The organism is Spiribacter sp. 1M189 (genome assembly GCF_040838345.1).
GTDB classification, from domain to species: domain Bacteria; phylum Pseudomonadota; class Gammaproteobacteria; order Nitrococcales; family Nitrococcaceae; genus Spiribacter; species Spiribacter insolitus.
Genome location: NZ_JBAKFF010000001.1, coordinates 1 through 453,061 on the forward strand (window position 1 = coordinate 1; position 453,061 = coordinate 453,061).

The 453,061-nt window shown below is 65.4% G+C and carries 444 protein-coding genes, 8 tRNA genes and 1 other RNA gene (1 of these 453 cut by a window edge); 290 read left to right on the forward strand and 163 right to left on the reverse strand.

The features are described 5' to 3' along the window. Window positions 1-2,078, forward strand: a 2,078-nt coding sequence (locus tag V6X30_RS00005) for a beta strand repeat-containing protein (RefSeq protein WP_367982598.1), incomplete at its 5' end; no start/stop codon positions are given. A gap of 87 nt (window positions 2,079-2,165) precedes the next feature. Here the strand turns inward: V6X30_RS00005 and V6X30_RS00010 are convergent. Together V6X30_RS00010 and V6X30_RS00015 are read right to left on the reverse strand one after the other, a co-directional pair. Beyond that, window positions 2,166-2,348, reverse strand: a complete 183-nt coding sequence (locus V6X30_RS00010) for an H-NS family nucleoid-associated regulatory protein (protein WP_367982599.1) — start codon at window positions 2,346-2,348, stop codon at window positions 2,166-2,168. 26 nt (window positions 2,349-2,374) lie between these two features. Beyond that, the gene (locus tag V6X30_RS00015; RefSeq protein ID WP_367982600.1) at window positions 2,375-3,169 is read right to left on the reverse strand and encodes a hypothetical protein; all 795 of its coding nucleotides are present in this window, start codon (window positions 3,167-3,169) and stop codon (window positions 2,375-2,377) included. Window positions 3,170-3,293: 124 nt separating this feature from the next. Between V6X30_RS00015 and V6X30_RS00020 the strand changes: the two genes are divergently transcribed. Then, a complete protein-coding gene (locus V6X30_RS00020; RefSeq protein WP_367982601.1) occupies window positions 3,294-3,587 on the forward strand; it encodes a hypothetical protein in 294 nt (97 codons plus the stop codon). 15 nt (window positions 3,588-3,602) lie between these two features. On the opposite strand, the gene istB is transcribed toward V6X30_RS00020, so the two are convergent. Continuing rightward, window positions 3,603-4,415 (reverse strand): IS21-like element helper ATPase IstB, encoded by an 813-nt coding sequence (gene istB / locus V6X30_RS00025; RefSeq protein ID WP_367982602.1) that lies wholly within the window; start codon window positions 4,413-4,415, stop codon window positions 3,603-3,605. After that, complete coding sequence (istA, locus tag V6X30_RS00030; RefSeq protein WP_367982603.1) at window positions 4,412-5,584, reverse strand: IS21 family transposase; 1,173 nt, start codon at window positions 5,582-5,584, stop codon at window positions 4,412-4,414. The genes istB and istA overlap by 4 nt, the downstream gene beginning before the upstream one ends. Before the next feature lie 281 nt (window positions 5,585-5,865). Between istA and V6X30_RS00035 the strand changes: the two genes are divergently transcribed. After that, window positions 5,866-6,318, forward strand: coding sequence for a calcium-binding protein (locus V6X30_RS00035; RefSeq protein WP_367982604.1), 453 nt, complete (start codon window positions 5,866-5,868; stop codon window positions 6,316-6,318). A gap of 87 nt (window positions 6,319-6,405) precedes the next feature. Here V6X30_RS00035 and V6X30_RS00040 read toward each other — a convergent pair whose 3' ends face one another. Together V6X30_RS00040 and V6X30_RS00045 are read right to left on the reverse strand one after the other, a co-directional pair. Further along, a complete protein-coding gene (locus V6X30_RS00040; RefSeq protein WP_367982605.1) occupies window positions 6,406-6,588 on the reverse strand; it encodes an H-NS family nucleoid-associated regulatory protein in 183 nt (60 codons plus the stop codon). 26 nt (window positions 6,589-6,614) lie between these two features. Then, a complete protein-coding gene (locus V6X30_RS00045; protein WP_367982606.1) occupies window positions 6,615-7,214 on the reverse strand; it encodes a hypothetical protein in 600 nt (199 codons plus the stop codon). A gap of 489 nt (window positions 7,215-7,703) precedes the next feature. Here V6X30_RS00045 and V6X30_RS00050 point away from each other — a divergent pair, with 489 nt between their 5' ends. From V6X30_RS00050 to V6X30_RS00060, 3 genes are all read left to right on the forward strand, one after another. Next, complete coding sequence (locus tag V6X30_RS00050; RefSeq protein WP_367982607.1) at window positions 7,704-8,438, forward strand: class I SAM-dependent methyltransferase; 735 nt, start codon at window positions 7,704-7,706, stop codon at window positions 8,436-8,438. 680 nt (window positions 8,439-9,118) lie between these two features. Further along, window positions 9,119-10,360 (forward strand): acetate--CoA ligase family protein, encoded by a 1,242-nt coding sequence (locus tag V6X30_RS00055; RefSeq protein WP_367982608.1) that lies wholly within the window; start codon window positions 9,119-9,121, stop codon window positions 10,358-10,360. Between the two features lie 35 nt (window positions 10,361-10,395). After that, complete coding sequence (locus tag V6X30_RS00060; RefSeq protein WP_367982609.1) at window positions 10,396-11,160, forward strand: class I SAM-dependent methyltransferase; 765 nt, start codon at window positions 10,396-10,398, stop codon at window positions 11,158-11,160. 199 nt (window positions 11,161-11,359) lie between these two features. Here the strand turns inward: V6X30_RS00060 and V6X30_RS00065 are convergent, their stop codons facing one another. Further along, on the reverse strand, window positions 11,360-16,369 hold the full coding sequence (locus tag V6X30_RS00065; RefSeq protein WP_367982610.1) for a beta strand repeat-containing protein: 5,010 nt from the start codon (window positions 16,367-16,369) through the stop codon (window positions 11,360-11,362). Between the two features lie 365 nt (window positions 16,370-16,734). On the opposite strand from V6X30_RS00065, the gene V6X30_RS00070 reads away from it, so the two are divergent. Next, entirely contained in the window at window positions 16,735-17,907 is a 1,173-nt protein-coding gene (locus tag V6X30_RS00070; protein ID WP_367982611.1) for a tyrosine-type recombinase/integrase, read from the forward strand. Between the two features lie 101 nt (window positions 17,908-18,008). Then, on the forward strand, window positions 18,009-19,175 hold the full coding sequence (locus V6X30_RS00075) for a tyrosine-type recombinase/integrase (protein WP_367982612.1): 1,167 nt from the start codon (window positions 18,009-18,011) through the stop codon (window positions 19,173-19,175). Window positions 19,176-19,192: 17 nt separating this feature from the next. Here V6X30_RS00075 and V6X30_RS00080 read toward each other — a convergent pair whose 3' ends face one another. Beyond that, window positions 19,193-20,476: a glycosyltransferase gene (locus V6X30_RS00080; RefSeq protein WP_367982613.1), complete on the reverse strand. Its 1,284-nt coding sequence runs from the start codon at window positions 20,474-20,476 to the stop codon at window positions 19,193-19,195. 145 nt (window positions 20,477-20,621) lie between these two features. Here V6X30_RS00080 and rfbD point away from each other — a divergent pair, with 145 nt between their 5' ends. The 4 genes from rfbD (at window position 20,622) to V6X30_RS00100 (ending at window position 23,223) form a co-directional block, all read left to right on the forward strand. Further along, window positions 20,622-21,509: a dTDP-4-dehydrorhamnose reductase gene (gene rfbD / locus V6X30_RS00085; RefSeq protein ID WP_367982614.1), complete on the forward strand. Its 888-nt coding sequence runs from the start codon at window positions 20,622-20,624 to the stop codon at window positions 21,507-21,509. Then, a complete protein-coding gene (gene rfbA, locus V6X30_RS00090; RefSeq protein ID WP_367982615.1) occupies window positions 21,506-22,393 on the forward strand; it encodes a glucose-1-phosphate thymidylyltransferase RfbA in 888 nt (295 codons plus the stop codon). Before rfbD ends, rfbA begins: the two co-directional genes overlap by 4 nt. Before the next feature lie 4 nt (window positions 22,394-22,397). Continuing rightward, a complete protein-coding gene (rfbC, locus tag V6X30_RS00095; protein ID WP_408022345.1) occupies window positions 22,398-22,943 on the forward strand; it encodes a dTDP-4-dehydrorhamnose 3,5-epimerase in 546 nt (181 codons plus the stop codon). Between the two features lie 91 nt (window positions 22,944-23,034). Further along, complete coding sequence (locus V6X30_RS00100; RefSeq protein ID WP_367982616.1) at window positions 23,035-23,223, forward strand: DUF6447 family protein; 189 nt, start codon at window positions 23,035-23,037, stop codon at window positions 23,221-23,223. A 23-nt stretch (window positions 23,224-23,246) separates the two neighbouring features. Here V6X30_RS00100 and gmd read toward each other — a convergent pair whose 3' ends face one another. From gmd to V6X30_RS00115, 3 genes are all read right to left on the reverse strand, one after another. Beyond that, window positions 23,247-24,308, reverse strand: a complete 1,062-nt coding sequence (gmd, locus tag V6X30_RS00105) for a GDP-mannose 4,6-dehydratase (RefSeq protein ID WP_367982617.1) — start codon at window positions 24,306-24,308, stop codon at window positions 23,247-23,249. After that, window positions 24,305-25,294, reverse strand: coding sequence for a GDP-mannose 4,6-dehydratase (locus V6X30_RS00110; RefSeq protein ID WP_367982618.1), 990 nt, complete (start codon window positions 25,292-25,294; stop codon window positions 24,305-24,307). Before V6X30_RS00110 ends, gmd begins: the two co-directional genes overlap by 4 nt. 82 nt (window positions 25,295-25,376) lie before the next feature. Further along, window positions 25,377-26,573 (reverse strand): trypsin-like serine protease, encoded by a 1,197-nt coding sequence (locus tag V6X30_RS00115; RefSeq protein WP_367982619.1) that lies wholly within the window; start codon window positions 26,571-26,573, stop codon window positions 25,377-25,379. A gap of 163 nt (window positions 26,574-26,736) precedes the next feature. Here V6X30_RS00115 and V6X30_RS00120 point away from each other — a divergent pair, with 163 nt between their 5' ends. The 47 genes from V6X30_RS00120 (at window position 26,737) to V6X30_RS00350 (ending at window position 63,254) form a co-directional block, all read left to right on the forward strand. Continuing rightward, the gene (locus tag V6X30_RS00120) at window positions 26,737-30,498 is read left to right on the forward strand and encodes a beta strand repeat-containing protein (RefSeq protein ID WP_367982620.1); all 3,762 of its coding nucleotides are present in this window, start codon (window positions 26,737-26,739) and stop codon (window positions 30,496-30,498) included. A 75-nt stretch (window positions 30,499-30,573) separates the two neighbouring features. Continuing rightward, a tRNA-Tyr gene (locus V6X30_RS00125) sits at window positions 30,574-30,658 on the forward strand. A 35-nt stretch (window positions 30,659-30,693) separates the two neighbouring features. After that, window positions 30,694-30,767 (forward strand) — tRNA-Gly (locus V6X30_RS00130). 9 nt (window positions 30,768-30,776) lie between these two features. Then, window positions 30,777-30,851 (forward strand) — tRNA-Thr (locus V6X30_RS00135). 31 nt (window positions 30,852-30,882) lie between these two features. Beyond that, window positions 30,883-32,073: an elongation factor Tu gene (gene tuf, locus V6X30_RS00140; RefSeq protein WP_367982621.1), complete on the forward strand. Its 1,191-nt coding sequence runs from the start codon at window positions 30,883-30,885 to the stop codon at window positions 32,071-32,073. Between the two features lie 100 nt (window positions 32,074-32,173). After that, window positions 32,174-32,249: transfer RNA gene (locus V6X30_RS00145), tRNA-Trp, on the forward strand. Between the two features lie 33 nt (window positions 32,250-32,282). Then, the gene (secE, locus tag V6X30_RS00150) at window positions 32,283-32,663 is read left to right on the forward strand and encodes a preprotein translocase subunit SecE (protein WP_367982622.1); all 381 of its coding nucleotides are present in this window, start codon (window positions 32,283-32,285) and stop codon (window positions 32,661-32,663) included. Window positions 32,664-32,669: 6 nt separating this feature from the next. After that, complete coding sequence (gene nusG / locus V6X30_RS00155; RefSeq protein ID WP_367968119.1) at window positions 32,670-33,203, forward strand: transcription termination/antitermination protein NusG; 534 nt, start codon at window positions 32,670-32,672, stop codon at window positions 33,201-33,203. A gap of 75 nt (window positions 33,204-33,278) precedes the next feature. Beyond that, window positions 33,279-33,710: a 50S ribosomal protein L11 gene (rplK, locus tag V6X30_RS00160; protein ID WP_367968117.1), complete on the forward strand. Its 432-nt coding sequence runs from the start codon at window positions 33,279-33,281 to the stop codon at window positions 33,708-33,710. Between the two features lie 4 nt (window positions 33,711-33,714). Next, entirely contained in the window at window positions 33,715-34,407 is a 693-nt protein-coding gene (gene rplA / locus V6X30_RS00165; protein ID WP_367982623.1) for a 50S ribosomal protein L1, read from the forward strand. Between the two features lie 224 nt (window positions 34,408-34,631). Next, a complete protein-coding gene (rplJ, locus tag V6X30_RS00170; protein ID WP_367982624.1) occupies window positions 34,632-35,159 on the forward strand; it encodes a 50S ribosomal protein L10 in 528 nt (175 codons plus the stop codon). Between the two features lie 60 nt (window positions 35,160-35,219). Further along, window positions 35,220-35,597: a 50S ribosomal protein L7/L12 gene (gene rplL, locus V6X30_RS00175; RefSeq protein ID WP_367978882.1), complete on the forward strand. Its 378-nt coding sequence runs from the start codon at window positions 35,220-35,222 to the stop codon at window positions 35,595-35,597. 199 nt (window positions 35,598-35,796) lie between these two features. Next, window positions 35,797-39,864, forward strand: a complete 4,068-nt coding sequence (gene rpoB, locus V6X30_RS00180; RefSeq protein ID WP_367982625.1) for a DNA-directed RNA polymerase subunit beta — start codon at window positions 35,797-35,799, stop codon at window positions 39,862-39,864. 13 nt (window positions 39,865-39,877) lie between these two features. Then, window positions 39,878-44,128, forward strand: a complete 4,251-nt coding sequence (gene rpoC, locus V6X30_RS00185) for a DNA-directed RNA polymerase subunit beta' (RefSeq protein ID WP_367982626.1) — start codon at window positions 39,878-39,880, stop codon at window positions 44,126-44,128. A 111-nt stretch (window positions 44,129-44,239) separates the two neighbouring features. Further along, window positions 44,240-44,614, forward strand: a complete 375-nt coding sequence (gene rpsL / locus V6X30_RS00190; RefSeq protein WP_367968109.1) for a 30S ribosomal protein S12 — start codon at window positions 44,240-44,242, stop codon at window positions 44,612-44,614. A 14-nt stretch (window positions 44,615-44,628) separates the two neighbouring features. After that, entirely contained in the window at window positions 44,629-45,099 is a 471-nt protein-coding gene (gene rpsG, locus V6X30_RS00195; RefSeq protein WP_367968108.1) for a 30S ribosomal protein S7, read from the forward strand. A 21-nt stretch (window positions 45,100-45,120) separates the two neighbouring features. Continuing rightward, window positions 45,121-47,214 (forward strand): elongation factor G, encoded by a 2,094-nt coding sequence (gene fusA / locus V6X30_RS00200; RefSeq protein ID WP_367982627.1) that lies wholly within the window; start codon window positions 45,121-45,123, stop codon window positions 47,212-47,214. Between the two features lie 56 nt (window positions 47,215-47,270). Beyond that, a complete protein-coding gene (tuf, locus tag V6X30_RS00205) occupies window positions 47,271-48,461 on the forward strand; it encodes an elongation factor Tu (RefSeq protein ID WP_367982628.1) in 1,191 nt (396 codons plus the stop codon). A gap of 6 nt (window positions 48,462-48,467) precedes the next feature. After that, a complete protein-coding gene (gene rpsJ, locus V6X30_RS00210) occupies window positions 48,468-48,785 on the forward strand; it encodes a 30S ribosomal protein S10 (protein ID WP_367965864.1) in 318 nt (105 codons plus the stop codon). 186 nt (window positions 48,786-48,971) lie between these two features. Further along, window positions 48,972-49,631: a 50S ribosomal protein L3 gene (gene rplC, locus V6X30_RS00215; RefSeq protein ID WP_367982629.1), complete on the forward strand. Its 660-nt coding sequence runs from the start codon at window positions 48,972-48,974 to the stop codon at window positions 49,629-49,631. Beyond that, window positions 49,631-50,239, forward strand: coding sequence for a 50S ribosomal protein L4 (gene rplD, locus V6X30_RS00220; RefSeq protein WP_367982630.1), 609 nt, complete (start codon window positions 49,631-49,633; stop codon window positions 50,237-50,239). Before rplC ends, rplD begins: the two co-directional genes overlap by 1 nt. Next, the gene (gene rplW, locus V6X30_RS00225) at window positions 50,236-50,535 is read left to right on the forward strand and encodes a 50S ribosomal protein L23 (protein WP_367965867.1); all 300 of its coding nucleotides are present in this window, start codon (window positions 50,236-50,238) and stop codon (window positions 50,533-50,535) included. The genes rplD and rplW overlap by 4 nt, the downstream gene beginning before the upstream one ends. A gap of 28 nt (window positions 50,536-50,563) precedes the next feature. After that, window positions 50,564-51,388, forward strand: a complete 825-nt coding sequence (rplB, locus tag V6X30_RS00230; protein ID WP_367982631.1) for a 50S ribosomal protein L2 — start codon at window positions 50,564-50,566, stop codon at window positions 51,386-51,388. 20 nt (window positions 51,389-51,408) lie between these two features. Next, window positions 51,409-51,684 (forward strand): 30S ribosomal protein S19, encoded by a 276-nt coding sequence (gene rpsS, locus V6X30_RS00235; RefSeq protein WP_367978420.1) that lies wholly within the window; start codon window positions 51,409-51,411, stop codon window positions 51,682-51,684. Between the two features lie 3 nt (window positions 51,685-51,687). Next, entirely contained in the window at window positions 51,688-52,020 is a 333-nt protein-coding gene (gene rplV, locus V6X30_RS00240) for a 50S ribosomal protein L22 (protein ID WP_367982632.1), read from the forward strand. 10 nt (window positions 52,021-52,030) lie between these two features. Beyond that, window positions 52,031-52,696, forward strand: coding sequence for a 30S ribosomal protein S3 (gene rpsC / locus V6X30_RS00245; RefSeq protein ID WP_367965871.1), 666 nt, complete (start codon window positions 52,031-52,033; stop codon window positions 52,694-52,696). Window positions 52,697-52,717: 21 nt separating this feature from the next. Continuing rightward, window positions 52,718-53,131 (forward strand): 50S ribosomal protein L16, encoded by a 414-nt coding sequence (gene rplP, locus V6X30_RS00250; RefSeq protein ID WP_367982633.1) that lies wholly within the window; start codon window positions 52,718-52,720, stop codon window positions 53,129-53,131. Further along, window positions 53,131-53,334, forward strand: a complete 204-nt coding sequence (gene rpmC, locus V6X30_RS00255; protein ID WP_367982634.1) for a 50S ribosomal protein L29 — start codon at window positions 53,131-53,133, stop codon at window positions 53,332-53,334. The genes rplP and rpmC overlap by 1 nt, the downstream gene beginning before the upstream one ends. Further along, window positions 53,331-53,594: a 30S ribosomal protein S17 gene (gene rpsQ, locus V6X30_RS00260; protein ID WP_367982635.1), complete on the forward strand. Its 264-nt coding sequence runs from the start codon at window positions 53,331-53,333 to the stop codon at window positions 53,592-53,594. Before rpmC ends, rpsQ begins: the two co-directional genes overlap by 4 nt. 30 nt (window positions 53,595-53,624) lie before the next feature. Continuing rightward, on the forward strand, window positions 53,625-53,993 hold the full coding sequence (rplN, locus tag V6X30_RS00265) for a 50S ribosomal protein L14 (protein ID WP_367965875.1): 369 nt from the start codon (window positions 53,625-53,627) through the stop codon (window positions 53,991-53,993). A 2-nt stretch (window positions 53,994-53,995) separates the two neighbouring features. Continuing rightward, window positions 53,996-54,313 (forward strand): 50S ribosomal protein L24, encoded by a 318-nt coding sequence (rplX, locus tag V6X30_RS00270; RefSeq protein WP_367982636.1) that lies wholly within the window; start codon window positions 53,996-53,998, stop codon window positions 54,311-54,313. A 9-nt stretch (window positions 54,314-54,322) separates the two neighbouring features. Continuing rightward, window positions 54,323-54,862 (forward strand): 50S ribosomal protein L5, encoded by a 540-nt coding sequence (rplE, locus tag V6X30_RS00275; protein ID WP_367982637.1) that lies wholly within the window; start codon window positions 54,323-54,325, stop codon window positions 54,860-54,862. 13 nt (window positions 54,863-54,875) lie between these two features. Continuing rightward, a complete protein-coding gene (gene rpsN, locus V6X30_RS00280) occupies window positions 54,876-55,181 on the forward strand; it encodes a 30S ribosomal protein S14 (RefSeq protein ID WP_367982638.1) in 306 nt (101 codons plus the stop codon). A gap of 46 nt (window positions 55,182-55,227) precedes the next feature. Then, on the forward strand, window positions 55,228-55,623 hold the full coding sequence (gene rpsH, locus V6X30_RS00285) for a 30S ribosomal protein S8 (protein WP_367982639.1): 396 nt from the start codon (window positions 55,228-55,230) through the stop codon (window positions 55,621-55,623). Window positions 55,624-55,641: 18 nt separating this feature from the next. Beyond that, window positions 55,642-56,178, forward strand: coding sequence for a 50S ribosomal protein L6 (gene rplF, locus V6X30_RS00290; protein ID WP_367982640.1), 537 nt, complete (start codon window positions 55,642-55,644; stop codon window positions 56,176-56,178). Between the two features lie 5 nt (window positions 56,179-56,183). Next, window positions 56,184-56,537, forward strand: a complete 354-nt coding sequence (rplR, locus tag V6X30_RS00295; protein WP_367982641.1) for a 50S ribosomal protein L18 — start codon at window positions 56,184-56,186, stop codon at window positions 56,535-56,537. Window positions 56,538-56,554: 17 nt separating this feature from the next. Then, window positions 56,555-57,055, forward strand: coding sequence for a 30S ribosomal protein S5 (rpsE, locus tag V6X30_RS00300; RefSeq protein ID WP_367982642.1), 501 nt, complete (start codon window positions 56,555-56,557; stop codon window positions 57,053-57,055). Between the two features lie 2 nt (window positions 57,056-57,057). Then, complete coding sequence (gene rpmD, locus V6X30_RS00305) at window positions 57,058-57,246, forward strand: 50S ribosomal protein L30 (protein ID WP_367982643.1); 189 nt, start codon at window positions 57,058-57,060, stop codon at window positions 57,244-57,246. A 3-nt stretch (window positions 57,247-57,249) separates the two neighbouring features. Next, window positions 57,250-57,684: a 50S ribosomal protein L15 gene (rplO, locus tag V6X30_RS00310; RefSeq protein ID WP_367982644.1), complete on the forward strand. Its 435-nt coding sequence runs from the start codon at window positions 57,250-57,252 to the stop codon at window positions 57,682-57,684. Between the two features lie 39 nt (window positions 57,685-57,723). Continuing rightward, a complete protein-coding gene (secY, locus tag V6X30_RS00315) occupies window positions 57,724-59,031 on the forward strand; it encodes a preprotein translocase subunit SecY (RefSeq protein WP_408022346.1) in 1,308 nt (435 codons plus the stop codon). 23 nt (window positions 59,032-59,054) lie between these two features. After that, a complete protein-coding gene (gene rpmJ / locus V6X30_RS00320) occupies window positions 59,055-59,171 on the forward strand; it encodes a 50S ribosomal protein L36 (protein ID WP_153719625.1) in 117 nt (38 codons plus the stop codon). A 90-nt stretch (window positions 59,172-59,261) separates the two neighbouring features. Next, on the forward strand, window positions 59,262-59,618 hold the full coding sequence (gene rpsM, locus V6X30_RS00325; protein WP_367982646.1) for a 30S ribosomal protein S13: 357 nt from the start codon (window positions 59,262-59,264) through the stop codon (window positions 59,616-59,618). Between the two features lie 23 nt (window positions 59,619-59,641). Continuing rightward, window positions 59,642-60,031, forward strand: coding sequence for a 30S ribosomal protein S11 (gene rpsK / locus V6X30_RS00330; RefSeq protein WP_367982647.1), 390 nt, complete (start codon window positions 59,642-59,644; stop codon window positions 60,029-60,031). A gap of 16 nt (window positions 60,032-60,047) precedes the next feature. Then, entirely contained in the window at window positions 60,048-60,668 is a 621-nt protein-coding gene (gene rpsD, locus V6X30_RS00335) for a 30S ribosomal protein S4 (RefSeq protein WP_367982648.1), read from the forward strand. A 39-nt stretch (window positions 60,669-60,707) separates the two neighbouring features. Continuing rightward, window positions 60,708-61,706 carry a DNA-directed RNA polymerase subunit alpha gene (locus V6X30_RS00340; protein ID WP_367982649.1) on the forward strand — a complete coding sequence of 333 codons (999 nt, stop codon included), beginning with the start codon at window positions 60,708-60,710 and terminating at the stop codon, window positions 61,704-61,706. Between the two features lie 12 nt (window positions 61,707-61,718). Beyond that, window positions 61,719-62,126, forward strand: a complete 408-nt coding sequence (rplQ, locus tag V6X30_RS00345; protein WP_367982650.1) for a 50S ribosomal protein L17 — start codon at window positions 61,719-61,721, stop codon at window positions 62,124-62,126. Between the two features lie 147 nt (window positions 62,127-62,273). Then, a complete protein-coding gene (locus V6X30_RS00350; protein ID WP_367982651.1) occupies window positions 62,274-63,254 on the forward strand; it encodes a malate dehydrogenase in 981 nt (326 codons plus the stop codon). A gap of 73 nt (window positions 63,255-63,327) precedes the next feature. Here V6X30_RS00350 and uvrA (V6X30_RS00355) read toward each other — a convergent pair whose 3' ends face one another. Next, window positions 63,328-66,168: an excinuclease ABC subunit UvrA gene (gene uvrA, locus V6X30_RS00355; RefSeq protein WP_367982652.1), complete on the reverse strand. Its 2,841-nt coding sequence runs from the start codon at window positions 66,166-66,168 to the stop codon at window positions 63,328-63,330. A gap of 100 nt (window positions 66,169-66,268) precedes the next feature. On the opposite strand from uvrA (V6X30_RS00355), the gene V6X30_RS00360 reads away from it, so the two are divergent. The 3 genes from V6X30_RS00360 (at window position 66,269) to ssb (ending at window position 69,757) form a co-directional block, all read left to right on the forward strand. Beyond that, entirely contained in the window at window positions 66,269-67,474 is a 1,206-nt protein-coding gene (locus tag V6X30_RS00360; RefSeq protein WP_367982653.1) for an MFS transporter, read from the forward strand. Further along, window positions 67,471-69,195, forward strand: coding sequence for a bifunctional sulfate adenylyltransferase/adenylylsulfate kinase (locus V6X30_RS00365; RefSeq protein ID WP_367982654.1), 1,725 nt, complete (start codon window positions 67,471-67,473; stop codon window positions 69,193-69,195). Before V6X30_RS00360 ends, V6X30_RS00365 begins: the two co-directional genes overlap by 4 nt. 103 nt (window positions 69,196-69,298) lie before the next feature. After that, window positions 69,299-69,757, forward strand: coding sequence for a single-stranded DNA-binding protein (ssb, locus tag V6X30_RS00370; RefSeq protein WP_367982655.1), 459 nt, complete (start codon window positions 69,299-69,301; stop codon window positions 69,755-69,757). Here ssb and V6X30_RS00375 read toward each other — a convergent pair. Genes V6X30_RS00375 through V6X30_RS00385 form a run of 3 tightly spaced genes read right to left on the reverse strand, consistent with a single transcriptional unit; the run spans window position 69,754 to window position 75,582 of the window. Then, a complete protein-coding gene (locus tag V6X30_RS00375; protein WP_367982656.1) occupies window positions 69,754-72,354 on the reverse strand; it encodes a cation-translocating P-type ATPase in 2,601 nt (866 codons plus the stop codon). The two genes, ssb and V6X30_RS00375, sit on opposite strands and share 4 nt — an antisense overlap. Beyond that, on the reverse strand, window positions 72,351-74,981 hold the full coding sequence (locus V6X30_RS00380; RefSeq protein WP_367982657.1) for an AMP-binding protein: 2,631 nt from the start codon (window positions 74,979-74,981) through the stop codon (window positions 72,351-72,353). Before V6X30_RS00380 ends, V6X30_RS00375 begins: the two co-directional genes overlap by 4 nt. 1 nt (window position 74,982) lies before the next feature. Next, window positions 74,983-75,582, reverse strand: coding sequence for an HAD family hydrolase (locus V6X30_RS00385; RefSeq protein WP_367982658.1), 600 nt, complete (start codon window positions 75,580-75,582; stop codon window positions 74,983-74,985). A gap of 151 nt (window positions 75,583-75,733) precedes the next feature. On the opposite strand from V6X30_RS00385, the gene deoD reads away from it, so the two are divergent. The 20 genes from deoD (at window position 75,734) to V6X30_RS00485 (ending at window position 98,922) form a co-directional block, all read left to right on the forward strand. After that, window positions 75,734-76,447 carry a purine-nucleoside phosphorylase gene (gene deoD, locus V6X30_RS00390; protein ID WP_367982659.1) on the forward strand — a complete coding sequence of 238 codons (714 nt, stop codon included), beginning with the start codon at window positions 75,734-75,736 and terminating at the stop codon, window positions 76,445-76,447. A gap of 18 nt (window positions 76,448-76,465) precedes the next feature. Beyond that, window positions 76,466-77,821 (forward strand): UDP-glucose dehydrogenase family protein, encoded by a 1,356-nt coding sequence (locus V6X30_RS00395; RefSeq protein ID WP_367982660.1) that lies wholly within the window; start codon window positions 76,466-76,468, stop codon window positions 77,819-77,821. Beyond that, window positions 77,818-79,254 carry a mannose-1-phosphate guanylyltransferase/mannose-6-phosphate isomerase gene (locus tag V6X30_RS00400; RefSeq protein ID WP_367982661.1) on the forward strand — a complete coding sequence of 479 codons (1,437 nt, stop codon included), beginning with the start codon at window positions 77,818-77,820 and terminating at the stop codon, window positions 79,252-79,254. Before V6X30_RS00395 ends, V6X30_RS00400 begins: the two co-directional genes overlap by 4 nt. A gap of 44 nt (window positions 79,255-79,298) precedes the next feature. Further along, window positions 79,299-80,669, forward strand: coding sequence for a tRNA (N6-isopentenyl adenosine(37)-C2)-methylthiotransferase MiaB (gene miaB, locus V6X30_RS00405; RefSeq protein WP_367982662.1), 1,371 nt, complete (start codon window positions 79,299-79,301; stop codon window positions 80,667-80,669). After that, window positions 80,666-81,685 carry a PhoH family protein gene (locus V6X30_RS00410; RefSeq protein WP_367982663.1) on the forward strand — a complete coding sequence of 340 codons (1,020 nt, stop codon included), beginning with the start codon at window positions 80,666-80,668 and terminating at the stop codon, window positions 81,683-81,685. Before miaB ends, V6X30_RS00410 begins: the two co-directional genes overlap by 4 nt. A gap of 7 nt (window positions 81,686-81,692) precedes the next feature. Further along, window positions 81,693-82,136: an rRNA maturation RNase YbeY gene (gene ybeY, locus V6X30_RS00415; protein WP_367982664.1), complete on the forward strand. Its 444-nt coding sequence runs from the start codon at window positions 81,693-81,695 to the stop codon at window positions 82,134-82,136. Between the two features lie 99 nt (window positions 82,137-82,235). Next, window positions 82,236-83,123, forward strand: coding sequence for an HlyC/CorC family transporter (locus V6X30_RS00420; RefSeq protein WP_367982665.1), 888 nt, complete (start codon window positions 82,236-82,238; stop codon window positions 83,121-83,123). 6 nt (window positions 83,124-83,129) lie between these two features. Further along, window positions 83,130-84,620, forward strand: coding sequence for an apolipoprotein N-acyltransferase (gene lnt / locus V6X30_RS00425; protein WP_367982666.1), 1,491 nt, complete (start codon window positions 83,130-83,132; stop codon window positions 84,618-84,620). A gap of 46 nt (window positions 84,621-84,666) precedes the next feature. Continuing rightward, the gene (locus V6X30_RS00430) at window positions 84,667-85,194 is read left to right on the forward strand and encodes a zinc ribbon-containing protein (RefSeq protein WP_367982667.1); all 528 of its coding nucleotides are present in this window, start codon (window positions 84,667-84,669) and stop codon (window positions 85,192-85,194) included. A gap of 44 nt (window positions 85,195-85,238) precedes the next feature. Continuing rightward, window positions 85,239-87,830 (forward strand): leucine--tRNA ligase, encoded by a 2,592-nt coding sequence (leuS, locus tag V6X30_RS00435; protein ID WP_367982668.1) that lies wholly within the window; start codon window positions 85,239-85,241, stop codon window positions 87,828-87,830. Continuing rightward, on the forward strand, window positions 87,827-88,330 hold the full coding sequence (locus tag V6X30_RS00440) for an LPS-assembly lipoprotein LptE (protein ID WP_367982669.1): 504 nt from the start codon (window positions 87,827-87,829) through the stop codon (window positions 88,328-88,330). Before leuS ends, V6X30_RS00440 begins: the two co-directional genes overlap by 4 nt. Window positions 88,331-88,342: 12 nt before the next feature. Then, window positions 88,343-89,380: a DNA polymerase III subunit delta gene (gene holA / locus V6X30_RS00445; protein ID WP_367982670.1), complete on the forward strand. Its 1,038-nt coding sequence runs from the start codon at window positions 88,343-88,345 to the stop codon at window positions 89,378-89,380. Next, window positions 89,380-90,663: a glutamate-5-semialdehyde dehydrogenase gene (locus V6X30_RS00450; protein ID WP_367982672.1), complete on the forward strand. Its 1,284-nt coding sequence runs from the start codon at window positions 89,380-89,382 to the stop codon at window positions 90,661-90,663. Before holA ends, V6X30_RS00450 begins: the two co-directional genes overlap by 1 nt. Beyond that, complete coding sequence (gene nadD, locus V6X30_RS00455) at window positions 90,660-91,364, forward strand: nicotinate-nucleotide adenylyltransferase (protein WP_367982673.1); 705 nt, start codon at window positions 90,660-90,662, stop codon at window positions 91,362-91,364. The genes V6X30_RS00450 and nadD overlap by 4 nt, the downstream gene beginning before the upstream one ends. Further along, a complete protein-coding gene (rsfS, locus tag V6X30_RS00460; RefSeq protein WP_367982674.1) occupies window positions 91,357-91,707 on the forward strand; it encodes a ribosome silencing factor in 351 nt (116 codons plus the stop codon). The genes nadD and rsfS overlap by 8 nt, the downstream gene beginning before the upstream one ends. A gap of 6 nt (window positions 91,708-91,713) precedes the next feature. Then, on the forward strand, window positions 91,714-92,181 hold the full coding sequence (gene rlmH, locus V6X30_RS00465; RefSeq protein WP_367982675.1) for a 23S rRNA (pseudouridine(1915)-N(3))-methyltransferase RlmH: 468 nt from the start codon (window positions 91,714-91,716) through the stop codon (window positions 92,179-92,181). A 25-nt stretch (window positions 92,182-92,206) separates the two neighbouring features. Then, entirely contained in the window at window positions 92,207-92,833 is a 627-nt protein-coding gene (locus tag V6X30_RS00470) for a Maf family protein (RefSeq protein ID WP_367982676.1), read from the forward strand. Continuing rightward, the gene (gene rng, locus V6X30_RS00475) at window positions 92,830-94,296 is read left to right on the forward strand and encodes a ribonuclease G (protein ID WP_367982677.1); all 1,467 of its coding nucleotides are present in this window, start codon (window positions 92,830-92,832) and stop codon (window positions 94,294-94,296) included. Before V6X30_RS00470 ends, rng begins: the two co-directional genes overlap by 4 nt. A 2-nt stretch (window positions 94,297-94,298) precedes the next feature. Next, window positions 94,299-98,108: a YhdP family protein gene (locus tag V6X30_RS00480; RefSeq protein ID WP_367982678.1), complete on the forward strand. Its 3,810-nt coding sequence runs from the start codon at window positions 94,299-94,301 to the stop codon at window positions 98,106-98,108. Continuing rightward, a complete protein-coding gene (locus tag V6X30_RS00485) occupies window positions 98,098-98,922 on the forward strand; it encodes a carbon-nitrogen hydrolase family protein (RefSeq protein WP_367982679.1) in 825 nt (274 codons plus the stop codon). The genes V6X30_RS00480 and V6X30_RS00485 overlap by 11 nt, the downstream gene beginning before the upstream one ends. Window positions 98,923-98,935: 13 nt before the next feature. On the opposite strand, the gene V6X30_RS00490 is transcribed toward V6X30_RS00485, so the two are convergent. Genes V6X30_RS00490 through V6X30_RS00510 form a run of 5 tightly spaced genes read right to left on the reverse strand, consistent with a single transcriptional unit; the run spans window position 98,936 to window position 105,061 of the window. Continuing rightward, entirely contained in the window at window positions 98,936-99,769 is an 834-nt protein-coding gene (locus V6X30_RS00490; RefSeq protein ID WP_367982680.1) for a symmetrical bis(5'-nucleosyl)-tetraphosphatase, read from the reverse strand. A gap of 8 nt (window positions 99,770-99,777) precedes the next feature. Beyond that, window positions 99,778-100,575, reverse strand: coding sequence for a 16S rRNA (adenine(1518)-N(6)/adenine(1519)-N(6))-dimethyltransferase RsmA (rsmA, locus tag V6X30_RS00495; protein ID WP_367982681.1), 798 nt, complete (start codon window positions 100,573-100,575; stop codon window positions 99,778-99,780). Window positions 100,576-100,578: 3 nt separating this feature from the next. Further along, complete coding sequence (pdxA, locus tag V6X30_RS00500; RefSeq protein WP_367982682.1) at window positions 100,579-101,541, reverse strand: 4-hydroxythreonine-4-phosphate dehydrogenase PdxA; 963 nt, start codon at window positions 101,539-101,541, stop codon at window positions 100,579-100,581. Beyond that, complete coding sequence (locus tag V6X30_RS00505; RefSeq protein ID WP_367982683.1) at window positions 101,538-102,818, reverse strand: peptidylprolyl isomerase; 1,281 nt, start codon at window positions 102,816-102,818, stop codon at window positions 101,538-101,540. Before V6X30_RS00505 ends, pdxA begins: the two co-directional genes overlap by 4 nt. Window positions 102,819-102,823: 5 nt before the next feature. Further along, window positions 102,824-105,061 carry an LPS-assembly protein LptD gene (locus V6X30_RS00510; RefSeq protein ID WP_367982684.1) on the reverse strand — a complete coding sequence of 746 codons (2,238 nt, stop codon included), beginning with the start codon at window positions 105,059-105,061 and terminating at the stop codon, window positions 102,824-102,826. 94 nt (window positions 105,062-105,155) lie between these two features. On the opposite strand from V6X30_RS00510, the gene V6X30_RS00515 reads away from it, so the two are divergent. Together V6X30_RS00515 and murU are read left to right on the forward strand one after the other, a co-directional pair. Continuing rightward, complete coding sequence (locus tag V6X30_RS00515) at window positions 105,156-106,148, forward strand: aminoglycoside phosphotransferase family protein (RefSeq protein ID WP_367982685.1); 993 nt, start codon at window positions 105,156-105,158, stop codon at window positions 106,146-106,148. Beyond that, window positions 106,145-106,837, forward strand: coding sequence for an N-acetylmuramate alpha-1-phosphate uridylyltransferase MurU (gene murU / locus V6X30_RS00520; RefSeq protein ID WP_367982686.1), 693 nt, complete (start codon window positions 106,145-106,147; stop codon window positions 106,835-106,837). The genes V6X30_RS00515 and murU overlap by 4 nt, the downstream gene beginning before the upstream one ends. Here the strand turns inward: murU and lipB are convergent. The 10 genes from lipB to V6X30_RS00570 all read right to left on the reverse strand — a co-directional run bounded on the left by lipB (window position 106,800) and on the right by V6X30_RS00570 (window position 116,131). Then, a complete protein-coding gene (gene lipB / locus V6X30_RS00525) occupies window positions 106,800-107,414 on the reverse strand; it encodes a lipoyl(octanoyl) transferase LipB (protein WP_367984505.1) in 615 nt (204 codons plus the stop codon). The two genes, murU and lipB, sit on opposite strands and share 38 nt — an antisense overlap. A 2-nt stretch (window positions 107,415-107,416) precedes the next feature. Beyond that, the gene (locus tag V6X30_RS00530; RefSeq protein WP_367982687.1) at window positions 107,417-107,692 is read right to left on the reverse strand and encodes a YbeD family protein; all 276 of its coding nucleotides are present in this window, start codon (window positions 107,690-107,692) and stop codon (window positions 107,417-107,419) included. Beyond that, a complete protein-coding gene (locus V6X30_RS00535) occupies window positions 107,680-108,825 on the reverse strand; it encodes a D-alanyl-D-alanine carboxypeptidase family protein (RefSeq protein WP_367982688.1) in 1,146 nt (381 codons plus the stop codon). Before V6X30_RS00535 ends, V6X30_RS00530 begins: the two co-directional genes overlap by 13 nt. An 11-nt stretch (window positions 108,826-108,836) precedes the next feature. Continuing rightward, window positions 108,837-109,667, reverse strand: coding sequence for a septal ring lytic transglycosylase RlpA family protein (locus V6X30_RS00540; protein ID WP_367982689.1), 831 nt, complete (start codon window positions 109,665-109,667; stop codon window positions 108,837-108,839). Further along, the gene (gene mltB / locus V6X30_RS00545; RefSeq protein WP_367982690.1) at window positions 109,664-110,668 is read right to left on the reverse strand and encodes a lytic murein transglycosylase B; all 1,005 of its coding nucleotides are present in this window, start codon (window positions 110,666-110,668) and stop codon (window positions 109,664-109,666) included. Before mltB ends, V6X30_RS00540 begins: the two co-directional genes overlap by 4 nt. Then, on the reverse strand, window positions 110,665-111,801 hold the full coding sequence (gene rodA / locus V6X30_RS00550; RefSeq protein WP_367982691.1) for a rod shape-determining protein RodA: 1,137 nt from the start codon (window positions 111,799-111,801) through the stop codon (window positions 110,665-110,667). The genes mltB and rodA overlap by 4 nt, the downstream gene beginning before the upstream one ends. Then, window positions 111,776-113,632 (reverse strand): penicillin-binding protein 2, encoded by a 1,857-nt coding sequence (mrdA, locus tag V6X30_RS00555; protein ID WP_367982692.1) that lies wholly within the window; start codon window positions 113,630-113,632, stop codon window positions 111,776-111,778. The genes rodA and mrdA overlap by 26 nt, the downstream gene beginning before the upstream one ends. Before the next feature lies 1 nt (window position 113,633). After that, a complete protein-coding gene (mreD, locus tag V6X30_RS00560; RefSeq protein ID WP_367982693.1) occupies window positions 113,634-114,122 on the reverse strand; it encodes a rod shape-determining protein MreD in 489 nt (162 codons plus the stop codon). Beyond that, window positions 114,115-115,020 carry a rod shape-determining protein MreC gene (gene mreC, locus V6X30_RS00565; RefSeq protein WP_367984506.1) on the reverse strand — a complete coding sequence of 302 codons (906 nt, stop codon included), beginning with the start codon at window positions 115,018-115,020 and terminating at the stop codon, window positions 114,115-114,117. Before mreC ends, mreD begins: the two co-directional genes overlap by 8 nt. A gap of 67 nt (window positions 115,021-115,087) precedes the next feature. Further along, entirely contained in the window at window positions 115,088-116,131 is a 1,044-nt protein-coding gene (locus V6X30_RS00570; RefSeq protein ID WP_367965934.1) for a rod shape-determining protein, read from the reverse strand. 117 nt (window positions 116,132-116,248) lie between these two features. Between V6X30_RS00570 and gatC the strand changes: the two genes are divergently transcribed. Genes gatC through hslO form a run of 4 tightly spaced genes read left to right on the forward strand, consistent with a single transcriptional unit; the run spans window position 116,249 to window position 120,362 of the window. Continuing rightward, window positions 116,249-116,536 carry an Asp-tRNA(Asn)/Glu-tRNA(Gln) amidotransferase subunit GatC gene (gene gatC, locus V6X30_RS00575; protein WP_367982694.1) on the forward strand — a complete coding sequence of 96 codons (288 nt, stop codon included), beginning with the start codon at window positions 116,249-116,251 and terminating at the stop codon, window positions 116,534-116,536. 39 nt (window positions 116,537-116,575) lie between these two features. Continuing rightward, the gene (gene gatA / locus V6X30_RS00580) at window positions 116,576-118,033 is read left to right on the forward strand and encodes an Asp-tRNA(Asn)/Glu-tRNA(Gln) amidotransferase subunit GatA (protein ID WP_367982695.1); all 1,458 of its coding nucleotides are present in this window, start codon (window positions 116,576-116,578) and stop codon (window positions 118,031-118,033) included. Window positions 118,034-118,039: 6 nt separating this feature from the next. Beyond that, window positions 118,040-119,473, forward strand: coding sequence for an Asp-tRNA(Asn)/Glu-tRNA(Gln) amidotransferase subunit GatB (gene gatB, locus V6X30_RS00585; RefSeq protein ID WP_367982696.1), 1,434 nt, complete (start codon window positions 118,040-118,042; stop codon window positions 119,471-119,473). Between the two features lie 7 nt (window positions 119,474-119,480). Continuing rightward, complete coding sequence (gene hslO / locus V6X30_RS00590; RefSeq protein WP_367982697.1) at window positions 119,481-120,362, forward strand: Hsp33 family molecular chaperone HslO; 882 nt, start codon at window positions 119,481-119,483, stop codon at window positions 120,360-120,362. On the opposite strand, the gene V6X30_RS00595 is transcribed toward hslO, so the two are convergent. The 3 genes from V6X30_RS00595 to V6X30_RS00605 are packed head-to-tail and all read right to left on the reverse strand — an operon-like array spanning window position 120,356 to window position 122,213. Next, window positions 120,356-121,108 carry a HesA/MoeB/ThiF family protein gene (locus V6X30_RS00595; RefSeq protein ID WP_367982698.1) on the reverse strand — a complete coding sequence of 251 codons (753 nt, stop codon included), beginning with the start codon at window positions 121,106-121,108 and terminating at the stop codon, window positions 120,356-120,358. The genes hslO and V6X30_RS00595 overlap by 7 nt on opposite strands. Continuing rightward, the gene (gene prmC / locus V6X30_RS00600; RefSeq protein ID WP_367982699.1) at window positions 121,105-121,947 is read right to left on the reverse strand and encodes a peptide chain release factor N(5)-glutamine methyltransferase; all 843 of its coding nucleotides are present in this window, start codon (window positions 121,945-121,947) and stop codon (window positions 121,105-121,107) included. The genes V6X30_RS00595 and prmC overlap by 4 nt, the downstream gene beginning before the upstream one ends. Continuing rightward, the gene (locus V6X30_RS00605) at window positions 121,947-122,213 is read right to left on the reverse strand and encodes a Trm112 family protein (RefSeq protein ID WP_367982700.1); all 267 of its coding nucleotides are present in this window, start codon (window positions 122,211-122,213) and stop codon (window positions 121,947-121,949) included. Before V6X30_RS00605 ends, prmC begins: the two co-directional genes overlap by 1 nt. Window positions 122,214-122,349: 136 nt before the next feature. Between V6X30_RS00605 and V6X30_RS00610 the strand changes: the two genes are divergently transcribed. Together V6X30_RS00610 and dksA are read left to right on the forward strand one after the other, a co-directional pair. Further along, window positions 122,350-123,423, forward strand: a complete 1,074-nt coding sequence (locus V6X30_RS00610) for a 3-deoxy-7-phosphoheptulonate synthase (protein ID WP_367982701.1) — start codon at window positions 122,350-122,352, stop codon at window positions 123,421-123,423. Between the two features lie 77 nt (window positions 123,424-123,500). After that, window positions 123,501-123,932 carry an RNA polymerase-binding protein DksA gene (gene dksA, locus V6X30_RS00615; protein ID WP_367982702.1) on the forward strand — a complete coding sequence of 144 codons (432 nt, stop codon included), beginning with the start codon at window positions 123,501-123,503 and terminating at the stop codon, window positions 123,930-123,932. Between the two features lie 52 nt (window positions 123,933-123,984). Here dksA and prfA read toward each other — a convergent pair whose 3' ends face one another. Together prfA and hemA are read right to left on the reverse strand one after the other, a co-directional pair. Beyond that, entirely contained in the window at window positions 123,985-125,073 is a 1,089-nt protein-coding gene (prfA, locus tag V6X30_RS00620) for a peptide chain release factor 1 (protein WP_367982703.1), read from the reverse strand. Next, complete coding sequence (gene hemA, locus V6X30_RS00625; protein WP_367982704.1) at window positions 125,070-126,347, reverse strand: glutamyl-tRNA reductase; 1,278 nt, start codon at window positions 126,345-126,347, stop codon at window positions 125,070-125,072. Before hemA ends, prfA begins: the two co-directional genes overlap by 4 nt. Window positions 126,348-126,497: 150 nt before the next feature. Here hemA and V6X30_RS00630 point away from each other — a divergent pair, with 150 nt between their 5' ends. From V6X30_RS00630 to V6X30_RS00675, 10 genes are all read left to right on the forward strand, one after another. Beyond that, window positions 126,498-127,985, forward strand: coding sequence for a tetratricopeptide repeat protein (locus V6X30_RS00630; RefSeq protein WP_367982705.1), 1,488 nt, complete (start codon window positions 126,498-126,500; stop codon window positions 127,983-127,985). Continuing rightward, window positions 127,982-128,593 carry a lipoprotein insertase outer membrane protein LolB gene (lolB, locus tag V6X30_RS00635; RefSeq protein WP_367982706.1) on the forward strand — a complete coding sequence of 204 codons (612 nt, stop codon included), beginning with the start codon at window positions 127,982-127,984 and terminating at the stop codon, window positions 128,591-128,593. The genes V6X30_RS00630 and lolB overlap by 4 nt, the downstream gene beginning before the upstream one ends. Then, the gene (gene ispE / locus V6X30_RS00640) at window positions 128,593-129,462 is read left to right on the forward strand and encodes a 4-(cytidine 5'-diphospho)-2-C-methyl-D-erythritol kinase (RefSeq protein ID WP_367982707.1); all 870 of its coding nucleotides are present in this window, start codon (window positions 128,593-128,595) and stop codon (window positions 129,460-129,462) included. Before lolB ends, ispE begins: the two co-directional genes overlap by 1 nt. Then, window positions 129,453-129,527 (forward strand) — tRNA-Gln (locus V6X30_RS00645). The genes ispE and V6X30_RS00645 overlap by 10 nt, the downstream gene beginning before the upstream one ends. Window positions 129,528-129,574: 47 nt before the next feature. After that, on the forward strand, window positions 129,575-130,513 hold the full coding sequence (locus tag V6X30_RS00650; protein ID WP_367982708.1) for a ribose-phosphate diphosphokinase: 939 nt from the start codon (window positions 129,575-129,577) through the stop codon (window positions 130,511-130,513). 49 nt (window positions 130,514-130,562) lie between these two features. Next, window positions 130,563-131,240: a 50S ribosomal protein L25/general stress protein Ctc gene (locus tag V6X30_RS00655; protein WP_367982709.1), complete on the forward strand. Its 678-nt coding sequence runs from the start codon at window positions 130,563-130,565 to the stop codon at window positions 131,238-131,240. Between the two features lie 24 nt (window positions 131,241-131,264). Continuing rightward, on the forward strand, window positions 131,265-131,849 hold the full coding sequence (gene pth, locus V6X30_RS00660; protein WP_367982710.1) for an aminoacyl-tRNA hydrolase: 585 nt from the start codon (window positions 131,265-131,267) through the stop codon (window positions 131,847-131,849). A 9-nt stretch (window positions 131,850-131,858) separates the two neighbouring features. Continuing rightward, window positions 131,859-132,950 carry a redox-regulated ATPase YchF gene (ychF, locus tag V6X30_RS00665; RefSeq protein ID WP_367982711.1) on the forward strand — a complete coding sequence of 364 codons (1,092 nt, stop codon included), beginning with the start codon at window positions 131,859-131,861 and terminating at the stop codon, window positions 132,948-132,950. A 55-nt stretch (window positions 132,951-133,005) separates the two neighbouring features. After that, window positions 133,006-133,082: transfer RNA gene (locus V6X30_RS00670), tRNA-Met, on the forward strand. 136 nt (window positions 133,083-133,218) lie between these two features. Then, a complete protein-coding gene (locus V6X30_RS00675) occupies window positions 133,219-133,764 on the forward strand; it encodes a porin family protein (protein WP_367982712.1) in 546 nt (181 codons plus the stop codon). A gap of 63 nt (window positions 133,765-133,827) precedes the next feature. On the opposite strand, the gene V6X30_RS00680 is transcribed toward V6X30_RS00675, so the two are convergent. From V6X30_RS00680 to V6X30_RS00775, 20 genes are all read right to left on the reverse strand, one after another. Further along, window positions 133,828-134,268, reverse strand: a complete 441-nt coding sequence (locus V6X30_RS00680; RefSeq protein WP_367982713.1) for a hypothetical protein — start codon at window positions 134,266-134,268, stop codon at window positions 133,828-133,830. A gap of 37 nt (window positions 134,269-134,305) precedes the next feature. After that, a complete protein-coding gene (gene csgH, locus V6X30_RS00685) occupies window positions 134,306-134,776 on the reverse strand; it encodes a curli-like amyloid fiber formation chaperone CsgH (protein WP_367982714.1) in 471 nt (156 codons plus the stop codon). A gap of 15 nt (window positions 134,777-134,791) precedes the next feature. Further along, on the reverse strand, window positions 134,792-135,544 hold the full coding sequence (locus tag V6X30_RS00690; protein WP_367982715.1) for a hypothetical protein: 753 nt from the start codon (window positions 135,542-135,544) through the stop codon (window positions 134,792-134,794). A gap of 160 nt (window positions 135,545-135,704) precedes the next feature. Beyond that, entirely contained in the window at window positions 135,705-136,562 is an 858-nt protein-coding gene (locus V6X30_RS00695; RefSeq protein WP_367982716.1) for a CsgG/HfaB family protein, read from the reverse strand. Beyond that, on the reverse strand, window positions 136,559-136,987 hold the full coding sequence (locus tag V6X30_RS00700) for a curli assembly protein CsgF (RefSeq protein ID WP_367982717.1): 429 nt from the start codon (window positions 136,985-136,987) through the stop codon (window positions 136,559-136,561). The genes V6X30_RS00695 and V6X30_RS00700 overlap by 4 nt, the downstream gene beginning before the upstream one ends. A gap of 18 nt (window positions 136,988-137,005) precedes the next feature. After that, window positions 137,006-137,470, reverse strand: a complete 465-nt coding sequence (locus V6X30_RS00705) for a CsgE family curli-type amyloid fiber assembly protein (protein ID WP_367982718.1) — start codon at window positions 137,468-137,470, stop codon at window positions 137,006-137,008. Further along, window positions 137,467-138,030 carry a helix-turn-helix transcriptional regulator gene (locus tag V6X30_RS00710; protein WP_367982719.1) on the reverse strand — a complete coding sequence of 188 codons (564 nt, stop codon included), beginning with the start codon at window positions 138,028-138,030 and terminating at the stop codon, window positions 137,467-137,469. The genes V6X30_RS00705 and V6X30_RS00710 overlap by 4 nt, the downstream gene beginning before the upstream one ends. Before the next feature lie 386 nt (window positions 138,031-138,416). Continuing rightward, window positions 138,417-139,772, reverse strand: coding sequence for a magnesium transporter (mgtE, locus tag V6X30_RS00715; protein WP_367982720.1), 1,356 nt, complete (start codon window positions 139,770-139,772; stop codon window positions 138,417-138,419). Between the two features lie 18 nt (window positions 139,773-139,790). Further along, complete coding sequence (locus V6X30_RS00720) at window positions 139,791-140,078, reverse strand: HPr family phosphocarrier protein (protein ID WP_367982721.1); 288 nt, start codon at window positions 140,076-140,078, stop codon at window positions 139,791-139,793. Then, window positions 140,065-140,493, reverse strand: a complete 429-nt coding sequence (locus V6X30_RS00725) for a PTS sugar transporter subunit IIA (protein ID WP_367982722.1) — start codon at window positions 140,491-140,493, stop codon at window positions 140,065-140,067. Before V6X30_RS00725 ends, V6X30_RS00720 begins: the two co-directional genes overlap by 14 nt. After that, a complete protein-coding gene (gene rapZ, locus V6X30_RS00730) occupies window positions 140,490-141,338 on the reverse strand; it encodes an RNase adapter RapZ (protein ID WP_367982723.1) in 849 nt (282 codons plus the stop codon). Before rapZ ends, V6X30_RS00725 begins: the two co-directional genes overlap by 4 nt. Beyond that, entirely contained in the window at window positions 141,329-141,799 is a 471-nt protein-coding gene (locus V6X30_RS00735) for an HPr kinase/phosphorylase (protein ID WP_367982724.1), read from the reverse strand. The genes rapZ and V6X30_RS00735 overlap by 10 nt, the downstream gene beginning before the upstream one ends. Continuing rightward, window positions 141,796-142,272, reverse strand: coding sequence for a PTS sugar transporter subunit IIA (locus tag V6X30_RS00740; protein ID WP_367982725.1), 477 nt, complete (start codon window positions 142,270-142,272; stop codon window positions 141,796-141,798). Before V6X30_RS00740 ends, V6X30_RS00735 begins: the two co-directional genes overlap by 4 nt. Window positions 142,273-142,277: 5 nt before the next feature. Beyond that, window positions 142,278-142,604, reverse strand: a complete 327-nt coding sequence (hpf, locus tag V6X30_RS00745; RefSeq protein WP_367965967.1) for a ribosome hibernation-promoting factor, HPF/YfiA family — start codon at window positions 142,602-142,604, stop codon at window positions 142,278-142,280. A 21-nt stretch (window positions 142,605-142,625) separates the two neighbouring features. Beyond that, a complete protein-coding gene (locus tag V6X30_RS00750) occupies window positions 142,626-144,086 on the reverse strand; it encodes an RNA polymerase factor sigma-54 (protein ID WP_367982726.1) in 1,461 nt (486 codons plus the stop codon). 61 nt (window positions 144,087-144,147) lie between these two features. Then, window positions 144,148-144,879 carry an LPS export ABC transporter ATP-binding protein gene (gene lptB / locus V6X30_RS00755; protein WP_367982727.1) on the reverse strand — a complete coding sequence of 244 codons (732 nt, stop codon included), beginning with the start codon at window positions 144,877-144,879 and terminating at the stop codon, window positions 144,148-144,150. After that, window positions 144,876-145,400: a lipopolysaccharide transport periplasmic protein LptA gene (lptA, locus tag V6X30_RS00760; protein ID WP_367982728.1), complete on the reverse strand. Its 525-nt coding sequence runs from the start codon at window positions 145,398-145,400 to the stop codon at window positions 144,876-144,878. The genes lptB and lptA overlap by 4 nt, the downstream gene beginning before the upstream one ends. Next, window positions 145,384-145,941 (reverse strand): LPS export ABC transporter periplasmic protein LptC, encoded by a 558-nt coding sequence (gene lptC / locus V6X30_RS00765; protein ID WP_367982729.1) that lies wholly within the window; start codon window positions 145,939-145,941, stop codon window positions 145,384-145,386. The genes lptA and lptC overlap by 17 nt, the downstream gene beginning before the upstream one ends. Next, entirely contained in the window at window positions 145,942-146,916 is a 975-nt protein-coding gene (locus V6X30_RS00770) for a KpsF/GutQ family sugar-phosphate isomerase (RefSeq protein ID WP_367982730.1), read from the reverse strand. A 13-nt stretch (window positions 146,917-146,929) separates the two neighbouring features. Beyond that, window positions 146,930-147,904 carry a calcium/sodium antiporter gene (locus tag V6X30_RS00775; protein WP_367982731.1) on the reverse strand — a complete coding sequence of 325 codons (975 nt, stop codon included), beginning with the start codon at window positions 147,902-147,904 and terminating at the stop codon, window positions 146,930-146,932. A gap of 114 nt (window positions 147,905-148,018) precedes the next feature. On the opposite strand from V6X30_RS00775, the gene V6X30_RS00780 reads away from it, so the two are divergent. From V6X30_RS00780 to hisD, 8 genes are read left to right on the forward strand one after another with little or no spacing between them, the layout of a single operon-like run. After that, complete coding sequence (locus V6X30_RS00780) at window positions 148,019-148,843, forward strand: ABC transporter ATP-binding protein (protein ID WP_367982732.1); 825 nt, start codon at window positions 148,019-148,021, stop codon at window positions 148,841-148,843. Beyond that, window positions 148,843-149,619 carry a lipid asymmetry maintenance ABC transporter permease subunit MlaE gene (gene mlaE / locus V6X30_RS00785; protein ID WP_367982733.1) on the forward strand — a complete coding sequence of 259 codons (777 nt, stop codon included), beginning with the start codon at window positions 148,843-148,845 and terminating at the stop codon, window positions 149,617-149,619. The genes V6X30_RS00780 and mlaE overlap by 1 nt, the downstream gene beginning before the upstream one ends. Before the next feature lie 32 nt (window positions 149,620-149,651). Next, a complete protein-coding gene (gene mlaD / locus V6X30_RS00790) occupies window positions 149,652-150,125 on the forward strand; it encodes an outer membrane lipid asymmetry maintenance protein MlaD (RefSeq protein WP_367982734.1) in 474 nt (157 codons plus the stop codon). Then, on the forward strand, window positions 150,122-150,439 hold the full coding sequence (locus tag V6X30_RS00795) for an STAS domain-containing protein (RefSeq protein ID WP_367982735.1): 318 nt from the start codon (window positions 150,122-150,124) through the stop codon (window positions 150,437-150,439). Before mlaD ends, V6X30_RS00795 begins: the two co-directional genes overlap by 4 nt. Next, complete coding sequence (locus V6X30_RS00800; RefSeq protein WP_367982736.1) at window positions 150,436-150,681, forward strand: BolA family protein; 246 nt, start codon at window positions 150,436-150,438, stop codon at window positions 150,679-150,681. Before V6X30_RS00795 ends, V6X30_RS00800 begins: the two co-directional genes overlap by 4 nt. Before the next feature lie 4 nt (window positions 150,682-150,685). Continuing rightward, the gene (gene murA, locus V6X30_RS00805) at window positions 150,686-151,966 is read left to right on the forward strand and encodes a UDP-N-acetylglucosamine 1-carboxyvinyltransferase (RefSeq protein WP_367982737.1); all 1,281 of its coding nucleotides are present in this window, start codon (window positions 150,686-150,688) and stop codon (window positions 151,964-151,966) included. After that, window positions 151,959-152,603 (forward strand): ATP phosphoribosyltransferase, encoded by a 645-nt coding sequence (gene hisG / locus V6X30_RS00810; RefSeq protein WP_367982738.1) that lies wholly within the window; start codon window positions 151,959-151,961, stop codon window positions 152,601-152,603. The genes murA and hisG overlap by 8 nt, the downstream gene beginning before the upstream one ends. A 5-nt stretch (window positions 152,604-152,608) precedes the next feature. Further along, complete coding sequence (hisD, locus tag V6X30_RS00815; protein ID WP_367982739.1) at window positions 152,609-153,928, forward strand: histidinol dehydrogenase; 1,320 nt, start codon at window positions 152,609-152,611, stop codon at window positions 153,926-153,928. On the opposite strand, the gene V6X30_RS00820 is transcribed toward hisD, so the two are convergent. After that, window positions 153,925-155,085: a S1C family serine protease gene (locus V6X30_RS00820; protein WP_367982740.1), complete on the reverse strand. Its 1,161-nt coding sequence runs from the start codon at window positions 155,083-155,085 to the stop codon at window positions 153,925-153,927. The genes hisD and V6X30_RS00820 overlap by 4 nt on opposite strands. A 38-nt stretch (window positions 155,086-155,123) precedes the next feature. Here V6X30_RS00820 and V6X30_RS00825 point away from each other — a divergent pair, with 38 nt between their 5' ends. The 6 genes from V6X30_RS00825 to V6X30_RS00850 all read left to right on the forward strand — a co-directional run bounded on the left by V6X30_RS00825 (window position 155,124) and on the right by V6X30_RS00850 (window position 159,728). After that, a complete protein-coding gene (locus tag V6X30_RS00825) occupies window positions 155,124-155,882 on the forward strand; it encodes a Nif3-like dinuclear metal center hexameric protein (protein WP_367982741.1) in 759 nt (252 codons plus the stop codon). A gap of 199 nt (window positions 155,883-156,081) precedes the next feature. Then, window positions 156,082-156,672 carry a ubiquinol-cytochrome c reductase iron-sulfur subunit gene (gene petA, locus V6X30_RS00830; protein ID WP_367982742.1) on the forward strand — a complete coding sequence of 197 codons (591 nt, stop codon included), beginning with the start codon at window positions 156,082-156,084 and terminating at the stop codon, window positions 156,670-156,672. Next, the gene (locus V6X30_RS00835; RefSeq protein WP_367982744.1) at window positions 156,672-157,928 is read left to right on the forward strand and encodes a cytochrome b; all 1,257 of its coding nucleotides are present in this window, start codon (window positions 156,672-156,674) and stop codon (window positions 157,926-157,928) included. Before petA ends, V6X30_RS00835 begins: the two co-directional genes overlap by 1 nt. Beyond that, window positions 157,928-158,659: a cytochrome c1 gene (locus V6X30_RS00840; RefSeq protein WP_367982745.1), complete on the forward strand. Its 732-nt coding sequence runs from the start codon at window positions 157,928-157,930 to the stop codon at window positions 158,657-158,659. The genes V6X30_RS00835 and V6X30_RS00840 overlap by 1 nt, the downstream gene beginning before the upstream one ends. 32 nt (window positions 158,660-158,691) lie before the next feature. Continuing rightward, window positions 158,692-159,321, forward strand: coding sequence for a glutathione S-transferase N-terminal domain-containing protein (locus V6X30_RS00845; protein WP_367982746.1), 630 nt, complete (start codon window positions 158,692-158,694; stop codon window positions 159,319-159,321). Then, on the forward strand, window positions 159,321-159,728 hold the full coding sequence (locus tag V6X30_RS00850; protein WP_367982747.1) for a ClpXP protease specificity-enhancing factor: 408 nt from the start codon (window positions 159,321-159,323) through the stop codon (window positions 159,726-159,728). Before V6X30_RS00845 ends, V6X30_RS00850 begins: the two co-directional genes overlap by 1 nt. A 23-nt stretch (window positions 159,729-159,751) precedes the next feature. On the opposite strand, the gene V6X30_RS00855 is transcribed toward V6X30_RS00850, so the two are convergent. Genes V6X30_RS00855 through V6X30_RS00865 form a run of 3 tightly spaced genes read right to left on the reverse strand, consistent with a single transcriptional unit; the run spans window position 159,752 to window position 162,622 of the window. After that, window positions 159,752-160,339: a phosphoheptose isomerase gene (locus tag V6X30_RS00855; protein WP_367982748.1), complete on the reverse strand. Its 588-nt coding sequence runs from the start codon at window positions 160,337-160,339 to the stop codon at window positions 159,752-159,754. Between the two features lie 28 nt (window positions 160,340-160,367). Next, on the reverse strand, window positions 160,368-160,727 hold the full coding sequence (locus V6X30_RS00860; protein WP_367982749.1) for a YraN family protein: 360 nt from the start codon (window positions 160,725-160,727) through the stop codon (window positions 160,368-160,370). Beyond that, window positions 160,724-162,622 (reverse strand): penicillin-binding protein activator, encoded by a 1,899-nt coding sequence (locus tag V6X30_RS00865; protein ID WP_367982750.1) that lies wholly within the window; start codon window positions 162,620-162,622, stop codon window positions 160,724-160,726. The genes V6X30_RS00860 and V6X30_RS00865 overlap by 4 nt, the downstream gene beginning before the upstream one ends. A 107-nt stretch (window positions 162,623-162,729) precedes the next feature. Here V6X30_RS00865 and rsmI point away from each other — a divergent pair, with 107 nt between their 5' ends. From rsmI to lpxC, 19 genes are all read left to right on the forward strand, one after another. Further along, window positions 162,730-163,554 (forward strand): 16S rRNA (cytidine(1402)-2'-O)-methyltransferase, encoded by an 825-nt coding sequence (rsmI, locus tag V6X30_RS00870; RefSeq protein WP_367984507.1) that lies wholly within the window; start codon window positions 162,730-162,732, stop codon window positions 163,552-163,554. 43 nt (window positions 163,555-163,597) lie between these two features. After that, window positions 163,598-163,952: RNase P RNA component class A (gene rnpB / locus V6X30_RS00875), an RNA gene on the forward strand. Between the two features lie 236 nt (window positions 163,953-164,188). Next, a complete protein-coding gene (gene mraZ / locus V6X30_RS00880; RefSeq protein WP_367965993.1) occupies window positions 164,189-164,641 on the forward strand; it encodes a division/cell wall cluster transcriptional repressor MraZ in 453 nt (150 codons plus the stop codon). A gap of 12 nt (window positions 164,642-164,653) precedes the next feature. Next, window positions 164,654-165,592: a 16S rRNA (cytosine(1402)-N(4))-methyltransferase RsmH gene (gene rsmH, locus V6X30_RS00885; RefSeq protein ID WP_408022347.1), complete on the forward strand. Its 939-nt coding sequence runs from the start codon at window positions 164,654-164,656 to the stop codon at window positions 165,590-165,592. Further along, window positions 165,589-165,879 (forward strand): cell division protein FtsL, encoded by a 291-nt coding sequence (gene ftsL / locus V6X30_RS00890; protein ID WP_367982751.1) that lies wholly within the window; start codon window positions 165,589-165,591, stop codon window positions 165,877-165,879. The genes rsmH and ftsL overlap by 4 nt, the downstream gene beginning before the upstream one ends. Beyond that, complete coding sequence (locus V6X30_RS00895) at window positions 165,876-167,600, forward strand: peptidoglycan D,D-transpeptidase FtsI family protein (RefSeq protein WP_367982752.1); 1,725 nt, start codon at window positions 165,876-165,878, stop codon at window positions 167,598-167,600. Before ftsL ends, V6X30_RS00895 begins: the two co-directional genes overlap by 4 nt. Beyond that, the gene (locus tag V6X30_RS00900) at window positions 167,597-169,090 is read left to right on the forward strand and encodes a UDP-N-acetylmuramoyl-L-alanyl-D-glutamate--2,6-diaminopimelate ligase (RefSeq protein WP_367982753.1); all 1,494 of its coding nucleotides are present in this window, start codon (window positions 167,597-167,599) and stop codon (window positions 169,088-169,090) included. Before V6X30_RS00895 ends, V6X30_RS00900 begins: the two co-directional genes overlap by 4 nt. Further along, complete coding sequence (locus V6X30_RS00905; protein ID WP_367982754.1) at window positions 169,090-170,451, forward strand: UDP-N-acetylmuramoyl-tripeptide--D-alanyl-D-alanine ligase; 1,362 nt, start codon at window positions 169,090-169,092, stop codon at window positions 170,449-170,451. Before V6X30_RS00900 ends, V6X30_RS00905 begins: the two co-directional genes overlap by 1 nt. Further along, entirely contained in the window at window positions 170,442-171,524 is a 1,083-nt protein-coding gene (mraY, locus tag V6X30_RS00910; RefSeq protein WP_367982755.1) for a phospho-N-acetylmuramoyl-pentapeptide-transferase, read from the forward strand. Before V6X30_RS00905 ends, mraY begins: the two co-directional genes overlap by 10 nt. Before the next feature lie 14 nt (window positions 171,525-171,538). Then, on the forward strand, window positions 171,539-172,885 hold the full coding sequence (gene murD / locus V6X30_RS00915; protein ID WP_367982756.1) for a UDP-N-acetylmuramoyl-L-alanine--D-glutamate ligase: 1,347 nt from the start codon (window positions 171,539-171,541) through the stop codon (window positions 172,883-172,885). Continuing rightward, a complete protein-coding gene (gene ftsW, locus V6X30_RS00920; RefSeq protein ID WP_367982757.1) occupies window positions 172,878-174,077 on the forward strand; it encodes a putative lipid II flippase FtsW in 1,200 nt (399 codons plus the stop codon). The genes murD and ftsW overlap by 8 nt, the downstream gene beginning before the upstream one ends. After that, on the forward strand, window positions 174,074-175,147 hold the full coding sequence (murG, locus tag V6X30_RS00925) for an undecaprenyldiphospho-muramoylpentapeptide beta-N-acetylglucosaminyltransferase (RefSeq protein ID WP_367982758.1): 1,074 nt from the start codon (window positions 174,074-174,076) through the stop codon (window positions 175,145-175,147). Before ftsW ends, murG begins: the two co-directional genes overlap by 4 nt. Then, window positions 175,144-176,577: a UDP-N-acetylmuramate--L-alanine ligase gene (gene murC, locus V6X30_RS00930; protein WP_367982759.1), complete on the forward strand. Its 1,434-nt coding sequence runs from the start codon at window positions 175,144-175,146 to the stop codon at window positions 176,575-176,577. The genes murG and murC overlap by 4 nt, the downstream gene beginning before the upstream one ends. After that, window positions 176,574-177,470: a UDP-N-acetylmuramate dehydrogenase gene (gene murB, locus V6X30_RS00935; RefSeq protein ID WP_367982760.1), complete on the forward strand. Its 897-nt coding sequence runs from the start codon at window positions 176,574-176,576 to the stop codon at window positions 177,468-177,470. The genes murC and murB overlap by 4 nt, the downstream gene beginning before the upstream one ends. After that, complete coding sequence (locus V6X30_RS00940; RefSeq protein ID WP_367982761.1) at window positions 177,460-178,401, forward strand: D-alanine--D-alanine ligase; 942 nt, start codon at window positions 177,460-177,462, stop codon at window positions 178,399-178,401. Before murB ends, V6X30_RS00940 begins: the two co-directional genes overlap by 11 nt. Then, window positions 178,398-179,108: a cell division protein FtsQ/DivIB gene (locus tag V6X30_RS00945; protein WP_367982762.1), complete on the forward strand. Its 711-nt coding sequence runs from the start codon at window positions 178,398-178,400 to the stop codon at window positions 179,106-179,108. Before V6X30_RS00940 ends, V6X30_RS00945 begins: the two co-directional genes overlap by 4 nt. A 4-nt stretch (window positions 179,109-179,112) precedes the next feature. Next, window positions 179,113-180,354: a cell division protein FtsA gene (gene ftsA, locus V6X30_RS00950; RefSeq protein ID WP_367982763.1), complete on the forward strand. Its 1,242-nt coding sequence runs from the start codon at window positions 179,113-179,115 to the stop codon at window positions 180,352-180,354. A 22-nt stretch (window positions 180,355-180,376) separates the two neighbouring features. Beyond that, window positions 180,377-181,522, forward strand: a complete 1,146-nt coding sequence (gene ftsZ, locus V6X30_RS00955) for a cell division protein FtsZ (RefSeq protein WP_367982764.1) — start codon at window positions 180,377-180,379, stop codon at window positions 181,520-181,522. An 81-nt stretch (window positions 181,523-181,603) separates the two neighbouring features. Then, window positions 181,604-182,518 (forward strand): UDP-3-O-acyl-N-acetylglucosamine deacetylase, encoded by a 915-nt coding sequence (gene lpxC, locus V6X30_RS00960; RefSeq protein WP_367982765.1) that lies wholly within the window; start codon window positions 181,604-181,606, stop codon window positions 182,516-182,518. Between the two features lies 1 nt (window position 182,519). Here the strand turns inward: lpxC and V6X30_RS00965 are convergent, their stop codons facing one another. Beyond that, on the reverse strand, window positions 182,520-182,969 hold the full coding sequence (locus V6X30_RS00965) for a DciA family protein (protein WP_367982766.1): 450 nt from the start codon (window positions 182,967-182,969) through the stop codon (window positions 182,520-182,522). Between the two features lie 71 nt (window positions 182,970-183,040). Here V6X30_RS00965 and secA point away from each other — a divergent pair, with 71 nt between their 5' ends. Genes secA through V6X30_RS00980 form a run of 3 tightly spaced genes read left to right on the forward strand, consistent with a single transcriptional unit; the run spans window position 183,041 to window position 187,939 of the window. After that, window positions 183,041-185,770 carry a preprotein translocase subunit SecA gene (gene secA, locus V6X30_RS00970; RefSeq protein ID WP_367982767.1) on the forward strand — a complete coding sequence of 910 codons (2,730 nt, stop codon included), beginning with the start codon at window positions 183,041-183,043 and terminating at the stop codon, window positions 185,768-185,770. A gap of 23 nt (window positions 185,771-185,793) precedes the next feature. After that, window positions 185,794-187,005: a bifunctional glutamate N-acetyltransferase/amino-acid acetyltransferase ArgJ gene (gene argJ / locus V6X30_RS00975; RefSeq protein ID WP_367982768.1), complete on the forward strand. Its 1,212-nt coding sequence runs from the start codon at window positions 185,794-185,796 to the stop codon at window positions 187,003-187,005. Continuing rightward, window positions 186,986-187,939, forward strand: a complete 954-nt coding sequence (locus V6X30_RS00980; protein ID WP_367982769.1) for a Nudix family hydrolase — start codon at window positions 186,986-186,988, stop codon at window positions 187,937-187,939. The genes argJ and V6X30_RS00980 overlap by 20 nt, the downstream gene beginning before the upstream one ends. Here V6X30_RS00980 and yacG read toward each other — a convergent pair. The 8 genes from yacG to V6X30_RS01020 form a co-directional block, all read right to left on the reverse strand. Beyond that, entirely contained in the window at window positions 187,936-188,187 is a 252-nt protein-coding gene (gene yacG / locus V6X30_RS00985) for a DNA gyrase inhibitor YacG (protein WP_408022348.1), read from the reverse strand. The genes V6X30_RS00980 and yacG overlap by 4 nt on opposite strands. Continuing rightward, a complete protein-coding gene (zapD, locus tag V6X30_RS00990; protein WP_367982771.1) occupies window positions 188,150-188,938 on the reverse strand; it encodes a cell division protein ZapD in 789 nt (262 codons plus the stop codon). Before zapD ends, yacG begins: the two co-directional genes overlap by 38 nt. A 57-nt stretch (window positions 188,939-188,995) precedes the next feature. Next, window positions 188,996-189,625 carry a dephospho-CoA kinase gene (gene coaE, locus V6X30_RS00995; RefSeq protein ID WP_367982772.1) on the reverse strand — a complete coding sequence of 210 codons (630 nt, stop codon included), beginning with the start codon at window positions 189,623-189,625 and terminating at the stop codon, window positions 188,996-188,998. Continuing rightward, window positions 189,615-190,382 carry a prepilin peptidase gene (locus tag V6X30_RS01000; RefSeq protein ID WP_367982773.1) on the reverse strand — a complete coding sequence of 256 codons (768 nt, stop codon included), beginning with the start codon at window positions 190,380-190,382 and terminating at the stop codon, window positions 189,615-189,617. Before V6X30_RS01000 ends, coaE begins: the two co-directional genes overlap by 11 nt. Before the next feature lie 35 nt (window positions 190,383-190,417). Beyond that, window positions 190,418-191,635, reverse strand: coding sequence for a type II secretion system F family protein (locus V6X30_RS01005; protein WP_367982774.1), 1,218 nt, complete (start codon window positions 191,633-191,635; stop codon window positions 190,418-190,420). Continuing rightward, entirely contained in the window at window positions 191,632-193,272 is a 1,641-nt protein-coding gene (locus tag V6X30_RS01010) for a GspE/PulE family protein (RefSeq protein ID WP_367982775.1), read from the reverse strand. The genes V6X30_RS01005 and V6X30_RS01010 overlap by 4 nt, the downstream gene beginning before the upstream one ends. Before the next feature lie 116 nt (window positions 193,273-193,388). Next, window positions 193,389-193,465: transfer RNA gene (locus V6X30_RS01015), tRNA-Pro, on the reverse strand. A 9-nt stretch (window positions 193,466-193,474) separates the two neighbouring features. Then, window positions 193,475-194,452 carry a polyprenyl synthetase family protein gene (locus tag V6X30_RS01020; protein ID WP_367982776.1) on the reverse strand — a complete coding sequence of 326 codons (978 nt, stop codon included), beginning with the start codon at window positions 194,450-194,452 and terminating at the stop codon, window positions 193,475-193,477. A 148-nt stretch (window positions 194,453-194,600) separates the two neighbouring features. Here V6X30_RS01020 and rplU point away from each other — a divergent pair, with 148 nt between their 5' ends. The 4 genes from rplU (at window position 194,601) to proB (ending at window position 197,432) form a co-directional block, all read left to right on the forward strand. After that, entirely contained in the window at window positions 194,601-194,915 is a 315-nt protein-coding gene (rplU, locus tag V6X30_RS01025) for a 50S ribosomal protein L21 (RefSeq protein ID WP_367982777.1), read from the forward strand. 31 nt (window positions 194,916-194,946) lie between these two features. Beyond that, window positions 194,947-195,207, forward strand: a complete 261-nt coding sequence (gene rpmA / locus V6X30_RS01030; protein ID WP_367982778.1) for a 50S ribosomal protein L27 — start codon at window positions 194,947-194,949, stop codon at window positions 195,205-195,207. A gap of 73 nt (window positions 195,208-195,280) precedes the next feature. Beyond that, the gene (gene cgtA / locus V6X30_RS01035; protein WP_367982779.1) at window positions 195,281-196,303 is read left to right on the forward strand and encodes an Obg family GTPase CgtA; all 1,023 of its coding nucleotides are present in this window, start codon (window positions 195,281-195,283) and stop codon (window positions 196,301-196,303) included. Window positions 196,304-196,307: 4 nt separating this feature from the next. Beyond that, entirely contained in the window at window positions 196,308-197,432 is a 1,125-nt protein-coding gene (gene proB, locus V6X30_RS01040; protein ID WP_367982780.1) for a glutamate 5-kinase, read from the forward strand. 33 nt (window positions 197,433-197,465) lie between these two features. On the opposite strand, the gene rpsT is transcribed toward proB, so the two are convergent. Then, entirely contained in the window at window positions 197,466-197,729 is a 264-nt protein-coding gene (gene rpsT / locus V6X30_RS01045) for a 30S ribosomal protein S20 (RefSeq protein ID WP_367982781.1), read from the reverse strand. Window positions 197,730-197,846: 117 nt separating this feature from the next. On the opposite strand from rpsT, the gene murJ reads away from it, so the two are divergent. The 5 genes from murJ to ispH all read left to right on the forward strand — a co-directional run bounded on the left by murJ (window position 197,847) and on the right by ispH (window position 204,780). After that, the gene (gene murJ, locus V6X30_RS01050) at window positions 197,847-199,403 is read left to right on the forward strand and encodes a murein biosynthesis integral membrane protein MurJ (protein ID WP_367982782.1); all 1,557 of its coding nucleotides are present in this window, start codon (window positions 197,847-197,849) and stop codon (window positions 199,401-199,403) included. Between the two features lie 67 nt (window positions 199,404-199,470). Next, window positions 199,471-200,424: a bifunctional riboflavin kinase/FAD synthetase gene (gene ribF, locus V6X30_RS01055; protein ID WP_367982783.1), complete on the forward strand. Its 954-nt coding sequence runs from the start codon at window positions 199,471-199,473 to the stop codon at window positions 200,422-200,424. A gap of 4 nt (window positions 200,425-200,428) precedes the next feature. Beyond that, window positions 200,429-203,248, forward strand: coding sequence for an isoleucine--tRNA ligase (gene ileS, locus V6X30_RS01060; RefSeq protein ID WP_367982784.1), 2,820 nt, complete (start codon window positions 200,429-200,431; stop codon window positions 203,246-203,248). A gap of 9 nt (window positions 203,249-203,257) precedes the next feature. Then, the gene (gene lspA, locus V6X30_RS01065; RefSeq protein ID WP_367982785.1) at window positions 203,258-203,755 is read left to right on the forward strand and encodes a signal peptidase II; all 498 of its coding nucleotides are present in this window, start codon (window positions 203,258-203,260) and stop codon (window positions 203,753-203,755) included. A gap of 41 nt (window positions 203,756-203,796) precedes the next feature. Then, the gene (gene ispH, locus V6X30_RS01070; RefSeq protein WP_367982786.1) at window positions 203,797-204,780 is read left to right on the forward strand and encodes a 4-hydroxy-3-methylbut-2-enyl diphosphate reductase; all 984 of its coding nucleotides are present in this window, start codon (window positions 203,797-203,799) and stop codon (window positions 204,778-204,780) included. On the opposite strand, the gene V6X30_RS01075 is transcribed toward ispH, so the two are convergent. Next, window positions 204,781-205,314: a GspH/FimT family pseudopilin gene (locus V6X30_RS01075; protein WP_367982787.1), complete on the reverse strand. Its 534-nt coding sequence runs from the start codon at window positions 205,312-205,314 to the stop codon at window positions 204,781-204,783. Window positions 205,315-205,404: 90 nt separating this feature from the next. Here V6X30_RS01075 and V6X30_RS01080 point away from each other — a divergent pair, with 90 nt between their 5' ends. After that, window positions 205,405-205,881, forward strand: coding sequence for a type IV pilin protein (locus tag V6X30_RS01080; protein ID WP_367982788.1), 477 nt, complete (start codon window positions 205,405-205,407; stop codon window positions 205,879-205,881). 48 nt (window positions 205,882-205,929) lie between these two features. Continuing rightward, window positions 205,930-206,005 (forward strand) — tRNA-Thr (locus tag V6X30_RS01085). Between the two features lie 61 nt (window positions 206,006-206,066). Here V6X30_RS01085 and V6X30_RS01090 read toward each other — a convergent pair. The 5 genes from V6X30_RS01090 to V6X30_RS01110 form a co-directional block, all read right to left on the reverse strand. Continuing rightward, window positions 206,067-207,041 (reverse strand): tyrosine-type recombinase/integrase, encoded by a 975-nt coding sequence (locus V6X30_RS01090; RefSeq protein ID WP_367982789.1) that lies wholly within the window; start codon window positions 207,039-207,041, stop codon window positions 206,067-206,069. Further along, on the reverse strand, window positions 206,936-207,220 hold the full coding sequence (locus V6X30_RS01095) for a helix-turn-helix domain-containing protein (RefSeq protein WP_367982790.1): 285 nt from the start codon (window positions 207,218-207,220) through the stop codon (window positions 206,936-206,938). The genes V6X30_RS01090 and V6X30_RS01095 overlap by 106 nt, the downstream gene beginning before the upstream one ends. 355 nt (window positions 207,221-207,575) lie before the next feature. Next, on the reverse strand, window positions 207,576-208,511 hold the full coding sequence (locus V6X30_RS01100) for a hypothetical protein (RefSeq protein ID WP_367982791.1): 936 nt from the start codon (window positions 208,509-208,511) through the stop codon (window positions 207,576-207,578). Window positions 208,512-208,772: 261 nt separating this feature from the next. Beyond that, the gene (locus tag V6X30_RS01105) at window positions 208,773-209,144 is read right to left on the reverse strand and encodes a hypothetical protein (RefSeq protein ID WP_367982792.1); all 372 of its coding nucleotides are present in this window, start codon (window positions 209,142-209,144) and stop codon (window positions 208,773-208,775) included. 703 nt (window positions 209,145-209,847) lie between these two features. Next, window positions 209,848-210,108, reverse strand: coding sequence for a hypothetical protein (locus V6X30_RS01110; RefSeq protein ID WP_367982793.1), 261 nt, complete (start codon window positions 210,106-210,108; stop codon window positions 209,848-209,850). A gap of 216 nt (window positions 210,109-210,324) precedes the next feature. On the opposite strand from V6X30_RS01110, the gene V6X30_RS01115 reads away from it, so the two are divergent. After that, window positions 210,325-210,915: a hypothetical protein gene (locus V6X30_RS01115; protein WP_367982794.1), complete on the forward strand. Its 591-nt coding sequence runs from the start codon at window positions 210,325-210,327 to the stop codon at window positions 210,913-210,915. A 79-nt stretch (window positions 210,916-210,994) separates the two neighbouring features. Here the strand turns inward: V6X30_RS01115 and V6X30_RS01120 are convergent, their stop codons facing one another. Next, window positions 210,995-211,639 (reverse strand): LuxR family transcriptional regulator, encoded by a 645-nt coding sequence (locus V6X30_RS01120; protein WP_367982795.1) that lies wholly within the window; start codon window positions 211,637-211,639, stop codon window positions 210,995-210,997. Between the two features lie 221 nt (window positions 211,640-211,860). Between V6X30_RS01120 and V6X30_RS01125 the strand changes: the two genes are divergently transcribed. From V6X30_RS01125 to V6X30_RS01135, 3 genes are all read left to right on the forward strand, one after another. Further along, the gene (locus V6X30_RS01125) at window positions 211,861-212,115 is read left to right on the forward strand and encodes a hypothetical protein (RefSeq protein WP_367982796.1); all 255 of its coding nucleotides are present in this window, start codon (window positions 211,861-211,863) and stop codon (window positions 212,113-212,115) included. 123 nt (window positions 212,116-212,238) lie between these two features. Next, window positions 212,239-213,081, forward strand: coding sequence for an HNH endonuclease (locus tag V6X30_RS01130; RefSeq protein ID WP_367982797.1), 843 nt, complete (start codon window positions 212,239-212,241; stop codon window positions 213,079-213,081). Window positions 213,082-213,133: 52 nt separating this feature from the next. Then, window positions 213,134-213,610 (forward strand): hypothetical protein, encoded by a 477-nt coding sequence (locus V6X30_RS01135; RefSeq protein WP_367982798.1) that lies wholly within the window; start codon window positions 213,134-213,136, stop codon window positions 213,608-213,610. On the opposite strand, the gene V6X30_RS01140 is transcribed toward V6X30_RS01135, so the two are convergent. From V6X30_RS01140 to V6X30_RS01195, 12 genes are all read right to left on the reverse strand, one after another. Next, a complete protein-coding gene (locus V6X30_RS01140) occupies window positions 213,607-214,269 on the reverse strand; it encodes a recombinase family protein (protein WP_367982799.1) in 663 nt (220 codons plus the stop codon). The two genes, V6X30_RS01135 and V6X30_RS01140, sit on opposite strands and share 4 nt — an antisense overlap. Window positions 214,270-214,423: 154 nt before the next feature. Further along, window positions 214,424-215,131, reverse strand: a complete 708-nt coding sequence (locus V6X30_RS01145) for a tetratricopeptide repeat protein (protein WP_367982800.1) — start codon at window positions 215,129-215,131, stop codon at window positions 214,424-214,426. A gap of 700 nt (window positions 215,132-215,831) precedes the next feature. After that, a complete protein-coding gene (locus V6X30_RS01150) occupies window positions 215,832-217,514 on the reverse strand; it encodes a Na(+)/H(+) antiporter subunit D (protein WP_367982801.1) in 1,683 nt (560 codons plus the stop codon). Further along, window positions 217,507-217,818, reverse strand: a complete 312-nt coding sequence (locus tag V6X30_RS01155) for a hypothetical protein (protein ID WP_367982802.1) — start codon at window positions 217,816-217,818, stop codon at window positions 217,507-217,509. The genes V6X30_RS01150 and V6X30_RS01155 overlap by 8 nt, the downstream gene beginning before the upstream one ends. Window positions 217,819-217,831: 13 nt before the next feature. Then, window positions 217,832-219,292, reverse strand: coding sequence for a proton-conducting transporter transmembrane domain-containing protein (locus V6X30_RS01160; RefSeq protein WP_367982803.1), 1,461 nt, complete (start codon window positions 219,290-219,292; stop codon window positions 217,832-217,834). Further along, on the reverse strand, window positions 219,289-220,776 hold the full coding sequence (locus tag V6X30_RS01165; protein ID WP_367982804.1) for a monovalent cation/H+ antiporter subunit D family protein: 1,488 nt from the start codon (window positions 220,774-220,776) through the stop codon (window positions 219,289-219,291). The genes V6X30_RS01160 and V6X30_RS01165 overlap by 4 nt, the downstream gene beginning before the upstream one ends. Beyond that, entirely contained in the window at window positions 220,773-221,132 is a 360-nt protein-coding gene (locus tag V6X30_RS01170) for a cation:proton antiporter subunit C (protein WP_367982805.1), read from the reverse strand. Before V6X30_RS01170 ends, V6X30_RS01165 begins: the two co-directional genes overlap by 4 nt. Then, window positions 221,129-221,605, reverse strand: a complete 477-nt coding sequence (locus tag V6X30_RS01175) for a Na(+)/H(+) antiporter subunit B (protein ID WP_367982806.1) — start codon at window positions 221,603-221,605, stop codon at window positions 221,129-221,131. The genes V6X30_RS01170 and V6X30_RS01175 overlap by 4 nt, the downstream gene beginning before the upstream one ends. Further along, the gene (locus V6X30_RS01180; RefSeq protein ID WP_367982807.1) at window positions 221,602-222,114 is read right to left on the reverse strand and encodes a DUF4040 domain-containing protein; all 513 of its coding nucleotides are present in this window, start codon (window positions 222,112-222,114) and stop codon (window positions 221,602-221,604) included. Before V6X30_RS01180 ends, V6X30_RS01175 begins: the two co-directional genes overlap by 4 nt. A gap of 29 nt (window positions 222,115-222,143) precedes the next feature. Then, window positions 222,144-222,485 (reverse strand): monovalent cation/H(+) antiporter subunit G, encoded by a 342-nt coding sequence (gene mnhG / locus V6X30_RS01185; RefSeq protein WP_367982808.1) that lies wholly within the window; start codon window positions 222,483-222,485, stop codon window positions 222,144-222,146. After that, on the reverse strand, window positions 222,478-222,768 hold the full coding sequence (locus V6X30_RS01190) for a monovalent cation/H+ antiporter complex subunit F (RefSeq protein WP_367982809.1): 291 nt from the start codon (window positions 222,766-222,768) through the stop codon (window positions 222,478-222,480). The genes mnhG and V6X30_RS01190 overlap by 8 nt, the downstream gene beginning before the upstream one ends. Continuing rightward, window positions 222,765-223,244 carry a Na+/H+ antiporter subunit E gene (locus tag V6X30_RS01195; protein ID WP_367982810.1) on the reverse strand — a complete coding sequence of 160 codons (480 nt, stop codon included), beginning with the start codon at window positions 223,242-223,244 and terminating at the stop codon, window positions 222,765-222,767. The genes V6X30_RS01190 and V6X30_RS01195 overlap by 4 nt, the downstream gene beginning before the upstream one ends. A gap of 119 nt (window positions 223,245-223,363) precedes the next feature. On the opposite strand from V6X30_RS01195, the gene phoB reads away from it, so the two are divergent. The 7 genes from phoB (at window position 223,364) to phoU (ending at window position 230,660) form a co-directional block, all read left to right on the forward strand. Further along, window positions 223,364-224,050, forward strand: a complete 687-nt coding sequence (gene phoB, locus V6X30_RS01200; protein ID WP_367982811.1) for a phosphate regulon transcriptional regulator PhoB — start codon at window positions 223,364-223,366, stop codon at window positions 224,048-224,050. An 18-nt stretch (window positions 224,051-224,068) separates the two neighbouring features. Next, window positions 224,069-225,388: a phosphate regulon sensor histidine kinase PhoR gene (gene phoR, locus V6X30_RS01205; protein WP_367982812.1), complete on the forward strand. Its 1,320-nt coding sequence runs from the start codon at window positions 224,069-224,071 to the stop codon at window positions 225,386-225,388. A 100-nt stretch (window positions 225,389-225,488) separates the two neighbouring features. Then, window positions 225,489-226,505 carry a substrate-binding domain-containing protein gene (locus tag V6X30_RS01210; RefSeq protein ID WP_367982813.1) on the forward strand — a complete coding sequence of 339 codons (1,017 nt, stop codon included), beginning with the start codon at window positions 225,489-225,491 and terminating at the stop codon, window positions 226,503-226,505. A 120-nt stretch (window positions 226,506-226,625) separates the two neighbouring features. Continuing rightward, window positions 226,626-227,861: a phosphate ABC transporter permease subunit PstC gene (pstC, locus tag V6X30_RS01215; protein WP_367982814.1), complete on the forward strand. Its 1,236-nt coding sequence runs from the start codon at window positions 226,626-226,628 to the stop codon at window positions 227,859-227,861. A gap of 15 nt (window positions 227,862-227,876) precedes the next feature. Beyond that, window positions 227,877-229,046 carry a phosphate ABC transporter permease PstA gene (pstA, locus tag V6X30_RS01220; RefSeq protein ID WP_367982815.1) on the forward strand — a complete coding sequence of 390 codons (1,170 nt, stop codon included), beginning with the start codon at window positions 227,877-227,879 and terminating at the stop codon, window positions 229,044-229,046. 17 nt (window positions 229,047-229,063) lie between these two features. Further along, window positions 229,064-229,915 (forward strand): phosphate ABC transporter ATP-binding protein PstB, encoded by an 852-nt coding sequence (gene pstB / locus V6X30_RS01225; protein WP_408022349.1) that lies wholly within the window; start codon window positions 229,064-229,066, stop codon window positions 229,913-229,915. A gap of 22 nt (window positions 229,916-229,937) precedes the next feature. Then, the gene (gene phoU, locus V6X30_RS01230; RefSeq protein WP_367978490.1) at window positions 229,938-230,660 is read left to right on the forward strand and encodes a phosphate signaling complex protein PhoU; all 723 of its coding nucleotides are present in this window, start codon (window positions 229,938-229,940) and stop codon (window positions 230,658-230,660) included. Here phoU and argF read toward each other — a convergent pair. Further along, window positions 230,654-231,559 carry an ornithine carbamoyltransferase gene (gene argF, locus V6X30_RS01235; RefSeq protein ID WP_367982816.1) on the reverse strand — a complete coding sequence of 302 codons (906 nt, stop codon included), beginning with the start codon at window positions 231,557-231,559 and terminating at the stop codon, window positions 230,654-230,656. The two genes, phoU and argF, sit on opposite strands and share 7 nt — an antisense overlap. Before the next feature lie 19 nt (window positions 231,560-231,578). Continuing rightward, window positions 231,579-232,775, reverse strand: a complete 1,197-nt coding sequence (locus V6X30_RS01240; RefSeq protein WP_367982817.1) for an acetylornithine transaminase — start codon at window positions 232,773-232,775, stop codon at window positions 231,579-231,581. Window positions 232,776-232,844: 69 nt separating this feature from the next. On the opposite strand from V6X30_RS01240, the gene V6X30_RS01245 reads away from it, so the two are divergent. The 5 genes from V6X30_RS01245 to typA all read left to right on the forward strand — a co-directional run bounded on the left by V6X30_RS01245 (window position 232,845) and on the right by typA (window position 238,840). Continuing rightward, window positions 232,845-233,711 carry a PHP domain-containing protein gene (locus tag V6X30_RS01245; RefSeq protein WP_367982818.1) on the forward strand — a complete coding sequence of 289 codons (867 nt, stop codon included), beginning with the start codon at window positions 232,845-232,847 and terminating at the stop codon, window positions 233,709-233,711. Beyond that, complete coding sequence (locus tag V6X30_RS01250; RefSeq protein ID WP_367982819.1) at window positions 233,708-234,715, forward strand: serine/threonine protein kinase; 1,008 nt, start codon at window positions 233,708-233,710, stop codon at window positions 234,713-234,715. The genes V6X30_RS01245 and V6X30_RS01250 overlap by 4 nt, the downstream gene beginning before the upstream one ends. Window positions 234,716-234,755: 40 nt before the next feature. Continuing rightward, window positions 234,756-235,436 (forward strand): potassium channel family protein, encoded by a 681-nt coding sequence (locus V6X30_RS01255; RefSeq protein WP_367982820.1) that lies wholly within the window; start codon window positions 234,756-234,758, stop codon window positions 235,434-235,436. A 3-nt stretch (window positions 235,437-235,439) separates the two neighbouring features. Beyond that, window positions 235,440-236,906, forward strand: a complete 1,467-nt coding sequence (locus V6X30_RS01260) for a TrkH family potassium uptake protein (protein WP_367982821.1) — start codon at window positions 235,440-235,442, stop codon at window positions 236,904-236,906. 92 nt (window positions 236,907-236,998) lie between these two features. Then, window positions 236,999-238,840 (forward strand): translational GTPase TypA, encoded by a 1,842-nt coding sequence (typA, locus tag V6X30_RS01265; RefSeq protein ID WP_367982822.1) that lies wholly within the window; start codon window positions 236,999-237,001, stop codon window positions 238,838-238,840. An 11-nt stretch (window positions 238,841-238,851) separates the two neighbouring features. Here the strand turns inward: typA and ispA are convergent, their stop codons facing one another. Together ispA and V6X30_RS01275 are read right to left on the reverse strand one after the other, a co-directional pair. Beyond that, window positions 238,852-239,742: a (2E,6E)-farnesyl diphosphate synthase gene (ispA, locus tag V6X30_RS01270; protein ID WP_367982823.1), complete on the reverse strand. Its 891-nt coding sequence runs from the start codon at window positions 239,740-239,742 to the stop codon at window positions 238,852-238,854. Beyond that, window positions 239,726-239,977 carry an exodeoxyribonuclease VII small subunit gene (locus V6X30_RS01275; RefSeq protein ID WP_367982824.1) on the reverse strand — a complete coding sequence of 84 codons (252 nt, stop codon included), beginning with the start codon at window positions 239,975-239,977 and terminating at the stop codon, window positions 239,726-239,728. The genes ispA and V6X30_RS01275 overlap by 17 nt, the downstream gene beginning before the upstream one ends. A gap of 124 nt (window positions 239,978-240,101) precedes the next feature. Here V6X30_RS01275 and parE point away from each other — a divergent pair, with 124 nt between their 5' ends. From parE to htpX, 3 genes are read left to right on the forward strand one after another with little or no spacing between them, the layout of a single operon-like run. Then, window positions 240,102-241,994, forward strand: a complete 1,893-nt coding sequence (gene parE / locus V6X30_RS01280) for a DNA topoisomerase IV subunit B (protein ID WP_367982825.1) — start codon at window positions 240,102-240,104, stop codon at window positions 241,992-241,994. Between the two features lie 25 nt (window positions 241,995-242,019). Continuing rightward, complete coding sequence (parC, locus tag V6X30_RS01285) at window positions 242,020-244,269, forward strand: DNA topoisomerase IV subunit A (RefSeq protein ID WP_367982826.1); 2,250 nt, start codon at window positions 242,020-242,022, stop codon at window positions 244,267-244,269. Window positions 244,270-244,273: 4 nt separating this feature from the next. Further along, window positions 244,274-245,158, forward strand: a complete 885-nt coding sequence (htpX, locus tag V6X30_RS01290; protein ID WP_367982827.1) for a protease HtpX — start codon at window positions 244,274-244,276, stop codon at window positions 245,156-245,158. A 288-nt stretch (window positions 245,159-245,446) separates the two neighbouring features. Here htpX and epmB read toward each other — a convergent pair whose 3' ends face one another. Beyond that, window positions 245,447-246,445: an EF-P beta-lysylation protein EpmB gene (gene epmB / locus V6X30_RS01295; RefSeq protein WP_367982828.1), complete on the reverse strand. Its 999-nt coding sequence runs from the start codon at window positions 246,443-246,445 to the stop codon at window positions 245,447-245,449. A gap of 82 nt (window positions 246,446-246,527) precedes the next feature. On the opposite strand from epmB, the gene efp reads away from it, so the two are divergent. Further along, window positions 246,528-247,097, forward strand: a complete 570-nt coding sequence (gene efp / locus V6X30_RS01300) for an elongation factor P (protein WP_367982829.1) — start codon at window positions 246,528-246,530, stop codon at window positions 247,095-247,097. A 67-nt stretch (window positions 247,098-247,164) separates the two neighbouring features. Next, window positions 247,165-248,109: an EF-P lysine aminoacylase EpmA gene (gene epmA, locus V6X30_RS01305; protein ID WP_367982830.1), complete on the forward strand. Its 945-nt coding sequence runs from the start codon at window positions 247,165-247,167 to the stop codon at window positions 248,107-248,109. On the opposite strand, the gene asd (V6X30_RS01310) is transcribed toward epmA, so the two are convergent. After that, on the reverse strand, window positions 248,068-248,979 hold the full coding sequence (gene asd, locus V6X30_RS01310) for an archaetidylserine decarboxylase (protein ID WP_367982831.1): 912 nt from the start codon (window positions 248,977-248,979) through the stop codon (window positions 248,068-248,070). The two genes, epmA and asd (V6X30_RS01310), sit on opposite strands and share 42 nt — an antisense overlap. After that, window positions 248,976-249,635, reverse strand: a complete 660-nt coding sequence (locus V6X30_RS01315) for an SCO family protein (RefSeq protein WP_367982832.1) — start codon at window positions 249,633-249,635, stop codon at window positions 248,976-248,978. Before V6X30_RS01315 ends, asd (V6X30_RS01310) begins: the two co-directional genes overlap by 4 nt. A gap of 53 nt (window positions 249,636-249,688) precedes the next feature. On the opposite strand from V6X30_RS01315, the gene prmB reads away from it, so the two are divergent. From prmB to V6X30_RS01430, 23 genes are all read left to right on the forward strand, one after another. Then, the gene (gene prmB, locus V6X30_RS01320) at window positions 249,689-250,621 is read left to right on the forward strand and encodes a 50S ribosomal protein L3 N(5)-glutamine methyltransferase (RefSeq protein ID WP_367982834.1); all 933 of its coding nucleotides are present in this window, start codon (window positions 249,689-249,691) and stop codon (window positions 250,619-250,621) included. A gap of 10 nt (window positions 250,622-250,631) precedes the next feature. Next, a complete protein-coding gene (aroC, locus tag V6X30_RS01325) occupies window positions 250,632-251,735 on the forward strand; it encodes a chorismate synthase (protein WP_367982836.1) in 1,104 nt (367 codons plus the stop codon). A gap of 7 nt (window positions 251,736-251,742) precedes the next feature. Next, window positions 251,743-252,912: an MFS transporter gene (locus tag V6X30_RS01330; protein ID WP_367982838.1), complete on the forward strand. Its 1,170-nt coding sequence runs from the start codon at window positions 251,743-251,745 to the stop codon at window positions 252,910-252,912. 69 nt (window positions 252,913-252,981) lie between these two features. Beyond that, complete coding sequence (gene leuC / locus V6X30_RS01335) at window positions 252,982-254,391, forward strand: 3-isopropylmalate dehydratase large subunit (RefSeq protein WP_367982839.1); 1,410 nt, start codon at window positions 252,982-252,984, stop codon at window positions 254,389-254,391. Between the two features lie 3 nt (window positions 254,392-254,394). After that, entirely contained in the window at window positions 254,395-255,048 is a 654-nt protein-coding gene (gene leuD / locus V6X30_RS01340; RefSeq protein ID WP_367982840.1) for a 3-isopropylmalate dehydratase small subunit, read from the forward strand. Next, on the forward strand, window positions 255,045-256,133 hold the full coding sequence (leuB, locus tag V6X30_RS01345; protein WP_367982841.1) for a 3-isopropylmalate dehydrogenase: 1,089 nt from the start codon (window positions 255,045-255,047) through the stop codon (window positions 256,131-256,133). Before leuD ends, leuB begins: the two co-directional genes overlap by 4 nt. A 53-nt stretch (window positions 256,134-256,186) precedes the next feature. Continuing rightward, window positions 256,187-257,299 (forward strand): aspartate-semialdehyde dehydrogenase, encoded by a 1,113-nt coding sequence (gene asd / locus V6X30_RS01350; protein ID WP_367982842.1) that lies wholly within the window; start codon window positions 256,187-256,189, stop codon window positions 257,297-257,299. Continuing rightward, window positions 257,299-258,930: a type IV pilus assembly protein FimV gene (locus V6X30_RS01355; protein ID WP_367982843.1), complete on the forward strand. Its 1,632-nt coding sequence runs from the start codon at window positions 257,299-257,301 to the stop codon at window positions 258,928-258,930. The genes asd (V6X30_RS01350) and V6X30_RS01355 overlap by 1 nt, the downstream gene beginning before the upstream one ends. Beyond that, the gene (gene truA, locus V6X30_RS01360; protein ID WP_367982844.1) at window positions 258,927-259,727 is read left to right on the forward strand and encodes a tRNA pseudouridine(38-40) synthase TruA; all 801 of its coding nucleotides are present in this window, start codon (window positions 258,927-258,929) and stop codon (window positions 259,725-259,727) included. The genes V6X30_RS01355 and truA overlap by 4 nt, the downstream gene beginning before the upstream one ends. 9 nt (window positions 259,728-259,736) lie before the next feature. Further along, complete coding sequence (locus V6X30_RS01365; RefSeq protein WP_367982845.1) at window positions 259,737-260,366, forward strand: phosphoribosylanthranilate isomerase; 630 nt, start codon at window positions 259,737-259,739, stop codon at window positions 260,364-260,366. Then, entirely contained in the window at window positions 260,341-261,573 is a 1,233-nt protein-coding gene (gene trpB / locus V6X30_RS01370; RefSeq protein WP_367982846.1) for a tryptophan synthase subunit beta, read from the forward strand. Before V6X30_RS01365 ends, trpB begins: the two co-directional genes overlap by 26 nt. Beyond that, window positions 261,570-262,394 (forward strand): tryptophan synthase subunit alpha, encoded by an 825-nt coding sequence (gene trpA, locus V6X30_RS01375; protein ID WP_367982847.1) that lies wholly within the window; start codon window positions 261,570-261,572, stop codon window positions 262,392-262,394. Before trpB ends, trpA begins: the two co-directional genes overlap by 4 nt. After that, a complete protein-coding gene (accD, locus tag V6X30_RS01380) occupies window positions 262,391-263,275 on the forward strand; it encodes an acetyl-CoA carboxylase, carboxyltransferase subunit beta (protein ID WP_367982848.1) in 885 nt (294 codons plus the stop codon). Before trpA ends, accD begins: the two co-directional genes overlap by 4 nt. A gap of 8 nt (window positions 263,276-263,283) precedes the next feature. Further along, window positions 263,284-264,576: a bifunctional folylpolyglutamate synthase/dihydrofolate synthase gene (locus V6X30_RS01385; protein WP_367982849.1), complete on the forward strand. Its 1,293-nt coding sequence runs from the start codon at window positions 263,284-263,286 to the stop codon at window positions 264,574-264,576. A gap of 27 nt (window positions 264,577-264,603) precedes the next feature. After that, window positions 264,604-265,185 (forward strand): SPOR domain-containing protein, encoded by a 582-nt coding sequence (locus tag V6X30_RS01390; protein WP_367982850.1) that lies wholly within the window; start codon window positions 264,604-264,606, stop codon window positions 265,183-265,185. 37 nt (window positions 265,186-265,222) lie between these two features. Further along, window positions 265,223-265,804: a CvpA family protein gene (locus V6X30_RS01395; RefSeq protein ID WP_367982851.1), complete on the forward strand. Its 582-nt coding sequence runs from the start codon at window positions 265,223-265,225 to the stop codon at window positions 265,802-265,804. 4 nt (window positions 265,805-265,808) lie between these two features. Next, window positions 265,809-267,320: an amidophosphoribosyltransferase gene (gene purF / locus V6X30_RS01400; RefSeq protein WP_367982852.1), complete on the forward strand. Its 1,512-nt coding sequence runs from the start codon at window positions 265,809-265,811 to the stop codon at window positions 267,318-267,320. Then, on the forward strand, window positions 267,317-268,501 hold the full coding sequence (locus V6X30_RS01405; protein WP_367982853.1) for an O-succinylhomoserine sulfhydrylase: 1,185 nt from the start codon (window positions 267,317-267,319) through the stop codon (window positions 268,499-268,501). Before purF ends, V6X30_RS01405 begins: the two co-directional genes overlap by 4 nt. Beyond that, window positions 268,501-269,736: a glycerate kinase type-2 family protein gene (locus V6X30_RS01410; protein WP_367982854.1), complete on the forward strand. Its 1,236-nt coding sequence runs from the start codon at window positions 268,501-268,503 to the stop codon at window positions 269,734-269,736. Before V6X30_RS01405 ends, V6X30_RS01410 begins: the two co-directional genes overlap by 1 nt. Before the next feature lie 201 nt (window positions 269,737-269,937). Further along, window positions 269,938-271,137, forward strand: coding sequence for a glycine betaine/L-proline ABC transporter ATP-binding protein ProV (gene proV, locus V6X30_RS01415; protein WP_367982855.1), 1,200 nt, complete (start codon window positions 269,938-269,940; stop codon window positions 271,135-271,137). Continuing rightward, on the forward strand, window positions 271,137-271,988 hold the full coding sequence (locus tag V6X30_RS01420; RefSeq protein ID WP_367982856.1) for an ABC transporter permease: 852 nt from the start codon (window positions 271,137-271,139) through the stop codon (window positions 271,986-271,988). The genes proV and V6X30_RS01420 overlap by 1 nt, the downstream gene beginning before the upstream one ends. 76 nt (window positions 271,989-272,064) lie before the next feature. Further along, complete coding sequence (locus V6X30_RS01425) at window positions 272,065-272,934, forward strand: glycine betaine ABC transporter substrate-binding protein (RefSeq protein WP_408022350.1); 870 nt, start codon at window positions 272,065-272,067, stop codon at window positions 272,932-272,934. An 88-nt stretch (window positions 272,935-273,022) separates the two neighbouring features. After that, window positions 273,023-273,505: a hypothetical protein gene (locus tag V6X30_RS01430; protein ID WP_367982857.1), complete on the forward strand. Its 483-nt coding sequence runs from the start codon at window positions 273,023-273,025 to the stop codon at window positions 273,503-273,505. Here the strand turns inward: V6X30_RS01430 and V6X30_RS01435 are convergent. Beyond that, window positions 273,488-274,291, reverse strand: coding sequence for a UDP-2,3-diacylglucosamine diphosphatase (locus V6X30_RS01435; protein WP_367982858.1), 804 nt, complete (start codon window positions 274,289-274,291; stop codon window positions 273,488-273,490). The genes V6X30_RS01430 and V6X30_RS01435 overlap by 18 nt on opposite strands. Before the next feature lie 13 nt (window positions 274,292-274,304). Between V6X30_RS01435 and gltX the strand changes: the two genes are divergently transcribed. Both gltX and cysS read left to right on the forward strand, forming a co-directional pair. Next, on the forward strand, window positions 274,305-275,735 hold the full coding sequence (gltX, locus tag V6X30_RS01440; RefSeq protein WP_367982859.1) for a glutamate--tRNA ligase: 1,431 nt from the start codon (window positions 274,305-274,307) through the stop codon (window positions 275,733-275,735). Further along, entirely contained in the window at window positions 275,728-277,119 is a 1,392-nt protein-coding gene (gene cysS, locus V6X30_RS01445; RefSeq protein WP_367982860.1) for a cysteine--tRNA ligase, read from the forward strand. The genes gltX and cysS overlap by 8 nt, the downstream gene beginning before the upstream one ends. Before the next feature lie 17 nt (window positions 277,120-277,136). Here cysS and V6X30_RS01450 read toward each other — a convergent pair whose 3' ends face one another. Together V6X30_RS01450 and V6X30_RS01455 are read right to left on the reverse strand one after the other, a co-directional pair. Continuing rightward, window positions 277,137-278,426, reverse strand: a complete 1,290-nt coding sequence (locus tag V6X30_RS01450) for an HlyC/CorC family transporter (protein ID WP_367982861.1) — start codon at window positions 278,424-278,426, stop codon at window positions 277,137-277,139. 6 nt (window positions 278,427-278,432) lie between these two features. Beyond that, window positions 278,433-279,245 carry a cytochrome C assembly family protein gene (locus tag V6X30_RS01455; RefSeq protein ID WP_367982862.1) on the reverse strand — a complete coding sequence of 271 codons (813 nt, stop codon included), beginning with the start codon at window positions 279,243-279,245 and terminating at the stop codon, window positions 278,433-278,435. A 148-nt stretch (window positions 279,246-279,393) separates the two neighbouring features. Here V6X30_RS01455 and ffh point away from each other — a divergent pair, with 148 nt between their 5' ends. Genes ffh through rplS form a run of 5 tightly spaced genes read left to right on the forward strand, consistent with a single transcriptional unit; the run spans window position 279,394 to window position 282,789 of the window. Further along, window positions 279,394-280,794: a signal recognition particle protein gene (gene ffh, locus V6X30_RS01460; RefSeq protein ID WP_367982863.1), complete on the forward strand. Its 1,401-nt coding sequence runs from the start codon at window positions 279,394-279,396 to the stop codon at window positions 280,792-280,794. Window positions 280,795-280,848: 54 nt separating this feature from the next. Then, on the forward strand, window positions 280,849-281,118 hold the full coding sequence (gene rpsP, locus V6X30_RS01465; protein WP_367982864.1) for a 30S ribosomal protein S16: 270 nt from the start codon (window positions 280,849-280,851) through the stop codon (window positions 281,116-281,118). Between the two features lie 7 nt (window positions 281,119-281,125). Further along, complete coding sequence (gene rimM / locus V6X30_RS01470; protein WP_367982865.1) at window positions 281,126-281,650, forward strand: ribosome maturation factor RimM; 525 nt, start codon at window positions 281,126-281,128, stop codon at window positions 281,648-281,650. A gap of 5 nt (window positions 281,651-281,655) precedes the next feature. Beyond that, window positions 281,656-282,393 carry a tRNA (guanosine(37)-N1)-methyltransferase TrmD gene (gene trmD, locus V6X30_RS01475; protein WP_367982866.1) on the forward strand — a complete coding sequence of 246 codons (738 nt, stop codon included), beginning with the start codon at window positions 281,656-281,658 and terminating at the stop codon, window positions 282,391-282,393. Between the two features lie 18 nt (window positions 282,394-282,411). After that, window positions 282,412-282,789: a 50S ribosomal protein L19 gene (rplS, locus tag V6X30_RS01480; protein ID WP_367966096.1), complete on the forward strand. Its 378-nt coding sequence runs from the start codon at window positions 282,412-282,414 to the stop codon at window positions 282,787-282,789. Between the two features lie 29 nt (window positions 282,790-282,818). Here rplS and serB read toward each other — a convergent pair whose 3' ends face one another. Next, a complete protein-coding gene (serB, locus tag V6X30_RS01485) occupies window positions 282,819-284,051 on the reverse strand; it encodes a phosphoserine phosphatase SerB (protein ID WP_367982867.1) in 1,233 nt (410 codons plus the stop codon). Window positions 284,052-284,113: 62 nt separating this feature from the next. Here serB and msrB point away from each other — a divergent pair, with 62 nt between their 5' ends. The 6 genes from msrB (at window position 284,114) to minE (ending at window position 290,220) form a co-directional block, all read left to right on the forward strand. Continuing rightward, window positions 284,114-284,521 (forward strand): peptide-methionine (R)-S-oxide reductase MsrB, encoded by a 408-nt coding sequence (gene msrB, locus V6X30_RS01490; RefSeq protein WP_367982868.1) that lies wholly within the window; start codon window positions 284,114-284,116, stop codon window positions 284,519-284,521. 71 nt (window positions 284,522-284,592) lie between these two features. After that, window positions 284,593-286,482, forward strand: a complete 1,890-nt coding sequence (gene ilvB / locus V6X30_RS01495) for a biosynthetic-type acetolactate synthase large subunit (protein WP_367982869.1) — start codon at window positions 284,593-284,595, stop codon at window positions 286,480-286,482. Between the two features lie 68 nt (window positions 286,483-286,550). Next, window positions 286,551-288,416: a molecular chaperone HtpG gene (htpG, locus tag V6X30_RS01500; protein ID WP_367982870.1), complete on the forward strand. Its 1,866-nt coding sequence runs from the start codon at window positions 286,551-286,553 to the stop codon at window positions 288,414-288,416. Beyond that, window positions 288,416-289,138, forward strand: coding sequence for a septum site-determining protein MinC (gene minC / locus V6X30_RS01505; protein WP_367982871.1), 723 nt, complete (start codon window positions 288,416-288,418; stop codon window positions 289,136-289,138). The genes htpG and minC overlap by 1 nt, the downstream gene beginning before the upstream one ends. A gap of 16 nt (window positions 289,139-289,154) precedes the next feature. Next, window positions 289,155-289,961, forward strand: a complete 807-nt coding sequence (minD, locus tag V6X30_RS01510) for a septum site-determining protein MinD (RefSeq protein WP_367982872.1) — start codon at window positions 289,155-289,157, stop codon at window positions 289,959-289,961. 4 nt (window positions 289,962-289,965) lie between these two features. Continuing rightward, complete coding sequence (minE, locus tag V6X30_RS01515; RefSeq protein WP_367982873.1) at window positions 289,966-290,220, forward strand: cell division topological specificity factor MinE; 255 nt, start codon at window positions 289,966-289,968, stop codon at window positions 290,218-290,220. Window positions 290,221-290,244: 24 nt separating this feature from the next. On the opposite strand, the gene V6X30_RS01520 is transcribed toward minE, so the two are convergent. Both V6X30_RS01520 and gloB read right to left on the reverse strand, forming a co-directional pair. Next, complete coding sequence (locus tag V6X30_RS01520) at window positions 290,245-291,867, reverse strand: LysM peptidoglycan-binding domain-containing protein (protein ID WP_367982874.1); 1,623 nt, start codon at window positions 291,865-291,867, stop codon at window positions 290,245-290,247. A 12-nt stretch (window positions 291,868-291,879) separates the two neighbouring features. Next, window positions 291,880-292,647, reverse strand: coding sequence for a hydroxyacylglutathione hydrolase (gene gloB, locus V6X30_RS01525; RefSeq protein ID WP_367982875.1), 768 nt, complete (start codon window positions 292,645-292,647; stop codon window positions 291,880-291,882). Between the two features lie 72 nt (window positions 292,648-292,719). On the opposite strand from gloB, the gene V6X30_RS01530 reads away from it, so the two are divergent. Genes V6X30_RS01530 through V6X30_RS01565 form a run of 8 tightly spaced genes read left to right on the forward strand, consistent with a single transcriptional unit; the run spans window position 292,720 to window position 298,972 of the window. Then, window positions 292,720-293,478, forward strand: coding sequence for a class I SAM-dependent methyltransferase (locus V6X30_RS01530; RefSeq protein ID WP_367982876.1), 759 nt, complete (start codon window positions 292,720-292,722; stop codon window positions 293,476-293,478). Beyond that, window positions 293,465-293,911, forward strand: coding sequence for a ribonuclease HI (gene rnhA / locus V6X30_RS01535; protein ID WP_367982877.1), 447 nt, complete (start codon window positions 293,465-293,467; stop codon window positions 293,909-293,911). The genes V6X30_RS01530 and rnhA overlap by 14 nt, the downstream gene beginning before the upstream one ends. After that, a complete protein-coding gene (dnaQ, locus tag V6X30_RS01540; protein WP_367982878.1) occupies window positions 293,911-294,639 on the forward strand; it encodes a DNA polymerase III subunit epsilon in 729 nt (242 codons plus the stop codon). The genes rnhA and dnaQ overlap by 1 nt, the downstream gene beginning before the upstream one ends. After that, window positions 294,636-295,373, forward strand: a complete 738-nt coding sequence (locus tag V6X30_RS01545) for an HAD family hydrolase (protein WP_367982879.1) — start codon at window positions 294,636-294,638, stop codon at window positions 295,371-295,373. The genes dnaQ and V6X30_RS01545 overlap by 4 nt, the downstream gene beginning before the upstream one ends. Continuing rightward, entirely contained in the window at window positions 295,370-296,155 is a 786-nt protein-coding gene (locus V6X30_RS01550; protein ID WP_367982880.1) for a competence/damage-inducible protein A, read from the forward strand. The genes V6X30_RS01545 and V6X30_RS01550 overlap by 4 nt, the downstream gene beginning before the upstream one ends. Beyond that, window positions 296,136-297,287: a hypothetical protein gene (locus tag V6X30_RS01555; protein WP_367982881.1), complete on the forward strand. Its 1,152-nt coding sequence runs from the start codon at window positions 296,136-296,138 to the stop codon at window positions 297,285-297,287. Before V6X30_RS01550 ends, V6X30_RS01555 begins: the two co-directional genes overlap by 20 nt. Window positions 297,288-297,317: 30 nt before the next feature. Beyond that, window positions 297,318-297,509: a hypothetical protein gene (locus V6X30_RS01560; RefSeq protein WP_367982882.1), complete on the forward strand. Its 192-nt coding sequence runs from the start codon at window positions 297,318-297,320 to the stop codon at window positions 297,507-297,509. After that, entirely contained in the window at window positions 297,506-298,972 is a 1,467-nt protein-coding gene (locus V6X30_RS01565; protein WP_367982883.1) for a sodium:solute symporter family protein, read from the forward strand. Before V6X30_RS01560 ends, V6X30_RS01565 begins: the two co-directional genes overlap by 4 nt. A gap of 11 nt (window positions 298,973-298,983) precedes the next feature. Here V6X30_RS01565 and V6X30_RS01570 read toward each other — a convergent pair whose 3' ends face one another. Together V6X30_RS01570 and V6X30_RS01575 are read right to left on the reverse strand one after the other, a co-directional pair. Then, window positions 298,984-299,574, reverse strand: coding sequence for a chalcone isomerase family protein (locus tag V6X30_RS01570; protein ID WP_367982884.1), 591 nt, complete (start codon window positions 299,572-299,574; stop codon window positions 298,984-298,986). Then, entirely contained in the window at window positions 299,571-300,131 is a 561-nt protein-coding gene (locus tag V6X30_RS01575) for a DUF3833 domain-containing protein (protein WP_367982885.1), read from the reverse strand. Before V6X30_RS01575 ends, V6X30_RS01570 begins: the two co-directional genes overlap by 4 nt. A 92-nt stretch (window positions 300,132-300,223) precedes the next feature. On the opposite strand from V6X30_RS01575, the gene V6X30_RS01580 reads away from it, so the two are divergent. Beyond that, complete coding sequence (locus tag V6X30_RS01580) at window positions 300,224-300,928, forward strand: DUF3429 family protein (protein ID WP_367982886.1); 705 nt, start codon at window positions 300,224-300,226, stop codon at window positions 300,926-300,928. On the opposite strand, the gene V6X30_RS01585 is transcribed toward V6X30_RS01580, so the two are convergent. Next, complete coding sequence (locus tag V6X30_RS01585; RefSeq protein ID WP_367982887.1) at window positions 300,912-302,327, reverse strand: phospholipase D-like domain-containing protein; 1,416 nt, start codon at window positions 302,325-302,327, stop codon at window positions 300,912-300,914. The two genes, V6X30_RS01580 and V6X30_RS01585, sit on opposite strands and share 17 nt — an antisense overlap. A 63-nt stretch (window positions 302,328-302,390) precedes the next feature. Here V6X30_RS01585 and V6X30_RS01590 point away from each other — a divergent pair, with 63 nt between their 5' ends. The 9 genes from V6X30_RS01590 to V6X30_RS01630 all read left to right on the forward strand — a co-directional run bounded on the left by V6X30_RS01590 (window position 302,391) and on the right by V6X30_RS01630 (window position 310,792). Beyond that, entirely contained in the window at window positions 302,391-303,908 is a 1,518-nt protein-coding gene (locus tag V6X30_RS01590) for a lytic transglycosylase domain-containing protein (protein ID WP_367982888.1), read from the forward strand. Window positions 303,909-303,949: 41 nt separating this feature from the next. Beyond that, on the forward strand, window positions 303,950-304,447 hold the full coding sequence (locus V6X30_RS01595) for a tellurite resistance TerB family protein (protein ID WP_367982889.1): 498 nt from the start codon (window positions 303,950-303,952) through the stop codon (window positions 304,445-304,447). Further along, window positions 304,447-304,929 carry a hypothetical protein gene (locus V6X30_RS01600; protein ID WP_367982890.1) on the forward strand — a complete coding sequence of 161 codons (483 nt, stop codon included), beginning with the start codon at window positions 304,447-304,449 and terminating at the stop codon, window positions 304,927-304,929. Before V6X30_RS01595 ends, V6X30_RS01600 begins: the two co-directional genes overlap by 1 nt. Window positions 304,930-305,093: 164 nt before the next feature. Then, a complete protein-coding gene (locus V6X30_RS01605; protein WP_367982891.1) occupies window positions 305,094-307,250 on the forward strand; it encodes an adenosylcobalamin-dependent ribonucleoside-diphosphate reductase in 2,157 nt (718 codons plus the stop codon). Window positions 307,251-307,261: 11 nt separating this feature from the next. Beyond that, window positions 307,262-307,987: a TSCPD domain-containing protein gene (locus tag V6X30_RS01610; protein WP_367982892.1), complete on the forward strand. Its 726-nt coding sequence runs from the start codon at window positions 307,262-307,264 to the stop codon at window positions 307,985-307,987. 81 nt (window positions 307,988-308,068) lie between these two features. Next, window positions 308,069-308,461 carry a type IV pilus modification PilV family protein gene (locus V6X30_RS01615; protein ID WP_367982893.1) on the forward strand — a complete coding sequence of 131 codons (393 nt, stop codon included), beginning with the start codon at window positions 308,069-308,071 and terminating at the stop codon, window positions 308,459-308,461. Beyond that, window positions 308,458-309,411, forward strand: coding sequence for a PilW family protein (locus V6X30_RS01620; RefSeq protein ID WP_367982894.1), 954 nt, complete (start codon window positions 308,458-308,460; stop codon window positions 309,409-309,411). Before V6X30_RS01615 ends, V6X30_RS01620 begins: the two co-directional genes overlap by 4 nt. Next, complete coding sequence (locus V6X30_RS01625) at window positions 309,408-309,896, forward strand: pilus assembly PilX family protein (RefSeq protein WP_367982895.1); 489 nt, start codon at window positions 309,408-309,410, stop codon at window positions 309,894-309,896. The genes V6X30_RS01620 and V6X30_RS01625 overlap by 4 nt, the downstream gene beginning before the upstream one ends. Before the next feature lie 38 nt (window positions 309,897-309,934). Then, on the forward strand, window positions 309,935-310,792 hold the full coding sequence (locus tag V6X30_RS01630; protein WP_367982896.1) for a D-amino-acid transaminase: 858 nt from the start codon (window positions 309,935-309,937) through the stop codon (window positions 310,790-310,792). Here the strand turns inward: V6X30_RS01630 and dsbG are convergent, their stop codons facing one another. The 5 genes from dsbG to V6X30_RS01655 all read right to left on the reverse strand — a co-directional run bounded on the left by dsbG (window position 310,793) and on the right by V6X30_RS01655 (window position 314,877). Continuing rightward, window positions 310,793-311,566: a thiol:disulfide interchange protein DsbG gene (dsbG, locus tag V6X30_RS01635; RefSeq protein WP_367982897.1), complete on the reverse strand. Its 774-nt coding sequence runs from the start codon at window positions 311,564-311,566 to the stop codon at window positions 310,793-310,795. A gap of 164 nt (window positions 311,567-311,730) precedes the next feature. Then, window positions 311,731-312,066 (reverse strand): high-potential iron-sulfur protein, encoded by a 336-nt coding sequence (locus tag V6X30_RS01640; RefSeq protein WP_367982898.1) that lies wholly within the window; start codon window positions 312,064-312,066, stop codon window positions 311,731-311,733. A 150-nt stretch (window positions 312,067-312,216) separates the two neighbouring features. After that, window positions 312,217-313,176, reverse strand: coding sequence for an SLAC1 anion channel family protein (locus V6X30_RS01645; protein ID WP_367982899.1), 960 nt, complete (start codon window positions 313,174-313,176; stop codon window positions 312,217-312,219). 7 nt (window positions 313,177-313,183) lie between these two features. Continuing rightward, complete coding sequence (locus V6X30_RS01650; RefSeq protein ID WP_367982900.1) at window positions 313,184-313,531, reverse strand: hypothetical protein; 348 nt, start codon at window positions 313,529-313,531, stop codon at window positions 313,184-313,186. 11 nt (window positions 313,532-313,542) lie between these two features. Further along, window positions 313,543-314,877 carry an NAD(P)/FAD-dependent oxidoreductase gene (locus V6X30_RS01655; protein WP_367982901.1) on the reverse strand — a complete coding sequence of 445 codons (1,335 nt, stop codon included), beginning with the start codon at window positions 314,875-314,877 and terminating at the stop codon, window positions 313,543-313,545. 145 nt (window positions 314,878-315,022) lie between these two features. Here V6X30_RS01655 and V6X30_RS01660 point away from each other — a divergent pair, with 145 nt between their 5' ends. Further along, complete coding sequence (locus V6X30_RS01660; protein ID WP_367982902.1) at window positions 315,023-315,763, forward strand: cyclic nucleotide-binding domain-containing protein; 741 nt, start codon at window positions 315,023-315,025, stop codon at window positions 315,761-315,763. 44 nt (window positions 315,764-315,807) lie between these two features. Here V6X30_RS01660 and V6X30_RS01665 read toward each other — a convergent pair whose 3' ends face one another. Further along, entirely contained in the window at window positions 315,808-316,203 is a 396-nt protein-coding gene (locus V6X30_RS01665; RefSeq protein ID WP_367982903.1) for a hypothetical protein, read from the reverse strand. Between the two features lie 146 nt (window positions 316,204-316,349). Between V6X30_RS01665 and V6X30_RS01670 the strand changes: the two genes are divergently transcribed. Beyond that, entirely contained in the window at window positions 316,350-317,300 is a 951-nt protein-coding gene (locus V6X30_RS01670; protein ID WP_367982904.1) for a ribose-phosphate diphosphokinase, read from the forward strand. Here the strand turns inward: V6X30_RS01670 and V6X30_RS01675 are convergent, their stop codons facing one another. Both V6X30_RS01675 and V6X30_RS01680 read right to left on the reverse strand, forming a co-directional pair. Next, window positions 317,301-318,338 (reverse strand): hypothetical protein, encoded by a 1,038-nt coding sequence (locus V6X30_RS01675; RefSeq protein WP_367982905.1) that lies wholly within the window; start codon window positions 318,336-318,338, stop codon window positions 317,301-317,303. Between the two features lie 3 nt (window positions 318,339-318,341). Then, window positions 318,342-319,850 (reverse strand): protein adenylyltransferase SelO, encoded by a 1,509-nt coding sequence (locus tag V6X30_RS01680; protein WP_367982906.1) that lies wholly within the window; start codon window positions 319,848-319,850, stop codon window positions 318,342-318,344. A gap of 66 nt (window positions 319,851-319,916) precedes the next feature. Between V6X30_RS01680 and V6X30_RS01685 the strand changes: the two genes are divergently transcribed. Together V6X30_RS01685 and V6X30_RS01690 are read left to right on the forward strand one after the other, a co-directional pair. Next, window positions 319,917-320,429 (forward strand): disulfide bond formation protein B, encoded by a 513-nt coding sequence (locus V6X30_RS01685; protein WP_367982907.1) that lies wholly within the window; start codon window positions 319,917-319,919, stop codon window positions 320,427-320,429. Further along, on the forward strand, window positions 320,429-322,357 hold the full coding sequence (locus tag V6X30_RS01690) for an ATP-dependent DNA helicase (RefSeq protein WP_367982908.1): 1,929 nt from the start codon (window positions 320,429-320,431) through the stop codon (window positions 322,355-322,357). Before V6X30_RS01685 ends, V6X30_RS01690 begins: the two co-directional genes overlap by 1 nt. On the opposite strand, the gene V6X30_RS01695 is transcribed toward V6X30_RS01690, so the two are convergent. Then, a complete protein-coding gene (locus tag V6X30_RS01695; protein WP_367982909.1) occupies window positions 322,336-322,725 on the reverse strand; it encodes an ectoine synthase in 390 nt (129 codons plus the stop codon). The two genes, V6X30_RS01690 and V6X30_RS01695, sit on opposite strands and share 22 nt — an antisense overlap. 11 nt (window positions 322,726-322,736) lie before the next feature. After that, a complete protein-coding gene (gene ectA, locus V6X30_RS01700) occupies window positions 322,737-323,270 on the reverse strand; it encodes a diaminobutyrate acetyltransferase (protein WP_367982910.1) in 534 nt (177 codons plus the stop codon). Between the two features lie 152 nt (window positions 323,271-323,422). On the opposite strand from ectA, the gene V6X30_RS01705 reads away from it, so the two are divergent. The 9 genes from V6X30_RS01705 (at window position 323,423) to V6X30_RS01745 (ending at window position 331,142) form a co-directional block, all read left to right on the forward strand. Next, on the forward strand, window positions 323,423-324,712 hold the full coding sequence (locus tag V6X30_RS01705) for an MFS transporter (RefSeq protein WP_367982911.1): 1,290 nt from the start codon (window positions 323,423-323,425) through the stop codon (window positions 324,710-324,712). Further along, window positions 324,709-325,401, forward strand: coding sequence for a tRNA (adenosine(37)-N6)-threonylcarbamoyltransferase complex dimerization subunit type 1 TsaB (gene tsaB, locus V6X30_RS01710; protein WP_367982912.1), 693 nt, complete (start codon window positions 324,709-324,711; stop codon window positions 325,399-325,401). The genes V6X30_RS01705 and tsaB overlap by 4 nt, the downstream gene beginning before the upstream one ends. Window positions 325,402-325,483: 82 nt before the next feature. Continuing rightward, window positions 325,484-325,930, forward strand: coding sequence for an Hsp20/alpha crystallin family protein (locus V6X30_RS01715; RefSeq protein WP_367982913.1), 447 nt, complete (start codon window positions 325,484-325,486; stop codon window positions 325,928-325,930). A gap of 68 nt (window positions 325,931-325,998) precedes the next feature. Then, the gene (locus tag V6X30_RS01720) at window positions 325,999-326,538 is read left to right on the forward strand and encodes a Fur family transcriptional regulator (protein WP_367982914.1); all 540 of its coding nucleotides are present in this window, start codon (window positions 325,999-326,001) and stop codon (window positions 326,536-326,538) included. A 56-nt stretch (window positions 326,539-326,594) separates the two neighbouring features. After that, window positions 326,595-327,341, forward strand: a complete 747-nt coding sequence (gene ubiG / locus V6X30_RS01725) for a bifunctional 2-polyprenyl-6-hydroxyphenol methylase/3-demethylubiquinol 3-O-methyltransferase UbiG (protein ID WP_367982915.1) — start codon at window positions 326,595-326,597, stop codon at window positions 327,339-327,341. A 13-nt stretch (window positions 327,342-327,354) separates the two neighbouring features. Further along, a complete protein-coding gene (locus V6X30_RS01730) occupies window positions 327,355-328,185 on the forward strand; it encodes a M23 family metallopeptidase (protein ID WP_367982916.1) in 831 nt (276 codons plus the stop codon). Continuing rightward, window positions 328,182-329,756 (forward strand): cryptochrome/photolyase family protein, encoded by a 1,575-nt coding sequence (locus V6X30_RS01735; protein WP_367982917.1) that lies wholly within the window; start codon window positions 328,182-328,184, stop codon window positions 329,754-329,756. The genes V6X30_RS01730 and V6X30_RS01735 overlap by 4 nt, the downstream gene beginning before the upstream one ends. A 2-nt stretch (window positions 329,757-329,758) precedes the next feature. Then, entirely contained in the window at window positions 329,759-330,598 is an 840-nt protein-coding gene (locus tag V6X30_RS01740) for an ion transporter (RefSeq protein WP_367982918.1), read from the forward strand. 121 nt (window positions 330,599-330,719) lie between these two features. After that, window positions 330,720-331,142, forward strand: coding sequence for a DUF423 domain-containing protein (locus V6X30_RS01745; protein WP_408022351.1), 423 nt, complete (start codon window positions 330,720-330,722; stop codon window positions 331,140-331,142). Here V6X30_RS01745 and pdeM read toward each other — a convergent pair. The 4 genes from pdeM to V6X30_RS01765 are packed head-to-tail and all read right to left on the reverse strand — an operon-like array spanning window position 331,127 to window position 336,838. Continuing rightward, complete coding sequence (gene pdeM, locus V6X30_RS01750) at window positions 331,127-331,795, reverse strand: ligase-associated DNA damage response endonuclease PdeM (protein ID WP_367982919.1); 669 nt, start codon at window positions 331,793-331,795, stop codon at window positions 331,127-331,129. The two genes, V6X30_RS01745 and pdeM, sit on opposite strands and share 16 nt — an antisense overlap. Continuing rightward, window positions 331,792-334,248: a ligase-associated DNA damage response DEXH box helicase gene (locus tag V6X30_RS01755; protein ID WP_367982920.1), complete on the reverse strand. Its 2,457-nt coding sequence runs from the start codon at window positions 334,246-334,248 to the stop codon at window positions 331,792-331,794. Before V6X30_RS01755 ends, pdeM begins: the two co-directional genes overlap by 4 nt. After that, complete coding sequence (locus tag V6X30_RS01760; protein WP_367982921.1) at window positions 334,245-335,834, reverse strand: ATP-dependent DNA ligase; 1,590 nt, start codon at window positions 335,832-335,834, stop codon at window positions 334,245-334,247. Before V6X30_RS01760 ends, V6X30_RS01755 begins: the two co-directional genes overlap by 4 nt. Next, window positions 335,834-336,838 carry a ligase-associated DNA damage response exonuclease gene (locus V6X30_RS01765; RefSeq protein ID WP_367982922.1) on the reverse strand — a complete coding sequence of 335 codons (1,005 nt, stop codon included), beginning with the start codon at window positions 336,836-336,838 and terminating at the stop codon, window positions 335,834-335,836. Before V6X30_RS01765 ends, V6X30_RS01760 begins: the two co-directional genes overlap by 1 nt. Before the next feature lie 35 nt (window positions 336,839-336,873). On the opposite strand from V6X30_RS01765, the gene V6X30_RS01770 reads away from it, so the two are divergent. Beyond that, a complete protein-coding gene (locus V6X30_RS01770) occupies window positions 336,874-337,641 on the forward strand; it encodes an SDR family NAD(P)-dependent oxidoreductase (protein WP_367982923.1) in 768 nt (255 codons plus the stop codon). 11 nt (window positions 337,642-337,652) lie between these two features. On the opposite strand, the gene V6X30_RS01775 is transcribed toward V6X30_RS01770, so the two are convergent. From V6X30_RS01775 to V6X30_RS01795, 5 genes are read right to left on the reverse strand one after another with little or no spacing between them, the layout of a single operon-like run. Beyond that, entirely contained in the window at window positions 337,653-339,074 is a 1,422-nt protein-coding gene (locus V6X30_RS01775; protein ID WP_367982924.1) for a M20/M25/M40 family metallo-hydrolase, read from the reverse strand. Between the two features lie 51 nt (window positions 339,075-339,125). Beyond that, complete coding sequence (locus V6X30_RS01780) at window positions 339,126-340,916, reverse strand: SLC13 family permease (protein ID WP_367982925.1); 1,791 nt, start codon at window positions 340,914-340,916, stop codon at window positions 339,126-339,128. Window positions 340,917-340,937: 21 nt separating this feature from the next. Next, window positions 340,938-341,858 carry an ABC transporter substrate-binding protein gene (locus V6X30_RS01785; RefSeq protein ID WP_367982926.1) on the reverse strand — a complete coding sequence of 307 codons (921 nt, stop codon included), beginning with the start codon at window positions 341,856-341,858 and terminating at the stop codon, window positions 340,938-340,940. Window positions 341,859-341,873: 15 nt separating this feature from the next. Continuing rightward, window positions 341,874-342,056, reverse strand: a complete 183-nt coding sequence (locus V6X30_RS01790) for a hypothetical protein (protein WP_367982927.1) — start codon at window positions 342,054-342,056, stop codon at window positions 341,874-341,876. Between the two features lie 30 nt (window positions 342,057-342,086). After that, window positions 342,087-342,533: a ProQ/FINO family protein gene (locus V6X30_RS01795; protein WP_367982928.1), complete on the reverse strand. Its 447-nt coding sequence runs from the start codon at window positions 342,531-342,533 to the stop codon at window positions 342,087-342,089. A 131-nt stretch (window positions 342,534-342,664) separates the two neighbouring features. On the opposite strand from V6X30_RS01795, the gene V6X30_RS01800 reads away from it, so the two are divergent. The 3 genes from V6X30_RS01800 to V6X30_RS01810 are packed head-to-tail and all read left to right on the forward strand — an operon-like array spanning window position 342,665 to window position 344,578. Next, window positions 342,665-343,084, forward strand: a complete 420-nt coding sequence (locus tag V6X30_RS01800; RefSeq protein ID WP_367982929.1) for a hypothetical protein — start codon at window positions 342,665-342,667, stop codon at window positions 343,082-343,084. A gap of 1 nt (window position 343,085) precedes the next feature. Further along, on the forward strand, window positions 343,086-343,766 hold the full coding sequence (locus V6X30_RS01805) for a uracil-DNA glycosylase family protein (RefSeq protein WP_367982930.1): 681 nt from the start codon (window positions 343,086-343,088) through the stop codon (window positions 343,764-343,766). Beyond that, entirely contained in the window at window positions 343,763-344,578 is an 816-nt protein-coding gene (locus V6X30_RS01810; RefSeq protein WP_367982931.1) for a creatininase family protein, read from the forward strand. The genes V6X30_RS01805 and V6X30_RS01810 overlap by 4 nt, the downstream gene beginning before the upstream one ends. Here V6X30_RS01810 and V6X30_RS01815 read toward each other — a convergent pair. Beyond that, window positions 344,569-345,684, reverse strand: a complete 1,116-nt coding sequence (locus tag V6X30_RS01815; protein WP_367982933.1) for a GTP cyclohydrolase II — start codon at window positions 345,682-345,684, stop codon at window positions 344,569-344,571. The genes V6X30_RS01810 and V6X30_RS01815 overlap by 10 nt on opposite strands. 59 nt (window positions 345,685-345,743) lie before the next feature. Here V6X30_RS01815 and V6X30_RS01820 point away from each other — a divergent pair, with 59 nt between their 5' ends. Then, window positions 345,744-346,574, forward strand: a complete 831-nt coding sequence (locus tag V6X30_RS01820) for a RibD family protein (RefSeq protein ID WP_367982934.1) — start codon at window positions 345,744-345,746, stop codon at window positions 346,572-346,574. On the opposite strand, the gene V6X30_RS01825 is transcribed toward V6X30_RS01820, so the two are convergent. Genes V6X30_RS01825 through V6X30_RS01845 form a run of 5 tightly spaced genes read right to left on the reverse strand, consistent with a single transcriptional unit; the run spans window position 346,555 to window position 350,668 of the window. After that, window positions 346,555-347,433, reverse strand: coding sequence for a lysylphosphatidylglycerol synthase transmembrane domain-containing protein (locus V6X30_RS01825; protein ID WP_367982935.1), 879 nt, complete (start codon window positions 347,431-347,433; stop codon window positions 346,555-346,557). The two genes, V6X30_RS01820 and V6X30_RS01825, sit on opposite strands and share 20 nt — an antisense overlap. Then, window positions 347,421-348,242, reverse strand: coding sequence for a methyltransferase domain-containing protein (locus V6X30_RS01830; protein WP_367982936.1), 822 nt, complete (start codon window positions 348,240-348,242; stop codon window positions 347,421-347,423). The genes V6X30_RS01825 and V6X30_RS01830 overlap by 13 nt, the downstream gene beginning before the upstream one ends. Next, entirely contained in the window at window positions 348,235-349,287 is a 1,053-nt protein-coding gene (locus V6X30_RS01835; RefSeq protein WP_367982937.1) for a glycosyltransferase family 4 protein, read from the reverse strand. Before V6X30_RS01835 ends, V6X30_RS01830 begins: the two co-directional genes overlap by 8 nt. Then, the gene (locus V6X30_RS01840) at window positions 349,284-349,688 is read right to left on the reverse strand and encodes a 6-pyruvoyl trahydropterin synthase family protein (protein WP_367982938.1); all 405 of its coding nucleotides are present in this window, start codon (window positions 349,686-349,688) and stop codon (window positions 349,284-349,286) included. The genes V6X30_RS01835 and V6X30_RS01840 overlap by 4 nt, the downstream gene beginning before the upstream one ends. A gap of 2 nt (window positions 349,689-349,690) precedes the next feature. Next, window positions 349,691-350,668: a zinc-dependent alcohol dehydrogenase gene (locus V6X30_RS01845; protein ID WP_367982939.1), complete on the reverse strand. Its 978-nt coding sequence runs from the start codon at window positions 350,666-350,668 to the stop codon at window positions 349,691-349,693. Window positions 350,669-350,732: 64 nt separating this feature from the next. Between V6X30_RS01845 and V6X30_RS01850 the strand changes: the two genes are divergently transcribed. Genes V6X30_RS01850 through V6X30_RS01860 form a run of 3 tightly spaced genes read left to right on the forward strand, consistent with a single transcriptional unit; the run spans window position 350,733 to window position 353,030 of the window. Continuing rightward, window positions 350,733-351,449: a CDP-alcohol phosphatidyltransferase family protein gene (locus V6X30_RS01850; protein ID WP_367982940.1), complete on the forward strand. Its 717-nt coding sequence runs from the start codon at window positions 350,733-350,735 to the stop codon at window positions 351,447-351,449. An 11-nt stretch (window positions 351,450-351,460) separates the two neighbouring features. Beyond that, on the forward strand, window positions 351,461-352,054 hold the full coding sequence (locus tag V6X30_RS01855) for a YceI family protein (protein ID WP_367982941.1): 594 nt from the start codon (window positions 351,461-351,463) through the stop codon (window positions 352,052-352,054). Beyond that, a complete protein-coding gene (locus V6X30_RS01860; RefSeq protein WP_367982942.1) occupies window positions 352,047-353,030 on the forward strand; it encodes a patatin-like phospholipase family protein in 984 nt (327 codons plus the stop codon). The genes V6X30_RS01855 and V6X30_RS01860 overlap by 8 nt, the downstream gene beginning before the upstream one ends. Here V6X30_RS01860 and V6X30_RS01865 read toward each other — a convergent pair. Beyond that, entirely contained in the window at window positions 353,027-354,040 is a 1,014-nt protein-coding gene (locus V6X30_RS01865) for a phosphoribulokinase (RefSeq protein ID WP_367982943.1), read from the reverse strand. The two genes, V6X30_RS01860 and V6X30_RS01865, sit on opposite strands and share 4 nt — an antisense overlap. A 146-nt stretch (window positions 354,041-354,186) precedes the next feature. On the opposite strand from V6X30_RS01865, the gene rraA reads away from it, so the two are divergent. From rraA to V6X30_RS01880, 3 genes are read left to right on the forward strand one after another with little or no spacing between them, the layout of a single operon-like run. Continuing rightward, entirely contained in the window at window positions 354,187-354,666 is a 480-nt protein-coding gene (rraA, locus tag V6X30_RS01870; RefSeq protein ID WP_367982944.1) for a ribonuclease E activity regulator RraA, read from the forward strand. A gap of 29 nt (window positions 354,667-354,695) precedes the next feature. Beyond that, the gene (locus V6X30_RS01875; RefSeq protein WP_367982946.1) at window positions 354,696-355,154 is read left to right on the forward strand and encodes a CBS domain-containing protein; all 459 of its coding nucleotides are present in this window, start codon (window positions 354,696-354,698) and stop codon (window positions 355,152-355,154) included. After that, the gene (locus tag V6X30_RS01880; RefSeq protein ID WP_367982947.1) at window positions 355,141-355,536 is read left to right on the forward strand and encodes an RNA-binding S4 domain-containing protein; all 396 of its coding nucleotides are present in this window, start codon (window positions 355,141-355,143) and stop codon (window positions 355,534-355,536) included. Before V6X30_RS01875 ends, V6X30_RS01880 begins: the two co-directional genes overlap by 14 nt. Before the next feature lie 3 nt (window positions 355,537-355,539). On the opposite strand, the gene uvrA (V6X30_RS01885) is transcribed toward V6X30_RS01880, so the two are convergent. From uvrA (V6X30_RS01885) to V6X30_RS01895, 3 genes are read right to left on the reverse strand one after another with little or no spacing between them, the layout of a single operon-like run. Beyond that, complete coding sequence (gene uvrA / locus V6X30_RS01885; protein WP_367982948.1) at window positions 355,540-361,077, reverse strand: excinuclease ABC subunit UvrA; 5,538 nt, start codon at window positions 361,075-361,077, stop codon at window positions 355,540-355,542. Next, window positions 361,070-363,097 carry a GNAT family N-acetyltransferase gene (locus tag V6X30_RS01890; RefSeq protein ID WP_367982949.1) on the reverse strand — a complete coding sequence of 676 codons (2,028 nt, stop codon included), beginning with the start codon at window positions 363,095-363,097 and terminating at the stop codon, window positions 361,070-361,072. Before V6X30_RS01890 ends, uvrA (V6X30_RS01885) begins: the two co-directional genes overlap by 8 nt. Next, entirely contained in the window at window positions 363,097-364,941 is a 1,845-nt protein-coding gene (locus tag V6X30_RS01895; protein ID WP_367982950.1) for an ABC transporter ATP-binding protein, read from the reverse strand. Before V6X30_RS01895 ends, V6X30_RS01890 begins: the two co-directional genes overlap by 1 nt. Window positions 364,942-365,175: 234 nt before the next feature. Here V6X30_RS01895 and leuA point away from each other — a divergent pair, with 234 nt between their 5' ends. Next, the gene (leuA, locus tag V6X30_RS01900; protein ID WP_367982951.1) at window positions 365,176-366,876 is read left to right on the forward strand and encodes a 2-isopropylmalate synthase; all 1,701 of its coding nucleotides are present in this window, start codon (window positions 365,176-365,178) and stop codon (window positions 366,874-366,876) included. On the opposite strand, the gene recQ is transcribed toward leuA, so the two are convergent. The 6 genes from recQ to lexA form a co-directional block, all read right to left on the reverse strand. Further along, the gene (gene recQ / locus V6X30_RS01905; protein WP_367982953.1) at window positions 366,819-368,645 is read right to left on the reverse strand and encodes a DNA helicase RecQ; all 1,827 of its coding nucleotides are present in this window, start codon (window positions 368,643-368,645) and stop codon (window positions 366,819-366,821) included. The two genes, leuA and recQ, sit on opposite strands and share 58 nt — an antisense overlap. A gap of 114 nt (window positions 368,646-368,759) precedes the next feature. Continuing rightward, complete coding sequence (locus tag V6X30_RS01910) at window positions 368,760-371,858, reverse strand: error-prone DNA polymerase (protein ID WP_408022365.1); 3,099 nt, start codon at window positions 371,856-371,858, stop codon at window positions 368,760-368,762. Window positions 371,859-371,863: 5 nt separating this feature from the next. Beyond that, a complete protein-coding gene (locus V6X30_RS01915; RefSeq protein ID WP_367982955.1) occupies window positions 371,864-372,751 on the reverse strand; it encodes a DMT family transporter in 888 nt (295 codons plus the stop codon). Window positions 372,752-372,830: 79 nt separating this feature from the next. Further along, complete coding sequence (locus V6X30_RS01920) at window positions 372,831-374,279, reverse strand: Y-family DNA polymerase (RefSeq protein ID WP_367984516.1); 1,449 nt, start codon at window positions 374,277-374,279, stop codon at window positions 372,831-372,833. Between the two features lie 37 nt (window positions 374,280-374,316). Continuing rightward, a complete protein-coding gene (gene imuA / locus V6X30_RS01925) occupies window positions 374,317-374,991 on the reverse strand; it encodes a translesion DNA synthesis-associated protein ImuA (protein WP_367982956.1) in 675 nt (224 codons plus the stop codon). A 25-nt stretch (window positions 374,992-375,016) separates the two neighbouring features. Next, the gene (lexA, locus tag V6X30_RS01930) at window positions 375,017-375,646 is read right to left on the reverse strand and encodes a transcriptional repressor LexA (RefSeq protein WP_367982957.1); all 630 of its coding nucleotides are present in this window, start codon (window positions 375,644-375,646) and stop codon (window positions 375,017-375,019) included. A gap of 89 nt (window positions 375,647-375,735) precedes the next feature. Here lexA and relA point away from each other — a divergent pair, with 89 nt between their 5' ends. The 6 genes from relA to V6X30_RS01960 all read left to right on the forward strand — a co-directional run bounded on the left by relA (window position 375,736) and on the right by V6X30_RS01960 (window position 382,619). Beyond that, complete coding sequence (gene relA, locus V6X30_RS01935; RefSeq protein ID WP_367982958.1) at window positions 375,736-377,952, forward strand: GTP diphosphokinase; 2,217 nt, start codon at window positions 375,736-375,738, stop codon at window positions 377,950-377,952. Then, window positions 377,933-379,624, forward strand: coding sequence for an ExeM/NucH family extracellular endonuclease (locus tag V6X30_RS01940; RefSeq protein WP_367982959.1), 1,692 nt, complete (start codon window positions 377,933-377,935; stop codon window positions 379,622-379,624). Before relA ends, V6X30_RS01940 begins: the two co-directional genes overlap by 20 nt. A gap of 72 nt (window positions 379,625-379,696) precedes the next feature. Then, window positions 379,697-380,488, forward strand: coding sequence for an ABC transporter ATP-binding protein (locus V6X30_RS01945; RefSeq protein ID WP_367982960.1), 792 nt, complete (start codon window positions 379,697-379,699; stop codon window positions 380,486-380,488). Continuing rightward, window positions 380,488-381,225, forward strand: a complete 738-nt coding sequence (locus V6X30_RS01950; RefSeq protein ID WP_367982961.1) for an ABC transporter substrate-binding protein — start codon at window positions 380,488-380,490, stop codon at window positions 381,223-381,225. The genes V6X30_RS01945 and V6X30_RS01950 overlap by 1 nt, the downstream gene beginning before the upstream one ends. 18 nt (window positions 381,226-381,243) lie before the next feature. After that, window positions 381,244-381,936, forward strand: a complete 693-nt coding sequence (locus tag V6X30_RS01955; RefSeq protein ID WP_367982962.1) for an ABC transporter permease — start codon at window positions 381,244-381,246, stop codon at window positions 381,934-381,936. Beyond that, a complete protein-coding gene (locus V6X30_RS01960; protein ID WP_367982963.1) occupies window positions 381,933-382,619 on the forward strand; it encodes an ABC transporter permease in 687 nt (228 codons plus the stop codon). Before V6X30_RS01955 ends, V6X30_RS01960 begins: the two co-directional genes overlap by 4 nt. On the opposite strand, the gene V6X30_RS01965 is transcribed toward V6X30_RS01960, so the two are convergent. Then, window positions 382,594-383,235 carry a GNAT family N-acetyltransferase gene (locus V6X30_RS01965; RefSeq protein WP_367982964.1) on the reverse strand — a complete coding sequence of 214 codons (642 nt, stop codon included), beginning with the start codon at window positions 383,233-383,235 and terminating at the stop codon, window positions 382,594-382,596. The two genes, V6X30_RS01960 and V6X30_RS01965, sit on opposite strands and share 26 nt — an antisense overlap. 108 nt (window positions 383,236-383,343) lie before the next feature. On the opposite strand from V6X30_RS01965, the gene V6X30_RS01970 reads away from it, so the two are divergent. From V6X30_RS01970 to ppx, 4 genes are read left to right on the forward strand one after another with little or no spacing between them, the layout of a single operon-like run. Continuing rightward, the gene (locus V6X30_RS01970) at window positions 383,344-383,904 is read left to right on the forward strand and encodes a hypothetical protein (RefSeq protein ID WP_367982965.1); all 561 of its coding nucleotides are present in this window, start codon (window positions 383,344-383,346) and stop codon (window positions 383,902-383,904) included. Between the two features lie 26 nt (window positions 383,905-383,930). Further along, the gene (locus V6X30_RS01975) at window positions 383,931-384,326 is read left to right on the forward strand and encodes a DUF2721 domain-containing protein (protein WP_367982966.1); all 396 of its coding nucleotides are present in this window, start codon (window positions 383,931-383,933) and stop codon (window positions 384,324-384,326) included. Continuing rightward, window positions 384,323-385,396 carry a GGDEF domain-containing protein gene (locus tag V6X30_RS01980; protein WP_367982967.1) on the forward strand — a complete coding sequence of 358 codons (1,074 nt, stop codon included), beginning with the start codon at window positions 384,323-384,325 and terminating at the stop codon, window positions 385,394-385,396. Before V6X30_RS01975 ends, V6X30_RS01980 begins: the two co-directional genes overlap by 4 nt. A 14-nt stretch (window positions 385,397-385,410) precedes the next feature. Beyond that, a complete protein-coding gene (gene ppx, locus V6X30_RS01985; protein WP_367982968.1) occupies window positions 385,411-386,940 on the forward strand; it encodes an exopolyphosphatase in 1,530 nt (509 codons plus the stop codon). On the opposite strand, the gene ppk1 is transcribed toward ppx, so the two are convergent. From ppk1 to sthA, 3 genes are all read right to left on the reverse strand, one after another. Then, on the reverse strand, window positions 386,941-389,019 hold the full coding sequence (gene ppk1, locus V6X30_RS01990) for a polyphosphate kinase 1 (RefSeq protein ID WP_367982969.1): 2,079 nt from the start codon (window positions 389,017-389,019) through the stop codon (window positions 386,941-386,943). A 69-nt stretch (window positions 389,020-389,088) separates the two neighbouring features. After that, on the reverse strand, window positions 389,089-389,514 hold the full coding sequence (locus V6X30_RS01995) for an acyl-CoA thioesterase (protein ID WP_367982970.1): 426 nt from the start codon (window positions 389,512-389,514) through the stop codon (window positions 389,089-389,091). A 9-nt stretch (window positions 389,515-389,523) separates the two neighbouring features. Next, on the reverse strand, window positions 389,524-390,921 hold the full coding sequence (gene sthA / locus V6X30_RS02000) for a Si-specific NAD(P)(+) transhydrogenase (RefSeq protein WP_367982971.1): 1,398 nt from the start codon (window positions 390,919-390,921) through the stop codon (window positions 389,524-389,526). A gap of 137 nt (window positions 390,922-391,058) precedes the next feature. Here sthA and V6X30_RS02005 point away from each other — a divergent pair, with 137 nt between their 5' ends. Next, window positions 391,059-393,236: a malate synthase G gene (locus V6X30_RS02005; protein WP_367982972.1), complete on the forward strand. Its 2,178-nt coding sequence runs from the start codon at window positions 391,059-391,061 to the stop codon at window positions 393,234-393,236. A gap of 120 nt (window positions 393,237-393,356) precedes the next feature. Here V6X30_RS02005 and acnA read toward each other — a convergent pair whose 3' ends face one another. The 3 genes from acnA to mnmA form a co-directional block, all read right to left on the reverse strand. Then, window positions 393,357-396,107, reverse strand: coding sequence for an aconitate hydratase AcnA (gene acnA / locus V6X30_RS02010; protein WP_367982973.1), 2,751 nt, complete (start codon window positions 396,105-396,107; stop codon window positions 393,357-393,359). 132 nt (window positions 396,108-396,239) lie between these two features. Next, window positions 396,240-396,857, reverse strand: a complete 618-nt coding sequence (hflD, locus tag V6X30_RS02015; RefSeq protein WP_367982974.1) for a high frequency lysogenization protein HflD — start codon at window positions 396,855-396,857, stop codon at window positions 396,240-396,242. After that, on the reverse strand, window positions 396,844-397,965 hold the full coding sequence (mnmA, locus tag V6X30_RS02020; RefSeq protein WP_367982975.1) for a tRNA 2-thiouridine(34) synthase MnmA: 1,122 nt from the start codon (window positions 397,963-397,965) through the stop codon (window positions 396,844-396,846). The genes hflD and mnmA overlap by 14 nt, the downstream gene beginning before the upstream one ends. 93 nt (window positions 397,966-398,058) lie before the next feature. Between mnmA and clpS the strand changes: the two genes are divergently transcribed. Together clpS and clpA are read left to right on the forward strand one after the other, a co-directional pair. Further along, on the forward strand, window positions 398,059-398,379 hold the full coding sequence (gene clpS, locus V6X30_RS02025; RefSeq protein ID WP_367982976.1) for an ATP-dependent Clp protease adapter ClpS: 321 nt from the start codon (window positions 398,059-398,061) through the stop codon (window positions 398,377-398,379). A gap of 58 nt (window positions 398,380-398,437) precedes the next feature. Next, complete coding sequence (clpA, locus tag V6X30_RS02030; protein ID WP_367982977.1) at window positions 398,438-400,708, forward strand: ATP-dependent Clp protease ATP-binding subunit ClpA; 2,271 nt, start codon at window positions 398,438-398,440, stop codon at window positions 400,706-400,708. A gap of 6 nt (window positions 400,709-400,714) precedes the next feature. Here clpA and infA read toward each other — a convergent pair whose 3' ends face one another. The 4 genes from infA to V6X30_RS02050 form a co-directional block, all read right to left on the reverse strand. Next, entirely contained in the window at window positions 400,715-400,933 is a 219-nt protein-coding gene (gene infA / locus V6X30_RS02035; protein WP_367966206.1) for a translation initiation factor IF-1, read from the reverse strand. 73 nt (window positions 400,934-401,006) lie between these two features. After that, on the reverse strand, window positions 401,007-401,729 hold the full coding sequence (locus V6X30_RS02040; RefSeq protein ID WP_367982978.1) for an arginyltransferase: 723 nt from the start codon (window positions 401,727-401,729) through the stop codon (window positions 401,007-401,009). Continuing rightward, window positions 401,722-402,471 carry a leucyl/phenylalanyl-tRNA--protein transferase gene (gene aat / locus V6X30_RS02045; protein ID WP_367982979.1) on the reverse strand — a complete coding sequence of 250 codons (750 nt, stop codon included), beginning with the start codon at window positions 402,469-402,471 and terminating at the stop codon, window positions 401,722-401,724. Before aat ends, V6X30_RS02040 begins: the two co-directional genes overlap by 8 nt. Continuing rightward, the gene (locus V6X30_RS02050) at window positions 402,464-403,621 is read right to left on the reverse strand and encodes a GNAT family N-acetyltransferase (RefSeq protein WP_367982980.1); all 1,158 of its coding nucleotides are present in this window, start codon (window positions 403,619-403,621) and stop codon (window positions 402,464-402,466) included. The genes aat and V6X30_RS02050 overlap by 8 nt, the downstream gene beginning before the upstream one ends. Before the next feature lie 85 nt (window positions 403,622-403,706). On the opposite strand from V6X30_RS02050, the gene V6X30_RS02055 reads away from it, so the two are divergent. The 6 genes from V6X30_RS02055 to V6X30_RS02080 all read left to right on the forward strand — a co-directional run bounded on the left by V6X30_RS02055 (window position 403,707) and on the right by V6X30_RS02080 (window position 410,150). Next, window positions 403,707-406,052, forward strand: a complete 2,346-nt coding sequence (locus tag V6X30_RS02055; RefSeq protein ID WP_367982981.1) for a DNA translocase FtsK — start codon at window positions 403,707-403,709, stop codon at window positions 406,050-406,052. A gap of 74 nt (window positions 406,053-406,126) precedes the next feature. Further along, window positions 406,127-406,723, forward strand: coding sequence for an outer membrane lipoprotein chaperone LolA (gene lolA, locus V6X30_RS02060; RefSeq protein ID WP_367982982.1), 597 nt, complete (start codon window positions 406,127-406,129; stop codon window positions 406,721-406,723). Continuing rightward, window positions 406,720-408,018 (forward strand): replication-associated recombination protein A, encoded by a 1,299-nt coding sequence (locus tag V6X30_RS02065; RefSeq protein ID WP_367982983.1) that lies wholly within the window; start codon window positions 406,720-406,722, stop codon window positions 408,016-408,018. The genes lolA and V6X30_RS02065 overlap by 4 nt, the downstream gene beginning before the upstream one ends. A gap of 63 nt (window positions 408,019-408,081) precedes the next feature. Next, window positions 408,082-408,465: a fluoride efflux transporter CrcB gene (gene crcB / locus V6X30_RS02070; RefSeq protein ID WP_367982984.1), complete on the forward strand. Its 384-nt coding sequence runs from the start codon at window positions 408,082-408,084 to the stop codon at window positions 408,463-408,465. Between the two features lie 15 nt (window positions 408,466-408,480). Next, on the forward strand, window positions 408,481-409,764 hold the full coding sequence (gene serS, locus V6X30_RS02075; RefSeq protein ID WP_367982985.1) for a serine--tRNA ligase: 1,284 nt from the start codon (window positions 408,481-408,483) through the stop codon (window positions 409,762-409,764). Next, window positions 409,761-410,150, forward strand: a complete 390-nt coding sequence (locus V6X30_RS02080; RefSeq protein WP_367982986.1) for an N-acetyltransferase — start codon at window positions 409,761-409,763, stop codon at window positions 410,148-410,150. The genes serS and V6X30_RS02080 overlap by 4 nt, the downstream gene beginning before the upstream one ends. Before the next feature lie 21 nt (window positions 410,151-410,171). On the opposite strand, the gene V6X30_RS02085 is transcribed toward V6X30_RS02080, so the two are convergent. After that, complete coding sequence (locus V6X30_RS02085) at window positions 410,172-410,843, reverse strand: 7-cyano-7-deazaguanine/7-aminomethyl-7-deazaguanine transporter (RefSeq protein ID WP_367982987.1); 672 nt, start codon at window positions 410,841-410,843, stop codon at window positions 410,172-410,174. Here V6X30_RS02085 and V6X30_RS02090 point away from each other — a divergent pair. After that, complete coding sequence (locus V6X30_RS02090; protein WP_367982988.1) at window positions 410,842-412,209, forward strand: MATE family efflux transporter; 1,368 nt, start codon at window positions 410,842-410,844, stop codon at window positions 412,207-412,209. The genes V6X30_RS02085 and V6X30_RS02090 overlap by 2 nt on opposite strands. On the opposite strand, the gene hisC is transcribed toward V6X30_RS02090, so the two are convergent. Continuing rightward, complete coding sequence (gene hisC, locus V6X30_RS02095) at window positions 412,206-413,282, reverse strand: histidinol-phosphate transaminase (RefSeq protein WP_367982989.1); 1,077 nt, start codon at window positions 413,280-413,282, stop codon at window positions 412,206-412,208. The genes V6X30_RS02090 and hisC overlap by 4 nt on opposite strands. A gap of 131 nt (window positions 413,283-413,413) precedes the next feature. On the opposite strand from hisC, the gene V6X30_RS02100 reads away from it, so the two are divergent. Then, window positions 413,414-415,111, forward strand: coding sequence for an ABC transporter permease (locus V6X30_RS02100; RefSeq protein WP_367982990.1), 1,698 nt, complete (start codon window positions 413,414-413,416; stop codon window positions 415,109-415,111). 16 nt (window positions 415,112-415,127) lie between these two features. Here the strand turns inward: V6X30_RS02100 and V6X30_RS02105 are convergent, their stop codons facing one another. Further along, entirely contained in the window at window positions 415,128-416,267 is a 1,140-nt protein-coding gene (locus V6X30_RS02105; RefSeq protein WP_367982991.1) for an ABC transporter ATP-binding protein, read from the reverse strand. Between the two features lie 145 nt (window positions 416,268-416,412). Between V6X30_RS02105 and V6X30_RS02110 the strand changes: the two genes are divergently transcribed. The 3 genes from V6X30_RS02110 (at window position 416,413) to xerD (ending at window position 419,262) form a co-directional block, all read left to right on the forward strand. Further along, window positions 416,413-417,438 carry a Fe(3+) ABC transporter substrate-binding protein gene (locus tag V6X30_RS02110; protein ID WP_367982992.1) on the forward strand — a complete coding sequence of 342 codons (1,026 nt, stop codon included), beginning with the start codon at window positions 416,413-416,415 and terminating at the stop codon, window positions 417,436-417,438. Window positions 417,439-417,542: 104 nt separating this feature from the next. Next, window positions 417,543-418,355 (forward strand): slipin family protein, encoded by an 813-nt coding sequence (locus V6X30_RS02115; protein WP_367982993.1) that lies wholly within the window; start codon window positions 417,543-417,545, stop codon window positions 418,353-418,355. Then, window positions 418,345-419,262: a site-specific tyrosine recombinase XerD gene (gene xerD / locus V6X30_RS02120; RefSeq protein WP_367982994.1), complete on the forward strand. Its 918-nt coding sequence runs from the start codon at window positions 418,345-418,347 to the stop codon at window positions 419,260-419,262. The genes V6X30_RS02115 and xerD overlap by 11 nt, the downstream gene beginning before the upstream one ends. Here the strand turns inward: xerD and fdxA are convergent, their stop codons facing one another. The 5 genes from fdxA to V6X30_RS02145 form a co-directional block, all read right to left on the reverse strand. Then, window positions 419,263-419,586 carry a ferredoxin FdxA gene (gene fdxA / locus V6X30_RS02125; RefSeq protein ID WP_367982995.1) on the reverse strand — a complete coding sequence of 108 codons (324 nt, stop codon included), beginning with the start codon at window positions 419,584-419,586 and terminating at the stop codon, window positions 419,263-419,265. A gap of 66 nt (window positions 419,587-419,652) precedes the next feature. Next, window positions 419,653-422,238 carry a DNA mismatch repair protein MutS gene (mutS, locus tag V6X30_RS02130; protein WP_367982996.1) on the reverse strand — a complete coding sequence of 862 codons (2,586 nt, stop codon included), beginning with the start codon at window positions 422,236-422,238 and terminating at the stop codon, window positions 419,653-419,655. A 34-nt stretch (window positions 422,239-422,272) separates the two neighbouring features. Continuing rightward, complete coding sequence (locus V6X30_RS02135; protein WP_367982997.1) at window positions 422,273-425,449, reverse strand: ATP-binding protein; 3,177 nt, start codon at window positions 425,447-425,449, stop codon at window positions 422,273-422,275. Beyond that, a complete protein-coding gene (locus tag V6X30_RS02140) occupies window positions 425,449-426,738 on the reverse strand; it encodes a metallophosphoesterase family protein (RefSeq protein ID WP_367982998.1) in 1,290 nt (429 codons plus the stop codon). Before V6X30_RS02140 ends, V6X30_RS02135 begins: the two co-directional genes overlap by 1 nt. A gap of 92 nt (window positions 426,739-426,830) precedes the next feature. Beyond that, window positions 426,831-427,145, reverse strand: coding sequence for a DUF1127 domain-containing protein (locus tag V6X30_RS02145; RefSeq protein ID WP_367982999.1), 315 nt, complete (start codon window positions 427,143-427,145; stop codon window positions 426,831-426,833). Window positions 427,146-427,305: 160 nt separating this feature from the next. Here V6X30_RS02145 and V6X30_RS02150 point away from each other — a divergent pair, with 160 nt between their 5' ends. Next, window positions 427,306-428,223 (forward strand): LysR substrate-binding domain-containing protein, encoded by a 918-nt coding sequence (locus V6X30_RS02150; protein ID WP_367983000.1) that lies wholly within the window; start codon window positions 427,306-427,308, stop codon window positions 428,221-428,223. Window positions 428,224-428,247: 24 nt separating this feature from the next. Here V6X30_RS02150 and V6X30_RS02155 read toward each other — a convergent pair whose 3' ends face one another. Further along, a complete protein-coding gene (locus V6X30_RS02155) occupies window positions 428,248-428,931 on the reverse strand; it encodes a response regulator transcription factor (RefSeq protein ID WP_367983001.1) in 684 nt (227 codons plus the stop codon). 188 nt (window positions 428,932-429,119) lie between these two features. Between V6X30_RS02155 and V6X30_RS02160 the strand changes: the two genes are divergently transcribed. Continuing rightward, window positions 429,120-430,007, forward strand: coding sequence for a transporter (locus V6X30_RS02160; protein WP_367983002.1), 888 nt, complete (start codon window positions 429,120-429,122; stop codon window positions 430,005-430,007). Here the strand turns inward: V6X30_RS02160 and V6X30_RS02165 are convergent. Both V6X30_RS02165 and V6X30_RS02170 read right to left on the reverse strand, forming a co-directional pair. Continuing rightward, on the reverse strand, window positions 430,004-430,597 hold the full coding sequence (locus V6X30_RS02165; protein ID WP_367983003.1) for a response regulator: 594 nt from the start codon (window positions 430,595-430,597) through the stop codon (window positions 430,004-430,006). The two genes, V6X30_RS02160 and V6X30_RS02165, sit on opposite strands and share 4 nt — an antisense overlap. Beyond that, complete coding sequence (locus tag V6X30_RS02170; protein WP_367983004.1) at window positions 430,594-432,462, reverse strand: sensor histidine kinase; 1,869 nt, start codon at window positions 432,460-432,462, stop codon at window positions 430,594-430,596. Before V6X30_RS02170 ends, V6X30_RS02165 begins: the two co-directional genes overlap by 4 nt. On the opposite strand from V6X30_RS02170, the gene dsrO reads away from it, so the two are divergent. From dsrO to V6X30_RS02185, 3 genes are read left to right on the forward strand one after another with little or no spacing between them, the layout of a single operon-like run. Further along, window positions 432,461-433,222: a sulfate reduction electron transfer complex DsrMKJOP subunit DsrO gene (gene dsrO, locus V6X30_RS02175; protein ID WP_367983005.1), complete on the forward strand. Its 762-nt coding sequence runs from the start codon at window positions 432,461-432,463 to the stop codon at window positions 433,220-433,222. The genes V6X30_RS02170 and dsrO overlap by 2 nt on opposite strands. Beyond that, window positions 433,219-434,325, forward strand: coding sequence for an NrfD/PsrC family molybdoenzyme membrane anchor subunit (gene nrfD, locus V6X30_RS02180; protein ID WP_367983006.1), 1,107 nt, complete (start codon window positions 433,219-433,221; stop codon window positions 434,323-434,325). The genes dsrO and nrfD overlap by 4 nt, the downstream gene beginning before the upstream one ends. Beyond that, entirely contained in the window at window positions 434,318-437,392 is a 3,075-nt protein-coding gene (locus V6X30_RS02185) for a tetrathionate reductase subunit A (protein WP_367983007.1), read from the forward strand. The genes nrfD and V6X30_RS02185 overlap by 8 nt, the downstream gene beginning before the upstream one ends. A gap of 19 nt (window positions 437,393-437,411) precedes the next feature. Here V6X30_RS02185 and V6X30_RS02190 read toward each other — a convergent pair whose 3' ends face one another. Next, complete coding sequence (locus tag V6X30_RS02190; protein WP_367983008.1) at window positions 437,412-438,452, reverse strand: NADP(H)-dependent aldo-keto reductase; 1,041 nt, start codon at window positions 438,450-438,452, stop codon at window positions 437,412-437,414. Window positions 438,453-438,605: 153 nt separating this feature from the next. On the opposite strand from V6X30_RS02190, the gene osmF reads away from it, so the two are divergent. From osmF to V6X30_RS02235, 9 genes are all read left to right on the forward strand, one after another. After that, a complete protein-coding gene (gene osmF, locus V6X30_RS02195; RefSeq protein WP_367983009.1) occupies window positions 438,606-439,514 on the forward strand; it encodes a glycine betaine ABC transporter substrate-binding protein OsmF in 909 nt (302 codons plus the stop codon). A gap of 22 nt (window positions 439,515-439,536) precedes the next feature. Next, on the forward strand, window positions 439,537-440,703 hold the full coding sequence (locus V6X30_RS02200; protein WP_367983010.1) for an ABC transporter permease: 1,167 nt from the start codon (window positions 439,537-439,539) through the stop codon (window positions 440,701-440,703). Beyond that, window positions 440,690-441,631: an ABC transporter ATP-binding protein gene (locus tag V6X30_RS02205; protein ID WP_367983011.1), complete on the forward strand. Its 942-nt coding sequence runs from the start codon at window positions 440,690-440,692 to the stop codon at window positions 441,629-441,631. The genes V6X30_RS02200 and V6X30_RS02205 overlap by 14 nt, the downstream gene beginning before the upstream one ends. Continuing rightward, window positions 441,628-442,332 (forward strand): ABC transporter permease, encoded by a 705-nt coding sequence (locus V6X30_RS02210; protein WP_367983012.1) that lies wholly within the window; start codon window positions 441,628-441,630, stop codon window positions 442,330-442,332. The genes V6X30_RS02205 and V6X30_RS02210 overlap by 4 nt, the downstream gene beginning before the upstream one ends. Window positions 442,333-442,527: 195 nt before the next feature. After that, window positions 442,528-443,709, forward strand: coding sequence for a TRAP transporter substrate-binding protein (locus tag V6X30_RS02215; protein WP_367983013.1), 1,182 nt, complete (start codon window positions 442,528-442,530; stop codon window positions 443,707-443,709). Window positions 443,710-443,780: 71 nt separating this feature from the next. Further along, window positions 443,781-444,398 (forward strand): TRAP transporter small permease subunit, encoded by a 618-nt coding sequence (locus V6X30_RS02220; RefSeq protein ID WP_367983014.1) that lies wholly within the window; start codon window positions 443,781-443,783, stop codon window positions 444,396-444,398. Next, complete coding sequence (locus tag V6X30_RS02225) at window positions 444,395-445,813, forward strand: TRAP transporter large permease (protein WP_367983015.1); 1,419 nt, start codon at window positions 444,395-444,397, stop codon at window positions 445,811-445,813. Before V6X30_RS02220 ends, V6X30_RS02225 begins: the two co-directional genes overlap by 4 nt. After that, on the forward strand, window positions 445,806-447,164 hold the full coding sequence (locus tag V6X30_RS02230) for an amidase (protein ID WP_367983016.1): 1,359 nt from the start codon (window positions 445,806-445,808) through the stop codon (window positions 447,162-447,164). Before V6X30_RS02225 ends, V6X30_RS02230 begins: the two co-directional genes overlap by 8 nt. Continuing rightward, window positions 447,161-447,325 carry a hypothetical protein gene (locus V6X30_RS02235; RefSeq protein WP_367983017.1) on the forward strand — a complete coding sequence of 55 codons (165 nt, stop codon included), beginning with the start codon at window positions 447,161-447,163 and terminating at the stop codon, window positions 447,323-447,325. Before V6X30_RS02230 ends, V6X30_RS02235 begins: the two co-directional genes overlap by 4 nt. A 47-nt stretch (window positions 447,326-447,372) precedes the next feature. On the opposite strand, the gene tpx is transcribed toward V6X30_RS02235, so the two are convergent. Further along, window positions 447,373-447,882, reverse strand: coding sequence for a thiol peroxidase (tpx, locus tag V6X30_RS02240; RefSeq protein ID WP_367983018.1), 510 nt, complete (start codon window positions 447,880-447,882; stop codon window positions 447,373-447,375). 360 nt (window positions 447,883-448,242) lie between these two features. On the opposite strand from tpx, the gene V6X30_RS02245 reads away from it, so the two are divergent. From V6X30_RS02245 to V6X30_RS02265, 5 genes are all read left to right on the forward strand, one after another. Beyond that, on the forward strand, window positions 448,243-449,394 hold the full coding sequence (locus tag V6X30_RS02245) for a transporter substrate-binding domain-containing protein (RefSeq protein ID WP_367983019.1): 1,152 nt from the start codon (window positions 448,243-448,245) through the stop codon (window positions 449,392-449,394). Then, window positions 449,391-450,008, forward strand: coding sequence for an ANTAR domain-containing response regulator (locus V6X30_RS02250; protein ID WP_367983020.1), 618 nt, complete (start codon window positions 449,391-449,393; stop codon window positions 450,006-450,008). The genes V6X30_RS02245 and V6X30_RS02250 overlap by 4 nt, the downstream gene beginning before the upstream one ends. Window positions 450,009-450,013: 5 nt before the next feature. Continuing rightward, window positions 450,014-451,258: an urea ABC transporter substrate-binding protein gene (locus V6X30_RS02255; RefSeq protein ID WP_367983021.1), complete on the forward strand. Its 1,245-nt coding sequence runs from the start codon at window positions 450,014-450,016 to the stop codon at window positions 451,256-451,258. A 73-nt stretch (window positions 451,259-451,331) separates the two neighbouring features. Then, a complete protein-coding gene (locus V6X30_RS02260) occupies window positions 451,332-452,204 on the forward strand; it encodes an ABC transporter permease subunit (RefSeq protein WP_367983022.1) in 873 nt (290 codons plus the stop codon). 16 nt (window positions 452,205-452,220) lie between these two features. After that, a protein-coding gene (locus V6X30_RS02265; protein WP_367983023.1) for an ABC transporter permease subunit crosses the window boundary here: on the forward strand, window positions 452,221-453,061 show its 5' portion. It continues 260 nt past the right edge of the window; 841 of the gene's 1,101 nt are visible here — the first part of the coding sequence; the start codon lies at window positions 452,221-452,223; the stop codon falls past the right edge of the window.

The window sequence follows — 453,061 nt, forward strand, 5'->3', positions numbered from 1 at the left end:
ACGCCTTCACCACCGACGACACTGTGAACATCGGGGTTGGGGCCGGTGGAACTGGCTCTACGGTGACCGGTACGTCGCTCAATGATTCGATCACTGGCAACAGTGGCGATGACGAGCTCATCGGTGGTGACGGCGACGACACCATAGCCGGCGCCGCGGGTGCCGACACCCTCACGGGTGGTGCTGGTGCTGACTCGCTGACTGGTGGTGATGGGGATGACACCTTCAATGTCGACAACGGCACTGATTCGGTGACCGACCTGTCTGGCTCCGATGTCCTGGTTGTATCCACTGGCGCAACAGCCAATGCGACCGTCACGGGCGACTTCTTGGCAACGGCTGATACGGCGAACGCCGACGGCACGGCGACGCTGACCGTTGAGAACGACTTCGATGTCAACCTTGACGCTGCCATAGTCGGCACGACGGCCGATGACGGCTATACCGTGGATGCGAGTGGGAATGCTGCGGCATCAACGTTTGTCGGTTCCAATGCGGATGACACCCTCACAGGTGGCAACGGCAACGACACCATCACTGGTGGTGCGGGCGCTGACGAGTTGACGGGTGGTGACGGTGACGACACCTTCCAGGTAGCAGATGCCAGTGAGTTGGCCGAAGATGCAACCGTAATCGGTGGTGAAGGAACTGACACAATTGCTGTGACCACCGATGGTGTAACTATCGATGATCAGGACTTCGCCAACGTCAGCACCGTGGAGGCCGTAACGCTGGCCAATGGCTCGAACATTCTTACGCTCGGCAGCAACGCCGAGGCCGCGGGGATTCGTGCTGTAACCGGCGGCTCCGGCGGCGACACCATCAACGGCAGCAATGCCGCGGAGACCATTGATGGTGGTGCCGGCGGAGACATCATCACCGGTGGGCTCGGCGCCGACGCGCTCAGCGGTGGCGATGGGAATGATGAGTTCCAGTTCTTCGATGGCGCGGAGCTAGCGACTGATGTGTCCGTGGGCGGTGAGAAGGGAGACGACACCATCGTCTTCACCTCGGCCACAGACGACATTGATGACGCGGATTTTGCGGATGTGTCCAATGTTGAAGCGGTAACACTGGCTGACGGAGGCAACACTGCAGTCTTTGGAATTAACGCTGAGACAGCTGGTGTCGTCACTACTACTGGCGGATCTGGCGATGATGACATTACCGGTAGCAATGCTGCTGAGACCATCAGTGGTGAGGCCGGTGATGACAGCATTGACGGTGGTGATCGTGCCGACAACATCACCGGTGGATTAGGTGCTGACACCATTGCCGGTGGCGATGGCAACGACACCATCACGGGTGGTGCTGGTGCTGACACGATCGATGGTGGTGCAGGTGCTGATACTTACACTGCTGGCGACGGAACCGCGATTAGCGTGACGCTAAACACCAACACGGCAGCCACGGTAAATGTCACGGGCGGGGATAACGACTCTGTCGTTAATATCGAAAACGTCAATGGCACGACTGGAGCCGATACCATCACAGGTGATACCGCGGCTAACGTCATCAGCGGCCAAGCTGGCAACGACACCATCACGGGTGGTGCTGGTGCTGACGAGCTGACTGGCGGTGGTGGGGCGGATGATTTCCGCTACGGCGATGTCACTGGTACCGATACGGTGACAGACTTCCAAGTCGATGACGGCGGAACTGACGACACGGTCTCTTTCGCCGACGCAGGCGTCGGTGGTGGCACAACCAACCTTACGGACAGCGGCGCTAATAACCTCACGGAAGTCACTGCGGTTGAAGAGCTTGCTACGGATGCCACAAACGTGGATATCAGTGCTGACGACGATGACCTGATCAAGCTGACGGCTACCGATCAGGATACGTTTGCCGCCGCGATCGGGACTACCGAAGTGACCGTAGCCGACGCATCGGTGATGCTGGTTTCGTACTATGACAACGCGGATTCGCAAGCAGTTATCGGTTTCGTCGAGGAGGCTAATGCTGGCGACGCCGATAACATCATCGATGGCAATGATGCGTTTAACGAGATGTTCCGTCTCGACATCACAGGCACGGAGTACGGCAACCTAGATGCCGATAACTTTGGCGTCTTCTAACCGACCCACCCTCACCTGAGGAACGGTCCTGAGAAAGCCCTCGTCACCTAGTGGCGGGGGCTTTTCTTATGCTGCCAAACCAATCCGTCAGCGTGCTCTCTGCTGCCTTCCCTTGCCCAGTGCGGATTTGACCTGCGAGTAGGTAATGCCATGCTTGCGGCACAGCTGCTTCACAGTGGCGAGGTCAGTCTTGCGCTCTTCACGCACGGCTTCTCTAATCGCCTTGTCCAGTTCCTCACGCTGCTTGATCAACTCTTCTGCTCTGCTCATCGTGGTTTCCATCCTCTGCTTGTGATTTAAGGGAATTTGCCAACACCAGCACGTGCGATCATGCCGCGTGCATAGCGCAGCTCGCGTGATACCAGTGTGGCGACGGTGTTTTTCTGCGCACGACCATCTACTGCTTCGTTGGCCATGCGCTTTTGACTGGGTTTTGTGGTCAAACCGACTGTGTCTGCGAGCTTGGCGTTGCTCATGCGCTTGCCACGCTGTGAGTGTTTGAGCTCATAGAGTGTCAGCGCACGTTCCAGGCGTTTGACGAGCACGGGCTTTGAGAGGTGATACAGAGCCTGGCTGTGCTCTGCGGGGTCAACGCGCTTGCCGTGCTCTGATGGCAGGTGCTTTTTCAGCAGACGATTGATGCTCTTGTCCACATAGCGGCGCTGCTGTGGCAGGGGGACTGCAATCACAAGCCAGTCGTCGTGCTCTGCATATTCAGCCGCACGCTCACCGTCCTCCACTATGTGTGTCCATACACCACGCAGCGGCTCAGCGGAGAGATAGACGCCGCGCTCCTCGCCGTTCGTGTTAACACGATTGCGCCACCAGTCGCAGAAGGCTCGGTATCTGTCGCCGTCATAGCGCACGTCTCCCCAGTCTCCATACACCTTCAGCATCTCAGGCTGCGCTTTGAAGGAATCCCTGCTTGTAGAAGCTCGTTGACGCTGCTGCTGCTCACAGAGCTTGGCGTATTCCTCGTTCATCGTCAGTGCCAGCCACCACCAGTAGTAGGGGCTCTGTTTGACGAGGAATGGACGCGGCTCTTTGTACGAGCCAAAGCGCGGCGCGTAGGACACGAAGTGGCGTTGCATAGATGAACATCCATCGAGATTGCCGTTGGTTGTCGGTCTTTTTCCATTCTAATCAACGAGATAATAGTTCCAGTCGTTAGCAATACAGCAGCGACTGCAACATCCACATTATAGGAGTTTAGACATGGCGACGAAGACAACTTCATTCCACAACATCATCAATCGTGCTGACGAGATCGTTGAGCAGCGCAAAGAGTGGCAGGCGACTGTGTTCACTGACAGCAACGAAGCACTCTACGCAATTCTCCAGCAAATCTACGAGCTCTACGAGCACACTCGCAGCAGCACAAAGCTCTCAGGCGACGTTGCTGCGTTCATGCGCAAGCAGTGCGAGAAAAAGCGTCTCAAGCTCACGAAAAAGCCGACGACGCTGCAGCTGTCAACGCCGGAACCAGAGAGCCTTTTTTCGCCGGAGTGAGATGTCCCCTGATCATCATAGTGCAGTCTCGTTTTCTCCGGTTTCCTCGAGTGCAGCCTCCTTAGCGGTCTGGGATGAGCGGCTCTTAGCGAGCAGGCCGGCTTTCCGCTTCTCCTTGAGCCGGTAGCTCTCGCCTTTGATGTTCACCGTGGTGGCGTGATGCAGCAACCGATCCAGGATGGCAGTGGCCATCACCGGATCTCCGAAGACCTCACCCCAGTCGGCGAAGCCCTTGTTCGAGGTCAGGATCAGGCTCGCCCTCTCGTATCGCCGGGCAACCAGCCGGAAGAACAGGCTCGCCTCGTCACGGCTCATGGGCAGATAGCCCAGCTCATCGAGGATGAGGACCTTCGGGTAGGTCAGTTGCTTGAGCACCCGCTCGAGCTTTTGTTCAGCGCTCGCCTTGCGCAGCTTGGTGAGGAGCTCATCGAGGGTGAGGAACACCACCCGGTGACCGGCCTGTGCCGCCTTGATGCCGAGCGCGATGGCCAGATGCGTCTTACCAACGCCGGGCGGACCCAGGAACACGGCGTTGTTCCCGCGCTCGACGAAGGCTAGCGAGGCCAGTTCCCGGATGACCTTCCGGTCGATGCTGGGCTGGAAGCTGAAGTCGAAGGCCTCCAGGGTGTGCATCGCCGGGAAGCGTGCCTGACGCAGTCGCGTCTCCACGCCCCGGACGTTCCGGGACTGCCACTCGGCCTTGAGCGCTTCGGTGAGGAACGCCCGGTAGTCGAGATCCCGCTTGGCGGCCTGTTCGCAGATCGTATCGAGCTGCTCATCGAGCCCTTGGAGCTTCAACCGCTCCAGCAGTATGCCGAGCTCCATCACAGCACTTCCGTGTAGTAACCGAGGTCACGGGTCTGGACCCGTACCTGGTCCCAGAGGCAAGCGTGATGCTCGGCGACCGTGACGAAGCGCTCGCCGTCAGTGGCAAGCCGGTGGTGGGCGACGGGATGGCCCTCAAGATGACGGATCTCGATCTCGCCATCCAACGTCTGGCGGATGCTGACCCGCTGCTGGGCCAATTGCCCCGGCACGCTATAGCGCACGCCATGCAGAGAGACGTAGGCGTCCAGGCTCACCGCGCGGGTGTAGTGGTAGGCCGTATCGTAGCGGCTACGCGGCAGCGGCCCGAGCGACTCGCGCTCCCGTGCGAAGCGGACCGGGACCGACTCGCCCAGCTCCCTTAGCGTGCGCTGGTTAGCCACCGTCTGGCACCAGGCGGTGAGATAGGCGTTGAGGTGATCGAAGCTGTCGAACGCCGGATCACCGGCAAGGGCGTTCTCACTGATGTAACGCACCATCCGCTCGACCTTACCCTTGGTCTTTGCCCGTCGAGGCCGGCATGCGCGGGGCGTGAAGCCGTAGTGGACGCCGAGTTCGCGGAAGCGCGGGTTGAAGCGGGGTCGGCCATCACGCCAGTCGAGCACGGCCGAGGCCTGGTTATCGACCAGTACACTGCTCGGGACACCGCCGAAGGCCTCGAGCGCAGCGATGATCACCTCGTAGGTATGGTTGGCATCCAGCGAGGGCATCCCCATGGCATGCAGATGACGGGAATACCCCAACACGTTCACCCCGACATAGACCTTCTGGCGCACATCGCCGATCAGCAACCGCCGCTCGCACCAGTCATGCTGCATCTGCTGACCGGGCGGCGTCTCGTAGCGGACAACGCCGGCGTCCGGACGCAGTACGCGCTTGGGCTGGATGTAGTCACGCAACTGCGTGCTGCCCCCGGTATACCCAGCCTTGCGGATATCTTGCAGGATCACCTCGGCGTTCCAGATCCCCTTACGGAGCATCCCGTCGATCTGATCGATGAACGGGTCCAACTTCCGCGGCCGTCGCTTTGGTCGCTTCGGCGGCTCACTGCCGCGCTTTAGCGCTCGACTCACGGTCTTCGGGGTAACCCCGAGCTCCGCGGCAATGTCCTTGATATATACGCCCTGTCTGTATCTCTCGGTTATCATCAAATAGTCCTCTCGGGTCATCATCCCCGGTCTCCAAGCGGCCAAACTTGCAAGACCGAGGATCGTTGGTCCGAGGGGACATCTCAAACCGGCGATCAGAGGACTCTACTGGGCGGCGCCAACAATGTGGACACAGGTGGAATAGAAGTCTGCGTCAAACACTCTCTCAAAGAGACTCGCTAACGCACTGTCTCGCATGCAGAGTCTGAGCGCTTCTCGCTATCAATCACTGTGTGATTCGTGCTGGCCACTGCGAGATATACGCTTTGTCCATCGTGTTAACACGGTCATATGCACGGTGGCGGTTGCACGATTTCAAACGGTTAGGTACGGTCGCAAATCATACGGGTGGTGCTGGTGCTGACTCGCTGACTGGTGGTACTGGCGATGATGACTTCGTCATTGGCGACGGTGACACTGGTATCACCGTTGCTACGGCAGACACCATCGCTGATTTCGGTACTGGTGCTAACGAGCTTGGGCTCGGAACAGCTGGTGACGCCACCGCAGGTACGGGTAACTACGTTGAGGCAGTTGCAGCTGTTCAAGACTTTGCAGCAGCGTTGACAGCAGCGAACACGGCGTTGAGCACGTTGTCAGATACCACCAACTCGAATACCGAAATCTATGCTTTCGAGTTCGATGCCAACAACGGTTATCTTTTTGAAGACACGGACGTCGATGGCGCTGCCGACCAAGTGGTAGTGCTCACTGGCATCAACGACACTGGAATCGAGGCTGCGGATATCATCGCCTAACCGACTCACCCTCACCTGAGGAACGGTCCTGAGAAAGCCCTCGTCACCTAGTGGCGGGGGCTTTTCTTATGCTGCCAAGCCAATCCGTCAGCGTGTTCTTCGCTGCCTTCCCTTGCCCAGTGCAGATTTGACCTGCGAGTAGGTAAAGCCATGCTTGCGGCACAGCTGCTTCACAGTGGCGAGGTCAGCCTTGCGCTCTTCACGCACGGCTTCTCTAATCGCCTTGTCCAGTTCCTCACGCTGCTTGATCAACTCTTCTGCTTTGCTCATCGTGGTTTCCATCCTCTGCTTGTGATTTAGGGGAATTCGCCAACGCCAGCACGTGCGATCATTGCACGTGCATAGCGCAGCTCACGTGATATCAGTGTGGCGACGGTGTTTTTCTGCGCACGAGCATCTACTGCTTCGTTGGCCATGCGCTTCTCGCTCGGTTTTGTGGTCAAACCGACTGTGTCTGCGAGCTTGGCGTTGCTCATGCGCTTGCCACGCTGTGAGTGTTTGAGCTCATAGAGTGTCAGCGCACGTTCCAGGCGTTTGACGAGCACGGGCTTTGAGAGGTGATACAGAGCCTGGCTGTGCTCTGCGGGGTCAACGCGCTTGCCGTGCTCTGATGGCAGGTGCTTTTTCAGCAGACGATTGATGCTCTTGTCCACATAGCGGCGCTGCTGTGGCAGGGGGACTGCAATCACAAGCCAGTCGTCGTGCTCTGCATATTCAGCCGCACGCTCACCGTCCTCCACTATGTGTGTCCATACACCACGCAGCGGCTCAGCGGAGAGATAGACGCCGCGCTCCTCGCCGTTCGTGTTAACACGATTGCGCCACCAGTCGCAGAAGGCTCGGTATCTGTCGCCGTCATAGCGCACGTCTCCAAAGTCCTCATACACCTTCAGCATCTCAGGCTGCGCTTTGAAGGAATCCCTGCTTGTAGAAGCTCGTTAACGCTGCTGCTGCTCACAGAGCTTGGCGTATTCCTCGTTCAGCGTCAGCGCCAGCCACCTGCGCTGCTCAAAAATTAGTGTGAGATCTTGGTCGGCACGAAATTTCCTGCTATGTAAGTCGCACAGCCGTCGTCGAAGGATCACAAATCAGGGCCCAGGATCAGCCGATTCCGGTGGTGGGCCACTTGAAGTCGAACGAGCAGCGCAAATTCGCCCTCTCAGACAACAGGTTTTTGCCGCCCTCGGCGGATGGCTGAGAGCATTAGAGAGAAACCCTGAACGGGACGGTCAAGTGGCGCGCTAACGCCCATCGACGGCAGCGTCCGTGCTGAAGCACGCCTGAACAGCCTGACGCGTATGGCCGTGCTAATCTTGGATTGCACTGAGAGGGCGATACGCTTGAAGCTGCGCCGGTGATGAATGGGGGACCAGCTGAAGAACGCCATGGAATACGACGAAATCTTTGAAGCGCGTGGATCAGCCTACGACCATGCCATGCGCGCTCTTCCCCGGGCGAGGGCCGCTGAGTTCCGCCAACTGATCAGCCGCCTGGCGCCGCAGACCGGAGAAACCTTGGCCGATGTTCCAGCCGGCGGCGGCTACATGGCGGGTTATCTACCCGCTGGCGTGGTACATGCGCCATATGAGCCTTGTGTGAGCTTCACTAACCATGGCGACACCACCCGCGGCGGGGGACGCCCTCTGCTCCCTCTGCCCTGGAAACAGGATAGCGTGGATGCCGTTGCAAGCCTCGCGGGCGTGCATCATATAACGGATAAAGCGCCGTTTTTCTCAGAACTCCGGCGCGTTGTTCACGCGCAAGGCCGATTAGGACTGTCAGACGTTGCCGCAGGGTCGGCCGTGGCGCTTTTCCTCGATGAGTTTGTTGGGGCGCACAACACGACTGGGCACGAGGGCGTATATCTCGATCAGACTACCGTTCCGTCGCTTCGACAAGCGGGCTGGGAAGTGACGTCGGATGAGATCGTGGAATTTCACTGGGTCTTTGACTCCAAGATACAGGCCGGCGAATTCGGCCATGATCTATTCGGCTTGGTGGGCGTCACGCCCTCGGCATTTGCCGACGCAATGGAAGCAAGGTTGGGGTTTGATCCGCTACCGGACGGTGGTGTCGGCCTGCGCTGGGCCCTTCGCACTATCATCGCAACCCCGGTCTAGGGATGGAAAAACCGGGACGTTTTCTCTCGGCAGGGCGTGGGCATGCGTTTCCGGGTTACCTCGCGGGGCTGAGAAGCGGTTGTCTGCGCCTCCCCCTCACGGTGGGGAGCCTCCGTGCCTTTCCAGGAGAGTGGGCGGCGATGCCTGCCGTGGCCTCCTCGGCACACGGGTGGCTGGAGCAACTCAGTGAGACGGGGCCCCAGTGGAGCGCGATTCCAGCGCTTGATTCGGCAAGAGGCATAGGACGCTGGATAGTATTCTGGAATACCGTACTCCAGCGATATGCCGGCCTACCCATGCCGGAAGATGGCGTCGTACGGGTCGGTGCGCAGGCCTCCGACCAATTCAGCCGGCTTTTTTTGTTTCTCCCCATACCGACCGGCTCCCCCAACCCATCGCTTCAAGCCATTCAGTTGGTGTTATGGCATATGCGATCGGTCCTGGATTCGGGTGCCGCCGCGTCCGCGGATGAACTTGCCGAGCGTTTCGCATCAACAGTGGAAACACTCTCGAAGTGTCCGCCACGTGGACGAAACACTGGGCGGTTCATCGAGGCTGCCTCCGAAAAAGGAGTGCCCTTCACAGCGCTGGGTGGTGACTTGCTCCGCCTGGGACAAGGCCGGCATATGCGCTATATCGACAGCACGTTCACGGATAAGACCCCCCGAATAGGCGCCAGGATGGCGCGCCAGAAAACGCTTTCGAATCGAGTACTCCGGGATGCAGGACTGCCGGTGGCCCGGCAGCGCGTTGTCCAGGATCCGGCGCAGGCTTGTGCGGCGGCAAAGGCGCTTGGATTTCCGGTGGTCATCAAGCCGATGGATCAAGATGGTGGCCGTGGCGTGGTTGCCGATCTGAGAGATGAGGAGGAACTGAAAGCGGCCTTTCCGGTGGCGGCTGCGCATGGTGACGCAGTGCTCATAGAGCCACATTGCCCGGGCCGTGACTATCGTCTGGTCGTCTTTAATGGCGAGCTGTTCTGGGCGCTTGAACGTGTCCCCGGCGGGGTGACCGGAGACGGGGTGCAAACGGTCCGTCAGCTCGTCGACGCACTCAATGCCGAGCCCACCCGCAGGCCGGTCAGAGGTGCCCCGCTGTACCCCTTAACATGGGATAAGACGGCGCAGGAGTTGCTCGCAAGGCAGGGACTCGACGGGAACGCGATCCCGGATCATGGAGCGTTCGTCCAACTCCGCCGAACCGCCAGCGTCACCGCAGGCGGGACGCCCGTTGCCGTTCCGGTAGAGGCCGTACACCCCGATAACCGAGACCTTGCGGTTGGTGCTGCACGGGCATTGAATCTGGATTTGGCGGGAGTGGATGTGCTGACCGATGACATAGAGACCTCCTGGCGGGTTGATGGAGGCTTGATATGCGAGGTCAATGCGCAGCCGAGTCTGGGCGCAACCACCGGTCCTCATCTGTACACCGAGATTCTCGACGGACTGATCGAAGGTAACGGTCGGATTCCGATCCATGTGCTCGTTGGGCCCAGTGCGCACTCCCCCGTGCCGGAAATATGTCTGCAGGCGCTGCGGGCCGATGGACTGGCCGTTGGGCTGGCATCCTCCGCTGGGGCATGGGTGGGAGGTCATCAGCGGTCGATTGATGGATGCGGTAGCGCGATTGCCTCCCGTGCAGTCTTATGCGATCCGGAGGCGGAAGCCCTTCTGGTGGTCCTCCAGGACGACCACTTTCTTAGTAACGGCCTGCCGTTTGACCGATGCGATAGCGTGATCATCTGCGGGGTAAACATCGAGCCGAGCGCAGGACGGGCCGGTAATGATGTCTCAGTAATCCTGCGAGAGCTGCTCTCGCATCTGTTGCCGGCCTGTACCGGTACCGTACACACCCTCGCCGATAGCGGCGTTGCCCCCCAGGATGTGCCGCGACTGCTAGGCTCGATCGGGAGACACGCGTAATTTCTCATCAGAACGTGAGCATAGAGGAAAGCTTAATGTCTACATCGGCTAAAACAAGTAGCAGAGACGCATACGATAAGAGTCCGTTCCGCTCAATTAAGCACAGCACCTACTTCCCTGTTTATGACCAGCTCCTGTCACCGTACCAGAACCGGGACATCACGTTTGTCGAGGTTGGAGTCTTTGAGGGCGGATCGCTCTTCATGTGGCGGGAATTCTTTGGACCCCGGGCGAGAATCATAGGTATCGATTTCAATCCAGAAGCGAAAAAATGGGAGGCTGACGGTTTTGAAATATTCGTTGGCTCTCAATCATCACCGGATTTTTGGGATGAATTTTTTTCTGAAGTGGGTGCGGTGGACATACTGCTGGATGATGGGGGGCATACGTATACCCAACAGATCATTACAACCGAAATGGGCCTTGATCATATCAAGGATGGCGGAATGTTGATCGTGGAAGACACCCATACCTCCTATCTGGACGGTTTTGGAGACAAGAGCATATCCTTTATAAACTATTGCAAGCGATGGATCGACAGGGTCAACTCGCGATTCGGGTCATTCGTCAAAGAGCAGAAGGACAGGCGTGTCTGGTCGGTTGAAGTCTTTGAATCAATTGTCGCTTTCAAGGTGAACAGAGCTTTTTCACAGCAAGTATCCATGCCGACAGATAACGGCGGTAAGAGAGATTTTTCTAAGGACTTTCGAAACGCTGACCGTAAATTAGTCGAACGGGATTCCGCACGGATTGAGAGAATTATCAAGCGGGGATTTGATATTTTTGGGGGCAATGCGTAACGGACCTTATGCCCGCATCTGGCGTTGGATTTCGCCTGGTCTGGGTTAAGCGCATGTACGGCGAAAATCGTCGCCCGAGCTGGGCAGGACTAGACGCGTAGGACATTTTTGACTTCCTGATTTGACACCAAAAGAAAAGCCCCCGCCACTAAGTGACGAGGGCTTTCTCAGGACCGTTTCTCAGGTGAGGGGCCGTCGGTTACACAGGAGCATCGAAATCAGCGAGATTGGCAGCGCCAATACCACTAAGGTCAACACCATTCGCGCTTGCCAACAGCTCGAGGGCCGCGTCTCCCTCGCCTGCATAGGTCACCGAGTACAATGACACATCACCTTCCGCAGAATCGTAATCTGTCGATGTCAAGAGGTAGATGATGTCGTCTGCTGCTTCGCCAGTGAATGCTTCCGCTTCATCCTCAGCGGCTATAGCATCAGAGACGTCAGCACTGCTGACAACGAGACCCGTATTGGTGCCAATCGCTCCACCATTTGCGAGGACCTCAAACAGGGATCCATCACCACGCAGCGCGGTTTGAGCGATGTTATCCCCAGTCCCGAAGTCAAAGTCGATCACATCGTTACCGGCACCCAGAGTCAGGTCACCAGTGGCGATTGTATCTTCTCCATTCAGACTTTGTGTCGTTTCGAGGACGAATGTGTCAGCACCATCGCCACCAGAGAGCTGGTCGTTGCCAGCACCACCGGTGATCGTGTCATTGCCGCCGCCGCCTGTAAGGGCGTTGGCCTCACCATCGCCTGTCAGCGTGTCATCGCCCCCAGTGCCGATGATGTTTTCAACGTTACTCACCTCATCGGCACCGGCGTTCGTGTCGCCAACCGTCACTGTCGGGTCAGCTGCACTGAGGTCGAGGCTGATACCGGTATCACCAGCAGTGAGCGGAGAATCATCTGCAGCCACGAGGGCATCGGCGTAAGACACCGTGTCGGAACCGTTGCCACCATCAATGGTGTCAGCGCCCGTACCGCCGGAGATGACGTTATCGCCAGACGAACCGACCAGGTAATCGGTACCAGCCGAGCCAATCAGGTTCTCGATGGAGGTGAGCGTGTCGATCACGTTCGGGGCGGCCTCCAGCGTGTCGAACAGGTATGTCGCCTGTCCCGAAGCCACCTCATTAGCGGCGTTAAGCCCCGAGATGAAGTTGCCCGTGGCTGTGTTGATGGCCCCGGCGGTGAGCGCACTGTCACTCAGGTTGATGACGGCCCCGATCGAATCCGCCGCCGAACCCTCGACCTCCTCAACGGTCATGCCAACCGCCGAGAAGGTGTCCGTTCCGGCGCCGCCATCGACAGCGTCGGCGCCCTGACCGCCGATGATGACGTCGTCACCGGCGTTGCCGTTCAGCGTGTCGCCGCCAAGTCCGCCGTCGAGCGTGTCGTTGCCTTCACCACCGTTGACGATGTCGTTACCACCCTGTGCCGTGATGACGTCGTTACCGCCGTTCGCATTGACCAGGTCTGCGGCGCCGGTGCCCGTGAACGTATCCACGCCACTGCTGCCCGTGTAGACCATGCCGTTGGTCGTCATGTTACTCAGCGTGACGGTGACGGCGCCTGACGCGCCGCCCGCGTTGATCGAGCCAACGGTGTCGACCGCCCCCGTGGTCATCACGAAATCGCCGGCCCCCGTTATCGTCGCGCCGCTGAGTGTGGCACCGGCAGCACCCACGGTATCGAAGTCCACAGTATTCGTATCAGTGACGTCGACGGTAATGGCGCCGACGCTCGCGGCACCACTCAGTCCCGTTGTGAACGTGACATCCGAGTCTGCGGTGACGTTAAGGGTGCCGACATCGCCGGTCACGCCACTGAGGTCAGTAAGCGTGACGTCGTTTCCGGCGCTCTCACCCGCCGTGGTGATCGCGATGTTGCCGAGCGTGGCCGCGGTGACCGCACCGAGGGTGAAGCCCTGATCTGAACGGTTCGTCACCGTGATGTTGCCGACTGACCCGGTAGCATTCGCCGTAACCGAGCCGATCCCGGAGGCGGCCCCTGGCTCCCCCGTCAGCGTCACATCGATATCCCCGATACTCCCGCCAACGGCAGCGCTGGCTACCAGGTCGCCACCGTCAAACTCCTTGGCGGCGTTGACCGTGACGTTGCCGATGTTGCCTGATTCGGCCGTCACATTGCCGAGCGTGAAATCGGTCCCGCCATCACCGAGATCCACGGCGATCGGCCCGACGGAATTTGCATCAACCGTGCCGATGCTCGAACTACCGAAATCACCTACCAGATCGACATCGATGCTCAGGCTCGCGGCGCCCGTCGCATTGACATCTCCCACGATGACGTCGGACCCGCCCGAGGCATCGATACTCAAATCAGAAAGTGCGGCTGCTTCTGTGACCCCATCATCGCCAATATTACCGACTGTGATATTGCCTGAAGTACCCGAAAGCAGGATGGTCTCGAGGGCGGAGACGTCGGTGGTCGATATGCCGTTGGCAAGAGATACAGCACCCTGACCGGCATTCACCGTCAGGTCGGTCAGACCGGAGGCGTCGATGTCGGCGACCGTGAGATTGTCAGCGGATTCTGCCGCTGTGTTGAGCTGCAGCGTGGTCAGGTTCTCGTCTGCCACCAGGTCGGCGAAGCTGAGCGGACTCCCGCCGCCGACATCCTCCCCATCGTCAGCATCGATGGTTAACGTGCCAATTTCCGTGGTGCTGAGATTGCCGTTGGTGAGCGCCACACCCGCGGCACCCGCATTGCTGTATGTGACTGACGCAGCAGAGCCCTCAACCGCATTCAGGTTGATCGGATCGAGCGTCACATCACCATCACCGTCCTGCTGGACCGCAGTGCCGTCGGCGAGACTATCGAGCGTTGCTTCACCTACGGCGTCGAGCTGAATGGTGTTGAGTCCCGTGGCGTTACTGGCATCAAACGTACCGCCGTCGATCTCCAGATCAGCGGTTTCGACGCCGGTGAGCGTCGGTGCAATGTCCACGCCGGTCCCGATAGTCGCCGCAATGGTGTCGTTTCCACTATTGCCCGTCACCGTGTCGTTGTCGTCGAGATTCCCGGCGAAATCGAAGACCGTGGCGCGCGTGCTGCCGGAGATCGTCTGATCTGCGGAGCCGAGGTTGAGTGTCAGGTCACCGGTCGCGAGCGAGGCGTCGATATTCGTATTCGTGAGCCCTGTGCCGCCACCGAGCGTTGAGTCCGCATCCCCCGTGAGGATCAGGTTAGCTCCGCTCGTGATGGCGTCGACGGCAACCTCGTCGCCGTTATCATCAAAGACCGTGGACAACTCAAGGTTCAGCGTCTCGACATCGGTGCTGACGTCGATTGCATTGACGGTCATGACACCAACACCACCAGCGATTGACTCAGTGTTGGTGACGGTAAGGTTGACTAAGTCGGCGCCGCCGGAGGCGTCAGCCAGGTTGATCGTGAGGTCACCGAATCCTGAGTCCCCACCGCGCGAGTCGGCAAGCTCGATGGCCTGACTGATGACATTGTCAAGCGTGAGGCTGTGCGCGTCAGCGAGCGAGTTCACCGTGACCTCAGACAGGCCGGCGTCCATCTTCGCCAGGTTTACGTTGTCTCCGGTGTTGGATGCGCTATCCACCGTGAGCGCTTCAAAACCCGTGATTCCGGCGTCGGCGAGATCAGCATCAAAGGTGTCGTCAGCGGCGGTGACCTGAAGCTCGTCTCCATCGCCATCCCCACCGTCGACAGTGACATTGGCACCCACGGCGACCGTAGACAGCGCGGCATCCAGATCAAGCGAGTCATTCCCGCTGCCGAGCTGGACATTCAGCGAGGCATTCGCAGCAATATTTGTGACATTTTCACCGAACTGAACAACATCGCGGTTCTCGCCGGTGCGGATATCCACCGAGTCGCCGGTGGTGTCGAGATCAGTATCTCCGCCACCATTGGCATCGAGGGCATCGAACCCGGTGCTGCCCACATAAGTGAGACCAGCACCGGCGCCTGTGTTGACATTGCCAAACTGGAGATTGATCGTCGCGTTATTATCCGAGGCGTCGATTGTTGCGACGCTCGCCTCGAGATCGTTGATCACATTAAGGCTTTGCGTTCCGCCAATATCAAGTGTCCGAGCCTCACCATCAGAAGTAATCGCCGCCAGCTGGTTGAATGTGTCGCCGCCGGAATTGATATTGAGCGTCTCAAAACCATCGCCGTCACCAACGCCGCCGACATCCAGTGTAACGTTGTCTGCGGCGGCGACACTTGATGTCCGGCTGCTGATGCCCTCAAGCGCAACGTCAAGGCTGTCGTTAAAGCTATCGGTGAGCGTGGTGTCGAAGTTGGCCGTATAGGTGATGCCGTCGTGCAGACCCCTCAGGCCGATCGTGGCCTGATCACCGATGTTGGTCACCGTCAGATCATCACTGCCTGGACCACCGACAGACCAGATTTGCTCAACGCCGGTCACACCAATCGCATTGATGGTCTGCTCGTCGCCAGCCGTGCCGTTGTCATTGTCCGGCGCCGCGATGTTGAACACCTCGACGTTCGAAATGCTGGTCGCCCGGGAGTCCCCGGATACGCGGATCAGCTCGAGGGTGTCCCGACCACCGGCACCGTCGATTTCGGAGTCGTTGAGCGTCGCCGCCGTTGCCTCGAACGTGTCGTCGGCGACCGTCGGATTCGAATCACTCGGGGTGACGCCCTCGTTGCCGGAGGGCGTGATCACTGCCCCGCTCGTTGTCAGCGTGAACGTCTGCGCTTCAGGCGGCACATCGTTCACGGTGACCGAGCTGGACTGATCGGCGACTTCAAGGGTGAGCGTTTCGGTCTCGGCGACGAGCGCATCCTCGGCGATATCCACCGTGACCACGGCTTTGCCGTCAGAGCCCACGGTGGTGGTGCCGCTCAGCTCACCGACCACGTCAGCTGCCTGCACACCGGAGATGGTGTAGCTGTAGGTGTTGCCGTTGGCGACCTGATTGGCATCCTCCAGCGTGAAGGTCACCGACTGGCCCTCGTCGACCGAATCCGCGCTGGCGGTCAGGGTGAAGTCGGGGTTCAGCGGCGCCGGCGTCGTGTCGTTCACCGTCACGTCGGCGGACTGGCCTGCCACGGTGAGGGTCATCGTCTCGGTCTCGGCGAGCTTGGCGTCCTCAGCCACATCCACGGCGATGCTTGCCTTGCCATCCGCATCGATCGTCACCGTGCCGGTCAGGGGGGTGTTGAGATCCGCACCCTGCACGCCAGTGATCTCGTAGGAGTAGGTCGTGCCCGCTGCGACGTTGACGGTCGCCAGGTTGAATATAACCGAGTCGCCCTCATCGACGGATTGAGCGCTCGTTGTGAGAGGAAAATTATGTAATTTTCAGGTTTCCCAATAATTCAGGAATTTATGAATCGAAACGCCAGGGAGTTTGGCATGCAACCTACACAGTACCTACCAACCTGTTCCTCCTGCCTTGCTGGCGGTTTCTGGGAACTCAGCCAAGTATCTATTTATTCGCCGGTTTTTAAAACTCGCTGGGCTCTGGCGCGAGCTCGTCACCTATCACCGACTGGATTTGCCGCACGACTCGGCCTCTGTTTAGCGCGCTGCTGAGTGCTGTGATGGCTGTCCTTACACTCACCGCAGAGGCGGTACGTCGTGTGCTCGCGCAACCACCCAGGCATCGCCCCCGGCTGTATGCCGATCCGGTCACGCGGGGTCTCTACCTTGAGGTCCGGCCGTCCGGCGGGGCCACCTGGTATTTCCGCTACCGCGATCTGGTTAACCGCACCCGCATGTACCGGATCAATGCGGTGGAGCGTTGCAGCGTCGATGAGGCGCGGGAGGAGGTGCTGCGGCTGCGCCGCCATGTCGATGACGGCGGCGATCCCATGACTGAGCGCCGATGTGCGCGTGGTCCGGCAACGCTGGAAGAATTCATTCGGGAGACCTATCTTCCCCATGTCCGCAGCCGCAAGCGCAGCTGGCGGTCCGAGGTCTCGTTGATCGAGCGCCATCTGCTGCCCACCTTCGGTGATCGGCCCATACGCAGCATCAGCGGCGCGGATGTCGTTCGATGGCAGGAGGAGCGGCTTCAGGCAGGATATGCGGTCGGCACCTGTAACCGGCTGCTGGTCCAGCTCTGCCATATCTTCAACTGCGCCATCCGCTGGGGGATATTGGCGGATGGGACCAACCCCACCGAGGGTGTCAAACCACTGACTGGCGAGAAGAAGCACGAGCGTTACCTCTCGCCGGACGAGGTCGCGCGGCTGCTGGCGGTCCTGGATAATGCGAGGAACGTCCAGCTCGCGGACATCATCCGGCTGTTGCTCGTCACCGGCGCGCGCAAGCGCGAGGTGCTGGATGCCAGGTGGGAATTCGTGAACCTCGAGGACGCCATTCTGACCGTGCCCCGATCGAAGTCCGGGAAGCCGCGGCACATTGTCCTGGCCAACGAAGCCATCGAGGTGCTGCATCGTCAGCCCCGCGAGCCCGATAACCCCTGGGTTTTTCCTAATCCGCGAACGGGGCGACCCTTCGTCACCATTTACTACGGCTGGGATACGATTCGCCGCCGCGCGGGTCTATCCGATGTGCGTCTGCATGATCTGCGGCACTCGTTCGCGAGTTTTTTGGTGAACAGCGGACGGTCGCTCTATGAGGTGCAGGTGTTGCTGGGCCATGCCAGTCCCCAGACCACCATGCGCTATGCGCATCTGTCCCGGGATTCGCTGCGCAGCGCGACGGATTCCGCCATGGTGGCGATGCTGCGTGGTGGGGCTGAATCTTAAACATATGTTTGAAGAATAGTAATAAAATTCAATTGTACCCTCTGTGTAGTGGGGATATAACTGAGGCATCGAAGAAGCTTGCAAAAACTTACCGACCGCCGATGCCCGTACTTGACCTCAACCACGCCGTCCTGCGGCGGATCGATCGATATCGTCCCGAAACCCGCGCGGTTTCACTGTTTGATCGGACGCTGAAGGGTTTTATGCTCGAGCTGCGCTCGACGGGAACCGGCACCTGGTACTACCGATACCGCGATCAGGGTCGGCGGATTCGGCTGCTTAGACTCGGCCGGCTGGGCGAGCTCTCGGTGACGAAGGCAAGGCAGGCAGCGAGGCGCTTCGACGCGCTGGTCGAGGCCGGCGAGAACCCGCGAGAGAGCTTGTCGCCTGCCCAACGGTCAGTGACATTCCGGGAGTTCGTCGAGACCCGGTACTTCCCGCATGTGGAGCTCCACAACCGCAGTTGGCCGAGCACCCGGTCGCAGGTCACGCGGCACCTGATGCCGCGGTTCGGCGACAGGCGCCTCGATGCGATCCGGCGGGCGGATATCCTCGCCATGCAGCACGAAACACGGCTTGCCGGGATGGCCGTGGGGACCTGCAATCGGCTGCTGATTCACATGCGCACCATCTTTAACGCGGCGATTCGCTGGGAGCTGCTGCCGGAGGACTGTAATCCCACCAAGGGCGTCAAGGCCTTGCCCGGAGCCGTATCGCGCGAGCGCTTTCTGGACGCTGTGGAGGTCAGGCGCCTTTTCGATGCCCTCGACCGCAGCCGAAGTCCGCAGCTGGCCCGAGTGGTGCGGATGCTGCTCTATACCGGCGCACGCAAGCGCGAGATCCTTGATGCGCGCTGGGAGCAGGTCGACTTTGAGCATCGGCTCCTCACCGTGCCGCGCTCCAAGTCGGGCAAGGTCCGCTATATTGCCCTGTCGGATGCAGCGCTGGAAATCCTTCGCGCCACACCGCGACAGCCGGGTGTGCCCTGGGTGTTCCCGAATCCCCGCACCAAAAAGCCGATCGTCTCAATCCACTACGGCTGGGATCGAGTCCGGCGCGAGGTCGGCATGCCGGATCTGCGCATCCACGACCTGAGACACTCCTTCGCCAGTTTCCTAGTCAATGCTGGCCACTCGCTCTACGAGGTCCAGGCACTGCTGGGGCACCAGAGCCCCAAGATGACCATGCGCTATGCGCATTTGGCACCCGCGACGCTGTTGACCGCGGCCAATAGCCTGGCTGGAGAACTTTCTAAAAAGCCCTACTGAGCGTTGGGTCTGGCGACTTATGCGCCGTGGCCGGCGTCCGTCGAGTGCGATGTCAGGCCCTCCGCCCATGCCAGCTGCCGCGGCAGACACACCGACTGCAGGTCGTAGTTGGCGATGGCGAACGCCCGGGCCTGTTCACCCAGTTTTTCTCGCCGTGCGGGATCTTCGGCCAACAGACAGACCTCGCTTGCCAGTGCCTGTGGATCGAAGAAGTTAAACAACCGCCCCGTGACATCATGCTTAATCGCTTCCTGCAGCGGCTGGGTATCGCTCGCGACGATGCCGCATCCCGCGCTCATGGCCTCCAACAGGCTCCAGCTCAGGACGAAGGGGTAGGTCAGATACACATGGACCGTGGAGAGCTGCAGCAAGGGGATGAAGTGCTCGTAGCGGATGTTGCCGAGGAAATGGACCCGCGCCCAGTCCTCATCGGGAATGCGGTTACGCACCTCGTCGATGAATACCTCCCGCCAGCTTTTTTCCCCGTACGTGTCAGGGTCGGGGCGGGCGCCATAGCTCACGCCATCTCCGCCGACGATCAACACACGGGCGTTGGGCCGCCTTGCCAGGATCTCGGGGAGTGCCCGCATGAAAATGTGGTAACCGCGATAGGGCTCGAGGTTGCGGTTGACGAAGGTGATCACCTCGCTGCCCCGATCGAGCGCAATTTTCCCGCCATCCTGTCCCGTGATGGCCATCTGCACGTTGGGGTTGGGGGCCACGACGTTGGTATCGATGCCGTCGTGAACCACGGTGATCCGCTCCCGGAAGCGCGGCGGGAAGGTGCTTGCCTGCCACTCGGTGGGGCTGATCCCGGCGTCTGCGGTCTCAAAATGCAGCAGGTTATTGAGATTCTTCAGGCGCAGCCGGCAGGCATCGCCTGGATCGTTCGTCGCGAACTCCGGATCGAACCCCGTGTCGGCGCCCCGCGGGTGATAGTAGAACTCGCAGTAAATGCCCAGCGCCGTCTCGGGCCACACCTCCTTCAGAAACAGGCTCTCGCCCCAGCCATGATGGGCAATGATGGCGTCGGGACGATAGCCTGAATCCCGCATCTCCAGTGCTTTGCGGAAGGCTGCCTCGCCGCGGATGGTCTTGGTCTCGAAGTCGCTGACCCAGGGGTGGACCTCCCGGCTGGTGCCGCGCGTCGGGCTGTAGCGGACAAGCTGGACTCCCTGCCATTCCGAGGCCTTGATGTCCCGCATGATCAGCGCCGTCACTTCATGGCCCCGGGCGACCAGTGCCGGAGCCAGGTGCTTGAACTGACCGGGGAAGTTCTGGTGGACAAAGAGAAATCTCATGATGTGATCCGCAGGAAATCGAGTTTGATGAGCCGGTCGGGGGCAGGTGATGCGGCTGTGTCCATTGCGCATGATGCGTCTGCGCGCCCCTGCCTGGGCCGATATACTGATGCCATTATGCCGGTTTGATGAGTCAGGGGGCAGGATGCGGATCGCGCTGCTGGGCGCCAGTGGTCAGGTCGGGTTCGAGTTGCGGCGGGCGCTGGCGCCGCTCGGCGAGGTAGTGTTGCCTGACCGGACTGAATGTGATCTGTCCGACCGGGGCGCCTTGCGCCGGGGACTCATGCAGCTGGCCCCCGATGCCATCGTCAACGCCGCCGCTTACACGGGGGTGGATGACGCCGAGACGCATCGTGAGGTGGCGTTCCGAATCAACGGCGAGGCCCCGGGGGTGATTGGAGAGGCCGCCCGGGAGACAGGCGCCTTCGTCGTGCATTACTCCACCGACTATGTCTTCTCCGGGGATCGGGATCGAGCCTATCGTGAGGAGGATCCCACCAGTCCGTTGAACGTATACGGTGAGAGCAAGCGGCTGGGGGAGGTGCGGCTGGCCGAGAGTGGGGCCGCGTTCTACCTGTTTCGGACGGCCTGGGTGATCAGCCCGCGGGGCCGCAATTTCCTGCAAACCATCCTGCGTCTGGCGGCGGAGCGTGACCGCCTGCAGGTCGTGAGCGATCAGCTTGGCGCGCCGACATCGGCGGCGCTGATCGCCGATGTCACGGCGCATGCCCTGCATCAACGTCTCTCCGGTCGGGGATCGGCGGAGGCGGATGGCATCTACCACCTGACCGCTTCGGGTAGCGCGAGCTGGTTTGAGGTTGCCCGGTATATTGTGGAGACCGCATGTGGTTTGGGCTTCGACCTGCGCCTGGCGGCGGAAGCCATCGAACCCATCCGAGCCGCCGAGTACGGGCAAGCGGCCCTGCGGCCGAGCAATTCCCGGCTCGACACGACTCGGCTGACGAGTCAGTTCGGCTTGACGACGCCGGACTGGCGGGACGGCATTCATTGGGCACTGGAGCAGTTGCGGTGAACGAATCCAGACGCAAGGGGATTATTCTGGCGGGCGGCACTGGGAGTCGGCTCTACCCGGTAACCCTGACACTCAGCAAACAGCTTCTGCCGGTGTACGACAAGCCCATGATCTATCACCCGCTCTCAACGCTCATGCTGGCGGGGATTCGCGAGATCCTGATCATCTCTACGCCCATGGATACGCCGCGGTTCACCGAACTGCTCGGGGATGGCAGTCAGTGGGGGCTGTCTCTCAGCTATGCCATCCAGCAACAGCCCGAAGGCATCGCTCAGGCGCTGACCATCGCCGAGCCGTTCCTCGATGGGGCGCCCTGTGCCCTGATCCTCGGCGACAACATCTTCCACGGCCATGACCTGAGTGCACTGCTTGCCGAGGCGGACGACCAGACAACCGGGGCTTCGATATTCGCCTATCGGGTGAATGACCCGGAGCGCTACGGGGTGGTGGATTTCGACTCAGCGGGCAACGTCATCCGGATCGAGGAAAAACCGTCTCAGCCGCGCAGTGCCTACGCGGTCACGGGGCTTTACTTCTATGACGGAAAAGCGGTGGAGTTGGCCCGGGCCCTCACGCCATCGGCCCGCGGTGAGCTGGAGATCACCGACCTCAACCAGCGGTACCTGGAGGCAGGGGAGCTCAAGGTCCAACTTATGGGGCGCGGTTTTGCCTGGCTCGATACCGGTACCCATGAAAGCCTCCTCTCCGCCAGCGAATTCATCGCGACGCTGGAACGGCGACAGGGCCTGAAGGTCGCCTGCCCCGAGGAGATCGCCTTCCGGATGGGCTGGCTTGATCGTCGGGCACTCGAGGCGCTCGCGGCGCCGTTGGCGAAAACTGGCTATGGGCAGTACCTCGAGCAGATTGCCCGGGAGGCCGACTGAGCCCATGGTGACCGCGACGCCGCTCTCCATCCCGGATGTGATGCTCATCGAGCCGGAGGTCTTTGGCGACACTCGGGGTTTTTTCTTCGAGAGCTTCAACTGCCGCGTGTTCGAGGAGGCGGTCGGCCGGAATCTGGATTTCGTCCAGGACAACCACTCCCGCTCGGCGCGCAATGTCCTGCGTGGGCTGCATTTTCAGGTCCAGCGGCCGCAGGGCAAGCTGGTGCGTGTGGCCATTGGCAGTATCTTCGACGTCGCGGTGGATATTCGCCTGGACAGCCCGACATTTCGGCAGTGGGTGGGCGTTGAGCTGAGCGCGGAAAACCAGCGCCAGCTCTGGGTGCCCGAGGGGTTCGCCCACGGCTTTCTGGTCACCAGCGACTCCGCCGATGTGCTCTACAAGGCCACCGATTACTATGCCCCGGAGCATGAACGCAGCATTCGCTGGGACGACCCGACGCTCGGCATTGAATGGCCGCTGGATGGGCCGCCCCGGCTTTCTGGCAAGGACCGAGATGCGATGTCACTGACTGCGCTGAAGCCTGGCTGAAATGCCTCCCTCCCCGCCGCTCAAGCCTCGAGTATCACGCGCCGATCAGCTACCCTGTATGTCGTTTCACCCACGAAGAGGAGTTAATACCATGGCGAATAGGGTCACCATCGACGGCAGAGAGTACGATCTGGAAAAGTTGAGCGATGCCGCCAAGTCCCAGCTCGGCAATATTCAGGTCACTGATCAGGAGATTGCCCGGCTTCAGCAGCAGCTGGCCATCGCTCAGACCGCCCGTCAGGCTTATGCGCGGGCCTTGCAGGAAGAGCTGCCCGCTTAATGCTGGGTTAAAGGCCGCGCCGGTCAGCGCACTATCTGCGTCCGCGCGGCCTCTCGCAGATCCTCTTCAACCATCTCGGCGACAAGTTCCGGGAAAGTGGTCGTCGGCTGCCAGTCGAGCGCCTCATGCGCAAGGCTGGGGTCGCCGAGGAGCGTATCCACCTCACTGGGGCGGAAATAGCGGGGATCGATACGCACAATAACCCGACGCTCGCCCGCCATTTCGGTGATGCCGACTTCCTCTACGCCGTCTCCCTGCCATTCAATGCCGAAGCCAGCCTCGGCTGCAGCAAGCTCGACGAATTCCCTAACCGAGTGCTGTTCACCAGTGGCAATGACATAGTCCTGCGGCTTGTCCTGCTGGAGCATCCGCCATTGCATCTCCACGTAGTCGCGGGCATGACCCCAATCCCGGCGGGCATCCAGATTGCCCAGGTAGAGGCAATCCTGCAGGCCGAGTTTGATTCGAGCGATGGCTCGGGTGACCTTGCGGGTCAGGAAGGTTTCGCCACGCCGCGGGCTCTCATGGTTGAAGAGAATGCCGTTGCAGGCAAAAAAGTCATAGGCCTCGCGGTAATTCACTGTAATCCAGTAGGCATACAGCTTCGCGACCGCGTAAGGGCTTCTGGGGTGGAACGGGGTCGTCTCCTTCTGAGGGACCTCCTGGACAAGCCCGTACAACTCTGATGAAGACGCCTGGTAGAAGCGACATTGATCACCCATGCCCAGGATTCTGATGGCCTCCAACAGGCGAAGGGTCCCCACCGCGTCGACATTGGCCGTGTATTCCGGTTCCTCGAATGAAACCGCGACGTGAGATTGCGCGGCGAGGTTGTAGACCTCATCAGGCTGTACCCGCTGCATGACCCGCATCAGGCTGCTGGAGTCGGTCAGATCGGCATAGTGCAGCGTGAAGCGCGGATCTTCCTCTTGAGGCTCCTCATGCAGGTGGTCAATGCGCGCCGTGTTGAAAAGCGAGGCGCGTCGTCGAATCCCATGCACCTCATAGCCTTTTTCCAGCAACAGCTCGGCAAGGTAGGCGCCATCCTGGCCGGTGACGCCGGTAATCAATGCGCGCTTCGTCACGAGTGATCCTCTTGATTGGGCGAGTCCGAGAGCTTCTCAAGCTCTGACTCGGTCATTTCCTGAATGAATGTCTCAAAGCGGGTCTCGGCCTGCCAGCCTAGGGTTTGCCTCGCCCGACTGGCATCTCCGATCAGACGAGTGGGCTCCGTGGGGCGGAATAGATCCTCATCGATTACGACATGCTCGCGCCAGTCGAGATTGAGCAGACTGAATGCCGCCTCCAGCACGTCTTTCACCCGATGCAGTCGGCCGGTCGCCATGATGTAGTCCATTGGCTTGTCGTGTTGCAGCGAGGTCCACATGCCTCTGACGTAATCCGGCGCATAGCCCCAGTCGCGGGCGGCTTCGATATTGCCGAGGTGAAGGTTTTCTTGTTGTCCGAGCGAAATCGTCGCCGCGCCCCGGCAGATCTTCCGAGTGACAAAATCACCGCCACGACGAACCGACTCGTGGTTGTACAGAATCCCGTTGACGCCGAACAGCCCGTAAGCCTGCCGATAGATACGCACCATATGCGTCGAGAAGGTTTTCGCGGCGCCATAGGGGCTAATCGGCGCCAGGGGCGTGTTTTCGTTCTGCGGGGATTGGTCCGGATTGCCGAAGATTTCGGCTGAACTCGCATGGAAAAGCCGCGCATCTGGGCATACGCTGCGCATGGCTTCGAGTAGGCGAACTGTATTGCCCCCGATGGCCTCTGTCACGGCCCAGGGGTTATCGAAGCTCTTCGCGACATGAGAGGCAGCAGCGAGATGATAGATCTCGCGCGGCGCAACCTGCTCGAGCAAATCGTCTAGTCGCCCTTGATCGCCCAGTCCACCTGGATGCCAGACAATCGCGCTTTGTTGGCCCCCTGCTTTCGGGTTTTCGGTCGTCTCACGGGTTATCCCGTGCACCTCGTAGCCCTTCTCAAGGAGCAGTTCGCAGAGGTAGCTCCCGTCCTGGCCGGCGGCACCGGTGACGATGGCGCGGCGCGATGAATCTCCCAAGCCCGAGCCTCAATGCATAGCGGTAATTGCGTCGGATTCTAACCGAGAACGGCATGTCGCCGCCCAGCAATTTGTATGAGCGCTATACCATCATCCCGTCGTCGTCGGTGATGAGGCGTGTGGCCGTCAACTCGGATACGCCTTCGCCGAAGCTGCCGCCGATCGGGTCATAGACGGTAAGGGAGAAGGTTTCATCGGGCTCAGTAATGGTGTCGCCAATGACTTCCACCGGAATCAGGCCTTCCCGCTCCCCGGGGTAGAGGATCAGTTTCCCCTGAGTGGCAATGTAATCCTCGCCCGCCTTGGCCGTTCCGTCTTCCGTGCGGTATCGAACGCTCAACAGTTGATCCGGCGTTTCCCGCTCTCCGGTGAACTGGAGCATGAAGTAGGCATAGGTGATGCCGCTATCGCCTTCAACGACTGTTGCCGAAACCTCACCCGGTGACTGTGGCGCATCCGGGTAACGCGCGCGGAGCGATTGGTCGATCCATTGCTGCTCTGTTGATACCCGCTGCAATACGCCGATCTCGCCAAAGCTTGCGTTGAGGACGTCATCGACATCGGGATCGGCAGCCCCGTCAGAGAGGCTGGCGATGGCATTGGCGACGCCGGCAATCTCGCCTTCGATCAGTGCGGGTCCACCGCTGTCGCCAGGTGCAACCATGCCTTCGAAATCCCCAAGTCCGAGACCCGGCATGTCAATGAGCTGCCCCAGGGCATCGTTGGCAATCAAGCCGTTATCGAAATCGATGAGGAAACGCTCGTCGGCTTCCAGCTCATTGGTGTTGGGCCCACCGATCAGGCCATCGATCGCCTGTGCATCCGCATCAAGGCGGTTTTCTACCAGGCGGCGTGCCCCGATCGTATTCGGCAACGTGCCGTCATTGCCCGTACCGCTGTCCCCATAGCCGACGAGTGAGACAGTCTGGCCGAGTTCATCGCTGTCCCGGTAGGGGACGTATCGGGTGGCATCAGCAGGCGCATCTCCAGCCAGCCAGAGCAGCGCGAGGTCTTGCCGGTAGAGCCACCAGTCGTACTCCGGATGGATGATGAACTCGTCGATCTGACGTGTCGTCCTGCCACTCTCGGTATCGAACTGGACCGAGAGGTCGCCCACTCGCGTAACAGCATCAACGACATGACCTGCAGTAAGTACCGCCCGGCCGTCATAGAGAAGGGCGCCGGAACCGACGACGTCGCCCGTGCGGACATAGACCACCCCGTCCTCACGAAGGGCGCGGCGTTCCGCGGCCTGGAGACTATCGGCGGTGGTTGGCATTCGCGTCCGGTCCTTTGGCGGTCTCGGTTCGACTAATGATCAGGGATGGCCCATGCGGAGGCAAATCGGCGGGCTGTTGTTTAAGGCCTGCGCTTGAGAGCGACTGAGAGCCTTCTCGAACTATAAGGGGAATAATTTTAAGACTAATTTTCAGGAGGTTCTCATGAGTAAGCCATCCATCGCCGAGTTGCTGCGCGCCTCGGGTCACACGGTATTCACCGCGGATCTGGTCGGTCGGGCGGTGAATACGCTCTACGGATATATCGGTGCCGGACTGGACGAGCGGGACTGGGACGCGATTCTTGCCTCAAATAATCCCCTGGCCGCCTCCGAGACCGCGTTGGTGACGATGTACAGCGACCAGGATTTCCTGCTGCGCAACGCCAACCACCTCTCCGCCAACTACGGCGCGGCGCAGATCGAGTACACCTACCGACAGACTGCCGAGCGGCTGGGTAGCACGCATTCGAGCGACTGGGCGGTGGGCACTCGCTATGAGTTGGCCGCGGAGCTGGATGGGCCGTCGCTGAAGTCCCGGGCGCGTCAGGATTACGAACAGCGGCGGGAAGATAATGGCGACGGCAATAACGGCGGCGCTGGCGTCATTACCATCACCGCTCAGAATGCCAATCTCACCACCGACCCGAATACGCTGCAGAACGCGACGGCGGTGACCACGGCCGGCGAAGACACCATCGAGACCCAGTTCACGTTCCTTACTGGGACAACGATCAATGGCGGTGGCGGCACGGACACGCTGGAGGTGACGGATGGAGGCACTTTCACGCTCAACAACATCACCAATGTCGAGATCCTCGATCTCACGGGTGCCAACAACCCCAGCACTGTCACGCAGATGGGTAATGACTTCACCCGGATCGATTTGAGTGCCCAGGGCGACACCATCACCGCCACCGCTCGCCAGGACCTGGACATCAACGGTGGGGCGGGTGCCGATACGGTGATCTACACGGCGTTCGCGGATCTGTTTAATCCCACGTTAAACCCATCTTTCATCCGTGCGCTGCTCCACGGCGGCGCCGGGACGGATACGATCCGCGTCGACGACGCGATCAATTCCGACAACGGCCTGAACTTCAACCGCGCCACCAGCTTTGAGCGCCTGGTTCAGAACGACACCGCCGCGGCGGATATCACGATCACCAATGCCGCAGACCTGGAAGAGATCAATATCTCCGCGTCGACTGATGCCTCCACGATTGATGTATCGGCAGTGAATACCGGCGTGACTATTCGAGGCGGGGATAACCCCGGGGGCGATGACACGATCACGGGGAGCTCTGGCGGTGATGAGATCATCGGCGGTGCCGGTGACGATGAACTGGACGGCCGTAACGGGGATGATGACCTCCGGGGGAATGCCGGTGACGATGTCATTGTCGGCGGAAGAGGCGACGATACGCTGGATGGCGGTTTCGGTGACGACACCCTGACGGGCGGCGCCGGCGCCGACGTGATCGATGGCGGTGCGGGTGCGGATACGGCGTCCTATGCCACCAGTCCCGGTGGGGTGACGGTCGACCTGACGGATAACGCCAACAACGCGGGCGCTGATGCGCTTGGTGATCAGCTGAACTCGATCGTGAATCTCATCGGCAGCGATCACGACGACACCCTCACAGGAAATATCTTCAATAACCGGATTGATGGGGGCGACGGAGACGATAGCCTCGACGGCAATGCCGGCGACGACACGTTGAACGGTGGCGCCGGAGTCGACCGGTTCAATGTCGACAGCGGGACGGACACCATCAGTGACCTCGAGGGCAGCGATGTCTTGGTGGTTTCCCCTGGCGCAACCGCCAATGCCACGGTGACGGCCGACTTCACCGCGACAGCGGCCACCGAAAACGATGGCGGGACGGCCAGCCTCACGGCGGCCGATGATGTGGATATCGATCTATCAAACGCGACGGTGAATACCGCTCCGGATGACGGCTACACCATAAGCGCGGCCGATAATACCGCCGCTTCGGCGCTCACCGGATCCGCAGGTGACGACATTATTGCCGGCGGTGATGCCGCTGATACGCTGACGGGCCGGGCCGGCGATGACCAGTTCCTGTACACCCGGTTTACCGATTTCGTCACTGCCAACGCGGTCGTCGATCAGATCGACGGCGGCGCTGGCGGGAATCGGGTCAGCATTGCGGATGCCGCCGGATTCACCCTGGCCGCCGGCGACCTCGGCAACCGCATGTCACTCGTCCAGACGATCGATCTGGGTGATACGCCGATCGATGCGACGGGTGCTTACTCCATCACCCTCGACAATAATGATCTCTCTTCTGCCATCGCCGCGGTGGACCTCTCGCAGGACACTGACACCGAGCACACGAACGTCGTGGATCTCGGCGCTGTGACCGCGCGCGGTTTTGAGATTACCGGTGGAGCTAATGCCGATGAAATCACCGGCACCACTCAGGATGACGTGATTTCAGGGGGTGGCGGTGTCGACATACTAAAAGGTGGGGACGGTGACGATACGTTCGTTTTCAATGACGACTCGGATCTCTTCAATGGTTCAAACCGCATTAACGGCGTCATCAACGGGGGCATGGGCTGGGATTCGTTGCGCGTGTCGGCGAATGGCGACCCCTTCGAGGTGACCGCGCTGGATTCTTGGGCATTCAGCAAGGAGGATACGACGGGGCTCATTCGCGGTGTGCAGGAAATGCGGGCCGTTTCTTCGGATTCGGCGATATCGATCGTCTTAAATGACGACGCTTGGGAAGCTGGGCTTAACGCTGTGGATCTCTCCGGAGATACCGACGCTGATGGTCTGAATCGGATCGACGTGTCGCGGGAATCAGATGCTGGGAACCAGTTCAACCTGACCGGTTCGGCTGGTAAGGATGACATACGTGGCGGTGCGGGCACCGATTCGTTATTGGGCGGTGCCGGGGATGACACCATGATGGGCGGAGCCGGAGCCGATACCCTGGATGGCGATACCGGCAGCGACCTGTATGTCTTCGATGCGGGAGATAGTGTCGATGGCAATGCGGACCGGTTGGAGGGTTTCGATGCCGGTGATCGGTTTTTGCTGACTGGGACGCTGTCTGATGATGTGAACGAGGACCTCGATCTGAGCAATAATCCCGCCAGTACGAGCGTCGCTGATGGCGATCCCATCGTATTCGCCAACGACGCCGACTTTGAAATCGAGAACGAGACTGGTGGCACCGTGACGCTGGGGCAAGCCAACGTCCAGCTCGGAGACACCGCGACCGCATTTTCAGTCAATAACGATGGCAACGTGACAGGCGGTGACTTTGCTGATCACATTGTCGGTGGCGCTGGCAGCAATCGGCTTGCCGGTGGCGGGGGTGAGGATCGCCTGACCGGCGGCGGTGGCGCCGACGATTTCATCCAGTTGAATCAGGTGGTCAACAGCGTTATCGACGCGGATGTGATCACGGATTTCGACACAACGGAGAATGATAAGGTCGGCAATTGGTCGCATACCGATATATATCAGTACGATTTCGTCAATCTCATCAAGGTTGGCGCCAACCTGAACGTCGGCACCACCGAGGCCATCAAGACGACGACCGTCAGTGCGCCTTTCAGTGCGGCCGGCGGCATCATGGGCGTGAGTAATCCCAATTTTCTCCTGCTGGATAATAACCTCGCTGACACTGATGCGGTGGAATCTGCACTCGAGGCCGGGGGGGCGAATGCAATGACCGTTAATGGCACGGTCGGGCCCAATGATGGCTTTTTCATTGGCTATGACGATGGCGTTGATTCGTACCTTGGCCTGGCGATTGCCCGAGAAAGGGTCGAGTCGGGAACACGGCCGGATGCGGGTGATCTGGAGGTCGTCAATCTGGTGACGCTGCTTGGACTTGCGGATGTCACCGACCTTGGAGACGGCAACTTCCTTAACTTCACGGCCTGATCGAATAGAATCCTGCGGTCCCCCTGAGCCCTTGACATCCATCGACACTTTGCGCACGCTACGCGGCTTGATTCCGGAGGGATACCCAAGCGGTCAACGGGGGCAGACTGTAAATCTGCTGGCTTAGCCTTCGGAGGTTCGAATCCTCCTCCCTCCACCAGATTTTTGGCCCGCCCACCACGCGGGCGCGGGCATGCGGGTGTAGTTCAACGGTAGAACCTCAGCCTTCCAAGCTGATGATGTGGGTTCGATTCCCATCACCCGCTCCAGAGCGAAACGCCCATGTAGCTCAGGGGTAGAGCACTCCCTTGGTAAGGGAGAGGCCGGCGGTTCAAATCCGCCCATGGGCTCCAGAATGAACGCACAGCGCAGGGGGAACCCACCGTGTCCAAGGAGAAGTTTGAGCGCAGCAAGCCGCATGTAAACGTTGGCACGATTGGTCATGTTGACCATGGTAAGACGACGTTGACGGCGGCGATGACGAAGGTGCTGGCGGCCGAGTACGGTGGTGTGGCGCAGGCGTTCGACCAGATCGACAACGCCCCTGAGGAGCGCGAGCGCGGCATCACGATCGCCACGGCGCACGTGGAGTATGAGACGGACAAGCGCCACTACGCGCACGTCGACTGCCCCGGCCACGCCGACTATGTGAAGAATATGATCACCGGTGCCGCGCAGATGGACGGTGCCATCCTGGTGGTCTCGGCCGCGGACGGCCCGATGCCGCAGACCCGTGAGCACATCCTGCTGGCCCGCCAGGTGGGCGTGCCGGCGATGGTGGTGTTCCTGAACAAGGCGGACATGGTCGACGATGCCGAGCTGCTCGAGCTCGTCGAGATGGAGGTCCGCGAGCTGCTCTCGAGCTACGACTTCCCGGGTGATGACATTCCGATCACCACCGGCTCGGCGCTGAAGGCGCTCGAGGGGGATACGGGTGAGATGGGCTCGCAGGCGATCGTGCAGCTGGTCGAGTCGATGGATGAGTACATCCCCGAGCCGGAGCGCGCGGTGGACGGTGCCTTCCTGATGCCGATCGAGGATGTGTTCTCGATCTCGGGCCGCGGCACCGTGGTGACGGGCCGTGTCGAGCGCGGCATCGTCAAGACCGGCGAGGAAGTGGAGATCGTGGGCATCAAGGAGACCACCAAGACCGTGGTCACGGGTGTCGAGATGTTCCGCAAGCTGCTCGACGAGGGCCGCGCCGGGGACAACATCGGTGCGCTGCTGCGTGGCACCAAGCGTGACGACGTGGAGCGTGGCCAGGTGCTGTGCAAGCCCGGCTCGATCACGCCGCACACCAAGTTCGAGTGCGAGGTCTATGTCCTCGGCAAGGACGAGGGTGGTCGTCATACGCCGTTCTTCGATGGCTACCGGCCGCAGTTCTACTTCCGCACGACTGATGTCACCGGTGCCTGTGACCTGCCCTCGGGCACGGAGATGGTGATGCCGGGTGATAACGTGCAGATGACGGTCTCGCTGATCGCGCCGATCGCCATGGAAGAGGGCCTGCGCTTCGCGGTCCGCGAAGGTGGCCGCACGGTCGGCGCCGGCGTCGTCTCCAAGATCCTCGAGTAATCCGGTTTCGGCAGCTGCACGGGCGCGTGGGGTTCCATTACCCCGCGTGCTGGCGTAGACTGCCGAGTTCGCCGTTTGACGGCCGGTCAGGGGCGACATTAGGCCAGTAGCTCAATTGGCAGAGCAACGGTCTCCAAAACCGTAGGTTGGGGGTTCGAGTCCCTCCTGGCCTGCCACTTTATCCGGCCACCAACAGCGTCACGGGTTCCATGAGCGCAAACGATCAGACCGCCACCACCACCGGGATCGACAAGGCCAAGCTTACGCTGGCAGCCGGTGTATTCCTGGCGGGCGTGGTGGGTTTCTATCTGCTCGAGGGGCAGTCCGACCTGATCCGCGTCATCGGCATGGTGGCCGTTGCCGCCCTTGCCATCGCCATCGCCATGACCAGCCAGCCGGGCCGCAACTTCTGGGCCTTCGCCCGCGAGGCGCGCCAGGAGCTGCGCCGCGTCGTATGGCCCACGCGGCAGGAGTCCATCCAGACCACGCTCATCGTGCTGGTGATGGTCTTCATCGTCGCTCTGCTGCTCTGGCTGATGGATATGTTTTTCATGTGGGGCGTCGGTGCCCTGGTACGCCCTGGAGGCTGATCACTCATGGCAAAGCGCTGGTACGTCGTACACGCGTACTCCGGTTTTGAGAACCAGGTGAAAAAAGCCCTGGAGGAGCGCATCAAGCGCGCCGACATGGAAGATGCGTTCGGCGAGATCCTCGTGCCCACCGAAGAAGTGGTGGAGATGAAGGAAGGCCAGCAGCGCCGCAGTGAGCGCAAGTTCTTCCCCGGCTATGTCCTCGTGCAGATGGACATGACCGACGACACCTGGCACCTGGTCAAGGACGTGCCCCGGGTCATGGGCTTCATCGGCCCGTCCCGCGGCCGCCCGGCGCCGATCTCCGATGCCGAGGCCGACCAGATCCTCAACCGGGTGCGCGAGGGCGTCGAGAAGCCGCGGCCCAAGGTGCTGTTCGAAGTGGGCGAGGTGGTGCGCGTCACCGACGGCCCGTTCAACGATTTCAACGGCGTCGTCGAGGAAGTGAATTACGAGAAGAGCCGGCTGCGCGTGGCCGTGCTCATCTTCGGCCGCTCCACCCCGGTGGAGCTCGACTTCAGTCAGGTCGAGAAGGCCTAGCAACGGCGGTCCGCCCGCCCAGGGGAGCCAGGGTGAAAGTCCCTGGCGCTACCACCCACACCAGGAGTCCAGCCAATGGCAAGAAAAGTCGAAGCCTACATCAAGCTGCAGGTCCCGGCCGGGGCCGCCAACCCGAGCCCCCCGGTGGGCCCGGCGCTGGGTCAGCACGGCCTCAACATCATGGAATTCTGCAAGGCGTTCAATGCCGCCACGCAGGAGATGGAGAACGGCCTGCCGATCCCGGTGGTCATTACGGTCTACTCCGACCGCAGCTTCACGTTCGTCACCAAGACGCCGCCCGCCGCGGTGCTGCTCAAGAAGGCCGCCGGCATCAAGTCCGGCAGCGGGACGCCGAACACCAGCAAGGTCGGCACCGTGAACCGTGAGCAGCTCGAGGAGATCGCCCAGACCAAGTGGCCCGATCTCAATGCCGCCGACATGGACGCCGCCGTGCGCACCATTGCCGGCTCGGCCCGCAGCATGGGCCTCGACGTGGAGGGGGTGTGAAGCCATGGGCAAGTTGACCAAACGCCAGAAGGTATTCGAAGAGAAGATCGACCATGATCGGCTCTACCCCGCCGAAGAGGCCTTTGCCCTGTTGAAGGAGCTGGCCACGGCGAAGTTCACCGAGTCGGTGGACGTGGCCGTCAACCTCGGCATCGACCCACGCAAGGGTGACCAGATGGTCCGCGGCTCCACCGTGCTGCCCAACGGCACTGGCAAGACCGTGCGCGTGGCGGTGTTCGCCCAGGGCGCCAACGCCGAGGCCGCTGAGGCCGCCGGCGCCGACACCGTCGGCATGGACGACCTGGCCGAGCGCATGCAGGGCGGCGAGATCGACTACGACGTGGTCATCGCCAGCCCCGACGCCATGGGCGTGGTCGGCAAGCTTGGCCGCCTGCTCGGCCCGCGCGGGCTCATGCCCAACCCTCGGGTGGGCACGGTGACCGCCGATGTCGCCGAGGCGGTGCAGAACGCCAAGGCCGGCCAGGTGCGCTACCGCGCCGACAAGGGCGGACTGATTCACTGCAGCCTGGGCAAGGCGGACTTCGATCCGCAGGCCCTGGCTGAGAACCTGCGGGCGCTGATCAGCGACCTGCAGAAGGTCAAGCCGGCTTCCTCCAAGGGGGTCTACCTCAAGCGCGCCACGGTCTCGACGACCATGGGGCCGGGGGTGCCGGTGGATCTGAGCCCGATGACCTGAGGTCGCCGGGCTTGATGCGCGGTCATCCGCGGATGACCGCTGGCTGTCGTCATAGACGGCCGTCGAAGACCGTTCGGTGCGGTTCGCCGCATAAAGGCCCCCGGGCCGCCAACGGTAGACGGTGTGCCGGACAGGATGGGTTTCCTGCACGGGATCACCGTTACGGGGTGGAAGGGCCGAAGGCCCGGAAGCCATTACCAACCGCCGTTCCAGGAGGCATTTGAATGGGCGTAAGTCTGGAACAGAAAAAGCGGATGGTGCAGGAAGTCGCTGAGGTGGCCGGTCAGGCTCATTCCGCGCTGGCCGCGGAATATCGGGGCCTGTCTGCCGGCGAGATGGATACCCTGCGGGTTCAGGCCCGTGAGGCCGGTGTCTACGTGCGTGTGGTCAAGAACACTCTGGCCAAGCGCGCGGTGGAAGGCACCGAGTTCGAGTGCATGACCGATGAACTTCAGGGTCCGCTGCTGCTCGCATTCTCGCAGGAAGATCCCGGCTCGGCCGCCCGTGTTCTGAAGAGTTTCTCGAAGGAACACGATCAGCTGGTCGTGACGATGCTGGCCGTGGGCGGGGAGAAGTTCCCCGGCTCGGAAATCGACCGGCTCGCCACGCTACCGACCTACGACGAGGCGATCAGTCGCCTCATGGCGACCATGAAGGCGCCGGTACAGAAGTTTGCCACGACCCTCAACGAGGTCCCCGGCAAGCTCGTGCGTACCGTTGCCGCGGTCAAGGACGCCAAGCAGTCGGGCTGATGCGACCCCTGTCGCTGCCGTTTGCACACTCAACTATCGAATCAGCCAGGAGACAAGACGATGGCCGTTTCAAAGGAAGACATTCTCGAGACCATTTCCAACATGAGCGTCATGGAGGTCGTTGACCTCATCGAGGCCATGGAAGAGAAGTTCGGCGTCACCGCGGCAGCCGCCGTAGCCGCGGCCCCGGCCGCCGGTGGTGGCGAGGCCGAGGCCGCCGAGGAGCAGACCGAGTTCGACGTGGTCCTCTCGGGCTTCGGCGACAACAAGGTCGCCGTCATCAAGGCCGTGCGTGCCGCCACCGGCCTGGGCCTCAAGGAGGCCAAGGAGCTGGTGGAGGGCGTGCCCGCCCCGGTGAAGGAAGGCGCCTCGAAGGAAGAGGCCGACGAGCTGAAGGGTCAGCTCGAAGAGGCCGGTGCCACTGTCGAGCTCAAGTAAGGGCTCGGTGGCAGCAACGCCGCGGGTCGGCGTTGACGGGGCTGGTGGCCGATTCGGCCACCGGCCCCTTGGTGTTTGCAGGCAAACCGTCCGGGCGGAATCCCGGCGCGGCCGACGTGTCCAAGTCTGCGGGGTCTTGCATCCGGCAAGTCTCCGAAGCCTTGCACACGGCGGAACCCAACCTGGTTGAGGAACCTCGATGGCCTATACGTTTACTGAAAAAAAGCGCATCCGCAATGACTTCGGCAAGCAGCCGAACATCCTGGATGTCCCCTATCTGCTGGCCTCGCAGATCGAATCCTATCGGGATTTCCTGCAGCTGGACCAGGACCCGGACGGCCGCGACGGCAAGGGCCTGCATGCGGCCTTCGATTCGGTGTTCCCGATCGAGAGCTACTCCGGCAATGCCCGTCTGGAGTACGTCCGCTACCGCATCGGCGAGCCCGCCTTCGATGTCAAGGAATGCCAGCTCCGCGGCCTGACCTATGCCGCGCCGCTGCGCGTGCTGGTGCGCCTGGTCATCAACGACAAGGACACCCGCACGGTCAAGGACATCCGCGAGCAGGAAGTCTACATGGGCGAAATGCCGCTCATGACGCGTAACGGCACGTTCGTGGTCAACGGCACCGAGCGGGTCATCGTCCAGCAGCTGCACCGCTCGCCGGGCGTTTTCTTCGACCACGACAAGGGCAAGACCCACAGCTCCGGGAAGCTGCTGTTCTCCGCGCGGGTGATCCCCTATCGCGGCTCCTGGCTCGACTTCGAGTTCGACCCCAAGGACGCGATCTATGTGCGCATCGACCGCCGCCGCAAGCTGCCGGCGACGGTGCTGCTTCGCGCGCTGGGCTATGACAACCAGCAGATCCTGGATCTGTTCTTCGAGAAGAACACCTATCATCTGCGCAAGAAGGGCGCCGACCTCGAGCTGGTGCCCGAGCGCCTGCGTGGCGAGACGGCCACCTTCGACATCAAGGACGGCGAGGGCAATGTCATCGTCGAGTCCGGCCGGCGCATCACCGCCCGCCATATCCGCCAGATGGACAAGGCCGCGCTGAAGAAGCTGCAGGTGCCGGACGACTATCTGGTGGGCCGCATCCTGGCCGAGGACGTCATCGACAAGTCCACCGGCGAGGTGCTGGCCTCGGCCAACACCGAGCTCACCGAGGAGCTGGTCCAGACGCTGCGCGACAATAGCGTGAAGACCTTCCGCGTGCTCTTCATCAACGATCTTGACCAGGGGCCGTACATCTCCAACACCCTGGCTATCGACACCACCACCACGCAGCTCGAGGCGCTGGTGGAGATCTACCGGATGATGCGTCCCGGCGAGCCGCCGACCAAGGACGCCGCGGAGAACCTGTTCGCGAACCTCTTCTTCAGCGAGGATCGCTACGATCTCTCCGCCGTGGGCCGGATGAAGTTCAACCTGCGCGTCGGCCGCGACGAGGTCGAGGGCAGTGGCGTGCTCGACAACGATGACATCCTCGCCGTGCTGCACGAGCTCATCAACATCCGCAACGGCAAGGGCACGGTCGACGACATCGACCACCTGGGCAACCGCCGGGTGCGCTGCGTCGGCGAGATGGCCGAGAACAATTTCCGTGTCGGACTGGTCCGCGTCGAGCGGGCCGTCCGCGAGCGCCTGAGCCTGGCCGAGAGCGAGGGGCTGATGCCCCAGGAGCTCATCAACGCCAAGCCGGTGGCGGCGTCGATGAAGGAGTTCTTCGGCTCCTCGCAGCTCTCGCAGTTCATGGATCAGAACAACCCGCTCTCCGAGGTCACCCACAAGCGCCGCGTCTCGGCGCTGGGCCCGGGCGGTCTGACCCGTGAGCGGGCCGGCTTTGAGGTGCGCGACGTCCATCCCACCCATTACGGCCGGGTCTGCCCCATCGAGACGCCGGAAGGCCCGAACATCGGCCTGATCAGCTCGCTGGCCTGCTATGCGCGGTTGAACAGCTACGGCTTCCTCGAGACGCCGTACCGCCGGGTCGAGGACGGCCGGGTCACCGATCATGTGGAGTATCTCTCGGCCATCGAGGAGAGCCGCTACATCATCGCCCAGGCCAACGCCCGTATCGATGAGAACGGCCGTCTGGTGGACTCGCTGATCTCCATCCGCCACCAGAACGAGTTCGGCATGTCCTCCCCGGACAAGGTCCAGTACATGGACGTCTCGCCGAAGCAGATCGTCTCGGTGGCCGCCTCCATGGTGCCGTTCCTCGAGCATGACGACGCGAACCGCGCGCTCATGGGCTCGAACATGCAGCGCCAGGCCGTTCCAACGCTGCGCGCCGAAAAGCCCGTGGTGGGCACCGGCATGGAGCGGGCCGTGGCGGTGGACTCGGGTGTCACCGTGGTGGCCGACCGCGGCGGCGTGGTCGACCAGGTGGACGCCGCCCGTGTGGTGGTCCGCGTCAACGACGACGAGACCCAGTCGGGCGAGCCGGGTGTGGATATCTACAACCTCACCAAGTACACGCGCTCCAACCAGAACACCTGCCAGAACCAGAAACCGCTGGTGCGACCGGGCGACCGGGTGGCGCGGGGTGATGTGCTGGCCGACGGCCCGTCCACCGACATGGGCGAGCTGGCGCTGGGCCAGAACATGCGCGTCGCCTTCATGCCCTGGAACGGCTACAACTTCGAGGACTCCATCCTCATCTCCGAGAAGGTGGTCGAGGAGGATCGCTACACGACGATCCACATTGAGGAGCTCACCGCCGTGGCCCGCGACACCAAGCTGGGCCCCGAGGAGATCACCGCCGACATCCCCAACGTCGGCGAGAGCGCGCTGGCCAAGCTCGACGAGTCGGGCATCGTCTACGTCGGCGCCGAGGTCAAGGCCGGCGACATCCTCGTCGGCAAGGTCACGCCCAAGGGCGAGACCCAGCTCACGCCGGAGGAAAAGCTCCTGCGGGCGATCTTCGGCGAGAAGGCCTCCGACGTGAAGGACACCTCGCAGCGTGTGCCCTCGGGCATGGACGGCACGGTGGTGGACGTTCAGGTGTTCACCCGCGACGGCGTCGAGAAGGACGCCCGGGCGCTGTCCATCGAGGCCGACGCCCTGGCCGACGTGCGCAAGGACCTGGATGACCAGTACCGCATCTTCGAGGACGATGCCTTCGCCCGCCTCGAGCAGGCGCTGATCGGCAAGGTCGCGGATGGCGGCCCCGACAAGCTGAAGGCCGGCACCGAGATCACCGCCGAGTACCTGCAGGGCGTTGACCGCCAGCGCTGGTTCGAGATCCGCCTGCGCGACGAGGGCGCCATGGCGCAGCTCGAGGCCGTGCAGGCCCAGCTCAAGGCTCAGCGTGAGGCCTTCGACGAGCGCTTCGAGGAGAAGAAGGCCAAGATCAGCGCCGGCGACGATCTCGCCCCCGGCGTGCTCAAGATGGTCAAGGTCTACCTCGCCGTGAAGCGTCGCATCCAGGCCGGTGACAAGCTCGCCGGCCGCCACGGCAACAAGGGCGTCATCTCCCGCGTGGTGCCGGTGGAGGACATGCCGTTCTCCGCCGACGGCGAGCCCATCGACGTGGTGCTCTCACCGCTCGGTGTGCCCTCGCGCATGAACATCGGCCAGGTGCTCGAGGTGCATCTGGGCTGGGCCGCCAAGGGCCTGGGCCGGCGCATCGCCGAGATGCTCGACGCCCAGAAGGCGGTCTCCGATCTGCGCGAGTACCTCGGCCAGATCTACAACTCCAGCGGCAAGCAGGAGGACCTCGACAGCCTCACTGATGACGAGATCATCGAGCTCTGCGAGAACCTGCGCGCCGGCGTCCCCATGGCCACCCCGGTGTTCGATGGCGCCAACGAGGGCGAGATCAAGACCATGCTGCGGCTCGCCGGGCTGCCCGAGTCGGGCCAGGCTCAGCTCTGGGACGGTCGCACCGGCGAGGCCTTCGACCGGCCGGTGACCGTGGGCTACATGCACATCCTCAAGCTCAACCACCTGGTCGACGACAAGGTGCATGCCCGCTCCACCGGGCCGTACAGCCTGGTCACCCAGCAGCCGCTGGGCGGCAAGGCGCAGTTCGGCGGCCAGCGCTTCGGCGAGATGGAGGTCTGGGCACTGGAGGCGTACGGCGCTGCCTACACGCTCCAGGAGATGCTCACGGTGAAGTCCGACGACGTCGCCGGCCGCACCAAGATGTACAAGAACATCGTCGATGGCGAGCACCAGATGGAGGCGGGCATGCCCGAATCCTTCAACGTGCTGGTCAAGGAGATTCGCTCTCTCGGTATCGATATCGAGCTCGAGCAGGACTGAACGGGTAGCCGATATGAAAGACCTACTGAATCTGTTCAAGCAGCCGGGCGCCCAGCTCGACGATTTCGACGGCATCCGCATCGGACTGGCGTCGCCGGAGAAGATCCGGTCGTGGTCGTTTGGTGAGGTGAAAAAGCCGGAGACCATCAATTACCGGACCTTCAAGCCGGAGCGCGACGGGCTGTTCTGCGCCAAGATCTTCGGCCCGGTGAAGGACTACGAGTGCCTGTGCGGCAAGTACAAGCGCCTCAAGCACCGCGGCGTGGTCTGCGAGAAATGCGGCGTCGAGGTGACCCTGGCCAAGGTGCGCCGCGAGCGCATGGGCCACATCGAGCTGGCGAGCCCAGCGGCGCACATCTGGTTCCTGAAGTCGCTGCCCTCGCGCATCGGCCTGCTGCTTGACATGACCCTGCGCGACATCGAGCGCATCCTCTACTTCGAGGCGTTCGTGGTCATCGAGCCCAACATGACGCCGCTCAAGAAGGGCCAGCTGCTCAGTGACGACCAGTACCTGGACGCCATGGAGCAGTACGGCGACGAGTTCGACGCCCGCATGGGCGCGGAGGCGGTGTTCCACCTGCTCAAGAACCTCGACCTGCGCGAGGAGACGGACACGCTCCGTGAGCAGATGGACGCGACCAACTCCGAGACCAAGATCAAGCGCCTGTCCAAGCGCCTGAAGCTGGTGGAGTCGTTCCTCGAGTCGGGCAACCGCCCCGAGTGGATGATCATGACCGTCCTGCCGGTGCTGCCGCCGGACCTGCGGCCGCTGGTGCCGCTGGATGGCGGGCGTTTCGCCACCTCCGATCTCAACGATCTCTACCGCCGGGTGATCAACCGCAACAACCGCCTGCGCAGGCTGCTGGATCTGTCCGCGCCGGACATCATCGTGCGCAACGAAAAGCGCATGCTGCAGGAGTCGGTGGACGCGCTGCTCGACAACGGCCGTCGCGGCCGGGCCATCACCGGCACCAACAAGCGCCCGCTGAAGTCGCTGGCGGACATGATCAAGGGCAAGCAGGGCCGCTTCCGGCAGAACCTGCTCGGCAAGCGCGTCGACTACTCGGGCCGTTCGGTCATCGTGGTCGGTCCCACGCTGCGCCTGCACCAGTGCGGCCTGCCCAAGCGCATGGCGCTGGAGCTGTTCAAGCCGTTCATCTTCTCGCGCCTGCAGCGCCTGGGCCTCGCCACCACCATCAAGGCGGCCAAGAAGATGGTCGAGCGCGAGACCGCCGAAGTCTGGGACATCCTCGAGGAGGTCATCCGCGAGCACCCGGTGATGCTGAACCGCGCGCCGACGCTGCATCGCCTGGGCATCCAGGCCTTCGAGCCGGTCCTCATCGAGGGCAAGGCCATCCAGCTGCATCCGCTGGTCTGCCCGGCATTCAACGCCGACTTCGACGGCGACCAGATGGCGGTGCATGTGCCGCTGTCGCTGGAGGCGCAGCTCGAGGCCCGCGCCCTCATGATGGCCACCAACAACGTCCTCTCGCCGGCCTCGGGTGAGCCGATCATCGGCGCCTCCCAGGACGTGGTGCTGGGTCTCTACTACATGTCGCTGGCGCTGGAGAACCAGCCCGGCGAGGGCATGAGCTTCTCTGATCTCAACGAGGTGCACCGCGCCTACGAGAGCGGCAAGGTCGGCCTGCAGGCCCGCGCCACCGTGCGCATCCATGAGGTGGTGGTCGACGACGAGGGCCATCGCAGCGAGGCCACCCGGCGCTTCGACACCACCGTGGGCCGGGCGCTGCTCTATGGCATCGTCCCCGAGGGCCTGCCCTTTGAGCTGGTCGACCGCGACATGACCAAGAAGGCCATCTCCGAGGTCATCGACCAGTGCTACCGGCGCCTGGGCCTGAAGGCCACGGTGATCTTCGCCGACCAGATCATGTACCTGGGCTTCCGCATGTCCACGCGGGCGGCGGTGTCCATCGGCATGGAAGACATGGTCGTGCCCGAGGAGAAGGAGCGCATCCTCACCGAGGCCGAGGCCGAGGTGAAGGACATCGAGGATCAGTACGCCTCGGGCCTGGTGACCAACGGCGAGCGCTACAACAAGGTGGTGGACATCTGGTCGCGGACCAACGATGAAGTGGCCACCGCCATGATGGACAAGCTCGGCAAGGAGACGGTCACCGACCACGAGGGCAACGAGGTGGTGCAGAAGTCCACCAACTCGATCTTCATGATGGCCGACTCCGGGGCCCGTGGCTCGGCGGCGCAGATCCGTCAGCTCGCCGGCATGCGCGGCCTCATGGCCAAGCCCGACGGTTCGATCATCGAGACGCCCATCACCGCCAACTTCCGCGAGGGGCTGAACGTCCTGCAGTACTTCATCTCCACCCACGGCGCCCGGAAGGGTCTGGCCGACACGGCGCTGAAGACGGCCAACTCCGGCTATCTCACCCGCCGCCTGGTGGATGTCTCGCAGGATCTGGTGGTCACCTCCGACGACTGTGGCACCCATCGCGGCCTGCGCATGACCCCGCTCATCGAGGGCGGCGACGTGGTCGAGGCCCTGGGTGAGCGCGTGCTCGGCCGGGTGGTGGCCCAGGACGTGGTCCAGCCCGGCACCGGCGAGGTGCTGGTCGATCAGGGCACGCTCCTCGACGAGCGCCTGGTCGAGCAGATCGAGAGCGAGGGCGTCGACGAAATCTGGGTGCGCTCGCCGATCACCTGCGAGACCCGTCACGGCGTGTGCTCGGCCTGTTACGGCCGCGACCTGGCCCGTGGCCATCGCGTCAACGTGGGCGAATCGGTCGGCGTCATCGCCGCCCAGTCCATCGGCGAGCCCGGCACGCAGCTCACCATGCGCACCTTCCACATCGGTGGGGCGGCCTCCCGCGCGGCGGCGGTGAGCAACGTCCAGGTCAAGTCGGCGGGGACCGTGCGGCTGCATAACCTCAAGACCGTGGCCCATCATTCCGGCAACCTGGTCGCGGTCTCCCGCTCCGGCGAGATCACCGTCATGGACGAGGCCGGGCGTGAGCGCGAGCGCTACAAGGTGCCCTACGGCGCCACCATCGCCGTGGCCGACGACGAGGCGGTCGAGGCCGGCCAGATCGTCGCCAACTGGGATCCGCACACCCATCCGATCGTCACCGAGGTGAAGGGCCGGCTGAAGTTCTATGACTTCGTCGAGGGTGTCACGGTGAACCGCGAGAATGACGAGGTCACCGGCCTGAGCAGTCTGGTGGTGACCGATCCCAAGACCCGCGGCAGCGGCGAGCATACCCGCCGCAGCACCGGCGAGAAGGTCGCCTACAAGGATCTGCGGCCGGTGGTCAAGCTGGTGGACGAGGAGGGCAACGATCTCAACCTGGCGGGGACCGACATCCCGGCGCACTACTCGCTGCCGGCCGGTGCCATCGTCAGTGTCGAGGACAATGCCGAGGTGGATGTCGGCGACGTCATCGCCCGCATCCCCCAGGAGTCCTCCAAGACCCGTGACATCACCGGTGGTCTGCCCCGGGTGGCGGATCTGTTCGAGGCCCGCAAGCCCAAGGAGCCGGCGATCCTTGCCGAGACGTCGGGCACGGTCAGCTTCGGCAAGGACACCAAGGGCAAACAGCGCCTGGTCATCACCACGCCGGACGGCGAGCACTACGAGGAGCTCATTCCCAAGTGGCGTAACGTCACGGTGTTCGAGGGCGAGCATGTCGAGAAGGGCGAGGTCATCTGCGATGGCGAGCCCAACCCGCATGACATCCTGCGCCTGCTGGGCGTCACCGAGCTGGCGGCCTACATGGTCAAGGAGATCCAGGACGTCTACCGCCTGCAGGGCGTGAAGATCAACGACAAGCACATCGAGGTGATCAGCCGCCAGATGCTGCGTAAGGTCGAGATCCGTGATGCCGGCGACACCCGCTACCTGCGCGGCGAGCAGGCCGACTGGGCGCGGGTCGAGGAAGAGAACGAGCAGCTCATCGAGCAGGGTAAGACGCCGGCACGCTGGGAACCCCAGCTGCTTGGCATCACCAAGGCCTCGCTGGCGACCGACTCGTTCATCTCCGCGGCATCGTTCCAGGAGACCACCCGGGTGCTCACGGACGCCGCCACGCGCGGTGCCCGCGACGATCTGCGCGGTCTCAAGGAAAACGTCATCGTGGGTCGTCTGATCCCCGCGGGAACGGGCTATGCCTACCATCAGGACCGTCAGCGTCAGCGCCGCGAAGCGCCGGCACCGATGATCCCGATGGCCCCGCAGTTCGGTCTCAGCAGCCCGGCGGCGGCGCCGGATGCGGCGGACCTCTCGGAAAACTAGGCGGAATGGGGCTTTCGGTTGACACCCCGAGGGCCCGATTCTAAACTTAACGGCTTTCGTCAGGCCGGTGTATCCGGCCTGATGTTCGTTGAAGGACTGGAGTCAAACTCTATGGCCACGATCAATCAGCTGGTGCGCAAGCCCCGCAAGCGGCCGCACGAGAAGAGCAACGTGCCGGCGCTGGAGGCCTGCCCACAGCGGCGCGGCGTCTGCACCCGCGTGTACACCACCACGCCGAAGAAGCCGAACTCCGCGCTGCGTAAGGTCGCGCGCGTCCGGCTGACCAACGGCTACGAGGTGTCCAGCTACATCGGCGGTGAGGGGCACAACCTGCAGGAACACTCCGTGGTGCTCATCCGCGGCGGTCGAGTCAAGGACCTGCCGGGTGTGCGTTACCACGTCGTGCGCGGTTCCCTGGATACCGCCGGGGTCAGCAAGCGCCGTCAGGGCCGTTCCAAGTACGGCGCCAAGCGGCCCAAGGGATAAGCGGGTAGAACATCATGCCGAGAAGAAGAGAAGTCCCCAAGCGCAAGGTCCTCGCCGATCCGAAATACGATAGCGAGATGCTCACCCGCTTCGTGAACATGATCATGCGGGATGGCAAGCGCGCCGTGGCGGAGAAGATCGTCTACGGGGCGCTTGACCGCATTGCCGAGAAGAACCCGGGCGATCCCATGGAGGTCCTCGAGACCGCCCTGGAGAACGTCCGGCCGGTGGTCGAGGTCAAGTCCCGCCGCGTCGGTGGGGCCACCTATCAGGTCCCCGTCGAGGTGCGGCCGCAGCGTCGCAACACGCTGGGCATGCGCTGGGTGATCGAGGCGGCGCGCAAGCGCAGTGAGGCCACCATGGGGCACCGGCTCGGCAATGAGCTGCTGGAAGCGGCCGAGGGTCGCGGCAGCGCAGTGAAGAAGCGCGAGGACACGCACCGCATGGCGGAGGCCAACAAGGCCTTCTCGCACTTCCGCTGGTAAACAGGTTCAGGGGTACACGTTTTGGCACGCAAGACACCGATCGAGCGCTACCGCAATATCGGCATCATGGCGCACATTGATGCCGGCAAGACCACGGTCACGGAGCGCATCCTCTTCTACACGGGCATCTCCCACAAGATGGGCGAGGTGCACGAAGGTGCGGCCGTCATGGACTGGATGGAGCAGGAGCAGGAGCGTGGCATCACGATCACCTCCGCTGCCACCACCACGTTCTGGCGTGGCATGGACCAGCAGTACCCCGAGACCCGCATCAACATCATCGACACGCCCGGGCACGTCGACTTCACCATCGAGGTGGAGCGCTCCCTGCGTGTGCTCGACGGCGCGGTCTGCGTCCTCGACGCCAACGCCGGTGTCGAGCCCCAGACCGAGACTGTGTGGCGCCAGGCCAACCGCTACGGTGTCCCACGCATGGTATTCGTCAACAAGATGGACAAGATGGGCGCGGACTTCTTCCGCTGCGTTGATATGGTCAAGGAGCGTCTGGGCTGCAACGCCGTGCCGGTCCAGCTGCCCATCGGTGCCGAGGACAACTTCGCCGGCGTGGTCGATCTGATCCGCCAGAAGGCCATCTACTGGAATGAGGCCGATCGGGGTGCGACCTACGATGAGGTCGAGATCCCGGGTGAGCTCGCTGATCAGGCCGCCAGCTACCGCGAGGCGCTGATTGAGGCTGCGGCCGAGGCCAGCGAAGAGCTGATGGACAAGTACATCGGTGGCGAGGAGCTCACCGTCGAGGAAATCAACCACGGCCTCCGCGTGCAGACCATCGCCAACGAGGTGGTTCCGGTGCTCTGCGGCTCGGCGTTCAAGAACAAGGGCGTTCAGGCGATGCTTGACGCTGTGGTCGAGTACATGCCCTCGCCGGTGGAAGTGCCGGCCATCGAGGGTGAGGTGGATGACGGCACCGTCGTCACCCGCGATCCCGACGACGATGCGCCGTTCGCGGCCCTCGCCTTCAAGATCGCCACCGATCCCTATGTGGGCACGCTGACCTTCTTCCGCGTCTACTCCGGCGTGGTCAAGTCCGGCGATACGGTGTTCAATCCGGTCAAGGGCAAAAAGGAGCGCCTGGGGCGTATCGTTCAGATGCACTCCAAGGAGCGCAAGGAGATCGACGAGGTCCGCGCGGGCGACATCGCCGCGGCCATCGGTCTCAAGGAAGTCACCACGGGCGATACGCTCTGCGACAACGCCAACCGCGTCATGCTCGAGCGCATGGAGTTCCCGGACCCGGTGATCTCCGTGGCGGTCGAGCCCAAGACGAAGAGCGACCAGGAGAAGATGGGTATCGCGCTGGGCAAGCTCGCCCAGGAGGATCCCTCCTTCCAGGTGCGCACCGACGAGGAGTCGGGCCAGACCATCATCTCCGGCATGGGTGAGCTTCACCTGGAGATCATCGTCGACCGCCTCAAGCGCGAGTTCAAGGTCGAGGCCAACGTCGGCGAGCCGCAGGTCGCCTACCGCGAGGCCATCCGCAAGCCGGTCGAGGTGGAAGGCAAGTTCGTCCGCCAGTCCGGTGGTCGCGGTCAGTACGGTCACGTCTGGATCCGCATGCGGCCGCGTGAGCGCGGCGAGGGCTACGCGTTCAACAACAAGATCGTTGGCGGTGTGGTGCCCAAGGAGTACATCCCCTCGGTGGACAAGGGCATCCAGGAGCAGATGGAAAACGGCGTGCTTGCCGGCTTCCCGGTGGTCGATCTCGAGGTCGAGCTGTTCGACGGCTCCTATCATGATGTCGACTCCTCGGAGATGGCGTTCAAGATCGCCGGCTCCATGGCCTTCAAGGACGGCTTCATGCAGGGCGATCCAGTGTTGCTCGAGCCCATGATGAAGGTCGAGGTGACCACGCCCGAGGATTTCATGGGCGATGTGATGGGCGACGTCAACCGTCGTCGTGGCACGGTCCAGGGCATGGAAGACGGCCCCGCGGGCAAGATCATCCGCGCGGAAGTGCCATTGAAGGAGATGTTCGGGTATGCTACCGACCTCCGTTCGGCCACGCAGGGTCGGGCAGCCTACTCCATGGAGTTTGACGGCTATGCCGAGGCGCCCAACAGCATCGCCGAGGAAGTGATCAAGAAGGCCGGCTGAACCGAGGGTTCGGTCGGATCAGGATTTTTTGTATTTGACGGGTAACGAGGTGAGCCGTGTCCAAGGAGAAGTTTGAGCGCAGCAAGCCGCATGTAAACGTTGGCACGATTGGTCATGTTGACCATGGTAAGACGACGTTGACGGCGGCGATGACGAAGGTGCTGGCGTCGGAGTACGGTGGTGTGGCGCAGGCGTTCGACCAGATCGACAACGCCCCTGAGGAGCGCGAGCGCGGCATCACGATCGCCACGGCGCACGTGGAGTACGAGACGGACAAGCGCCACTATGCGCACGTCGACTGCCCCGGCCACGCGGACTATGTGAAGAACATGATCACCGGTGCCGCGCAGATGGACGGTGCCATCCTGGTGGTCTCGGCCGCGGACGGCCCGATGCCGCAGACCCGTGAGCACATCCTGCTGGCCCGCCAGGTGGGCGTGCCGGCGATGGTGGTGTTCCTGAACAAGGCGGACATGGTCGACGATGCCGAGCTGCTCGAGCTCGTCGAGATGGAGGTCCGCGAGCTGCTCTCGAGCTACGACTTCCCGGGTGATGACATTCCGATCACCACCGGCTCGGCGCTGAAGGCGCTCGAGGGGGATACGGGTGAGATGGGCTCGCAGGCGATCGTGCAGCTGGTCGAGTCGATGGATGAGTACATCCCCGAGCCGGAGCGCGCGGTGGACGGTGCCTTCCTGATGCCGATCGAGGATGTGTTCTCGATCTCGGGCCGCGGCACCGTGGTGACGGGCCGTGTCGAGCGCGGCATCGTCAAGACCGGCGAGGAAGTGGAGATCGTGGGCATCAAGGAGACCACCAAGACCGTGGTCACGGGTGTCGAGATGTTCCGCAAGCTGCTCGACGAGGGCCGCGCCGGGGACAACATCGGTGCGCTGCTGCGTGGCACCAAGCGTGACGACGTGGAGCGTGGCCAGGTGCTGTGCAAGCCCGGCTCGATCACGCCGCACACCAAGTTCGAGTGCGAGGTCTATGTCCTCGGCAAGGACGAGGGTGGTCGTCATACGCCGTTCTTCGATGGCTACCGGCCGCAGTTCTACTTCCGCACGACTGATGTCACCGGTGCCTGTGACCTGCCCTCGGGCACGGAGATGGTGATGCCGGGTGATAACGTGCAGATGACGGTCTCGCTGATCGCGCCGATCGCCATGGAAGAGGGCCTGCGCTTCGCGGTCCGCGAAGGTGGCCGCACGGTCGGCGCCGGCGTCGTCTCCAAGATCCTCGAGTAATCGGGCATGGCAGCAGCGAATCAGAAAATCCGAATTCGTCTGAAGGCGTTCGACCATCGGCTGATTGATCAGTCGGCGCGCGAGATCGTCGAGACGGCAAAGCGTACCGGGGCCCAGGTTCGGGGCCCGGTCCCCTTGCCTACGAAGAAAGAAAGGTATACCTTGCTCATCTCGCCGCACGTCAATAAGGACGCGCGCGATCAGTACGAGATTCGGACTCACAAGCGGTTGATGGATATCGTCGACCCCACGGACAAAACGGTTGATGCGCTGATGAAGCTCGACCTTGCTGCGGGTGTGGACGTTCAGATCAAGCTCTCTTGAGTTTCGGGGAACTACCCTGGCCCTGGTCGTCGACCAGCCAGCCGGGGCGGGCCTCAACAAACCGGCCACTGGCCGGTGCCATTTGAACGAGACAATTCGGGTGGCTGGCGCCTGTTGCGGCGCAGGGGTGACTTTGCCCCGTGCGCTCGCCAGGTGCGTGTCGGTCGATAGAAGAGGACAGCGACGATGGCAATCGGAATCGTCGGCCGCAAACGCGGCATGACGCGGATTTTCATGGAGGATGGTGCCTCCGTGCCGGTGACGGTCGTGGAGGCCACGCCCAACCGCGTCACCCAGATCAAGGCGGAAGTGTCGGACGGCTATCGGGCCGTGCAGGTCACCGCCGGTACGCGTCGGCCCTCGCGGGTGAACCGCGCGGCGGCCGGTCATGTGGCCCAGGCTGGCGTCGAAATGGGTCGCGGGCTCTGGGAGTTCCGGCTCCGTGACGGAGTTGAGGCAGAGGTCGAGCCGGGCGGTGAGCTGACGGTTGAGCAGTTCGAGGCCGGCGCGATCGTGGATGTGACCGGTACCTCCAAGGGCAAGGGCTTCGCGGGTACGGTCAAGCGTCATAACTTCCGCACCCAGGACAACACGCACGGCAACTCCACCGCGCACCGGGCGCCGGGTTCCATCGGCCAGGCGCAGGACCCGGGCCGTGTGCTGCCGGGCAAGAAGATGTCGGGTCAGCTGGGCAACGCGCGCACGACCACGCAGAACCTTGAGATCGTGCGGGTCGATGCCGAGCGCAATCTGCTGCTGATTCGTGGTGCAGTGCCGGGCAGCCGGGACGGTGATGTCATCGTCCGTCCGGCGGTCAAGCAGCTCGCCGCGGCAGGAGGTAACTGATGGAACTCAAACTGCAGGGCGACGGCAGCACGCTGGAGGTCTCCGAGACCGTGCTGGGTGCCGATTTCCGCGAGCCGCTGGTCCACCAGGTGGTGGTGTCCTACATGGCGGGCGCGCGGGCCGGTACCAAGGCGCAGAAGACGCGGTCTGAGGTGGCTGGCGGCGGCGTCAAGCCGTGGCGTCAGAAAGGCACGGGCCGCGCGCGCGCCGGTACGATCCGCAGTCCGCTATGGCGCAGTGGCGGCCGGGCCTTTGCGGCCAAGCCGCGCGATCATTCGGTGAAGGTCAACCGCAAGATGTATCGCGGTGCGCTGCGCTCCATTCTCTCGGAGCTGCTGCGCCAGGAGCGTCTGCACGTGGTCCAGGGCTTTGATGTCGAGAGCCCGCGCACCAGGGATGCCCTCGCCGCGGTCAAGGCGCTGGTGGGGAGCGAGGATGCGCTCATCATTGGCACCGAAGTGAGCGAAAACCTCTACCTCGCGGTGCGTAATTTGCCGCGGGTGGATGTCCGGGATACCGAAGGGCTCGACCCGGTCACGCTGCTCACCCATGAGCATGTCGTGGTCACCGTCGATGCCCTGCGCCGCATCGAGGAGTGGCTGGCATGAATCAGGAGCGCGTCTACCAGGTGCTGCGTGGCCCTCACGTCTCCGAGAAGAGCACGGTGATTGCCGACGAGGCCAATCAGGTGGTCTTCAAGGTGGCGGTGGATGCCACCAAGCGCGAGATCAAGGCGGCCGTCGAGCAGCTCTTTGAGGTGCAGGTCCGCGATGTGCGCGTTGCCAATGTCAATGGCAAGCGCAAGAACTTCGGCCGCATCCGCGGTCGCCGGCCGGACTGGAAGAAGGCCTACGTGGCGCTCGAAGCCGGCAATGAGCTCGACTTCATCGGCGGCGTCGAGTAACCGAACAGGCGAACGGGACTGAACGATCATGGCATTGCGTAAAGCAAAACCGACTTCCCCCGGCCGGCGCTTCGTCGCCCAGCCGGTGAAGGACGGCCTCCATCGGGGCGAGCCGTATGCGCCGCTGGTCCGCAAGCTCAACAAGAGCGGCGGACGCAACAACCACGGCCGCATCACCACGCGGCATATCGGTGGGGGTCACAAGCGGCGTTATCGCGAGATCGACTTCCGCCGCAACAAGGACGGCGTGCCCGCCCGGGTTGAGCGGCTGGAGTATGATCCGAATCGCAGCGCGCATATCGCCCTGCTGCTGTACCGCGATGGCGAGCGCCGCTACATCATCGCGCCCAAGGGGCTGAAGGCGGATCAGGAAGTACGCTCCGGAATCGGCTCGCCGATCAAGCCGGGCAACAGCCTGCCGTTGCGCAACATTCCGCTGGGTACGCAGGTGCACTGCATCGAGCTGCGCCCGGGCAAGGGCGCGCAGATGGCCCGCTCCGCCGGCGCGAGCGTCCAGCTGGTGGCCCGTGAGGGCGCCTACGCCACGCTGCGGCTCCGCTCTGGCGAGATGCGCAAGGTGCTCAGCGACTGCCGTGCGACGGTGGGCGAGGTGAGCAACTCGGAGCACTCGCTGCGCTCGCTGGGCAAGGCAGGGGCCAGTCGTTGGGCCGGCCGTCGGCCGACCGTTCGCGGCGTGGTCATGAATCCGGTGGACCATCCCCATGGTGGCGGTGAAGGCCGTACCTCGGGCGGCCGGCATCCGGTCACGCCCTGGGGCATCCCGACGAAGGGTCACAAGACCCGCAGCAACAAGCGCACGGACAAGCTGATCGTGCGCCGTCGCAAACGCTAACGAAAAGGGGTGGATGAACCGTGCCACGCTCGATTCGAAAAGGCCCGTTTATCGAAACGCATCTCCTGAAGAAGGTTCAGGAGGCGTCCGAGGCCAACAGCAAGCGCCCGATCAAGACCTGGTCGCGGCGCTCCATGGTGGTGCCGGAGATGGTGGGACTCACTATCGCGGTCCACAACGGGCGCCAGCATGTGCCGGTGCTCGTCAACGAGAACATGGTCGGTCACAAGCTTGGCGAGTTCGCGCCCACGCGGACTTTCAAGGGTCACCAGGCCGACAAGAAGGCGAAGAGGTAAGGCATGGAGACCGCGGCCAGGCTTCGATACGCGATCATCTCGCCGCAGAAGGTGCGGCTGGTGGCGGACCAGATCCGTGGTCTGCCGGTGTCGCGGGCGCTGGAGGTGCTGGAGTTCAGCCCTCGCAAGGCGGCCGGCATCGTGCGCAAGGTGGTGGATTCCGCCATTGCTAATGCCGAGCACAATAATGGCGCCGATATCGACGAGCTTCGCATCGCCCGCATCCAGGTGGACGAGGGACCGATGTACAAGCGTATTCAGCCCCGGGCGAAAGGCCGGGCCAATCGCATCCTGAAGCGCACCAGCCACATTATCGTGGCCGTCGCCGAGGAGTAGGGGTCTAGGAATGGGTCATAAGGTTCATCCCACGGGTTTCCGGCTCGGTATTACCGAGGATTGGCGGTCGATGTGGTACGCCGACAGCAATCGTTTCGGCGACCAGTTGTATACCGATCACCTGATTCGGGAATTCATTCGCAAGCGCCTGTCGCATGCATCGATCAGCCGGATTCGGATCGAGCGGCCGGCGAAGAACGCACTGATCACGATTCACACGGCCCGGCCGGGCATCGTGATCGGCAAGAAGGGCGAGGATATCGATCGCCTGCGCCGTGAGCTCACCCAGCGTATGGGGATCCCGGTGCATGTGAACATCGAGGAGATCCGCAAGCCCGAGCTCGACGCCCAGTTGGTGGCGGAGAGTGTCGCCCAGCAGCTCGAGCGCCGGATCATGTTCCGCCGCGCCATGAAGCGGGCGGTGGGCAATGCCATGCGGCTGGGTGCGCAGGGCATCAAGATCCAGGTTGGCGGTCGCCTGAACGGCGCGGAGATCGCCCGTTCGGAGCGCTACCACGAGGGCAGTGTCCCGCTGCATACGCTGCGCGCCGACATTGATTACGGATTCGCCGAAGCCAAGACCACCTATGGGGTGATTGGCGTGAAGGTCTGGGTGTTCAAGGGCGAGATCCTGGACACGGACGCCGCCCCCAATCAGCGGGCGGCCGCCAGCTGAGGCGGTTGGAAGGAGACAGTCATGCTTCAGCCAAAGCGCACCAAGTTCAGAAAACAGCAGAAGGGCCGCAACAACGGTCTGGCCAGTCGCGGCGACAAGGTCAACTTCGGCGAGTTCGGTCTGAAGTCGACCACCCGCGGGCCGATCACGGCGCGGCAGATCGAGGCCGGGCGTCGGGCGATCAACCGTCACGTGCGTCGTGGCGGCAAGATCTGGATCCGGATTTTCCCGGATACCCCGATCACCTCCAAGCCGCTCGAAGTCCGGCAGGGCAAGGGCAAGGGCAATGTCGATCACTGGGCGGCCAAGGTGCAGCCGGGTCGGGTGATCTATGAAATCGAAGGGGTCTCCGAAGAGGTGGCGCGCGAGGCATTCCGCCGCGCCGCGGCCAAGCTCCCGGTGCAGACCCGTTTCGTTGAACGGACGGCGATGTGATGAAGGCAACGGAACTTCGCGACAAGGACATCGAGGCCCTTGAGGCCGAGCTCCTGGAGCAGCGCAAGGAACAGTTCAACCTGCGTATGCAGCAGGCGACCGGGCAGCTCGCGCGGCCCGACCAGGTGACACGGGTGCGGCGGGATATCGCCCGCCTCAAGACCGTGATCAACGAGAAGATCAAGGCAGGCGAGACGTCATGAGCGAGAAAGACAGCGTCCAGCGCACGGTCAACGGCCGCGTGACCAGTACGGCCATGGATAAGACCATCACGGTGGCCGTGGAGCGGCAGGTCGCCCATCCGCTGTATGGCAAATACATCCGCCGGACCACCAAGGTCCATGCGCACGATGAGGACAACGTCTGCCAGAAGGGCGACTGGGTGGCCGTGGCGGAGTGCCGCCCGATCTCCAAGCGCAAGTCCTGGCGGCTCGTGGAAGTGCTCGAGCGCGCGGCCCAATAGGCAACGGATAATCATAGAGAGTCAATCGCCATGATTCAGATGCAGACGCTGCTTGGCGCGGCGGATAACAGCGGAGCGCGGGAAGTCCAGTGCATCAAGGTGCTGGGCGGGTCCAAGCGCCGCTACGCCGGCATCGGCGACATCATCAAGGTCAGCGTCAAGGACGCCATCCCCCGGGGTCGCGTCAAGAAGGGCGAGGTTTACAACGCCGTGGTGGTGCGCACCAAGCGCGGCGTGCGCCGGCCCGACGGTTCGCTGATCCGCTTCGACGGGAATGCCGCCGTGCTGCTGAATAACAACCTGCAGCCCATCGGCACCCGTGTGTTCGGCCCGGTGACCCGTGAGCTGCGCACCGAGCGCTTCATGCGGATCATCTCGTTGGCGCCGGAGGTACTGTAGTCATGCGCAAGATCAGAACCGGTGACGAAGTCATGGTCATCGCCGGCAAGGACAAGGGCCGGCGCGGCCGAGTGACCCGAGTGCTCCCGGAGCGGGACCGCATCGTGGTCGAGAACGCGAATATGGTGAAGAAGCACCGGCGGGCGAATCCCCAGGCGAATGACGCCGGCGGGATCATCGAGCAGGAAATGCCCCTGCACCGCTCCAACGTGGCGATCTACAACCCCAATACCGGTAAGCCCGATCGGGTCGGTATCCGGGTTGATGATGGCGGCCGCAAGGTGCGTTTCTTCAAGTCCGACAACAACCTGATTGACTAGGGTGCCGTGATGGCCAGATTGCGGGAGCAATACAAAAGCGAAATCGTCTCGGCGCTGTCGCAGCGCTTTGAGTATGGCAATCCCATGCAGGTGCCGCGGCTCGAGAAGATCGTCATCAACATGGGCCTCGGTGAGGCGGTCCGCGACAAGAAGGTTGTCGACCACGCCGCCGGTGACCTGGCGTCACTGGCCGGTCAGAAGCCGATCGTGACCTATACGCGGAAGGCGGTCGCGGGGTTCAAGATCCGCGAGAACTGGCCCATCGGGGTCAAGGTGACGCTGCGCCGCGAGCGGATGTACGAGTTCTTCGACCGGCTGATCAACATCGCCGCGCCGCGGGTCCGTGACTTCCGGGGGTTCTCGCCGCGCTCGTTCGACGGCCGGGGCAACTACAACGTCGGCATCCAGGAGCAGCTCGTGTTCCCGGAACTCGAGTTCGACAAGATCGATGCCATTCGCGGTATGGATATCGCGATCGGCACTACTGCAAAGACGGACGAGGAAGCCATGGCCCTGCTCGAGGGCTTTGGGTTCCCCTTCCGCAAGTAAAAGAGGGCAGGAAATGGCAAAGGTTTCCATGGTCCAGCGTGAGCTCAAGCGCGAGCGGCTGCGCAACAAGTATGCGACCAAGCGCGCCGAGCTCAAGGAAATCATTCGCAGCCCCGCCTCCTCGGACGAGGAGCGGGCGGCGGCTCAGGAGCAGCTTCAGAACCTGCCCCGGAACGCCAGCCCGGTGCGGGGCCGCAACCGGTGCAATGTCTCGGGTCGGCCTCGCGGTTACTACCGCAAGTTCGGTCTGGCCCGGAACATGCTCCGCCAGGCCGCGATGCGCGGTGAGATCCCCGGCCTGAAGCTGTCCAGCTGGTGAGCGGTATGGGCAAGGGTAACCAGGCAAGGAACCAGGTGACGCGAACATGAGCATGACCGATCCCATCGCGGATATGCTGACCCGCATTCGCAACGGTCAGTCCGCCGAGAAGACGGAGGTCTCAATGCCCTCCTCGAAGCTGAAGATGGCCATCGCCCGAGTGCTGAAGGACGAAGGCTATGTTCATGACTACCGGGTCGAGGGCGACGAGAAGAAGCCGACGCTGGTGGTGTCGCTGAAGTACCACGACGGCCGTCCGGTCATCGAGGAGATTCAGCGCGTCAGCCGCCCCGGCCTGCGCCGCTTCGAGGGCAAGGGCTCTCTGCCGCAGGTTCGAGGCGGGCTGGGGACTGCCATCATTTCCACCTCGCAGGGTGTCATGACCGATCGGGCGGCGCGCGACGCCGGCCACGGCGGTGAAGTCCTCTGTGTCGTGTTCTAGAGACGGGACGAGGCGGTCATGTCCAGAGTAGCGAACAATCCGGTAACGATCCCGAGTGGTGTCGAGGTCAATCTTGGCGGCGATCGTCAGATCACCGTCAAGGGCGGCAAGGGTGAGCTCAGCCACACCATCCACGAGTGGGTGGACGTGGGCCAGGAAGAGCAGAACCTGACCTTTGCGGCCAACCGTGAGCGGCAGGATGCTGTCGCTCTGGCGGGCACCACCCGGGCCCTGGTCAACAATATGGTCCGTGGTGTGAGCGAGGGCTTCGAGCGGCGTCTGCAGCTGGTGGGTGTCGGGTACCGCGCCCAGGCGCAGGGGCAGAAGCTCAACCTCACGCTCGGATTTTCGCACCCGGTCGAGCATCCGGTGCCCGAAGGCGTCACAGTCGAGACGCCGTCCAACACGGAAATCGTGGTGAGGGGCATCGACAAGCAGAAGGTCGGTCAGGTGGCGGCAGACATCCGCGCCTACCGTCCGCCGGAGCCCTACAAGGGCAAGGGCGTTCGGTACGCCGACGAGCGGGTCATCATGAAGGAAGCCAAGAAGAAGTAATGGCGATGGAGAAGAAGGCAGCAAGACAGCGCCGGGCCCGCAAGGCCCGCGCCAAGATGCGGGAGCTCGGAGCGGTACGGCTGACGATCCACCGTACCCCCCGGCATACCTATGCCCAGGTCATCTCCGCGGATGCCGGCCAGACGCTGGCGGCGGCATCTACCCTGGAGAAGGACGTGCGCGGCGAACTCGCCAGCGGCGGCAATATCGAGGCCGCCAAGGCGGTGGGCCGGGCCATCGCCGAGCGCGCGACGGCCGCGGGCATCACCGAGGTGGCCTTCGACCGCTCGGGCTTCAAGTTTCACGGACGTGTTCAGGCGATTGCCGATGCCGCCCGTGAAGCCGGACTCAAATTCTGAACAGAGGCATAGTGGCGATGGCGACCAGTGATGTCAGCGGTGAGGGTCTTCGCGAGAAGCTCATCACCATCAATCGCGTGGCCAAGGTGGTGAAGGGTGGCCGTCAGTTCGGCTTTACCGCCCTGACCGTGGTCGGCGATGGCGAGGGTTCCGTGGGTTACGGGTACGGGAAGGCCCGTGAAGTGCCCCTGGCCATTCAGAAGGCCATGGAGCGTGCCCGGCAGAACATGCGTCAGGTCAACCTCAACGGCCCGACCCTGCAGTACGCGATCACGGGGTACCACGGCTCGAGCAAGGTGTTCATGCAGCCGGCCTCGGAAGGTACCGGCATCATCGCCGGTGGCGCCATGCGCGCCGTCTTCGAGGTGGTCGGCGTGCAGGACGTGCTGGCCAAGGCCATCGGCTCGCGCAACCCGATCAACGTGGTTCAGGCGACCATCAAGGCGCTCTCCGACTATCACTCTCCGGAGTACGTGGCGGCCAAGCGCGGCAAGACGGTCGAAGAGGTTCAGAGCTGATCATGGCTAAGAACAAGCAGATTCGTGTGACCCTGGTGCGCAGCCTGTCGGGCCGGCTGGCCGGACATAAGGCCTGCGTCTCCGGGCTTGGCCTCCGGCGCATGCACCACAGCGTGGTGGTCAACGATACGCCGGAGAACCGCGGGATGATCAACAAGGTCTCCTACATGCTCCAGGTCGAGGAGGTCTGAGCGATGCGACTGAATTCACTGCGCCCCGCACCGGGTTCGCGGCGCGATGCCGAGCGCGTCGGCCGTGGCGCCGGCTCGGGCATGGGCAAGACCGCGAGCCGTGGTCATAAGGGGCAGAAGTCCCGCAGCGGCGGCTTCCACAAGACCGGTTTCGAGGGCGGCCAGATGCCGCTCCAGCGTCGGGTGCCCAAGGTCGGCTTCCGCTCGCGCAAGGGTCAGTACGTGGCCGAGGTCCGCCTGCCGGAGCTCGCCCTGGTGGATGGTGATGTGGTCTCGCTGGAGACGCTGCAGGCCGCAGGGATTGTGCCGCGGAACGCGCGGTCGGCGAAGGTGATCGCCTCCGGCGAGATCGCTCGGGCGGTGACGCTACAGGGCGTGCGCGCCACGGCCGGTGCCCGGGCGGCCATCGAGAAGGCCGGCGGCAAGGTCGAAGCGTAAGTGGCTCGGGCGTCCGCCAATGCAGGTGCCCTCGGGGGCATGGGTCGGCTCACGGAGGTCCGCCAGCGGCTGACGTTCGTGGTCATGGCCCTGATCGTCTATCGACTGGGCGCGCATATCACGATTCCGGGCATCGACCAGGGCGCCCTCGCGGATATGTTCGAGCAGCAGGCGGGGACGATCCTGGACATGTTCAACATGTTTTCGGGCGGTGCGCTGGGCCGGCTGTCGATCTTTGCACTGGGCGTGATGCCCTATATCAGCGCATCAATCATCATGCAGTTGATGAGTGCGGTGGTGCCCTCGCTGCAGCAGCTGCGCAAGGAAGGCGAGCAGGGCCGCCGCGTGATCACCAAGTACACGCGCTACGGCACGCTGGCGCTGGCGCTGTTCCAGGGCATCGGTATTACGGTGGCCCTGCAGAACCAGGGCGTGGTCCTGGATCCGGGCCCGAGTTTCGTGTTCATCGGCACGACGACGCTCGTCACGGGGACGATGTTCCTCATGTGGCTGGGTGAGCAGATCACCGAGCGGGGTATCGGCAACGGCATTTCGCTGATCATTTTCGCAGGCATCGTGGCCGGGCTTCCGGCAGCGCTGGGTGGCACGCTTGAGCTGACCCGGACGGGCGAGCTGGGCATTCCGACGGTCATCATCCTGCTGATGCTGGCGCTGGGGGTGATCTGGTTCATTGTGTTCATGGAGCGCGGCCAGCGCCGGATCACGATTCACTACGCGCGACGGCAGCAGGGCCGGAAGATGTATGCGGGGCAGACCAGCCATCTGCCGCTGAAGATCAACATGGCCGGTGTGATCCCGGCGATCTTCGCCTCCAGCATCATTCTCTTTCCCGCCACCATTGGACAGTGGTTCGGTGAGATGGAGGGGCTTTCGTGGATGCAGCGCCTCGGGCAGACCCTGAGCCCCGGGCAGCCGCTCTACATCGCCTTCTATGCGGCGGCGATCATCTTTTTCTGTTTTTTCTACACGGCGCTGGTTTTCAACTCGCGGGATACGGCCGACAACCTGAAGCGCTCCGGTGCCTTCATTCCCGGTGTCCGGCCCGGTGAGCAGACCTCGCGCTATATCGACAAGGTCATGACGCGGCTCACGCTGGTGGGCGCGGGGTACATCACGGCGGTCTGCCTGCTGCCGGAGTTCCTGATCCTCTACTGGAACGTGCCGTTCTACTTTGGTGGCACTTCGCTGCTGATCATCGTGGTGGTGGTGATGGACTTCATGTCGCAGCTGCAGGCACACCTCGTATCCCACCAGTACGAGCCGCTGATGAAGAAGGCTAATCTGCAGGCCCACGGGCGTGGTGCCGGCGGCGGGCTGATGCGCTGAATGAGAAATCTGGAGACGGGACGATGAAGGTACGTGCCTCGGTCAAGAAAATCTGCCGCAACTGCAAGGTGATCAAGCGTGGCGGCGTGGTGCGGGTGATCTGCACGACGGATGCGCGCCATAAGCAGCGCCAGGGCTGAGCCCCGGCGATCGTGGCTTGAATGAAATACGGTAATCCGGCTATACTAGCGGGTTTCCGCGAGCAAAGAACAACTCGGGAGTAACGGCTCATGGCCCGTATTGCTGGCGTCAATATCCCCGCCAACAAGCACACAGTGATCGCGCTGACCTCGATTTACGGCATTGGCCGGACTCGGGCGGCGTCTATCTGCAAGGCGGCCGACATCGCGCCCGACCGCAAGGTCAACGAGCTCACGGATGACGAGCTCGAGCGCGTGCGCGGCGTTGTCAACGAATATGCCGTCGAGGGCGACCTGCGGCGTCAGGTGGCCATGGACATCAAGCGTTTGATGGACATGGGCTGCTACCGCGGCATCCGCCACCGGCGTGGCATGACGGTGCGGGGACAGAAGACCCGGACCAATGCGCGTACCCGCAAGGGCCCGCGCCGTGCCGTCACCCGTTAACGCAATAGCAGGACAGCATTCACATGGCCAAGCCAACCACCCGTACCCGCAAGCGCGTCAAGCGTACGGTTGTCGATGGGATCGCGCACGTCAACGCGAGCTTCAATAACACGGTGATCACCATCACCGACCGGCAGGGTAATGCCCTCGCCTGGGCCAGTGCCGGCGGCAGTGGTTTCCGCGGCTCACGCAAGAGCACGCCGTTCGCCGCGCAGGTGGCGTCCGAGCGGGCCGGCGAGTCGGCCAAGGACTACGGTCTGAAAAATCTGGAGGTGCGGGTCAAGGGACCGGGGCCGGGCCGCGAGTCCGCCGTTCGGGCCCTCAACAACGTTGGCTACCGCATCACGAATATCGAGGACGTGACGCCCATCCCGCACAACGGATGCCGTCCGCCCAAGAAGCGTCGCGTCTGATCAGGGGAACGCAATCATGGCACGTTACATCGGACCGACCTGCAAGCTCGCTCGCCGCGAGGGCACCGACCTCTACCTGAAGAGCGGCGTCCGGCCACTCGACAGCAAGTGCAAGTTGGATACGCCTCCGGGGCAGCACGGCCAGCGCCGCGGCCGCCTCTCGGATTACGGCCTGCAGCTGCGCGAGAAGCAGAAAGTGCGCCGCATGTACGGCGTGCTGGAGCGTCAGTTCCGGAAGTACTACAAGGAAGCCGACCGCCGCAAGGGCAACACGGGTGAGAACCTGCTGCAGCTCCTTGAAAGCCGGCTCGACAACGTCGTCTACCGCATGGGCTTTGCGGCGACCCGCGCCGAGGCCCGCCAGTTGGTGGCGCACCGCGCGGTGGAGCACAACGGCCGGGTGACCAACGTCGCCTCCGCCGAGGTCAAGGCGGGTGACGAGGTGGGCATCCGCCAGCGCGCTCAGAAGCAGCTCCGCGTGCAGGCCGCCCAAGAGATGGCACAGCAGAACGGACTGCCGGAGTGGCTCGAGGTCGATGCCAAGGCGTTCAAGGGCACTTTCAAGCAGCTGCCCGACCGCGCCGATCTGGCCGCCGAGATCAACGAGCATCTCATCGTCGAGCTTTATTCCAAGTAAGGGCGCCGCGGGCGGTCTTACCGATCAGGAGTTTCATTCATGCAGGGTCAGTTTAAGGATTTCCTTAAACCTCGAGTGGTGGACGTGGATGCGGTCAGCGAAAAGCGCGCCCGTATCACGCTCGAGCCGCTGGAGCGCGGATTCGGGCACACGCTGGGTAACGCGCTGCGGCGCGTCCTGCTCTCCTCGATGCCGGGTTTCGCCGTCACCGAGGTCGAGATCGAAGGCGTGCTCCACGAGTACACCGCCGTCGAGGGCGTGCAGGAGGATGTCGTCGACATTCTGCTCAACCTCAAGAACCTGGCCGTGCGTCTGAACGGTCGGGACGAGGCCACGCTCCGGCTCCACAAAAAGGGGCCCGGGGCGGTGACCGCGGCGGATATCGCCGAGGAGCAGAACGTCGAGGTCAAGAACCCGGAGCTGGTGATCTGCAACCTCACCCAGGCGGGTGAGATCAGCATGTCGATCACCATTGCCAGTGGCCGCGGTTACGAGCCCGCCACGGCACGTGATCCGGAAGAGGAGCGCACCATCGGCCGGCTGGCCCTGGATGCGACCTACAGCCCGGTCCGGCGCGTCGCCTACAATGTCGAGAGCGCGCGTGTCGAACAGCGGACCGATCTCGACAAGCTGGTCATGGACATCGAGACCAGCGGCGTCATCGAGCCGGAGGAGGCGATTCGCCTCGCCGCCGGCGTGCTGCGCGATCAGCTGGCCGTGTTCGTCGACCTGGAAGGGGGCGAGGGCGAGGCCGAACCGCGTCGCAAGGAACCGGAGGTGGATCCGGTGCTGCTGCGCCCGATCGACGATCTGGAGCTCACGGTGCGCTCCGCCAACTGCCTGAAGGCCGAGAGCATCCACTACGTGGGTGATCTGGTCCAGCGCACTGAGGTGGAGCTGCTCAAGACGCCGAACCTCGGTAAAAAGTCGCTTAATGAAATCAAGGAAGTCCTGGCACAGCACGGGCTTCAGCTTGGCATGCGTCTCGAGAACTGGCCGCCGGCCAGCCTTGAGGAGCGTGGCCGGGCCACGGGTTAAGGGGGAAGCGTGATGCGTCATCGCAAGGCAGGACGGAAACTCAACCGCAACAGTTCGCATCGGCAGGCGATGTTCCGCAACATGTCGGCATCACTGTTCGAGCACGAGGCCATTCGGACCACGCTGCCCAAGGCCAAGGAGCTGCGGCGTGTGGCCGAGCCACTGATCACGCTGGCCGGTAATGATACGGTGGCGAACCGCCGCCTGGCGTTCGCCCGGCTGCGCAACAAGGCAATCGTCACCAAGCTCTTCGAGGAGTTGGGTCCGCGTTACCGCGAGCGCCCCGGTGGCTATCTGCGCATCCTCAAGGCCGGGTTCCGGGCCGGAGACAATGCGCCGATGGCATTTGTGGAGCTGGTGGACCGGCCCATGGCGGAAGCGCCCGAGGAAGCCGACGAAGAAGTCGCCGAGGCCTCCTGAGGTCCCGGGACAGTCCGGGCAGGGCGCTGACGACCGCGAACCGCGCAAGACAAGGCCACCTCCGGGTGGCCTTTTTCATGTGCTAGACTTCGCCGAATTGCGGCGGTGCACCAGTGCCGGCGCGCTGACAACAATGGAGGGGGTTCCATGAAAGCACCTGTACGCGTAGCGGTAACCGGCGCCGCCGGCCAGATCGGTTACAGTCTCCTTTTCCGTATCGCCTCGGGCGACATGCTGGGGCCGGATCAGCCGGTCATCCTCCAGCTCCTGGAAGTGCCGCCGGCGATGGACGCCGTACAGGGCGTGATGATGGAGCTCGACGACTGCGCCTTCCCGCTGCTGGCGGGGCTGCAGGCCAGTGACCAGGCCGAGGAGGCGTTCAAGGACGCCGACTACATCCTGCTGGTGGGCGCCAAGCCGCGTGGCCCCGGCATGGAGCGCAAGGACCTCCTTGAGGCCAACGCGGCCATTTTCTCGGTGCAGGGCAAGGCCATGAACGCCGTGGCAAGCCGCGATGTGCGCGTGCTGGCGGTGGGCAACCCGGCCAACACCAATGCCCTGATCGCCCAGCGCAATGCGCCGGACCTGGACCCGCGCTGTTTCACGGCCATGACGCGGCTTGATCACAACCGGGCCCTGGCGCAGCTCGCCAACCGCACCGGCACCCATGTCACCGATATCCAGAAGCTCACGGTCTGGGGCAATCACTCCGCCACCCAGTATCCGGACATCAGCCACGCCGTGGTCGACGGCAAGGCCGCCAGCGACCTGGTCGACCAGGCCTGGCTCGAGGAGAGCTTCATCCCCACCGTGCAGCAGCGCGGCGCCGCCATCATCAAGGCCCGTGGCCAGTCCAGCGCGGCCTCGGCGGCCAGCGCGGCCATCGACCACATGCGCGACTGGACCCTCGGGACACCGGAGGGTGACTGGGTGAGCATGGCGATCCCGTCGGATGGCAGCTACGGCATCGCCGAGGGGATCATCTACTCCTTCCCGGTACGATGCAGTGGCGGGCGCTACGAGATCGTCCAGGACCTCAGCATCGACGACTTCTCCCGCGAGCGCATGAGCGCCACCGAGCAGGAGCTGGTCGAGGAGCGCGACGCGGTCCAGCACCTGCTGCCCTGATCCCGATGGCCGGTGCCCACGCCGGTCGCCGGGTCCGCTGAAGGCCGATGACCCGCCCGGGCATCGGCCTTTTTCATTGCTGTCCAGCGCGCTCCAGCAGCGGTTCCAGGTATCGCCCGGTATGCGAGTGCGGATCGGCGGCGATCTGCTCTGGTGTGCCGGTGGCCACGATCCGCCCGCCACCGGCGCCGCCCTCCGGGCCCAGATCGATCAGCCAGTCACAGGTCTTGATGACATCGAGGTTGTGTTCGATGACCACCAGGGTGTTGCCCTCATCGCGCAGCCGGTGCAGCACCTCGAGCAGCTGGGCGATATCGTGGAAATGGAGCCCGGTGGTGGGCTCGTCGAGGATATAGAGCGTCTGCCCGGTACCCCGGCGCGAGAGCTCCCGGGCCAGTTTGACCCGCTGGGCCTCGCCGCCGGAGAGGGTGACGGCGTTCTGCCCCAGGCGGACATAGCCGAGGCCCACGTCGATCAGGGTCTGGAGCTTGCGCGCCAGCGCCGGGATGCTGGAGAACACCGCCAGCGCCTCGGCCACACTCATGTCCAGCACCTCGGCGACGTTGTAGCCCCGGTAGCGGATCTCCAGGGTTTCGCGGTTGTAGCGCGCCCCCCGGCAGGTATCGCAGGGGACGTAGACATCGGGCAGGAAATGCATGGCCACCCGGATCACGCCCTCTCCCTGGCAGGCCTCGCAGCGCCCGCCGCGGACGTTGAAGCTGAACCGCCCCGGGCCATAGCCACGGGACCGCGCCTCGGCGGTGGCGGCGAAGAGCTCGCGAATGGGCGTGAAAAGCCCCGTATAGGTGGCCGGGTTCGAGCGCGGGGTCCGGCCGATGGGGCTCTGGTCGATATCCACGACCTTGTCGAAGTGCTCGAGGCCGTCCACTGCCTCGCAGTCCGCCGGGGTCAGTTCGGCGCCATTCAGGGCCGCGGCGGCGGCGGGATAGAGCGTGTCGTTGATGAGGGTCGACTTGCCCGAACCGGAAACGCCGGTGACCCCGATCATCAGACCGGCGGGGAAGCGGGCCTCTACCGCCTGGAGGTTGTGCCCGCGCGCGCCGCGGATATGGATGGCGCGGGCGTCATCGGCGACAAGCCGTTCCGCCGGCACGGCAATGCGGCGGCGCCCGGCCAGGTAGTCGCCGGTCAGCGAATCCTGCGCGTTCATGATCGCCTCGGCGTCGCCCGCCGCGATCACCGCGCCCCCCTCACTGCCGGCCCCCGGGCCCATGTCGACGATGTGGTCGGCGGCGCGGATCGCCTCCTCGTCGTGCTCCACCACGATGACCGTGTTATCGAGATCACGCAGATGCCGGAGGGTGTCCAGCAGCCGGTCGTTGTCGCGCTGATGCAGCCCGATGGAGGGCTCGTCGAGCACATACATCACGCCCACCAGTCCGGCGCCGATCTGGCTTGCCAGGCGGATGCGCTGGGCCTCGCCGCCGGAGAGGGTCTCGGCGCTGCGCTCAAGGCTCAGATAATCCAGGCCCACATTCACCAGGAAACGCAGGCGCTGGTCGATTTCCCGCAGGATGCTCTCGGCGATGGTGGCCCGGGCCCCGGTCAGATCCAGTGCGCCCATGATGCGGGCCGCCTCGGCGATGGACAGCGCGTTGATCGCCGGCAGCGTCCAGTCGGCCACGGTGACATGCCGGGCGGCGGCATTCAGGCGGCTGCCGCCACAGTCGGGGCAGGTCCGGCGGGTGAGATAGCGGGCCAGCTCGTCGCGCACCGCCGCCGAGTCGGTCTCGCGGTAGCGGCGCGACATGTTGTTCACCACGCCCTCGAAGGGATGCTCGCTGGCCTGGCCACTGCCGCGTCGGGCGCCGGCGTAGTGAAACCGGATCATCTCCTCGCCGCTGCCGTAGAGCACCACCTCGCGGATGGCGGCCGGCAGATCTCGCCAGGGCGTATCGACGTCAAAGTCGTAGTGGGCGGCCAGGTCGTTGATGATCTGGCCGTAATAGGCGTTGCGCCGGTCCCAGCCGCGCACCGCGCCAGCCGCCAGCGAGAGTTCCGGGTGGGCGACGATGCGTGCCGGATCGAAGAACTGCTCCACGCCCAGTCCGTCGCAGGTGGGGCAGGCCCCCTGGGGGTTGTTGAACGAGAACAGCCGCGGTTCGAGCTCGCTCAGCGAATAGCCGCATTCGGGGCAGGCGTAGCGCGCCGAGAACACCAGTTCCTCGCGCGTGGCATCGTCCATGTCCGCGAGCCGGGCGACGTCGTCACCCAGCGCCAGACAGGTCTCCAGCGAGTCGGCGAGCCGGGTCGCGAGATCCGGTCGGACCCGGAAGCGATCCACCACCACGTCGATGTCGTGGCTGCGCTGCGGGTCCAGCGCCGGCACCTCGTCCAGGTCCACCACCTCGCCGTCCACCCGTGCCCGGACAAAGCCCTGGTTACGCAGGTCGGCGAAGACCTCGCGGTGCTCGCCCTTGCGTCCGCGGATGCGCGGGGCCAGCAGCATGAATCGCCGTTCATCCGGCTGGGCCAGGATCTGGTCGACCATCTCGCTGACGCTCTGCGCCTCGAGTGCATGGCCGTGGGTGGGGCAGTGCGGCGTACCGGCGCGGGCGAAGAGCAGACGCAGATAGTCATGGATCTCGGTGACCGTGCCTACGGTGGAGCGCGGGTTGTGCGAGGTCGACTTCTGCTCGATGGCGATCGCCGGCGACAGGCCCTCGATATGGTCGACATCGGGTTTGTCCATCATCGACAGGAACTGCCGGGCATAGGCCGACAGCGACTCGACGTAGCGGCGCTGTCCCTCGGCGTAGAGCGTGTCGAAGGCAAGCGATGACTTGCCCGAGCCGGACAGGCCGGTGATGACGATGAGCTTGCCGCGGGGCAGGGTCAGATGCAGGTCGCGCAGGTTATGGGTACGCGCGCCCTCGATGACGATGGCGTCCATGGACTTCCCGGTCAAAACAATTTGTTAGTATACCGCCCCTGCGCAACTCAGACCGACAGGGGCAAGCGTGCACGGCAAAAAGGGATCCGGCGCCGGGCCGATGAACAGCGACGAACGCCGGGCCACGGCGGGGCTTTCCATCATCTTCGGCCTGCGCATGCTGGGGTTGTTCCTGATCCTTCCGGTCTTTGCCCTCTATGGCAGCGATCTGCCCGGCGCCACGCCGGCACTGGTGGGGCTCGCCATCGGTGCCTACGGCCTCACCCAGGCGATCCTGCAGATCCCCTTCGGCATGCTCTCCGATCGCATCGGCCGGCGCCCGGTGATCATCTTCGGCCTGCTCATCTTCGCCGTTGGCAGTGGCCTCGCCGCCGAAGCCGAGAGCATCTACGGGGTGATCCTCGGTCGGGCACTGCAGGGCTGCGGTGCCATCGCCGCGGCGGTGATGGCGCTGGCGGCGGATCTCACCCGCGACCGGCAGCGCACCAAGACCATGGCGCTGATCGGCATCAGCGTGGGCGTGGCCTTCATGGTGGCGCTGGTGGCCGGGCCGGCGATTGCCGCCTGGGCCGGGCTGCCCGGCGTGTTCTGGGCCACCGCCGGTTTTGCGCTGGTGGCCATGGTGCTGCTCTATGGCCTGGTGCCGGCGGGTGGCGAGCGGGTCTTCCGGCCCGAGGTCAATGCCCGCGCCGGCGGACTGCCCGTGGTGCTGCGCCAGCCCGATCTGCTGCGCCTCGACTTCGGGGTGCTGGTGCTGCATCTGATCCTGACCGCGAGTTTCGTGGTACTGCCCGTGGTGCTGGAGTCGCGACTGGGTATCCCGCGGGGGGATCACTGGATGGTCTATATCCCGGTGCTGGTGCTCTCGGTGGCCGGCATGGCCGTGCTCATCGGCATCGGCGAGCGGCGCCGTATCCTGCATCGCCTGCTGGCGGGGGTGGCGGGCATCGTGATCGTCGCCGACCTGGTCCTGGCGGGTTTCAGTGCCTGGCTGCCCGGCATGCTCATCGGCCTGTGGCTCTTCTTCGTCGGCTTCAACACCCTGGAGGCGAGCCTGCCCTCGCTGCTCACGCGCTTCGCGCCGGATGGGCTGCGGGGCACCGCGCTCGGGGTCTACTCCACCGCGCAGTTCCTTGGCGCCTTCTTGGGTGGGGTGTTCGGCGGCATCATCCAGGGCGCCTTCGGCGTGAGCGGGGTATTCATCTTCTGCGCCATCGCGGCGGGACTCTGGCTGCTGACGGCCGTGGGGCTCAGCGCGCCGGCATCCTACCGCGAGGCCGCGGCAACCGAAGCGGAGACAACATGACGGATCTCATCCCGCCCTATGGCGGCACCCTCAAGGATCTGAGGCTCGACGCCGAGTCGGCCCGGGCGGCCAAGGACGCGGCCGTGGACTACCCCAGCTGGGATCTCACCGAGCGCCAGCTCTGCGATCTGGAACTGCTTGCCAACGGCGGTTTCTCTCCGCTGGAGGGCTTCATGGGCCAGGCCGACTACGAGCGGGTGGTCACCGACATGCGGCTCGCCGACGGTACCCTCTGGCCGATGCCGGTGACACTGGATGTGAGCGAGGCCTTCGCCGAGGGCATCGCCGCCGGCGACCGGGTGGCGCTGCGCGATCCCGAGGGGGTGATCCTCGCGATCCTGACCGTCTCGGATACCTGGCGGCCCGACCGCGAGGTGGAGGCGGAGCAGGTGTTCGGCACCACCGACCCGGGTCACCCGGCGGTGGCCTGGCTGCGGGAGCAGAGTCATCCGGTTTACGTGGGCGGTCGTATCGAGGCGCTGGATCTGCCGGTGCACTACGACTTCACCCACCTGCGCCTGACGCCGGCCGAGCTGCGCGAGCGCTTCCGGCGCAATGGCTGGCGGCGGGTGGTGGCCTTCCAGACCCGCAATCCCATGCACCGCGCCCATGTCGAGCTCACCTTCCTGGCCGCGCGCCAGGCCGAGGCCAACCTGCTGATCCACCCGGTGGTGGGCATGACCAAGCCCGGCGATGTCGATCACTACTCGCGGGTGCGCTGCTACGAGCATGTGCTGAAGAAATATCCCGAGCAGACCACGGCGCTCTCGCTGCTGCCGCTGGCCATGCGCATGGGCGGGCCGCGCGAGGCCGTCTGGCATGCCATCATCCGCCGCAATTACGGCTGCACCCATCTCATTGTGGGGCGCGATCATGCCGGCCCCGGCAAGGACAGCCGCGGTGAGGAGATCTACGGCCCCTACGACGCCCAGGATCTGGTCACCCGTCATGCCGACGAGCTGGGCATCGAGATGGTGCCGTTCCGCATGATGGTCTACGTTCAGGAGCGGGCCGGCTATGCGCCCATCGACGAGGTGGACGAGGCCGCCGAGACGGTGATGAACATCTCCGGCACCGAGTTCCGGCGCCGCATGCGCGAGGGACTGGAGATTCCGGACTGGTTCGGTTATCCGGAGGTGGTCCAGGAACTGCGCAAGACCTATCCGCCGCGGGCGCGGCAGGGCTTTACCCTGTTCTTCACCGGGCTGTCCGGCTCCGGCAAGTCCACCATCGCCAATGCCGTGATGGTCAAGCTCATGGAGCGCGGTGGCCGGCCGGTCACCCTGCTCGACGGCGATGTGGTGCGTAAGCATCTGTCCAGCGAGCTGGGCTTTTCCAAGGACCACCGCGACCTCAACATCCGCCGCATCGGCTTTGTGGCCGCCGAGATCACCCGCAACGGCGGTGTCGCCATCTGTGCCCCCATCGCGCCTTACACGGCCACGCGCGGCGCGGTTCGGGAGATGGCCGAGGCGGCCAACGGCGGGTTCATCGAGATCCATGTCGCCACGCCACTTGAGGAGTGCGAGCGGCGCGATCGCAAGGGGCTCTACGCCAAGGCCCGGGCCGGGCTGATCAAGGGCTTCACCGGCATCGACGACCCCTACGAGGCCCCCGAGGCGCCGGAGCTGCGCATCGATACCACCGACTGCACGGTGGAGGAGGCCGCGCAGAAGGTCCTGCTCAAGCTCGAGGGCCTGGGCTTCATCGATCTGCGCTAGCCGCTCGTCGGCCGGCATTTGGCATGGCGGCCGGAAGGCGTAGAGTGCGAATTACCAGCGCGGGCCGCAGCGGCCCGCGCGCAACCCGTCAACGGAGGCAGTCATGGCGCGAGGAGTCAATAAGGTCATTCTCATCGGCAATCTCGGGGCCGATCCCGAGGTGCGCTATTCCGCTGCTGGCAGCGCGGTCACCAACGCGCGGCTGGCCACCACCGATCAGTGGAAGGACCGTCAGACCGGCGAGCAGCAGGAGCGCACGGAGTGGCACCGGCTGGTGTTCTTCGGCCGCCTGGCGGAGATCTCGGGCGAGTACCTGAAAAAGGGCTCCAAGGTGTTCGTCGAGGGCCGTCTGCAGACCCGCAAGTGGCAGGGTCAGGACGGCCAGGATCGCTACACCACCGAGGTGGTGGTCAATGACATGCAGATGCTCGACGGCGCCGGCGGTGGCGGTATGGGCGGCGGTAACGGCGGCGGCATGAACCAGGCGGCGCCCGCGTCCACTGCCGAACCCGCGCCGCAGACCGCCCCCGCGGACGACTTCGACGACGACATCCCGTTCTAGGCGCGCAGCGCCAGGGCGAGCCGCCGCAGCTCGCCGATCATCAGCGGCACCAGGCTGGCCGCGATCACCAGCAGCCAGCCGGCGCCGCCGATGGGGGCGGTGCCGAGGATCCGGTCGAGACCGGGCAGATGAACCGCCGCCGCCAGCAGCACCCCGCAGACCGCCAGCGACACCCAGATCCATGGATTGCCGGCAACGGTGCCCCGCCAGGGCGCCGTTGCCGGCTCCCGCAGTGCGAACACGAACCAGAGCTTGCTGAAGCCCAGCGTCAGGAATGAGACGGTCACGGCGCTGGCCTGATCGAGGCCCAGCGCGGTGAGGGCCAGGTAGAGCACTCCCAGGATGGTCGCGGCGATGACCGCGCTCCAGGCCCCGATGGCCAGCCAGTGGCGGCGCGTGAGAATCGCCTCGCCGGCGGGCCGTGGCGGTTGCTGCATGACGTTGGCCGGCGCCGCGCCCACGGCGAGCGCCAGGGCCGGGAAGACGTCGGTGAGCAGGTTGAGATACAGGATCTGCAACGGCAGCAGCGGCAGCGGGGCGCCGGCGAGGGTCGCCAGGGCGACACTCGCCACCTCGGCGAAGTTGGTGCAGAGCATGAACATGAGCGAGCGGCGGATGTTGGCAAAGATCCCACGGCCGTGCCGGATCGCCGTGACGATGCGCTCGAACCGGTCGTCCTGCAGGATGATATCCCCCACCTCGCGGGCGGCATCGGTGCCGCGCTGGCCCATGGCGATGCCGATATCGGCTTTCTTGAGCGCCGGCGCGTCGTTGACGCCATCGCCGGTCATGGCGACCACATAGCCGGCATCCTGAAACGCGGTGACGAGGTCGAGCTTCTGGGCCGGCGTGACCCGGGCGAACACCTGCGAGTCGGTGATCGCGGTAGCATCGGCCCGGGCGCCGTCCTCGCCGCGCTCGCCCAGATCCTGGCCCTCGAGGACATGCAGGTCCTCGGCCCGGCCGATGCCCACCGCCGCGGCGATGGCCCGGGCGGTGGCGGCCTGGTCGCCGGTGACCATGATCACCTGCACGCCGGCGCGCTGGCAGGCCGCCACGGCATCGGCGACGCCCGGCCGCGGTGGATCCATTAACCCGGCAAGGCCCACCGGCGTCAGGGCCTGGTAGAGCTGATCCGCATCATCCGGCACGGCATTCATGGTCCGCTCGGCCAGCAGCAGCGGGCGCAGCCCGCGGCCGGCGAGTTCCTCCACCCGTGCCCGCCATTGGTCACGCCCGGCCTCGTCCAGCTCACTCGCCGCCAGTACCGCCTCGGGCGCGCCTTTCACCGCGACACGCAGGCCCGCATCGGCTGTCTCGTGGCAGGTGGCCATCATCATGCGCTCGGCATCGAAGGGCTGTTCGTAGACCTCGGGCCAGTCGTCGATCAGCTGCCTGCGGTGCATTCCGGCCTCCCGGCCCGCCTCCAGCAGGGCGATCTCCATGGGATCGCCATGATCGGCGCCGTCGTCGCTGTCGGCGGCCAGCTCGGCGTTGCTGCAGAGCACGCCGATGGCCAGTGCCCGCTGCCGTGCCGCCGTCTCGTCCTCCACGTCCGGTGGCAGCATCAGCGTCTCCAGATGCATGCGGTTGGCGGTGAGTGTGCCGGTCTTGTCGGTGAGGATGATGCCGGTGGAGCCCAGCGTCTCCACCGCTGCCAGGTGGTTGATGAGGGCATTGCGCCGCGCCATCAGCCACATGCCCCGGGCCAGCGCCAGGGTGGCGACGATGGGCAGGCCCTCGGGGACGGCGGCGACGCCCAGGGCGATGGCCGTTTCCACCATCACCAGCATGTCGCGGCCGGTCAGTAGACCCAGGGCAGCGAGTCCCAGGGCCACTCCCAGCACCACCCAGGCCAGTCGGTGGCCGAGCCGGTCGAGCCGGGCCTGCAGTGGCGTGGCGCTGGACCGGGCCGAGGCGGTGAGATCGGCGATGGTGCCGAGCTCGGTGTCCATGCCGGTGGCCGTCACGAGGGCGACTCCGGCGCCACGGGTCAGTGTCGTGCCCTTGTAGAGCATGCCGTGGCGCTCGGCGAGCGGCGTGTCCGCCGCGACGGCATCGGCGGTCTTGCTGACCGGCACCGACTCGCCGGTCAGGGCGGCCTGATCGCACTGCAGACCCTCGGCCTCCACCACGCGGGCATCGGCGGGCACCAGGTCGCCCTCGCTCAGCAGCAGCACATCCCCGGGGACCAGCTCGGTCGCCGCGATCTCTTCGCTGCGGCCCGCCCGGCGTACCCGCACCCGGTCTGCCTGCAGACCCTGCAGTGCCGCCATGGAGCGGGCGGCCCGCCATTCCGAGAAAAAGCCGATCAGTGTGTTGATGACGACCACCGCCATGACGGCGGCGGCCTCCACGCGATGGCCCAGCAGCAGGGCCAGCAGTCCGGCCACCACCAGCACGAGGATGACGATGCTGCGGAACTGTCGCAGGAGGATGCGCAGGGGATGGCGCTGCTGGCGACCGGCCAGGCGGTTGGTGCCGTAGCGGCTCCGCCGGCGCACGACGGTCGGCTGATCGAGGCCCTTTGCCGGGTCGACCTCGAGTTGCCTGGCGACGGTCTCGGGAGAGCGCTTGTGCCAGGCGGAATCGGTCATTCGTTGGATCGGTCCTCGTCGCCCAGGGCATTCAGGGCACTGCCCACGCATTCCACGATATGCCGCCGGTCATCGCCATACTCACTTGGGTTGATCGGCGGGCCGATGCGGATGCGGATGGCGCCGCGGCGCGGGATGACGTGGCCGATGGGCAGAACATGCTGGGTGCCCTCGATCCAGACCGGGACCACCGGGACCGGATGGGCGGCCAGCAGCAGGCCGATCCCCGGCCGCAGCGGCTGCAGGGCCTGATCCGTGGCGCGCTGGCCCTCCGGGAACCAGACCAGCGAGTGGCCCCGCTCCAGGGTGGCCGCGGCCAGCGCCAGGCTGCGTCGGGGCGCGGCGCCGGGGTCGATGGGCAGAATCCGGGCGACCCGGCTGAAGGCCCGCCGCCAGGCCGAGGAGAACAGCAGCCCGGTCCAGCCGGCCCAGAACAGCGGCTCCATGCGCTCGCGCGAGAGCGCCGCGGTCAGGGCGATCGGGTCGTAGGCGCTGGCATGCCGAGGGGTGATCAGATAGGGCCCGCCCTCGGGCCATTCGCCGTCGATCTCGATGCGCGCGAACAGCCGGTTGAGGAGCCGGCAGCCGCCCAATGCCAGGCGGGCCGCGCCGTGACGCAGCGGCCCGCGGGGGGCGAGGGCCCGGCGGTCGGCATCGCCGAGCAGCGCTTCCGGCGACTGCAGGGCCTGGATCAGGGACTGGCCGGCGCGATCATCATCATCGCCCATGGCCAGATCGGCCTGGATCACCTCCTGGAGCAGGTCGCGGACCGTCTCCACGCGACCGATGGCCTCATCACCGAGCTCGACGCCGGCGCGCTCGCGCAGGGCGATGCCCATGTCCACCCAGCTCAGCGAGTCCAGGCCCAGATCGCGGCTCAGGCGGCTGTCGGGGGTCAGGCGATGCTCGGCAAAGCGCTCGGTCAGGTACTGCAAGGTGGCGGCGGCGGTGGCATCGGCGAGCAGCGCCTGGTCCTCCGGGGCCATGTCCTCGGGGTCGATGGGGCGCTGCTCCACCCGCCGCGTGCCGGCGCGGAGATCCTCGTAGAGACGTGCCAGGTGAGGTCGCCGGAGTTTGCCGAGGCGCGTGCGCGGCAGCGGGTCGGCGCTGAACTGCACATCCCCGAGGGCATGGTGTCCGGGCAGTTCGCCCTGCGCCGCGTCCACCGCCGCCTCGGCCTCTGCCTGCGGATCGCCCTCGGAATCCGGCTCGGGGACCACCACGGCGGCCAGGCGTCCGTTGGTCTCCAGCACGCCGGCCTCGCGGATCGCTGTCTGCGCGTTCAGCACCCGCTCGATGCGCTCCGGATCGATGTTCTCCCCGCCCGGCAGCACGATGGTCGAGGACAACCGGCCGGCGAGATGCAGATAGCCGTCGTCATCGATCCGCCCGGCATCACCGGTACGGAACCAGCCCTCGGCATCGAAAACCTCGTCGGGATCGACGGGATTGTTCCAGTAGCCGGCGAAGACGTTGGGCCCCCGGGCCCGGACCTCGCCGTCGACGATGCGCAGCGCGACCCCGGGCAGCGCGCGACCGGCGGTGTCCAGACGCGCCTCGCCGGGCGCGTTCAGGGTGAGGATGGGTGAGGTCTCGGTGAGCCCGTAACCGGTGGCCACGGTCCAGCCCAGCGCCTCCAGGCGGGCGCCGACGGCGGGATCAAGGGCGGCGCCGCCACTCACCGCCAGGCGCAGGCGCGGGGCCAGTCGCTTCATCACCGGCCGGAACAGCCAGCGCCCGGGCTGATGCCCGAGCCTCGTCTGCAGTGTGGAGCATAGGCCGATGACGCCGTGCAGCAGTCGTCGGCGTCCGGCCTTGCCACCGGTCAGGCGGCTCTCCAGGCGGTTCCAGAGCGCCTCGTAGAGCCTTGGCACCCCCAGCAGGATGGTCGCCTCGCCTTCGCCCAGGGCCTCGGCGATGCGTGGGCCGACCAGCGAGCGGGGCATGATGAGTGTCGCGCCCACCGTGAGGACCGTGAGCAGGCCGATGCTGAAGGGGTAGACGTGGTGCAGGGGCAGCGGCAGCAGGACGCGGTCATCGGCGCCGGCGATGCGCTCTTCCAGTAGCGCCTGGACATTGCTTGTCAGGTTGGTATGGGTGAGGGGCACGCCTTTGGGCGGGCCGGTGGTGCCGGAGGTGTAGAACACGGCGGCCACGTCCTCCGGCGCCACGGCAGCCTCCGTCGTGGCATCGGGCATGGCGTTGGCGGGTGCGTCCGGGGCCGGCAGCGTCAGGGTGTCGAGCTCGATGATGCGGGCCGGGAGGCTCGCCGGCAGCGCCTGGCGCAGCGCGGCGGTGGTGTAGACGCGCGCCGGGTCGGCATCCGCGAGCACATGGGCGAGGTCGGCGGCGCCCATCTGCGCGTCCACCGGCACCAGGATGCTGCCGTTGATCAACGTGGCGAGGGCGATCACGACCCACTCGACGCTGTTGGGCGCCTGGATCATGATCCGGTCGCCCCGGCCCAGGCCGGCGTCCCGGAACGTCCGTGCCAGCTGGGTGGCGGTATCCAGCAGCTCGCCACGGCTCAGTCGGCGCAGTCCGTGGGCGGTGAAGGCGAGCAGCGCGGTCTGATCGCGGCTCACCTCGGCGGCGCGGATCAGGGCCGGTACGCTCGTCGTCTGCATGTCAGCGCAGTCCCCGGTAGACCGGGTGGTCGGCCAGTGCCAGCATCTCGGTATCTCCGCGGCTGTCCCCGTAGGCATGAATCGGGTGGTAGGCGTCGGGGTCGAGCACTTCCTTGAGACGTCGGACCTTCTCCGGGCCGCGGCAGTTCGTGCCGGCCAGGTTGCCGGTGATGCGCCCGTCCCGGCGCTCCAGCTCGGTGGCGATGAGCTCGATGCCCATCGACTCCGTCCAGGGCCGGATCCATTCGCTCACCGACGCGGAGATCACGATCACCCGGTGACCGGATGTGCGGTGCCAGTCGAGTTGCTCCCGGGCCAGCGGTCGCAGCAGCTCGTGCAGGTTGTTGAGGGCGTACTGCCGGCCCATGGCCGTGAACTCCGCCTCGGTGAGCCCGCCGAAGAAATGCCGCAGGACGTGCACCTTGGCGGTGTCGCGATGGATGACGCCCGTCGGCACGCCCAGCAGCCAGGGTGACAGCCGCACGCCCGCCGCCACACAGCGCCCGAGGCCGAACTGATGCAGCAGCAGGTCACTCAGCGTATCGCGCCGGGTGAGCGTGCCATCGAGGTCAAAAAGCGCCAGGGGGCGGGTGGTTGTCATGAAAATTACTCACAAGAGTGAACCCTGCATTCTGCCGCCAGTCCGGCGGGGATGCACGCCGGCGCCGGTTGGCGACTGGTCAGCACCGCGTCGACTCAGTAGAGTTCCGGGTCGCGAACACCAGAGACAACGGGACAAGGAGCTGACCCTCATGGCCACCCCCCATATCAGTGCCGAGCCGGGCGATTTTGCCGAGACCGTCCTCATGCCGGGCGATCCCCTGCGTGCCAGGGTCATCGCCGAGAACTACCTGGAGGATGTGCGGGAGGTCACCAGCACCCGCAACATGCTCGGCTTCACCGGCCGCTACGGCGATACACCGGTCTCGGTGATGGGCTCGGGCATGGGCATTCCGTCCATGTCGATCTACGCCTTCGAGCTGTTCAACGAATACCGGGTCGAGAAGATCATCCGCGTCGGCACCTGCGGCGGCGTCCGCCCCGACGTGGAAGTGCGCGACATCATCATCGCCATGGGCGCCTCCACCGACTCCAGCGTCAACCGCACGCGTTTCGGGGGCTGTGACTTCGCCGCGATCGCCGACTACGGCCTGCTCGAGGCCACCGTCGGTGCCGCCCGTTCCGCCGGCATCGCCCCGCGCATCGGCAATGTCTTCTCCTCGGAGCTTTTCTACAACCCGACGCCGTCGTTCTTCGACATGATGAAGGCCCACGGCATCCTGGCCGTGGAAATGGAGGCGGCCGGGCTTTATGGTGCCGCGGCCGAGGCCGGCAAGCGGGCGGTGAGCGTGCTCACGGTGAGCGATCACGTGGTCACCGGGGCGTCCACCAGTGCCGAGGAGCGCCAGAACAGCTTCCAGGACATGATGAAGGTGGCGCTTGAGGCCGCCGTGAACGCCGACTGACGGCGTCGGGGGAAGACGATGAGAATCACCATTTTCGGCACCGGGTATGTCGGCCTGGTGACCGGGGCCTGCTTTGCCGAGGTGGGCAACGACGTCGTCTGCGTCGATGTGGATGCGGACAAGATCGCCGCGCTCAACCGCGGCGAGATCCCCATCTACGAGCCGGGCCTGGAGGGCATGGTGGTGCGCAACCGCGAGGCCGGCCGGCTGCGCTTCACCACCGACGCCGACACCGCCGTCCATCATGGCCAGTTCCAGTTCATCGCCGTGGGCACGCCGCCCGACGAGGATGGCTCCGCCGATCTGCGCTACGTGCTGGCGGTGGCCGACACCATCGCCACCTGGATGGAGGACGACAAGGTCATCGTCGACAAGTCCACGGTGCCGGTGGGCACGGCCGACCGGGTCCGCGAGACGGTGGAGCGGCGGCTCGCCGAGCGCGGCGTCGCGGTGCCCTATGCGGTGGTCTCCAACCCCGAGTTCCTCAAGGAAGGCGCCGCGGTGGAGGACTTCATGAAGCCCGAGCGGGTCATCGTGGGCTGCGATGACGCCGTGGCCCGCGAGAAGCTGCACGCGCTCTATGCGCCGTTCAACCGCAACCACGACCGGCTGATCAGCATGGACGTGCGCTCGGCGGAGCTCACCAAATACGCCGCCAATGCCATGCTCGCCACCAAGATCAGCTTCATGAACGAGCTCGCCAATATCGCCGACCGGGTGGGCGCGGACATCGAGCGGGTGCGCATCGGCATCGGCTCGGACCCGCGTATCGGCTATCACTTCATCTACCCCGGCGCCGGCTACGGCGGCTCGTGCTTTCCCAAGGATGTCCAGGCGCTGGCGCGCACCGCGCATGACGTGGATTACGTCCCGCAACTGCTGCAGGCGGTGGAGGAGGTCAACGACCGCCAGAAGCACTACGTGTTCAACCGCATCCGCGACCACTACGCCGGTGCGCTCAGCGGCAAGCGTTTCGCGCTCTGGGGGCTGTCCTTCAAGCCCAACACCGACGATATGCGCGAGGCGGCCAGCCGGCGGCTGATGGAGTCGCTCTGGGAGGCCGGGGCGGCGGTGCAGGCCTTCGACCCGAAGGCCATGCCGGAGACCCGGCGCCTGTATGGCGACCGCTCGGCACTCACCCTCTGCGACAGTCCCGAGGCGGCCCTGGCGGGAGCCGATGCCCTGATCATCATGACCGAGTGGAACCTCTTCCGCAGCCCGGATTTTGAGCTGATCCGCGAGCGTCTGGCCGCACCGGTCATCTTCGACGGGCGCAATCTCTATGACCCGGCCATCCTGGCCGGGCTCGGCTTTCACTACTACGCCATCGGCCGGCCGCCGGTGGCGCCGGGCGACGGAGGGCCCGTGACATGAGCAGCAGCGAGGCAGGCATGCCGGTCCATCCGGTGATTCTCTCCGGTGGCGTGGGGTCTCGGCTCTGGCCGCTGTCCCGCGAGCGCTACCCCAAGCAGTTCCTGGACGTCGCCGGCGGGGGCAACACGCTGGTCCAGCAGACCGTGGCGCGGCTCGAGGGCGTCGCCGGCCTAGACTCGCCCATGGTGGTCTGCAACCAGGAACATCGCTTCCTGGTGGCCGAGCAGCTGCGCGACAACCCGCTCGGCGCCGCCCGGATCCTGCTCGAGCCGGTGGGCCGCAACACCGCCCCGGCGGTGGCCGCGGCGGCCCTGCAGGCCCTGCGCGAGTCCGAGGATGCCGTCCTGGCGGTGTTCCCCGCCGACCATCTGGTGGGTGAACCCGGGGCGCTGCGCGCGGCCATCACCGATGCCGTGGCCGCGGCGCGGGCCGGTTATCTGGTCACCTTCGGCATCGTTCCGACCCGCCCGGAGACCGGCTATGGCTACATCGAGGCCGGCGAGGCCGTCGACGGCGGCCCGGCCCATGCGGTGCGGTGCTTTGTCGAGAAACCCGACGCCGCCACCGCCGAAGCGTATCTAGGATCTGGGCGTTTCTACTGGAACTCGGGCATGTTCGTGATGCGCGCCTCGCGCTATCTCGAGGAGCTGCAGCGCCATGCCCCGGCCATCGTCGAGGCCTGCGAGGCGGCCCTGGCCGGCGCCGAGGAGGATCTCGACTTCATCCGCCTCGCGGAGGCGGCCTTCGCGCGCTGTCCGTCGGATTCCATCGACTATGCGGTCATGGAGCATACCGACGCCGCCGTGACCCTGCCGCTGGATGCCGGCTGGAGCGATCTGGGCTCGTGGGCGACGCTCATGGAGGCTGGCGAGCGCGATGCCGAGGGTAATGTCCTGCTGGGTGATGTCATCGCCGAGTCGAGCCGCAACAACTATGTGCGCGCCGAGAGTCGTCTGGTGGCCACGGTGGGCCTCGAAGACCATGTGGTGGTGGAGACCGCCGACTCGGTGCTGGTCGCCCCGCGCGACCAGGTGCATGCCGTCAAGCAGATCGTCCAGCGCCTTCAGGATGGTGGGCGCACCGAGGCGGTGGAGCATCGCCAGGTGCACCGGCCCTGGGGCAGCTATGAGGGCCTGGTGCGGGCCGAGCGCTTCCAGGTCAAGCGCATCGTCGTCAATCCCGGCTGCCGGCTGTCGCTGCAGATGCATCATCACCGCGCCGAGCACTGGGTGGTGGTGCGCGGGACCGCGCGGGTGACCTGCGGCGAGGAGGAGTTCCTGCTCGGCGAGGATCAGTCCACCTATATCCCGCTGGGGACGGTCCACCGTCTTGACAACCCCGGAATGATTCCGCTGGAGCTGGTCGAGGTGCAGTCGGGCAGCTATCTGGGCGAGGACGACATCACCCGGCTGGAGGATGTCTATGGCCGCTGATCGGTGGATTGTCCGCCTGCGGCGGCCCTAGTATTCTGCCCGCCATGATGCAGAAGGTTTACGTGCGCACCCACGGCTGCCAGATGAACGAGTACGACTCGATCAAGATGGTCGACGTGCTGGCTGCCGAGGGCGATTACGAGCGGGTGAAGACGCCGGAAGAGGCGGACGTCATCCTGCTCAACACCTGTTCGATCCGCGAGAAGGCGCAGGAGAAGGTGTTCTCCGAGCTCGGTCGCTGGCGGGCCCTGAAGGAGACGCATCCGGGGCTGCTGATCGGCGTCGGCGGCTGCGTGGCGAGCCAGGAAGGGGCGGCCATCGTCGAGCGGGCGCCGTTCGTGGACATGGTCTTCGGCCCGCAGACACTGCATCGGCTGCCCGACATGGTCAGCCGTGCCCGCGAGTCGGGCCGGGCCGTGGTGGATGTGAGTTTTCCCGAGATCGAGAAATTCGATCGCCTCCCCGAGCCCCGCGCCGAGGGGCCGACGGCGTTCGTCTCGATCATGGAGGGCTGCAGCAAGTACTGCAGCTTCTGCGTGGTGCCCTACACCCGGGGCGAGGAGATCAGCCGGCCGTTCGAGGACGTGCTCGCCGAGTGTGCCGAGCTCGCCGAGCAGGGGGTCCGCGAAGTCACCCTGCTGGGGCAGAACGTCAATGGCTATGCCGCCGAGGGACCCTCCGGCGAGGCCGCCGACCTGGCCCTGCTGATCCACTACATCGCGGCCATCGACGGCATCGACCGGATCCGTTTCACCACCTCGCATCCGTTGGATTTCAATCAGGCCCTGGTGGATGCCTACGCCGAGGTGCCGGAGCTGGTCAATCACCTGCATCTGCCGGTCCAGAGCGGCTCCGACAATATCCTGGCGTTGATGAAGCGCAATCACACGCGGGCGCACTTCCTCGAACTGGTGGAGCGGCTCAAGGCGGCCCGCCCGGACATCACCCTGTCATCGGACTTCATCGTCGGCTTCCCCGGCGAGATGGATCGCGACTTCGAGGACACGATGGATCTGGTCGAGCAGGTCGGCTTCGACCAGTCGTTCAGTTTCATCTTCTCGCGCCGGCCCGGCACGCCGGCCGCCCAGCTCCCCGATGCCACCAGCCGCGAGGCCAAGAAGGCCCGGCTGCAGCGCCTGCAGGCCCTGCTCGATCGCAACGCCCGGGCCATCAGTCAGGCCATGGTGGGACGGGTCGAGTCGGTGCTGGTCGACGGGATCTCGCGGCGTGATGCCACCGAGATCAAGGGCCGTACCGAGAACAACCGGGTGATCAACTTCCCCGGCAACCCGCGGCTCATCGGCCGGTTCGTGAAGGTGCGCATCACCGAGGCGCTGGCGCATTCCCTGCGCGGCGAGCTGATCGACATCGATACCGAGCGTGAGCCCGAGCTCGCGCGGCTGGAGTCGGCTTGACCGCCCAGCATCCCGACGCCGTGGATTTCACGCTGGCACCGGCCGACAACGAGCGGCTGGCCAACCTCTGCGGTCAGTTCGACGAGAACCTGCGGCAGGTCGAACGACGCCTGGGCGTGGAGATCGAAAACCGCGGTCACCGCTTTCGCATCATCGGCGATGACGAGGCGGCCAGCGTGGCCACCGACGTGATCCGTGCGCTCTATGACCACACGGCCCGTGAGCTGATCGGCGCCGAGAATGTCCACCTGCAGCTGCGCACCGCCGAGGCGGAGGCAGCGGATGCCCTCGGCCCGGATGACGGCGCGCAGGGCGAGGCGGGCGTCGAGGCGGCGTCCTCCGAGGGCGTGACCATCCGCACCCGCAAGGGGATGATCCGGGGCCGTGGCCCCAACCAGCGGGCCTACCTCGAGGCGATCCAGCGCCATGACCTGAACTTCGGCGTCGGCCCCGCCGGTACCGGCAAGACCTATCTGGCCGTGGCCTGTGCCGTCGAGGCCCTGCAGCAGGACCGGGTCCAGCGCCTGGTGCTGGTGCGCCCGGCGGTGGAGGCCGGCGAGCGGCTGGGTTTCCTGCCCGGCGACCTGGCCCAGAAGGTCGATCCCTACCTGCGGCCGCTCTACGACGCGCTGTTCGAGATGCTCGGCTTCGAGCGCGTCAACAAGCTCATCGAGCGCAATGTCATCGAAGTGGCGCCACTGGCCTACATGCGCGGCCGGACCCTCAACGGGGCGTTCATCATCCTCGACGAGGCGCAGAACACCACCGTCGAGCAGATGAAGATGTTCCTCACCCGGCTCGGCTTTGGATCGACCGCGGTGGTGACCGGTGATGTCACGCAGATCGATCTGCCGCCGGGCAAGACCTCGGGGCTGCGCGATGCCGTGGACGTGCTACACGAGGTGAACGGCGTGAGCTTTACCCTCTTCAACGCCCACGACGTGGTGCGGCATGATCTGGTCCAGCGCATCGTGCGTGCCTACGACCGGCGCGAAGACGACACCGCCGGCCACTGATTCCGACATGCCCGATCTCGACCTGCAGTGCGCCAGCACGGCGCCGGTACCCGACGCCGACGACTTCCATCACTGGGTGGCGGCCGCCCTGGCCGGGCGGCGTGATGACTGGGAGCTGGCGATCCGGCTGGTGGACGAGGACGAGAGCCGCCTGCTCAACCGCGACTACCGCGGCCATGATCGCCCCACCAACGTGCTCTCGTTTCCCGCCGAGCTGCCCGCCGACGTGGCCCTGCCGCTGCTGGGCGATCTGGTGATCTGTGCGCCGGTGGTGATCCGCGAGGCCGCCGGACAAGGTAAGACCGAGCGCGCGCACTGGGCCCATCTGACCATTCATGGTGTCTTGCACTTGCTTGGCTTTGATCATATGACTAGCGTGGAGGCGGAGTGCATGGAGGGCGAAGAGCGGGCCATCATGGCGCGGCTCGGCTGGCCCGACCCGTATGCATGAGCCCGGGGGTGGACCGCGAATCGATCGGTTAGGGCGCTGCCGGCCAGCGCGCTAACCCATCGACCGACAGGTCGCCAACCGAGGCACATGAAGAGAAGCATGAACGACGACCAATCCGGGAGTACCGGCGCCAGCCAGGGCAACTGGCTGGAGCGCATCGGCCGGGCGCTGGGCGGACAGGAGCCGCAGGACCGCGAGAGCCTGATCCAGATCCTGCGCGGGGCCCACAAGCGCAGCATTCTTGATGCCGACGCCCTGTCCATGTGCGAGGGCGTCCTGCATGTCGCGGAGCTGCAGGTGCGGGACGTGATGATCCCGCGCTCCAAGGTCTCGCTGCTGCGTCGCTCGGAGTCGGTCTGGGACCTGCTGCCGACGATCATCGAGAGCGGCCATTCGCGCTTTCCGGTCACCGGCGACAGCCGTGACGATGTCATCGGCATTCTCATCGCTAAGGATCTGCTGCCGTACCTCGACCCGCAGCACCAGCGCGAATTCCATCTGCGCGAGCTGCTGCGCCCGGCGCTGTTCATCCCCGAGAGCAAGCGCCTGGATGCCCTGCTCAAGCTCTTCCAGGAGAGTCGTAATCATCTGGCCATCGTGGTGGATGAGTACGGTGGCCTGGCCGGTATCGTCACCATCGAGGATGTCATCGAGCAGATCGTCGGCGAGATCGATGACGAGCACGATCTCGACGAGACCTCGTGGATCCTCAACCGCACCGAGGATGGTCGGACGGTGGTGAAGGCCCTCACGCCCATCGACACCTTCAACGAGCACTTCGGCACGCGTTTCAGTGACGAGGAGTTCGACACCATCGGCGGGCTGGTGGCCAACGGCTTCGGTCATGTCCCGCGCCGCGGCGAGCATCTGCTGCTTGATGACCTGCGCTTCGACGTGGTCCGCGCCGACAGCCGCCGGGTGCACCTGCTCATGGTCACGCCCGAGCCCGGCGCCGGCACCTCGGTGGACGGTGATGACGACGTCTGAGCCTGCATGGCGCGACTGACCGGGCCGGCCCTGGCGCTGGCCGCGGGGCTGCTGATGGCCCTGGGGCTGGCGCCGTTCTCGTTCTACTGGGCGCCGGTGCTGGGCCTCGGGGTGGTCTTTGCGCGGGTGGCCCGCCTCGGCCGCGCCCGGGCGGTGCTTGGCCATGGCTATCTCTTCGGCCTGGGCTACGCCGGGCTCGGCGTCTACTGGATCTATCACAGCATCGCCGACTACGGGGGCGGGCCGGTGGCGGCGGTGCTTGCCACGGGCATCCTGGTGGCGCTGTTCGCGCTGATTCCAATGATCGCCCTGTTCATCGGTTGGTGGGCGGGCGCCGGCCGCGCCGGCCGCCGCGCGCTGCTGGCACTGCCGCTGGCCTGGCTGCTGGTGGAGTGGGTGCGCAGCTGGCTTTTCACCGGAGCGACCTGGCTCAGCGTGGGCTACAGCCAGATCGATACGCCGCTGGCGCATTTCGCGCCGCTATTCGGGGTCTACGGGCCCGGACTGGTGGTGGCCCTGCTGGGCGGCACCCTGGCCTGGTGGCTGCTGCGGCCGCGCTCGGCGCGGATTGCGCTGCCGCTGGGCGCGACGCTGGGGGTGACGGTGATCGGCGTCGTTCTCGAACGCGACTGGACGCGGCCCGTGGACGAGCCCGTGACGGTGGCGATGCTCCAGGGCAACATCGCCCAGGATCGCAAGTGGGATCCGGACGAGCGGGGTGCCATTCTGGCGGAGTACCTGCGCATGAGCCGGGCCGAGTTCGGCCAGGACCTCATTGTCTGGCCCGAGACCGCCCTGCCGGTGTTCTACCATCAGGGCCGCGAGTGGCTCGACCAGCTGGCGGAGCAGGCCGCGGCGGCCGGCAGCAGCATTGTCCTCGGCGCGCCGGTGGCGGCAGAGGACGGGCTCTATAACGCCGTCGCCGTCCCCGGTGAGACGCCGCAGTTCTACTATAAACGCCACCTGGTGCCGTTCGGTGAATACGTACCGTTCCGGGATGTCGCCGGCGGGGTGCTGGATTTCGTGGGCACCCCGCTGGGCGACTTCAATGCCGGCACCCGGGCCGATCCGCTGCAGGCGGCGGGCCATGCCCTGGGTGTGAGCATCTGCTACGAGGTGACCTTCGGTGACGAGGTGGCGGATGCGCTGCCCGCGGCGGAGATCCTGCTCAACGTCAGCAACGACGCCTGGTTCGGGGCCTCCACCGCGCCCTGGCAGCATCTGCAGATGGCCCGCATGCGGGCGCTTGAGACCGGCCGCCCGATGATCCGGGCGACCAACACCGGCATCTCGGCGCTGATCGATGCGAAGGGGCGGGTGCAGGTCAGAGGGCCGCTGTTCGAGCGTACGGTGGTGCGCGGCTCGGTCCAGCCCCATGCCGGCACCACCCCCTACCTGCACTGGCGTGATTGGCCCATGGCGCTGCTCGCGCTCGCCGGTACCGGACTGCTGCTCGTGCTGCGCTGGCGCGAGGCGTGGCCACATCGTCGCCGGTGATTATTAGCGGGTAGACTGGGGGCAGACACGGATCAGGAGTCAGGCCATGAGCGAGAAAGACAACCCGCGCGAGCACGAGGTCCACGGTTACGAGCGCATGCTTGAGCGCCTGCGCGAGCGGCTCGAGGAAACCGGCGAGGCGGTGGAGCACGGCTTCAGCGAGGCCCTGGATGCCGTGCGCGAGCGCAGTGTGGCGCTCGGCGAGCTCACCCGCGAGGAGGCCGACCGAGTGGCCACCTGGCTGCAGCGCGACCTGGAGGATGCCGCCGAGTACGTGGAGAAGGCCCGAGGCACCTATTCCGACTGGCTGCACATGGACCTGCAGCTGGTGGAGAACTGGATCTGGGACCGCTTCTCGTCGGTGGCCGATCAGACGCGGCTGCAGTGGCAGGCCTTCAACCGCGAGCTGCAGGCCGCGGCCCGTTATCACACCGGCGAGATCACCGGTCCGGGGACGCTGGTCTGCCGGGATTGCGGTGAGGTCCTGCATTTCAAGCGCGCCGGTCATATCCCGCCGTGCCCGAAGTGTCATGGCAGCCGATTCGAGCGGGCAGTCCGCCAGCGGAGCGACTGATCGAAGGTGCAATCGCGCCCGGCGCCGGGGTATCCTCTCGCGCCATGGAAAAGCATTACGATCCCGCCCGACTGGAGACGGACGCGCAGGCCTACTGGGAGGACCAGGGCTGCTTCCGGGTCAGCGAAGACCCCGAGCGCGAGAAATACTACTGCCTGTCGATGCTGCCGTACCCCAGCGGCCGGCTGCACATGGGGCATGTGCGCAACTACACCATCGGCGATGTCATCAGCCGCTATCAGCGCATGCAGGGCCGCAACGTGCTCCAGCCCATGGGCTGGGACGCCTTCGGCCTGCCCGCCGAGAATGCCGCCATCAAGCGCGGCGTGCCGCCGGCGCAGTGGACCTACCAGAACATCGACCACATGCGCCGCCAGCTCCAGCGCATGGGCTATGGCTATGACTGGACCCGTGAGGTCACCACCTGCGATCCGGCCTATTACCGCTGGGAGCAGCTCATGTTTACCCGGCTCCTGGAAAAGGGGCTGGTCTACCGCGCCCGGGCGATAGTGAACTGGGACCCGGTGGACCAGACCGTGCTCGCCAACGAACAGGTGGTGGACGGCCGCGGCTGGCGCTCCGGGGCGCTGGTGGAGCGACGCGAAATCCCACAGTGGTTCGTGCGCATCACCGATTACGCCGACGAGCTGCTGGACGGGCTGGACGCCCTGCCGGGCTGGCCGGATGCGGTCAAGACCATGCAGCGCAACTGGATCGGCCGGTCCGAGGGCGTCGAGCTCGACTTCGCCCTCGCCGATGGCGGGCGGCCGCTGCGCGTCTACACCACGCGGCCGGACACGCTCTTCGGGGCCACCTATATGGCCGTTGCCGCTGATCATCCGCTGGCCCTCGAGGCGGCGGAGCGGGATCCCGCCATTGCCGCGTTCCTCGATGAAATCCGCAAGGGCGCGGTCACCGAGGAGGCGCTGGAGAAGCTTGAGAAAAAGGGCATGCCGCTGGGTGTGGAGGCGATCAATCCGCTCTCCGGCGAACGCATCCCGGTGTGGGTGGCCAACTTCGTACTGATGGGCTACGGCACCGGCGCGATCATGGCCGTGCCCGCCCACGATGCGCGCGACCATGAGTTCGCCACCCGCTTCGGGCTGCCGATCCGCCAGGCGGTGGGGCCCGCCGACGGCAGCACCGTGGACGTGCAGGCCGAGCCCTGGACGGCCAAGGATCAGCTGGTCACGGTGAACGCCGGGACGTTCACCGGCATGGACTTCCCGACCGCCTTCAATGCCATCGCCGACTATCTGGAGTCGAAGGGCATCGGCGAGCGCACGATCAACTACCGCCTGCGCGACTGGGGTGTCTCGCGCCAGCGCTACTGGGGCTGCCCGATTCCGGTGATCCACTGCGCCGATTGCGGCGCCGTGCCAGTGCCGGATGACGACCTGCCGGTGACGCTGCCCGAGCAGGTGACCTTCACCGGCCTGCAGTCACCGCTCAAGACCGATCCCGAGTGGCGCCGCACCCCCTGCCCGCGCTGTGGCGCCGAGGCCGAGCGCGAGACGGATACCTTCGATACCTTTGTCGAGTCATCCTGGTACTACGCCCGCTACTGCAGCCCGGATGCCGAGGCCATGCTCGACGAGCGGGCCAACTACTGGCTGCCAGTGAACCAGTACATCGGCGGCATCGAGCATGCGGTGATGCATCTGCTCTACTTCCGCTTCTGGCACAAGCTCATGCGCGATCTCGGCTACGTGGACAGCGATGAGCCCGCCACCAACCTGCTCTGCCAGGGCATGGTGCTGGCCGAGGCCTACTACCACGACAGCGAGGATGCCGGCCGCGAGTGGATCGCCCCCGGCGAGGTGGAGGTCGAGCGCGATGGCAAGGGGCGGATCGTGCAGGCCCGGCGCCGGAGCGATGGGGCCGAACTGGTCGCCACCGGCTGGACCACGATGTCCAAATCGAAGAACAACGGCGAGGACCCGGAAAGCCTGGTCGATCGGTTCGGGGCCGATACCGTGCGGCTTTTCACCATGTTCGCCGCGCCTCCGGATCAGGCCCTGGAGTGGCAGGATAGCGGTGTCGAGGGGGCCTCGCGCTTTCTGCGCCGGCTCTATGCGCTGGTCTACGATCATGTCAGCGCCGGGCCGGTACCGGCACCCCGTGCCGGCGATCTCGACGGGGCGGGCGTTGACCTGCGCCGCAAGCTCCACGAGACCATCGCCAAGGTGAGTGATGACATCGGCCGCCGCTATACCTTCAACACCGCCATCGCTGCGGTCATGGAGCTCTGTAACGCCCTCGGGCGCTACCCGGCCGACACCGGGGCCGCCCGCGGCCTGCATCAGGAGGCCCTGGAGGCGGTGGTGCTGATGCTCCAGCCCATCACGCCGCATTTGAGCCACGGCCTGTGGAACGCCCTGGGGCGCGACGGGGCGGCGGTGGATCAGCCCTGGCCGGTGGTGGATGAGGCCGCTCTGGTGCGCGATGAGGTCGAGCTCGTGGTGCAGGTCAATGGCAAGCTGCGCAGCCGCATCGCCGTGCGGGCGGATGCCGGCGAGGACAGTATCCGCGAACAGGCCCTGGAGGATGCCAATGTCCAGCGATTCATCGACGGCAAGACGGTCCGCAAGGTCATTGTCGTGCCGGGCCGGCTGGTGAACGTGGTGGCCAATTGATCCGGCCCGTCCGGCATCTTGCCGTCGTCGCCCTGGCGCTGTTGCTGGCCGCCTGTGGCTGGCAGCTGCGGGGGGCGGATGGCGGCGGTTTCGAGGCGGTGCCGGTGGCCGTCGAGGGCGCGGTGGGCAACCGCCTGATCGAGCAGGTGGCCGCCAGGCTGCGCGATCTCGGTGCCGATGTGGTGCCCTCCGCCGCCGATGCCCGCGTGGTCATCAATGTGGCCGAGGCCGACAGCCGTCGGCGCACGGTGGCCACCGACGCCGACGGCTTTGCCAGCGAGTACGAGCTGCGCTACCGACTGCGCTTCAGTGTCACCCCCGGTGGCGAGGCCGGCCCGGATACACGGGGCATCGCCAGCCAGACCGTGCAGACCACGGCCAGCTATCCCGCCAACCCACAGGATCTTCAGGGCCAGGATGCCGAAGAGGCCTTCCTGCGCCGGGACCTGCGCGATGATGCCATTCAGCTCCTGCTCTCGCGGGTCGGCCGGCAGCTCTAGGGCGGCGGCGCCATGGCCGAGATCCGCTTCGACGAACTACCTGCCCGCATCGACCGCGGGCTTGCCCCCATTTATCTGATCGCCGGCGAAGAGCCCTTGCTGATCGAGGAGGTCCTCGATCGCCTGCGGGCCCAGGCCCGTCGTGAGGGTTTCGGCGAGCGCGAGGTGCTGCACGCCGACGGCAGCTTCGACTGGAGCCGGCTGGCCGCCACCACCGATAACCTCTCGCTGTTCACCCAACGGCGCCTGATCGAGCTGCGCCTGCCGGGAGGCAAGCCTGGCCGCGAGGGCAGTGCGGTGCTCAAGGCCCGCGCGGCGGCGCCGGATGCCGATAATCTGCTGGTGGTCATCTGCGGGCGGCTTGAGCCGGCGCAGCGCAGATCCGCCTGGGCCAGCGCCATCGCGCGGGCGGGGGTCATGAGCTATGCCTGGCCGCTGCGCCGCACGGATCTCGCTGACTGGACCCGGCGCCGGGCGAGCGACCGCGGCCTGGCGCTGGATGCCGAGGTGGCGGCGCTCCTGGCCGAGCGCAACGAGGGCAACCTGCTGGCGCTGGCCCAGGAGATCGAAAAGCTGGCATTGCTCGCCGACGATGGCCGGGTGAGCCTGGACACCGCCCGCGAGGCGGTCGGTGACAGCGCCCGCTTTGCCATCTTTGATCTGCCGGAGGCTGTGCTGGCCGGCGATGTGGCCCGGACCCTGCGCATCCTCCAGCGGCTGCGGGCTGAGGGCGAGGAGCCGGTGCTGGTGCTCTGGGCGCTGGCCCGCGACATCCGCGTCCTGGCCGATCTGCAATCGGCGCTGGCCGGCCGTGGCGCTGTCGCCGAGGTGATGAGCCGGCATCGGGTTTGGAAGAACCGGCAGAGCCGCCTGCAGGCCATCGCCCGCGGGACGAAGCCGGGTGCCTGGGCCCGGATGCTGAACCGCGCCGCCGGCGTGGACCGGGTCGTCAAGGGCGCCGAATCCGGGCGCCCCTGGGATGAATTGCTAGAATTATCGACGAGGGCAGCCCGTGGTGCTGCCACCGTGAATCGCAGGGAGAGACATTGATGAGTGCCAACGAGCCGGCGGTCAGCATCAACGTGACCGACTACATGCGTGGCCTTGGCCGGGCCGCGCGCGATGCCGGGCGTCGCCTGGCGGCCACCGAAAGCGGGCCGCGCAACGCCGCGCTGCAGGCTATCGCCAGACGCCTTCGGGCCGGCGAAGCGGCCCTGCGTGAGGCCAACGAAGCCGATCTGGCGGCGGGTCGCGAACAGGGGCTCGACGCCGCCCTGCTCGATCGCCTGGCGCTGACCGAGGCGCGGATCGAGGCCATGGCCGCCGGGCTCGAGCAGATCGCGGCGCTGCCCGACCCGGTGGGCGCGGTGAGCCACCTCGATCCCATGCCGAGCGGCATTCGGGTGGGGCGCATGCGGGTGCCGCTGGGTGTGGTCGGCATCATCTACGAGTCCCGCCCCAACGTCACCGCCGATGCCGCCGGCCTCTGCCTGAAATCCGGCAACGCCTGCATCCTGCGCGGGGGGTCCGAGTCGCTGCGCTCCAACCGGGCCATTGCCGCCTGCATTACCGAGGGACTGGCCGAGGCCGGGCTGCCGGAGACCGCGGTGCAGGTGGTGGAGACCACCGACCGGGCCGCCGTTGGTACGCTCATCACCATGGACGAGTACGTCGACGTGCTGGTGCCCCGCGGGGGAAAGGGCCTGATCGAGCGCATCATGCAGGAGGCCACCGTGCCCATGATCAAGCACCTCGACGGGGTCTGCCATTGTTTCGTGGACGCCGACGCGGATGCGGACATGGCCGAGCGCATCGTGGTCAATGCCAAGACCCAGCGCTACGGCACCTGTAACACCCTGGAGACCCTGTTGCTGGACGAGGCCATTGCGCCGTCGCTGCTGCCGCGACTGAAAGCGGCCTTTGACGGCCATGGCGTCGAGCTTCGCGCCTGCGAGGCGAGTCGCGCCCTGGTCGACGGGCTCACGCCGGCCGAACCCTCCGACTGGGACGCCGAGTACCTGGCCCCTATCCTGGCGGTGCGGGTGGTGGATGGCCTTGATGCGGCCATGGCCCATATCGAGCGCCACAGCTCCGGCCACACCGAGGCCATCGTGACCCAGGATTATGCCCGGGCCCAACGCTTCCTGCGCGAGGTCGACTCCAGTTCGGTGATGGTCAACGCCTCAACGCGCTTTGCCGATGGCTTCGAGTATGGTCTCGGTGCCGAGATCGGCATCAGCACCGACAAGCTGCATGCCCGGGGCCCGGTGGGGCTGGAGGGACTGACCACGCAGAAATACATCGTCCTCGGCGAGGGGCATATCCGCGAATGACCGCGGGGCAGGGGGCGCCGGTGGCGCTGCTGGGTGGCACCTTCGACCCGGTACACTACGGCCATCTGCGCCCCGCCATCGAACTGCTGGAGGGGCTGGGCCTGTCGGAGCTCCGTCTGGTGCCCGGTCATGTGCCACCGCATCGCCCGCAGCCACGGCTCGATGCCGCGATGCGCTGCGCACTGCTGGAGACCGCCGCGGCCGATATTCCGGGGCTGGTGGTGGATCGCCGCGAGCTGATGCGCTCGGGGCCGTCCTATACGGTTGACACCCTCGCCGGCCTGCGCCGTGAACTCGGTCCTGATCGACCGCTGTGCTTTGTCATGGGCAGCGATGCATTCCGCGGGCTCATGCAGTGGCATCGCTGGCGCGAACTCATCGGTGAGGCCCATCTGGTGGTGACCACCCGCGGCGGTGACACTGCCCCCATGCCGGAGGCGCTTGCCGAATGGCTGGCGGCGCGCCGCGCCCGCCACCCCGGCGAACTGCGTAATGCGCCGGCCGGGCGGGTGTGGTTCCATCCGGTCTCGCGGCTGGAGATTTCCGCCACCGCCATCCGCGGCCTGCTGGCCCGCGGCTTTTCGGTCCAGGGGCTCACGCCGGATACGGTCTGGCAGCGCCTGGCCGCCACTGGACTCTATGGTTATCCCCAGGCATCACGGGCCACCGGGCCCGGGAGGTTGCACCCGCACTATGACTGAAACCGCTGTTTCACCCCAGGCCCTGCGTGACCAGGTGGTCGAGGCCCTGGACGACATGAAGGCCGTCGACCCGCGCATCATTGATGTCCAGGGCCGTACCGCCATTACCGATTTCATGGCCTTTGCCACCGGCAACTCGCGTCGTCATGTCCGTGCCATCGCCGATGCGGTCATCGACGCCGCCCGCGAGCTGGGGCTGCGGCCCACCGGCGTCGAGGGACTGGAGGGCAGCGAATGGGTGCTGGTGGACCTGGGGGACGTGGTGGTCCACGTGATGCTCGAGGATGTCCGCGATTTCTATCGTCTGGAGCGCATCTGGGGTGTTGACGAGGCGGAGGCCTGAGGCGGCATGCGCCTCGATCTGATCGCCGTGGGCCGGCGGGCGCCGGAGTGGATCAGTAGCGGCGTGGACGAGTTCGCCACCCGCATGCCACGGCATCTGCCGCTGGCGGTCCGCGCGGTCAACGCCGGCGAGGCGCGGCGCAGCGGGGATGTGCCACGGGCCCGCGGCCAGGAGGCCGATGCCCTGCTGGGCGCGGCCGGTGATGCCCGTCTGATTGCCCTGGATGAAAAAGGCCGGTCCTGGCGGACCCGGGATCTGGCAAACTACCTTGATGACGCCATGCAGGAAGGCCGTGACCTGGCTTTTCTGATCGGCGGTGCCGACGGGCTGCATCCGCGCTGCCTGGAGGCAGCGGAGCGCCAGTGGTCGCTCTCCGCGCTCACGCTGCCCCACATGCTGGTCCGCGTGATCGTGGCCGAACAGCTCTATCGCGCCTGGACGCTGCTCTCCGGGCATCCCTACCATCGGGGCTGAGCCGTCCCGCTTTCAGGAGGCTGCAATGACCGACGCCCAATCCGATGCCACCGATCCCGATATCTTTCTCGCCTCGGCCTCGCCGCGGCGCGCCGAGCTCCTCGAGCGCATGGGCGTGCGTTTTCGCACTGTGCCCCAGGCGGTGGATGAGCGGATCGAACCCGACGAGACCCCGGAGGTCTTTGTGATCCGCCTGGCCCTGGAGAAGGCCCGGGCCGGACTGCGTGCCCGCCCGGCCGGGGCGACGGCTCCCGTACTGGGTGCCGACACCGCCGTGGTCATTGATGACGAAATCCTCGGCAAGCCCGCGGACCGCGATCAGGCGCTCACCATGCTCGACCGGCTCGCCGGCCGCACGCATCGGGTGGTGACCGGCGTGGCCCTGCTGGACGAGGATCGCGAGGTGACCCGGCTGTCGCTGAGCATGGTGACGCTGCGTGAACTCGCGGGCGCCGAGAAGACGGCCTACTGGCAGAGCGGCGAGCCCGCCGACAAGGCTGGCGCCTATGCCATCCAGGGCAGGGGTGGCGTGTTCATCGAACAGCTTGAGGGCAGCTATTCCGGCGTCATGGGGCTGCCTCTGTTCGAAACCCACGACCTGCTCGGCGAGTTCGGCATCGACTACCAGTCACGCTGGCCGGCGGGTCAGTGAGTCAGGAGCTGCTGGTCAACATCACCCCGCAGGAGACGCGGGTGGCGGTGCTGGACAATGGCAGTGTCCAGGAGATCCATATCGAGCGCTCGCGAAGCCGCGGGCTGGTGGGCAACATCTACCTCGGCGAGGTCTCGCGGGTATTGCCCGGCATGCAGGCGGCCTTCATCAACGCCGGGCTGCAGCGCACGGCCTTTCTGCACGCCTCCGACATCAACGCCGGTCAGGCGGTGGTGGAGGGTGCGCCGCGCGAGCAGCCGCCCATCCAGCAGTTGCTGCGCGAGCAGCAGCGTATCATGGTCCAGGTCCTCAAGGACCCGATCGGCAGCAAGGGCGCACGGCTGACGACCCAGATCGCCATTCCGTCGCGCTATCTGGTTCTGCTGGTGGACAATCCCGGACTTGGCGTGTCGGCGCGCATCGAGAGCAATGCCGAGCGTGAGCGGCTGCGGGAGATCGGCCTGTCGCTGCTCGGCGAGGACAGCCCCAACGGCTGCATTCTGCGCACCGCCGCCGAAGGGGTCCCGGAGGCTGCGCTGACGCGTGACTGGGCGTTCCTCCAGCGGCTCTGGGCAGCGGTGCGCGAGCGCGCCGAGGAGGCCCAGCCCGCCACGCTGCTGCACGAGGACCTGCCCTTGATGCTGCGGGTGCTGCGCGACCTGGTGGGCGATGACGTGGAGCGGGTCCGGATCGACTCGCGGGAGTGGCATGAGCGCATGATCGCCTTCAGCGAGGCCTTCCTGCCGGATGCCCGCTCACGCCTCGAGCACTATCCCGGCGAGCGGCCGATCTTCGATCTCTACGGCGTCGAGGATGAGATCCAGCGGGCGCTGCAGCGCCGGGTCACCCTCAAGTCCGGTGGGTATCTGATCATCGATCAGACCGAAGCGCTGACCACCATCGATGTCAATACCGGGGGCTATGTCGGTCACCGCACCCTCGAGGAGACCATCTTCAAGACCAACCTCGAGGCGGCACAGGCCATCGTCCGCCAGCTGCGCCTGCGCAACCTCGGCGGCATCATCATCGTCGACTTCATCGACATGGCCGATGCCGAGCATCGCCGGCAGGTGCTGAGAGCCCTGGACAAGAGCCTGGAGCGGGATCATGCGCGCACTCAGATCAGCGAGGTCTCGGCCCTGGGGCTGGTGGAGATCACCCGCAAGCGCACGCGGGACTCGCTCCAGCACCAGCTCTGCGAGACCTGCCCCACCTGCAGTGGGCGGGGCTATCTGAAAAGCGCTGAGACGGTGGTCCATGAGATCACCCGTGAGATCCTGCGCGAGGCGCGGCAGTTCGAGATCACCCGACTACTGGTCCTGGCGTCGCAGGAGGTGGTCGACCGGGCGTTGGAGGAGGAGAGTGACAGCTTCGCCGAACTGGAGGCCTTCGTCGGCAAGCCCATCGAATTCCAGGCCGAGCCGCTCTACAACCCCGAGCAGTTCGATGTGGTGCTGATGTAGGCATGACCGTCGGGGAGAGACTGCATCGCTGGATCTGGCCGCAGCGCGGTGAGCGGCTGAAGGCGGCTTTTGTCTACACGCTGGTCACGCTGGTGATCTCGGCGGCGGTGCTGCTCACCGGTGTGCGCCTGCTGTTTGCCGCCGCCCCGTCGCTGACCGGTCCAGTGGGCCAGCTGGTCTCGACACAGCTGGGCGTTCCGGTGGCCATTGGCGGGCTCGATGCGCGGCTGCAGGGGCTGCGCCCGGGGCTGGTCCTGCGCGATGTGCGTATCGGCGCGGCGGACGAGTCCGAACCCCTGCGGCTCGCCGCCATGACCCTGGCGGTGGCGCCCTGGGAGTCGCTGCGTGCCGGTGGGCTGCGACTGCATGCCCTCTCGGCGCAGGGGATGGACGTCACCCTGCGCCGTCGTGCCAGCGGCAGCTGGCAGGTCTCCGGACTGCTGCCCGGACCGGAGGAGGCCACACCGGCCTCGTTCCTGGTCGCGCTCCAGGGCCTGCCCGTGGACCGGCTGCTGATCCGCGATTCGCGACTGACGCTGATCAACCATGATGCCTCGGCGCGCATCGACTTCTCGCCGGTGGCCCTGCGCTGGCGCCGCGAACCCGACGGGCAGTGGCGGTTTGCCCTGGACGCCCGTCATGCTGACGAGCAGATCCAGGGGCGGTTGGAGCTCGGTCCGGGCCAGCCGGCCAGTGCCCGCGGTCTGGTGGAATTCCAGGCCGTGAAGGCTGAACGGCTTGCCGCCTGGGCGCCGCGCCTGCGGGCCGCGCCATCGCCGGATGGCACGCTGTCCGGCCGGCTCTGGCTGGATCTGGCCGCCGATGGTGCGATGCACATGACCACCGAGCTCGAGGCCCGGGGTGTGGGGCTGCTCGAGGGCGGCGTGCAGTCCGTGGAGGCGCTGGCGACGCTGGCGCGTGAGAACGGCGGATGGCGGGGGCGGATCCAGCCCGGTGAGGTCGGACTCGCCAACGGGCAGGTCCTGACCCCCGGGCCGTTGAGTGTTGGGCGATCCGCCGAGGGCATATGGCGCCTGGCGATGAGCCGGCTACCCCTCGAGCCGCTGGCGGCGCTGCTGCCATCGGACGCCGTGGATCCACCCCGGACGCGGGGCGAGGCGGAGCGCCTGGCGCTGGTCTGGCGGGACGCGGCCAACTGGCGGCTGACCGCCGATCTGGCCGCGGTCGGTGTCAGCGGCCCGATACCCTGGCCTCGGCTCGAAGGGGGCGATGTCGAGCTGATCGCCGGACCGCGCGGTGGTCAGGTGACGTTCCGCGGGTTAGAGGCCACCACCCGGCTGCCCGATCTGCTCCGCAATCCCGCTGATCTCACGACCCTTCGCGGCGGACTGCGCTGGTGGCAGGGCCCGGCGGATGGCTGGCATCTGGCGCTGGATGACTGGCGCGGCGACTGGGCGGGTACACCCGTCGCGCTGGATGGCCAGGTCTGGCTGGCGCCAGGACGCTCGCCGTTTGTCGATCTGCAGGCCTCAACGGGTGCTGCCGACGCGCGACGGGTGATGCGTCATCTGCCGGTGGGCGTGATGGACCGGCGGCTGGTGGACTGGCTCGACGGCGCGGTCGGGGCCGGCGAGATGCGTCATGCCAGTCTGCGGCTGTTTGGACCACTGCAGGATTTCCCGTTTGATAACGGCACGGGGCTGTTCGATCTACGCACCCGCCTTGCTCCGCTTGAGTTCCGGTTCCGCCCGGACTGGCCCGGCTTCGAGCAGGTCGATGCGGAGCTGCGCTTTCGCAATCGCGGCATGATCATCGACGCTGATGCCGCTCGCATCGCCGGTGTCCTACTACTCGGAGCGACGGCGCGCATCGACGATCTGTGGACGCCACGGCTGCGCATCGACGGCCGGTTCCGGGGCGAAGTGCAGGCCATGCAGGACTTTCTGCTCCGCTCGCCTCTGCTACCCGAGACCAGTCCACTGGCGGGTGTCCGCTGGCAGGGCGATGGTGAGCTCGACCTGGGGTTGTATTTCCCGTTCCAGCAGCGGCCATTGCAGGTGGATGGCGCATTGCGTCTGGACGGCGCCGAGGTGGCCGCCCCGGCGGGTCCCGGACTGGCACTGGAGGATATCCGTGGCGACATCGGCTTTGACGAGCAGGGAGTGAACTGGGAGGGGTTGCGGGCACGCCTTGCCGGTCGCCCGGTGGTGTCTCGTGCAACCACCACCGGCGAGGGCGCCGATGCGCGTATCAAGGTCACGGCGGATGCCCGCCTGGCGGTGGCCGACTGGCCGGGTCTTGCCGGGATGGCCGGGCGGGCCGAGGGCGTTGGCGCCTGGCGGCTGCGCTGGGAGCGGCCAGGGTTTGCCGTCGCCAGCGGCCTCCGGGTCGCGCAGCAACTCACGGTTCGCTCGGCACTGGAGGGGATCCGGCTCGACCTGCCGCTGGGGCTTGGCAAGCCGGCCTCCGATCCAGCGCCGCTGCGGCTTGACTGGTCGGCTCAGCCCGACGGGCGGCAGCAGTTGCGGCTTGCCTATGATGAGCGCCTGCAGGTCCGGGTTCGGGACGCCGGCGATGGCGACCGCCGGGCCGCCGTGCATTTCGGTACCGCGCCGCCGTCACTGCCCGTCGAGCCCATTACCCGGGTCACCGGCCGGCTGCCGCGACTGGACCTGACCGGATCGGCCATGGGCGGTGGCGATGAGGCCGGCGAAGGCGGGGTCCTTGATGCCCTGCCGCCGGTGCGGGCCGTCGATCTGACGCTGGCCGGCGCCGATATCAGCCGCTGGCGGTTGGCCGAGACCCGCATCCGCGGTGGTAGGGAGGCGGTTGGCTGGGCGCTGGATGTCAGCGGAGCGGCGGATGGCAGGCTGAGCCAGTCGGATGAATCGGCGCCCTGGCTGGTGCGGCTGGACCGCCTCGCGCTTGCGACCCGTGAGGCCGACGAAGCCGTCGTTGATGCGGACAACGTGGCGGACACCGATACCGATCAGCCGCCCGAGCCGACAGCGGCCGGTCCGGACATCGATCTGGTCGCCGATGAGCTGGTGGCGGACGGGACCTCACTGGGACGTCTCGAATTCAGTCGCGTCAATGCCGGCACGCCGACGGGGCGGGGGCGACTGACGTTGAAAGGCGAGGTGGTGGATCTGCAGGCGCGGATCGAGGCCCATGCCGATGCCGCTCCCGGCAACCGCCTGCACTTCGATCTCTACACGCGGGATGCCGGTATGCTGCTGCGCGCGCTCGGCATGGCGCGGGTCATGGACAAGGGCGAGGGCTCGGTCAGTGGCGATCTGAGCTGGCTGGGTCCGATGTTCTCGCCGCGCTTGCCGACGCTGGCCGGCGACATCAACATCGATCTGCGCAACGGTGGGCTGCCCGCCGTGGAGCCCGGTGCCGGACGGGCCCTGGGGCTTTTCAGCCTGTCGGTGCTGCCGCGCCGCCTCGGGCTCGATTTCTCGGATGTCGTTGGCGAGGGCCTCAGCTACGATCGCATGGAGGGGACCTGGCAGATCCGTGCCGGGCAGATGCAGACCGATGGCTTGAGCGTGACGGGCCCGTCGCTCAACCTGATGCTGCGCGGTCGTACGGATTTAGTCCGGCAGCGTTACGATCAGACGGTGACGGTGACGCCGCGGCTGTCCTCGGCGCTGACTTTCCTCGGCGGGCTCGCCGGCGGCCCGGCGGCCGCCGTCATGCTGTTCTTTACCCGTGGCATGATCGAGCCCGGGGTCGAGCGGCTCACCGAATTCACCTATCGTATTGAGGGGCCTTGGGCCGATCCGCAGTTCCGGATGATCTCGCCGATGGCAGTGGCTCCCGGCAATGGAGAAGACAATGGGCAGTGATCGCGTTCGCGCCGCCGTGATACAGATGGTCTCCAGCGATATCGTGCCGGATAACCTGCGCGATGCCGGCGCATGGGTCGATGCGGCGGCGGGTGACGGCGCCGAGCTGGTGGTGCTGCCGGAGAATTTCGCCTTCCTCGGCCGGCACGAGCGGGCGGCACTTGAGGTTGGCGAGCCCGATGGCGCGGGGCCGATCCAGGATTTTCTGGCCACCACCGCGCAGCGCCTCGGCATTACGCTGGTCGGCGGGAGCCTGCCGATGCAGGGCGATGAACCGGATCGGGTGCGTTCGGCCTGCCTGGTCTACGGGCCCGATGGCCGGCGTATTGCCCGCTACGACAAACGTCATCTATTCGATGTCTCACTGCCCGGCGGTGAGGGTTATCGCGAGTCGGCCACCTTCGCACCAGGTGATGAGATCGTCGTGGCGGATACGCCGGCGGGCCGTCTGGGGGTGTCGATCTGCTACGACCTGCGCTTCCCGGAGCACTACCGGGCCCTGGTGGATGCCGGTGCCGAAATCCTACTGGCACCGTCGGCGTTCACCGCGACCACCGGCGCGGCGCACTGGGCGGTACTGGTGCGGGCCCGCGCCGTCGAGAACCTCTGCTTTATGCTCGCGGCGGATCAGGGCGGGCTGCATGCCAACGACCGCCGGACCCATGGTGAGAGCCTGATCATCGATCCGTGGGGCGAGCGTCTCGCGGCCTGTCCGGTGGGCGGTGGCCCGGGCATGGCGGTGGCCGACCTCGACCGGTCACAGCAGGTGGCACTGCGTCAGCGCCTGCCGGCGCTTGGCCACCGACGCGGCTGACGACGCTGCGGAATCAGCTCGGCTGCAGCGTCGCGGGGCAGTCGAGCTGCGTGAATACCGGTGCTGTCGAGTCAATCCGCATGGCCGTCAACTGGCCGCCCCACAAGCAGCCGGTATCCAGTGCCGCGTAGCCGGGTCCCTGCCGGCAACCCAGCCTGGACCAGTGGCCACTGATGACTGTCGTCTCCTCGGCTTGCAGGCGCCTGCCCGGCGTCTCGTACCACGGATAGAGCCCGTCCGGCGCCTCCTCAGGCGGGCCATTGTCGCTAAAGTCGAGGCGTCCGTCGGCCCGGCAGAAGCGCATCCGCGTGAAGGCGTTGATGATGAAGCGAAGCTTCGGCCAGCCGCTCAGCTCTGCCGACCAGGACGCCGGTTCATTACCGTAGAGATTGGCGAAGAGGGTGTCTGACGCCTCGCCCCGGAGCTGGTTTTCGGCCTCGCGGGCGCACTGCCGGGCGGTGGCCAGATCCCACTGGGGCGGAATGCCGGCATGCACCAGTGCCAGTCCGCGCTCTGGTTCGGTCAGCAGCGGCCGATGGCGTAGCCAGTCGAGCAGATCCACTGCATCCGGCGCCTCCAGTAGCGGCTCGAGCCGGTCATTGCGCCGCCGTCGGCCATGACCGGCGGCCACGGCGAGGCAGTGGAGGTCGTGGTTGCCGAGCACGCTCTCGGCGGCTTCGCCGAGATCGCGAATGAACCGCAGCGTCTCCGCTGCCTGGGGCCCGCGCCCGACGAGATCGCCGGTGAACCAGAGCCGATCGCGGACAGGATCGAACTGCAGACGCTCAAGAAGCCTGCGCAGGGGGTCCAGGCAGGCATGGACATCTCCGATGGCATAGTCGGCCATAGCGGCTCCTAGTCGGCGGAATCGTGATGCTCGAGGATTCGGGCCAGCCGGCCGTAGCCGGCCAGATCCACCTGCTCGGCCCTGATGGCGGGATTGATGTCGGCCGCCTCGATGGCCGCCGCATCCAGCAGCCCGCGCAGAGCATTGCGCAGGGTCTTGCGGCGCTGCCCGAAGGCCCGCGCCACGACGCGGCTCAGACAGTCGTCATCGACATCCCCCAGCGGGCGCTCGCGATGGGGGATAAGGCGCACGAAGCGCGAGGTGACCTGCGGCGGCGGCGCGAAGGCGCCGGGCGGGACATCGAGTAAAGGCTCCACCTGGCAGCGGGCCTGCAACATGACTGACAGCCGGCCATAGGTCTTGCTGCCGGGGGCCGCTGCCATGCGATCCACCACCTCCCGCTGTAGGAGCAGATGCAGATCCCGGATGCCCGCACGGGGGGTGGTGAGATGGAAGAGCAGCGGCGTGGAGAGGTTGTAGGGGAGGTTGCCGACGATGCGCAGCGTCTGGTCGGCCTGGTCGATCAGCGGCGCCAGAGGCAGGGTCAGGGCATCATCCTCGATGACCTGCAGTTGTCCGGCCTGCGCCGCCGGGTAACGCCGCAGGCCGGTGGCGAGGTCGCGGTCGATCTCGATGGCTGTCAGCTGCACGCCATGATCCAGCAGCGGCCGCGTGAGGGCGCCCTGGCCGGGGCCGATCTCCAGGAAAAACTCCCCCGCCCGTGGTGATATGGCGACGATCATCTGCTGGATGATCGTTCGGTCATGGAGGAAATTCTGTCCGAATCGGCGCCGGGCGCGGTGCATGGATCAGCCGCCGGCCCGGCTCATGCGGATTGCCTCGCGGATGGCCGCCTGCAGGCTGCCCGGCTCGGCCACACCCTGGCCGGCCAGATCGAGTGCGGTACCGTGATCCACCGACGTGCGGATGATCGGCAGCCCCAGGGTGATGTTCACGGCATGGCCGAATCCGACATGCTTGAGCACCGGCAGGCCCTGGTCGTGGTACATGGCCAGCACCGCGGCGGCATCCGCCAGATGCCGGGGTGTGAACAGCGTATCCGCCGGCAGCGGACCGCTCAGATGCAGCCCCTCGCCGCGCAGACGCTCCAGCGCCGGGGTGATGACCTCGATCTCCTCGTGGCCCAGGTGGCCGGACTCGCCGGCGTGGGGATTGAGCCCCGTCACCAGGATATGCGGGCGGGATAGGCCGTAGAACCGTGCCAGGTCGTTATGCAGGATGCGAAGAATGCGGCAGAGTCGCTCATCGGTGATCGCATCCGGCACCGCCCGCAGCGGCAGATGTGTCGTCGCGAGGGCGACGCGCAGGGTATCGGCGGCCAGCATCATCACCGGCATTGCGGCGCCGGTGCGTTCTGCAAGGAACTCGGTGTGTCCGCTGAATGGCTGCCCAGCCTCGTTGATGATCCCTTTGTGCACCGGGCCGGTGACCATGGCCTGGAAACGGTTATCCAGGCAGCCGTCGACGGCGATGCGGAGCGTTTCCAGCACATAGGCCGCATTGGCCGGATCGAGCACACCCGGAGTGACCGGGGCGCCCAGCGGGACCGGCATGATCTCCAGGTGGCCCGGCGCCGGATCGGCGGACGGCTCAAACGGCGTCACCGTGGCGCCGGCGTTTTCCATCAATGCCGGATCAGCAATGGCTACCAGCCGCGCCTCGGGAAACGTCTCTCCCAGACCGGCTACCAGCTCGGGGCCGATCCCCGCCGGCTCGCCCGGTGTGATGGCGACGCAGGGTCGGGAGCTCATCCACCGGCCCCGAGGCGTGACTCGACGTAGGCCTCCTCACGTAGCTCGCGCAGCCAGAGCTCGGTTTCCTCCTCGCTCTTGCGCTGCCGGATGGCCGACTCGGCCTCTTCCCGGGCGATGGTCTCGCTGGCATCGCGCTCGCGCCAGTCGATCACCTCGGCGATATGCCAGCCGCCGCGGGTGCGGAAGATTTCGCTGACCTCGCCGGGCTCGAGGGATTCTACCGCGGTTCGGAAGCCGGGCGGCAGGTTGGTCGGATCGATCCAGCCCAGCTCGCCGCCATCGCTTGCCGAGGCCGGGTCGTCCGAGTTGGCCCGGGCCAGGTCGGCGAAGTCGCTGCCCCCCATGATCCGTTCGCGGAGGGCCTGCAGCCGCATGCGTGCGTCGGTGTCGGTGACCACCTCGTTGGTCTGGATGACAATATGACGGAGGTTGGCCTGCCGGACCATCTGTTCGTCACCGCCGCGGGTCTCCCGCAGCCGATAGATCTGGAATCCCGCCGGGGTGCGCAGCGGTGAGGTGTACTGGCCGGGCTCGAGCTCGCGGATGGCATCAGCGGCCGCCTGAGGCAGCTGCGAGGCGGGTCGCCAGCCCATGTCGCCGCCCTCCAGCGCATTGCGCGCGTCCGATTCAGACGTCGCCACCCGGGCAAAGGACTCGCCGGCATCCAGTCGCTCGACAACCGCATCGGCACGTTCCCGGGCCTCGGCGATGGCGTTCGCAGAGGCGGCCTCGGGCACGCTGATGAGGATCTGCTCCAGGCGGTATTCGCGATCGAGGCTGCTGTTGCGCTCAATGAACTGGCGGATCTCCTGTTCAGTGACATCCACGCGCTGGTTCATCACCTGCTGGCGCAGTCGGCTGATGATGATCTCGCGGCGCAGCTGGTCCCGGAAGCGGGCCATATCGAGGCCCTGGCCCTCGAGGGCGTCACGCAGCCCGGTGAGGCTGAGGCCGTTGCGCTCGGCGACCCGGCGCACCGCCGCGTCGAGGGTGGCCGAGTCCACGCGGATCCCGCGACGCTCGGCCTCGTTGAGCTGCAACGTCTGCATGATCAGGCGCTCGAGGACCTGCCGGCGCAGTTCCTCGGCGGGGGGCATGCGCACATTGCGCTGCTCGAGATTCTGGCGAACCGAGATCAGCTCGGCTTCCAGCTCCGAGGCCAGGACGACGTCGTCATTGACCAGAGCGATGATGCGCTCCAGCACCTGCTCCTGGGCTTGAGCAATGTTGAGGGAGAGCAACAGCAGCAGCGTAGCGAGTAGTCGTCTTGCCATCGATTTCAGCGCCCCGGGTCGTAGCCGTCGATTTCGTCGCGAAGATAGGGCCGGATTCTATCACCGATACCGCCCAGCCCCCGGAGTTCCAGCTCCAGCATGAAGGACCGCTCGAGCCGGGCGTCGTCCCGGTCGGGATCGCGCTGCAGCGACTCACGACTGACCAGCCGCCAGGCATGACAGCAGCCGGCCTGCTCGATGCCCAGAAAGCGTTCCCGGGCGTCACCGCCCTGCAGATCCTGCAGCAGCCCACCGAACAGCCGCCAGCCGGTGCCGACCGGGACGGTGAACGAGGCCTCCGCCTGATCGAGGGTGGTGTCGCCGTCGCGCTCGCGCTGGCGCAGCCCCAGATTGACGATGCGCTCGTCCCGCCCCTGCCAGCGCAGCAGTGCCCGCAGACTGCGGTTGCCGCTATTCTCCGGGTCCCAGCGGTAGTCGGTGCTGGCGCTGAAGCCCCGGGGCAGATCCAGGCGCAGCTCGGTGATGATCTCGGATTGATTACGGGCCGGATCCCCGTCGGCCGCCACCTCGCGATCGCCGAAGTAGTGGATCTGACCCACCGACGCCCGCAGATACTCCCGGCCGCTGCGCTCGTCGACGAATCGGGTGGTCACGCCCGTGGTCAGGCGCTCGCCGTCCTCGATGCGGTCGGGGCCGCTGAAGGTGGTCTCGCGGAACATGCCACTGTAGGTGAGCGTGGTGGCCGCACTGTCGAAAACCGGGAGGTCGGACTGGTCGCGGCGTGGCGCGTAGCGGTAGAAGAGCCGCGGTTCGAGGGTCTGGTAGACGCCATCGAAGAGCGTCCCGGGGCGCTCCAGGAAAAGCCCGGCGTCCAGCGTGTAGATTGGCATGGAGCGGCTCGGTGTGGCGTTATCTCCGGGCAGCGAACCCTTGAGGTCGTATTCCGTATATCGCCAGGTGACCGCGGGTTCCAGATAGTAGCCAAGCCGGCGCCAGGGCAGGGCGACGCGCGGTGCGACGTCCACTCGCCGACCGCGGGTGCGCTCGCTGAGCGGATGGGTGAACTCGGTGACCTCTGCATTGAAGGCGTAATCCAGCGGGCCGATACCGTCGAGCGGGTTATAGCCAAGCTGGAGTCGCGGTTCGCGGGCGTAGGGCTGGTCATTGTCCCGGATCGCCTGGTCGATCTGCTGCCAGTACTGGGTATCCACCGAAGCGGTGAAGCCTTCCCGGGCCCAGGCGAGGCTCGCCTCGCTCTCCAGGAAGGCGGCCGATCGGGTGTCGAAGTCGTTGCTGAAGTCGTCGGTGTAGAGTGGATCGCTCACGCGCTGCTGGTGCAGCCGGCCGCGCAGCGAGCCGCCGATGGCCAGGCGGTGATCCTGGTCGATGGACCAGCGGTCCTCGCCGAAGGCGTCGTCGTTGGGCAGATAGCTGCCGGCGGCTTCGCCCTCTACCCAATCCTCCAAATAGCGGAATTCACCGCCCAGCATCAGACCGCGCTTGCCATAGACGGTGGGTGTGATGGTCGCGTCGCGATCGGGAGCGATATTCCAGTACCAGGGCAGCGCCAGGGTGGCGCCGTTCGCCTGTGATTGGCCGATGGTCGGTGCCAGGAAACCGCTGAGGCGCTCATCTCCCACAGGGAATTGCAGATAGGGCGTGTAGAAGACGGGGAGTCCGCCGATGGCGAGCACGGCATCCCGGGCGCGCCCCTGCCGCGATTCCGTATCGATCTCGGCGCTGCCGGCGCGCAGGGTCCAGAACTCGCGGCCGGGCAGGCAGGTGCTCAGGGTGACGCCCTCATAGCGGCTACGGGTCGGTCCTTCGCGGATGACGCGCTCGGCCCGGCCCTGCAGATGGCCAGCCGCGATGCGGTACTCGCTGACCCCCTCAAAGCGGCCGCGCTCCGGGGCCAGCCAGTAGCGCGCGCGCTCGCCGGCGATGAGCAGACCGGACTCGCGCAGCCGGATGGCGCCATCGGCCTGTATCTCACCGGCCCCGGTGTCGTAGCGCAGTTGCTCACCGGTAAAGGTCTGGTCGCCACGGCGGAGCATGACATCGCCGGTGAATTCGTAGACCGGCGGGACATCGCTCACGCTCGCCTCGTCGGCGCTGATGCGTACCGGTGTCTCACCGGTCGAGCGCTGCTCCGCATCACCCGCCACCGGCTCGAGCAGAGGCGCGGCGCAGAGGGCCCAACGGCCGTTGTCCTGTGCCGCAGCGGTGCTGCAGGCCATGGCCAGAAAAAGGGCGGTCAGTAGCTTTCGTGGTGTTCGCTGCAAGGAAGCGCCTGATTCAGTCGATGGGCGGAACCACAAGTCCCGAAAGGGTACCCTATGCATTCCATCGGGACCACGCTGGAGGACGCCGGGCATCATGGACGGGCAGACAGAGGATCAGCGCGACCGGGCCATGGCCGACTGGCTGCGCCAGCGGGGGGTGGAGCCGGCGGGGCTGCGTCCGCTGGGGGGCGACGCCAGCGGACGCCGCTATTTTCGGGTCACGGGCCCGGCGGGTGATTGCGTGGTGATGGATGCCCCGGCGCAGGCCGCGAGCTGTGAGGCCTTTCTACGCGTCCAGCGCCTGATGGCCGCTGCCAGGCTGCATGTGCCGCGGATCGAGGCAGCGGATAGCGCGCGGGGGTTCATGCTGCTCGAGGATCTGGGCGATGCCGACTACCTCGCCAGGCTGACCGGACCGGACCGTGAGCTATTGCTGGATGACGCCGTGCACGCCCTGGTGCGCTGGCAGGCGGCAACCCGCCCCGGGGCATTGCCCTTCTACGACGCTGAGCACCTCGCCGCCGAACTGGCGCTGTTCCCGGCCTGGTACGTGGAGCGCCACCTGGGGGTCAAACCCGATGCCGATTGGTGGCGGCGCTGGCAGGCCGCCAGCACCGCATTGATCGAAGCCGCCATGGCGCAGCCGCAGGTGTGGGTGCATCGGGATTTCATGGTCCGGAATCTGCTGGTCAGTGATCCCAATCCCGGCATCATCGATTTCCAGGATGCCCTCCTGGGCCCCGTGACCTACGACCTGGCGAGCCTGTTGCGGGATGCCTTTTTCAGCCTCGAACCGGCGGAGGAGGCGAGCTGGATCGGCATCTACCGTGAACGGGCGGCGCGGGCCGGGATTGCACTGCCGGATGATCCGGTGCGGGCGCTGGATCTGATGGCCGCCCAGCGTCATTTGAAGGTGCTGGGTATTTTCGCGCGCCTCTGCCATCGCGACGGCAAACCGCGCTATATCGCGGATGCGCCCCGGTTTCTCGCCTACCTCGATCGGGAGCTGCGGCCCTATCCGGCCTTCCATGACCTGGCGGCACTGGTGGCGGCCCTCCCGTCCCCGCCCGCGGTGACCACGGCATGAATGCCATGATCCTGGCGGCCGGTCGCGGCGAGCGCATGCGTCCGCTGACCGATCACTGCCCCAAGCCCCTGCTCACGGTGGGCGGCAAGACCCTGCTCGACTGGCACCTGGAACGCCTGGCCGGCGCCGGCTTTGAGCGCGTGGTGATCAACGTGGCCTGGCTTGGCGAGCTGATTCGCCGCCACCTGGCCTATCACGCACCCCCCAGGCTGGACATCCGCCTGTCCGATGAGGGCGACCAGGCCCTCGAGACCGCCGGCGGCATCGCCCGCGCTCTGCCGCTTCTGGGCAGCGAGCCGTTTGTAGTGATCAACGCGGATGTCTGGACCGATATCGATCTGGCCAGCCTGCCGGTGGCGCCCGAGGGACTCGCGCATCTGGTGCTGACCGACAATCCGCTCCACCACCCCGATGGCGACTTCTGTCTATCGGCAGACGCCGTGACGACGCACGGGCCGGGTACCTGGCTGACCTACACCGGCCTCGGCTGTTACCGGCCGGAGCTCTTCGCCGGCGTGGGGCTCGAGGTGGCCCCGCTGGCGCCGCTGCTGCGTCGGGCCGGCGAGCGGCGCCAGCTCACGGGTCAGTATCATCGTGGCGAGTGGCATGACATTGGCACACCGGCGCGGCTGGCGGCCCTGGATGCCCGTCTCAGCGCCGGTCAAGACCCGCCCGCAGACGCGCCGTAAGCCCGTCAAAGGCCGCCGCCATCGGGCAGTCGACACCCAGTGAGGCCAGGTCGGTGACCGGCATGCCGGCATAGCCGCAGGGGTTGATTCGCTGGAACGGTGCCAGATCCATGGCGATATTCACTGCCAGGCCGTGATAGCTGCAGCCGCGGCGGATCCTCAGGCCCAGCGCGGCGATCTTGGCCTCGCCGACGTAAACGCCGGGGGCGTCCGGCCGTGGCGCCGACTCGATGCCGTGGCCAGCCAGCCAGTCGACCACGGTCTGTTCCAGCAGGGTGACCAGACGGCGGGCCCCGAGGCCATGGCGGCGCAGGTCGAACAGGGGGTAGAGAACGGCCTGACCCGGGCCGTGATAGGTCACCTGACCGCCGCGGTCGGTCTGCACCAGCGGGATGTCGCCGGCATCCAGCACATGCTCAGTGCGGCCAGCCTGACCCAGGGTGAAGACGGGGAGGTGTTCCACCTGCCAGATTTCATCCGCCGCATCGGCATCGCGCTCGTCGGTGAACCGGCGCATGGCGCGCCAGACCGTTTCGTAGTCGCTACGCCCCCAGTCGCGGACCCGGATGGCATCCATCATCAGAGCGTGGCGAGCACACCGTCATGGGCCTGCAGATCGGCATAGATGGCATCAAGCTGGTCCCGGCTCCGGGCGGTGATGGTGACGGTCACCGACATGAAACGCCCGCCGCTGCTCTGAGCGGTATGAAGGTGCGCCTCGGAGATCTCCGGTGCATGCTGCGAGACGATGTGCCGGACGGCCTCGGGCAGGCCGCTGTCCACCGGCCCCATCGCCTTGACGGGGAACTCGCAGGGGAAAGTCAGGCCTTCTGGTTGATCGTTCAGTTCATCCATAGCATCAGGCTATCAACGGTACGGGATACCAGTCCTCCCTCGGGGACCGACTCCAGGGCGACGATATCGCGCCGGGTCACCGGCTCGCCATCCAGCGAGACCTGCAGCTCCCCCAGTGCCTGACCGAACTCGACCGGCGCCTCGAGTCGGTCGGCGATGGTCATTTGCGCATCCAGACGCTCATAGGAGCGAATCGGGACGGTGACATAGATATCCTCGGTGACCCCGACGGGCAGGTTATCGACGTTGCCCTTCCAGATGCGCGGGGTGTCGATGGCCTCGTCGGCGGCATACAGGCGGTGGGTCTCGAAGAAGCGATAACCGTAGTTGAGCAGGGCCTTGGACTGCTGCACGCGGCTCTCCGGGGTGCCAGCGCCCATGACCACCGAGATCAGGCGCATTCCGTCGCGGTTGGCGGAGGTGGCCAGGCAGTAGCCCGCGGCCTCGGTGTAGCCGGTCTTGACGCCGTCCACTGAGCTGTCCTGCCAGAGCATGCGGTTGCGGTTGAACTGCTCGATGTCGTTCCAGGTGAAGGCGCGCTCCGAGTAGAAGTCGTAGTACTCGGGGAAGCGGGCGATCAGGGCGCGCACCAGCCGGGCGGTATCCTCCGCCGAGGCATAGTGATCGGGGTCGGGCAGACCGGCGGCGTTGGTGTAGTGCGTGTTGTCCATGCCGAGTTCAGCGGCGTACTGATTCATGAGCGCGGCGAAGGTCTCTTCACTGCCGGCGACATGCTCGGCCAGCGCCACACTGGCGTCGTTACCGGACTGGATGATCATGCCGCGGAGCAGGTTCTCGACCGTGATGTGATCACCGACCTCGATGAACATGCGGGATCCAGGGGCCCGCCAGGCCTTCTCGCTGACCAGGACTTCCTCGTCGAGGGCGAGATTGCCGGATTTCAGCTCGCTGAAGACCACGAAGGCCGTCATGACCTTGGTCAGGCTGGCCGGGTCGCGCTGCAGGTCGACATTCTTCTCGGCCAGGATTTCGCCGCTATGGAAGTCCATGAGGATGTAGCTCTCCGCGCCCAGCGCCGGCGGGGCGGGAATGGGCATGGGCTGGGACTGCGCCATGGCCTGGGAGCCGAGGAGCAGGGTGAGCAGCAGGACGGTCAAACGAAGCAGCGTCATGGGCGATGGTCTCAGTCAGCGGTGGCGGTTTCATCCGGAATAATGACATGCCCGGGCGAAAAACGGGCACGCTGAAGTTCGGCGCTGATGCGATCGACCGCGGCCACATCGGGCAGCGGCCCCACCCGCACGCGATGCAGGCCGTCATCGCCGCGGTGGATCCGGGGCGCGGCGGAGAGTCCGGCGCCGTTCAGCTCCGCGGCCAGCTGCCGGGCGTTGGCCGCCTGGCTGAAGGCGGCGAGCTGAATCCAGTAGGCCGGTTCATCGCCCGCCGGTTCACCGGCATCGATCGGTGCGGCGGCGGTGCGCACCCGGCCGGGCGTCGGCGTGGTGTTGTCCGGCGTCACGGTGCGGATCTCCACGGGGGCGGTACCGGTGCCGAGCATGCCCAGTTTGGCCGCCGCGGCGTAGGAGAGGTCGATGATGCGGTTATCGGCGAAGGGCCCGCGGTCGTTGACCTTGACCACGATGCGGCGGTCGTTGCCGAGGTGCCGTACTTCCACCCAGGTCGGCAGGGGGAGGTGCTTGTGGGCGGCGGTCATGGCGTACATGTCGTAGGGCTCGCCGCTGGAGGTCCGGCGTCCGTGGAACTTGCTGCCGTACCACGAGGCGATGCCGCGCTCGCGATGCCCACTGGCCGTCTCCATGACCTGGTAGCGTCTGCCGAAGACTTCGTAGCTCTCCGGGTTGCCATATCGGCTGCGCGGCGCGTCCTGCGGCACGGCATCGGGGATCGCCATGGGATTGTCGATGACCCGCCCGGGGCCATCGCCGGGCTCCGGCGCCAGGCTGCTGCAGCCGGCCAGCACCAGGGTGACGACCAGTACCGCCAGTGCCCTCATTGCCGGGCCTCGCGGATGGCGGTGGCGAGCTGATGGACGGCCATGGCGTAGAGCGCACTATGGTTGTAGCGCGTGATGGCGTAGAAATTCTCCAGCGTTACCCAGTACTCGGTGCCGTCCTCGAGTTCAAGGGCCAACAGCCGGGCGCTTTGGCCGCCATCCAGCGGCTGCCAGGGCTGTACGCCCGCCTGTTCCAGCTCATCCACGGTGTCCACCGGCTCCAGGGGCGTTCGCAGGAAGGCCTGCCAGGCGCTCCCATCGACCCGGGCGGGGACGGCCACCGGCGCGCCGGGCTGCCAGCCATGGATCGCCAGGTAATGGCCGACGCTGCCGATGGCGTCGGCGGCCTCGGAGAATAGATCACGCCGGCCGTTCTCATTGAAGTCCACGGCATAGGCGCGGTAGCTGCTGCTGATGAACTGCGGCACGCCCATGGCACCGGCGTAGGAGCCCAGCGGTGTGGTCGGGTCCATGCCCTCCTCGTCGGCGAGCACCAGGAATTCCTCGAGTTCGGAGCGGAAGAAGTCCGCCCGGGGGGGATACGCGAAACCCAGCGTGCGCAGGGAATCGATCACCCGATGGCGGCCGCGGTAGCGGCCATAGAGCGTCTCCACGCCGATAATCGCCACCATCACTGCCGGTGGCACCCCATAGCGTGCCTGCGCGGCGTCCAACCACTCGGCATGCTCATTCCAGTAGTCGACGCCGGCAGCGATGCGATCCTCGGTGAGGAAAATCCTGCGATACCGGTACCAGGGCAGTGCCTCGGCGGGGTTGCTGATCGCCTCGATAATCTCGGGCTGATGACGGGCCTCGTCGCGGATCAGGCGTTCCACCGCGTCCGCGTCCATGCCATGGCGGGTGGCCATTGCCTCGGAGAAATCCCGCAGCGCCTGTGGATCGGCGGGGTCTTCACCGTGGGCGGTGACACTGCAGGCCGACAGGGTGATGAACCCCAGGCAGAGAATCAGCAAAGACAGGACAGGACGAGCGGTGTTCACGATGACCACATGCGGCGGTGGGTATGGGTAGCCATGAGAATACCGAACCCCGCGAGAAGCGTCACCATGGATGATCCGCCGTAGCTCACCAGGGGCAGCGGCAGGCCCACCACTGGCAGGAGCCCCGAGACCATACCGATGTTGACGAAGCAGTAGACGAAGAAGGTCAGGGTGAGTCCGCCGGCGAGCAGGCGCGAGAAATTATCCTGGGCCTGATGGGCGATCCAGAGCCCTCGGGCGATGATGGCGAGGTAGACCGCGAGGGTGAGGATCACGCCGAGCAACCCGAACTCCTCGGCCATCACTGCGAAAACGAAGTCGGTATGGCGTTCGGGGATGAACTCCAGATGGGCCTGGGTCCCATTCAGCCAGCCCTTGCCGCTGACACCGCCGGAGCCGATGGCGATCTGTGACTGGATGATGTTGTAGCCGGCGCCCAGCGGGTCACGCTCCGGGTCGAGGAAGGTCAGCACGCGCTGGCGCTGGTAGTCCTGCATGCCGAAAAACCACAGCAGCGGGGCCGCCGCCGAGACCAGCACCGCCATCACCCCCATGAGCCGCCAGCCGATGCCACCGAGGAACAGCACACTCGCCCCGGCGGCGGCTACCAGGACGGCGGTACCAAGGTCGGGTTGGGCGCCGATCAGGCCCACCGGCACGGCGATCACCAGCACGGCGATGGCGGTGCGGCCCAGACTCACCGGCAGAGGGCCCCTGGCCATGAGCCAGGCCACCATCATCGGCAACGCCAGTTTCATGAGCTCGGAGGGCTGGAACCCGATCACGCCCAGATCCAGCCAGCGCCGGGCGCCGCCGCCGATCTGGCCGGCCACCAGTACGGCGATCAGCAATAGCAGGACGACGCCGAAAACCCACGGCGCCAGTCGGGCCAGGCGCCAGGGCGGGACCTGAGCCGCCACCACCAGCACCCCGAGGCCGATGCCCAGGCGGATGAGGTGATCATGAACCGGCTCGATGCGCCCACCGAAGGCGCTGTAGAGCACCACGACGCCAAGGCCGGCCAGTAGTGCCAGCAGCGCCAGCAGCACGCCGTCCAGGTGCAGGGCACGCTGCAGCAGGCCACCGGTGGCGCGCCGCGCCGCTGCGTTAACGCCACCCGCGGGCCAGTTCACCCTGTGCCTCCAGTTGTTGCATCCAGGCCTCGATCACGCGGCGTGCCATGGGGGCTGCCGTGGTGCTGCCACTGCCGCCGTTCTCCACCACCACGGCGACGGCAATACGCGGCGAGGTGGCCGGTGCGAAGGCGGTGAACAGGGCATGATCGTGAAAGCGCTCGTCGATGGCGTCCTCGTCGTATTCCTCGTCCTGGGCGATGCCGATGACCTGGGCGGTACCGGTCTTGCCGGCGATGCGGTAATCCAGGTCCTCGCCGATGGCGCGCGCCGTCCCCCGCGGACCGTGGACCACCTCGACCATGGCGTCGATGGCGGTCTGCCAGAGGGCCTCGTCGTCAAGCGTCAGTGGCTCGACGAGCGGCGGTTCGATGGCCTCGCTATCGACTGGCTCGAGCAGATGTGGCCTGACCGGCGCGCCGCGGTTGGCGAACATGGCGGTGGAGGTGGCCAGCTGGATCGGCGTGGCCAGGGTGAACCCCTGACCGATGCCGGTGTTGACGGTCTCGCCCTGATACCAGGGCTCGCCCAGGTTGTCGCGCTTCCACTCGCGGGAGGGCATGACGCCTTGCCGTTCGCCGGGCAGATCAACACCGGTCTCAAGGCCGAACCCGAATCGGGTCATCCAGTCGTGCACGGCATCAATGCCCATCTGATAGGCGAGGTCGTAGTAGTAGATGTCGCAGGACTGGGCCACCGACTGGATGAGATCGACATGACCGTGGCCCTGGGGCTTCCAGTCACGCCAGGTGCGGGAGACGTTGGGCAGGTGGTAAGTGCCGTTGCAGAAGACGGTCTCGTCGGGGTCGACATGGCCCGAAGCGGCACCGGCCAGCCCCAGGAAGGGCTTGACCACGGAACCCGGCGGGTAGCGTCCGCGCAGCGCGCGGTTGAAAAGCGGCTGATCGGGATGACCGCGCAGTGAACGGAACGCCTGGCGATCGAGGCCGCGCGAGATGGCGTTGGGGTCGAATCCGGGTTGGCTGGCGAGGGCGAGGATGCCGCCGGTTCGCGGATCCATGGCCACAATGGCGCCGCGGTGCTCGCCGAGCGCCGCTTCGGCTACGCCCTGCAGCTCGATGTCCAGGGTCAGCCGGATGTCATCGCCCGGTATGGGCGGTTCGCGATCGATGATCGAGAGCGGCCGCCCGAGGGCATTGGTCTCGATCCGCTCGAGACCCATTTCGCCGCGCAGTCGATTCTCGTAGGCGCGTTCCACGCCGGTCTTGCCGATCATGCTGGTGCCGCGGTACCGGCGTCGATCACGGTCGCGCAGCTCCGATTCGCTGATCCGGCCGACATAGCCGATGGCATGCGAGCCGATCTTTCCGTACGGATAGTGACGCGTGAGGTGCGGACGGACCTCCACCCCGGGGAAGCGATGGCGGTTGACCGCAAGCCGGGCCACGTCGGCATCACTCAGCTGGAGTTTGAGCGGAATTTCCTGAAAGCCCCGGGCCCGTCGGCGCGCCTCCTCAAAGGCGTTGATCTCCTCAGGGGTGAGATCGATCAGGCCGTTCAGTGCTTCCAGCAGTGCATCCATGTCGCCGACTTGCTCGGGGATGACCGTCAGGCGGAAGGCGGGACGGTTCTCGGCGAGGATGCGTCCGTCGCGGTCAAGGATGAGCCCCCGGGTGGGCGTGACCGGTGCGAGACGCACCCGATTGTCCTGGGACTGCGCCGCGAAGTGGTCATACTGGGCGATCTGCAGGTAGGCGATACGCCCCACCAGGACGCTGAACAGGAGCGCCGCGAGGACGCCGGCGGCCAGCAGCCTGCCGCGCACCACGCGGCGTTCACCGGTCTTGTCACGCAGCAGATCGAGGCTCATGTCAGTTGACTCGGTAGGCGCGGCGCAGGAAGCGCAGCAGCAGGAAAACCGGCGGCCAGATCAGCGTGCTGGTGAGCACCGGGAGCCAGAACTGCCAGTCGAGTGCCGGTGCGTTCATCAGGCTTCGCGTCGTGAACAGCGCACTGCGGACCAGGAGGAGCAGCAGCAGCACGGTCAGGGCCTGTTGCCAGACCGGGAAGTTGCGGATGCGCTGGTAGAGCTGAATGGTCAGATAGGCGGCCAGGGCGAAGGCGAGGGCGTGCGAGCCGAGCGGCGTTGCCTGAAGGACGTCCTGCAGCAGTCCCACCAGCCAGGCGATGCCGACGCCCACCCGTGAGGGCAGGGCGAGGCTCCAGTAGATGATGACCAGCATGGTCCACTCCGGCCGCCACGGCTCAACGGCCGACGGTAACGGCAGCACGGTGAGCACCAGCGCCAGCAGGATGGTGAGCGCGATCAGCCAGCGCCCGTGTGGCCGCGCGTCATTCATCGTCCGTTTCCGTGCCTGATTCATCAGGCAGATCCATCGCGGCCGCGGCATCGCCCCGCTCGATGAGCAGCACCTCCTGGACGCGGCCCAGCGCGCCGAGCGGTTCCACCTCCACTTCCGAGAATTCCCGCCCTGGGTTGGTGGTGACGCTGCGCACCTCGCCGACCGGATAGCCCGCCGGAAAACGCCCGCCCAGCCCCGAGGTGACGAGCAGATCACCGGCGCGGATGTTGGCGTTGTTGGGCAGGCTGCCGATGGTCAGCGTATTGATCCGACCGGTGCCAAACGCGACGCTGCGCAGGCCGTTGCGATTGACCTGCACCGGAATGCCGTGGCTCGGATCGCTGATGAGACGGACGGTGGCGGTGAATGGCGAGACGCGTTCGACCTGGCCGATCACGCCGTCGGCGTCGATGACCGGTTGCCCGACATGGATGCCATCCCGCAGACCCTTGTCGATCTGGATCAGGTGGCTGAACGGGTCCAGGTCAACGGCGACCAGCTCGGCGATCAGTACCGGTCGTTCCAGTTCGTAGGAGGAGTCCAGCAGGCTGCGCAGGCGGATGTTCTCCACCTCCAGGGCGTCAAGACGCTGGAGCCGGGCCTCGTAGATGCGCTGGCGATCCCGCAGGCGCTGGTTTTCGGTGACGAGCTCCCGGCGGCTGGTCAGGGATTGATCGGTGAGGCTGGCCAGCCGGTCGGGCAGTCCGGCAATCGCTCGAATCGGGTGGACGGCGGCAGAGAGGGTCTGCCGCGCCGGCTCCAGCAGCCCCTGGCGGTGATCGACGGCGAGGAGCGCGATCGACAGCAGAGCCAGCAGCACGAACCGTACCGTGGTCGATGGAGCCTGTGTGAATAGTGGTTTGATGGCCTGGCGTCCTCCAGCGAATCGCGTAATGCCAAAAGCCTAGCGAGCGCTCGGTCAAGCCCTCAAGCGCCTCTGCCTCCGGCCCGACCCGCTGGGCCTACTCGCTGGTGAACAGGTCGGCGCCTTTCTCGTCCATGAGCTCCAGGGCCCGACCGCCACCACGCGCCACGGAGGTCAGCGGATCCTCGGCGATGACCACCGGGAGACCCGTCTCTTCCATCAGCAGCCGGTCGATATTGCGCAGCAGGGCACCGCCGCCGGTGAGCACGATGCCACGCTCGGCCACATCGGCGCCGAGTTCCGGGGGTGTCTGCTCCAGTGCCGTCTTGACCGCACCGACAATGCCGGAGAGCGGTTCCTGCAGGGCTTCGAGCATTTCATTGCTGTTGAGCGTGAAGCTGCGCGGGATGCCCTGGGCGAGATTGCGGCCCTTGATCTCGAGCTCGCGGACCTCGTTGCCGGGAAAGGCCTGGCCGATCTCGTGCTTGATGCGCTCGGCGGTGGCCTCGCCGATGAGGATGCCGTAGTTGCGGCGCACGTAGTTGACGATCGCCTCGTCGAACCGATCGCCACCGATCCGCACCGAGGCGGAGTAGACAATGCCGTTCAGCGACAGGACCGCCACCTCGGAGGTGCCGCCGCCGATGTCGAGGACCATGGAGCCGCGCGCCTCGCCGACCGGCATGTTGGCGCCAATGGCGGCGGCCATGGGCTCTTCAATCAGATACACCTCGCGGGCGCCGGCACCGGCGGCCGATTCGCGGATGGCGCGTCGCTCGACCTGGGTGGAGCCACAGGGCACGCAGACGAGAACCCGCGGGCTCGGCCGGAAGAAGCGGGCCTCGTGGACCTTCTTGATGAAGTACTGGAGCATCTTTTCGGTGACGGTGAAGTCGGCGATGACGCCATCCTTCAGCGGCCGGATCGCCTTGATGGTGCCCGGGGTGCGGCCGAGCATGAGCTTGGCCTCGCGCCCGACGGCGGCGATGGTCTTGGGGCCTCCGTCGCGGTCCTGCCGGATCGCCACCACGGACGGCTCATCGAGCAGAATGGACTGCCCGCGGGAGTAGATCAGTGTATTCGCCGTGCCGAGATCGATCGAAAGATCGTTGGAGAAAATGCCCCGTATGCCCTTGAACATGAAGAAATCCAGACGAGTAGGAAAGATCCGCTAATCTATCAACCGCCGGGGGTTTGGGCAAGCAGGCCGGTGTGGTAGCTTAACCCGCTTGACGCTTGATTCTCGAGGTGATCCCGCATGTCCATCGACGCCGATGAAGTGGCGCAGATTGCGCATCTGGCCCGGCTCGCCGTGAATACCGAAGACGGCCAGGCCCACGCGCAGAACCTGTCCGAGATCCTCGCCTTCGTCGAGCGGCTCGGTAACGTCGATACCCGGGGCGTAGAGCCGCTCGCCCATCCGCTGGAGATGACTCAGCGGCTGCGTCCCGACGAAGTCATCGAAGGCAACGAGCGCGAGCGCTTTCAGGCCATCGCCCCGCTGACCGAGGATGGTCACTACCTCGTTCCACGCGTCATCGAATAATCCCGCCCGACAGGGCCCCGGCTCAGGATTCGACCGACCATGCATGACCGGACCATTGCCGAACTCGGCGCGGCGCTCGAGCGCGGCGAGTGTTCCAGCGTCGAGCTGACCCGCTCGGCGCTCAATGCCATCGAGCAGGCCGCCGAACTCAACGCCTTCATCACGTTGACCCCCGAGACCGCACTGGCCGAGGCGGCCGCCGCCGATGCGGCACGGGCCCGCGGCGAGGCCGGCCCGCTGACCGGCGTGCCCATCGCCCACAAGGACATCTTCTGCACCGAGGGTACGCGCACGAGCTGCGCCAGCCGCATGCTGGATGGTTTTGTCCCGCCTTATGATGCCTTCGTTGTCAGTCAGCTGCGGGCCGCCGGCGCGGTCAGCGTCGGCAAGACCAATATGGACGAATTCGCCATGGGCTCGTCCAACGAGACCAGCTGGTACGGTTCGGTGCGAAACCCCTGGGACACGAATACCGTGCCCGGCGGGTCATCCGGTGGCTCCGCCGCGGCGGTGGCCGCGCGCCTGGTCCCCGGCGCGACCGGTACCGACACCGGTGGCTCCATCCGCCAGCCCGCGGCGCTCACCGGTATCAGCGGCCTCAAACCCACTTACGGACGGATCTCCCGCTACGGGATGATCGCCTTCGCCTCCAGCCTCGATCAGGCGGGGCCCATGGCGGCCACGGCAGAGGACCTGGCGATCATGCTTGAGGCCATGGCCGGGTTTGACCCCCGCGATTCGACCTGTGTGGATCGGCCGGTGCCGGATTATCGCTCGGCGCTGGGCAGTGGCAGCCTGAGTGGACTGCGCGTCGGCCTGCCGCGGGAGTACTTCGAGGCGGACGGCGTCGACAGCGAGGTGACCCGGGCCGTCGAGGCCGCGGTGGACACGCTGCGGGAGGCCGGCGCCGAGATCCGAGAAATCTCCCTGCCCAACACCAGCCTCGCGGTGCCGGTCTACTACGTGATCGCGCCGGCGGAGGCCTCGTCCAACCTGTCGCGCTTTGATGGCGTCCGTTATGGCCACCGCTGCGATGACCCGACCGATCTCGAGGATCTCTACAAGCGCAGCCGCGGAGAGGGTTTCGGCGAAGAGGTCAAGCGCCGGATCATGGTAGGCACCTACGCGCTGTCGGCCGGTTACTACGATGCTTATTACCTGAAGGCCCAGCAGGTCCGGCGCATGATCCGCGACGATTTCGCCCGGGCGTTCGAAGAGGTGGATGTCATCGCCGGTCCCACGGCGCCCTCCACGGCCTTTGCCCTGGGCGCGAAGTCGGACGACCCGGTGCAGATGTACCTCTCGGACATTTTCACCATTGCCGTCAATCTGGCGGGGCTGCCGGCCCTGTCCGTTCCCGCGGGCTTTGGCGGCGGGCGGCCGGTGGGGCTTCAGCTCATCGGCAATCATTTCGACGAGGCGCGCCTGCTCGGCGCCGCCCACGGCTACCAGCAGCTCACCGACTGGCACATGCGGCGGCCGTCGCTGGAGGGATAGCGGATCATGCAATGGGAAGCAGTCATCGGTCTGGAGCTGCACGCGCAGCTGGCCACGCGCACCAAGATCTTCTCCGGTGCCTCCACCGCCTACGGGGCGGAGGCCAATACCCAGGCCTGCGCCATCGATCTGGGCATGCCCGGCATGCTGCCGGTGCTCAATGAGCGGGCGGTGCGCTATGCCGTGCGCCTGGGCCTGGCGCTGGACGCGGAGGTGGCGGGCCGATCGGTATTCGCCCGCAAGAACTACTTCTACCCCGACCTGCCCAAGGGCTACCAGATCTCGCAGTACGAGATCCCGGTGGTGGGTACCGGGCATCTGGATATCGAGCTCGAGGATGGCAGCCAGAAGCGTATCGGCGTGACGCGGGCGCATCTCGAGGAAGATGCCGGCAAGAGCCTGCATGAGGGCTTCACCGGCATGAGCGGTATCGACCTCAACCGTGCCGGCACGCCGCTGCTGGAGATCGTCTCCGAGCCCGAGCTGCGCTCGGCGAAAGAGGCGGTGGCCTACATGAAGAAGATGCACTCGCTGGTGCGCTACCTCGGCATCTGCGATGGCAACATGCAGGAGGGCAGCTTCCGCTGCGACGCCAACGTCTCGGTGCGGCCGGTGGGGCAGCTCGAGTTCGGCACCCGGGCCGAGCTGAAGAACCTCAACTCATTCCGCTTCGTCGAGCGGGCCATCAATTTCGAGATCGAACGCCAGATCGAGCTCATCGAGGACGGCGGCACGGTCGTGCAGGAGACCCGGCTGTTCGATCCCGACCGTGGCGAGACCCGTTCCATGCGGGGCAAGGAAGAGGCCCACGACTACCGTTATTTCCCCGATCCGGACCTGCTGCCACTGGAGATCACGCGTGCGTTCATCGACGAGGTGCGTGCCGAGCTGCCGGAGCTGCCGGATGCCAAGCGGGCGCGGTTTGCCAGTGATTACGGCCTGCCGGATTACGATGCCGGCGTCCTGACCAGCTCGCGTGAGCTGGCGGATTACTTTGAAGCCGTGGCCTCGGCCTGCGGCGACGCCAAACTCGCCGCCAACTGGGTGATGGGCGAGTTCTCCGGCGCGCTCAACAGGGCCGGGCTCGACATTGCCGATAGTCCGGTGGATGCCGAGGCGCTGGCGGGGCTGTTGCGCCGCATCGTCGACGAGACCATCTCGGGCAAGATCGCCAAGGAGGTCTTCGAGGCCATGTGGCAGGGCGAGGGCGATGCCGATGCCGTGATCGCTGACCGTGGCCTGGAGCAGGTCACCGACAGCTCGGCCATCGAGGCCATGGTGGATGAGGCCATCGCCGCCAACCCGCAGCAGCTCGAGCAGTATCGTGCCGGCAAGACGAAACTGATGGGCTTTTTCGTCGGCCAGGTCATGAAGGCATCCGGTGGCAAGGCCAACCCGCAGCAGGTCAACGACATCCTCAAACAGCGTCTGGACGGTTGAGCCGGGCATGAGCGATCGACTCCACCGCTTTCTGTTCGAGCATGCCGATGTCCGTGGCGAGGTGGTGCAGCTGGACGATGCCTTCGCCGAGATAGTCCGGCGCACCGACCACGAGCCGGCGGTCGAGCGCCTGATCGGTGAGGGGCTGGCGGCGGTGGCGCTCCTCGCCGCCACGCTCAAGTACCCCTGCGCCCTGACCCTCCAGCTCCAGGCCCGCGGGCCGCTGACCCTGCTATTGGTGCAGGCGGCCAGTGATGGTTCGCTGCGGGCGATGGCCCATGCCCGGCAGCCGGTGCCCGATGATGCCCCGCTGGAAGCTCAGGCCAGTGATGGCACGCTGGCCATCACCATTGAGCCGGAGTCCGGTGGTGAGCGCTATCAGGGCGTGGTGGACCTGGCCGGTGGCAGCCTGTCGGCCGCGCTGGAACACTACTTTCGCGAATCCGAACAGCTGCTGACCCGGGTCTGGCTGTCCGCCCGGGAGGATCACGCCGCCGGCATGCTGATCCAGCGCCTGCCGGCGAGCGAGGCGGCTGATGGGGATGCCGACGCCTGGTCGCGGGCCGAGCAGCTCGCCGCCACCATCACCGGCTCCGAGCTTCGCGAGCTGGCGCCCGGGGAGGTCATCCGGCGGCTTTTCCATGAGGAGGATATCCGGCTCTTCGACCCGATGCCGTTCCGCTTTCGCTGCCGATGCTCGCGGGCACGGGTGGCGGCCATGCTCCAGGGGCTGGGCGAGCAGGAGATGCGCGAAACGCTGGAGGAGCAGGGCCAGGTGGAGGTTCACTGCGATTTCTGCAACGAGCCCTATCGCTTCGATGCGGTGGATATCGAGGCGCTTTTCACCGACCCCGCCGTCCGTTCACCGGGCAGCGACGAGTCTCACTGAGCGCTTGGTGCGCCACAGACGGGGCACTGCGGATCACGGCGCAGATTGAGGCGCCGCCACTGCTGGGTCAGGGCATCCACCACCAGCAGGCGACCGGCCAGGGGTTCGCCGAGCCCGGTCAGCACCTTGACCGCTTCCACGGCCTGCAGGCTGCCGATCACGCCTGTGAGCGGGCCCAGGACGCCGGTTTCGCTGCAGCTCTGCGCCTCCTCGCCGGTGTCGGCGTAGACGCAGCGATAGCAGGGGCCGCCCTGGTCGGGCCGGAAGACCGCCACCTGGCCGTCCATACCGATCACCGCCCCCGATACCAGCGGCCGTCCGACGGCGACACAGGCGGCATTGACGGCGAAGCGGGTGGCAAAGTTGTCCGACCCGTCGATGACGATATCGACGTCCCGTACCACCGCGGCCAGATGGTCGGCGGTGATCCGCTCCGCCAGGGTGTCCACATGGACTTCCGGATTGAGCGCGGCGATCCGGTCGCGGGCCGACGCGGTCTTGAGGCGGCCCAGGTCGTCGGTGCCATGGAGGATCTGGCGCTGCAGATTGGTCAGTTCGACCCGGTCGAAGTCTGCCAGAACCAGATGCCCCAGGCCGGCGGCGGCCAGGTAGAGCGCCACCGGCGAGCCAAGCCCGCCCAGGCCAATGATCAGCGCGCGGCTTGCCAGCAATTGTTCCTGGCCGGCCAGATCCAGCCCCGGCACCATGATCTGCCGGCTGTAGCGGATGAGCTGTTCGTCGTTCATGCCGGACGCTCCAGAATGCCGCCGCTCACGCGTTCATGCCCGGCCAGGTCGCGACGGGTCTCGATGGCCGTGAAACCCTGCTCGGCAAGCCGCCCTCGCACGGCAGCGCCCTGCCCGTACCCATGCTCGAGCCAGATCCGGCCGCCCGGGTCGAGGTGCCGCGGTGCCGCGGCGATGATGAACTCCAGTGCTTCCAGGCCGGTGGCGCCGGCGCGAAGCGCGCCGCGCGGCTCGAAGCGGGCGTCGTCGCGATCCGGTTCGGGTTCGTCGTCGGCGATGTAGGGCGGATTGGCGATGATCAGCCCGAAGCGATTGCCCGCGACCGGGGCGTACCAGTCACCCGCGAGAAAACGGACCGAGACGGCGCCAAGGGCCTCGGCATTGCGTGAGGCTACCGCCAGCGCGTCGCTTGAGCGGTCGACGGCGTCGATGCGGGCGCTCGGCCAGGCGCGGGCCAGCGCGATGGCGATACAGCCACTGCCGGTGCCCAGTTCCAGTACCCGGTCGGCGGGCTGCGCCAGGGCGGCCTCGACCAGGTGTTCGGTTTCGGGGCGGGGGATGAGGACCGACGGCGTCACGGCCAGTTCGAAGTCCATGAAGCCCCGTCGCCCCAGCAGATAGGCCACCGGTTCGCCATCCCGCCGACGCCGCAGGGTGGTCCTGAAACGCTGCCAGGCGGCAGGTTCGATCGAGGCCTCGGGCCAGGCGCGCAGCTGCACCGGCTCAAGGCCGGTGGCGGCAGCGAGCAGACAGTCGGTGTCGATCGCCGCGCTGGGGCTCGTCTCGGCAAGCTGATCGATCCCCCAGCGCCGGGCCTCGGCCAGCGTGGCGGGATCCATCACTTCAGGCCGGCGGCCCGCAGATTGATGGCCCGTTCCTCGAGCATGACCGGTATGCCGTCGTCGACGCGGTAGACGCGTTCCTCGTTGGCGGTGATCAGGCCCTCCTCGACGGGGGACTCCACCGGCGTCTCATCCTGGTAGTACACCTCGCCGCCGGCAATGCGTTCGTTGAGCGATTTCAGCTCCGCTCGGGCAAGGGCGCGGACCGGTTGTTTGGTCACCGGGCAGCAGAGAACGTCGAGGAGTTTGCGGTCGATGGCCATGGCGACTCGGCTGATTGGGCTTATTGCTCAGGATATCAGAATGTCCGTTCGGCGGTCCTTGTCGTGGAGAAATTCGCCGGCGCGGGCTACCATGGAAAGACTATTCGTCAACGGAACTGCGGGTTTGGAAAACGCCATGAGTGAAGCGCCCATCGATAATCTGAACGTCCTCGCCCAGGAGCCCCTGCCCACGCCGATGGAGATCAAGACGCGACAGCCGCTCTCCGAGCGTGGTCGCGAGACGGTGGAGGCCGGTCGCAAGGCGGTGGAAGCCATTCTGGACGGTCAGGATCCCCGGTTGCTGGTCGTGATCGGGCCCTGTTCCATCCACGATCTGGAGGCGGCCAAGGACTATGCGCGGCGCCTCAAGGCCCTGCATGACGAGTTGCAGGATTCACTGTTCATTGTCATGCGCGTCTACTTCGAGAAGCCCCGCACGACGGTGGGCTGGAAGGGGCTGATCAACGACCCCTACATGGACGACAGCTTCGATATCGAGGAAGGACTCGGTCGCGCGCGCGACCTGCTGCTCTACCTGGCCGAACTGGGGCTGCCCGCCGGCACCGAGGCGCTGGATCCGATCACACCCCAGTACCTCGGCGACCTGATCAGCTGGACGGCGATCGGTGCCCGGACCACCGAGTCGCAGACCCATCGCGAGATGGCCAGCGGCCTGTCCACCGCCGTGGGCTTCAAGAACGGCACCGACGGCAGCCTGGACGTGGCCATCAATGCCATGCGCTCGGCCTCCAGCCCCCACAGTTTCCTGGGGATCACGCAGCAGGATGGGCGCTCGGCGATCATCCGCACCGCCGGCAATCGCTACGGCCATGTCGTGCTTCGCGGCGGTGATCAGCCCAATTACGATTCGGTGAGCATTGCCCTGTGCGAGAAGGCGCTGGCCGATGCCGGCCTGCCGGCACGGCTGATGGTGGACTGCAGCCATGCCAATTCCAGCAAGGATCCTGGCCTGCAGCCACTGGTGATGGAGAATCTGGTCAACCAGATCATCGAGGGCAACCGCTCCATCGTCTCGGTGATGATCGAGAGCAACATCGGCTGGGGTAATCAGAAACTGGGCAATGATCCGGCCGCCCTGGACTATGGGGTGTCCATCACCGATGGCTGCATCGACTGGGAGACCACCGAACGTGTGCTTCGGGATGCCGCCTCCAGGCTCTCCCAGCCACTGCTCGCCCGGACCGGCTGACGGTAGGGAAGAAATTGGGGCTTGACCGTTTCGACGGCGAAGGGTTGAATCAGCCCTCGACCTAACGGAGGTGCACTATGACCGACAAGGCTTCACTGCCCGTTCGGGGGATTGAGCCCTACCAGCCCGCCGAGGGCGAGGAGTACATGAACGAGGCTCAACTGGCGCATTTTCAGGCCATCCTCGAGGCGTGGAAACGGCAGCTGCAGGAAGAGGTGGAGCGCACGGTCAGCCACATGCGTGATGACGCGAATCATTATGCGGATCCGGCCGACCGCGCCACCCAGGAAGAGGAGTTCGCCCTGGAACTCCGCACCCGGGACCGGGAGCGCAAACTGATCCGCAAGATCGATCAGACCATGGAGCGCATCCGCAAGGATGACTACGGGTTCTGTGACCAGTGCGGGGTGGAGATCGGGCTGCGACGTCTGGAAGCCCGACCCACGGCCACGCTTTGCGTGGATTGCAAGACGCTCGAGGAAATCCGCGAAAAACAGCGGGTCGCCTGACTGGAGCGGCCCTGACGGCGGGGGGCGGTTCTGCGCCGCCTCCGCGTCGATCTCAGCCTTCGGCTGCCAGCGCGGCCAGCTGGTCCGCCTGGTACTCGCTGATCAGCGGATCAATCACCACGTCCAGATTGCCCATCAGGACGTCTTCCAGCTTGTAGAGCGTCAAGTTGATCCGGTGGTCGGTCACCCGGGCCTGCGGGAAGTTGTAGGTGCGGATCCGCTCCGAGCGGTCGCCACTGCCCACCAGCAGACGACGGGTTTCGGTGCGCTCCGCGACGGCGGCGTCCCGCTGCTGGTCCATGAGTCGGGCCTGCAGCAGTGACAGCGCTTTGGCGCGGTTCTTGTGCTGCGAGCGTTCCTCCTGGCATTCCACGACCACGCCGGTTGGCAGGTGGGTGACCCGTACCGCCGAATCGGTCTTGTTGACGTGCTGACCGCCGGCGCCGGAGGCGCGGAAGGTGTCGATGCGAAGGTCCGATGGGTTGATATCGATCTCGTCGAGGGCCTCGGCTTCAGGGAGCACCGCAACGGTGCAGGCGGAGGTATGGATGCGGCCCTGGGATTCGGTCGCGGGGACGCGCTGGACTCGATGGGCGCCGGACTCGAACTTCAGCCGCGAGTACACGCCCTGACCCGCCACCCGCGCCACGACCTCACGGTAGCCACCCTGTTCGCCGTGGCTCTCGCTGAGGATCTCGGTGCGCCAGCCCTGCTGCTCGGCATAGCGCAGGTACATGCGCAGCAGATCACCGGCGAACAGCGCGGCCTCATCGCCGCCGGTTCCGGCGCGGATCTCGAGGAACGTGTTGCGCGCGTCGTTGGGATCCTCGGGGATCATCAGGACCTTGAGGGCCTGCTCCAGATCCGCGAGGCGATCCCGTGCATCGGCGGCCTCATCCTCGGCGAGTGCCCGCATGTCGGCGTCACCCTCGGTGGCCATCTCTTCGGCCGCCGCCAGATCCGCCTCGGCGGCCTCGAAATCGTTCAGGGTGCGCGCCACCGGCTCCAGCCGGGCGTACTCCCGCGACAGGCGCGTGAAGGTGGCCGAGTCGCCGATGATGTCCGGGTCGGCCAGCAGTTGCTCGATTTCCTCGTGCCGCTCGACCAGGCTCTGGAGTTTGCGGCGCAGGTTGTCATTCATTCGTTGTCGTCATCTCTGCGGTCGTCGAGGCCCAGCAGGCGGTGGCTCTCCCGGATGGTCTCCGGATCACCACTACGGGCTGCCTCGCGCAGCCCCAGCGTGGGCAGATGCAATAGCTTTCGGGTCAGCCGATGGGCCAGGGCCTCGAGCACCTGCTCGGGGGGCTGGCCGGCGTTGAGCTGCCGACGGGCCTGGTCCAGCGCGTAGTCGCGCTGGCGCTCGCCATGCTGGCGATAGCGGCGGATGGCGCTGACCGCGTCCAGCGTCCGCACCCAGTCCATGAACCGGTCGGCCTGGTCGGCCACCAGGCGTTCGGCCTCGTCCGCGGCTTCCGCTCGCGACCGCCGGTTGCGGTCGATCACGTCGCGCAGATCGTCGACAGTGTACAGGTAGACGTCCGCCAGATCCTCGACGCTGGGCTCGATGTCGCGGGGCACCGCCAGGTCGGCCATGAAAACCGGCCGATGTCGCCTTGCCTTGAGGCTCTGACGCACGGCATCGCGGCGCAGCACGGGCTCAGTGCTTGCCGTACAGGAGATCACGATGTCCGCCCTCGGCAGATTGGCCTCCACCTCATCCAGACCCAGGGCCTGCCCGTCGCACAGTCCGGCCACCCGCTGGGCACGATCGCGGCTGCGGTTGGCCACCATCAGGCCGCCCATGCCCTGTTCCTGGAAGTGTCTTGCCGTGAGTTCGATCATCTCACCGGCACCGATCAGCAGCGCCTGCCGCTCGCCAAGATCGCCAAAGATCTGGCGGGCGAGGGTCACCGCGACGAACGCCACCGAGACCGGATGCGCGCCGATGTCAGTCTCGGTCCGCACCCGCTTGGCCACCGAGAAGGCGTGCTGGAAGAGCCGGTCGAGAATCTGCCCCAGAAGTCCCGCCCGCGAGGCGGAGTGATAGGCCACCTTGGCCTGGCCCAGTATCTGCGGCTCGCCCAGCACCAGCGAGTCGAGGCCTGCGGCGACCCGCAACAGATGGATGATGGCATCGCGACCCTCGAGCGTGTACAGATAGGTGCTCAGGCCGTCGTGCGGCAGCCCATGCTGGCTTTCCAGCCAGCGCTGCAGGATCGCGGGCGTTGCCTCGGGCGCCAGTACGGCATAGATCTCCGTGCGATTGCAGGTGGAGAGAACGGCGGCCTCCCGCACACCCGGTCTCTCGGCGAGGGCAGTCAGGGCAGCGTCCAGTCGTTCGGCCGGAAAAACCACCTGCTCCCGCACGGCGAGCGGCGCTGACTTGTGATTGAGGCCCAGGCTGACGACAGGCATCGGGATCCGGTTGAATGGAAAGTGGCAGATTGTAGGGCAGCATCGCTGCAACACAAGTATAGTAAGGCCTTGATGAGCAGGTTCGCTAACCGCAAGCCATGGCGGCCGAATTCGACCCGGTGTCCGGGTGCGCGGACCGGGCCCTTGCTGATGGCCTGGCTGCTGACGGCCTGCGTGCCCATGGCCGGCAACGATGTGCCCGTGGCTGAGCGCGCCGACACCCGCGTGGCCGTGTCCGCCGATGCCGTGGCAACAGGCGTGGAATCGCCCATGCATCGGGTCATGGCGGCGGAGCTCGCGGCCGTGCGGGGGCACTTCGAGCGCGCCAGCGCGCTGTATGCCGAGGCCGCCGAACAGATTCGTGATCCCGAGGTCATGGCCCGCGCCGTACAGGTCGCCCTTCGCGCCGATCGGCCCGAGCGTGCGATCGCGCTGGCACGGCGTTGGGTGGGGTTGGCACCGGACAGCATCGAAGCAAAGCAGCTCCTCGGCGTGATGCAGCTGCGCGCCGGTCAGAGTGATGTGGCGATGCAGACCCTGCTGGATAGCGTTCCGCCACCCGGCCCGAATCGAAATCCGGCGATTGCCCGACTGGGTGCATTGCTGCTCGATGGCGCGCTGCCGCCTGAGGCCCTCGATATCATGCAGGCCATCGCCCGCGCCGCACCGCGCTCGGAAGCGGCGAAGCTCGCACTGGCCCGGCTTGCGCTGGCGCGGGGAGAGCCGGCCATCGCCCTCCGCGCGGTGGATGAAGCGCTCGCGGATCGGCCCGACTGGGTCAGCGCCCTTCTCCTGCGCTCCGACGCCCTGCTGGCCCTCGATCGCCCGAATGCCGCCGTCGCCATCTTCGAGAATCTGCTGGTGGACTCGCCGGACAACCGTGCCCTGCGTCGCGACTATGCGCGGATCCTGCTCGATCTGGGCCGGGATGCCGAGGCGCTGATGCAGTATCGGGATCTGGTCACCGCCGGTGCGACGCATCCGCAGTTGCTCAGCACCGCTGCCATCCTGGCCATGCAGGCCGGCGATGACGAGTTGGCGCTGGAGGCATTGCGGCGTCTGCGCCAGGCGAACCCCGGTTTTCGCGCCCGCAGCCTGTTGCTGGAGGGCGGGCTGTTGCGTCGTGCCGACCGCTTCGAGGAGAGTCTGGCGGTCTTCAACCGCGGCCTCCGGGACTATCCGGGCAACACGGAGCTGCGCTACGGGCGGGCGATGACCCGGATCATGGATGGCGATCTCAACGGCGGTGAGACGGACCTGCGGCGGATTCTGCAGGATGACCCCGGCGACGCCCGCACGCTCAATGCGCTGGGTTACACCCTGGTGGATCAGACCGATCGCATTGCTGAGGGGGCGGTGCTCATCGAGCGGGCCTACGCCATCAAGCCGGATGACCCGGCCATTATCGACAGCATGGGTTGGGCCGCCTATCGCCAGGGTGATCCTGAGCGCGCCCTGGGGTACCTGCGCCGGGCCCACGAGCTGACCGACGGTGATGCCGAGATCGCCGCCCATCTGGGGGAGGTGCTCTGGGTGCTCGGCCAGCGTGAGGCGGCACGGGATATCTGGGCGCAGGCGGCCGCCAACGATGCCGATCACCCCGTCCTGCGGGAAACCCGGGAGCGGCTGAATCCATGATCGGGCTGGCGCGATGGCGATGGCTGGCGATGGCTGGCCTGGTTCTGGTTCTCCTGGCGGGTTGCGCGGTGCGGGCGCCACAGCCGGTGGATGCCGGTCGAGTCGTGATGGTCGAGGACTGGGATGCGCCGCCGGCGCCGGACGCCTGGTCGTTCAGCGGCCGGACATCGTTGCGGCTCGGGGATCAGGGGGCCACCGCCACGGTGTCCTGGGCGCAGGATGAAACCGCCTACCGGATCGATCTGCGTGGCGCGCTCGGCGTCGGCAGCCTGCGCATCGTCGGCGATGAGCCCGGCGTGCAGCTGACCACCGCGGATGGCAAGCGTTATGAAGCCGGCAGTCCCCGCGAGCTGGTTCGGGCCATTACCGGCTATGACCTGCCGGTGGGCTTTCTGCGCCACTGGGTCACGGCCAGCCCCGTGCCCTGGCTGGATGGTCGGGTCACCCTGGATGAAGCGGGGCGGCCGCGGCTGCTGCAACAGGATGGCTGGGACGTGACATTCGACGGATACCGCCCGGTTGGCGGTTATCGGCTGCCCGGCCGGGTCGGCGTCACCCACGAGGATATGGCCATCCGCCTGGTCATCGGCGATTGGCGACTGCGCTGATGGGTGAAGTCTCCCGTGGCTGGCCGGCGCCGGCCAAGATCAACCGCTTTCTGCATGTCATCGGCCGTCGGGCCGATGGGTATCACGAACTACAGACGTTCTTTCAGTTCGTTGATCCGGTGGACGAGCTGGCCTTTGCGATCACATCGGATGGCACCATCCGTCGCGACGGCGGGCTGCCCGGTCTGGCGCCGCAATCGGATCTGGCGGTCCGTGCGGCGATGGCCCTCAAGCAGGCGGTGGGCACGGAACAGGGCGTCCGGATTCACCTGGATAAGCATATCCCGGCGGGTGGTGGCCTCGGCGGCGGCTCCTCGGATGCGGCCACGACGCTGGTGGCCCTCAATGCGCTCTGGGGCTGCGGCCTGTCATCCAGCGGACTCGAGCGAATCGGCCTGGAGCTGGGTGCCGATGTGCCGGTGTTCGTGCGGGGCGAGGCCTGTTGGGCGGAGGGTATTGGCGAGCAGCTGTCGCCACAGCGGCTCGATTGCCCCTGGATGGTCGTCGTCGATCCCGGCGTCGCCGTGGAGACGCGGGCGGTGTTCGCTGACACCAAATTGACACGTCATGGAGAGCGTATAACAATACGCGGCTTCGAAACCGGGGCGGCGAGAAACGACTGCGAGCCGGTGGTGCGCCGGATGGTTCCGGCGGTGGGGGAGGCACTGGATGCCCTGGCGGTATTCGGTCCGACCCGCCTGACAGGCACGGGGGGGTGCCTGTTCGCCACATTCGACGACAGGACGTCCGCCGAGCACGCCGCGGCCGGGGTCCGGGGGCACTGGAGCGCCTGGGTGACCCGGGCACGGAATCGCTCACCTTTGCTCGACCGCCTCGACGCCGATAGGGCACGAACGACTGGGGCGTAGCCAAGCGGTAAGGCACGGGGTTTTGATCCCCGGATTCGCAGGTTCGAATCCTGCCGCCCCAGCCAATTTCCGACAGCCACCGCAGGGTGCCGCCGCCATGGAAAACGGAAGCATGATGGTGTTCACGGGGAACGCCAATCCCGCACTGGCCCGATCCGTGGCCGCCCATCTGAAGATCCGGTTGGGTGATGCATTGGTCACCAGCTTCAGTGACGGTGAAGTGCAGGTCGAGATCAACGAGCACGTCCGCGGGCATGACGTCTTCATCATCCAGCCCACCTGCCAGCCCACCAACGACAACCTCATGGAACTGCTGGTGATCGCCGACGCGCTCCGGCGTTCCTCGGCGGCACGGATCACGGCGGTGGTCCCATACTACGGCTACGCCCGTCAGGATCGTCGCCAGCGCTCGCAGCGGGTGCCGATCACGGCCAAGCTCGCCGCGGACATGATCACCACGGCCGGCATCAACCGGGTGATCACGGTGGATCTGCATGCCGACCAGATCCAGGGCTTTTTCAACATCCCGGTGGACAATGTCTACGCCTCGCCGGTTCTGCTCGGCGACATCTGGCGCCAGACGCATCCCGACAAGATCGTGGTCTCACCGGATGTCGGGGGTGTGCTGCGCGCCCGGGCGGTGGCCCGGCGGCTTGACAACGCCGATCTGGCCATCATCGACAAGCGCCGGCCCCGGGCCAACGAACTCGAGGTCATGAATATCATCGGCGATGTCGAGGACAAGACCTGTATTATCGTCGACGACATCATCGATACCGCCGGTACGCTATGCCAGGCCGCCACGGCGCTCAAGGAGCGCGGCGCCGGCAAGGTGGTGGCCTACATTACCCACCCGGTACTCTCCGGGCCGGCCATCGAGCGTATCGAGAACAGTCATCTGGACGAGCTGGTGGTCACCGACAGTATCCCGCTGTCGGAGCCCGCCCGTGCCAGTGAAAGGATTCGCCAGCTGTCGCTGGCGGAAATGCTCGCCGAGACGATGCGGCGGGTGAACAACGACGAGTCGGTCAGCGAGCTTTTCGTCGACTGACTGCCGTAACGCCCCTGGTCGCGGGGGCCACAATGGAGACAGACAAGCAATGAGCGTTGAACTGAAACTGGACGCCACCGTTCGCGACGACCAGGGCAAGGGTGCGAGCCGCCGCCTGCGTCGCGCGAAGCGGATCCCCGGCATCCTCTATGGCGCCGGCAAGAAGCCGGTGGCGCTGACCTTCGACGAGGAGCAGATCCTGCGCCTGATGCGTGAGGAGGCCTTCTTCTCGCAGATCCTGGACGTCAAGGTGAAGGGCAAGCGCACCGAAAAGGCCATCCTGAAGGACCTGCAGCGGCATCCCTTCAAGCCGCTCGTCTCGCACCTCGACCTGCTGCGGATCAAGGCCGGCGAGAAGATGCGCCAGCATGTGCCCATCCATTTCCTCAACCAGGAGGATGCCGTGGGCGTGAAGCAGGGCGGTGGTGTGGTCCACCACGATGCCATCGAGGTCGAGGTGGAGTGCCTGCCCGATGATCTGCCGGCCGCCATCGATGTGGACATCGCCGAGCTCGATGTCGGCAGCTCGCTGCACCTCTCCGAGATCACCGCACCCGAGGGCGTCGCCTTCCCGGGGCTCGATCCGGAAACCGATCATGACCCGGTTCTGGTGAGCATTCACGCCCCGCGCAAGGCGGTCGAGGAGTCCGAGGAGGGCGAGGGTGCCGAAGCCGGTGGTGAGGCCGGTGGCGGAGAAGGCGCCGGCGAGTCGGAAGATCAGGGCTGATCCCGGCGCGGTGTCCATGCGGACATGAGCACCACGGCGATACGGCTGATCGTCGGCCTCGGTAACCCGGGGCCGAAGTACACGGGAACCCGGCACAATGCCGGGTTCTGGTTTGTTGAGGCCCTGGCCGATCGGGCCGGTGTCCCGCTGCGGGCCGAGCGCAAGTTCCATGGCATGGCCGGTCGCTGGCGGGAGGGGGGTGCCGACGTGCACCTGCTCTGCCCGACCACCTACATGAACCACAGCGGCCGCGCTGTGGCCGCGCTGGCGAATTTCCACCGCATCCCGCCGGAGGCGATTCTGGTGGTGCATGACGAGATCGATCTCCCGCCGGGCATCGTGCGCCTGAAACGCGGTGGCGGGCATGGTGGACACAATGGCCTGCGCGATATCGTGGCCGCCCTGGGCACCCGCGAATTCGCGCGGCTGCGGCTCGGGGTGGGGCATCCCGGCAGCAGTGACCAGGTGATCCCCTACGTCCTCCATGCGCCGGGCCGGGCCGAACGGGCCGACATTGATGCCGCCATTGCCGCGGCACTGGATGTCCTGCCCTGGCTCGCCGGTGGCGATTGGGATCGGGCCCAGCAACAGTTGCATACGCAAGACTGAGGACAGTCGATGGGATTTAAATGCGGTATCGTCGGGCTGCCCAATGTGGGCAAGTCGACACTCTTCAACGCCCTGACACAGAACGAGATTCCGGCGGAGAACTACCCGTTCTGCACCATCGACCCCAATGTCGGGATCGTGCCGGTGCCGGATCCGCGGCTCGATAAGCTGGCCGAACTGGTCAAGCCTGAGAGCGTCATCCCTACGACCATGGAGTTCGTCGACATTGCCGGCCTGGTGGCGGGGGCGTCACGCGGCGAGGGGTTGGGCAACCAGTTTCTCGCCAATATCCGCGAGACCGATGCCATCGCTCATGTGGTGCGCTGCTTCGAGAGCGAGGATGTGCATCACGTCGAGGGGCGGGTGGATCCGGTGGAGGACATCGAGACCATCAATACCGAGCTGCTGCTGGCCGACATGGATACCGTCGAAAAGGCGCTGGATCGCTACGAGCGGCGGGCAAAATCGGCGGATAAGGCGGCCATTGCCACCCGTGATGCGCTCAAGGCCATGGCCTCGGCGCTGGATCAGAGTGTGCCGGTGCGGGCGCAGGATCTCGACGAGACCGGCGAGGCGGTTCTGCGTGAGCTACACCTCCTGACGGCCAAGCCTGTGCTCTATGTCGCCAATGTCAACGAGGAAGGCCTGGTCGACAATGCCCAGCTGGCCGCCGTCGAGGCCCTCGCGGAGCGCGAGGGAGCGCTGGTGGTGCCGCTCTGCGCCGCCATCGAGGCCGAGCTCGCTCAGCTCGATGCGGGAGAACAGGGCGAGCTGCTGGCGGCCTACGAGCTCGAGGAGCCCGGGCTGAACCGCCTGATCCGCACCGGGTATGCCCTGTTGGATCTGCTCACGTTCTTCACCGCCGGGCCGAAGGAGGTACGGGCCTGGACCGTGCGCCGCGGTGCGACGGCACCCCAGGCGGCCGGTCGCATCCATACGGATTTCGAGCGCGGGTTCATTCGCGCCGAGGTCATCGGTTTCGAGGATTATGTGCGGTCGGGCAGTGAGCAGGCGGCCAAGGAGCAGGGCCTGATGCGTCTCGAGGGCAAGGATTACGTCATGCGCGAGGGGGATGTCTGCCACTTCCGGTTCAATGTCTGAGCGGGGATTTGACAGCGCTGCCGCGGCTCTGGATACTTCCCGTCCTTGCCTGAATGGCTACGTAGCTCAGCTGGTTAGAGCACATCACTCATAATGATGGGGTCGGTGGTTCGAATCCACCCGTAGCCACCATATTCCTGCCTCAAGCCGACTGGCACGGGCTGCTGACCGGCTCGGTTACTACGACTGAATATGCAATGCAAACAGGCACTTGGGTGCCTCTATCCGGTCTGACTCTGCGTCATCACAAGCGTGGAGGGAAGACTGCATGAAAAATCGTGCAACCATGCCGGCAGTCCTGCTGGCGGGAACGCTGGCCATGGCCGGCAACGGCGCCGCCGACGCGCGGTTCATCGAGGAAGCCTATCTGGGGGCCGGCGTCATGCCCTGGTCCTACGAGGGCTCGGGTGAGGATGTCGACGCCATTGGCGGACGACTGGTCGGTGGGGTCATGTTCAGTGACTACCTGGGCGTTGAGGCGCACTTCGCCTGGATGGGCGAAGACGACTCGGGAACCGACCGCATGGTGGAACTGGATTCGGTGGACAGCGTGCTGGTGCGGCTCAACCGGCCGCTGAACGAGACCTTCGATGTCTACGCCCTGGCGGGGTTCTCGTCGGTGCGCATGGTGCTGCGACCGTTCACGATCGCCGGGACCGACGAGGCGCCTTCGGATTCGGGGGTGAGCTTCGGGGCGGGCAGTCAGTTCCGCTTTGCCGAAGATTTCTCGGTGGCGGTGGACGCGGTGAGCTATCTGAGCGAGCCGGACTTCGACTTCATGGCGCTGAGCGCATCCCTGCGCTGGCATTTCTGAGGCGCGTTCAAACACCCGGAATGCGGTCACGCCCGATCATCGGGGCGTGACCGTCCGGTCGGGTCAGCGGCCGACGGTGACCTCGACGTTCAGGCCGTCACCATGCTGGCGCACCGCTACCCCGGTTCGCGTGCCCGCCTGCTGTTCCACCCGCGCGTTGTTGATATCGCCGACCTGCTGGATGGCGGCTGCCTGCGGGTGCCAGCCGAACTGCAGGATGCGGGCGTTGTTGCCGCTGCCCTGCTGGTCGATCAGCGCCTCATGGCCCATGCCGCGTTGCAGGATGCCGGCTTGATTGGCGTCGCCCTGCTGATTGATGGCGGCCTCATGCCATAGACCCTGCTGATCGATTCGGGCCTGGTTGCCGCTGCCGTTGTGCACGGCCGGGGTCAGTTCCGGCGCGGCCAGATCACCGAGGGGGGAGGCGACACTGACCGTCCAGGGCGCGCCGCTCAGCAGCGCGCCGAGGAGCGTGCCATACGCCAGTCGGGAAAGCCTTTTCATACCGTGATCTCCTGTCGGGTCGGGCGGTCGGGCCGGCCTAATGGGCCATGACCCAGGCGCCGCTCATGGGATAGGTTTCGCGCACCTGCAGTGGTGCAGCGCCGTCGGGTTCCACATCCAGGCGCACCTCGATGCGCCGCGGATCCGTTGTCGAGAGGCTGATCCTGGCGAGCGTCGTCGGACTGGACTGAATCTGCGCTCGACTGCTGTCGCGGCTCCGGGTGGTACCGGCATCGCTCACGGATTCAATCACCAGCGCATAGCGGGCTGTCACCGGCCGCGGCGCGATGGCATGCGCGCTGATGGTGACCGTCTGACCCTGTTCGTCGAATTCCACCCAGGCGCGAATGGGCGGATCGTTGTCGGCGTCGGCCATGCCGGGCTGGATGCCCACCAGGGTGATCAGGCCGAGGGCGAGTGGAGCAAGGAGTGCGTGGCTTTGAGGCATGGAGAAGGGCATGGGAATGACTCCGCGGTAGGCGGGACCCGCCACCGGGTGGCGGGTCATCCGTTGGTCAGCGCCTTAACGGGCCGACTGATCGATCGAGGCGTAATGGCCCACCCCGTCCTGGGTCACCTGGGCCATGTTGCCGCGATCCCGCTGGGTCACTTCGGCGACATGGTAGGAGCCGCTCTGCAGGATATCGGTCATGTTGCCACGACCCCGCTGATTGACCCTGGCGACGCTCTCGAATGCGTCATCCTGGGCCACCGTCATCACGTTTTCCCGGCCGCGCTGACGGAGCTCGGCGTAGTTGCCACCCCAACCCGACTGCTCCAGCGTCATCTCGTTCATGCGGCCGCGCTGATCCACATCGGCCACGTTGCCCCAGTCCTCCTGGGTAATGGTGATGCTGCCTTCGCGACCACGCTGGGTGACATCCGAGGTGTTCGACCAGCCGTCCTGGTTGATCTCCACCATGCCGTCACGGCCACGCCGGTCGATCATGGCACTGTTGTTGCCACCGCCGGTCTGGTTGATGGTGGTCTCGTTACCGCGGCCCTCCTGCTCGATGGAGGCCTCCTGCTGATAGCCGCTCTGGGTGATCGTGGCGGTCAGCTCCCGGCCGTCCTGCTCGATGCTGGCGACATGGTCGACGCCGTCCTGGTTGATGGTGGCCATATTGGCGCCAAAGCCGCCGCCGTTACCCATGCCGCCGCCGCCATGGTCGCCGCCGCCGTGATCGTGATCATCCTGCGCCATGGCAGTGCCCATGGTCATGCCGAGCATGAGCGCCAGCGAGAGGGCAGAAACCGTTTTGGGCTTCCTGATCATGGTGTTCTCCTGTATTCCGAATCGCGAAAAAATGATTGCGTGATGCCCCTGGGGTTCTTCGGCAATTCCGTTTGCCGGAGAACCCGTCGGGGCAATTCCAGAGTAGGTTCAGGGGAGGGTGGTCGGAATACGGAATGCGACGGAAATGATGGCCGGGGAGTCAGGAACTCTGCGGTGATTCCTGGCGGGCCGTTTCCTGGTGCTCGAGAAACGCCTGGTTGTAGGTCTGGATCACGGGAGCATTCCAGTCATCGGCATTGGCGAGACGCCAGTGATCCTCGGAAAGTCCACGGACAATCAGATGGATCAATGCTGCGTTAATGGCGTCATGGGTGGCCAGATAACGGGGCTCGTTATAGGTGTAGCCCGCTTCGATCTCGAGCAGTCGCTGATTGCGCACGAAACGGAAAAGCCCGCCTTCGAGCTGATAGGAATAGATGGTCTTGGTCGTGGTGACGGCGGCCAGGACCTCGCCATTGCTCACGTTGACCGCGCGCAGGCTCACCGTCACCTGATCGATGACATAGGCCTCGCTGGCACCCAGGCCAAAGTAACGGGCCCCGAAACCGCCGGTGGTGGTGTTGCGGTCATAGCCGGTGACCCCCCCCTCGAACAGCACCCGCGCGTCCTGGAGCGTGGCGACGTTGGTATTGAGTTGACGGGCGACGCGACGCTCGGTGAGCAGATCCTGCAACCCCTCCCGCTCCAGCGGGCGGAACCAGCCCGAGCGTAATAACGCCTCGGTGAGTAGGCTGCCGCCGCCCTGGGTGACCGCGGTGGAAAGGTTGCTGCTGGGCGACTCGCGGTACTGCCCGGTGAGATCGCGGAAGCCGTAGACGGCCGCTGGAATGACCCCGGCCGGGTCCGGCAGTTCGAGCAGATCGCCATAGGTGGTCGATGCCGATGCCAGACCGGGGCGCTCCATGGTGGCCCAGTCGGGGGGGCGATCGCCATCAAGGGTGGTACAGCCCACGATGACGAACCCCATGGACAGAATCAGGCTGCGTTTGACGATCATAGCTGGTTGTTGATGTTGATTTCGGTGAATTCGCTGCTCCCCTCATCCCTTGCAAAGATCGACAGCTCGCCTTCGGTTTCGGTGAAGCGCAGTTCGAAGTCGCCGATGCTGAAGAGCCGTGTGCCGTCGAACGGGATCAGCTGGCCCTCGTCATCGAGCAGGCCGATGTTGCTGGTGCTCGCCCGCGAGACATCGCGCAGCAGTGCCTCCTGCAGGTCTTCCTCGAAGCGTTCGATGGAAGTGCGCGCGGGCCGCCGTGCCGCCTGCAGCGGCGCCCGGCTGGTATCCTGGGTGGTGGCGCGCTGAAAGCGCTGGCTCAGCATGCCGGGATCACCCGACTGGATGGGCTGATAGGTGAGGTCGGCCTGGGCCGTGGCGGCGAGGCCAATGCCTAGCAGGCAAAGGATGGGCATTCGTCCCTGCATGATGTCGCTCCTTGCGTGTCATTCGCCGGTCTGGTTGCGAAGTCTCGTCTGATAGTCGTCGATAATGCGGCTCACCTCCGCCACCGCCTGTTGGGCGGTTTCCTCGGGCGAGGGATTGCGCGGCCACACGCGGACTTGATAGATCGCCTGGCGCTGGTAGCGCACGATCACCTCGGTGCCCTCGCTCATCCAGGGCCGCTCTTCGATGGTGATCACGCCGTCGGCCACCACGGGCTGGCTGCGCCAGTGGCTGGCGAAGGCATCGCTGAAGCGGTCGCCCAGGGCGGTCACGGTGCGTTGCAGGACCATGTTGTCCAGGCCGTCGTTCTCCAGCGTGCCATCGGGCAGCGGCGGCGCTTCCAGCGGGCGCCCGTCGTCGATGGTGCCGTTCGCCTGATCCTCGGCCACGACATGCATGCCGGCGAGGGCGAGGACAATCAGCGCGATACCGGCCCATCCGCGATGGTGCCGGTGCCCGGTCATCGGCTGTCGACGAGCGGTAACGCCCGCTGTGCCCACATGGCGGCGGCGACGCGATTGGTGCAGCCGATCTTTCGATAGGCGTTGTAGAGATGCGTCTTGACGGTATGCGGGCTCACCGAGAGCTGGTCGGCAATGTGGTCATTGCTGAGGCCGAGCGCGAGGGCACGCAGCACGGCCATCTCCTTGCGGGTGAGCGTCTCGAGGTGATTCGCGATGCCGGCCCGGGTACGGCCGGTCTCGGGCTGGACCACGCTGCGGATCTTGGCGAGCAACTGGTCGACGGATTCGTTGTCGTGAAACGCCGCGACAACATCGCGTCGGCCCATGAAGTGCTGTAGATCGGCATTGGAGGGGACGTTCAGCAGGATCATCGGAGTCGTTGGCTTGCGCGAATCCGTTGTGGTGGCCCCATCGCCCAGCAGGTCGGCCACGGCGCGGTCGCTGCTGCGGATATCGAGAAGGATCAGGGCGGGGCGCTCGCACTGCATGAGGGCATTCAGCTGCGAGGGGGAGGCCAGGTAGGTGCGGCAGATGCCATAGTCGGAAAGATACTTGCCCATCAATCTATTCTGGATGGTTGAATCGCAGAGCAGCATGGCGGTGGGAAGGGGGGTGGCCGGCTCAGTTGATAACCCGAACCGGGCCGAATAATGGCCATCCGGCTTGGCCGATTGAAACGCAGTTTTCTGGGCATTCCTTTCCATGGTTTACCTCGATACGGAATGGATGGGCTGATGGAGTGAATCATAGAGTCTGAATCTGATGCTTTTCCACACGCTTTGGATTGAGGCCAGTTAGGAACTTGTCATTAGAAATTACTTTACCTGATTTCTGGATATAAAGGATATTTAAAAAGCATGCTTCGAATGAACTAGTTCGAACAGGGGGGTAATGGATCGGGAGGGGCTTCCCGAATGAAACGGCGAACGGAAAAAAGCGGAAAGAATTAAAGCAGGAAGAACGTAGCGAGTCCGAGAAAGGACATGAATCCGATGACATCGGTGACGGTGGTGAGAACGACACCGCCGGCAAGGGCCGGATCAACGCCGAAGCGTTTGAGAACGAGCGGCACGCCGACACCGGAGAGGGCCGCGACGACGAGATTGATGGTCATGGCGGCGGCGATGATCGCGCCCAGTGCCGGCCGGCCGAACCAGAGAATGGCGATACCGGCGAGGATTCCGGCCCACAGGAGGCCGTTGAGCACACCGATGCCGAGCTCCTTGTAGAGCAGCGCCCGCGTGTTGCGTGAGGCGATCTGCCCCAGTGCCAGCGCCCGGATGACCAGCGCCAGCGTCTGCGTGCCGGCGATGCCGCCCATGCTGGCCACCACGGGCATCAGCACGGCCAGGGCGACGACCTGCTGGATGGTGGCCTCGAAGAGGCCGATCACATAGGCGGCGAGCAGCGCGGTGAGCAGATTCAGGCCCAGCCAGACGGCCCGGCGCCGCGTGCTGGACCAGATCGGTGCGAACAGGTCTTCTTCCTCGCCGAGGCCCGCCATGCTGAGGATGGAGCGCTCGGCCTCCTCCCGGATGACGTCGACTACGTCGTCGATGGTGATCCGGCCGATGAGCCGGCCGCGGGCATCCAGCACCGGCGCCGAGATCAGGTCACGGTCCTCGAACATCTTGGCCACTTCGCGATCCGACGTCTCCGCGGGGATCGCGACCGCCTCGGTATCCAGCACATCCTCGACACGGCCGGCGGGATCGCGGGTCAACAGATCACTGACCCGGAGTACGCCCAGGAAATGATCGAAGCGGCTGACCACGAACAGGTGGTCGGTGAGTTCGGGCATCTCCCCGCGCATGCGCAGGTAGCGCAGCACCACATCCAGGCTGACGTCGGGCCTCACCGTCACGGTATCGGTGTTCATCAGCCCGCCGGCGCTGTCCTCCGGGTAGGCGAGCACCGCTTCGAGCCGCTGGCGGTTCTGATTGTCGAGCGAACGCAGGATCTCGCCGGTCAGTGTCTTGGGCAGGTCCTGCATGAAGTCGGCGAGGTCGTCCATGTCCATGCCGGAGGTGGCCGCCAGCAGCTCCTGGTCGTCCATCTCCCGGATCAGCCCGCTGCGTACCTCATCGTTGACCTGCAGCAGCACATCGCCGCCGTTGGCCTCGTCCACCAGCTCCCAGAGAAGCTTGCGCTCGGGGGCCGGAAAGGACTCGAGCAGATTGGCTATTTCGGCGGGATGCAGCGCGTTGAGCATGCGGCGTGCCTCCGGCACCGTCCCGCCCTGCAGCAGGTCGGTGACGGTCTCGGCGACGCGCCCCTGCTTGTTCTCGCGTTCCTCTGCCATGGCGCTCCCCGCGCGGTGTCAGTCGGCCTCGCCGAAGCGATCGGCGAGCAGGGCACCAAGCGCCAGCAGCGCCTGGCTGCCATCGTCACCGCGGGTCGTCACGCTCAGCACACTGCCCTGACCGGCGGCCAGCATCATCAGACCCATGATGCTTTTGCCATTGGCCTCGTTGCCGTTGAACCGAACCTCGATGTCCGCGGTGTATTCGCTGGCGACGGCCACGAACCGGGCAGCGGCCCGGGCATGCAGGCCAAGACGGTTGACGATCTCGAGCTCGGCCTGTTGAACCGGATTATCCGCTGCCATCGCCGTTCCTGTCGGTGTCCGCCGCCGGTGGTGTCGCTTGAAGGATACCATTGCGGGCCGCGGCGAGTGCCGTCTCGGCCAGGGCATCCATGGACAGCCACGGGTAGTTGAGGATCCGCAGGAGCATGGGCAGGTTGAGGCCGGTGATGACCGGGTAGCCCCGGGCACGGCCGAGGGTGACCGCCAGATTGCCTGGAGTGGCTCCATAGGCATCGGTCAGGATGACCACGCCATCACCCTGGTCGAGCCGGTCGGCGAGGGCATCGGCGCGGCCATGCGCGGCCTCCGGCGATTCCGCGTCCTGTGGGCTGAGCGCTGCCGTCTCCAGCGGCAGGCGGCCGAGGATGGCCTCGGCGGTTTCCTGCAATGCCGCCCCAACGCCGGGATGAGTGATCAGCAGCAGGCCGGCGCTCACGGCAGCTCCCGGTGCCGGACCGTGACCGCGACATCATGCTGGCGCAGATTCGCCGCCAGCGCCTCGACCAGATAGACCGACCGGTGCTGTCCCCCGGTGCAGCCGATGGCGACGGTGAGGTAGCTGCGGTTCTCCGCCTCGAAAACCGGCAGCCAGTCCTCCATGAAATCGCTGATCTGGCGCCGGTAGCGGGCGACCAGCGGCGTCGCATCGAGGAAGTCGATGACCGGCTGGTCGCGTCCGGTCAGTGGCCGGAGTGCCGGCTGCCAGTGCGGGTTGGGCAGGCAACGGCTGTCGAACACGAAGTCGGCATCCGTGGGAGTGCCATGTTTATAGCCGAACGACTCCAGCTGGACGGACAGATGCGTCCTCGACTGGGTGAGCCGCGCACGAATGATGCCGCGCAGCTCGTGCAGCGTGGTACGGGTCGTATCCACGGTGAGGTCGGCCCGCTCGTGCAGCGGCATGAGCCGTTCCCGCTCGCCCTGGATGGCCTCGGCCAGCGGCAGATCGGGACCGCTCAGCGGATGGCGACGGCGGGTCTCGGAGAAGCGCTTGAGCAGGGTGGGGTCGTCTGCGTCGAGAAACACGATCTCGGCATCCAGCCCCTGCTCGCGGAGGCTGTCGAGAATGCTGGGGAACTGCGCCAGCGAGGCGGGCCGGTTACGCGCATCGATACCGACGGCATAGCTTTCCTCGCCGCCGGTATCGGCGATATGTCGGCCAAAGGCATCGAGCAGGTCCACCGGCAGATTGTCGATGCAGTAGAACCCTGAGTCTTCCAGCGTCGCGAGGGCGACACTCTTGCCCGATCCGGACAGGCCGCTGACGATGATCAGCCGCATGTCAGCGGCTCCGGGCGTGGCGATGCGGTTGGGCTGCCCGCGGCGATCACTTCCAGCAGGGCCGCAAGCGGCCGTCCGGGAGCGAGCGCCATGCGGGGACAGCGTGCCCCGTGGATGCGGGTTGACTGCCAATCAGCCTCGGCCGTCACTGACCGCGGCTCATCAACGAGATCAACGACCCGGTCAATGGGTGCCGACGGGGCGACCGCCCCGCGGCCGAAACACTGCACGACATCGATCAGTCCCGGGCCGCGCAGGCAAAGAAGCCCGGCGCCGGCCGCCGGCGCGCGGCCCACGAGCCCACCGTCCTCGTGGCGGATATCAACGGCATCGTCCGCCACCAGCCGATGCCCGGCATGGATCAGCGCCAGCGCTGTATCGCTCTTGCCACTGCCGGCCGGCCCGCGCAACAGAATACCGACCCCGCCGACGAGGACCAGCGTGCCGGGCGACAGGCTCATTCGTCGGGTGCTCCGCTGCGCCAGCCGCAGACGCTTTCGTAGAGGTCCTGGTCGGTCTCGCAGGCGCGCAGCCGCGCGCACAATGCCTCGTCCCGGAACATCTCCGCCAGCCGCGATAGGATGCGCAGATGCTCATCGTTGCTGTGCTCGGGCACCAGTAGCGCGAACAACAGATCCACGGGCCGCCGGTCAGCGGCGTCGAAGTCGATGGGCTCATCGAGCCGGATCAGTGCCGCCCGCGGCTGGTCAATGTCGGGGCTGCGGGTATGCGGCAGCGCGACGCCGCGACCGAGCCCCGTGCTGCCGAGCCGCTCACGCACGATCAGACCCTCGAAGATGCTACGGCTGATGTCCGGGTCGGCATCGGTGTCGGCCATCAGCTGCTCGCTGAGACGTTCCAGCGCGCGCTTCTTGCTGGTGACCGTGACGCCGCAGCGTGTCCGGGCCGCCGTGAGCAGTGTCGAAAGATCCATGGCGATCAGGGTTCCAGTGTTGGTCCGACCCGGCCTTCCTCGCGGTGATGATCAGTGCGCTTCTCCTTGTGCTTGACCACCTGGCGGTCGAGTTTGTCGATCAGGGCATCAATGGCGGCGTACATTTCCTCCGACGTCGCCTCGGCAAACAGTCGGGCCCCGCTCACGGCGAGCGTGGCCTCGGCCTTCCGGGTGTTTTTCTCCACGGTCAGGATGACGTGGACGTCGACCACGTTATCGAAGTGGCGCTCGAGCCGCTGGAATTTCTCGTCGACATAGCCGCGGAGTGCGTCGGTAACGTCGACATGATGGCCGGTGACGTCGATTTTCATGGTCTCTCCTTTTTTGTCGAATCAGACCAGGCGTTTACGGTCCGTTGACGAGGCAATGCCCATAACCTCGCGATACTTGGCCACGGTACGCCGGGCAACGTTGATTCCCTCCTCCCGGAGGATGTCGGTCAGCCGTGAGTCGCTGAGCGGCCGGGCTGGATCCTCGGCGGCCACCAGCCGCCGGATCCGTGCTCGAATGGCCGTGGCCGAGCACTCGCCGCCATCGGCGGTGGGGACATGACTGGAGAAGAAATGCTTGAACTCCAGTGTGCCCTGCGGCGTGCGCATGTACTTGCGGGAAGTAATGCGGGAGACCGTGGATTCGTGCATGTCGATGGCCTCCGCCACCTCACGCAGTACCAGTGGCTGCATGGCCTCCTCGCCGTGTTCCAGAAACCCCTGCTGGCGTTCGACGATGCACTCGGCGACCTTCTGCAGGGTCTCGCTACGGGACTGCAGGCTCTTGATCAGCCAGCGTGCCTCCTGCAGGTGCTGGCGCAGGAGGCTGTTGTCGGCGCTCGTGTCGCCCCGCCGCACCAGGCTGGCATAGTAGTCGTTGACACGGATTCGCGGCGACGCGTCGGGGTTGACCTCGACTTCCCAGCGCCCATTGATCCGATGAACGAAGCAGTCGGGGATCACATATTCGGTCCGCGTTTCGCCAAAGCCTGATCCGGGATGTGGATCGAGCTGCTGGATGAGCGACAGAACGCCGGTCAACGTCTCTTCATCGATGCCCAACCGGCGACGCAGCGTGGCATGCTGCCCGGGGCCAAGCAGTCTCAGGTCCTCGGCAATGGCCAGACGGGCCAGCTCCCGGTGCGGTGTATCTTCGGGCAGGGCATCGATCTGCAGGCGCAGGGCCTCCCGGGCATCGCCGGCGGCGACGCCCACTGGATCCATATGCTGGATGACGGCGATGACGGCCCGGATGTCATCCTGCTCGATGTCGTCGTCGGCCAGTGCCTCGCACAGTTCTTCGGATGACTCCGTCAGGTGGCCCTGCTGGTCGAGGGCGTCGATCACGGCCTCGGCAATCCGCCGATCCCGGTCGCTGAGACTCGACATTTCCACCTGCCAGTGCAGGTGATCACGCAGTGAGGCCTCCGGACCCGCCTGGTTGTCCAGCAGGCTGTCGCGACGTGCCGGATCCGGCGCGCTGGGGGTGGCCGCGCCGGCGGCCGGATCGTCCCAGCGCTCATCGACCGGCATATCCTCGCCGAGCCGGGAGGCGTCGGCGGCACTCGATCCCAGTGGCGCTTCCGAGGGATCAATGGTGGACTGTTCCGCCATGTTTGTCTCATCACCCGAGCCCGCGGTCTCGGCCTCTTCCTCGGCCTCGAGCATGACGTTGGATTCAAGCGCGTCGCGGATCTCCAGGCTGAGTTCGGCCGCTGGCAGCTGCAGCAGACGGATGGCCTGCTGGAGTTGCGGCGTCATGGTCAGTTGCTGGCTGACCCGGAGTTCCAGGGATTGCTTCATCGTCACCCGTGCCCTTTAGTGGTGTTCCAGAGTAACGCTGCCCATGGATCCCTCGCCAGTACTAGAGGCGGAAGTCTTCACCGAGGTAGACCGCACGCACCTCGGGGTTCTCGAGCACGGCCGTGGCATTGCCCTCCGCAATGACCCGGCCGGCGCTGAGAATGCTGGCCCGGTCGACCAGGGCGAGGGTCTCGCGGACGTTATGATCGGTGATCAATACGCCGATGCCACGCTCGGAGAGGTGGCGCACGATGGATTTGATGTCACCCACGGAGATCGGGTCGACCCCGGCGAACGGCTCGTCCAGCAGGATGAAGCGCGGATCGGCGGCCAGGGCCCGGGCGATTTCCAGGCGGCGCCGCTCGCCACCGGACAGGCTGATGCCGGTCTGATCCCGCAGATGGGCGATGTTGAATTCGTCCATGAGCGCGCTGGCCTGCTCTTCGCGCTCCGTGCGGGCCAGGTCGCGGCGGGTCTCGAGCACGGCCAGCAGGTTGTCGATGACTGACAGGCGCCGGAAGACCGACGCCTCCTGGGGAAGATAGCCGATGCCCATCCGCGCCCGGGCGTGCATGGGGAGTGTGGTGATGTCGGCGCCATCCAGATGAATCTGGCCACCATCGGCGCGGATCAGGCCGACGATCATGTAGAAGCTGGTGGTCTTGCCGGCGCCGTTGGGCCCCAGCAGCCCGACGATCTCGCCGCTGTCCAGCCCGATAGAGACGTCATCCACCACCCGACGGCCGCGGTAGGCCTTCATAAGGCCAGTGGCGCGGAGTTCGCTGCCGCTCATTGATCCCCTTCCGGTGCCGGCAGCACGCGGACGTTCACGCGCCCGTCGCCGTCACCGTCGCCATCGGCAACGGTCCGGTTTTCGGCGGGGTAGTGGGTGATCGTCTGCCCGGTGACCGTGTTGTCGCCCTGGCGAAGCTCGCCGCCCTCGAGCAGGACCAGTCGCTCCGGCCCGCGGGCGTAATACTCCATGCGGGGGGCCTCGGCGCGTCGTGGCGCCGCATCCGGCAGCGTCTCGCGGTAGGTGGCGGGTGTCCCCTCGACCACGACCCGTTCCAGTTGGCGCTCGGCGTCGGTGAAAACGCGCATCAGATCGCCGGTTATCCGCAGTGCGCCGCGGGTCAGCACGACATCGCCGCGATAGATGCTCACGCCGTTGGCGTCATCCACCTCAGCGCTGTCAGCGGCCAGTTCCACGGCCTCGGTGCGATCCGATGGCGCCGTTTGCGCCTGTGCCACTGCCAGCATCGTGGCGAGGGTCAGCCAGAACAGGTGAGTCAGGCGGTTAGCGTGGTGCGGCATGATATCGTCCTCTCGCGTTGTCCGGCAGAACGATGCGCTGTTCGTCCAGCCAGGCCAGGGCGCCCTGGCCCCGGATACGATAGTCGGGGCCGGTCAGGGTCACCGGTTGATCGGTTTCGGCATAGCGCGCGGGAATATCCAGATCGATCCGCGGCGTGTCGATGCGGGTGACCCCCGACGGACCCTCCCGTCGCATGACCACGTCGCCCTCCAGCCGGGCCCGGCTGTGGCCCGCCCAGCTGCGGCCATGATCGGCATGACCCGTCCAGGGCGGTCCCTGCTGTGCGGTCAGCTGCCACTCTGGCGAGTCCAGTTGCCAGAAATCTTCCTCGTCATAGTAACGGGCAGCAGGCGTGGTGATCTGCCAGGCCACCTGACCATCCGCGTTCGTGGTCGTCACTACCACCTCCCGGGCGTAGGCCGTCAGGGCGGGGGCCGGGCCCGTCGCAGAGGCGGGCTCCGCCTCTTCGCGCCCCGCCATGCGCCAGCCGATCAGCGCGACGACCACGAGGGTCAGGCCGATCGTGACGATCCGGCGCATTCAGACCACCCCGGCTCGCAACAGATCATGCATGTTGAGCGCGCCGGCGAGGCGGCCATCCGCGCCGGTAACCAGCAGCGCGTTAATGCTGTGTCGCTCCATGAGCGCCAGTGCCTCGGCGGCAAGCCGATCACTCTCGACGGCGCGTGGCGCGGCGGTCATGACCTCGCGGATCGACGTGTTGTGCACATCGACGCCCTCGTCCAGCGCCCGGCGCAGGTCGCCATCAGTGAAGACACCAATGAGCTGAGCGTCGTCATCGATGATGGCCGTCATGCCCAGCCCCTTGTGCGTCATCTCCAGCAGGGCTTCGGCCATGGGTGTCTCCGGTCCGACCCGGGGAATGGCCTCCCCGGTATGCATCAGATCCTCAATGCGCAAAAGCAGCCGTCGGCCCAACCGTCCGCCCGGATGCGAATGGGCGAAATCCTCGGCGGTGAAGCCACGGGCATCCAGCAGGGCGATGGCCAGCGCATCGCCCAGGGCGAGCGCTGCCGTGGTGCTGGCGGTGGGCGCCAGGCCGAGCGGACAGGCCTCGGCATACACGCCGGCATCCAGGTGGACATCGGCGGCCCTGGCCAGGGTCGATCCGGCGTTGCCGGTGATGGCGATGAGCGGCAGTCCTCGACGCTTGATGGCGGGTAGCAGTCGATTGATTTCCTCGGTCTCGCCGGAATTGGACAGCGCGATCACCCGATCGCCTTCGACGATCATGCCCAGATCGCCGTGGCTTGCCTCCCCCGGGTGCACAAAGAACGCCGGCGTACCGGTGCTGGCCAGCGTGGCCGCCAGCTTGCCCCCGATGTGCCCGGATTTGCCCATGCCGACGACAACCACGCGGCCCTCGCCATCGAGTAAAAGGCGGCAGGCGCGGGCGAACGACGCGCCAATACGCTGTCCCAGCGCGGCGACGGCGGCGGCTTCGGTGTCGAGCACCGCCCGGCCCAGCCGACAGAAATCCTCATCCGCAACCATGTCTGCTCCGCTCTCAGCCTTGCATCACGAACAGCATCACCTGGTAGGCGATGAATCCGGTGAGCAGGACGCCGCCCTCTAACCGGCCCAGTCGCCCGCTTTTTCCGACGGAAAAACCGATGACCGCGATGGCCAGCATGAACAACGTCATGATGCCGTAGTCACGCGCGAGACTCACGCCGTCCACGGCGAATGGTACAATGACGCCGGCGATGCCGAGCACGGCAAGCAGGTTGAAGATATTGGACCCGACGATGTTGCCCACCGCCAGCTCGTCCTCGCCGCGGCGCACGCTGGCGATGCCGGCGGCAAGCTCGGGCAGGCTGGTGCCCACCGCAACGATGGTCAGGCCGATCACCAGGTCGCTTACACCAAGCTGGCTTGCCAGCGCCACCGCTGCCCAGACCAGCATGCGCGAGCTGACCAACAGGACAATCAGGCCCAGCACGACCCACAGTGCGGCCCGGCCGACTGGCATCTCTTCCGGGAGCGCGGCCTCCAGCTCGCGGGTCATGACATCGCTCTCGCCAGCGGGCCGACGCGCCTGCCGGGCCATCCAGAACAGCACCGCCACCAGTCCACCGAGCAGCAGCATGCCGTCCAGGCGCGAGAGCGCGGCGTCGGCGAGCAGAATCGCTGTAAACGCCACGACGGCCATGAGCAGCGGGAACTCCCGGCGCAGGATGCCGGAATGCATGGCCAACGGCGTGATCAGTGCCGTGGTGCCGAGGATCAGCCCGACATTGGCCACGTTCGAGCCCAGCGCATTGCCCAGGGCTATGCCCGGGGTGCCATCCAGCGCGGCGATGGCCGAGACCAGCATCTCCGGCAAAGAGGTGCCGATGCCAACCACCGTCAGGCCGATGAGCAGGCTTGAGACGCCCAGATGACGGGCGAGGGCCGAGGCGCCTTCCACGAAGCGATCGGCACTCCAGGCCAGCGCGGCAAAACCGATCGCGAGAATGATAAGCAGAACCGGCAATGACATGGGTGGGATCGGGCCCCAGGATAAAAACGCCCACGATACCGTATTTGACCGGCTTCATGCCTTGGCGGATACTCGCCGGCGACTGAACGGCCATCCATCAGCGAAGCCATCCGAATGCCAGAAAACCCGTCCACGGGCGAGTCCCGGGCCCTGATCGATATCCGTGACCTGGCTTTCAGCCGGGGCGGAAGGCCGCTCTTCGACGGCGTGAACCTGACGGTGAACCGGGGTGAAGTGGTGGCCATCATGGGCCCCAGTGGTACCGGCAAGACCACCCTGCTGCGTCTCATTGGCGGTCAGCTGCGCGCCGCTGCCGGCAGCGTCCGTGTCGCGGGCGAAGAGGTCGGCGGGCTGTCGCGGCGTGATCTCTACCGACTGCGACGTCGCATGGGCGTCCTGTTTCAGAGCGGTGCACTATTCACGGACCTGACCTGCTACGACAATGTGGCATTTCCGTTGCGTGAGCACACGCAGCTGCCGGAAGCGCTAATCCGGACTGTGGTGCTGATGAAGCTCGAGGCGGTCGGGCTGCGGGGCGCACGTGATCTCTACCCCGCCGAGCTCTCCGGCGGCATGGCCCGGCGGGTATCGCTGGCCCGTGCCCTGGCGCTCGACCCCGAGCTCATCCTCTACGACGAGCCATTTGCCGGCCAGGACCCGATCTCCATGGGGGCGCTCATGCAGGTGATCCGGCAGCTCAACGACGCGCTCGGACTGACGAGCGTCGTGGTCTCCCACGATGTTGATGAGACACTGAGCATCGCGGATCGGGCCTATGTCATCTCCGAGGGGCAGATCATCGAGTCCGGGACGCCGGATCGACTGAGGCAAAGCGACAGCCCCTGGGTGCACCAGTTTCTTCACGCGCTCCCTGACGGGCCGGTGCCGTTCCACTATCCAGCCGCCTCGATGGCGGACGATCTGCAGCGGGCGCGCTGATGGTGGGGATGCTGCAGCGACTCGGGGCCTCGACGCTGGCCAGTCTCGGCACGCTCGGGCGGGCCACGGCATTCCTCCTGCGGGTGATTGCCGGCCTTGGTGAGCTGGTCCGCCGGCCGCACCTGCTGATCCAGGAGCTCTACTCCGTGGGGGTGCTGACGCTTGTCATCATCGTCGTCTCAGGCCTCTTTGTCGGTATGGTGCTGGCCCTGCAGGGTTACTACACATTGGTGGATTTTGGCGCCGAGCAGTCGCTGGGCGTGCTGGTGGCGCTGTCGCTCACCCGCGAGCTGGGGCCGGTGGTGACGGCGCTGCTTTTTGCCGGACGCGCCGGCTCGGCACTGACCGCGGAGATTGGTCTGATGAAGGCCACCGAGCAGCTCGCCGGCATGGAGATGATGGCCGTGGATCCGGAGCGGCGCGTGATCGCGCCGCGCCTGGTGGCGGCGCTGATTTCCCTGCCCCTGCTGGCCATGATTTTTACCCTGCTGGGTATCATCGGGGCGTATATCGTCGGCACCAGTCTGCTGGGAGTGGATGGCGGCTCGTTCTGGTCGCAGATGCAGGCGCAGGTCAGTTTCTCGGATGATGTGCTCAACGGCCTGATCAAGAGCGTCCTGTTTGGTCTTGCGGCCGGCTGGATCGCCGTTTTCAACGGCTATGACTGTCTGCCGACATCCGCCGGCGTCAGCCGCGCGACGACGCGGACAGTCGTGGTGACATCGCTGGTGGTGCTGGGGCTGGATTTCGTGCTCACGGCCCTGATGTTCGATTGACGGAGGTACGCCAGGTGGAGAATTCGCGGAGTATGGAGATCGTTGTCGGCGCCTTCGTGGCGGCCGGTCTGGCGGCGCTCTTTGTGCTGGCCATGCAGGTCAGCAATATCACGGCCTTTCAGCGTGCGGAGGGCTATACGGTGGAGGCCTATTTCCAGAACGTCGGTGGTCTCCGGGACCGCGCGCCGGTGAGGCTGGGAGGCGTGCCCATCGGCCGGGTGAGTGGCATCACCCTCGATCCGGCCCGCTTCGAGGCCCGCGTGGAGCTCACCATCGACGCACAGTACGATGATCTGCCAAGCGATACGGCGGCGAGTATCCGCACCTCGGGGCTGCTGGGCGAGCAGTATGTCTCGCTGCAGCCCGGTGGCATGCCGGATGCGCTGGCGGATGGCGACGAGATCATGCTTACCCAATCGGCGCTGGTTCTGGAGGATCTCGTCAGTCAGTTCCTCTACAACCAGTCCGGTGACGGCGGTGACAGCGGCAGCGGAGGCAGTGAGTGAGCGCCGGGCGAATCAGCGGTGAGCCCCGGAGCGGACTGCGACTTGAGGGGACGCTACGCGCCGCCGATGCGGCGGTACTGTTCGATGAGCTGCCGATGGCCGACGGGTCGGTGCGCCTGGATCTCTCCGACCTTGAGGCGATGGACAGCGCCGGGCTCGCCCTGCTGCTGGAGTGGCAACAGCGGCTTGAGCAGTCGGGCGGCGCGCTGGTGATCGTGGCACCCCCGGCGGCGCTGGTGCGGCTCGCCCGCATCAGCGGGGTTGATACACTGTTGAATATGCAAACCAACGACACGGGGATGACAGAGGAATGATGGAACCGGAGGCCATTCGGGCGCTGCTGCAAGCCGGGCTCAGGGATGCCGAGGTGGAAGTTGCCGGTGATGGCCGGCATTTCCAGGCGCGTATCGTCTCGCCGGACTTTGACGGCCTGCCTTTGCTGCGCCGCCATCGTCTGGTCTACGACCTGTTGCAGTCGCATATCGACAGCGATGTGCTGCATGCCATCTCCATGCGCACCCTGACACCGGCGCAGGCCGCCGCCGAGCAGGACTGAGCCGGTGGAGCGACTGCTGATCCGCGGGGGGCGGGCCCTCGAAGGGGATATACGCATATCCGGTGCGAAGAACGCGGCTCTGCCCATCATGGCAGCGACGCTTCTGGCCGATGGGCCCTCGGTGATCGGCAACATCCCGGATCTGCATGACGTCACCACCACCATGGAGCTGCTGGGGCGGATGGGCGTGCGTCTGACCGTCGACGAGCGCATGCGCGTCGAGATCGACCCCACCTGTATCGACAATTGCCATGCGCCCTACGAGCTGGTGAAGACCATGCGGGCGTCGATCCTGGTGCTGGGCCCGCTCCTGGCCCGCTACGGCGAGGCCGACGTCTCCCTGCCGGGGGGCTGCGCCATCGGCACACGGCCGGTCAACCTGCATGTCGAGGGGTTGCGCGCGCTCGGGGCCGACATTACTGTCGCCAACGGCTATATTCGGGCCCGCTGCAGTCGCCTCAAGGGCGCGCGACTGGTCATGGACCTGGTGACTGTCACCGGCACCGAAAACCTCATGATGGCTGCCGTGCTGGCCGAGGGCCGGACGGTGATCGAGAATGCCGCCCGCGAACCTGAGGTGGTCGATCTGGCCAACTGCCTGAATGCCATGGGGGCGCGGGTCAGTGGAGCGGGCACGGACACCATCACCATCGAGGGGGTGGAGCGCCTGGCGGGCACCCGCTACGAAGTCCTGCCGGATCGTATCGAGACCGGCACCTTTCTGGTGGCTGCCGCCATGACCGGCGGGCGTGTGTACTTGAAGAACACGGCTCCCTATCTCCTCGATGCCGTGATCGCCAAGCTGCGCGAGAGCGGCGCCGAGATCACGGTGGGCGAGGACTGGATCAATCTGGACATGGCCGGGCGTCGACCGCGTGCCGTGAATGTGCGGACGGCGCCGTACCCCGCCTATCCGACCGACATGCAGGCGCAGATCTGCGCCCTCAACGCGGTGGCCGAGGGCGTGGGGATGGTCACGGAGACGGTCTTCGAAAACCGCTTCATGCACGTCCTCGAGATCCAGCGGATGGGCGCCGACGTGCGCCTCGAGGGGCATACCGCCATCAGCAATGGCGTTGATCGCCTCACCGGTGCACCGGTGATGGCAACGGATCTGCGCGCCTCCGCGAGCCTCGTCCTCGCCGGCCTGGTCAGCGAGGGTGACACGCTGGTGGATCGCATCTATCACATCGATCGCGGTTACGAGTGCATCGAGGAGAAGCTCGCCCAGCTCGGTGCCGACATCCGCCGCATGCCCGGGGAGATCGTCCGAAGCCATGCCTGAGATGTTGACCATCGCGCTGTCCAAGGGGCGCATCCTCGAGCAGACGCTGCCGCTGCTTCGTCCCCTCGGCATTGAGCCGCTGGAAGATCCGGAGCGCAGCCGGAACCTGGTCCTGCCCACCACCGACCCGGCGGTGCGGCTGATCATCGTCCGGGCCACCGATGTGCCCACGTATGTCGCCGGGGGCGGTGCGGATGTCGGTGTCGCCGGCAAGGACGTATTGATGGAACAGGGCGGGCACGGCCTGTACGAACCCATCGACCTGGGGATTGCCCGGTGCCGGCTCATGGTCGCCGGGCATCCCGATGCCAGTCTGGAAGGCCGCCGGCTGCGCGTGGCGACCAAGTTCGTCAACATCACCCGCCGGCATTTCGCCGGCAAGGGCCGGCAGGTCGACCTCATCAAGCTCTATGGCTCGATGGAACTGGCGCCGCTGGTCGGGCTTGCCGATGTCATCGTTGACCTGGTGGACACCGGCAACACGCTCCGGGCGAACGGCCTCGAGCCCCTGGAGCAGATTGCGGATATCAGCTCGCGACTGGTGGTCAATAAGGCATCAATGAAACTCAGACATCGCGAAATCAAGCCACTGCTCGGCCGCATTGCCGACGTGGTGGCCCGGCGCGACGACAGGTGAGCGGCATGTTGGAGATAGAACGCCTCAGTACCACGCAGCCCGACTTCGGCGACCGGCTCAAGGCCCTCACCGACTGGGACGACGGTGCGACCCATGGCGTCGAAGCGGCGGTCGCGGAGATCCTGACCGCGGTCCGCGAGCAGGGTGATGCGGCGCTGTTGCATTACAGCGAGCGTCTGGACGGTCTCGCCGTAGAGTCCGTGGCGTCCCTCGAGGTCGATCTGGCGCGCTGCCAGGCGGCACTGGAAGCGCTGGATTCCGCTGATCGCGAGGCGCTGGAGACCGCAGCGGCGCGGGTCCGCGAGTATCATCTCCACCAGCGCCAGAGTGACTGGGAGAAGCGTGAGGCCGACGGCACTCGGCTTGGCCAGCAGGTGAGGCCTCTGGAACGCGTGGGCATTTATGTGCCCGGTGGCAAGGCGGCGTATCCGTCGTCGGTACTGATGAACGCCATCCCGGCCCATGTCGCTGGCGTGGACGAGATTATCATGGTCGCCCCCGCCCCCGGCGGCGAGATTGCTCCCATGGTGCTGGCCGCGGCGGCGGTGGCCGGTGTCGATCGGTTGTTCCTGCTCGGCGGTGCCCAGGCGGTGGCCGCGCTTGCCTACGGCACCGAGACCGTGCCAGCGGTCGACAAGATCGTCGGGCCCGGCAATGCCTACGTGGCGGAGGCCAAACGCCGGGTCTTCGGCCATGTCGGGATCGATATGGTGGCCGGCCCGTCGGAGATCCTGATCATCTGCGATGGCCAGACCGATCCGGAGTGGATCGCCATGGACCTGTTCTCCCAGGCCGAACATGATGAAGACGCCCGCGCGCTGCTGGTCTGTCCCGAGGCGCGGTATCTTGATGACGTGCAGGCCGCCATGGAGCGTCTGCTACCCGAGATGGAACGATCCGAGATCATCCGCGCGTCACTGGCCCGGCGCGGGGCACTGATCTGCGTACGGGATCTGGCCGAGGCGGCCGACGTGGCCAACGCCATTGCCCCCGAGCATCTGGAGTTGTCGGTGGTGGAGCCGGAGCGTCTGGCTTCGGCCATCCATCACGCCGGTGCGATCTTTCTGGGACGGCATACGCCGGAGGCGCTCGGCGACTACTGCGCCGGGCCGAGTCACGTGCTGCCGACTTCGCGCACGGCGCGGTTCGCCTCGCCGCTGGGTGTCTATGACTTCTGCAAGACCACCAGCCTGGTGCACTGCACGCCGGAAGGTGCGGCGGTCCTGGGTCCGGTGGCGTCGCGCCTGGCTCGGGCCGAGGGGCTGACTGCCCATGCCCGTTCGGCGGAGTATCGCTTCAGCGGTGGCGACGAAGCCGATCGCTAGCGCGCCGGTGGCCGCTGCGGGGCGTCTCCGCCGAGATCGGTGGGGCGCTCGGCAACGCGGACCGGCCAGCTGAGGGACTCGCCCTCGCGGGCACCCCCCAGAACGATGCGGGTTTCCGGTCGCAGTTCGGTGATGCGATTGAGCAGGCCGCGGACCGTTTGGATCGGCTGTTCGCCGACCCGCTGTATGACATCATCGGGTCGCAGGCCGGCGTTGTCGGCCGGGCCGCCGGGCAGTACCCCGGTCACCCGGACACCCCGGCCGCCCTGTTCCGGGATTACCTGAAGGCCAATCCAGCCGCGGATAACCCGTCCGTTTTCAATGATTTCCGTGAAAACCGCCCGCGCCAGGTCGGCGGGGATGGCGAAGCCGATCCCCATGGAGCCACCGGACTGGCTGAAGATGGCCGTGTTGATGCCGATCACCTCGCCATGGGCATTCACCAATGCGCCGCCGGAGTTGCCCGGATTGATGGCGGCATCGGTTTGAATGAAGTTCTCGAAGGTCGTCAGCCCGAGCTCACTTCGGCCGACGGCGCTGACAATGCCCTGGGTCACCGTCTGGCCAACACCAAACGGGTTGCCGATGGCGAAGGCCACGTCACCCACCCGGCTATTGGCGGAGTTGGCAAGGGTGATGTGCGGCAGATTGTCCCCCTCGACCTTGAGCACGGCCAGATCCGTTTCGGGATCGGTCCCGACGACGTTCGCCGGCGCGTTGCGCCCGTCGGCGAGCATCACCTGGATTCGGGCGGCGCCGCGGATCACGTGGTGGTTGGTGAGCAGATGGCCCGCATCGCTGATCAGCACGCCGGAGCCGAGCGACGTGTCGAGATCCGGGTTTTCCGTCGGAGCCAGTCCGCCGAACAGGTCATCCAGCGCGGGGGAATCGAGGAACGCATTGCGCGGATCCGGTGTTCGCGTGGCTGTATAGATGTTGACCACCGACGGCGCTGCCGCCGCGACCGCGTCCGCGTAGGTGAATGGTTGGTTCGGCGGTGTCGGTGCGCCGGCGTCCGATCGCGGCGACTCATCCACGCGAACCACCGGCCGCTGACGCTCAAGCAGCTCCGGCGCCAGCCAGACCACGGCGATGGCCACAACAACCCCCACCAGGGTGTAGCTGATCACGAATCGGGTGAATCGTCGCAGGGCCATCTTCTATACTCGTCGAGCGTTGGAGTGACGAGGATACGATGGTACACCGTTGGCAACTGAGTGCTTACCTCGATGAATTGCTGTGCCCCGAGCGGGTCAGCGATTTCACCCCCAATGGCCTGCAGGTGGAGGGGCGGCCGGAGATCCGACGCCTGATCACCGGCGTGACGGGCTCGGCGCGCTTCCTGACCGAGGCCATTGAGGCCGGCGCCGATGCCGCTCTGGTCCATCACGGTTATTTCTGGAAGGGCGAGCCGGCACCAATTACCGGTATGAAGGCCCATCGATTGCGTCTGCTGCTGCGCAATAACATCAACCTCTTCGCCTATCACCTGCCACTGGATGTGCACCCGGTATTCGGCAACAACGCTGTGCTGGCGGACTGGCTCGGCATTGAGGTTGAAGGCACCGTCGATGCCGGCGGCGTGCCTGGGCTTCTATGGCACGGTCAGCTGGCCGAGTCGATCGACACGGATGCCTTTGCCGACCGCCTTGCCTCCCGTCTGGGGCGTTGGGTGACGCCGGTGGTCGCTGGTCCCCACCCCGTGAGGCGCGTCGCCTGGTGCAGTGGCGGGGGGCAGAAATTCATGGCTGCCGCCGCGGCACTGGGGGTGGATGCCTATTTCAGCGGCGAGATATCGGAGCCGACGGCCCATGAGGCGCGCGAGCTCGGTGTGCATTATTTCGCCGCCGGGCACCATGCCACTGAGCGGGGCGGAGTCCAGGCCCTCGGGGAGCATCTCGCCGCGCAATTCGGTCTGGCTCATGAATTCATTGATGACGCCAACCCGGCTTGAGCTTAACCCTTGATTGAAAGCAAGTTTTACTGAGGGGGAAGCCCCGTCAGACGGGGCTCCTGGGTTGACTGCGGGAGCTGGATGTTGGATTCTACGCGCGTTATAAACACCATTCGTCAATAGTGTGAGGGGTGGTCAGCGGGCCAATCAGAAAGCCGCCGCAGCCGCCATGATCCGTTACCCATGCAGGGGAATCCAGATGTCCGAGGATGGCGCTAACAACAGTCGTCGCCGCTTTCTCACCGGCGCGGTGTCGGTCGTCGGCGGCGTCGGCGTTGCCTACACGGCGGTGCCCTTTCTCTCCTACTGGAATCCGAGCGCTCGGACCCGAGCGGCCGGTGCACCGGTGGAAGTCGATACCAGCACGCTCCAGCCAGGCCAGAAAATCAACCTGACCTGGCGTGGTCAACCGGTCTGGGTGATCCGCCGTTCCGAGGCGGCACTCGAGACACTGCCCGAGCTCAACGACCGCCTGCGCGATCCGGATTCCACGGTGGCTTCGCAGCAGCCGTCCTACGCGCAGAATCTGTACCGGTCCGTTGATCCGGAGTTCCTGGTGCTCGTGCCCATCTGCACGCATCTGGGCTGCATCCCCTCGTACATGCCGCAACCCGGGTCCCTCGACACCAACTGGCCAGGTGGCCTTTTCTGCCCCTGCCATGGTTCGCGTTTCGATATGGCGGGCCGCGTTTATTCCGGCGTTCCTGCGCCGACTAACCTTGTAGTGCCTCCGTACCGTGTAGCCGATGATGGGCTGATCGTGGTCGGAGAAGATGAGGAGGCTGCCTGATGAGTGATGCCACCACCAAGGCGCAGGGCGGAGTGCTCGGCTGGATCGATGCGCGCTTCCCGCTCACGAAGATGTGGAACGAGCACATCGGTGAGTATTACGCGCCGAAGAACTTCAACATCTGGTACTACTTCGGCTCGCTGGCGTTGTTCGTGCTGGTCAATCAGCTACTCACCGGCATCTGGCTGACCATGAACTACAACCCCTCCGCGGCGGGTGCATTCGACTCGGTCGAGTACATCATGCGCGACGTGGAGTTCGGCTGGCTGATCCGCTACATGCACTCCACGGGGGCGTCGGCGTTCTTCGTGGTGGTTTACCTGCACATGTTCCGTGCCCTGCTGTACGGCTCCTACCAGAAGCCGCGCGAGCTGATCTGGGTGTTCGGCATGATCATCTACCTGCTGCTGATGGCCGAAGCCTTCATGGGCTATCTGCTGCCCTGGGGGCAGATGTCCTACTGGGGTGCGCAGGTGATCATCTCGCTGTTCGGGGCCATTCCCGGCATCGGCGAAGAGCTGGCGCTCTGGATCCGGGGTGACTACAACATCTCCGGCGTTACGCTGAACCGCTTCTTTGCGTTGCATGTGGTGGCGCTGCCACTCGCACTGGTGGGGCTGGTGGTGTTCCACATCCTGGCGCTGCACGAGGTGGGCTCCAACAACCCGGATGGCGTTGACATCAAGAAGAACAAGGATCAGAGCGGCAAGCCGAAGGACGGCATCCCGTTCCATCCCTACTACACGGTCAAGGATACCTTCGGGCTGGGTGTGTTCCTGATTTTCTTCTCGGCGGTTGTGTTCTTCGCGCCGGAGATGGGAGGGCTGTTCCTCGAACCGCCGAACTTTGAGCCGGCCAATCCGTTGCAGACGCCGGCGCACATCGCGCCAGTCTGGTACTTCACCGCCTTCTACTCAATCCTGCGCGCGATTCCGGACAAGTTTGGCGGCGTGCTCGCCATGGGATCGGCGATTTTCCTGCTGTTCCTGCTGCCCTGGATCGACCGCGGTCGGGTTCGCTCGATCCGCTATCGCGGCCTTGGACACAAGGTCAACCTGGGGCTGTTTGCAATCGCGTTCGTCTGCCTGAGCTATCTCGGCCTCCGGGCCCCCTCCGAGGTGTACTTCGGTCTGACTGTGACGACCTGGGCGCAGATCTGGACGGTGGTGTATTTCGGGTTCTTTGCGTTCCTGTTCACCTACACGGCCTTTGGGTTCGAACGCACCAAGCCCGTACCGGAGAGGGTGACCGACTGATGAGAAAGCTCGCATTGATTCTGCTGCTTGGCCTGTTCTCCGGCGGAGCCTTGGGCGCGGGCAGCAGCGCGGATCTGATGGATGCCCAGGTCGACGTGTCCAACGAGGCCTCGCTGCAGCGCGGCGCGAATCTGTTCGCCAATAACTGCATGGGGTGCCACTCGGCCAAATACGTGCGCTGGAATGCGTTGCCCGAGGCGCTCGGCATCCCCATGGCCATGGTCGAGGAATCGCTCATCTACGGGGCCTATACGCCGGGCGATACCATCAACGCGGCCATGCGTTCGGAGGATGCCGCCGACTGGTTCGGCGCGGCGCCGCCGGACCTGTCGCTGACGGCACGCTCCCGGGGTGCGGATTGGGTGTATACCTATCTGAACAGCTTCTACGAGGATCCGGACGCCAGCATTGGCTGGAACAATACGCTGCTTGCCAATTCCTCGATGCCGCATGTGCTCTGGCGCCTGCAGGGTGTGCCCGAAGCCCGTTACGAGGAGAGTCATGGCGAACTTCAGGTGGCCGGAATCCGGGTGCCCGAGGGACAGCAGGGGACGATGACCGAAGAGGAATACCATCAGGCCACGCGTGACATCACCAATTTCATGGCCTTCATGGCGGAGCCGGTCCGGGCGAAGCGCCAGGAAATGGGCGTCTGGGTGATTGGCTTTCTGGTCATCTTCACGGTGCTCGCCTGGTTCATGAAACGTGAGTACTGGAGGGATATCCACTGAGTAGCCAGGCCGAACAGCTGGGTGCGTCGTCAGTGACGCTCAGCCAGCGAACATCGATTGGTCTCTACACCGATCCATCGGCGGTGGAGAGCCATCGGGTGCGGTTGGTACTGGCCGAAAAAGGCATTGGCGTCGAGGTCGTCGAGGTCGCGCCCGAGGGCCCTCAGCCGGAAGACCTTGCCGACCTCAATCCCTACGCCGAGACGCCTACGCTCGTCGATCGTGACCTCGCGCTCTATGATCCGCGGGTGATCTGCGAGTACCTCGACGAGCGTTTCCCTCATCCTCCGTTGATGCCTATCGATCCGGTATCCCGTGCCAAGGCGAAACTGGTGATCTCTCGGATTGACCGTGACTGGTATCAGTTGCTGGGCCAGCTCGAACAGCCGGAACGGCGCGGCAAGCCTGCCATCCGACGGCAGCTCGCCGAGAGCCTTGCGGCCAGTGCGGATGTATTCGACACAGGCATGGCGTATTTCCTGAGCGACGAGATCACCATGATGGATTGCGTGCTGGCGCCGCTGCTCTGGCGGCTGGATCACTACGGCGTTGAGTTGCCGGCCGAAGCCGCCGCCATCGAGTCCTATGCCGGGCGACTGTTTGCCCGCGAGCCTTTTCAGGGCAGTCTCACGCGAACCGAACAGGCAATGCGCACGATCTGATGACGCCGAGCCGACCGTATCTCATCCGCGGACTCTACGAGTGGATCGTCGATAACGGCCTGACGCCCCATCTGCTGGTCAATGCCGAGGGCGAGGCGGTCGAGGCACCACTCGAGTTCGCGGATGGCGGGCGTCTGGTACTGAACGTCTCGCCCAGTGCGGTACGCGGTCTCGATCTGGGCAACGAGTGGGTGGCCTTCAACGCGCGCTTCGGCGGCCAGCCCCGCCAGGTGAATGTTCCCGTCGTCGAGGTCATGGCGATCTATGCCCGCGAGAACGGCCGCGGGATGCTCTTTACCCCCGAGGATGGCGATGGCGAGCCGCCACCCGGAGGCGGCCAGGAGAGTGGGGCGGGGTCCGGTCCGCCCGCCGGCGATAACCGTCCCGGACTCCGCGTCGTCAAATAGCCCGCACCGGATCCCACCGGTGTTCAGCCGCCAAAGAGCTGTCGGTCGATCAGGTCGCACAGGCAGTGAATGACCAGCAGGTGCACTTCCTGGATCCGGGCGGTCACCTCGTGGGGCACCCGGATCTCGACGTCCTCTCCCGCCAGTTTCAGGGCCATGGGGCCACCATCCCGGCCACTCAGCGCGACGACATGAGCGCCCCGGTCATGGGCCGCCTCAATGGCTCGGATCACGTTGTCGCTGCCTCCGCTGGTGCTGATGGCCAGGACCACGTCGCCGGGCAGGGCGAGGGCCCGGATCTGCCGCGCGAAGACCTCGCGGAAGTCGTAGTCGTTGGCGATTGAGGTGATGGTCGAGCTATCCGTAGTGAGCGCAATGGCCGGTAGTCCCGGACGCTCCATCTCGAAGCGGTTGAGAAGCTCCGAGGAGAAATGCTGTGCATCACCCGCCGAGCCGCCGTTGCCGCAGCTCAGGATACGCCCTTCGCGCTGCAGGCATTCGGTCATCAACATCCCGGCCTGTTCGATGAAGGGGCGGAGCTGGTCCAGGGCGACCTGCTTGGCCTGAATGCTCTCGTGGAAATGCTGTGCGATCCGCTCACTGGCGTTCATGTCCCTACCTTGTCGTTGTCATGTCTCGTCAATCATCGGCCCTGAAGGCGTCCTTCACCCAAGTGACATGATCGTCTCCCGGTTGCAGGGCGATCACGTCGAAGCGGGCGGGCGGCTCGTCGGGCTGGCGTTGCAGCCAGGCAGCGGCAGCAGCCAGGAGGCGGCGCCGCTTGGCGTGGGTGATGCTGTCTACACCGTCACCAAATCCGCTTGCTGATCGGGCTCTGACCTCCACGAAAACCACCTCCGCCCCATCCTGCATGATGAGGTCGATTTCGCCCCGACGGATTCGGAAATTGCGGGTTCTCAGGCGAAGACCGTGGTCTTCGAGATAGGCGAGGGCGTATGCCTCTGCGGCCTCGCCGGTCTCCTGCGGTCGCGGTGTCATGGCAGGTACGCCGGTAGGCCTGATCCGTTTTCCCGGGCCGGCTGGACACGCTCCAGGCCTGCGGATGTGATCCGCGCCGGGATCAGCTGGCGTTGGATTAGCCCCTCTGCATTGAGGCTGAGCCGACCGGTCGCCCCGGGCAGGTACAGCTCGGTGCTGCCGGCAAGGGCATCAAGCCCCCGGAGCAGCCGATAGCTATCCACCCCCAGAGCAACCAGCTGGCCCGGATCACGCTCCGGATTGGCTTCCCTGAGCTGTTGCCTTGCGCCAGCGCCTGCATCATTCGGTGCCTCGTCCAGCAACCAGGGCATGCGTGCGAGCATTACGCCGCTGAGATCATTATCGGCGCCGGCCTGTTGTTGCTGCGGGTAGCTCTCGCTGATGGCGAACACCGGCAGGTCGATACCGCGATGAAACCGGATCTGTGGGGTGATGAGCCGCGCGTCACGGCCGAAGGCGGCCATGAAAACGCCATCCGCATCCTGGCGTCGTCGGGCCTCGAAACCGAAGCCTTCGCCGGTGATTGATCGCAGCCGCTGGTAACGCTCATCACTCAGGTCCAGCTGGAACAGACTCTGGATGGGCCCCGTCAGGTCGTCCTGGTCCGGGGGGTAGCGGCGTTGCCCGAGGATCTCGCCGCCGGCCTCCTGGAATGCGCTGCGGAAGGCGGCGCTGACACGACTGCCCCATTCGTCATCGCGGGCCATCACCAGCAGGCGGTGATGACCCATTGCGCTCGCCATGGCAGCGACGGCGCGGGCGTCGTTCTCCGGTGCCAGGCCGAACTGTACTACGTTATCGTTGCCGGGCCTGCTCGGCACGCGATTGAGTGCGAGCACGGGGACCGGGAGCGATTCGGCGGAGACGAGCTCGCGGACGCCGGATTTGCTGAGTGGCCCGATGACCTGGTCCGCGCCAGCGGCGACCGCCGCATCATAGGCGGCGGTTACATCCCGGCCGGCGGCACCTACATCAAAGAAAAGCAGACGCGGCCGATCGTCCCGATCCGCCTCGGCATAGTAGGCGGCCAGCAGACCCTCCTGGATGGCACTGCCAGCGGCGGCCAGTTCTCCGGTAAGGGGTAGCAGAACCGCCACGACCGGTGGTGGTGAGAGGTCGGCCCGCTGTTCGGCCAGCACTCCGTCAACGAACGAGTCGCTGATCTCGATGCTGCCCTGGGCGTCCCGCCAGTCAGCGATGAAGGTCTCCGTCTCCGCGGGCTGGAGCGCCCTGTTACGCACGCCGATCGCCAGTTGCAGCCAGCCCTCCACGGCCTCGTTCGGCTGTCCGGAGAGGCTCTCGCGAACCGCCGGTATAGTGGCCTCCATCAGAATCGCCCAAAGCGCCGACTCATTATTCAGGCGCTGTTCGCGGGAGAGCGTCAGATCGGCCAGCGAGACACGGTAGTCAATCGCTGCCGCCAGATCGCCTCGGGCCCCCTCCGCGCGGGCCAGCGACTGCAGACGCAGTGGCTCCATGCGCGCTGACAGAGCGGCTGGCAGTGTGCCGAGGCGGTCAACCACCTCCGTCGGCGGCAGCTCTGGGTTGAGCCGCGTCCGCAGCAGGGTGGCGACGGCCCTATTCGATGGCGTGGCGTTGGCCTCGCGCGTACCCAGCCATCTCTCGGCGGGCGCCGAGTCATCCAGTTCCAGGGCCAGCGTCGCGGCCTCCAGCTGCAGGCCGGTGGCTTCGGGCTTCGGCAGTTGCTCCGCCGCGGCCCGCAGCAGCGTAATGGCCCGGCTGGTATTACCGAGCGCCAGCGCCTCTTCGGCATCATCCAGTTGTGGCGAGCGGATCTCGTCGAGCGGGGTGGCATCCTGTGGCGTCATCGGCGCACAGCCGGCGATCAGTAGCGCGATCGTCAGCAGGGCGATTGCAATACGGGCACTGAACAAGGGCGAGCCTCGCGGTGATCGGAACGGCCGGTTAGACTGCCCGGCAGGTTTGCTGGAAGTATCGATTCCGGGGATAAAGCGTGTCAAACGAGTCCGGCCGACTTTTTGTGGTCGCCACGCCCATTGGCAACCTGGGAGACCTGAGCGATCGCGCCCGGGAGGTGCTTGCGACCGTTCATCGAATCGCCGCCGAGGATACCCGCCATAGTGGTCAGCTGCTCAGCCGTCTGGGCATCCGCTGCCCCATGATCAGTCTTCATGAACACAATGAGTCCGACCGGGTGGGGCGGATTCTCGCCTGTCTGGAGGCCGGCGAGTCGATCGCCCTGATCAGCGACGCGGGGACCCCGCTGATCAGTGATCCCGGTTATCGATTTGTGCGCGCCGCCCGCCAGGCCGGCTTCGAAGTGCTTGCCGTGCCCGGGCCGAGCAGTGTGGTCGCGGCGCTGTCGGTGGCCGGTCTGCCGACCGACCGCTTCTTCTTCGAGGGGTTTCTGCCGTCCCGGTCCGCCGCCCGGCGCCGGCGCCTCGAGGCCCTGGCCAGTCAGCCGCACACGCTGGTGTTCCTGGAGGCTGGTCGACGGGTTGCCGCGGCACTTGATGATCTCGCCCGCATTCTCGGTTCGGAGCGGGAAGGAGCGGTTTGTCGGGAGCTCACCAAGCGGTTCGAGACCACTCGAACGGGTCGGCTGGCGGAACTGGCGGAATGGGTCCGAGCGGATGTCGCCCAGGTGCGCGGTGAGTTCGTCATCCTGGTGGGGCCCGATTCGGAGGAGCGCGCACCGGCCTCTGCCAGTGTCCCCGACGCCGCGACCCTGCTGCGGATGCTCCGGGCCGAGGGGCTCGGTGCAAAGGCCGCGGCGCGGGTGACGGCGCGCATCACGGGTGAGTCCGCCAATGCACTCTACGATCGGGCCGTGCAGGAAGGCTGAGGCTGGGCGCCCGCGGGTGGTCGAAGTGTTATCATTCATAGCGGAAGCCGGCCGGACAGTCGCTGCGTCCCCGGACGTGGAGGAAAGTCCGGGCTCCATAGGGCAGGGTGCCAGGTAACCCCTGGGCGGCGTGAGCCGACGGAAAGTGCCGCAGAAAACGAACCGCCGATGGCTGTCTCCGGACGGCACAGGTAAGGGTGAAAAGGTGCGGTAAGAGCGCACCGCGCGGGTGGCAACACCTCGCGGCAGGGTAAACCCCACCCGGAGCAAGACCGAATAGGGGGGCGAAAGCGCGGCCCGCGCCAGCTCCCGGGTAGGTCGCTCGAGTTGCACGGCGACGTGCATCCCAGATGAATGGCTGTCTTCGACAGAACCCGGCTTACAGGCCGGCTTCCACCCTTTCTATTTGATGCGAATTCTCGCATTTCTCCCTAACCCAATGTTTTGAAAACCGATTTATCGGGGCTTTTTGGGCATCCCTCGAATTCCGGGCGAGGCTTCGTAAGTTCCTGTCGTAATGGAAAAAATTCCGCTTCCACTGGGTTGACGGGTGGAGTGCTGCTGTCTAGAGTGTGGCCATAAGTGGGGAAAAGTGGTGAAAAATGGTTGCCACGGGTGAGTCAGGGGGAATCTAGTGTTTCGTGGTGTCACCCACATCAATCTCGACGCGAAAGGGCGAATCGCCTTCCCGAGCCGCTATCGCGAGCGGCTGTCGGGTCTTTGCGACGGGAATCTGGTGGTGACCGTGGACCGCGACCATTGCCTGCTTGTCTACCCGCTGCCGGAGTGGGAGCACATCGAGCAGAAGCTCGTCCGCCTACCCAGCCTCAACCCCACGGCGCGTCGTCTCCAGCGACTGCTCATCGGCCATGCCACCGAATGCCAGCTGGATGGCAATGGACGCATCCTCCTGCCGGGGCCTCTGCGCGAGTTCGCCGCGCTGGAGAAGCGCACCGTTCTGATTGGCCAAGGCAACAAGTTCGAGCTCTGGGACGAAGACATCTGGACCCGTCGCCGTGACGAGTGGCTTGAGGAAGCGGCCGCGGCCGAGGATCTGCCCGGCGATCTCGAATCGCTTTCATTGTAGGGAGTGCTGGGTTTGCGCGATTCCACGGGACATCAGGCGGTGATGCGGGATCAGGCCGTTGCGGCATTGGTCCCGCACGCGGGAGGCGTCTACGTGGATGGCACCTATGGCCGTGGCGGGCACGCCATGGCGCTGATCTCCGAGCTGGACAGCAGCGCCTGCATCTGGCTGGTGGATCGCGACCCATCGGCCATCGCCCTCGCCCGAGAGCGCCACGGTGACGATCCGCGCTGCCATATCCTGCAGGCCAATTTCGCCACGCTCGGCGAGCATCTCCGCAGGGCGGGTCTGGCTGGTCGGGTGGCCGGCATCCTGCTCGATCTAGGCGTTTCTTCCCCGCAGCTGGATGAGGCCGGCCGAGGCTTCAGCTTTCTGCGCGAGGGACCGCTCGACATGCGGATGGATAACGCAGTGGGTGAGACCGCGGCGGAATGGCTGCAGCGGGTGGATTTCGCCACGCTATTCCGTGTCCTGAAGGAATACGGCGAAGAGCGATACGCCCGTCGGATCGCTGCCGCCATCTGCGCTGCCCGTGATGCCGGCGATCTCCCGGCGACCACCACCGGGCTGGCCGAGTTGATCGCTGATGCCGTGCCGCGTTCCGAGCCTGGCCGTCATCCGGCGACGCGGAGTTTTCAGGCGATCCGCATTCACCTCAATGATGAGCTCGGCTCGCTGGAGCGGCTGCTGGACGATGTCTGTGAGCTGCTTGGCCCCCACGGCCGGTTGGTCGTCATCAGCTTCCACTCCCTGGAGGATCGCCGGGTCAAGCGCTTCATCAACCGGCGCAGTCAGGTCGGGGACCTACCGCCCGGAGCCGGCGTGGTACCCCCCGAGAAGCGCCCGACGCTGCGCCGGGTCGGCCGGGCACGCCAGGCCTCGAGCGAGGAAGTCAATGCCAACCCACGGGCTCGGAGCGCTACGATGCGGGTCGCGGAGCGTCTGCCATGAGTCGCCAGGGGCTGCTGGTGGCTCTGCTGGCGCTGGCAGTGATGGGGTCGGCGATCGCTGTGGTCGAGGTCAAGCATCAGAGCCGCAGCCTGTTCCTGACCCTCGAATCCCTGCGCGATTCACGTGATGACTTGAATACGGCATGGAGTCGGCTCCGCCTCGAGCAGGGGGCGCTTGCCATGCACTCTCGGGTGGAGCGGATCGCGCGCGATTCCATCGGGCTGCATCAACCCTCGCCGGAGACCACGACCATGCTGCGGCTCGATATCGGGGAGGCTCGGCGATGAGCCGTCGACCCGAGTCCGTCGATACGCCGCCGGCCTGGCGTCGGGGCGTGGTGTTGATCCTGCTGCTGGCGTTGCCGCTGATCCTGATGGGACGGGCGGTGTCATTGCAGTTGCTGGAGGGCGACTTCCTGCAGGGGCAGGGCGATCAGCGGCATCTGCGGGTGGAGTCGCTGCCCGCCCACCGGGGCACAATCCACGATCGGCATGGTGAGCCGCTGGCGATCAGTGCGCCGGTGGACTCGGTCTGGGCGGACCCCGGGGTCACGCTGGCCGAGGCGGATGCGGCACAACTACGCGCCCTTGCCGGGCAGCTGGGTCTGGATCCCGCCACCCTGCGTGCTGACCTCGAGGCCCGTCGCTCCCGGGAGTTCTTCTATCTGCGCCGCCACGTCGACCCGGCCCTCGCGGACAACGTGATGTCGCTGGGAGTCCCTGGTGTGGCGCTGCAGCGGGAATACCGCCGCTTCTATCCCGCCGGCGAGGTCACGGGTCATGTGCTGGGGTTCACCGATATCGATGATCGCGGTCAGGAGGGGCTGGAGCTTGCCTACGATGACTGGCTCTCGGGTGAGTCCGGCGCCAAGCGTGTCCTGCGGGACCGTCTCGGTCGCAATATCGAGGATGTCGAACGCCTGCGCGAGCCGGCGCCGGGACGCGATCTGCATCTGACCATCGACAAGCGCCTCCAGTACATCGCCTATCGCGAGCTGAAGGCGGCCGTGGAGCGCAATGACGCGCTGGGCGGGTCGCTCGTGCTGCTCGATGTGACCACCGGCGATATCCTCGCCATGGTCAATCAGCCGTCATTCAACCCCAATCGGCGGCAGGACATCACCGGCGGGCGTTATCGCAACCGCGCCGTGACCGATATCTACGAGCCGGGTTCGGTCATGAAACCCTTCACCGTGCTGGCCGCGCTGCGCAGTGACCGCTACACGCCGGATACGCCAGTGGAGACGGAGCCGGGTGTAATGCGCGTGGGGGCACACACCGTGCGGGATGTCCGCAACTTCGGTGAGCTCACGGTGACTGGCGTGTTGCGCAAATCGAGCAATGTCGGCGCCGCCCGGATCGCGCTTGATCTGGAAGTCGGCCGGGTCTGGCGGGTGTTCAACGAGATGGGCCTGGGCCGGCCGACCGGCGTCGCGTTCCCCGGCGAAGCGGCCGGCTTTGTCTCTGCGATGCCCTCGGAGCGGCCGGTGGAGCGGGCAACGCTCGCGTTCGGCTACGGACTGTCGGTGACCAACCTGCAGCTCGCCCGTGCCTACGCGGCCATCGCCGCCGACGGCATGCTGCCGTCCCCCGGCTTGATCGCCGATGGGGGTCGACAGTCCGCGGCACGCGTGATGTCAGCCGAGCGGGCGCGGCAGCTGCGTGAGATGTTGACCGAGGTGACCCGCAGTGGCGGCACGGCGACGCAGGCCGCCATTCCCGGCTACCAGGTGGCCGGTAAGACCGGCACCAGTCGCAAGGCGGTCGCGGGGGGGTATGCCGAGGGCCGTTACATCTCGACCTTCGCGGGGATGGCGCCTGCCAGTGATCCTCGGTTCGTGGCCGTGATCACCATTGATGAGCCGCAGGGCGAGGATTATTACGCCGGGCCGGTGGCAGGCCCGGTGTTTCGCGCCGTGGTCGGCGATGCGCTGCGGCTTTACAACGTCACGCCCGATGCTCCCGTGGACGAAGAGGGCGTGACCGTTGCCCAGGGGGTGCAGCCATGACCGGCCCATGGGACGCTGAGCGGCTGCTCGCCCCCTGGCTGGTGGATCCGCGGCTGGCGGCGTTGCCGATCTCCGGCATGACGCTGGACTCCCGCGAGGTCCGGCCCGGATCGGTCTTCCTGGCGCTGGCGGGAGGTCGCCATCACGGGCTGGAGTTCCTGGATCAGGCGCTGGCCGCCGGGGCCGCCGTGGTGGTCTGGGAGCCGGATGGGGGGCAGGATGCGGCCGCCGTGGCGGCCCGTTGTGCCGCGAGCGGCGCCGTCGACCTGCCCCGGGCCGGTCTCAGTGCGCTGGTCAGTGCCATGGCGGCACGGTTTTATGGCGATCCCGGCCGGGCGCTGCGGGTGATCGCGGTCACGGGCACGGACGGCAAGACATCGGTGGCGGATTACACTGCCCAGCTGCTGCAGGCCCTGGAAGGGGATAGCGCGGTGATGGGCACGCTGGGCTGGGGGCGTCTGGATCAGCTGCAGCCCACGCGGCATACCACCTCCGACGCAGTGACCATCCAGGCGCGGCTGGCCGCTCTTCGCGATGCCGGTGTGCGCTCGGTGGCGATGGAAGTTTCCTCGCACGCGCTGGTCCAGCACCGAGTGGATGCCGTGCCATTCGATGTCGCCGTCCTGACCCATGTCGGGCGCGATCACCTGGACTACCACGGGAGTATCGAGGCGTACCGCGCAGCCAAGCGCCGGCTTTTCGCCTGGCCCGGGCTGCAGCGTCAGGTGCTCAACCTGGATGACATCGTGGGCCGTGATCTGGCCGCTCGACCTCTGGGGGATGCCGAGGTGCTGAGCTACGCTGATGTCCACCCGGCGGATCTGAAGCTCACCGGCATTGCGCCGCGATCCGATGGGCTGGCGCTGACGATCCTCCACAAAGGCCATCGGCATGCCCTGACACTGCCCCTGTTCGGCGTTTTCAACGCCCTCAACGCGCTGGCCGCGCTGGGGGCGATACTGGACGACCAGTTGATGGCGCCTGCCCTTGAGGCGGCTGCGCACCTGCGGCCGGTGCCGGGGCGCATGGAGCGCTTCGTGGCGACTGGTGCGCCGCTCGCCGTGGTCGACTATGCCCACAACGCCGGCGCGCTGGAAGCCGCCCTGAATGCGCTGCGGCCGCATGTCACGGGTCGGCTCTGGTGTGTCTTCGGCTGTGGCGGGGATCGCGACAGCGGCAAGCGTCCGCTGATGGGTGAAGTCGCGGGACGCCTCGCCGATCGGGTCGTTCTCACCAGCGACAATCCGCGTAATGAGGCGCCCGAGTCAATCATCGATGCCATCCGCCGCGGTGTGCCGGCGCAGACCGACTGCCGCACCGTCACCGACCGGGGTGAGGCCATTGCCATGGCGCTTGCCGAGGCGGCCCCGGAGGACGGGGTCCTGGTGGCGGGCAAGGGACATGAGACCGATCAGGTGATCGGCGCGATCGCGCATCCCTTCAGTGATCGCGATCGGGTTCGTCAATCGCTGCAGCGGAGGGCGGGCTGATGCGCGCCATGCGGCTGAAATCCCTGGCCGTTGAATTCGGCGGCGAAGTGCGTGGGTCCGATGCCACGGTGACAGGTGTCGCCCTGGATTCGCGCCGGTTGCAGCCGGGGGATCTGTTCATTGCGCTGCCCGGCGCCCAGAGGGACGGGCATGAGTTTGTCGAAGCCGCCGCCGCTGCCGGTGCAAGCGCGGCCATGGTGACGCGTTTCGTCGATGCGGAGCTGCCCCAATGGCAGGTCAATGACCCCCGCCGGGCGCTGATCGAGCTCGCCTGTCGTGCCCGATCGGAGAGCGCCGCCGGCGTCGTGGGTGTGACCGGAAGTAATGGCAAGACCACGGTCAAGTCAATGCTCACCGCCATTCTTGCGCGGATGGGCTCAACCTGCGCCACCGAAGGCAACCTGAACAATGAGCTCGGCGTGCCGCTCACCCTCTGTCGTATCGAGCCCTCTGATCGCTATGCCGTGGTGGAGATGGGTTGCGGCAAGCCCGGCGACATCGGTCTGCTCGCGAGCTGGGCACGCCCCGGGGTGGGTCTGGTGACCAACGCGGGCCCCGCGCATCTGGGCGGCTTCGGTACCGTGGAGGCGGTGGCCCGGTGCAAGGGCGAGCTCTTCCAGGCGCTGCCGGACAGCGGTTACGCCATCATTAATGCCGACGATCCGCACGCCGCGCTCTGGGAGCAGAAGGCCTCCCACTGCCACATCGAGCGGTTCAGCCTTGCGGGCAATCCCGCCGAGGTAAGCGGCGAAATCCTTGTGGATGGCCGCCTGAAGATTCGCTTCTCCGACCATGAGCTTGTCGTTTCGGTGCCCCTGCCGGGCCGACATAACCGGGTCAACGCGCTGGCTGCCGCCACCGCGGCGCGCGCCGCGGGCGCGGATTTCGGCGCCATTGCCGCGGGTCTTGCCGAGGTGGCGCCGGTCGCCGGGCGACTGCAGTGCCTGCCGGGACCGAACGGCAGCCAGCTCATCGATGATAGCTACAACGCCAACCCGGCCTCCCTGGCCGCCGCCATGGAAACGCTATGCGCTGACCCAGGGCCGGTCTGGCTGGCGCTCGGCGATATGGCAGAGCTCGGTGACAGCGCCCGCCGTCTGCACGCCGAGGCCGGTGAGCGCGCGCGCGCACTGGGCATCAGCCGGCTGTTCGCCGCCGGGGAGCTGAGTGCCGACGCCGTGGAGGGTTTCGGTGACGGCGGCGAGTGGTTTGAGGATCAGGCGGCGCTGATCGAAGCGCTGGCCAGGAACCTGACGCCGGGCGTCAGGGTGCTGGTCAAGGGCTCCCGCTCGGCGGCCATGGATCGGGTGGTCGCCGCCCTCCGCGAGGCTGAAGCGACGGAGACGTCGACATGCTGTTGATGCTCGCCGAACAGCTGCAGGGGGTCTACAGCGGCTTTAACGTATTCCAGTACCTGACCTTCCGGGCCATTCTCGGCACCCTCACGGCACTGGGGATCGGCTTGCTGGTGGGACCCTGGCTGATTCGCCGCCTCGAGCAATACCAGGTGGGACAGCAGGTACGCGCCGAGGGGCCGGTCAGCCATTACTCCAAGGCCGGCACCCCCACCATGGGCGGAGCGCTCATGCTGGTCGGCATCGCCCTGGCCACGCTGCTCTGGGGCGATCTCGCCAATCGGCATGTCTGGCTGGTGCTGCTGACCACGCTGGCGTTCGGGCTGATCGGCGGTACCGACGACTGGCTCAAGCTGACGCGCGGCAGCAGCGAGGGGCTGCGGGCCCGGACCAAGTTCCTGCTGCAGAGCATCGTCGCGCTCATCGCCGGCGGTATCCTTTTTGCCACGGCGACCGTGCCTGTGCAGACCGCCCTGATCGTCCCTCTGCTCAAGGACGTCGCTATTCCGCTGGGTATATTGATCGTGCCGCTCACCTGGCTGGTGGTGGTGGGGGCCTCCAACGCCGTCAATCTCACCGACGGCCTGGACGGCCTGGCGATCATGCCCACCGTGCTCGTCGGCGGCGCGCTGGGGGTTTTTGCCTATGCCAGCGGCAACGTGAATTTCGCCGAGTATCTCGGTATCCCCTACGTCGCCGGCGTTGGCGAGCTGGTGGTATTCGCCGGGGGGCTGGTGGGTGCCGGACTCGCCTTTCTCTGGTTCAACACCTATCCGGCCCAGGTGTTCATGGGCGATGTCGGTTCACTGGCGCTGGGTGCCGCGCTGGGGATGGTCGCCATGGTGGTTCGCCAGGAGATCGTGCTTTTCATCATGGGCGGCGTGTTCGTGGCGGAGACGGTCTCGGTCATGCTCCAGGTGTTTTGGTACAAGCGCACCGGCCGGCGCATCTTCCGTATGGCGCCCCTGCATCACCATTTCGAACTCAAGGGCTGGCCGGAACCCCGCGTGATCGTGCGGTTCTGGATCATTTCCGTGGTTCTGGTCCTGGTCGGCCTGGCAACGCTGAAGCTTCGATGATGGGTGAGCCGGTCATGAAACGCGCAACCGAACTCGACGCCGTGGTGCTCGGGCTGGGCGAGTCGGGGTTTGCCAGCGCCTGCCATCTGCTGGCGGCCGGGCGGCGCGTCGCCGTCATCGATACACGGGAGCAGCCACCCCGAGCGGCCGAGTTGCGCGATCGACATCCGGAGATCCACTTGCATACCGGCGGCTTCGATGACGCCCTGATTGCCCGTGCCGCAGAGGTGGTGATCAGTCCCGGCCTGGATCCTCGCCATGCGGGGATTCGCGAGGCAAAACGTCGCGGTCAGCCCGTCATCGGCGAGATCGAATTGTTCGCCCGCTCGGTCAATGCGCCGGTCATGGCGATTACCGGTTCCAATGGCAAGAGCACGGTGACCCGGATGCTGGCGGCCATGGCCCGTGCGGCCGGGGTGGACGCGATGGCCGGCGGCAATCTCGGTCCGCCGGCGCTGACCCTGCTTGAGAACCGGCCGGATGCGGAGGTTTTCATCCTCGAGCTCTCCAGCTTTCAGCTCGAGTCGACCGTTTCCCTGAGGCCGCAGGTGGCGACGGTGCTCAACCTCAGTCCGGATCACCTCGATCGCTACGACGGTATGACGGACTATGCCGCTGCCAAGGCGCGCATCCTCCAGGGTGCCGGCCATGCGGTGCTCAATGCCGATGACGACTGGGTGCGGGGCATGGCCGATGATGCGACGCCGGTGTCCTGGTTCAGCGCCCGGGGCGCGTCCGGTGCCGCCCGGTGGCGGCTCGGGACTGTCGATGGCGTCGACTGGTTGATGTATGACGACCAGCCTTTGCTGAGGCAGCGGGATCTATCGGTCGTGGGCCGACACAACGCACTGAACGCGCTGGCGGCGCTGGCCATGGGAGAGGCGGCCGGCTGGCCGTTGCAGCCCATGTGTCGGGCGCTGGAGACCTTCCAGTCATTGCCGCATCGGGGCGAACGGCTCGGTGTGCACCGTGACAGGCTCTGGGTCAACGACTCCAAGGCCACCAATGCGGCCTCGGCGGCCGCCGCCGTTGCCGGCATGGAGCAGCCGGTGGTACTGCTTGCCGGCGGCGACGCCAAGGGTCAGTCCTTCGAGGTGCTGGCGGCCGCACTGGCAGACCGTGGCCGGGCCGCTGTGGTGTACGGTCGGGATGCGGATGCGCTGGCGCGATCCCTGGCGTCATCGCTGCCGGTGGAATGCGTTGATGATCTGGAAGCAGCGGTCGAGGCGGCGGAACGGCGCTCGCAACCCGGCGACGTGGTTCTGCTCTCGCCGGCCTGCGCCAGCCTGGATCAGTACACCGACTACCGCGCCCGCGGTGAACACTTCCGTGCCTTGGTGGAGGCGTTGGCCGATGAGTGAGGCAGCGCTCCATCCCCGCCTCGAGGCACTGCTCGGCTACCGTGACGCGGTGGCGGCGGATGTCGATCGCCCGCTGCTGATGACGATCATCGCCATTGTGGCGCTCGGGCTGGTGATGATGGCGTCGGCCTCCGTGGGCGTCGCCGAGCAGAACGGCGGCGGATCGATGCACTATCTGCAGCGGCAGCTGTTATTCCTCGCGCCGGCCGTGGCGGCCTTTGCCATTGGCCTGCGGTTATCACTGGAAACCCTCGAGAGCCTGGCCGGGCCCCTCCTGCTGTTCGGCCTGTTCCTGCTGGTTCTCGTCCTGGTCCCGGGGGTGGGGCGCGAGGCGAACGGCGCGGTGCGCTGGATTCCCCTCGGGCCGGTCAATGTACAGGCCTCCGAGGTGGCACGACTCTTCCTGCTGGTCTATTTCGCGGCCTTCCTGCAGCGCCACGGTGGAACGCTGCGGACGTCGGCGGCACCGCTGCTACCGGGTCTGTTGGTGCTCGGAGCCGCCGCGGTGCTACTGCTCGCCCAACCGGATTTCGGCGCCCTGGCGGTCCTCGTGACCACCATCGGAGGGCTTTTCTTCATTGCCGGTATGCCGTTGCTGTTGTTCCTGGGCCTTGTCGCCGTCGCGGGCATCTCAGGGGCACTACTGATCTTTTCCTCTCCTTATCGGCTGGAGCGCCTGACGGCCTTCCGCGATCCCTGGGCCGATCCCTTCGACAGCGGTTTCCAGCTCACGCAGTCGCTGATTGCCGTCGGCCGGGGCGAGTGGTTCGGCGTTGGTCTGGGCAACAGCGTCCAGAAGCTTTTCTATCTGCCGGAGGCGCACACCGATTTCCTCTTCGCCGTGCTGGCGGAGGAGCTGGGTCTGGTGGGGATGACGGTGGTGATCGGACTCTATGCGTTCCTGGTGTGGCGGGCCTGTCGCATCGGCGCGACCAGTCTGCGGGCGGGCCGGCATTTCGGTGGACTGCTGGCCTACGGCATTGGGATCGGCCTGGGTCTGCAGGCCTTCGTCAACATGGGCGTCAACCTGGGCTTGCTGCCGACCAAGGGACTCACCCTGCCGCTGATGAGCTATGGCGGCAGCAGTCTTGTGATGAGTGCCGCGGCCCTGGGCATTTTGATGCGCGTTGACCTGGAATGCCGGCGGGCCGTTCGCTCGGCGAGCGCGCGGCGGCCGAGGAGGGCGGCATGAGTGCCCGGCCCGTGCTGATCATCGCCGGGGGCACCGGCGGACATGTGTTCCCGGCACTGGCTGTGGCGCAGGTGCTCACCGGGCGATCCGTGCCGGTGGTCTGGCTGGGTACGCCGAATGGGCTTGAGGCCCGGGTGGTGCCCGCCGCGGGTCTGCCGCTGGAGACCGTGAGTGTTCGGGGTCTGCGGGGCAATGGGTTGATCGGCTGGCTGAAGGCCCCCTGGATGGTGGGGCGGGCAATAGTTCAGGCCCTCGGCGTCATCCGTCGCCACCAACCGCGGGTAGTGCTCGGCATGGGTGGCTATGTCGCCGGTCCCGGCGGCGTGGCGGCGCGCCTGCGGCGGTTGCCCCTGGTCATCCACGAGCAGAACGCCATCGCCGGCCTCACCAATCGTCTGCTTTCGCGCCTGGCAACGCGGGTCCTCACCGGGCTCGATGCGGCATTTGCGCAGGGTGTTGACGCGGAGTTCACCGGCAACCCCGTTCGCACGGAGATCGCCGATCGCTCCGCCATCGATAGCGCCGATCATGGCGGCGCGCTGCGTCTGCTGGTGATCGGCGGCAGTCTGGGCGCGCTGAGTCTCAACCGCGCCGTACCGCAGGCGATCGCGGCTCTGCCCGAAGCGGAGCGTCCCGATATTCGGCATCAGGCCGGTCAGAGTACGCTCGATATCGCCCGCGGCGCCTACGCCGACGCCGGCGTGGAGGCACGGATCGATCCGTTCATCGACGACATGGCCGAGGCCTATCGCTGGTGCGATCTGGTGGTCTGTCGTGCCGGTGCCCTGACCGTCTCGGAGCTGGCCGCAGCGGGTGTGCCGGCGATCCTGGTGCCCTTCCCCCATGCGGTGGATGACCACCAGACGGCCAATGCACGGTTCCTGGTGAATGCCGGCGCGGCGCGCATGATCGCCGACCGCGACCTCACCCCGGACAGCCTGGCCGCCTTACTCTCGGAACTGCTCGGCGACCGCGACCGGCTCCGAACCATGAGTGCCGCGGCACACCAGGTCGGGCGCCCGGCGGCCGCCGAGCGCGTCGCGGATATCTGCATGGAGGTGGCGGCATGAATTCCGTCATCAGCAGCACGGCCGGCGGCCCGGGCGCCATGGGCCAGGTGCGGCGCCTCCACTTTGTGGGCATCGGTGGGGCCGGCATGGGCGGGATCGCCGAGGTGCTGCTCAACCTCGGTTATCGGGTGACCGGCTCGGATCTGCGCGAGAACGCCGTCGTCGCCCACCTTCGCGAGCTGGGTGCCACGGTTTATGTCGGCCACGACGCCGGTCATGTCCACGGGGTGGACGCCGTGGTGACCTCCAGTGCCGTTACCGAGGACAACCCCGAGGTCATCGCCGCCCGAACCCTGCGTCTGCCGGTGGTGCCCCGTGCCGAGATGCTGGCCGAGCTCATGCGCTTCCGCTTCGGGATCGCGGTGGCCGGCACCCATGGCAAGACCACCACCACCAGCCTGGTGGCCAGTATCCTTGCCGAGGCCGGCCTCGATCCGACCTTCGTCATCGGTGGCCGTCTGAACAGCGCCGCCAGTCATGCGCGGCTGGGGACCGGCCGCTACCTGGTTGCCGAGGCCGACGAGAGCGACGCCTCGTTCCTCTATCTCAATCCGATGCTGGCGGTGGTCACCAATATCGACGCCGATCACCTCGGCACCTACGGCGGTGATTTCGCGCAGCTGCGCGCCACCTTCGTCGAGTTTCTGCATCATCTGCCGTTCTACGGCCTCGCCGTGCTCTGCGATGAGGATCAGGAACTGCGGGCCCTGGCGGCGGAGCTGGGGCGTCCGGTGCGGACCTATGGCTTCTCGGAGTCCGCCGATCTGCGGGCGACGGACGTCCGGGCCGATGCCGGGCGCAGCCACTTCATGGTGCATGCGGCCGGGTTCGAACCACTGCCAGTCACGCTCAACCTGCCGGGCCGCCACAACGTGCTCAATGCGCTGGGCGCCATCGCCGTGGCCCGCGCCCTGGATGTGCCGGATGCCGCCATTCGCGACGCCCTGGGCGGGTTCTCCGGTATCGGCCGCCGCTTCCAGCAGCTCGGTGCCCTTACCCTATCCGACGGGGGTGAGGCGCTGCTGATGGATGACTACGCGCATCATCCCCGGGAGATTGAGGCCGTTACCGAGGCGCTCCGCGCCAACTGGCCGGATCGTCGTCTGGTGGTGGTTTTTCAGCCGCACCGCTACAGCCGGACGCGGGATCTGTTCGAGGACTTTGCGCGGGTGCTCGGCGAGGCCGATGTCCTGGTGGTGACCGAGGTCTACGGCGCCGGTGAGGCGCCGATCTCCGGTGCCGATGCACGCAGTCTGTGCCGGGCCATTCGGCTGCGGGGCCAGACCGATCCGATATTCGTTGCCGGACTCGATGAGCTGATGGATCTCCTGCCCGGCATCCTCCGGTCGGATGATGTCGTCATCACCCTCGGTGCCGGCAGCATCGGCGGCGCACTGCCGCGCCTGCTCGCAGAGGAGGGCGCGCCATGACGGCCCTGCGCGGTCAGCTTCGCGAGTCGGTGCCGATGGCCCGCTACACCACCTGGCGGGTCGGCGGCCCGGCCGAGCGCCTCTATGAGCCCGCGGACGCCGATGATCTGGGCGCCTTCCTCGCCAGTGACCAGGCGGCGGAGCCGCTTTTCTGGCTGGGGCTCGGCAGCAACCTCCTGGTCCGGGACGGTGGGCTGCGCGGTTCGGTCATCCGGCTGCATCGCGGTCTGGCATCGCTACAGGACCTGGGCGACGGCCGGGTGCATGCCGATGCCGGTGTGCCCTGCGCCAAACTGGCCCGCTGGTGCGGCCGGCGAGGTTATGCCGGGGCGGAATTCTTTGCCGGCATCCCCGGCACGGTGGGCGGTGCGCTGGCCATGAATGCCGGTGCCTGGGGCGGAGAGACGTGGGCTCGGGTGGAGTCCGTATCGACTGTCGATCGTCAGGGGCTGACGCACCGTCGCCTGCCCGGGGAATTCGAGGTGAGCTACCGCCATGTCCGCGGACAGGCGGATGAATGGTTCACGTCGGCGACCTTCCGGTTCCAGCCGGGTGGCGATCCCGATGTGCTGAAGGCGCGGGTGCGATCGCTTCTGGTCGAGCGTGCCGAAACACAGCCCACGGGCATGGCCAGCGGCGGATCGGTTTTCCGCAATCCGCCGGGGGATCATGCTGCGCGGCTCATCGAGGCCGCCGGACTGAAGGGGCATCGATTGGGCGGTGCCTGGGTCTCGGAGAAACATGCCAACTTTATCGTCCACGGCGGTGAGGCCCGTGCGGCGGATATCGAATCCCTCATTCACTTTGTTCAGTCCCGGGTCGAGGCGCTTCACGGCGTTGTCCTCGAGCCCGAGGTTCGGGTTGTTGGGGAGGCGCCTGGCGATGCGCATTGAAGGCAATCCCGCGCCCGTCGACCTGGGCCGGGTAGCAGTGCTGATGGGCGGACAATCCGCCGAACGCGAGATCTCGCTCGCTAGCGGAGGCGAGTGCCTTGCTGCGCTACAGGCCCGTGGCGTGGCAGCGGAGGCCTTCGACCCGGCAGAGCGCCCGGTGGCGGCGCTGGGCGACTACGACCGGGCCTTCATCGCCCTGCACGGCCCGGGGGGTGAGGACGGTGTGATCCAGGGTGCGCTCGAGGCCATGGGCGTGCCCTATACCGGCAGCGGCGTGCTCGGCTCGGCGCTGGGCATGGACAAGTGGCGTAGCAAGTGGATCTGGCAGGGGATGGGTCTGCCGACCCCGGCGTTCCGGGTGCTGCGCCCGGGGGATGATCCCGGCGCGGTGATCGATGCGCTCGGCCTGCCGCTCTTCGTCAAGCCGCTGGGAGAGGGCTCGAGCGTGGGGACCGCCCGCGTCGAGCGGGCCGACGATCTGTCGGCAGCCGCTGAAGCGGCGAGGGCCTACGGCGATGCCGTCCTGGTGGAGCGCTGCATCGAGGGCCCCGAATACACGGTGGCATTGCTGGAGAGCGAGATTCTGCCGGCGATTCGGATCGAGGTCGGCGAGACCTTCTATGACTTCAACGCCAAGTATCGCTCGGATGCCACCCGCATGGTGATTCCCTGCGGGTTGCCGGCGGATGCCGAAGCGGCCATGGGCGCGCTCGTGCGGCAGGCCTTCGGGGCGATCGGTGCCAGTGGCTGGGGACGGGTCGATCTGATGGCGGACGCCGCGGGCCGTTTCTGGCTGCTCGAGGTCAACACGATTCCCGGGATGACCGATCACTCCCTGGTCCCGGCCGCCGCACGGGCGCGCGGGATCGATAGGGAGGAGCTGGTCTGGCGCATCCTGCTGACGAGCTGGAGGCGTGGTGAGGGACGGTGAGTACCGGATTCAGGCAAGGCACGCGGTTGCTGATATTGCTGGGGCTGGGCCTCGCGCTGATGGCCGGTGGCTCTCTGGCGCTGGAGCGCGGTCCCGAACTGCGACTGCTGCCGCTGGAGCGCGTCGGCTTCGATGGCGAACTGGCGCATGTGCGCGAGGCGGATCTGCGGCGGGTGCTGCAGGGGCATCTGAAGGGCGGGCTGCTGGGCGTGGATGTCTCCGCCGTTCGGGCCGCGGTGGAGTCCCTGCCCTGGGTGGCGACGGCCACCGTGCGGCGGGTCTGGCCGGATGCCCTGCGCATCACCGTCGACGAGCAGGAGCCCGTCGCCCGCTGGGGCGGAGTCGCGCTCATGAATGGTCAGGCCGGGGTGTTCCGGCCACGGCAGTTGCCGGCGGCGTCACTACCGGCGTTATCCGGTCCGCCGGGCAGTGCGGCACGTGTGCTGGCGCGCTATCAGCAGCTGCATGCACTGCTCGAGCCGCTGCCGCTGGAGCCGGTAGGCCTCGCCTTGGACGAGCGCCGCGCCTGGACGCTGACGCTGGCGGATGGCGGCCAGATCCGGCTTGGCCGAGAGTCGGTGGAGTCACGCCTGGCTCGGCTGGTGGCGGCCTGGCCGCGCATCCCCGGCGCGGCGGACAGACAACTGGCGCTGGCGGATCTGCGCTATCCCAATGGATTTGCCCTGCGCTGGCAGGACGAGGACTGAATCAATGACACGCAAACAGGAACGCAATCTGCTCGTTGGTCTCGATATCGGCACCTCCAAGGTCGTCGCCATCGTCGGCGAAATGCAGGCTGATGGTGACGTGGAGGTCATCGGTATCGGCTCGCATGCCTCCCGGGGGCTGAAAAAGGGCGTGGTGGTGAATATCGAATCCACCGTGCAGTCCATCCAGCGCGCGGTGGAGGAGGCCGAGCTCATGGCCGGTTGCCAGATCCACTCGGTCTACGTGGGTATCGCCGGCAGTCATGTGCGCTCGCTCAACTCCCACGGCATCGTCGCGATCAAGGACAAGGAAGTGACCCGCAGCGATCTCGATCGTGTGCTGGATGCGGCGCGAGCGGTGGCGATTCCCGCCGACCAGGAGATCCTCCACACCCTGCCACAGGAGTACATCATCGACAGCCAGGAGGGGGTGCGCGAGCCGGTGGGCATGTCCGGTGTCCGTCTGGAGGCCAAGGTGCACATGGTCACCGGTGCGGTGAGTGCGGCCCAGAACATCGTCAAGTGCATCCGCCGCTGCGGCCTCGAGGTCGACGACATCATCCTCGAGCAGCTTGCCTCCAGCCACGCGGTGCTGACCGAGGACGAGAAGGAGCTGGGTGTCTGCCTGGTGGACATCGGGGGCGGGACCACCGACATGGCGGTCTTTACCGATGGCGCCATCCGCCATACGGCGGTGATTCCCATCGCGGGCGACCAGGTCACCAACGATATCGCCGTGGCCCTGCGCACGCCAACGCAGCATGCCGAAGACATCAAGATGCGGTACGCCTGCGCACTATCCCAGCTGGCCACCAGCGACGAGACAATCGAAGTGCCGTCGGTGGGCGACCGACCACCGCGCCGCCTCTCGCGCCAGACCCTGGCCGAGGTGGTCGAGCCGCGCTACGAGGAGCTGATGACGCTGGTCCAGGCCGAGCTGCGACGCAGTGGCTTCGAAGATCTGATTGCCGCCGGGGTCGTCCTGACCGGTGGCAGCTCGAAGATGGAAGGCGCGGTGGATCTGGCCGAGGAGGTGTTCCACACCCCGGTGAGACTGGGGCTGCCGCAGCACATGACCGGACTGACCGATGTCGTCCGCAATCCGATTTATGCCACCGGGGTGGGCCTGCTGCATTGCGGCTGGCAGCACCGCGGTGAATCGCGTCCGGAACTATCGACCTCGGGAGGCAATGGCTTCTCGGCGGTCTGGGGCCGGATGAAAGACTGGTTCAAGGGAAATTTCTGATTCATCGACGGAGGGTGACGCAATGTTTGAACTAATGGATGCCTACAACCAAAACGCGGTGATCAAGGTAATCGGCGTTGGCGGCGGTGGCGGTAACGCCGTGCAGCACATGGTCTCGGCCGACGTCGACGGGGTCGATTTCATCTGCGCCAATACCGATGCTCAGGCGCTGCGCAACAGCTCGGCGCGGACGACGCTGCAGCTCGGCCAGGGAATCACCAAGGGCCTGGGTGCCGGGGCGAATCCCCAGGTGGGCCGTGAGGCGGCCGAGGATGACCGCGAGCGTATCGCCGAGGTGCTGGAAGGCGCGGATATGGTGTTCATCACCGCCGGTATGGGCGGTGGAACGGGCACCGGCGCAGCGCCGGTGGTGGCGCAGATCGCTCGTGAGCTGGGTGTGCTGACCGTGGCCGTGGTCACCAAGCCCTTCCCGTTCGAGGGCAACAAGCGCATGACCGTGGCCGACGACGGTATCCGCGAGCTGGAGCGCGAGGTCGACTCGCTGATCACGATCCCCAATGAAAAACTGCTCTCGGTGCTGGGCAAGGAGCTGACACTGCTGAACGCCTTCAAGTCGGCGAATGACGTTCTGCTGGGAGCAGTCAAGGGCATTGCCGAGCTGATCACCCGTCCGGGCCTGATCAACGTCGACTTCGCCGACGTGCGCACCGTGATGTCGGAGATGGGCATGGCGGTCATGGGCTCGGGCGAGGCCAGTGGCGAGGATCGGGCCCGGGAGGCGGCCGAGCGGGCCATCGCCTGCCCGCTGCTGGAGGACGCGAACATCGCCGGTGCCCACGGCATTCTGGTCAACGTCACCGCCGGTCTGGACTTGTCCATTGGCGAGTTCGACGAGGTCGGCAATGCGGTCAAGGAGTTTGCCTCCGACGATGCCACGGTGGTCGTGGGCACGGTGATCGATCCCGAGCTCGAGGGCGAGCTCCGCGTGACCGTGGTCGCCACGGGCCTGGCTCCCACCCAGCAGGCGGCCGAGCCGGCACCCACGCCGCGCCTGGTCAGCCGCAACGCCGCCGGGGAGGTGGACTATGATGCCCTCGAGCGTCCGACCGTCGCCCGCAAGCGCGCCGCGGCCGGGGGTGGCGCCGGCGCCGAAGCCGACATGGAATACCTGGATATCCCGGCGTTCCTGCGGCGGCAGGCGGATTGAGTATGTCGCCGGGTCGCCCGGCGACGTTTCTGATACACTGCCCGGATATTTTCCGGGCGCGCGACCGCGGGACAGCCGAGCATGATTCGACAACGTACGCTGAAGAACAGCATCCGGGCGACGGGTGTAGGCCTCCATACTGGCGAAAAGGTCTACCTGACCCTCCGCCCGGCGCCCGCGAATACCGGGATCCGATTCTGCCGGGTGGATCTCGACCCCGTTGTTGAAATCGCCGCGCATCCGCAGAACGTCGGCGACACCGTGCTCTCCACCTGTCTCAGCCGCGATGGCGTGCGGGTCGCCACCGTGGAGCATCTGCTCTCGGCGATGGCGGGGCTGGGGATCGACAACGCCTATGTCGATCTATCGGCGCCGGAAGTGCCCATCATGGACGGCAGTGCCGGCCCGTTCGTGTTTCTCATCCGCTCGGCGGGGACGCTGGAGCAGGAGGCGCCGAAGCGTTTCGTGCGCATCGTCCGTCCCCTCAGCATCGAGGATCCGGACGGCAAGCGGGTGAGTTTCGAGCCCTATGAAGGGTTCAAGGTGAGCTACACGCTGGAATTTGATCACCCGGTGTTCAAGGCAGGGGAGCGCACGGCCGAGGTCGATTTCTCCTCCACCTCCTTCGTCAAGGAAGTCAGTCGGGCGCGGACCTTCGGTTTCATGCGCGATATCGAGTACCTGCGCCAGAACAATCTGGCCCTGGGCGGGAGCCTCGACAATGCCATCGTCGTGGACGACTACCGGGTGCTCAACGAGGACGGCCTGCGATACCAGGACGAGTTCGCCAAGCACAAGATCCTCGACGCCATCGGCGATCTCTATCAGCTCAATCGCAGTCTGATCGGCGCCTTTCATGGCTACAAGTCGGGCCACGAGATGAATAATCGACTGCTTCGCAAGCTTTTGCTGGAGCAGGATGCCTGGGAGGAAGTGACCTTCGAGGACGACGAGGTCGCCCCCATCGCCTACGATCAGCCCCTGCCGGTCGCCTGATTCAGCGCCGGCGCCGGGAGGCGAGGCGCCGAAGGGACGCCGCCAGGCGCGGGTTGTCCATCCCCCGCGCCGCCGACTCGAGATGATCGGCGGTTGCCGGGCTCATCGCCTGACCGGCCCTTCGAGGCGGTATCTGCCGCGCGGTGGCCAGCCGTACCTTCAGCTTTTCCGGCCGTTTTCCCATCAGCGCCGCCGCTGCGTCGAGCAGGGCCGCCTGCTGTGCGCGCAGGGGCGTCGACCAGGCCGGACTCTCGGCGGTAATGACAAGGGCCTCGGTGGACAGGGCGGCCACCTGCCAATGGCCGTGCAGGCGTGGCGGCAGGACCGCGTTGAGCTCGCGGGTCGCATCCGCCAGCCAGGCAGTCTGGCGCCGGATCGCGGCGACATCGCCGGCGGATCGCCGCAGGATGCCGTTTAGTCGACCGGGGCCACCGCCCTTGCGCTCGCTCATCGCCCGCTCCTGATTTTCCCGCGACTGATGCGCTATAGTAACGCGTCACTTCAACGGCCCACTGGATCGGCATGCTCAGCGGAATCGCGAAAAAGGTGTTCGGCACGCGCAACGACCGTCTGGTCAAGCGCCTGCGCCGCCAGGTCAGTCGTATTAACGAGCTGGAACCCACAATGCAGGCGCTCGATGACGAGTCGCTGCGGGGCATGACCGAGGCCCTGCGCGAGCGCGCCGTCGGCGGCGAGAGCCTTGATGCGCTGCTGCCCGAGGCCTTCGCCGTGGTGCGCGAGGCCGCCAGCCGCACCCTCGGGCTGCGTCATTTCGACGTCCAGCTCATCGGCGGTATGGTCCTGCACCAGGGGCGCATCGCCGAGATGAAAACCGGTGAGGGCAAGACCCTGGTCGCCACCCTGGCGGCCTATCTCAACGCCCTGACCGGCAAGGGCGTTCATATCGTCACCGTCAACGACTACCTCGCGCGGCGTGATTCGGAGTGGATGGGGCGTCTCTACCGCTTCCTCGGGCTCGAGGTGGGCGTGGTGGTGCCGGGCATGGACGGCGAGACCAAGCGCGCCGCCTACCAGGCCGACATCACCTACGGCACGAACAACGAGTTCGGCTTCGATTATCTGCGTGACAACATGGCCCTGCGCGCCGAGGACCGCATGCAGCGAGGCCGGCATTTCGCCATCGTCGACGAGGTCGACTCCATCCTCATCGACGAGGCGCGCACGCCGCTGATCATCTCCGGCAAGGCGGAGCAGTCCAGCGAGCTTTACACGAGCATGAATCGCATCGTGCCGGCGCTGGAGCAACAGGAAGAGGAAGACGGCCCGGGGGACTACTACCTGGACGAGAAGGCACGCCAGGCCTTCCTCACCGAGTCCGGCCAGGAGCGTGCCGAGGAGCTGCTGCGCGAGGCGGGGCTGCTGGGCGAAGGCGAGAGCCTCTATGACGCCCGCAACATCGCCATGGTGCATCACCTGAATGCTGCGCTGCGTGCCCACACGCTGTTCCAGCGTGACGTCCACTATCTCGTGCGGGACGGCCAGATCGTGATCGTCGACGAGTTCACCGGCCGGGCGATGGCCGGGCGGCGCTGGTCCGAGGGGCTGCATCAGGCGATCGAGGCCAAGGAGGGCGTGGAGATCCAGGCCGAGAACCAGACCCTGGCCTCGATCACCTTCCAGAATTTCTTCCGGCTCTACGACAAGCTCTCCGGCATGACCGGCACCGCCGATACCGAGGCCTACGAATTCCAGCACATCTATGGGCTGGAAGTGGCGGTCATCCCGACCCATCGGCCGATGATCCGGGCCGATCACCACGATCTGGTGTTCCTCAACCAGGATGACAAATACCGCGCGATCACCGAGGACATCGAGGACTGCAACGGCCGCGGCCAGCCGGTGCTGGTGGGTACCACGTCCATCGAGCACTCCGAGCGCATCTCCTCGGCCCTGCGCAAGGCCGGCATTGATCACGAGGTGCTCAACGCCAAGCAGCATGAGCGTGAGGCCGGCATCATCGCGCAGGCCGGCCGCCCCGGGGCGGTCACGATCGCCACCAACATGGCGGGCCGTGGCACCGACATCGTCCTTGGCGGCAATCTCGACGTCGAGCTGGCCGAGCTCGATGACGATGTACCGGCGTCCCGCCGCGATGCGCTGCGGGAAGATTGGCAGCAGCGGCATGACACGGTGATCGAGGCCGGTGGCCTGCATGTGATCGGCACTGAGCGCCACGAGTCGCGCCGCATCGATAACCAGCTGCGTGGCCGTTCCGGCCGCCAGGGCGATCCGGGTTCCACGCGGTTCTTCCTGTCGCTGGATGACAGCCTGCTGCGCATTTTCGCCTCGGATCGCGTCTCCGGCATGATGCAGCGACTGGGCATGCAGGAGGGCGAGGCCATCGAGAGCGGCATGGTCTCGCGGGTGATCGAGAATGCCCAGCGCAAGGTCGAGGCGCATAACTTCGACATGCGCAAGCATCTGCTGGAATTCGACGACGTCGCCAACGACCAGCGCCGCGTCATCTACGCGCAGCGGAACGAGCTGCTGGAGTCGGAGGATATCTCCGGGACCATCGTCGACATGCAGAATGACGTGCTGGCGTGGCTGGTGGACGAGCACATGCCGCCCGGCACCATCGATGACCAGTGGGATATCCCGGCGCTGGAGGAGGCGCTGCACGCCCAGTTCGGCATCGAGGCTCCGGTCCGGCAATGGCTGGAAGCGGACGACGAGCTGGATCGAGAGGGGGTGCTCGAGCGCCTCGAGCAGGCCGTGGCGGCGCACTACGAGGCCAAGGAGGTGGAGGTCGCCGGCATTGGTGTGAACATGCGGGAGGTGGAGAAGAGCTTCCTGCTGCAGGTGATGGACAATCAATGGAAGGAGCACCTGGCGGCCATGGATTTCATGCGTCAGGGCATTGGTCTGCGTGGCATGGCGCAGCGCAACCCCAAGCAGGAGTTCAAGAAGGAAGCCTTCCAGATGTTCCAGGAGATGCTGGAGGGCATCAAACGCGAGACCATCCGCATCCTCTTCAACGTCAACGTCCGCAGCCCCGAGGACGCCCGCGCCGCTGAAGAGCAGCGCGAGGCGGAACGCGCCCGGGCCATGCAGTTCCAGCATGCCGAGACCAATGCCCTGGACGATGGCGGAGATGCCGCGTCGGCCGACGGCGCGAGCGCTGGCGGCGAACGCCAGCCGTTTGTGCGGGGTGAGCGCAAGGTCGGCCGTAACGAGCCCTGCCCGTGCGGCTCGGGCAAGAAGTACAAGCACTGCCACGGCCGGCTCTAGCCGGTCGGTTGAGGGCATGACGGATGGCTGTGGGTGAGTCCCCGTTGCCGACCCTGCATGCGGTGCCGGGCCTGCGCCTGGGTACCGTAGCGGCTGGCGTGCGGAAGGTCGGAGAGCCCGACCTGGTGGTGATGACCCTCGAGGCGGGCAGCCGCATGGCCGGGGTTTTTACCCGCAATCAGTTCCGGGCCGCACCGGTTCGCTCTGCCGAGGCCCATCTTCGCGATGATATTCCCCGCGCGCTGATCATCAATACCGGAAATGCCAATGCCGGCACCGGTCCGGCCGGCGAGCGAGCCGTTGATCAGAACTGTGCACGACTTGCCTCGATCCTCGGCTGCCGCCCCACCCAGGTCATTCCTTTTTCCACCGGTGTCATCGGTGAGCTGCTGCCCGCTGAGCGGATCGACGCGGCCCTGCCGGCGGCTGTCGATGCCTTGTCGGACAATGGCTGGGCGGCGGCGGCGGATGGTATACGCACCACCGATACGCGCCCCAAGGGCCGAAGTTGCCGAGTGGAGCTGGAGGCGGGGCCGGTGACGCTCACTGGCATCGCCAAGGGCTCGGGCATGATCCGGCCGGACATGGCCACCATGCTGGCCTATATCGCGACCGACGCCGACATCGATCAGCCCCTGCTGCGCAACCTGTTGCGGGATGCGGTGGCGGTGAGTTTCAACCGCATCAGCGTCGATGGCGACACCTCGACCAATGATGCCTGCGCGCTGATCGCCACCGGCGCGAGCGGCAGCAAGCTCTCGGCCGAGGCGGATATCCGGCGCTTCGCCGATGCCCTCGATGCACTCTGTATCGAGCTCGCCCGCGAGATCGTTGCCGACGGCGAGGGTGCAACCCGTGAACTCGCGGTTCGGGTGACGGGTGCCGGGAGCGTAGCCGAGGCCGAGCGGGTGGCGTTTACCGTGGCGGAGTCGCCGCTGGTCAAGACCGCTTTATTTGCCGGCGATCCCAACTGGGGTCGGATTCTGGCCGCCGTGGGCCGTGCCGGGATCGATGATCTGGAGGTCGACCGGGTGCGCATCCACATCGATGACTGTGCCATCGTCGAGGGCGGTGGTCTGAGCCCGGATTATCGGGAATCGCTCGCCGCCGAGCGCATGGCCGCGGATCGCGTGACTTTCCGTATCGATCTGGATCGCGGCGATGATGAAGTGACGGTCTGGACCTGCGACTTCTCCTACGACTACGTCCGCATCAATGCCGAGTACCGGAGCTGACCCGATACCACTGCGCGTCGCCGTCGGCGTTGTCCGTGATGAACGGGGCCGGGTGCTCGTGGCAAGGCGTGCGCTGGACCGCCACCAGGGCGGCCGGTGGGAATTCCCCGGTGGCAAGGTCGAGGTTGACGAGTCCGTGAGCACAGCTTTGCGGCGAGAGCTGACCGAAGAGCTGGGTATTACCGTGGATGAGTGTCGTCCGCTCATTCGCATTGCCCACGACTACGGAGATCGCCAGGTGGTTCTGGAGGTCCGGACGGTTGATCGCTGGTCAGGCGAGGCGGTGGGTCTTGAGGGGCAACCGCTCGACTGGCGCCTGCCCCATGAACTCGACCCGGCCGATTTCCCGGCCGCCAATCGCGGCATCATCACCGCGCTTCGGCTGCCTGGTCACTATGTCATCAGCGCCGACTGCCATGAGCCCGCCGCATGGCTGGCGATGCTCGATCGCGTGTTGGCGGGCGGCGAGCGACTCATCCAGTTCCGGGTGCGCCTGCAGGGCGAAGACCGGCGAGTCCTCGCCGATGAGGCGCTCGCCCGCTGTCGTGCGGTCGGTGCCCGGCTGCTTATCAACGGCGATGTGGCATTGGCTCGGGCGCTGGCGGCGGATGGCGTGCACCTGACCGGCCGTGAGCTCTCCCGGCTCCGGGAACGCCCGCTGCCGCCGGACCAGTGGGTCGCGGCTTCCTGTCATGATCCGCAGGCAATCCGGCAGGCTGCGTCACTGGGTGTGGACTTTGCTGTTCTGAGCCCGGTTGCCGCGACGGCAAGTCACCCCGGCGCGCAGCCCCTTGGGTGGGCTGCGTTCAACGGCTGGGCGGCGGAAGCGCCTTTCCCGGTCTATGCCCTTGGCGGGATGACGCCCGATGACCGGGCGATGGCATGCCGCCAAGGCGGTCAGGGGGTGGCCGGTATCTCGGGGTTCTGGGCTTAGAGACGTTCATCTCCGTTGGGATCCAGCCCCTCGGGCAGCCCTTCGATGTCCGGTTCCGCGGGTTCTCCGGGGATCTGGTGACGCTCGTCGAGCCAGTCGCCGAGGTCGATCATCCGGCAGCGCTTCGAGCAGAAGGGCCGATACGGTGAGCGTTCCGCGCTCCAGGGGACCTGTGCGCCGCATTGGGGGCAGGTGACCATCGGTGTGGTGTCAGATGACACAGCGCTCAAGGGTGAACGGGACATCATCGCTGACCTGTTGGGGTCGTTCGCCCTGCTCGGGCTGTTCCATGAAACGGATGTTGCAGAAATGCCGGCTACCGCTGATTTCGGGATAACACTGGCGGGCCTGCGGTAGCAGAACGCGCAGCATCTGGTAAGGGGTGGCCCGGTCGAGGGTCGCCTGGAAACTGCCGCCACCGGCTGTTTCGCTGACCGGGTCCGCGCTCTCGCGAAGGAGCCGCAGAACCAGTGCCGTGCCCTCGTCGATCAGCGTGAAACCCCCATGCCAGTCGGCCAGCAACGCCTGCCGCTCGGCCGCGGGCCCCTCAAGCCAGAGGTGGTAACCCGGCAGGTCGAACGCGCAGGTGCCACCCAGTACGCCGGCGCGCTGTTCAATACCGGTGAGGAATTCATTGTTGCGCACCACCGCCGGCATCCCGGTGGGTGCCTCGCGCAGTCGTCGTGCGATGTCACGGCACTCGGCGAGAACCGGCTCGAGTAGCCGGTCATCCACCTCCGGGCGGGCCTGAAGTTTCTCCAGGCTGTTCAGGATACGCTCCAGCTCTTTCTGAAGTTCGGAGCGGACGTCGCTGCGGTTGAGCAGACCGATGATATCGAGCAGGGCATCCACGGCAGACCGGGTATGCCAGGCGGACTCACCGGCAGCGCCGAACCGGAACCGATCGAAGAGGAATTCCAGACGCAGGAAGGTTCGCATCCGCTCGTTGAGCGGATACTCGTAGATAGTCAGATCTGCCTGAGTTCCGGTGTCTTCCACGCTCGCCCCTATCAGCGAATGTTGGCATTCTCTCCCAGACATCGGGCAATCACCAAATCAGTCAGTCATCGCGGCGAGATGGCGATATTTCTGATGCAGGGTCTCGACACGGGCGTCGAGCGCCTCGGGTGTGCCGTCGTTGACGATGACATCGTCCGCCAGCGCCAGTCGGCGCTCGCGCTGTGTCTGGCTGGCGAGCGCCTGATCAGCCTGTGCCCGGTCGACATCGTCGCGCGCCATCAGGCGTTGGCGCTGCCGTGATGGCTCGGCATCCACCACCAGAATGCGATCATATGAGTCTGCCCAGCCGGCCTCGACCAGCAGCGGAACCACGACAATGGCGTACGGGGCATCCACCTCGCCCAGGCGCAGCGCGACACGGGCACGGATGCGTGGATGGGTGATCGCCTCCAGATCCCGGCGGGCCGTCTCATCCTTGAATATCCGCTCGCGCAGGGCGCGCCGATCCAGCTCACCCCGGGCGTCGATCACCTGCGCCCCGAAGCGTTCACGAACCGCGGCGAGGCCGTCGCTGCCCGGCGCCACGACCTCCCGGGCCAGTTCATCGGTGTCGATAACGGGCACGCCCAGGGCGGCAAAGCGGTTGCTGACGGCGGTCTTGCCACTGGCAATGCCACCGGTCAGACCCACTACCAGGGCCGGCCGACTGCCCGATTCAGATTGCACCCCACTCATGGGGCCAGACTAGCGTGATCCAGCCGGCCATGGCGAGCCAGGGTCCGAAGGCGATGTGCGCCGGGAGGGGACGCCTGCGGGCCGGCCCTGTCAGGAGCGACCATAGCGCACCGCCGCCGGCGGCCAACAGCATGACCAGGGGCAGCGTCCCCGGTCCTAGCCAGGCACCGAGCATGGCCATCAGCTTGAAATCGCCTCCACCCATGCCATCGCAGCCCCGAAGCAGACGGAAGCCGGCGTTGAGGCTGCTGAGGGCGGCGTAGCCGATCGCGGCGCCGAGCACCGCCTGGCTGGCGTCGCCATGAATGCCCCAGGTTGCAAGCAGCAGGCCGAGCCAGAGACCGCTCAGGGTAAGCGTGTCCGGCAGCAGGCGAGTGGCATGATCGATGCCTGCCAGTGCGAGCAGCCAGGCCGTGAGCAGAAACGCCGAAAAGCCCGCCGGCGTGATGCCGAACCGTGCGGTGACCAGCAGTCCGCCGATGGCCATCAATGCCTCGATGAGCGGGTATCGGAGGCTGATGGGCGAACGGCAATGCCGGCATCGGCCGAGGCGTCGGATCCAGCCAAAAAGAGGGATGTTGTCGCGCCACCAGATGACCTGCCGGCAGTGGGGGCATCGCGAACGGCCCGTCAGGATCCCCGCCATGCCAGGGGTCGGATCCGCCTCGGTCATGGTGCGCGGCAGGCGGTGGATGACGACATTGATGAAGCTGCCGATACAAAGACCGATGATGCCGGTCAGGCTCATTAGCAAGGCGGATTCGCTGACTGCCGGTAGCGGATTCAAACCACCGCCCCCAGTTGAAAGACGGGCAGGTACATGGCCAGGACCAGGCCGCCCACCAGCAGCCCGAGAAGGCTCATGATGATGGGCTCCAGCGCGGTGCCGAGCCCGTCAACGCCCTGTATGACCCGTGTTTCATGGCGCTCGGCGATTCGCTGCAGCATCGTCTCGAGTCGCCCGGAGGCCTCGCCGGTGGCGATCATCTGACCGGTGCTCGCCGGGAAATGTCCGGCGCTGCCCACCGCGAACGCCAGCGATCTTCCGTCGCGCAGATGATCGCCCATCTGGCTCACGGCATCGCGGTAGACCGTATTGCCCAGCGTGCGCGCGATGGTGGGCAGGGCCTCGGCCAGCGGAATCCCGGCACGCAGCATCACGGCCAGAGTCCGGGTGAAACGCGCGATCATCGCGCCCTCGATAAGCGCCCCGATGAGCGGTAGGCGGAGGAGCAGCCGGTCGCGGTAGCGAAGTAGTCCCGGGAATTGCGACGTCGCGACGCCGATCAGGCCGAGGCAGACGATGACGGCGACCATGACGAGCCAGCCCCCGTGGCGGAGCCACTCCGAGGCGGCGATCACCTGTCGGGTGAACAGCGGCAGCTGGGCGCCAAAACCCTGGAACAGGCTCTCGAAACGGGGCACCACGAACATCAGCAGTGCCAGGGTGACGATGAGCGCGATGCACAGCACCAGGCCCGGGTAGAGCATTGCCCGGCGTAGACGACGCCGGATGGTCTCGCTGCGCTCGGCGTCACTGGCGATGCGCTCGAGCAGGGTCTCCAGCTCGCCGGATTGCTCGCCGGCCTGCACCAGTCCGCATATCAACGGGCTGAAGTGCCGGGGTTGCTCGGCCAGCGCCGCGGAGAGTGGCATCCCCGCTACGACATGATGCCGAATGGTGCCGATCACCCGGCGCAGGCCGGCATGTTTCTCCTCGCGGGCGATCATCTCCAGTGCTTCCACTAATGGAATGCCCGCGGTGGCCATCGTCGAGAGCTGGCGCAGCAGAGGCGTTGTCTGACGGGGGCGGAGCGCCGGTGTGGTGGGGGTGACGATTGCCTCGAGCCAGGCCGGGACGGCAACGGCATGCTCGACAAAAATACCGTGACTCCGCAGGTCACGACGCAGTTGTACGGCGTCGCCGGCAGGCATCAGACCGCGCCGTCTTGTCCCGTTCAGATCCCGGCCCTGCCAGCCATAGGTCGGCATCCGGCTCATCCCCGGGTAACCCGGTCGATCTCGCCGAGGCTGGTCAGGCCCTGCGCGGCCTTGGCCAGCCCGGCATCGCGCAGGCCATGCAGTCCGGTGGCGCGCAGGTCCGCGGCGAGGGTCGTATCCCGGTCGTTCTGCAGGATTCGGGTGATGATGGCATCGGTCATGGGCATGACCTCGTGAATACCCAGCCGACCCCGGTAGCCGTTCAGGCATCGGGAGCATCCGGCTGCTTCGAAAAACTGGCCGTCTGGCGGTATGCGAGCCGGCTTGCGGCAGTGCGGGCAGAGTCGGCGAACCAGCCGTTGGGCGCTCACCAGGATGACCGATGCGGCGATGTTCCAGCGCGGAATGCCCATGTTCACGAGGCGCGTGATCGCGCCTGGCGCATCGTTGGTATGCAGGGTGGAGAGGACCAGGTGTCCGGTCTGGGCCGCCTTGATGGCGATTTCCGCGGTTTCGCGATCGCGGATCTCGCCAACCATCATGATGTCCGGATCCTGGCGCAGAAAGGCCCGGAGGGTCTCGGGAAAATCGAGGCCGATGCGGCTGTTCACCGAGATCTGGTTGATGCCGGGGAGCTTGATTTCCACCGGATCCTCGACCGTGAGGATGTTCCGGCTGCTGCGATTGAGTTGTTGCAGCGCGCTGTAGAGCGTCACGGTCTTGCCCGAGCCCGTCGGCCCGGTCACCAGAATCATGCCGTGGGGTCGGTCGATGGCGGCACGAAAGGCGGCCAGCTGATCGGCCTCGAGGCCCAGCGCCTCAAGGCCCAGGGCGGCGGTCGCGGAGTCGAGCAGGCGCAGGACGAGCTTTTCTCCGAACAGTGTCGGCACTGTGCTGACACGGAAATCCACGGCCTCGCCCTCGTCGGTTTCCATGCGCAGGCGTCCGTCCTGTGGCAGGCGGCGCTCGGCAATGTCCATGCGGGCCATGACCTTGAGGCGCGCCACCAGCCGATCGGCCATATCCACCGGCGGGTGAGCCACCTCCTGGAGCAGGCCGTCCCGGCGAAAGCGCACCCGACAGTGCGCCTCGAAGGGCTCCAGGTGGATGTCCGAAGCCTGCTCACGAATCGCCCGGCGCAGCAGTTCGTTGATATAGCGGATGACCGGCGTGTCATCCTCGGGCGGATTACCGGAGCCGTCCCGCACCTCGGTCTCCGACCGGGGTGTCGAGGCCAGCTCCTCGCCCAGTGCATCAACGCTCCCGCTGAGCATGGCGATCCGGGCCGAGAGCGTATCGTCCTCCGCGAGGACCGGCTCGACGGGCAGATCGGTATGAAAGCGCAGTTCATTCAGGGCGGCGACATTGGCGGGATCGGATACGGCCACCCGCAGCATGCCGCCCTGTCTCTCGAGAGGAAGTGCCTGATGCCGGCGGATGATCTCGGGGTCGATACGCTCGAGCAGCGCCGGATCCGGCTCCAGTTGCGCGCCACTGACCCGCTCGATGCCGAACTCTTCGGCCGCGGCGTCAGCGATCGTGGCGGGGCTGAGCGCGCCGCTGTCGAGGAGTTGACGGACCAGGGGACGGCGGGTACGCCGCGCCTCGCTGACAATGCGATCCGCCTGTGCGGCGCCCAGCACACCCTGCTTGACGAGGCGCCGCGCCAGGGCGGGCCGACGCGCGGTTGTATCCATTCTGCGCTCCGTTTCCGCTTGGCGGAGGCGCAGTATGCGATTCGACGGGCCGGGCCGACCGTGACCGGGGTCGCAGAATGCTCAGTGAGTTACAGCGGCTTGGCGGGGGAGAGAAATGGTCGGGGTGGCGAGATTTGAACTCACGACTCCTGCCTCCCGAAGACAGTGCTCTACCAAGCTGAGCTACACCCCGAATGCCTGTTCAGTGATTGCGACCCACCGCGAATCGGGCCAGCGATCCCAGTGCCGCGCGGAAGTCGCTGTCGGGAAATGCCTCGAGCGCACGCTCGGCATACTCGGCTTCCTGCTCGGCAAGGCCGCGAGTATAGGCAATCGACCCGGTGTGCGCAATCGCCTCAGCGACGGCGTCGATCTGCTCGCGACCCCCGTTTTCAATGGCCGAGCGCAGCATGTCGCGCTCGGCCGTATCGGCGTTGGCCATGCAGTGGATCAGAGGCAGAGTGGGTTTGCCCTCGGCCAGGTCATCGCCGATGTTCTTGCCGATGGCCTCGGCGCTGCCGTCGTAGTCAAGGGCGTCATCCGCCAGCTGGAAGGCGATGCCGAGATGCCGGCCGTAGTCTGCCGCGGCGCGGATCGCTGTCTCGTCGCCCGGCCGCGCCAGGCCGGCCGCCAGTCGGCAACCCGCCTCGAACAGAACCGCCGTCTTGCGGTAGATCACCTCGTGGTAGCGGGGCTCGGACACATCCGGGTCGTGCACATGCATGAGCTGCATGACTTCGCCTTCCGCGATGCGATTGGTCGTGCGCGAGAAGACCGCCATCACCGTCTTGTCGTCGAGTTCCACCATCATCTCGAAGGCACGGGTGTAGAGGAAGTCGCCGACCAGCACGCTGGCCTCGTTACCCCAGATCTGGTTGGCGGTATCCCGGCCCCGGCGTACGGCGGACTCGTCCACCACATCGTCGTGAAGCAGTGTGGCGGTGTGGATGAGCTCCACGGTGGCACCCAGCAGCGCATGCCGTTCGTCATCCGGCGGATGGCCGGCAGCGCGGGCCATGAGCAGGGTCACCATGGGGCGCAGTCGTTTGCCACCACCGCCGATGATGTAGTGACCCAGCTGATTGATCAGGGCAACGTCGGACTGCAGCCGCGCCTTGATGATGCGGTCGACGGCAGTCATGTCGCCCGCAATGCGCTCGCGTATGGCGGCGATCTCCATCCGAATGGGTCCCGGTATGAAAGGAGTAGCCCGCGATGCTAGGAACGGGCGCGGGGGGTGTCAAGCACCGCGGTGCCTGCGCATTGACCGGAAATGGGAATGCGGCTATCATCTCGCGGCTTTGGATCAACTCCCTGGAGTCTTTCAGATGTACGCGGTTATCAAGTCGGGTGGCAAACAGTACCGGGTCGCCGAGGGCGACGTGCTGAAGGTCGAGAAGCTGAACGCCGAGGCCGGCGATACCGTGGACTTCGACGAGGTTCTGCTCGTTGCCGACGGCGACGACGTCAAGGTCGGAACGCCGCGCCTCGACGGTGGACGGGTCTCCGCCGAGGTCGTCTCGCAGGGCCGTGGGCGCAAGATCGAGGTGGTCAAGTTCAAGCGCCGCCAGGATTATCAGCGCCACTACGGTCACCGTCAGCCCTACACCGAGGTCCGCATCACCGGCATTCAGGCCGGCTGATCGCAGCAGCCCGACAACGGAGACAGTACTCATGGCACATAAGAAGGCAGGCGGCAGCACACGGAACGGTCGCGATTCGCAATCGAAGCGGCTTGGTGTCAAGCGCTTCGGCGGTCAGGCGGTGATTGCCGGTAACATCCTGGTCCGGCAGCGTGGCACGCACTTTCACGCTGGCGAAAACGTCGGCATCGGCAACGACCACACGCTCTTCGCCAAGGTCGATGGCCAGGTCGTGTTTGCCCGCAAGGGGCCGCACAAGCGACGTGTGGTCAGCATTCAGCCGGCGGGCTGAACGCCAGCGCCCCAGCGCCCCGAACCAGCCCCGCCGCGAGCGGGGCTTTTTGATTGCGGCGGATGGATAACCAATGAAATTCGTGGATGAGGCGAGTATTCGGGTCACCGCCGGTGACGGCGGTAACGGCTGCGTGAGTTTCCGCCGCGAGAAGTACATCCCCCGCGGAGGCCCTGACGGCGGGGATGGTGGGCATGGTGGCAGTGTCTGGCTGCAGGCGGATGATGGCCTGAATACCCTTGCTGATTTCAGGCATAGCCGGCGTTTTGCCGCCGAACGGGGGCAGGGTGGCCAGGGCCGGCAGATGGCCGGGCGCTCCGGCGAGGATGTCACGATACCGGTTCCCATCGGTACGCTGGTGCGTGACCGGGATACCGGCGAGGTCATCGGTGATCTGACCCGCGACGGCGAGCGGCTCTGCGTGGCTCGTGGCGGCCGCGGCGGACTCGGCAACGTCCACTTCAAGAGCTCCACCAACCGTGCGCCGCGCCAGTCGACCCCCGGCAGCCCCGGCGAGCGGCGGGAAATCGCACTGGAGCTCCAGCTGCTCGCCGACGTCGGTCTGCTGGGTCTGCCCAATGCCGGCAAATCGACGTTCCTCCGCGCTGTTTCGGCGGCGCGCCCGCGGGTAGCCGATTACCCCTTCACCACACTTCATCCGGGCCTGGGAGTGGTGCGCATCGGCCCGGGCAGCAGCTTTACCGTGGCGGATATCCCCGGGCTGATCGAAGGCGCCGCCGAGGGCGCAGGACTGGGAACGCGTTTCCTTCGCCATCTGGCCCGCACGCGGCTGCTGCTGCACCTGGTGGATGCGGCCGGTCTCTACGAGGATCGTGATCTGGCCGCGGAGGTCCGCACCGTGGTGGCCGAGCTGGCAGCCCACAGTGAGGACCTCGCCGGGCGTGAGCGCTGGCTGGTGCTGAATAAGGCCGATCTGTTTCCCGAGGATGAACGTGACGCCGTCGCCGAGTCACTCCGCCATTCGCTGCAGTGGACCGGCCCGCTGCATGTCATCTCGGCAGAGACCGGCTGGGGGACGGAGGCGCTCTGTCAGGCGGTCATGGCCCACCTCGAGGCACAAGACGATGCCGGTTAGTCGCATGCCCGGCAGGCGTCGCTGGGTGGTCAAGGTGGGTAGCGCCCTGGTGACGGATAATGGTCGTGGGCTCGATCATGCGCGGATCGCCGACTGGGTCCGCCAGATCGTCCGGGCGCGTGAGCAGGGCATCGAGATTGTGATGGTGTCCTCCGGCTCGGTCGCCGAGGGCGTCCAGCGGCTGGGTTGGCCGGAGCGGCCCAAGGCCCTGCATCAGTTGCAGGCGGCGGCAGCGGTGGGGCAGATGGGCGTCGTGGAGGCCTACGAGTCGCAGTTCCAGCGCTTCGGGCTGAAGACCGCGCAGATCCTGCTCACCCATGATGACCTGGCCGACCGTCAGCGCTACCTGAATGCCCGCGTGACGCTGCGCGCCCTGCTCGCACTCGGCGTGGTGCCAGTGGTGAATGAAAACGACACCATTGCCACCGAGGAGATCCGCTTTGGTGACAACGATACACTGGCCGCGCTGGTCAGCAATCTCATCGAGGCGGATCAGCTGATCATTCTCACTGACCAGCAGGGATTGTACGACGCCGACCCGCGCGCCAACCCCGGGGCACGGCTGATCGACAAGGCCGCCGCCGAGGATGAATCGCTGGAGGCCCTGTGTTCCGACGCGCCGGGTGTGCTCGGCAGCGGGGGAATGCGCGCCAAGGTGATGGCGGCGCGCCGGGCCGCCCGGGCGGGTGCCCTGACCCGCATCGCCTCAGGGCGCGAGCCCGATGTTCTGGTGCGCATTGCCGCCGGCGAGTCGCCGGGTACCCGACTACTGCCCTCGAACGAACGTCTCGCTGCCCGCAAACAGTGGATTGCAGGGCAACTGCAGGTCAGCGGTCAGCTGTGGTTGGACTGGGGAGCCGTGCGCGTGTTGCGGAGCCAGGGGCGAAGTCTGCTGCCGGTGGGTGTTACCGGCATCGAGGGCGAATTCCGACGCGGCGAGATGGTGGCCTGCCTGGATCCGGCGGGCGAGGAGGTGGCCCGCGGCCTGGTCAACTACGACGCCGACGCGGCGCGGCGTCTGGCGGGTCAGGGCAGCAATCGCATCGAGGCGCTATTGGGCTATGTCACCGAGCCCGAGCTGGTCCATCGGGACAATATGGTTCTGACGGATTCGGTTGCCGACGGATAGTGCGCGCCATGGCGGCGCGCACACGGGCATTGATCAGGCGAGGGCCTTGATCTGCTGGGCCAGCCGGCTTTTATGCCGCGCCGCCTTGTTCTTGTGGATGACACCGCGGGTAGCCATCCGGTCGAGTACCGGCACAGCTTCGTTGTAGGCGGACTCGGCAGTAGCCTTGTCGCCTTTTTCGATCGCGGCCGTCACCTGCTTGAGCTTGGTGCGCATCATCGACCGGCGGGCCTGATTGTGACGGCGCCGATGCTCGGCCTGACGGGCGCGTTTCCTGGCGGAGGCGATGTTGGCCAACGTGCTGCTCCTGTTGAGTGTCTGTCTCGAAGAAAAGAGCGGTAATATGCGAATCTTCCGCCAGAATGTCAACCACAACCGGCCCTTGCGCCGGTCCTCGGGCTGAAAGGGGCATCATTGCGAAAGGGGCTTTGGCAGTCGGTGATGACCTTCGGCAGCTGGACCATGCTGTCGCGGGTGATGGGGCTGGTGCGGGATATCGTCCTGGGCGTGGTGTTCGGCCCCTCGGCGGCAACGGATGCCTTTTTCGTTGCCTTCAAGATTCCCAATTTTCTGCGCCGCCTGTTTGCCGAGGGGGCGTTCCAGCAGGCGTTTGTCCCGGTGCTGGCCGACGCCCGGCATGCCGGCGGCGATGCGGCGGTAAGGGCGCTGTTTGGCCGGGTAACCGGTTGTCTGGGGCTGGTGCTGCTGGCCATTACGGTGCTGGCGGTGCTCGGGTCGCCGGGCCTGGTGCGCGTATTCGCCCCCGGCTTTATCGATCAGCCCGAGCAGCTGGCGCTGGCCACGGAGATGCTGCGTCTGACTTTCCCCTACCTGCTGCTGATTGCCCTCACGGCGGCCGCTGCGGCCGTGCTCAATACCTATGACGAGTTCGGCCCGCCAGCCTTCGCGCCGGTACTCCTCAATCTCACCCTGATTGCCGCGGCGGTGTGGTTGGCGCCCCGCCTGGAGACCGGCGTGCTGGCCCTGGCGCTGGCGGTCCCCGTGGCCGGTGCACTGCAGTTGCTGCTGCAGCTGCCGTTCGTATGGCGACGCGGGGCGCTGACCTGGCCATGGCCGGACTGGCACGATCCCGGCGTGCGGCGCATCCTGCGATTGATGGGGCCGACCCTCTTCAGTACATCGGTGCAGCAGATCAATCTGCTGCTGGATACGATCCTGGCCTCCTTCCTGGTGGTGGGCTCGATCAGCTGGCTTTACTGGTCCGACCGGCTCATGGAGTTCCCCCTCGGCGTTTTCGGTATCGCCCTGGGGACCGTGATCCTGCCGCGACTCTCGGCTGACCATGCGGCGGCCAGCCCGGCGGGATTCAACGCCACGCTGGACTGGGCGCTGCGCCTGGCGTTGGTCATCATCCTTCCGGCTACGGTTGGCCTGGTCGTCCTTGCCGGACCGCTGCTGGCGACACTTTTCGGATACGGCGCATTCGGCGCAGCCGACGTGCAGGCGGCGAGCTGGAGCCTGATGGCCTATGGCCTGGGGTTGTTCGGCTTCGTGCTGGTCAAAGTGCTGGTGCCCGGCTATTTCTCCCGCCAGGACACGCGCGGGCCGGTGCGCTGCGCGGTCATCGCCATGCTGGTCAACATGGTCCTCAGCGTGTCCCTGGTCTGGTTGATGATCGACACCGGTGTGGCCCATGCCGGCCTTGCCCTGGCCACCGGTCTGGCGGCCTGGGTCAACGCCGGATTGCTCTATCGCGGGCTCCGCCGCGCCGGTGTCTACCGGCCGCTGGCGGGCTGGCGCTGGCTGGGGAGCCGGGTGCTGGCCGCCGCGCTCGTGCTGGGTCTGGTGCTGCAGTGGCCGGCGCGGCAGCCGGCGCTCTGGCTGGAAGCCGATGTCGTCGGGCGGGTCACGGCCCTGGCGGGCGTGATCGCCATCGGCATGGGGGTCTATTTCCTCACCCTGTGGCTGCTGGGGGTCCGCCCGGCACAGCTGCGCGAGCCCCGGGCGTGAGCATGGCTCAAGCCCGGGTCGCTGCCGTATACTGCCTGTTTTGCCGGGATTTTCGCGAGTAGAGGGCATGGAACTCGTCAGAGGCGCGCACAATCTGCATGAACGGCACCGGCCCTGCGTCGCCACCATCGGCAACTTCGACGGGATTCACCGGGGGCATCAGGCGGTTATCCAGTCCCTGCATGCCGCCGGGCGCCGGCTCGGCCTGCCGACCACGGTGATCCTTTTCGAGCCGCAGCCCCGTGAGTTTTTCATGCCGGACCGGGCGCCGGGGCGTATCCTGCGGCTGCGCGACAAGCTCCGCGTGCTGCGCTCTCTGGGCGTGGAGCGGACGCTGTGTCTGCGCTTCGATGCCCATCTGGCCGCCGAGCCGGCGGAAGATTTCATCCAGCGGTTGCTGGTGGATGCCCTGGATGTGCGTTTCCTGATGGTGGGCGATGACTTCCGCTTCGGTCATCGGCGTCGGGGGGACTTCGCCATGCTCCAGCGGGCCGCCGACACCCGAGGCTTCGAGCTCGAGCGGATGCCGACGGTGAGTTACGGCGATGCCCGTGTGAGCAGCACCCGCATCCGCGAGGCGCTGGCGCAGGGTGATCTGCATACCGCCGAAGTACTGCTCGGGCGCCGGCTGCGGATTTCCGGCCGGGTGGTCCGCGGCGAGGCGCTGGGACGTGAGCTGGGCTGGCCGACGGCCAATATCCGCTTCGGTCAGCATCCGCCACCGATGCGGGGGATCTTCAATGTCGCCGTCCATGGTCTCGGCGGGATCCGCCCCGGTGTGGCCAGTCTGGGTACCCGGCCCACGGTCAATGGTGTGGAGACGCTGCTGGAGACCTATCTGCTGGATTTCTCCGGCGATCTCTACGGCCGCACCATCGATGTCGAGTTCCTCGCCTGGCAGCGGGGCGAAGAGCGTTTCGACGGGCTTGAGGCCCTGAAAGAACAGATCGCCGCGGACGTGACCGCGGCCCGGGCGTGGTTCGAGGACCACGGCTATCTGAAGGCAAACACTGCAGGATGAATCCGTGAGCGATTACAAGGACACCCTCAATCTCCCGAAGACCGCATTCCCCATGCGTGCCGGCCTGGCGAAGAGTGAGCCGAAGCGGCTGGCGCGCTGGCGCGAGGAGGGGGTGTATGAGCGCCTGCGCGCCGAGCGCGACGGCCGCCGTCGCTACATCCTCCACGACGGCCCGCCCTACGCCAACGGCAGCATTCACATCGGCCATGCCGTCAATAAGATTCTCAAGGACATTATCGTCAAGAGCCGCAGCCTGGACGGCCTGGACGCGGTCTACGTGCCCGGCTGGGACTGTCATGGCCTGCCCATCGAGCACAAGGTCGAGCAGACCATCGGCAAGGCCGGCGAGGCCGTCTCACCACGGGCCTTCCGCGACGCCTGCCGTGAGTTCGCCGCCGAGCAGGTGGCCGGTCAGAGCGAGGATTTCCAGCGCCTGGGCGTGCTCGGTGACTGGGCTCATCCCTACCTGACGATGAACCCGGGGACCGAGGCGAATATCCTGCGCGCCCTCGGCGATATCGTGCGCAAGGGGCATCTCAAGCGTGGCTACAAGCCGGTTCACTGGTGCACCGATTGTGGGTCGGCGCTCGCCGAGGCGGAGGTGGAATACGAAGACCATACCTCGCCGGCGATCGATGTGCGCTTCCAGGCGCTGGATGGTGAGGCCCTGGCCCGGATCTGCGGGGCTACGGTCGATGCCGAGGATACGCCGGTATCGGTACTCATCTGGACCACCACGCCCTGGACGCTGCCTGCCAACCAGGCCGTGGCGCTGCATCCCGAGCTGGATTACGTGCTGGTCTCGGTCGAGCATGGCCGTGAGCTCATGCTCCTTGCCGAGGCGCTGCATGAGTCGGCGCTGGCCCGTTATGGCATCGAGCACTACGGCATTGTCGGCCGCTGCAGCGGACGGCATCTAGAAGGACTCAGCCTGCAGCATCCGTTTCTCGACCGCCATGTGCCCGTCATTCTGGGTGAGCACGTGACCACCGAGGCCGGCACCGGCGCGGTCCACACCGCTCCCGGGCATGGTGCCGACGACTTCGTCGTGGGGCAGCGCTACAACCTGCCGCTGGAGAACCCCGTGGACGATGACGGGCGGTTCCTGAACGGGGAGTTCCAGGGCCAGTTCGTGTTCGATGCCAACCGCGCGATCGTCGAGCGGCTGGAGGCCACGCGGGCGCTGGTTCATCACGAGCCTTACCCCCATAGCTATCCGCATTGCTGGCGGCACAAGACGCCGATCCTCTTCCGCGCCACACCGCAGTGGTTCCTCAACCTGGAAGCCGGCGACGTCCGCGAGAAGACCCTGGCGGCGCTGCCCGGCGTTGACTGGTTTCCCGACTGGGGTGAGGAGCGGATGGCCGCCATGGTCCGCAACCGGCCGGAGTGGTGTATCTCGCGACAGCGTAATTGGGGTGTGCCCATCGCGTTGTTCATCGACCGCGAGACCGGTGAACCGCATCCCGACACCGACCGATTGATCGAGGCCGTGGCCGAGCGCATGGAGCAGGACGGGATCGATGCCTGGTTCGAGCTCGACCCCGTGGAGCTGCTGGGCGACGAGGCCGAGCGCTATCAGAAGGTCACCGACATTCTTGATGTCTGGTTTGATTCCGGTACCACGCATGCCACGGTGCTGCGTGGGCGTGATGATCTGGAATGGCCGGCGGACCTCTACCTCGAGGGCAGCGACCAGTACCGGGGCTGGTTCCAGTCATCGCTGCTCACCTCGATGATGATCAATGGCGAGCCGCCTTACCGCGGTGTGCTCACCCACGGCTTCACCGTCGACGAGCAGGGACGCAAGATGTCGAAGTCGCGGGGTAATGTGATTGCGCCGCAGGAGGTGATGGACGCCCTGGGTGCCGACATCCTGCGCCTATGGGTGGCTTCCTCCGACTACACCGGCGAGATCGCCGTCTCGGACGACATCCTCAAGCGCACCGCGGATGCCTACCGGCGGCTTCGTAACACCGCGCGCTTCCTGCTCGCCAATCTGGCCGGCTTTGACCCGGCTGTGAATGCCCTGCCGCCGGAGCGCATGCTGGCACTCGATCGCTGGGCGGTCGATCGGGCGCGGCGGCTGCAGCAGAAGCTCATCGACGATGCGCACCGGTTTGACTTCCACCAGCTCTCGCAGCGGGTGCATCACTTCTGTGTGCTCGACATGGGCGGCTTCTATCTGGACGTGATCAAGGATCGCCAGTACACCACCCAGGCCGACAGCATCGCCCGCCGTTCCGCCCAGACCGCCATGTGGCATATCGCCGAGGCGCTGGTGCGCTGGCTGATGCCGGTGCTGTCGTTCACCGCCGACGAGATCTGGGAGCATCTGCCCGGGGAGCGAAGCGGCACGGCGCTGGAGACGGAGTGGTACGAGGGGCTGTTCGCGCTCGATGATGAGCTCATGGACCATGAATTCTGGGAGGAAATCCTGGCCCTGCGCGAAGTGGTCGCCAAGCGCATCGAACGGTTGCGCAATGACCAGGTGCTGGGCGCCACGCTGGAGGCAGAGGTTGATCTCTACTGCCCCGAGCCGCTGGCCACCCGCTGGGGCGTGCTCGGGGACGAGCTACGCTTTCTGCTGATCACCTCGGCGGCACGGGTGCATCCGCTGGAGGCCGCCGATGAGCATGCGGAATCCGCGAATCTGCCCGATGGCACCCGCTTTCGCTTCAGCGTGCGGCCCAGCCGCCATGACAAGTGCGAGCGCTGCTGGCACCGCCGCGAGGATGTGGGCGCTGACCCGGAACATCCTGCGCTTTGTGGTCGCTGCGTCAGCAACGTCATCGGTGATGGCGAAGTGCGGCGCTTTGCCTGAGACGTCCCGATGCCAGTGAGACCTGTTGCCCGCAGCGGTCTGCCGCTGGGGGTCGCGACCGCGGTGGTGGTGCTGGTCGCCGACCAGCTCACCAAGTGGATGGCGTTGTCTGCGCTGGAACCCTATCAGCCCGTGTCACTGTTGCCGGTTCTGAACCTGACGCTGGCCTTTAACGCCGGCGCTGCGTTCAGCTTCCTCGCCGACGGCGGCGGTTGGCAACGCTGGTTACTCAGTGGTGTGGCGGTTGCCGTGGGGGTCTATCTGCTGATCTGGCTGCGGGGCCTCGACGCCGGGAAACGGCTGGAGGTGATCGGCCTGGGGCTGATACTGGGCGGTGCGGTGGGCAATCTGGTCGACCGGCTTCGCCTCGGTGGCGTGATCGACTTCATCGACGTGCACGTCGGTGGCTGGCACTGGCCGGCGTTCAACGTGGCGGACAGCGCCATCACGCTGGGCGTCGTCGCGGTCCTCGTCACGGCCTGGCGGGACTGGCGCCGCGGCCGCTGAGGGCCTTTGCCCGACCGCCGGCTCCATGGGAGACTAGAAACATGCAGGAAATCAGACTCGCCAACCCCCGCGGATTCTGTGCCGGCGTCGACCGGGCCATCAGCATTGTCGAGCAGGCGCTGGAGGCATTCGGCCGGCCGATCTATGTCCGCCATGAGGTGGTTCACAACCGCACGGTGGTTGATGAGCTGCGTGACAAGGGCGCTATCTTCGTCGAGGAGCTGGACGGCGTTCCCGCCGGATCGACCCTGATCTTCTCGGCGCATGGCGTCTCCCAGTCGGTGCGGGACGAGGCCGTGGAGCGTGGGCTGCATGTCTTCGATGCCACCTGCCCGCTGGTCACGAAAGTGCATATGGAGGTCCGCAAGCATGCCCGGCAGGGGCGCGAAGTCATCCTGATCGGTCATGACGGGCATCCCGAAGTGGAGGGCACCCTCGGCCAGTACGTCGGCGAAGGGGCGGACCAGGCGGGCATCTATCTGGTGGAGACGCCTGAGGACGCCCAGCGCCTGAGTGTGCACAACGAAAACGATCTCGCCTTCGTCACTCAGACCACCCTGTCCATGGATGACACGGCATCAGTTATCGAGGCGCTGCAGGCGCGTTTCCCGGCCATCCAGGGACCGCGCAAGGACGACATCTGCTACGCCACACAGAATCGGCAGGACGCCGTGCGCGAGCTGGCGGGCGAGGTCGACGTCATGATCGTGGTCGGCTCCGCCAACAGCTCCAATACGCGGCGGCTCACCGAGCTGGCCGGGCGTATGAACGTGCCGGCCCATCAGATCGACCGCGCCGCGGAGTTGCAGCGTGACTGGGTCTCCGATGCTGCGCGCATCGGTGTGACTGCCGGTGCATCGGCCCCCGAATCGCTGGTCCAGGAGGTGATCGATGAGCTTGTCTCCTGGGGTGCTCAGCGTCCCGATACCGGCGGCAGTTATACCGAAGACGTCGTTTTCTCCATGCCCCGTGATCTGTTACGAGCCATCCCCAAACGCGGCAAGATCAAGACGGTCGTCGACTGATCAGCACATCCCGCTATCCATGCGCCGCGGATCGCCGGTGATCCGCGGGCGGCCCGCTGAATTGATGATGACCCCCTGGCCGCGCCGGTCCGGGTCATCTTCTGCGCCGTGACAGAGAACCACCGTTCCCATCTGCAAACTGCCGCTTGGCCGCCGCGTCCGGCCGTCCGCATGATAGTGAACGGCACTCCCGATGCCGGCGTTCGCCTGTACGGAAAGGCCCCGGCCCGGGCGTTCCGACCGGCGCAGAAGGGTCTCGCTGCGCTGACGGCGCCCGTCCTGGCTGGTGTCGATGAATGTCTCCCAGCCTGATCCCCAATCCCCGTCCCGGGCTGCCACCACGACGGTGCGACCGCGCATGATGGCCTCGCTGCGGGCATACCAGAAGGCCATGTAGAGCCGTTCGGTCCCGGCCTGCAAGCGCGCATCCGCGGCCAGACCGGAGAACACCGGTGTGGCCAGCGTGGCCAGTATCGCCGCCAGCGTCAGTGTCAGCATGAGGCCTGGCAGACTCGCGCCCCGTTCACTTCGCATTCGCCCTCCGTGGCAACCGATGGTCGATCAATCTAGCGCAATGATCGGCCCGGATGACGCCCGCCGGTCGGATGCCGGCAGGCTGATGGCATGCAGAGATGGATGGGCTTCACCTTGCTGGAGATGCTGGTCGTGCTGACGATCATCGCCATTCTGGCGACATTGGCGGTGCCGGGCTATCTGCAGCCCGTCGAGCGGGTTCGCGGCGTGCAGGCCGGGGCCTGTCTGCTCGAGATCGCCGGCCGGCTCGAGCGGCATCGACTGCGCCAGGGCAGTTATGCCGGTTTTGCGCCGATGCAATCCGGTGCGGCCTGTATCCAGTCTCTCTCGCAGGCCTATGTGTTCGAGGCGGGAGTGCCTGGCGAGGCGGACTGGGTCGATGTCACGGCCGATCCGGTTGCCTGGCAGCTACGCGCCAGGCGGCGCAGCGATCCGGCATCCGCTGCGACCGCCGCTCCAGCCTGCATGGCCCTGGTCTATCGGGATAACGGTCGGCGCGGCGTGATAGCGGCGACGGGCGGCCCGGTATTGACCGATACGGCGTCGATCCGCGCCTGCTGGCGCTAGTCCGCGCTTGTCTGAACGGGGCTGCTCGTCTAAGATTGCGATCCGGTTGCCGGCGTAGCTCAGTTGGTAGAGCAACGCATTCGTAATGCGTAGGTCCGCGGTTCGAATCCGTGCGCCGGCACCAGTCAAATCCCCCTCAAGAACAGAAACTTAGGCTGCCAAGTGCGGTTGCGTTTCTGTCCCGGTTACGCGGAACTGCCCCGATTCTGCACCGATGCTTGCGACCGGCGCATCATTTCCACGGCCTCGCGCAGGTGATCGTCGGCGAGGTGGCTGTAGCGTTGGGTCATCGCCATCGTGGTATGGCCCATCAACTCCTGCACCGTGCGGAGCGGCACCTTGGCTTGCACCAGCCAACTGGCGTAGGTATGGCGTAGGTCATGCCACCGAACGTCCTCCATCCCGCAGGCCATGGTCGCCTTCTGCCAATTCGTCTTGAGAATCTGGGCTGACACCGGCAGTGGCATCTCCGCGACGATTGCCTCGACCTCTTCAGGAACCGGGATCACCCGAGGCTTGCCGGTCTTCGTCTTCGCATCAAGCATGAGCAGGCCGTCACGGCAGACAGCCTCGCCCTCGTTCACGCGCAGCAGTTCGCCTTTCCTGAGGCCCGTATAGGCCGCCACAAGGATCATCTTGCCGACATCGGGGTGGGGACAGGCCTCGGCGAGTTCACGCACCTGAGCAGGCTCTAGGTAGACGTGGCGCTCGTTCTGAACCTTGGGCATCTTGATGCGTTGACCGACTGGGTCATCGAGCCACTCCCATTCCTTGTAGGCTTTGTTGGCGACTGCTCTCAGTACGGCAAGGCGTCGGACGACCGTGGCCGGAGCAAGGCCTTTGGCGAGCATATCGACACGGATTTCACGGGCCACGATATGGGCATCCTTGAGGAGCCTGCCCTCAATGTAGGGCAGCATGGCGCGGATATGCCCGATGGTGTCTTTCGCTACACCCTCGTCGATGTGGGCGCTCATGGCCTCGGCGATCGTGAACTCGGGCTTCTCGCCCAGACGAGACTTGATGAGGTCTTGCCGGATTTTGGTCTCCAGCCTTACCGCGTCTTGCCGCTTTGCACCTTTGCCAGCAGATCGCTCCACCCGCCGTCCACCGAGCTCGACACGGGCATACCAAACGCTTCCTTTTCTGAAGACGGGCACTGGCGTCCGGCCCTCCGTTGCGAGTCGACAAAGTCCTTGAGGTCGTCAGGGTGAATTCTGTCGGCCTTGGATGAGACCCCGAGTCTTACTACGCGCAGCTGCCCGCTGTCCACAAGCCGCCGGATCTGACGGGGCGAAACGCGGAGTTGCTCTGCGGCTTCGGTGGTCTTTAGAAGCATCCTGCTCACCTTGTCTAGCAAGACCCAGAGGTCGAAGGGTGACCGTGAACACTGGACTAGTTGTTCAGACTTCGGGCCTCTATGAATGGGGCGCTTTGCGCCCGCTTACTACGAGAAAACGAGTAGCGCCATGGGAGGTGGATTATCTTCGGCCACTCGACCAGCCGAGCGGTTCCCTAGAAATCGATCAACGCCATCACAGTATCTGGCGTTGGCGCTAGAAACCGCCATTCTGTTCAACCATTGGCGCTCAAAAACCCAAACCGACATTATTAGGGGGATTTAGGTGTCTTTGATCCCACCTTGATGCCTCTTTGAATCCTCCTTGATACCTCTTTGATGTCTGCACCCCGAATCAGGCTGCAACCCCCGTCATTGCTGCGTTTTTCGCCTCATAGAACTTGAGGTATGACTCCAGCTGAGCGACGTGGTTGGACCGCCAAATGCGCGTCATCCGCGTCTTCGGTGGACGATACCGCATCCGCGCAACATCAATCATCGTGACGCTCGCCATGTGGCGTCGAACTGGGATGATCCAGTCGCAATCATTTCCGCGAGAGAATCGCGTCTGCACCTCTTCCGTGAAGTCAGCAAGTTCCGACCCAACCTCGGCGGCGAGGGCATCACCGGCAAGCGCATGAATGAGCTCCCCGTCATCGCCCTCGCTCAGGTAGGGCACCAACTCAATGATGCCGACGTCGATGAGTGGCCTCAGGTGATCCCATGGGTCTTTGCTCGGTATGGGGCCTCGGCCCGGTCTGCAGGTCATGCCGTCCCGGCAGGTGAAACCATATAGCTCGCACTCCGCCCAACCCACCAAGTGATCCCGCTCGTACTCCCGCCAGATCAGGTTGCGCGATATGCCGCCGTGCTCGATCAAGTTCTGCTCGCCGTAGAGCGCCAGCGCTAGGAAGGCCGTCTTTGTGTCCTGCATTTGCCGCACACGGGCGATCGGTGGCGTCTCTCCTCTAGCACCAACTATGAACGTTGTCGGAATCCATAGCTGCTTCCGTGGCTTGCGCAACCGATACCGCGGCCGCGCCCTACTGCCCTCTACCTTCGTGATGAGTCTGACCGAGCGAAGTTTTTCGATCGCCTCTTTCGCTCGGCGCCAGTTCATCCCCGAGTACTTGGCAACCGCCTCGGCCGACCATGCCGTCGTCACATGATTACGGCCTGTCCCGGCGGCCATCACGGCGTAGGCAATACCCGTGTTGAGAGAGACATTGAGTGCCTTGTCGAGGGCTTGCTCGCAGAGCACGAAGCAGCCCTCATGGTGTATTGCATCCATGGTATAATTAGTCCTTGTCCGATGTGTTTAGGCCCTTCTATGAGGGCCTTTTCTTTTTCCTCACTCAGCGCGAAGTTCACTTTGTCCTATCCGATCTGGGTTGACGGTGCGCTCAGTGCTCAAATCGCCGGACCTCTCTACTAATTGGCGAATGCTAAAGCCAACTCTGGCTTCAGAGAATCAAGCGCGAACGCGTCTCGTTTGGTCGCTGAGCGCCGGATCGCCCCGAATGCGGATGTCACCCTTATACTTCGACATGGCTTAGCCCTGCGTATCAAAGAACTCGATGAGGGGGCCGAAACCGACTTCGCCTGTCGGTCCCTTTTTCTCTGCAAAGTCGGAGCGGACGAAAGCGTCACCGAAGCCTCTGATCCCGACGCAAGCATCGATTTCCAGACCGGTAAGCTGAACGGGCATGAGCTCTTTGCTCACCCAGAGATATAGGTCGATGAGTCCGGTAAAGACAATGCGGCTAATGAAGTCGTCCAGATCGGGGTCAAGTATGTCTTCAGGGTGACACGCAGAGCAGTAGGCCCTAGCGAAAGCCGCGTTCGTCGCGATATCTGCAGCCATCTTTACCACTTGGTGGTGATGATGCGCGCCCGGGATGATTTTGATGTTAAAGTTCTTCATTTTTATTCGCTCCAAATTCTTGATAGCTGTTCCGTTACGTCAATTCCCATCGGGCAGGATCTTATCCGCAAAGCTGCTGCCCCAGATTCTCAATATCCTCCAGTCGCCACCGCAGGGTCCCAGCACCGATTTGAAAAGGCGAAGGGAATTCGGATGTTTTCGACCATCGCCGGATCGTCTGCGGTGAGACGCCAAAGTAGGACGAGACGAAGGCGATATCTACATAGTGCGTGTCGATCAAAATAAAATCTCCAAATTTCTTATCAGGCGCATTCAGATTAACCCAGCTCTACGCTCGAAAAAACTTCTCTATAAATCAACACTTTGGGTGCAATCGCTACGGCTGAAGCGACATGTTTTCGGTAAGCGGATCGAGCGAATAGTACGGATTGGATGCCTCGGTAAAGATCACGTTGACGTTACAAAGAGTTTTGTAAATGGCATGGTTATTTGGCTGGGAATGGAACCAGTCAACGTGAGCTTGTCATGCAGGCCCCCGATCGGAATCATGCAGTGACTGGTAAAGGTATCCGACGGAGCAATGCCTGCCGGGCATCACGGGATGGATGCAGTGCGGCGTTTTAGGCAGCTGACCAATCGTCAACTAGTGGAAGGTTGGCCCGACTGGCCATCAAGCGGACTACCGCGTTCGGGGCGCTCCAGAGCAACCGATCCGAACAGGGTGATCAGACTCAGCCCAGAATCACTCCGCCCCCAGAGCCTGCGCCAGTTCGCGCCACTCGACCTGCTGGAGGCTCTTCGTCGCGGCATCCCGTGCCCATGAGACCGGTAGGGCGGAGACCTCCTCGACCATGGCGGTGGTCAGCTCGTGGGCGACGGCGGAGATGTCATTTGCCGACGCAATGGCTCGCCAGTAGGCCGCGGTCTCCGGATCATGGGTCAGCCAGTCCAGAGCGAGCCGTGTCTGCCAGTTCAGATCCAATCGGTATGGCGTCCTGTCCATGGTCGTGATTGTCCTCGGGAAGCAGTTCGTCTTCTGTGATCTATGTCGCACTTTTGCCACTGGCACCGGCACCTGAGTATGTTGTCCACAGACAAGACGGCCCGGGAAAGCAGATGCGTGCGTGGGGTTAGAGACATCCCATGCTATCGAGCATTGCTGGCAAAAGGTCATGTCTATCGAGGCGATTCGAAAATGATTTCGGATGGGAGTTGAATCATGCCGAAACAATCCCAATACCGCCTGACCGGAGAGATCCCGGAGATCGATGTCCGGCGATGGAAGAGGAGCGGCCACCTAGAGCCCGGGATGCGCTTTATCTCGCAGTGGTTTCAAGGAGCGGAGCCGTATGCGGGCATGCGGGTTCATGTCGAGTCCCACCGGCGCCTCTGGCTGAGTTATCACTACGATCGGCATGGAGTCGCCGAGGACCTGCTCTACCCGATAACCATCGACTGGACGGCCTGCCATCTTGGCGGCCACCGACCTTGGTTTGTCTGCCCGAATCCTGACTGCGGTCGGCGCTGCGCCATCCTGTATGCGGATCGGATATTCCGATGCCGAGAATGTCTGGAATTGCGCTATCCAAGCCAGAGGGAGCCCCGCTACGACCGCTTGGCACGGCGCGCGGAGAACATTCGTTATCGGCTCGGATGGACTCCGGGAATGCTGGCTGGGCCTGAATGGAAACCGAAGCATATGCATTGGCGGACGTTCCGGCACCTTGTCGACGAGCATGAAAGGTTCGCCGAAGCAGCAGTGAACAGTGCGGTCCCCCTTCAGAAGTTGGCCGCGGTCGTCGACTGGTGAATCCGAACCGTGCGATTGCCCTCGGGGGTTCGCTCGTCCTCCACGGAAGGTCCACTGACTGGCAGCGCCCATCACGCCGCTAGGGGAACGCGCGGGCCGCGATAAGGGCTGCTTCCGCCCGGTTCCGACACTCGAGCTTCTGGTATATCGAATAAAGGTGCGACTTGATTGTATGGGTGCTTTTATGCAGCTCATCTGCGAGGCGCTGGTTGGTCAGGCCATATTTCAGTAATTCGAGGACACGCCTCTCGCCCGCAGTCAGTGCATCCAGAACAGTGTCGTCAGACTGTGTCGAACCGCACGGCGGCGACTGGCCGAGCTCTGCCGCGATCGCAGCGCAGATTGCGCTGAAGGACGCTGAAACCGGCAGGATCGCGTGATCCGACTGCGCAGCCAACGGCGCTGGAGCATTCAGAAAAACAACGGGCAAATCATGAACGGCGATGTTTAGTCCTTTGCCTCCATCAGCGGCCTGCTCGCCCGGGCAAGCCCAAGCCAGTAAGTCCACTACGAGCAAAGACGGCGCGAGGATGCACCCTGCGAAATCAACAGCACCGGGCGGCAGCAGCGTCACGCTGAATGAGCACTGCCTCTCCAGTTGCGCTATGAATAAACGCGATTGCGCCGAGTCCTCACTGATCAAATTTACTTGTGGTTCATCGGGGACGAGTGGGAAGTTATCGAGAGTTCTCTGACCCGCGAGTGCGGACTTGCTCTTCTCCATGAGCGACCTCCAATGGACAAATTATGCCTTTGTGGTCTCGTCTTTCAGATTTCCATGCGACCGACCGCAAGATAGCATCTGCTGCCGACAGAAGATGTCGTTGCATTTGAAGAATCCGGCCCGGGCCTCGTTGGCCGCAACTGCCAGAGCCCATCACTGGCTCACTGTTGACTGGCTGATAAACTAAAAGTTTCCGCCGAATCGACCGGGAGATAGCGCGCATGGAAGCGAGCAACTGGCAGACGCGCATGCTTTTTGACTGGATGAATGCTACTGAGGAATCAGCGCTGCGCTGGCGGAGTTTGGCTACCGATCATGATCTGGATACGGCCATCGGGATGATCGTCGCGGCAGTGGTCTATGAGATCGATGAGCTCCCTAGGGGCTGGGCAAGAGATGTCGCCATGAAGTCAGCCCAGTCCGTCCAGTGGCGAGAGCTTACAGAGGCGCTCAGGAAAGGAGGCCGGCAGCACTGAGGGCCATCGCTGCAGCAACGCCTCTGCAGAAAGTCAGCGGAATGCAGATACTGCCCGACTAGCCGCAATGTCGGTCATGCCCTAACCTCGAGCACATAGCGCAGCCATCGGAAGGCAAAACGGATGTACGATTTCATCGAAGGCCAAGTCTACAAGCGGCGGGATATTCACGACCGTTATGGTGGCCAACACCAAGGCGGCATCTGCACACCGAGCCGTTATCCGGTGATATTCCTTTTCACCGGCCAGTCTGGCACACGCCATGGATATGGAGATGGCTGGAGCGACGGTGTTTTCGAGTACTTTGGTCAGGGCCAGTACGGAGACATGAACTTCAGCCGCGGGAATGAGGCGATTCGCTCTCACCTCGCGAATGGGAGAGACCTGCTGCTGTTCGAGAAATTGGATCATCAAGGGATGGTTCGCTTTCAGGGTGCGTTCATCTGCGGTGGATTCAACATCGTGCAAGCGCCAGACAGCAACGACGAACTCCGTCAGGCAATAGTTTTCCACCTGATCCCGGAACGGGCTGAGCTGGCAGGTGCGAACGCGCCGGCGGATGCAGCGGCACCCTCGCGGCCCACGGTTCACCGCACGCTGGCTGAGCTGCGTCAGAGAGCTAAGGATGCAGCTAAAACGCCCAAACAGGCACAACCTTCCAAGACGGCTTGGCGGGCTGCACATGAGCGCAGCGAGGCCGTTAAAGACTATGCTCTGGCAAGAGCCGACGGGATCTGCGAGCGTTGCAACGAAAAGGCGCCTTTCGAGACCTCAAGCGGTTTACCTTTTCTCGAGGTCCATCACTTAACCAGACTGAGCGATGGTGGGCCTGATGCACCTGACAAAGTCGCCGCGATCTGCCCGAACTGTCACCGAGAGATCCATCACGGCCGGGAAGGGCGCGACATCAACCATCGGCTCGCTGACGCTATAGACGCAAAGGAGGCGGCAATCGCCTGCAGCTGATGTGGGTTCGCAATTTGCCCGGAGAACAGTCTTGCCTGCTGCGGAGAAAGCAATGTACCGATCGATTTTCGCCTTAGTCGTCGCCGCCCCAGTCTCTGCGATGCCAGTCACTGCGGCTGAAGACAAAAAACCTCAGTGGCTGTTCGTGCAGGCCGCGAGTGATGCTGAGCTTCTCGACGAGGTCACTCTGCATATCCCGGTAGAACGTGAGATCTTTGCGTTCACGGATCGGCCGGCCCGAGAACACCGTTATCTGAACGCCCATGAGTTTGTGTCGCTCTGGGGCGAGGGGGCGGATAGCTTTGCTGGTGATCCACCCAATGCGGTTTTATCGTGGCGCGAGGATGGCGAGGTCCGCGAAGTTGAGATCGAGCTACTGGGGGCTGAGCTGGTCAGTCATGGCCGAGCAATTCAATATGAAATCTCCGTTGAAGAGGTGGACACGCTGGCGGAAATTGGACAAGAAGCGGCTCTGTATATTGATGGACATTGGTTTGGCGATGGCGATCGGCAGGGTATCTACTACTAATCGCCATCACCGGCTGGCATAAGCGGAACGCTCCCAGATAGCGAGCCTTTGCGCTTCTTCACCCGCTGCACGGTTCCCGGACTGCATCCAGCCAGATCGGCTGTCTTACGGACGCTGAGGTCGTCCTTGAGCAGTGCAACGATCCGGTCGTGTAGCTTCTGGTCGATCTGCCGCCCACGGTATTTGCCCTGCCGCTTGGCCTTCTCGATGCCCTGTGCCTGACGGCGTCGCCGGGTCTCGTAGTCAGCAGCCGCCTGTGCCGCGATCACCTCAAGCAGCATCCCGTTGGTCGCCTCCAGAATCCGGGCGCTCAGTTCGTCACGCTGATCGTCTGGGGACAGGGCGACATGGGTGCTGGGTAGGTCGAGCGAGACCACCCGCACACCGCGACCCTCGATCTCCTGCCGGAGCGTGCGCCAGCTATCCGATGGGAGCCGGGTCAGCCGGTCGATGCCCTCCACCAGCAGCACATCGCCGGGATGCGAATCATCCAGCAGCCGCCGCAGTTCCGTGCGGTCGCTGGTCCGCCCAGATGCGTTCTCCGAATACCAAGCCGCGACCCGGTGTCCCTTCGATGCGACAAACTCCTCGATGCTGGTCCTCGCCCGGTCTGCGTCCTGACTGGTGGTGCTGGCCCGAAGGTATGCGCGGATCATCATGGCTTGGCCTCCTGATGTGTTTATAAAAGCCAAGTGTATTCCGGTGTTTCTATTTAAGTCTAGTCAGGAAGATTCAGACACAGCCAAAGGTCCGCCAACTGGTCGGGCTTTTCATGTCTTTTGGGGTATACCGAAAAGATACGGCTGGTAGGCGTCAGTCGCAGTCTTGGTAGCCCGAATCCATGCATTTCCGCGCTCTCTTCTGGGCTTCGGTAATTTCTTCGCGAGACATTCGGTCGGCGAAAAGTTCTCTATTTTCTTTCCCCAACGAAGCGCCGTTTGCTGAAGCTATGTTGAACCACATGTGGGCCGTGATGTTGTCCTGAATTACTCCCTCGCCATTGGCGTAACTAAACCCGAGGTTGTACTGAGCGTCGGCATAACCTTGCTCCGCCGCAGCTCGCCACCAGCGAACGGCTTCTGAGTAGTCCTGTGTAACGCCGTAGCCGATGTTGTACATAGCCCCGAGGTTGAACTGGGCATCGGCAAGACCTTGCTCGGCAGCAGTTCGGTACCAGCGAACGGCTTCAGTGTAGTCCTGAGGCACCCCATCGCCGCTCTCGTACATAACCCCGAGGTTGTACTGCGCGCTGGAATCACCTTGCTGGGCAGCAGCCCGCCACCAGCTCACGGCCTCTGAGGCGTCATCAGCTACCCCTTGGCCGCTGTAGTACATAACCCCGAGGTTGTACTGGGCGCTGGAATCACCATCTTCCGCAAGGGACTGAAATACCTCCAAGGCGGTTTCATAGTCGCCTCTGTCGTAGGCGTCCATGCCCTCCTGAAAGCTCTGTGCCCAAGCGGTGTCGAACAACAGCGCCAGAAGGATGGCGGTGGCCCGAATGATGGTCGCGATATTCATAGATAAACCTCTTGGGGAGCGGTTTCACAAGGAAACCCCAGCTAAACCGAAGGTGCAAACCGGAGTTCGGCAGTGAAGAGTACCGCGCTCACAACGCCATTTGTAATGTGTAGCCATCGCGGCAGGTGGTCTTCTCGGTCGTCAAAGTCCGGCTAGGCCGGGGCGTGAGGCGCTTCGCACACGTCCGCCAGTACAAAATACGCGGCCTTCAAGTTGGTTTGCGGAATATGCGGCCGAGTTGGGGGGTGCATCAAATGTGGGTGCCGGACCGGGCGCATCGCCGGAATGGACCGGCAGGAGCTTATCGTCGCCCTCAGGCGCGGCAACATCCCGGACAAGTACTTGGGCGCATTGCTCAATGAGCGCGTTCCGGCATGGTCGCCATCGAATCGTGCTATCGATGGTTCGATCAATAGCGTCCTGCAATACCGGGACACGCCGGAGATGCGAACCAACATTCAGGAGCGCCTCCAGTGGATGAGGAAAGCACTGATTCAGAACCAGAGGGAGCTACTTCGGAGCGACTGAACTGCACCGATTCTGAACCGGCGGTGAGCCGATTGGGACCGGACGCGAAACTCTACGCCGTTTATAATCAGCTAGTTACAACTCTGTCAGGCTGATTTCAGACATTCGTAATGCGTAGGTCCGCGGTTCGAATCCGTGCGCCGGCACCAGTTTCACCCCCCCCCCCTCTCGCCTAGCGGCCCAGCCCGAAGACCAGCAGCATCGCCAGCACGATGGCTGTCCACAATGCCATGGATCCGGTGGGCCAGCTGCGCAGCGGCCAGCCACTGAGGCGCAGATGCGTAGCGGCATCTTCGGCCTGACGGAAAACCCGCATGAATGCCCCACGCGCCGTGCCGTCGGCGCTCACGATCCAGTGGCGCAGTGCGAGCACCGCCTGCCTGCCCGGCACGCGGTAGAACCAGTCCAGATCCAGGCTCAGTTTATCCTTGCCGCCCAGCATGCCGAGCAGCAGGAAGAAGGCGAGACCCGTGAACAACAGCAGCTCCATCTCCTTGATCAGATGGCTGGCCGTGTAGGCGTTGTAGTCCACGGGGTAGGGGAGGATGGCGTAGAGCCAACCCGGCAATATCCCGATCACGAAGCAGAGCAGGGCTGCGATGCCCATGGCGATGCGCATGTTCAGCGGGGCCTCCGGCGGACGCAGGCCGGCATCCCGGCCCATGAAGGTATACCAGGGCAACTTGAGCGTCGTGCTCATGAACGTGCCGACGCCGGCGAGGGTCATGAGCAGGAAGACCACCGCCCGACCCTCCACCGCCGCCGCCTCGATGATCATGGTCTTGCTCACGAAGCCGCTGAACAGGGGAAAGGCGGAGATCGACAGGCCACCCACCATATAGAGCAGGAAGGTGATGGGCATGCTTCGGTAGAGTCCGCCCAGTTCGGTCAGCCGGCTGCGACCGGTCATCTGCAGCACCGCACCCGCGCCCATCAGCAGCAATGCCTTGTAGAGAATGTGGGTGAAGGCATGCGCTGCGGTGCCACTGATCGCCAGCGCGCTGCCCAGCCCCACGCCGGCCACCATGTAACCCACCTGGCTGACGATGTGATAGGCGAGCAGCCGGCGGATGTCATTGACGAGAAAGGCGTAGGTCACGCCGTAGAGCGTCATCAGCACGCCCAGCCAGACCAGCAGCTCGGTGCCGGGGAAGCCGCGGGCCAGCACATAGACGGCGGTCTTGGTGGTGAAGGCGCTCAGGAAGACCGTGCCGGTGACGGTGGCCTCCGGATAGGCATCCGGCAGCCAGGCATGCAGCGGCGGCGCGGCGGCGTTGATCAGGAAGGCCACCAGAATCAGCCAGAAGGCCGGTCCACCCCCCTGCAGCGGCTCGAAGGCCAGGCTGCCGGTGTGCAGCCAGTAGGCGATGATGCCGGCGAGCAGCAGCATTCCGCCCAGCGCATGGATGATCAGGTAGCGAAAGCCGGCGTCGTAGGCGGCCTGGCGACGTCGCCGCCAGATCAGCCAGACCGAGGAGATCATCATGATCTCCCAGAACACGTACAGGGTGATCAGATCACCCGCCAGCACGGCGCCCAGGCCGGAGGCGGCATAGAGCGTGGCGGCGACATGCTGCGCGCCGTCATCGACCTGCAGGGCGAAGATATTGCCGATGAACAGGATGAGGGCAAAGATATAGGCGAAGACGAGGCTCAGGCCATCGGCCCGCAGCGGTGTGAGTTCCACCCCCGCGAAGTGCAGATCAACCCGCGCGCCGTCCGGCAGTGCGATCACCAGCAGCAGCACGATAAGCGGCAGGGCCAGCTGCCAGACCTGGCGTGACCGTCCCTGGAGCACGCCCAGTGGCAGCGCGCCCAGCATCAGCAGTAGCGCCGGGTGGAGCCACTCAGCCATCGGCGGACTCCTCGTCCCGCTCTTCTGCCTCCCGCGCGTCCCGCCTTGTGTAGTAATCCGATGATCGATAGACGAGGCCGTAGCCGATCGCCTTATACAGCCCGATCAGGGCCAGCGCCCCGAGAAAGGCATAGACCGCCGTGAAGCCCGGAATGCCATCCCATGGGAACCGGCTGTAGTGAGTGGGTTTGAGGATATCGATCAGCACCACGAGCACCATCAGGCCGATCATGATCCAGCGCAGCAGCCGGGCACGCTGGACGAGGGCGTCGAGTACGCGGGCGGTGGCGTTGACGGCTTTCATGCGAACCTCTTTCTCACTGTCCCTGGATGCCCATGGCGAGCAGTTGATAGGCCGGTGCGGCGAGGATGAACAGCACCAGGGTGCCGGCCGCCGTCACGAGCAGCGGAATCAGACACATCGGTGGCGCCTCCGCCAGTCGCCGATGAGTCGGGTCATCGCCCGGGACCGGTCGCAGGAAGGCCCGCATGACCGGCGGCATGAGGTAGCCCACATTGAGCAGGGTGCTCAGCATGAACGCCCCGACAACGACGTACTGCCCGGCGCTCCAGGCACCGCTCACCAGGTACCACTTGCTCCAGAACCCACCGGTGGGCGGTAGGCCGATGACACATAGCGCGCCGATGAAGAAAGCGAGCATCGTCAGAGGCATGCGTCGCGCGAGACCATCCATGCCGCTGACCGTGTTGATGCCGCTGGCCACATAAATCGCGCCGGCACAGAAAAACAGCGTGATCTTGCCGAAGCCATGCATGAGCATGTGCAGCCCGCCACCGATTGCCGCCAGCTCGGTCGCCAGCAGCGCGCCGGTGACGATATAGGCGAGCTGGCTGACGGTGGAATAGGCAAGACGTGCCTTGAGGTTGTCCTGGTGCATCGCCACCAGGGAGGCCGCCAGCATGGTGAACACGGCGACGTAGAGCATGAACGGCTGGGTGACCAGCTCCCGCAGGTAATCCAGGCCGAAGACATAGAGCGCCACGGTCAGGACACTGAACACACCCGCCTTGACCACGGCCACGGCATGCAGCAGCGCCGAGACGGGCGTGGGCGCCACCATGGCGGCGGGCAGCCAGCGGTGAAAGGGCATCAGCGCCGCCTTGCCGATGCCGAAGAGCAGCGCCACCAGCAGCAGGGCACCGGCCCCCGGCGGAACCGCACCGGCCAGTATGCCGTCGCGACTGAAACTGAGTGTGCCAGTGGCATCCCAGATCCAGATGATGGATGGCAGCATCAGGCCGACGCTGGTCACCAGCAACAGCCCCAGATAGGTCCTGGCGCCGGCCCGTGCCTTTGCCGTCCCGGTATGCGCGACCAGTGGATAGGTCGACACGGAGAGGATCTCGTAGAAGAGGTAGAGCGTGAGCAGGTTCTCGGCGAAGGCGATCCCCATGGCAGCGCCGAGGGCGATGGCATAACAGGCCATGAACCGGGCCAGGTTACTGTAGCCCCCGGCCTTCAGATAGCCGATCGCGTAGGGGGTGGCGACGATATAGAGCGCGGAGGCCAGCAGGGCGAAGATCAGCCCCAGAGGCTGGACCGCCAGCGTGATCTCCAGTCCGGGGACCAGCTCGATCAGCTGCTGCGTCATGGCATCGCCACCGGCGATGCGATTGACCGCGAGTCCGATGACCGTCAGCAACAGCGGTACCGGCAGTGCGAAACAGATCAGATCACGCAGACCGGGGCGACGCGACGCCAGCGCAATCAGCGCGGCCCCGATGAAAGGAATGGCAACAGCGGCGAGCGGTGTCACGGCAGCAGCCTCCCGCCGACCAGGGCCTCGGCGGCCATGCTCGCGCCGCCGACGGTCAGCCGCGTATCAATACCGAACCAGAAATTGGCCGCGACCAGCAGCCAGACGGGCACCAGCAGGGTCCAGTGCGCTTCCTCGACCGCAGGCGCATCCTCCGGGCGTGGCTGGAGCCAGGCGATTTCCACCACCCGAGCGATATACACCAGCGCCATGAGTGAGGTGATCAGGATCAGCACCACCAGCCAGATCTGGCCGGCTTCCATCGCGGCACTGATGAGGTACCACTTGCTGATGAAGCCAGCCGTGGGCGGAATCCCGATCAGGCTGACGCCGGCCAGGGCGAAAGCGGTGAGTGTCCAGGGCATCTCGCGGCCGACGCCGCGCATGTCCTCGAGTTTGACGCTGCCGAGCCGCCAGGCGACGAGGCCGGCGCTCGCGAACAGCGCCGCCTTCATCAGGCCGTGGTTGAACAGATGCAGGAACGCGGCGGTGAGGCCCGCGAGGCTCACCAGGCTGACGCCCAGCACCATGTAGCCCACCTGGGCCACCGACGAGTAGGCCAGCATGCGCTTGAGGTTGGCCTGCATCATCGCCAGCCAGGAGCCGGCAAACATGCCGCCGAGGGCCATGACCATCAGGGCCGCGCTCAGTGGCAGGGCGGTAAAGCTGTAGGACGGCTCGAAGACGTCATAGATGAAGCGCAGCATCACGTACAGCGCCACCTTGGTCGCCGTGGCGGCGAGCAGGGCACTGATCAGCGAGGGAGCATAGGTATAGGCGTTCGGCAGCCAGTGATGCAGCGGGAACAGCGCCAGCTTGATGGCGAGACCCACCACGATGAAGCCCAGGGCGACCTGCATCGCACGGGATGCCTCGGTGGCCGGCAGACGCTCGGCCAGATCGGCCATGTTCAGCGTCCCGGTCAGGATATACAGGAACGCGATGCCGATGAGCAGGAAGGTGGCGCCAACCGTGCCCATGATCAGATAGCGGAATGCGGCCAGCAGCGCCCGCCGGTCCCGGCCATGGCCGATCAGGCCGTAGGTGGCAAGCGACGAGATCTCAAGGAAGACGAAGACGTTGAAGACGTCGCCGGTCAGGGTGATGCCCAGCAGCCCGGCGACCGCAATGAGCAGCAGGGCATAGAAGCTGCCCTGCCGTTCCGGGACCTCGGCATCCACGATCGGCCGCCCCCAGGGCAGCAGAACCGAGGCCACACCGGTGATCAGCAGCGCCACGAAGGCATTGGCGGCATCCACCCGATATTCGATACCCACGGGCGGCGCCCAATTGCCGAAGGCATAGCTCAAAGTGCCGCCGTCGAATACCGCGGCAAGGGTCAGCGCCGAGAGCACGAAGGCGGTTGCCATGCTCGCCGTTGTCAGCAGCCAGGGCAGGGCGCGACCCGGCAGCAGCGCACAGATCGGGCCGGCGATCAGCGGAATCAGCACGATGAAGGGCATCAGCTCGGTGATCGAACTCATGCGCGATCGTCCCCCTCGACCGCATCGATGGCGTCGTCGTCAATGCTGCCGTAGGCCTCGCGGATCCGCACGGTCAGTGCCAGCCCGACCGCCGTGGTGGCAATGCCCACCACGATCGCCGTGAGAATGAGTACATGCGGCAGGGGATTGGAGTAGACATCCACCCCCTCGCGCAGGACCGGCGTGGCGCCCCCGATGACCTTGCCGGCAGAGATGAAGAGGATGAAAACCGAGGTCTGGAAAATCCCCAGGCCAATGATTTTCTTGATCATATTGCCGCGCACGATCATGCAGTAGTAGCCGATCATCATCAGCACGATCACGGCCCAGTAGTTGAAGAAGCTGAGCACGGTCATTGGCGGTCGGTCTCCACATCGTCGGCCGCGTCCGGGTCGAGACCGGCGGCCAGGCTGTCGGCACGTCGGCGGGCGAAGAGCAGGAAGAACAGCATCACCACCGAGGCCACCGTGACGCCGACACCGAATTCCACCAGGATGATGCCGGCCTGCTGAGCCGCCTTGGGCGCTTCGAGCAGCGGGTAGAAGTCGAGGAACCGTCCACCGAGGACAACCCCCAGCAGGCCGATGGCGGCATACAGCAGCACACCGAGGCAGGCGAGCGTATAGATCACGCGCTGGGGAATGATCCTCAGGCCGGTGTCCAGGCCGTAGATGAAAACGAACAGGATCCAGGCGGCCGCGAACAGGACACCCGCCTGGAAGCCGCCGCCCGGCGAGTATTCGCCATGGAACTGGACGTAGAGGCCGAAGAGCATCATCAGCGGGATCAGGAAGCGGGCAACGACGACCAGGATGGCGTTGTCTTTCACGAGTCCTGCTCCTCACCCCGCCGGCGCCGCCTGGGCGCGGGCGACAGCAGGGCGTACACCGCGATGCCGGCGGTGAGGATCACCACCGCTTCACCCATGGTGTCGATGGATCGATAGCTCGCCAGCACCGCGGCCACCATATTGGGGATACCCATGTCGGCGTACGTCTGCTCAATGAAATAGGGGGCGAGGTGCTGTTGGACGGGGTTGTCCGGATGGCCGAACTGCGGCAGATCGAAGGAGGCATAGACCAGCGCCGCGCCGGTGACCGTGACAATCGCCAGGGCGGGCAGGCTATGACCCGCCTGGCGCTTTTCATGCCGTGGCACGAGGGCGAGGACGGCGAGAATCAGCACCGTGCTGATACCGGCGCCGACAGCCGCCTCGGTGAGGGCCACGTCGCCGGCGTCCAGCGTGGCGAAAAGTCCCGCGATGGTGAGCGAGTAGATCGCGAACAGCATGGTGGCCTTCAGCAGGTCGCGGGTGACCACCACGGTGACCGCCACCACGATCAGGAGCAGCAGCAGGACGATGTCGATCAGGTGTTCGATGATCCATCTCCCTTGCGCCGGGCCGCTGCCAGCAGAGGCTGCAGGCCGGCTGCCATGGCGGCACGGGCCGTGGCATGCGATGCCGTCGGCGTGGTGAACAGCAGGAACAGCAGGATCAGCAGCAGCTTGAACGTCAGGATGCTCCAGCCCGCCTGCAGCATCAGGCCGCCGATGATGAGCAGCGGCGCCAGCGTGTCGGTGATGCCCGCGGCATGAAGCCGCGTGAAGACATCCGGAAACCGCATGACCCCGATCCCGCCGATGACGGCGAACGCCCCGCCAATCAGCATCATGGCCCCGGAGATCACGTCCACCAGCAATTCAGTCATGCTCCACCCTGCGGCTCGCGGCCAGGTCCCGCTGCCGGACCAGTTTGAGGATGGCGACGACGGCGAGGAAGTTGATCAGGGCATAGACGAGGGCGACGTCAATGAGATCGCCGTTGCCACTGAATTCGGCGATCAGCGCGATCAGAAGGACCGTCTTGGTGCCAAAGACATTGACGCCGACGATGGTGTCATAGACCGACGGGCCCTGGATGGCCCGCCAGAGGGCGAGTCCCATGGTGGTGAAGATGGCCAGGATGGTGCCCAGGACGACCGGCTCCATCATTCATTGCCCTCGAGCCAGCGCACCCATCGAGCCATCTCGCCCTGGCGCAGATCCTCGGCGGCCTCGGGCAGGAGTGCATGGACCTGGATGCCATCGCCATCAGTTTCGAGTCGCGTCGTCACCGTGCCCGGCGTGAGGGTGATCGAGTTGCCGTAGGTGACGCGACCGACCCGGGTGCGCTGGTCCGCCGGCAGTTCGATGAGTGTCGGCTGCACGCGACGCGGATCGAGGACCGCCCGTGCCACGGCGATATTCGACTTCACGACCTGCCAGACCAGCCAGCCCCAGTAGATTGGCAGTCGCCAGGACAGTGTCGCCGGGTCATGTTCCGCGCCCAGCACCTCCATGCGCTCGGTGAGCCAGACCACGAGGACGATGGAAGCGGCGCCAAGGGCGAACAACAGCGGCTTGTAGACTCCGGAGAGCCCGAGCCAGAGGATGGTCAGCACCACGGCGAGCGAGACGAAATAGCGCATTGGCGGAAATGTACCAAGGTCGCTGGTCCCCTGCCAGCAGACCCGGGCATTGCAGGGTTGTCACAGTACCGCAATCTGCGTGACTTTATACTGCCGCTTTCACGTTATACTCAGGGGGCATGGTGGCAAGCATTCTGCTCGTCGAGGACGAGGCGGCCATTCGCGAGATGGTGGCCATGGCGCTGGAGCGGGCCGGCTATCGGGTTCGCCACGCGGAGTCGGCCGAAGATGCGGATGCGGCCATCCGCCTCAGTCAGCCGGATCTCATCCTGCTCGACTGGATGCTGCCGGGGGAGAGCGGCATTGATTTCGCGCGCCGGCTGAAGCGCGAACGAATCACCCGGGAGATCCCGGTCATTCTGCTGACCGCCCGGGGCGAGGAGGCCGATCGCATCCGCGGCCTCGACGCCGGCGCGGATGACTATGTGCCCAAACCCTTCTCCCCGCGCGAACTGGTGGCCCGGGTCAAGGCGGTCCTGCGTCGCGTCCAGCCCACCGCCAGCGAGGCGCCGGTGGAGATGCGGGGGTTGATGCTCGATCCGGTGAGCCATCGGGTGACCGGCGATGGCCGCAAGGTGGAGATGGGCCCCACCGAGTTCCGTCTGCTGCATTTTTTCATGACCCATCCGGATCGCGTATTCAATCGCGCGCAGCTTCTCGATAATGTCTGGGGTGCCAACGTTTATGTGGAGGAGCGTACCGTCGATGTCCATGTCCGTCGCCTGCGCAAGGCGCTTGCTCCTACGGGGCATGACGATCTGCTGCAGACCGTGCGCGGCGCGGGATACCGTTTTTCCATCGATTGACGGGCCGATCCCGTGCTGATGAGCAATCCCTGGCCGGCGGTGCTGGGGCGCACCGTTCTGGCGTCCCTGGCCCTGCTGGTGATCGGTGCCGCCGCGGGTGTTCCCTGGCTGCTGCTGGCGGCCGCGGTGGGGCTGCTGGTCTACAACCTTGCCCAGATCCACCGCCTCGAGCGCTGGCTGCGGGCCTCGCGCAAGCGACGGCCGCCGCGGGGTCGTGGGCTATGGGGGCATGTCTTCGACGGCCTGGATCGCCAGCAGCTTCGCCAGCGTCAGCGGCGCCGGCGTCTGGTGGATCTGCTCAGACGCTTTCGCGAGGGTGCCAACGCCATGCCCGACGGCACCATCGTGCTGTCCGATACCGGCGACATGCAGTGGTGGAATCAGCTGGCATCCCGTTATCTGGGGCTGCGCTGGCCCCAGGATCGGGGCCAGCGTATCGCCAACCTCATACGCCACCCGGACTTTGCGGCTTACCTGGAGCGTGGCGACTGGACGGCGGCGGTCAAGATCCCGTCGCCCCAGGATAACCGGCGCACCCTGGAGATCCGCATCGTGCCCTACGGCAGTCACCAGCAGCTGCTGCTGGCAAGGGATATCTCGGAGCTGCACCGGCTCGAGACCATGCGGCGGGACTTCGTCGGCAACATCAGTCACGAGCTGCGCACGCCGCTGACCGTGCTGCAGGGGATGTCGGAGCAGCTCGCCGACATGGACGATCTGAGTGCCGATGAACTGGGGCGGCCGCTTGCGTTGATGGACCAGCAGATCGAGCGCATGACCCGGCTGGTGGATGATCTGCTGCTGCTCTCACGCCTCGAGACCGAGCGGCCTACCGAGGAACGCGGCCTGGTGAACATCGCGGAGATGCTGGCGGATGTCGCCGAGGAAGCGCGGGCGCTCAGCAATGGTCAACATCGGATCAGCAGCACGGTGGATGAGTCGCTTTACGTGGCGGGCGACGATGAGGAGCTGCGCAGTGCTTTCTCGAATCTGCTCTCCAATGCCGTCAAGTACACCCCCGCCGGCGGGCGGATCGATATCCGCTGGTTCGAGGCCTCCGGTGCCGCCTGCCTGGCGGTCGCGGATACGGGCCAGGGCATTCCCGCCCATCACATTCCGCGGCTCACGGAGCGGTTCTACCGAGTGGACAGCGGCCGGGCAACGCGCCAGGGTGGAACGGGGCTCGGGCTCGCCATCGTCAAGCATGTGCTCTCACGCCACGGTGCCCGGCTCGAAGTGAATAGCGAGATGGGCGTGGGCAGTACGTTCACCGCGGTGTTCCCGATCTATGAGCGGCTTGAAGCCTCCTCGCGTTCGGTGGGTGAGCTGGGCGACTGAGTGGAGCCGCTATCCGTTCGTCCAAATTCATAGTCTTGTCACAATTGTTGCCTAGTCTGCGACGAGCGTTAACCCGAAGCACTAACGAGGAGTAACCCTCATGCAGACTTGGAAGACCACTGCCCTTGCCGTTGCCGCGGCTGTCGGCATGACATCCGTTGCCGTCGCCCAGGAGCGCGAGCAGATCCGCATCGTCGGCTCCAGCACGGTCTATCCGTTCGCCAGCTATGTGGTCGAGGAGTTCGGTGCCACCACCAACTTCACGACGCCGGTCATCGAATCCACCGGTTCGGGCGGCGGCATGCGCCTGTTCTGCGATGGTGTCGGTGTTGGCACCCCGGACATCACCAACGCCTCGCGCCGCATGAAGCCCAGCGAGTTCGACCGCTGCATGGAGAACGGCGTCACCGAGATCACCGAGGCGCTGATCGGCTCCGATGGCATCGTGCTGGCCCAGAGTGCCGACAATGAGCCGCTGGCCCTGACCCGCGAGCAGATCCTGATGGCCGTCGCCGCCCAGGTGCCGCAGGACGGCGAGATGGTCGACAACCCGTACACCAACTGGAATCAGATCGACGCCAGCCTGCCGGATCGCGAGATCGAGATCCTCGGCCCGCCGACCACCTCAGGTACGCGTGATGCCTTCGAAGAGCTGGTCATGGAAGAGACCGCTGAAGGGGCCGGCTTCCCCGAGGAGTACACCGACATCCGCACCGATGGTGTCTATGTCGACTCCGGTGAGAACGACAACCTGATCGTCCAGCGGATCCGCGAGAACAAGGACGCGATTGGCGTGTTTGGCTACAGCTTCCTCGTCGAGAACAGCGACACGCTGGATGCCGCGACGGTCGACGGCGTAGAGCCCACCACCGAGACCATCTCGGAGGAAGAGTACCCGGTCGCCCGCAGCCTCTGGTTCTACATCAAGGACGCCCACGAGGGTGTGATCCCGGGTATCGAGGAGTATGTCAGCCTGTTCATGGATCCGATCATGATCGGCCCGGACGGCCTGCTCATCGAAGAGGGCCTGATCCCGCTGCCGGCAGCACAGTCCGCCGAGTGGCGTGAGCGGGTCGAGGATCGCGTTGACCTGACGCGCAGTGACCTCGAGGGATAAGGCGTTGCAACGCTCTCCGGATCAGGTGAGCATTTAACGCCTGGTGATCGCCGTCTCCTCCGGGGGCGGCGATCTTTGGTTCTACCGCTGGCTGCATGAGGCAGGACATTGGGTATCGGATTGACAACACTGTTGCTCCTGGCAGCGCTGGCACCGCTGGGTTACCTCGCGTTCCGGCTGGGCCGGGGCAAGGCGCTCCAGACCATGGCGGCCGGCATCAGCATGCATTCGCGCCCGCAGCAGTATGGCTGGTATTCCGTCGTATGGATGGGCCTGCCGGCCCTGGGCGTCGCCATCGCGGCGGCGTTGCTGAGTGTTTTCGGCGTGATCGCGCCCTCCAGGGAGCTCGTGCTGATCGTCTCTCTGGTGGTGGCCCTCCTTGGGCTGGCGCACGGCCTGCGCGCCATTCGCCCTGACGTCCGCGCCCGCAATATTCTGGACAACACGATCCGCTGGCTGCTGCTGAGCGCCGCGCTGATCTCGATCATCACCACCGTATCGATTGTGCTCTCCATCCTGTTCGAAGCCATGCGCTTCTTCCGGGAGGTGAGCGTCTGGGAGTTCATCACGGGAACGGTCTGGGCGCCCGGTGACACCTTCCTCGAGGCCGCCGGGCGCGGCGACGAGGTCGGTGAAGGCACTTCGTTCTTCGGCTCCGTGCCGCTGTTCGCCGGCACCTTCATGGTCACCGCCATTGCCATGGCGACGGCGCTGCCCATCGGCCTGCTCTCGGCCATCTTCATGTCGGAGTACGCGACCCGCGCCCAGCGGGGCATCGCCAAGCCGGTCCTGGAGATCCTCGCGGGTATCCCGACCGTGGTCTACGGATTCTTCGCGGCGATCACCGTCACGCCCATCATCGTCGATATTGCGGCCTTCTTCGGGCTCGACGCCTCCTACAGCAATATCCTCTCGCCCGGCATCGTGATGGGCATCATGATCATCCCGTTCATCTCGTCGCTGTCCGACGATGTGATCAACAGCATTCCGCAGAGTCTTCGCGAGGGTGCCTACGCGCTGGGCACTACACATTCGGAAACGATCAAGAAGGTCATCCTGCCGGCGGCGCTGCCGGGGGTGATCTCGGCGTTCCTGCTCGGCGTGTCGCGGGCGCTGGGCGAGACCATGATCGTGGTCATGGCGGCGGGTGTGCGCCCCAACCTGACCTGGAACCCGCTCGAGGACATGACCACCGTCACCGTGAATATCGTTTACTCGCTCACGGGAGACCTGGCCTTCGACAGCCCGCAGACCCTGTCGGCATTCGCGCTGGGCCTGGTGCTCTTCATCGTTACGCTCATGCTGAATCTGGTGTCCACCTATCTGGTGCGCCGATTCAAGCAGAACTATGACTAGACGGGACGCATTACGATGCAGCGACGACTGACCGGATCGGCCAACGATCCCCTCATCCGGGCCCGCTACCGCCGCGAGTCCCGCTTCAAGGCCTATTCCATTGCGGCGCTGTTCGTGGCGTTTGGCATCATCGTGGCCTTCTTCACCGACATCATCAGCCAGGGCTACTCGGCATTCTGGCAGTCCGAGATCAGGGTTACGCTGGACTACAACGAGCGCGCCGAGCGCATCGGCCGCTTCGCCATCCCCGAAGACCTGCGCGAGATCGTCTCGCGTGGCGCGGTCCGCAGTATTCCGCTGCAGATCCGCAACAATCCGGAACTCGCCGGGACCACGCGTACTGAATGGGTACCGGTCTACAGCCGCGTCGATCAGTACCTCAAGGGCAAGGAAGACTTACCACCGGCGCTGGCGAGTCAGGTCAACGAGTTGAAGGCCGCTGGCGTCATCCGAACGACGTTCAACTGGGCGTTCTTTACCTCCGGTGACTCCAAGCTGCCGGAACTCGCGGGTATCTTCTCCGCCGCCGTGGGCTCGCTACTGGTTCTCGCGGTGACGCTGGCATTCGCTTTCCCCATTGGTGTGATGTCGGCGATCTATCTCGAGGAGTTCGCCCCGGATAACAAGCTGACGCAGGCCATCGAGGTCAATATCAACAACCTTGCGGCGGTCCCCTCGATCATCTTCGGCCTGCTGGGTCTCGCGGTGTTCATCAACACCTTTGGCGTGCCCCGCTCATCGGCGCTGGTGGGTGGCCTGACGCTGGGGTTGATGACCCTGCCGATCATCATCATCAGCACCCGCGCCGCGCTGCGGGCCGTGCCGGATCCAATCCGGCTCGGTGCCTTCGCGATGGGCTGCTCCCGATGGCAGGTGGTTCGCGATCATGTCCTGCCGTTGTCGCTGCCGGGTATCCTGACCGGCACCATCATTGGTCTGGCCCAGGCCATGGGCGAGACGGCGCCGCTGATCATCGTGGGCATGATCGCCTACATCCCCGAGGCGCCGACCAGTATTTTCGAATCGGCCACGGTGCTGCCGGCGCAGATATTCACCTGGGCCAGTGAGCCGCGCAAGGCCTTCGTCGAGAAAACGGGCGCGGGCATCATCGTGCTGCTGGCCATCCTGCTCACACTCAACGCGACGGCCGTGTTTCTGCGGCGCAAGTTCGAACGTCGCTGGTAGCGACTGGCGAGGGATTCATGGAAACTGAAGTGAAGAACACGACATCGGCAGGGACTGCGACCATGGCGCAGAACGTGGAGACACCACCGAGTGAGCGGCCGACGGCCACGCCGGAGGTCAAGATGAGTGCCAGCGACCTCAACCTCTGGTACGGGGAGAGCCAGGCGCTACACGGCATCAACCTCGACATGTATGCCCGCGAGGTGACGGCGCTGATCGGGCCCTCGGGCTGCGGCAAGTCGACGTTCCTGCGCTGCCTCAACCGTATGAACGACCTCATCCCGCAGGTTCGCATCAAGGGCAACGTGTCGTTGGAAGGCGAGGATATCTACGACCCCAGTGTCGACGTGGTGCAGCTGCGCACCTTCGTGGGCATGGTCTTTCAGAAACCCAATCCCTTCCCCAAGAGCATTTACGAGAACATCGCCTATGCCCCGCGGCTGCACGGCACCGGCACGTCCCGCTCCGAGCTGGATGATCTGGTGGAGTCCTCGCTCAAGCGGGCCGGCCTTTGGAACGAGGTGGCCGACCGGCTGGACACCCCGGGGACGGAACTCTCGGGTGGTCAGCAGCAGCGCCTGTGCATCGCCCGGGCCATCGCGGTGAATCCGGAAGTGATTCTGATGGACGAACCGGCCTCGGCACTGGATCCTCTGGCAACGGCGACGGTTGAGGAGCTCATCCACGAGCTCAAGGATAATTACACCATCGTCATCGTGACCCATAACCTGCAGCAGGCCGCACGTGTGGCCGGCTATACCGCGTTCTTCCACATGGGCGAGATCGTGGAGGTCAACGACACCGACACGCTGTTCACGAACCCCAAGGAACAGCGTACCGAGGACTACATCACCGGCCGGTTCGGCTGAGCCGGCGGGAGCGGCATACGCCATGGACAAAAAGAGTTTCACGCAGCATATATCGCGTCAGTACAACGAGGACCTGGAGCACATCATCACCCGGGTCATGACCATGGGCGGTCTGGTCGAGCAGCAGCTCGAGGCCGCGTTGGACGCCCTGGTGGACGGCGATCAGGCCAAGGGCGAACAGGTGGTCACCTCCGACTATCGCATCAACGCCATGGAGGTGGAGCTCGACGAGGCCTGCACCAACGTCCTGGCCCGACGCCAACCCACCGCCAGCGATCTGCGACTGATCGTCGCCGTGATCAAGACCATCACCGATCTTGAGCGCATCGGCGATGAGGCCGAGCGGGTCGGGCGCATGGCGCTGCATCTGCTCGAGGAGGATCGCCGCCGCAGTCCGATGGCGGAAATCGCCGCGCTCGGCGAGCAGGTCAAGGGCATGGTGCGCGGTGCGCTGGACGTGTTTGCCCGCATGGACGCCGAGCAGGCGGTGCGGGTTGCTCAGGAGGACATCAAGGCCGACGCCCAGTACGACTCCATCATCCGCCACCTGGTGAAGGACCTCGAGAACCATCCCAAGTCGGTCCCACCGGTGCTGGATATCGTCTGGGCGACCCGTTCACTGGAGCGGATCGGTGACCGCTCGCGCAACATCTGCGAGTACGTCGTGTACTTCGTGCGCGGCAAGGATGTCCGTCACACCAGCTTCGAGCAGATGGCCGAGGAGGCCACCGGCGACCGTCACTGACGGTTTTCGGTGACCAGCCACTCCAGTAGGGCCTTCTGCGCATGGAGGCGGTTTTCCGCCTCCTCCCAGACCACGCTCTGCGGTCCGTCGAGTACGCCGGCACTGACCTCCTCGCCGCGATGGGCCGGGAGGCAATGCATGAACAGCGCTTCCCCGGCGGCGGCCTCCATCAGGGCCTCATTCACCTGGTAAGGGCGGAAGGCCGCCAGACGGGCCTGCTCCTCGTCCTCCATCCCCATGCTGGCCCAGACATCGGTGACCACCAGATCGGCCCCCTCGACGGCGGCCATGGGGCTGGTTTCGTGACGGCTGTTGGCATAATCCGCCAGATCCTCGGGGACGTAGTCCGCGGGGCAGCCGATGGCGAGCTGGAAGTCGAGCATGTCCGCCGCCTGCATCCACGAGCGGCACATGTTGTTGCCATCGCCCATCCAGGCCACCTTGCGTCCGCGGATCTCACCGCGATGGGCCTGCCAGGTCTGCAGATCAGCGAGGAGCTGGCAGGGATGATGGTCGTCGGTGAGCCCGTTGATCACCGGGACGCTGCTGGCACTGGCGAAGCGCTCGACGTTGTCGTGGTCGAAGGTGCGGATCATCACCGCGTCGACCATGCCGGACAGGACGCGGGCCGTGTCCTCGATGGGCTCGCCGCGGCCAAGCTGGGTGTCCCGCGGCGATAGAAAGATCGCGCTGCCGCCGAGCTGGGCCATGCCGGCCTCGAAAGACACCCGCGTCCGGGTGGACGATTTCTCGAAGATCATGCCCAGCACCCGCCCGCGCAGGGGCTCATGCAGCTCTCCGGCACGATGCAGGGCCCGCAGTTCCGCGGCCCGCCGGAGCAGCGTCTCCAGTTCTTCGGCAGTGATGTCTGCCAGGGTGAGGAAATGGCGCAGTGACATCGGAACCTCCCTGTCGGGTTCAGGCACGATCGGCGGTCGATCCGGCAAGCTGCCGGGCCGCATTCGCGATCAGTGGGGTAAGGGTGTTGACCAGCCGGTCGGCCTCGTCATCCGTGAGGATCAGCGGCGGTAGGAGTCGCACCACGCTGCCGGCCGTGACATTGATGAGGATGCCGGCATCCAGTGCCTCCCGGACCAGATGAGCGCAGGGCCCGGTGAGCTCGATGCCGATCATCAGGCCACGACCGCGGATGTCGTGGATCCCGGGGTGATCCGCCAGCGCCTCGCGAAATCCTTCCAGTATCCGCCGGCCAAGTGCCTCGGCCCGCGCCGCCAGATGATCGGCCTCAATGACGTCGAGCACCGCCAGTGCGGCACGGCTCGCCAGCGGATTTCCACCGAAAGTGGTGCCGTGACTGCCCGGTCCGAGGACGCCGGCGGCCGGTCCGCCGGCAATGCAGGCACCAATGGGCACCCCGTTGGCGAGCGCCTTGGCCAGCGTGACCACATCGGGCTTGATGCCCGCATGCTGGTGAGCGAACCAGCGCCCGGTGCGGGCCACCCCCGACTGCACCTCGTCGAGCATGAGCAGCCAGCCATGCTGGTCGCACACCTGCCGCAGCGCCGCGAGATAACCGGCATCCGGGATGACGATGCCGCCCTCGCCCTGGATCGGCTCGACGAACACGGCGACGGTTCTCTCGCTGGCCGCCGCCGCAACGGCGTGCGGGTCGTTGTAGGGCACGCGGACAAATCCTTCGGGCAGCGGACCGAAGCCGGTCTGTGCCTTGCGATTGCCGGTGGCCGTGAGTGCCCCCAGTGTGCGGCCGTGAAAAGCATTCTCGGCGACGATGATTTCCGGGGCCTCGATACCCTGCGCGTGGCCGTACAGCCTCGCCAGCTTGATCGCGGCTTCGTTGGCCTCCGCGCCGCTGTTGGCGAAAAAGACCTGCTCGAGTCCGGCTAGGGTGCAGAGCCGCTCGCCGAGCTCGCTCTGATGCGGCACTTCGTAGAGGTTGGAGGTGTGGATCAGCGTATGCGCCTGGCCGGCCACCGCCTCGGCGACCGCCGGATGCGCATGGCCAAGCCCACAGACCGCGATCCCCGACAGGGCATCAAGGTATTGGCGCCCGTCGGTGTCTTCCAGCCATGCACCGCATCCCCGCCTGAAGGCGACAGGCAGGCGGGCGTAGGTGGGCATCAGGGCCGCTGACATGGCAATGACCTCCGAAAAACAAACGGCAGCCTGCGGCTGCCGAGCCGTTCATTATAGGATGGGGGGGTTATGGCCACAAGCGACCCACCGATGCCCACAAGCGCCATCGATCTGCATATGCACAGCACCGCCTCCGACGGGCGTCTGGCGCCCGCCGCGGTGGTGGAGCGGGCCGCGGCCCGGGGGGTTGAGCTGATGGCGCTCACCGATCATGACACCCTCGAGGGCATCGCCGAGGCCCAGGCGGCCGCTCGGCGGCAGTGCATTCGCTGCCTTGCCGGGATCGAGTTGTCGGCCCGCTGGGCCCGGGGTGTCGTGCATATTGTTGGACTCGACATCGATCCATCCCATCCGGCCCTGGCCGCCGGCGTGGCGGCCCAGCAGGCGGAGCGGCGCCGCCGTGCCGCGCGGATCGGCGAGCGACTGGAACGCGCTGGCATGGACGGTATCGCCGCCAGGGCGACAGAACTGGTGGGCGAGGGGGTGCCCGGCCGGGCGCATTTTGCCCGCGCGCTGGTTGCCGACGGCGTGGTCCGCGACATGCAGAGTGCCTTTGATCGCTACCTGCAGCGTGGCCGGCCCGGCTATGCGGCGGTCCAGTGGGCGGCCATCGAGCAGGTGGTGGACTGGATCCATGCCGCCGGCGGGGTCGCCGTGTTCGCCCACCCGCTGCGCTATCGACTCTCGCGTGGCGCGCTGCGGGCGGCCATCCAGGCCTTCGTGGCGGCGGGAGGCACCGCCATTGAGGTCTCCAATGGCGGCGGCGGGCGTGATGATCTCATCGCCGCCGCGGCGCTGGCGCGGCGGTTCGGTCTGAATGCCTCCATGGGCTCGGACTTTCATGACCCGGATTTCCGCTGGATCGAGATCGGCCGCCTGGCCCCGATTCCCGGCGATCTCACGCCGGTGTGGACGTCAATGGAGGCAATGGTATGAATGAGATCGCTGCCGGCGACGACACCCCCGGCGAACACCCCTTCGCGACCCTGCAGCCGGCCCTGCTGCTCGACATGCTGGAATCGGCGGATGTTCGGGCCGATGGCCGCCTTCTCGCCCTCAATAGCTATGAGAACCGCGTCTATCAACTCGGCGTTGAGGACGACGTGCCGCTTATCCTCAAGGCCTACCGGCCCGGCCGCTGGAGCGACGCCGGTATCCTCGAGGAGCATGCCTTCGCCGACGAACTCGCGAGCCTCGATATCCCGGTGGTGCCGCCGCTCGCGCGCAATGGCCGGACGCTGCACCATGCCGGTGGTTTTCGGTTCGCGCTCTATCCCCGTCGCGGCGGCCACGCCCCTGAGCTGGACAAGGCCGATACCCGTGAGTGGCTGGGGCGGCTTCTCGGCCGGATGCATGCCGTGGGCGAGACGGCGACGTTCCGGCACCGGCCGACCATCGATGCGGCGATCATGGGCCGGGGCAACCGCGATTGGCTGCTTGATTCGGGGTGGATTCCGCCGGCCGTGGAAGCGGGCTACCGACTGGTGACCGACGAGCTGCTGGCCGCCGTCGAAGCGGCTTTCCGCGAGGCCAGCGGCGGCGCCTTCATCCGACTGCACGGCGATCTGCATCCGGGCAATATCCTCTGGACCGACCAGGGCCCGCACCTCGTGGACCTGGATGACTGCCGCACCGGGCCAGCGGTGCAGGATATCTGGATGCTGCTCAGTGGCGGGCGAGAGGAGCGCACGGTGCAGCTCGCCGATCTGATGGCCGGCTACGAGCAGTTCCGCGACTTCGACCCGCGGGAGCTTCATCTGGTGGAGGCACTGCGGACCCTGCGCCTCATCAGCTACGCGGCCTGGCTGGCAAGCCGCTGGGATGATCCGGCCTTTCCCGCCACCTTCACCTGGTTCGGGACCGAGCGCTACTGGGAAGACCATGTGCTGACCCTGCGTGAGCAGGTGGCCGCGATGCAGGAGCCACCGCTACCGGTATGATGGCATCCGCCGGCCATTCCCACGGAGGGACTTGAAAACAATGATGATGGTGATAATCGGCGCCGGGCCCGTCGGCGTCAATCTGATCGAACAGGCCCTCTCAGGGACGAACAACGAGCTCATCGTGGTCGAGAGCGACCCGAAACTGGCCGATGCCTGTGCCGAAAACCACGATGTCCGCGTCCTGTCCATGGACGTCGGCGACGATGCCTTCGTCAAGGAAAGCGAACTGGCCCGGGCAGAGGCGCTCATCGCGACCACGGACGACGACTCCACCAACCTGATGGCGGTGCTCCTGGCCAAGGAGGCGGGTGTCGAGACACTCACCAGCACGGTGAGTCGCAGCTCCCATACCGGCATGTTCCGGCGCCTGGGGGTGCATGTGCTCGGCGATCCGGAGCGTCTGGTCGCGCAGCATCTGCTCGATATCACCCTGTTGCCGGAGATCAACGATGTCACCACCCTGCGCGGTGGCCAGCAGATCATCGAGCTCCGGCTTGATGATCACTCGCCGTTGATCGGACTGAGCGCCGCGGAGATTCGCGAGCGCCGTCTCCTGAACGAGGACCTGGAGCTCCTTGCGCGGGTGCGCGATGACCACACCCGGCCGCTTGCCGACGATGATCGGCTGGAGCACGGGGATGCGATCATTCTGTTTGCGGCCGAGCGGCTGCGTGGCCGTCGTCGGCGGATCTTCCGGGAAAAACGGCAGGGCGGGTAGATCGTGCGCGAGATACTGCGCGGCGTCGGTTTCCTCCTGCATGCGCCCGGCGCCATGGCCCTGGCGTCGCTGCCCATCGCCTGGTGGGGGGGCGAGCGTTGGGGCATGGTGGGCCTGCTGGTGACCGCGGCGGTCTCGCTGATCCCGGCCCAGGTGCTCATCTGGACGACGCGTGGCCCGACCGAGTTCTATCGCTACCAGTCGATGTTGATCGCGGCGATCAGCTGGCTGCTGATTACGATGATCGGTGCCATCCCGTTTTTCGTCAGCGCCCATCTCTCGCCCCCGTCGATGGAGGCCGCGACGGCCTTCTTCCGCTATCCGGCCCATGCCTTTTTCGAGTCGGTGTCGGGTTTTACCTCCACCGGGCTGACCGTGGTGGCCGCCGCCTCTGAGCTGCCGCACCATATCCAGTGGTGGCGCAGCTTTATTCAGTGGATTGGCGGCATCGGCGTGATCCTGCTGCTGCTCGCGGTCATTCCGGCGGAGCGCGGTGCCATCAACCTCTACTTCTCCGAGGCTCGTGACGAGAAGATCCTGCCCACCGTCAAATCCACCGTTCAGGCGATCTGGGCGATCTATGTCGGCTACACGCTGGTGGGCATCGCGCTGCTATGGGTTGCCGGAGAACCGCTCTGGCGGGCGATCAACCATGCCATGGCGGCGATCTCCACGGGCGGGTTCACCATCACCGATGACGGCATCGCCAATGCCCCGGCACAGGTCAAACTGGCGTACGTCCCGATCATGCTGGTCGGTGCCATCAGCTTTCTGGTGCACTATCGTATGGTGGTCCAGCGCGTCCGCTTCAGGGCGCTCTGGCAGCTGCTGGAAGTCCGTGTCTTCGTCTATGTCCTGGTGTTCGGCAGCCTGATCCTCTGGGTGCATCGCGCGCTGGTGGGCGGCGAGAGCGATCCGGTCAGCTCGCTGGTGCTCTGGGTCTCGGCAATGACGGCGAGTGGTGTGGCGTCCGTCGATCTGACAACGGTGGATAACGGCTCGCTGCTGCTGTTGCTGGTCGGGCTGGCCATGGGAGGTATGGCCGGTTCGGCCGCCGGGGGGATCAAACACTTGCGGGTCGGTCTGCTGTTCAAGGATGTCATTGGCCAGCTGCGCCGTCTGCGGGCCACCCCGCATGAGGTGGTGGTGCTGCGCTACAACGGCAACCGCATCACGCCGGAGGAGATGGCGGCACTCGGCCACACGGCGCTGCGCCTGGTGAGCGTGTTCATCCTGCTATGGCTGGCCGGTGTGTTCCTCATGCTCTACTGGATGCCCGAGGACATGCCGCTCTCCTACATCTTCTTCGATACGGCGTCGGCGATTTTCAACAATGGCCTGGGGGTGGGGATTGCCGGGCCGGACCTGGACAGCGGGTCGGCGCTGGTCATGAGCATGCTGATGCTGCTCGGGCGCCTCGAGGTCTTTCCGCTCCTCCTGCTGGCGGCGTTCTTCCTGGGGCGGCGATAGCCGCGGGTGGCATACCGCCCATTGACCCGCGCAACCTGTACAATGGTGCGTTTTGCACCATCCGCCCGGATGCGGGCCGCCAGGAACCTTCAATGACGACGACGCCGAACCCCACCGATGTGCGCAACCTGCGCAATATCGCCATCATCGCCCATGTCGACCATGGCAAGACCACGCTGGTCGACCAGCTCCTGCAGCAGTCCGGCACGCTGGAATCGCGTGGCGAGGCCCAGGAGCGGATCATGGATTCGAACGATCTCGAGCGCGAGCGCGGGATCACGATCCTCTCCAAGAACACCGCCATCGAGTGGCAGGATCTGCGGGTCAACATCGTCGACACGCCCGGTCATGCGGATTTCGGTGGCGAGGTCGAGCGCGTGCTGTCGATGGTCGACTCGGTCCTGCTGCTCGTGGACGCGGTGGACGGGCCCATGCCGCAGACCCGCTTCGTCACCCAGAAGGCGCTGGCCCGGGGCCTCAAGCCCATCGTGGTGGTCAACAAGGTGGATCGCGACGGGGCCCGGCCCGACTGGGTGGTGGACAAGACCTTTGATCTGTTCGACAACCTCGGTGCCAGTGACGAGCAGCTCGATTTTCCGGTGATCTATGCCTCGGCGCTGAACGGCTACGCCGGCACCGACTCCGATGTGCGCAGCGGCGACATGACGCCGCTCTTCGAGCTCATCCGCGACAGCGTGCCGTCGCCCGAGGTGGACGCCGAGGGGCCATTCCGGATGCAGGTCATCTCCCTTGACTACAACAGCTACGTCGGCGTCATCGGCATCGGCCGGATCGAGCGCGGCGTGATCAAGAGCGGCCAGAACCTGGCCTGTATCGACCGCGACGGCAATCGCCGTTCGGTGCGACTCCTCCAGGTCCTCGGCTTCATGGGCCTTGAGCGGGTGGAGGTGCCGGAGGCCAGCGCCGGCGACATCATCGCCTTTACCGGCATCGACGGGATCAACATCTCCGATACGCTCTGCGATCCCAATGCGGTGGAGGCACTGCCGGCACTGACGGTGGACGAGCCGACGGTTTCCATGACCTTCCAGGTCAACACCTCGCCATTTGTCGGCCGCGAGGGCAAGTACGTCACCTCCCGGCAGCTGCGCGACCGGCTCATGCGCGAGCTCGTGCACAACGTGGCGCTGCGGGTCGAGGATACCGAGGATCCCGAGAAATTCCGTGTCTCGGGCCGTGGTGAGCTCCACCTCGGCATCCTCATCGAGAACATGCGGCGGGAGGGCTACGAGCTGGGTGTCTCGCGCCCCGAGGTCATCACCCGCGAGGTGGATGGCTGGCTAGAGGAGCCGTTCGAGCAGCTCACTGTGGATGTCGAGGAGGACTACCAGGGGGCGGTCATGCAGCGCCTCGGCGAGCGCGGTGGCGAGCTCACCGACATGCTCCCGGATGGCCGCGGACGGGTGCGGCTCGACTACATCATTCCGGCACGCGGACTGATCGGTTTCCGGACCGAGTTTCTCACGGCCACCTCGGGCACCGGCCTGATGTATCACGTGTTCGATCACTACGGCCCGGTCAAGCCGGCGGACTATGGTCAGCGGGTCAATGGCGTGCTGATCGCCATGGCCAAGGGCAAGGCGCTTGCCTATGCGCTGTTCAACCTGCAGGACCGCGGCAAGCTTTTCATCGGCCCGGGCGAGGAGGTCTACGAGGGCATGGTCGTGGGGCTGCACAGCCGCGACAACGACCTGGTGGTCAACCCGATGAAGGCCAAGCAGCTCACCAACGTGCGGGCGGCCGGCTCGGACGAGAACATCATCCTGACACCGCCGCAGCGCCTCACACTGGAGCAGGCGCTGGAGTTCATCGATGATGATGAGCTCGTGGAGGTGACGCCGGGGGCGATCCGCATCCGCAAGAAATATCTGCTCGAGCACGAGCGCAAGCGCGCCGCCAAGGCTGGCGCCTGAGCGCGGCCGGCTCAGTGATCGCGCTGGATGATGTAATCGGCGAGTGAGCGGAGCGTGTCGCCGGCGGCGCCGAACGGCGACAGGGCATCCACGGCCTGGTCACGCAGTTCGGCGGCAAAGCGGCGCGATTCCTCGAGCCCGATCAGGCCGGGGTAGGTGGGTTTGTCGCGACGCGCATCCGCGCCACTGGCCTTGCCCGTGTGGCGGCTGTCGCCGGTGACGTCAAGGACATCGTCCTGGACCTGGAAGGCCAGTCCGATGCAGTGGCCATAGCGGTCGAGGGCGGCCTGGGCGTCGGCGCTGACCGCCTGCGGTGCGCAGAGCGCGCCGAGACGGAGACTGGCGAGAATCAGCGCGCCGGTCTTGTGAATGTGCATATCCTCGAGTTCGGCGATATCCAGCTGCCGTCCCACCGCCGCCAGGTCCATGGCCTGGCCGCCGGCCATCCCGCGCGAGCCGACCGCTCTGGCCAGCTCTTCGACCATGCGGATCCGTCGCCCGGCATCGACCAGGCCGGCCTCGGCGATCAGCCGGAAGGCCAGTGCCTGCAGGGCATCCCCCACCAGGATGGCGGTCGCTTCGTCGAAGGCGCGATGGCAGGTGGGCTGGCCCCGGCGCAGGTCATCATCGTCCATCGCCGGCAGATCGTCATGCACCAGCGAGTAGGCATGGATCATTTCCACGGCACAGGCCGGTGCGTCCAGGGCGGCGCCGGTTTCGCCGAAGAGCGCACCGGCCTGGTAGACCAGAAAGGGTCGCAGACGCTTGCCGGGGGTCAGGGCGGCGTAGCGCATGGCCTCATGAAGGCGGGACGGGGTCAGTGCCGGATCCGGCAATACCGCGTGGAGGGCGGCCTCGGCGCGTTGCTGGCCGTTATCCAGCGCCTCAGTCAGCGTCGCCATCACCCGCCTCGCCGAAAGGCTCGGGTTCGGCGTCGGCATCCCGGCCCATGAGGATCTCCACCCGCTGTTCCGCCTCGGCGAGCGCCTTCTGGCATTCGCGGGTGAGCCGGATTCCCTGCTCGAAGCACTCCAGCGACTGCTCCAGGGTGAGTTCGCCGCGTTCCATGCGCTCCACCAGGGTTTCCAACGTTTTCAGTGCCGTCTCGAAATCCGGCGTCTCGGTATCGTTGCTCATGGCCTTCAGTGTAGCGTGAGGCGGCGATGGACGCACTCGCCCGGCGGGTTGCCAGGCGTTACACTCCAGCGCTGATCCCCCGTTTGTACGCCACAGGAATCCACTGGAGGAAAATCCCCGGCCCATGAGCGAACGCTACGATTCCGCGGCCATTGAGGTCCTCACCGGCCTCGACCCGGTGCGCCGCCGTCCCGGGATGTACACCGACACCACCCGGCCCAACCACCTGGCTCAGGAGGTGGTCGATAACAGCGTTGATGAGGCCATCGCCGGTCACTGTCAGCGCATCGATGTGACCCTGCACCGCGACGGCTCTCTATCGGTGAGTGACGACGGGCGGGGGATGCCGGTGGATGTTCATCCGGAGGAGGGCGCTCCCGGCGTCGAGGTGATCCTCAGTCGGCTGCATGCCGGCGGCAAGTTCTCCCGCGAGAGCTATCAGTTCTCGGGCGGCCTGCACGGTGTGGGTGTCTCCGTGGTCAATGCCCTGTCAACGCGGCTCGAGGTCGCGATCCGGCGCGACGGCCGGGAATGGCATATGGCTTTCGCGGACGGCGAGAAGATCCGCGATCTGGAGGCCGTGGGTGAGGTCGGTCGGCGTAACACCGGCACCCGGCTGCATTTCTGGCCGGACGCGCGCTATTTCGACTCGGTGAAGTTCTCGCTGCCGCGTCTGCGGCATGTGCTGCGCGCAAAGGCCGTGCTCTGCCCCGGCTTGACGGTGCGCCTGCTCGAGGAGGGCAGTGGCGAGGAGACCGTCTGGCATTACGAGAAGGGCCTTGCCGACTATCTGGGCAGTGCGCTGGGCGATCATGAGCGCCTGCCGGAGGCCGCCTTTACCGGCGAGTTCACGGCCGAGCACGAAGCCGCCGAGTGGGCGGTGGCCTGGCTGCCGGAGGACGGCGACGCGCTGCAGGAAAGCTACGTCAACCTCATTCCCACGTTGCAGGGCGGAACCCATGTCAACGGCCTGCGGACCGGGCTGACGGAAGCGCTGAGGGAGTTCTGTGAATTCCGCAATCTGCTGCCCCGCGGCGTGCGTATCGCGCCGGAGGATGTCTGGGAGCGGGTGGTCTACGTCCTGTCGGTCAAGCTCGAGGAGCCGCAGTTCTCGGGCCAGACCAAGGAGCGGCTGTCCTCACGCGAGTGCGCGACGTTCGTCTCCGGTGTGGTCAAGGATGCCTTCAGCCTGTGGCTCAACGAGCACACCGGCGAGGCGGAGAAGCTGGTGGAACTGGTGCTTGCCAGTGCCCAGCGGCGCATGCGCGCGGCCCGCAAGGTCACGCGCAAGCGGGTGACCCAGGGGCCGGCCCTGCCGGGCAAGCTCGCCGACTGCAGCAGTCAGGATCCGGGCATCAGCGAGCTCTTCCTGGTGGAGGGAGACTCTGCCGGCGGTTCCGCCAAGCAGGCCCGTGATCGCGAGTTCCAGGCGGTGATGCCGCTGCGCGGCAAGATTCTCAATACCTGGGAGGTGGATCCCGCCGAGGTGATGGCCTCCCAGGAAGTCCATGACATCGCCGTGGCGCTCGGCATCGAGCCGGGGTCGGAGGATCTGAGCGGTCTGCGCTACGCCAAGGTCTGCGTGCTGGCGGACGCCGACCCGGATGGCGCGCACATCGCCACGCTGCTCTGCGCGCTCTTTCTGCGTCACTTCCCCGCCCTTGTCCGGGCCGGGCACGTGTTCATGGCCATGCCGCCGCTCTATCGCATCGATGTTGGCAAGGAGACCTGGTACGCCCTCGACGAGGAGGAGCGCCAGGGGATTCTCGACCGCATCAGCGCGGAGAAGCGCAGGGGCAAAGTGGCGACCACGCGTTTCAAGGGGCTCGGCGAGATGAACCCGCTGCAGCTGCGCGAGACCACCATGGCACCGGATACCCGCCGCCTGGTGCAGCTGACCGTCGATGCGCCGGAAGAGACCGAGACCCTGATGGCCATGCTGCTCGGCAAGCGCGCCGCGGCGCAGCGCCGCGCCTGGCTCGAGCGCAAGGGCGACCTCGCCGACGTACTGGTCTGAATTCCACAGGAGCGAGTCACAGGCAATGACCGAACATACCGGGGCCAATGATTTCGAGCGGCGGCCGCTGCACGAATTCACCGAAAAGGCCTATCTCGACTACTCCATGTACGTCATCCTCGACCGGGCCCTGCCCCACGTGGGCGACGGCCTCAAGCCGGTGCAGCGCCGCATCGTCTATGCGATGTCGGAGCTCGGTCTGTCGGCGGCGTCCAAGCACAAGAAATCGGCCCGTACCGTGGGTGATGTGCTGGGCAAGTACCATCCGCACGGCGATTCGGCGTGTTACGAGGCCATGGTCCTGATGGCCCAGCCGTTCTCCTACCGCTATCCGCTGGTGGATGGCCAGGGCAACTGGGGGTCGGCGGACGATCCCAAGTCCTTCGCGGCCATGCGCTACACCGAGGCGCGGCTGGCGCCGTATTCGCGGCTGCTGCTGCAGGAACTGGGGCAGGGGACCGTTGAGTGGCAGCCCAATTTCGACGGCAGCCTTGATGAGCCGGTCACGCTGCCGGCCCGGGTGCCCAATGTGCTGCTGAACGGTGGCACGGGGATCGCCGTTGGCATGGCCACTGATATTCCACCGCACAACCTGCGGGAAGTGGCCGCCGCCTGCATCCGCCTGCTCGACGAGCCGGAAGCCGACGTGGCGACGCTCTGCGAGCACATCAAGGGGCCGGACTTTCCCACCGAGGCGGAGGTCATCACCCCGGCCGCCGACATCCGCCGGCTCTATGAGACCGGGCATGGCGGGCTGCGCCTGCGCGCCCAGTGGGAGCGGGACGGCCGCGATGTCATCGTCACCGCCCTGCCGTTCCAGGTCTCGGGCAGCCGGGTACTCGAGCAGATCGCCGCGCAGATGCAGTCGAAGAAGCTGCCGATGGTCGAGGATCTGCGCGATGAATCCGATCATGAGAACCCCACTCGACTGGTGATCACCCTGCGCTCCAATCGGGTGGATGCCGAGGAGGTGATGCAGCATCTGTTCGCCACCACCGATCTCGAGAAGACCTACCGGGTCAACCTGAACGTCATTGGCCTCGATGGCCGGCCGCGGGTGCGCAACCTGCGCGAACTGCTCGGTGAATGGCTCGAATATCGCCGCGATACCGTTCGCCGCCGCCTGCAGTGGCGCCTGGACAAGGTCGAGGCGCGGTTGCATGTGCTTGAAGGTCTTCTGGTCGCCTACCTCAACATCGACGAGGTGATCGCCATCATCCGTGAGGCGGATGAGCCCAAGCCCGCGCTCATGGAGCGCTTCGGCCTGACCGATACCCAGGCCGAGGCGATTCTCGAACTGCGCCTGCGGCATCTGGCACGGCTCGAGGAAATGAAGATCCGTGGCGAGCAGGATGAACTCGCCGAGGAACGGGAGCACCTGCAGAAGACCCTGGGTTCGAAGGCGAGGATGACGCGGCTCATCCAGTCGGAGCTCCAGGCCGACGCCGAAGCATACGGCGATGACCGACGCTCGCCGCTGGTCGCCCGCAGCAGCGCCCGGGCACTCAGCGAGAGCGACCTCGTGCCCAGCGAGCCCGTCACCGTCGTGCTGTCGCAGAAGGGCTGGGCGCGTGCCGCCAAGGGCCATGAGGTGGATCCGACAAAACTCTCCTACCGTGCCGGTGACGCCTTTGCCGATGCCGCCACCGGGCGCAGCAACCAGCTTGCCGTTTTCCTGGACACCCAAGGACGCAGTTACAGCCTCCCGGCGCATACGCTGCCATCGGCCCGCGGGCAGGGCGAACCCCTCACCGGGCGGCTGCAGCCGCCGCAGGGCGCACACTTTGTCCATGTGCTCTGTGGCGAGCCCGAAGACGGCACGCTGCTGGCAGCCGACTCCGGCTATGGCTTCGTCACCCGCATGAAATACCTTCAGGGCCGTCAGAAGGCCGGCAAGGCGGTGCTCAACCTGGCCTCCGGCGGCCATATCCTGGCGCCGGTCATGCTGCAGAGCGATGCCGACCGGGTGGCCGCCGCGACCAGCGCCGGACGCCTGCTGGTCTTCCCGCTGGCGCAGCTTCCGGAGCTGGCCCGTGGCAAGGGCAACAAGCTCATCGACATTCCGGCGGCGCAGCGCCGGGATGGCAGTGAGCAGGTGGTCGGGCTATGCACGCTCGCCGCCGGGGAGCCACTGGTCGTGCGGGCCGGCAAACGGACGCTGACCCTCAAACCGGCCGATCTGGCCGGCTACGAGGGGGAACGCGGCCGCCGTGGACGACCGCTGCCGCGTGGATTCCAGCGCGTGGACGGCCTCGCGCCCCTCGTCAAGGAGTAGAACCGTGAAGCGGATCATGCTGTTCCTGGGCACCAACATCGCCATCATCATCGTGCTGGGCACGGTGCTGAGGCTGCTGGGTGTTGATCGCCTGCTGCAGGCGGACGGCGGTGCACTGGACTATCAGGCGCTGCTGATCTTCGCCGCGGTATTCGGCATGGGCGGCAGCTTTCTGTCGCTTGCCATCTCCAAGTGGATGGCCAAGCGCGCCATGGGCGTGCGGGTGATCGAAAAGCCTGCCAACGCGGTCGAGCAATGGCTCATCGATACGGTCCGCGAGCAGGCCCGTGCCGCCGGCGTCGGCATGCCCGAGGTGGGGATCTACGACTCGCCCCAGGTCAACGCCTTCGCGACTGGCATGAGCCGCAACAACGCCCTGGTCGCCGTCAGCAGCGGACTGCTCCAGACCATGACCCGGGACGAGGCCGAGGCGGTGCTCGCCCACGAGGTCTGTCATGTCCAGAACGGCGACATGGTCACGCTGGCGCTTATCCAGGGGGTTGTGAATACCTTCGTGATCTTCCTCGCCCGGGTCATCGGCCATTTTGTCGATCGGGCGGTGTTCAAGAACGAGCGTGGCCACGGCCCCGGTTTCTGGATCACCACCATCATCGCCGAGATCCTGCTGGCGGTGCTCGCCTCGGTGATCGTGATGTGGTTCTCGCGCCAGCGCGAGTTCCGGGCCGATGCCGGCGCCGCGGCCCTCGCCGGCCGCGACAAGATGATCGCGGCCCTGCAGCGTCTCGGCGGCACACCGCCGGCGGAGGACCTGCCGGACCAGATGGAGGCCTTCGGTATCTCGGGACGCATTGCCCGGGGTGGATTGAAGCGCTGGTTCATGTCGCATCCACCGATCGAGGAGCGGATCGAGGCCCTGAGACGCGGTTAGGCGCTGTGCCGGCTCCGCCCCTTTCCCCGGACTCACGCGAGACGCGGGGCGTGGAGCGCGGTGGATGTCACACAGACGGGCGCCTCAAGATCGTCCGGGAAAAGGGGCGGAGCCGGCAAGCCCGGGATCTAGTGGTTTGTCATGGCTTGTCGGTCCCGTCTCCTTGTCCCGGGCGACCTCGGGGCGCGTTTCGGTGTGTTATCCACTGCGTGAAGCGCCTCGCGCACCGCGCGAGCCCGGGACAAGGAGACGGGAGCGACAGGGCACGGCGGCAGATTGACCGCGCTCTCAACCCTTTGCTGTCCACTCGATCGGCACCTTCCACGGCTCGCCGGCCACCTCGCGCACGAGTCTTGGTAACAGGTAGCCGGGGGTGCGGGCGGCCAGACGGCGCATCAGCCCGCAGGCCTCGGTTTCGGGTACCTCGAAGTGGGCCGCGCCTCGGACACGGTCGAGGAGGTGCAGGTAGTAGGGCTGGACACCGAGGTCGAATAACCGCTCGCCGAGCGCCTCGAGCACGTCGGCGTCATCATTGACTCCGCGCAGCAGGACCGCCTGGTTATAGAGTCGCACGCCTTGCTCAGCGAGGCGCTGGAGGGCCTCGGCCACGCCGGTATCGAGTTCGTTGGGGTGGTTGGCATGGATGACCATGACCGCGCTGAGGCGGGTACCGGCGAGCCAGTCCAGCAGGTCGGCGTCGATCCGGCTTGGCAGGACCACCGGCAGACGGCTGTGGACGCGGATGCGGCGCAGATGGGGGATGTCGGCCAGACCATCCGCCAGTTCCCGCAGGCGTCGGTCGTTCAGGCTGAGTGGGTCGCCGCCGCTGAGGATGGCCTCATGGATCGTGCTGTCTCCCCGCAGGTACGCCAGGGCCGCGGTCCAGTGTCCAGCGCTGGCGCTGGCCTCGGCGTAAGGGAAATGCCGGCGAAAGCAGTAGCGGCAGTTGATGGCGCAGGCACCGGTGGCCACCAGCAGGGCGCGGCCCTGGTACTTGTGGATCACGCCGCCGTCTCGCAGGCTCGCGCCATCGCCGACTGGATCATCAGCGAAACCCGGGGTATCCGTTGCCTCGGCGCCGATGGGCAGGACCTGGCGCAGCAGCGGATCATCCGGGTCTCCCGGGCGGATACGGGCGAGATAGGCCTGGGGTACCCGTAGTGGAAACAGATCGGCGGCCTGCCGGGCCGGTCCGAGCAGGTCAGGGTCGAGCTGCAGCTTCTCGAGCAGAGCGGCGGGATCGCGGAGGGCCGCCTGCCACTCGCGCTGCCACTGCGCTGGCATCATGATGTTATCCCTTCGTCTTTTCCGTTAGCATGCTGCGCCATCCGCCGCGTACCGATGCGGCCGCGAGCGCAATGGAGAACCAATGGCGAGTTACAGCACCAACCAGTTCAAGTCGGGCCTCAAGCTCATGCTCGACGGCGAACCCTACACCATTGTCGAGAACGAGTTCGTCAAGCCGGGTAAGGGGCAGGCATTCAACCGGGTCAAGGTCCGTAACCTCAAGACCGGCAAGGTCATTGATCGTACCTTCAAGTCCGGCGAGAGCGTTGAGGCCGCTGACGTTCTGGAAACGGAGATGCAGTATCTCTACAACGATGGCGAGTTCTATCACTTCATGGCGCCGGAGACCTTCGAGCAGCATCCCGCGCCACCGGAAGCCGTGGGTGATGCCGGCAAGTGGTTGAAGGAACAGGATATCTGCAGTGTGACGCTGTACAACGGCGAACCGTTGTCGGTGGAGCCGCCACCGCATGTCACCCTGCAGGTCACGCAGACCGATCCCGGCCTGAAGGGCGACACCAGCAGCGGCGGCAGCAAGCCGGCGACCCTCGAGACCGGCGCGGTGGTCCAGGTGCCGCTGTTCATCCAGGAGGGTGAGGTGCTGAAGGTGGATACCCGCACCGGCGAGTATGTTTCCCGGGCCAAGGACTGAGGCCTGAGCCGATGGGCGTTCTCCGGCCCGTCTGCCCGGTCATCGAATGACCGGCAACCGAGCTGGCATGGCTGGCGCAGACTGGCCACCAAGCGCGGACATCGGCCGGCTTCGCCAGCGGGCAGACTGGCTGAAGGCGGTACGCCGCTTCTTCGCCGAGCGCGAACTCATTGAGGTAGAGACCCCTGTGCTGTCGCAGGCGGGCGTGACCGATGTGCATATCGAGAGCCTGCGCGAGCGCGATACGGGGCGCTGGCTGCAGACCTCGCCGGAATACGCCATGAAGCGCCTGCTGGCCGCCGGCCTGGGTGACTGCTACCAGATCACACGGGCGTTCCGTGCCGGCGAGCAGGGGCGCTGGCACAACCCCGAGTTCACCCTGTTGGAGTGGTATCGGCTCGGCTTCCATCCGGATCAGCTCATGGACGAGGTGGCTGCGCTGGTGGCGGGATTCCTCGGTGCCACCGGCGTGGTCCGCAAGCGTTATGTGGATGCCTTCCTCGATGCGGGGCTGCCGGATCCGCTGGTGGCCGGTGAGGCGGAACTGACGCGGGCTGCCTCCGGTCACCCGAATGCGATGCCGGTGCCGACGGGGTTGTCTCGGCACGGCCTGCTTGACTGGCTGTTCAGCCAAGTGGTCGTCCCCGGGCTACCGGCGCGCTGTTTCATCACCCATTACCCGGCCGGCCAGGCGGTGCTGGCCCGGCTCGACGACGCCGACCCGCGCGTCGCGGCGCGATTCGAGCTTTTCTGCAATGGGGTCGAGATCGCCAACGGGTTTCACGAACTCACGGACCCCGGCGCGCTCCGGCGCCGGTTCGAGTCCGATCAGGTGGCCCGCCGGCGGGCAGGACAGGCGATTCCCGACATTGACGAGCGCCTGCTGGCGGCAATGGCATCGGGCCTGCCGGACTGCGCTGGTGTGGCCCTGGGCCTGGATCGGCTGTTTGCCCTTGCGGCCGGCGAGGACTCACTCGCCGGTGTGATCGCTTTCCCCTGGGATCGCGCCTGATATGGCCTCGCTTGCCCTGCCAGCGAGTCGCTCACCCATGCGAATGGGCTGATCCACCGCCAGGCCGTCGCGCCAGGCCAGATCCTGTTCGGCGAGGAGCAGAATCACCGTGGAGCCCAGGTTGAACCGCCCCATCTCTTCGCCCATGTCCAATGCCACCGGAGCCTGGCGGTAGTCCCAGCTGCGGATGCGCTGGCCACGGGGTGGGGTGATTTCGCCCGCCCAGACGGTCTCGATGCTGCCGACACCGATGGCCCCCACGAGCACGACGGCCAGCGGTCCACCCGGCGTATCGAAGACACTGATGACCCGCTCATTGCGGGCAAACAAGCGGGGAATCTGCTGCACCAATGGCCGCGAAACACCGAACAAGCGCCCCGGGACGTGCAGCATGCGCTGCAGAGAACCCGCCACGGGCATGTGCACCCGGTGGTAATCACGGGGGGAGAGGTAGAGGGTCGCGAAGTGGCCGTCTTCGAACTGTCCTGCCAGCGCCTCGTCTCCTCCCAGCAGTTCGGTGACGCCATAGTCCTGGCCCTTGGCCTGAATCAGCCGACCCGCCGTGATGGTGCCGAACTCGCTGACACTCCCGTCAACCGGGCTGATGACCGCATCCGGCGCCGTCTCCAACGGCCGTGCGCCCGGCGCCAGCGCGCGTGTGAAGAAGTCGTTGAAGCTGACATAGGCATGGCTGTCACTGGCCGCCGCCTCACCTCGATCCACCGCATAGACGCGGCTGAAGACCCGGATCAGCAGGTTTTTCCAGGGACGCCAGCGCCAGCGCGCCAGCGCATGCACCACGCGGGAGACGCCATGCTGGGGCAGCATGGTGACGAAGGGACCGAAGAGTCTCGCGGTCATGCGGCTCATGCCGAGGGGAATCGCTGCTGGATGCGCTGGTATTCCTCTGCCAGCACGTCGCGGCCATGCGGAGGCTGCCAGAGCGCCCGCAGCCGACCCTGCGGGTCGATCAGCAGAATGGCCGCGCTGTGATCAACCGCATAATCGCCGTTCTCATCGGGTTCATGCAGCGTGTATGAGATGCCCAGCGCGTCGGTCAGGCGGTCGATTTCTTCGCGCCCGCCGGTTACCCCGACAAACGCATCGTTGAAATGCCCCACATAGTTCTCCATCGCGGCGGGGGTGTCGCGCTCGGGATCGACGGTCACGAAGACCACCTCCGGCATCGCTTCGGCCCCGTCGGTCTTCAGCTGCTGCACGGCACCGGCGAGCGTCGCCAGGGTCATGGGGCAGACATCCGGGCAGTGGGTAAAGCCGAAGAACAGGTATTGCCAGCGACCCGTCAGGTCCGCCGACGTCCAGGGTCCACCTTCATGATCCATCAGCGTGACCTCGGGCAGCGCCCGCGCCTGTGGCAGAACCGTGCCGACCATCTCCTGCGATGGCCGATCGGCGCCTGACTCGGGCCCGGGCCAGAACATCATTGCCCCGGCCGCACTCAATCCGGCGACCAGCGCCACGGTAATGAACAGTCCGACGGGGAAGTTGCCTTTCATGGCGCTCATTATGCCACTCCCGGGGTGCATGCATGGGCATTCCGGGCTGATAGACTGTCCGGATGACCGGAAATTCCACCGATGCCCTCTCAACCGTAGGCGATTTCATCCGCTGGGCGGCGAGCCGCTTCCAGGCGGCGGGGCTGCATTTCGGTCATGGCACGGACAATGCCCTGGATGAGGCGGCCGCACTGGTTCTGGGCTCGCTGCACCTGCCACCGGACCTGCATGCCGCGTACTTCGGCTGCCGTCTGGACGGGGATGAGCGCGAGCGGCTTTTCGTTCAGATCGACGAGCGGGTGATCCGGCGCCGGCCAGTGCCCTATATCCTGGGCGAGGCCTGGTTCTGCGGACTCGCTTTTTCCGTGGATGAGACGGTGCTGATCCCTCGCTCGCCCATCGCCGAGCTGATTGAATCGGGTTTCGCACCCTGGGTGGATCCGGACCGCCTGCAACGGATCGCCGATGTCGGCACCGGCAGTGGCTGTATTGCCATCGCGGCCGCCCTGGCCCTGCCCGACGTCCAGGTCGATGCCCTGGATGACTCGCCGGCCGCCCTCGCCTGTGCTCAAGACAATGCGCGTCGTCACGGCGTTGAGGATCGGGTCACGGTACGGGAGTCCGATCTGCTGGATGCCATCCCCCCCGAGCCCTTGCTGGATCTCATCGTCTCCAATCCTCCGTATGTGGACGCGGCGGCCATGGCGACGCTGCCGCCGGAGTACCGACATGAGCCCCGGGAGGCGCTGGCGGCCGGTGACGATGGGCTGGATGCTGTTCGACGCCTTCTGCCGCAGGCCGCCGAGCGGCTGGCCGATCATGGCCTGCTGGTCTGCGAGATCGGACACGGTGCAGCCGCCTTCGAGGCCGCGTTCCCTGAACTGCCAGTGACCTGGATCGAGTTCGAGCATGGCGGGCAGGGCGTATTCGTGATTGATGCCCTGACCCTCCGTCAGGCCCTTGCCCCACTGACCCGCGCCAATTCAACGGAGTAGACTCAAGATCATGTCCGGAAACACCTTTGGTCGACTGTTCACGGTGACGACCTTCGGCGAGAGCCACGGCCCCGCCCTGGGCGCCGTGGTGGATGGCTGCCCACCCGGCCTTGCGCTCAGCGAGGCGGACCTGCAGGGCGATCTCGACCGTCGCAAACCCGGGACCTCCCGACATACCTCGCAGCGCCGCGAGGGTGATGAGGTCCGGATCCTCTCCGGCGTGTTCGAAGGGGTCACGACTGGTGCGCCCATCGGTCTGCTCATCGAGAACATGGATCAGCGCTCGAAGGATTATTCGAAGATCAGCCAGCTGTTCCGGCCTGGACACGCCGACTACACCTACTGGCAGAAGTACGGCACGCGGGACTACCGCGGTGGCGGCCGTTCCTCGGCGCGGGAAACCGCGGTTCGCGTGGCGGCCGGCGGTATCGCCCGCAAGTACCTCCAGGAGCGGCTCGGTATCCGTATTCGCGGCTGGCTGACCCAGCTCGGTCCGATTGAGCTGGCGCTCGAAGACTGGGACGCCGTCGACACCAATCCCTTTTTCTGTGGCGAGCCGGGCCGGCTGCCAGAGCTTGAGGCCTATATGGACGAGCTGCGTAAATCCGGCGACTCGGTCGGCGCCGCGGTTGGCGTACTCGCCCGCGGCGTGCCGCCGGGCCTGGGCGAGCCGGTGTTCGACCGACTCGACGCCGACATCGCCCATGCGCTGATGAGCATCAATGCCGTGCGCGGTGTCGAGATCGGCGCCGGGTTCGCGAGTGCCGCCCAGAAGGGGACCGAGCATCGCGACGAGATGACACCCGAGGGATTCGTGTCCAACAACGCCGGCGGTACGCTCGGGGGCATCTCCACCGGCCAGGACCTCGTCGCGCGGATGGCCCTCAAGCCCACCTCCAGTATTCGTATCCCTGGCCGATCCGTGAATATCCACGGCGAGCCCGAGGAGGTCGTGACGACGGGCCGCCACGACCCCTGTGTGGGGATTCGGGCAACACCCATTGCCGAGGCTATGCTGGCCCTGGTGCTGATGGATCACCACCTCCGGCATCGTGGCCAGAATGCCGACGTGGATTCAGGAACCCCCATTATCCCCGGCCATATCGAAGACTAGCCCGGGCATGGCGAATGCCCTGCCCACTATCCGCCTGTCGGCGTTTTACCTGGCCTTCTTCGGCGTGCTGGGTGTGCTCTCGCCGTACTGGGGGCCCTACCTGAAGAGCCGTGGCTTCGATGCCGCGGCGATCGGCAGTCTGATCGCCCTGCTGCATGCCACCAAGATCGTCGCGCCCAACCTCTGGGGCTGGGTCGCGGATCATACCGGCCGGCGCATCGCCATCATCCGCATCGCCTGTCTCGCCGCCCTGGTCGGCTTCTCCGGTGTCCTGATCCAGGGCGGCGGCTTTTTGTGGATGGCGGCGGTCATGGTGACGTTCAGCTTCTTCTGGAACGCCGCACTGCCTCAGTTCGAGGCAAACACCATGAGCCATCTGGCGGGTCAGACGCAGTTCTATCCGCGCATTCGGCTCTGGGGGACGGTGGGCTTCATGATTTCGGTGCTGGCCGTGGGCGAAGGGATCGACCGCCTCGGCGTCGACATCGTGCCAACGGTGCTGCTGTTCCTTTTTCTGGTCCTCGCTGTCATCAGTCTGACGGTGCCGCAGGCGGATCGTCGCTCGGCGGACAGCGGCGACGGCCGACTGCTGTCGGTACTGCGCCAGCCCCGGGTGCTGGGGTTGCTGGTTGCCTGCTTTCTGCTGCAGGTCAGCCACGGTCCGTTCTACGCGTTCTACAGCATCTATCTGCAGGATTATGGATACAGCGGGACGGCGATCGGCCTGCTCTGGGCGGTGGCATTGATCGCCGAAATCGGCGTCTTCCTGCTCATGCCGCGCTGGCTGCCCCGTTTCGGCCCGCGCCGCCTGCTCGCCCTGGCGATGAGTCTGGGTGCCATGCGCTGGCTGCTGGTGGCCGGCTTCCCGGAGTTGATGCCGGTCCAGGCAATGGCTCAGCTTATGCATGCGGCCACCTACGGCGTCTATCATGCGGCGGCGATCTCGTTGATCGATCGCTATTTCACGGGCGGTCTGCAGGGGCGTGGTCAGGCGATCTACAGCAGCATGACCTTCGGCGCCGGGGTTGCCCTGGGCAGTTACATGGCCGGCCGCCTGTGGGATACCGCCGGCGGGTCGCAGATTTTCCTGATGGCCGCCGGCATTGCGGCATTGGCAGCCATTGTCGCCGCCAGCGTCGTGCCGCGCCGGGACAGCCTCTACGCGCGTTCCGCTTAACCGGCGATCGCCGGGCGCGTATACTCACACAGCTAACTGTTTACCGGTGCTATCGCGCGAGGAAGATTCATGGCCGGCAAGACCCTCTACGACAAACTCTGGGATGCGCATGTGGTCCGCGACAACGGTGATGGCACGGCGCTGCTGTACATCGACCGTCAGCTCGTCCACGAAGTGACCTCACCCCAGGCATTCGAGGGGCTACGACTGGCAGATCGCCCGCTCTGGCGGGTGCCGGCCAACCTGGCCGTGGTCGATCACAATGTGCCCACGACGGATCGGGCCAATGGCATCGCCGATCCGATCTCGGCGCTGCAGGTGGAAACCCTGAATCGCAACTGCCGGGAATACGGCATCACCCAGTTCGGCCTGCTGGACCGGCGCCAGGGCATCGTTCACATCATTGGTCCCGAGCAGGGCGCGACGCAGCCGGGCATGACCGTGGTCTGCGGTGATTCGCATACCTCCACACATGGCGCGCTGGGGGCGCTGGCGTTCGGCATCGGTACGTCCGAGGTGGAACATGCGCTGGCCACCCAGACCGTCGTTCAGGCGCGCTCCAAGCGCATGCTCATCCGCGTCGACGGGCAGACCGGCCCGGGGGTGACCGCGAAGGACATCATGCTCGCCATCATCGGCCGGATCGGTACGGCGGGTGGCACCGGATACGCGGTGGAGTACGGTGGCGAGGCCATCCGCGCACTGCCCATGTCCGGTCGGATGACCATCTGCAACATGTCGATCGAGGCCGGCGCCCGCTGCGGCATGGTCGCCGTCGATGACACCACCATCGAATACCTCCGTGGCCGGCCATATGCGCCCAGCGAGGATATGTGGGACAAGGCCGAGGCCTACTGGCGGACGCTGGTGAGTGATGAGGATGCCGAGTTCGATCGGGTGGTAACGCTGGATGCGGCTGAAATAAAGCCGCAGGTCTCCTGGGGGACTTCGCCGGAGATGGTGGTCGCGGTGGACGGCGTCGTGCCCGATCCGGCGGAAGAGCCCGATGAGACCCGTCGGGCCGGCATGCAACGGGCGCTGGAGTATATGGGTCTGGAGCCGGGAACGCCGATTCGGGAAATCCGCCCCGAAAAGGTCTTCATCGGTTCCTGCACCAACGCGCGGATCGAGGATCTGCGTGCCGCGGCGCGTGTGCTGCGCGGCAAGCGCATCGCCAAGGGGATCCGCGAGGCAATGGTGGTCCCTGGTTCCGGCCTGGTGAAGTGGCAGGCCGAGCAGGAGGGCCTTGATCAGGTATTCAAGGAGGCCGGCTTTGAATGGCGGGACGCCGGCTGTTCCATGTGCCTGGGGATGAATCCCGATCGACTCAGCCCGGGTGAGCGCTGCGCGTCCACCTCCAACCGCAATTTCGAGGGCCGCCAGGGAGCCGGCGGGCGGACCCATCTGGTCAGCCCCGAGATGGCGGCGGCCGTCGCGGTGGCCGGTCATTTCGTCGATGTCAGAGAGCTGGAGCACTGAATCATGGAACCATTGACCCGCGTGGAAGGCCTGGTGGCGCCGCTTGATCGCTCCAATGTCGACACCGATGCCATCATCCCCAAGCAGTTTCTGAAGTCGATCCACCGGACCGGTTTCGGCCCCAATCTGTTCGACGAGTGGCGCTACATGGACGAGGGCCAGCCCGGCCAGGACTGCACCGACCGGCCGCTGAACTCTGATTTCGTCCTCAATCAGCCCCGCTACCAGGGGGCGTCGATCCTGCTCGCCCGCGAGAACTTCGGCTGCGGCTCCTCCCGCGAGCATGCGCCCTGGGCCCTGGCCGACTTCGGCTTCCGCGTGCTCATTGCGCCGAGCTTTGCCGATATCTTCTACAACAACTGCTCGAAGAACGGCATTCTTCCGCTGACGCTGCCCGCCGAGACCGTGCAGTGGCTGTTCGAGGCCATCTGGGCCAATGAAGGCTACCGGCTGACCGTGGATCTGCCCGAGCAGCGGGTAATCACCCCCGAGGGTGAGCAGCATGCGTTCGAGATCGATCCCCATCGCAAGCATATGCTGGTCGAGGGGCTCGACGAGATCGGGCTGACGCTCGAGCATGCCGATGAGATCCGGGCCTATGAGCAGCAGCGGCGCGAGGTCACGCCATGGCTGTTCACGGACGTGGAACCGTCATGACTCATAAGCTGCTGATGCTACCGGGCGACCATGTCGGCCCTGAGATCATTGCCGAGGCGGATAAACTGCTGCGCTGTCTGATGGCTGACTTCGGGCTCGATGCCGAGCTCGAATATGCCCATCTCGGCGGCTGCGCAGTGGACGCCGAGGGCGAGCCGTTTCCGGCCTCCACGCAACGCCTGGCGGAGGAGTCGGACGCCCTCCTGCTGGGCGCGGTCGGCGGCCCGCAGTGGGATGGTCTGGAGCGTGACCGGCGCCCGGAGACCGGATTACTGTCGATCCGCTCGGCGCTGGGGCTGTTCGCCAACCTGCGCCCGGCGATGCTCTTCCCGGAACTGGTGGACGCCTCTTCGCTGCGCCCCGATGCGGTCTCCGGGCTGGATATCCTGATCGTCCGGGAACTCACCGGCGGCATCTACTTTGGTCAGCCCCGTGGCATCCGGACCCGTGAGGACGGGGTCCGTGAGGCCTTTAACACCCTGGTTTACGGCACTGACGAGATCGAGCGGATCGGCCGTGCCGCCTTCGAGGCGGCCGCCCGGCGCAACGGTTCGCTATGTTCGGTGGACAAGGCCAACGTGCTCGAATCCAGCGAGCTCTGGCGGGAGGTGATGGAAAGCCTGGCGCCGGCCTATCCGGATGTCCGGCTGAGTCATATGTATGTCGACAATGCCGCCATGCAGCTGGTGCGGGATCCGCGCCAGTTCGATGTCCTGGTCACCGGCAATCTCTTCGGCGACATCCTCTCCGATTGCGCGGCGATGCTCACCGGATCCATCGGCATGCTGCCCTCGGCGTCACTGGACGACCGGGGGCGCGGACTCTACGAGCCGGTTCACGGCTCGGCACCGGACATCTCCGGTAAGGGCATCGCCAATCCGCTCGCCACCCTGCTATCGGTGGCGATGATGCTGCGCCACAGCCTCGATGAGGGTGCGCTCGCCGATCACGTGGAGCGCGCGGTGGGCAGGGTGCTTGCCGACGGTCATCGCACCGCGGATCTCGTCAGCCCAGGCGCCGAGGCAATCGGCACGGCGGCCATGGGCGATGCCGTGGTCAATGCATTGCGTGAGGCCCGCGACTGAGCCCGACGCCTCCGTCGGGCGCAAACCCATTTCATTCGAATCAGAGGTTTTCCATGCACAAGGTAGGATTTGTCGGCTGGCGCGGCATGGTGGGCTCCGTGCTCATGGACCGTATGCGCGCCGAAGGCGACTTTGCCGACATCGAACCGGTTTTCTTCTCGACATCACAGACCGGCCAGCCTGGGCCCGATGTCGGCAAGCCCGTGCCGGCGCTCCAGGATGCCCATGACCTCTCGGCGCTGGCCGAAATGGACGCCATCGTCACTTGTCAGGGCGGTGATTACACCGGCGCTGTGTACGACGACCTGCGCCGTGGCGGCTGGCAGGGTTACTGGATCGATGCGGCCTCCACACTGCGCATGGCCGACGAGAGCATCATCGTGCTCGATCCGGTCAATGATGGGGTGATCCGGCAGGGGCTCAGCGAGGGCGTGCGGACCTTCGTCGGTGGCAACTGCACGGTCAGCCTGATGCTCATGGCGCTCGGCGGTCTCTTCGAGCATGACCTGGTCGAGTGGGTCTCGCCGATGACCTATCAGGCGGCATCCGGCTCCGGCGCCCAGCACATGCGCGAGCTGCTGCGCCAGATGGGCTATCTGCGTGACGCGGCCGGTGCCCGGCTGGATGATCCGGCGGGCGCGATCCTGGACATCGATCGTGATGTCACCGAGGCACTGCGCAGCGCGGGCTATCCGGCCGACCACTTCGGCGTACCGCTGGCCGGCAGCCTCATTCCCTGGATCGACAAGCCGGTGGAAGGTGGCCAGAGCCGCGAGGAATGGAAGGCCGGCGTGGAAACCAACAAGATCCTCGGCCGGCGCTATGAACCGATTCCCATTGACGGCATCTGCGTGCGAATCGGTGCCATGCGCTCCCATGCCCAGGCGCTGACCATCAAGCTCCGACGGGACGTCCCCATCGCTGATATCGAGGGTATGCTCGACGAAGCCAATGACTGGGTTTATGTGGTCCCCAACGAGCCGGAGGCCAGCCAGAAACAGCTCACGCCGGCCGCCGTCAGTGGCGGGCTGGACATTCCCGTGGGTCGGTTGCGCAAGCTGGCGATGGGCGGTGAGTACCTGTCGGCCTTCACCGTCGGTGATCAGCTGCTCTGGGGCGCCGCCGAACCGCTGCGGCGTATGCTGCGTCTGGTGGTCGCGGACTGATGCGTCGTGGCATCGCCCTGGCATGCCTGCTGCTGGTGGCTGTGCCATCGGCTCGGGCCCTGCAGTTGGGCGATCTGCGCATCCAGTCCCAATCTGGCGAACCGCTGGCCGCGGACATCGCGGTAGCGGAAGCCGACCGCATTGATACTGCCTCGGCGACGGTGGAACTGGCCAGCGACCGCGCCCACGCCGAGGCCGGTATCAATCCGCAGACGCTGCCACCGTCGCTGTCACTGGAGCTGGCCGGAGCAGAGCCGGCGCGAATCCGTCTGTCCACCCGGGCGCCGTTCGAGGTCGCCGGCGATGGGCTCGAGTTCCTGGTGGTGCTGAGCTGGCCTGATGGCCGGCTTGTCCGCCAGTACGGCATCGACGGCGACGGGAAGAAGCTGCAGCCGAGCAGTGGGTCGGATCTGCGCTACGGCCCGACCCGCGCCACGGACACGCTCTACAGCATCGCCGAAACGGTCCGTCCCGAGGCCGTAGCGACCAATCAGATGATGCTCGCACTGCTCGCGGAGAATCCGGGCAGCTTCAATGCCGAGAACATCAACGCCCTGCAGCGCGACACCACCCTGAGGATCCCGCCGGGCGGGGCCTTGCGGTTTCCGGAGCAGGCGGTGGCCAACCGCGAGGTTGCTCGACAGCTGGACGCCTGGCAGGGGCCGGGGCAACCCCTGCGTGGGGCTGTGACCGACACGTCGCCGGCGGTGAGCGATGGCGCTGACGACGCGATGCCGTCGGGGTCCGTCCCAACCGACAGCGCTCCGCTTCGGCTTCTGCCGCCGGAGCCGACGGCCGCGGCATCCGACGCGGAAACAAAGGCGGCCTCTGCGGCGGATAACCCCATCACCCGGGAGTCTCTCGCCGGGCTGGAAGCACAGCTGGACCGTATGGAGGCCTCCAACGAGCGCCTGAGCGCCGACAATCGTGCCCTTCGGAGCACACTACTCAATCTGCAGGCGGATATGGCCCGCCTGGAGACGCTGCTCACCCGCGATCCAATCTCCCCAACGCCTGCGTCGGGCCGGGATGGCGATGTGGAGCCGGCGGAGATCACCGGCGCCATGGTGCTGGAATGGTTGCGGCAGAAGTTCGACTGGGCGATCGCCAACCCTCGAGCGGCCGTTCAGGAGCCGTGGGTGCGGGGGTGGCTCGGCGGGCTCGCCGGTCTGATCAGCCTGATTGTTCTGATTGCCTGGCGTCGTCGTTATCGACGGCGGGCCGCTCGTCGTGACGATGCGACATTACCGTCCGATTGGCGCCCGCAGTCCGGCCGGCCGGTCGTCGAAGAGCCGACGGTCGAGCCGGCCCTCGGCGAGACCAGCGTTCGCGGCACCGGCGCCCAACCAGAACCCGCGGAGCCACTGGAGCGCGCCAGTGAGTTGATTGCCTATGGCCGACTCGAGCAGGCTCAGGCGGTGCTCGATGATGCTCTGGGTGAGGAGCCCGACAGCATCGAGCTGCGGCTCAAGCTCCTGGATGTGCTGGCAATGCGGGAGGACCGCGCCGGCTTCGAGTCGGAGGCGCATGTGCTGCAGGCGCAGATCAACGACGATGGTGATGAGCGCTGGCAGGATGTTGCCCGCAAGGGTCGGATTCTATCGCCGGAGCATCCGCTGTTTCGGGCATGACGCGCCTCGCGCTTGGCATCGAATACGCCGGCAGCGGCTATAGCGGGTGGCAGCGCCAGCATCATGCCGACTCCGTGCAGGCCCGACTCGAACAGGCGGTTGCGGCGATTGCCCGGCACCCGGTGGAGGTGGTTGCGGCCGGACGCACCGATGCCGGCGTTCATGCCTGCGCGCAGGTCGTACACTTTGATACGCCGGTGGCCCGACCCGGACGGGCTTGGGTGCGGGGGGTCAACTCGCACCTGCCGCCGGATATCGGTGTCCGCTGGGTGGCCTGGCCGGGAGATGATTTCGATGCCCGCCGATCCGGGCTCTCCCGGTCCTATCGCTACCTGCTGATGGATTCGCCCTTACGGCCGGTCCTTCTGCGCAATCGGGTGGGCTGGACCTGGAAGCCCCTGGATGAGGAACGAATGCAGGCGGCCGCCGGTCACTTAATCGGCGAGCATGATTTCAGCAGTTTCCGGGCGGCGGCCTGCCAGGCGCACCATCCGGTCCGTCGCATCCAGACGCTTCGCGTTGCCCGGCATGACGGCGTCATCGCCTTCGATATCACGGCTAACGCCTTCCTGCATCACATGGTGCGGAATATTGTCGGCACACTCATGGCAGTGGGTGCCGGAGAGAAACCGGGCGACTGGGTGGCGTCGGTGCTGGCCGCTCGTGACCGGCGGCGGGCGGGGATGACGGCGCCGGCGCAGGGTCTCTATCTGCAGGGCGTCGGTTATCCGGAGCGCTTCGGCCTTCCCGAGCCGCCCCCGGGGCCCGTTTTTGCCTGCGTTCAGACCGGCGGGTAGGATGACAAGGTGCGTACGAGAATAAAGATCTGCGGTATCACCCGGGCCGAGGATGGCGTCGCGGCGGCCGAACTCGGCGCCGACGCGATTGGTCTGGTGTTCTATCAGGGCAGCCGACGCTATGTCGACGTCGGCGAGGCGAGACGCATTGTGGAGGCCCTGCCGCCGCTGGTGACGGCGGTTGGGCTGTTTCTGGATGCCGATGAGTCACTCGTAAGTGACGTGATCGCCGGCGTGCCACTGGATCTGCTGCAGTTCCACGGGAACGAATCCGCGGCATTCTGTGAGCGGTTCGGGTACCGTTACCTGAAAGCGGTGGGCATGGCCGGAGGTGATCCGCGCGCCATGGCGGAGGCGCACCCGCGGGCGTCCGGACTCCTGCTGGACGGGCATCCACCCGGTGCTGCGGGCGGAAGTGGTGAATCCTTTGACTGGGGGCGCGAGCTGCCCGACAGTCACCGTATAATCGTGGCGGGTGGGCTTCGTGCCGACAACGTGGCCGAAGCCATTCGGTCAACCACACCCTGGGGCGTCGACTGCAGCAGCGGCGTCGAGTCCGCCCCGGGTATCAAAGACAGGCGCAGGCTCGCCGCCTTCATCGAAGAGGTCTACCGTGTCGAACGTCATTCAGGCCATTGAAGCACCGGCGGATTACGGCCGGTTCCCCGACCCGCTCGGTCATTTCGGTCCCTATGGTGGCCGATTCGTGCCGGAGCTGCTCATGGCTCCGCTCGATGAGCTCTCCCGGGCCTATACGCGCTTCCGCGAGGACCCGGAATTCCAGGCCGAGCTTTATTCCGATCTCCAGCACTATGTCGGCCGGCCGACGCCGCTGTATTTCGCCGAGCACTGGTCCAACCAGGTCGGTGGGGCGCGTCTCTACCTCAAGCGCGAGGATCTGGACCACACGGGTGCTCACAAGATCAACAACACCATGGGTCAGGCGCTGCTGGCCGCTCGGATGGGCAAGCGTCGCATCGTCGCCGAGACGGGGGCCGGCCAGCATGGTGTGGCCACGGCGGCGGTCTGCGCGCGACTGGGAATGGAGTGCGTGGTCTACATGGGCGCCGAGGATGTCCGCCGCCAGTCGGTGAACGTCTACCGAATGCGGCTGATGGGGGCGCGCGTGGTCCCGGTGGAGTCGGGCACCCGGACGCTCAAGGACGCGCTCAACGAGGCGTTCCGTGACTGGGCGGCCAACGTTGATGACACCTTCTACATCATCGGTACGGTGGCCGGGCCGCATCCCTACCCGGAGATGGTGCGCGATTTCCAGGCGGTGATCGGACGGGAGACCCGTGAGCAGTGCCTGGACCAGCACGGTGAGCTGCCGGATGCACTGGTGGCCTGTGTCGGCGGTGGATCCAATGCCATCGGCATGTTCCATCCCTTCCTGCAAGACCGGGAGGTGGCCATTTACGGCGTCGAGGCTGGCGGGGAAGGTGTTGATACAGGCCGTCATGCCGCGCCACTCTCCGCGGGCCGGCCCGGCGTGCTGCACGGCAACCGGACTTACCTGATGGAAAACGAGGATGGCCAGATCATGCCGACCCACTCGCTGTCGGCCGGCCTCGACTACCCGGGTGTCGGGCCCGAGCATGCCTGGCTGAAAGACACCGGGCGCGTGAATTATGTGGCGGTGGATGATCACGAAGCGCTGGCGGCCTTTCATGGCCTGACCCGTGCCGAGGGCATCATCCCCGCGCTGGAGACGGCGCATGCCATTGCCTATGCCGAGAAGCTTGCCGCGCGGATGCGTCCGGATCAGACCATCGTGATCAACTGTTCCGGCCGCGGTGACAAGGACATCAATACCGTCGCCGAAGTGGAGGGAATGGAGCTATGAGTCGTATTGCCCACCGTTTCGAGCAGCGGCGCGCCCAGCAGCGCAAGACGCTGGTGACCTACATTACCGGCGGTGATCCGCACCCCGGTGCCACGGTGCCCGTCATGCACACGCTGGTGGCCGCCGGCGCCGATATCATCGAAGTCGGCATGCCGTTTTCCGATCCCATGGCCGATGGGCCGGTTATCCAGTCCGCCTGTGACCGCGCACTGGAAAACGGCACGGGACTCGCCGGTGTCCTGGAGATGGTCCGCGATTTCCGTCGCGATGACCAGGATACGCCGGTGGTCTTGATGGGCTATCTCAATCCGATTGAGCAGATCGGCTATCAGACCTTCGCCCGGGATGCGGCGGCAGCCGGTGTTGACGGGGTCCTCACGGTGGATCTCCCGCCGGAGGAGGGTAATGAGCTGGTGGCGGCGCTGGCCGAGCACGACCTCGATCCCATCTGGCTCATCGCCCCCACAACGCGGATCGAGCGGATTCGTTCGATCTGTGACCATGCTCGTGGATTCGTCTACTACGTCTCCCTGAAAGGCGTCACCGGGGCCGCCTCCCTCGATGTCGACAGCGTGGCACACCACGTCGAGTCGATTCGGGCGGCGACCCAGCTGCCGGTGGGTGTCGGCTTCGGAGTCCGCAATGGCGATGATGCCGGTCGTCTCGGCCAGGTGGCCGATGCCGTGGTCGTTGGTAGCGCCATCGTCTCGCGGATCGCCGAGCATGCGGGTGATGACGCAGCGATCTGCAGCGCGGTGGAAGAGATTACCCGGGACCTGCGCGAGGGGCTGGACCAGCCTGCCGTGGAGGCCTCCCCTTGAGCTGGTTCGAGAAACTGATGCCCTCGCGGATCCGCACCGAGGGAGGGCGAAGCCACAGTATTCCCGAAGGGCTCTGGACCAAGTGCGAGTCCTGCAGTGCCGTGCTCTACCGCCCGGAGGTCGAGCGCAACCTTGAGGTCTGTCCTAAATGCGGTGCGCACATGCGTATCGGTGCGCGCCGACGACTGGATGTATTCCTTGACGAGTGCGGACGAGAGGAAATCGGCGAGGGGCTGCAGCCCCAGGATGTGCTCCGTTTCAAGGACTCCAAGCGCTACAAGGACCGGCTCGCCCAGGCGCAGAAAGCCACCGGGGAGAAGGATGCCCTGGTCGCGATGTCGGGCGCCGTGCACGGGCTCCCGGTCGTGGCCTGCGCCTTCGAGTTCGACTTCATGGGCGGATCAATGGGTGCCGTGGTTGGCGAGCGATTCGTGCGGGCCGCGGAGCAGGCCCGGGAGAGTGGTCGGCCGTTCATCTGTTTTAGCGCCAGTGGCGGTGCGCGCATGCAGGAGGCGCTGTTCTCGCTCATGCAGATGGCCAAGACCAGTGCGGCGCTCCGGCGTCTCTCCGAATCCGGCGTGCCATTCGTCAGTGTCCTCACCGATCCAACAATGGGCGGTGTGTCCGCAAGTCTGGCCATGCTGGGCGATGTCATCGTGGCCGAGCCCGGTGCCCTCATCGGCTTTGCCGGCCCGAGGGTGATCGAGCAGACGGTCCGGGAGACGCTGCCGGAGGGTTTCCAGCGCAGCGAATTCCTGCTGGAGCACGGTGCCGTCGATCTGATCATCGACCGGCGTGAGCAGCGTCAGCGGCTTGCCGCTCTGCTGGCCATGCTGACCCATGCCGATCCCCCCACGATGGCGGAAGTGGCACAGAGCTGACGGACACGGTGGCCACTGAATCCCTCGATACATGGCTGGCATGGCTCGAGGGCCTGCACCCCCGCGAAATCGAACTCGGTCTGGGGCGTATCACCGAGGTTGCCGATCGGCTTGACCTGCGTGCGGGCCCAGTGCCTGTCATCACCGTTGCCGGTACCAACGGCAAGGGCAGTACAGTGGCCTGCCTGGAGGCGATCTATCGGGCCGCCGGCTACCGCCCCGGGGTTTACACGTCTCCGCATCTGCTGCGTTTCAACGAGCGCATTCGAATGGATGGTGCGCCGGCCGAGGATGCGGCGATCCTCGATGCCTTTCGGGCCATCGACGCCGCGCGGGGCGGGATTACGCTCACTTACTTCGAGTTCGCTACCCTCGCGGCTGCCTGGTGTTTCCGGGATACCGGGGCCGGTCCGTGGCTACTGGAAGTTGGGCTCGGCGGCAGGCTTGACGCCACCAACTGTTTCGATGCCGATCTGGCGGTGGTGACGACCATCGATCTCGATCACATGGAATGGCTGGGCGACAACCGCGAGGCGATTGCCGGCGAGAAGATGGGCATCGCCCGGCCGGAGCGTCCCGTAGTCTGCGCCGATGCCCGTCCGCCCCGGCGCATTGCCGAGCGGGCTAGCGCCCTCGATGCACCGCTCTGGCAGCTGGGCCGTGATTATCACTACGCCGCCGGTCGACAGGCATGGACATGGTGGCAGGGCGAACGCCGCTACCGGGATCTGCCGCGACCCGGCTGGATGGGGGATGCGGCATTGGCCAACGCGGCCGGTGCCGTCATGGCCGTCAGTGGCGCCCATCCAGCGCTTGCCGTCGGACCGTCAGCCATCCGAGACGGGCTCGCTGCGGCACGGCTCGCCGGCCGCCAGGCACCGGCGCCGGGTCCGGGCGCAGGCTGGCTGCTGGACGTCGGCCACAACCCGTCGGCTATTGCCCTGCTGGCCGAGCGGCTGGAGGCCCATCGGGCAAACGGCAAGGTGCGAATGGCCTTCGGCCTGATGGCGCGAAAGCCGATTGCGCCGTTGCTCAGCCTCCTGGGGCCGGTGGTTGACGAGTGGTATGTGCTGGATCTGGACGACCCACAGAGCCATCCCCGGACCGAGATAACAACCGCGCTGGAGCGTGCGGGGCAGGTTGTCATTGGCGCCGGCGATGCCGCGGGCGCCAGGCAGCGGATGGAGGCAGCCACCAGCGGGAACGACCTGATGGTGGCGGCGGGTTCGTTTCGCGTGGTGGAGGCATTCATGCGCATCGGCGTTGGTGCTTGCAACGGCTCCGGGTCAGGTCGAAACTGAAGCAGGCAGTTTGGTCGGAGTGGATCCTTGGAACAGCGGTTCAAACAGCGGTTGATCGGTGCCGTAGTGCTGGTGGCGCTGGGGGTCATTTTTCTGCCAATGCTCCTTAGTGGCCCGGTCGAGCGCACTCGTGTCGACATTGAGCTGGACATGCCCGAACCGCCCATGGTGGAAGACGGACCGACGTTGCCGGGCGAGGACATGCTGAGCTCGCCCGAACCCGGTCAGGCACTGGCCGATCAGCCGGCGCCCCGCGATCCGGGCTCAGTGCCCGAGGCGGCGGAACCGCCGAACGCGATTGATATCGCGCCGGAACCGGTCGCCGAGGCGATTGCCGACGACGAAGGCGCGCCGGATGCAGCTCCGGTGGCCGATGCCGACGCGCTTTACGTCCAGGTTGGTGCCTTTGCCAGTGCCGACAATGCCGAGAGCCTGGCCTCGCGTCTGCGTGAGGATGGCATCGAGTTGCGGGTAGTCGAGGATGAGCGGGAGGGCCGACTGACCTACCGTGTGCAGGTAGGGCCGTTGGGTGACGCCGAGTCCGCCGAACGGATGGCCCAGCAGCTGGCGGACGACCATGAACTGCCCGGCTTCGTCATCGAGCCGTGAACGGGCCGGCTGATATACTGATTGCGACGGATACTCCATGAACTGGCTTGATCTTGCATTTCTCGGCGTGATCGCCGTTTCCGTGCTGATTGGCGTCATTCGCGGTTTCGTCCGCGAAGTGATCTCCGTCGCGGTCTGGGTGGCGGCCTTCTGGATCTCCCTGCGCTACGGCCCGCAGCTTGGCGAGCAACTGGCGCCCTGGCTGGCGTCGCCAATGCTGAGGCTGGTGGCCGGGTTCGCCGGGTTGTTCATACTGACGCTGCTGATTGGCGCGTTGGTCAGTTATGTGGCTCGGGCGCTGGTGGGGCGCACGGGCCTGAGTGGTACCGACCGCATGCTCGGTATCGTCTTTGGCGCCGCGCGCGGGCTGCTACTGGTGGGCGTGATCATCCTCGGCGCGGGTCTGACGGCCGTCCCGCGTGAGGCCTGGTGGCAGGAATCGGTGATCGCCCGGGGGTACCAACCCTGGGTGTGTCACGAACAGGTGGGTGACTGGCTCAATCAGGCCCGCCGGATGCCCGGTGTCAGCGAGGCACCAGTTAATGGCATTGCGGCATACGCCTACTGGCAGGCGTATTGTCAGGCAAATCATCGGCAGAGTACTGAAAGCGGGAGCTGAATCTATGTGTGGCGTAATCGGCATGGTTGCCAAATCCCCCGTCAACCAGGCCCTCTACGACGGGCTGACGGTACTTCAGCATCGTGGTCAGGACGCTGCCGGGATCATGACATTCGATCGGGGGCGGCTGCATCTGCGCAAGGACAACGGCCTCGTTCGCGACGTCTTCAGCCAGCAGGACATGATGCAGCTGCAGGGCAACGCCGGCATCGGCCATTGCCGCTATCCCACTGCCGGCTGCGCCAGTTCAGCGGAGGCCCAGCCCTTCTATGTCAACTCACCCTATGGCATCAGCATTGCCCACAACGGCAATCTGACCAATGCCGAGGCGATCAAGCGGGATCTGTTCCTTGAAGACCTGCGTCACATCAACACCAGCTCCGACTCCGAGATCCTGCTCAACGTCTTCGCCCATAAGCTGGGCGAGCTCGGCCAGCTCCGCATCAACGAATCGGATCTGTTCAACGCCGTGGCCGGCATACATGAGCGCTGCCACGGCGGCTATGCCGCTATCGTGATGATCAACGGCTACGGGATTCTCGGCTTTCGCGATCCCCATGGGATCCGTCCGTTGTGCTTTGGCAGCCGCGAAACCGAGGCCGGTACCGAGTACATGATTGCCTCGGAGAGTGTGGCGCTGAACGTGCTCGGCTTTACGCTGATCCGCGATATCGCGCCGGGGGAGGCAGTTTTCATCGACCTGGATGGCAATCTGCATACCCGGCAGTGCGCCACCGAAACCCGGCTGTCGCCGTGCATATTCGAGTACGTCTATCTGGCCCGACCGGACTCCATGCTCGATGACGTCTCGGTCTACAAATCACGCCTGCGCATGGGCCGAATGCTGGCGCGCAAGATCAATCGAGAGTGGGCGAATCATGATATCGACGTCGTCATTCCCATTCCGGATACCAGCCGGACCAGCGCGCTGGATCTGGCCAATGACCTGAACATCACCTATCGGGAGGGCTTCATCAAGAATCGCTACATCGGCCGGACCTTCATCATGCCCGGCCAGGCGGTACGCGAGAAGTCGGTGCGCCAGAAGCTCAACCCCATCGAGCTTGAGTTCAAGGGTAAGAATGTCCTGCTGCTAGATGACTCCATCGTGCGCGGGACGACGTCCGAGCAGATCATCCAGATGGCGCGGGATACCGGCGCGAACAAGGTCTACTTCGCCTCGGCCGCACCACCGGTGCGCTATCCCAACGTCTACGGGATCGATATGCCGGCCGCCCGTGAACTGCTGGCTCACGACCGCTCGGTGGAGGATATCCGCCGCACGATTGGGGCGGATCACATGATCTACCAGGATCTCGATGATTTGGTGGAAGCCGTGCGCGAGGGCAACGAGGCGCTACGCAGCTTTGACTGCTCCTGTTTTGATGGCCGTTATGTCACCGGCGATATCAGCGTCGATTACCTGCTGAAGCTGGAGGCACAACGCGCCGATGCGGTGCGCTATGGAGCGGGCGCGAGCAACGCCGTCAACGAGCTGGGGCTGGTGCGTTCATGAGCTGGGGACCCGATACCATAGGCCTGCGTGGCGGCTGGGAGAGGACGCCGGAGCAGGAGCATTCCGAGGCCATTTTCCCGACCTCGAGCTTCAGCTTTCGCAGCGCGGCCGAGGCGGCCGCACGCTTCAGCGGCGAAGAGGCAGGCAACATCTACTCGCGTTTTACCAACCCCACCGTCCGTGCCTTCGAAAACCGCCTGGCCGCCATGGAGGGGGGCGAACGGGCCATTGGCATGGCCTCGGGCATGGCGGCGATCCTTGCCATGTGTATGGGGTTGCTGCGGACCGGCGATCATGTGATCTGTTCGCTTGGCGTGTTCGGTACCACGGCCTCGCTGTTCGCCAATCATCTGAGCCGCTTTGGCGTGACGACGGATTTCGTATCGCCCACCGATGTGGAGGCATGGGCGGCCGCCGTCCGGCCCGAGACGCGGCTGCTGTTCCTGGAGACCCCGTCCAACCCGCTCACCGAGGTCGCTGATATCCGCGCCCTGGCGGATATCGCCCACGCCAATGATGCGCTGCTGGCCGTCGACAACTGCTTCTGCACACCGGCGCTGCAGCGACCGCTGGAGTGGGGCGCGGATCTGGTCACCCATTCGGCGACCAAGTATCTGGATGGTCAGGGTCGTTGCGTTGGCGGTGCGGTCGTGGGGGATGCCGAGACGCTCGATAAGGCGATTTTCCCGTTCCTGCGCACGGCAGGGCCGACCATGAGCCCTTTCAACGCCTGGGTTTTTGTTAAAGGGCTGGAAACCCTCAATCTGCGGATGCGGGCGCACAGCGAGCAGGCAGCCGCGCTGGCGCGCTGGCTGTCCGACCATGCAGGAGTGGAGCATGTCCATTACTGCGGCCTGCCGGATCATTCGCAGCACGAACTGGCGGCACATCAGCAGTCAGCCTTTGGCGGTATCGTCTCTTTCGAAGTGCCGGGGGGGCGTGAGGCCGCCTGGCAGGTGATCGACGCCACGCGCATGCTCTCGATCACCGCTAATCTGGGCGATGTGCGCTCCACGATCACGCATCCCGCGAGTACCACCCATGGCCGATTGTCCCCGGAACAGCGTGACGCCATGGGGATTCGGGAAGGGCTCGTGCGGATTTCGGTGGGGCTGGAGGATCTCGCCGATATTCAGACGGATCTTGACCGGGGCCTTGGCGGGCGCCGGTCCGCGCGCTAATGCCGTCGACCCCGTCGCGGCAGGATCTGGTAGCCTTCTATCGGGCTGCCCTTGCGGGAGTCAACGGCCGTCGCGCCGTGGCCTCGGCGCTGGAGGCTCGCGGGCCTGGAACGCCCCCGCCGGGGGCGTTCCATCTGCTCGCGATTGGCAAGGCGGCCTCAGCCATGGCTAATGGCGTTGCCGATGTCCGTGGCGAGGACGTGGCAGGTGGACTGGTCATAACCCGGGCTGGCTACGAGGATCCGCGATTGCCAGAGCGTATCCCCGTGCGCCAGCTGCTCGCCGCCCATCCCGTGCCGGATGCGCGCAGCCTCGAGGCCGGGAATGCCCTGGTCGACTATCTGCGGGATGCGCCTGCGGATGCGCGGTTCCTCTTTCTCATCTCCGGCGGTGCTTCCAGCCTGGTGGAAAGGCCGGCCGGAGAGCAGGATCCGGCCGCCCTCGCACAATTCAACGAATGGCTGCTGGCGAGCGGCCTTGATATTGCCCGCATGAATACGCTGCGCAAGGCGGTCTCCACCATCAAGGGTGGGCGGCTTGTCCGCTGGCTGGACGGACGCCGCGCGCACGGGCTGCTGATCTCGGATGTTCCCGGCGATGACCCCGCCGTCATCGGCTCGGGCCTGCTCGCTGCGGACCGCGGAACCAATCCGGGTGGGCCCCTGCCGGCGTCGCTTCCACCAGGGATGACGCGAGCATCCGCGCCGCCGGATGCCGATATATTCGATAACGTGCATCTGCAGATCGTGGCGAGCAACGCGATCGCCCGGCGCGCCTGCGTTGATGCGGCGCGGCCAGGTGGCTGGGGCGTCCGAGTGATCGATGAGCTGTTGACGGGCGAGGCTGAGCAGCTGGGCCGTCGGGTGGCCGAATCCGTGATCGACGGCCCGCCCGGCCTGGTCGTCATGGGCGGAGAGCCCACTGTGACGCTGCCGGAACACCCCGGGCGGGGCGGGCGGATGCAGACACTGGCCCTGGCTGCGGCAGAATCGCTCGCCGGCAGCGACTGTCTGCTGTTGGCGGCCGGCACGGATGGAGCGGACGGACCCGGGGAGGACGCCGGCGCGATCGTTGATGGAGGAACCATTCAGCGCTTGCGGCGGGCTGGATTCGATGCGGCGCTGAGCCTGTCACGAGCGGATGCGGGGAGTGCCCTGGCAGCGGCGGGTGATCTCCTGCAGACCGGGCCGACCGGCACTAATGTCATGGATCTGGTGATCGGTTTCAGGCCCTAGGGCATTATTGTCTGTTTTCGCAGGGAAGTGTCGGGTTGTCTTCGTTTCCTTGCTTCCCTAGGCTATGCCGCGTGTTCAGCAACTGCCGGTCTGTATGAGACGTCAGTCTATCGTTTACACGCCGGAGCGGGACATTCTTCACTGCTCCGTTGGCCCTGCGGATGAGGCGGGGCTCGTCATCGCGCCGGGAGGCTCCTCCCGATGAGCGCCAAAATCAGGGTAGAGAACCTCTACAAGGTCTTCGGTCCGGATCCGGACGAGGGCATGCGCCTGCTCGAACAAGGTCTCGATAAGGAAGCCATCTTCGAGAAGACCGGCAACACGGTGGGCGTCCGTGATGCCTCGTTTGAAATCGAGGAAGGGGAGATTTTCGTCGTCATGGGCCTGTCGGGATCCGGCAAGTCGACCATCGTCCGCATGCTCAACCGGCTGATTGATGCGACCGCCGGCCGGGTGCTCATCGGTGACCGTGATGTCAACTCGATGTCGCGCAACGAACTGATCGACCTGCGTCGGCGCGACATGAGCATGGTCTTTCAGTCGTTCGCTCTCATGCCCCACAAGACGGTGCTGCAGAATGCGGCGTTTGGCCTCGAGGTGGCTGGGGTGGACCAGGCCAGCCGCGAGCAGCGCGCCGTGAAGGCCCTCGACCAGGTCGGCCTCAAGGCCAATGCCCGCAGCTATCCCGATGAGCTGTCCGGCGGAATGCAGCAGCGCGTGGGCCTGGCCCGGGCGCTGGCGGTCGATCCTTCCATCATGCTGATGGATGAAGCCTTTTCGGCACTCGATCCGCTCATTCGCACGGAGATGCAGGATGAGCTGGTCGCCCTTCAACGCGAGCATCGGCGGACCATCGTGTTCATCTCCCATGATCTGGACGAGGCCATGCGCATCGGTGATCGCATTGCGATCATGGAGGGCGGAGCCGTCGTCCAGGTCGGGACACCGGAAGAAATCGTCTCCAATCCCGCCAACGAGTATGTGAAGTCATTCTTCTATGGCGTCGATGTGACGCGCGTCTACAACGCCGCGGACATCGCCGACCGCCGGCAGGTCACCGTGCTCGAGCGGCCCGGGGTCAGCATGCGCTCCGCCCTTGAGCGGCTGCATGCCAGTAACCGCGATCTCGCCGTGGTGCTCGACCGTGATCAGAAGTACCTCGGTACGGTCACCGCCGAGTCCCTCGCGGCCCAGATCGATGGTGGTGGCGAGCCGCGCTATGCCGACGCCTTCGTGAATGACCTCGAGCCGGTGGAGGCGACGACACCACTCGGTGATCTGGTCTCACGCTCGGCCGCCAACTGGTATCCGCTGCCGGTGGTGGATGATCAGGGCCACTACCTGGGCAGCGTGACGCGTGCCGCCGTGCTCAGGACGCTCGACCGCTCGGGGGAGGAATAATGGCAACGAATTTCCGTGAACTCATCCAGATCCCCATCGGCGCCTGGGTTGAAAGTGGCGTTGACTGGGTTCAGAACAATCTCGCCGGTCCATTGGATGGCTTTGCCGCCGGCGTCGGGTTTCTTGCGGATGGCCTCGAAGGCCTGTTGCTTTTCCTGCCCGACTGGATTCTGGCACCGCTGATTATTGCTTTCGCCTGGTGGCGTGTGGGCTGGCGCTTTGGTGTCTTTGCAACCATCGCCATGGTCCTGATCGCTGCCATGGGGCTCTGGCGCGAGACCATGCAGACGCTCGCGCTGGTGATCGGAGCGAGCATTATTGCGCTGGCGGCGGGGCTGCCGCTCGGTATTGCCATGGCCCGTCGCGACGGCGTGGCGACGGTGGTGCGGCCGGTGCTCGACTTCATGCAGACCATGCCGCCGTTCGTCTACCTCATTCCAGCCGCCATTTTCTTCGGCCTGGGCAAGGTGCCTGGCACCATCGCGACGGTGATCTTTGCCATGCCGCCGGCGGTCCGGCTCACTAACCTGGGGATCCGCCAGGTCAGTCAGGAGAACGTCGAGGCCGGCCTGGCCTTCGGCTGCACGAGTCGTCAGCTCCTCTACAAGGTCCAGATACCGCTGGCCATGCCGTCCATCATGGCAGGCATCAACCAGACCATCATGCTGGCCCTGTCCATGGTCGTCATCGCTTCCATGATCGGCGCCGGGGGGCTCGGTAACACGGTGCTGACGGGGATCCAGCGCCTGGATGTCGGCCTCGGTTTCGAGGGCGGGCTGGGCGTCGTCTTCCTGGCGATCCTGCTGGATCGCATGACTCAGAGTTTCGGGCTACGGCGGCGTCGCGACTGACGCGTCCCGCCCTGCCTCGCCTTTCACCAAGTCTCCCCCGCGCGGGGATCTCGTAAAGCAGAAGAGGAGAACCTCGATGTTTAACAGAGCATCGCGCATGTTGCTGACCGGTATGCTCGGCGTTGCCGTCGCCGGTGGCGCCCAGGCACAGGACGACACCATCGAATTCGGCTGGACCGCCTGGTCGGACGCGGAGTTCGTCACCAAGCTGGCGGCCCGACTGATCAACGACAACACCGATTACACCGCGGAGCTGGTGCAGACCGACATCGCACCGCAGTACCAGGGACTGGAGACCGGTGACATCGATGCCATGATGATGGCGTGGCTGCCGGCGACCCATGAGGATTACTACGAGGAGGTCGCCGCCGGCGTCGAGAACCTCGGCGTCCTCTACAACGGTGCCCGTCTCGGCTGGGCCGTGCCGGCGGACATCCCGGAGGATCAGCTCGACAGCCTGGCGGACCTGAGCAACGAGGAGGTGCGCTCCGAGCTCGACGGCACCATCACCGGGATCGATCCGGGCGCCGGCCTCACCGCCCTGTCGGAAGAGGCCCTCGAGACCTATGGGCTCGATGACTACATGCTGCAGACCTCCAGTGGTGCGGGTATGACGGCCGCGCTCGAACGTGCCGTCAACCGTGATGACTGGATTGTCGTCACGGGCTGGAGCCCGCACTGGAAGTTCGGCGCCTATGATCTGCGCTACCTCGAGGACCCTGAAGGTGCGCTGGGCGGCCCGGAGCGCGTCCATGTGCTGGCGCGTGCCGGTTTTGATGCATCGTACCCCGAGATTTCGGCCATGCTGACGCGCATGTATCTGCCCATCGATCAGCTGCAGAACTACATGTTCCAGGCCCGGGAGACCTCCTATGACGAGGCCATCAGTGCCTACATCGAGGAGAACCCGGATCGCATCGACTACTGGCTGACGGGCGAGCTCTGATCGCCTGACAGCCTGCAGGCGCCGGTATAGCCGGTGGCAGAGAAAAACGCCCCGCCTCGTGCGGGGCGTTGTGTTTTAGACTGGCGGCATGTGGTTCAAGCGCCCGCCCCGACCCGACATCCACGCCCGGGATCCCGCCCGCCGTCAGGCGGCGGTGGATACGGGCGAAGCCGGTCAGAGCGCGCTGCGCCGCCTGGTCACCCGCGACCCCGATGCCCGGGTGCGAAACGCCGCCATCCGCCGGTTACGCGACCTGATCGTGCTCAGGCAGGTGATCGAGACCGAGAGCGACGAGACGGTCCGCGAGTCCGCGCGGGTCCGCTATCGTCACTTGCTCTCCGGGGGTGACACGCTGGATATCGGCTATCGCCGTGCCGCTCTGGCGGTCTGTCCTGATCGGCAGATCGTCGCCCATGTCGCGCGGAGCGCACGCGAGCCATCCCTGCGGATAGCCGCCCTGGCGCGCATCAGGGAGCCCGCGCTGCTCGATGAAGTTCGTCGCCACGATCCGAACGAGAGCGTCCGGGCCTGTGCCGGTGAACGGTTGCGTCAGCTAGCCGCCGAAGGCTAGCGACTCCAGGGCGGTCCGTCCGTCTTCCACCCGCAGCACGCTGCCCTGCTCGAACCAGTCACCCAGGACAATGCGGGTGGCGGGCTGGCCATCGAGCGTGAACTCGTGAATCGCCGGGCGATGCGTATGGCCATGGATCAGCCGCCGGGCCTGCCAGTCGCGCAGGCGCTGCGCCACGGCATTGGAATTGACGTCCATGATCGTTTCCGTCTTATCGGCCATCGCCTCGCCGCTGCGTGTCCTCGCGGCCTGTGCCTGGCGCAGGCGCTCCTCGATGGGCAATGCGAGGAAACCCGCCTGCCAGGCCGGATCGCGAACCTGCGCCCGAAAGGCCTGGTAGGCGACATCGTCGATGCACAGGGCGTCGCCATGCTCGAGCAGGACCGGTTCATCATCCAGGTGGACGATGGCCGGCTCCTCAAGACGGGTTGCGCCGGCAGCATCGCAGAAGTCATCCCCCAGCAGGAAATCGCGGTTGCCATGCATCAGGAACACATGAGTACCACCGGCTGTGAGTGCCTTCAGCGCGGGGCTGATCGGTTCATCGGGCGGGCGCGCATCATCGCCGATCCAGGCTTCAAACAGGTCGCCCAGAATGAAAAGCGCGGCGGCCTCGCGGGCCTGTCCGCGGGCGAACGCCAGGAAAGCCGTCATGGCCTCGGGCCGCGCCGGGTCCAGGTGCAGGTCGGCGATGAACAGAACTGGCGCCCGGTTCGTGTTGAAGCTAAGCGTTTGCATGGCGGCAAGATGACGCGGCCGGCGGCTGCATGCAAGTCGGGCTTCCATTACCATGCGCCTCATGAACACCCCGCCCGTGAAGACCCGCTTCGCGCCCAGTCCGACTGGCCGCCTGCATGCCGGCAACCTGCGCACGGCCCTTTTCAATTGGTTATTGGCGCGACGTCATGCCGGCGCCTTCATGCTGCGCATTGAGGATAGCGACAGCCAACGCAATGATCCGACCGCGATTGACGCCATCCGGGCCGATCTGCAGTGGCTCGGGCTCGTCTGGGACGAGGGGCCCGGCGCCGGCGCTCCGTCCGACTGGCAACAGTCCGCACGCGCCTCGGTCTACGCTGAGGGCGCGGAGCGGTTGATTGCTGCCGAGGCGGCCTATCCTTGCTTCTGTTCCGCCACGCGCCTGGCGGCGTTGCGCGATCGGCAGCGCCGCGCCGGTCAACCGCCTCGCTATGACGGCCACTGCGCCGGTCTGGATCCTGTTCAGTCGGCGAAGCGCCGGGCGGCGGGTGAGCCCGCCGTGCTCCGGCTTCGCATGCCGGAGTCGGGCATGATCGCGTTCCACGACCTGGTTCGGGGGGCGCGGTCGGTGCATGCCGGTGAACTGGGGGATCCGGTGATCCTCCGGGCCGATGGCAGCGCTGCCTTCCTTTTCGCCAATGCCCTGGACGATGCGCTGATGGGCATCACGCATGTGCTGCGCGGCGAGGATCACCTCTCGAATACGCCACGACAGCAGGTCCTGCTACGTCACCTGGGTCTGCCCGTGCCGGCTTATGGCCATCTGGCCCTGCTGGTCGACACCGAAGGCGCGCCGCTGTCCAAGCGCCGTGGGGATGCATCGATTGCCGGGCTTCGGGAGGCCGGCTACCGGCCGGAGGCGTTGCTCAACTACCTCGCACGTCTTGGCAATCCGGTGCCGGACGACAGCCTCAGGGAGGCCGCCGAACTGGCCTCGGACTTCGACCCCGCGACACTGAGCCGCAGTCCGGCCCGTTTCGATCATCAGCAGCTCGACCACTGGCAGGCGATGGCGATGGCGGCAGCGCCGGCGGAATCATTACGACCGGCGCTCGAGCCGGGTCGGGTACCGGTGGATCGCGAGGCCGACTTCCTCGCGCTGGTGCAGCCCAACCTGCGATTCGCCGCGGAGCTGAACGACTGGGCAGGGCGGTTCTTTGATACCGCCGATGTCCTTTCGGATGATGCCATGGTTGCGCTTCGGGAGGCGGACCCGGCGTTCTTCGAGACCGTGGCCACGGCGCTCGAGAGCGCCGACACGGGCGACTGGAAGCAGCTGCGGCCCGCATTGGAGGCCGCTACCGGTCGGCGCGGCGGCGCGATGATGAAGCCGCTGCGGCTGGCGCTGACCGGACTGGGCCGGGGTCCGGCGCTGGGGGCGATCATCGATCTCATGCCGGCGGACATCCGCCGCGCACGTCTGCAAAGGGCAGCGGCCGTGGCCGCTTCTGGAGTCGAACCGGATGCTTGAAATCCACAACAGCCTGAGCGGAGCGAAAGAACCGTTCCGGCCCATGGACCCGCCACGCGTCAGCCTCTATGTCTGCGGCATGACGGTCTACGACTATTGCCACCTCGGCCATGCCCGGGCGATGGTGGTATTTGACATGGTCGTGCGGTATCTGCGCGAGTCGGGTTACCGGGTGCACTACGTCCGTAACATCACCGACATTGATGACAAGATCATTCGTCGCGCCTCGGAACTCGGCGAGTCCATCGATTCCCTCACGGCCCGCTTTATTGAGGCGATGCATGAAGATGCAGACGCGCTGGGCTGTCTGCGGCCCGACGAGGAGCCGCGCGCGACTGGGCATATCGGCGAGATCATCGCCATGATCGAGCGCCTCATCGAGCGGGGGTATGCCTATGCGGCCGATGGCGATGTCTACTATGCCGTGAGCTGTTTTCCGGATTATGGCGCGCTGTCTGGCAAGCGCCTGGACGAGCTGCGGGCCGGCTCCCGCATCGAGCCCGGGGAGCATAAGCGTGACCCGGCCGACTTCGTCCTCTGGAAGGCCGCCCGGCCGGACGAGCCCAGCTGGCCCTCGCCCTGGGGGGATGGGCGACCGGGCTGGCATATCGAATGCTCGGCCATGTCCACCCATTGCCTGGGTCACCATTTCGATATCCATGGCGGTGGCCTGGATCTGAAGTTCCCCCATCATGAAAACGAGATCGCCCAGTCGGAGGCGGCCACCGGCGAGCACTTCGTCAACTACTGGATGCACAACGGCCATGTCCGCATCGATGACGAGAAGATGGCGAAGTCGCTTGGCAACTTCACCACCGTGCGCGACGTGCTTGCTGCGCATGATCCGGAGACCGTCCGGCATTTTCTGCTCTCCAGTCATTACCGCAGCCCGCTGAATTACACCGCGGATGCCCTTGCCCAGGCACGGGCGGGAATGGAGCGGCTCTACACGGCATTGCGTGGGCTGCCCGAGCACGTCGAGCCCGGGGCGCCCGGGGCGGCCTTCAGTGAGCGGTTCTACGTCGCCATGGATGATGATTTCAATACGCCCCTGGCGCTCTCGGTGCTCTTTGATCTGGCCCGCGAGCTCAATCGCGCCCGTCAGTCCGCCGATATGGAGCGCGCCGGGAGTCTTGGGGCGACGCTGCGCGGGCTGGGTGCCGTCCTGGGTCTGCTCGGCCAGTCTCCGGATGCCTACCTGCAGTCGGGGGGGCGGACCGATGCCGCGGATGCGGAGCGCATCGGAGCATTGGTGGCGGAACGGGCCGCTGCCCGCGATGCCCGGGATTTCGCCCGCGCCGATGCAATCCGCGATCAGTTGCTGGCGGAAGGTGTGATTCTCGAGGACAAGGCGGACGGTACGATCTGGCGTCGCGAGGGCTGAGGCCCTGCAGCCGGCCGTTAGCTGGCGCTCTCGGGCGACTCCTCTCGGGGTCTGACACGACGCTCCAGACGCGCCACCTTGACGCGGTTTTCCTCGGTCTGCAGCACCGTCACCGGATGGCCGTCGATCAGCAGGCTGGTGCCGGATTCCGGGATCGTTTCGAGGTGCTCGAGGATCAGGCCGTTGAGGGTCTTCGGCCCATCGCCGGGGAGATCCCACTCCAGCAGGCGTTTGAGTTCGCGCACGCTGGCGCTGCCGGCGGCCAGATAGCTGCCGTCGGCCTGGCGGTGGATATCGCTCACTGCCTCCGCCGGGTCAGTGGTGAACTCGCCGACGATTTCCTCGAGGATGTCCTCCAGCGTGACCAGCCCCAGGAACTCCCCGTACTCGTCCACCACCAGCCCGATGCGTCGGCGCTCGGCCTGGAAGTTGAGCATCTGCCGATGCAGCGGAGTCCCCTCCGGCACGAAGTAGGGGTCGCGCACATGCTCGAGCAGGCGCTCGCGGGTGAGCTCGCCGTCGAGCATGGCGGTCAGTACCCGCCGCACATGCAGGACGCCGCGGATGTTGTCGATCCCGCCATCAAAGACCGGGAGGCGAGTGTACTCCGACCCGGCGATCTGCTCGGTGATGCGCGACCAGTCATCGCCGAGGTCAATGCCGACGACCTCGTTGCGGGGGACCATGATGTCGTCGACGGCGGCCTTGTCCAGATCGAGGATGCTGAGCAGCATGCGCTGGTGGCGCTGCGGAATCATGGCGCCGGCTTCATTGACCACGGTGCGCAGCTCCTCCCGACTGAGCGCCGAGTGTCCGCCCTCGCCGGGACTGACCCCGAGCCCGCGCAGGAGGCCGTTGGCCAGGAGGTTCGTCAACCAGACCAGCGGATAGAGGAGGCGAAGGAGCGGCCCGAGTATAAAGGCCGCCGGGAATGCGACACGCTCCGGACGCAGTGCCGCCAGCGTCTTGGGTGCCACCTCGGCAAAGATCAGTATCGTCAGCGTGAGTAGCCCGGTTGCCGCCGCCAGTGCGCCTTCGCCGCCCAGTCGCAGGGCGATCAGCGTGGCGATGGAGGAGGCGGCGATGTTCACGAAGTTGTTGCCGAGCAGAATGATGCCGATCAGCCGGTCCGGGCGCTGTAGCAGCTTTTCCGCCCGTCGTGCGCCGCGATGGCCGGCTCGGGCGAGATGACGCAGCCGGTAGCGGTTGAGCGTCATGAGTGCCGTCTCGGAGCTGGAAAACCCCCCGGAGAGCACGATGAGAATGCCGAGGATGCCGAACAGCAGGGAGAGTGGGATGCTGTCCACGGGCGTCTATGCGGGGCGGTTCAGGATCAGTTCGAGGACGGCCTTGCTGCCGAAGTAGGCCAGCGCCAGCAGCAGGAATCCCGCCAGGGTCCAGCGTATGGCGGTGCGGCCGCGCCAGCCGGCTTGATGGCGGCCGACCAGTAGCCCGGCAAAGACCAACCACGCCACCATGGACAACACGGTCTTGTGCACCAGGTCCTGAGCGAACAGGTTGTCGACGAAAAGCCAGCCCGTCACCAGCGAGATCGAAAGCAGCACGAAGCCACTGGCGAGCAACTGAAAGAGCAGTGCCTCCATGCTCTGCAGCGGTGGCAGCAGCCCGAGCACTGCACCGGCGCGCCGACGCCGTAGCGCGTTCTCCTGCCAGGCCAGTACGACCGCCTGGGCACTGGCGAGGCCGAGGACCGCATAGGCGACGACTGAGCTGATGACATGCAGATCAACCGGTTTGCCAAGCGGTACCAGTGTGGTTCCAGGCGTGCCGAGGCGGTCGGCCAGCAAAAGCGTGATGGCGGCAAACGGAAATACGATGACCCCGAGGCTGTGGACCGGCTGGCGGATTGCGGCCAGCAACAGCATCGCGGCCATCAGCCAGCCGAGCAGCGAGGCGGCGTTGAACAGCGACAGATTAAGGCCGGCCGCTGTCCACACGGCCTGCCAGAGCAGGATCGCGTGGATGAGCAGGGCGGGCAGAGCCAGGCCGAACGCCAGCCGTTCCCCACGACGCATGTCGACACGCCCACGCAGCCCTGCCAGCAGGGTGACCAGGGCAGCGCTGTATAGCGCCACTGCGAGAAGCGTGGAGAGGGTATGGATCATCTGCGCGTCGATTACCGCGAAAGCCTTGATGCCGGATCATCGCACAGAAAACGGCCCCGTTCGAGCGCCATCCGGGCCTCGTCGAGGCCCTCTGCACTGATACAATCGGCGTCTGAAATGACAATTGACCGCGGAGGTCGCCGCCATCATGTTTGACAATCTGAGTGACCGCCTCGAGGCCATCGGTAAGCGCCTGCGGGGCAAGGGCCGGCTCACCGAGGAAAACATTCAGGAGACGCTTCGCGAGGTTCGCATGGCGCTGCTGGAAGCGGACGTGGCGCTGCCGGTGGTCAAGGAATTCATTGCGGCGGTGCGTGAACGGGCCCTGGGCGCGGAGGTGACCCGGAGCCTCTCCCCTGGTCAGGCCTTCGTGAAGATCGTCCATGATCAGCTTGTCCAGGTGATGGGTGAGCAGAACGATGCCCTCGACCTCAGTACGCGTCCGCCGGCGGTGGTCATGCTGGCCGGTCTGCAGGGCTCCGGTAAGACCACCAGCACCGCCAAGCTCGGCCGCATGCTCCGCGAGCGCGAGAACAAAAAGGTGCTTGCGGTATCGGTGGACGTCTATCGACCGGCGGCCATCGATCAGTTGCAGCGCCTGGCCGAGGAGGTCGGCATCGACTTCCATCCCACCGACCCGAGTGCCGATCCGGTGGCCACCGTTTCCGCGGCCCGCGATCAGGCCCGGACCGGCTATTACGATGTGCTGCTGGTGGATACCGCTGGGCGGCTCCACGTCGACGGCGAGATGATGAGCGAGGCGCGGCGCGTGCATGACGCCGTCGAACCCGTCGAGACGCTATTCGTCGTGGACAGCATGACCGGTCAGGACGCGGCGAACACCGCGCGCGCCTTCGATGAAGCCCTGCCGCTCACCGGCGTCGTCCTGACCAAGGCCGATGGTGACGCCCGGGGTGGTGCCGCGCTGTCCATTCGGCAGATCACCGGCAAGCCCATCAAGTTTCTCGGCATCGGTGAGAAGACCGATGCCCTGGAGCCCTTTTATCCCGATCGCATGGCCTCCCGCATCCTGGGGATGGGGGACGTGCTCTCCCTCGTGGAAGAGGTCGAGCGCAAGGTCGACCGCGACCAGGCCGAGCGCATGGCCGGCAAGCTCAAGAAGGGCAAGGGGTTTGATCTGGAGGACATGCGATCTCAGCTCCAGCAGGTGACGCAGATGGGTGGCATGGGTGGCCTGATGGACAAGCTCCCCGGTATGGGGCAGATGAGCGAGCAGGTCAGCCAGCAGATGAATGACGGCCAGATCCGTCGTCAGATCGCCATCATCAATTCCATGACCCCCGGTGAGCGTCAGCGTCCGGATGTCATCAATGGCTCGCGCAAGCGGCGTATCGCCAATGGCTGCGGCCTGCAGGTCCAGGATGTCAATCGCCTGCTCAAGCAGCACAAGCAGATGCAGAAGATGATGAAACAGTTCAAGAAGGGTGGCATGAAAAAGATGATGCGCCAGATGGGCGGCGGGGGCGGTTTCCCGCCCGGCGGTATGCCACCCGGCGGCGGCCTTCCGCCAGGGCTTGGCGGGCGTTGAACACGCGGGTACACTTGACGGTTTATCAGTCTGCCGGACTCATTAGGGATTAACATGGTTACGATTCGTCTAGCGCGCGCCGGCGCGAAAAAGCGCCCCTTCTACCACCTGGTGGTCACCGATAGCCGCAATTCGCGGGACGGGCGCTTCATCGAGCGACTCGGATTCTTCAATCCCGTGGCCACGGGTCAGGAAGTGCCCCTGCGCATTGATCTGGAGCGCGCCGAGCACTGGCTCTCCCAGGGAGCTCAGCCGAGCGAGCGCGCCGATCAGCTCATCCGCCAGGCGCGCCGTGGCTCGGCGGCCGAAACCGAGAGCGCCTGAACAAGCGGTGAGCGGCGAACCGGCGGGTGACGCCGACAGCCGCATCGTGCTCGGGGAGATCGTGGGCGCCCACGGCATTCGTGGCGAATTAAAGCTGCATTCCTGGACGCGTCCTAGAGAGAACATACTGGACTATCCGGTCTGGATTCTCGAAAAGGCCGGCTCGACTGGTGAGTATGAGCTCGCCGGCGGGCGGCACCAGGGCAAGGGCCTCGTAGCCCGCCTGGCAGGGGTGGAAGACCGTGACGCCGCCGCGGCGCTGCAAGGCAGCCGGATTAGTGTGCCGCGCAGTGCGCTCCCGGATAAAGCGCCCGGAGAGTATTACTGGGCGGAGCTCGAGGGCCTGGCCGTGGAGACGCTGACTGGCCAGTCGCTGGGAAAAGTCACGGGGCTTATCGAGACCGGAGCGAATGATGTGCTGGTCGTGGAAGGGGAGCGTGAGCGGCTCATCCCCTACGCGCCGGGCGTCTACATACAATCGGTGGATCTGACCAGTGGACGGATCGTGGTCGACTGGGATCCGGAGTTCTGAACGGGATGCGATTTGACATCGTCACGCTGTTCCCGGAGATGATCCGATCGGTCATGGCCTACGGAGTGATTGGTCGGGCTATTGAGCGCGGCCTGATCCAGCTGGTCATCTGGAATCCGCGGGATTACAGCCATGACCGACATGGCACGGTGGATGACCGGCCCTACGGCGGTGGTCCGGGCATGGTCATGAAGGTCGAGCCGCTGCGCGACGCCATACGGGCGGCGCGGGCAGCGTCGGAACCGGCACCGGTGATCTATCTGTCGCCGGACGGTCCGACACTGGACGGCGGTCGGGTGGTTTCCTTGGCGGAGCAGCCGCGGGTCATCCTGCTGTGTGGCCGCTACGAAGGTATCGACGAGCGGCTCATCGAGCTGGAGGTCGATGCCAGGCTGTCGATCGGCGACTACGTCGTCAGCGGTGGCGAGCTGCCGGCCATGGTGGTGATGGATGCGGTTGCCCGGCTGGCGCCGGGCGTCCTGGGGCATGCCGAATCGGCGGCACAGGATGCATTCGCGGAGGGGCTGCTGGACTGGCCCCATTACACCCGCCCGGAGACGGTGGCGGGACTTGATGTGCCGGCGGTGCTGAAGAGTGGTGACCACCGGGCCGTCGCACGCTGGCGCCTGCAGCAGGCGCTGGGACGAACGCAGGCGCGACGTCCCGATCTGCTGGACAAGCGGGGCCTCGACGAGGAAGAACAGGCGCTGCTCGATGCCTATCGGGCGGAGCACGGAAACTGAAAGACAAGGGATGCTGGCATGAGCAACATCATTGAAGAACTGGAGCGCGAGCAGGTCGAGCAGACCGGGCGCTCGCTGGACGACATCAACCCGGGCGATACCGTCCTGGTCAACGTCTGGGTGCGTGAAGGCAACCGCGAGCGTGCCCAGCCCTTCGAGGGTGTGGTCATTGCCAAGCGGAACCGGGGTCTGAATTCCTCGTTCACGCTTCGCAAAGTCTCCCACGGCGAGGGCGTAGAGCGTGTTTTCCAGCTCCACAGCCCGCTGATCGAGAGCATCAAGGTCAAGCGACGTGGCGACGTGCGTCGCGCGAAGCTGTACTTCCTGCGCGAGCGTCGTGGCAAGGCGGCCCGGATCAAGGAGAAGGTGCGCGCCAAGAGCCGCACCGCCTCCTGAGCCGGCGCTGCCGGAGCGGGAATCCGTGCCTAGTGCGGATTCTCCGCGTCGTTCATGCCCATCAGGTAGAGCACGCCATCGAGACCGATGGTCGATATCGCCTGGCGGGCACTTTTCTGTACCAGGGGCTTGGCGTGGAAGGCGATGCCGAGGCCGGCCATGCGAAGCATCGGCAGGTCGTTGGCGCCATCGCCTACAGCGATCACCTGGGCCAGATCGATGCCCATCTCCTGAGCCAGGGTGCCGAGTAAATCGGCCTTGCGCTCGCCATCGATGATTTCGCCCTGCACCCGCCCGGTCAGAAGACCGTCGCGAATCTCGAGCCGGTTGGCATGCACCGTGTCCAGATTCAGCCGTGACTTCAGGTGGTGGCCGAAGAAATCGAATCCCCCGGAGATCACGGCGGTCCGGTAGCCCAGCACCTGGAGTGTCTTTAACAAGCGCTCCGCGCCCTCGGTCAGCGTGAGTCGGTTGGCCACCCGCTGCAGAACCGTTTCTTCCAGACCTTCCAGCAGCGCCACCCGCTTCATGAGGCTCTCGCGGAAGTCGATCTCGCCCCGCATCGCCGCCTCGGTGACGGCGGAGACGGCTTCGCCGACGCCGGCCTCACGCGCCAGCTCATCGATCACCTCTTCGCGGATCAGCGTTGAATCCATGTCGAAGACCACGAGCCGCCGGTTGCGCCGGTAGAAATTGTCCTCCTGGAAGGAGATATCGACATCCATCTCTCGGGAGATGGACAGGAATTCCGCTTTCATGGCGTCGGCATCATCCGGCTCGCCGCGCAGGCTCAGCTCCAGGCAGGCGCGAGTGGAATGACGGTCGTCATGCAACGGGCTGCGGGCGGAGAGCCGCACGATATCCTCGATATTCAGCCCATGGGCGGTGGTCACGCCGGCGATTCGGGCGATCTGCGCGGCCGTGACCCGGCGGCCCAGCAGAGTCAGCACATAGGCTGTCTGGCCTTCGCCCCGCACCCACTGCTGGTACTCCGCCGGCGTCACCGGCTGGAAGCGCACGCGCAGCTCGAGCTTGTGGGCCTCGAACAACAGGTCCTTGAGCACCGGGGCCGAGGCGGTGGAGGCGGGCAGCTTGATGAGGATGGCCAGCGCCAGATTCTGGTGCACCATCGCCTGGCTGATGTCGAGGACGCGAACGCCGTATTCCGCGAGGATGCCCATGAGTGCTGCGGTGACGCCGGGGCGGTCGCTGCCGGAGATATTGACGAGAATGATTTCGCTGTCCGGATCGTTCTGGCTCATGGGCTCGCTCGCTGCGGATTGGCCGCGGTATTGTAGGGCAAATTTCACGGGAGCCGAGTGTCATGAACGATCGCGTCAATCCCGATGCAACCGACTGGCGGCAGCATCTCACGCCCGAGCAGTACCGTGTGACCCGTCAGAAGGGCACCGAACCCCCTTTTACGGGCGAGTACAACGACTTCAAGCGAGACGGGGTATTTCGTTGTATCTGCTGCGGTGAACCCTTGTTCGACAGCCAGCAGAAATTTGACTCCGGATCGGGCTGGCCCAGCTTCTGGGCGCCGGCGGAGGAGGCCCCGATTGATACTGAATCGGACAACAGCCTGGGCATGCGCCGCACCGAAGTGCTCTGCGGGCACTGCGACGCGCATCTGGGGCATGTGTTCCCGGACGGGCCCGAGCCCACTGGACTGCGTTACTGCATTAATTCCGTTGCCCTGCAGTTTGAGCCCCGCCATGAGGGAGATTGATGGTTGTCGCAGTGCACGATAGCTGGGTATGATCAAAGCGTACGAAAGTCGCTGATTTTAGGATGATCACCATGCAGGAAGTCGCTCCTTCCGTTGAGGCCGAACAGGCTGGCACGCCAGGTCCCGCCACCACTCGCCACGCTCGCGCCGGCGAGCAGATGAGCGGGGCCGAGATGGTTATTGAGGTTCTGGCACAGGAAGGGGTCGACACGGTATTCGGCTACAGCGGCGGTGCGATCCTACCGACCTACGATGCCATCTTCCGCTATAACGAGCGCGAGCGCGGAGCGGATCAGGCCGACCCGATGCGTCTGGTCGTTCCCGCCAACGAGCAGGGCGCCGGTTTCATGGCCGCCGGTTATGCCCGCAGCACCGGCAAGGTCGGTGTCTTCCTCGTCACCTCCGGCCCGGGGGCCACCAATACGGTGACGCCGATCCGTGACTGCATGGCCGATTCGGTCCCGGTGGTGCTGATCACCGGGCAGGTGGCCCGTGGCGCCATGGGGACCGATGCCTTTCAGGAGGCGCCCATCGTCAACATCATGGGCAACTGCGCCAAGCATGTCTTCCTGGTGACCCGCCCGGAGCAGCTCGAGGATACCATTCGGACGGCCTTTGAGGTGGCTCGCTCGGGCCGGCCTGGCCCGGTGGTGGTGGATCTGCCCAAGGACGTCCAGAACTGGGTCGGCGAATTCCGCGGTAGCGGTCTGCTGGGGATTCGCGGCTATCGCCAGCGCATGGAGTCGCTCCGCCAGACACAGGTTTCCGAGCGCAAGGCGCGGCAATTCTTCGAGATGCTGGGACAGTCCAGTCGTCCGCTGCTCTATGTCGGTGGTGGCGCCATTCATGGCGAGGGCGGCGCGGCCGTGACCGCATTCGCCCGGGAATACGGCATTCCGAGCGTGAGTACGGTAATGGGGCTGGGTGCGGTGGATACCACCGACGACCTGCACCTGCACATGCTCGGCATGCATGGCACGGCCTATGCGAATTACGCCGTGGAGGACTGTGACTTCATCATCGCCGTCGGATCCCGCTTCGACGATCGGGTGGCTGCCAAGGCCGAACTGTTCGCGCCGCTGGCCGAACACGTGGCCCATATCGATATCGACGCGGCGGAGATCGGCAAGGTCAAGCGAGTGGACTGGTCCCATGTGGGCGAGGCCGGGAGTGCCATGCAGCAGCTTCTGGAATATGGCCGAAGCATCGATTTCGGCGCCGAATACCAGCGCTGGTCGACGCATTGCCGTAACCTGCGCGAGCGCCATCCAATGAACTACAAGCAGGACGGTGAGTTCATCCAGCCGCAGGCGGTCATGTGCACGCTCAACGAGCTCACCGGCGGCAACGCCATCATCAGCACCGGCGTGGGTCAGCACCAGATGTGGGCGGCACAGTACCTCGATTTCCGGCGCCCGCGCCTATGGATGACCTCCGGCTCCATGGGCACCATGGGGTTCGGTCTCCCGGCCGCCATCGGAGCCCAGTTCGCCAATCCCGACGAACTGGTCATCGATATCGACGGTGACGGCAGCCTACGCATGAATCTCGGCGAGATGGAGACCGTCACGACCTACGGCCTGCCGGTCAAGATCCTGCTTTTGAACAACAATGGCGATGGCATGGTGCGCCAGTGGCAGAAGCTGTATTTCGATGACCGCTTCTCGGGCAGTGACAAGTCGCTTCACCGCAAGGACTTCATCAAGGCCGCCGAGGCGGACGGTTTCGAGTTCGCCCGGCGCGTCGCCAGCCGCGAGGAGATGCCGGCGGTGCTCGAGGCCTTCGTCAAGTTCGATGGCCCTGCGTTCCTCGAGGTGATGATCGATCCCGATGCCGGCGTCTATCCCATGGTGGGGCCGGGGATGGGCTACAAGCAGATGGTCACCGGCGATTATATCCCGGGCCGCGAGATACCCGAGATCGGTCGTGGCGGCCGCGTCGATCCCAGCGAGGCGTTCTGAGCGGTCTTGAATTGCGCGGCACCCGCCCCCAGACCGGGGGCGGACACGGGATGACAACGGATACCACAATGAGCGACACACAGACCCCCGAGACCCACGAGTTTCAGGCGGAGGTCCGGCAGTTGCTGGATCTCATGATCCATTCCCTGTACAGCAACCGCGAGATTTTCCTGCGCGAGCTGGTCTCCAATGCCGCGGATGCTGCCGACCGGCTGCGGTTCGAGGCCCTGCAGGATCCTTCACTGTTCGAGGACGACCCTGAGCCGGTCGTCCGCCTGTCGATGGACGAGCAGGCGCGGACGATCACGATCAGTGACAACGGCATCGGCATGAACCGCACCGATGTGATCGACAATCTCGGTACCATCGCCCGCTCGGGCACGCGACGGTTTCTGGATGCGCTCACCGGTGACCAGAAACAGGATGCCCAGCTGATCGGCCAGTTCGGCGTCGGCTTCTACTCCGCGTTTATCGTTGCCGATGAGGTCAGTGTGCACACCCGCCGCGCCGGTGAGCCGGCCGCGAACGGGGTCCTGTGGCGATCGGATGGCAAAGGTGCCTTCACCCTGGAGGAAAGCCCGCGCGAACAGCGGGGGACGGCGGTGACACTGCATCTGGCCGAAAGTCAGGACGAATTCCTCGACCGCTCGCGCCTGCGCCAGATCGTGCGCCGGTACTCGGATCACATTGCCCTGCCCATTGAACTGGCGGACGGCGAGGGCGCGTGGGAGACCGTCAATCAGGCCTCGGCGCTCTGGATGCGCCCCAAGTCCGAGATCACGGACGAGGAGTACCGCCAGTTCTACCAGCAGCTGAGTTTCGATACCGAACCGCCCCTGGAGTGGTTGCATAACAAGGTGGAGGGCAACCAGTCCTACACCTCACTGCTGTTTATCCCCGCCCAGCGGCCTTTCGACCTGTTCGAGCCGGAGTCCGGGCATGGCCTGCGGCTCTATGTCCGCCGTGTGTTCATCATGGAGGACCGCGAGCACCGGCTGCTGCCGCGTTATTTACGCTTCGTGCGCGGCGTGGTGGACTCGGATGATCTGCCGCTGAACGTGTCGCGTGAGCTGCTGCAGCACAACCGTCTGATCGATCGGATTCGTGGCGCCTCGGTCAAGCGTGTGCTCGATGCCCTCGAGCGCATGGCCCGGGATGACGCGGAGCGATATGCACGCTTTTGGGATGCCTTCGGCACGGTCCTCAAGGAAGGGGTGGTGGAGGATCCGGACAACGCCGAGAAGGTGGCCGGACTGCTGCGTTTCCACTCCACCCATAACGAGGGCGGCGCGACGGTCTCGCTGGAGGACTACGTGCGGCGTATGCGTGAGGGGCAGAAATCCATCTACTACCTCACCGGTGAGAGCCTTGCTGCGGTGCGCAACAGCCCCCACCTCGAGGTCTTCCGCAAGCGCGATGTCGAGGTGCTCCTGCTGGCCGAGCCAGTGGACGAATGGTTGGTCGCCCACCTCAACGAGTTCGACGGCACGCCGTTGCAGGCGGTGGCCAAGGGTCAGCTCGAGCTCGATGAGCTTGGCGATCCCGACACCCCGGATGCCGGGGAAAAGCCAGAGGCGAGTGACTCGGTAAAGGCGCTTATCAATCGTATTGGCGAGGCGCTTGGCGATCGTGTGAGCGAGGTGCGGGCGAGTGCGAGGCTCACTGAATCACCGGCCTGCATTGTGGTAGGTGAGCATGAATTCGGCATGAACATGCAGCGCATGTTGAAGGCGGCCGGCCATGACCTGCCGCAGCAGCAGCCGGTTCTGGAGATCAACCCGGATCATCCGATTATTCAGCGCCTCGCGGAGGACGAGCAGGCGCCCATCGATGAGTGGTCTGCACTGCTGCTTGAGCAGTCGGTGCTGATGGATGGCGGCCGCCTGGAGGATCCCGCCGGATTCGTCCGCCGCATGAACCGGCTGCTGGATTGATGGCGGTCAGTCAGGCGTCCGGCGCGGCCTTTGAGCTCAAGGGCCGTATGGCGACCCTCACCGTTCTGCGTCTCCTGACCGCGGATCCGGGGCTTTTGTTTATCCAGCTGGATGCCAGGCTGGCCCAGGCTCCGGGGTTTTTCGACGGTATGCCCCTGGTCCTTGCCCCGGCGCAGGACGTTAGACTGGACGCCGCCATACTGCAGACGCTGGTGGCTGGACTCCGCGACCGCGGTCTGCTGCCAGTGGCCACCGCCGATCTGCCGGAGGATGTCGCGTCGGCGGCCGGGCTTGGTGTGCTGCGCAACCTCGGCGGCTCGCGTGCCGAAGCGGCTGGCCAGGCTGCACGCAGCCGCGCCGAGAAGCCGGCGGCCGAGGCCAAGGCGCCGGCGGTGGGGGCGGCGCGTCTGGTGACGCAGCCGGTGCGTTCCGGGCAACAGGTCTACGCCCGAGGCGGTGACCTGGTGGTCTCGGCGCCGGTGAGTGCCGGGGCCGAGTTGATGGCCGACGGCCATATCCATGTCTACGGCACCCTGCGGGGACGGGCGCTGGCAGGCGTGCAGGGAGACCTCAATGCGCGTATCTTCTGCCAATCGCTGGAAGCGGAACTGGTCGCGGTTGCCGGTCATTATCGGCTGAGCGAGCAGATTGATGCCGGGCTCCGCGGCGCCCCGGCGATGATCCGCCTGTGTGGCGACGAGCTGGAAATTGACGCGCTCTGAAAATCGGGAGGTGAATGTGGCGCGAATCGTGGTTGTGACATCCGGCAAAGGGGGCGTGGGCAAGACCACCACCAGCGCCGCATTCGGGGCAGGCCTGGCCCGCGCCGGTCATCGAACCGTGGTTGTGGACTTCGACGTCGGCCTTCGCAATCTTGATCTCATCATGGGTTGTGAGCGCCGGGTGGTCTACGATTTCGTGAATGTGATCAACGGTGAGGCCAATCTCAATCAGGCGCTCATCCGTGACAAGCGCGTCGAGGGCCTCGAGATCCTCCCCGCCTCCCAGACCCGCGACAAGGATGCGTTGACCTTCGAGGGCGTCGAGTCGGTACTCAACGCCCTCGCTGAGACGCATGACTATGTGGTCTGCGACTCACCGGCCGGTATCGAGCGCGGTGCCCACCTGGCAATGTACTTCGCCGATGACGCTCTGGTGGTGACCAACCCCGAGGTGTCCTCGGTCCGCGACTCGGATCGCGTGCTGGGCCTGCTGTCCAGCAAGACGCGACGCGCGGAGCAGGGTGATGAACCCGTCAAGGAGCATCTGGTGGTTACCCGCTACGCCGCCTCGCGTGTGGGCAAGGGCGAGATGCTCAGCATGGAGGACATCTGCGAGATCCTGTCCATCGACCTACTCGGTGTGGTGCCCGAATCGACGGCCGTGCTCAACGCCTCCAATGCCGGTGTGCCGGTGATCATGGAGGAGAAGACGGATGCCGGTCAGGCCTATGACGATCTGGTGGCACGGTATCTGGGCGAGGAGCGGGAGCACCGCTTCCTGACCGAGAAAAAGGGCCTGTTCGGCCGGCTGTTCAAGGGCTAGCGCAATGGGTTTTCTGGATTACTTCCGTTCGGAGAAAAAACGCAGCGCCTCGCTGGCAAAGGAAAGGCTCCAGGTTATTGTCGCCCGGGAGCGCACGAACCGGGGTGGACCGGATTATCTGCCGGTACTCCAGCAGGAGATCCTCGAAGTCATCCGACGCTACATCGCCGTTGATGACGATGCTGTTCGTATCCAGGTCGAGCGAGAGGGAGACTGCGAAGTCCTCGAGCTCAATGTGACGCTGCCCGAGACGGAGTGACGCTAACGCAGGTGGAGGGAACGCTCAGAGATTGCTCTGGGCGGTGACATCCACCTGCATACGAAGCGACTGTCCGGGTTGCAGATAAGCCCCTTCGCGCAGGCTGTTCCAGCGCCGCAGGTCGGCGACGCCAACATTGAAGCGTTGAGCGATCCCATAGAGTGAATCACCCTGACGCACCGAATAAGTCACCGACTGCAGGCGATCGCTCGGTGTGCTCCTCGCCGTCATCGTGCCAGTGCTGCTCTCTGTCCAGACCGTGAGCTGTTCGCCGATTGCCAGCGTATCGCCAGGCGCCATGCCGTTCCAGCGGGCCAGTTCCCGCATACCGACCCCGAAGCGCTGCGCGATCGACCAGAAGCTGTCTCCGGCCCGGACCACGTAGTTCTGCCGATTCCGGCCTTCCCGTGACCGGTTCTGCGAGGCCTCGCGGCGGGCATCCGCGGTCAGCGTGTACTGCCCCGATGGTCGGCTCGCCATTGGCACGAGCAGATGGTCGCCGGCGCGGATGATGTGATTCTGAACATCGTTGGCCTCCTGAAGGTCGGCCACGGTGACGTGATACCGATTGGCGATTTCACCGAGGGTCTCGCCGCGCGCGATGCGATGCCGCTGCCAGCGCATCCACGCCTGGCGCGGTGTTTTCGCCAGCCGCTGGCGGAATGCCGCTACGCGATCACGGGGCAGCAGCAGGCGATGCGGGCCGGATGGCCCTGTGGCCCAGCGGTTATAGCCGGGGTTGAGGCGGTAGAGCCGATCCATGTCGATACCCGCCAGCTCAGCGGCCAGCGCCAGGTCGATCTGCTGATCCAGCTCGACCACTTCGACCGCTGGCTCATTGGGAATGCTGGCGAGTTCCACGTCATGCGCCGCCGGATCGGCCACCAGCTCGCTGATGGCCAGCAGGCGCGGGACGTAGTTCATGGTCTCGCGGGGCAGATCCAGTGACCAGTAGTCGGTGGGTTTTCCGGCATTGCGGTTGCGCTCCATGGCCCGCGATACCGTGCCCTGACCGGCATTGTAGGCGGCGAGCGCCAGCAGCCAGTCGCCCTCGAAAAGCTCGTTGAGATACTCCAGGTAATTCAGCGCCGCATCGGTGGCGGCCACCACATCGCGTCGGCCGTCGTACCACCAGTTCTGTTCCAGACCGTAATGACGACCGGTGGCCGGGATGAATTGCCAGATGCCGGCGGCCCGTCCGTGTGAGTAGGCGAAGGGTCGATAAGCGCTCTCCACCACTGGCAGCAGCGCCAGCTCCAGAGGCATTCCCCGTGCCTCAAGCTGCTCGACGATGTGGTGCAGGTAGGGGCGGGCCCGGTTGGATACCGTCGTCCAGTAGTCGCCGTAGCCTGCATACTCCTGGAACTGGTTTTCCACCCGCTCGTTGTCATGACCCGGGATCGCATAGCCGTTGCGTACCCGCTGCCAAAGGTCGGTCACGTCGACGGCATCCGGATCGCCCGCTTCCACGGCGCCGGCGGCAGCCGTCAGGCCATGTTCTCGGAACGGTGTATCCCGGGAAACCGACGGCGCATGCGCATCATCGGTGGTGCCATCGGGCCCGCTGGCCGTCTCCGTCTGTGGCAAGCCCGCGCAGCCGGCAAGCACCAGGGCGGCCGCCAGTGGCCAGTATCGGGCATTCCTCACTTCGGCTGCTCCTCAGAAGTGGTCCTTCCACTGACGAAGGACGGCGAAGACCTCCGCCGGGCTGTTCAGTGGGTGTCCGGCCCGCTCCATGGCCCGTTCGGCAACGGCGCCGTTATCCCAGCGCAGGAACGGGTTGGTGGCGCGCTCCTCGCCAATCGTGGAGGGCAGAGTCACGGCGCCACGGCGGCGCTGTTCGCGTACCCTGGCGAGCCGGTCCTGCACTGCCTCGTTCTCGGGCTCCACCGCCGCCGCGAATTCCAGGTTCGCCTGGGTGTATTCGTGTCCGCAGTACAGTCGGGTCTCGTGAGGCAGCGCCCGCAGGGTGGCCAGATAGGCCTGCATCTGCTCCGGGTTGCCCTCGAACATGCGACCACAACCGCCGGCAAACAACGCATCGCCCGCGAACAGCAGGCCTTCGCCGTAATAGGCGATATGATCGAGGGTATGGCCAGGAACGGCCAATACATCGAAGCCTGCGTCCAAACCGGCTGGCGTGACCTGCTCGCCGGCGCGGAGCGGATGACTCAGGTGAGGAATCCGGCTGTCGTCCGGACCGTAGACCGGTACACCGTTGTCCATCAGGCCATCCACGCCCGCCACATGGTCGCCATGATGATGGGTGATCAGAATGGCGCTGAGATGAAGATCAAACCCCTCAAGCGCCCTGATCACCGGCGCTGCTTCGCCCGGGTCGACGACCACGGCAGTCTGCGACTGCGGGTTACGCAGCAGCCAAGTATAATTGTCACTGAGGACGGGAATCGGGGTTACTTCCAGCATGGGCGCATGCTACCCCGAGGGCTTTACCGCCTCAAATGCTGATCAGATAGGCATCGATGAGGAGAGCGCCACATGCAGAGGCTGCGTGACTGGTTTGCCACCACAGCCGGACAGGATCTGGCCGAGCGTGAGGCGCGGCTGCTCTCGCGTCGTCTGGCGGGGCTTTATGCGAGGCGCGTCCTGCAGATTGGGGCGTATGGCGGCGGCCGTTGTCCTACGGTCTATGGCGAGGCGCGCCAGTGGGTGATGGATGACTGGCCGAATGGTCCCGTCGACCTGCGCGCCGACAGCGAAGTGATCCCGCTGGCCTCGGGTGGCGTGGACGTGGTCATTCTCATCCATCAGCTGGAATTCGCCGCGCGCCCGCATCAGGTGATCCGTGAGGCCGCTCGCGTGCTCGCGCCGGAGGGCCATCTGCTGGTGCTTGGTTTTAATCCATTCAGCCTCTGGGGGCTGCGTCGTATTCTGCCGGTGAATCGACAGACACCGCCCTGGTCCGGACACTATCTTGGCGCGCGCCGCATCGCCGACTGGATGCTGCTGCTCGGTCTCACACCCCGGCCCCGCGAGAGCCTGGCGGTGCTTCCGCCCCCCCTGCAGCGCTGGTGGCTGCAACGTCATCCCTCTCGGGTTGCCGACAGCCAGAGTCTTGGACCCGGGTTTCGCTGGTGCGGGGGTGTCAATCTGGTCATGGGGCAGAAGCGGGTCAATGGCGCGGTCAGTCCGCCCCTGCCCCGGCGTCGGCGGCTTGAAATCATCCCCGGAGGCCTCGCCCAGGCGGGTGCCGGGGCTCGTCGGACAAAAAGGGAGAGCTGGCATGACGCCGGTTGAGATTTATACGGATGGTGCCTGCCGTGGCAATCCCGGCCCCGGTGGCTGGGGGGTGCTCATGCGCTGGGGGGACGCGGAGAAGACCCTCTACGGCGGCGAGCACAACACCACCAATAACCGCATGGAGCTGATGGCGGCCATTCAGGCCCTGGAGGCGCTCAATCGGTCCTGCCGTGTCGACCTCACCACCGACTCGCAGTACCTGCGCAAGGGGATCACGGAGTGGATGGCGGACTGGAAGCGACGGGGCTGGAAAACGGCTGCACGCAAACCCGTTAAGAATCGCGACCTCTGGGAGCGGCTCGATGCGCTTGCCCAGCGTCATGATATACGCTGGCACTGGGTGCGTGGTCATACCGGCCATGATGAGAATGAACGGGTTGATGATCTCGCCAACCGGGGCATCGACGAACTTGAGCGGGTAACACATTGATGCGCCAGATTATTCTGGATACCGAGACGACGGGGCTCGAGCCCGAGGCGGGGCATCGGGTCATCGAGATCGGCTGTTATGAAATCGAGCAGCGGCGGTCCACCGGGCGCACGTTTCATGAATACCTGAATCCGGGACGACCGGTGGATCCAGAGGCCATGGAGGTCCATGGCATCACCGACCAGTTCCTCGCTGACAAGCCGCGCTTTTCCGAGGTTGCCCAGGGGTTCATCGACTTCGTGGGTGGGGCGGAGCTCATTATCCATAACGCACCCTTCGATGTCGGTTTTCTCGACAGCGAGCTCGGCCGCCTCGGATCGGCCTGGGGCCGCCTTGAGGATCACTGCCGTGTCACCGACAGCCTGACGCTGGCACGCCGTCGTCATCCGGGCCAGCGCAACAGCCTGGATGCCCTCTGTCGCCGCTACGGCATAGACAACAGCGGCCGTACGCTGCATGGCGCGCTGCTCGACGCGGAGATCCTGGCCGAGGTCTACCTGGCCATGACCGGGGGTCAGGTCACCCTTCATCTCGGTGCCGAAGAGGCCGGCGGGCCTTCGCGCGGTGCCGAGACCATCAGGCCGGTCAGTGCTGACCGGCCGCGACTGCCGGTGATTACGCCCAGTGAATCGGAGCGGGCCGCCCACGCTGCCTGGCTGGACCGGCTTGATGACGCCAGCAACGGAGGGTGCGTCTGGCGATCGATTAATGAGGAGGCATCCACTTGACCACCCAGCCTCTGCGTCCGCCGGTGACGGCGGTTACCTTCGACCTCGATTTCACCCTGTGGGACCTGACCGGTGTCCTCAATCATGCCGAAGCGGTGTGCGAGGGACTGCTCGAGCAGCGCTATCCAGCCGTTGCATCGCGCTTCGACCGGGACGGATTGCGGGCCTTGAGAATCAGGATCGCCGAGGAGACACCGGCTATTGCGCATGATGTGACCGCGCTACGTCGGGCAGGCCTGCGCCGGGCCGGGGAATTGGCCGGTTATCAGGGGCGTGAACTCGACCAGCTCGTCGAGGAGGCTTTCGAGGTGTTCCTCGAAGCACGTCATGCGGTGACGCTCTATGATGACAGCCTGCCCCTGCTCCGGGCACTGCAGGGACAGGTCCGGGTGGGCGCGTTGACCAACGGCAACGCAGAGGTCTCCCGGTTGGGCATGGACGGATACTTCGACTTCGCGCTCTCGGCCGTGGAGCTGGGGGCAGCCAAGCCCTCGCACCTGGTCTTCGAGACAGCCGCCAACCGTGCCGGCGCACCGGCAAGCCAGGTCGTCCACGTGGGGGATGACGTGCATAGCGATGTCTACGGGGCGGCGAAGTTCGGCATGCAGGCGGTCTGGTTGAACCGCGACGGGGCGAGCTGGCCCGCCGAGGTGCCCCGGGTTCCCCACCACGAGGTCGCCAGTCTCGCCGAGCTTGAGGGTATGCTCCTCGGCCTTATCCGGGCGTCTGCATGAGTGGGGCGCCAGTTCGCGGATTCGGGCTGATCGTCATTGGTGACGAGCTGCTATCGGGAAAACGCCAGGACAAGCATTTGCCGCATCTACTCGGGCTGCTTGCGGAACGCGGTCTGGAGCTTCGCTGGGTCCGGTTCATCAGCGACGAGGCGCCGCTGATCACCCGGACACTGCGGGAGACGCTGACCGGCGATGATGTCGTTTTCAGTTGCGGCGGGATTGGCGCGACGCCCGATGACCGGACCCGGCAGTGCGCCGCGGAGGCATTGGGCCGGCCGCTCGCCTACCATCCGGAAGGTGTGGCGATGCTCGAGGCCCGCTTCGGCCGTCCCGTGCAGCCGCCGCATCGGCTCAACCTGGTGGCCTTCCCGGAGGGCGCAGATCTGATTCCCAACCCGGTGAACCAGGTGCCGGGGTTCAGCGTCGACCATCACTATTTCATGCCGGGGTTCCCGAGCATGGCGTGGCCGATGATGGCCTGGGTGCTCGACCAGCATTATGCGGGCTGGCAGAACCCGGACCGGCTGGCCGAGCAGGCCATTGCCGTGGATGGTGCCCGCGAAAGCGACGTCATTCCCCTGCTGGAGCGTTTCGAGGCCGATTACCCCGGACTGCGCCTGTCCTGTCTGCCTACCCTGCGCGACGAGGGGTTCTCCCTGGAACTCGGCCTGCGGGGTGCGCCGGCGGAGGTCGGGCCGGCCATGTCCGTTCTCAGGGTAGCGGTGGAGGAGCTGGGCTTTGGCTGGCGCGAGGTCGGGTTGAATGACCGCCGACCGGAGTGAGCGAACGACGGTCGATATCCGCCGGCATGCCCTGCAGGCCGCCGCGATCGTCCTGCTTATCGTGTTGGCACCGCTGGTCGGCGCCGGGCTCGCGGGGCATGACGCGGTGTCATTCCTGCGCTTTCCGCCGCGGCCGCTGGAGCCGGCGCCCGGTAGTTTTACGCCTTGGATTTTCGCGTTCTATGGCCTGCTGATCGTAAGCGTCCTCGCGCCATTCGTGGTGCGTATTCTGCGGAGCGATGTCCACAGCGCATCCGGCGTTATCACCAGTGCCGCCGGGTCGCGGCCATTCCCGGTCTGGGGCTGGGCGGCGGTCGCCATGCTCGTGCTGGCCTGGCTGGTTGCCTGGGTGCCGATACCGGGGCTCGAAGAGGCGCGCCGGCTCAGCTTTACGCCTTTGTGGGTTGCCTACACGATCGGCGTCAGCGCTTGGATTCAGCGGCGCGGAGGGCGTGTGCTGATGCTCGAGCAACCCCGGCGGTTCCTGGCGCTCTTTCCGGCGAGCGCGATCTTCTGGTACCTGTTCGAGTACATCAATCAGTTCACCGGCAACTGGATCTATGCAGGAACCGGCGTAGCTGATCATGAGGCGGTGAACTGGTTCCTGCGCTCGGCGCTGCCCTTCAGTACGGTGCTGCCCGCGGTGGTCGTGACCCGCGATCTGTTCGCGACCTGGCCGGCCCTGTCCCGCGGCCTCGACGATTTCCTGCCGATTCGGCCGCGCAGACCTGGTGGCCTGGCGGCCTGGCTCCTATCGGCCGGCGTTGCTGGCCTGGTCGCTGTGGCCGTCTGGCCGGATGCCCTCTATGCGCTGGTGTGGGTCGGGCCACCATTGATCATCGTCGCGATCCAGGCCGTATCCGGGGATCGCCAACTGTTCTCGCCGGTGGCTCAAGGCGATTGGCGCGATGCGTGGCTCGCCGTGCTCGCCGCCCTTTTCTGCGGTCTTTGCTGGGAGCTCTGGAATATCTTCAGCCTGGCGCGCTGGACGTACCACATTCCCCATGCCCAGGTGCTGCACGTGTTCGAGATGCCGTTGCTGGGTTATGCTGGATATCTACCGTTTGGTATCACTTGTATCGTGGCCGCCCAGCTTCTCACCGGGCTCGATCCGCGTGCGCGGTATCGCTGACCGGCAGCAGCCAGACAGGGAGCGCCTTCCATGACTGACTATCGTCGTCGGGCGAACAAGACGCTCGGCCTGCTCGCCGTTGCCATTGCGCTGGCCTACATCGTTCCGTACGGACTGATGCGCGATTACCCCGCCTGGCAGGGGGTGTTCCTGTTCTGGACGCTGTTCGGGGTGGTCTCGATCGGGCTCATCTTCCGGCTGGTGGCGGGGTGGCGCTCATGACCGGCGGGATTACCATTGCCCTGGTTCTCTACGCGCTGCTCGGGATTGTGGTGGCGCTCGCGGCCCGTCGAGGGCTGGGTGAGGGGGCAAGCGAATACTATCTGGCCGGCCGCCGTGCCGGTGGCGTCATATCGGCATTGAGCTACGGTGCGACGACCTATAGCGCCTTCATGATGGTCGGGCTGGCCGGGCTCACCTATGCCGGTGGCGTCGGGGCGCTTGGTTTTGAGCTGATCTATCTGGCCGGCCTGGGCCTGGTGGCCATCTTCGGTCCGCGATTCTGGCTCGCCGGGCAACGCTTCGGATTCATTACACCGGCGGAGATGCTCAGCTACCGCTACGACAGCCGGCTGGTGGGCGGGGTCATGGCCGTGGCCGCCTGTATCTTCCTGATTCCCTACAGCGCGGTTCAGCTGATGGGCATCGGCTATCTGCTCTCCGGGGTAACGGACGGGACCATCGGCTTCGAGGCCGGCATTTTCATCGGCGCCGCACTGGCACTGATCTGGACCCTGGCCGCGGGTCTGCGATCGGTGCTCTGGACCGATGCGCTGCAGGTGATCGTCATGCTGGTCACCAGCCTGTTGGCGGTGGGCTTTGTGGTGGCGGCGCTGGGCGGGCCGGCGTCCTTCCTCCAGTCCACCATGGAAACCCGGGGGGAATGGCTGAGTGTGCCTGGCCCCGGTCTTTTCAGCCTGACCACTTTCATCGGTCTGACGCTGCCCTGGTTTTTCTTCTCCATCAGTAATCCGCAGGTGAGCCAGCGACTGTTCACCACCGAGTCACTGGGCGCGATGCGGGTGATGTTGCTCGGTTTTCTGGTGCTGGGTTTCGTCTACACGCTGGTCTCGGTGCTATGGGGATTTTCCGCGCTGCAGTTGCTCCCCGAGCTCGAACGCGCCGACCTGGCTACGCCGCAGTTGCTCGCCAGTGGTGCCATTCCGGCGGCCGTTGCCATCGTCCTGGTGGTTGGGATCGTCGCCGCGGCCGTGTCCACGGTCGATTCGATCCTGCTCAGTCTCTCGGCGCTGGCCGCACGTGATCTCTACCGGCCACTGTCGCCCCGGGGTAGCCGCGAGATGCTCGCCGGGCAGCTGGTGATGCTGATGGTGACCGGCCTGGCCATTCTGTTCGCGCGTCTGCAGCTGGATCTCATCACCATCCTCTCGGTGGCCTCGTCCTCCGGGTTGCTGGTGACGGTGCCGGCCATCGTCGGATGCTTTTTCTGGCGACGAGGAACGGCTGCGGGAGCGCTGGCCAGCATGGTGATCGCCGGCATCGCCGTCACCTGGCTGCAGCTGACGGGGACTAACCCGCTGGGTATTCCGGGATCGGTCTGGGGTGGCGGTCTGGCCGTGGGGCTATTCGTCGTCGTCAGCCTGATGACCAACCCTTCGCCGGGCCGAGCGGAGCATTTCCTGCAGCCGGTGGAAGAGGGACTGACAAGGCACCGAATCCGCTAGCAGCCGGTGCCTCAGTCGGTACCCTCAAGCAGGTCCCGGCGCAGGTTCTTCGAGAGCGGATCATCCGCGTCGAGCCAGATCCCGAAATAGGCCGCGGCGAAGTCAGCGCCGGTCACGGTGCCAACGGTGGTGCCGTTGAAAAGCAACTGAGTGCCCTTGCCCGGCACGTAATCCATGCGGTATCGGTCGCCATCGCTGACGGCCTGATACATTGAGTGGAACTGCTTGATCTTCGGCTCCAGCTTATCGAGTTCGCTGCTGCTGAGCTGTTCTTCGAGCTTGGTTCTCGCGGCCTTGATGATGTCGGCGGCACTGATGTCGTGAAAGTACTCGATGGCCAGGCTTCGCGGTGTGTCCCCTGCCAGCACCTGCGCCGTTTTTGTGTCGGCGGGCAGATAGAGACCAGCCGCATAAACGGTGATGACGATGCGGTATTTGGCGACGCCCGTCCCGCTCAGCTCGAGCGTCTCGCCGGCGAGCTGCATCTGCTCGCTGAAGCTCGCCCCGTTCTGGTCCACCTCGGCGCCGAGGGCCATCATCGGCAGCAGCAGGAGAAGGGCGCCGGCGATCATCCACCGCCGGAGGATTGCCAGGCTGGTCATGATGAGGGTTCCTCGGCATCCGCGCGGCGGAAGAACAGGGTGACGGTGCCGACGCGGAAACCGAACTTGGTCACCTCGGCCTTATTGATGAGGGTGTTCTCGTCGGTGAGATACATCCAGTCATCAAACTTCAGGTTCCAGGTCCGGTCACCGACGTCCAGCGCCAGCGTGTAGGTCCAGTTAAGCGCGTTGCCGTAGCGTTTGCCGGTGGCCACACCGACTACGTCACCGGCTGTTCCCTCGTAGGTATGCTCATCGATGCGCTCGATCTCCCAGACGCGACGGTCGGTCTCACCGTCGGCGTAGGTGAAGCGCTCGTCGAGGGTGATCCGGTCACCCTCCACCGTACCGTCAATGTCGACGGTGAAACGGCGGCGGACTTCGCCGTTGCGGGCCTGGAACATGCCCCAGGCATGGACTTTGCCGTCGAAGTACTCCTCGATGCGGAATTCGGGCGTTTCACCGACGTAATCGCGGGGTGCGACACCCGCGCAACCCGCCAATATCAGGGCGACGGCGGCGATCAGGCCATATTTGAAGATGGATGCGCGCGACATTGCAGCCTCCGCTTGCCGGTCTTTCGGATGATTGGGCATAAACGACTGTTGACTCTATCATGAGCCCTGAATTCACCGTCATAAGGAATGCGATGTCATCCGGGAACGATATCCAGGACCTGGCGAAAAGCGCTGATGTGGTCGTGTTTCATTCGCCGGTGACCGATCTGGCAGGGCTGGATGAGTTGCTGGAGGACTCGGGTCGGGAGTGGCGTGCCATCGAGATGGGGATGGGCTCGGCCGAAAGTCGCGATCAATTCGCCCGGCTCAAATCGCTGACCGGTTCCAAAACACTGCCGCAGGTATTCATCAACGGCCATTTCGTGGGTGGCCTACGCGATGCCGAGGCACGGATATCGCTGGCCGACCGGCATCAGACCGCGGCTGCCTGGATGGGCTATCTGGGTCTGCTGCCATTCTTCGCGGGGGCGGCTGGCCCTTGGTTCGGGCTGGATTGGCTGGCGGGCTGGCTGCTCGCTTATGGTGCCGTGATTCTGTCTTTTGTCGGCGCGATCCATTGGGGTGTGGCCATGGGCCGACGCAATCCGGCCCCGGAGTGGTTCTACGCCTCGGTGATACCTGCTCTGGCGGGCTGGATTACCCTGCTTTTACCCTGGCTGGTCGGCCTGCCGCTACTCGCGGCGGCGTTTATCGGCTGGCGGTTCTGGGAGTACCGCGGTTCCGCGCCGGGATTGCCGCGTTGGTTCCGGCGGCTGCGAACGGCACTGACCATCGGCGCCGTGCTGGGTCTCACGGCGGGCTGGCTGGCCCTGCTGCCCTTCACAGGTACGGTGTAAAGAGCCAGACCGCTGCGTCGCGAACCCTCGCCGGAATCGGACGGGCATCGAGTTCCTCCAGCGTCACCCGATGCGAGGCCTGACGGGCCGACTCGACGTGCTTCGCCATTTGGGCGCCGAAGCGTGTGTCATAGACCTCGACCATGACCTCGAAATTCAGGCGCAGGCTGCGTGCATCGAGATTCGCCGAGCCGATCTGCGTGTAGTGATGATCCACCACCAGCAGTTTGGTGTGATCGAAGGGGCCGGGCTGGTAATAGACCCGCACTCCCCATTTCACCAGCTCCCAGAGCATGTTGCGGGTCGCCCAGTGCATGAATGGCACGTTGTTCTTGCCGGGCAGTACGATATCCACCTGTGTGCCACGCACCGCTGCCGCCTGCAGTGCGGCGATGAGCTCCCGGGGCGGCAGAAAATAGGGCGTCATGATCGCGACATGCTCGCGGGCGGCGGCGACGGCGCCCACCAGCACCATCGTCAGTCGCTGCAGATCCTCATTGGGCCCGTCGATCAGGGTGCGGCCCAGGGCGCTTCCATCCCCGCTCGGGTGGGGCCGGTCGGCGGGCTCGTCGCGCCGGCCGGTGGCGAACTCCCAGTCGTCGAGGAAGATATCCTCGAGTTGTCGGGTCAGAGGCCCCTGGATGTGGTAGTGAATATCCTTGATGCCCTCGCGCGGCCCCGGGCGGTTGATGAGATGGCGGTCGCCGATGTTCATGCCACCGGCAAAGGCCGTGACGCCATCGGCAATCAGTAATTTGCGATGGTTACGCAGGTTGATGACCGGGTTGGGCGGGATCAGTCGGGGTGGCAGAAAACGAGCGACACTCACCCCCGCCCGCCGCAGCTGATGGCGGATCCGCGGCCAGCTATACCACTCGCCGGCGCCATCCAGCAGCACGCGCACGTCCACGCCCCGGTCATGTGCCGCCGCCAGTGCCTCGGCGAACTGATGCCCGCTGGTATTGGATTCGAAAATGTAGGTGGAGAGGTAGACCCGCTCGCGCGCCTGCTCGATGGCGGCGAGCATCTCCGGGTAGGCGGCCTCGCCACCAAAAAGACGCGCGACGCGGTTGCCCCGGGTCAGCGGCAGCCGCGTGACGGCGCCGGAGATCTGCGCCTGGGTGCGGAATGCCGCGGGAATCCGGTCAGGGATGTCTTCTTCGGGCTCGGGATCAATGCGGGCTGCCGTTGCCTGGCCGCGCAGCTGCCGCGCCCGCGTGCGCACGCGGTTGATGCCGAACAGGTAGTAGAAGATGGATCCGACCAGTGGAAACAGCAGGCAGAAGGCGATCCAGCCGAATGCCGCCGTGGATTCACGCTTGTGGAGTAGGGCGTGCAGGGCGCTCGCGGTTGAGATCACCGCCAGCAAGGCGACGACGGTCCAGTGCAGTGGGTGCATTGTCTCCGGATGCCTCCCGGGGCTAGTATCAAACCATGGCACATCCCGTGCCGAGGAGGCCGCATGATAACCCTCCAGCGACTGCTCATGCTCGCTGCCCTGGCTGCCATCATTTTTTCCGGGCCTGCGCTCGCCGATCGGCTGCCGCGACCAGCCGGGCTTGAGCCGGCCGTCGAGTTCTGGCAGCGCGTCTATACCGAGCTTTCGGTGTCGGAGGGTGTGATCCATGACTCGGGTCATGCGCTGACGGTGGTCGGGCGGATCGGCATCGAACCGCCGCCCAACTGGCAGGCGCGGCGCGACACCGTCCGAGCGGCCCTCAAACGCTACCGTGCCGGGCTGAATGCGCTGGCCGACCAGGGCATGCAGCCGGCGGACGATTTCCAGTCCCGCCTGCTGACAAGGCTCCCGGCCGGGACCGAGGCGGATGAGGCACGACAGCTCGCCCAGCGGCTGCGATTCCAGGGCGGCCTGCGGGAGCGGTTCCGCGAGGGGCTGGTGCGCTCCGGACGCTGGCGCGCCCACATTCGTGAGGTCCTGGAGGCGCACGGGGTTCCGCCGGCGCTGGTCGCCCTTCCTCATGTCGAGTCGTCCTTCGACCCGCGGGCCCGCTCGCATGCGGGTGCTGCCGGTCTCTGGCAGTTCACCTCCGGGACGGGGCGCCGGTTTCTGCGGATCGATCCGGTGCTGGATGAGCGTCTCGACCCGTGGGCCAGCACGCGGGCCGCTGCCGAGCTGCTGGCTCACAATTACGCCGAGATCGGTAGCTGGCCACTGGCCATTACGGCCTACAACCATGGTCTCAACGGCATGCGACGGGCAGTCCGGGAGGTCGGCAGCCGCGATTACCTGACCATCCAGCGCAACTACACGGGGCGTTACTTCGGCTTTGCGTCGCGCAATTTCTATCCGGCGCTGCTGGCGGCGGCCGATGTGGATGCGAATGCCCAGCGCTATTTCGACGACCTTCGAAAGGACCCGCCGCTGGAGCCGGTTCGGGTCGCGCTACCGTATTACACGCCACTGGAGACCCTGCTGGAGGGGGTCGCCGTCGACGAGGCGACGCTCCAGCGCCTGAATCCGGCGCTCGGACCGGCGGTCTGGGATGGGCGCAAGTTCATCCCCGGTGGCTATGCGCTGGCCCTGCCGGCCGCCGGTGCCGGAGACTGGTCGGAGGCGGTGGCCGCATTGCCCGGGACCCGGCTGTATCGGGATCAGCGCCCGGATGTGGCGCATCGGGTCGTGCCCGGCGACACGCTCTCGCAAATCGCCAGGCGCTACGACGTGAGCCTGCAGGATTTGATCGCTCACAACGGTATCCACGACCCGAGGCGGCTGCAGGCGGGTCAGCGCCTGCGACTGCCCATGGCGGGTGGCATGCCGGAGGCCGTGGGCGGGCGGCATTACGAAGTGCGTCCGGGCGATACGCTGGGTGCTATCGCCATGCGGCATGGAGTCGAAACGCGACAGCTTGTCCAGCTCAACGAACTCGACAACCCTGATCGCCTGCGGGTCGGCCAGCGGCTCCTGCTTGGCCAGGGACCCCAGGTCGCGGTGGTCGACACGGCCACCGTGCCCTGATAACAAATAGGTGATCCAGGCAACGGGAACGGGCTTGGCAGATGATCGAGGCCATAAGACGATTTTACGAAGAGCGAATGAACCCGGCCGGCGAGGGCAGCGGCGATCCGCCGGCCCATCGGCTGCAGCTGGCGACGGCGGCCCTGCTCATTGAAATGGCACAGGCCGACAACCAGCGCCACAGCATGGAGTTTCAGGCCATCCATGACGGCATTATGGAGGTCTTCGATCTCTCGCCGGAGGAAACCGCCGAGGTCATTGAGCTGGCGGACCAGGAAGCCCATGAGGCGACCGACCACTTCGAGTTCACGCACCTGATCAACGAGCAGTTCGACTACACGCGCAAATGCCAGGTGGTGGAGCTGCTCTGGCGGGTGTGTCTGGCCGACTCGGAGATGGATCGCTACGAGGAGCAGCTGGTACGCAAGATCGCGGAGCTTCTCCATGTCGAGCACGGTGAGTTCATCGCCGCCAAACTCCGCGTGCAGCGCGAATACAGCGCCAACAGCCACTTCAGCGACTACGAAGACTACGAATAGTGGCTGCTTTCCGCGCTCGGCAGGTGGCCCGGATCCGGGATGCCGTAGCGGCCGGGCGACAGGCGGTCCGCCAGGCCGGTGAGGCCGATCCGGCGGTATTCGCCCGTGCCTTCGTGGCCGCTGATGGGGCCCAGGTACCGGGAGACCGGCAGGGTGAGGCCGGTGAGGCCCTCGGTATCCGCCTGCTCGAGGCGATCGCCCGGGGGAAGGACACCGCTCCCGACGATCCGGATCTCGATCGCGAATTGCGCAGGGCGTCCACGGAGGCGCGTTGGGCCATGGCGCTGGACGATGACCGGATCGTCGGCTTTCTCCTCGACCTCCCCGAATCGGCGCTTGAGACCCCTACCGTGGAGGCCCTCGCCCATCAAAGCCAGGGGCTGGGGCCGGGCGTTTTCCGCAAGGCCGAGATCCTGGTTCTGCAGCCTGAATGCGACGGCGCGCGCTTCATTCCGGTGACCGAACACGATATCGAGTGCTGAGTTTTCCTGGCGGTTGACTTGGGTTCTGCTTGGGGTACGCTAGAGCGAGTTACACAATATGTAGTGGCCTGGGGGCAAAAGGCTGATACATGTTGTGGATAACCGCGAGCAGCCCGCTGCTGTCGCGGTTTCGGCCCTGAACCGATCAGCGCAAGGAGAACCCGATGACGACCGCAACGAAACTGCGTGCGCTACCCAAGACCGTGACCGAGATCCCGATCCAGCCCGCCTCGGAGGATATCTGGGACAAGAAGTACCGGCTGAAGTCCAAGGAAGGCGATGTCATCGACGAGACCGTCGATCACACCTACAGGCGCGTCGCCCGTGCGCTCGCCGAGGTGGAGCCCGAGTCGCGACAGGAGTACTGGTATGAGCAGTTTCTCTGGGCCCTGCGCCGCGGCGCGATCCCGGCCGGCCGCATCACCTCCAACGCCGGTGCCTGGGAACACAAACCGGCGACGTCGACCATCAACTGCACAGTGTCGTCCACCATCGGCGATTCCATGGATGACATCCTGGACAAGGTCCACGAGGCGGGTCTGACGCTCAAGGCGGGCTGCGGCATCGGCTACGAGTTCTCGACGCTGCGCCCGAAGGGTGCCTACGTCTCCGGCGCCGGTGCCTACACCTCGGGCCCCCTGTCGTTCATGGATATCTACGACAAGATGTGCTTCACCGTCTCGTCGGCCGGCGGTCGGCGTGGCGCGCAGATGGCCACCTTCGACGTCGGCCATCCGGATGTCATGGACTTCATCCGCGCCAAGCGCGAGGACGGCCGGCTGCGCCAGTTCAACCTCTCGCTGCTGATCACCGACGGCTTCATGCAGGCGGTGGAGAACGGCGAGGACTGGCCGCTGGCCTTCCCGATCAAGGCCGACGAGGCCGAGAGCGAGGGCGTGGATGTCAACGACCCCGAGCAGGTGCTCTGGCGGGAGTGGCCCAACCGCAAGAGCGGCTATCTCACGCGCGAGGACGGCCTGGTCGCCTGCCGCATCTACCGCTGGGTGAAGGCGCAGCGGATCTGGGACATGATCATGACCTCCACCTACGACTATGCGGAGCCGGGGTTCGTGCTCATTGACCGGGTCAATGAGATGAACAACAACTGGTTCTGTGAGGAGATCCGGGCCACTAATCCCTGCGGCGAGCAGCCGCTGCCGCCTTATGGCGCCTGCCTGCTGGGATCGGTCAACCTGACCAAGTTCGTGCGGGAGCCGTTCACCGACCGGGCTCATTTCGACTGGGAGGAGTACCGCCGGGTCGTGGCGCTGTTCACGCGCATGCTCGACAACGTGGTCGAGATCAATGGCCTGCCCCTGGAGCGCCAGCGCGATGAGATCAATCGCAAGCGCCGCCATGGCATGGGCTTCCTCGGCCTCGGATCAACGGTGACCATGCTGTGCATGAAATACGGTGACGACGAGTCGCTGGCCTTCACCGAACAGGTGGCCCGGGAGATGGCCCTGGAGGGCTGGCGCGAGGCGCTGCGCCTGGCCGAGGAAAAGGGCCCGGCACCGATCATGGAAGAGGACTTCGCCCTGACCGAGCGCATGCTGGCCTGGCGGCCGGAACTGCGCGAGGACGGCTACAAGGTCGGTGACAAGGTCAAGGGCCGTGTGCTCTGGGGGCGCTACAGCCGTTACATGCAGCGCGTCGCCGAGGCGGAGCCGGAACTGGTGGACGAGCTGGTGGAGAAAGGGGCGCGGTTTACCCATCACACCTCCATCGCCCCGACCGGCACGATCAGCCTGTCGCTGGCCAACAACGCCTCCAACGGCATCGAGCCCAGCTTCGCCCATCACTATTTCCGCAACGTGATCCGCGAGGGCAAGAAGTCGAAGGAAAAGGTGGACGTGTTCAGCTTCGAGCTGCTGGCCTACCGGACCCTCATCAACGACGGCGCACTGCCCAGCACCGATCCGGAGACCCGCAATCTGCCGGATTACTTCATTGCCGCCGATGACGTCACGCCGAAGCAGCATGTCGATATTCAGTCGGCGGCCCAGAAGTGGGTCGATTCCAGCATCTCCAAGACCGCCAACGTGCCGACGGATTATCCCTACGAAGACTTCAAGGACATCTATCGCTACGCCTACCAGAACGGGCTGAAGGGTTGCACCACCTTCCGCTTCAACCCGGAGGCGTTCCAGGGCGTGCTGGTCAAGGAATCCGACCTGGAAAACACCACCTACCGGTTCAAGCTCGAGGATGGTCGCACCGTTGAGGTGAAAGGCGGCGACGAGGTCGAGTACGACGGTGAGGTTCATACCGCCGCCAATCTCTATGACGCCCTCAAGGAAGGGTACTACGGGAAGTTCTGAGGACACTCGCCATGGCCGTGAAAATCGACAGCAAGATCATCGACTACGAAGTCGCCCGGGCCGAGGCGGAGGCAAAGGCGGGGGAGGCCACCGACGGCACCCCCGAGACCGCTCCGGAAACCGCCGCCATCGAACATATGCACGAGGAGCTCCAGCGACCGGAGCGACTCGAGGGGCAGACTTACAAGATCAAGACGCCGCTCTCCGAGCATGCGCTCTACGTCACCGTCAATGACGTCATCCTCAACGAGGGGACCGAGCACGAGATCCGTCGCCCGTTCGAGGTGTTCATCAACTCCAAGAACATGGATCACTTCCAGTGGATCGTGGCGCTGACGCGGATCGTCTCGGCCGTGTTCCGTAAAGGCGGCGACTGCACGTTTCTCGTTGAGGAACTGCGCAGCGTGTTCGATCCTCGCGGGGGATACTTCAAGAAGGGCGGCCGGTTCATGCCCTCGCTGGTGGCTGAAATCGGCGATGTGCTGGAGCAGCATCTCCGTTCCATCGGCATGATGGAGAGCGAAGCGCTGGATGAGCATCAGCGCCGGTTCATCGAGCAGAAAAAGGCCGAAGCGGAAGGTCGTGCCGCCCAGGAACCCATCGAGGCCGATTGCGATGACAGCACCGGTGACTATCCGCCGGGGGCCGAGCTCTGTGGCAAGTGCCATACCAAGGCCATGGTCATCATGGACGGATGCCTCACCTGCCTGAACTGCGGTGAGAGCAAATGCGGCTGATCCGCATGAGCTGACTGATGGTCCCGGGCAGCCGATCATCGGTTGCCCGGGACCGCTACCTCCGCTGATAGCGTGGCGCCCATGCGCCATGAACATGTCCCTTTATTCCGCGATGCAGAAGCCGGCAGTTCCCTGGTGGAGGTGCTCGTTGCCGCGCTCGTGCTCAGTATCGGTCTGCTTGGCCTGTCGATGAGCCAGGCGCAGTCACTCGATAGCCTGCGCCAGGGCAGGATCGCGCTGCAGGCGCGGCTGCTGGCGGTCGATCTTGCCGAGCAATGGCGGGCGGCCAGGCCCCATCATCCCCCGGCGGCGTCTGTTGCCGACTGGCGCGAGCGTGTGCAGATTCGCCTGCCCGCCGGGCGCGCTCGAATCGAATGGCCCTCCGCCGGAGCAACCGCCGGTCGGGTCTCCATGACATGGTCCGATCGATCCTCCGATAGAGGAGGGCGGCTTGAGCTGGAGTTCGGGCCTTGAGAGACCGACGTCATACCGGTGAACGCGGTTTCTCGCTGCTCGAGCTGCTGATTGCCTCGACGCTGGGACTGGTGGTGATCATGATTGCCACGGAACTGCTGCTTGGTGCCCGTCAGGCCGAGCGCCTGGAGAGGGCGCATACGCGCCTCCTCGACAGCGCCCGATTCGCCAGCGCGCTGATCGGGCGGTCCTTGCGTGAATCGGGATATCCCGGCTGCCATCCGGCTTTCCGTCGTAATCTGACCGTCGATGAGGTGGAGCCAGCCCGGCCGGCGGTGGATATCTCGGGCGGCCTGTCCTCTGCGGAGGCCGGCGATCAGCTGGTGATCCGGCGGATGCGCTCCCTGGGCCGGGCCCGAGTCCTGTCGACATCGGCGGGGGGAGAACGCCTGACGCTGGATCGGGCGCATGGCGTGCCGCGCGGTCAGCCGGTGATGGTGGCCGGCGCCTCCAGTACCGATTGCGTCCTTTTCCGTCAGGTGGCCACGGCCGCTGACACCCTCGATCGCGGGCCGGGAACGGACAGCCTCAATCGCCGGCCGTCCGACGGTTACCGGCGGATCGGCGGCGAAGTGGAGCTGCTCATGCCCGAGCGCACGGTCTTCTATGTGGATCAGGCCCTGGGAAGGCCCGGCGTGCGCAGCCTGTATCGTCGCCAGGGCTCCCGGGGCGGCCGGCGCGAGGAGCTCGTCGTGGGCATCGAGCAGCTGAAGCTGCACTTTGGACTCGACGAGGCGGGAGATGGAACCGTCGACCGGTATGTGCCTGCGGCGGAGCGTCCGGCCGATGTGGATGTGGTCGCCGTCCAGGTCGATCTGCTCGTTGCCAGTCATCGCACGCCGGGCGTTCTCGACGCGCCCATGCGGCTCGAGGCCGGGGAGGCGGCGGGCGATCGCCGTCTCTATGAGCCGGTGACGCTCACCATCGCACTGCGTAACCGACGGCCATGAAGCACCGTCAGCAGGGCGTTGCGCTGATCGGTGTGCTGGCGATCATTCCGATCGTCGCGGCGATTACGCTGACGGGTCTGGAGCGCGCGCTTGTCCAGACACGCAGCGCCGGGACCGCGATCGATCGGGCCATTGCCCTGGAGGTGGCCGAGACGGCCCTGCAACGCGCGGCGGAGTCGGCAGCACAATGGGCACGACCGTCGTTGGTACCGGCGCCCAAGGCCGCCGCGGCACCGTGGCGGGCAGCGGTTGACGAGCAGGGCCGGATGCTCCCGTCGCTGGCCACTGAGGTGGCATTGCATCGCCCCCCGGCGGTCCTGGTGGAGCGGCTTGTCGCGGGCGGAGAGACGGACTGTTCAGCCCAGTCGGCCTGTGGCTATCGGCTCACCGTCGCGGCGAGTGGACGCGTGGCGGAGACCGACGTCGTTCTGCAGGCCATCATCGCTGATCGATCATCTGTCCGCATCTGGCGCGAGCTGCGTTAACATGCCGACAATCCTGGGGAGCCGCTGAGGGGTGGGCCATGTCGCGGATCGTTCATGTCAATGGCAGTTTCCTGCCGGAAGAATCCGCCAGCCTGTCCATCTTCGATCGCGGCCTGCTGTTCGCCGATGCGGTCTACGAGGTCACCGCCGTCATCGACGGTGGGCTGGTGGATTTCGAAGCGCACCAGCAGCGCCTGCGCCGGAGCCTTGGCGAACTTGATATCGCCTTCGACCCCGAGGCGGAGGATCTGCTGGGTATCCATCGGCAGCTTCTGCAACGCAATGATTTACGTGAGGGGCTGATCTATCTGCAGATCAGCCGTGGTGTGGCCGACCGGGACTTCGTCCAGCCCAGAGGTACACCGCCGTCCGTGATCCTTTTCACTCAGGCACTCCCATTGCTGGAGGCACCGGCAGCGGCACGGGGTCTGCGGATCATCACGCGCCCGGATCTGCGCTGGCATCGCCGTGATATCAAGACCACCCAGCTGCTCTATCCTTCGATGATGAAATCCACCGCGGTGGCGGCCGGCGTGGACGACGTCTGGATGGTGGAAAACGGCGAGGTCACCGAGGGCAGTTCGAGCAACGCCCATATCATCACCGCTGAGGGCCAGCTCATCACTCGACCGCTGTCGCATGACATCCTGCATGGCATCACGCGTGCCGCGGTTCTGGATTATGCGGCCGAGGCGGACCTGGAGGTGGTGGAGCGGCCATTCGGCGTGGCCGAGGCCCAAGCTGCCCGGGAGGCATTCGCGACCAGTGCCACGGCGTTCGTGACGCCAGTGGTGGAAATCAACGGCCACCCGATCGGTGATGGGGCGCCCGGACCCGGCACGCGGCGGATCCGGGAGCGATATATCGCACGCAGCCGCGAGCGGCTGCAGTACTGACTACTCCGGCCGTGGTCCGCCCATCACGGCCTCCAGTCGCTCGCCGCGGGGCAGACCCCGGGCCAGCCGAATGGCGCCGTCGGCGTCGCGGTAGAACACCGAGGGTGTCCCGCGTATGCCAAGCTGGCTCATCAGCTCGTTATTCGACTGAACGGCCTGCTGGGCCTCGGCCGGGAGCCGGTCGGCCGGGGTGACACCGCCGTTGTCAAAGTTGGCCTCATGCTGATCGAGTGCGGCCGAGGGGTCTTCCGCTGCCAGCAGGGTAGCGGCTTTCGGCAGGCTGTCCTGGCGCAGCACACCCACCATGACATGGCGAATCTGCACGTCGCCTGCCTCCACCCAGTCACGGGTCTGTTCATGGAAGCGATGGCAGAACGGACAGTTGGGGTCAGTGAACGCGTAGACGATGCGCTCCGCGTCATCGTCGCCGTCGGTGATCCAGCTTGCCTCCGAGACCGCCTCCCACTCGCCTTCCGGTCGAGCGGCATTGGCCGCAGCGGAGAGCACGGGCTGCGACAGATTGGTGCCGTCGGCATCCAGCAGCGTGCCGACCACCACATGCTCGCCGTCGGAGGTCACGTAGGCCGCCAGGGTCTGTCCCTGGAAACTGACGGTGTAGCCGGTCAGTCCGGCGGGCGCCTCGAAGGACTCGCCGATGGTCGCACCCCGATCCTCGAGGGCGGCGATGGGGGTGGGAAGGCCTTCCGAGGCGTCCTGTGCGGTGGCTGTGCCGCCGACGAGAAGGGCGAGAGCGGTGAGAATCAATCGGGTCATGCCTGCATTGCCTTTTTGCTTGGTCGGTTGCGCGCTGCCGGGTTGGCGATCGGAAATTCATTGGAGCCTTTTCGGTATTGGAAGTTCGCGAGGCCGGTGCGGTCAACGAAAAAACCCCCGATCCGCCAGGCGGCATCGGGGGTTTGTTATGCGCAGGGCTCGTCCTAGCTCATGGCGACCCAGGCGCTGCACCAGCCGTTGACGTTGACCAGCTTGCCCGGGAAAGCCGTGCAGCCGCCCCATTCCGCATCGGAATCGCCGAGATAGAGACGGCAGTTGCCGCAGATGGCACCCGGCTCACGCATGTCGTCCTTGTCAGCCGCATTGTTGACGTAGTTCAGGGCGATGGCCGTGGGGTCATCCTCCGAGAGCTTCGGCATATCCTGGGCCAGGGCGTTCGAGCCACGCACGCTCATGTAGGCGAGCGGTGCAGCGGCGACACCCATCAGGGCACCCCGAAGCAGGCGACGGCGGTCATTACTGAAATTATTGTCGGTCATGGTCTTCCCCTTGGATTGTGGAAAGGAAAATCTGTTTGCAATCGTTGCAATCTCTGCGTGGAGGGTACCGGTCGGCGTCCCGTGCGAAAAGGTGGTCCGTCAGAGAACTTGATCTGACGCAATTCCCCCGCGTCAGGGTGCCCTGAGGCCTCAGCCCTCGGCCACGCAGATCTGGCCCCGGCGTGCGGCACGTCCGGTGAGCAGGATCAGCCAGCCGATCAGCGCCGTCGTGGCAGCAACCATGATGCCCCCCAGCCAGAGCGTCCAGGGCGTCCCGGTCAGTTCGTGGTACATCAGCAGGGCCACCGTCATGGCGGCCAGCGGAAACGAGTAGGCCCAGAATGAGAGGAAGAAATCGAGCGCTGCGAATCGGCGCGCCTGCGTCGCCAGCAGCAGCGTCAGAAACAGCCCGATATTGACCAGAATCCGGCCAAATGTGTCCAGCTCGCCGACCAGTGCCATATAGGCGATGAACCCGGCGGCGGGGGGAGCGACCAGAATGAATAGCGTCGGCAGCAGCCGGCCCGGCAGCGGGGCATGGAAGATGACTCGGTAGAAGACGATGGTCAGCAGGATGATCCAGAAGACCACACCGATGCTGAAGAAGAACCAGGAGATCGACGGATAGCCATGTGTCATCCCGGCGATGGGCACCAGAATATTGCCGACCGCCGGAATGAACCAGGCCGGGTTCATGTGCACCACTTCGAAATGGGCGTGATGCATCCAGCGGTTGATGATGAAAACCGTCAGCACCAGCTGCAGGGCGCTGCCCAGCGCCCAGAGCCAGAGCGACAGCGTCGGCGTCAGATGCCGTAGGGCGGTGCCGAGCAGGATCAGGCTGATGCTGATGGTGGGAAAAAAGCTGAGCTTGACCGGATGATCAAGCTCGGCCCTGACCGCTTCCGGGTAGCGCAGTGCCTTGGCGATGTAGGCGATGAGCAGCACCCCGAACACGGCGGCGACCACGAATACCAGGCCCTGCCCGATGACCGGCGGCGTTCCGATCACCTCGCCGGCCTTCTGCCAGACCAGCGTCAGCCCCGAGAGCCCCATCACCATGGCGAAAAAGGCGATGGGCAGATTCTGCAGCCGTGTCCCGTCGCTCATGAATGCCTCAGGCGGTTTTCCTCATCAGCAGCTGAACGGGCGGGTAGAGAATCATCCCCGAGGCGATGCCGATGCCGATGCCGGCGCCGATCACCCCGAGGTAGTCAATGCCGCTTTGCAGGTGGGTGAGGCTGGCGCCTGTCCAGATCGGGAAGTAGAGCGCCGCCGCAATGCCCAGCAGCACACCCAGTCCCGCCGCGGTGATGATACCGCTGGAGATATTGAGTACCTGATGCCGCCCGATGACGCGTGCCAGCAGGACAAGGTCGACGAGGATGACCAGTGCCAGCGGCAGCAGGATGGGCCGGACGAGTTCGAGGACGACCGCGAGAATGCCGAAAATCGAGAATTCCATGATCGCTCTCCTTAGACCCGGCCGCGCAGCATGGCGTTGTAGGCGGCATGCAGCATGCGTTCCTTGAGAAACCACGGTGCCCACTGGGGCTCAAAGGGATCAAGGAAGTCGAACGACGGCGTCATCTCGAGTGAGAAGTCGAACTCCACCAGCATGGCCTGGCCGCGCTCGGTGATGAGCGGACAGGAGGTGTAGCCGTTCCACTCGGCCGGGAATTCCCTGCCCTCGATGGCGGCGACCAGGTTGTCCGCGACCACGGGCGCCTGGGCCTTAACGCTGGCGGCGGTCTTGCCGATGGGCGTCCCCACCACATCACCGGCGCCGAACACGTTCGGGTAGCGGCGATGCTGCATGGTGTACTGATCGACCTCGAGCCAGCCCTGGAAATTGCCCTCCTGCCAGCCGAGGTCGCCATAGCGGATCATGTCCGGTGCGGACATGGGCGGCACGACGTGGATGAAATCGTAGTCGAGCACCCGCGCACCCTCCGGTGTCGCGAAGGTGGCCTGGCGCTTCTCCGGATCGATGCCCGACAGCGGATGATTCCACTCGATGGCGATATCGCGCTCCTCCGGGAAGTAGCGCTCCAGGAAGGCGTGGATGTCCGGCTGCGAGAAAAGCCCCTCACCCGGCGGCAGGTAGTGGAGCTCGGCGCGGTCACGCATGCCGTTATCCTGCAGTGCGTCCTCGATCAGCATCGTCACCTTGAGCGGTGCGCCGGCGCATTTGATCGGCCCGGGCGGCCGGGTGAAAAGGCCGACACCGCCCGACTCGACGAATTGACGGGCGGCCTGCCAGGTCCGCGTGGCATTCTGCGGATCGGCATAGACGCAGCCCACGCCGTTGCTGCCGATCAGTGCCGGCTCCATGCCTTCGATCTGATCGAAATTGAGCTGGAGTCCGGTGGTGATGACCAGATAGTCATAGTCCACCCGATCGCCGCTGGCGGTTTCCACCTGATTGTTATCGGGGTGGAAGGCAACGACATCGTCCTGGATCCATTCGTCCACCGGCGGGATGAACCGCCGGTTGGGATCCTCGACCTGTGCCGCGTCCCAGACGCCCGTGGCCACCAGTGTCAGTCCGGGCTGGTAGATGTGGGTCATGCGACTGTCGACCAGCGTGATCCGTGCCCCGTCCAGCTGTCGGGTAAGGCGGGTCGCAATGGAGATGCCAGCGGCACCGGCGCCCGCGATGACAATCCGGGCATTGGTCGACACGGCCTTCGCCGGCGTGCTGGCAAGCAACGATCCGGTACCGAGACCACCGGCCGCGGCACCGGCGGCCAGTGCCGATCCCGCCAGGAATCGCCGGCGCGATGTGTTGGTTGGTTTTGAGTGACTCATTAGTTCCTCCTCCCCGAGGGCGTGGTGTTCCCCCGCTTGGTGCAGGGTCTCTCGAGCCCAGGGATCCCAACAGTGACAAAGTCACCGAGCTCGCGCGCAGGAACTGCCAGAGTTGTTGACCTGGATCATCAAAGCGTGAGTACCGATGCAAGAACTGTCTGAAGCTTCTCCTTGCCTGGCGCTCGATGCGGCGACGCCCGAGCTGCTGGGTGATGAGGCAATCGAGCGGCTGCGCGCGATTGCCATTCAACATGGAGCGGCCGAGGCCGGTACGCGGATATTCCGAGCCGGTGAACCCTTCAGGGCCATTTATGGCGTGCGTATCGGCGCGATCAAGGCAGTCCGCCACGACGAGGCCGGCGACGAGCAGGTCGTCGCCTTCCACCTCCCCGGCGAGTTTTTCGGACTCACCGGAATCCATTCCGATCGCTACGTGAATACGGCCATCGCCCTTGAGCGTACTGCGGTCTGTGCGCTGCCCTATCAGCGACTGTTTCAGGTGGCCAATGAGCAGCCGCGCCTGCGCCGGCAGCTGATGCGCTTGATGAGTGGCGTGATTCTGACCGAACAGGATCAGTACGCCGCCATGGCCGGTCATACGGCGGATGCCCGGCTGGCCTTCCTGCTGCTTGACCTGCGCGAGCGCCTCTCCCGTGGTGGCCCACCGCGGGAGCGGCTGCGTCTGCCGATGACGCGTGCCGAGCTGGGAAGCTCGGTGGGGCTTGCCCCGGAGACCACCAGTCGCGTTTTCCAGCAGTTCCGCCGGGGCGAGCTGATCGAGGCGAGTGGCCGCAACATCCGATTCCTGGATATTGGCGGCCTGGGTCGCCTCGCTGTTCCCCTCATGCATCCCGGTCATAACGCCAATCGGACCAGTGCCGCCTGACGCCGCGCGCCAGACGCGCACCGTGCCGATCGGCCGGGCACTGATCAGCCTTGGCTTTTCGTACTCTGCCGGCTCCCGGTAGCCGGGGTGGACGGCACCGCCTCGCGGACTGCCCGCATCTGCTCGAACCAGCTCTGCCAGAGCTGGCTGCGCATGTGCAGTGCGCTGCGGGAGAATTCCGACATCATGTCGACCATGCCATTCATGCCGGGTACGTCTCCGGCGCCGCGCTGCAATTCATTCACCGCTCGCTCCTCGAGCTGCAGCGTTTTTTCCACCGCCTTCTGGGTCGTGTCGAGTTCGCGGCGATAAACGCTCTCGAAGCCGCCGGCTTCACCGTCGGTCGGTGTGAGTGCCTTCATGCTACCCATCATGTATTCGCGCTGAATGTCCATCCACTCGCGGGCGAGGTCCATCATTTCGCTCTGCTGTCCAGCCATTTTGGCTTGCCTCCTTTCAATCGCGTTTCGCTTTCGGTCACCTGTCGGGCAATTAGAACCATTCGAGCGTTCCCCGGGGAATCGGAAATTCCGCCCGACATCGCTTCCGACTGGCCCTGATCGTCCGTCGTGGTTACCCTGCCGCCATGGATAGCAGACCCGTCCGGCTCTTCGCTCCCGCCAGTCAGACCGAGCTGGCGGATAGCGTAGCGACGCACCTCGACGTTGATCTCGATTCCCTCGAGGAGCGGGATTTCGAGGATGGTGAGCACAAGACCCGGCTGCTTCGGCCGGTGGCCGGCAGTGACTGTCATGTGATTCAGTCGCTCTATGGCCATGACGGTTACTCGGTCAACGACCGGCTGGTGCGGACACTCTTTCTGCTCGCCGAACTGCGTGATCACGATGCGGCTCGGGTAACGGCGGTGCTCCCATACCTGGCTTATGCCCGCAAGGATCGCCGAACCAAGCCGCTGGACCCGGTGGCAACCCGCTATGTCGCCCAGTTGCTGGAGGCCGTTGGTGTCGACCGCGTTGATACGCTCGATGTGCACAACCCGTCCGCTTTCGAGAACGCGTTCCGCGTGCCGGTCCGCAACATCGAGGCGGGTCCGGAGCTGGCCGACGCACTGCTCGAGCGCGATCGACCCGCCGCCGTCACCGTCGTTTCCCCCGACGCCGGCGGCTACAAGCGCGCCGAGCGCTTTCGCGAGATCCTCGCCGAGCGCACCGGGACGCGGCCCGGTCTCGCCTTCATGGAGAAAAAACGCAGTGCTGGCACGGTGAGCGGCGACACGCTCGTGGGGGAGGTGGATGGCACGACGGCTGTCCTCGTCGATGACATGATCAGTACCGGTGGGACCCTTGCCCGGGCCGCCAGTGCATGCCGACAGGGCGGCGCCGATCGGGTGGTGGCCGTGGCGACCCACGGGCTTTTCACGGCGGATGCCAGGGCAACCCTCAAGGCTGCGCCGGTGGATCGGATCTACATCACCGACAGTCTTGTGGCTGCGAGGCGGGCTGGTGATGCGCTGGGCGAGCGGCTCGCCGTCGTGGCGGCCGGCCCCATTCTCGCCGAAGCGATCGCCAATGGCTGATCAGCGGTCGTTCCGTTCAGGCGCCAGGCGGTTCAGGTGGCCCTCGGCCAGGCCGACATAACGGATGGCTCGGTCATCCCAGTCATTGCCGCCAAGGGCATCCGAGTGATCGCGGTGACGGATGGCGAGGACTGCCCAGAGGAGTGCCCGGCGGGCGACGTAGAAATGCCAGAGTCCGGCCGGCGGGCACTCACCGGCTGCCTCGACGAACCGGTTCTGTAGCCGGCGAGCGGCCCTTATGGCGCCCATGCGCTCGCATTCCATGGCCAGGAAGGCGATCTCCTCGAGCGGATCCTGAAGACGCAGCGCCCGGGAGAATTCGAGACAGTCGATGACCACCGGCTGGCCTGCGAAGTAGACATGCTCCGGGCGTAGATCGCCATGAACCTCCCGGATATGACCCGTTCGGACCCGTTCCTCGATGAGTTGCTTCAATTCCCGGCCAAGGCGCTGCAGCGCCGATCCCAGATTGTCGAGGCCAAGGCTCCCGGGGCTTACGCCATGGCCTGCCAGTTCCTCGATCTCGTCGCTGATCTGCCGCTGCATGCGCTGCCAGTGTTCACCCGGCGAGAGCCACTCCGGCGGAGAACGCCGGTAAAAGGCGGCCAGCACGTCGACAAGGGCATCCAGGTCAGCGGGGTCGAGCCGGCCATGCCGAATCTGCCACTGCAGGTTTTGGCGCTCGTCCAGGCGCATCATCTGCACCAGGTAGTCATCCGCTTCCGCCGTGTCATCCTGGCGCCGGTGGAATGTTCCATCGGTACCGCGGCAGAGCGCGATCACGCCGAGGTAGACATCGGCGGCCAGCCGCCGGTTGAGATGGACCTCGCTCTGACAGGCCAGACGCCGCTCATGGGGTGTGTCGTGGTGCAGCAATGGCTCGTCGAGAGCCTTTTTGAGCTTGAATGCATAACGCCGGGTGAGGATGATCCAGGAGAAATGCGTTTCAATGCAGCTCGCCGGCCCGTCGTCCAGCGCCGACGGATCAGCAATAAGTGACCGGACCATGCGCCGCTGCGATGCCAGGGGCGTGGGCATGCCTCATGTCCCGCAGAAGGTGGCTGGAACGATCTCGCGGGGTCCGGGGGGTAGCGCCAGTTCCGGGAATCCCTCCGGCGACTGGTACGGGGTTTGCAGTGCATCGATCAGACGCCGGGTCGGTGCCAGGTCACCACCGCGGGCGGCCTCCAGGGCCATTTCGACGCGATGATTGCGCGGGATGACGGCCGGGTTTGCGGCTGTCATGCGGCGGATGCGGGCCGTTTCTTCGATTCCCTGCGCACGCAGACGCCCCGCGTAGTCGGCCAGCCAGTCTTCCACCCCCTCGTCATGGTCAAACCATTCACGCAGACGCTCCACCTGCTCGCGGTTGTCCGGCGGGCCTTGCATCAGTAATCGCCAGGTATTGGTGAAGTCCACCTCGTGCCGTGCCATGAGGGCGAGTAAGCGCTCCCCAAGTTCACTCACCGTGCTACCGGCGCACCTCGGGTCGTCCTCCGTTGCGGCGAGACCGAGCTTGCGGGCCAGCATGTGGTCATGGCCGATGGCGAAGCGATCCGGATACTCGCCGAGGACGGCCTCGGCGGCGTCCACGGCCGCGTTGTCGTCCTCATCCAGCAATGGCAACAGGCACTCGGCCAGGCGTGCGAGGTTCCAGTGCGCCATGCGTGGCTGCTGGTTCCAGGCATAACGGCCGTGCCGGTCCACCGAGCTGTAAACGCGATCGGGCCGGAAATGATCCATGAAGGCGCAGGGCCCGTAGTCCAGCGTTTCCCCGCTGAGGGTCATGTTGTCGGTGTTCATCACCCCATGGATGAAACCGACCCGTAGCCATTCGTTGACCAGTGTCGCTGTCCGCTCCATGACCGCCCGCAGCAACGCCAGGTAGCGCATCGGCGCCGGCTGCGCCCGCAGCGCCGGAAAATGCCACTCGATGGTGGTATCCGCCTGACACCGGAGGCCCGCCGTGTCGCCGCGATGAGCGTAGTACTCGAAGCTGCCAAAGCGCAGATGACTCGCCGCCACCCGGGTGAGCACGGCCCCCGGTTCCGGGCCGAACTGCCGATGAACCGTCTCTCCGGTCGTTGTCGCGGCGAGTGCCCGGGTGGTTGGTATGCCCAGGGCATGCATGGCCTCGCTGACTACGAATTCACGCAGGACCGGACCAAGGGCGGCCCGGCCGTCGCCGCCGCGGGAGAACGGTGTCGGGCCCGAGCCCTTGAGCTGCAGGTCATGGCGCCGTCCGCTGCGGTCGGTCAACTGGCCGAGAACGACTGCACGCCCGTCACCCAGCTGGGGGACGGGCTGGCCGAACTGGTGCCCCGCATAGGCGAGCGCAATCGGGACCGTCCCCTCGGGCAGCTCCGTGCCGGTCCACAGGCGCGCGGTGCGCTGGCTATCGGGCGATTCGTTGTCGATGCCCAGTTCCGCGGCCAGATCCCGGTTCCACAGCAGGAGTTCTGGATCGGCGGCGGCTACGGGTTCGCAGCGCCGGAAGCCATCGGCCGGCAAGTGGGCCGGGTAGCGGTTTTCAAGCGTCGGGATTTCCATGCCCGTACACTAACGCCTGTCGGGCGGAGCTGGCGAGGCGACGTCGTAATCGGCAAACTGGCTCGCATGCAGACCATTCACACTATGCATTGGCTGGCGCATCACCCCAGGCGTCTGAACCTGCTGCTCGCGCTGGTCTGTTTCGCGCTGGTGGCCGTCGCCGTGGCGCTGGAGGCGATCGCTGGCATGGAACCCTGTCCGCTGTGCGTGTTCCAGCGCATCGCCTTCCTGGGCATGGGCGCGGCCTTGTTGTTCGGCGTGTTCATGCCGGGTCGGCTGGCCGCCGGGCTGACCGGTCTGGCCGGGCTTGCCGGCGTCGGCCTTGCGTGGCGCCATCTCTGGCTACAGTCCCTGCCACCGGACCAGGTGCCTGCCTGCGGGCCGGGCCTGGACTATCTGCTGGATGCCTTTCCGTTGACGGAAGTGGTCAACATGGTGCTGTCGGGTTCCGGCGAATGCGCCGAGGTGGATTATGTCCTGGGTTTGAGTATCCCGGTCTGGACGTTGTTCGCTTACATTGGCGTAGGTGGCCTGGCCATTGTCATCAATGAGGCCGCCCGGCGGCGTCCGATCGCTTGATGACCGAATCCGGTGAGCTCGAACAGGCACTGGCGGCGGACGGGCCGCTGGCGGCGGTGTTGCCTGGCTATGCGCCGCGCCCCGAGCAGCTCACCATGGCCCGCGCGGTGGCGAAGGCGATCGACGAGGAACAGGCGCTCGTGGTGGAGGCCGGCACCGGCACCGGCAAGACGCTTGCCTATTTGATCCCGGCCCTGCAATCGGGCCAGCGGGTCATCATCTCCACCGGCACCCGCACTCTCCAGGATCAGCTCTTTCATCGCGATCTCCCCATTGCCTGTGCCGCGCTGGACCGGCCAGTGCGCACCTCGCTGCTGAAGGGCCGTGGCAATTATCTCTGTCTCTATCGAATGGAACGTACCCTTGAGGGCGGTCGCCTGGAGAGCCGCGAAATGGCCGACCAGTTGCAGCGCCTCCGGTCCTGGGGGGGGATCACGAAGCGTGGTGATCTTGCCGAAGCGCCGGTGGGGAACATTGATGGGCGTCTGCTACCCCGGGTGACTTCAACCGCGGATAACTGCCTCGGGCAGAATTGCCCGCTGTATGCCGACTGCTTCCTTATGGAGGCGCGGCGCGAGGCTCAGGAAGCCGATGTCGTGGTCATTAACCATCATCTGCTGATGGCCGACTGGGCCCTGCGCGAAGGCGGCTTTGGCGAGGTCCTGCCGGCGGCCGATGTGACGATTCTGGATGAGGCCCACCAGCTGCCAGAGACCGCGGCGCGCTTTTTCGGCGTCACGGTCTCCAGTCGCCAGCTCCAGGATCTCGTCCGCGATATACGCCTTGAGCAGCAGCGGGAGGCGGGGGATTCCGCAGCCCTGTCGGAGCAGGCCGGCGTTGTTGAACGCTGCACCGCCGAGCTGCGGCTTGCACTGGGCGATTCGCTAAGGCGCGCGTGGGTGGAGGTCGACCCGCAGGCCGCCCAGGCCGCCAGGGCGCTTGCCGAGGCCTTGCATGATCTGGTCGAGGGGCTGGCCCCGCAGGCAGTGCGTGGCCGGGGCCTGGAGAACTGTCATCGACGAAGCGATGAGCTGTACACGGCATTGCAGACCTTCCTCGCCGACGACGCCGACAGTGGCCGGGTCGGCTGGGTGGAGACGCGCGGGCAGGGATTTGCCCTGCGCCTGACTCCGCTGGATGTCGCCGATCACTTCGAGGCCAGTCGAGCCCGCCATGGCCGCGCATGGATCCTGACCTCGGCGACGCTCGCGGTGGACGGGCGCTTTGACCATTTCCAGAAGCGGCTCGGACTCGAGGCAGCGGAGACACTGCGCCTCGACAGCCCCTTCGATTACGCCTCGAACACACTGCTCTATGTCCCCGAGTCGGTGCCTGAGCCCCGCGATCCGCGATTCAACGAGGCCTACCTGAATGCCGTAGAGCCGGTGCTGGAGGCGAGCGGTGGCAGGGCTTTTCTGCTTTTCACCAGCCATCGTGCGCTCCGGCAGGCAGCCGACTGGCTGCGCTCGCGGGACTGGTCCGGCCTTCTGGTGCAGGGCGAGGCGGCCCCGAAGCAGCTCCTCGAGCGCTTTCGTGAGACGCCGGGTGCCGTGCTGCTAGGTACCCAGTCGTTCTGGGAGGGAGTCGACGTGCGTGGCCCGGCGCTCTCCTGCGTGATGATCGATCGGCTGCCGTTTGCCTCGCCCGGTGATCCGGTGTTGCAGGCGCGGGTGGCCTGGTTGCGAGAGCAGGGGCGAAGCCCCTTTGGCGAGTATCAGATACCCGAGGCCGTCATCGGCCTGCGCCAGGGTGTCGGGCGATTGATCCGCGACGTTAGTGACCGGGGTGTGCTTGTCCTCGGTGATACGCGGATTCTGGGCAAGTCATACGGCAGGCTCTTTCGCAAAAGCCTGCCGCCCATGCCGCTCGTCCGCGACCTCGAGCCGGTCGAGGCGTTCTTCGCGGATCAGTCCTCGACGAGCTCGTAGGAGCCGTCTTCATCGTGGGTCTCGCGACCCGTGACCGGCGGATTGAAGGCACAGATCAGCCGCATGTCTTCGGTGCCGCCGCGCAGTGTATGGCGATCGTGCTGGTCGAGGGCGTAGAGGACGCCGTCGCGGATCTCATGCACCTCGCCGGTGGCCAGATCCTCGACGCTGCCGTTGCCGGAGACGCAGTAGACCGCCTCCAGGTGATTCTTGTACCAGAGGGTCATTTCCGCACCGGCGGGGATGATGGTCTCGTGGAAGGAAAAGCCCATTCCGTCTTTCTTGAGCAGCAGGCGGCGGCTGGTCCAGCCGGGGCCCGTGACTTCGCGATCCGAGCCCTTGATGTCGTTAACGTCAACGATTTTCATTGCAGTTTTCCTTATGGTGCCAGTCGGTTGAGTGCCGACGGTCGGTAGGGGCCAATGGTGAACAGTTCCTCCGCCGAATGACCCGGCTCGGGGAAGTCCTCCGCCGCAAAGCAGGGGCTGATCCGGCACTCGGTATCGAGCTCCCGCGCCATGGACTGGAAAAGCGCCCGAGAGGCCTCATTCTCCGGCGCGATCGTGGTCTCCAGGAGGCTGGCCCGATCGGCGCCTGGCTGGCGCAGGAAGGCGGCGATCAAGCGTTTGCCAAGCCCCTTGCCCTGCAGGCCCGGGCGGATCCCCACCTGCCAGAGAAAGACGACCTCGGGATGACGAGGGCGGCGGTAGCCGCTGGCGAAGCCCACGATCCGGCCGTCATGTTCGGCGACCACGCAGGTGTCCGAGAAGTCCCTCGCCAGCAGCATATACAGATAGCTCGAGTTGAGATCGAGCGTGCCCGTGTCACGGGCGACGGCCCAGAGGGCGCCCCCTTCGTCAGTGCGCGGTGAGCGCAACCGAATGCCCTGGTCGGGGATTTCTTCGTCGGTCAATCGTGACTCCTGATGATCTGCGTGAATGACCATGGCGATGTTAGCAATGCCTGCGCGAAAACCGCCAATAAAAACGTGGTCAAGCGCAGAATCGTGGACTATCCTCTCGGCATTGGCGGAGTGTTCGCTCACGCCCGTTTCCGGTACGCCTCATGCATCACACGCTGTCGCCTTTCATCGCGCTGTTCGCCTCGTTTGGTCTGCTGCTCACCGGCGGGGGGCTTTTGACCACGCTGGTCGGTGTGCGCATGTCGGAGGAGGCGTTCGCCACCGAGCTCATCGGCGTCGTCACCGCCTGTTATTCGGTGGGCTTCGTGATGGCGACCCGGGTCTGCGCGGGCATCATCTCGCGCGTTGGACATATCCGCAGTTTCGCGGCTTTCGCGGCGATGGCGGCGATCAGCACGCTCGCCTATCCGCTGCTGATCGAGCCCTGGCTCTGGGCCGCCATGCGGCTGGTCTACGGGTTCAGTCTGGCCGGCCTGTACATGGTCACCGAGAGCTGGCTCAACGACCGCACCCCGAGTGAGCGACGCGGACAGGTCCTGAGTGTCTACAGCATTGTCAGCTATGTCGGGCTCGGTGGCGGGCAGTTCCTCCTGCTGACCGGTCGTGCTGGCAGTTTCGAACTCTTCAGCCTGGCAGCCATGCTGATTGCCGCGGCGGTGGTGCCGGTGACCATTACCCGCATCACATCGCCGGAACTGCCGGTAGTCGAGCGGGTGGGTCTGCGGGGTCTGTTCGATGCGTCACCCCTGGGGATGGTTGGCTCAGCGCTCGCCGGCACGATCAACGGGGCTTTCCTCGGGCTGGCGCCTGTCTATGCCCGCAGCACCGGCTTTAGCGACGCCGGCATTGCGCTGCTGATGGGGCTGAGCATCCTCGGCGGTTTCCTGCTGCAGTGGCCCATCGGCCATCTCTCCGATCGTTTCAACCGCCGTGATGTGCTCATGGGGGTGAGCTTCTCGATGATGGCCTGCAGCCTGGCGATTGTTTTCTCGACGGGTCGTAGCGAACTGGCCATTATCGCGCTGGGCGTGCTCTGGGGCGGGCTGGCCTTCACGCTCTACCCAATCTCATTGTCCCTTGCCAACGACTTTCTCGAACCGCGTCAGATGCTCGGCGCCAGTGCCAGCCTGCTGCTGGTGCATGGTGCGGGCATGATCGCTGGTCCGCTGATCGCCTCGCAGCTCATGGCGATCATTGGCGCCCCCGGGCTTTTCTGGACCCTTGCTGGCGCCGGACTGCTCCTGGGCGGCTTCGCCTGGTTGCGCCAGCAGGTCGGGCCACCCATTCCCGTGGGCGAGCCATCGACCTACCGGGTGGTGCCGCGGGAGGGCGTCTATGCCGGTGGGCTGGATCCGCGCTACGAGGAAGCCCAGCTGGAATTCGACTTCGAGGCCGATAGCCCCGAGCCTCCCGAACCTGAGGCTGAACCATGACATCGTCTCCCATTATGCTGGGGCTGGATGCCAGCACCGGTACCTGTTCCGTGGCCCTTGCCGTTGGTGACGCGATCCACACCCGCCTGCAACGGCAGCCCAAGGGGCATGCCGCGTTGTTGTTGGCGCTTGCCGACGAACTGCTCGCTGAGGCAGGGCTCGCCCGCAGAATGGTGGATGCGATCGCCTGCACCCGTGGACCGGGCGGATTCACCGGTGTGCGAATCGGTGTGGGTGTCGCCCAGGGCCTGGCGCTGGGGCTAGACCGGCCGGTCGTGCCGCTGTCGACCCTGCAGGTGCTCGCCGAAACGGCTATCCGGCAACAGCCCCGGGGTGATGGCGTCCTGGTCCTGCTTGACGCGCGCATGGGCGAAGTCTATGGCGGGCTTTACCGTCACGAGCGCAATGCGCCGGGGACGAGCACGGTAGTGGACGCGGAATGGTTGGGCCCGCCGCTGCCACCCAGCCTTCCATCCGGTGAGTGGGCTGGTGCAGGAAGCGGTTTTGCGGCCTATCCTGACCTGGCTTCAATGGTGGGTCTTCATTCGGTCGAAGCCGACTGCGTCCCCGATATGGGGTCGGCCATGCCGCTGGCGCGACGCCGGCTCGCCGCCGGCGAGGGCGTGCCGGGTCATTGCCTCGAGCCGGTGTATCTCAGAAATCGGGTTGCTGATCCACCGGCAACTTGAAAAGCGGGATGGGAGTCCGCAGATCCTGATTCAGGGAGGGATGAATAGGATATTCAAACCACTGATCTCAGGAGGTAACGACATGGATCTCAAACCCTATCGTCCCATGGGAGGCCTTTTTGACCTCCATCGCGAGCTCAACCGTTTCTTCGATTCGCCGTGGGCCACGACGACGCCGGATGGCTCCACCGTGGAGACCAGCCAGTGGGTGCCGGCGGTGGATATCCGTGAGTCCGATGACCACTATGAAGTCGAGGCCGATATTCCGGGCGTCAAGCCCAGCGACATTGAGGTCACCATGGAACACGGCATGCTCAGCATTCAGGGCGAGCGCCACTACGAGTCGAGCAGGGAAGAGCATGGCGCACGCCGCCTGGAGCGCTCTCACGGCGTGTTTTACCGGCGTTTCGCGCTGCCGGATGATGCCGATCCGGATGCCATCGAGGCGAAGGGCGACAATGGTGTGCTGACCGTGACCATTGGCAAGCAGAAGCAAGCCCACAGCCGGCGCATTCCGGTTAAGCATTGAGACCGGACGGGGTTTCACGCATCGGCCGATGGGCTTAGGCTTGGGACTGCCAGCAGGAGCCCATGCCGATGCGTGATCCACTTGACAGCGATTTCTCCGGTCAGACGGTGGTCAGCCCCTTCCCAGGTGAAGGGCACGATCACCAGCAGTGCATCGACCAGGCACTGGCCGAGGCCGAGCGACTCTGTGCCGCTCGGGGGCGGCGTCTGACGCCGCTTCGGCGCCGCGTCCTCGAACTGATCTGGGACAGCCACCAGCCGGTCAAGGCCTATGATCTGCTGGCGCGGCTGCAGGCCGACTCGGCATCCGCTGCACCGCCGACCGTCTATCGGGCGCTCGACTTCCTCATGGCCGAACGCCTGGTCCATCGCCTGGCTTCCATGAATGCCTACGTCGGCTGTGGTCACCCCGGGCATCGACACACGGGGCAGTTTCTCATCTGCCGATGCTGCCATGCAGTGGCTGAAATGGATGATCCCGATATTGAATCGATGCTGGACTCCCGCGCCAGCGACCTCGGGTTTGCCCTGGTGGATCAGACCATCGAGCTCGAGGGGCTATGCCCCCGCTGCCGGGGCGGGCATGCCCTGGCTGAGGTCTCAGGCTAGGCTCCTCCGCCGAGCGGCATTTGCCGCCATTCAATGCTGCCGACTATCCTTCACGTATGAAGCATTCGTCTGGCGAGAGCATTGATCCCCGCGAAATGGACCACTACGACCGCCTCGCCGCGAGCTGGTGGGATCCGGAGGGGCCGTTCTGGCCGCTCCACGGCCTCAACCGATTCCGGGTTCAGTACCTCCGCGCACGCCTGATCGAGCACTTTCATCTGACGGACGATGATCAGCCCCTGCATGGCCTTTCCGTTCTCGACATTGGCTGCGGTGGCGGTATCCTTAGCGAGTCCATGGCCCGGCTCGGGGCGCGGGTGACCGGCCTTGACCCGGTGGCCCGAAACATCGCCATCGCCGAAGATCACGCCGCGGCATCGGGGCTTGCCATCGACTATCGTTGCGAGACCGTGGAGGCCCATGAGCCTCTGTCCGGTGGCTATGACGTGGTGCTCAACATGGAGGTGGTGGAGCATGTCGAGGGCCTGCCGGGCTTTCTCACCGCCTGCGCCGCCCAGCTGCGCCCCGGCGGCGTGATGTTCGTGGCCACCATCAACCGCACACCGCTCGCGGCGCTGACCGCCCTGTTCGCCGCCGAGTACATCCTGCGCTGGCTGCCAAAGGGGACCCATCAGTACCGCAAGCTTCGGCGGCCGGCCGAGGTCAGGGAGCCGCTTGCCGAGAGCGGTGTCGAGGTGGTCCATGAGACTGGTGTGGCCTTGAGCCCCATTACCCGCCGTTTCCGCTACACGCGGAACATGGCGGTCAACTACATGATGATGGCGGTGAAAAGCGCCGCTTGAAGGAGGCGATGGCATGGGCGTCAATGGCATCCGAACCGCCGTGCTGGCGGCAATGCTCGGCCTTGCCGGTGTGGTGCAGGCACTTGAGCTCAGTGGCCCCCAGCGTCAGGGTGGGCTGCTGGCCGGGCAGGTCGAGGCCGACGCCCGGGTCGAGGCGCTTGGCCGAGTCATCCCGGTGGATGGCGCCGGGCGCTTTCTGCTGGGCCTTGGCCGCGATGCACCGCAGACCGTCACGGTCACTGTCACCCAGGCCGACGGCACCACTCGCGAGCATGCCCTCGCGGTGGAGCCGCGGGACTATGATATCCAGCGTATCGATGGTCTGCCGCAGAATCAGGTCAACCCCGATGGCGAGACGCTGGCGCGGATCCGTGAGGATGCGGCCAGGGTGAGGGAGGCGCGCAGCCGCCGGATCGACGAGCGCCACTTCGACGCTGGCTGGAGATGGCCGGTGACCGGGCCGATATCGGGGATCTACGGCAGTCAGCGCATCCTCAATGGCGAGCCACGTCAGCCGCATTATGGCATCGATATCGCCCGGCCCACCGGCACGCCGGTGGTTGCCCCCTCGGACGGCGTGGTCACGCTGGCGGCGGAGGATCTGTTCTTCTCCGGCGGGACGCTCATCATCGATCACGGGCAGGGGCTCTCTTCGAGCTTTCTGCATCTTTCACGGATCCTGGTACAGCCGGGTGAACCGGTCCGCCAGGGCGAGGTCGTCGCCGAAGTGGGGGCCACGGGCCGGGTGACCGGCGCCCATCTGGACTGGCGGATGAACTGGTTTGATCAACGCATCGACCCGTCACTGCTGGTGCCGCCGATGCGCGAGGCACGGGCGGAATGAGCGCGGAGCAGCGCCTGATCGTGGTGCTTGGCGATCAGCTCGATCGCCGGGGACCGCTACTGGACGATCTTGACGCCGCTCGCGATGCGGTCTGGATGACCGAGGCGGTGGCCGAAGCCGAGCGCGGCCCCGTGCATCAGCAGCGCCTCGTGCTTTTTTTCTCCGCCATGCGACATCTGCGTGACGAGCTCCTCGCACGGGGCATCACCGTGCATTACCGCTGTATCGAGGATGCCCCCGTCGGCGCCCCGGAGCAGGGTCTGGCGGATCACCTGCGTGCGGATATCGCGCGCCTGCAGCCGGGAACCATTGTCATGATGGAGGCCGGGGACTGGGCCATTGAGCAGAGCCTGCAGGACGTGGTGCGCGAGTCGGGCGTGACGCTGCAGTGGCACCGCGACAGTCATTTTCTCGCCAGCCGAGAATCCTTCGCGCGCTGGGCCGAAGGCCGCAAGACCCTCACCCTCGAGTACTTCTACCGCAGCATGCGCAAGCGTCATGCTGTGCTCATGGAAGGTGATCAACCGGTGGGCGGCGCATGGAACTTCGACAAGGATAATCGTGCCGCGTTTGGCAAGGATGGACCCGGTGAGCTACCGCCGCATCCACGCTTCCAGCCCGATGCCACGACCCGCCAGGTGATTGACCGCATACGCGAGCGATACAGTGATCACCCGGGGGATGCCCGTGATTTCCACCAGCCGGTGACACCGGATCAGGCCCTCCAGGCCCTTGATGATTTCATCCAGTATCGCCTGCCTCACTTCGGGACCTGGCAGGATGCGATCTGGGTGGGTGAACCGCTGCTCTACCATGCGCGGCTGTCGACGTCGCTCAACCTGCATCTGCTGGATCCGCGTGATTGCCTGGAGCGGGCCGAGGCGGCCTATCATCGCGGTGAGGCACCGCTTAATGCCGTGGAGGGGTTCGTCCGCCAGGTCCTGGGGTGGCGGGAGTTCATCCGTGGCATCTACTGGCTGAAGATGCCGGGCTATGCCGATGCCAACGCGCTGGATCACCACGAACGGCTGCCGTCCTTCTACTGGACTGGCGATACCGACATGGTCTGCGTGGCGGATGCCATGGCAGCGGTGCTTCGCCATGGCTATGCGCATCATATCCAGCGGCTGATGGTGCTGGGGCTTTTCGCACAGCTCTACGGCGCCCATCCCTATGCCTTCCACGAGTGGCACATGGCGCTCTACCTGGATGCCGTGGATTGGGTCAGCCTGCCCAACGCATTGGGGATGAGTCAGTTCGGTGACGGAGGCGTGGTGGGGACCAAGCCTTATTGCGCGAGTGGGGCGTACATCGGCCGCATGAGTAACGCCTGCGCCCAGTGTCGCTATGACCCCCGGCAGGCTACCGGTGAGCGGGCCTGTCCCTTCACCACCCTCTACTGGGAGTTCCTCGACCGACACGAGGAACGGCTGGGGGATAATCGTCGACTGCAGTTCCAGTACCGCAACCTGCAGCGCAAAAGCGAATCCCAGCGCGCGGCGATCCGCGAGCAGGCCAAGCGGTTGCGCGGGCGAATGGCAGCCGACCCTGATCACCGCGAGAGAAATTGACCATGCAACGGCTCCAGGACTTGCGCCAGGCCGCTGGCCGCTGGATCGAATCGCCCCTGCCGCATAACACCATTATCGTGCTGATCGTGCTTAACGCGATCCTGCTGGGATTGGCTACATCACAAAGCATCATGGGGGTGGCGGGCGGCTGGATCCTGGCAATCGAGGCGCTGATCGTCGGCGTTTTCGCCCTCGAGATCGCCATCAAGCTACTCGCCTGGGGACCACGGTTCTTTCGCAGTGGTTGGAACCTGTTCGACTTCGTCATTGTCGGGATTGCGCTGGTGCCGTCCGCGGGTCCGCTGAGTATTCTGCGGTCACTGCGCATCCTCCGCGTCCTGCGCCTGCTATCCACCGTGCGTCGGCTGCGCCTGCTGATCGAGGCGCTGATCTCACCCATTCCCAGCATCGGCTGGATCGTCTTCCTGCTCGGTCTGGTTTTCTACATCTTCGGCGTGATGGGTACCGAACTGTTCGCGGCGCAGTTTCCGGCATGGTTCGGTACGCTGGGACGGTCCATGTACACGCTGTTTCAGGTCATGACCCTGGAGAGCTGGTCCATGGGCATCGCCCGCCCGGTCATGGAGGTCTATCCGTTCGCCTGGCTCTACTTTGTCTCATTCATTCTCGTGACCGCGTTCACGATTCTGAACCTTTTCATCGGTATCATTGTCAACACGATGCAGGCGGCGCACTGGGAAGAAGAAGATGATCGCCGTGCTGAAACCGAGGCCAAGGCGCACCGCGAGCGTGAGGAAATCCTTGAGCTCCTGCGCCGGACCGACGAGCGACTGACCCGGCTGGAGGCGTCGCGATTGATGCGCGTCAAGCAAAGCGACTGAGCAGTACGGGAATTGATGGTCATCCTCACGATAGTGATATACTGCGCCGCAACACATGGTTTTTCTCTCTCCTCCTCTTGGCCGGCCTCAGCGTCGGCTTTTTTTTGTCTGAAGGAAACTGATGATGCAGGGAAACGGCCATATCGACGGGTTCCGGAGCCTGGTTGCCGGTGTGCTTCTGCTCGGTACGGGCGTGGTCCTGGGTGCCTTCGGAGCGCACGGGCTGGATGAAAACCTGTCGCCGGCCAGCCGGGCGGCCTGGCAGACGGCGGTGCAATACCAGCTGATCCATGGCCTGGCGATTTTCGTCCTCGGGGCAATCGCCGACCGCCTGCCGGCGGGGCAGATCCGGGGGCATGCGGCATTCCTGCTCGGCGCGGGCTGCGTGCTTTTCAGCGGCAGCATCTACTGGCTCACCCTCGGAGGCCCCTGGTGGCTGGGCCCGGTGACGCCGCTGGGGGGCGTGACCATGATCATGGGCTGGGTGTGGGTGCTGCGCTGGCTGTGGCTCGCCCGGGCGCAGGCGACTCAGCCCGCCGGCTGAGGTCCGTCCACTGCCAGAACCGCCTCGCCACTGGTGACGTAGCGGTACCGGCCACGACCCGCGCTTACCGGCGCGCCACCGGTCATGCCGCCAAAGGCCGGCAGTATCAGACCGTTGGCGGGTTCGCGGATGAATGCCGGCAGCCGCAGACTGTCACCACCGGCGTTGAGTCGGACCACGGGATGCCAATGGCCGGCCACCCAGGGCTGACCGGTTGCCCGCTCGGGTGGGTGATGCCGCAGCACCAGGCCATTGCGCTCGATGCCTTCTTCGTAACAATCCATCTCCGGCTCGAGTTGCCGTAGCCCCCGGTCATGGTTGCCGATGATCGCTGTCATCGCGATCCCGCCATGCCGGGCCCGCCAGTCGACGATCTGGCGATACAGGGCCGGATCGCTACCCAGCCGCACATGCAGGATATCGCCGAGCAGTATCACCTCCCTGGGCTGCCAGGCCGCGATCAGGGCATCCAGCCGTTGCAGACTCGAGGCGGTGTCACCCTCGGGTATGGCAAGACCGGCCCTGCGGAAGGCTGCTGCCTTACCCAGATGCAGATCGGCCAGGAGCAGTGCGGACAGCGCCGGCCAGAAAACCGCCCGCTCCGGGAGTAGCTGCAGCGCATGCCCGCCGATGTCGACGGTCTGTTCACTCATGTGCGGTCGGCCGCGCGTTCGAGCTGCGCGACCATCTTCGCGACGCGATCCTGCCAGCGCTGCGTGGTCAGGCGGTTGCGCAGCCGCTCGGCCCAGAGGGGAAAGGCCAGGGGCGTGAAGCGTTCGGTGTCGTGAATGACCAGTTCGGCACTGGCGATGGCCTTGAGGGCGCTGCGCAGCCGCTCCACCTCCAGGGCGCTGTCCAGCACCTCCCGCCGCGCCTGGGTGAGCAGCCGGTTATCGGGGTCGTAGCGATTGATGGTGTCGAAGATCAGTCCACTGGAAGCCTGCAGTTGGCGCGCCGTTTTGCCGCGCCCGGGATAGCCCTGGAAGATCAGACCGGCAATCCGGGCGATGTCCCGGAACTGGCGGCGGGCGAGTTCGCTGGCGTTCATCGCCGCGAGCAGATCATCCACCAGGCCGTCCGGGGAGAACAGCGCGCGCCACTCGTGCTCATCCATTGAGGGTAACGGCTCACCGACCAGCTCAAAGCCATAATCATTGACCGAGAGGCTGAAGGTCGCCGGACTCTGCTGGCCCAGCCGCCAGGCGGTGAGCGTCGCCAGGCCCTCATGGGCGAGTCGGCCGGCAAAGGGGTAGACGAAAAGATGCTGACCCTCCCGCGATCGGGTGCGCTCGATCAGCAGTTGCCCCGGGCGGGGCAGAGACGACCAGCTCGACTGAATCTGCAGCAGCGGTTTGATGGCCGCCATCTCCGGCTCGCCGCAATGGCCGTCGGCGGCTTCGGAGAAGAGTTCGAGGACACGACCGGCGAGCGCGGTGGACAGCGGCAGCCGGCCACCCTGCCACCGTGGTACCGCCTGGCGTCGGGACCCCGCACGTTTGACGAAGGCGGTCAGATCGCGGACGCGGATCAGCTCAAGGCTGCGCCCGGCAAACAGAAAGGCATCGCCGGGCTTGAGCCGGGCGATGAAGCTCTCCTCGATGGTGCCGATATGCCCGCCGCGCTGGTAGCGCACGGCGATGGCGGCATCGCTGGTGATCGTGCCAATGCTCATGCGGTGGCGGCTGGCCTGGGCTCGCCCGGCGATCCGGTAAACACCGTCGCTGCCCCGCACGACCCGCTGGAAGTCGGGATAGGCCTCCAGTACCGGACCGCCGCGGGTCACGAACTCCAGGACCCATTGCCAGGCGTCGTCGCCGAGTCCGCTGTAGGCATGGGTCGTGCGGATCTCCTCCAACAGGTGATCGGCTTCAAAGCCATCGCCGGTCGCCAGCGTCACCAGGTGCTGGGCAAGCACGTCCAGGCTGTGTCTCAGGGGGCGCCTTGCCTCCACTTCGCCGGCGGCCCAGGCCCGCCGCGCCGCGGCAATCTCCACAAGCTCCAGGGCATGCGTAGGGACACACAGGATGCGACTGTCGCGGCCGGGCTGATGGCCACTGCGGCCGGCCCGCTGGGCCAGACGGGCAACCCCCTTGGGACTGCCCACCTGGATCACCTGGTCCACCGGGGAGAAGTCCACGCCCAGATCGAGGCTGGAGGTGGCGACCACGCAACGGAATTGGCCGGCGGCGAGGCCGGCCTCAATACGCTCGCGCAGGCTGCGATCGATGGAGCCATGATGCAGGCCGAGCCCTTCGAGCCAGTCCGGTCGGGCCCGGAGGAGTGATTCGAACCAGAGCTCGGCCTGGGAGCGGGTATTGGTGAAGAGCAGACAGCTCTTTGGGGTCTCCAGGGCGTCGATCACGTCGTCGATGAGCTGGGTGCCGAGATGGCCGGCCCAGGGAAAGCGTGTGTCGGCCGCCGGCAGCAGCGTGCGGATATCGATGGGGCGGGCCGGTGGGCCCTGAATGAGCCGGCCCGAGGCGCTGTCCTCGCCGAGGAGGCAGTCCCGGGCCTCTTCGAGATTACCCAGGGTCGCTGAGAGCCCCCAGGTCCGTAGCCCCGGCGCCAGCCGCCGTAGCCGGGCCAGACAGAGCTCCAGCTGCACACCCCGCTTGGTGCCTATGAGCTCATGCCATTCATCCACCACGACGGTGTTCAGGTTGCGGAACTGGCGGGCGGCGTCACGATAGGAGAGCAGCAGCGACAGGCTCTCCGGCGTGGTCACCAGCACTTCCGGCGGTCGCTGCCGTTGCCGGGCCCGGGCGCTACTGCCGGTATCTCCGGTTCGCTTTTCCACCCGCCAGTCGAGGCCCACACCGGCGGCGGCAGCAGCGAGGTTGTTGACGGTATCGCCGGCCAAGGCCCGCAGCGGCGTAATCCACAGGACCCGCAGGCCGCCTCGGCGGTCGCCGCGATCCGCCTCGCTCAGGCCCTCGATCAGCGGGCCACCCCAGGCGGCGAGGGATTTGCCGGAACCGGTCGCGGAATGGATCAGCCCACTCTCGCCACGGCCATAGGCCGCCCAGGCGTCCAGCTGAAACGCTTCGGGCCGCCAGCCGCGGGCGGTGAACCAGGCGGTCAGCCGGGCCTGCGGGTTGTCGCTCATGGCAGCAGGGCCTTCGCCTGGGCCAGCGTATCGGCGTCTCCGGGGCCGAGATCCTCACGCCAGCGTGCGATCCGTGGAAAGCGCAGGGCAAGTCCGGACTTATGGCGTGATGAGGGCGCAATACCCTCGAAGGCAAGTTCGAAGACCTGGACCGGTTCCACCGAGCGCACCGGCCCGAAGCGCTCTCTTGTGTGGCGACGGATCCATCGGTCGAGACGCCGGATCTCGGCATCATCCAGCCCGGAATAGGCCTTGGCGATGGGCACGAGACGCTCTCCATCGGGGACGGCGAAGCTGTAATCGGTATAGAGGTTGGCGCGGCGGCCATGCCCCGGCTGGGCATACAGCAGAATGACATCCAGGGTCAGCGGGCTGATTTTCCACTTCCACCATGGGCCGCGGGGACGTCCGGTGCCGTAGGCGGTGTCGCGGCCCTTGAGCATGATGCCTTCCACCCCGCGTTCACGGGACTGCTCGCGCAGCGCGGCGAGATCGCGCCAGCTGTCGCACGCTATGCGGGGCGAGAGCATCAGCGGTGTATCGATGCCGGCCATCAGTTCCTCGAGCCAGGCCCGACGGCGCTCAAGGGGTGCCTCGCGCAGGTCCCGGCCGTCCGCCTCCAGCAGATCGTAGGCGAGCAGTCGCACCGGCACCTCGCGCATGAAACGCTGGCTCACCCGTTTGCGCCCCAATCGGCGCTGGAGCTGAGCGAAGGGAAGTACCGTGTCTTTCCAGGCGAGGACCTCGCCATCAATGACCGTATCCGGCGGCAGCTGGGTCGCCCCCTGCGCGAGCTCAGGGAAGGTCTCGGTGATCAGCGATTCACCGCGGGACCACAGGTGGACGGCATCCGCCCGCCGGACCAGTTGCGCGCGGATACCGTCCCACTTCCACTCCAGCTGCCAGTCGTCGATGGCACCCAGGGACGCCGCCGGCTCATCCTCCAGCGGATGAGCGAGGAAAAACGGGTAGGGCCGCGAGGCGTCTTCCCGGCCGGAGCGTTCGTCGAACAGGCCGCGAAAGAAAGCCGCATCCGGAGTCCACTGGCCCATCAGCCGATGGGCGATCACCGGCCGGGGCTGGCCGCTGGCCTGGGCCAGGGCCCGTTCGACCAGTGTCTGGGAGACGCCCACGCGCAGCGCGCCGGTGAGCAGCTTGGTGTAGAGAAAGCGCGAGCCCTCGTCCAGCTGCTGCCACGCCGTGGTGACCCGTTGCCGACGCGCGTCGTCGTCAAGCTCGCGCAGGACCTGGATCTCTTCCTCCAGCCAGACGGCGAGCCCGCGGTCATCGGTCGGCCCGGCATCTCCAGGCCCCTGGAGCAGTAATGCGATGGTCTCGGCAAGATCGCCGACATGCTCATGGGTCTCCTCCACGAGCCAGCCCGGCAGTCCGCTGACATCCGCCAGCCACTGACGCAGCTGCATCGGCCCGATCAGCCGCTTCAGACGTCGGCCGCTCAGGAAATACACCGCCCAGGCGCCGTCGGCGGCCTCGACCGTTGAGAAATAGTCCGCCATGGCCGCCACCTTGGCGTTGGTGCCGCGCTGTTCATCCAGTTCCCGGAATAGGGCTGCGAACGCCTGCATCAGTCGCTGTCCTCGTCATCGCCGAACAGTGTGGCCAGCGGGCGGGCCTGCAGACCCTGTTCATTGAGGTAGCGCACCAGTTCATCCGCGCGGCCATGCGTGGTGAGGACCTGGCGGGCGCCGGTGTCGCGGATGGTCTGCAGCAGGCCGGGCCAGTCGACATGGTCGGAGATCACGAAACCCCGATCATGACCGCGCCGCCGGCGGTTGCCACGGATTCGCATCCAGCCGGACGCGAATCCGGTCACCGGCTTGCGGAAACGCCGCATCCAGGTGGAACCGGCTGCACTGGGCGGTGCGATGACCAGGCTGCTGCCATAGTCCTCGTCCTTCGCGGCCTCGCTGACCATGCGGGTGGGTGGCAGTTCCACGCCGGCATCCCGATAATCCTGGGTGAGCGGGGCAACCGCCCCGTGCAGGTAGATCGGGCCGGGATGTTCCGCCGGCAGCGCCGCCAGCAGCCGCTGGGCCTTGCCGAGGGCATAGGAGAAGAGCATCGTGGTGCGGCGCTCACTGGCGTTCCGCTGCCACCAGGCGTGGATGTCGGCGGCCACCGACTCCACCGCCGGCCAGCGGTAGACCGGCAGGGCAAAGGTGGCCTCGGTGATGAAAGTATCGCAGGCAAGGGGCTCAAACGGCGCGCAGGTGGGGTCGGCGTCGCGCTTGTAGTCGCCCGAGGCGACCCAGACTTCCCCGCGGTATTCGACGCGGATCTGTGCCGAGCCGAGAATATGGCCGGCGGGGTGCAGGCTGACCGCCACCGGACCGAACTGCACGGGGACGCCGTAGTCCACACCGTGGATGACTCCCCTTGGTCCCAGGCGTCGGCGCAACAGGCCCAGCCCCGGGCTGGCGGCCCAGTACTGTTCGCTGCCAGCACGGGCATGGTCGGCGTGGGCATGGGTGATCACGGCGCGGGACACCGGGCGCCAGGGATCGATGTAGAAATCGCCGGCGGCACAGTAAAGACCCTTGCCCGTCGGCTGTATGAGCGGCGACGACATAAAGCCTATTGTAGCGCGGCTTGAGGAGTGTATTGATGGACACGCTGAATGCCGAATCCACCGCGCTGGTCGTGGGGGCCAGTGGCGGTATCGGTCATGCCTTTGTGCGCCGGTTGCTGGCCGAGAGTCGGGTCAGGCGGGTCTGGGCGGCCACCCGCTCGCCGCGCAGTCCCGACCTGATGGCCCTCGGGGAGGCCTACGGCGATCGCCTGGCGCCCGTGGTGGTGGATATCCTCGACGAGCAGAGCATCGCCGATCTCGCGCGGCACATCGGCGGGCGCGATCCGCGGCTCCACCTGCTGATTAACGCGTTCGGGTTCCTGCATGACCGCGAGGCGGACATCTGGCCCGAAAAGCGCCTCGAGGACATCACGCCGGAGGCCATGCTGCGCAACTACCGCGTTAATACGCTGGCACCGGCGCTGATCGCACGACACTTCCTTCCGCTGCTTAACCACCGGGAGAGGGCCGTGTTCGCCAGTCTCTCGGCCCGGGTGGGCAGCATCGGCGATAACCGGCTGGGCGGCTGGTACAGCTACCGCACCAGCAAGGCCGCCCAGAATATGTTCACCCGCGGACTGGCGATCGAGTGTGGTCGCCGTGCCAAGCGGGTGATCTGTCTCGCCCTGCACCCCGGCACCACCGACACTGGCCTGTCCGAGCCGTTCCAGGGACGTGTGCCGGAGGACAAGCTGTTCAGCCCGGACTTTGCCGCCGGCAAACTCCTCGAGCGCATCGACGCCGCCAGCGCGGAAGATTCGGGCGGATTTTTCGCCTGGGACGGCGCGCCGATTCCCTGGTGAGGCCTGCCGGGTCAGGCGGCACTGGATTGTGCCGCCAGTGCCTCGGCAACCACACCGCATAGGCGCTGGGCCATGGGCAGGTGGAGGAATTCGTTCGGGCCATGGGCGTTGGAACCGGGGCCGAGCACACCGGTGACGAGGAAACGGGCTGCCGGGAACTGCTCGCCGAGCAGGTTCATGAGCGGAATGCTGCCGCCTTCGCCCATGAACACGGCGGGCTTGCCGAACCAGTGTTCTGATCCGCGGGCGAGACTGTCACCGAGCCAGCCGGCGAATGCCGGCGCATTCCATCCGTTGGCGCCACCGGCCGCCCGGTAATGGACCTCCGCACCCTGCGGTGGCTCGCGTGTGAGTGCCTCGGCCACCGCCCGTCCGGCGATATCGCTGTCCACGGTTGGTGGCAGGCGTAGCGACAGTCTCAACGTGGTCTCCGGCCGGAGGACATTGCCCGCCTCGCTGCTCTCCGGCAGACCGCTGGCGCCGATCACTTCCAGCGCCGGCCGCCAGGTGCGGTTGAGAATGAGTGTCTCGGTATCCGCGCTGTTGGCACGGGTGCCACCCGCCAGGGGGAATTTCCCGGCCAGCGCGTCACCCACGATGCCGGCTGCCAGCGCGGCCTGATCCCGACGTTCGTCCGGTATGTCGGCCTGCAGGGCCGGGAGGCGGATATCCCCGGTCGCCGAATCCTCGAGGCGCTCCAGCAGTGCCCGGGCGATCCGGAAGCTCGACGGCACGACGCCGCCGGCGTCGCCGGAGTGCACGCCCTGGTCCAGCACCCGGACGGTCAGGTCGCCAGCGGCCATGCCCCTCAGCGAGGTGGTCACCCAGAGCTGATCATAGTTGGCGCAGCCGGAATCGAGGCAGACCACCAGGCCCGGTTCGCCGATGCGCCCGGCGAGATGCACCAGATAGGCGGGGAGGTCGGGGCTGCCGCTTTCCTCGGCACATTCGATGAGCAACATGCAACGCGGGTGGGGGACGCCCTGTTCGTGCAGGAGACGCACCGCCTCGAGCGAGGAGAACAGGGCGTAGCCATCGTCGGCCGCACCGCGCCCGTAGAGACGGTCGTCCGCGATCACGGGCTGCCATGGGCCCTTGTCGGCGTCCCAGCCGCTGGCCTCGGGCTGCTTGTCGAGATGCCCATAGAGCAGGGTCTCGCCGGCACCGGTGCCGGGAATATCCACCCACAACACAGGGGTCCGCCCGGGGAGGCGGATCACCTCGATCCCGCTACCGGGAGGTGCATGGCGTCGACACCATTCCTCGGCGAGGGCGACGGCTTCGTCAATGTGGCCATTGCGCGCCCAGTCGGGGTCGAAGGCCGGTGACTTCGCCGGGATTCGGATGAACTCCTGTAGCGCCGGGAGGATGTTGTCCTGCCAGTCGGATTCGACCATCTCCCGCGCCATGGCGGGGTTGAATTCATGGGCCATGGGGCCTCCGCTTGCTCTTTCAGGCTGTCTCGACAGGGTATCGGTCTGTCGCTAGAGCGGCCAGACCCGCGGGATGATCAGCAGGGCGAGGGTCATTACGATCAGGTTCAGCGGCAGGCCAAAGCGGAGGTAGTCGGTAAAGCGGTAGGCGCCCGGGCCGAACACCATCAGGTTGGTCTGGTAGCCGATGGGCGTGGCGAAGGCGGCCGAGGCGGCGATCATGATGGCGATCACGAAGGGCGTCGCGGAGACACCGAGCGACTCCGCGGCGGCCATGGCCACCGGGAAAATCAGCACGGCGGCGGCGTTGTTGGTGATGAGCTCGGTGGCCACCAGTGTCAGCAGATAAATGGCTGCCAGGGTGAGCAGTGGCCGATCGGCTGTCATGGCCATCACCTGGCTGCTGATCGCCACGGCAGCGCCGCTGTTATCCATGGCCTGGCCGATGCCCAGCGCCGCGCCGATCACCAGCAGGACATTCCAGTTGATATTGCGGATGGCTTCGCCCAGATCCATGCAGCGCGTGACGATCAGTGCAATGGCGGCCAGCAGGGCGGCATTGAGCATGCTCACCCAGGGCGTGGTCGCGAGTCCGACCATACCGATGAGAATGGGTAGCGCCAGCCAGGCCTTTTCGTGCTGTGGCGGGGCCGAATCCTCCACGCCGCTGACCAGATAGAAGTCACGGGCATCGCGCTGGCGCTCCAGAAAGCTGGGATGCGTCTCCAGCAGCAGCGTGTCGCCCGGGCGCAGGACGATATCGCCGATCTTGCCGGGTAACTGGCGGCCGCCGCGGGCAACGGCGATCACCGCCGCCTGGTAGCGCTCACGGAAACGGCCGGCGCGAATGCTGCGGCCGACAAGGGGGCAGGCCTCCGAGACAACCGCCTCCACGAGGCAGCGCTCGCGACGCGGCTCTTCCAGGTCTTCCACTGCATCGGTGGCCGGCTTCAGCCCGCGCATCTTGTGCAGGTCGACCACCGATTCCAGTACGCCAACGAACACCAGCCGGTCGCTGCCTTGGAGCTGCTCGGTGGGTCCCACCGCCGGTATAACGCGACCCCTGCGCTCAATCTCGGCAAGAAAAAGCCCGGGCAGATGGCGCAGCCCAGCCTCCTCAATGCTCTTGCCTACCAGGGGCCCTTCCGCCGTGACCTCGATCTCCACCGTATAGCGCTTCGGGTCGAGGCGGTCCGCGGTGGCGTCACGTCGATCCGGCAATAGCCAGGGCGAGGCGATCAGCAGGTAGGCCAGACCGGCCAGGGTAACCGGCACGCCAACCCAGGCCAGATCAAACAGCGCAAGACCTGGTGCCGCGTTCTGTGTGCGCAGGAGGTCATTGACGATCAGGTTCGTGCTGGTCCCGATCAGGGTGCAGGTGCCGCCCAGAATGGCCGCGTAGCTGAGCGGGAGGTAAAGCCGCGAGGCCGGCAGTTGCAGCCGTCGCGCCAGATCGTCCACCACCGGCAGAAACAGGGCGACAATGGGGGTGTTGTTGAGAAAGGCACTTAGGCCAGCTACGGGCGTAAGTAGCCGCCACTGTGCCGAGCGCAGACCCTCCGCGCGGCCAATGAGGGGGTTCGCGATCAGCGCCACTGCGCCGGTGCGGGTAAGCCCGGCTGCCACCACGAACAGCAGTCCGACGGTGATCAGGCCGCTGCTGCCGAAACCTTGCGCCGCCGCGGCCGGCGTCAGCAGTTGCTCAGTGCCACTGATCGCGGTGGCGGTGATCAGCACCGCGAGTCCGCTGAAAAGGATCCCCACCGGTGAGGCCCGGCCACTCACCAGTCCGCCCAGCACCGATAGCACGACGGCGATCGTCAGCCAGCCTTCCCAACCCATCGCTACCACTCCCTTGCCGGCTCAGGCCGCTTCCCCGAGCTCTTCGCGGCGGGCCTGACGCCAGTATCCCGGCGCCGGATCCGGCTGGCCATTGCCGAGAATGTGGGCCATGAGCTCCAGCCCGGTGAAGGCCGCTGGGCCGGGGCGGCTGAAAAAGCGGTTACCGTCGACCAGGTAAATCGCATGATTCCGCACGGCCACCAGCTCGTTCCAGCCAGGCCGTGAGCGCATCGATCTCAGACCACGGGCGGCGCCGGCCAGGGACTGTCCGCAGGGAAGCATGACGATGATTTCGGGGTCGAATCGCCGTACCGTGTTCCAGTCAACCACGACGGAGTGATCGCCCGGCGCACTCAGCGACTCACCACCGGCAGTAACGACCATATCGGGAATCCAGTGGCCGCCCACGAACAGCGGATCGGGCCATTCAACGGTCAGCACCCGCCTTGACGGCGCTCGATGACGGCGTACGGCCTCACGGCGCCGATCCAGCGTGTCGATCAGCGTGCTGCCGGTATCCGCAACACCCGCTGCCTCGGCCACCCGCCGGATGTCATGGATCAGGCCGTCCAGATCCCGTCCGTCCAGGGCCAGTACCTCGGCGTCGCCGATGGCCTCGGCGGTGAGGCTGCCGGGTGTTGCGGCACAGACATCACATAGTGACTGAGAGAGGATGAGTTGCGGGTCCAGCTCGCGGAGTGCCGCCTGATCGGCTTGGAACAGGGGCGCCCCCGATGCCAGGCGATCACGTACCTCTCGGTCAATCGCGGCCGGTTCGGTTTCCTGCGGGTCAAGAGCGGCCAGACTGACCCGTCGTCGATCCATGACCGAGGCCGGTTGATCGCATTCCGCGGAGATGCCGACCAGGCGGTCTTCGAGACCCAGGGCCGAGACGATCTCGGTGGCGCCGGGCAGAAGAGAGACGATTCGGTCTGGCTGCATGGGAAGGAGGAGGATCTAGCGGCGCCGCCGCTGAGCCTCGTGGTGGCTATCGATCCATGCCTGCTTTTTGAGATGCGACTGAAGTTCGCGTCGCAGCTGCTCTTCGAAGGCACGCGCTTCCAGTTCGCTATCCACTTGGGCGCGAAGCGCATTCAGTGCCTCACGGCTCATTTCCGCAAGTTTGATTTCTCGCTCCACTTATCTGCTCTCGTCGCTGATGGCGATGGTCTATTGATTGAATCGATCGGCGAGCTGCTGGAGCTTCTCCCGCCGGCGCTGCTCCGCCGCCTCCTCGGCTCGCAACCGCCGGCGCTCTGCTGCTCTCGCCTTCTGCTCGTTGCGTTGCTCGCGGGCCCGCGCAATGGCCTGTTCGGTCACCGCTTCGATCGTTTCACCGGCGAGGTTGATCCGTTCGTGACCGGCGATGATGGCGTTCAGATAGGCCGGTGAGCGGGTATATCGCGCCAGCGCCTGGCGGATCAGCCAGGTCGGAATATCGCTCGCCTGATCGCCGTCGTCCAGTGACTTGCGGATATCCTTCTCGATGCCGATCGCCAATGGTCTCACGTCATCACGCCTGGCGGTGAAACAGGCCGGAAACCGCTTGATCAGTTCATCGATAAACGCCCGCGTGCGCTCGGCACGACGGCGTCGCTGATTGGCTGTGTTAGACATGGCTAGAGGCCGGTTACTCCGGATTCGATCTGTCATTCCGGAGCATACGCCATACGCGCACGGGTCAACAGACCGCCAGTCGGGTTGTATGATGCCAGGATGTGAGAACAATTGCCGTTGGGGTAGAACCGATGAGCGCAGACACCGTGATCCCGAAAAACCAGCTTCTGAAGATTCTCGAAGACAGCCCGTTCGAGCATCTATCCAGCAGCGTCCATGTCATGGACAACCAGCGGGGCAGCGGACACGAGCTCGCTGGCGTGTCGTTGTACTCCAACGCCCGCGGCTGGATGGCTCAGGTCAACTGGCGGGCGGTCGTCGAGGCCGATGAAATCACCCTGCGCGTGGGCGATGGTGACAGCGGCGAGCGCGCTTATGAGCTGCGTGACGAACACCACACACGGCTGGCGGTGGGTGACGAAGGGGGCGACCCGGTCAGTGCCGACGAGGTCTCGGCACTGGTGGCGCAGTCGCCGCTGGCGAAGAGTTGGGAAGAGGATGTCGTGGGCGTGCTCAAGGAGACCCGAGAGCGCCAGGCGACGCTTCACTGACATGCGCCATCTACCGGCTGGGCTGCTGGATCGGTTCCGGGAGGCGGCCCGGGATCTCCCACAGCGGGATGATTCCGTCTATGCCCGAGCCGGCCGCGATCCCTGCGATCCGGTTTTTGGCCTGGGACCCAGGGATGCCGGGATCGCCTTTTTCGGGCGTGATCCGGGTCGGGACGAGGTGCATGTCGGCGTCCCTTTCATTGGCGCCGGAGGCCGCCAGGTCCGGCGGGTTCTGTACCGGCGCCATCATCACGGCGAGATGGTCGATACCGATGATGCCCTCAGGGCCGGTGAGGGCTATTTCTGGGCCAATACTGTGCCGTACAAGCCGGTGGGTAACCGGGCCTGGTCCATGCGCGTCAAACGGCAGTTCCAGCCGCTGGTGGCGGAGGTGTTGCTCCGCCTTTGGGAAGGCCGCCATATCATCAGTCTCGGTCGCGAGGCGTTTTTCTGGTTCGGGATCGGCCAGGGTCGCGAGGTGCGCCAGCATCTCGAGTATCACTGGCAAAGCCCGAATCGGTTTGAGACCTCGCTGAGCGTCGATTTTGCCGGTCCCGCGGGAATGGCCCGCACCCTCGAGATCCATCCGCTGCCGCATCCCTCGCCATTAAACGCGACCTGGTTCAAACGCTTCCCCGGACTGCTCGCGCAGCGTCTCGAGACGCTGGAGGAGCACTCGTGAGCGTTCACTACTGGGCGGAGCTCAACAGCGCTGGCGTGGCGGACTATCAGTCATCGGAGTCAGTCGCCATGCTGCCCCTGGGCGCGGTGGAGCAGCACGGTCCGCATCTGCCGCTGAACACGGATACTCGGATCGCACAGGGCCTGGCCGAGGAGGCCATGAAGCGCTATCGGTCAGGATGTCCGCTGCTGTGCCTGCCCGCGCTGAGTATCGGCCAGGGTATTGAGCATATCGCGCATTGCGGGACGCTGGCGCTTGAGCCGGCCACCTTCGAGGCGGTCCTCTATGATCTCGGCGCGTCGGTGGCCCGCGCTGGGCTACGGCGGCTGGTCCTCCTCTCCGCCCACGGTGGCAATCTGGCTGCCGTTGATACGGCGGCCCTGCGGTTGCGTCGTGATTTCGGTCTGCTCGTGGTCAAGGCCTGTTATTTCGACTTCCCGCCCCTCGCGGGCGCCATACCGGAGCGTGAGCTCCGCGAGGGGCTGCACGGCGGTGCCCTGGAAACGGCCTTGATGATGCATTTCGACCCGGCGCAGGTGGATATCGAGCGACTCGATCATCACCCGTCGATCGAGTTTGATGCGCTGGCCGACAATCATTGGCTGGGCGCCGAGACACGGGCGGCACGATTCGCCTGGCTGGCGGACGATCTCAATCCCTCAGGGGTCTGCGGGGACAGCCGGCTTGCCACGGCGGCCCTGGGCGCTCGTCTTGCGGCGCATTATGGGGGGATCCTGGCCGCTGTGATCGAAGAGGCCGCTGGCTTTCCGCTCGACCGGCTCAAGTCGCCGGGGGCGGATCCTCAGCGCTGATTGCCGTCCGCCGCCGAATCGGCGAATACCTCTTCAAGCCAATGTCCCGCTCGGTTGGCCTTGGCCGTCAGATAGGGAGCGTTGTGACGGTTCAGCTCACCATGGATCGCCTCCCGGCCGGCGATCTCGACGCCAGCGGCTTCGAGCGCTGCAATCTTGCCCGGATTGTTAGTCATCAGCCGGACCCGGCTGATGCCCAGGTCATCCAGCATCGCAGCGGCGACATCGTAGCGTCGCTCGTCCTCCCCGAACCCGAGCAGCTGGTCGGCATCCATGGTATCCAACCCGGTATCCTGCAGCCCGTAGGCACGCAGCTTGTTGGCCAGGCCGATGCCGCGGCCCTCCTGGGCAAGATAGAGCAGGATGCCGCCGCCTTCCTCGGCAATGGCATGCACGGCACTGCGCAGCTGCTCCCCGCAGTCGCAGCGCAGCGAGCCAAAAAGGTCACCGGTCAGGCACGCCGAGTGCATGCGTAGCGCCGGTGTCGTCGGCCACTGCCGCGGGTCGCCAATGACCAGTGCGACATGCTCGAGCAGCCCATCCGCCTCGCGGTAGAGAATGAAACGCGACTGTTCCGCGCCGCTCAGCGGCACCCGGGCCTCGCTGACACGCTCCGGGTGGCGGCCGCTGTCGGCGAAAAACCGTCGTGCCTCTCCGCGGTCGATGGACAGCACCTCGCCCCGCTGGATCTCGCCGGCCAGGCGGTCCCGGTCAGGGTCACTCTCGATCGCCAGCAATGCGGGCAGGAGCGTTGCGCGTCGAGCCAGCTCCAGCGCCTGTCGTTCGCCGTCGGTCACCGGTCGGGCCGTCGTGCCGGTAGGCTCGGCATCCCGGCCCTTCGCCAGCGCTCGTGCGGTTTCCATGAGGCTGGCTTCAGGGACGGCGACGGCAATGCCATCACCGGCATGGCCATCCAGCCCGAGGGCCTCGGCGCGGTGAGCGGTGAGCAGCACGCTGGGAGTGCCGGAGGCCAGCCCGAGGGCCTGTTCAAGCCGGGCTTCGGTGAGATTCTCCAGTGCCAGTATCAGCGACCCGCCCGCCTCGCCGGCGACATGAACGGGCTCGCCGCGCCTGAGGTCGATCAGTGCGCGCCGGATACGCTGCATGGTTTCTCCTTTATTCCGGTCTCTGGCGATAGACCGCCTCGGACTGTAACAATTCCGTGATGATGACACAGGATGATAACCCCGCCATGCCGGAGACACCGGATCGGACCTGGTCGCGACTGCTTGCCGCCTGTCATGACGGCCTGGCTGATCCGCCGGCCGGGGTGTCGCGCGGACCGGCCGCCGCCGATGTGGTCGCGTTTGCCGAAGAGGTGGCGGCGCAGAGGCTTTGGCAGCGCTACGCCCCCCTGGCCCGTCCTGTTGGCAAGGGCGTCCGGGTCGTCGCGCAGCTGGGTCAGAGCCTCGATGGCCGTATCGCGACACCCACCGGCCATTCCCATTACATCACCGGTCCGGCCGATCGTGCTCATCTGCACCGGCTGAGGGCGCTCAGCGACGCCGTACTTGTCGGGGCGGGTACGGTGATCGCCGATGATCCGCGACTGACGGTGCGCGAAGTGACCGGTCCCCAGCCCATTCGGGTGGTGTGTGCCGGACGTGACGGGATCGATCCCGACAGAGCGATCTTCCGCGATGGCATGGCACCGACCTGGGGGGTAGCACCGGCCGCGGTGACCATGCCACCGGTGGATCGCCGCATCCATCCGGCGGACATGACACCGGAGTCCGTGCTGGCAGCGCTTGAGGCCGCGGGGGTTCGGCGCTTGCTCGTGGAAGGCGGCGCGAGGACGGTGTCGGCCTGGTTGGCGGCCGGCCTGGTGGACCACCTCTATCTGGCAGTGGCGCCGGTCATCATCGGCGCCGGGCCGACCGGACTGCAGCTGCCGGCGATCAGCCGCATGGATGAGGCCTGGCGGCCGCCGGTGGAGCAGTTCGAGCTCGGTGAGGATCGGCTTTATCGGCTGGATTTTATCGGCGCGTCAGGCTGACCAGCCCCGGCGTGCTGGCCAGCAGGGTAAGCCCGCCGTAGAGGACGGCGGCGCTAATCCCCTCGGCGGCCGGTAGTCCGGCCATTGGCCAGAGGATTGCCGCTGCCCCTTCTCTCAGTCCCCAGCCGGCAATACTTGCCGGAATCAGCATGGTGAAGAGCACCAAGGGGATCAGCGGCAGCCAGTCGGCGGCGCTGCTCGACGGGGCCAGCGCCATCACGCAACAGGCATAGACGGCGATATAGCTGGCGGCGACCAGCAGGGAGGCCAGCAACTGCACCGGCAGCACCGCCGGTGTCAGCAGCGCGCGCTGAAGCGCCTGCCACCAGTCTCGAAGCCAGGGTGGCCGCCAGCCGATGGCGATGGCGAGGCCCGCGCCCCCGGTCAGCACAGCGAGCGCCAACAGCGCGGTCCTGGCTGCGTTGCCGATCGTGATCAGGCCGTCGCCGGGCGGCCATAGCCACCAGCTCAGGATGGCCAGGCCGGCCATGGCCAGCTGACCGGAGAAACGTTCGATGACGACTGCCTGAAAGGCCGGTGTGCGCCGGGGTGCATCGCTGCCGTGCCGCCACGCTCGCTGGGCATCCCCGATCACACCCCCGGGCAGGATCTGGTTGACCAGTGTGGCCAGGTAGTACTCGCGGACCGCGGTACCGGCTGCCAGGGTCAGCTGCAATCTCGTCGCGGTGAACCGCCAGCGCCAGGCCGAGAGGATGACCTGCAGGACGGTGATCACGAGCCCGGCGAGGATCCAGCGCAGCTCGATACGCTGCAGCTGGCCCACGACGCCGTCCCCGAACTGCAGGGCAATAAAGCCCAGGATGCCCGCGCTGACGAGCAGCCGGATCAGCCGCGGCATGGCAGGGACAGGACATCCTGATGGCCAACACGGATATGACTGTGATCGATATCGGCCATGCGCGCCGCCAGCCAGGCATCCAGGCGACCGGCCTCGGCCGGTCGTCGGGCCATGGCGGCTTCATGCCAACCCTGCAGCAACAGGCGTTGTAACGGCGCCTGGGCCGGCGTCAGGTGCCAGTCGCTCCGGTGACGGATCACGGTTGCCCCGCGCCGGGTGAATGCGGCGTCCACCGTGGCGGCGGCATCCGGTCCCAATGCCCTGCCCATGTCCTTCTCGCTACGCTGATGCTCGAGCACGGCGTTTTTGACGAGCGCGTCATCCGGAAGGGCAGGCGAGAGCGCCATGCGGCCGTCAAAACTCAGCGCCAGGAGCGCCGGCAGGCCATGTGCCGTGCAATAGTCGGCGAGTCGCTCGATCCAGTCCTCCGTGACCAGGTCGAGCAGCGCCGATGCAGTGATCAGATCCACCGCTGCCGGCAAACAGGATGGGAACTCGGCCAGGTCCGCCGCATGCGCGGTTATGGTGAGGTCATCCGGCGCACCCGAGGGGGGCTGCGCCGTTGCCGTTGCGCTGGCCCGGGTGAGCAGCTCGCGGTCGTGGTCAATCAGCCACCATTGCTGCGGCTGTGGCAATCGCGGGGCCAGGTAGCGCAGATTGCTGCCCGCGCCTGCGCCCAGGTCAGCGATCCGCAGGGGGCGTGCGACAGGGAGCCCCTCCCCGAGCCGCTGCGTCAGCAGATCGGGTCGGGCGGCGTGGTCAGCAGGTTCGCGGAGCGCGAGCCAGTCGGCGGCAAACTGCTCAGGCATCGTTACCTCGATCCAGAAGGGCCATGAAACGCTGGATGGCGGGCGTCCAGCCGGCCAGTCGGCGTCGCGCCCGCTGGGCCCCCTCGACGAGTGACTGCCGCAGGGCATGGTCATCCAGCAGACGTTGCAGGGCATCGGCGAGTGCTGTCGTATCGTCGGGCCTGACCGCAAGGCCGGCGTCCGCCGGCAGTGTCGTGGCGAGGGCACCCCCCGTGGTGGTCAGCACGGGCAACCCGTAGGCCATCGCTTCATTGATCACCATACCGTAGCCCTCGTAGCGCGAGGGTAGGACGAACAGATCAGCAGTCCGATAGGCGGCATCGAGGCGCTCGGCATCCAGTGCGCCGGCGATCTCCACGCGCCCGGCAAGCCCCAGGGCATTTCTTTTTTCGTGGACTGCCGCGGCGTATGGCGGGTCCAGGTCGGCAGGCCCTGCCAGTCGGCAATGCCAGCGTCGATCGGCGATTCGCCAGAGCGCGTCGAGCAGCACATGCTGCGCCTTGCGCGGGGACAAGGCGGCCACACACAGCAGTGTCGGCACGCCATCAGGGCTGCCGGTGGCAAGAGGCTGGGGTGAACAGCCGGGCTCGATGACCTCTACCGCGCCCTGGTGGATGCCCAGTTCCCGAAGGCGATGGGCCGTGAACCCGCTTGTGGTGATCACGCACCGCGCCTGCGCCACCGCCTCGGTCTCGCGGTCGAGCAGTCGACGGCCAAGCGCCGCATCGATTCCGCTCTCGTCGGAAAGGGGGTGATGGATGAGCGCATGCAGACGCAGTCGCCGGGCATGACGCGCGAAGATCTCCGGTAGCCCGCCCAGTACCAGGCCGTCCACCACGACGGTTGCCTGGTCGGGAAGTGGCTCAAGCGCCGCATTAATAGCGGCTCGAGCGGTCTCATCGCCCTGGGGGAACCGACCCGGCAGCTCGCTGACCGCCACGGCGAGACCCTGCTGACGCAGACCCCGAACGATCTCCCGATCGTAGCGGCTACCGCCGGTGGGCCGCTCGAGTGCGCCGGGGACCAGGAAATGGCAGTCGCTCACGCCCGCAATGGTCGCTCGTAGGCAGCGGAGGCCACATGGGACTCATGCAGCGTGACGCGCAACCGGTCCAGCGACCCGGCGGTCTCGCCAAGATCACCGGCAAGGGCGGCCGAGGCGAGCGCATCGGCGATATGCCGGGCCAGGTACTCGGTGGTGGTATTAACGCCCTCAAACTCGGACAGCGCGTCGAGGTTGGCCAGGTTATAGCGGCTCAGGATGCTGCGCAGGACCTCGGTGGCACGGGCGATGTCAACGACCACGCCATCGGCGTCCAGCGCTTCCCGAAAGAACGTTGCGTCTGTCACATAGGTCGCGCCATGCAGCGCCTGGGCGGGCCCAAACGTCTCGCCGCGGAAGCTGTGGGCAATCATGAAATGGTCTCGGACATTAACGCGGTACATGGTCACTCCTTGTAGCGGATACGGTGGCACAGGCCGGTGCCATCGAGGATGGCATCCATGGCCTGTGGCAGCTGTTCGAAGGGGGTCTCGTCGTCGATCAGCGCTTCCCATTCGGGATGGGCCGCGAGCAATTGCAGCGCTTTGCGAAGGCGACGCCGATGATCCCATCGCGGTTGCATCAACGGCGGGATCTGGCCGACCTGGCTCGAGCGCAGGGTGAGACGCCGAGAGTGGAATGCCTCTCCGAGGGGCAGATTGATCCGTTGGTCGCCAAACCAGCTGAGCTCGATAATGGTGGCCTCGTTGCCGGCCGCCCCCAGCGCCAGTTGCAGCCCGGCCTCACTTGCGCTGGCATGGATGATCCGGTCGTTGCCGGTGCGGGCCTCATCGGGATGGGCGAAGTCGATGCCCAGTCCGCCCGCTATCGCCCGCCGTGCCGGGTTGATATCGACCAGTTGCACCTCGGTGCCAGGGATGCCCGCGCAGAGCGCAGCGGTGAGTGTGCCGACCACACCGGCGCCGATCACGCTGATGCGCTCGCCGGGTCGGGGCGCGGCATCCCAGCACGCATTCAGGGCCGTCTCTGCATTGGCGGCGAGCACGGCGCGCTCGGCCGGCAGGTCCGCCGGCAGCGGCTCGACGGCGTCGGCCGGCACGAGATAGCGCGTTTGATGGGGGTAGAGACAGAACACCGTCTGTCCCACCCAGTCCGGAGGGCCTGCCTCGACGAGGCCGACATTAACGTAGCCGTACTTGACCGGCGCCGGGAATTCGCCGTCCTGGAAGGGCGCCCGCATTCTTCGGGCCTCGCTCGCCGGCACCTTCCCATGCCAGACCAGCGACTCGGTGCCGCGGCTTATGCCGGTGTAGAGCGTTCGGACCAGGAGGTCGCCCGGACCGGGCTCCCCGACCGGCTCCATGCGATGCTCACCCTTGCCGGGCGCGGTTATCCAGAAGGCCTGAGCGCTGCGATCACTCATCGCCGGGTATTGCTCCCTTGCTGATAGACTCATGATCCTCGTTTCCGATGAGCGGAGGGTAGCATTGGTTCCGCGTCGCGCCGCCGATATCCCCTGGCTGATCCTTCCCGACCTGCTGGTGGCTGCCATCGTGCTGGCGGCGGCAGCCGGCGGTCTGAGGCTCTCACTGGATCTGCCCGCCGGTGTCCTGCCCCTGGCGCTGCTCGCCTATGCGGCCATGGCGGTCATGCTGTGGCGGTTGTGTGGCAACCGACCCCTGACGCCGGCCGATCGCGTCACCATGGGTCGAGGGCTGCTGGTGATGCTGCTGATCGGCTTGCTGCCTGCTGCCGGGGGCCTGCGGGAGGAGCCCGTGCTTCCCTTCGCGATCGCTCTGACGGCGGTGCTGCTGGATGGCCTGGATGGCTTCGTGGCCCGCCGACTGCACTGTGTCACTCAAGCCGGCGCCCGTTTCGACATGGAGCTCGATGCGGTGCTGCTGCTGGTGCTCTGCCTCTGGCTCGTGCAGCTGGGGCTTGCCGGCCCCTGGGTGCTCGGCATCGGTGCCTGGCGTTACGTTTTCGTGCTGGCTGGCCGCCTGCGTCCTCAGCTCCGCCGGCCCCTGGCCCCGTCCCAGCGTCGTCGGGTGATCTGCGGTATCCAGGGGGTGGGGCTGGGGATCTGCCTCGCGCCCGGTTTTCCGCCGGCGTGGGTGCCGCCGCTCGCGGCTGCGTTGCTGGCTCTTTTGAGTTATTCGTTCCTGGTGGATGCTGCGGCATCATGGCAGATAGAAAAGAATTGAGGAGTTGGATCATGCACAAGCTGATGCTCAAGTCCGCACTGTTGGGGCTTCTGCTTTCCATCGGTGCCGCTTCGCAGGCCGAACCGGAGCGTTTCGTGCTCGACGAGAGCCATGTCAGTGTGGGTTTCCTGGCAGGGCATGCCCGCTTTGCCGACGTGCTTGGACAGTTCACCGACGTCTCCGGCGGTTTCGTCTATGACGCCGAAGCTGAGCGGCTGGTGTCCGGTACGGTCACCGTGGATGCGGCGAGCGTTTTCACGGGTCATGACGATCGTGACGGTCATCTCCGGGACGGCGATTTCCTGGCGGTCGAGCAGTACCCGGTGATCCGATTCGAGGCAACCGGTTATGAACCGACCGGCGAGGGCGAGGGCACGTTGCGGGGCGATCTGACCCTGCTCGGCGAGACGCGGCCGATCGAGCTCGAGCTCATCCTCAATCGGCGCGCCCCGCATCCCATCGGCGGCGCCGATACGCTGGGTGGCTCGGCCCGTGGCGCGATCAACCGCAGTGACTTCGGTATGGATTACGCCCTCGAGGGCGATCTGGTGGGCGATCAGATTGAGCTGATCATCGAATTCGAGGCCATTCAGGAGGATGCCTGAGGCGGTCACCGACGTTCGCCGACCGCGCATCGGGCTCGCGCTGGGCGGCGGCGCGGCGCGCGGCTGGGCGCACATCGGGGTGATCCGCGCGCTGCGGGAGGCGGGTATCGAGGCGGATATCATTGCCGGCACCTCGGTGGGTGCCATCGCCGGGGCGATGCTCTGCAGCGGGCATCTCGATGCCTTCGAGCAGTGGGTGCGGTCGCTCAACCGCCGCGATGTGCTGGCCTACATGGATTTCGACATCGGTAATGGCGGCTTTATCCAGGGGCGGCGCCTGATGGCCCGCTTCCACAAGACCTTCGACGCCATGGATTTCGCGGATCTGGACCATGCACTGGGCGTTGTCGCCACCGACCTCTACAGTGGCCAGGAGCGCTGGCTGCGGGAGGGCGATCTGGCCACCGCAGTGCGGGCTTCGATGGCGCTGCCGGGCGTATTCACGCCGGTGCATGTCAAAGGTGAGTGGTTGGTGGACGGCGGTCTGGTCAACCCGGTGCCGATCTCGCTGTGCCATGCCATGGGCGCTGATCGGGTCATCGCCGTCAATCTCAGCGGCGGGCTCGTCGGGAGGCGGATCCAGTCGCCGCTCGGGCAGGCGGCGGCGCATGGAACGGATGGCGAGGATCACCTGATTTCCGATCACCCGGATGGCGGGGTGGGAGCACCGCTTGCCTGGTGGCATCGCTTGTCCAGCGGGTTCCGGGGCAGTGCCGAGGCGCTCCAGGCCCAGTTCCAGCGGGGCGAGCAGGATTCCGCCCCGGGCGTTTTCGACGTCATCGCCACGGCGGTGAATGTCATGCAGGACCGCATCACCCGCAGCCGCATGGCGGGCGACCCGCCGGATCTGCTGATCAGCCCGCGGCTTGCGCATATCGGGCTGCTGGAGCTGCACCGTGGCGAAGAGGCGATTGCCGAGGGGTATGACTGCGTGGAGCGTATGCGCCCCGCGGTTGAGGCGTTCCTCGAAGACTAGTCGGCGAGGGCGGACACCCGAGTGAGGACGGGCCAGGCCACGAGCATCTGCGCAAAGCGAACGGTGGCGGGTCTCAAGGGCTCGTCGGTGCGCTCGCCCGCCGGCGCATCCAGGCCAGCGAACGCACAGATTGCCTGTTCCAGCGTCTCCAGCGCGGCGGGCGCCATGTACCCATCGACATGCAGCACATTGACTGCCCGGCCGCGAAAATGGCTCGGCACGGTGGCGAGCATGAAGGGCATGGCGTGCTGGCGGGTCATGTTGCTGAGATCCACGGGCAGGAAAAGTGACTGCAGGTCGTCATCGCGCGGTTCGACGATAACCTCGAGGTGATAGCAGGTCTCCTGCACGTCGGCATCCAGCCGGCCCAGCGCCAGTCTTCCCAGTTCGCTCGGGTGGATGCGCAGGATGACGTCAGCGACGTCCTGCTGGCCGGCAATCCAGCGCTCGTACTGACTGGCCCGGCGGCTGATTTCGGCGTCGGCATCCGACGGTGCATAGCCCCGCTCGCGCGTGTCCCGGTGATGTTTCCACTCCCGCTTGACCGCTGCAGCGGTGTCCACGTAGACAGAGAAATCGAGCAGCGGCCGGAATTCCGGATACAGGGTGTGCAACCCTTCGACCACCACCACGGGCGTGGGGCTGTGCCGGCGGGGGGGCTGGAAGCGTCCCGTGGCATGGTCATAAACCGGTATCTCCACCGCCTCGCCGGCACGCAGGCGCTGGAGGTGGTCAACCGCCTGGTCCAGGTGGTTGGCATCGGGGTCCAGCGGGGTCCGGCCGGAGAGTCGACGGGTGGCGCGATCCTCGGCGTGATAGCCATCCAGACTGATCTGACTGACCCGCTCGGCGCCAAGCAGCCGCTCCAGGCCCTGTGTATAGGTGCTCTTGCCGCTGCCGCTGTCACCGGCGACACCCACCACGATCGGCTGCTGCCGGGTGGCCAGCCGGGCGTGCAGCTGATTGGCGCCGGGACGCGGCGCCTTGTCCTGGGCGGTGCGGGCTGTCATGGGGGAACCTTCGACGCAATGGGCCGGATCGCCGCTGTGCGGAGATTCGCTCCCGCCGCGGTACCCTGTCAAATCCGGGCAGACCGGGAGTTGCTCACCGGCAAGCGGGCGGTTAGCTTTGCTACTGCGGACAAAGGAGTTTTCCGATGGCAATCAAGACCACCGATCTGTGCGACGAACATGCCGAGCAGCTGCGCATCCTCTCCCCCATTTTCGGGGATTACGGGGGGCGGCATGGGTTTGCCGGCATTATCGAGACGGTGAAGACCTTCGAGGACAACACTCGGGTGCGGGAGGTCCTCGAAACCCCGGGGGACGGGCGGGTGTTGGTTGTGGACGGCGCCGGGTCGCTGCGCTGCGCGCTGGTGGGTGACCAGCTCGCGGCCAAGGCCCGTGACAACGGCTGGACGGGTCTACTGGTCTATGGCTGTGTGCGTGATGCGGCCGATCTCGCGGATCTGGATATCGGTATCAAGGCGTTGAACACTCACCCCCGCCGGAGCGAGAAGAATAATGTCGGTGAAGTCGGGGGCGCCGTGACCCTGGCCGGCGCCACCATCAAGCCGGGCGAGTGGCTGTGCGCCGATCGCGACGGTATCGTCATCGCCGTGGAGGCGCTGGTCTAGGCGCAGTGCCCTCGGCAAGGAGAGAGCATATGGCGGAATCCATTCGATCACTGCTGCGCGAACGCCCCGCGGCACTGCATGCCCTGGGCCCCGACAGTACCGTGGCCGATGCGGTCGGACTGATGAATCGCAACAACATCGGGGCGGTGTTGGTCATGACCCCGGATGAGGCCCTGCTGGGCGTGTTTACTGAGCGCGATGTGCTGCGCCGGGTGCTCGGTGAGCGTCTCGATCCCGCCGCCACGCCGCTGGAATCCGTCATGACCCGAAAGGTCTTCTGGATCCCCCCGACAGCCAGCGTGGACGAGGCGATGACGGTGGTCTCTGAGCGCAATGTGCGGCATCTGCCGGTCATGGATCAGGAGCGGGTCCTTGGCATGATCTCGGTGCGAGACCTCACCGCCGCCGTGGTCCGGGAGCGCGATCTGCAGGTCGCGGAGCTCACCAGCTACATGCATGGTAGTTACGGGGGCCATGTCGGAAGCTGATGCAGTCCGCCTCGACCGTTGGCTGTGGGCGGCGCGGTTCTTCAAGACCCGCCGCCTCGCCGTGGATGCCATCAAGGGCGGAAAGGTGAGCGTTGACGGGGCCCGGGCCAAGCCCGCACGAGCCGTCAAAGTGGGTCAACGCCTGATCATCCGCAAGGGGCCACAGACCTTCGAAGTGGACGTTGAGGGCCTCGCCGAGCAGCGCGGCCCGGCGCCGGAGGCGCAGAAGCTCTACACCGAGACCGCTGCCAGCGAGGCGACCCGTGAGCAGCAGCGTGCCGAGCTGCGGGCGGCGGCCGCTGCGCAGCCTCGGCCCGACCATCGCCCTGAACGCCGTGATCGCCGGCGGCTTGCGGCGTTCAAGCGCGGCGGCCAGGACTGACGATCAACTGACTGCCTCGCCGGAGCGGCCTGCCTGCCGGGTGGACATGAACTCTGCGAGAAGGCGGCCGGTATGCGATTCGCGATTTCGGCATGCCTGCTCCGGCGTGCCCTGAACCACGATACGCCCGCCGCCATCTCCGCCCTCCGGCCCGAGGTCGATCAGCCAGTCGGCCTCGGCGAGCACGTCGAGGTTGTGCTCAATGACGACGACGCTGTGTCCCGCGTCCACCAGTCGATGCAGGACACCGGTGAGGCGCTCGACATCGGCGATATGCAGCCCGACGGTGGGCTCGTCGAGGATGTAGAGCGTTCTCGCCGCCGCTGTCCTGCCGGTCTCCGGCCTTGCCTTGGCCAGTTCGCTGACGAGCTTGATCCGCTGGGCCTCGCCGCCGGACAGCGTCGGACTCGGCTGACCTAGGGTGAGATACCCAAGCCCCGTATCCCGCAGCAGCCCCAGCGTATGGTGGAGTCGCTTGTGTGCCGCGAAGAAATCGACCGCCGTTTCGATATCCATGCTCAGGACATCGCCGATCGAACAGCCCCGCCAGGTGACGGCCAGGGTCTCCGGCGTGAAGCGCTGGCCGTGACAGGTCTCGCAGGGCACGGTGACGTCCGGGAGAAAGTTCATCTCGATCCGCCGCATGCCCTGCCCCTCGCAGTCCGGGCAGCGGCCCTCGCTGGTGTTGAATGAAAAGCGTCCTGGCCCGTAACCACGGATACGGGCCTCTTCGGTCTGGGCGAACAGGCGCCGTATCTCGTCGTAGATGCCGACATAGGTGACGGGGCAGGAGCGGGGGGTCTTGCCGATGGGCGTCTGGTCGACCTCGAGAACACGATCCACTGCCTGCCAGCCGGTGATGTCCCGACAGCCATGCGGCGCCGCGCTGGCATCGCCGGTACGGCCGAGCCGGGCCCGCAGGCTGCCATGGAGCACCTCCCGAACCAGGGTGCTTTTACCGGATCCGGATACACCGCTCACTGCCGTCAGGCGGCCCAGCGGGATGCGCGCATTGACCTCGCGGAGATTGTTGGCGTGAACTCTCAGCAGCTTGATGGCTTCCGTGGCGTGGGCATCGCGGCGTTCGCCGCGCTGTGGGTGATGCATGGGATTGCTCAGGGCGCGCCCGGTGACCGAATCGGGATTGGCAAGCAGGTCCTCGAGCCGGCCCTCGGCCACGATCCGTCCGCCCTGCACACCGGCGCCGGGGCCGAGGTCAATGACATGCTCGGCGCGGCGGATCGTATCCTCGTCATGTTCGACGACGACCATGGTGTTGCCCTTGGCTTCCAGTGCCGCCAGCGTGTCGAGGAGCATCCGATTGTCGCGGGCATGCAGTCCGATGGTCGGTTCATCGAGGATGTAGCAGACGCCCTGGAGGTTGGAACCAAGCTGGGCCGCCAGCCGGATACGCTGGGCCTCACCGCCGGAGAGCGTCGGCGCCGCCCGATCGAGGGTGAGGTAGCCGAGGCCGACCGCCGCCAGGAACCCGAGCCGCCCCTGCAGCTCGGACAGGATGTCGCGGGCAATCGCGGCTTCCCGACCCGTCAGTTCGATGTCGCGGAAAAAGGCCTCGGCCCCGGCCACCGAGAGGCCGCCATAGTCGGCAATGCCGCGGTCGAGAAAACGCACGGCCAGCGCCTCCGGTCGCAGGCGATGACCGTGACAGGCGGGGCAGATCCGCGGTCCTTCCTCGTCTCCGCCTCGCCACTGTCGCTCCTCGCCGGTCTGCTCGGCATCGAAGCCCTTGAGCACGACGCCGGTGCCGAAGCACGTCGGGCACCAGCCATGCCGGGTGTTGTAGGAGAATAGTCTCGGATCCAGCGGGCTGAAGCTGCGATTGCAGCCGGGGCAGGCGCGCTCCGTGGAATAGAGGGTGGTCTCCCCCGTCGCTCTGGCCACCTTGACCTGGCCCTTGCCATAGCCTAGGACCTGCGCCAGCGCGGCACCCAGTGTGTCCTCGTCGGCAGGATCCGGCTCGAGGGTGGCGACGGGCAGATCGATATCATGTTCCTGGTAACGGTCGAGGCGAGGCCAGTCGGCGGTGGGCAGATCCTCGCCATCCACGCGTAGGTGGCTGAAGCCTTTGCCGCCGGCCCACTGGGCCAGGTCGGTGTAGTACCCCTTACGCGCCACGACCAGCGGTGCCAGGAGCGTGACCGCTTCGCCGCGATGCGCCTCGACGAGGTGGGCGGCGATGGACTCACGGCTCTGTTCGCGGATGGGCAGATCGCAGTCGGGACAGTACTGGGTGCCCAGTTTGACGAACATCAGCCGCAGGAAGTGATGCAGCTCTGTCATCGTGGCCACGGTGCTCTTGTGGCCACCGCGGCTGGTGCGCTGCTCGATGGCCACCGTGGGCGGGATGCCGAAGACCGCGTCGACGTCGGGCCGGGCGGCGGGCTGGACGAACTGCCGGGCGTAGGCGTTGAGCGACTCCAGGTAGCGGCGCTGGCCTTCGTTGAAGAGGATGTCGAAGGCCACCGTGCTCTTCCCGGAGCCGGACAGGCCGGTGATCACGGTAAGGCGGTCCTGCGGGATGCGCAGATCGATGCCGCGCAGATTGTGTTCGCGCGCATTGCGGATTTCGATGGCCCGGGGTTCGGCCGTCATCGACTGCTTCACGCCTCGTGCCGCCGTCTCAAGCGGGGGGGCATCCGCCACGCGCTCGCCTTGGTAGCGTTTGAGTGCGTTGCCGGTATGGCTTTCGGCCACGGCCATGACCGCCTCGGGTGTGCCCTCGGCAACCAGTCGGCCACCGGCATCGCCGCCCTCCGGCCCCAGGTCCACCAGCCAGTCGGCGGCCAGCATGACATCCAGGTTATGCTCGATGACGATGACGGAATGCCCGGCCTCCATCAGCCGCTCAAGGGCGGTGAGCAGGACACGGATATCCTCGAAATGCAGCCCGGTGGTGGGTTCGTCGAAGAGGAACAGCTTATGCCCGCCGCCCCGCTTGCGGGCCTTGGCCAGGTGACCGGCAAGCTTCAGGCGCTGGGCTTCGCCGCCGGATAGGGTGGGCACGGGCTGGCCCAGTTGCATGTAGCCAAGACCCACTGCCGCAAGGGGCTCCAGGCCGCGGAGGATGTCCGGCTGGTCGGCAAAGAAGGCACGCGCTTCGTCCACGGTCATCTCCAGGCATTCGGCAATGGAGACCGGCGGCCGATCGCAGTCCTGGGCCGGCGCGATGCGGACCTCGAGCACGGCATCGCGATAGCGGCGTCCGTCGCAGGTGGGGCAGCGCAGGTAGACATCCGAGAGGAACTGCATCTCGACATGCTCGAAACCGTTGCCGCCACAGGCCGGACAGCGGCCGGCACCGGCGTTGAAGCTGAAGGTGCCGGCGGTATAACCCCGCTCCCGGGCAAGCGGCTCGCGGGCGAATGCCTTGCGAATCGGGTCGAAGGCACCGACATAGCTGGCCGGATTGGAGCGTGTGGTGCGGCCGATGGCCGACTGATCGACCAGGACCACCTCGTCGATGGTCTCCGCGCCATGAATGGCCGTGTGCCTGCCGGGTGGATCCACGGCTTCACCGAACATCTTGCGCAGGCTGCGGTAGATGACGGACTCGAGCAGCGTGGACTTGCCGGATCCGGATACGCCGGTCAGACAGACCAGGCGGTGCAGGGGCAGACGCACATCGAATCCGTCGAGGTTGTGCTCACTTGCTCCCTCAATGGTGATCCATTGGGCCGGTGCCTCGCGGTGCGCGCGTCGGCCGGCAGCCTCCACGCGGCGGCGTCCCTGCAGATAGGCGCCGGTCAGCGATGTCTTATCCTTCATCAGCGCGGCCGGCGAGCCATTGAAGACAATATCGCCGCCTTCCCGGCCAGGGCCCGGGCCGATATCGATGATCCGGTCGGCGGCCTGCATGATGTCGGGGTCGTGTTCGACCACAAGCAGCGTGTTGCCGGCATCGCGCAGGCGGTGCATCACCGAGGTGATGCGCTGGATATCCCGGGGATGCAGTCCGATGCTCGGTTCATCGAGGACGAATAGGGTATTGACCAGCGAGGTGCCCAGTGCTGTGGTGAGATTGATGCGCTGGACCTCGCCACCCGACAGCGTCCGCGACTGGCGGTCGAGCGTCAGGTAGCCGACGCCGACCTGCTGGAGAAAGCCAAGTCGCGCGCGGATCGCCTCCAGTAGCAGGGGAACCGCCTCGTCCAGGGGAGCGGGGAGCGCGAGCCGCTCGAAGAATTGCCCGGCACGCGCCAGTGGCAGGGTCATCAGGTCGTGGACGTTCAGCCCCGGCAGTCCCCGGAATACCGATTCGGGCATGGACAGGCCGCGGGCGCGATGTCGCTCGGCGGGTGGCACCGCCAGGGCCGCCTCATCATGCCCGCCCAGGCGCCAGAGCAGCGCCTCGGGCTTGAGGCGTGCCCCCTCGCAGTCCGGACAGAGATCGTAACTGCGATATTTGGATAGCAGCACGCGGACATGCATTTTATAGCTCTTCGACTCCAGCCAGTCGAAGAACCGGCGCACGCCGTGCCACTGACCCCGACCGCCGCCTTCGCCCTCGATGACCCAGTCGCGGTCGGCCGCCGGCAGATCCTGCCAGGGAACATCGGTGGCCACGCCACGGCGGCGGGCATGACGCATCAGATCCTTCTGACATTCCGCGGATTTGCCTGACTGCCAGGGGCGGATGGCGCCGCCGGCCAGGGTCTTGCGGGGATCGGGAATGACCAGCCCGTAGTCGATGCCCATGATGCGGCCAAAGCCGCGGCAGGTCTCGCAGGCACCCACCGGCGAGTTGAACGAGAAAAGACTGGGGCTGGGGTCGCGATAATGCCGGTTGCAGTCGGCGCAGTGCAGCGCCTGTGAAAATCGATGCTCGTCCACGGGCTCGCGCTGGTCATCCAGCTCCATCACGACCAGATGGCCACGGCCATGCTGAAAGGCCGCCTCGGCAGCTTCAATGAGCCGATCGCGCCGCGATTCCTCCACCCGAATGCGGTCCTGGATGACGCGCAGACGCCCGTCCGCCTGATCGCTTATGCGGGTGTAGCCCTGTCGCTCCAGCAGGCCGCGGATCTCAGCGCGGTCATAGTTCTCGGGAATCTCCACATCGAAGGCGACCACGGCCCGCGCCCCCGGACAGCGCTCATGGAGCCGCTGATAGACTCCCTCGGCCGTATCCCGCGTCACCGCCCGCCCGCAGCCACCGCAGTAGAGCCGTGCCCCACGGGCAAACAGCAGCTTGAGGTGATCATTGAGCTCGGTCATCGTGCCCACGGTGGAGCGGGAGGTGCGCACGGGGTTGGTCTGATCAATGGCGATGGCCGGCGGTATACCTTCCACCCGATCCGTGGCGGGGCGATCCATGCGATCGAGAAACTGTCGGGCGTAGGGGGAGAACGTCTCGACGTAGCGGCGCTGGCCCTCGGCATAGATGGTGTCAAACGCCAGCGACGACTTGCCGGATCCGGATACCCCGGTGATCACGGCGAATTCGCCGGTGGGCAGATCCAGGTCCAGATTGCGCAGGTTGTTCTGGCGGGCACCGCGGATGCGGATGGTGGAGTCACTCATCGTCGGTCCTCAGGCATTGTGCGAGCAGTTTGCGCAGCCGGGCGATCGCTTCCCGGCGCCCGGATAGTCCAGCGGTCTGCGCCATGGCCATACCATCCATCGGCCGGTCCACCGCGGCATCCAGCAGCGCCCGGTCATCGCCGTCGAAGGACCCGGCGCCGCTGACCGCCCAGCGTGCCAGCGCACCATGGGTATCGAGCAGTGATCGATGGCCGCGGGCGAAGGCCTCGAGATCGACCTGATCAATGGCGGCTGGATCAACAGCGACGGGCAGGTCCTGCTGCAGTCGGGAGGCGAGCGCCGTGGGGACGTCGCTCAGGCCCTGCGCCAGCTGGTCGGGCAGATGCACGGCCATGCGCTGACGGGCCTGCGCCAGAAGCTCGTCGCCATGAGGATCCAGCCCCTGGAGCAGGATGACCGCATGACTGCCGCTGCTAGCGTCGCGACGGTTACCCACCCGTGCCGGTCGAAGACCACAGGCAAGCCAGAAGTCTAGCACCTCGGCGGTCATCCCGAAGCTGGTGCCAAGCCAGTCGAGCCCGTCATCGAGAGCACTCGCTCGAGCGGCATCGACCAGTGCCCTGCCGATGCCGGCACGGCGGCAGTCCGGATGCACCGCGATGCGCTGGATACGCAGTCCCCTCCGGGTAGCGGCCTCGCTGATGCCGGCGTGGAATGTCAGTGACTGGGCGATCAGGTGCCCCGCCGGGCGGCGTCGGCCGGCATGGATCTCTCGGCTTAACGTCGGGTCGAGTCCGCCCTCGACACGGCCGGCAAGGATGCCGATGACGGCGCCCTGATCACGGGCCAGCCATAGACGCATGGACGGGTCATCCAGCAGCTGTCTTAGGTCCCGGGGTCGGGTCTGGTAATGGCCGGCCACCAGCAGGCCGAATGCATCGGCAAGATCCTGTTCTCTGCCTGCCAGATCAGCGCCCGCCACGCATTCGATCTGCGGGGCACCGGCATTGTCATGGGAGCGTGGATCCGTGTCGAGAAGCAGTAGCGTGTCCACCAGGCACTCGAGGGGGTCGTCAGGTGCCCAGCGGATCGGTCGGGAGAGTTTTACATGGCGGAACGTACGCGGCTGGCGGGCGAGGGTGTCCGCCAGCCTGACGATCAGGCCGCGGCCGCTGCCCTCGTAGCCATGCACTGTGCCGGTGATCACGCAGCGGCGGTTTTCCTTGATCAGCCGCTCGACCAGTGGGAGGGGCATCGCGGCCGCCTCGTCGATGAACAGCAGTGAACGCGCCGGTCGGACATCTTCGGGCGCGAGGAAAACCGGGGGCGTCCGCCCGGCGCTGGCCAACGCGGTGGCAGCGGCGGACCGGGACGGCGCCGTGAGCCGGATATCGGCCCGTTCGCCAAGGGCACGGGCGGCGAGGCCCAGCGCCGCCGATTTGCCGCGCCCGCGATCGGCAGTGATCAGCAGCGTCGCCGGGTCGTCATCCCGCGTCAGGTCGGTGATCGCGTCGATGACGCGCTTTTGGGCCGCCGTGGGTTCAAGCGTGCCTGCGCCTACACCCGGATAGCCCGTCGGACGGGGCAGGGCGTCCATGTCGTCACTCGCGGCCTGGCGTCGAACCGCCGGTGATTCCCCGAGATGGCGGATCAGCCGGCCAATGAACGCGGATCCTGACGGGTCGGGAGAGACCCCTTCGCTCAGCAGTCGGGCCAGCGCGGGATCCGGAGCGGTTGGCCATGCCGCCGCCGGTGGGGTAAGCAGCAGACAGTGACCGCCGCCACCGATCGCACCGGCAAGAGCGCCGAGATCATCCGGATCGAGGCCGGAATGCGCGTCGATCACACCGGCGGCAAGGGTTCGTCCAAGGAGCGATCGACCCTGGCCGGCGGGGACTGCGCGAATCCCCCCGGCGCCGGTTTCGCCATCGCCTCCCGCGGTTGTCCCGACCCATCCAACGGCGTCGGGATCCTGTTCCGCAAGCAGGTTAAGTGCCTGCTGCCGGCATCCGGCCGCCGTGCCTTCGATCCAGATCAGATCGCGAGGCCTCTCCCGCATTACTGATAGCCCGCGGCCTGCAGCCGGAAGAGCCGCGCGTAGCGGCCATCGGCATCCAGCAGTGCGGCGTGACTGCCGCGCTCGATGATCCGCCCGCCCTCAATGACGATAATCTCATCCGCCATGCGCACCGTGGAGAAGCGGTGCGAGATGAGGATGGCCATCCGATCGCGGGTGAGTGTGCGGAAATGCTCGAAGATTTCCGCCTCGGCGGCGGCATCCATGGCGGCGGTGGGCTCGTCCAGCACGAGGATGTCCGCGCCTTCGCGCATGAACGCCCGCGCCACGGCAATCTTCTGCCACTGTCCCCCCGACAGCTCGCGGCCATCGCGGAACCAGCGACCGAGCTGGGCATGGTACCCACCGGGAATGGCCTCGATGAAAGGCTCCGCCAGGCCCTGGCGGGCGGCCCGCTGCCAGCGCGCCTCGTCATCGAAATGACGGACATCGCCGGCACCGATGTTCTCGCCCACCGGCAGCTGATAGCGCATGAAATCCTGGAAAATGATGCCGATGCGCTCGCGCAGCGTCTGGCTGTCCCAGTCGTGCAGATCCGTGCCATCCAGCAGTATCCGCCCGGCCGTCGGTGCGTAGAGACCGGCCAGGAGCTTGATCAGCGTGGTCTTGCCCGAACCGTTGTCGCCCACCAGGGCGATACTGCGGCCCGGTTGCAGGTGGAGCGAGACATTGCGAAGGGCATCGTCCTCACTGCCGGGGTAGCGAAAGCTGACCGCCTCGAATCGTAACCCGTCACCGGGTACGGCACCTTTGGTGGCCTCGCCGGTGCCAACGGTTACCGGCTGCTCGAGATATTCATACAGATTGGAGAGGTAGAGGTTGTCCTCGTACATGCCGCTGATGGCGGTCAGGCTGGCACTCACGGCACTCTGACCCTGCCGGAAGACGCTCAGGTACATGGTCATCTGACCCAGTGTGATCTGGCCGGCCACTGTGGTCATGACAATCCATGCGTAGGTCGCATAGAACGCCAGGGTGGCGATCAGCCCCAGGCCGAAGCCCCACAGGTCGCGGCGGAGGGTCAGCCGGCGGTCTTCCCGGTAGAGACGACGAAAGATGTCCCGATACCGATCGAGCAGCAGCGGCCCGAGCTGGAACAGCTTGACCTCCTTGGCGCTGTCCTCGCGGGCGAGCACGGTCTCCAGATACATCTGCTGGCGGGTATCCGGGCTGCGCCAGCGGAACAGGCGGAAGGCATCGCCCGAGAACTTCGCCTCGGAGAAGAACTGCGGCAGTCCGGCTGCCACCAGAATGGCCACCGCCCAGGGTGAAAAGCCCAGCAGCAGGCCCGCAAAACTGGCAAGTGAAATGCCATTCTGAATGAGGCCGAAGGTGCGATTGACGAGGCTCAGGGGGCGACTGGACGCCTCGCGCCGCGCACGGGTGAGCTTGTCGTAGAACTCCGAATCCTCGAAGTCGGCAAGCTGCAGCGTCTGCGCCTTCTCCAGGATCATGACGTTGACGCGCTGCCCGAGCTGGGCACGCAGCAACGACTGGACGATCTGGATGCCGCGCTGGGCGCCGGCGATGCCCGCCATGATCCCGCCTTCGAGCGCAACCAGCCAGAGCAGCCGCGGCGGTATACCCGCCTCCGCGTTGATGGCATCGACCACGCCATCGACGATGAGCTGGCCAACCCATGCGGCCGCCGCCGGCAGCAGGCCCGCCACCAGCGTGGCGACCGCCAGTATGACCGTGAGCGGGCGACTGGTCTGCCAGACCAGCTCGATGGCTCGCCGGCTGTAGCGGAAGACACCCAGATACTGACGCCAGCCCCGCGGTGGGTTGCAGTCGTTGGCGGTTGCCGTCTGCGCAGGGGATGCCATCGCCCCAGTTTAACGAATGACTTGACGACTGCGAGGGAATAGCGGTTAACTCCTGATCATGTTGACGGATTTCAATCATCGTCCTTCCATTGTGCTTCTGCGCGGTCTATTCCCCGGGCTGCTGCTGCGCCGCGCGCGCAGTTAATCGAACCCCACTCAAGAAAAGACCTCATCCCTCTCCAACCGCCCGAAACGGCGGTGTCAGTCCCGTTGCATGACAGGGAGCGCAAGACGATGCTCGATGACCCGACCCGCAAATATCAGCCGTTCCGTCCGATCCGTCTCCGCGACCGGCAATGGCCGGACCATACAATCACCCGGCCGCCGGTGTGGATGAGCACGGACCTGCGCGACGGTAACCAGGCGCTGTTCGAACCGATGGACGTGGAGCGCAAGCGTGCCTTGTATGACTGCCTGGTGGATGTGGGCTTCCGCGAGATCGAAGTCGGCTTCCCCTCTGCCTCGCAGGCCGACTATGACTTCGTGCGTCACCTCATCGACAGCGACGCCATCCCCGAAGGTGTCTGGATCGAGGTGCTCACCCAGGCCCGCCCGGAATTGATCGAGCGGACCTTCGAGGCCGTGGCCGGCGCGCCCCGCGTGATTGTCCATGTCTACAACGCGACCTCCCCGGTATTTCGCGAGGTCGTCTTCCGACAGAGCGCTGAAGGTGTCCAGACAATGGCCGTTGAGGCGGCTCGGCAGATCCGCGGGCTGGCCGCTGAGCGTCCGGAAACCGTCTGGCGGTTTCAGTATAGTCCGGAGACCTTCAGCACCACGGAGCCCGAGTTTGCCCTCTCCGTCGTCGACGCGGTGACCGCGGTCTGGGAGGCCTCGGCGGAGGTGCCGGTCATCATCAATCTGCCGGCGACGGTGGAGATGGCCGCGCCCAATGTCTATGCCGACCAGATCGAGTGGATGCATCGGCATCTCGCCCGGCGGGAGGGCATCGTCTTGAGCGTGCACCCGCACAATGATCGCGGCACCGGTGTGGCCGCGGCGGAGCTCGCGCTCATGGCCGGGGCCGATCGCGTCGAGGGTTGTCTTTTCGGCAACGGTGAGCGCACGGGCAATGTCGATCTCGTCACCCTCGCCCTCAATCTCTATACCCAGGGCGTGCATCCGGGGCTGGATTTCTCGCGCATCAATGACGTGCTGCGCACCGTCGAGCACTGTACCCAGATTCCGGTTCACCCACGGCATCCCTACGTCGGCGACCTGGTCTTCACCGCATTTTCCGGATCCCATCAGGATGCCATTCGCAAGGGCTTTGCCGTGCAACCGGAGGATGGACTCTGGTCGGTGCCTTATCTGACGATCGACCCGCGCGATCTCGGCCGCAGCTACGAGTCGGTAATCCGGGTCAACAGCCAGTCGGGCAAGGGCGGCATGGCCTATTTAATGGAGCAGGCATACGGCGTGACGCTGCCGCGGCGTCTGCAGGTGGAATTCTCGCGGGTGGTGCAGGCGCACATGGACGCCGGGGGCGGTGAGGTCTCCGCCGAGGCGCTGTGGGATCTTTTTGAAAGAGAGTATCTGCTGCTGGAAGCCCCGATCCACTACATCGGTCATACGCTGTTCGATGCCGGCGAGCGGCAGGGCCTGCGCCTTTGCATTCGCCAGCAGGGGGAGACCGTCACTCTCAACGGCTTTGGCAACGGGCCCATCGATGCCCTGCTGGATGCGCTGGGCAGTCCGGTGCGGGTACAGCACTACGAGGAGCACTCCCTGAGCCATGGCTCCGATGCCGGCGCGGTGTGTTTCATGGAACTTGCCGCCGAGGGAATCGACGGTGACGTCTACGGTGTGGGGATGGATGCCAATATCGTCACCGCATCGGTGCGGGCGGTCCTCAGCGGGATCAATCGCATGGCGTCTCAGGCACCGGTGGTACTCGGCAATGCCGCCAGCGTGGCCAGGAATGCCTCGCCGTAGCGCTCCAGCTTTCGCGCCCCGACACCGGGCAGGTCGGCGAATTCGGCAAGATTCGTCGGGCGCTGCTCGAGCATGGCGAGCAGCGTCGCATCGTGGAAGATGACGTACGGCGGCACACCCTCATGCTCGGCAAGGCGCCGACGCGCCGCGCGCAGGGCGGCCCAGGTGTCGGGATCCACGGCCACGTCGGCGGCGGCGACCCGCATTCGCGGCTGCGCCCGCCGGCTGGGCAGGTCCTCGCGCAGAAACAGCTCAGTCTCGCCCCGTAACAGCGGGCGACAGGCCTCGGCGAGGCGCAGGCCGCCGTGGCCCTCGGGGTCCGGCTCAAGGTAGCCGTGCGCCAGTAGTTGCCGGATGATGGACTGCCAGGTCGCCCGGGGCAGATCAGTGCCGATGCCGAAGGTGCTCAAGCGCTCATGCCCGCGCTGTCGAAGCCGGTCGTTATCCTCGCCGAGCAGCACATCAATGACGTGGCCAGCCCCGAAGCGCTGCCCTGTGCGGTATACACAAGACAGCAGCCGTCTCGCCGGATCCGTTGCGTCCCAGGTGCGCGGCGGATTCTGGCAGTTATCGCAGTTGCCGCAGCGATCTGGATACACCTCGCCGAAATGTGCGAGCAGGGTGGGCCGACGGCACTGGCTGGTCTCGCAGAAGGCGAGCAGCGCCTCCAGGCGCTGTTGCTCACGGCGCTTGTGGCCCGCGCCAGCCTGCGAGTCGGCGCTCATCTGACGGATGCGGTAGATGTCCTGCAATCCATACACAAGCCATGCCTCCGCCGGGAGCCCGTCGCGACCGCCCCGTCCGGTCTCCTGATAGTAGGCCTCGAGGGTCTTGGGCAGATCCAGGTGGGCGACAAAGCGGACATCCGGCTTGTCGATACCCATGCCGAAGGCAACGGTGGCTACCATCACCAGGCCATCCTCGCGCAGGAAGCGTGACTGGTGATGCTGGCGCAGGGCCGGCTCGAGGCCGGCATGGTAGGCAAGCGCCGGGATCCCGCGGGTGTTGAGCCAGTCGGCGATCTGTTCGGTGGCTCGGCGTGACATGCAATAGACGATCCCGGACTCACCAGCATGCCGTTCGCGGATGAAGCGCAGGAGTTGGTCCCGAGGCCGGTCCTTGAGCCCGATTTCGTAGCGGATGTTGGGTCGGTCGAAACTGGAGACGAAAACTCGGGCATCGGCGGGTAGCAGTCGCTGGCGGATCTCCTCGCGGGTGCGTTGATCGGCCGTGGCCGTGAGGGCGATACGTGGAACGCCGGGAAATCGGTCGCCGAGGATGTCCAGCTGCAGATACTCGGGTCGGAAATCATGTCCCCATTGAGAGACGCAATGCGCTTCGTCGATGGCGAATAGCGCGATCCTGACGTCTGACAGCCGCTGCAGGAGGTCGCTGCCGAGGAGCCGCTCCGGTGCGACGTAGAGCAGATCGAGTTCACCGGCCTGCAGGGCGCGTTCGATATCGAGCCGTTCCTCAGCGCAGAGACTGGAGTTCAGCGCCGCGGCGCGGACGCCCTGCTGACGCAGGGCGGCGACCTGATCGGACATGAGAGCGATCAGCGGCGAAACGACCACCGCCACACCATCGCGCAGCAGGGCGGGGATCTGGTAGCAGAGCGACTTCCCGCCACCGGTGGGCATCAGCACCAGGGCATTGCCACCGTCGGCCACGCAGTCGATGACCTCGCCCTGCTGACCGCGAAAGCGCGAATAACCGAATACCTGTTCCAGCACGGCCCGAGCGGCCGTGCTCCCCTGCGATGGCTTCATTTGCGCCTTTTCAGGAGCCGGCGATGAGCAGGCTTTTGCAATGCGGGCGCTTCATCAAGAGAGATCATCCTGGTGAAAGTGGACCGTCATGATATCGCCGTCGCGCCCCGCAAGTCAGTGGAAATTGCGTGACCGGGTTTGCAGCTCCCCCAGCAGATGGCTATGATCTTCGAGACGTCCGGCGACCAGATGGCAGACGTCACCGCGGCGCTCCCATATGCCCACGACGCCGAGCAGACGCGCCCCAACCACCAGTGATCGCTGCCGTGCGGCCAGGTCTTTCCAGATCACCACATTGGTGACCCCGGATTCGTCTTCCAGTGTCAGGAAGACCACGCCACCGGCGGCGCCGGGCCGTTGTCGGTTGATCACGAGCCCGGCTGCCCGGGCGATTCGACGATGTCCGGTCTGTGCCAGTTCACTCACGGGGCGATAGCCGCTGCGCCGCAGCCGATCGCGTAGCAGTGCCAGAGGGTGCCGGCCCAGCGTCAGCCCGAGGCTGCGATAATCACCCAGCAGATCTTCGGCTTCGGAAGGGGCGGGCAGCGCCGGGGGTGTCTCGGAGTGAGGGGTCGAGTCCAGTAACGGACCCCGGGCCTCAATACCGAGTACCTGCCACCATGCCTGACGCCGATGTCCGCCAAGCCCGGCCATGGCCCCGGCATCAGCGAGTGCGCGCAGATTGCCGCGATCGAGCCCGGCGCGATGAGCCAGGTCGCCTATGTTGCTGAAAGGGCCATCCGTTTCGCGGCTCTGACGGATCCGCTCTGCCGCGGCCCTGCCGAGGCCGCGGATCAGACGCAGGCCGAGGCGCAGCACAGGCCGTTGGGATGGGGCCTCTTTATTGTCATGCTCAAGGCTGCAGTCCCAGTCGCTGTACCGGACATCCACACCCCGCACCACGACGCCATGAGCGCGGGCGTCACGGACCAGCTGCGCTGGTGCGTAGAACCCCATGGGCTGACTGTTGAGCAGGGCGCAGACAAAAACGTCGGGGTAGTGGCGCTTGATCCAGGCAGAGACATAGACGAGCAGGGCAAAGCTGGCGGCATGGGATTCCGGGAAGCCGTACTCGCCGAAACCGCAGATCTGCTCGAAGACCCGTTCGGCAAATGCCGGTGCGTAACCACGCTCGGCCATCCCCTGCAGCAGCCGTTCGCGGAACGGACCCAGTCCGCCACGTTTTTTCCATGCCGCCATGGCCCGACGCAGGGAATCCGCCTCTCCCGGGGTAAAGCCGGCGGCCACCACGGCCAGCTGCATGACCTGTTCCTGGAAGATGGGAACGCCCAGGGTGCGTTCCAGCACGCCGCGAACCTCGTCGCTGGGATAGTCCACCGCCTCACTGCCCTCGCGGCGTCGCAGATAGGGGTGGACCATATCGCCCTGGATGGGGCCGGGCCGGACGATGGAGATCTCGATCACCAGATCGTAGAAACACGCTGGCCTGAGCCGCGGCAGCATGGCCATCTGCGCTCGTGACTCCACCTGGAAAACGCCAACGGTGTCGGCCTGGCAGAGCATTGCGTAGACGGATGGATCCTCGGCCGGAATGTCCGCCAGCGTCAGACAGCGGCCGTGATGCTGTTCGATGAGCGCCAGGCTCCGACGGATGGCACTCAGCATGCCCAGCGCCAGGCAGTCGACCTTGAGCAGCCCCAGGGTCTCCAGGTCGTCCTTGTCCCACTGGATGATGCTGCGTCCCGCCATGGCCGCGTTCTCCGTGGGAACCAGCTCGCTGAGTGGGCCACGGCTGATCACGAACCCACCGACATGCTGTGAGAGATGGCGCGGGAATCCGAGCAGCTCGCGGGTGAGCGTGAGCAGGCGGTGAACCACCGGGTTCTGCGGATCGAATCCCGCCTCGCGCAGGCGCTCGTCATCAATCGTCCGGCCATCCCACCACTGCATGCTACCCGCCAGTCGGTCGACCTGTTCCCCATCCAGCCCGAGTGCCTTGCCGACATCCCGCAACGCGCTGCGGGGGCGATAGCTGATGACCGTGGCAGCCAGCGCGGCACGATGCCGGCCGTATTTGCGATAGACGTACTGGATGACCTCCTCGCGGCGGTCATGCTCGAAGTCAACATCGATATCCGGCGGTTCGTTGCGCTCGCGGGAAATGAAACGTTCGAACAACAGGCTGGAGCGGGCGGGATCCACGGCAGTGATGCCCAGGCAGTAGCAGACGCTCGAGTTGGCGGCCGAGCCGCGCCCCTGGCACAGAATGCCCTGGCGTCGTGCAAAGTCGACGATATCGTGCACCGTCAGGAAGTAGGGCTCGTAGGCCAGATCCTGAATGATCTGCAGCTCGTGTTCGATGCTCTGACGAATGCGTTCGGGGACCCCCTCCGGCCATCGCCGACCGGCTCCGGCCTCCACCAGATGACGCAGCCAGCTCGTGGGGGTATGCGCCGCCGGTACCAGCTCTTCCGGGTATTCGTAGCGCAGTTCATCCAGGGAAAATCGGCAGCGCGCGGCGATAGCCACCGTCTCGGCGAGCATGGCCGCGGGGTAGTCCCGCCCCAGGCGTCTGCGCGGGCGTAGATGCCGTTCGCCATTGCGGGCAAGCGCGTCGCCAAGTGTGCCCACCGGTTGCCCATGGCGAATGGCGGTGAGTGTGTCCTGCAGGGCCCGTCGTCCGCGCCGATGCATGAGAACACCGCCACTGGCCACCGCCGGCAAGTGATATCGGTGGGCTAGCACCTGGCAGTGGTCGAGGCGTTCGCTATCACGTCCGTCACGCCGGGTCTGCGCCGTCAGCCAGCTGCGTTGTGGAAAGGTCCGGCGAAGCCATTCGATGTCGCCTTCGTCGGTGCCGGGCTCTGTTATGAGCAGGGCAAGGCAGCCCGGGATGCCGTCCTGCAGGTCTTCGCGTTCAAGCCGATAGTGCCCCTTTCCTGCCTGACTTCGGCCCAGCGCAATGAGCGCGGAGAGCCGGCCATAGGCGTAGCGATCGGGTGCCAGTAGGATCAGGTGAAGGCCATCCGTCAGGCGTAACTCGCTGCCCACGATCAGTTGGATGCGGCGCTCACGGGCGGCCGCATGGGCCCGAACCACCCCGGCGAGGGAGCACTCGTCGGTAATGGCCAGTGCCTCGTAGCCCAGTTCATCGGCCCGCCTGATCAGCTCCTCGGGGTGTGAAGCCCCCCGCAGGAAGCTGAAGTTGCTGACGCAGTGAAGCTCGGCGTAGGCCGGCATCGTTGCATCCATCATGCTCAGCCGTCCGGCTGACGATGAGCCCGGGGTAGCGTGAGCAGGGCGACCGAGCCGGTCAGCATAACGGCGCCGAGGAGTCCGTAAGTGCCCAGTGCCTCGTTGAGTATCAGCCAGGCCAGTAGTGCCGCACCCAGCGGTTCCAGCAGCACCAGGATGCTGGAGATGGTGGCGGTGGTATGCCGCAGTCCGTTGAAGAAGAACACGTACCCCAGCGTGGTCGGGACCAGGGCAATGTAGAGCAGCGCCGGGATAGCGACATCAGCATCCCTCAGTACAGGCACGAAACCGCTCCACAGCGCCAGGGGGAGCATTACCACCGCACCGACTCCGAACCCGAAGGCGGCGCTCTGCATTGGATGGACGCGTCCGGCGGCATGACGGCCGATCAATGTAAACGCGGCGTAGCAGGCCGCTGCGGCCAGTGCGAAGCCGATCCCTGCCCAGAGCCCCGAGCCGAGTTGCAGCGCCTGGGGTGAAATCACCAGCAGAGCGGTGCCGGTGATGGCGACCAGCATTGCCGTCAGTACCCGACGTGTCAGGGGCTCGTGGAGCAGGATGGCGGCGAGGAGCGCCACCAGTACCGGCGCCAGGCACAGTGTGATGAGCGTGGCGAGCCCGGCACCGATCATTTTGACCGAGATCAGATAACCCACCTGGAATCCGGTCTGCGCGAGTCCGAGGGCAACCAGCCAGCGGCGGTTGCCGGACGGCAGCTGCATGAAGTCACGGCCCTGATAGAGCAGGCCCAGCAGCATGAAAAGCGGCGACGCAATGACAAACCGGATGAAGGCCACGGTCAGCGGAGAGACATCGGTCTGTTCAAAGAGGATACGGGAGACGATGCCGGTGGTGCTCCAGAGTGTCGCGCCAATGGCAACCAGAAGCATGCCCCGGGTGGCATGGGAAGTGTGAGCCGGCGTCGACATGGCGCCGGAGCATACGATATTCGAACGCGCTGCGGGCATTTCAGGCGAAGATTCCGTGCAGGTACCAGCGCCGCTGACCACGCCGGTCCCGGAAAATCCAGATCCGGCGGCCCTGGCGGGTTCTCGCACGATAGTAATCGCGGGTCACGTCATGGCCGTCCCACCAGCCGGTTTCGATGCGCTCCGGGCCGTCCTCCAGCAGCAATGGTGTGGCCTCGTACTCCGGCTGCCCCTGTGGGCTTTTCAGCGGAACAGGCTGCTCAAGCAGCCAGCATGGACGCGTGACGGTGGCCGGCATTGCCTTTTGCTGAATAGCACTTCCGGGGGGTTGGTACGCCCAGGCCTTCTCCGGGCGATGCTCCGCGCGCATGGCCAGCCTATGCACCCGGGACTCGCCCAGCCGGCTATTGAGCGTTTCGATCAGGCGATGCCAGTCTTCAGCGGCGTTGCTCCCATCAGCCTCATCGAGTAGATCAAGGGCGATGCTGGTATCTGGCATGGGGTGGAAACGCCCGGCCCGCAGATGGATGGCCACCACGTCGCCGGAGAGGGTCAGTCCGTCCAGATGCCGATCCAGCAGCCATTTCAGATGACCGGCGTCCCGGCAGGGAGAAAGCACCCCGACAGGCAGCAGGGTGGGGCGGCCCTGACGGTGATGCAGAGCGAAGCGCAGCCGCCTGACACCGGCATCGTGGCGGCGCAGGTTGCTGCAGAGCTCGTCGATGAGCCGCTGCAACTCCGGCCGCAGCGCATTGATGTCTGCCAGCGCCTCGACAAACGTCAGCCGGCGATCGAAACGTGCTGGAGGATGCCAGTCCTCCCGCGGGTCGGGGCGCTCGCCATGGGCTCGCTGGAGCATCTCCAGCAGCCCCCGCCCCAGACGCCGAGTCGCACCCGCCCCCGGCAGGGCACGGATATCGCCAATGGTTTCGCAGCCCAGGCCCTGCAGGGCATCGGTCACGCGTTGCTCGACCGGCAGGATGGCCACCGGTAGTCCGCCGAGCCGTGAGCCCAGTGCCTTGCGCGCCGTGACGGGTGTCTCGTCGCCGGCACGGGCCAGCAACCATGCCGCCGTCGGGGTCGGGGCAATGCCGATGGTGACCTGATGGCCGAGTTGCCGAATGCCTTCCAGAATCCGCTGTCGCAGCGGCTCCAGTCCCTGGAAATAGCGCAGGCTGCCTTCGATCTCGAGTAACAGCGCGGCGGGCGCCTGGAGGCTGACCCTCGGACTGAACCGGCCTGACCAGGTGGCGAGTCGCTCGAGGACATGCTGCTCCCGCACCGGGTCGCGCACATGGTGATGGCCATGTGCGACAAGTGCTCGGGCAGCCGTCGGCGTCATGCCCGGTTGAATGCCATGACGCCGGGCCTGGCGATTGCAACCGATGATCCGGCCAGCCTCGCTGATGAACAGAGGCTGTTCAGTGTCCTGACCATCGCTGAAGCATTCAACGGGCAGACGGAAGAAATGCAGGCACAGCCAGAGCATCACGATTCATTCAGTGCATGCCGTCATGATGGGCTCTTCAGCCTTCCAGCGGCAGCGGCTGCTGTGTCCGGACAGGCGTTGTCGACCAGGTATCCAGTTCGATGGTGCCGGCCGGTATGCCGCGGCACTTGAGGATACGGATATCCAGACGCTGACCGCTGCTCTCGCCCAGTGTCAGCCGCAGAGCGGCTGGTGAGCGCTCACTGGCGGCGGTCTGACTGCGGAACAGCAATCCCATGCTGTTGCCGGATTCGGCGGCCAGCTGCAGCCGGCGCAGGCTGCGGTCATCGCAGCGGCTTGGCCAGGCCATGACGGCCGCGCAGGTGCCGCTGCGCAGGGCCTGCTCCACGGACCATAGGGCCTGCGGTGGGTCGGCAGGATGGATGATCAGAAGCCGTGACAGGTCAATGCCCTGAGCTGCCAGCGCGGGGGCATAGGGAACGAATGGCGGCGCGATCATGGCGATCCAGCGCCCGCCGCGGGAGAGCCGGGCGAGGGCGGGCATGACCAGGCGCAGCTCACCGATGCCATGCTCGTCATGCAGGATCTCGGTCAGTGCGCTGGCGGGAAAACCGCCGCCCGGCAAGGCGCCATCGAGCGCCGAGAATCCGCTGGGCACATGCGAACCCGCCGGATGGGTCGGAGAGGGATGCCGTGCACTGGCGCGCCAGATGCCAGGCTGTTCGAGCAGCTGATCAATGGCCTGTTCCATGATGGACCTCTTATCGATACGAACGTCAGAGCCCGGAGCGAATCACGCCCACGCCAATGCCCTCGATGGCGAGTTCATCCTGGCGCAGGTCAAGCTCGATGGGCTCGAAGTCGGAGTTTTCCGGGAGGAGCTGGACAAGATGACCGCTCCGGGAGAATCGTTTGACCGTGACTTCGTCGCGGATGCGGGCCACTACGATCTGGCCCTCGCGGACTTCAGTGGTCCGGTGTACGGCGAGCAGGTCACCATCGAGAATGCCGGCGTCACGCATGCTCATGCCGCGGACCCGAAGCAGATAGTCCGCGCCCGGCGAGAAAAGGCCGGCGCTGACCTGGTAGTGCTGATCGATATGGGCTTCGGCCAGCAGCGGGCTGCCGGCCGCGACCCGGCCCACGACCGGCAGGCCGGACTCATCGGCGTCATCGTCATCGGAGAGGGCGGCCAGGTCGCTCAGACGAATGCCGCGCGAGGCGCCGGGCTGGAGCGTAATGAAGCCCTTGCGAGCGAGGGCGCGTAGATGCTGCTCGGCGGCATTGGCCGAGCGGAAGCCCAGCTCCGCGGCGATCTCGCTACGCGTCGGTGGATAGCCGGTGTCTGCCAGGAATCGCTGGATGAGTTTGAGGATCTGTTCCTGGCGAGGTGTCAGTGCATTCATGATGTAGCTGCCGATGACAGGGTGAATGACTGTTAATCTATACAGTACTGTATGGATGTTCAATACCCACAGGCGGTAGAATTGACGTCATGGTGAAAGTGAATGACAGCTCGACCGTTCGGCGTCCCGGTGATCAGTCCGTCGAGCAGTGGCTTGATGCCATGCCGGTGCGGCCTGCCGAAGGCGAGCGCGAGCGTCTGGCCGAAGCCTGGCGTTATGCCCGGGCGCACTATGGCGACCACACCCGTGCCCTGGGCGATCGGCGTTTCGATCATGCGGTGAGCGTCGCCGATATCCTTGCCGGGCTGGAGCTCGATGCCGATTCGCTGATCGCCGGTCTTCTGCACGATCTGCCCGCCTGCGATGGGCCGGATATCACGGCGATCGCCGAACAGGCCGGTCAGACCGTGGCCAGCCTGGTTGATGGCTGCCTGCGCATGGGGCAGGTCAGTCGCCTGCATGCCGCCGGGACGCCGGACAGCGAGGGCCGGCGAGCCGAAGCGCTGCGCAAGATGCTGCTGGCGATGGCACGGGACATCCGCGTGGTCTTCCTGGTGCTGGCCGAGCGGCTGCACGACATGCGGATGCTGCGTGCACTGCCCGAGGCCGATCAGCAGCGAATCGCGCGGGAGACGCTGGATCTCTATGCCCCACTGGCCAATCGCCTGGGTATCTGGCAGATCAAGTGGGAGCTGGAGGACCTGTCCTTCCGCTATCTCGATCCCGACAGCTACAGGCGTATCGCCCGCCTGCTGGCCGAGAAGCGGGTCGATCGCGAGCGTTTCATACAGACCATGAAATCGCGTATCGAGGAACATCTCCGCGAGGCGGGGCTCAATGCCGAGGTCAGCGGTCGACCCAAGCATATCTACAGCATCTGGCGGAAGATGCAGCGCAAGGGGCTGGGATTCGACGAGCTGTTCGATCTGCGTGCCCTGCGTCTTCTGGTGGACAGCGTTCCGGCCTGCTATGCGGCCCTGGGTGTCGTCCACAGCCTCTGGCAGCCGATCCCGCGGGAGTTCGATGACTACATCGCCAGCCCCAAGGAGAATGACTACCGATCATTGCATACTGCCGTGGTGGGTGATGGCGGGCGCCCGGTGGAGATCCAGATACGCACCCGCGAGATGCATGAGCAGGCGGAGCTCGGTATTGCCGCCCACTGGCGCTACAAGGAAGGGCGCGGCGAAGATCCGGATTTTGACGCCCGCGTGGCCTGGTTGCGCAAGCTGCTCGAGTCGCCGCCGGACAGCGAGGCCGATGACGATCTCATCGACCGCTTTCGTGCCGAGGTGTTCGAGGACCGGGTCTACGTCATCACGCCGAAAGGGGATGTGGTGGATCTGCCGCGCGGAACGACGCCGCTCGACTTTGCCTACACGGTTCATAGCGAAATCGGGAATCACTGCCGTGGGGCGCGGGTCAACGGGCGCATGGTGACGCTGACGCGGCCGCTGCAGAACGGCGATCAGGTCGAGATCCTCACCTCCCGTAATGCCCGGCCCAGCCGTGACTGGCTCAACCCGGCACTCGGCTACCTCTCCTCGCCCCGTGCCCGGGCCAAGGTCCGGGCCTGGTTCCGTCAACAGAACCAGGACAAGACCGTCGAGCTCGGCCGCGAGTTGCTCGATCGCGAGCTCCACCGCCTGGGGCTGGAGGATGTCAACCTCGAGGAGCTCGCCGGACGCTCACGATTTCCGCGCCTGCCGGAGTTCCTGGCGGCGATCGGCCGCGGGGATATCACCGGCGGGCAGATCGCGGGTTTGCTGCGGGACCGTCTGCTCCCGGCCGAGCCGAGTGGTGACGAGGCACTACTGCGCGGTCGGCGCGGCAATGCATCGAAGTCGACCCGGCCACAGGACGACGTCAGCATTTACGGTGTCGGCAACCTGATGACGCGCATCGCGCAGTGCTGTCAGCCAACGCCTGGCGATGCCATCCTGGGTTTCATCACCCGTGGCGAGGGGGTCACCATCCACCGCGCCGATTGCCCCAATATCCAGCGCCTGCAGGAAACGGCAGCCGAGCGGATTATCGATGTGAGCTGGAGCGCCCGTACCGCGCGCCTCTACCCGGTGGATATCATCGTCGAGGCCTATGACCGGCGCGGCCTGATCCGGGATATCTCCTCGCTGCTGAATAACGAAGGCATCAACGTAACGGCGGTGAACACCCGCACTGATCCGAATGATCAGATGGCGCGCATGGTGATTACCGTCGAGGTTGGTGATGTTGATCAGTTGAGCCGGATCATGCAGCGCATGGCGGGGCTGCGGAACATCCGCGATGTGCACCGCGCGGTCTAACGTCGTGCGGCACTGCCCGCGTAGCCTCGCCGCCGCATGGCGCCTGCTGATCATCGCATCGGTCGTGGTTGCGGGCGCCAGCGGAGGCGCCATGGCGGCGTCGATGGCCTGCGGCGAGCCCGGTACTACATCCATCAGTCGGGTCCGCGGCCTGGATGGTCCGCCGGTGGCGGAGGGTAAGCCGGTAATGGTGGAGGCGACGGTTACCGCAAGCTTCCCCGGGGATCACAGCCTGGATGGTTTCTACCTGCAGTCGAGACAGCCGGCGGCCGGGATTTTCGTCTACGCGCCCGATATCGATGCCCAGGATGCGCCACGCCCGGGGGAGCGCTGGCGGATCGAGGCCTATACCGGCCGCTACCGGGGCCAGATTCAGTTGGAGATGCTCGAGTCGAGGCGATTCTGTGGCGCCGGGGAGGTTCATCCGGCCCTGCTCGACTCCGGGAGTCCAGACGTCTATGCCGGGTTGCGCGATCGGCTTGTCACGATCCGCGGCCCGCTGCACGTCGCCGAGGTCTACAACCTCGGGCGCTATGGCAGTCTTGCGCTCGCGCGCGGCGGGCGGCCGTTTCACCCTAATAACGGCGTCGATGGCGGACGTCGACTTGATCTGCTGCTCGATGATGGAAGCTACCGTCGCGACCCAAGGCCCGTGCCGCATACCGATTCGGCCGGTGTGCGGCGGGCCGGGGATCGAGTCGGGGATATCACCGGCATTCTTGCGCATGCGTTCGGTCGCTGGCGAATCCATCCCGTGACGGAGCCGGAATTTGCGCCAGGCAATCCACGCCCACCGGCGCCACCCGCGTCGACAGGCCTGCGAGCCCTGCAGCTGAATCTGCGCAATTATTTCACTGACCGGGAGGGTCGCGGTCCATCGACCGAGGCCGGTTTCTCCCGCCAGCGCGAAAGACTACGGCAGGTGATCCGGCGGCTGGACGCCGATCTGCTGGCGCTGCATGAAATCCAGAACCATCCGGCCGCCGTCGATGATCTGCTCGCGCTTTTGAATGCCGGTCAGCCGCCCGCGAAGCACTATCGCCAGACGCTTGCCGCGCGAAGCGATGCGGTCATTCGCAGCGTGCTGCTGTACCGGCCGCAGCGGCTGACCCTGGCGGATAGTGACCGACACGTGGCAAGCGTGCACCCGCGTGATCCGGTCACCGGGCGATTCCGTACGGAATCCGGCGGGTTGCTGCGCATCGTGGCGGCGCATTTCAAGTCCCGGGGTGGATGCCCGGATGCCGGCGACCTCGATCGGGGAGAAGGCTGCTGGGCCGAGCGTCGTCTGCATCAGAGCCGGGCATTGATGGACTGGCTGGCTGAGACGCAGGCATCGGAGGGCGGGGTGGCCGCACCGACCCTGATCCTCGCCGACTTCAATGCCTACGCGCAGGAGGCGGCCATCACGGTCTGGCGTGAGGCCGGATTCATCGATCTGCTGGCGCGGGCGGTACCACCCGACCAGCGCTATACCTATAACTATCGCGGGCTGGCTGGTTATCTTGATCATGCCCTTGCCACATCGTCTCTGCTGTCGCGGCTCGATGGCGTGCATGTCTGGCATATCAATGCCGATGAACCGGCCTACCTGGCGGGCGAGGCTTCGGATATCTGGCGATCATCCGATCATGATCCGATGGTCATTGATCTGGACTGGCCGGTCCCCTGAGGCCCGGGGAGCGACAGCGGTGTATTCGGCTGCTAGTCTTGTCACCGGTCTGAAACACACCGGGGGCACTGGATGGAGCAGGCGGCCATCGAGTTGCGGGGGATCAAGAAGCGATTCGGTGAACTTGAGGTCATCAAGGGAATCGATCTCGCCGCAAGACGCGGTGAGGTCATCGCGCTGATCGGTACCAGTGGCTCCGGCAAGAGCACGCTGTTGCGATGCATCAACCTGCTCGAGGAGCCGGATGAAGGCGAGATCATCTTCGATGGTGAACCCCTTGATCTGAAACGGGGGCGAGACGGCACGCTCCATCCTGCCCGCCGTGACCAGATCACCCGCCTGCGGGCGGGCATCGGTTTCGTCTTCCAGAACTTCAACCTCTGGCCGCATATGACGGTGCTCGAGAATGTCATCGAGGCGCCTGTTCATGTTCTCGGCATGCCAAAGAAACAGGCGCTCGCCGAGGCAGAGACACTGCTCGATAAGGTCGGGCTGGGCGAAAAACAGCAGACGTATCCGGCGTTCCTCTCCGGCGGTCAGCAGCAGCGCGCCGCCATCGCCCGTACGCTTGCCATGCGCCCGGCCGTGATCCTCCTCGATGAGCCGACCTCAGCGCTGGATCCGGAGCTGGTGGGGGAGGTGTTAGGCGTGATCCGTCAGCTCGCCGAAGAAGGCCGCACCATGCTCATCGTGACCCACGAAATGCGCTTCGCCCGGGATGTCGCCCATCGAGTGGTGTTCCTGCATGCCGGGCGTATCGAAGAGGAGGGGCCGCCGTCCCGGGTATTCGGCAACCCTCACTCAGAACGCTGCCGCGCCTTTCTCGCCACGCATCTTGCAGAACCACAAGGAGAAACCTACTGATGTTCCGTCAACTCTCTGCCCTGCTGGTCGGCGCTCTGCTGGCCGTTCCGGTTTTTGCCCAGGACACCATCCGGATCGCCACCGAGGGGGCCTATCCTCCGTTCAACTTCATCGACGCCTCCGGCGAGGTGCAAGGCTTCGATGTCGAGATCGCCAACGCCCTCTGCGAGGAGATGGACGCCAACTGCGAGCTGGTCACGCAGGGCTGGGATGGCATCATTCCGGGCCTGATCGCCGGACGCTACGACGCCATCATCGCCTCCATGTCCATCACCCCCGAGCGTCAGGAGGCGGTCAGCTTCAGTGAGCCCTACTACTCCAACAAGCTGCAGTTCATCGCGCCCACGGACAGCGAATTCGGGCCCGCTGACGCAGCCGGCAGCACGGTGGGCGCACAGCGGGCCACCATTGCCGCCCAGTGGCTCGAGGAAAACGTGCCGGACGCCGAAATCCGCCTTTACGACACCCAGGAGAATGCCTACCTGGATCTGGAAAGTGGCCGCCTGGATGCCGTCCTTGCCGATGTCTATGTGAGCTATGAGTGGCTGGACAGTGACGAGGGTGCGGCCTACGAGTTCAAGGGTGATCCCGTCTACGATGATGACAAGATCGCCGTCGCGGTGCGCAAGGATGATCAGGTCCTCGCCGAGCGGTTCAGCGAGGCCATCGAGGCCATCCGTGCCGACGGCACCTACCAGGCCATCAACGCCAACTACTTCCCCTTCGACATCTACTGATCCGGCGGGCGGCTGCCCATGGATCTCCAGGGATTTGGCGCGCAGCTCGCCTCGGGCACCTGGATCACGGTGCAGCTGGCACTTGCCAGCATGGCCTGCGCCGTGGTCCTGGGCTTGCTCGGGGCCAGCGCCAAGACCGCCGGGCCAGCGCCGCTGCGCTGGCTCGGTACGGCTTACACCGGAATGGTGCGGGGGCTGCCCGAGCTGCTGGTCATCCTGCTGGTCTATTTCGGGGCGGCCATGGTGGTCAACCAGGCCGCCTCGGCACTCGGCTACACCGATTATATTGAGCTCTCGCCGTTCGTTGCCGGCGTGATCGCGCTGGCGTTCAATTACGGCGCCTATATGACCGAGGTGTTTCGGGGGGCACTGGCGACCATTCCCCGGGGCCATACCGAAGCCGGCATGGCACTGGGGATGGGACGCCTGCGGATTTTCCGCCGCATCGTCCTGCCCCAGGTCTGGCGGGTGGCGCTGCCGGCGAGCGGCAATATCTTCCTTGCCCTGCTCAAGGACACCGCCCTCGTGTCGGTGATCGGTCTTGAGGACCTTATGCGCGAGACGGCCATCGCCGTGGGCTACAGCAAGCAGCCGTTCACCTTTTACCTGGCGGCCGCGTTCATCTATCTGGGTCTCACCGCGGTGGCGACATTGGGCATCCATTGGCTGGAGCGTCGCACGACGCACGGCATGAGGACGCTCAGCGGATGAACTGGCAGGTCATGATCGATAGCCTGCCGGCGCTGGCCGAGGGCGCCATGGTCACCCTGGAGCTGGTGGTCATCTCGGGGGTCTTCGGGGTGCTGCTGGCGGTGCCCATGGCCATGGCGAGGGTGTCGCCACGTCCCTGGTTGCGGGCGCTGCCCCTGGCACATATCTATTTCTTTCGCGGAACGCCGCTGCTGGTGCAGATCTATCTGGTCTACTACGGGCTGGGTCAGTTCGAGGCGGTGCGTGATTCGCTGCTCTGGCCTTATCTTCGCGAGGCGTACTGGTGCGCCATCATCGCCTTTACGTTGAACACCTCCGCCTACACCGCGGAAATCCTTCGGGGTGCCATCCAGTCGGTACCGCGCGGTGAGATCGAGGCGGCCGAGGCGGTTGGCATGAGCCCGGCGCTCATCTGGCGTCGCATCCGGTTGCCGCGTGCATTCCGCATTGCCCTGCCGGCGTACAGCAACGAGGTCATCCTCATGCTCAAGGGCAGTGCCCTTGCCAGCACCATCACCCTGATGGACCTGACCGGGGTGGCACGGACCATCATCGCGCGGACCTATACCCCGGTGGAGCTGTTTCTCGCCGCCGGTCTGCTCTATGTTTTGCTGGCCTTCCTCATTCTCGGCGGCTTCCGCCTGGTCGAGCGACGCCTTAATCGGCACCTCCAGCCTCGCTAAAGGCAGCCGCTGCCTCGCCGGACCAGGGCAGATGGATGCCGTCTCCGGTCGCTGCGGGGAGGAGGCCGCGAGATCGCGGATCCGCCACCCATTCAAGGCGCGTCCCGAAGATGCGGAATCCGGCGTGCTGGTAAAAGCCGACTGCCTCCGCTGAGTCTTCGCTGCAGGTGTGCAGCCAGACACGTCGGGTCCCCCTGGACAAGGCATCGGTGAGGACGGTGCGCATCAGCCGTCCACCCAGCCCGTGCCCCCGTGCCGCGGGTGTCAGTCCGAAATGCAGGATCTCTGCATCCAGCGGATTGCGATAGACCAACTCACAGAAGCCGGCACATTCGCCACCGGCATCGACCCGCCAGCACTGCTGCGCGGGATCCGCGAGGTCGGCGATGATGCGCGCCTCCCCCATGGCCAGCCGGCCGTGCCACAGCCACGGATTGCCCACACGGTGATAGGCGTCGAGATAGTCCTCCAGTCCCGGGCGCCAGCGTTGCGCGGGCTCGGACGGCGGCATCGGCTCCATCGGCCATTGCTCGAGGAAAACGACCCGCGAGCTGTAGGCATAGCGAACCGGATCGTATGTTCGCGAAAACGGGGGCAGGCAATTGATGTCGTCCATCGCCCGAGTATAACCAAGCCGCCGCATCCGGTATTGTTGACACGTAACCTTGGCGGGCTGCTACCGTGCCGCTTCGTCAAGTCAAGTCCCGAGCGGATGGAGTCAGGAATGTCGAAAGCTTATCTGCGCAGTCAGGCAATGCGCGTTTTCATGGCGCTGGTCTGCGCCGCCGCCCTCGCCGGTGGCGTTCAGGCCCAGAATGCCGGCGGGCAGTCATCCGGTCAGCAGCAGGAGCTGCAGCAACTACAGCAGACGCTCAGCTCCATCCGCCAGCAGGCCATGGAGGAAAATCCGGGGCTGCAGGAGCGTCAGCAGGTGCTGGAGGATCAGATGATGTCGCGTATGCGCGATGAGGGCGTTGATCCGCGCGAGGACGTCATGCGCCTCCAGGATATCGCGCGCGAGCTGCGCGGCGGCGAGGTGGCAGAGGAAGAGCGGGCGAGCCTCATGGAGGAGTATCAGAACACCCGCCAGGAGCTCCTCGCGGCGCGTCGCACCGCCATGGAGGATGAGCGCATCAAGAATGCCCAGCTCGAGCTGCAGGATGATCTCGTCAGCGCCATGACCGAGCAGAACGCCGACGTGCCGGAGATGATCGACCGCTTTGAGACACTGCGCTCGCAGATGGCGGGCGGCGGACGCGCCGGTTCGGGTCAGATGAGCCGCTGAACGGCTGGCCAAGAGGCACTGACGGTATGGATCTGACGCTGGGGACACCATCGCTGTTGTTCCCGGCGGTCTCCCTCCTCCTGCTGGCCTATACCAACCGCTTCCTCGCCCTCGCTTCCCTCATTCGGGATCTGCAGGCCCAGTACTCCAGTACACAGCGCCACAGCCTGCTGGCGCAGATCGATAATCTCCGCCGTCGGGTCCATCTGATCCAGTATATGCAGGCCAGCGGCGCTGCCAGCCTGTTATTCTGCGTCGCGAGCATGTTCCTGATTTTCGGCGGAATGATCGTCGCGGCCCACTGGCTTTTCGGTGCCAGCCTTGTACTGATGATGCTGTCGCTGGCGCTATCCGTGCGGGAGATCTGGATATCCGTGACCGCACTCGATATCCAGCTCTCGGAGATGGAGTCTGATCAGTGAATGCCTCGCTGGGGCTGCTACTGCCCACCGAAGACCCGCGCCAGTCTCTGCGCGTCCGTCGTTTCCTGCTGGCGGCCACCGTGTATGCCCTCGCCGTGGCGCTCATGGGGCTTTACGTGCGTCAGGGGCTGTTGTCGTCTCCGGAATGGCAGCTGCTGAGCCTGGTCATCCTGCTGGTCAATGTGGGGCTCTATGCCCTTTTGCGCAGCGGTCGTAACGAGCGCTTCGCGGATCCCAGCCTGACCGGTGTGCAGATGTTTCTGGTCTGTCTGATCATGGGGCTGACCATGTATCTGCTCGATGGCGGCCGCGGCGGGCTGCTGCTGCTTTTCCTGGTGCTGCTCATGTTCGGTGTGCTGCGACTCAACGCTCGCCAGTTCACCGCCCTCGGGGGGTTTGCGCTGCTCTGCTATGCCGTCGCCGTGGGCGCGGTATGGCAGCAACGCCCGGAAGATTTTAATGCCCAGGTGGAGTTGCTGCATCTGGTGGCCCTCAGCACGCTGGTCCCATGCGGTGGCTTTTTTGCCAGCCATATCAGCCGCCTGCGTCGGTTGCTGCGGGAGCGGCAGATTGATCTGCAGCGGGCGCGCGAGGAGGTCCATGACCTGCGGGTGCTTGATCCGCTCACCGGCATCAGTAACCGCAGCGCCATCATCGCCTTCCTTGAGCAGGAGAGCAGGCGCGCCGAGCGGTTGGGTCAGCCCCTTTCGGTACTGCTGCTGGATCTGCGGCAGTTCAAGCGCATCAATCGCGAGTTCGGCCATCGCACCGGCGACGAAATCCTGCGTGAGGTGGCCCGGCGCCTGCGCCGTTGTGTCCGCGACATCGATGGGCTCGGCCGTTATGGCGGCGAGGAATTCCTGATCGTTCTGCCGGATACGCCCGAGGAAGACGCCATCAGGCTCGGTGGGCGTCTCAGCGAGTGCATCCAGGGGCAGCGTTTCTCTCAGCTGCCGGCACGCCAGCGCATGCGATGTGCCATGGGCGTCAGTCCGGTGCGGCAATCCGATGAGGATATCTGGCAGGTGATCGAGCGGGCACGCGCCGAGAGTGAGACAACGGAGGCCTGAGGAGGGGGGAGCCGATGGGCAGCAAGGAAGCCGAAAGCGCCGTATCCGTCAGCGATGCGACTGAAGTGGCAGCCGTTGATCTGGGATCGAACAGCTTCCATATGATCATCGCCCGTCCCGAGGACAATGGGCTCAGGATGGTCGACAAGCTACGCGAGTCGGTCCGCCTGGCGGCCGGCCTCGATTCTGACAAGCGGCTCTCCGAGGCGGCACGGGAGCGGGCGCTGGCCTGCCTGGAGCGTTTTGGACAACGCGTCAGGGAATTGCCGGCGGGTTCGGTGCGGGCGGTGGGGACCAACACCCTGCGCCAATCCCGCAATGCCCGCAGATTTCTCCGCGAGGCCGAAGCGGCGCTGGGTCATCCGATCCAAATCGTCTCCGGTTACGAGGAGGCACGCCTGATCTACCTGGGCGTGGCCCACAGCATCGCCGACGACGACGCCCGCCGGCTTGTCATGGATATCGGCGGGGGGAGTACCGAGTTCATCATCGGTGAGCACTTCATCCCGCGCGAGATGGAAAGCCTGCATATGGGCTGCGTGAGCGCCACCCGGCGGCATTTCCCTGATGGTGCGATCACCGAAGAGCGTCTTCGCAAGGCCGAGCTCGCCGCGCGTCGCGAGCTTGAACCCATCGCCGACCGTTACCGGCGCCTGGGCTGGGACCGAGCGATCGGGGCGTCCGGCACCATCCGCGCCATCGAACGATGCCTGCGGACGAATGGCTGGACTGAGAGCGGGATCGATCCGGCCGGTCTTGATCATCTGCGCCGCGCGCTGGTGAAGGCGGGGCATGTGGACCGGCTGAAACTCGATGGCGTCAACGCCGACCGCGCGGAAGTCCTGCCAGGGGGGTTCGCGGTCCTCATGGGCGCATTCCGCCAGCTCGGCCTGACCCGCATGGAAGCGGCGGACGGGGCGCTCCGTGAGGGGCTCCTGTTTGATCTCATCGGCCGTATCCGTCACGAGGATGTGCGCAGTGCCAGCATCCTCGCCATGGCGCGGCGCTATCACGCCGATTCCGAGCAGGCCCGGCGGGTCGCCACCCTGGCCGAGTATTTACGCGCCGAGGTCGCCGACGACTGGTCGCTGGGGGGTAACGCGGCCCGGGACATGCTGGGCTGGGCGGCGCAGGTGCATGAAATCGGCCTGGATATCTCCCACAGCCAGTATCACAAGCATGGCGAGTATATCGTCCGCCATAGCGACCTGGCGGGCTTCTCGCGCGAAGAGCAGCTGGTGCTGGCGACGCTGGTCCGGGCGCACCGGCGTAAATTCCCCCGGAGTGCCTTTCGCGATCTGCCGGAGGACTGGGAGAAACCGGCCATGCGGCTCGCCGTGCTGCTGCGAATTGCCGTGGGGCTGCACCGGGCGCGCAGCGACGAGCCCCTGCCAGCGGTGGATCTGCGGGCCTCTGGCCGCAAGCTCACCGTCGCCTTCCCGGCGCGCTGGCTTGACGAGAATGCGCTGGTGGAAGCGGATCTGGGCGAAGAGGCGGCCTATCTCGAAGCAGCCGGCTTTCGCTTGAAGATCGAGCGATCCTGATCAGCTACCTTCGCCGTATCCCTCCAGCAGGGCTGTCTGCGCGCTGACGGCCTCGTCGCCATCGCTCGGTGCAAGCCGCCGATACTCGCCGTCGGCATCCAGAATCCAGGCCTGGGTATTGTCGGCGAGATAGGTCTGCAGATCCGCAATGACCCGATCCCGCAGTTCGCTATCAAGCAACGGGAAGGCGGTTTCGACGCGCCGGAAGAAATTGCGCTCCATCCAGTCGGCGGAGCTGCAGAAAAGCTCCGGTTCGCCATCATTGGCGAAGTAGAACACCCGGGTATGCTCCAGGAAGCGGCCGATGATCGACCGAACCCGGATATTGTCGCTCACGCCGGCTACGCCGGGCCGCAGGCAGCACATGCCGCGCACGATCAGATCGATCTGTACGCCGGCCTGAGAGGCGGCATAGAGTGCCCGGATGACCTTGGGTTCCACCAGCGAGTTGACCTTGATGATGATCCGTCCGCTGCGGCCCGCCTCGGCATGGGCCCGCTCGCGACCGATCTTCTCGATCATGCCGGGGTGCAGCGTGAAGGGCGATTCCAGCAGATGGCTCAGCGCTGAGACCTTGCCCAGGCTGGTGAGTTGCAGGAAAACCCGATGGACATCCTCGCCAATGGCGCTATTGGCGGTGAGCAGGCCATAGTCGGTATAGAGCCGGGCGGTGCGCGAGTGGTAGTTGCCCGTGCCAAGATGCACGTAGTGGCGCAGTCGACGGCCCTCGCGGCGGACCACCAGCATCATCTTGGCGTGGGTCTTGTGTCCCACGACGCCGTAGACGACATGGGCACCGGCTTCCTGAAGGCGGTTGGCCAGGCCGATATTGGCTGCCTCATCGAAGCGGGCGCGCAGCTCCACCACCACGGTCACTTCCTTGCCGGCCTGAGCCGCTGCCACCAGATGATCCACCACGGCGGAGTCCGGGCCGGTCCGGTAGAGGGTCTGCTTGACCGCCAGCACATCCGGATCCTGCGCCGCCTGGCGTAGCAGCTCCACCACCGGGGCGAAGGACTCGAACGGGTGATGCAGCAATACATCGCGTCGGCGCATGACCTTGAAGATATCGCCGCCATGACTCAGTTCGGTGGGCAGCCCCGGCGTGAAGCCCGGATACTTCAGGTCCGGCCGGTCGACGAGGTCACAGACCGCCAGCAGGCGGTTGAGGTTGACCGGTCCGTTGACCTGATACAGGGCCTCTGGTTCGAGCTCGAATTCGTCGAGCAGGAAGCTCGCCATGTGTTCGGGGCAGTTGGCCGCCACCTCCAGGCGGACCGCGTCGCCGTAGCGTCGCGAGGGCAGTTCGCCCTCCATCGCCCGCAGAAGGTCGTCCACTTCTTCCTCGTCGACGTAAAGATCGGAGTTCCGCGTGACCCGGAACTGGTAACAGCCGGTGGCGTTCATGCCCGGAAACAGATCGGTGACATGGGCATGGATGATCGATGACAGGAAGACGAAGTCGTAGGGGGCACTACCATCGAGGTCAGCCGGCAACTGGATGATCCGGGGCAGGGCTCGGGGGGCCTGCACCACGGCCATGCCACTGCTCCGGCCGAAGGCGTCCTTGCCCTCGAGCGAGACGATGAAGTTCAGGCTTTTGTTGAGCACCTGCGGGAACGGATGCGCTGGATCCAGTCCGAGGGGGCTCAGAATGGGAAGGAGTTCGGTCTCGAAATAGCCGCGGATCCAGCTCTGCTGATCGGCGGTCCACTCATTGCGACGCAGAAAGCGGATGCCGGCCGCGGCGAGCGCCGGGGTGACCTCATCGTTGAGCAGGCGGTACTGCTCCTCGACCAGGGCATGGGCCCGCTCGCTGATCTCCCGTAGCACCTGCTGCGGCGTGCGATTGTCCGGACCGCTCTGGCCGACGCCCATCTCCCGGGCCTGACGCAGACCCGCCACGCGGATCTCGAAGAACTCATCCATGTTCGAACTGGCGATGCAGAGAAACTTCAACCGCTCCAGCAGGGGGTTGGTCGTATCGGCCGCCTGGGCCAGGACCCGGCGGTTGAACTCCAGCAGGCTGAGCTGGCGGTTGAGATACAGGGCGGGCTGATTAAGATCGTCGGCTTCCATTGCGGTTTATCCTTCTAGCTCCATGCCGAGGGTAGACCAGGATGGTTTCCAGCGCATTACGGCCGCGAGTCACTCACTCAGTCGCTCGCGGAAGCCTGGCGGAGCACTGGCCGGGCGGCGTCGCTGGTAGTCGAAGCAGATGACGCCGGTCCGCGCGCGGGCGATTTCCCGGCAGTCGCCCCGCCGGGTCAAGCGGTAGAAGAAGTCGCAGCCCCGTCGATGGAATGCCGCGGCGCCGATATCAATATCCAGGCAGTCTCCCGCAAAGCCCTCGGCCCGGAACCGAATGGCGGCATCCGCCACCACCAGGCCGACGCCCCCGACATCACCCTCGCCAAGGCCAAGCGAGGCCAGCCACGCGGCGCGTGCTTCCTGGCAGTACATCAGGACGCGCTCATTGCCCATATGCCCGCCGTGATTGATGTCGGTGACCCGGATGATCAGCGAATGCCGGAAGGGCAGCGTTTCGGGCAGATCGATGCGTTCCCGCGGCATGGCCGGCGCTCAGCTGACCCGGTTGTAGCCGTTCAGGGCCGCCACCCGGTAGCCCTCCGCCATGGTCGGGTAGTTGAAGGTGGTGTTCATGAAATAGCGCAGCGTATTGCCTGGTGCCGGCTGGGCCATGATGGCCTGGCCGATATGGACGATTTCCGCGGCTTGGTCGCCGAAGCAGTGGATGCCGAGCAGTTCGAGGGTCTCGGCATGGAACAGAATCTTGAGCATGCCGACGGTCTGCCCGGAGATCTGGGCCCGCGCCAGGTCCTTGAAAAAGGCATGGCCCACCTCATAGGGCACCCGCTCGTCGGTCAGTTCCCGCTCGGTACGCCCGACGGAGCTGATCTCGGGGATCGTGTAGATGCCGGTCGGCACGTCGTGCGCCAGTCGGTAGTCACAATCGCCCTCGAGCATGTGGGTGGCGGCGTAGCGTCCCTGGTCATAGGCGGCGCTGGCCAGGCTGGGGTAGCCGATGACATCGCCCACCGCGTAGATATGCGGCTGGGCGGTCTGGAAGTCCTCATTGACCTCGATCTGCCCGCGGCTGTTGGGCATGATGTCGAGCGCTTCGAGGCCCATGCCATCGGTGTTGCCCGTGCGGCCATTGGCCCAGAGCAGCAGGTCGCCCCGCAGGCGTTTGCCGGACTTGAGCGCCAGCGTCACGCCCTGTGCATCGGCCTGGATGCTTTCATACTCCTCGCGATGCCGGATCAGCACGCCATGCTCGCGCAGGTGATAGGAAATGGCATCGGAGATTTCGTCATCGAGGAACGCGAGCATCCGCTCGCGGGTATTGATCAGGTCCACCTTGATCCCGAGTCCGCGGAAGATCGATGCGTATTCGCTTCCGATGACGCCGGCGCCGTAGATGATCACGCTGCGTGGCGTGTGATCCAGCTCCAGGATCTGGTCACTGTCGCGGATGCGGTCATGAGCGAAGTCGACATCCGCCGGCCGATAGGGGCGGGAGCCGGTGGCGATCAGGAAATGCCCGGCGCTGAGTCGACTGGCGCGCCCGTCCGGGCCGGTGAGCTCGAGGGTGTGGGGGTCCAGAAAACGGGCCTCACCCTGCAGGACGGGAACGTCGTTTCTGAGGTAGAAGCGACTGCGCAGCCCGACCTGCTGCTCGATGACCTGTCGGGCATGACGCAACATGGTCGGGAAGGAGAGGTGTCTCGGTTCACCGGCCTCCCGGAAGAGCGGGGAGCTGTTGTACTCCATCAGCCGCCGGACGTTGTGGCGCAGCGCCTTGGAGGGGATCGTGCCCCAGTGCGTGCAACCGCCGCCCACTTCACGATGACGCTCGATCATCGCCACGCGCTGACCGCCCTTGGCGAGTTTCATGGCGGCGCCTTCGCCCGCTGGTCCGCTACCGAGCACAAGGGTGTCGAAGTGTTGATCGCTCATGGCGTCCGCTCCGCGATAAATTGGCGATGATACCAGCCATGACGCGGCCTCGCCTTTAAGAAGGGGCCTTGCTGGTTTATTTTATCGGGTCGGAATTACAGAACGTATTTCACAAACATCGTGACGAGGATGAGGCAATGACGGAGCGCGTGCAGGTTGCAGGGTTGCAGGTGGCAAAGCCACTCCATGAGCTGATCGGCAGGGAGGCGATTGCCGGGACCGGCGTAGAAGAGCAGGCCTTCTGGCAGGGCCTTGCGGATATCGTCGCCGACCTGGGGCCGCGCAACCGGGCACTTCTCGAGCGGCGCGAGACGCTGCAGGCGCAGATCGATCAGTGGCATCGTGACAACCCGGGCGGGCATGCCGACCCGGGTTATCGGACCTACCTCGAGGAGATCGGCTATCTCCAGCCCGAGGTCGGGGATTTTCAGGTCTCGACAGCCAATGTTGACGCCGAGATTGCCGAGGTGGCGGGCCCGCAGCTTGTGGTGCCGCTCAGCAACGCACGCTATGCACTGAATGCCGCCAACGCCCGCTGGGGCAGTCTCTACGACGCGCTCTACGGCACGGATGCCATTCCCGAGACCGAGGGGCTGGAGCGCGGATCGCAGTTCAACGCCGAGCGTGCCCGGCATGTCGTGGCCTGGGCGGCCGCCTTTCTGGATGCCAGCTTTCCGCTGGCGGCCGGGTCGCATGCAGACGTCAGCGCCTACCGGGTAGAGCCGGGTGATCCGGCCCACACGCTGCGCGTAACCCTCGCTGATGGCGGAGAAACGGGTCTCGCCGACAACGATCAGTTCATGGGCTTCTCCGGTGACGCCGCCGCGCCGACGGGCATTCTGCTGCGTCGCCACGGACTGCACGCGGAGATCAGCATCGATGCCGAGGATCCCATCGGCAGGAATCACCCGGCGGGTGTCCGCGACGTACTCCTCGAGTCGGCGCTGACCGCCATTCAGGACTGCGAGGATTCGGTGGCCGCGGTGGACGGCGAGGACAAGTCCCTGGTCTATGCCAACTGGCTGGGGCTGATGCGTGGTGATCTCGAGGAGCGGTTCTACAAGCAGGGGCGAGAGGTGGTCCGCACCCTCAATCCCGATCGCCACTACACCGGGGCGGACGGCAATCCACTGACCCTGCAGGGGCGCAGTCTGATGCTGGTGCGCAACGTGGGCCATCTGATGACGACGCCGGCGGTCCTGGACGCGGACGGCAACGAGATCCCCGAGGGCTTTCTCGATGCGATCTGCACCTCGCTCATCGCCATGCATGATCTCGAGCGCGATGGAGGGAACAGCCGCACGGGCAGTGTCTACATCGTCAAGCCGAAGATGCATGGCCCCGAGGAGGTGGCGCTGGCGGTCGAATTGTTCGCCCGCGTCGAGCAGATCCTCGGTCTGCCGGAGAATACGCTCAAGGTCGGCGTGATGGACGAGGAGCGTCGTACCACCGTCAACCTCAAGGCCTGCATTCGTGAGGCGCGGGAGCGGCTTATCTTCATCAATACCGGTTTCCTGGATCGCACCGGTGATGAAATCCACACCAGCATGGAAGCCGGCCCGATGATTCGCAAGGCGGCCATGAAGCAGTCGCGCTGGCTCAACGCCTACGAGGACTGGAATGTGGACAACGGCCTTGCCTGCGGACTGCCGGGTCATGCCCAGATCGGCAAGGGCATGTGGCCCATGCCCGATCGTATGGCCGACATGCTCGAGGCGAAGATCGGGCATCCGCGGGCTGGCGCCAACTGCGCCTGGGTGCCATCACCCACGGCGGCCACCCTGCACGCGACGCATTATCACCAGGTGGATGTGCGTGAGCGGCAGGCGGAGCTCGCCGGGCAGTCACGGGCAAGCATCGATGACCTGCTGACGATTCCGGTCGCCGAGGATACCAACTGGTCAGAGACCGAAATCCGCGAGGAGCTGGAGAACAACTGCCAGGGCATCCTCGGTTACGTGGTGCGCTGGATCGAGCAGGGCATCGGCTGCTCGAAGGTGCCGGACATCAACGATATCGGCCTGATGGAGGACCGTGCCACGCTGCGGATCTCCAGCCAGCATATCGCCAACTGGCTCTACCACGGCATCGTGAGCGAGGATCAGGTGATGGATACCATGAAGCGCATGGCGGCCGTCGTGGACCGGCAGAACGCGGACGATCCCACCTACACACCGATGGCGCCCGGCTTTGACGGGATCGCCTTCCAGGCCGCCTGTGATCTGGTGTTCAAGGGCCGCGAGCAGCCCAGTGGGTATACCGAACCGCTGCTCCACGCCCATCGGCTGGCGCTCAAGGCAGGGCAGGGCGAATAACCGCGGACTCCCGATCGCCGGATCCTTTCGGCGCGCATTAAAAAAGCCCGGCCAATTGGCCGGGCTTTTTCTGTTCAGGGCTTGCGGAGCAGCGGCGGGCGCTACTCCGCGAGGATGGCCTCAGGCCGCCTGTGACCGCTGGGCGAGGCCGCGCAGGACGTAGTGCAGGATGCCGCCGTTGCGGAAGTACTCCCACTCGGTCGGGGTGTCGATCCGCACCCGCGCCTCGAAGCTCTTGACCTCGCCATCCGGCGTGACAGCCCGCACGGTCACCGAGGAGGGCTCCGACTCGAGACTGCCGATGCTGAACGTCTCCTCACCGGTCAGCCCGAGGCTCTCGGCGCTGTCGCCCTCGGCGAACTGCAGCGGGACCACGCCAAAGCCCACCAGGTTGGAGCGGTGGATGCGCTCGTAGCTCTCGGCGATGACCATGCGCACGCCCAGCAGCGCGGTGCCCTTGGCCGCCCAGTCACGACTCGAGCCGGTGCCGTACTCCTTGCCGGCCAGAACCACCAGCGGAGTCGACTCCTCCTTGTACCTCATGGCCGCGTCATAGATGGAGGTCTGCTCACCCGTCGGGAAGTAGGTGGTCCAGCTGCCCTGTGTGCCGGGTGCAAGCTCGTTCTTGAGCCGCACATTGGCGAAGGTGCCGCGCATCATGACCTCATGATTGCCGCGTCGTGAGCCGTAGCTGTTGAAGTCCTGGGGCAGGATGCCGAGTGACTGCAGGTACTTGCCTGCCGGGCTGTCGGCCTTGATCGCGCCGGCCGGCGAGATATGGTCGGTGGTGATGGAATCACCCACTTTGACCAGGCAACGTGCCTGCTTGATCTCCGAGATATCCCCCGGCTCCAGATCCATACCCTCGAAGTAGGGAGGGTTGCGCACATAGGTGGAATCCGGCCACTCGTAGATCTCTCCCTCCGGTGCCGGCAGCTCGCGCCAGGTCGTGGAGCCCTCGAAGACGTTGGCGTACTGCTCGCGGTACATCTTCGAGTTGATGTGATCCTCGATGATGTCGGCGATCTCCTTCTGGCTGGGCCAGATGTCCTTGAGGTAGACCGGCTCGCCATTGCGGTCCTCGCCGATGGGATCCCGGGAGATATCCTTCGCGACGCTACCGGCCAGGGCGTAGGCTACCACCAGCGGCGGCGAGGCCAGGTAGTTGGCGGGGACATCCGGATGGATCCGGCCTTCGAAATTGCGGTTGCCGGAGAGGACGCCGGAGACCATGAGATCTCCTTCGCGGATGGCGTCGGTGATTTCATCCGGCAGCGGTCCCGAGTTACCGATGCAGGTCGTGCAGCCGAAGCCCACGACGTTGAAGCCCAGGGCTTCGAGCGGCTCCATGAGGCCCGCATCGCCGAGGTAGGCCGGTACCACCTGCGAACCCGGAGCGAAGGATGTCTTCACCCACGGCTTGGTGGTCAGACCACGCTCATGGGCCTTCTTGGCGACCAGGCCTGCGGCCACCAGCACCGCCGGGTTGGAGGTGTTCGTGCACGAGGTGATGGCGGCGATGACAACGTCGCCATGGTTGAGCATGAATTCCTCGCCGTTGAGCTTCACGTTCACGGCGCCGGCTTCATGCCAGAACTGGTTTCCGGGCGCCGTGTCGCCGCCTTCACCCTCAAACCGGGCCTCGTCCGCATCCGGCATGGTGCCGCGGGCGGTGAGTTCCTCTTCCAGGTAGTTGAGGAATGCCGGCTTGGCGTCGGTGAGGGCGATACGGTCCTGGGGGCGTTTGGGGCCGGCGATGCTGGGCACCACGTCGGCAAGGTCGAGCTCGACCACATCGGTGTAGTCGGCATGCCGGGAACCCGTTTCGCGCCACATGCCCTGCTCGCGGGCGTAGGCCTCGACCAGCGCGATGGTTTCCTCGTCGCGACCGGAAACCCTCAGATACTCAATGGTCTCGGCGTCGATCGGGAAGATGCCGCAGGTTGCGCCATACTCCGGCGCCATGTTGCCGATGGTGGCCCGGTCCGCCAGCGGCAGGTTGTCCAGGCCGTCGCCGAAGAACTCGACGAACTTGCCGACCACGCCCTTCTTGCGCAGCATCTCGGTGACGGTCAGCACCAGATCGGTGGCCGTCGCGCCCTCGCGCAGCTCGCCGTTCAGCTTGAAGCCGATCACTTCCGGCACCAGCATAGTGATGGGCTGACCGAGCATGGCGGCTTCCGCTTCGATGCCGCCTACACCCCAGCCGAGGACGCCGAGGCCGTTGACCATGGTGGTGTGGGAGTCGGTGCCGACAAGGGTATCCGGATAGGCCAGCGTGCCCTCCTCGGTTTCCTTGGTGAATACCGCCTTCGAGAGATATTCCAGGTTGACCTGGTGGACAATGCCCGTCCCCGGCGGCACGACACGGAAGTTCGAGAAGGCCTTCTGGCCCCAGCGCAGGAACTTATAGCGCTCTTCGTTTCGCTTGAACTCGATCTTGGTATTGAGATCAAGGGCATTGCTGGTGCCGAAGTGATCGACCATCACCGAGTGGTCGATGACCAGATCGGCCGGCTCCAGCGGATTGATCAGGTTGGGGTCGCCGCCGAGCTGTTTCATCGCATCGCGCATCGCAGCCAGATCCACGACTGCCGGGACGCCAGTGAAGTCCTGCAGGACCACGCGGGCAGGCATGAAGGAGATCTGCTCGCCCGGCCCGCCCTTGGGATCCCAGTTGCAGACCGCTTCGATCTGTTCGCTGGTCACATTGCGGCCATCCTCCTTGCGGAGAAGGTTCTCCAGCAGGACTTTCAGCGAGAAGGGCAGACGGTCGACATCATGGCGATCCTTGAGCGCATCGAGTCGGTAGATCCCGTACTGCTTGCCCTTCACGTCCAGCGTTCCGCGGGCACCGTAACTGTTACTCATGACTTCCTCCCGAAATCGTCGTGCGCGCAAGGCACCTCTGTTTTAGTGGGCTATTCACCCGGTTTACCGGCCAGAATTCTACATGATGCAGCGCCGCAAGGGGATGCCCCGAGTTGCCCTGCATCAACCGCGTCATGTCTCCGCGAGTGCCGCCTGAGCCGATTCGATCACCCGCCGCCGTCCAAAGACAAGCCGGAGCCGACCGCCGCCATTGAGCTGCCAGAGTCCGGCGGCCCGAATAGCCGCCAGGAGCAGGCTGCGAATGAGCGCCGCGTTACGGGCATCCTGTAAATAGACCGCATGACCCTGGACCAGGATCCGCGGTCGCAGGGTGCTGATGTGCTCACTGTAAAGATCAGCGACGTTGTGGATGACGCTGTCATGCGTGAGCTCACCGAAATAATCGGCCTGGGCGCGTGCCCGGTCGAGGCCTTGCGCGAGTTCCTGCAGACGCTGGCGATCGCGTCGCAGGCGCCGTTCGAGCTGCATGACGCTGATCAGGTAGCGGGTCAGATGCATGGCCGCTGGCTGGGTCAGATGACCGATTAAATCGCGCAGTCCCGGATCCAGTGCCCCCGGACCACCGTAGAGCGGCTCAATGGAGCCCTGGTAGTCGCCCAGAAGCCCGCTGATACAGGTTTCGGTGCGCTTGCGGTCATTGCCGCCGTGCTCAGCAAGGTTGCGGACTTCGCTCAGCGCCTGGAATACCGCTCCCAGGGCCAGCACCCGCTCGTGTTCAGGCTGCGCCACTGACCAGGCTCCGTTCCACCGGCAGACGCTCATCGATGATGCCCCCACCGAGGCACCGCTCGCCGTCATAGATCACCACGGATTGACCGGGGGCGACGGCGCGTTGCGGAGCGTCGAAGATCAGTTCCCGGCGCCCGTCCGCACGGGGTGTGAGCCGGCCCGGCTGATCCGGCTGCCGGTGCCGTAGTCGGGCGGTACAACGGATCGGCCGGTCAGGACCCTTGCCGTCCACCCAGTGCCAGTCACCGGCGAGGAGTCCGTGATTCATCAATGCGGGGTGATCATGGCCCTGTGCGACCACCAGGCGATTGCCGGGCAGGTCCTTCTCAGCGACATACCAGGGCAGTCCGGGGCAGTTGGCCCGACCACCCAGATTGAGGCCGCGCCGCTGGCCGATCGTGTAGAAGGCAAGCCCCTGGTGGCGGCCGACTTCGTCGCCTTCGACGGTGACGATCGGCCCCGGCTGTCGATCGATGTAGCGCGCCAGGAATGCCTGGAAGTCACGCTCGCCGATGAAGCAGATCCCGGTGCTGTCGGTTTTGTTGAAATTGGCAAAGCCGGCGGCGTCGGCCATTGCCCGCACGCGGGGTTTGGTGAGGCCGGCAAGCGGGAAAATGGCCGCTTCGAGTTGTTCCTGATCTAGCGTATACAGGAAGTAGGTCTGGTCCTTGTTGACGTCGGCGGCACGCAGCAGCGTTCTCACCCCCGGCTCGCCGCCGATGCCGGCATAATGGCCGGTCGCCACTTGATCGGCGCCAAGGCGTCGCGCATGGTCGACGAATGCGCGGAACTTGATACGCTGGTTGCAGAGGATGTCGGGGTTGGGTGTCCGTCCGGCCCGGAACTCTCTCAGGCAGTGGTCGAATACCTCGCTGCGGTAGGCGGCAGCGAAATTAGCGCGATGCAGCGGGATGCCAAGGACTTCGGCGACTTGAAGGGCATCGGCGTAGTCGGCCTCGGCCGAGCACTGGGTCTCGGTATCGTCGTCTTCCCAGTTCTTCATGAAAAGGCCCTCGACGCGGTAGCCCTGCTCGCGCAGGAGCCAGGCGCTGACCGCCGAGTCGACGCCGCCGGAGAGGCCAACGATGACGCGTGAATCCCTGTTCATGGCGTGGAGGATAACATTGGCGATTGCCCGTCGACCTTTTAGAATCCATCAACAATCCCCATCTTGTTGATACCGGCCCCGGGACGAGCGGTGATGAGTGAAGAGAACGATCCGAAACGCGACGATGATCTGTCGGTCGAAGAGGCGAAGCCCAGCGTCAAGCAGCCGCCGCTCTATCGCGTCGTCCTCCTCAATGACGACTACACGCCCATGGAATTCGTGGTAGAGGTGTTGCAGACGTTCTTCCGGATGGACCGGGACCAGGCGACGCAGGTCATGCTCCACGTCCACACCCGCGGCAAGGGGGTGTGCGGCGTATTCAGCCGCGACATTGCGGAGACCAAGGTCGATCAGGTCAACGACCATGCCCGCGAGAATGATCACCCGCTCATGTGCACGATGGAGCCGGCATGAGCCGGAACCGATCCGGGACGAACCGGGTCAAACCAACAGGATTTCAGGTGAGAGGCCGATGCTAAGCAAAGAGCTCGAGTTCACGTTGAACCTCGCTTTCAAGGAGGCGCGTGACAAGCGTCATGAATTCCTCACGGTGGAGCATCTGCTGCTGGCGTTGACCGACAACCCGGCGGCACTCGAGGTGCTGCGTGCCTGCGGTGCGGATCTTGACGCCCTGCGACAGGATCTGGAGGCGTTTCTCGACGAGACCACGCCCCTGCTGCCGCCCAACGACAACCGTGAGACTCAGCCCACGCTGGGTTTTCAGCGCGTCCTGCAGCGCGCCATCCTGCATGTGCAGTCCTCCGGCAAGAAGGAGGTCAGTGGTGCCAATGTGGTGGTCGCGATCTTCAGTGAGCAGGAGTCACAGGCGGTCTATTTCCTCCACAAGCAGAACATCTCCCGGCTGGACGCGGTGAATTTCCTCTCCCACGGCATCTCGAAGGTGTCCGGCGAGGAGGGAAGCAGCGAGCCCGATCCTTCTCAGGAGGAGGGTGAAACCGCCGAGGAAGGTGGTAGCGCCAAGCCGCTGGAGAGCTTCGCGACGGATCTCAATGCCCGTGCCCGGCAGGGTCGGACCGATCCGCTGATCGGCCGAAAACACGAGGTCGAGCGCACCATCCAGATCCTCTGTCGGCGGCGCAAGAACAACCCGCTCTACGTGGGCGAGGCGGGCGTCGGCAAGACCGCGATCGCTGAGGGGCTCGCCAAGCTCATCGAGGATGGCGATGTGCCGGAAGTGCTCGCCGATGCCACCATCTACTCCCTTGATCTGGGCGCGCTGGTGGCGGGCACGAAGTACCGCGGCGACTTCGAGAAGCGCCTCAAGGGGCTGCTGGCACAGCTCAAGAAGGAAGAGCACGCGATTCTCTTCATCGACGAGATCCACACCATCATTGGCGCGGGGTCGGCGTCTGGCGGCGTCATGGATGCTTCCAACCTGCTCAAGCCCATGCTCGCCAGCGGTGAGCTGAAGTGCATCGGCTCCACGACCTACCAGGAATACCGGGGCGTATTCGAAAAGGATCGCGCCCTGGCCCGTCGCTTCCAGAAAATCGACGTGCCCGAGCCGACGGTGGATGAAACCGTGCAGATCCTTCGAGGGCTGAAAGACCGGTTTGAATCCCATCATGGGGTGCGCTACACCCATCCGGCACTGGAATCGGCAGCGGAGCTGGCGGCCAAGTACATCACCGACCGGCACTTACCGGACAAGGCCATTGATGTCATCGATGAGGCCGGTGCCAACCACCGTCTACTCCCGCCGTCGCGGAAGAAAAAGACCGTGGGCGTCGGCGATGTGGAGACCATCGTCGCCAAGATGGCGCGTATCCCTCCCAAGCGTGTGTCCACCTCGGACATGCGGCTGCTCGAGACCATGGAGAAGGACCTCAAGCGCGTGATCTATGGCCAGGACGAGGCCATCGATACGCTCGCGGCGACCATCAAGATGTCCCGCGCCGGCCTGCGTGATACCGAAAAGCCGGTGGGTAGCTTCCTTTTCGCCGGCCCGACCGGCGTCGGCAAGACCGAGGTGACCCGGCAGCTTGCCGAGATCATGGGGATCAACCTGATCCGCTTCGACATGTCCGAGTACATGGAACGGCATACGGTCTCCCGACTGATCGGTGCACCACCGGGCTATGTCGGTTTCGACCAGGGCGGACTGCTTACCGAGGAGGTGCTCAAGCATCCCCATTCGGTGGTCCTGCTGGACGAGATCGAGAAGGCCCATCCGGATGTCTTCAACCTGCTCCTGCAGGTGATGGACCATGGCTCGCTGACTGACAATAACGGGCGGCACGCCGACTTCCGCAACGTCATCCTGGTCATGACGACCAACGCCGGCGCGGAGGAGCAGAGCCGGAGGACCATCGGCTTCACGCCGCAGGATCAGAGCAGCGATGCGCTCGAGGTGATCCGCAAGCAGTTCACGCCGGAATTCCGCAACCGGCTGGATGCCATCATCCAGTTCAACGGCCTGGCCGCCGAGGTGATTCAGCGGGTGGCGGAAAAGTTCATCCGCGAGTTACGCCATCAGCTGGCGGAGAAGCGCGTGACCCTCGAGGTGAGTGACGAAGCCAGGGCGTGGCTGGCGGAACAGGGCTATGATCCGAAGATGGGCGCACGGCCGATGGCACGGCTCATCCAGGATAAGCTCAAACGTCCTCTGGCTGACGAGCTGCTGTTCGGACGTCTCGCCAACGGTGGCCATGTGCGGGTGGATCTAGATGAGACCGGCGAAGCGCTGGCCTTTCACATCGATACGCCGGAGCCGGTCGAGTAGACCGGCTCAGCGGGCGCGGTAGACGATTCGGCCCTTGTTGAGGTCGTAGGGGGTCAGTTCGACGGTGACCTTGTCACCGCGCAGGATACGGATGTAGTGCTTGCGCATCTTGCCCGAGATGTGAGCCGTTACGGTGTGACCGTTCTCCAGCTCGACACGGAACATCGTGTTGGGCATCACTTCGGTGATCGTGCCCTGCATCCGGATATTCTCTTCCTTCGCCATTCAGCCTCTCTCTTATGGCCGTAAAAGCGGGGATTCTACCGGAGCCCGGGGCGATCACCAATAACTCCGCGCGCTAATCGCTCGGGACCCAGCCATCGGGGGCGAGATGCTCATGTGGCCGGAAGCCGGTTTTGTAGTCCATGCCAGGACAGCCGGCAATCCAGTATCCAAGGTAGAGCCAGTCACGCTGCCGTCGCCGCGCCTCCTCGATCTGCAGGAGAATGGCGAGGGTACCCAGGCCGCGTTGGCCGGCCTCGGGTTCGTAGAAGGTATAGACCGCCGAGAGGGCGCCGCCGGTGTCGTCGGTGACCGCGACGGCGAGCAGTTCGCCGCCGGGACGCTGGCGCAGCTCGATGAATTCCGTCGGGCACCAGCTGGCGGTCAGATACTGCCAGTAAAGGTCGGGGTCGGCCTCGTCCATACCGCCTCCGGGGTGACGCGCGGTCACATAACGGCTGTAGAGCTCGAAATGCTCGGGCCGGTAACGAAAGCCGACGTTGATCAGGTCGATATCCGCGTTGTCCCGCAGGCACCGTCGATGCCGGCGTCGCGGCCGGAATCGCGCCACCGGAATGCGCAGACTCTGACAGGCCTGGCAGCCGGGGCAGGCTGTGCGGTAGATATGCTCACCGCCACGGCGAAACCCCTGGGCCAGGAGTTCGTCGTAAAGGGCGGGGGTCGGCGAGAGGCGCGGGTCGACGAAATCGAACTGCGAGGGCCGGTCATGCAGGTACGGACACGGGCGATAACCTGTGCCGAACAGCCGGATGCGCTTCGTGCCGCGGGCTTCAGTCATCGTCCCAACCCTCGGTGACCGCCTCACGGCCGATGTCCAGCCGCCAGGGACCGATCCGCGTTGGCTGACGCTGGCTGGCGGCCAGGGCGAGCAGGAAGCGCTTGCGGGGGATCTGTTCGGCACCCATGCGTAGCAGGTGGGTGGTGGGCATCTGGCAGTCGAGGAAATCGAAGCCCCAGGAGCGGATCTGGCGCATCAGCCAGGCCATGGCGATCTTGCTGCCATTGGGGGCGCGGCTGAACATGGATTCGCCAAAAAATGCGCCTCCCAGCGATACCCCGTAGAGGCCGCCGATGAGCGCGTCCTGGCGCCAGACCTCGATGGAATGCGCCAGCCCGACGACATGAAGGTGGCTATAGGCGGCCTTCATGTCGTTGGTGATCCATGTGCCCAGCTGATCCGAACGGGGTTCGGCGCAGGCCGCCACCACGGCATCGAAAGCGCTATCGAGGCTGACATGGTAGTCGTCCCGGCGCAGCGTACGGCGAAGCGATCGGCTGATATGAAAGCCCGAGGGCGAGATGATCGCCCGAGGATCCGGGCTCCACCACAGGATCGGCTCCCCCGGCGAGAACCATGGGAAAGCGCCGGCGCGATAGGCCGACTCCAGTCGTGTGGGAGACAACGAAGCGCCGATGGCGAGCAGGCCGTTGGGCTCCGCTAGGGCGGTCTCCGGGTCCGGTAGTGGCGTGGTCTCATCGTCGGGCGCCAACCAGGGAATCGGTAGCAGGGGTTCAGTCACGGGGGAGTCGCTCCAGGACTTCCTCGCGGTAAGGGCCCTCGATGGTGAGCTCATGCGCATACTGAGTCACGGCCGCCCGCTCCCGCTCAAGGAAATCGTCCACCGCGGCGCGAAACTGCGCATCCCGCAGGTAATGGGCCGAGTGCGTGAGGACGGGCAAAAAGCCCCGCGCTACCTTGTGCTCGCCCTGGGCGCCGGGTTCGAAGCGTGAGAGGCCGTGCCGGATGCAGTAGTCGATGCCCTGGTAGTAGCAGGCCTCGAAGTGCAGGCCGTCGTAGTCCCGCGCTGCACCCCAGTAGCGACCGTAGAGCGTGTCCTCACTGCGCAGGCAGATCGCGCCGGCGACCGGCTCGCCACTGTCTTCGGCCACGAATAGCACGACACGGTCGCCAAGCGCCTCGCCGAGCTCGACGAAGCAATCGCGCGTTATCACCGGCAGGTTGCCGTGGGCATGGAAGGTGTCCTCATAGAACCCATGCAGCGCATCCCACAGCGCTGGGCTCGCCTCGTCGCCATGCACGGTTCGCATCGCCAGGCCTTGTTCCGTGACCCGACGCCGTTCGCGCCGGATATTCTTGCGCTTCTTTGCGCTGAGCCCGTCGAGGAAGTCGTCGAAGTCGGCGTAGCCGGCATTGCGCCAGTGATACTGGCAGCCCTCGCGGCGGGCATAATCCGCCTCCTCGAGGATCTCCATGTCGGCATCCCGCGCGAACAGCCAGTGCACTGAGCTGATCTCCATCGCGTCGGCCATCTGGCGGGCACCGTCGGCGAGCGCATGGCGCAGGCCCTCGGCCGGATAGTCCGGATTCAGCAGCATGCGTGGCCCGTTCACCGGGCTGTAGGGCACGGCGATGATCAGCTTGGGGTAGTACTCAAGGCCATTGCGCTCGTAGGCATGAGCCCAGGCGAAGTCGAAGACGAACTCGCCCCAGGAGTTGCCCTTGATGTAGGCGGGCGCGGCGGCGGCCAGGGTTTCGCCGTCTTCGAGGAGCAGGTGATAGGGGACCCATCCGTTTTCACGGGACACGGCGCCGTGGCGCTCCAGCGCCTCGAGGAATTCATGGCGCAGGAACGGGTTGTCGGCCCCCTGCAGCGCATTCCAGCGCCTGGGGTCGATCTCTCCTATTGCGGGTATTGCTCTGAGTTGCATGCCTCGACAGACCGCAGACCGCGTCTTGAAGTGCCCGGGATGTTCCCGATGCTAAAGATCAGGCGCCTACTGTACACTCAGCGCTATGGCAGGCAAGACAACAGCCCGGCAGCCCGTGACACCCATCAGCCAGCAGATCGGCCGGATGCTTCGCGAGGCTGCACTGCTCTTGCTGATGGCAGTGGCCGGCTTTCTTATGCTGGCACTGGTCACCTACAACCCCGCTGATCCGGGCTGGAGCCATTCCGGTCCGGCGGCGGGGCTGAGCAATGCCGGTGGCGTTGTCGGCGCCTACTGGGCGGATCTGAGCCTCTACCTCTTTGGTTATCTCGCCTTCCTTTTCCCGGTGCTGATCGGGTTGCTCGCGACGCTGGTCTACCGGTGGCAGCGACGTGACGGCGAGATGCATTGGGGCGTAATTGGCGTGCGGGTGTTCGGGTTCGTGCTGACGCTGCTCGCCGGTGCGGCGCTGGCGAGGCTGCATATCGAGCCAGTGGCCGGCACCGTGCCGCTGAGTTCCGGCGGCGTACTGGGCAATCTGGTGGGCGATCAGATCCGCGAGGCATTCAGTTTTACCGGTGCCACGCTGCTGGCGCTGGCGGTGCTGCTGGCCGGTGTGACTCTGTTTACCGGGCTGTCCTGGATTGCGCTCATGGACCAGCTCGGGCACTTCATCCTGGCCCAGAGCAAATACCTGGCACTCCTGCGCGGCTGGGTCCACGACCGCATCATGGCTCAGCGCGCCCGTCGCGAACGCGAGGCGGCCCGGCGGGAGGAGCGCCGCCGCGCGCGCAGACGTCAGAAACCCGCCATTGCGCCGCCGGCGAAGGAAGCCAGGCCGAGCGAGAAGGCGCGCCGGGAGCAGCAGATCCAGCTCTTCGAGAAACCGCCGGCGCCGGGCGAACGTCCGCCAGTGTCGCTGCTTGATCCCCCCAAGGCCGAGCAGCCCGGCTACACGGCGGAGGCACTGGAGGCCATGTCCCGGCTGGTTGAGCACAAGCTGCGCGACTTCGGCGTCGAGGTGGAGGTCGTCGCCGTGCAGCCCGGCCCGGTGATCACCCGCTTCGAGCTCAAGCCTGCCGCTGGCGTCAAGGTGAGCCAGATCACCAATCTCTCCAAGGATCTGGCTCGTGCGCTGTCGGTCACGGCGGTGCGTGTGGTCGAGGTCATTCCGGGCAAGTCGGTGGTGGGGCTGGAGATCCCCAATGAACATCGTCAGGTGATCGCGCTCTCCGAGATTATCCGCTCGGAGGCTTTCGAGAAGGCGGCCTCGCCGCTGACGCTCGCCATCGGCAAGGATATCGGCGGCTACACGCAGGTGGTGGATCTCGCCAAGATGCCACATCTGCTGGTGGCGGGCACCACTGGCTCGGGCAAATCGGTGGGCATCAACGCCATGATCATCAGCCTGCTCTACAAGAATGGCCCTGAGCAGGTCCGCACCATCATGATCGACCCGAAGATGCTGGAGCTCTCGGTCTACGATGGTATTCCGCACCTGTTGGCGCCGGTCGTGACCGACATGAAGGAGGCCGCCAATGCGCTGCGCTGGTGCGTCGGCGAAATGGAACGTCGCTACCGCCTGATGGCCAGTCTCGGGGTGCGCAACATCGGTGGCGCCAACCGCAAGATCCGCGAGGCCCGAGAGCGGGGTGAGCCGCTGACCGATCCGCTCTGGCGTGCGCCGGAGGGGCGGGTGGAGCCCACGCTCGATGGCGACGGCGAGGCGCCGCAGGCGCCGGTACTCGAACCCCTCCCATACGTTGTTGTCGTAGTCGACGAGTTTGCCGACATGATGATGATGGTCGGCAAGAAGGTCGAGGAGCTTATCGCCCGGCTGGCGCAGAAGGCCCGCGCCGCCGGCATTCATCTCATTCTGGCCACCCAGCGCCCGTCGGTGGATGTCATCACTGGCCTGATCAAGGCCAACATTCCTACCCGCATGGCCTTTCAGGTGTCCTCGCGCGTGGATTCCCGGACCATCCTCGACCAGATGGGGGCGGAGTCGCTGCTCGGCCATGGCGACATGCTCTACCTGGGGCCGAGCAGCCGCGGCATCCCCGAGCGGGTCCATGGCGCATTCGTCTCGGACGCCGAGGTCCACCGGGTAGCCGAGCATCTCAAGCAGAGCGGCGAGCCGGACTATGTCGATGGCATCCTCGATGAAAGCGAGGGCGAGGCCGCCATGTCGGGGGCTTTGCCCGGGGAGATGAGCGCCGGTGGCGGCGAGTCGGACCCGCTTTATGACCAGGCGGTGCGTATCGTCACCGAAACCCGCAAGGCCTCCATCTCCGGTGTGCAGAGACGGCTGAAGATCGGCTATAACCGGGCGGCACGGCTGGTCGAGGAAATGGAGGCGGCCGGTATCGTCGGTCCGCTGCAGGCGAATGGATCGCGTGAGGTCATCGCGCCACCACCCCCAGGGGACTGAACACGATGCGGATGCGCCACTGCCTCGCCATGCCAGTTTTTCTGCTGATCGTTGCTCTCCTTGCGGCGGCCTCCGTGACGCGAGCCGCCGGCCAGGAGGATGGTACGCAGGCCACGAAGGACGGACCGATTGCCGGCCTGACCCACTACTTCGAGGCCGTTGAGACGCTCGCCGGGGAATTTCGTCAGACGACCCGCGACGACAATGGTGAAGTAATCGAGGAGGCAAGCGGCCGTTTTTTGATGGCCCGCCCCCAACGGTTCATCTGGGACTACCGCACCCCCTGGGAGCAGCTTATTGTCTCCGACGGGGAGCAGCTCTGGGTTCACGATGTGGCGCTCGAACAGGTTGTGGTGCGGCCCCTGGAGGAAGCGCTCGGCGTAGGGGCCGCGCAGCTTCTCAGCGGTGACCTGTCACGCCTCGAGGAGAATTTCTCTCTGACCGCCGGTGGTGAGGATGTGGTCATCCTGCGGCCTACCGATCCGGCCTGGGATTTCCAGCGGGTGCGGTTGGAGCTGGCGGACGGCGTTCCCGCGTCGATCACGGTGGAGGATGGCCTCGGGCAGCGCGTCGAGGTGCGGCTGCGTGATCTGACGCTGAATCCCGAGGTGAGCCCCGATCGCTTCGAGTTCGAGCCGCCCGCCGGCGTGGATGTCATGCAGGGGTCATGATCGATCGGAGCCGTCCGCTGGCGGATCGCATGCGCCCCCGGACGCCGGCGGAGTTCGTGGGGCAGACGCATCTGCTCGGGCCCGGTCGGCCGCTAGGCGAGGCCCTCGCCGCCGGGCGACCCCACTCGATGGTGCTCTGGGGCCCGCCCGGCACGGGCAAGACCACGCTGGCGCGTATGGTCGCCGCCGCGGCGGAGGCGGAGTTCCTGACGCTCTCGGCGGTCATGGCGGGCGTCAAGGATATCCGCGAGGCCGCCGCCCGTGGTCGGAGTAACCGCGAGGCGGGGCGGCGCACGCTGCTGTTCGTGGATGAGGTGCACCGCTTCAATAAGGCCCAGCAGGACGCCTTTCTGCCCTACATCGAGGATGGCACGCTGCTGTTCATCGGCGCGACCACCGAGAACCCGTCCTTTGAGCTGAACAACGCGCTCCTGTCGCGGGTGCGGGTCTATGTCCTGCGCACGCTGGAGGCCGACGCCATCGGTCGGTTGATCGATGCCGCCATGGCGGATGCCGAGCGCGGCCTCGGCGATCAGCGCATCGCGCTGGCCGATGAGGCCCGGGACGCGCTGACACGGCTCGCCGACGGCGACGCCCGGACCGCCCTCAGCCTGCTTGAGGTGGCCGCCGACCTCGTCGGCGATGACGGTCGCATCGAGCTGGATCTGATCCGCGAGGCGGCGGCCGGTGGTCGGGCGCGCTTCGACAAGGGCGGGGATGCGTTCTATGACCTGATTTCCGCCTTGCACAAGTCGGTTCGTGGTTCCGCCCCGGATGCGGCGCTCTACTGGTACGCCCGGATGCTCGACGGTGGCTGTGACCCGCTCTATATCGCCCGACGCGTGGTGCGGATGGCCTCGGAGGATATCGGTAACGCCGATCCGAGGGCGCTGCAGGTGGCGCTGGATGCCTGGCAGGCACAGGAGCGCCTGGGTTCGCCGGAGGGTGAGCTCGCCATCGCCCATGCCATCAGCTACCTGGCCGCCGTTCCCAAGAGCAATGCGGTGTATCGCGCCTTCAATGAAGCGATGGCGGATGCCCGTGAGCACGGCTCGCTGGACGTGCCGGTGCACCTGCGCAACGCGCCGACCCGGCTCATGAAATCGCTCGGTTACGGGCATGCCTACCGCTATGCCCATGACGAGCCGAACGCCTATGCCGCGGGCGAGTCCTATCTGCCCGATGCGCTGGCCGGAAAGCGTTACTATCGACCCACGGACCGCGGACTCGAGAAGCGCATTGCCGATCGATTCGACTGGCTCGCGCGGCTCGATGAGGCGGCCGGGAAGCCTTAGGCGCTTCGATCCGCCATCGGATTCGCGTACACTCCGGGCGTTTCGCGGGCGAGGAACCGGCCAATGGCCTTGTTCGGTGAATGGGCGGCGGTCGCCGCCGGCGGTGCGCTCGGGGCACTCATGCGCCATGGCGCGACCATGGCGGCGGCGCAGTGGCTGCCGCGTGGCTTCCCGTGGGGCACTCTGATCGTCAATGTGCTGGGCAGTCTTCTCATGGGGATCGCCTTCGTCCTGCTGGTGGAGCGCGGCCTGCTCGCGCCTGCCTGGCGGGCCTTCTTCACTGTGGGACTGCTGGGCGCCTTCACCACATTCTCCGCATTTTCGCTGGATGCCCTTGCCCTGTTCGGCACCGGTGCCACGGCAAGGGCAGTGCTCTACGTGCTGACGAGTGTCATTACCTGCCTCGCCGCTGCCCTCGCGGGTATCATGTTGACCCGGAATTTCTAGGACGCGACCGAATCGATGCTTGATCAGAAAGCCCTGAGACAGGACCCGGAAGCCATTGCCGAACGGCTGGCGCACCGCGGGCATGACTTCGACGCCCAGCGTTATGCAGCGCTCGAGTCGCAGCGACGCGAACTGCAATCGCGCACCGAATCGCTGCAGCATGAGCGTAACGAGCACTCTCGCGCCATCGGCAAGGCCAAGCAGGCCGGCGAGGACATCCAGCCGCTGCTGGACGAGGTCGCCAGCCTGGGTGACGCACTGAAGTCGGCCGAGGCCGAACTCGATGCGGTGCAGTCGAGTCTGCGCGATATCCACCTGGGGCTGCCGAATCTGCCGCATGAGAGTGTTCCCCCGGGTGAGGACGAGACCGACAATGTCGAAATCCGGCGCTGGGGCGAACCGCCCGAATTCGATTTCCGCCCCCGCGATCACGTCGAGTTGGGTGAGGCGCTGGGCAATGGCCTCGACTTTGCCGCCGGGGCGAAACTCGCGGGCTCGCGTTTCGTTGTCATGCGCGACGGAATCGCACGGCTGCACCGGGCGCTGGCTCAGTTCATGCTGGATGTGCATACCGCTGAGCATGGCTACCGGGAAACCGCCGTCCCCTATCTGGTGGGGGAGGAGGCACTGATCGGCACGGGACAGTTGCCGAAGTTCGCCGAAGACCTCTTCGCCGTCGAGAACTTCGAGCCACGGCTGCATCTCATTCCGACCGCCGAGGTGCCGCTGACCAATCTCGCCGCGGGCGAGATCATCGATGCCGAATACCTGCCGCTCGGTTATGTCAGCCATACCCCGTGCTTCCGCTCCGAGGCCGGATCGTACGGACGCGATACCCGCGGCATGATCCGTCAGCACCAGTTCGACAAGGTCGAGCTGGTCCAACTCACCCGGCCGGATGACTCCTACGCGGCGCTGGAGCGACTCACCGGCCATGCCGAGCAGATCCTCCAGCGCCTCGGGCTTGCCTACCGGGTGGTGACACTCTGCGGCGGGGATATGGGATTTGCGGCGGCCAAGACACATGACATTGAAGTCTGGCTGCCTGGCCAGTCGGCCTATCGCGAGATCTCCTCCTGCAGCAATACCGAGGCCTTTCAGGCACGGCGCATGCAGGCGCGCTGGCGCAACCCCGACACTGGCAGGCCCGAGCCGCTGCACACGCTGAACGGCTCGGCGCTGGCGGTGGGACGATGCCTGGTGGCGGTGCTGGAGAACTACCAGCAGGCCGATGGCCGGGTGGTGATTCCCGAGGCGCTGAAGCCCTACATGGCCGGCACGGAGTGGCTCGCGCCATGAACGGCGATGTCCATGCCGCCATGCAGGCCTGGCAGGCGCATACCGTGCCCGCCGAGGCGACCGACCACTCGATGCTGGCCTATCGCTGGTTCGGACATGTCCGGGCCGTGCTCGAGGCCGAGTCCGCCTATCTGGTGCTCATGCGCATCGAGACGGATCGCGACTGGCGGGGTCAGGGGGAGGCGAGCGCCGTTCTGGAGTGGCTGAAGGACCTCTGCGATCGCCATGGCGTCACATTGCTCGGCCAGGCCAACGTCGATGATGAGTCCGGCCTGGGCCAGGCGGCGCTGTTGCAGTGGTATGCCCGCCATGGCTTTCGCATCGACGACACCCACCAGGGCGAGCCGCTGGTCTGGTATCCGGAGCGGCCAGGAACGCCGGGGTAGCGCCCGGGCGACCGGGCACCGCTAGCGCGGCGCCGGCGCCAGCGCGATGCGACCGTCCGGACCCAGCACGCGGCGCTGCAGCCAGGCCAGTAGCAGGCCGTAGGCAGGCAGGAAAAGCACCGCGGAAATCAGGATCTTCGAGGCATAGTCCACCGCCGCGATCTCCGGCCAGTGCGTCGCCATGAACGGGTCAGGACTGTTATAGAACGCGATGGCGAAAAATGCCACGGTGTCGGCCAGATTCCCGAACAGTGTGGAGACCGCCGGTGCGACCCACCAGCGTGCCGACTGACGCAACCGATCGAAGATATGGATATCGAGCAGCTGGCCCAGCGCGTAGGCCATGAAGCTGGCGGCGGCAATGCGCCCGACAAAGGTGTTGAGGCTGAGTAGCGCATCGGCGCCCTGGAAACTGCCCTGCTGGAAGAGCACGCCGAGCAGATAGGAGATCAGCAGCGCCGGGCCCATGGCGAAGAAAATGATCCGCCGCGCTGCGACCTTGCCGAAGGTGCGCACGGTCAGGTCCGTCGCCAGGAAAATGAACGGGAAAGAGAACGCGCCCCAGGTGGTATGCAGGCCGAAGAGCGAGATCGGCAGCTGCACCAGATAGTTGCTGGCGGCGATGATGGTGATGTGCGCACCTGCCAGCCAGAACAGGGCGCGCCGGTACTGTGCGGGAGTGATGGTTTTCATGGGCGCAGAGTATAGCAGCCCCGACACCGGGGTTGGCCCCGCCCGGGCCCGACGCCGGGTCTGGGCGCTCGCCTGGCCGTTGATCGTCTCCAACATCACCGTCCCGCTGCTGGGACTGGTGGACACGGCCGTGGTGGGACACCTGCCGGACAACCGCTATCTGGGCGGCGTGACGCTGGGAGCGACCCTGTTCAGTTTCCTCTACTGGGGGTTCGGCTTCCTGCGCATGGGCACCACCGGGCTCACGGCCCAGGCGCTGGGGCGTGATGATACCGACGACGTCATCCGGCTGCTGGGTCAGAGCCTGATGCTCGCCTTTCTGATCGGCATGGCCCTGATTGCCCTGCATCCCCTGCTGATCCCGCTGGGTCTTCACCTGCTGGATGGCAGCGCGGCCGTGACCGCCGAGGCCGACATCTATGCCCGCGTCCGCATTGCCAGTGCCCCCGCCGTGCTCGCCAACTATGCGCTCATCGGCTGGTTTCTGGGCCGGGGCTACAGCCGGGTCACGCTGCTGCTGATGGTGATCAACAACAGCGTCAACATCGTCCTGGATCTTGTCTTCGTGATGGGCCTGGGGATGACCACGGCGGGCGTCGCTCTCGCCAGTGTGATCGCCGACTACGTGACCCTTGCGAGCGGCGTCGGTCTCGCGCTGATGGCCTGGCATGGCTGGGGGTGGCGTCGCGTGCCTGGCGTTTTCGTCAATATCGCTGGCTATGGGCGTCTGCTGTCAGTGAACTTCGCGCTTTTCATTCGTACCCTGTGCCTGCTTTTCGCCTTTGCATTCTTTCACTCCCGGGGTGCCCAGCTCGGTGACGTCACCCTGGCTGCCAATGCGGTGCTGCTCCAGTTTGTCCTGCTGGCGTCCTACGGGCTGGACGGTTTTGCCCATGCCACCGAATCTTTGGTCGGTCAGCGTATCGGCGCGGCCGATCAGCCCGGCTTTCGGTCGGTGGTGCGGGCGGCCACGGAGTGGTCGCTGGTCACCGCCGGTGCCGCAAGCCTGGGGTTTGCTCTGGGGGGCGGGGCGTTGATCGACCTGCTGACTGATCTGCCAGCGGTCCGCGAGACGGCCGGTCGTTTTCTCCCCTGGATGGTGGCCATGCCGCTACTGGCCGTGGGGAGTTACCTGCTGGACGGCCTGTTCATTGGTGCGACCCGCACGCGCGCCATGCGGGACACCATGATCGCCGCGGTGGTGCTGTTCTATCTGCCGGTCTGGTGGCTGGCGCAGCCGCTGGGCAACCACGGGCTGTGGCTGGCATTCGTCAGCTTCACCGTGGCCCGCAGCCTGTTGCTGGGTGCGGTGTTCTGGCGCGCCTGGCGCCGTCGCAGCTGGTTTGCGGCGGCTCAGTCGGCCTAGCCGGTGAGCAGCGCGTCGAGACTGCTCAGCAGCGCGTTGTTCTGCTCGGGGGTGCCAATGGTGATGCGCAGGCAGTCGGCAAGCCTTGGCGTGGCGAAATGCCGGACCAGGATGCCGCGGTCCTTGAGGCCACGATAGAGGGCCTCCGCCGACCGGCCGGCCCGATTCGGGACCCGCGCCAGACAGAAATTGGCCTGGCTGTCCGGAATCGCGAAACCGCGTCCACGCAGTGCGTCAATGACGCGTGTGCGCTCCTCTCTGACCGCCTCCCAACTCGCCTGGGCGGCCGGCTGATCGCCGAGCGCGGCGGCGCCCAGGGCGTCGGCCACGGCGTCGACGCTGTAGCTGTCACGCGTCTTTCGCGCGATGGGCTCGATCAGCGCCGATGGACCGATGCCATAGCCCAGACGCAGACCGGCCAGGGAGTATCCCTTGGAGAGGGTGCGCAGGATCATCAGGTTGTCGTGCCGCTGGATGAGGCCGACGACATCATGGCCGGGGTCGGTAAAGTCCACATAGGCCTCGTCCACCAGCAGGACACCGTCCAGGGCCGCCGCAATGGCGCCGATGGCATCGGCATCCAGCAGTCGCCCGCTGGGGGCATGGGGGTTGACGAGCAGGGTGAGGGGAACGCCGGCGGCATTCATGCGCGAGGCGAAATCCGCGGGCAGGGACCAGTCCGTCTCCAGTTCCACCGTCTGCACCGGGCTGTCATGGATGGCCGCCAGCACCGGGTAGAGCGAATAGCTTGGCTCGGCAACGCCAATGGGCGCACCCGGCGGGACGAACGTGGTGATGGCGAGCCGCAGCAGCTCATCACCGCCGTTGGTGGCGACAAGCTGATCTGCTCCTACGCCGTGAAGTCGGGCGGCCTCCGCCAGAAAGCTGGCGGCGGTTGGCGAGGGATAGCGGCGCAGCGCCTCCGCTGTGATGGCCGTCAGCGCCGACATCACCGCCGGGGAGGGCGGCCAGGGGTTCTCATTGGTGTTGAGCTTGATGACCCCGGTATCGGTGGGTTGCTCACCCGGCGTATAGCCGGCCATCCGGCGGACGTTGTCGCGTTGGTAACTCATGCTCGGATGATACCCCGCCGGGTGAGGGCAAGTCAGCGAAAAGGCCGCTGATGCGGCTGAAAAACGGCGTTGGTCGGCGTATTATGTGGACGAATTAAGTCCTGTTCCGCCACTGTCGGGAGAGTCGCACGTTGGCTGTCTCCGCTCGTTCCCTGCCGCCCTTCGCCCGCATCGCCCTCGCGGCCCGTCGCGCCGGTCTGTGGCCGGTGATGATGGCGGTGATCGCGCTGTTCGTCGCGCTCCCGGTGCTGACGGTTCTCGGGCATGTTTTCGTGCCGGCGCCGGATATCTGGTCGCACCTCGCCAGTACGGTCCTGCCGCGCTACCTCCTGAACACGGCGGGCCTGGCGGTGGGTGTCGGCGTCGGCGTGCTGGTCATGGGCGTGGGAACGGCCTGGCTGGTGGTGATGTGTCGCTTCCCGGGTCAGCGCATCTTCGAGTGGGCCCTGTTGCTGCCCCTGGCGGTGCCGACCTATGTCATCGCCTACGCCTACACGGATTTCCTGCAGTTCTCGGGGCCGCTGCAGACCCTGCTCAGGGACACCTTCGGCTGGGGTGCCGGCGACTACTGGTTTCCACCCGTCCGCTCGCTGGGCGGTGCCATCGTGCTGCTCTCCCTGGTGCTCTACCCGTATGTCTATCTGCTGACGCGGGCGGCATTCCTCGAGCAGTCGGTCTGTGTGCTGGAGGTGGGTCGCACCCTCGGGCGGGGGCCCTGGAAGCTATTTGGCACCATCGCCGTGCCGCTGGCCCGGCCGGCGATTGCCGGTGGCGCGGCGCTGGCGCTCATGGAAACCCTCAATGAATTCGGTGCGGTGCAGTTCTTTGCCGTGGATACCTTCACCACCGGCATTTACCGGACCTGGTTCGGTCTCGGCGAGCGCACGGCGGCGGCCCAGCTCGCCGGGGTGTTGCTGCTGTTCGTCCTGGTGCTATTGCTGCTGGAGCGGGTCTCGCGGGGCAAGGCGCAGTTCTTCCATACGTCCAGCCGCTACCGCGAGTTGCCTCAGTACGAGCTCGCCGGGTTGCGCCGCTGGCTGGCGGTGCTGGGCTGCGGACTGCCCGTGGTGCTGGGTTTCCTGATTCCGGCGGTGCTGCTCCTTGAGATGAGCGTGACCGCGGGTGACCAGCAGTTTGGCTGGTCGTTCATTCCCTATGTGTTCAACAGCATCAGCCTGTCGACCATTGCCGCGCTGGCGGCCGTGGGGCTGGCGGTGCTGCTCTCCTATGGCGTGCGGCTGGCGCCATCGCCCCTCACCCAGGCCGCGGTGCGGGTCTCCGCCATGGGCTATGCCATTCCCGGGGCGGTGATCGCGGTGGGTATCCTGATCCCGCTGGGCTGGATGGATCAGCAGCTCTACGCATTGCTCCGCGGCGAGTTCGGCTGGAATGTGGGGCTGTTACTCACCGGCACCGGCTTTGCGCTGGTCTACGCCTACCTAGTGCGTTTTCTGGCGGTGTCCTACAACGCCGTGCAGGCGAGTCTCACCAAGGTGACGCCGAGCATGGACGCCGCCTCGCGGACGCTCGGCAAGACCGCCGGGGGTACCTTGCGGCGGGTGCATGCGCCGATCATGCGCGGCAGTCTCCTGGGCGCGGGCATCCTGGTGTTCGTGGACGTGATGAAAGAGCTGCCGGCCACCATCATCCTGCGGCCGTTTGATTTCACCACACTGGCGGTCCGCTCCTACGAGCTGGCCTCCGATGAGCGGCTCAGCCAGTCGTCGACCGCGTCACTGGCCATCGTGCTGGTGGGGATCGTGCCAGTGATTCTGCTCAGCCGGGCAATGCGGCGGTCGCGGCCCGGTTACAGCGACGCCGGCGGCTGACTCGCCGCCGGGTCAATCAGATCGGGAAGACGAAGGTCTGGCTGGCGTCGAGGTGGATATTGATCGGGTCGTCCCGCTCCGGCAGAAAGACGCCGGGCATGTGGGCATGCATATGGAACTCGTCATTGCCCTGGTGGACGCAGAGGTGGATGAAGCTGGCGCCACCGAGCAGGCGTGACATCAGTACATGACTGCCGCTGTGGTCGCGTGGTCCGGCGCGGCGTTCCACCTGAAGGGCCTCGGGGCGGATCAGCACCTGAACGGCGGTTCCTTCCGCGAGGTGGCTGGCGTCCACTGGCCCCACCGGTGTGTCCACGCGACCATCGGCCACGATCCCGCGCACCTCGTTGACGTCACCGAAAAAGCGCACGACGAACGGGTCCTGCGGATTGCAGTAGATGTCGGTGGGATTGCCCTGCTGGACGATGCGTCCGTCCCGCATCACGGCGATGCGATCGGCCATGAAAAGGGCCTCTTCCGGGTCATGGGTGACCAGCAGCGTCGCGGTGCCATTGCGCTTGAGCAGATGCAGCGTGTCATCGCGAATCCGGTCGCGCAGCCTGGCATCGAGACCCGAGAACGGTTCGTCCAGCAGCATGATCCGCGGCGAGGGCGCCAGTGCGCGGGCCAGCGCGACGCGCTGCTGCTGTCCACCCGAGAGCACATGGGGAAAGCTCTCCGCAAACGGGGCCAGTCCCAGCTGTGCCAGCAGGGCCCGCGAGCGCTGCTCCCGCTCCCTTGCCGATACCTTCGGCAGCCCGAAGCCGACGTTGTCGAGCACGCTCAGATGCGGAAACAGCACCGCGTCCTGGAAAACCAATCCGACATGGCGCTGCTCGGGGGGCGTCCAGATGCTGGAGCCGGAGTCCGACATCAGCTGATTGCCGATGCGGACGCGCCCCTGCTGGGGGCGTTCCAGGCCGGCAGCGAAGCGCAGCAGGGTCGTCTTGCCGCAGCCCGAGGGGCCGAGCAGACAGAGCAGCTCCTCGGGCTCGACGCTCAGGTTGATGTCATCCGCCGCCGTGACGGTCTCGAAATCGTGGCTGATTTCCTCCAGCTCAAGCGCCTCGCCGGCGGGTGCCGGACATGGCGCCTGCACGGCGGCGACACCGCCGGCGGGGAACCGCGAAACCAGGCTCTGTTGCTCTGCCCTCATGGCCGCGAGTTTCCGTCATCCGACGGCGTTTTTGCAAGCGATTCTCATTGGCGCTTGACGCCGGGGCGGGTGTTCGATTGAATACGCCCAAGATGCGAATGGTTCGCATCCGCATTTAAATTGGTGGAATTTCAAGGAGACGATCATGGCGAAGATGACCCGCGGGGCGGCGCTGCTGCTGGGAGTGGGACTGGCAGCCGGGGCCAGCGTGGCCGGTGCGCAGACGCTGAATCTCTACACCGCCCGTCACTACGACTCCGATGAGCAGCTCTATAACGCCTTTGAGGAGCGCACGGGCATTGAGGTCAATATCCTCCAGGGCGATTCGGATCAGCTGATCGAACGTATCGAGCGCGAGGGCGAGGCGAGTCCCGCGGACGTCTTCATGACCGTCGACGCCGCGCGTCTGCGGCGGGCCGAGGAGGCGGGCATCCTCGCACCGGTGGAATCCGAGGTGCTCATGGAGCGGATTCCTTCGGAACTGCGGCATCCCGACGATCTCTGGTTCGGACTGAGCGAGCGGGTGCGCATCGTCTACTACGACACCGAGGTCTATGACGAGCCGCCGCTGGAGCGCTATGAGGAGCTCGCCGATCCCCGCTTCGAGGGCGAGGTCTGCATCCGCTCCTCCAACAACGATTACAACCAGTCGCTGGTGGCCTCGCTGATCGAGGCCAACGGTGTCGAGGCCACCGAGGAATGGGCTGGGGGACTGGTCGATAATATGGCCCGCACGCCCCAGGGCGGCGATACGGACCAGATCCGCGCCGTGGCAGCGGGTGAGTGCAGTATTGCGGTCGGCAATCACTACTATTGGGTGCGGCTGTCCCTATCCGATGATCCGGCGGATCAGGCCGTGGCCGATCGTGTGGGCATGATCTTCCCCAACCAGGCGGGTCGGGGAACCCATCGGAACATCGGTGGTGCCGCCATGGTGGCCGGTGCGCCGCATCCCGAGGCGGCCCGTGAGTTCCTCGAGTTCCTGGTCTCGGACGAGGCTCAGAAGCTCTTCTCTGCGGGGAATAACGAATTTCCGGCGGTTGAGGGCGTCGATCCAGTCGCGGTTCTGGAGCCCTATGTGGGTTATGAGCTGGATGATCTCAACGTCGCCGTCCTCGGCGAGAACAATGCTGAGGCCGTGCGCTTGATGGATCGGGCCGGCTGGCGTTAATCCGCAACAGTTTCCTCCCTTGGATTGATTGGCCGCGGTCGGGGCGAACCCCGCCGCGGCCTTTTCTGTCTGAAAGCCATGCATCCAGCGAAAGGGAGAGCGTAATGACGATACCGGTCCTGATTGTCCTCGGCGCACTTGCTGCCATCGTCGTTGCCTCCTTCCGGGTCTTCCGGGAGTATGAGCGAGCCGTGGTTTTCCTGCTCGGGCGCTTCTGGAAAGTGAAGGGCCCCGGCCTGCGCCTGGTCATCCCCGTCATCCAGCAGGCCGTGAAAGTCGATCTGCGGCTGATCACCCTTGATGTGCCCTCGCAGGACGTCATCTCCAAGGACAACGTCACCGTCAAGGTCAATGCCGTGCTCTATTTCCGGGTCATGGATCCGGAGCGTGCGGTGATTCATGTCGAGGATTATTACGCGGCCACCAGTCAGCTCGCCCAGACAACACTGCGCTCGGTTCTGGGCAAGCACGATCTCGACGAAATGCTCTCTGAGCGGGACCGCCTCAACGCCGACATTCAGGAAATCCTCGATACCCAGACTGATGCCTGGGGGATCAAGGTGGCCAATGTCGAGATCAAGCATGTCGACCTGGATGAATCGATGATCCGGGCCATTGCCCGCCAGGCGGAGGCCGAGCGCAATCGGCGGGCCAAGGTGATTCATGCCGAAGGTGAATTCCAGGCGTCCCAGCAGCTTCTGGAGGCGGCTAATGTGCTGTCCGAAAACCCGCAGGCCATCCAGTTGCGTTATCTGCAGACGCTGAGCGACATTTCCGTTGACAATGCCTCGACCATTGTCTTTCCTGTTCCGATGGACATGTTAAAGGCATTGGGCCCCGGGGCCCTGCAGACCGGTGGCGCACCGCTGAGTCCGGCTGCCACTGCCGGATCGGAACCCGCTGCGGATGACGCCTGACCCGGTCCCGCGCGACGCCGAGCAGGACGTCATTTCGGATTTTCTGGATGCCCTGTGGATGGAGCGGGGGCTTGCCGACAATACACTGGCGGCCTACGGCAATGACCTCCGGGGTTTCGCCCGCTGGTTGAGTACGCGTGGCGGTGCGGGGCTGCTGGGCGCTGATCGTGGGGATGTCATGGGCTACCTCGCCGCTTGTGTCTCCCGAGGCAGCAGTCGGCGGAGCAGCGCCCGCCTGCTATCGAGCCTGCGCCGCTTCTATCACTACCAGCTCCGCCAGGGCATGGTGGAGGTCGATCCCACGGCACGCGTGGAATCTCCCAAGGCCGACCGACCGCTCCCGGACGCTCTGACCGAGGCCGAGGTCGAGCGGCTTCTGGATGCGCCGGATACGGATTCCCTGATCGGGCAGCGTGACCGCTGCATGCTGGAGGTGCTCTACGCCACTGGCCTGCGGGTCTCGGAGCTGGTCGGCCTGCGTATGGACCAGATCAATCGCCAGCAGGGCGTGGTGCGGGTCACCGGCAAAGGCGGCAAGGAGCGGCTGGTGCCCCTCGGGGAGTCGGCACTGGACGCCTTGACGGATTACCTCCAGACCGTCCGCCCCCGTCTTTCGCAGCGGGCGGCGGACGCGGCGGTCTTTATCACGCGGCGCGGCGGCGGCATGACCCGCCAGGCGTTCTGGTACCGGATCCGTGAGCATGCCCGTGAGGCCGGTATCGTCAAGCCGCTCTCGCCGCATACGCTGCGGCATTCATTCGCCACGCATCTGCTCAATCACGGCGCCGACCTGCGTGTCGTGCAATTGCTGCTCGGTCACACGGATCTTTCCACCACGCAGGTCTATACGCATGTGGCACGCGCAAGGCTGCAGGCCCTACATGCCGAACACCACCCCCGAGGCTGACTAGCGCTCGAGGTGCTGCAGCTTGTCCGGCTTGCCATCCCACTCTTCCGCGTCGGCCGGCGGATCCTTCATCTCCGTGATCACCGGCCACTTCTGCGCCAGCTCGGCATTGAGTTCGAGGAAATGCTCCATCTCCCGAGGCAGGTCATCCTCGGAGTAGATCGCCTCCGCGGGGCATTCGGGCTCGCAGAGTGTGCAGTCGATGCACTCGTCGGGATCGATGGCGAGGAAGTTCGGGCCTTCATGGAAGCAGTCCACGGGGCAGACTTCGACGCAGTCGGTGTATTTGCACTTGATGCAGTTCTCGGTGACGACGTAGGTCATGGTTGACTCCGGAAATCGTCGGTTGATTGGGCGCAGAGCGTAGGACCACGGCGGGCGCCCATCAACCTACGGTTGCTGTGGTTTCGTTGCCAGGGCCGCATCATCGCCTCTGGACAGGCGTCGCAGCTCATAGACGAGTTCATGAGCCTGTCGTGGCGTCATCTCATCCGGATCGAGCTCGGCGAGGCGCGTCATGACCGCCTCCGCTGCCGGGTCCGGTGAGGTCGGCGGAGGCGCCGGCGCCTCCGCCGGCCCGCCGAAGAGTGAAAGCTGCGGGGCGGCGGGTTCGCTGGCCTCGAGTCGGGCAAGCTTGGCCCGGGCCGTGTCCAGGACGGTGGCCGGTACCCCCGCGAGTGCCGCGACCTGCAGGCCATAGCTCTGGCTCGCGGGGCCGTTTCGCACGCTGTGCAGGAAGACGATCCGCTCGCCATGCTCGACCGCCTCGAGGTGGACGTTGCTCGCCGCCGGGTACTGCTCAGGCAGCGCGGTCATCTCGAAGTAGTGGGTGGCGAAGAGCGTGAAGGCGCCGATCCGCTCGCAGAGCGCCTCGGCCGTGGCCCAGGCCAGGGCAAGGCCATCGAAGGTGCTTGTTCCACGGCCGATTTCATCCAGCAGGACCAGGCTTTCGCGGGTGGCGTTGTGGAGGATGTTGGCGGTCTCGGTCATCTCGACCATGAAGGTGGAACGCCCGCCCGCCAGGTCATCCGAGGCGCCGATGCGGGTGAAGATCCGGTCGATCGGACCGAAGCGTGCCGCGGCGGCGGGAACGAAGCTGCCGATGTGCGCCATGAGGGTGAGCAGGGCGATCTGGCGCATGTAAGTGGACTTGCCGCCCATGTTCGGCCCGGTGATGACCAGCATCCGCCGCTGGTCATCAAGGCGGATATCGTTGGGTATGAAGGGGCTCTCGATGCTGCGCTCCACCACCGGATGGCGGCCGGCGGTGATCTCGATACCGGGCGTGGTATCGAGTACCGGGCGGGTATAGTCGAGGGTCTCGGCGCGCTCGGCGAGGGCGGCCAGCGCATCGAGCTCGGCGAGTGCCCGGGCAAGGTCCAGAACCCGGTCGAGCCGCTCGCGCAGCCATTCGACGAGTTGTTCGTAAAGGGCCTTTTCCCGCGCCAGGGCGCGCTCCCGGGCGGAGAGCACCTTGTCCTCGAACGTCTTCAGCTCCGGGGTGATGTAGCGCTCCGCGCCTTTCAGGGTCTGCCGGCGGATATAGCGCGCCGGGGCCTGCTCGCTCTGTCCGCGGCTGATTTCGATGTAGTAGCCATGCACCCGGTTGTAGCTCACCTTCAGGCTGGGTAGCCCGGTGGCCTCGCGTTCACGGGCTTCGAGATCGGTCAGAAAGCCATCGGCGTTACGCGAAAGCGCACGGAGTTCATCGAGCTCGCGATCGTGGCCGTCGGCGATGACGCCGCCATCGCGAGTCACAACGGGTGGCTGCTCGATAATGGCGCCCTGCAGTGTTTCAGAGATTTCGGGTAGCGGTGCCGCGTCGCCGGCCAGGGCCGAGAGCCGCTGGTCGCTGAACTCGGCGAGCGCCTGCTCGAGGGCCGGCATGGCGGCCAGCGTATCGCGCAGGCCAGTGAGGTCCCGTGGCCGGGCCGAGCCCATGCCGATTCGCGCCGCAATCCGCTCGACATCGGCACACCCACGCAGGATATCCCGCAGTGTCGTGCTGCCTTGATCGAGGAGCGCCGCCACGGCCGACTGACGCTCGTGCAGCGCGGCCTGGTCCCGCAGCGGGCGGTTGATCCAGCGCCGCAGGGCGCGACTGCCCATGCCCGTCACGGTGGTGTCGAGTACCCCTGCCAGGGTGTATTCAGCGCCACCGGCAAGATTGGTCTCCAGTTCCAGGTTGCGGCGGCTGGCGGCATCAATGGTGATGGCCGCCTCGGTCTGCTCGATGCGCAGTTCCCGGATATGCGGCAGTGCCGAGCGCTGTGTATCCGCCACGTATTGCAGCACGGCACCGGCGGCGGCCACGGCCAATGGCATCGACTCAATGCCGAAACCGCTGAGATCGCGGGTTCCGAAGTGCCCGGTGAGGGCGCGCTCGGCGCCGTCCCGCTGGAAATGCCAGGGTGGACGACGGGTCAGCCCGCGCTCGGACGCGGGCGGGAGGTGACCAGAGAAGTCTTCCGACAGCAGTAGCTCGGCGGGGCTGAGCCGCTCCAGCTCGGCGGCGAGCTGCGCGCCTCCCCGGCCTTCACACACCGTGTAGCGGCCGGCTGCGAGCTCCAGGCTGGCAAGCCCCCAGTGCTCGCCATCGGCGGCGATGGCGGTCAGCAGGTTGCTGCGCCTCTCCTCGAGCAGGGCCTCATCGGTAAGGGTGCCGGGGGTGACGACCCGGACCACCTGACGCTCTACCGGCCCCTTGGCAGCGGCAGGGTCGCCGATCTGTTCACAGATCGCCACCGACTCGCCACGGGCAAGCAGCCGCGCCAGGTAGCCCTCGTGGCTGTGCACGGGCACGCCGGCCATGGGAATCGGCGCACCCGCCGACTCGCCCCGCTGGGTGAGGGTGATGTCCAGCAGTTCCGCCGCACGCCTGGCATCTTCATAGAAGAGCTCGTAGAAATCGCCCATGCGGTAGAACAGCAGGGTATCGGGATGCTCCGATTTGATGCGCAGATACTGCTGCATCATCGGGGTGTGTCCGCCGGCTTTGGTCATCCGATTACTATACGAGTCCCTCAGACCCCGCCGCCAGCCATGTGCTGATGCGCTGGATGAGATCCGGATCCGCCCGGTGGCCGAGGCGATCGAGCAGCTGGCGGGTCATCGCGTCGGATGTAAGCCGTGGGCGCCGATCGAGGTGACCGTGTTCGAGCAGCCAGCCCTCGAGCTGATCAACGTGATCCTGCTGAACACGCGCGACTTCGCGATTCCGCAGAGCCGTCACCAGGGCTTCGGCATCGCCATTGAGGGCCTCCGCCCTTTCCTGCACGCGCTCCACCATGCGGTCGGAAAAGGCGCCGGCGGCAATCAGTACGCCCCGGTCCACGGGTCGGCCCAGCCCCTGGCGGGCGAGTTCATGCCATGCCCGGGCGATCACGATCCGATCAGAAAGGGTGGCGCCGGCGTCCATTCGGGCATGGCATTCCCGGCCGGCGGGCGTATCCAACCAGGCCGCCAGCGGCCCCAGATGGCTCAGACGCCAGTCGCTGATGAGCTCGTGGAGGGTTTCCAGCTCGTCACGCAGCAAATGGAACAGGTGAATCGCCCCGGCATCCGTCCGCGGGTCAACCGCTGGCACCTGCAGGAGCCTCGCATATTCAGCGGGTTCGATTTCCGCCGGAGCCGGCGGCCGGTCCGGCAGCTCCACCGATGCCAGCGCCGTTGACTGCTCGCTGGCGCCGCGGATGGCACCGAGATCGATGCAGTGCGGTCGATGGCCAGTGGTCTGCGCCCAGAGTGCCATATCCTCGCGGCGGGCCGTGAGGTAGAGAATCTGTCGCCCCTCGCTGTTGGCAAGTGTCGATAGATTGTGGGCAACGGCGCCAAACCGGTCGGCATCGGTGTTGGTTAGTGCTTCGTCCAGCGCGAGCGGCAGAGGCGGGCCGTTGCCTTCCTGGTCACGGGCCCAGGCGATGCGGGCAGCGAGCAGCAGTTGCATGCGTGTGCCCGAGGAGAGCGCCGTGAGCGGTCGAGGGATGTCCTGGCGCAGGTCGCGGGCGACGGGCTGATGGTTGTCATCCACCTCCAGCGACCACTGGTGTTGTGTGAATTGCTCGAAGCGGCGCCGCGCGTCGCGGATCAGTCCGGGTTCATGGCGCGCCCGGTAGTCGGCCTCGACTTCAGCAAGCAGCCAGTCACCCAGGTCCGCCTGCATCCGCGCGGCCCGCTTTTCGGCGAGTGACTCCACGAGTGTGTTCTCTTCGGCGATGGCGCTCGCCAGGGCATCATCGCCGCCGGCCCGTTCGACTTCGGCCGTCAGTGCCGTGATTTCCCGGGCCAGATCCTCGACGCGGTCGGCTTTTTCGGCCTGCCGGTCGATGGCCTCATCGATCTCGGCGGGATCCGTTCTCTCAGTCCACTCGACAAGGGAGGGGTGCTCCTCAAGCGGGGCCCGCAGCTGCTTTTCTGCGAAGCGGGCCTGGTCCAGTTTGCGTCGGGTTTCGGTGAATTCACCGTGGGCCTCCAGTCGGGCAGCAAGACCCGTCCGGTCATCCACCGGCAGTTCCGCCTGCTCGTAGATCTTTGCCTGGGCGGTCCTCCGCCCGTCCAGGTCGGCTGAGAGACGCTGATGTCGGCGGGAGCGCTCGTCGAGCTTCGTCTCCAACTCGCGGGCCTGGTCCAGCTGTTCGGCGAGTGATTCCAGCGCTGTCTGAAGGGTGGCGGTGTCGGGGGTGGCGATATGGGTCCAGGTCGCCAGTCGCTCACGCAATTGCCCCTGCATCCGCTGGATCTGCTGATCCTGCTCGGCCAGCCTGGCTGCCTCACGCTCAACCGTCGAACGGGTCGTGTCCAGCTGACGGACAAGGTCCATGAAGCGCTCCAGCCCGAGGTCTTCGCAGTCGAGATGTTGAAGCCCGCTCTCGCGACGCAGCTCATCGAGATGAGCCCGCGCCTCGGCCACGGCGGTGGAGACGTTGCGATCGCCCGGGCGGGGGTGTGCGTAGGCCCGAATCGCCGCGCCGGTTGCTGCGATGGTGGCGATGCCGCCGGCTGCAAGAGTCAAAGGATCGCCGGTGAGGATTCCTGCCAGCAACCCGAGCACGCCACCAGCCGCCGCCGTAGCGGTCAGTCGCAGGGTGGTCCGATCGCCTTTCCGGGGCTCGGGTGTTTCCGTCCGGGCCTGCCAGTATCGGACTTCGCGATAGGCCCTCAGCGCTTCTCCGAGGGCCTCGATATGCTGAGGGTCAAATAAAGGTAAGGATTCACTATCACTGTTGAGCGCCATTGATGCGTGATTGCATTCGGCCTGGGTGGCGGCCAGTGCTTCGGCGGTGTGGCGACGCGACTGCTCCGTGCTGCGCAGCTCGTCGAGCCTGATCCGGCACTCGGAGAGCAGGGAACGCTCTGGTCGGCCATCGGCCAGACCAGTCGCTTTCAGTGCAGCCTGCAGCTGCCCCTGTTCCTGTTCCAGCACCTGAATCTCTTGCTGCAATGCCTGGATGTCGCGCGTGTGCTGATCGACGCGCTCACCCTCGTTGCCCTGCAGGCCCTCGAGCACGGCGGGGAACCTGGCAAGGTGGGCTTCCAGCGCCCGGCGTCCATCGATCGCTTCCCTGAGCTGGCGGGTCTGTCGCAGGCGCGCCATGCCACTCTGGGCGGCGCGTGCATCGTCGAGTGATTGCTGGAGCTCGGGCAGGCGCTGGCGCTGTTGATCAAGGCTGCGGTAGCTTCGTTCCGTGTCCTCACGTCGGCTACGGGCCGCCTGCCAGGCGCGGCGCTCGTTCTGCGGGAAGGTGGCAGGCGCCAGTCCTGCTTCGTCCCGGACGCGCTCCAGATCGATACCTCCGGCCAGCGCCTCGCGGAGGCGTCGGCTGAGCCGCGCCTCGCTCTCGTCATCGGGCGAGATCAGAGTCTCCGCCTGCAGCCAGTAGCAATGCAGGGCATCCGCAGTGGGTAGCGGAGGCGATTCGACTTGCTCGCCGTCGCACAGCCAGCGGCGATACGGCCCGTTGCGCTGGGCCTCCCAGCGCCGGGTGCCATCACTGAATCGGGCCGCGATGGAAAGCGCCGGCGGATCCCCCGGGCGCGGTTCGCCAAGTAGATACTGCAGCGCGCGGATCAGGCTGCTCTTGCCGATGGCGTTGGGCCCGACAATAAAATTGATGCCGGCATGGAAGTCGTTGAGTTGAACCGGATCGATGCCGGGCAGCTGGTGGATGTCGATGCCGGTGAGCCGCATCAGTCCGCCTCCTGGGCGAGCATGGCCCGCAGCGCATCCTGGCCGCGCTCACGCAGCCACTCGGCAATGCATTCCGCATCAGGATCCTCGCCGGGTAGCTGGCGCCAGCGACTGTCAGCGGTGCCCGACGCGAGATGTCGCTCCGCGGCCCCGAGCAATTCCCGTCGCTCCGGATCGTCCTGAGCGCGCTCCAGGCTGAGCAGTCGGCGGGCAAGGAGACCCGGTTGATCATCGCGCTCGGCGAGTCTCGACAGCGGGATGGTGGGGCGGGTGTCGATCCGGAGCCGCTCGAGGAACCACTGAATCTGCCCGGTCCCCGGCAGTCCCATTGCTCGCCCGCTGTCGGGCAGCTCGGCCTCCATCGCCTCTCGGGTGAGGTCGCACTCGCCGACCAGCCTGATGCGCAGGCCAACGAGGTCGGGCCAGTCCACCCCCTGGGTCAGGTCTGTGGCGAGTGCCTCGAGCCGCCGGCTGATGGCGGTTGTGACCGCCGCGCCGGCGGTCACGCCGGTGATATCCACATCCAGGCGTTCCCATCGCAGCGGCGCCAGGGGACGCTGCTCAAGGCGCTGTATGCGGCCGTCGCGGATCTCCAGCAGCCAGGGCCCGCGAGGGCCGGGTTCACCGGCATCCAGGCCCACGACGCTGCCCAGATACCCCATCGCCTGGTCAGTACCCAGCGCGTCCGGCTGATGGATATGCCCGAGCAACCAGGCGTCGAAGCCGGTGTTGCGGAGTTGCTCGCTGGTGACCGGTGCATAAGTGCTTTGGGACTGGTCTCGGTCGCAGTGGAGCAGTCCCAGTCGGGGGGCCGGGCCGAGGTTCGCGGGAAGGGTCAGGATGGGGCTCTCGTTGACGCGGAGGGCTGGAAAAGACCAGCCCCAGACGGTGACCTCCTCCGGGTTGCCACTGGCATCGCCGGCTATCCCAACGGACTCCCATTCGCCGCCTGCGCCCAGCAGTCTGGCATCGGGAACCTCGTCGATCAGCCGCGGGAGAATGTCGACGTCGTGATTGCCGCTAACGGCCAGCAGTTGTATGCCGGCGCGGCTCAGTCGGGCAGCGCCGGCCTGCAGTCGCGGCAGCGCCTCAAAGTAGTCCTGCGTGGACTCGGCGACATCCCCGGCGAGCAGCACGGCCTGAACGCGTTCGCGCAGGGCGAGCGCGATGACCCGTTCCCAGGCGGTCGCGGGGGAGAAATCATCGATGCGCGCCGAGAGATGCTCAGGCAACCGGGGCGGGCGGCGGCCGAGATGCAGATCGCCAACGGCAAGGAGCTTGATGGTCATTGCCCCAATGCTCCGAGATCCGACCGTCTTAAACAAGTCGACCGCCGGTGCAAGCCTGCACCGACGGTCGACTCAGCGTTGCCGTATCAGGGCTACTGTCGGGTTTCGCGCGGCATCCGGGCCCTGGGCTCGTGGCGTTCGGCCGGTGCACCGGCGCGCTTGACCAGCCGGATCTGCCCAAGAGGCTGCGTGTAGATGCGAGTCAGCTGATACTCGCTGACCCGCCCGGCCTCTCTGCGGCTCACGCCGATATCATCGAGCAGATGGCCGTTCAGCCGGCTCAAGGACTCAGCGGCACGGTTACGGCGACGGTTGCGCAGCCAGTGGCCGATGGCGCGGGACAGCCCCATCGGCGGCATGGCCGGCATGTAGAGTTCGGTATCGTGGCGATCTGTCTGGCCGACCATGGTGCTTCACCTCCGTTCAGTTGTGCTGAATGTGCATGGCGGGAGCCCTGTGTTTCCCGTCAGGGATATTGTCTCCACGGAAGTTTGTTCAGGCAACTGAAAAAGAATAAACTTTATAGTGAATTTTCTTGAACCATATGGCCATCATCGGGAGACCGCGATGTCCACACCTACATCCCCCAATTCGCCTCAGGGGCTCCCCCTGCTGGATATGGAGATCCTCCGCACGTTTGTAGCCATTGCCGAGACCGGCAGCTTTTCGCGGGCCGCGCAGCAGATCTACCGGACGCCTTCTGCGGTGAGCATGCAGATTAAACGGCTTGAGGAAATGCTTGGTCGGGCCCTGTTCGTGCGAGAACCACGACAGGTCCACCTCACGCCGGAAGGCGAGACCATGTTGGGTTATGCCCGACAGCTCCTCGAACTCAATGACGAGGCGGTGGGCCAGTTTCTCTCACCACAGGTGGGTGGGACCGTGCGGCTGGGCGCACCAGACGACCTTGGGACCCGGGTGCTGCCGGGTATCCTCTCGCAGTTCAGTCGCAGCTTTCCGGCGGTCCAGGTCAACGTCCGGGTGGGGCGCAGTCCGGATCTGATGCGCCGTCTGGATATCGGCGAGCTGGACATCGCGCTTTTGATTGCCGAGGCGGGTAACCGTCCACACCCCCTGGCCGAGCCCATCTATCGCGAGCCGCTGGTCTGGGCGGGCCGAGAGGGTGGGGTTGCCCTGCAGCGATCACCGCTGCCGATCGCCGTCGCCGACCGCGGCTGTGCCTGGCGGCGCATGGCGTTGGAGGCCCTTAACCGTAGTGGGCACCGCTATCGGATTGCCTACACCTGTGAGCACACGGGTGCCCAGGAGGCCGCCATCCATCAGGATATTGCCGTCACACCGTTCCCTCGCGGGCTGGTGCAACCGCCCTTGCGGGTCATCGAGGAGGATGAAGCCGGTCTGTCGCCCCTCGGCGATTACGAGGTGCTCCTGCTGCGCATGCCGGCGCGAGGAGCCGCCGTCGAGGCGCTGGCCCAGCATGTGGTGGACCATTTTGCCGGCACTCCCAATGGTGCCGCGGCGTGACTGCCAGACGGGTATCCGATCGAGTCAGGTAGCGGGCCTTTCCGTGATCCGAATGGCGGCGGTGAAGGAATAGCCGACGCCGCGTGCGGTCTGGATGGGGCTCGGTTCGCCGGTTTCCTCCTCGATCTTCGTGCGCAGACGACGAACCAGCACCTCCATGCGTCGCATGTCGTAGCTGCTCTCGTTGGCGCCGAGATACCGGATGATCTCGCGACGGTCTACAGCCGTGCCCGGCTCCCGGGCCAGCGCATGCAAAAAGCCGAGTTCCGAGGCAGTGAGCCGTACCGGTTGTCCGGTGGGTGCCACGAGGATCCAGTTGAGCAGATCGAGTGTCCACTGGCTCGCGCCGGGGAGCCGGTGGATGAGGTTGCGAACCGTTAGTGTGACTTCCTCGAGATTCAATGGCTTCTGCAGGTAATCATCGGCGCCCAGCGTGCGGGCCTCGATCCGGGCTCGGGCCGATGGATGGCCGGTGATGATGATCACGCCGGTGTGCTCGGCGGGCTGATGCGATCTCAGCCAGTCAAGGCCGCCCACACCCGGCAGTGTCAGATCCAGCAGGATCGTGCGCGTCTGATTGGCTGCCAGCCATCGCTCTGCCGCCTCTACCGAGGACAGCCCGATCGCCCGCAGGCCCTCCATCTGGAGGGTGGTGACGATTGCGTCCTGCAGCTCTGATTCGTCTTCAACGACCAGTGCGTCGATCATGTTCTGCGTCCTTACAGCTTTTTCGTCTCCATTGTATCGCGCAACGGCTTGCTGGAACTGACCAAACCTGTCACTCATACTATCCATGGATATACGTTTCCGGATGATGGCTTTTGCGTAGTAGACAACGCCTGCGGACCCGATGGCCCGTCATCGCCGGATGGCTGGCCATGATCCTGGGGATAGGGATGCCAGCCACGGTCCCGGCGCTTGATCTGGGCCCGCTGGACGGGATCGCACCCCCGGTCGGAGTGACCGGCGTGAGCCTCGAGCTGGCGGATCGTTCATTGTCGGGTTCGCTCGACATTCCTCACGTTGGGCCAACGGATGCCCGGGTTGAACGGCGCAATGCCAACCTGCGCCTGGGTCATGGTTTCGAGCTCGCCGGGATGCCGGCCTATGCCTACGGTGAGCTGCCCCTTGTCGACTATCAGGTCAGTGGCGAGGCCGCACAGCGCTTCGAGCTGGATCCGGGCAAGGGCGTCGGAGACCTCGCACTGGCGCTGGCGGTCTGGCCTCACGCCGACCGGGACAAGGGGCAGTATCTGGGCGTAGCCGGTTACCTGATTGCCCCCACCGGCGAATACGAGGCCGGCCGCACCCTCGGTGCCAATCTGAACCCCGGCAGCAATCGCTACGCGGCCATTCTCCAGGCCGGCGGCCAGCAGCGGCTTGGCGATCATTTCGAATGGAATCTGGCGGCCGATGTGATGTTCTTCGGTGACAACGACGAGTACATCGGCGAGCGCGTCGCCATCACCCGCTCGGGGCTTGCCCCGGCGGAGCCGGCCACGCTTGAGGTCAAGCCCTACATCAGCTACCAGACCTCGCTCGCCTGGCGTCCGCATCCCGCGGTGACCCTTGCGGCAAGCTACTACATCGACCGCGGTGCCGAATCCCGGGTTGACGGCGGTGACTGGGGGGCATCGATCAATCGCGAGCGTTACGGCCTGTGGGGCCTGTTTGCGCTGTCACTCCGAACGCGGCTCAACATCAGCTACAAGCGCCCGGTGGACGACGACAGCGCCCTCGAGCTGGACGATGCATTGCAGATCCGGCTGGTGCGCTTCTTCTAGTCGAGCCGCTGCCAGAGCGCGGCGAGCTCGGCGCTGTTGGCCGCCCCCATTTTCTCGACCACGCGCGCCCGGTGGACCTCTACGGTGCGCACGGCGATATGCAGCGCCTCGGCGATGGCTCGATTGGTCATGCCCTCGCTGACGCAGCGGGCGATCTCCCGTTCGCGATCGCTGAGCTGCCCGGCGCGGGCCAGGATGTCCCGCCTGGCCGCATGAGCCCGCGCCCGCTCGAAGGCCGTGGCGAGGGCATGTTGCAGCGCGTCGGCGCCCACTGGCTTTTGCAGAAAATCCACGGCGCCGCGTTTCATGGCATCCACGGCAAGGTCCACGTCGCCATGACCGGTCAGGATGACCACGCCCAGACAGGCGTTCTCGGCCTGCAGACGCTCGTGCACCGCGGTGCCATCGAGCCCCGGCATGCGCATGTCGAGAATGACGGCGGCCGGGTCCTGCAGGTCCGCGCCGGCGAGGAAATCCTCGCCACCGGGCCAGTACGTCACCTCCAGATCCAGCCCTTCGAGCAGGTATCGGCACGCCTCGGCCACGCCGGCATCGTCATCGACCAGGTGAACGGGCAGGGCATCGATCATGGGTTGGCGTCCTCGGTGCTGGCCGGCAGGGTCAGGCGGATTTCGGCGCCGCCGCGGGCATGGTTGCCGATCTCGATGCTACCGCGCTGGCGCTGCATGAGTCGCCGACTGATCACCAGCCCCAGGCCAAGTCCTTCGGCGCGGCTGCTATCCAGCGGGGTGAACGGTTGCGACAGGCGCTCGGTGTCGAACCCACCCGCACTGTCGGCGACCGTTATCGTCACTTGTGCGGTTTCGGCATTGAAGTCGGCCGCGATTCGGATCCAACCGCTCCGCGCATCGGCCTCGAAGGCATCCAGGCTGTTATTGATCAGATTGCCAAGGACCTGCTCCATGGCAAGCCGATTGCCGCAGGCCGCGAGGTCGGCAGGCCGGACCTGCCAGTCGAGCGCAATATCGAGCCGGCGGACTCGGGGCTCGGCCAGTGCGACGGCTTCGCGGAGCAGATCATCCAGCGGTACTCGCTGGATTTCCGGCGGTTCGCGCCGGATCCACTGCCGTGCCTGCTCGATGATACCAGCGCCGCGGGCGGCCTCTTTACCGATGCGGGAAAGCGGTTCCAGCAGGGGACTGTCGGGTGTCTGGCGTTCCAGTCGCAGGCGTCCGCCCTCGGCATAGTGCCGGATCGCCGCCAGTGGCTGGTTGAGTTCATGGGCGAGCGTCGCCGCGAGCTCCCCCGATACGCTGAGGCTCTGCGCACTGGCGAGCTCCCGCTCGCGCTCGCGCAGTGCCAGCTGGGTCGATTGCAGGGCGCGGCTGTGCCGGTACGCCTGGCGCTGGATCCAGGCGTGGTAGAGCAGCGCACCGACCAGCAGCAGGGCGACGGCCAGGGTGTAGTGCCAGTAGCGCCGAAGGGTGTCGGCAAGCCGATCCAGCAGGGGCTCCTGGAGCGGATGCAGTCGGAGGTCGTCGAACAGGGTGGCGACCCTGGCCGCGGATACGGGAGCGCTCCAGCGGGTCGTGTCAGGGCTGTCCATATCCAGCAGGACGCGGGCGACATCGGCGGCGAGGCCCTCGGAGACATGCGGGAGGGCGGCGAAGGTCCAGTCCGGGTAGGCCGGCGTGCTCGCGAGGCACCCGCCGAGCCCCCCGGTGGACATGAGGGCCCGGTAGTCCTCTCGCGCCACCAGCCCCTCGGCGGCCATTTGCTCAAGCATACAGACCGGCATGATCGCAGCTTCCGCCTGCCCGTCCCGGAGCTGGTAGAGGAGGGCATCCACCGGGTAGCCGAGAAACGCCAGATCCAGCTCTCCCGGGTTGATCCCGGCGGACTCCAGTTGCGGCAATAACAGGAGATAACCGCCGAAGGCCTGCTCATGGACCGCCACAACCCGTTTGCCGGCGAGCTGCCGGGCGCTCGTGTAGGGCGCATCCTCGCGCACCAGCAGGACCGAGCCAAGCGCCTCGCGAGCCGAGTCCGCGGGGTTGGAGCGCAGCGTTGCCAGCCAGCTCAGCGCATAGGGCGTGCCCAGCAGGACGAATTGGCCGGGGTTGGTGAGGACAAAATCAATGTCCCCCTCGGCAATTGCCTCGGCGATGCCATCCAGCGTGAGGGCGCGGGGCTCGAAAGCGGCACGCGGGATGGCCTCGTCCAGCGCGGCCAGGGTGGACTGCCACCGGGCAAGTGTGTGGGCCTCGCCGCGTGGCGCGAGGATACCGACCACCACCGGTCCGCCATCCACCCGGGCTGCCGGGTCGGGGCCCGGTGTCGTCTGTGCCGCCGCCAGCCCGTGACTGATCAGGATGAGTGCTGCAAAAACCTTGTTCCAGATCAAGGCCGTCCCGGCCTTGTGGTTTTCCACAATTCGGCGCGGGACGCCGAGGCCGGATGATGGGCTCAACGTTTTATTACGGAGTCGCGTCATGGATCTATCCCGCAGACAGTTCCTCGGCAAAGCGGCCATCAGTGCCGGCGCCGCGGTGATGCCGCTCGCCGACGTGGAGGCCGCGGTCAACGACCAGCCGGCCCGTCGCGGCGGCGATCCTGGCAAGCGCTATGGCATGGCCATTGATCTTCGCCGCTGTATCGGCTGCCAGGCCTGCACCGTGAGCTGCTCGATCGAGAACCAGCCGCCTGTCGGCCAGTTCCGTACCATCGTGCACCAGTACGAGGTCAAGGATAACGATTCCGAGGACACCGCGGCAGTGATGCTGCCGAGGTTGTGCAACCAGTGTGACAATCCGCCCTGCGTGCCGGTCTGCCCCGTGCAGGCCACCTGGCAGCGCAAGGACGGCATCGTGGTGGTGGACAACGAGCAGTGTGTGGGCTGTGGGTACTGTGTCCAGGCCTGTCCCTATGACGCCCGGTTCATTAATCACGACACCCAGGTGGCGGACGAGTGCAATTTCTGCGTCCACCGCCTGGAGGCCGGTCTGCTGCCGGCCTGCGTGGAGAGTTGCGTGGGCGGTGCCCGCATCATCGGTGACCTGAATGATCCCGACAGCCACATCAACCAGGTGCTGCGCGAGAACTACGACGACATCAAGGTGCTCAAGCCGGAGCTCAATACCCGGCCGCATGTCTTCTACATCGGCATGACCGATGCCTTCATCGAGCGCATCCAGGGCGAGAGCGGCCTGTGGTTCGACTCCGAGCATGGCGGGGTGATGGGAGCGGTATCATGAATGTCGCCGAGATCATCGTCCCGCAGCAGGAAGTGGCCTGGCTGCCCTGGGCCGTGCAGTACTTCTTCTTCGTGGGCCTCGCCGCCACGGCCGCCATCATCGCCGGCGCCGGTGAGTTCCTGCGCGGTGGTCGCTGGCAGCGGCTTCAGCCCGCGGCGCTGCTGGTGGCGGTCTCCACGGGGGTGGTCGCACCGATTGCCCTGCTCGCCGATCTGCATCAGCCCGGTCGGTTCTATCACTTCTACACCGATATCACCCCCTGGTCATGGATGTCTCTGGGCGCGCTGATTCTGCCAGTATTCATGACCGGGCTGATTGGCTACTGGGTCCTCTGGCAGCGCGAGCGCTTCAAGGAGCAGGGCGCACCCCGGTGGCTGGCGCTCTGGACGGCGGGGCACTGGTCCGGTCGGAGCCTGAGGCCGTGGCTCGCCACGCTGATGATCATCGGCGCACTGGGCATTCTGGTCTACACGGGTTCCGAGGTGATGATCGTCAAGGCCCGGGCGCTCTGGCATACCGAGTGGCTCATCCTGAACCTGGCGATGACCGCGTTCATGGGAAGCCTGGCGGCGATGCTCTATGCCCAGGCGCGCATCTTCAAGGCCACCGCCGGTGACCAGCGCTTTACGCTGCGTCTGTTCATGCTGGCGCTGCTGGGCACGGGGGCCGGTGCGCTGGGCTGGGCAGCGGCCGGCTGGATAAACGACTCGGTATCTTTCCAGGCCTTCGGCCGCCTGATTGAACAGTTCGCCTACTGGCGCATCGTCTTCGCCCTGTCGGTGGGCGTCGGCATCTCGCTGCTCGTGGCGGCGCTGTGGATGCTGCGTACGCCCCGGGGCGTGGCACTCTCCTGGTGGATGGCGCCACTGGCGCTTCTGGCCGCCTGGTCGTTCCGTTGGGCGGTCCTGATGGATGTGCAGACGGTGCCCAAATATGGCGCCGGGCTCTATCCCTACCACTTGCCGTTGGGCAGCGATGGGCTGCTCGGCATTCTGGGCATCTTTGGTCTCTGGCTGGCGGTGATGATGGTCCTCCCCGGCATCATCGCCGGCCGTGAGGCCGCCAACGAATCAATGAAAATGAGCGAGGTGGCTCATGGATAACAAGCGCCGCAACCTTCTCAAGGGCAGTGCGGCCCTGGGTGGCCTGGGCGTGTTCGGCGCGGGCTATGTGGATCCGGTCAAGAAGGCAGCCCAGGGGCTGCTCAGTGGCAGTGCCGGTGAACCGACCACGGACCGCATTACCGGCAACGCCCTGCCACCGGAATTCCGCATCGACGCCGAGACCGGCGAGCTCACGCCGGCCGACGGTCAGGTGGTGAGCCTGACCCAGTGCCTCGGCTGCTGGACGCAGTGCGGCATCCGCGCCCGCGTCGACACCGTCAATAACCGTGTGCTGCGGATCGCCGGCAATCCCTATCATCCGCTCTCCCATGAAAAGCCGCAGGTCTACGATGCCTCGGTGCGGGAGGCCTATACCGGTCTTGGTGGCGATCGCGGCATCGAGGGGCGCTCGGCGGCCTGTGCCCGGGGCGCAGCCATGCTCGAGCTGCTGGATAACCCCCAGCGCATCACCCGGCCGATGAAGCGGGTCGGGCCGCGTGGCAGCGGGCAGTGGCAGACGATCAGCTTCGAGCAGCTCATCGAGGAGGTCACCGAGGGCGGTGACCTGTTCGGTGAGGGGAGTGTGGATGGCCTGCGCGCCATCCACGATAACGACACGCTGATGGACCCGGAGAATCCGGAGTACGGGCCGGTGGCCAACCGGCTGCTGGTCACCGATGCCGGCCCGGATGGACGCCGGGCCATCGTCAAGCGCTTTACCTTCAACGCGTTCGGGACGCGCAACTTCGGTCATCACGGCTCCTATTGCGGGCTTGGCTACCGGGTTGGGTCCGGAGCGCTGTTCGATGACATGAAGGGCTTCACCCACGCCAAGCCGGACTGGGATCACGCCCGTTTCATTATCTTCATGGGGACGGCACCCGCGCATGCCGGCAACCCCTACAAACAGCAGGGCCGTCAGCTCGCCAGCGCCCGCACCGACCGGCGCTTTGAGTACGTCGTGGTGGCGCCCTCGCTGCCCAACTCCTCGAGTCTGGCGACCCGGGGCAATAATAACTGGGTCCCGATCCGTCCGGCGGGGGATTCGGCAATGGCCATGGCCATGATCCGCTGGATCATCGATAACGAGCGATACGATCGCAATTACCTCATCCAGCCTGGCCCGGCGGCCCAGGAGGCCGCGGGCGAGCCGAGCTGGAGCAATGCCACCCACCTGGTGGTGAGCAGCGAAGATCATGCGCTGACTGGCCGTATCCTGCGCGGTCGTGATCTGGGCTGGACCGACAACGCCGATGACTCGGTGGTCGTCGATGCCGATAGCGGCGAATGGATGGCACACACAATGCCGCGGCCGGCGGAGCTGTTCGTCACGCGGGAGGTTGTCCTCGCCGATGGATCCAACGTGACGGTGAAGTCCGCCATGCAGCGGCTGGCTGACGAGGCACGGCGACTGACGCTGTCCGAGTACAGCGCCGAGTGCGATATCCCGGAGGCCACCATCGAGGCCCTGGCGCGCAAGTTCACCAGTTACGGCAAGCAGGCGGTGATCAACACCCACGGCGGCGTAATGAACGGCAGTGCGTTCTACACCTCGTATTCCATCGTCATGCTCAATGCCATGGTGGGTAACCTGAATGCCCCGGGCGGGACCTTCGTCAAGGGCAAGCCCTATACCAACACAGGCGCCGGCGAGCGCTACGACATGGCCAACTTCCCCGGCAAGATCGGCCCCCAGGGAATCTTCCTGTCGCGCAGCCGGACCACCTACGAGGCGAGCAGCGAGTTCCGACGCAAGGTCGAGTCGGGGCGCAATCCCTATCCGGCCAAGGCGCCGTGGTACCCGGTCTCCCCGCCGCTTTTCACCGAGCATCTCTGCTCGGCCCTGGAAGGCTACCCCTATCAGGCCAAGATCTGGATCAACCACATGGGTAACCCGATCTATGGCCAGGCCGGGCTGCGCGAGGCGATCGATCAGCGCCTCAAGGATCCAAGCCGGATTGGGCTCATTATCGGTATCGAGCCGTTCATCAACGAGACCAATGCCTATGCGGACTACCTGGTTCCGGATCTTGTGACCTACGAAGGGTGGGGTTTCTCCAAGGCCTGGGCCGGCGTCAAACAGCGCATGACCAGTGCCCGCTGGCCCATCGTCGAGCCCCGGGTCGAGGAGACCGCCGACGGCGAACCGATCAGCATGGAGGCGTTCCTGATTGCGGTTTCCAAGCGCCTTGGGCTGCCGGGGTTCGGGGACAACGCGATTCCTGATGCCGATGGCAATCTGCACCCGCTCAACACGGCGGCTGACTGGTACCTGCGCGGGGCAGCGAATGTGGCCTGGGACGGTGGTCCAGTGCCGGAGGCTGCCGAGGACGACATGCGGCTGACCGGCGTCGATCGGATTGCACCGGTGTTGCAGGCGCATCTCAAGCCTGAGGAATGGCGTCGGGCGGCTTATGTTTTCTGCCGCGGCGGCCGTTTTGGTGAGGCACCCGAGAAGGATGCCGGTCCGGTGACACACTGGCAGCGGCCGGCGACGATCTGGAACGAAAAGGTGGGCAGTAACCGCCATTCGCTGACGGGCGAGTACTTTACCGGCTGTCCTACCTGGCATCCGCCGCGTTTTGCCGATGGCTCACGAGTGGAGCGGCACTATCCGGTGGACCAGTGGCCGCTACGCCTTACTTCATACAAGTCGCATCTGCAGAGCCCGCATTCCATTGCGGCATCGAGGCTGCGGCAGATTCACCCGTATAACCCGGTGGGGATCAATACCCGCGACGCAGAGGCGGCCGGGATTCAGACCGGTGATCGGGTTCGTCTGGTTACGCCAGGTGGCTCGGTGGAGGGGGTTGCGTTGCTTCGCGATGGCGTCAAACGGGGGGCGGTGGCCATTGAGCATGGTTATGGCCACCGCGAGCTTGGCGCTCGAACCCATACGGTTGATGGCACGCCGCTCCCTGGCGATGAGGCCATCGGTGCCGGAGTCAACCTCAACGATCTGGGGCTGGTCGACCCCACCCATAGCTCGGGCAACGCCTGGGTGGACTGGGTGACCGGTGCCTCAGTCCGCCAGGCGCTGCCGGCGCGCATCGAGAAAGTCGGCTGACGGCCTGCGTTCCTCCAGGTCATGGGCAGGGATTGGGTGCCTCGGCGTGAATCGCCTCGATCGCGTCGAGCACCTCGTCACTCAGCGCCAGGTCGGCACTATCAATATCGCTTTGCAGCTGCGCCATCGTGGTGGCACCGATGATGTTGCTGGTGACGAAGGGTCGTGACGTGACCCAGGCCAGTGCCATCTGCGCCGGATCCAACCCGTGCGCCCGGGCCAGATTGACGTAGGCCTCAGTGGCTCGGATGCCCGGATCCTTGGTGTAGCGGGTGAAGCGGTCAAATAGCGTCAGTCGGGCGTTTTCCGGCCGCTCGCCGCCAAGATACTTGCCGCTCAGCACGCCGAAGGCGAGCGGCGAATAGGGGAGCAGGCCAACCTGCTCGCGGTGGGAGACCTCCGCCAGGCCCACCTCGTAGCTGCGATTGAGCAGGTTGTAGGGGTTCTGGACACTGACCATGCGCGGCAGGCCGTGACGTTCGGCCAGCTCGAGGAATTTCATCGTGCCCCAGGCGGATTCGTTGGACAGGCCCACGTAGCGGATCTTGCCGGCGTCGACCATCTTCTGGAGCGACTCCAGCACCGCCAGCATCTCGGGGACAGGATCCGCCTCGTCGGGGTCCGGCGTAAAGCCGAGTTTGCCGAAGAAGTTGCTGTTCCGGGCCGGCCAGTGGAGCTGGTAGAGATCGATGACGTCGGTCTGCAGGCGCTGCAGCGACTCGTCCACCGCGGTCTCGATGTTGGCGAGGCTGTAGTCACCCTTGCCGTCGCGTACCGTGCCGAGACCGGGGCCGGCGATTTTGGTGGCGATGATGAGATCGTCACGCTTGCCGCGCGCCGTGAGCCAGTTGCCGATCATGGTCTCGGTGGCGCCCTGGGTGTCCTTCTCCGGGGGTACCGGATACATCTCCGCGGTGTCGATGAAGTTGATGCCGCGCTCCACGGCCAGGTCGAGCTGCGCGGAGGCCTCCTCCTGGGTGTTCTGTTTGCCATAGGTCATTGTGCCCAGGCACAGGGCGCTGACCTCGAGGTCGGTATTGCCAAGCTTGCGGTATTCCAAGATATCGCTCCTGTCGAATCGTTAATCCCGGATTGAAAAAGGTATCCCGATAGTGTGAAGCGGGGTGGCGGCTCGTGCCAGTCCGGCCCCGAAGTGTCGAAACCGGTCAGGACGTTCGTTAGACTGCCGCCTCATTCGAACCGGTTTATACCAATGCGCATTTTCAGCCGTTTTGCCTGTGCCACGGTGCTCGGGCTGGGGGTGGGTTTCGCCCAGGCTCAGTCGCCGGTGGTGGTTTCCTCGAAGATCGACACCGAGGGCTCGGTGCTGGGCCAGCTCGTCATCCAGACCCTGGAGGCCAACGGCATCCCCACGGAGAACCGTCTGCAGCTCGGCGGTACCAGTATCGTGCGCGAGGCCATCAAGGCCGGCGAGATCGATCTGTACCCGGAGTACACCGGCAACGGCGCGTTCTTCTTCGACCGGGCCGACGAGCCGGGCTGGAACGATGCCGAGACCGCCTATCAGACCGTCCGCGAACTCGACCGGGAGGCTAACGACCTGGTCTGGCTGGAGCCCGCTCAGGCCAACAACACCTGGGCGATGAGCGTGCGCCGTGATCTGGCCGAGTCCGAGGATCTGGAGACCCTCGATGACCTGGCGGCCTATCTGAATGCCGGGGGCGACTTCCGCTTTGCCGCGAGCGCGGAGTTCGTCGACTCCGAATCGGCGCTGCCGGCCTTCCAGTCGGCCTATGGCTTCGAGCTTACCTCCGATCAGCTGCTCACGCTCTCCGGGGGCGATACGGCGGCCACCATGCGCGCCGCGGCGCAGCCGGACAACAACGTCAACGGCGCCATGACCTATGGCACCGATGGCGGCGTCAATGCCCTGGGTCTGGTGGTGCTCGAGGATACGCGGGGTGTCCAGCCGGTCTATCAGCCGACGCCGGTGGTCCGGGCGGCGGTGCTGGATGCCTATCCGGAGATCGCCGATGTCCTCGACCCACTGTTTGCCGGGCTTGATCTGGAAACGCTCCAGGCGTTGAACGCCCGGGTGGCCGTCGAGGGCCAACCGGCACGGAACGTGGCTGCCGACTATCTCGAGCAGCTGAACGACTGAGCACGCCGCGCCCAGCGCTGTCATGACGCGGACCAATCGGGTCAGTCTGTTCCTGGCTCTGCTGGCACTGGCGGGCGCCGTTGGGCTGGATGGCGTTCGCATCCAGCCCAATCGCATCGTAGCCGGCACCGGGTACAGCGTCCTTGAGGCGCTCGGTGCCAGCGGTCTCATGGCCGTCTGCCTGCCACTTGGCCTGATTGCCGGCTTGGCCCTACGCCCCAACCGCGCCCGATCGGCGGCCATGTTGCTGCTGGTCATGGCCTTATTGCTCGCGGTGCCATGGGCGTTGGGTAGCGCCATCAGCGGGTTGATCGCGCCGGGCCAGACGGCGGCAAGGGCGGCTGTAGCAGGCGGCACCTGGCTTCTCGTCTTCGCCCTGGTGCTGATGCTGGTGGACCTGCGCCAGCGCCTGCGCATGGGAGCCGGCGCGAGTGCACTGCTCTGGATCGCTCCACTGGCCTCCCTCGCGATCGCGCTGGCGCGTGGATGGCTGGATCAGCTCGCGCTGGTCCGTGAGTACCTCGGCCGGCAGGCCGCGTTCTTCGATGCGGTGGTCGACCATCTCGTCCTGGTGGGAGTGGCTGTTGGTGCCAGCCTGGTGATCGCCGTGGCGCTTGCGCTGTGGATGCGCCGCGTGCCGCGTGTACGACAGGGGACGCTGGGGGTGCTGAGTTTCATTCAGACGATCCCCAGTCTGGCACTTTTCGGTCTGCTGCTGGCACCGCTCGCCTGGCTGGCGGCGCGCTATCCCCTGCTGGGAGCGCTCGGCATACAAGGCATCGGTCTGGCGCCGGCGTTGCTCGCGCTGGTGGGATACAGCCTCCTGCCCATGACCCGGAATACCTACATTGCCCTCGAGAGTGTTGATGATGCGGTCATCGAATCGGCCCGCGGCATGGGGATGGGTTCTTTGCAGGTTTTCTTCCAGGTCCGCCTGCCCCTGGCGCTGCCGTTGCTGATCGAGGGCGTGCGCATCACCGCCGTTCAGGCAATCGGCCTGGCGGCGGTGGCGGCGCTGATCGGCGCCGGCGGCCTCGGGACCTTTATATTCCAGGGGTTGGGCCAGGCGGCGATGAACCTGGTCATGCTCGGGGCGCTGCCCATCGTGATCATGGCGATGCTGGTGGACGCCCTGCTCAAGGGGCTGGCGGGCGCACTGCGCCGGGGGGATACCCATGATCGAGCTTGATGGCGTCAGCAAGTATTTCGGAGAAGAAGCCGCAGTGGATGGCATTTCACTGACCATCCCCGATGGCAGCCTCTGTGTGCTGGTGGGCACGTCGGGCTGCGGCAAGTCGACCACGCTGCGCATGATCAATCGCCTGATCGAGCACAGTGCCGGCGAGATCCGCATTGATGGCCACCAGATCCGCCGTTTTAACGAGGAGACGCTGCGGCGCCGCATCGGTTATGCCATCCAGAACACGGGGCTTTTCCCGCACTGGACGGTGGCCCGCAACATCGGCGTTGTTCCCCGACTCCTGAAGTGGGACAAGGCGGCGGTCGATCGCCGCGTCGAGGCCCTCATGGCGTTATTGAGCCTCGATATCGACGAGTTCGCTGATAAATACCCGCATCAGCTCTCGGGCGGACAGGCTCAGCGGGTCGGCGTAGCGAGGGCACTCGCCGCCGATCCGGAAATCCTGCTGATGGACGAGCCTTTCGGCGCGCTCGACCCCATCACGCGCTCCAGCCTTCAGGCCGAACTCCTGCGGATCCAGTCGCACATCCGCAAAACCATCGTCTTCGTCACCCACGACATGGATGAAGCGCTGCGTCTGGCCGACCACATTGTGGTGATGCGGGCCGGCCGGATCATCCAGCAGGGCGCACCGGCGGACATCCTGTCCCACCCCGCGGACGATTTCGTCGAGACGCTGGTGGGTGGGCGTGACCGCGGCCTGAAGCGCGCTGCGCTGACCCGGGTGGGCGACATGATGGATCCTGCCGGCGATGACGCCCCTGCGGCCGCCGCAACGGTCACGCCGGAGGACAGCATGCGTCTGGCCGTTTCGCTGATGCTCTGGCACGGGGTGTCGCGGCTGGCGGTGGTGGACGAGGCGGGGCAGCGCGTGGGTACGCTTCCGCTGTCGCGACTGGTCGACGAAGCCGGATGATCCGCCTCACGCCGCCACTCGCCTGGCTGACACTGTTGCTGGCAGCGGCCTGGCTGATGCCGGCATTGAAGCCGGTGTTCGAGGCGGTTGCGCCCGATCGCAGTACGGTCATCTATCCGCGTGACACCTTTTTGTCCCTGCTCGGCGAGCATGTAGCGATCGTGGCCGTGGCCGCGGTGATGGCCATTGTCATCGGTGTGGGTTCGGCTGTGCTGGTAACGCGGCGCTCGGGCGAAGAGTTTCTGCCGCTGGTCAGCCAGCTCGCCTCGATCGGTCAGACCTTCCCGCCGGTGGCGGTGCTCGCCTTGTCCGTGCCCGCCCTCGGCTACGGGGCCGAGGCGGTGGTCGTGGCACTCGTGCTCTACGGGCTGCTGCCCATCGTGCGCAATACGCTGGCCGGACTGCAGAGCGTGGACCGGGGTGTGATCGAGTCGGCCCGTGGCATCGGTCTGAGCCCGCGACAGGTGCTCTTTCAGGTGGAGCTGCCCATCGCCGCCCCGGCGATCATGGGCGGCATTAGAACGTCGGTGACGATCAACATCGCCACCGCGGCGATTGGGTCGACCATCGGTGCCAACACCCTCGGGGATCCGATTATCTCCGGCATCGTGAATAACAATATCGCCTTCACGTTGCAGGGCGCAGTGCTGATTGGCCTGCTCGCGGTGACCGTCGATAGCGCGTTCAGCCGGATCGCCTAGTGGCGACGAGGCGCTCTTGCCCGCGATCGCATTTGGTCGTCATGGAAACAAAGGGTTTAATCCCGTGGAACAGGTGTGATACACCTTGCCCGCGGACTCGCAGAAAACTGACGCCGCGCGGGAAACCTTCCCGAGTGACGGGTCTGACAAGGGCGCCGAACGGCGCAGACGTCGAAAATTTGGAGGAGAGAAGCGATGACCGAATCCACGGTAGAGAACGTCCAGCGGGATGCCGGACAGCCGGATCCCTCGCGACGCAAGCTCCTGAAAGGCGGCCTTGCTGCCGCTGGTGGTGTTGCTGCCGGCACGGCCATTATGGGTGCGCCGTATGTCAACGCGCAGGCGCCGCTTGTTCTGAAGATGCAGACCGCCTGGGGCGGCGGCAACATCTGGAACGATTTCGCCCGGCAGTACGTCGAGCGCGTCGAGAGCATGTCGGGCGGTCGTATTCAGATCGATCTGCTGCCCGCCGGGGCGATCGTCAAGGCTTTCCAGGTGATGGACGCGGTGAGCGATGGCCTGATCGACATCGGTCATGACGTGCCGGTCTACTGGTATGGCAAGAACAAGGCCGCGTCATTGTTCGGCACGGGCCCGGTCTGGGGCGGCGATGCCAACAACATGCTGGCGTGGTGGTATGCCGGTGGCGGTCGCGAGCTCTACCGGGAGCTCACGCAGGACATCATGGGTCTGAACGTGGTCGGTTACTTCGGCTTCCCCATGCCGTCGCAGCCATTCGGCTGGTTCAAGAGCGCTGATGTCACCACGGTCGCCGATATCCAGGGCCTTAAATACCGGACGGTCGGCCTGGCAGCCGATCTGCTCCAGGAGATGGGGATGTCGGTTGCCCAGCTCCCCGGTGGCGAAATCGTCCCTGCAATGGAGCGCGGCGTCATCGACGCGTTCGAGTTCAACAACCCATCCTCCGACAAGGACTTTGGCGCCCAGGACGTCGCCAAGAACTACTACCTTGGCTCCTACCACCAGGCGAGTGAGTCGTTCGAGTGGTTGTTCAACCGCGACATGCTCGAGAGCCTAGACAGCGACATGCGAGCCATTCTCGTGTATGCGGTGGAGGCTGCCTCGACCGCGAACTCCGCCACTGCGCTGGATCGTTACTCGTCCGACCTGGAGGCGCTGCAGAACGAGTCGGGCGTCACCGTGCATCGGACCTCTAATGAAATCCTCTCCGCCCAGCTCGAGGCCTGGAGCACCCTTATTCCGACCCTGGAAGAGGACAGCTTCATGCGCCGCGTCATGGAGAGCCAGAAGGAGTGGGTTGAGCGGACGGTGTTCTACGAGCTCATGAACCAGCCGGACCTGGAGCTCGCCTATGAGCACTTCTTCCCGGGCCGTCTGAACATGCAAGTCGGCTAGGACGCCAACCGAGTTGCCCCGGTCAGTTGACCGGGGCAAACCCATTGCAATCGTCCGGGCAAGAGTGATCCATGCTTCAGGTCATCCATACGATTGATCGTTTCACGACATGGGTCGGGCGGAGCTTCGCCTGGCTCATCCTCCTCATGGCCTTCGGCATGGGCTATGAGGTGATATCGCGTTACCTGTTCAGCGCACCAACCGCCTGGGCGTATGACATGTCGTACATCCTCTACGGCACCCTGTTCATGGTGGGGGGTGCGTACACGCTGTCGCGGAACGCGCATGTGCGTGGTGACTTCCTCTATCGGCTCTGGAAACCGCGGACCCAGGCCACGGTTGAGCTGATTCTGTATTTCCTATTCTTCTTTCCGGGGATTCTTGCGCTGGTGTTTGCGGGCTGGAAGTATGCCGCCCGCTCCTGGCAGTACATGGAGACAAGTGTCTTCTCGCCCGCCGGTGTGCCGATTTTCCACTTCAAGACAATGCTCGTGGTGGGCGCTGTTCTGTTACTGATTCAGGGTGTCGCGCAGGTCTGCCGCTGTCTTGTCTGCATTCGTACCGGTGAATGGCCGGCCGACGTACGGGATGTCACTGAACTTGAGGACCAGCTGCTGGAGAGCGGCGGCCAGGACGAGGCGGTCGACCCGTTGGATGATGTATCAACAACGCGAGGTAGCGAGCGATGACCGAACCCCAAATCGGGATTCTGATGCTGGTGGTTTTCATCCTCTGCATCTTTTTGGGGTTCCCCATCGCCTTTACCTTGATGGCGCTGGGTATCGCCTTTGGCTATTTCGCCTATTTCGACGCCGGCCGCATGTGGCGAGGCTATGATCGGCTGGTCGAGCAGGGCGCGGAGGGCTGGCAGGTCTGGCAGGCCTATATTGAAGGATTTCTGAACAACCGCATTTTCGACCTGTTCGTCAACCAGACCTACTCGGTCATGGCGAATGAAGTGCTGACCGCGGTGCCGCTTTTCCTCTTCATGGGCTACATCGTCGAGCGCTCGAACATCGTCGAGCGCCTGTTCTCGACTCTCTACATCGCCGCGCGCCGAGTCCCGGGCGCGATGGCAGTGGCGGCGCTCATCACCTGCACGTTATTCGCGACGGCCACTGGCATCGTTGGCGCGGTGGTCACACTGATGGGTCTGCTGGCACTGCCGGCAATGCTGAATGCCCGCTACAACCAGTCATTCGCCTCGGGCGTCATCTGCGCCGGCGGGACGTTGGGCATTCTCATTCCACCCTCGATCATGCTGATCGTCTATGCGGCGGCGACGGGGACGTCGATCGTCCGGCTTTATGCCGGCGCGCTGTTTCCCGGGCTGTTGCTGGCCGGGCTCTACATCACGTACATCGTGGTGCGCAGCCTGCTGCAGCCCTCAGTGGCACCCAAGCCAACGGATGACGAGGTGGGTGACATTCCCGTTGCCAAGCTCATCATCATGATCCTGACCTCGTTCGTGCCGCTGGCGGTGCTGATACTCGCGGTGCTCGGGTCCATTCTTTTCGGCCTGGCGACCCCCACCGAGGCCGCCTCCGCCGGTGCCCTGGGCGGGCTGCTCCTGGCCGCCATCTATCGGGCGCTGACCTGGGAGAAGCTGCGTGAGTCGGTCTATCTCACGCTCAAGACAACGGCCATGGTCTGCTGGCTTTTCGTGGGGTCGTGGACCTTCTCGTCGGTTTTCTCGTATCTCGGCGGGGAGCACCTGATCACCGAGTTCGTCACCGGGCTCGATCTCAACACCGTGACCTTCCTGATCCTGGCGCAGCTGATCATCTTTCTGCTCGGCTGGCCGCTCGAGTGGTCCGAGATCATCATTATTTTCGTGCCCATCTTCCTGCCGCTACTGGAGATCTTTGGCGTTGACCCGCTGTTTTTTGGCATCCTCGTCGCGCTGAACCTGCAGACTTCGTTCCTGACGCCGCCGATGGCCATGTCGGCCTACTACCTGAAGGGGATTGCTCCCCCATCCGTGCAACTGGTGCAGATATTCAAGGGCTGTATGCCATTCCTGTTCTTCGTGGTCCTGGCGATGGTGCTGCTTTACAACTTCCCGCAGCTCGTCTACTGGCTCCCGGATACCGTCTATGGTTAAGCGCATCGCGGTGGGTGAGCCGGCCGATCTGTCGGCCAGTGACGCGCTGGAGGCGATGGCTGAGGGCGCGCTCTCGGCGCAGGCGCTGACGGAGGCCTGCCTGGCGCGTATTGACACGGCCGACCCTCAGGTCCAGGCCTGGACGCAGGTTGATCATCGTCGCGCGGTTTTCGAGGCCCGCGCGCAGGACCGGCGGCGCGCCGACGGTCTGCCGCTCCCGGCCCTGCATGGTGTGCCGGTCGGCCTCAAGGACATTATTGATGCCAAAGGGCTGGCCACTGAGAACGGCACGCCTCTGGATGCAGGCAACCGGCCTTCGGAAGACGCCACCATCGTGCGGCGTCTGCGCGATGCCGGGGCGGTCATCGTCGGCAAGACCGTCACCGCTGAACTCGCCTATTTTCATCCCGGCGTGACCCGTAATCCGCATGATCCCGAGCGCACACCCGGTGGCTCGTCGAGTGGTGCGGCGGCCGCAGTGGCCGCCGGCATGGTGCCGTTTGCGGTTGGTACGCAGACCAATGGATCGGTCATTCGGCCGGCGTCTTTCTGCGGCGTCGTGGGCTATAAGCCGAGCTATGGCACGGTGCCACGGACGGGCATTCTGCAGGGCGCGCAGAGTCTGGATCAGGTCGGGTTCTTCGCCCGCAGCGTCGAGGATGTCGCCCTCGCTGGCGAGCTGATGGGGCCTGACGGTGTCGATGAGGACTGTCACCTGAACGCGGGGCCGCTGCGCGAGACGGTACTCTCAGAGCCGCCGTTGACGCCTGACCTTGCCATGGTGGAAACACCGTTCTGGGATCGAGCGGCCGCGGATACTCGGGATGGTTTCGCGGAATTGCTCGACGTTTTGGGCGACCACGGCACCGCCGCTGGACTGCCGGAGGTATTCGGCCGCGGCGCCGGCTGGTTAGCCACTGTCATGGCGGCGGAAATGGGACGTAATCTGGGCCACTACGCAGACCGCGACCCCGATCAGGTCAGCGCTACGTTCAAGGCGCTCATCGAGCAGGGCCGGTCGATCCATGCGGTGGATTATCTGGCGGCTCGGGATATGCAGGCCGTGATGCGCGAGGCGCTCGATCCGCTCTTTGAGCGCTTCGATGCCATTCTGACGCCGTCGGCCCCCAGCGAAGCACCCCGCGACCTTGATACCACCGGGGACCCGATTTTCTGTACGCTGTGGACATTCTGTGGGCTCCCGGCGGTTACATTGCCCCTGCTCGCCGGTGAGAATGGCCTGCCCATCGGGGTGCAGCTTGTCGGGCCCTACGGCCAGGATGCCAAACTGCTGCGAACGGCCCGCTGGCTGGCTCGTCTTTGCGCTGCCAATGTGGAGGAGTCGGGATGATGGATCGCATAATGGCCATAACGGGCCTGCTCATGCTCTTCGCATTTCTCTCGGTGGTGCCGATCTTCGTGCCCCACATCGATCTCATTATTGTTGTTGCGGGCTGCGCGCTACTGGCTAGCTACGACGTCTGGCGCGGTATCGCCCTGCGGCGCAAGTAGGGCGCGTCGAGCCCCGGCTGACGGGGCCGCGGGTCGCCTGGGCGTTTTTATTCAGCCTTCTCGAGGGCGCTCAGGGCAGCCTCGTAATCCGGCTCCTGGCGGATTTCCGGGACCAGCTCGACATGGACCACCCGGTTGGCACGATCCAGTACCAGAACGGCGCGCGCGGTCAGTCCTGCCATGGGGCCGTCGAGCTGGAGCACGCCGTAGTCGGTGGCGAAGCGCCGATCGCGCAGCATGGAGAGTGCTTCAACGCCGTCGATGCCTTCGGTCTCGCAGAAACGCGCTGCAGCGAACGGCAGATCCGCTGAAATGTTGAGTACCACGGTCTGGTCCAGTGCCGCCGCGCGGACGTTGAACTGGCGTGCCGACATGGCGCAGGTGGGTGTGTCGAGACTGGGCACGATGCTCAGGACCTTGCGCTTGCCGGCGTAGTCGGCAAGCGTCACGTCCGTCAGGTCGGTCCGGGTCAGGCGGAAATCCGGCGCCGTCGAGCCCACTCGGGGCAGCTCCCCGCTCAGTTGGACGGTCTCGCCGAGACGGGTCACGGTGGTCATGTCGTTATCCTCTCGTGAATGGCTGGCCGATTCGCCAAATGCTCTGCGCTCAAGTGTCGAGGATAATGCGGGTCAAGTCGAGCGGCGATGGCATGACCCGCTGGCGCGTCGCTCCCGCGATTCAGCTGCAGGAGGTCGAAGCAATGCAAAAATCGCTTGACAAACTGGGGATTACTGCCACACCTTTTAACCAACGTCGTGAGCAGTGGCGCTCCTCGGAGGTCAGCCTGCTGAGGCAGGGGACTCCAACGGCGACTTAGAGAATCGTGAATATGGTTGGCCATCGATACGGTGGTCAAAGGGCATCGGAGCCCCCCGACTGGCAGCAAGCTGGTCTGGGGGTTTTTTTTGAGGGGCCGGATGCTCAAAGAAAACATCAAGGTCGGCTGGTTGTTCTCCGAGACGGGTTCATACGGTGCGCTCGGACGAAGCATGCGGGCCGGCGCAACGCTGGCGGTGGATGAGATCAACGCCAATCCGACCTACGACTTTCAGATCGAACCGGTGCTTGTAGACCCGGGAGGCGAGACTGCCCGATACGCGGATGCCGCACGCGAACTGATGAGCAACTATGGCACGACGCATATCTGTGGTTGCTACACGTCAGCAAGCCGGAAAGAGATTCTTCCGGTAGTTGAGAAAAGGGACGCCCTGCTCTGGTATCCCTCGCATTACGAAGGCTTTGAAACGAACGATAACATTATTTACACCGGCGCATCGCCGAATCAGCACATCATCCCACTCAGCCGCTATTTAATTGAACACCACGGCGCGCGGGGGTGGTTTGTCGGATCCAACTATGTGTGGGCATGGGAGAATAATCGGATACTTCGGGAGGCATTGATATCCGCAGGTGGATTAGTGTTTGGCGAGCGCTATTTCCCGGTGGGCGATGTAGACTTCGGTAATCTGCCAGAGACGATCATAGAAAATTCTCCGGACTTCGTCTTCGTAACGCTCATTGGGAATTCCTGCTACCGTTTTATAAAACGGCTTCGCGAGGCGGCTGCGAAAGCTGGTGTCGATCAACCTGCAACAATGCCTGTGGCGAGCTGCAGCCTGTCGGAAGCGGAACTGCCCTTCTTGGGTGATGAAGCCGATGGGCATCTCTGCTCATCGGTGTATTTCTCGACGGTCGATACGCCCGAGAATCATACATTCACGACTCGCTGGAACGCTTTTTACGCGGATCAGGGGGAGGCATCGGCTGATGCGGAAGCCACCTATATCGCTATGCATCTGCTCGCTCAGGCCATCCATCGGAGCGGCAGTATTGAGTTGGACGAGGTCAGAGAGGCCGTCACAAAGCTCGAATTCAGAGCGCCTCAGGGGCAGCTGAGGGTGGATTCAGACAATCTGCATTGCGAGATGCGGCCGCGGATCGGGCGATCGAACGTCAACGGTCGGTTTGACATCATTCAGGAGGCGCATACTCCCGTGCGTCCGGACCCCTATCTCGTCTGGACCGAATGTCTGGACCGGCCGAAGACCGGCCTGCGGATAGCCCAGTGAGCCGGCGAATCAAGAACAACTTCCGTGGCTGTCAGGTCCTGATCGTGGCCGACGACGAGCTGAATTGCCAGCATCTGGAGCGCGCGCTTTTCCGCCTGGGTATGCATGCTCATCGGTGTCGCGCAAATGAGCTGAACCGGATGGCGCTGCCGGCCTTGGACCTCGTGATCTTCGATGCCGACCAGGAAGATGAGCTTGCCTCACTCTCGGAGCTGGCTGGCGAACCCGCCCTCATTGCCTTGATCGGCAATGAGGCGCCGAGTCGGCTGAGCCGGGTTGTCGCGCTTGGATGCGACAGCCATATCACCAAGCCCATCCGAACACTGGGTATCTATTCGGCGGTGGTGCTCGCGGCGAATGGACGTGCGGCACGTGCCGAGCTCAAGAAAAAAATCGCCCACCTGAATCAGCGCATATTAGGTCGAAAAACACTGATCCGCGCTGTGGTCCGTTTGACTCAATATCATCAAATCGACGAGAGCGACGCCTATGACTACTTGCGTAAGGAGGCGATGTCGCGACGGATTTCCATCGAAGAAGCTGCAGACCAATACTTGCAGATGCAGACGAGTTCATCCGATTTCCGGGTGTTGAATGAAGAGCGAAAGGAGTGAACCAGATGAGTACAGTTTTTAACCTGAAGGGCGGGCTATTGAGTCTAGCCAGTGCAACTGCCTTTGCTTGGGGGGCAGCGGCTATCGCTGATGACGAGACGATCAAAATTGGTGTACTGGAGGATCAATCCGGAGACTTCGCCGCCGCGACCAATGTCAAGGTCAATGCAATTCGCCTCGCTGCTGATGAAATTAATGAGGCCGGAGGCATCGACGGACAACCGGTAGAGTTGGTGATCTATGACACGCAGTCCGATAACCGTCGGTACCAGGAGTTCATGCGCCGTGTACTGCAGCAGGATGAAGTCGATGTTGTATTCGCTGGCTTCTCCTCGGCATCACGCGAGGCATACCGGCCTATCGTCAATCAGTTTGACGGGCTCGCTTTCTACAACAACCAGTACGAAGGCGGTGTCTGCGACTCCAATATGATTGTTACCGGTGCCGTTCCGGAGCAGCAGTTCTCGACACTTATCCCCTGGATGATGGAAAAGTACGGCCCCAACGTCTACACCATTGCTGCCGACTACAACTTCGGTCAGATCTCAGCCGAGTGGGTCCGGGAGATTGTCGAGGAAGAAGGTGGTTCCATGGTGGGCGAGGAGTTCATTCCCTTGGGCGTGTCTCAATTCTCGCAGACTATCCAGAACATTCAGCAGTCCGATGCGGATTTTGTCGTGACGCTACTGGTCGGTGCCGCCCAGGCGTCGTACTACGAGCAGGCGGCCTCGGCCAACGTTGACCTCCCTATGGCATCTTCTGTCAACGTGGGTCAGGGCTACGAGCACAAGCGGTTTACCCCGCCAAGCCTCGCGGACATGTACGTAACGACCAACTATATCGAGGAAATCGACACGCCTGAGAGCAATGCATTTGTCGAGAAATTCCGTGAGATGTTCCCCGATGAGCCGTATATCAACCAGGAGGCTGCCAACTCCTACATCGCGATGAACCTGTACAAGCAGATGGTCGAGCGGGCCGGTACAACGGATCATGATGCGATTCGGGCGGTCCTGGCCGAGGGCGATGTTTGCTTTGACGGGCCTTCTGGCCGGACATGCCTTGATCCCGAGAGCCAGCACATGTCGCACACCATTTATCTGGCTCGGGTGAACGATGATCACAGCATTTCCTTTCCGAAGGTCTGGGATGATATCGAGCCATACTGGCTTGGTGATGCCGGTTGTGACCTGACGGTCAACGACCCGAGTGCCCAGTACACACCGTCGAACCCTCCGCCGGCTAACTAAGCCGCAATCGTTGTCGGGCGACCTCCATTAGGAGGTCGCCCGATTTCTTGTCGGTATTGAGAGGTTGTCTGTCATGGAGCTGCTAGCTGCGGCATTCGCCATGTTTTATCAGTTCGGCGATGCATTCGCTTTTCTGGTTATCGCGAGCGCTGGCCTTGCCGTGATCTTCGGGATGATGCGCATCATCAATCTGGCTCATGGTGAGTTCATTATGTGCGGTGCATACGTCACGGCCGTGGCCGCGCGTACAGGGTTGCCTCTGGCGCTCGCCATTTTGCTGGGTGCGATTACAGCCGGACTTATCGGGATGCTGATCGAGCGGTTGGTGATCCGGCACCTCTATCACAGACCACTGGATTCGATTATTGCTACTTGGGGAATCAGCCTGATTGCCACCCAGGGTGTACTTATTGTTTTGGGATCAACGATGGCTGGCATCGGCACGCCGCTTGGCAGTGTCGAAGTCGGCGGCCAGACTTTCTCAGCCTACCGGCTGGTGCTTATGGCCTGCGCAGGGGCGCTTTTGATCGGGCTGTACCTGCTTTTCTATCACACCCGTTTCGGCGTACTGGCGAGAGCAACCATCCAGAAACCCGAGACCGCGCGAGCGTTGGGTATCGATACGCGCCGGGTCTACGGACTCACTTTCGGTCTGGGTGCGGCGCTCGCCGGACTCGCCGGAGGACTCTATGCCCCGACCATGACGATGGTTCCAACGATGGGGGCTACCTTCATCGTCGAGAGCTTCGTCACCGTTGTCGTCGGCGGCGCCGATATCTTCGTCGGAGCCGCTCCGGCTGCGGCGATTCTCGCCGTTATCAAGGCTACCCTGACGGCGGGCTATGGACAGCTCTTCGGCCAGATCGGCCTGCTCGTTGCTGTGATCGTCGTGATTCGACTGTTACCCGGGGGTCTTTCCGCCTGGATCAAGAAGACCGGGCGCTAAATCGATGGAGCCGTCAATGCAGAACCGCGATGTCACCCTGACTCCCGGGACAAAGGTCGATCGAAAAAAACTCCCGATCTGGCTTTCGAGACTGGAGGGTCCTCAGACCGTTGGAAGCGGCCCCGGTTTTTGGTCACTCTTTGTTGTGGCCTTGATCGTTGCCGCTCTGTATCCGCTTTTTGCTAATGACTATGCGGTCGGGAATACCGCCTACTTCATGGTCTGGACATTCATGGCGATGGGCCTTGGCGTTGTCTGGGGCTACGCTGGCGCACTCAGCTTCGGGCAAACCGCGTTTTTCGGTCTGTCCGGGTATGCTTATGGGGTCCTGACCATCAATTTCGGTAGCGCGTACGGGTTCACTCTCCTATCGCTCCTGCTTGCTGTTGCACTTGGAGCGCTGTTCGCGCTGCTTATTGGCTATTTCATGTTCTTTGGCCGGATCCGAGGCGTATTCATTGGCATTGTTACGCTTTCAGTCACCCTCGTGCTCGAGGCCTTCATGGCGCAGACCGCAGGGCCGCAATGGGCCATCGGCAGTGCGCGGTTGAACGGATTTAACGGCATGTCCGGAATGCCGCCGCTCACTATTCCCTGGTTTGACGGCCCCATTCTACTGTATGCCGGAACGTCTCTTTACTACGTTCTGCTTGGCCTGGTGCTATTCTGCTATCTCGGTCTTCGCATGCTATTGAATGCGCCCTTCGGCAATGTTCTCGTCGCAATAAGGGAAAATCCCGAGCGCGCCGAGATGCTTGGCTACGACATTCGTATCTACCAAATGCTCGCTTTCACCCTGGGGGGAGCGCTGGCGGGCCTCTCCGGTGTGCTCTACACGGCATGGGGCCAGTACATCA

Coding starts and splice junctions, on each gene's coding strand:
- V6X30_RS01760 (WP_367982921.1), bottom strand. CDS start 335,834: ATGCAGGCGTTCGCAGCCCTATTCCGGGAACTGGATGAACAGCGCGGC.
- rplF (WP_367982640.1), top strand. CDS start 55,642: ATGTCCAGAGTAGCGAACAATCCGGTAACGATCCCGAGTGGTGTCGAG.
- rpsK (WP_367982647.1), top strand. CDS start 59,642: ATGGCCAAGCCAACCACCCGTACCCGCAAGCGCGTCAAGCGTACGGTT.
- V6X30_RS02230 (WP_367983016.1), top strand. CDS start 445,806: ATGGTTAAGCGCATCGCGGTGGGTGAGCCGGCCGATCTGTCGGCCAGT.
- V6X30_RS01915 (WP_367982955.1), bottom strand. CDS start 372,751: ATGCTTCTGGTTGCCATTGGCGCGACACTCTGGAGCACCACCGGCATC.
- V6X30_RS00340 (WP_367982649.1), top strand. CDS start 60,708: ATGCAGGGTCAGTTTAAGGATTTCCTTAAACCTCGAGTGGTGGACGTG.
- rpsC (WP_367965871.1), top strand. CDS start 52,031: ATGGGTCATAAGGTTCATCCCACGGGTTTCCGGCTCGGTATTACCGAG.
- V6X30_RS00430 (WP_367982667.1), top strand. CDS start 84,667: ATGAGCGAGAAAGACAACCCGCGCGAGCACGAGGTCCACGGTTACGAG.
- miaB (WP_367982662.1), top strand. CDS start 79,299: ATGATGCAGAAGGTTTACGTGCGCACCCACGGCTGCCAGATGAACGAG.
- V6X30_RS01960 (WP_367982963.1), top strand. CDS start 381,933: ATGAACTGGCAGGTCATGATCGATAGCCTGCCGGCGCTGGCCGAGGGC.
- ftsL (WP_367982751.1), top strand. CDS start 165,589: ATGAGTCGCCAGGGGCTGCTGGTGGCTCTGCTGGCGCTGGCAGTGATG.
- rplS (WP_367966096.1), top strand. CDS start 282,412: ATGAGCAACATCATTGAAGAACTGGAGCGCGAGCAGGTCGAGCAGACC.
- V6X30_RS02145 (WP_367982999.1), bottom strand. CDS start 427,145: ATGGTCGGCCAGACAGATCGCCACGATACCGAACTCTACATGCCGGCC.
- V6X30_RS01830 (WP_367982936.1), bottom strand. CDS start 348,242: ATGCCTGAGCAGTTTGCCGCCGACTGGCTCGCGCTCCGCGAACCTGCT.
- V6X30_RS01695 (WP_367982909.1), bottom strand. CDS start 322,725: ATGAAAATCGTTGACGTTAACGACATCAAGGGCTCGGATCGCGAAGTC.
- gatB (WP_367982696.1), top strand. CDS start 118,040: ATGCAATGGGAAGCAGTCATCGGTCTGGAGCTGCACGCGCAGCTGGCC.
- V6X30_RS01330 (WP_367982838.1), top strand. CDS start 251,743: ATGGCGAATGCCCTGCCCACTATCCGCCTGTCGGCGTTTTACCTGGCC.
- V6X30_RS01135 (WP_367982798.1), top strand. CDS start 213,134: ATGTACCGATCGATTTTCGCCTTAGTCGTCGCCGCCCCAGTCTCTGCG.
- V6X30_RS02080 (WP_367982986.1), top strand. CDS start 409,761: ATGAACGGCGATGTCCATGCCGCCATGCAGGCCTGGCAGGCGCATACC.
- prfA (WP_367982703.1), bottom strand. CDS start 125,073: ATGAATGACAACCTGCGCCGCAAACTCCAGAGCCTGGTCGAGCGGCAC.
- V6X30_RS00700 (WP_367982717.1), bottom strand. CDS start 136,987: ATGCAGGGACGAATGCCCATCCTTTGCCTGCTAGGCATTGGCCTCGCC.
- lipB (WP_367984505.1), bottom strand. CDS start 107,414: ATGGATGCCATCCGGGTCCGCGACTGGGGGCGTAGCGACTACGAAACG.
- hisD (WP_367982739.1), top strand. CDS start 152,609: ATGTTGGAGATAGAACGCCTCAGTACCACGCAGCCCGACTTCGGCGAC.
- V6X30_RS00980 (WP_367982769.1), top strand. CDS start 186,986: ATGCCGAGTACCGGAGCTGACCCGATACCACTGCGCGTCGCCGTCGGC.
- V6X30_RS01595 (WP_367982889.1), top strand. CDS start 303,950: ATGATCGAGGCCATAAGACGATTTTACGAAGAGCGAATGAACCCGGCC.
- ffh (WP_367982863.1), top strand. CDS start 279,394: ATGTTTGACAATCTGAGTGACCGCCTCGAGGCCATCGGTAAGCGCCTG.
- secY (WP_408022346.1), top strand. CDS start 57,724: ATGGGTCGGCTCACGGAGGTCCGCCAGCGGCTGACGTTCGTGGTCATG.
- V6X30_RS01890 (WP_367982949.1), bottom strand. CDS start 363,097: ATGCGGGAGAGGCCTCGCGATCTGATCTGGATCGAAGGCACGGCGGCC.
- proB (WP_367982780.1), top strand. CDS start 196,308: ATGCCCGGCAGGCGTCGCTGGGTGGTCAAGGTGGGTAGCGCCCTGGTG.
- V6X30_RS01150 (WP_367982801.1), bottom strand. CDS start 217,514: ATGGCTGAGTGGCTCCACCCGGCGCTACTGCTGATGCTGGGCGCGCTG.
- rpsM (WP_367982646.1), top strand. CDS start 59,262: ATGGCCCGTATTGCTGGCGTCAATATCCCCGCCAACAAGCACACAGTG.
- V6X30_RS01140 (WP_367982799.1), bottom strand. CDS start 214,269: ATGATGATCCGCGCATACCTTCGGGCCAGCACCACCAGTCAGGACGCA.
- V6X30_RS01115 (WP_367982794.1), top strand. CDS start 210,325: ATGCCGAAACAATCCCAATACCGCCTGACCGGAGAGATCCCGGAGATC.
- V6X30_RS01120 (WP_367982795.1), bottom strand. CDS start 211,639: ATGGAGAAGAGCAAGTCCGCACTCGCGGGTCAGAGAACTCTCGATAAC.
- V6X30_RS01555 (WP_367982881.1), top strand. CDS start 296,136: ATGACCGCCGACCGGAGTGAGCGAACGACGGTCGATATCCGCCGGCAT.
- V6X30_RS00115 (WP_367982619.1), bottom strand. CDS start 26,573: ATGCCAACCACCGCCGATAGTCTCCAGGCCGCGGAACGCCGCGCCCTT.
- xerD (WP_367982994.1), top strand. CDS start 418,345: ATGACGCCTGACCCGGTCCCGCGCGACGCCGAGCAGGACGTCATTTCG.
- asd (WP_367982842.1), top strand. CDS start 256,187: ATGCACAAGGTAGGATTTGTCGGCTGGCGCGGCATGGTGGGCTCCGTG.
- V6X30_RS01530 (WP_367982876.1), top strand. CDS start 292,720: ATGCAGAGGCTGCGTGACTGGTTTGCCACCACAGCCGGACAGGATCTG.
- V6X30_RS01800 (WP_367982929.1), top strand. CDS start 342,665: ATGAGCGCAGACACCGTGATCCCGAAAAACCAGCTTCTGAAGATTCTC.
- V6X30_RS00750 (WP_367982726.1), bottom strand. CDS start 144,086: ATGAAGCAATCCCTGGAACTCCGGGTCAGCCAGCAACTGACCATGACG.
- V6X30_RS00825 (WP_367982741.1), top strand. CDS start 155,124: ATGGTACACCGTTGGCAACTGAGTGCTTACCTCGATGAATTGCTGTGC.
- mutS (WP_367982996.1), bottom strand. CDS start 422,238: ATGATGCAGCAGTATCTGCGCATCAAATCGGAGCATCCCGATACCCTG.
- rplD (WP_367982630.1), top strand. CDS start 49,631: ATGGAACTCAAACTGCAGGGCGACGGCAGCACGCTGGAGGTCTCCGAG.
- tsaB (WP_367982912.1), top strand. CDS start 324,709: ATGACATCGTCTCCCATTATGCTGGGGCTGGATGCCAGCACCGGTACC.
- rplU (WP_367982777.1), top strand. CDS start 194,601: ATGTACGCGGTTATCAAGTCGGGTGGCAAACAGTACCGGGTCGCCGAG.
- V6X30_RS01875 (WP_367982946.1), top strand. CDS start 354,696: ATGGCGGAATCCATTCGATCACTGCTGCGCGAACGCCCCGCGGCACTG.
- rnhA (WP_367982877.1), top strand. CDS start 293,465: ATGACGCCGGTTGAGATTTATACGGATGGTGCCTGCCGTGGCAATCCC.
- rplJ (WP_367982624.1), top strand. CDS start 34,632: ATGGGCGTAAGTCTGGAACAGAAAAAGCGGATGGTGCAGGAAGTCGCT.
- V6X30_RS01255 (WP_367982820.1), top strand. CDS start 234,756: ATGATGATGGTGATAATCGGCGCCGGGCCCGTCGGCGTCAATCTGATC.
- V6X30_RS00720 (WP_367982721.1), bottom strand. CDS start 140,078: ATGGCAGCGGATAATCCGGTTCAACAGGCCGAGCTCGAGATCGTCAAC.
- V6X30_RS01170 (WP_367982805.1), bottom strand. CDS start 221,132: ATGACCGTGCTCAGCTTCTTCAACTACTGGGCCGTGATCGTGCTGATG.
- rapZ (WP_367982723.1), bottom strand. CDS start 141,338: ATGCGGCTGATCATCGTCAGCGGCCTGTCCGGATCGGGCAAGAGTGTC.
- V6X30_RS00100 (WP_367982616.1), top strand. CDS start 23,035: ATGGCGAATAGGGTCACCATCGACGGCAGAGAGTACGATCTGGAAAAG.
- V6X30_RS01785 (WP_367982926.1), bottom strand. CDS start 341,858: ATGCAGCCAGACCGAATCGTCTCTCTTCTGCCCGGCGCCACCGAGATC.
- V6X30_RS01920 (WP_367984516.1), bottom strand. CDS start 374,279: ATGCTCTGGCTGTGCCTGCATTTCTTCCGTCTGCCCGTTGAATGCTTC.
- V6X30_RS01975 (WP_367982966.1), top strand. CDS start 383,931: ATGGATCTGACGCTGGGGACACCATCGCTGTTGTTCCCGGCGGTCTCC.
- pth (WP_367982710.1), top strand. CDS start 131,265: ATGAGCACCACGGCGATACGGCTGATCGTCGGCCTCGGTAACCCGGGG.
- V6X30_RS02055 (WP_367982981.1), top strand. CDS start 403,707: ATGGCAGGCAAGACAACAGCCCGGCAGCCCGTGACACCCATCAGCCAG.
- rpsE (WP_367982642.1), top strand. CDS start 56,555: ATGGCGACCAGTGATGTCAGCGGTGAGGGTCTTCGCGAGAAGCTCATC.
- V6X30_RS01745 (WP_408022351.1), top strand. CDS start 330,720: ATGATGCAGGGAAACGGCCATATCGACGGGTTCCGGAGCCTGGTTGCC.
- ispH (WP_367982786.1), top strand. CDS start 203,797: ATGCAGGAAATCAGACTCGCCAACCCCCGCGGATTCTGTGCCGGCGTC.
- V6X30_RS01805 (WP_367982930.1), top strand. CDS start 343,086: ATGCGCCATCTACCGGCTGGGCTGCTGGATCGGTTCCGGGAGGCGGCC.
- V6X30_RS01705 (WP_367982911.1), top strand. CDS start 323,423: ATGCATCACACGCTGTCGCCTTTCATCGCGCTGTTCGCCTCGTTTGGT.
- V6X30_RS01145 (WP_367982800.1), bottom strand. CDS start 215,131: ATGAATATCGCGACCATCATTCGGGCCACCGCCATCCTTCTGGCGCTG.
- V6X30_RS00895 (WP_367982752.1), top strand. CDS start 165,876: ATGAGCCGTCGACCCGAGTCCGTCGATACGCCGCCGGCCTGGCGTCGG.
- recQ (WP_367982953.1), bottom strand. CDS start 368,645: ATGAAGCCATCGCAGGGGAGCACGGCCGCTCGGGCCGTGCTGGAACAG.
- V6X30_RS00850 (WP_367982747.1), top strand. CDS start 159,321: ATGACGCCGAGCCGACCGTATCTCATCCGCGGACTCTACGAGTGGATC.
- V6X30_RS01945 (WP_367982960.1), top strand. CDS start 379,697: ATGGAGCAGGCGGCCATCGAGTTGCGGGGGATCAAGAAGCGATTCGGT.
- V6X30_RS01680 (WP_367982906.1), bottom strand. CDS start 319,850: ATGGAAATCCCGACGCTTGAAAACCGCTACCCGGCCCACTTGCCGGCC.
- fdxA (WP_367982995.1), bottom strand. CDS start 419,586: ATGACCTACGTCGTCACCGAGAACTGCATCAAGTGCAAATACACCGAC.
- V6X30_RS01585 (WP_367982887.1), bottom strand. CDS start 302,327: ATGCACCCACTGCACTGGACCGTCGTCGCCTTGCTGGCGGTGATCTCA.
- ilvB (WP_367982869.1), top strand. CDS start 284,593: ATGCAGGAAGTCGCTCCTTCCGTTGAGGCCGAACAGGCTGGCACGCCA.
- V6X30_RS01210 (WP_367982813.1), top strand. CDS start 225,489: ATGCAGACTTGGAAGACCACTGCCCTTGCCGTTGCCGCGGCTGTCGGC.
- V6X30_RS00360 (WP_367982653.1), top strand. CDS start 66,269: ATGAACAGCGACGAACGCCGGGCCACGGCGGGGCTTTCCATCATCTTC.
- V6X30_RS01965 (WP_367982964.1), bottom strand. CDS start 383,235: ATGGACGACATCAATTGCCTGCCCCCGTTTTCGCGAACATACGATCCG.
- V6X30_RS00905 (WP_367982754.1), top strand. CDS start 169,090: ATGCGCGCCATGCGGCTGAAATCCCTGGCCGTTGAATTCGGCGGCGAA.
- rplL (WP_367978882.1), top strand. CDS start 35,220: ATGGCCGTTTCAAAGGAAGACATTCTCGAGACCATTTCCAACATGAGC.
- V6X30_RS01720 (WP_367982914.1), top strand. CDS start 325,999: ATGCGTGATCCACTTGACAGCGATTTCTCCGGTCAGACGGTGGTCAGC.
- V6X30_RS01075 (WP_367982787.1), bottom strand. CDS start 205,314: ATGCGAAGTGAACGGGGCGCGAGTCTGCCAGGCCTCATGCTGACACTG.
- rpsH (WP_367982639.1), top strand. CDS start 55,228: ATGAGCATGACCGATCCCATCGCGGATATGCTGACCCGCATTCGCAAC.
- V6X30_RS02085 (WP_367982987.1), bottom strand. CDS start 410,843: ATGAAAACCATCACTCCCGCACAGTACCGGCGCGCCCTGTTCTGGCTG.
- V6X30_RS01625 (WP_367982895.1), top strand. CDS start 309,408: ATGAAGCACCGTCAGCAGGGCGTTGCGCTGATCGGTGTGCTGGCGATC.
- ssb (WP_367982655.1), top strand. CDS start 69,299: ATGGCGCGAGGAGTCAATAAGGTCATTCTCATCGGCAATCTCGGGGCC.
- V6X30_RS01605 (WP_367982891.1), top strand. CDS start 305,094: ATGACGACCGCAACGAAACTGCGTGCGCTACCCAAGACCGTGACCGAG.
- lptC (WP_367982729.1), bottom strand. CDS start 145,941: ATGCGCCGGATCGTCACGATCGGCCTGACCCTCGTGGTCGTCGCGCTG.
- V6X30_RS00040 (WP_367982605.1), bottom strand. CDS start 6,588: ATGAGCAAAGCAGAAGAGTTGATCAAGCAGCGTGAGGAACTGGACAAG.
- V6X30_RS02160 (WP_367983002.1), top strand. CDS start 429,120: ATGCCAGCCACGGTCCCGGCGCTTGATCTGGGCCCGCTGGACGGGATC.
- leuC (WP_367982839.1), top strand. CDS start 252,982: ATGGCCGGCAAGACCCTCTACGACAAACTCTGGGATGCGCATGTGGTC.
- V6X30_RS00675 (WP_367982712.1), top strand. CDS start 133,219: ATGAAAAATCGTGCAACCATGCCGGCAGTCCTGCTGGCGGGAACGCTG.
- aroC (WP_367982836.1), top strand. CDS start 250,632: ATGTCCGGAAACACCTTTGGTCGACTGTTCACGGTGACGACCTTCGGC.
- V6X30_RS01100 (WP_367982791.1), bottom strand. CDS start 208,511: ATGGATGCAATACACCATGAGGGCTGCTTCGTGCTCTGCGAGCAAGCC.
- V6X30_RS00570 (WP_367965934.1), bottom strand. CDS start 116,131: ATGTTCAAGGGCATACGGGGCATTTTCTCCAACGATCTTTCGATCGAT.
- V6X30_RS01815 (WP_367982933.1), bottom strand. CDS start 345,684: ATGCAGCGTATCCGGCGCGCACTGATCGACCTCAGGCGCGGCGAGCCC.
- V6X30_RS02005 (WP_367982972.1), top strand. CDS start 391,059: ATGACGGAGCGCGTGCAGGTTGCAGGGTTGCAGGTGGCAAAGCCACTC.
- typA (WP_367982822.1), top strand. CDS start 236,999: ATGACGACGACGCCGAACCCCACCGATGTGCGCAACCTGCGCAATATC.
- V6X30_RS02170 (WP_367983004.1), bottom strand. CDS start 432,462: ATGACGCGACTCCGTAATAAAACGTTGAGCCCATCATCCGGCCTCGGC.
- rpmA (WP_367982778.1), top strand. CDS start 194,947: ATGGCACATAAGAAGGCAGGCGGCAGCACACGGAACGGTCGCGATTCG.
- rfbD (WP_367982614.1), top strand. CDS start 20,622: ATGCGGATCGCGCTGCTGGGCGCCAGTGGTCAGGTCGGGTTCGAGTTG.
- pdxA (WP_367982682.1), bottom strand. CDS start 101,541: ATGAGCTCCCGACCCTGCGTCGCCATCACACCGGGCGAGCCGGCGGGG.
- ftsZ (WP_367982764.1), top strand. CDS start 180,377: ATGTTTGAACTAATGGATGCCTACAACCAAAACGCGGTGATCAAGGTA.
- argF (WP_367982816.1), bottom strand. CDS start 231,559: ATGTCACTGCGCCATTTCCTCACCCTGGCAGACATCACTGCCGAAGAA.
- hemA (WP_367982704.1), bottom strand. CDS start 126,347: ATGCCTGTCGTCAGCCTGGGCCTCAATCACAAGTCAGCGCCGCTCGCC.
- parE (WP_367982825.1), top strand. CDS start 240,102: ATGAGCGAACGCTACGATTCCGCGGCCATTGAGGTCCTCACCGGCCTC.
- rpsQ (WP_367982635.1), top strand. CDS start 53,331: ATGAGCGAGAAAGACAGCGTCCAGCGCACGGTCAACGGCCGCGTGACC.
- rplX (WP_367982636.1), top strand. CDS start 53,996: ATGCGCAAGATCAGAACCGGTGACGAAGTCATGGTCATCGCCGGCAAG.
- htpG (WP_367982870.1), top strand. CDS start 286,551: ATGAGCGACACACAGACCCCCGAGACCCACGAGTTTCAGGCGGAGGTC.
- V6X30_RS00900 (WP_367982753.1), top strand. CDS start 167,597: ATGACCGGCCCATGGGACGCTGAGCGGCTGCTCGCCCCCTGGCTGGTG.
- cysS (WP_367982860.1), top strand. CDS start 275,728: ATGCTTGAAATCCACAACAGCCTGAGCGGAGCGAAAGAACCGTTCCGG.
- V6X30_RS01665 (WP_367982903.1), bottom strand. CDS start 316,203: ATGGCTGGACAGCAGAGCGAAATGATGGACCTCGCCCGCGAGTGGATG.
- murD (WP_367982756.1), top strand. CDS start 171,539: ATGAAACGCGCAACCGAACTCGACGCCGTGGTGCTCGGGCTGGGCGAG.
- ftsW (WP_367982757.1), top strand. CDS start 172,878: ATGAGTGAGGCAGCGCTCCATCCCCGCCTCGAGGCACTGCTCGGCTAC.
- V6X30_RS00690 (WP_367982715.1), bottom strand. CDS start 135,544: ATGATCAGGAAGCCCAAAACGGTTTCTGCCCTCTCGCTGGCGCTCATG.
- phoR (WP_367982812.1), top strand. CDS start 224,069: ATGAGCAATCCCTGGCCGGCGGTGCTGGGGCGCACCGTTCTGGCGTCC.
- mnhG (WP_367982808.1), bottom strand. CDS start 222,485: ATGACTGAATTGCTGGTGGACGTGATCTCCGGGGCCATGATGCTGATT.
- rplB (WP_367982631.1), top strand. CDS start 50,564: ATGGCATTGCGTAAAGCAAAACCGACTTCCCCCGGCCGGCGCTTCGTC.
- V6X30_RS01250 (WP_367982819.1), top strand. CDS start 233,708: ATGAATGAGATCGCTGCCGGCGACGACACCCCCGGCGAACACCCCTTC.
- V6X30_RS01455 (WP_367982862.1), bottom strand. CDS start 279,245: ATGATCCATACCCTCTCCACGCTTCTCGCAGTGGCGCTATACAGCGCT.
- lptA (WP_367982728.1), bottom strand. CDS start 145,400: ATGCCGCACCACGCTAACCGCCTGACTCACCTGTTCTGGCTGACCCTC.
- V6X30_RS00080 (WP_367982613.1), bottom strand. CDS start 20,476: ATGAGATTTCTCTTTGTCCACCAGAACTTCCCCGGTCAGTTCAAGCAC.
- V6X30_RS02150 (WP_367983000.1), top strand. CDS start 427,306: ATGTCCACACCTACATCCCCCAATTCGCCTCAGGGGCTCCCCCTGCTG.
- V6X30_RS01245 (WP_367982818.1), top strand. CDS start 232,845: ATGGCCACAAGCGACCCACCGATGCCCACAAGCGCCATCGATCTGCAT.
- V6X30_RS00075 (WP_367982612.1), top strand. CDS start 18,009: ATGCCCGTACTTGACCTCAACCACGCCGTCCTGCGGCGGATCGATCGA.
- V6X30_RS02140 (WP_367982998.1), bottom strand. CDS start 426,738: ATGACCATCAAGCTCCTTGCCGTTGGCGATCTGCATCTCGGCCGCCGC.
- mreD (WP_367982693.1), bottom strand. CDS start 114,122: ATGAATGACGCGCGGCCACACGGGCGCTGGCTGATCGCGCTCACCATC.
- V6X30_RS00710 (WP_367982719.1), bottom strand. CDS start 138,030: ATGGGCAAGTATCTTTCCGACTATGGCATCTGCCGCACCTACCTGGCC.
- V6X30_RS00820 (WP_367982740.1), bottom strand. CDS start 155,085: ATGGCCCTGCGACGATTCACCCGATTCGTGATCAGCTACACCCTGGTG.
- V6X30_RS01315 (WP_367982832.1), bottom strand. CDS start 249,635: ATGAGCGCCATGAAAGGCAACTTCCCCGTCGGACTGTTCATTACCGTG.
- yacG (WP_408022348.1), bottom strand. CDS start 188,187: ATGATGTCCCGTTCACCCTTGAGCGCTGTGTCATCTGACACCACACCG.
- V6X30_RS01730 (WP_367982916.1), top strand. CDS start 327,355: ATGGGCGTCAATGGCATCCGAACCGCCGTGCTGGCGGCAATGCTCGGC.
- V6X30_RS02165 (WP_367983003.1), bottom strand. CDS start 430,597: ATGATCGATGCCCTGCCCGTTCACCTGGTCGATGACGATGCCGGCGTG.
- gltX (WP_367982859.1), top strand. CDS start 274,305: ATGAACACCCCGCCCGTGAAGACCCGCTTCGCGCCCAGTCCGACTGGC.
- dsbG (WP_367982897.1), bottom strand. CDS start 311,566: ATGACCCGATTGATTCTCACCGCTCTCGCCCTTCTCGTCGGCGGCACA.
- V6X30_RS00965 (WP_367982766.1), bottom strand. CDS start 182,969: ATGAGCGAGCGCAAGGGCGGTGGCCCCGGTCGACTAAACGGCATCCTG.
- V6X30_RS00835 (WP_367982744.1), top strand. CDS start 156,672: ATGAGTGATGCCACCACCAAGGCGCAGGGCGGAGTGCTCGGCTGGATC.
- msrB (WP_367982868.1), top strand. CDS start 284,114: ATGAACGATCGCGTCAATCCCGATGCAACCGACTGGCGGCAGCATCTC.
- V6X30_RS02200 (WP_367983010.1), top strand. CDS start 439,537: ATGACGCGGACCAATCGGGTCAGTCTGTTCCTGGCTCTGCTGGCACTG.
- V6X30_RS01410 (WP_367982854.1), top strand. CDS start 268,501: ATGCCGTCGACCCCGTCGCGGCAGGATCTGGTAGCCTTCTATCGGGCT.
- V6X30_RS01860 (WP_367982942.1), top strand. CDS start 352,047: ATGCCTGAGGCGGTCACCGACGTTCGCCGACCGCGCATCGGGCTCGCG.
- V6X30_RS01420 (WP_367982856.1), top strand. CDS start 271,137: ATGGCAACGAATTTCCGTGAACTCATCCAGATCCCCATCGGCGCCTGG.
- V6X30_RS02105 (WP_367982991.1), bottom strand. CDS start 416,267: ATGAGGGCAGAGCAACAGAGCCTGGTTTCGCGGTTCCCCGCCGGCGGT.
- V6X30_RS01575 (WP_367982885.1), bottom strand. CDS start 300,131: ATGTCGCGCGCATCCATCTTCAAATATGGCCTGATCGCCGCCGTCGCC.
- V6X30_RS00770 (WP_367982730.1), bottom strand. CDS start 146,916: ATGGTTGCGGATGAGGATTTCTGTCGGCTGGGCCGGGCGGTGCTCGAC.
- dsrO (WP_367983005.1), top strand. CDS start 432,461: ATGGATCTATCCCGCAGACAGTTCCTCGGCAAAGCGGCCATCAGTGCC.
- rsfS (WP_367982674.1), top strand. CDS start 91,357: ATGACTGAAACCGCTGTTTCACCCCAGGCCCTGCGTGACCAGGTGGTC.
- V6X30_RS00060 (WP_367982609.1), top strand. CDS start 10,396: ATGTCTACATCGGCTAAAACAAGTAGCAGAGACGCATACGATAAGAGT.
- rraA (WP_367982944.1), top strand. CDS start 354,187: ATGGCAATCAAGACCACCGATCTGTGCGACGAACATGCCGAGCAGCTG.
- pstA (WP_367982815.1), top strand. CDS start 227,877: ATGCAGCGACGACTGACCGGATCGGCCAACGATCCCCTCATCCGGGCC.
- V6X30_RS01660 (WP_367982902.1), top strand. CDS start 315,023: ATGCAAGAACTGTCTGAAGCTTCTCCTTGCCTGGCGCTCGATGCGGCG.
- V6X30_RS00610 (WP_367982701.1), top strand. CDS start 122,350: ATGAGTGAAGCGCCCATCGATAATCTGAACGTCCTCGCCCAGGAGCCC.
- V6X30_RS01240 (WP_367982817.1), bottom strand. CDS start 232,775: ATGTCAGCGGCCCTGATGCCCACCTACGCCCGCCTGCCTGTCGCCTTC.
- V6X30_RS01425 (WP_408022350.1), top strand. CDS start 272,065: ATGTTTAACAGAGCATCGCGCATGTTGCTGACCGGTATGCTCGGCGTT.
- V6X30_RS01550 (WP_367982880.1), top strand. CDS start 295,370: ATGAGTGGGGCGCCAGTTCGCGGATTCGGGCTGATCGTCATTGGTGAC.
- V6X30_RS01580 (WP_367982886.1), top strand. CDS start 300,224: ATGTCATCCGGGAACGATATCCAGGACCTGGCGAAAAGCGCTGATGTG.
- V6X30_RS02205 (WP_367983011.1), top strand. CDS start 440,690: ATGATCGAGCTTGATGGCGTCAGCAAGTATTTCGGAGAAGAAGCCGCA.
- V6X30_RS00070 (WP_367982611.1), top strand. CDS start 16,735: ATGGCTGTCCTTACACTCACCGCAGAGGCGGTACGTCGTGTGCTCGCG.
- lnt (WP_367982666.1), top strand. CDS start 83,130: ATGGCGCGACTGACCGGGCCGGCCCTGGCGCTGGCCGCGGGGCTGCTG.
- rplP (WP_367982633.1), top strand. CDS start 52,718: ATGCTTCAGCCAAAGCGCACCAAGTTCAGAAAACAGCAGAAGGGCCGC.
- V6X30_RS00055 (WP_367982608.1), top strand. CDS start 9,119: ATGGCGCGCCAGAAAACGCTTTCGAATCGAGTACTCCGGGATGCAGGA.
- rplQ (WP_367982650.1), top strand. CDS start 61,719: ATGCGTCATCGCAAGGCAGGACGGAAACTCAACCGCAACAGTTCGCAT.
- V6X30_RS00045 (WP_367982606.1), bottom strand. CDS start 7,214: ATGCTGAAGGTGTATGAGGACTTTGGAGACGTGCGCTATGACGGCGAC.
- V6X30_RS01005 (WP_367982774.1), bottom strand. CDS start 191,635: ATGAGCCGGATGCCGACCTATGGCTGGCAGGGCCGGGATCTGAACGGG.
- V6X30_RS00450 (WP_367982672.1), top strand. CDS start 89,380: ATGAGTGCCAACGAGCCGGCGGTCAGCATCAACGTGACCGACTACATG.
- crcB (WP_367982984.1), top strand. CDS start 408,082: ATGGCCTTGTTCGGTGAATGGGCGGCGGTCGCCGCCGGCGGTGCGCTC.
- tpx (WP_367983018.1), bottom strand. CDS start 447,882: ATGACCACCGTGACCCGTCTCGGCGAGACCGTCCAACTGAGCGGGGAG.
- V6X30_RS00650 (WP_367982708.1), top strand. CDS start 129,575: ATGATGGTGTTCACGGGGAACGCCAATCCCGCACTGGCCCGATCCGTG.
- ispE (WP_367982707.1), top strand. CDS start 128,593: ATGGGTGAAGTCTCCCGTGGCTGGCCGGCGCCGGCCAAGATCAACCGC.
- V6X30_RS01165 (WP_367982804.1), bottom strand. CDS start 220,776: ATGAGTTCGATCACCGAGCTGATGCCCTTCATCGTGCTGATTCCGCTG.
- mgtE (WP_367982720.1), bottom strand. CDS start 139,772: ATGGCAGAGGAACGCGAGAACAAGCAGGGGCGCGTCGCCGAGACCGTC.
- dksA (WP_367982702.1), top strand. CDS start 123,501: ATGACCGACAAGGCTTCACTGCCCGTTCGGGGGATTGAGCCCTACCAG.
- V6X30_RS00485 (WP_367982679.1), top strand. CDS start 98,098: ATGGGCAGTGATCGCGTTCGCGCCGCCGTGATACAGATGGTCTCCAGC.
- holA (WP_367982670.1), top strand. CDS start 88,343: ATGGCCGAGATCCGCTTCGACGAACTACCTGCCCGCATCGACCGCGGG.
- V6X30_RS02110 (WP_367982992.1), top strand. CDS start 416,413: ATGGCGAAGATGACCCGCGGGGCGGCGCTGCTGCTGGGAGTGGGACTG.
- rplV (WP_367982632.1), top strand. CDS start 51,688: ATGGAGACCGCGGCCAGGCTTCGATACGCGATCATCTCGCCGCAGAAG.
- epmA (WP_367982830.1), top strand. CDS start 247,165: ATGGCTGGCGCAGACTGGCCACCAAGCGCGGACATCGGCCGGCTTCGC.
- V6X30_RS00515 (WP_367982685.1), top strand. CDS start 105,156: ATGGACGGGCAGACAGAGGATCAGCGCGACCGGGCCATGGCCGACTGG.
- V6X30_RS01940 (WP_367982959.1), top strand. CDS start 377,933: ATGTGCACCGCGCGGTCTAACGTCGTGCGGCACTGCCCGCGTAGCCTC.
- rplW (WP_367965867.1), top strand. CDS start 50,236: ATGAATCAGGAGCGCGTCTACCAGGTGCTGCGTGGCCCTCACGTCTCC.
- uvrA (WP_367982652.1), bottom strand. CDS start 66,168: ATGGACGCCATCGTCATCGAGGGCGCGCGTACCCATAACCTGCGCGAC.
- leuB (WP_367982841.1), top strand. CDS start 255,045: ATGACTCATAAGCTGCTGATGCTACCGGGCGACCATGTCGGCCCTGAG.
- ychF (WP_367982711.1), top strand. CDS start 131,859: ATGGGATTTAAATGCGGTATCGTCGGGCTGCCCAATGTGGGCAAGTCG.
- mnmA (WP_367982975.1), bottom strand. CDS start 397,965: ATGAACAGGGATTCACGCGTCATCGTTGGCCTCTCCGGCGGCGTCGAC.
- V6X30_RS01190 (WP_367982809.1), bottom strand. CDS start 222,768: ATGATGGAGCCGGTCGTCCTGGGCACCATCCTGGCCATCTTCACCACC.
- V6X30_RS02090 (WP_367982988.1), top strand. CDS start 410,842: ATGGGCGCAGAGTATAGCAGCCCCGACACCGGGGTTGGCCCCGCCCGG.
- rlmH (WP_367982675.1), top strand. CDS start 91,714: ATGCGCCTCGATCTGATCGCCGTGGGCCGGCGGGCGCCGGAGTGGATC.
- istA (WP_367982603.1), bottom strand. CDS start 5,584: ATGATGACCCGAGAGGACTATTTGATGATAACCGAGAGATACAGACAG.
- V6X30_RS01570 (WP_367982884.1), bottom strand. CDS start 299,574: ATGACCAGCCTGGCAATCCTCCGGCGGTGGATGATCGCCGGCGCCCTT.
- phoU (WP_367978490.1), top strand. CDS start 229,938: ATGGACAAAAAGAGTTTCACGCAGCATATATCGCGTCAGTACAACGAG.
- hisC (WP_367982989.1), bottom strand. CDS start 413,282: ATGAGTTACCAACGCGACAACGTCCGCCGGATGGCCGGCTATACGCCG.
- V6X30_RS01195 (WP_367982810.1), bottom strand. CDS start 223,244: ATGCGCTATTTCGTCTCGCTCGCCGTGGTGCTGACCATCCTCTGGCTC.
- clpS (WP_367982976.1), top strand. CDS start 398,059: ATGAGTGAAGAGAACGATCCGAAACGCGACGATGATCTGTCGGTCGAA.
- V6X30_RS02235 (WP_367983017.1), top strand. CDS start 447,161: ATGATGGATCGCATAATGGCCATAACGGGCCTGCTCATGCTCTTCGCA.
- rpsN (WP_367982638.1), top strand. CDS start 54,876: ATGGCAAAGGTTTCCATGGTCCAGCGTGAGCTCAAGCGCGAGCGGCTG.
- rplN (WP_367965875.1), top strand. CDS start 53,625: ATGATTCAGATGCAGACGCTGCTTGGCGCGGCGGATAACAGCGGAGCG.
- V6X30_RS00840 (WP_367982745.1), top strand. CDS start 157,928: ATGAGAAAGCTCGCATTGATTCTGCTGCTTGGCCTGTTCTCCGGCGGA.
- V6X30_RS01275 (WP_367982824.1), bottom strand. CDS start 239,977: ATGAGCAACGATACCGAGACGCCGGATTTCGAGACGGCACTGAAAACG.
- ybeY (WP_367982664.1), top strand. CDS start 81,693: ATGCCCGATCTCGACCTGCAGTGCGCCAGCACGGCGCCGGTACCCGAC.
- ppk1 (WP_367982969.1), bottom strand. CDS start 389,019: ATGGAAGCCGACGATCTTAATCAGCCCGCCCTGTATCTCAACCGCCAG.
- V6X30_RS01950 (WP_367982961.1), top strand. CDS start 380,488: ATGTTCCGTCAACTCTCTGCCCTGCTGGTCGGCGCTCTGCTGGCCGTT.
- V6X30_RS01355 (WP_367982843.1), top strand. CDS start 257,299: ATGCGTCGTGGCATCGCCCTGGCATGCCTGCTGCTGGTGGCTGTGCCA.
- murG (WP_367982758.1), top strand. CDS start 174,074: ATGAGTGCCCGGCCCGTGCTGATCATCGCCGGGGGCACCGGCGGACAT.
- V6X30_RS01000 (WP_367982773.1), bottom strand. CDS start 190,382: ATGAGCCTGACCGGCATCATCGGTCTTTGTATCGGCAGCTTCATCAAT.
- lpxC (WP_367982765.1), top strand. CDS start 181,604: ATGATTCGACAACGTACGCTGAAGAACAGCATCCGGGCGACGGGTGTA.
- V6X30_RS00630 (WP_367982705.1), top strand. CDS start 126,498: ATGGCCTGGCTGCTGACGGCCTGCGTGCCCATGGCCGGCAACGATGTG.
- lolB (WP_367982706.1), top strand. CDS start 127,982: ATGATCGGGCTGGCGCGATGGCGATGGCTGGCGATGGCTGGCCTGGTT.
- lspA (WP_367982785.1), top strand. CDS start 203,258: ATGCCAGTGAGACCTGTTGCCCGCAGCGGTCTGCCGCTGGGGGTCGCG.
- V6X30_RS01640 (WP_367982898.1), bottom strand. CDS start 312,066: ATGACCGACAATAATTTCAGTAATGACCGCCGTCGCCTGCTTCGGGGT.
- V6X30_RS01010 (WP_367982775.1), bottom strand. CDS start 193,272: ATGGATACAACCGCGCGTCGGCCCGCCCTGGCGCGGCGCCTCGTCAAG.
- V6X30_RS01795 (WP_367982928.1), bottom strand. CDS start 342,533: ATGTCTAACACAGCCAATCAGCGACGCCGTCGTGCCGAGCGCACGCGG.
- V6X30_RS01615 (WP_367982893.1), top strand. CDS start 308,069: ATGCGCCATGAACATGTCCCTTTATTCCGCGATGCAGAAGCCGGCAGT.
- V6X30_RS01675 (WP_367982905.1), bottom strand. CDS start 318,338: ATGCCCACGCCCCTGGCATCGCAGCGGCGCATGGTCCGGTCACTTATT.
- V6X30_RS01880 (WP_367982947.1), top strand. CDS start 355,141: ATGTCGGAAGCTGATGCAGTCCGCCTCGACCGTTGGCTGTGGGCGGCG.
- V6X30_RS01130 (WP_367982797.1), top strand. CDS start 212,239: ATGTACGATTTCATCGAAGGCCAAGTCTACAAGCGGCGGGATATTCAC.
- deoD (WP_367982659.1), top strand. CDS start 75,734: ATGGCCACCCCCCATATCAGTGCCGAGCCGGGCGATTTTGCCGAGACC.
- serS (WP_367982985.1), top strand. CDS start 408,481: ATGCTTGATCAGAAAGCCCTGAGACAGGACCCGGAAGCCATTGCCGAA.
- rpsD (WP_367982648.1), top strand. CDS start 60,048: ATGGCACGTTACATCGGACCGACCTGCAAGCTCGCTCGCCGCGAGGGC.
- lptB (WP_367982727.1), bottom strand. CDS start 144,879: ATGAGCGGCAGCGAACTCCGCGCCACTGGCCTTATGAAGGCCTACCGC.
- V6X30_RS00490 (WP_367982680.1), bottom strand. CDS start 99,769: ATGGCCGACTATGCCATCGGAGATGTCCATGCCTGCCTGGACCCCCTG.
- gatC (WP_367982694.1), top strand. CDS start 116,249: ATGTCCATCGACGCCGATGAAGTGGCGCAGATTGCGCATCTGGCCCGG.
- V6X30_RS01775 (WP_367982924.1), bottom strand. CDS start 339,074: ATGGCCCATGAATTCAACCCCGCCATGGCGCGGGAGATGGTCGAATCC.
- V6X30_RS01630 (WP_367982896.1), top strand. CDS start 309,935: ATGTCGCGGATCGTTCATGTCAATGGCAGTTTCCTGCCGGAAGAATCC.
- V6X30_RS01840 (WP_367982938.1), bottom strand. CDS start 349,688: ATGTACCGCGTTAATGTCCGAGACCATTTCATGATTGCCCACAGCTTC.
- V6X30_RS02215 (WP_367983013.1), top strand. CDS start 442,528: ATGACCGAATCCACGGTAGAGAACGTCCAGCGGGATGCCGGACAGCCG.
- V6X30_RS01780 (WP_367982925.1), bottom strand. CDS start 340,916: ATGGGTTGGGAAGGCTGGCTGACGATCGCCGTCGTGCTATCGGTGCTG.
- rpsL (WP_367968109.1), top strand. CDS start 44,240: ATGGCCACGATCAATCAGCTGGTGCGCAAGCCCCGCAAGCGGCCGCAC.
- V6X30_RS02255 (WP_367983021.1), top strand. CDS start 450,014: ATGAGTACAGTTTTTAACCTGAAGGGCGGGCTATTGAGTCTAGCCAGT.
- imuA (WP_367982956.1), bottom strand. CDS start 374,991: ATGGAACAGGCCATTGATCAGCTGCTCGAACAGCCTGGCATCTGGCGC.
- serB (WP_367982867.1), bottom strand. CDS start 284,051: ATGAGCCAGAACGATCCGGACAGCGAAATCATTCTCGTCAATATCTCC.
- rpsG (WP_367968108.1), top strand. CDS start 44,629: ATGCCGAGAAGAAGAGAAGTCCCCAAGCGCAAGGTCCTCGCCGATCCG.
- V6X30_RS02155 (WP_367983001.1), bottom strand. CDS start 428,931: ATGATCGACGCACTGGTCGTTGAAGACGAATCAGAGCTGCAGGACGCA.
- V6X30_RS01650 (WP_367982900.1), bottom strand. CDS start 313,531: ATGGAATTCTCGATTTTCGGCATTCTCGCGGTCGTCCTCGAACTCGTC.
- efp (WP_367982829.1), top strand. CDS start 246,528: ATGGCGAGTTACAGCACCAACCAGTTCAAGTCGGGCCTCAAGCTCATG.
- V6X30_RS00385 (WP_367982658.1), bottom strand. CDS start 75,582: ATGACAACCACCCGCCCCCTGGCGCTTTTTGACCTCGATGGCACGCTC.
- infA (WP_367966206.1), bottom strand. CDS start 400,933: ATGGCGAAGGAAGAGAATATCCGGATGCAGGGCACGATCACCGAAGTG.
- V6X30_RS00400 (WP_367982661.1), top strand. CDS start 77,818: ATGAGCAGCAGCGAGGCAGGCATGCCGGTCCATCCGGTGATTCTCTCC.
- V6X30_RS02115 (WP_367982993.1), top strand. CDS start 417,543: ATGACGATACCGGTCCTGATTGTCCTCGGCGCACTTGCTGCCATCGTC.
- secA (WP_367982767.1), top strand. CDS start 183,041: ATGCTCAGCGGAATCGCGAAAAAGGTGTTCGGCACGCGCAACGACCGT.
- sthA (WP_367982971.1), bottom strand. CDS start 390,921: ATGAGCGATCAACACTTCGACACCCTTGTGCTCGGTAGCGGACCAGCG.
- leuA (WP_367982951.1), top strand. CDS start 365,176: ATGCTCGATGACCCGACCCGCAAATATCAGCCGTTCCGTCCGATCCGT.
- V6X30_RS00595 (WP_367982698.1), bottom strand. CDS start 121,108: ATGAACGACGAACAGCTCATCCGCTACAGCCGGCAGATCATGGTGCCG.
- rpmD (WP_367982643.1), top strand. CDS start 57,058: ATGGCTAAGAACAAGCAGATTCGTGTGACCCTGGTGCGCAGCCTGTCG.
- argJ (WP_367982768.1), top strand. CDS start 185,794: ATGGCTGTGGGTGAGTCCCCGTTGCCGACCCTGCATGCGGTGCCGGGC.
- V6X30_RS01845 (WP_367982939.1), bottom strand. CDS start 350,668: ATGAGTGATCGCAGCGCTCAGGCCTTCTGGATAACCGCGCCCGGCAAG.
- V6X30_RS01395 (WP_367982851.1), top strand. CDS start 265,223: ATGAACTGGCTTGATCTTGCATTTCTCGGCGTGATCGCCGTTTCCGTG.
- V6X30_RS01405 (WP_367982853.1), top strand. CDS start 267,317: ATGAGCTGGGGACCCGATACCATAGGCCTGCGTGGCGGCTGGGAGAGG.
- V6X30_RS01110 (WP_367982793.1), bottom strand. CDS start 210,108: ATGGACAGGACGCCATACCGATTGGATCTGAACTGGCAGACACGGCTC.
- V6X30_RS01910 (WP_408022365.1), bottom strand. CDS start 371,858: ATGGATGCAACGATGCCGGCCTACGCCGAGCTTCACTGCGTCAGCAAC.
- purF (WP_367982852.1), top strand. CDS start 265,809: ATGTGTGGCGTAATCGGCATGGTTGCCAAATCCCCCGTCAACCAGGCC.
- V6X30_RS01435 (WP_367982858.1), bottom strand. CDS start 274,291: ATGGAAGCCCGACTTGCATGCAGCCGCCGGCCGCGTCATCTTGCCGCC.
- V6X30_RS00705 (WP_367982718.1), bottom strand. CDS start 137,470: ATGACCGGGCACCGGCACCATCGCGGATGGGCCGGTATCGCGCTGATT.
- leuS (WP_367982668.1), top strand. CDS start 85,239: ATGGAAAAGCATTACGATCCCGCCCGACTGGAGACGGACGCGCAGGCC.
- V6X30_RS02065 (WP_367982983.1), top strand. CDS start 406,720: ATGATCGATCGGAGCCGTCCGCTGGCGGATCGCATGCGCCCCCGGACG.
- V6X30_RS00540 (WP_367982689.1), bottom strand. CDS start 109,667: ATGAGGGCACTGGCGGTACTGGTCGTCACCCTGGTGCTGGCCGGCTGC.
- V6X30_RS00860 (WP_367982749.1), bottom strand. CDS start 160,727: ATGACACCGCGACCGCAGGAGACCGGCGAGGCCGCAGAGGCATACGCC.
- V6X30_RS00855 (WP_367982748.1), bottom strand. CDS start 160,339: ATGAACGCCAGTGAGCGGATCGCACAGCATTTCCACGAGAGCATTCAG.
- trpA (WP_367982847.1), top strand. CDS start 261,570: ATGAGTCGTATTGCCCACCGTTTCGAGCAGCGGCGCGCCCAGCAGCGC.
- prmC (WP_367982699.1), bottom strand. CDS start 121,947: ATGGATCCCGCCACGCTGGCCGAGGCCCGGCGCTGGGGGATCGATCAG.
- parC (WP_367982826.1), top strand. CDS start 242,020: ATGACCGAACATACCGGGGCCAATGATTTCGAGCGGCGGCCGCTGCAC.
- V6X30_RS00380 (WP_367982657.1), bottom strand. CDS start 74,981: ATGCAGACGACGAGCGTACCGGCCCTGATCCGCGCCGCCGAGGTGAGC.
- V6X30_RS01820 (WP_367982934.1), top strand. CDS start 345,744: ATGATGACACAGGATGATAACCCCGCCATGCCGGAGACACCGGATCGG.
- mlaE (WP_367982733.1), top strand. CDS start 148,843: ATGGTGGGGATGCTGCAGCGACTCGGGGCCTCGACGCTGGCCAGTCTC.
- V6X30_RS02135 (WP_367982997.1), bottom strand. CDS start 425,449: ATGCGGCTCACCGGCATCGACATCCACCAGCTGCCCGGCATCGATCCG.
- asd (WP_367982831.1), bottom strand. CDS start 248,979: ATGAGCCGCATGACCGCGAGACTCTTCGGTCCCTTCGTCACCATGCTG.
- V6X30_RS00735 (WP_367982724.1), bottom strand. CDS start 141,799: ATGAGCCTGTCGCCCGGCACGCTGGTCCTCGTCGGCGGGGTCGGTATT.
- acnA (WP_367982973.1), bottom strand. CDS start 396,107: ATGAGTAACAGTTACGGTGCCCGCGGAACGCTGGACGTGAAGGGCAAG.
- V6X30_RS01755 (WP_367982920.1), bottom strand. CDS start 334,248: ATGAGCGACAACCCGCAGGCCCGGCTGACCGCCTGGTTCACCGCCCGC.
- V6X30_RS01955 (WP_367982962.1), top strand. CDS start 381,244: ATGGATCTCCAGGGATTTGGCGCGCAGCTCGCCTCGGGCACCTGGATC.
- V6X30_RS01105 (WP_367982792.1), bottom strand. CDS start 209,144: ATGAAGAACTTTAACATCAAAATCATCCCGGGCGCGCATCATCACCAC.
- ubiG (WP_367982915.1), top strand. CDS start 326,595: ATGAAGCATTCGTCTGGCGAGAGCATTGATCCCCGCGAAATGGACCAC.
- nusG (WP_367968119.1), top strand. CDS start 32,670: ATGGCAAAGCGCTGGTACGTCGTACACGCGTACTCCGGTTTTGAGAAC.
- nrfD (WP_367983006.1), top strand. CDS start 433,219: ATGAATGTCGCCGAGATCATCGTCCCGCAGCAGGAAGTGGCCTGGCTG.
- V6X30_RS02225 (WP_367983015.1), top strand. CDS start 444,395: ATGACCGAACCCCAAATCGGGATTCTGATGCTGGTGGTTTTCATCCTC.
- V6X30_RS02220 (WP_367983014.1), top strand. CDS start 443,781: ATGCTTCAGGTCATCCATACGATTGATCGTTTCACGACATGGGTCGGG.
- V6X30_RS00655 (WP_367982709.1), top strand. CDS start 130,563: ATGAGCGTTGAACTGAAACTGGACGCCACCGTTCGCGACGACCAGGGC.
- prmB (WP_367982834.1), top strand. CDS start 249,689: ATGACCGGAAATTCCACCGATGCCCTCTCAACCGTAGGCGATTTCATC.
- V6X30_RS01020 (WP_367982776.1), bottom strand. CDS start 194,452: ATGGAGATCGCCGCCATACGCGAGCGCATTGCGGGCGACATGACTGCC.
- rfbC (WP_408022345.1), top strand. CDS start 22,398: ATGGTGACCGCGACGCCGCTCTCCATCCCGGATGTGATGCTCATCGAG.
- mraY (WP_367982755.1), top strand. CDS start 170,442: ATGCTGTTGATGCTCGCCGAACAGCTGCAGGGGGTCTACAGCGGCTTT.
- V6X30_RS00530 (WP_367982687.1), bottom strand. CDS start 107,692: ATGGATGAACTGAACGATCAACCAGAAGGCCTGACTTTCCCCTGCGAG.
- rpmJ (WP_153719625.1), top strand. CDS start 59,055: ATGAAGGTACGTGCCTCGGTCAAGAAAATCTGCCGCAACTGCAAGGTG.
- V6X30_RS00535 (WP_367982688.1), bottom strand. CDS start 108,825: ATGACGCTGCTTCGTTTGACCGTCCTGCTGCTCACCCTGCTCCTCGGC.
- V6X30_RS00420 (WP_367982665.1), top strand. CDS start 82,236: ATGAACGACGACCAATCCGGGAGTACCGGCGCCAGCCAGGGCAACTGG.
- V6X30_RS01765 (WP_367982922.1), bottom strand. CDS start 336,838: ATGTCGTCGCCGCTCATACAGCCGACGGGCAAGGGTCTTTACTGTGCC.
- rpsP (WP_367982864.1), top strand. CDS start 280,849: ATGGTTACGATTCGTCTAGCGCGCGCCGGCGCGAAAAAGCGCCCCTTC.
- V6X30_RS01095 (WP_367982790.1), bottom strand. CDS start 207,220: ATGCTTCTAAAGACCACCGAAGCCGCAGAGCAACTCCGCGTTTCGCCC.
- rpmC (WP_367982634.1), top strand. CDS start 53,131: ATGAAGGCAACGGAACTTCGCGACAAGGACATCGAGGCCCTTGAGGCC.
- V6X30_RS00800 (WP_367982736.1), top strand. CDS start 150,436: ATGATGGAACCGGAGGCCATTCGGGCGCTGCTGCAAGCCGGGCTCAGG.
- V6X30_RS02245 (WP_367983019.1), top strand. CDS start 448,243: ATGCTCAAAGAAAACATCAAGGTCGGCTGGTTGTTCTCCGAGACGGGT.
- ribF (WP_367982783.1), top strand. CDS start 199,471: ATGGAACTCGTCAGAGGCGCGCACAATCTGCATGAACGGCACCGGCCC.
- V6X30_RS01560 (WP_367982882.1), top strand. CDS start 297,318: ATGACTGACTATCGTCGTCGGGCGAACAAGACGCTCGGCCTGCTCGCC.
- V6X30_RS00775 (WP_367982731.1), bottom strand. CDS start 147,904: ATGTCATTGCCGGTTCTGCTTATCATTCTCGCGATCGGTTTTGCCGCG.
- dnaQ (WP_367982878.1), top strand. CDS start 293,911: ATGCGCCAGATTATTCTGGATACCGAGACGACGGGGCTCGAGCCCGAG.
- clpA (WP_367982977.1), top strand. CDS start 398,438: ATGCTAAGCAAAGAGCTCGAGTTCACGTTGAACCTCGCTTTCAAGGAG.
- V6X30_RS01430 (WP_367982857.1), top strand. CDS start 273,023: ATGTGGTTCAAGCGCCCGCCCCGACCCGACATCCACGCCCGGGATCCC.
- V6X30_RS00010 (WP_367982599.1), bottom strand. CDS start 2,348: ATGAGCAGAGCAGAAGAGTTGATCAAGCAGCGTGAGGAACTGGACAAG.
- rplC (WP_367982629.1), top strand. CDS start 48,972: ATGGCAATCGGAATCGTCGGCCGCAAACGCGGCATGACGCGGATTTTC.
- V6X30_RS02040 (WP_367982978.1), bottom strand. CDS start 401,729: ATGACTGAAGCCCGCGGCACGAAGCGCATCCGGCTGTTCGGCACAGGT.
- osmF (WP_367983009.1), top strand. CDS start 438,606: ATGCGCATTTTCAGCCGTTTTGCCTGTGCCACGGTGCTCGGGCTGGGG.
- V6X30_RS02185 (WP_367983007.1), top strand. CDS start 434,318: ATGGATAACAAGCGCCGCAACCTTCTCAAGGGCAGTGCGGCCCTGGGT.
- pdeM (WP_367982919.1), bottom strand. CDS start 331,795: ATGAGTGAACAGACCGTCGACATCGGCGGGCATGCGCTGCAGCTACTC.
- V6X30_RS00780 (WP_367982732.1), top strand. CDS start 148,019: ATGCCAGAAAACCCGTCCACGGGCGAGTCCCGGGCCCTGATCGATATC.
- hpf (WP_367965967.1), bottom strand. CDS start 142,604: ATGAAAATCGACGTCACCGGCCATCATGTCGACGTTACCGACGCACTC.
- V6X30_RS01715 (WP_367982913.1), top strand. CDS start 325,484: ATGGATCTCAAACCCTATCGTCCCATGGGAGGCCTTTTTGACCTCCAT.
- V6X30_RS00375 (WP_367982656.1), bottom strand. CDS start 72,354: ATGACCGATTCCGCCTGGCACAAGCGCTCTCCCGAGACCGTCGCCAGG.
- minC (WP_367982871.1), top strand. CDS start 288,416: ATGGCGGTCAGTCAGGCGTCCGGCGCGGCCTTTGAGCTCAAGGGCCGT.
- epmB (WP_367982828.1), bottom strand. CDS start 246,445: ATGATGCCAGCGCAGTGGCAGCGCGAGTGGCAGGCGGCCCTCCGCGAT.
- V6X30_RS01825 (WP_367982935.1), bottom strand. CDS start 347,433: ATGCCGCGGCTGATCCGGCTGCTCGTCAGCGCGGGCATCCTGGGCTTT.
- V6X30_RS01740 (WP_367982918.1), top strand. CDS start 329,759: ATGCAACGGCTCCAGGACTTGCGCCAGGCCGCTGGCCGCTGGATCGAA.
- V6X30_RS00395 (WP_367982660.1), top strand. CDS start 76,466: ATGAGAATCACCATTTTCGGCACCGGGTATGTCGGCCTGGTGACCGGG.
- V6X30_RS01995 (WP_367982970.1), bottom strand. CDS start 389,514: ATGCCGCGGGAACGCATCGATCTGCCCGAAACGCTGCCCTTCCGGCAT.
- V6X30_RS01670 (WP_367982904.1), top strand. CDS start 316,350: ATGGATAGCAGACCCGTCCGGCTCTTCGCTCCCGCCAGTCAGACCGAG.
- V6X30_RS01565 (WP_367982883.1), top strand. CDS start 297,506: ATGACCGGCGGGATTACCATTGCCCTGGTTCTCTACGCGCTGCTCGGG.
- mlaD (WP_367982734.1), top strand. CDS start 149,652: ATGGAGATCGTTGTCGGCGCCTTCGTGGCGGCCGGTCTGGCGGCGCTC.
- secE (WP_367982622.1), top strand. CDS start 32,283: ATGAGCGCAAACGATCAGACCGCCACCACCACCGGGATCGACAAGGCC.
- proV (WP_367982855.1), top strand. CDS start 269,938: ATGAGCGCCAAAATCAGGGTAGAGAACCTCTACAAGGTCTTCGGTCCG.
- murC (WP_367982759.1), top strand. CDS start 175,144: ATGAATTCCGTCATCAGCAGCACGGCCGGCGGCCCGGGCGCCATGGGC.
- V6X30_RS01655 (WP_367982901.1), bottom strand. CDS start 314,877: ATGAGTCACTCAAAACCAACCAACACATCGCGCCGGCGATTCCTGGCG.
- V6X30_RS01685 (WP_367982907.1), top strand. CDS start 319,917: ATGCAGACCATTCACACTATGCATTGGCTGGCGCATCACCCCAGGCGT.
- V6X30_RS00350 (WP_367982651.1), top strand. CDS start 62,274: ATGAAAGCACCTGTACGCGTAGCGGTAACCGGCGCCGCCGGCCAGATC.
- V6X30_RS02210 (WP_367983012.1), top strand. CDS start 441,628: ATGATCCGCCTCACGCCGCCACTCGCCTGGCTGACACTGTTGCTGGCA.
- ftsA (WP_367982763.1), top strand. CDS start 179,113: ATGACACGCAAACAGGAACGCAATCTGCTCGTTGGTCTCGATATCGGC.
- rpoC (WP_367982626.1), top strand. CDS start 39,878: ATGAAAGACCTACTGAATCTGTTCAAGCAGCCGGGCGCCCAGCTCGAC.
- gloB (WP_367982875.1), bottom strand. CDS start 292,647: ATGCTGGAAGTAACCCCGATTCCCGTCCTCAGTGACAATTATACTTGG.
- rplA (WP_367982623.1), top strand. CDS start 33,715: ATGGGCAAGTTGACCAAACGCCAGAAGGTATTCGAAGAGAAGATCGAC.
- lexA (WP_367982957.1), bottom strand. CDS start 375,646: ATGAATGCACTGACACCTCGCCAGGAACAGATCCTCAAACTCATCCAG.
- gatA (WP_367982695.1), top strand. CDS start 116,576: ATGCATGACCGGACCATTGCCGAACTCGGCGCGGCGCTCGAGCGCGGC.
- V6X30_RS00480 (WP_367982678.1), top strand. CDS start 94,299: ATGACCGTCGGGGAGAGACTGCATCGCTGGATCTGGCCGCAGCGCGGT.
- hisG (WP_367982738.1), top strand. CDS start 151,959: ATGCCTGAGATGTTGACCATCGCGCTGTCCAAGGGGCGCATCCTCGAG.
- V6X30_RS01125 (WP_367982796.1), top strand. CDS start 211,861: ATGGAAGCGAGCAACTGGCAGACGCGCATGCTTTTTGACTGGATGAAT.
- relA (WP_367982958.1), top strand. CDS start 375,736: ATGGTGAAAGTGAATGACAGCTCGACCGTTCGGCGTCCCGGTGATCAG.
- V6X30_RS01735 (WP_367982917.1), top strand. CDS start 328,182: ATGAGCGCGGAGCAGCGCCTGATCGTGGTGCTTGGCGATCAGCTCGAT.
- V6X30_RS00740 (WP_367982725.1), bottom strand. CDS start 142,272: ATGGATCTTTCGACACTGCTCACGGCGGCCCGGACACGCTGCGGCGTC.
- V6X30_RS00680 (WP_367982713.1), bottom strand. CDS start 134,268: ATGAAAAGGCTTTCCCGACTGGCGTATGGCACGCTCCTCGGCGCGCTG.
- V6X30_RS02050 (WP_367982980.1), bottom strand. CDS start 403,621: ATGCAACTCAGAGCAATACCCGCAATAGGAGAGATCGACCCCAGGCGC.
- rpsJ (WP_367965864.1), top strand. CDS start 48,468: ATGGCAGCAGCGAATCAGAAAATCCGAATTCGTCTGAAGGCGTTCGAC.
- truA (WP_367982844.1), top strand. CDS start 258,927: ATGACGCGCCTCGCGCTTGGCATCGAATACGCCGGCAGCGGCTATAGC.
- V6X30_RS00015 (WP_367982600.1), bottom strand. CDS start 3,169: ATGCAACGCCACTTCGTGTCCTACGCGCCGCGCTTTGGCTCGTACAAA.
- rplK (WP_367968117.1), top strand. CDS start 33,279: ATGGCAAGAAAAGTCGAAGCCTACATCAAGCTGCAGGTCCCGGCCGGG.
- V6X30_RS01155 (WP_367982802.1), bottom strand. CDS start 217,818: ATGAAAGCCGTCAACGCCACCGCCCGCGTACTCGACGCCCTCGTCCAG.
- ispA (WP_367982823.1), bottom strand. CDS start 239,742: ATGGCGACGCTGACTGAGGCGCTGGATAACGGCCAGCAACGCGCCGAG.
- V6X30_RS01770 (WP_367982923.1), top strand. CDS start 336,874: ATGGACACGCTGAATGCCGAATCCACCGCGCTGGTCGTGGGGGCCAGT.
- rplR (WP_367982641.1), top strand. CDS start 56,184: ATGGAGAAGAAGGCAGCAAGACAGCGCCGGGCCCGCAAGGCCCGCGCC.
- V6X30_RS01645 (WP_367982899.1), bottom strand. CDS start 313,176: ATGAGCGACGGGACACGGCTGCAGAATCTGCCCATCGCCTTTTTCGCC.
- rpoB (WP_367982625.1), top strand. CDS start 35,797: ATGGCCTATACGTTTACTGAAAAAAAGCGCATCCGCAATGACTTCGGC.
- rplO (WP_367982644.1), top strand. CDS start 57,250: ATGCGACTGAATTCACTGCGCCCCGCACCGGGTTCGCGGCGCGATGCC.
- ppx (WP_367982968.1), top strand. CDS start 385,411: ATGGGCAGCAAGGAAGCCGAAAGCGCCGTATCCGTCAGCGATGCGACT.
- mrdA (WP_367982692.1), bottom strand. CDS start 113,632: ATGAGCCTCGATCTGCTGCGTGACAAGACCGGTGAACGCCGCGTGGTG.
- minE (WP_367982873.1), top strand. CDS start 289,966: ATGGGTTTTCTGGATTACTTCCGTTCGGAGAAAAAACGCAGCGCCTCG.
- V6X30_RS00940 (WP_367982761.1), top strand. CDS start 177,460: ATGCGCATTGAAGGCAATCCCGCGCCCGTCGACCTGGGCCGGGTAGCA.
- V6X30_RS00605 (WP_367982700.1), bottom strand. CDS start 122,213: ATGGCCATCGACCGCAAACTCCTCGACGTTCTCTGCTGCCCGGTGACC.
- rplE (WP_367982637.1), top strand. CDS start 54,323: ATGGCCAGATTGCGGGAGCAATACAAAAGCGAAATCGTCTCGGCGCTG.
- rsmA (WP_367982681.1), bottom strand. CDS start 100,575: ATGCACCGCGCCCGGCGCCGATTCGGACAGAATTTCCTCCATGACCGA.
- cgtA (WP_367982779.1), top strand. CDS start 195,281: ATGAAATTCGTGGATGAGGCGAGTATTCGGGTCACCGCCGGTGACGGC.
- leuD (WP_367982840.1), top strand. CDS start 254,395: ATGGAACCATTGACCCGCGTGGAAGGCCTGGTGGCGCCGCTTGATCGC.
- V6X30_RS01610 (WP_367982892.1), top strand. CDS start 307,262: ATGGCCGTGAAAATCGACAGCAAGATCATCGACTACGAAGTCGCCCGG.
- csgH (WP_367982714.1), bottom strand. CDS start 134,776: ATGACCCGCCACCCGGTGGCGGGTCCCGCCTACCGCGGAGTCATTCCC.
- murB (WP_367982760.1), top strand. CDS start 176,574: ATGACGGCCCTGCGCGGTCAGCTTCGCGAGTCGGTGCCGATGGCCCGC.
- pstB (WP_408022349.1), top strand. CDS start 229,064: ATGGAAACTGAAGTGAAGAACACGACATCGGCAGGGACTGCGACCATG.
- V6X30_RS00120 (WP_367982620.1), top strand. CDS start 26,737: ATGAGTAAGCCATCCATCGCCGAGTTGCTGCGCGCCTCGGGTCACACG.
- V6X30_RS01895 (WP_367982950.1), bottom strand. CDS start 364,941: ATGGCATCCCCTGCGCAGACGGCAACCGCCAACGACTGCAACCCACCG.
- V6X30_RS01855 (WP_367982941.1), top strand. CDS start 351,461: ATGCACAAGCTGATGCTCAAGTCCGCACTGTTGGGGCTTCTGCTTTCC.
- uvrA (WP_367982948.1), bottom strand. CDS start 361,077: ATGAGTGACTCCACCATCCGCATCCGCGGTGCCCGCCAGAACAACCTG.
- V6X30_RS01690 (WP_367982908.1), top strand. CDS start 320,429: ATGACCGAATCCGGTGAGCTCGAACAGGCACTGGCGGCGGACGGGCCG.
- nadD (WP_367982673.1), top strand. CDS start 90,660: ATGACCGCGGGGCAGGGGGCGCCGGTGGCGCTGCTGGGTGGCACCTTC.
- V6X30_RS01590 (WP_367982888.1), top strand. CDS start 302,391: ATGATAACCCTCCAGCGACTGCTCATGCTCGCTGCCCTGGCTGCCATC.
- V6X30_RS00020 (WP_367982601.1), top strand. CDS start 3,294: ATGGCGACGAAGACAACTTCATTCCACAACATCATCAATCGTGCTGAC.
- V6X30_RS00050 (WP_367982607.1), top strand. CDS start 7,704: ATGGAATACGACGAAATCTTTGAAGCGCGTGGATCAGCCTACGACCAT.
- V6X30_RS00505 (WP_367982683.1), bottom strand. CDS start 102,818: ATGGCAAGACGACTACTCGCTACGCTGCTGCTGTTGCTCTCCCTCAAC.
- petA (WP_367982742.1), top strand. CDS start 156,082: ATGTCCGAGGATGGCGCTAACAACAGTCGTCGCCGCTTTCTCACCGGC.
- murU (WP_367982686.1), top strand. CDS start 106,145: ATGAATGCCATGATCCTGGCGGCCGGTCGCGGCGAGCGCATGCGTCCG.
- V6X30_RS01865 (WP_367982943.1), bottom strand. CDS start 354,040: ATGACAGCCCGCACCGCCCAGGACAAGGCGCCGCGTCCCGGCGCCAAT.
- V6X30_RS01080 (WP_367982788.1), top strand. CDS start 205,405: ATGCAGAGATGGATGGGCTTCACCTTGCTGGAGATGCTGGTCGTGCTG.
- V6X30_RS00470 (WP_367982676.1), top strand. CDS start 92,207: ATGACCGACGCCCAATCCGATGCCACCGATCCCGATATCTTTCTCGCC.
- phoB (WP_367982811.1), top strand. CDS start 223,364: ATGGTGGCAAGCATTCTGCTCGTCGAGGACGAGGCGGCCATTCGCGAG.
- V6X30_RS00365 (WP_367982654.1), top strand. CDS start 67,471: ATGACGGATCTCATCCCGCCCTATGGCGGCACCCTCAAGGATCTGAGG.
- V6X30_RS02260 (WP_367983022.1), top strand. CDS start 451,332: ATGGAGCTGCTAGCTGCGGCATTCGCCATGTTTTATCAGTTCGGCGAT.
- V6X30_RS01970 (WP_367982965.1), top strand. CDS start 383,344: ATGTCGAAAGCTTATCTGCGCAGTCAGGCAATGCGCGTTTTCATGGCG.
- hslO (WP_367982697.1), top strand. CDS start 119,481: ATGAGCGATCGACTCCACCGCTTTCTGTTCGAGCATGCCGATGTCCGT.
- V6X30_RS00695 (WP_367982716.1), bottom strand. CDS start 136,562: ATGATCGTCAAACGCAGCCTGATTCTGTCCATGGGGTTCGTCATCGTG.
- trmD (WP_367982866.1), top strand. CDS start 281,656: ATGCGATTTGACATCGTCACGCTGTTCCCGGAGATGATCCGATCGGTC.